The 461373-nt window shown below is 66.0% G+C and carries 403 protein-coding genes, 14 tRNA genes, 2 other RNA genes, 3 pseudogenes and 3 riboswitches (2 of these 425 cut by a window edge); of the genes and pseudogenes, 277 read left to right on the top strand and 145 right to left on the bottom strand.

Going from position 1 to position 461373, the window contains the following annotated elements; genetic code table 11:
• Positions 1-234 carry the 5' end (the start) of an ABC transporter substrate-binding protein gene (locus ACEN9K_RS14890; protein ID WP_018768557.1) on the bottom strand. The gene continues 720 nt to the left of window position 1, outside the view, so 234 of the gene's 954 nt are visible here — the first part of the coding sequence; its start codon is at positions 232-234; its stop codon lies off the left edge, out of view.
• A gap of 329 nt (positions 235-563) precedes the next feature.
• Complete coding sequence (locus ACEN9K_RS14885; protein WP_018768556.1) at positions 564-1274, bottom strand: 3'-5' exonuclease; 711 nt, start codon at positions 1272-1274, stop codon at positions 564-566.
• 63 nt (positions 1275-1337) lie between these two features.
• Between ACEN9K_RS14885 and ACEN9K_RS14880 the strand changes: the two genes are divergently transcribed.
• From ACEN9K_RS14880 to ACEN9K_RS14870, 3 genes are all read left to right on the top strand, one after another.
• Positions 1338-1754, top strand: a complete 417-nt coding sequence (locus ACEN9K_RS14880; RefSeq protein ID WP_018768555.1) for an MGMT family protein — start codon at positions 1338-1340, stop codon at positions 1752-1754.
• Between the two features lie 122 nt (positions 1755-1876).
• A complete protein-coding gene (locus tag ACEN9K_RS14875) occupies positions 1877-5128 on the top strand; it encodes an ATP-dependent helicase (protein ID WP_043424791.1) in 3252 nt (1083 codons plus the stop codon).
• Positions 5125-8604 carry an ATP-dependent helicase gene (locus ACEN9K_RS14870; RefSeq protein WP_018768553.1) on the top strand — a complete coding sequence of 1160 codons (3480 nt, stop codon included), beginning with the start codon at positions 5125-5127 and terminating at the stop codon, positions 8602-8604. The genes ACEN9K_RS14875 and ACEN9K_RS14870 overlap by 4 nt, the downstream gene beginning before the upstream one ends.
• A 33-nt stretch (positions 8605-8637) precedes the next feature.
• On the opposite strand, the gene ACEN9K_RS14865 is transcribed toward ACEN9K_RS14870, so the two are convergent.
• The gene (locus tag ACEN9K_RS14865; RefSeq protein ID WP_018768552.1) at positions 8638-9897 is read right to left on the bottom strand and encodes a macrolide 2'-phosphotransferase; all 1260 of its coding nucleotides are present in this window, start codon (positions 9895-9897) and stop codon (positions 8638-8640) included.
• 143 nt (positions 9898-10040) lie between these two features.
• On the opposite strand from ACEN9K_RS14865, the gene nudC reads away from it, so the two are divergent.
• From nudC to ACEN9K_RS14850, 3 genes are read left to right on the top strand one after another with little or no spacing between them, the layout of a single operon-like run.
• Positions 10041-11063: an NAD(+) diphosphatase gene (nudC, locus tag ACEN9K_RS14860; protein WP_018768551.1), complete on the top strand. Its 1023-nt coding sequence runs from the start codon at positions 10041-10043 to the stop codon at positions 11061-11063.
• A gap of 55 nt (positions 11064-11118) precedes the next feature.
• Positions 11119-13254 carry an ATP-dependent helicase gene (locus ACEN9K_RS14855; protein WP_018768550.1) on the top strand — a complete coding sequence of 712 codons (2136 nt, stop codon included), beginning with the start codon at positions 11119-11121 and terminating at the stop codon, positions 13252-13254.
• Positions 13251-13883 carry a M48 family metallopeptidase gene (locus ACEN9K_RS14850; RefSeq protein ID WP_018768549.1) on the top strand — a complete coding sequence of 211 codons (633 nt, stop codon included), beginning with the start codon at positions 13251-13253 and terminating at the stop codon, positions 13881-13883. Before ACEN9K_RS14855 ends, ACEN9K_RS14850 begins: the two co-directional genes overlap by 4 nt.
• A 64-nt stretch (positions 13884-13947) precedes the next feature.
• On the opposite strand, the gene ACEN9K_RS14845 is transcribed toward ACEN9K_RS14850, so the two are convergent.
• Entirely contained in the window at positions 13948-15372 is a 1425-nt protein-coding gene (locus tag ACEN9K_RS14845) for a zinc-dependent metalloprotease (RefSeq protein ID WP_495634600.1), read from the bottom strand.
• A gap of 136 nt (positions 15373-15508) precedes the next feature.
• On the opposite strand from ACEN9K_RS14845, the gene ACEN9K_RS14840 reads away from it, so the two are divergent.
• From ACEN9K_RS14840 to ACEN9K_RS14820, 5 genes are all read left to right on the top strand, one after another.
• Complete coding sequence (locus ACEN9K_RS14840; protein WP_495634599.1) at positions 15509-16723, top strand: YlbL family protein; 1215 nt, start codon at positions 15509-15511, stop codon at positions 16721-16723.
• Between the two features lie 162 nt (positions 16724-16885).
• Positions 16886-19864: a UPF0182 family membrane protein gene (locus ACEN9K_RS14835; protein WP_186447752.1), complete on the top strand. Its 2979-nt coding sequence runs from the start codon at positions 16886-16888 to the stop codon at positions 19862-19864.
• Positions 19865-20000: 136 nt separating this feature from the next.
• Positions 20001-20074 (top strand) — tRNA-Met (locus ACEN9K_RS14830).
• A 146-nt stretch (positions 20075-20220) separates the two neighbouring features.
• A tRNA-Met gene (locus ACEN9K_RS14825) sits at positions 20221-20294 on the top strand.
• 138 nt (positions 20295-20432) lie between these two features.
• A complete protein-coding gene (locus tag ACEN9K_RS14820) occupies positions 20433-21365 on the top strand; it encodes a cytochrome b/b6 domain-containing protein (RefSeq protein WP_056388136.1) in 933 nt (310 codons plus the stop codon).
• 30 nt (positions 21366-21395) lie between these two features.
• Here the strand turns inward: ACEN9K_RS14820 and ACEN9K_RS14815 are convergent, their stop codons facing one another.
• The 3 genes from ACEN9K_RS14815 to ACEN9K_RS14805 all read right to left on the bottom strand — a co-directional run bounded on the left by ACEN9K_RS14815 (position 21396) and on the right by ACEN9K_RS14805 (position 25856).
• The gene (locus ACEN9K_RS14815) at positions 21396-22820 is read right to left on the bottom strand and encodes a cryptochrome/photolyase family protein (protein ID WP_495634598.1); all 1425 of its coding nucleotides are present in this window, start codon (positions 22818-22820) and stop codon (positions 21396-21398) included.
• 91 nt (positions 22821-22911) lie between these two features.
• A complete protein-coding gene (locus ACEN9K_RS14810; RefSeq protein WP_018768543.1) occupies positions 22912-23700 on the bottom strand; it encodes a PspA/IM30 family protein in 789 nt (262 codons plus the stop codon).
• Positions 23701-23807: 107 nt separating this feature from the next.
• The gene (locus tag ACEN9K_RS14805) at positions 23808-25856 is read right to left on the bottom strand and encodes a TPM domain-containing protein (RefSeq protein WP_018768542.1); all 2049 of its coding nucleotides are present in this window, start codon (positions 25854-25856) and stop codon (positions 23808-23810) included.
• A gap of 283 nt (positions 25857-26139) precedes the next feature.
• Between ACEN9K_RS14805 and ACEN9K_RS14800 the strand changes: the two genes are divergently transcribed.
• The 4 genes from ACEN9K_RS14800 (at position 26140) to ACEN9K_RS14785 (ending at position 30487) form a co-directional block, all read left to right on the top strand.
• Positions 26140-27711 carry a S1C family serine protease gene (locus ACEN9K_RS14800; RefSeq protein ID WP_495634597.1) on the top strand — a complete coding sequence of 524 codons (1572 nt, stop codon included), beginning with the start codon at positions 26140-26142 and terminating at the stop codon, positions 27709-27711.
• Positions 27712-27950: 239 nt separating this feature from the next.
• The gene (locus ACEN9K_RS14795; protein ID WP_018768539.1) at positions 27951-28742 is read left to right on the top strand and encodes an electron transfer flavoprotein subunit beta/FixA family protein; all 792 of its coding nucleotides are present in this window, start codon (positions 27951-27953) and stop codon (positions 28740-28742) included.
• 13 nt (positions 28743-28755) lie between these two features.
• Positions 28756-29703: an electron transfer flavoprotein subunit alpha/FixB family protein gene (locus ACEN9K_RS14790; protein ID WP_018768538.1), complete on the top strand. Its 948-nt coding sequence runs from the start codon at positions 28756-28758 to the stop codon at positions 29701-29703.
• 4 nt (positions 29704-29707) lie between these two features.
• Positions 29708-30487, top strand: a complete 780-nt coding sequence (locus ACEN9K_RS14785) for a PIG-L deacetylase family protein (RefSeq protein ID WP_018768537.1) — start codon at positions 29708-29710, stop codon at positions 30485-30487.
• 79 nt (positions 30488-30566) lie between these two features.
• Here the strand turns inward: ACEN9K_RS14785 and ACEN9K_RS14780 are convergent, their stop codons facing one another.
• The 4 genes from ACEN9K_RS14780 to ACEN9K_RS14765 form a co-directional block, all read right to left on the bottom strand.
• Complete coding sequence (locus tag ACEN9K_RS14780; RefSeq protein ID WP_495635711.1) at positions 30567-31439, bottom strand: anti-sigma factor; 873 nt, start codon at positions 31437-31439, stop codon at positions 30567-30569.
• Positions 31440-31449: 10 nt separating this feature from the next.
• The gene (locus tag ACEN9K_RS14775; RefSeq protein ID WP_018768535.1) at positions 31450-32058 is read right to left on the bottom strand and encodes a sigma-70 family RNA polymerase sigma factor; all 609 of its coding nucleotides are present in this window, start codon (positions 32056-32058) and stop codon (positions 31450-31452) included.
• A 215-nt stretch (positions 32059-32273) separates the two neighbouring features.
• Positions 32274-32741 carry a tRNA (cytidine(34)-2'-O)-methyltransferase gene (locus ACEN9K_RS14770; RefSeq protein ID WP_018768534.1) on the bottom strand — a complete coding sequence of 156 codons (468 nt, stop codon included), beginning with the start codon at positions 32739-32741 and terminating at the stop codon, positions 32274-32276.
• A 23-nt stretch (positions 32742-32764) separates the two neighbouring features.
• Positions 32765-33709, bottom strand: a complete 945-nt coding sequence (locus ACEN9K_RS14765) for a J domain-containing protein (protein WP_018768533.1) — start codon at positions 33707-33709, stop codon at positions 32765-32767.
• A gap of 244 nt (positions 33710-33953) precedes the next feature.
• Here ACEN9K_RS14765 and ACEN9K_RS14760 point away from each other — a divergent pair, with 244 nt between their 5' ends.
• Positions 33954-34598 (top strand): hypothetical protein, encoded by a 645-nt coding sequence (locus ACEN9K_RS14760; protein ID WP_018768532.1) that lies wholly within the window; start codon positions 33954-33956, stop codon positions 34596-34598.
• Between the two features lie 179 nt (positions 34599-34777).
• On the opposite strand, the gene ACEN9K_RS14755 is transcribed toward ACEN9K_RS14760, so the two are convergent.
• Positions 34778-35200, bottom strand: coding sequence for a hypothetical protein (locus tag ACEN9K_RS14755; RefSeq protein WP_018768531.1), 423 nt, complete (start codon positions 35198-35200; stop codon positions 34778-34780).
• Positions 35201-35288: 88 nt separating this feature from the next.
• Here ACEN9K_RS14755 and ACEN9K_RS14750 point away from each other — a divergent pair, with 88 nt between their 5' ends.
• The 9 genes from ACEN9K_RS14750 to ACEN9K_RS14710 all read left to right on the top strand — a co-directional run bounded on the left by ACEN9K_RS14750 (position 35289) and on the right by ACEN9K_RS14710 (position 45892).
• On the top strand, positions 35289-35954 hold the full coding sequence (locus tag ACEN9K_RS14750) for a helix-turn-helix transcriptional regulator (RefSeq protein ID WP_268003323.1): 666 nt from the start codon (positions 35289-35291) through the stop codon (positions 35952-35954).
• A 45-nt stretch (positions 35955-35999) separates the two neighbouring features.
• Positions 36000-37229, top strand: a complete 1230-nt coding sequence (locus ACEN9K_RS14745) for a cysteine desulfurase family protein (protein ID WP_018768529.1) — start codon at positions 36000-36002, stop codon at positions 37227-37229.
• Positions 37230-37380: 151 nt separating this feature from the next.
• Entirely contained in the window at positions 37381-38511 is a 1131-nt protein-coding gene (mnmA, locus tag ACEN9K_RS14740) for a tRNA 2-thiouridine(34) synthase MnmA (RefSeq protein WP_026265662.1), read from the top strand.
• 268 nt (positions 38512-38779) lie between these two features.
• The gene (locus ACEN9K_RS14735; protein ID WP_056388114.1) at positions 38780-40414 is read left to right on the top strand and encodes an ABC transporter substrate-binding protein; all 1635 of its coding nucleotides are present in this window, start codon (positions 38780-38782) and stop codon (positions 40412-40414) included.
• Positions 40415-40509: 95 nt separating this feature from the next.
• The gene (locus ACEN9K_RS14730) at positions 40510-41592 is read left to right on the top strand and encodes an ABC transporter permease (RefSeq protein ID WP_018768526.1); all 1083 of its coding nucleotides are present in this window, start codon (positions 40510-40512) and stop codon (positions 41590-41592) included.
• Positions 41592-42593, top strand: coding sequence for an ABC transporter permease (locus ACEN9K_RS14725; RefSeq protein WP_018768525.1), 1002 nt, complete (start codon positions 41592-41594; stop codon positions 42591-42593). The genes ACEN9K_RS14730 and ACEN9K_RS14725 overlap by 1 nt, the downstream gene beginning before the upstream one ends.
• The gene (locus ACEN9K_RS14720; RefSeq protein ID WP_268003320.1) at positions 42590-44305 is read left to right on the top strand and encodes an ABC transporter ATP-binding protein; all 1716 of its coding nucleotides are present in this window, start codon (positions 42590-42592) and stop codon (positions 44303-44305) included. The genes ACEN9K_RS14725 and ACEN9K_RS14720 overlap by 4 nt, the downstream gene beginning before the upstream one ends.
• A gap of 97 nt (positions 44306-44402) precedes the next feature.
• Positions 44403-44810 (top strand): chorismate mutase, encoded by a 408-nt coding sequence (locus ACEN9K_RS14715; RefSeq protein WP_056388109.1) that lies wholly within the window; start codon positions 44403-44405, stop codon positions 44808-44810.
• A gap of 74 nt (positions 44811-44884) precedes the next feature.
• Positions 44885-45892, top strand: coding sequence for a uroporphyrinogen decarboxylase/cobalamine-independent methonine synthase family protein (locus tag ACEN9K_RS14710; RefSeq protein ID WP_018768522.1), 1008 nt, complete (start codon positions 44885-44887; stop codon positions 45890-45892).
• A gap of 2 nt (positions 45893-45894) precedes the next feature.
• Here ACEN9K_RS14710 and ACEN9K_RS14705 read toward each other — a convergent pair whose 3' ends face one another.
• From ACEN9K_RS14705 to ACEN9K_RS14680, 6 genes are read right to left on the bottom strand one after another with little or no spacing between them, the layout of a single operon-like run.
• Positions 45895-46608 (bottom strand): DUF4166 domain-containing protein, encoded by a 714-nt coding sequence (locus ACEN9K_RS14705; RefSeq protein ID WP_056388107.1) that lies wholly within the window; start codon positions 46606-46608, stop codon positions 45895-45897.
• 43 nt (positions 46609-46651) lie between these two features.
• Positions 46652-47944, bottom strand: a complete 1293-nt coding sequence (locus ACEN9K_RS14700; RefSeq protein ID WP_144599964.1) for a DUF58 domain-containing protein — start codon at positions 47942-47944, stop codon at positions 46652-46654.
• Positions 47944-48939 (bottom strand): AAA family ATPase, encoded by a 996-nt coding sequence (locus ACEN9K_RS14695; RefSeq protein WP_144599963.1) that lies wholly within the window; start codon positions 48937-48939, stop codon positions 47944-47946. The genes ACEN9K_RS14700 and ACEN9K_RS14695 overlap by 1 nt, the downstream gene beginning before the upstream one ends.
• Positions 48936-50162 (bottom strand): DUF4350 domain-containing protein, encoded by a 1227-nt coding sequence (locus ACEN9K_RS14690; RefSeq protein WP_495634596.1) that lies wholly within the window; start codon positions 50160-50162, stop codon positions 48936-48938. Before ACEN9K_RS14690 ends, ACEN9K_RS14695 begins: the two co-directional genes overlap by 4 nt.
• Positions 50159-50797, bottom strand: coding sequence for a DUF4129 domain-containing protein (locus ACEN9K_RS14685; protein WP_018768517.1), 639 nt, complete (start codon positions 50795-50797; stop codon positions 50159-50161). Before ACEN9K_RS14685 ends, ACEN9K_RS14690 begins: the two co-directional genes overlap by 4 nt.
• The gene (locus ACEN9K_RS14680; RefSeq protein ID WP_495634595.1) at positions 50787-52253 is read right to left on the bottom strand and encodes a DUF7847 domain-containing protein; all 1467 of its coding nucleotides are present in this window, start codon (positions 52251-52253) and stop codon (positions 50787-50789) included. The genes ACEN9K_RS14685 and ACEN9K_RS14680 overlap by 11 nt, the downstream gene beginning before the upstream one ends.
• A 182-nt stretch (positions 52254-52435) precedes the next feature.
• On the opposite strand from ACEN9K_RS14680, the gene mtrA reads away from it, so the two are divergent.
• From mtrA to secA, 7 genes are all read left to right on the top strand, one after another.
• A complete protein-coding gene (mtrA, locus tag ACEN9K_RS14675; RefSeq protein WP_018768515.1) occupies positions 52436-53110 on the top strand; it encodes an MtrAB system response regulator MtrA in 675 nt (224 codons plus the stop codon).
• Positions 53111-53237: 127 nt separating this feature from the next.
• On the top strand, positions 53238-55010 hold the full coding sequence (gene mtrB / locus ACEN9K_RS14670) for an MtrAB system histidine kinase MtrB (protein ID WP_235509711.1): 1773 nt from the start codon (positions 53238-53240) through the stop codon (positions 55008-55010).
• Positions 55007-56722, top strand: a complete 1716-nt coding sequence (locus tag ACEN9K_RS14665) for an LpqB family beta-propeller domain-containing protein (RefSeq protein WP_056388097.1) — start codon at positions 55007-55009, stop codon at positions 56720-56722. The genes mtrB and ACEN9K_RS14665 overlap by 4 nt, the downstream gene beginning before the upstream one ends.
• Positions 56723-56838: 116 nt before the next feature.
• On the top strand, positions 56839-57807 hold the full coding sequence (locus ACEN9K_RS14660) for a ComF family protein (RefSeq protein ID WP_495634594.1): 969 nt from the start codon (positions 56839-56841) through the stop codon (positions 57805-57807).
• Positions 57808-57951: 144 nt separating this feature from the next.
• Positions 57952-58677, top strand: a complete 726-nt coding sequence (gene hpf / locus ACEN9K_RS14655) for a ribosome hibernation-promoting factor, HPF/YfiA family (protein ID WP_026265659.1) — start codon at positions 57952-57954, stop codon at positions 58675-58677.
• Between the two features lie 32 nt (positions 58678-58709).
• Positions 58710-59921, top strand: coding sequence for a winged helix-turn-helix domain-containing protein (locus tag ACEN9K_RS14650; protein WP_495634593.1), 1212 nt, complete (start codon positions 58710-58712; stop codon positions 59919-59921).
• A 100-nt stretch (positions 59922-60021) separates the two neighbouring features.
• Entirely contained in the window at positions 60022-62763 is a 2742-nt protein-coding gene (gene secA / locus ACEN9K_RS14645; protein WP_056388091.1) for a preprotein translocase subunit SecA, read from the top strand.
• 116 nt (positions 62764-62879) lie between these two features.
• Here the strand turns inward: secA and ACEN9K_RS14640 are convergent, their stop codons facing one another.
• Both ACEN9K_RS14640 and ACEN9K_RS14635 read right to left on the bottom strand, forming a co-directional pair.
• On the bottom strand, positions 62880-63383 hold the full coding sequence (locus ACEN9K_RS14640) for an Rv3235 family protein (protein ID WP_144599955.1): 504 nt from the start codon (positions 63381-63383) through the stop codon (positions 62880-62882).
• Between the two features lie 104 nt (positions 63384-63487).
• Entirely contained in the window at positions 63488-64390 is a 903-nt protein-coding gene (locus tag ACEN9K_RS14635; RefSeq protein ID WP_495634592.1) for a LysM peptidoglycan-binding domain-containing protein, read from the bottom strand.
• 139 nt (positions 64391-64529) lie between these two features.
• Between ACEN9K_RS14635 and ACEN9K_RS14630 the strand changes: the two genes are divergently transcribed.
• A complete protein-coding gene (locus ACEN9K_RS14630; RefSeq protein ID WP_018768506.1) occupies positions 64530-65099 on the top strand; it encodes a hypothetical protein in 570 nt (189 codons plus the stop codon).
• A gap of 5 nt (positions 65100-65104) precedes the next feature.
• Here ACEN9K_RS14630 and ACEN9K_RS14625 read toward each other — a convergent pair whose 3' ends face one another.
• Positions 65105-65320: a helix-turn-helix domain-containing protein gene (locus ACEN9K_RS14625; RefSeq protein ID WP_018768505.1), complete on the bottom strand. Its 216-nt coding sequence runs from the start codon at positions 65318-65320 to the stop codon at positions 65105-65107.
• 152 nt (positions 65321-65472) lie between these two features.
• Here ACEN9K_RS14625 and ACEN9K_RS14620 point away from each other — a divergent pair, with 152 nt between their 5' ends.
• The 4 genes from ACEN9K_RS14620 to ACEN9K_RS14605 are packed head-to-tail and all read left to right on the top strand — an operon-like array spanning position 65473 to position 73818.
• Positions 65473-66114, top strand: a complete 642-nt coding sequence (locus tag ACEN9K_RS14620) for a hypothetical protein (RefSeq protein WP_018768504.1) — start codon at positions 65473-65475, stop codon at positions 66112-66114.
• Positions 66111-67415 carry a CpaE/TadZ family protein gene (locus tag ACEN9K_RS14615; RefSeq protein ID WP_495634591.1) on the top strand — a complete coding sequence of 435 codons (1305 nt, stop codon included), beginning with the start codon at positions 66111-66113 and terminating at the stop codon, positions 67413-67415. Before ACEN9K_RS14620 ends, ACEN9K_RS14615 begins: the two co-directional genes overlap by 4 nt.
• Before the next feature lie 55 nt (positions 67416-67470).
• Positions 67471-72324: an NAD-glutamate dehydrogenase gene (locus ACEN9K_RS14610; protein WP_495634590.1), complete on the top strand. Its 4854-nt coding sequence runs from the start codon at positions 67471-67473 to the stop codon at positions 72322-72324.
• Positions 72325-72351: 27 nt separating this feature from the next.
• Positions 72352-73818 (top strand): sensor histidine kinase, encoded by a 1467-nt coding sequence (locus tag ACEN9K_RS14605; protein WP_018768501.1) that lies wholly within the window; start codon positions 72352-72354, stop codon positions 73816-73818.
• Between the two features lie 157 nt (positions 73819-73975).
• Here the strand turns inward: ACEN9K_RS14605 and ACEN9K_RS14600 are convergent, their stop codons facing one another.
• Positions 73976-74224 (bottom strand): WhiB family transcriptional regulator, encoded by a 249-nt coding sequence (locus ACEN9K_RS14600; protein WP_003804966.1) that lies wholly within the window; start codon positions 74222-74224, stop codon positions 73976-73978.
• Between the two features lie 325 nt (positions 74225-74549).
• On the opposite strand from ACEN9K_RS14600, the gene ACEN9K_RS14595 reads away from it, so the two are divergent.
• Entirely contained in the window at positions 74550-74942 is a 393-nt protein-coding gene (locus tag ACEN9K_RS14595) for a hypothetical protein (RefSeq protein ID WP_495634589.1), read from the top strand.
• Between the two features lie 61 nt (positions 74943-75003).
• On the opposite strand, the gene ACEN9K_RS14590 is transcribed toward ACEN9K_RS14595, so the two are convergent.
• On the bottom strand, positions 75004-79089 hold the full coding sequence (locus ACEN9K_RS14590) for an FtsK/SpoIIIE domain-containing protein (RefSeq protein WP_495634588.1): 4086 nt from the start codon (positions 79087-79089) through the stop codon (positions 75004-75006).
• A 242-nt stretch (positions 79090-79331) separates the two neighbouring features.
• Between ACEN9K_RS14590 and glf the strand changes: the two genes are divergently transcribed.
• The 5 genes from glf (at position 79332) to ACEN9K_RS14565 (ending at position 86266) form a co-directional block, all read left to right on the top strand.
• Entirely contained in the window at positions 79332-80519 is a 1188-nt protein-coding gene (glf, locus tag ACEN9K_RS14585; RefSeq protein ID WP_018768498.1) for a UDP-galactopyranose mutase, read from the top strand.
• On the top strand, positions 80516-82540 hold the full coding sequence (locus ACEN9K_RS14580; RefSeq protein WP_223992095.1) for a glycosyltransferase: 2025 nt from the start codon (positions 80516-80518) through the stop codon (positions 82538-82540). The genes glf and ACEN9K_RS14580 overlap by 4 nt, the downstream gene beginning before the upstream one ends.
• Positions 82537-83418 carry an ABC transporter permease gene (locus tag ACEN9K_RS14575; RefSeq protein ID WP_223992093.1) on the top strand — a complete coding sequence of 294 codons (882 nt, stop codon included), beginning with the start codon at positions 82537-82539 and terminating at the stop codon, positions 83416-83418. The genes ACEN9K_RS14580 and ACEN9K_RS14575 overlap by 4 nt, the downstream gene beginning before the upstream one ends.
• Positions 83419-84144 carry an ABC transporter ATP-binding protein gene (locus ACEN9K_RS14570; RefSeq protein WP_144599941.1) on the top strand — a complete coding sequence of 242 codons (726 nt, stop codon included), beginning with the start codon at positions 83419-83421 and terminating at the stop codon, positions 84142-84144.
• Between the two features lie 106 nt (positions 84145-84250).
• Positions 84251-86266: a DUF6541 family protein gene (locus ACEN9K_RS14565; RefSeq protein ID WP_495634587.1), complete on the top strand. Its 2016-nt coding sequence runs from the start codon at positions 84251-84253 to the stop codon at positions 86264-86266.
• On the opposite strand, the gene ACEN9K_RS14560 is transcribed toward ACEN9K_RS14565, so the two are convergent.
• Both ACEN9K_RS14560 and ACEN9K_RS14555 read right to left on the bottom strand, forming a co-directional pair.
• Positions 86236-86508 carry an integrase core domain-containing protein gene (locus ACEN9K_RS14560; protein ID WP_442781135.1) on the bottom strand — a complete coding sequence of 91 codons (273 nt, stop codon included), beginning with the start codon at positions 86506-86508 and terminating at the stop codon, positions 86236-86238. The genes ACEN9K_RS14565 and ACEN9K_RS14560 overlap by 31 nt on opposite strands.
• Positions 86509-88014: 1506 nt before the next feature.
• Positions 88015-89232: a polysaccharide biosynthesis protein gene (locus ACEN9K_RS14555; protein ID WP_488315891.1), complete on the bottom strand. Its 1218-nt coding sequence runs from the start codon at positions 89230-89232 to the stop codon at positions 88015-88017.
• 594 nt (positions 89233-89826) lie between these two features.
• On the opposite strand from ACEN9K_RS14555, the gene ACEN9K_RS14550 reads away from it, so the two are divergent.
• Both ACEN9K_RS14550 and ACEN9K_RS14545 read left to right on the top strand, forming a co-directional pair.
• Positions 89827-90735 (top strand): glycosyltransferase, encoded by a 909-nt coding sequence (locus ACEN9K_RS14550; protein ID WP_144599934.1) that lies wholly within the window; start codon positions 89827-89829, stop codon positions 90733-90735.
• 33 nt (positions 90736-90768) lie between these two features.
• Complete coding sequence (locus tag ACEN9K_RS14545; RefSeq protein WP_223992086.1) at positions 90769-91752, top strand: glycosyltransferase; 984 nt, start codon at positions 90769-90771, stop codon at positions 91750-91752.
• A gap of 22 nt (positions 91753-91774) precedes the next feature.
• On the opposite strand, the gene ACEN9K_RS14540 is transcribed toward ACEN9K_RS14545, so the two are convergent.
• On the bottom strand, positions 91775-92701 hold the full coding sequence (locus ACEN9K_RS14540) for a glycosyltransferase (protein WP_223992085.1): 927 nt from the start codon (positions 92699-92701) through the stop codon (positions 91775-91777).
• A gap of 45 nt (positions 92702-92746) precedes the next feature.
• Complete coding sequence (locus ACEN9K_RS14535; protein WP_268003302.1) at positions 92747-93508, bottom strand: glycosyltransferase; 762 nt, start codon at positions 93506-93508, stop codon at positions 92747-92749.
• A gap of 324 nt (positions 93509-93832) precedes the next feature.
• Here ACEN9K_RS14535 and ACEN9K_RS14530 point away from each other — a divergent pair, with 324 nt between their 5' ends.
• A complete protein-coding gene (locus ACEN9K_RS14530) occupies positions 93833-94768 on the top strand; it encodes a glycosyltransferase family 2 protein (RefSeq protein WP_268003301.1) in 936 nt (311 codons plus the stop codon).
• A gap of 185 nt (positions 94769-94953) precedes the next feature.
• Here ACEN9K_RS14530 and ACEN9K_RS14525 read toward each other — a convergent pair whose 3' ends face one another.
• Positions 94954-96909: a DUF7657 domain-containing protein gene (locus ACEN9K_RS14525; protein WP_495634586.1), complete on the bottom strand. Its 1956-nt coding sequence runs from the start codon at positions 96907-96909 to the stop codon at positions 94954-94956.
• A gap of 433 nt (positions 96910-97342) precedes the next feature.
• On the opposite strand from ACEN9K_RS14525, the gene ACEN9K_RS14520 reads away from it, so the two are divergent.
• Both ACEN9K_RS14520 and ACEN9K_RS14515 read left to right on the top strand, forming a co-directional pair.
• Positions 97343-97768 carry a GtrA family protein gene (locus ACEN9K_RS14520; RefSeq protein ID WP_268003298.1) on the top strand — a complete coding sequence of 142 codons (426 nt, stop codon included), beginning with the start codon at positions 97343-97345 and terminating at the stop codon, positions 97766-97768.
• Positions 97769-97899: 131 nt separating this feature from the next.
• Entirely contained in the window at positions 97900-98781 is an 882-nt protein-coding gene (locus ACEN9K_RS14515) for a glycosyltransferase family 2 protein (protein WP_018768486.1), read from the top strand.
• 55 nt (positions 98782-98836) lie between these two features.
• Here the strand turns inward: ACEN9K_RS14515 and ACEN9K_RS14510 are convergent, their stop codons facing one another.
• Genes ACEN9K_RS14510 through rfbB form a run of 4 tightly spaced genes read right to left on the bottom strand, consistent with a single transcriptional unit; the run spans position 98837 to position 102410 of the window.
• Positions 98837-99247, bottom strand: a complete 411-nt coding sequence (locus tag ACEN9K_RS14510; RefSeq protein WP_142072158.1) for a DUF2304 domain-containing protein — start codon at positions 99245-99247, stop codon at positions 98837-98839.
• An 8-nt stretch (positions 99248-99255) separates the two neighbouring features.
• Positions 99256-99987 carry a glycosyltransferase family 2 protein gene (locus tag ACEN9K_RS14505; RefSeq protein WP_144599918.1) on the bottom strand — a complete coding sequence of 244 codons (732 nt, stop codon included), beginning with the start codon at positions 99985-99987 and terminating at the stop codon, positions 99256-99258.
• On the bottom strand, positions 99984-101408 hold the full coding sequence (locus ACEN9K_RS14500) for a bifunctional dTDP-4-dehydrorhamnose 3,5-epimerase family protein/NAD(P)-dependent oxidoreductase (protein ID WP_268003297.1): 1425 nt from the start codon (positions 101406-101408) through the stop codon (positions 99984-99986). Before ACEN9K_RS14500 ends, ACEN9K_RS14505 begins: the two co-directional genes overlap by 4 nt.
• Before the next feature lie 3 nt (positions 101409-101411).
• Positions 101412-102410: a dTDP-glucose 4,6-dehydratase gene (gene rfbB / locus ACEN9K_RS14495; RefSeq protein WP_495634585.1), complete on the bottom strand. Its 999-nt coding sequence runs from the start codon at positions 102408-102410 to the stop codon at positions 101412-101414.
• Between the two features lie 55 nt (positions 102411-102465).
• On the opposite strand from rfbB, the gene rfbA reads away from it, so the two are divergent.
• Positions 102466-103332 carry a glucose-1-phosphate thymidylyltransferase RfbA gene (gene rfbA, locus ACEN9K_RS14490; protein ID WP_018768481.1) on the top strand — a complete coding sequence of 289 codons (867 nt, stop codon included), beginning with the start codon at positions 102466-102468 and terminating at the stop codon, positions 103330-103332.
• Positions 103333-103441: 109 nt separating this feature from the next.
• Here rfbA and ACEN9K_RS14485 read toward each other — a convergent pair whose 3' ends face one another.
• Entirely contained in the window at positions 103442-105940 is a 2499-nt protein-coding gene (locus tag ACEN9K_RS14485; protein ID WP_495634584.1) for a GH25 family lysozyme, read from the bottom strand.
• A 4-nt stretch (positions 105941-105944) separates the two neighbouring features.
• On the opposite strand from ACEN9K_RS14485, the gene ACEN9K_RS14480 reads away from it, so the two are divergent.
• The 17 genes from ACEN9K_RS14480 to ACEN9K_RS14400 all read left to right on the top strand — a co-directional run bounded on the left by ACEN9K_RS14480 (position 105945) and on the right by ACEN9K_RS14400 (position 121962).
• Complete coding sequence (locus ACEN9K_RS14480) at positions 105945-106301, top strand: hypothetical protein (protein WP_488315895.1); 357 nt, start codon at positions 105945-105947, stop codon at positions 106299-106301.
• Positions 106302-106647: 346 nt separating this feature from the next.
• On the top strand, positions 106648-107871 hold the full coding sequence (locus ACEN9K_RS14475; RefSeq protein WP_488315896.1) for a TadA family conjugal transfer-associated ATPase: 1224 nt from the start codon (positions 106648-106650) through the stop codon (positions 107869-107871).
• Positions 107868-108725 (top strand): type II secretion system F family protein, encoded by an 858-nt coding sequence (locus ACEN9K_RS14470; protein WP_134163814.1) that lies wholly within the window; start codon positions 107868-107870, stop codon positions 108723-108725. Before ACEN9K_RS14475 ends, ACEN9K_RS14470 begins: the two co-directional genes overlap by 4 nt.
• Positions 108722-109663, top strand: a complete 942-nt coding sequence (locus tag ACEN9K_RS14465) for a type II secretion system F family protein (RefSeq protein ID WP_144599911.1) — start codon at positions 108722-108724, stop codon at positions 109661-109663. The genes ACEN9K_RS14470 and ACEN9K_RS14465 overlap by 4 nt, the downstream gene beginning before the upstream one ends.
• A gap of 76 nt (positions 109664-109739) precedes the next feature.
• A complete protein-coding gene (locus ACEN9K_RS14460; RefSeq protein ID WP_018768475.1) occupies positions 109740-110036 on the top strand; it encodes a hypothetical protein in 297 nt (98 codons plus the stop codon).
• 3 nt (positions 110037-110039) lie between these two features.
• Positions 110040-110453, top strand: a complete 414-nt coding sequence (locus ACEN9K_RS14455; protein WP_495634583.1) for a TadE family protein — start codon at positions 110040-110042, stop codon at positions 110451-110453.
• Positions 110434-111111, top strand: a complete 678-nt coding sequence (locus ACEN9K_RS14450) for a hypothetical protein (protein ID WP_488315898.1) — start codon at positions 110434-110436, stop codon at positions 111109-111111. Before ACEN9K_RS14455 ends, ACEN9K_RS14450 begins: the two co-directional genes overlap by 20 nt.
• The gene (locus ACEN9K_RS14445) at positions 111108-111554 is read left to right on the top strand and encodes a Tad domain-containing protein (RefSeq protein WP_495634582.1); all 447 of its coding nucleotides are present in this window, start codon (positions 111108-111110) and stop codon (positions 111552-111554) included. The genes ACEN9K_RS14450 and ACEN9K_RS14445 overlap by 4 nt, the downstream gene beginning before the upstream one ends.
• Before the next feature lie 73 nt (positions 111555-111627).
• Positions 111628-112743 (top strand): peptide chain release factor 2, encoded by a 1116-nt coding sequence (gene prfB, locus ACEN9K_RS14440; RefSeq protein ID WP_018768471.1) that lies wholly within the window; start codon positions 111628-111630, stop codon positions 112741-112743.
• Positions 112744-112930: 187 nt separating this feature from the next.
• A complete protein-coding gene (gene ftsE, locus ACEN9K_RS14435) occupies positions 112931-113719 on the top strand; it encodes a cell division ATP-binding protein FtsE (RefSeq protein WP_018768470.1) in 789 nt (262 codons plus the stop codon).
• The gene (gene ftsX, locus ACEN9K_RS14430) at positions 113716-114630 is read left to right on the top strand and encodes a permease-like cell division protein FtsX (protein ID WP_018768469.1); all 915 of its coding nucleotides are present in this window, start codon (positions 113716-113718) and stop codon (positions 114628-114630) included. Before ftsE ends, ftsX begins: the two co-directional genes overlap by 4 nt.
• 29 nt (positions 114631-114659) lie before the next feature.
• Entirely contained in the window at positions 114660-116090 is a 1431-nt protein-coding gene (locus ACEN9K_RS14425) for a peptidoglycan DD-metalloendopeptidase family protein (protein WP_495634581.1), read from the top strand.
• Between the two features lie 83 nt (positions 116091-116173).
• On the top strand, positions 116174-116647 hold the full coding sequence (smpB, locus tag ACEN9K_RS14420) for an SsrA-binding protein SmpB (RefSeq protein WP_009356865.1): 474 nt from the start codon (positions 116174-116176) through the stop codon (positions 116645-116647).
• A gap of 73 nt (positions 116648-116720) precedes the next feature.
• Positions 116721-117089: a transfer-messenger RNA gene (gene ssrA, locus ACEN9K_RS14415) on the top strand.
• 116 nt (positions 117090-117205) lie between these two features.
• Entirely contained in the window at positions 117206-117667 is a 462-nt protein-coding gene (locus tag ACEN9K_RS14410) for a pyridoxamine 5'-phosphate oxidase family protein (protein WP_495634580.1), read from the top strand.
• Positions 117668-117754: 87 nt separating this feature from the next.
• Positions 117755-120940 (top strand): HAD-IA family hydrolase, encoded by a 3186-nt coding sequence (locus ACEN9K_RS14405; RefSeq protein WP_495634579.1) that lies wholly within the window; start codon positions 117755-117757, stop codon positions 120938-120940.
• Positions 120937-121962, top strand: a complete 1026-nt coding sequence (locus tag ACEN9K_RS14400; RefSeq protein WP_018768464.1) for an ATP-dependent 6-phosphofructokinase — start codon at positions 120937-120939, stop codon at positions 121960-121962. The genes ACEN9K_RS14405 and ACEN9K_RS14400 overlap by 4 nt, the downstream gene beginning before the upstream one ends.
• A gap of 4 nt (positions 121963-121966) precedes the next feature.
• On the opposite strand, the gene ACEN9K_RS14395 is transcribed toward ACEN9K_RS14400, so the two are convergent.
• On the bottom strand, positions 121967-122977 hold the full coding sequence (locus ACEN9K_RS14395; protein ID WP_478223201.1) for a zinc-dependent alcohol dehydrogenase family protein: 1011 nt from the start codon (positions 122975-122977) through the stop codon (positions 121967-121969).
• A 21-nt stretch (positions 122978-122998) separates the two neighbouring features.
• Positions 122999-123469 carry a pyridoxamine 5'-phosphate oxidase family protein gene (locus tag ACEN9K_RS14390; RefSeq protein WP_018768462.1) on the bottom strand — a complete coding sequence of 157 codons (471 nt, stop codon included), beginning with the start codon at positions 123467-123469 and terminating at the stop codon, positions 122999-123001.
• Between the two features lie 168 nt (positions 123470-123637).
• Here ACEN9K_RS14390 and ACEN9K_RS14385 point away from each other — a divergent pair, with 168 nt between their 5' ends.
• Complete coding sequence (locus tag ACEN9K_RS14385) at positions 123638-124516, top strand: hypothetical protein (protein ID WP_134163821.1); 879 nt, start codon at positions 123638-123640, stop codon at positions 124514-124516.
• Between the two features lie 10 nt (positions 124517-124526).
• Positions 124527-125581 (top strand): annotated as a pseudogene (locus tag ACEN9K_RS14380) (zinc-dependent alcohol dehydrogenase family protein).
• 12 nt (positions 125582-125593) lie between these two features.
• On the opposite strand, the gene ACEN9K_RS14375 reads toward ACEN9K_RS14380, so the two are convergent.
• The gene (locus ACEN9K_RS14375) at positions 125594-126058 is read right to left on the bottom strand and encodes a pyridoxamine 5'-phosphate oxidase family protein (protein WP_018768459.1); all 465 of its coding nucleotides are present in this window, start codon (positions 126056-126058) and stop codon (positions 125594-125596) included.
• 162 nt (positions 126059-126220) lie between these two features.
• On the opposite strand from ACEN9K_RS14375, the gene ACEN9K_RS14370 reads away from it, so the two are divergent.
• Positions 126221-127204, top strand: coding sequence for a S1C family serine protease (locus ACEN9K_RS14370; RefSeq protein ID WP_056388045.1), 984 nt, complete (start codon positions 126221-126223; stop codon positions 127202-127204).
• A 48-nt stretch (positions 127205-127252) separates the two neighbouring features.
• Here the strand turns inward: ACEN9K_RS14370 and ACEN9K_RS14365 are convergent, their stop codons facing one another.
• The 10 genes from ACEN9K_RS14365 to ACEN9K_RS14320 form a co-directional block, all read right to left on the bottom strand.
• Positions 127253-127630 carry a hypothetical protein gene (locus tag ACEN9K_RS14365; protein WP_134163823.1) on the bottom strand — a complete coding sequence of 126 codons (378 nt, stop codon included), beginning with the start codon at positions 127628-127630 and terminating at the stop codon, positions 127253-127255.
• Positions 127631-127692: 62 nt separating this feature from the next.
• Positions 127693-128091 (bottom strand): fluoride efflux transporter FluC, encoded by a 399-nt coding sequence (locus ACEN9K_RS14360; RefSeq protein ID WP_056388044.1) that lies wholly within the window; start codon positions 128089-128091, stop codon positions 127693-127695.
• Entirely contained in the window at positions 128088-128525 is a 438-nt protein-coding gene (locus ACEN9K_RS14355; RefSeq protein ID WP_134163824.1) for a fluoride efflux transporter FluC, read from the bottom strand. The genes ACEN9K_RS14360 and ACEN9K_RS14355 overlap by 4 nt, the downstream gene beginning before the upstream one ends.
• Entirely contained in the window at positions 128497-129210 is a 714-nt protein-coding gene (locus ACEN9K_RS14350) for a metal-dependent transcriptional regulator (RefSeq protein ID WP_018768454.1), read from the bottom strand. Before ACEN9K_RS14350 ends, ACEN9K_RS14355 begins: the two co-directional genes overlap by 29 nt.
• A 45-nt stretch (positions 129211-129255) precedes the next feature.
• On the bottom strand, positions 129256-130014 hold the full coding sequence (locus tag ACEN9K_RS14345; protein WP_495634578.1) for a class I SAM-dependent methyltransferase: 759 nt from the start codon (positions 130012-130014) through the stop codon (positions 129256-129258).
• 102 nt (positions 130015-130116) lie between these two features.
• On the bottom strand, positions 130117-131535 hold the full coding sequence (locus ACEN9K_RS14340; protein WP_478223205.1) for an aminotransferase class V-fold PLP-dependent enzyme: 1419 nt from the start codon (positions 131533-131535) through the stop codon (positions 130117-130119).
• A 36-nt stretch (positions 131536-131571) separates the two neighbouring features.
• A riboswitch (SAM riboswitch) is annotated at positions 131572-131685 on the bottom strand.
• Between the two features lie 152 nt (positions 131686-131837).
• Positions 131838-132650, bottom strand: a complete 813-nt coding sequence (gene hisN, locus ACEN9K_RS14335) for a histidinol-phosphatase (RefSeq protein WP_018768451.1) — start codon at positions 132648-132650, stop codon at positions 131838-131840.
• Between the two features lie 44 nt (positions 132651-132694).
• Complete coding sequence (gene rsgA, locus ACEN9K_RS14330; protein WP_018768450.1) at positions 132695-133810, bottom strand: ribosome small subunit-dependent GTPase A; 1116 nt, start codon at positions 133808-133810, stop codon at positions 132695-132697.
• Positions 133794-135182: a 3-phosphoshikimate 1-carboxyvinyltransferase gene (gene aroA / locus ACEN9K_RS14325; RefSeq protein WP_478223207.1), complete on the bottom strand. Its 1389-nt coding sequence runs from the start codon at positions 135180-135182 to the stop codon at positions 133794-133796. Before aroA ends, rsgA begins: the two co-directional genes overlap by 17 nt.
• Before the next feature lie 6 nt (positions 135183-135188).
• Positions 135189-135737 carry a DoxX family protein gene (locus ACEN9K_RS14320; protein ID WP_018768448.1) on the bottom strand — a complete coding sequence of 183 codons (549 nt, stop codon included), beginning with the start codon at positions 135735-135737 and terminating at the stop codon, positions 135189-135191.
• 194 nt (positions 135738-135931) lie between these two features.
• On the opposite strand from ACEN9K_RS14320, the gene ACEN9K_RS14315 reads away from it, so the two are divergent.
• Positions 135932-136786: a sigma-70 family RNA polymerase sigma factor gene (locus tag ACEN9K_RS14315; RefSeq protein ID WP_026265646.1), complete on the top strand. Its 855-nt coding sequence runs from the start codon at positions 135932-135934 to the stop codon at positions 136784-136786.
• Complete coding sequence (gene rsrA / locus ACEN9K_RS14310) at positions 136783-137043, top strand: mycothiol system anti-sigma-R factor (RefSeq protein ID WP_018768446.1); 261 nt, start codon at positions 136783-136785, stop codon at positions 137041-137043. The genes ACEN9K_RS14315 and rsrA overlap by 4 nt, the downstream gene beginning before the upstream one ends.
• Before the next feature lie 104 nt (positions 137044-137147).
• Here rsrA and ACEN9K_RS14305 read toward each other — a convergent pair whose 3' ends face one another.
• The 5 genes from ACEN9K_RS14305 to ACEN9K_RS14285 all read right to left on the bottom strand — a co-directional run bounded on the left by ACEN9K_RS14305 (position 137148) and on the right by ACEN9K_RS14285 (position 143297).
• Entirely contained in the window at positions 137148-137222 is a 75-nt protein-coding gene (locus ACEN9K_RS14305) for a 50S ribosomal protein bL37 (protein ID WP_369299106.1), read from the bottom strand.
• A 119-nt stretch (positions 137223-137341) separates the two neighbouring features.
• Entirely contained in the window at positions 137342-137803 is a 462-nt protein-coding gene (locus tag ACEN9K_RS14300) for a PadR family transcriptional regulator (protein WP_018768445.1), read from the bottom strand.
• Positions 137803-138636, bottom strand: a complete 834-nt coding sequence (locus tag ACEN9K_RS14295) for a DUF4097 family beta strand repeat-containing protein (RefSeq protein WP_056388036.1) — start codon at positions 138634-138636, stop codon at positions 137803-137805. The genes ACEN9K_RS14300 and ACEN9K_RS14295 overlap by 1 nt, the downstream gene beginning before the upstream one ends.
• An 87-nt stretch (positions 138637-138723) precedes the next feature.
• The gene (locus tag ACEN9K_RS14290; RefSeq protein WP_488315908.1) at positions 138724-139323 is read right to left on the bottom strand and encodes a GDSL-type esterase/lipase family protein; all 600 of its coding nucleotides are present in this window, start codon (positions 139321-139323) and stop codon (positions 138724-138726) included.
• Between the two features lie 155 nt (positions 139324-139478).
• A complete protein-coding gene (locus tag ACEN9K_RS14285) occupies positions 139479-143297 on the bottom strand; it encodes a multifunctional oxoglutarate decarboxylase/oxoglutarate dehydrogenase thiamine pyrophosphate-binding subunit/dihydrolipoyllysine-residue succinyltransferase subunit (protein ID WP_488315909.1) in 3819 nt (1272 codons plus the stop codon).
• 593 nt (positions 143298-143890) lie between these two features.
• Between ACEN9K_RS14285 and ACEN9K_RS14280 the strand changes: the two genes are divergently transcribed.
• The 5 genes from ACEN9K_RS14280 to ACEN9K_RS14260 all read left to right on the top strand — a co-directional run bounded on the left by ACEN9K_RS14280 (position 143891) and on the right by ACEN9K_RS14260 (position 149042).
• Positions 143891-145225, top strand: a complete 1335-nt coding sequence (locus tag ACEN9K_RS14280) for a hemolysin family protein (protein ID WP_495634577.1) — start codon at positions 143891-143893, stop codon at positions 145223-145225.
• On the top strand, positions 145222-146292 hold the full coding sequence (locus tag ACEN9K_RS14275; protein ID WP_018768440.1) for a hemolysin family protein: 1071 nt from the start codon (positions 145222-145224) through the stop codon (positions 146290-146292). Before ACEN9K_RS14280 ends, ACEN9K_RS14275 begins: the two co-directional genes overlap by 4 nt.
• Positions 146293-146368: 76 nt before the next feature.
• Positions 146369-147346 (top strand): metal ABC transporter solute-binding protein, Zn/Mn family, encoded by a 978-nt coding sequence (locus ACEN9K_RS14270; RefSeq protein WP_495634576.1) that lies wholly within the window; start codon positions 146369-146371, stop codon positions 147344-147346.
• On the top strand, positions 147343-148158 hold the full coding sequence (locus tag ACEN9K_RS14265) for a metal ABC transporter ATP-binding protein (RefSeq protein WP_495634575.1): 816 nt from the start codon (positions 147343-147345) through the stop codon (positions 148156-148158). The genes ACEN9K_RS14270 and ACEN9K_RS14265 overlap by 4 nt, the downstream gene beginning before the upstream one ends.
• A complete protein-coding gene (locus tag ACEN9K_RS14260; RefSeq protein WP_134163833.1) occupies positions 148158-149042 on the top strand; it encodes a metal ABC transporter permease in 885 nt (294 codons plus the stop codon). The genes ACEN9K_RS14265 and ACEN9K_RS14260 overlap by 1 nt, the downstream gene beginning before the upstream one ends.
• On the opposite strand, the gene ACEN9K_RS14255 is transcribed toward ACEN9K_RS14260, so the two are convergent.
• Entirely contained in the window at positions 149020-149481 is a 462-nt protein-coding gene (locus ACEN9K_RS14255; protein WP_018768436.1) for a Fur family transcriptional regulator, read from the bottom strand. The two genes, ACEN9K_RS14260 and ACEN9K_RS14255, sit on opposite strands and share 23 nt — an antisense overlap.
• A 116-nt stretch (positions 149482-149597) precedes the next feature.
• On the opposite strand from ACEN9K_RS14255, the gene ACEN9K_RS14250 reads away from it, so the two are divergent.
• Positions 149598-150254, top strand: coding sequence for an MBL fold metallo-hydrolase (locus ACEN9K_RS14250; RefSeq protein ID WP_495634574.1), 657 nt, complete (start codon positions 149598-149600; stop codon positions 150252-150254).
• Here the strand turns inward: ACEN9K_RS14250 and ACEN9K_RS14245 are convergent.
• Positions 150251-151363 (bottom strand): PLP-dependent cysteine synthase family protein, encoded by a 1113-nt coding sequence (locus ACEN9K_RS14245; RefSeq protein ID WP_495634573.1) that lies wholly within the window; start codon positions 151361-151363, stop codon positions 150251-150253. The genes ACEN9K_RS14250 and ACEN9K_RS14245 overlap by 4 nt on opposite strands.
• Positions 151364-151471: 108 nt before the next feature.
• Here ACEN9K_RS14245 and ACEN9K_RS14240 point away from each other — a divergent pair, with 108 nt between their 5' ends.
• From ACEN9K_RS14240 to ACEN9K_RS14230, 3 genes are read left to right on the top strand one after another with little or no spacing between them, the layout of a single operon-like run.
• Positions 151472-152386 (top strand): sulfurtransferase, encoded by a 915-nt coding sequence (locus tag ACEN9K_RS14240; RefSeq protein ID WP_495634572.1) that lies wholly within the window; start codon positions 151472-151474, stop codon positions 152384-152386.
• The gene (locus ACEN9K_RS14235) at positions 152383-153576 is read left to right on the top strand and encodes an NAD(P)-dependent alcohol dehydrogenase (RefSeq protein ID WP_495634571.1); all 1194 of its coding nucleotides are present in this window, start codon (positions 152383-152385) and stop codon (positions 153574-153576) included. The genes ACEN9K_RS14240 and ACEN9K_RS14235 overlap by 4 nt, the downstream gene beginning before the upstream one ends.
• A complete protein-coding gene (locus tag ACEN9K_RS14230; protein ID WP_018768431.1) occupies positions 153573-154001 on the top strand; it encodes an HIT family protein in 429 nt (142 codons plus the stop codon). The genes ACEN9K_RS14235 and ACEN9K_RS14230 overlap by 4 nt, the downstream gene beginning before the upstream one ends.
• Positions 154002-154026: 25 nt before the next feature.
• Here ACEN9K_RS14230 and ACEN9K_RS14225 read toward each other — a convergent pair whose 3' ends face one another.
• The 3 genes from ACEN9K_RS14225 to ACEN9K_RS14215 form a co-directional block, all read right to left on the bottom strand.
• On the bottom strand, positions 154027-155010 hold the full coding sequence (locus ACEN9K_RS14225) for a beta-ketoacyl-ACP synthase III (RefSeq protein ID WP_134163838.1): 984 nt from the start codon (positions 155008-155010) through the stop codon (positions 154027-154029).
• A 30-nt stretch (positions 155011-155040) separates the two neighbouring features.
• A complete protein-coding gene (gene hrpA / locus ACEN9K_RS14220) occupies positions 155041-159009 on the bottom strand; it encodes an ATP-dependent RNA helicase HrpA (RefSeq protein WP_495634570.1) in 3969 nt (1322 codons plus the stop codon).
• Between the two features lie 78 nt (positions 159010-159087).
• Positions 159088-159255, bottom strand: a complete 168-nt coding sequence (locus ACEN9K_RS14215; protein ID WP_018768428.1) for a hypothetical protein — start codon at positions 159253-159255, stop codon at positions 159088-159090.
• A gap of 81 nt (positions 159256-159336) precedes the next feature.
• Here ACEN9K_RS14215 and ACEN9K_RS14210 point away from each other — a divergent pair, with 81 nt between their 5' ends.
• On the top strand, positions 159337-160305 hold the full coding sequence (locus ACEN9K_RS14210) for a GlxA family transcriptional regulator (protein ID WP_018768427.1): 969 nt from the start codon (positions 159337-159339) through the stop codon (positions 160303-160305).
• Positions 160306-160318: 13 nt separating this feature from the next.
• Here ACEN9K_RS14210 and ACEN9K_RS14205 read toward each other — a convergent pair whose 3' ends face one another.
• Complete coding sequence (locus tag ACEN9K_RS14205) at positions 160319-160651, bottom strand: protealysin inhibitor emfourin (RefSeq protein ID WP_018768426.1); 333 nt, start codon at positions 160649-160651, stop codon at positions 160319-160321.
• A gap of 57 nt (positions 160652-160708) precedes the next feature.
• The gene (locus ACEN9K_RS14200) at positions 160709-161761 is read right to left on the bottom strand and encodes a M4 family metallopeptidase (RefSeq protein WP_495634569.1); all 1053 of its coding nucleotides are present in this window, start codon (positions 161759-161761) and stop codon (positions 160709-160711) included.
• A 125-nt stretch (positions 161762-161886) separates the two neighbouring features.
• On the opposite strand from ACEN9K_RS14200, the gene ACEN9K_RS14195 reads away from it, so the two are divergent.
• Positions 161887-162837, top strand: coding sequence for a cation diffusion facilitator family transporter (locus ACEN9K_RS14195; RefSeq protein WP_018768424.1), 951 nt, complete (start codon positions 161887-161889; stop codon positions 162835-162837).
• 83 nt (positions 162838-162920) lie between these two features.
• On the opposite strand, the gene ACEN9K_RS14190 is transcribed toward ACEN9K_RS14195, so the two are convergent.
• The 4 genes from ACEN9K_RS14190 to ACEN9K_RS14175 form a co-directional block, all read right to left on the bottom strand.
• Positions 162921-162993, bottom strand: a tRNA-Arg gene (locus ACEN9K_RS14190).
• A 110-nt stretch (positions 162994-163103) separates the two neighbouring features.
• Positions 163104-164654 (bottom strand): FAD-dependent oxidoreductase, encoded by a 1551-nt coding sequence (locus ACEN9K_RS14185; protein WP_018768423.1) that lies wholly within the window; start codon positions 164652-164654, stop codon positions 163104-163106.
• A complete protein-coding gene (locus ACEN9K_RS14180) occupies positions 164651-165523 on the bottom strand; it encodes an FAD:protein FMN transferase (RefSeq protein WP_495634568.1) in 873 nt (290 codons plus the stop codon). Before ACEN9K_RS14180 ends, ACEN9K_RS14185 begins: the two co-directional genes overlap by 4 nt.
• Positions 165524-165526: 3 nt before the next feature.
• Positions 165527-166018: an FMN-binding protein gene (locus tag ACEN9K_RS14175; protein WP_051081309.1), complete on the bottom strand. Its 492-nt coding sequence runs from the start codon at positions 166016-166018 to the stop codon at positions 165527-165529.
• Positions 166019-166228: 210 nt separating this feature from the next.
• Between ACEN9K_RS14175 and argS the strand changes: the two genes are divergently transcribed.
• The 10 genes from argS to ACEN9K_RS14125 all read left to right on the top strand — a co-directional run bounded on the left by argS (position 166229) and on the right by ACEN9K_RS14125 (position 178923).
• Positions 166229-167878 (top strand): arginine--tRNA ligase, encoded by a 1650-nt coding sequence (gene argS, locus ACEN9K_RS14170; protein ID WP_018768420.1) that lies wholly within the window; start codon positions 166229-166231, stop codon positions 167876-167878.
• Positions 167879-167882: 4 nt separating this feature from the next.
• Positions 167883-169355, top strand: a complete 1473-nt coding sequence (lysA, locus tag ACEN9K_RS14165) for a diaminopimelate decarboxylase (protein WP_018768419.1) — start codon at positions 167883-167885, stop codon at positions 169353-169355.
• A complete protein-coding gene (locus ACEN9K_RS14160) occupies positions 169356-170672 on the top strand; it encodes a homoserine dehydrogenase (protein WP_018768418.1) in 1317 nt (438 codons plus the stop codon).
• Entirely contained in the window at positions 170673-171779 is a 1107-nt protein-coding gene (gene thrC, locus ACEN9K_RS14155; RefSeq protein WP_018768417.1) for a threonine synthase, read from the top strand.
• 2 nt (positions 171780-171781) lie between these two features.
• Complete coding sequence (gene thrB, locus ACEN9K_RS14150) at positions 171782-172756, top strand: homoserine kinase (RefSeq protein WP_495634567.1); 975 nt, start codon at positions 171782-171784, stop codon at positions 172754-172756.
• A 293-nt stretch (positions 172757-173049) separates the two neighbouring features.
• Positions 173050-175251, top strand: a complete 2202-nt coding sequence (rho, locus tag ACEN9K_RS14145; protein ID WP_495634566.1) for a transcription termination factor Rho — start codon at positions 173050-173052, stop codon at positions 175249-175251.
• Between the two features lie 106 nt (positions 175252-175357).
• Positions 175358-176431, top strand: a complete 1074-nt coding sequence (prfA, locus tag ACEN9K_RS14140; protein ID WP_018768414.1) for a peptide chain release factor 1 — start codon at positions 175358-175360, stop codon at positions 176429-176431.
• A gap of 37 nt (positions 176432-176468) precedes the next feature.
• Positions 176469-177356, top strand: a complete 888-nt coding sequence (gene prmC / locus ACEN9K_RS14135; protein WP_495634565.1) for a peptide chain release factor N(5)-glutamine methyltransferase — start codon at positions 176469-176471, stop codon at positions 177354-177356.
• Positions 177353-178165, top strand: a complete 813-nt coding sequence (locus tag ACEN9K_RS14130) for an L-threonylcarbamoyladenylate synthase (protein ID WP_018768412.1) — start codon at positions 177353-177355, stop codon at positions 178163-178165. The genes prmC and ACEN9K_RS14130 overlap by 4 nt, the downstream gene beginning before the upstream one ends.
• Positions 178165-178923 carry a WecB/TagA/CpsF family glycosyltransferase gene (locus ACEN9K_RS14125; protein WP_056387995.1) on the top strand — a complete coding sequence of 253 codons (759 nt, stop codon included), beginning with the start codon at positions 178165-178167 and terminating at the stop codon, positions 178921-178923. The genes ACEN9K_RS14130 and ACEN9K_RS14125 overlap by 1 nt, the downstream gene beginning before the upstream one ends.
• A gap of 40 nt (positions 178924-178963) precedes the next feature.
• Here ACEN9K_RS14125 and ACEN9K_RS14120 read toward each other — a convergent pair whose 3' ends face one another.
• On the bottom strand, positions 178964-179860 hold the full coding sequence (locus tag ACEN9K_RS14120; RefSeq protein ID WP_495634564.1) for a glycosyltransferase: 897 nt from the start codon (positions 179858-179860) through the stop codon (positions 178964-178966).
• A 275-nt stretch (positions 179861-180135) separates the two neighbouring features.
• Between ACEN9K_RS14120 and ACEN9K_RS14115 the strand changes: the two genes are divergently transcribed.
• From ACEN9K_RS14115 to ACEN9K_RS14050, 14 genes are all read left to right on the top strand, one after another.
• On the top strand, positions 180136-181248 hold the full coding sequence (locus ACEN9K_RS14115; RefSeq protein ID WP_018768409.1) for an MraY family glycosyltransferase: 1113 nt from the start codon (positions 180136-180138) through the stop codon (positions 181246-181248).
• 111 nt (positions 181249-181359) lie between these two features.
• Positions 181360-181842, top strand: coding sequence for a Cg1360 family ATP-synthase-associated protein (locus tag ACEN9K_RS14110; RefSeq protein ID WP_018768408.1), 483 nt, complete (start codon positions 181360-181362; stop codon positions 181840-181842).
• The gene (locus ACEN9K_RS14105; protein WP_018768407.1) at positions 181835-182173 is read left to right on the top strand and encodes an AtpZ/AtpI family protein; all 339 of its coding nucleotides are present in this window, start codon (positions 181835-181837) and stop codon (positions 182171-182173) included. Before ACEN9K_RS14110 ends, ACEN9K_RS14105 begins: the two co-directional genes overlap by 8 nt.
• 81 nt (positions 182174-182254) lie before the next feature.
• On the top strand, positions 182255-183055 hold the full coding sequence (gene atpB / locus ACEN9K_RS14100) for a F0F1 ATP synthase subunit A (RefSeq protein WP_134163847.1): 801 nt from the start codon (positions 182255-182257) through the stop codon (positions 183053-183055).
• A gap of 109 nt (positions 183056-183164) precedes the next feature.
• A complete protein-coding gene (gene atpE, locus ACEN9K_RS14095; RefSeq protein ID WP_003804776.1) occupies positions 183165-183383 on the top strand; it encodes an ATP synthase F0 subunit C in 219 nt (72 codons plus the stop codon).
• A 54-nt stretch (positions 183384-183437) separates the two neighbouring features.
• Positions 183438-183989, top strand: coding sequence for a F0F1 ATP synthase subunit B (locus ACEN9K_RS14090; RefSeq protein WP_018768405.1), 552 nt, complete (start codon positions 183438-183440; stop codon positions 183987-183989).
• Positions 183989-184816, top strand: a complete 828-nt coding sequence (locus ACEN9K_RS14085) for a F0F1 ATP synthase subunit delta (protein WP_056387991.1) — start codon at positions 183989-183991, stop codon at positions 184814-184816. Before ACEN9K_RS14090 ends, ACEN9K_RS14085 begins: the two co-directional genes overlap by 1 nt.
• Positions 184817-184894: 78 nt before the next feature.
• Positions 184895-186532 (top strand): F0F1 ATP synthase subunit alpha, encoded by a 1638-nt coding sequence (gene atpA / locus ACEN9K_RS14080; RefSeq protein WP_056387990.1) that lies wholly within the window; start codon positions 184895-184897, stop codon positions 186530-186532.
• A 72-nt stretch (positions 186533-186604) separates the two neighbouring features.
• Positions 186605-187495 carry a F0F1 ATP synthase subunit gamma gene (locus tag ACEN9K_RS14075; RefSeq protein WP_056387988.1) on the top strand — a complete coding sequence of 297 codons (891 nt, stop codon included), beginning with the start codon at positions 186605-186607 and terminating at the stop codon, positions 187493-187495.
• Between the two features lie 83 nt (positions 187496-187578).
• Positions 187579-189033, top strand: a complete 1455-nt coding sequence (atpD, locus tag ACEN9K_RS14070) for a F0F1 ATP synthase subunit beta (protein ID WP_056387986.1) — start codon at positions 187579-187581, stop codon at positions 189031-189033.
• A gap of 1 nt (position 189034) precedes the next feature.
• Complete coding sequence (locus tag ACEN9K_RS14065) at positions 189035-189319, top strand: F0F1 ATP synthase subunit epsilon (protein ID WP_018760117.1); 285 nt, start codon at positions 189035-189037, stop codon at positions 189317-189319.
• Between the two features lie 10 nt (positions 189320-189329).
• Positions 189330-189761: a DUF2550 domain-containing protein gene (locus ACEN9K_RS14060; RefSeq protein ID WP_018768399.1), complete on the top strand. Its 432-nt coding sequence runs from the start codon at positions 189330-189332 to the stop codon at positions 189759-189761.
• 5 nt (positions 189762-189766) lie between these two features.
• Positions 189767-191095 carry an alpha/beta hydrolase gene (locus tag ACEN9K_RS14055; protein WP_026265640.1) on the top strand — a complete coding sequence of 443 codons (1329 nt, stop codon included), beginning with the start codon at positions 189767-189769 and terminating at the stop codon, positions 191093-191095.
• A 32-nt stretch (positions 191096-191127) separates the two neighbouring features.
• Entirely contained in the window at positions 191128-193740 is a 2613-nt protein-coding gene (locus tag ACEN9K_RS14050) for a DUF2156 domain-containing protein (protein ID WP_134163909.1), read from the top strand.
• 93 nt (positions 193741-193833) lie between these two features.
• Here ACEN9K_RS14050 and ACEN9K_RS14045 read toward each other — a convergent pair whose 3' ends face one another.
• On the bottom strand, positions 193834-194037 hold the full coding sequence (locus tag ACEN9K_RS14045; RefSeq protein ID WP_011692441.1) for a cold-shock protein: 204 nt from the start codon (positions 194035-194037) through the stop codon (positions 193834-193836).
• 307 nt (positions 194038-194344) lie between these two features.
• A complete protein-coding gene (gene nucS / locus ACEN9K_RS14040) occupies positions 194345-195040 on the bottom strand; it encodes an endonuclease NucS (RefSeq protein WP_134163850.1) in 696 nt (231 codons plus the stop codon).
• A gap of 119 nt (positions 195041-195159) precedes the next feature.
• Between nucS and ACEN9K_RS14035 the strand changes: the two genes are divergently transcribed.
• The gene (locus ACEN9K_RS14035; protein WP_026265638.1) at positions 195160-195513 is read left to right on the top strand and encodes an Rv1322 family protein; all 354 of its coding nucleotides are present in this window, start codon (positions 195160-195162) and stop codon (positions 195511-195513) included.
• Between the two features lie 29 nt (positions 195514-195542).
• Entirely contained in the window at positions 195543-196340 is a 798-nt protein-coding gene (locus ACEN9K_RS14030; RefSeq protein ID WP_018768394.1) for an alpha/beta hydrolase, read from the top strand.
• Between the two features lie 37 nt (positions 196341-196377).
• On the opposite strand, the gene ACEN9K_RS14025 is transcribed toward ACEN9K_RS14030, so the two are convergent.
• Entirely contained in the window at positions 196378-197607 is a 1230-nt protein-coding gene (locus ACEN9K_RS14025; RefSeq protein ID WP_235509704.1) for an AI-2E family transporter, read from the bottom strand.
• 324 nt (positions 197608-197931) lie between these two features.
• Here ACEN9K_RS14025 and ACEN9K_RS14020 point away from each other — a divergent pair, with 324 nt between their 5' ends.
• Genes ACEN9K_RS14020 through ACEN9K_RS14005 form a run of 4 tightly spaced genes read left to right on the top strand, consistent with a single transcriptional unit; the run spans position 197932 to position 202063 of the window.
• Entirely contained in the window at positions 197932-199605 is a 1674-nt protein-coding gene (locus ACEN9K_RS14020; RefSeq protein ID WP_495635710.1) for a DUF8094 domain-containing protein, read from the top strand.
• 51 nt (positions 199606-199656) lie between these two features.
• Entirely contained in the window at positions 199657-200667 is a 1011-nt protein-coding gene (locus tag ACEN9K_RS14015; protein ID WP_495634563.1) for a co-chaperone YbbN, read from the top strand.
• Complete coding sequence (locus ACEN9K_RS14010) at positions 200667-201764, top strand: NADH:flavin oxidoreductase/NADH oxidase (protein ID WP_018768390.1); 1098 nt, start codon at positions 200667-200669, stop codon at positions 201762-201764. The genes ACEN9K_RS14015 and ACEN9K_RS14010 overlap by 1 nt, the downstream gene beginning before the upstream one ends.
• A gap of 14 nt (positions 201765-201778) precedes the next feature.
• Complete coding sequence (locus tag ACEN9K_RS14005; protein WP_495634562.1) at positions 201779-202063, top strand: DUF3253 domain-containing protein; 285 nt, start codon at positions 201779-201781, stop codon at positions 202061-202063.
• Positions 202064-202077: 14 nt separating this feature from the next.
• Here ACEN9K_RS14005 and ACEN9K_RS14000 read toward each other — a convergent pair whose 3' ends face one another.
• Positions 202078-203952 carry a Na+/H+ antiporter gene (locus ACEN9K_RS14000; RefSeq protein WP_026265635.1) on the bottom strand — a complete coding sequence of 625 codons (1875 nt, stop codon included), beginning with the start codon at positions 203950-203952 and terminating at the stop codon, positions 202078-202080.
• 51 nt (positions 203953-204003) lie between these two features.
• Between ACEN9K_RS14000 and ACEN9K_RS13995 the strand changes: the two genes are divergently transcribed.
• The 5 genes from ACEN9K_RS13995 (at position 204004) to ACEN9K_RS13975 (ending at position 209382) form a co-directional block, all read left to right on the top strand.
• Positions 204004-204798, top strand: a complete 795-nt coding sequence (locus tag ACEN9K_RS13995) for an ABC transporter ATP-binding protein (protein WP_026265634.1) — start codon at positions 204004-204006, stop codon at positions 204796-204798.
• Complete coding sequence (locus ACEN9K_RS13990; RefSeq protein ID WP_495634561.1) at positions 204780-206351, top strand: transporter; 1572 nt, start codon at positions 204780-204782, stop codon at positions 206349-206351. Before ACEN9K_RS13995 ends, ACEN9K_RS13990 begins: the two co-directional genes overlap by 19 nt.
• Positions 206352-206371: 20 nt before the next feature.
• Complete coding sequence (gene nagB, locus ACEN9K_RS13985; RefSeq protein WP_018768385.1) at positions 206372-207151, top strand: glucosamine-6-phosphate deaminase; 780 nt, start codon at positions 206372-206374, stop codon at positions 207149-207151.
• Positions 207152-207259: 108 nt separating this feature from the next.
• Positions 207260-207601, top strand: coding sequence for a DUF3039 domain-containing protein (locus tag ACEN9K_RS13980; protein ID WP_026265633.1), 342 nt, complete (start codon positions 207260-207262; stop codon positions 207599-207601).
• Positions 207601-209382, top strand: a complete 1782-nt coding sequence (locus ACEN9K_RS13975; RefSeq protein ID WP_018768383.1) for a DEAD/DEAH box helicase — start codon at positions 207601-207603, stop codon at positions 209380-209382. Before ACEN9K_RS13980 ends, ACEN9K_RS13975 begins: the two co-directional genes overlap by 1 nt.
• Before the next feature lie 15 nt (positions 209383-209397).
• On the opposite strand, the gene ACEN9K_RS13970 is transcribed toward ACEN9K_RS13975, so the two are convergent.
• Complete coding sequence (locus ACEN9K_RS13970; RefSeq protein ID WP_018768382.1) at positions 209398-210030, bottom strand: isochorismatase family protein; 633 nt, start codon at positions 210028-210030, stop codon at positions 209398-209400.
• A 9-nt stretch (positions 210031-210039) separates the two neighbouring features.
• Positions 210040-211368 carry a nicotinate phosphoribosyltransferase gene (locus tag ACEN9K_RS13965; RefSeq protein WP_018768381.1) on the bottom strand — a complete coding sequence of 443 codons (1329 nt, stop codon included), beginning with the start codon at positions 211366-211368 and terminating at the stop codon, positions 210040-210042.
• A gap of 214 nt (positions 211369-211582) precedes the next feature.
• Here ACEN9K_RS13965 and clpS point away from each other — a divergent pair, with 214 nt between their 5' ends.
• From clpS to rdgB, 6 genes are all read left to right on the top strand, one after another.
• Positions 211583-211966 (top strand): ATP-dependent Clp protease adapter ClpS, encoded by a 384-nt coding sequence (gene clpS / locus ACEN9K_RS13960; RefSeq protein WP_018768380.1) that lies wholly within the window; start codon positions 211583-211585, stop codon positions 211964-211966.
• A complete protein-coding gene (locus ACEN9K_RS13955; RefSeq protein WP_056387968.1) occupies positions 211959-212525 on the top strand; it encodes a DUF2017 domain-containing protein in 567 nt (188 codons plus the stop codon). Before clpS ends, ACEN9K_RS13955 begins: the two co-directional genes overlap by 8 nt.
• Positions 212526-212648: 123 nt before the next feature.
• On the top strand, positions 212649-213662 hold the full coding sequence (murI, locus tag ACEN9K_RS13950) for a glutamate racemase (RefSeq protein ID WP_495635709.1): 1014 nt from the start codon (positions 212649-212651) through the stop codon (positions 213660-213662).
• Positions 213659-214456, top strand: a complete 798-nt coding sequence (locus tag ACEN9K_RS13945; protein WP_018768377.1) for an MBL fold metallo-hydrolase — start codon at positions 213659-213661, stop codon at positions 214454-214456. Before murI ends, ACEN9K_RS13945 begins: the two co-directional genes overlap by 4 nt.
• A gap of 51 nt (positions 214457-214507) precedes the next feature.
• Positions 214508-215266, top strand: a complete 759-nt coding sequence (gene rph / locus ACEN9K_RS13940) for a ribonuclease PH (protein WP_026265632.1) — start codon at positions 214508-214510, stop codon at positions 215264-215266.
• Complete coding sequence (gene rdgB, locus ACEN9K_RS13935) at positions 215263-215910, top strand: RdgB/HAM1 family non-canonical purine NTP pyrophosphatase (protein WP_018768375.1); 648 nt, start codon at positions 215263-215265, stop codon at positions 215908-215910. Before rph ends, rdgB begins: the two co-directional genes overlap by 4 nt.
• Positions 215911-216040: 130 nt before the next feature.
• On the opposite strand, the gene ACEN9K_RS13930 is transcribed toward rdgB, so the two are convergent.
• Positions 216041-216835 (bottom strand): DedA family protein, encoded by a 795-nt coding sequence (locus ACEN9K_RS13930; RefSeq protein ID WP_043424767.1) that lies wholly within the window; start codon positions 216833-216835, stop codon positions 216041-216043.
• 68 nt (positions 216836-216903) lie between these two features.
• Between ACEN9K_RS13930 and ACEN9K_RS13925 the strand changes: the two genes are divergently transcribed.
• Complete coding sequence (locus ACEN9K_RS13925; protein ID WP_018768373.1) at positions 216904-217959, top strand: 3'-5' exonuclease; 1056 nt, start codon at positions 216904-216906, stop codon at positions 217957-217959.
• 83 nt (positions 217960-218042) lie between these two features.
• Entirely contained in the window at positions 218043-218522 is a 480-nt protein-coding gene (locus ACEN9K_RS13920; RefSeq protein ID WP_018768372.1) for a DUF4395 domain-containing protein, read from the top strand.
• On the opposite strand, the gene ACEN9K_RS13915 is transcribed toward ACEN9K_RS13920, so the two are convergent.
• The gene (locus ACEN9K_RS13915; protein ID WP_018768371.1) at positions 218503-219588 is read right to left on the bottom strand and encodes an ADP-ribosylglycohydrolase family protein; all 1086 of its coding nucleotides are present in this window, start codon (positions 219586-219588) and stop codon (positions 218503-218505) included. The two genes, ACEN9K_RS13920 and ACEN9K_RS13915, sit on opposite strands and share 20 nt — an antisense overlap.
• A gap of 229 nt (positions 219589-219817) precedes the next feature.
• Here ACEN9K_RS13915 and ACEN9K_RS13910 point away from each other — a divergent pair, with 229 nt between their 5' ends.
• The 4 genes from ACEN9K_RS13910 (at position 219818) to ACEN9K_RS13895 (ending at position 226546) form a co-directional block, all read left to right on the top strand.
• Entirely contained in the window at positions 219818-220762 is a 945-nt protein-coding gene (locus tag ACEN9K_RS13910; protein WP_495634560.1) for an aquaporin, read from the top strand.
• A 57-nt stretch (positions 220763-220819) separates the two neighbouring features.
• Positions 220820-221998: an exonuclease SbcCD subunit D gene (locus ACEN9K_RS13905; RefSeq protein ID WP_495634559.1), complete on the top strand. Its 1179-nt coding sequence runs from the start codon at positions 220820-220822 to the stop codon at positions 221996-221998.
• Complete coding sequence (locus tag ACEN9K_RS13900; protein ID WP_018768368.1) at positions 221995-225123, top strand: AAA family ATPase; 3129 nt, start codon at positions 221995-221997, stop codon at positions 225121-225123. Before ACEN9K_RS13905 ends, ACEN9K_RS13900 begins: the two co-directional genes overlap by 4 nt.
• A 166-nt stretch (positions 225124-225289) precedes the next feature.
• Complete coding sequence (locus tag ACEN9K_RS13895; RefSeq protein WP_495635708.1) at positions 225290-226546, top strand: MFS transporter; 1257 nt, start codon at positions 225290-225292, stop codon at positions 226544-226546.
• A 35-nt stretch (positions 226547-226581) separates the two neighbouring features.
• Here ACEN9K_RS13895 and ACEN9K_RS13890 read toward each other — a convergent pair whose 3' ends face one another.
• On the bottom strand, positions 226582-227313 hold the full coding sequence (locus tag ACEN9K_RS13890; RefSeq protein ID WP_018768366.1) for an IclR family transcriptional regulator: 732 nt from the start codon (positions 227311-227313) through the stop codon (positions 226582-226584).
• A gap of 252 nt (positions 227314-227565) precedes the next feature.
• On the opposite strand from ACEN9K_RS13890, the gene ACEN9K_RS13885 reads away from it, so the two are divergent.
• Positions 227566-228900 (top strand): MFS transporter, encoded by a 1335-nt coding sequence (locus ACEN9K_RS13885; protein WP_018768365.1) that lies wholly within the window; start codon positions 227566-227568, stop codon positions 228898-228900.
• A gap of 79 nt (positions 228901-228979) precedes the next feature.
• Here ACEN9K_RS13885 and ACEN9K_RS13880 read toward each other — a convergent pair whose 3' ends face one another.
• The 3 genes from ACEN9K_RS13880 to ACEN9K_RS13870 form a co-directional block, all read right to left on the bottom strand.
• On the bottom strand, positions 228980-229627 hold the full coding sequence (locus ACEN9K_RS13880) for a phosphoribosyltransferase (protein WP_495634558.1): 648 nt from the start codon (positions 229625-229627) through the stop codon (positions 228980-228982).
• A gap of 103 nt (positions 229628-229730) precedes the next feature.
• Positions 229731-230558 carry an alpha/beta fold hydrolase gene (locus tag ACEN9K_RS13875; protein ID WP_018768363.1) on the bottom strand — a complete coding sequence of 276 codons (828 nt, stop codon included), beginning with the start codon at positions 230556-230558 and terminating at the stop codon, positions 229731-229733.
• An 81-nt stretch (positions 230559-230639) separates the two neighbouring features.
• Positions 230640-232031, bottom strand: coding sequence for an amino acid permease (locus tag ACEN9K_RS13870; protein WP_478223434.1), 1392 nt, complete (start codon positions 232029-232031; stop codon positions 230640-230642).
• A gap of 301 nt (positions 232032-232332) precedes the next feature.
• Between ACEN9K_RS13870 and ACEN9K_RS13865 the strand changes: the two genes are divergently transcribed.
• From ACEN9K_RS13865 to ACEN9K_RS13845, 5 genes are read left to right on the top strand one after another with little or no spacing between them, the layout of a single operon-like run.
• Complete coding sequence (locus ACEN9K_RS13865) at positions 232333-233043, top strand: NUDIX hydrolase (RefSeq protein WP_018768360.1); 711 nt, start codon at positions 232333-232335, stop codon at positions 233041-233043.
• Positions 233040-234341 (top strand): quinolinate synthase NadA, encoded by a 1302-nt coding sequence (gene nadA, locus ACEN9K_RS13860; protein WP_056387944.1) that lies wholly within the window; start codon positions 233040-233042, stop codon positions 234339-234341. The genes ACEN9K_RS13865 and nadA overlap by 4 nt, the downstream gene beginning before the upstream one ends.
• Positions 234341-236131, top strand: a complete 1791-nt coding sequence (locus tag ACEN9K_RS13855) for an L-aspartate oxidase (RefSeq protein WP_495634557.1) — start codon at positions 234341-234343, stop codon at positions 236129-236131. The genes nadA and ACEN9K_RS13855 overlap by 1 nt, the downstream gene beginning before the upstream one ends.
• Positions 236124-237041 (top strand): carboxylating nicotinate-nucleotide diphosphorylase, encoded by a 918-nt coding sequence (gene nadC / locus ACEN9K_RS13850; protein ID WP_056387941.1) that lies wholly within the window; start codon positions 236124-236126, stop codon positions 237039-237041. Before ACEN9K_RS13855 ends, nadC begins: the two co-directional genes overlap by 8 nt.
• Before the next feature lie 7 nt (positions 237042-237048).
• On the top strand, positions 237049-238215 hold the full coding sequence (locus tag ACEN9K_RS13845) for a cysteine desulfurase family protein (RefSeq protein WP_018768356.1): 1167 nt from the start codon (positions 237049-237051) through the stop codon (positions 238213-238215).
• Positions 238216-238229: 14 nt separating this feature from the next.
• Here ACEN9K_RS13845 and ACEN9K_RS13840 read toward each other — a convergent pair whose 3' ends face one another.
• Together ACEN9K_RS13840 and ACEN9K_RS13835 are read right to left on the bottom strand one after the other, a co-directional pair.
• The gene (locus ACEN9K_RS13840; protein WP_144599852.1) at positions 238230-238718 is read right to left on the bottom strand and encodes a GtrA family protein; all 489 of its coding nucleotides are present in this window, start codon (positions 238716-238718) and stop codon (positions 238230-238232) included.
• 86 nt (positions 238719-238804) lie between these two features.
• A complete protein-coding gene (locus ACEN9K_RS13835; RefSeq protein ID WP_018768354.1) occupies positions 238805-239467 on the bottom strand; it encodes a DUF1684 domain-containing protein in 663 nt (220 codons plus the stop codon).
• A 180-nt stretch (positions 239468-239647) separates the two neighbouring features.
• Between ACEN9K_RS13835 and ACEN9K_RS13830 the strand changes: the two genes are divergently transcribed.
• A complete protein-coding gene (locus tag ACEN9K_RS13830) occupies positions 239648-240475 on the top strand; it encodes a hypothetical protein (protein WP_495634556.1) in 828 nt (275 codons plus the stop codon).
• Between the two features lie 67 nt (positions 240476-240542).
• Positions 240543-241349, top strand: coding sequence for a transglutaminase-like domain-containing protein (locus ACEN9K_RS13825; protein ID WP_134163864.1), 807 nt, complete (start codon positions 240543-240545; stop codon positions 241347-241349).
• Between the two features lie 74 nt (positions 241350-241423).
• Here ACEN9K_RS13825 and ACEN9K_RS13820 read toward each other — a convergent pair whose 3' ends face one another.
• From ACEN9K_RS13820 to bcp, 8 genes are all read right to left on the bottom strand, one after another.
• Positions 241424-241891, bottom strand: a complete 468-nt coding sequence (locus ACEN9K_RS13820; RefSeq protein ID WP_018768351.1) for a MarR family winged helix-turn-helix transcriptional regulator — start codon at positions 241889-241891, stop codon at positions 241424-241426.
• Positions 241891-243000 carry an LLM class flavin-dependent oxidoreductase gene (locus ACEN9K_RS13815; protein WP_018768350.1) on the bottom strand — a complete coding sequence of 370 codons (1110 nt, stop codon included), beginning with the start codon at positions 242998-243000 and terminating at the stop codon, positions 241891-241893. Before ACEN9K_RS13815 ends, ACEN9K_RS13820 begins: the two co-directional genes overlap by 1 nt.
• A gap of 113 nt (positions 243001-243113) precedes the next feature.
• Positions 243114-246344 (bottom strand): efflux RND transporter permease subunit, encoded by a 3231-nt coding sequence (locus ACEN9K_RS13810; RefSeq protein ID WP_495634555.1) that lies wholly within the window; start codon positions 246342-246344, stop codon positions 243114-243116.
• Positions 246345-246412: 68 nt separating this feature from the next.
• Positions 246413-247915 carry a malate:quinone oxidoreductase gene (locus ACEN9K_RS13805; protein ID WP_056387928.1) on the bottom strand — a complete coding sequence of 501 codons (1503 nt, stop codon included), beginning with the start codon at positions 247913-247915 and terminating at the stop codon, positions 246413-246415.
• A gap of 79 nt (positions 247916-247994) precedes the next feature.
• The gene (locus ACEN9K_RS13800; protein ID WP_261377347.1) at positions 247995-249662 is read right to left on the bottom strand and encodes an ABC transporter substrate-binding protein; all 1668 of its coding nucleotides are present in this window, start codon (positions 249660-249662) and stop codon (positions 247995-247997) included.
• A gap of 160 nt (positions 249663-249822) precedes the next feature.
• Positions 249823-250515, bottom strand: coding sequence for a fasciclin domain-containing protein (locus ACEN9K_RS13795; RefSeq protein WP_056387927.1), 693 nt, complete (start codon positions 250513-250515; stop codon positions 249823-249825).
• Positions 250516-250745: 230 nt separating this feature from the next.
• Positions 250746-250827: transfer RNA gene (locus ACEN9K_RS13790), tRNA-Leu, on the bottom strand.
• 119 nt (positions 250828-250946) lie between these two features.
• Positions 250947-251420, bottom strand: a complete 474-nt coding sequence (bcp, locus tag ACEN9K_RS13785; RefSeq protein ID WP_018768345.1) for a thioredoxin-dependent thiol peroxidase — start codon at positions 251418-251420, stop codon at positions 250947-250949.
• A 96-nt stretch (positions 251421-251516) separates the two neighbouring features.
• Between bcp and ACEN9K_RS13780 the strand changes: the two genes are divergently transcribed.
• Positions 251517-251975 (top strand): MarR family winged helix-turn-helix transcriptional regulator, encoded by a 459-nt coding sequence (locus ACEN9K_RS13780; RefSeq protein WP_018768344.1) that lies wholly within the window; start codon positions 251517-251519, stop codon positions 251973-251975.
• 168 nt (positions 251976-252143) lie between these two features.
• Here ACEN9K_RS13780 and ACEN9K_RS13775 read toward each other — a convergent pair.
• The 3 genes from ACEN9K_RS13775 to ACEN9K_RS13765 all read right to left on the bottom strand — a co-directional run bounded on the left by ACEN9K_RS13775 (position 252144) and on the right by ACEN9K_RS13765 (position 254728).
• Positions 252144-252219: transfer RNA gene (locus ACEN9K_RS13775), tRNA-Lys, on the bottom strand.
• A gap of 114 nt (positions 252220-252333) precedes the next feature.
• A complete protein-coding gene (locus ACEN9K_RS13770; RefSeq protein WP_268003256.1) occupies positions 252334-253464 on the bottom strand; it encodes a PQQ-dependent sugar dehydrogenase in 1131 nt (376 codons plus the stop codon).
• Between the two features lie 55 nt (positions 253465-253519).
• Positions 253520-254728 (bottom strand): sunset domain-containing protein, encoded by a 1209-nt coding sequence (locus ACEN9K_RS13765; protein WP_495634554.1) that lies wholly within the window; start codon positions 254726-254728, stop codon positions 253520-253522.
• A gap of 268 nt (positions 254729-254996) precedes the next feature.
• On the opposite strand from ACEN9K_RS13765, the gene ilvD reads away from it, so the two are divergent.
• From ilvD to metG, 8 genes are all read left to right on the top strand, one after another.
• Positions 254997-256715 (top strand): dihydroxy-acid dehydratase, encoded by a 1719-nt coding sequence (ilvD, locus tag ACEN9K_RS13760; RefSeq protein WP_268003253.1) that lies wholly within the window; start codon positions 254997-254999, stop codon positions 256713-256715.
• 376 nt (positions 256716-257091) lie between these two features.
• Positions 257092-258999 (top strand): acetolactate synthase large subunit, encoded by a 1908-nt coding sequence (locus ACEN9K_RS13755; RefSeq protein ID WP_018768341.1) that lies wholly within the window; start codon positions 257092-257094, stop codon positions 258997-258999.
• A 2-nt stretch (positions 259000-259001) separates the two neighbouring features.
• A complete protein-coding gene (gene ilvN / locus ACEN9K_RS13750; protein ID WP_018768340.1) occupies positions 259002-259514 on the top strand; it encodes an acetolactate synthase small subunit in 513 nt (170 codons plus the stop codon).
• An 83-nt stretch (positions 259515-259597) separates the two neighbouring features.
• Positions 259598-260623, top strand: a complete 1026-nt coding sequence (gene ilvC, locus ACEN9K_RS13745; RefSeq protein WP_026265624.1) for a ketol-acid reductoisomerase — start codon at positions 259598-259600, stop codon at positions 260621-260623.
• 125 nt (positions 260624-260748) lie between these two features.
• A complete protein-coding gene (serA, locus tag ACEN9K_RS13740) occupies positions 260749-262338 on the top strand; it encodes a phosphoglycerate dehydrogenase (protein ID WP_018768338.1) in 1590 nt (529 codons plus the stop codon).
• Positions 262339-262556: 218 nt separating this feature from the next.
• Positions 262557-265355: an ABC transporter permease gene (locus tag ACEN9K_RS13735; protein ID WP_495634553.1), complete on the top strand. Its 2799-nt coding sequence runs from the start codon at positions 262557-262559 to the stop codon at positions 265353-265355.
• A complete protein-coding gene (locus ACEN9K_RS13730; protein WP_018768336.1) occupies positions 265352-266107 on the top strand; it encodes an ABC transporter ATP-binding protein in 756 nt (251 codons plus the stop codon). The genes ACEN9K_RS13735 and ACEN9K_RS13730 overlap by 4 nt, the downstream gene beginning before the upstream one ends.
• 36 nt (positions 266108-266143) lie before the next feature.
• Entirely contained in the window at positions 266144-267703 is a 1560-nt protein-coding gene (metG, locus tag ACEN9K_RS13725) for a methionine--tRNA ligase (protein WP_018768335.1), read from the top strand.
• Between the two features lie 88 nt (positions 267704-267791).
• On the opposite strand, the pseudogene ACEN9K_RS13720 reads toward metG, so the two are convergent.
• The 4 genes and pseudogenes from ACEN9K_RS13720 to ACEN9K_RS13705 all read right to left on the bottom strand — a co-directional run.
• Positions 267792-268520: pseudogene (locus ACEN9K_RS13720) on the bottom strand (ABC transporter permease); the annotation flags it as partial.
• 1 nt (position 268521) lies between these two features.
• Positions 268522-268887: pseudogene (locus ACEN9K_RS13715) on the bottom strand (ABC transporter ATP-binding protein); the annotation flags it as partial.
• A gap of 101 nt (positions 268888-268988) precedes the next feature.
• On the bottom strand, positions 268989-269717 hold the full coding sequence (locus ACEN9K_RS13710; RefSeq protein ID WP_495634552.1) for a response regulator: 729 nt from the start codon (positions 269715-269717) through the stop codon (positions 268989-268991).
• Positions 269718-269719: 2 nt separating this feature from the next.
• Complete coding sequence (locus ACEN9K_RS13705) at positions 269720-270913, bottom strand: sensor histidine kinase (RefSeq protein WP_495634551.1); 1194 nt, start codon at positions 270911-270913, stop codon at positions 269720-269722.
• A gap of 150 nt (positions 270914-271063) precedes the next feature.
• On the opposite strand from ACEN9K_RS13705, the gene ACEN9K_RS13700 reads away from it, so the two are divergent.
• From ACEN9K_RS13700 to ACEN9K_RS13675, 6 genes are all read left to right on the top strand, one after another.
• Positions 271064-272116 carry a 3-isopropylmalate dehydrogenase gene (locus ACEN9K_RS13700; RefSeq protein ID WP_495634550.1) on the top strand — a complete coding sequence of 351 codons (1053 nt, stop codon included), beginning with the start codon at positions 271064-271066 and terminating at the stop codon, positions 272114-272116.
• A 104-nt stretch (positions 272117-272220) separates the two neighbouring features.
• Positions 272221-273333, top strand: a complete 1113-nt coding sequence (locus ACEN9K_RS13695) for a branched-chain amino acid aminotransferase (RefSeq protein WP_495634549.1) — start codon at positions 272221-272223, stop codon at positions 273331-273333.
• Positions 273334-273549: 216 nt separating this feature from the next.
• Positions 273550-274371, top strand: coding sequence for an MBL fold metallo-hydrolase (locus ACEN9K_RS13690; RefSeq protein ID WP_495634548.1), 822 nt, complete (start codon positions 273550-273552; stop codon positions 274369-274371).
• Between the two features lie 10 nt (positions 274372-274381).
• Positions 274382-275158, top strand: coding sequence for a fumarylacetoacetate hydrolase family protein (locus ACEN9K_RS13685; protein ID WP_018768326.1), 777 nt, complete (start codon positions 274382-274384; stop codon positions 275156-275158).
• Between the two features lie 56 nt (positions 275159-275214).
• Positions 275215-276729 (top strand): glutamate--tRNA ligase, encoded by a 1515-nt coding sequence (gene gltX / locus ACEN9K_RS13680; protein WP_018768325.1) that lies wholly within the window; start codon positions 275215-275217, stop codon positions 276727-276729.
• The gene (locus ACEN9K_RS13675) at positions 276729-277469 is read left to right on the top strand and encodes an HAD family hydrolase (protein ID WP_018768324.1); all 741 of its coding nucleotides are present in this window, start codon (positions 276729-276731) and stop codon (positions 277467-277469) included. Before gltX ends, ACEN9K_RS13675 begins: the two co-directional genes overlap by 1 nt.
• 89 nt (positions 277470-277558) lie before the next feature.
• Here ACEN9K_RS13675 and ACEN9K_RS13670 read toward each other — a convergent pair whose 3' ends face one another.
• A complete protein-coding gene (locus tag ACEN9K_RS13670; protein ID WP_495634547.1) occupies positions 277559-279163 on the bottom strand; it encodes a hypothetical protein in 1605 nt (534 codons plus the stop codon).
• Between the two features lie 302 nt (positions 279164-279465).
• Here ACEN9K_RS13670 and ACEN9K_RS13665 point away from each other — a divergent pair.
• From ACEN9K_RS13665 to ACEN9K_RS13650, 4 genes are all read left to right on the top strand, one after another.
• A tRNA-Gln gene (locus ACEN9K_RS13665) sits at positions 279466-279537 on the top strand.
• 129 nt (positions 279538-279666) lie between these two features.
• Positions 279667-279742 (top strand) — tRNA-Glu (locus ACEN9K_RS13660).
• A 180-nt stretch (positions 279743-279922) separates the two neighbouring features.
• Positions 279923-281689 (top strand): dynamin family protein, encoded by a 1767-nt coding sequence (locus ACEN9K_RS13655; protein ID WP_488314500.1) that lies wholly within the window; start codon positions 279923-279925, stop codon positions 281687-281689.
• Positions 281686-283302, top strand: a complete 1617-nt coding sequence (locus ACEN9K_RS13650) for a GTPase (protein ID WP_488314501.1) — start codon at positions 281686-281688, stop codon at positions 283300-283302. The genes ACEN9K_RS13655 and ACEN9K_RS13650 overlap by 4 nt, the downstream gene beginning before the upstream one ends.
• Positions 283303-283325: 23 nt before the next feature.
• On the opposite strand, the gene ACEN9K_RS13645 is transcribed toward ACEN9K_RS13650, so the two are convergent.
• Entirely contained in the window at positions 283326-283871 is a 546-nt protein-coding gene (locus ACEN9K_RS13645) for a DUF1697 domain-containing protein (RefSeq protein ID WP_056387902.1), read from the bottom strand.
• A 44-nt stretch (positions 283872-283915) separates the two neighbouring features.
• Positions 283916-284635, bottom strand: a complete 720-nt coding sequence (locus ACEN9K_RS13640; protein WP_009356552.1) for an IclR family transcriptional regulator — start codon at positions 284633-284635, stop codon at positions 283916-283918.
• Between the two features lie 113 nt (positions 284636-284748).
• On the opposite strand from ACEN9K_RS13640, the gene leuC reads away from it, so the two are divergent.
• The 6 genes from leuC (at position 284749) to ACEN9K_RS13610 (ending at position 291275) form a co-directional block, all read left to right on the top strand.
• Positions 284749-286203: a 3-isopropylmalate dehydratase large subunit gene (gene leuC, locus ACEN9K_RS13635; RefSeq protein ID WP_026265621.1), complete on the top strand. Its 1455-nt coding sequence runs from the start codon at positions 284749-284751 to the stop codon at positions 286201-286203.
• Between the two features lie 10 nt (positions 286204-286213).
• Positions 286214-286816 carry a 3-isopropylmalate dehydratase small subunit gene (gene leuD / locus ACEN9K_RS13630; protein ID WP_018768318.1) on the top strand — a complete coding sequence of 201 codons (603 nt, stop codon included), beginning with the start codon at positions 286214-286216 and terminating at the stop codon, positions 286814-286816.
• A 159-nt stretch (positions 286817-286975) separates the two neighbouring features.
• Positions 286976-288301 (top strand): UDP-N-acetylglucosamine 1-carboxyvinyltransferase, encoded by a 1326-nt coding sequence (gene murA / locus ACEN9K_RS13625; protein ID WP_026265620.1) that lies wholly within the window; start codon positions 286976-286978, stop codon positions 288299-288301.
• 9 nt (positions 288302-288310) lie between these two features.
• A complete protein-coding gene (locus ACEN9K_RS13620; protein WP_056387899.1) occupies positions 288311-289078 on the top strand; it encodes a lysophospholipid acyltransferase family protein in 768 nt (255 codons plus the stop codon).
• Positions 289075-290124, top strand: a complete 1050-nt coding sequence (locus tag ACEN9K_RS13615) for an NAD(P)H-dependent glycerol-3-phosphate dehydrogenase (protein WP_478223255.1) — start codon at positions 289075-289077, stop codon at positions 290122-290124. The genes ACEN9K_RS13620 and ACEN9K_RS13615 overlap by 4 nt, the downstream gene beginning before the upstream one ends.
• 2 nt (positions 290125-290126) lie before the next feature.
• Positions 290127-291275, top strand: coding sequence for a D-alanine--D-alanine ligase family protein (locus ACEN9K_RS13610; protein WP_495634546.1), 1149 nt, complete (start codon positions 290127-290129; stop codon positions 291273-291275).
• A gap of 42 nt (positions 291276-291317) precedes the next feature.
• Here ACEN9K_RS13610 and ACEN9K_RS13605 read toward each other — a convergent pair whose 3' ends face one another.
• Entirely contained in the window at positions 291318-291821 is a 504-nt protein-coding gene (locus ACEN9K_RS13605) for a DUF3515 domain-containing protein (protein WP_495634545.1), read from the bottom strand.
• Positions 291822-291890: 69 nt separating this feature from the next.
• On the opposite strand from ACEN9K_RS13605, the gene thiL reads away from it, so the two are divergent.
• Genes thiL through rsmD form a run of 4 tightly spaced genes read left to right on the top strand, consistent with a single transcriptional unit; the run spans position 291891 to position 296908 of the window.
• A complete protein-coding gene (gene thiL / locus ACEN9K_RS13600; RefSeq protein WP_495634544.1) occupies positions 291891-292937 on the top strand; it encodes a thiamine-phosphate kinase in 1047 nt (348 codons plus the stop codon).
• A gap of 22 nt (positions 292938-292959) precedes the next feature.
• Complete coding sequence (locus tag ACEN9K_RS13595; RefSeq protein ID WP_495635707.1) at positions 292960-293946, top strand: DAK2 domain-containing protein; 987 nt, start codon at positions 292960-292962, stop codon at positions 293944-293946.
• Positions 293936-296206, top strand: coding sequence for an ATP-dependent DNA helicase RecG (locus ACEN9K_RS13590; protein WP_495634543.1), 2271 nt, complete (start codon positions 293936-293938; stop codon positions 296204-296206). The genes ACEN9K_RS13595 and ACEN9K_RS13590 overlap by 11 nt, the downstream gene beginning before the upstream one ends.
• Before the next feature lie 42 nt (positions 296207-296248).
• Positions 296249-296908 carry a 16S rRNA (guanine(966)-N(2))-methyltransferase RsmD gene (gene rsmD / locus ACEN9K_RS13585; RefSeq protein ID WP_495634542.1) on the top strand — a complete coding sequence of 220 codons (660 nt, stop codon included), beginning with the start codon at positions 296249-296251 and terminating at the stop codon, positions 296906-296908.
• 29 nt (positions 296909-296937) lie between these two features.
• Here the strand turns inward: rsmD and ACEN9K_RS13580 are convergent, their stop codons facing one another.
• Positions 296938-297726 carry a spermidine synthase gene (locus ACEN9K_RS13580; protein ID WP_018768308.1) on the bottom strand — a complete coding sequence of 263 codons (789 nt, stop codon included), beginning with the start codon at positions 297724-297726 and terminating at the stop codon, positions 296938-296940.
• A complete protein-coding gene (locus tag ACEN9K_RS13575) occupies positions 297726-298955 on the bottom strand; it encodes an aminotransferase class I/II-fold pyridoxal phosphate-dependent enzyme (protein ID WP_224083993.1) in 1230 nt (409 codons plus the stop codon). The genes ACEN9K_RS13580 and ACEN9K_RS13575 overlap by 1 nt, the downstream gene beginning before the upstream one ends.
• A 43-nt stretch (positions 298956-298998) precedes the next feature.
• Between ACEN9K_RS13575 and coaD the strand changes: the two genes are divergently transcribed.
• The 5 genes from coaD to mutM all read left to right on the top strand — a co-directional run bounded on the left by coaD (position 298999) and on the right by mutM (position 302110).
• Positions 298999-299499 carry a pantetheine-phosphate adenylyltransferase gene (gene coaD, locus ACEN9K_RS13570; protein WP_026265617.1) on the top strand — a complete coding sequence of 167 codons (501 nt, stop codon included), beginning with the start codon at positions 298999-299001 and terminating at the stop codon, positions 299497-299499.
• Between the two features lie 122 nt (positions 299500-299621).
• Positions 299622-300146, top strand: a complete 525-nt coding sequence (locus ACEN9K_RS13565; protein ID WP_081620162.1) for a YceD family protein — start codon at positions 299622-299624, stop codon at positions 300144-300146.
• Positions 300147-300182: 36 nt separating this feature from the next.
• Positions 300183-300386, top strand: a complete 204-nt coding sequence (gene rpmF / locus ACEN9K_RS13560; RefSeq protein ID WP_009356569.1) for a 50S ribosomal protein L32 — start codon at positions 300183-300185, stop codon at positions 300384-300386.
• A gap of 20 nt (positions 300387-300406) precedes the next feature.
• The gene (rnc, locus tag ACEN9K_RS13555) at positions 300407-301135 is read left to right on the top strand and encodes a ribonuclease III (RefSeq protein ID WP_018768303.1); all 729 of its coding nucleotides are present in this window, start codon (positions 300407-300409) and stop codon (positions 301133-301135) included.
• Between the two features lie 6 nt (positions 301136-301141).
• Positions 301142-302110 carry a bifunctional DNA-formamidopyrimidine glycosylase/DNA-(apurinic or apyrimidinic site) lyase gene (mutM, locus tag ACEN9K_RS13550; protein WP_495634541.1) on the top strand — a complete coding sequence of 323 codons (969 nt, stop codon included), beginning with the start codon at positions 301142-301144 and terminating at the stop codon, positions 302108-302110.
• Positions 302111-302134: 24 nt separating this feature from the next.
• Here mutM and ACEN9K_RS13545 read toward each other — a convergent pair whose 3' ends face one another.
• Genes ACEN9K_RS13545 through ACEN9K_RS13535 form a run of 3 tightly spaced genes read right to left on the bottom strand, consistent with a single transcriptional unit; the run spans position 302135 to position 306827 of the window.
• On the bottom strand, positions 302135-303106 hold the full coding sequence (locus ACEN9K_RS13545) for an NAD-dependent epimerase/dehydratase family protein (RefSeq protein ID WP_478223262.1): 972 nt from the start codon (positions 303104-303106) through the stop codon (positions 302135-302137).
• The gene (locus ACEN9K_RS13540; protein WP_495634540.1) at positions 303103-305811 is read right to left on the bottom strand and encodes an alpha/beta fold hydrolase; all 2709 of its coding nucleotides are present in this window, start codon (positions 305809-305811) and stop codon (positions 303103-303105) included. The genes ACEN9K_RS13545 and ACEN9K_RS13540 overlap by 4 nt, the downstream gene beginning before the upstream one ends.
• Positions 305805-306827, bottom strand: coding sequence for a 3-oxoacyl-ACP synthase III (locus ACEN9K_RS13535; protein ID WP_200831085.1), 1023 nt, complete (start codon positions 306825-306827; stop codon positions 305805-305807). The genes ACEN9K_RS13540 and ACEN9K_RS13535 overlap by 7 nt, the downstream gene beginning before the upstream one ends.
• 230 nt (positions 306828-307057) lie before the next feature.
• On the opposite strand from ACEN9K_RS13535, the gene smc reads away from it, so the two are divergent.
• Positions 307058-310681 carry a chromosome segregation protein SMC gene (smc, locus tag ACEN9K_RS13530; protein ID WP_495634539.1) on the top strand — a complete coding sequence of 1208 codons (3624 nt, stop codon included), beginning with the start codon at positions 307058-307060 and terminating at the stop codon, positions 310679-310681.
• A 103-nt stretch (positions 310682-310784) separates the two neighbouring features.
• Positions 310785-311990, top strand: a complete 1206-nt coding sequence (ftsY, locus tag ACEN9K_RS13525) for a signal recognition particle-docking protein FtsY (RefSeq protein ID WP_018768297.1) — start codon at positions 310785-310787, stop codon at positions 311988-311990.
• Between the two features lie 66 nt (positions 311991-312056).
• Here the strand turns inward: ftsY and ACEN9K_RS13520 are convergent, their stop codons facing one another.
• Positions 312057-313298, bottom strand: a complete 1242-nt coding sequence (locus ACEN9K_RS13520; RefSeq protein WP_026265614.1) for an MFS transporter — start codon at positions 313296-313298, stop codon at positions 312057-312059.
• A 226-nt stretch (positions 313299-313524) separates the two neighbouring features.
• Here ACEN9K_RS13520 and ACEN9K_RS13515 point away from each other — a divergent pair, with 226 nt between their 5' ends.
• Both ACEN9K_RS13515 and ACEN9K_RS13510 read left to right on the top strand, forming a co-directional pair.
• Positions 313525-314886, top strand: a complete 1362-nt coding sequence (locus ACEN9K_RS13515) for an ammonium transporter (protein ID WP_018768295.1) — start codon at positions 313525-313527, stop codon at positions 314884-314886.
• Positions 314883-315221: a P-II family nitrogen regulator gene (locus tag ACEN9K_RS13510; protein WP_018768294.1), complete on the top strand. Its 339-nt coding sequence runs from the start codon at positions 314883-314885 to the stop codon at positions 315219-315221. Before ACEN9K_RS13515 ends, ACEN9K_RS13510 begins: the two co-directional genes overlap by 4 nt.
• A gap of 93 nt (positions 315222-315314) precedes the next feature.
• On the opposite strand, the gene ACEN9K_RS13505 is transcribed toward ACEN9K_RS13510, so the two are convergent.
• Complete coding sequence (locus tag ACEN9K_RS13505) at positions 315315-316718, bottom strand: glucose-6-phosphate dehydrogenase (protein WP_026265613.1); 1404 nt, start codon at positions 316716-316718, stop codon at positions 315315-315317.
• Positions 316719-316802: 84 nt separating this feature from the next.
• On the opposite strand from ACEN9K_RS13505, the gene ffh reads away from it, so the two are divergent.
• Positions 316803-318386 carry a signal recognition particle protein gene (gene ffh, locus ACEN9K_RS13500; RefSeq protein WP_018768292.1) on the top strand — a complete coding sequence of 528 codons (1584 nt, stop codon included), beginning with the start codon at positions 316803-316805 and terminating at the stop codon, positions 318384-318386.
• 101 nt (positions 318387-318487) lie between these two features.
• The gene (locus ACEN9K_RS13495) at positions 318488-319222 is read left to right on the top strand and encodes an alpha/beta fold hydrolase (protein WP_223991944.1); all 735 of its coding nucleotides are present in this window, start codon (positions 318488-318490) and stop codon (positions 319220-319222) included.
• Here ACEN9K_RS13495 and thiC read toward each other — a convergent pair.
• Positions 319219-321060 carry a phosphomethylpyrimidine synthase ThiC gene (gene thiC, locus ACEN9K_RS13490; RefSeq protein ID WP_043424745.1) on the bottom strand — a complete coding sequence of 614 codons (1842 nt, stop codon included), beginning with the start codon at positions 321058-321060 and terminating at the stop codon, positions 319219-319221. The two genes, ACEN9K_RS13495 and thiC, sit on opposite strands and share 4 nt — an antisense overlap.
• Positions 321056-321163: riboswitch (TPP riboswitch) on the bottom strand. It overlaps the preceding gene by 5 nt.
• Positions 321164-321242: 79 nt before the next feature.
• Between thiC and ACEN9K_RS13485 the strand changes: the two genes are divergently transcribed.
• From ACEN9K_RS13485 to ACEN9K_RS13405, 17 genes are all read left to right on the top strand, one after another.
• Positions 321243-322325 (top strand): amidohydrolase family protein, encoded by a 1083-nt coding sequence (locus ACEN9K_RS13485; RefSeq protein ID WP_495634538.1) that lies wholly within the window; start codon positions 321243-321245, stop codon positions 322323-322325.
• A gap of 99 nt (positions 322326-322424) precedes the next feature.
• Positions 322425-323300: a VOC family protein gene (locus tag ACEN9K_RS13480; protein WP_018768288.1), complete on the top strand. Its 876-nt coding sequence runs from the start codon at positions 322425-322427 to the stop codon at positions 323298-323300.
• A gap of 168 nt (positions 323301-323468) precedes the next feature.
• Positions 323469-323924 carry a hypothetical protein gene (locus ACEN9K_RS13475; RefSeq protein WP_056387866.1) on the top strand — a complete coding sequence of 152 codons (456 nt, stop codon included), beginning with the start codon at positions 323469-323471 and terminating at the stop codon, positions 323922-323924.
• Positions 323925-324157: 233 nt separating this feature from the next.
• Positions 324158-324580: a 30S ribosomal protein S16 gene (rpsP, locus tag ACEN9K_RS13470; protein WP_018768286.1), complete on the top strand. Its 423-nt coding sequence runs from the start codon at positions 324158-324160 to the stop codon at positions 324578-324580.
• A gap of 1 nt (position 324581) precedes the next feature.
• On the top strand, positions 324582-324824 hold the full coding sequence (locus ACEN9K_RS13465; RefSeq protein ID WP_013601399.1) for an RNA-binding protein: 243 nt from the start codon (positions 324582-324584) through the stop codon (positions 324822-324824).
• 118 nt (positions 324825-324942) lie between these two features.
• Entirely contained in the window at positions 324943-325488 is a 546-nt protein-coding gene (gene rimM / locus ACEN9K_RS13460; RefSeq protein WP_208324221.1) for a ribosome maturation factor RimM, read from the top strand.
• The gene (gene trmD / locus ACEN9K_RS13455) at positions 325489-326301 is read left to right on the top strand and encodes a tRNA (guanosine(37)-N1)-methyltransferase TrmD (protein WP_018768284.1); all 813 of its coding nucleotides are present in this window, start codon (positions 325489-325491) and stop codon (positions 326299-326301) included.
• Between the two features lie 235 nt (positions 326302-326536).
• The gene (rplS, locus tag ACEN9K_RS13450; protein WP_018768283.1) at positions 326537-326896 is read left to right on the top strand and encodes a 50S ribosomal protein L19; all 360 of its coding nucleotides are present in this window, start codon (positions 326537-326539) and stop codon (positions 326894-326896) included.
• Between the two features lie 88 nt (positions 326897-326984).
• Positions 326985-327662, top strand: coding sequence for a signal peptidase I (lepB, locus tag ACEN9K_RS13445; protein ID WP_223991934.1), 678 nt, complete (start codon positions 326985-326987; stop codon positions 327660-327662).
• The gene (gene lepB, locus ACEN9K_RS13440) at positions 327663-328493 is read left to right on the top strand and encodes a signal peptidase I (RefSeq protein WP_056387858.1); all 831 of its coding nucleotides are present in this window, start codon (positions 327663-327665) and stop codon (positions 328491-328493) included.
• Positions 328494-328543: 50 nt separating this feature from the next.
• Complete coding sequence (rnhB, locus tag ACEN9K_RS13435; RefSeq protein WP_056388162.1) at positions 328544-329299, top strand: ribonuclease HII; 756 nt, start codon at positions 328544-328546, stop codon at positions 329297-329299.
• Positions 329300-329347: 48 nt separating this feature from the next.
• On the top strand, positions 329348-329674 hold the full coding sequence (locus ACEN9K_RS13430) for a DUF2469 domain-containing protein (protein ID WP_056335405.1): 327 nt from the start codon (positions 329348-329350) through the stop codon (positions 329672-329674).
• A gap of 108 nt (positions 329675-329782) precedes the next feature.
• Positions 329783-330139 (top strand): YraN family protein, encoded by a 357-nt coding sequence (locus tag ACEN9K_RS13425; RefSeq protein ID WP_018768278.1) that lies wholly within the window; start codon positions 329783-329785, stop codon positions 330137-330139.
• Positions 330139-331683 carry a YifB family Mg chelatase-like AAA ATPase gene (locus ACEN9K_RS13420; RefSeq protein ID WP_495634537.1) on the top strand — a complete coding sequence of 515 codons (1545 nt, stop codon included), beginning with the start codon at positions 330139-330141 and terminating at the stop codon, positions 331681-331683. Before ACEN9K_RS13425 ends, ACEN9K_RS13420 begins: the two co-directional genes overlap by 1 nt.
• Entirely contained in the window at positions 331680-332867 is a 1188-nt protein-coding gene (gene dprA, locus ACEN9K_RS13415; protein WP_223991931.1) for a DNA-processing protein DprA, read from the top strand. Before ACEN9K_RS13420 ends, dprA begins: the two co-directional genes overlap by 4 nt.
• Before the next feature lie 46 nt (positions 332868-332913).
• A complete protein-coding gene (locus ACEN9K_RS13410) occupies positions 332914-333840 on the top strand; it encodes a tyrosine recombinase XerC (protein ID WP_223991928.1) in 927 nt (308 codons plus the stop codon).
• 239 nt (positions 333841-334079) lie between these two features.
• Positions 334080-334583 carry a DUF3145 domain-containing protein gene (locus tag ACEN9K_RS13405; RefSeq protein WP_495634536.1) on the top strand — a complete coding sequence of 168 codons (504 nt, stop codon included), beginning with the start codon at positions 334080-334082 and terminating at the stop codon, positions 334581-334583.
• Positions 334584-334697: 114 nt separating this feature from the next.
• Here ACEN9K_RS13405 and ACEN9K_RS13400 read toward each other — a convergent pair whose 3' ends face one another.
• The 6 genes from ACEN9K_RS13400 to aceE form a co-directional block, all read right to left on the bottom strand.
• A complete protein-coding gene (locus ACEN9K_RS13400; protein WP_018768273.1) occupies positions 334698-335933 on the bottom strand; it encodes a beta-ketoacyl-[acyl-carrier-protein] synthase family protein in 1236 nt (411 codons plus the stop codon).
• Between the two features lie 177 nt (positions 335934-336110).
• Positions 336111-336356, bottom strand: coding sequence for an acyl carrier protein (locus tag ACEN9K_RS13395; RefSeq protein WP_009359314.1), 246 nt, complete (start codon positions 336354-336356; stop codon positions 336111-336113).
• Between the two features lie 77 nt (positions 336357-336433).
• On the bottom strand, positions 336434-337495 hold the full coding sequence (locus ACEN9K_RS13390; protein WP_495634535.1) for a beta-ketoacyl-ACP synthase III: 1062 nt from the start codon (positions 337493-337495) through the stop codon (positions 336434-336436).
• Positions 337492-338421, bottom strand: a complete 930-nt coding sequence (locus tag ACEN9K_RS13385) for an ACP S-malonyltransferase (protein WP_186447725.1) — start codon at positions 338419-338421, stop codon at positions 337492-337494. Before ACEN9K_RS13385 ends, ACEN9K_RS13390 begins: the two co-directional genes overlap by 4 nt.
• Before the next feature lie 88 nt (positions 338422-338509).
• Complete coding sequence (locus ACEN9K_RS13380; RefSeq protein WP_018768270.1) at positions 338510-339754, bottom strand: PucR family transcriptional regulator; 1245 nt, start codon at positions 339752-339754, stop codon at positions 338510-338512.
• 191 nt (positions 339755-339945) lie between these two features.
• Positions 339946-342687, bottom strand: coding sequence for a pyruvate dehydrogenase (acetyl-transferring), homodimeric type (aceE, locus tag ACEN9K_RS13375; RefSeq protein ID WP_495634534.1), 2742 nt, complete (start codon positions 342685-342687; stop codon positions 339946-339948).
• Positions 342688-343114: 427 nt separating this feature from the next.
• On the opposite strand from aceE, the gene ACEN9K_RS13370 reads away from it, so the two are divergent.
• The 8 genes from ACEN9K_RS13370 (at position 343115) to ACEN9K_RS13335 (ending at position 348752) form a co-directional block, all read left to right on the top strand.
• Positions 343115-343534 (top strand): DUF3052 domain-containing protein, encoded by a 420-nt coding sequence (locus ACEN9K_RS13370; protein WP_026265808.1) that lies wholly within the window; start codon positions 343115-343117, stop codon positions 343532-343534.
• On the top strand, positions 343531-344025 hold the full coding sequence (locus tag ACEN9K_RS13365) for a peroxiredoxin (protein WP_018769522.1): 495 nt from the start codon (positions 343531-343533) through the stop codon (positions 344023-344025). The genes ACEN9K_RS13370 and ACEN9K_RS13365 overlap by 4 nt, the downstream gene beginning before the upstream one ends.
• A 6-nt stretch (positions 344026-344031) precedes the next feature.
• Positions 344032-344952 (top strand): NAD-dependent protein deacetylase, encoded by a 921-nt coding sequence (locus ACEN9K_RS13360; protein ID WP_056390765.1) that lies wholly within the window; start codon positions 344032-344034, stop codon positions 344950-344952.
• A gap of 104 nt (positions 344953-345056) precedes the next feature.
• Positions 345057-345132: transfer RNA gene (locus ACEN9K_RS13355), tRNA-Val, on the top strand.
• Between the two features lie 111 nt (positions 345133-345243).
• Positions 345244-345522, top strand: coding sequence for a hypothetical protein (locus ACEN9K_RS13350; protein ID WP_495634533.1), 279 nt, complete (start codon positions 345244-345246; stop codon positions 345520-345522).
• 451 nt (positions 345523-345973) lie between these two features.
• The gene (locus ACEN9K_RS13345) at positions 345974-346903 is read left to right on the top strand and encodes an NAD(P)-dependent oxidoreductase (protein WP_495635706.1); all 930 of its coding nucleotides are present in this window, start codon (positions 345974-345976) and stop codon (positions 346901-346903) included.
• The gene (locus tag ACEN9K_RS13340; RefSeq protein WP_018769518.1) at positions 346900-347670 is read left to right on the top strand and encodes an SDR family oxidoreductase; all 771 of its coding nucleotides are present in this window, start codon (positions 346900-346902) and stop codon (positions 347668-347670) included. Before ACEN9K_RS13345 ends, ACEN9K_RS13340 begins: the two co-directional genes overlap by 4 nt.
• A complete protein-coding gene (locus ACEN9K_RS13335) occupies positions 347670-348752 on the top strand; it encodes an L-idonate 5-dehydrogenase (protein ID WP_495634532.1) in 1083 nt (360 codons plus the stop codon). The genes ACEN9K_RS13340 and ACEN9K_RS13335 overlap by 1 nt, the downstream gene beginning before the upstream one ends.
• Here the strand turns inward: ACEN9K_RS13335 and ACEN9K_RS13330 are convergent.
• Positions 348733-349458 carry a FadR/GntR family transcriptional regulator gene (locus ACEN9K_RS13330; protein WP_018769516.1) on the bottom strand — a complete coding sequence of 242 codons (726 nt, stop codon included), beginning with the start codon at positions 349456-349458 and terminating at the stop codon, positions 348733-348735. The genes ACEN9K_RS13335 and ACEN9K_RS13330 overlap by 20 nt on opposite strands.
• Before the next feature lie 231 nt (positions 349459-349689).
• Here ACEN9K_RS13330 and gnd point away from each other — a divergent pair, with 231 nt between their 5' ends.
• Complete coding sequence (gene gnd / locus ACEN9K_RS13325; RefSeq protein ID WP_495634531.1) at positions 349690-351129, top strand: NADP-dependent phosphogluconate dehydrogenase; 1440 nt, start codon at positions 349690-349692, stop codon at positions 351127-351129.
• A 79-nt stretch (positions 351130-351208) separates the two neighbouring features.
• On the opposite strand, the gene epsC is transcribed toward gnd, so the two are convergent.
• The 3 genes from epsC to msrA all read right to left on the bottom strand — a co-directional run bounded on the left by epsC (position 351209) and on the right by msrA (position 353357).
• The gene (gene epsC, locus ACEN9K_RS13320) at positions 351209-351793 is read right to left on the bottom strand and encodes a serine O-acetyltransferase EpsC (protein ID WP_018769514.1); all 585 of its coding nucleotides are present in this window, start codon (positions 351791-351793) and stop codon (positions 351209-351211) included.
• 39 nt (positions 351794-351832) lie between these two features.
• Complete coding sequence (gene cysK / locus ACEN9K_RS13315; RefSeq protein WP_026265806.1) at positions 351833-352768, bottom strand: cysteine synthase A; 936 nt, start codon at positions 352766-352768, stop codon at positions 351833-351835.
• A 64-nt stretch (positions 352769-352832) separates the two neighbouring features.
• Complete coding sequence (msrA, locus tag ACEN9K_RS13310) at positions 352833-353357, bottom strand: peptide-methionine (S)-S-oxide reductase MsrA (protein ID WP_018769512.1); 525 nt, start codon at positions 353355-353357, stop codon at positions 352833-352835.
• Positions 353358-353456: 99 nt separating this feature from the next.
• Here msrA and ACEN9K_RS13305 point away from each other — a divergent pair, with 99 nt between their 5' ends.
• Both ACEN9K_RS13305 and ACEN9K_RS13300 read left to right on the top strand, forming a co-directional pair.
• Complete coding sequence (locus tag ACEN9K_RS13305) at positions 353457-354380, top strand: Nif3-like dinuclear metal center hexameric protein (protein ID WP_200831090.1); 924 nt, start codon at positions 353457-353459, stop codon at positions 354378-354380.
• A gap of 109 nt (positions 354381-354489) precedes the next feature.
• Entirely contained in the window at positions 354490-355227 is a 738-nt protein-coding gene (locus ACEN9K_RS13300) for a zinc ribbon domain-containing protein (protein WP_018769510.1), read from the top strand.
• 9 nt (positions 355228-355236) lie between these two features.
• Here the strand turns inward: ACEN9K_RS13300 and ACEN9K_RS13295 are convergent, their stop codons facing one another.
• The gene (locus ACEN9K_RS13295) at positions 355237-356001 is read right to left on the bottom strand and encodes a YaaA family protein (RefSeq protein ID WP_488314517.1); all 765 of its coding nucleotides are present in this window, start codon (positions 355999-356001) and stop codon (positions 355237-355239) included.
• Positions 356002-356057: 56 nt separating this feature from the next.
• On the opposite strand from ACEN9K_RS13295, the gene rnpB reads away from it, so the two are divergent.
• The 5 genes from rnpB to ACEN9K_RS13270 all read left to right on the top strand — a co-directional run bounded on the left by rnpB (position 356058) and on the right by ACEN9K_RS13270 (position 359980).
• Positions 356058-356445, top strand: an RNA gene (gene rnpB / locus ACEN9K_RS13290) — RNase P RNA component class A.
• 44 nt (positions 356446-356489) lie between these two features.
• Positions 356490-357023 carry a TspO/MBR family protein gene (locus ACEN9K_RS13285; RefSeq protein WP_223991914.1) on the top strand — a complete coding sequence of 178 codons (534 nt, stop codon included), beginning with the start codon at positions 356490-356492 and terminating at the stop codon, positions 357021-357023.
• Between the two features lie 269 nt (positions 357024-357292).
• Complete coding sequence (locus tag ACEN9K_RS13280) at positions 357293-358771, top strand: glyceraldehyde-3-phosphate dehydrogenase (RefSeq protein WP_495634530.1); 1479 nt, start codon at positions 357293-357295, stop codon at positions 358769-358771.
• A gap of 74 nt (positions 358772-358845) precedes the next feature.
• Positions 358846-359055, top strand: a complete 210-nt coding sequence (locus tag ACEN9K_RS13275) for a hypothetical protein (protein ID WP_488314519.1) — start codon at positions 358846-358848, stop codon at positions 359053-359055.
• Between the two features lie 127 nt (positions 359056-359182).
• On the top strand, positions 359183-359980 hold the full coding sequence (locus ACEN9K_RS13270) for an HNH endonuclease family protein (protein WP_478223276.1): 798 nt from the start codon (positions 359183-359185) through the stop codon (positions 359978-359980).
• 32 nt (positions 359981-360012) lie between these two features.
• Here the strand turns inward: ACEN9K_RS13270 and def are convergent, their stop codons facing one another.
• The 3 genes from def to orn form a co-directional block, all read right to left on the bottom strand.
• Positions 360013-360585, bottom strand: coding sequence for a peptide deformylase (def, locus tag ACEN9K_RS13265; RefSeq protein WP_018769504.1), 573 nt, complete (start codon positions 360583-360585; stop codon positions 360013-360015).
• A 133-nt stretch (positions 360586-360718) separates the two neighbouring features.
• Positions 360719-360791 (bottom strand) — tRNA-His (locus tag ACEN9K_RS13260).
• 129 nt (positions 360792-360920) lie between these two features.
• Positions 360921-361550 (bottom strand): oligoribonuclease, encoded by a 630-nt coding sequence (orn, locus tag ACEN9K_RS13255; RefSeq protein WP_081620198.1) that lies wholly within the window; start codon positions 361548-361550, stop codon positions 360921-360923.
• A gap of 154 nt (positions 361551-361704) precedes the next feature.
• Between orn and mptB the strand changes: the two genes are divergently transcribed.
• Positions 361705-363261, top strand: coding sequence for a polyprenol phosphomannose-dependent alpha 1,6 mannosyltransferase MptB (mptB, locus tag ACEN9K_RS13250; RefSeq protein ID WP_018769502.1), 1557 nt, complete (start codon positions 361705-361707; stop codon positions 363259-363261).
• 24 nt (positions 363262-363285) lie between these two features.
• On the opposite strand, the gene ACEN9K_RS13245 is transcribed toward mptB, so the two are convergent.
• Positions 363286-363993 carry a DNA alkylation repair protein gene (locus ACEN9K_RS13245; protein ID WP_018769501.1) on the bottom strand — a complete coding sequence of 236 codons (708 nt, stop codon included), beginning with the start codon at positions 363991-363993 and terminating at the stop codon, positions 363286-363288.
• Positions 363994-364074: 81 nt separating this feature from the next.
• Here ACEN9K_RS13245 and ACEN9K_RS13240 point away from each other — a divergent pair, with 81 nt between their 5' ends.
• On the top strand, positions 364075-364977 hold the full coding sequence (locus ACEN9K_RS13240) for an aldose 1-epimerase family protein (RefSeq protein WP_268003237.1): 903 nt from the start codon (positions 364075-364077) through the stop codon (positions 364975-364977).
• A gap of 34 nt (positions 364978-365011) precedes the next feature.
• Here ACEN9K_RS13240 and ACEN9K_RS13235 read toward each other — a convergent pair whose 3' ends face one another.
• On the bottom strand, positions 365012-365773 hold the full coding sequence (locus ACEN9K_RS13235) for an alpha/beta hydrolase (protein WP_144599809.1): 762 nt from the start codon (positions 365771-365773) through the stop codon (positions 365012-365014).
• On the bottom strand, positions 365773-366861 hold the full coding sequence (locus ACEN9K_RS13230; RefSeq protein ID WP_495634529.1) for a LacI family DNA-binding transcriptional regulator: 1089 nt from the start codon (positions 366859-366861) through the stop codon (positions 365773-365775). Before ACEN9K_RS13230 ends, ACEN9K_RS13235 begins: the two co-directional genes overlap by 1 nt.
• A 168-nt stretch (positions 366862-367029) precedes the next feature.
• Between ACEN9K_RS13230 and ACEN9K_RS13225 the strand changes: the two genes are divergently transcribed.
• From ACEN9K_RS13225 to ACEN9K_RS13215, 3 genes are read left to right on the top strand one after another with little or no spacing between them, the layout of a single operon-like run.
• A complete protein-coding gene (locus ACEN9K_RS13225; protein ID WP_495634528.1) occupies positions 367030-368199 on the top strand; it encodes a Gfo/Idh/MocA family protein in 1170 nt (389 codons plus the stop codon).
• Positions 368199-369413 carry a dihydrodipicolinate synthase family protein gene (locus ACEN9K_RS13220; protein WP_134164643.1) on the top strand — a complete coding sequence of 405 codons (1215 nt, stop codon included), beginning with the start codon at positions 368199-368201 and terminating at the stop codon, positions 369411-369413. Before ACEN9K_RS13225 ends, ACEN9K_RS13220 begins: the two co-directional genes overlap by 1 nt.
• Positions 369410-370249: a sugar phosphate isomerase/epimerase family protein gene (locus ACEN9K_RS13215; RefSeq protein WP_495634527.1), complete on the top strand. Its 840-nt coding sequence runs from the start codon at positions 369410-369412 to the stop codon at positions 370247-370249. Before ACEN9K_RS13220 ends, ACEN9K_RS13215 begins: the two co-directional genes overlap by 4 nt.
• A gap of 126 nt (positions 370250-370375) precedes the next feature.
• Here ACEN9K_RS13215 and xylB read toward each other — a convergent pair whose 3' ends face one another.
• Positions 370376-371809 carry a xylulokinase gene (xylB, locus tag ACEN9K_RS13210; protein WP_223991901.1) on the bottom strand — a complete coding sequence of 478 codons (1434 nt, stop codon included), beginning with the start codon at positions 371807-371809 and terminating at the stop codon, positions 370376-370378.
• A gap of 3 nt (positions 371810-371812) precedes the next feature.
• Positions 371813-373000 carry a xylose isomerase gene (xylA, locus tag ACEN9K_RS13205; RefSeq protein WP_018769493.1) on the bottom strand — a complete coding sequence of 396 codons (1188 nt, stop codon included), beginning with the start codon at positions 372998-373000 and terminating at the stop codon, positions 371813-371815.
• A gap of 144 nt (positions 373001-373144) precedes the next feature.
• Between xylA and ACEN9K_RS13200 the strand changes: the two genes are divergently transcribed.
• Positions 373145-374371, top strand: coding sequence for an ROK family protein (locus ACEN9K_RS13200; RefSeq protein WP_018769492.1), 1227 nt, complete (start codon positions 373145-373147; stop codon positions 374369-374371).
• A gap of 49 nt (positions 374372-374420) precedes the next feature.
• Here the strand turns inward: ACEN9K_RS13200 and ACEN9K_RS13195 are convergent.
• Positions 374421-374493, bottom strand: a tRNA-Arg gene (locus ACEN9K_RS13195).
• 206 nt (positions 374494-374699) lie between these two features.
• On the opposite strand from ACEN9K_RS13195, the gene ACEN9K_RS13190 reads away from it, so the two are divergent.
• The 3 genes from ACEN9K_RS13190 to ettA all read left to right on the top strand — a co-directional run bounded on the left by ACEN9K_RS13190 (position 374700) and on the right by ettA (position 377779).
• The gene (locus tag ACEN9K_RS13190; protein WP_495634526.1) at positions 374700-375251 is read left to right on the top strand and encodes a single-stranded DNA-binding protein; all 552 of its coding nucleotides are present in this window, start codon (positions 374700-374702) and stop codon (positions 375249-375251) included.
• 214 nt (positions 375252-375465) lie between these two features.
• A complete protein-coding gene (locus ACEN9K_RS13185; protein WP_495634525.1) occupies positions 375466-376035 on the top strand; it encodes a DUF6993 domain-containing protein in 570 nt (189 codons plus the stop codon).
• A gap of 61 nt (positions 376036-376096) precedes the next feature.
• Positions 376097-377779 carry an energy-dependent translational throttle protein EttA gene (ettA, locus tag ACEN9K_RS13180; RefSeq protein ID WP_018769489.1) on the top strand — a complete coding sequence of 561 codons (1683 nt, stop codon included), beginning with the start codon at positions 376097-376099 and terminating at the stop codon, positions 377777-377779.
• Positions 377780-377927: 148 nt separating this feature from the next.
• Here ettA and ACEN9K_RS13175 read toward each other — a convergent pair whose 3' ends face one another.
• Positions 377928-378848, bottom strand: coding sequence for an acyl-CoA thioesterase (locus ACEN9K_RS13175; RefSeq protein ID WP_495634524.1), 921 nt, complete (start codon positions 378846-378848; stop codon positions 377928-377930).
• A gap of 63 nt (positions 378849-378911) precedes the next feature.
• Between ACEN9K_RS13175 and ACEN9K_RS13170 the strand changes: the two genes are divergently transcribed.
• Positions 378912-379571, top strand: a complete 660-nt coding sequence (locus ACEN9K_RS13170) for a DUF8185 domain-containing protein (RefSeq protein WP_495634523.1) — start codon at positions 378912-378914, stop codon at positions 379569-379571.
• Between the two features lie 43 nt (positions 379572-379614).
• Here ACEN9K_RS13170 and ACEN9K_RS13165 read toward each other — a convergent pair whose 3' ends face one another.
• Both ACEN9K_RS13165 and ACEN9K_RS13160 read right to left on the bottom strand, forming a co-directional pair.
• On the bottom strand, positions 379615-380109 hold the full coding sequence (locus tag ACEN9K_RS13165; RefSeq protein ID WP_056390703.1) for a globin: 495 nt from the start codon (positions 380107-380109) through the stop codon (positions 379615-379617).
• 1 nt (position 380110) lies between these two features.
• Positions 380111-380794, bottom strand: coding sequence for a mechanosensitive ion channel family protein (locus ACEN9K_RS13160; RefSeq protein WP_018769485.1), 684 nt, complete (start codon positions 380792-380794; stop codon positions 380111-380113).
• 67 nt (positions 380795-380861) lie between these two features.
• Between ACEN9K_RS13160 and ACEN9K_RS13155 the strand changes: the two genes are divergently transcribed.
• Positions 380862-381860 (top strand): NAD-dependent epimerase/dehydratase family protein, encoded by a 999-nt coding sequence (locus ACEN9K_RS13155; protein WP_495634522.1) that lies wholly within the window; start codon positions 380862-380864, stop codon positions 381858-381860.
• 17 nt (positions 381861-381877) lie between these two features.
• On the opposite strand, the gene ACEN9K_RS13150 is transcribed toward ACEN9K_RS13155, so the two are convergent.
• Entirely contained in the window at positions 381878-382351 is a 474-nt protein-coding gene (locus ACEN9K_RS13150; protein WP_134164652.1) for an OsmC family protein, read from the bottom strand.
• Positions 382348-384921, bottom strand: a complete 2574-nt coding sequence (pepN, locus tag ACEN9K_RS13145) for an aminopeptidase N (protein ID WP_495634521.1) — start codon at positions 384919-384921, stop codon at positions 382348-382350. The genes ACEN9K_RS13150 and pepN overlap by 4 nt, the downstream gene beginning before the upstream one ends.
• A 175-nt stretch (positions 384922-385096) precedes the next feature.
• On the opposite strand from pepN, the gene ACEN9K_RS13140 reads away from it, so the two are divergent.
• From ACEN9K_RS13140 to ACEN9K_RS13130, 3 genes are all read left to right on the top strand, one after another.
• The gene (locus ACEN9K_RS13140; RefSeq protein WP_018769481.1) at positions 385097-386125 is read left to right on the top strand and encodes a hypothetical protein; all 1029 of its coding nucleotides are present in this window, start codon (positions 385097-385099) and stop codon (positions 386123-386125) included.
• A 69-nt stretch (positions 386126-386194) separates the two neighbouring features.
• Entirely contained in the window at positions 386195-386689 is a 495-nt protein-coding gene (locus tag ACEN9K_RS13135; protein WP_018769480.1) for a ribose-5-phosphate isomerase, read from the top strand.
• Positions 386689-387648 (top strand): Fpg/Nei family DNA glycosylase, encoded by a 960-nt coding sequence (locus ACEN9K_RS13130; protein WP_488314526.1) that lies wholly within the window; start codon positions 386689-386691, stop codon positions 387646-387648. Before ACEN9K_RS13135 ends, ACEN9K_RS13130 begins: the two co-directional genes overlap by 1 nt.
• A 51-nt stretch (positions 387649-387699) precedes the next feature.
• On the opposite strand, the gene ACEN9K_RS13125 is transcribed toward ACEN9K_RS13130, so the two are convergent.
• Positions 387700-387773, bottom strand: a tRNA-Gly gene (locus tag ACEN9K_RS13125).
• Positions 387774-387904: 131 nt separating this feature from the next.
• Here ACEN9K_RS13125 and ACEN9K_RS13120 point away from each other — a divergent pair.
• The 6 genes from ACEN9K_RS13120 to ACEN9K_RS13095 all read left to right on the top strand — a co-directional run bounded on the left by ACEN9K_RS13120 (position 387905) and on the right by ACEN9K_RS13095 (position 393092).
• Positions 387905-387979: transfer RNA gene (locus tag ACEN9K_RS13120), tRNA-Pro, on the top strand.
• 79 nt (positions 387980-388058) lie between these two features.
• A complete protein-coding gene (gene tig, locus ACEN9K_RS13115) occupies positions 388059-389453 on the top strand; it encodes a trigger factor (RefSeq protein WP_134164653.1) in 1395 nt (464 codons plus the stop codon).
• A gap of 233 nt (positions 389454-389686) precedes the next feature.
• Entirely contained in the window at positions 389687-390310 is a 624-nt protein-coding gene (locus ACEN9K_RS13110; RefSeq protein ID WP_056390687.1) for an ATP-dependent Clp protease proteolytic subunit, read from the top strand.
• 36 nt (positions 390311-390346) lie between these two features.
• Positions 390347-391006, top strand: coding sequence for an ATP-dependent Clp protease proteolytic subunit (locus tag ACEN9K_RS13105; protein ID WP_018769476.1), 660 nt, complete (start codon positions 390347-390349; stop codon positions 391004-391006).
• Between the two features lie 177 nt (positions 391007-391183).
• Positions 391184-392464, top strand: a complete 1281-nt coding sequence (clpX, locus tag ACEN9K_RS13100; RefSeq protein ID WP_018769475.1) for an ATP-dependent Clp protease ATP-binding subunit ClpX — start codon at positions 391184-391186, stop codon at positions 392462-392464.
• Positions 392465-392477: 13 nt separating this feature from the next.
• On the top strand, positions 392478-393092 hold the full coding sequence (locus ACEN9K_RS13095) for a mycothiol-dependent nitroreductase Rv2466c family protein (RefSeq protein ID WP_200953161.1): 615 nt from the start codon (positions 392478-392480) through the stop codon (positions 393090-393092).
• A gap of 360 nt (positions 393093-393452) precedes the next feature.
• Here the strand turns inward: ACEN9K_RS13095 and valS are convergent, their stop codons facing one another.
• Positions 393453-396074: a valine--tRNA ligase gene (gene valS / locus ACEN9K_RS13090; RefSeq protein ID WP_056390681.1), complete on the bottom strand. Its 2622-nt coding sequence runs from the start codon at positions 396072-396074 to the stop codon at positions 393453-393455.
• 72 nt (positions 396075-396146) lie between these two features.
• Between valS and ACEN9K_RS13085 the strand changes: the two genes are divergently transcribed.
• Positions 396147-396527, top strand: a complete 381-nt coding sequence (locus ACEN9K_RS13085) for a DUF488 domain-containing protein (RefSeq protein WP_495634520.1) — start codon at positions 396147-396149, stop codon at positions 396525-396527.
• A gap of 18 nt (positions 396528-396545) precedes the next feature.
• A complete protein-coding gene (locus ACEN9K_RS13080) occupies positions 396546-397304 on the top strand; it encodes an SDR family oxidoreductase (protein ID WP_223991877.1) in 759 nt (252 codons plus the stop codon).
• 36 nt (positions 397305-397340) lie between these two features.
• Here the strand turns inward: ACEN9K_RS13080 and ACEN9K_RS13075 are convergent, their stop codons facing one another.
• Positions 397341-398375: an endonuclease/exonuclease/phosphatase family protein gene (locus tag ACEN9K_RS13075; RefSeq protein ID WP_495634519.1), complete on the bottom strand. Its 1035-nt coding sequence runs from the start codon at positions 398373-398375 to the stop codon at positions 397341-397343.
• 453 nt (positions 398376-398828) lie between these two features.
• Between ACEN9K_RS13075 and ileS the strand changes: the two genes are divergently transcribed.
• The 4 genes from ileS to ndk all read left to right on the top strand — a co-directional run bounded on the left by ileS (position 398829) and on the right by ndk (position 404457).
• Positions 398829-402146, top strand: a complete 3318-nt coding sequence (gene ileS, locus ACEN9K_RS13070; protein ID WP_495634518.1) for an isoleucine--tRNA ligase — start codon at positions 398829-398831, stop codon at positions 402144-402146.
• Between the two features lie 3 nt (positions 402147-402149).
• Positions 402150-403508 carry a bifunctional folylpolyglutamate synthase/dihydrofolate synthase gene (locus ACEN9K_RS13065; RefSeq protein WP_495634517.1) on the top strand — a complete coding sequence of 453 codons (1359 nt, stop codon included), beginning with the start codon at positions 402150-402152 and terminating at the stop codon, positions 403506-403508.
• 2 nt (positions 403509-403510) lie between these two features.
• Complete coding sequence (locus tag ACEN9K_RS13060; RefSeq protein WP_026265799.1) at positions 403511-403972, top strand: DUF4233 domain-containing protein; 462 nt, start codon at positions 403511-403513, stop codon at positions 403970-403972.
• 65 nt (positions 403973-404037) lie between these two features.
• Positions 404038-404457, top strand: coding sequence for a nucleoside-diphosphate kinase (ndk, locus tag ACEN9K_RS13055; protein ID WP_018769466.1), 420 nt, complete (start codon positions 404038-404040; stop codon positions 404455-404457).
• 64 nt (positions 404458-404521) lie between these two features.
• Here ndk and ACEN9K_RS13050 read toward each other — a convergent pair whose 3' ends face one another.
• Positions 404522-405190: a vitamin K epoxide reductase family protein gene (locus ACEN9K_RS13050; RefSeq protein WP_018769465.1), complete on the bottom strand. Its 669-nt coding sequence runs from the start codon at positions 405188-405190 to the stop codon at positions 404522-404524.
• A 439-nt stretch (positions 405191-405629) separates the two neighbouring features.
• On the opposite strand from ACEN9K_RS13050, the gene ACEN9K_RS13045 reads away from it, so the two are divergent.
• The 15 genes from ACEN9K_RS13045 (at position 405630) to mctP (ending at position 421493) form a co-directional block, all read left to right on the top strand.
• Positions 405630-409085 (top strand): Rne/Rng family ribonuclease, encoded by a 3456-nt coding sequence (locus tag ACEN9K_RS13045; RefSeq protein WP_495634516.1) that lies wholly within the window; start codon positions 405630-405632, stop codon positions 409083-409085.
• A gap of 149 nt (positions 409086-409234) precedes the next feature.
• Positions 409235-409332: riboswitch (TPP riboswitch) on the top strand.
• 7 nt (positions 409333-409339) lie between these two features.
• Positions 409340-410860, top strand: a complete 1521-nt coding sequence (gene thiD / locus ACEN9K_RS13040; protein ID WP_495635705.1) for a bifunctional hydroxymethylpyrimidine kinase/phosphomethylpyrimidine kinase — start codon at positions 409340-409342, stop codon at positions 410858-410860.
• 263 nt (positions 410861-411123) lie between these two features.
• On the top strand, positions 411124-411432 hold the full coding sequence (rplU, locus tag ACEN9K_RS13035; RefSeq protein WP_003803420.1) for a 50S ribosomal protein L21: 309 nt from the start codon (positions 411124-411126) through the stop codon (positions 411430-411432).
• A 61-nt stretch (positions 411433-411493) separates the two neighbouring features.
• A complete protein-coding gene (rpmA, locus tag ACEN9K_RS13030; protein WP_009372867.1) occupies positions 411494-411757 on the top strand; it encodes a 50S ribosomal protein L27 in 264 nt (87 codons plus the stop codon).
• 119 nt (positions 411758-411876) lie between these two features.
• A complete protein-coding gene (gene obgE, locus ACEN9K_RS13025; RefSeq protein WP_495634515.1) occupies positions 411877-413466 on the top strand; it encodes a GTPase ObgE in 1590 nt (529 codons plus the stop codon).
• A gap of 4 nt (positions 413467-413470) precedes the next feature.
• Complete coding sequence (gene proB / locus ACEN9K_RS13020; RefSeq protein WP_018769461.1) at positions 413471-414607, top strand: glutamate 5-kinase; 1137 nt, start codon at positions 413471-413473, stop codon at positions 414605-414607.
• Between the two features lie 26 nt (positions 414608-414633).
• The gene (locus ACEN9K_RS13015; RefSeq protein ID WP_495634514.1) at positions 414634-415998 is read left to right on the top strand and encodes a glutamate-5-semialdehyde dehydrogenase; all 1365 of its coding nucleotides are present in this window, start codon (positions 414634-414636) and stop codon (positions 415996-415998) included.
• 79 nt (positions 415999-416077) lie between these two features.
• Entirely contained in the window at positions 416078-416317 is a 240-nt protein-coding gene (locus tag ACEN9K_RS13010; RefSeq protein WP_018769459.1) for a hypothetical protein, read from the top strand.
• Position 416318: 1 nt separating this feature from the next.
• Complete coding sequence (gene nadD / locus ACEN9K_RS13005; RefSeq protein WP_377204418.1) at positions 416319-416990, top strand: nicotinate-nucleotide adenylyltransferase; 672 nt, start codon at positions 416319-416321, stop codon at positions 416988-416990.
• A gap of 7 nt (positions 416991-416997) precedes the next feature.
• A complete protein-coding gene (locus ACEN9K_RS13000) occupies positions 416998-418296 on the top strand; it encodes a hypothetical protein (RefSeq protein WP_488314535.1) in 1299 nt (432 codons plus the stop codon).
• Positions 418297-418334: 38 nt separating this feature from the next.
• Complete coding sequence (rsfS, locus tag ACEN9K_RS12995; RefSeq protein WP_018769456.1) at positions 418335-418736, top strand: ribosome silencing factor; 402 nt, start codon at positions 418335-418337, stop codon at positions 418734-418736.
• A 132-nt stretch (positions 418737-418868) separates the two neighbouring features.
• A tRNA-Ala gene (locus tag ACEN9K_RS12990) sits at positions 418869-418941 on the top strand.
• A 209-nt stretch (positions 418942-419150) separates the two neighbouring features.
• Positions 419151-419223 (top strand) — tRNA-Ala (locus tag ACEN9K_RS12985).
• Positions 419224-419448: 225 nt separating this feature from the next.
• Entirely contained in the window at positions 419449-419820 is a 372-nt protein-coding gene (locus tag ACEN9K_RS12980; protein WP_018769455.1) for a DUF3311 domain-containing protein, read from the top strand.
• Complete coding sequence (gene mctP, locus ACEN9K_RS12975; RefSeq protein ID WP_018769454.1) at positions 419817-421493, top strand: monocarboxylate uptake permease MctP; 1677 nt, start codon at positions 419817-419819, stop codon at positions 421491-421493. Before ACEN9K_RS12980 ends, mctP begins: the two co-directional genes overlap by 4 nt.
• Positions 421494-421592: 99 nt before the next feature.
• On the opposite strand, the gene ACEN9K_RS12970 is transcribed toward mctP, so the two are convergent.
• The gene (locus ACEN9K_RS12970; protein WP_495634513.1) at positions 421593-422930 is read right to left on the bottom strand and encodes a class I SAM-dependent methyltransferase; all 1338 of its coding nucleotides are present in this window, start codon (positions 422928-422930) and stop codon (positions 421593-421595) included.
• Between the two features lie 46 nt (positions 422931-422976).
• Here ACEN9K_RS12970 and ACEN9K_RS12965 point away from each other — a divergent pair, with 46 nt between their 5' ends.
• The 6 genes from ACEN9K_RS12965 (at position 422977) to ACEN9K_RS12940 (ending at position 429812) form a co-directional block, all read left to right on the top strand.
• A complete protein-coding gene (locus ACEN9K_RS12965; protein ID WP_495634512.1) occupies positions 422977-424059 on the top strand; it encodes an FAD-dependent oxidoreductase in 1083 nt (360 codons plus the stop codon).
• Between the two features lie 50 nt (positions 424060-424109).
• Complete coding sequence (locus ACEN9K_RS12960; protein WP_495634511.1) at positions 424110-425252, top strand: class I SAM-dependent methyltransferase; 1143 nt, start codon at positions 424110-424112, stop codon at positions 425250-425252.
• 204 nt (positions 425253-425456) lie between these two features.
• On the top strand, positions 425457-426659 hold the full coding sequence (locus tag ACEN9K_RS12955) for an ROK family transcriptional regulator (protein ID WP_495634510.1): 1203 nt from the start codon (positions 425457-425459) through the stop codon (positions 426657-426659).
• Between the two features lie 8 nt (positions 426660-426667).
• Positions 426668-428020 (top strand): extracellular solute-binding protein, encoded by a 1353-nt coding sequence (locus ACEN9K_RS12950; RefSeq protein WP_495634509.1) that lies wholly within the window; start codon positions 426668-426670, stop codon positions 428018-428020.
• A gap of 2 nt (positions 428021-428022) precedes the next feature.
• Positions 428023-428904: a carbohydrate ABC transporter permease gene (locus ACEN9K_RS12945; protein ID WP_018769448.1), complete on the top strand. Its 882-nt coding sequence runs from the start codon at positions 428023-428025 to the stop codon at positions 428902-428904.
• A gap of 74 nt (positions 428905-428978) precedes the next feature.
• Positions 428979-429812, top strand: a complete 834-nt coding sequence (locus ACEN9K_RS12940; RefSeq protein WP_018769447.1) for a carbohydrate ABC transporter permease — start codon at positions 428979-428981, stop codon at positions 429810-429812.
• On the opposite strand, the gene ACEN9K_RS12935 is transcribed toward ACEN9K_RS12940, so the two are convergent.
• The gene (locus tag ACEN9K_RS12935) at positions 429809-430042 is read right to left on the bottom strand and encodes a hypothetical protein (RefSeq protein WP_018769446.1); all 234 of its coding nucleotides are present in this window, start codon (positions 430040-430042) and stop codon (positions 429809-429811) included. The two genes, ACEN9K_RS12940 and ACEN9K_RS12935, sit on opposite strands and share 4 nt — an antisense overlap.
• Before the next feature lie 109 nt (positions 430043-430151).
• Between ACEN9K_RS12935 and ACEN9K_RS12930 the strand changes: the two genes are divergently transcribed.
• From ACEN9K_RS12930 to metE, 7 genes are all read left to right on the top strand, one after another.
• Positions 430152-431159: an AAA family ATPase gene (locus ACEN9K_RS12930; protein WP_018769445.1), complete on the top strand. Its 1008-nt coding sequence runs from the start codon at positions 430152-430154 to the stop codon at positions 431157-431159.
• 6 nt (positions 431160-431165) lie between these two features.
• On the top strand, positions 431166-432068 hold the full coding sequence (locus ACEN9K_RS12925) for a DUF58 domain-containing protein (protein WP_018769444.1): 903 nt from the start codon (positions 431166-431168) through the stop codon (positions 432066-432068).
• The gene (locus ACEN9K_RS12920; RefSeq protein ID WP_056390638.1) at positions 432058-432537 is read left to right on the top strand and encodes a hypothetical protein; all 480 of its coding nucleotides are present in this window, start codon (positions 432058-432060) and stop codon (positions 432535-432537) included. Before ACEN9K_RS12925 ends, ACEN9K_RS12920 begins: the two co-directional genes overlap by 11 nt.
• A complete protein-coding gene (locus ACEN9K_RS12915; protein WP_056390635.1) occupies positions 432537-434492 on the top strand; it encodes a vWA domain-containing protein in 1956 nt (651 codons plus the stop codon). The genes ACEN9K_RS12920 and ACEN9K_RS12915 overlap by 1 nt, the downstream gene beginning before the upstream one ends.
• Positions 434489-435205, top strand: a complete 717-nt coding sequence (locus ACEN9K_RS12910) for a hypothetical protein (protein WP_495634508.1) — start codon at positions 434489-434491, stop codon at positions 435203-435205. Before ACEN9K_RS12915 ends, ACEN9K_RS12910 begins: the two co-directional genes overlap by 4 nt.
• Before the next feature lie 331 nt (positions 435206-435536).
• Positions 435537-436502: a methylenetetrahydrofolate reductase gene (locus ACEN9K_RS12905; protein WP_018769440.1), complete on the top strand. Its 966-nt coding sequence runs from the start codon at positions 435537-435539 to the stop codon at positions 436500-436502.
• A 107-nt stretch (positions 436503-436609) separates the two neighbouring features.
• On the top strand, positions 436610-438949 hold the full coding sequence (gene metE / locus ACEN9K_RS12900; protein WP_495634507.1) for a 5-methyltetrahydropteroyltriglutamate--homocysteine S-methyltransferase: 2340 nt from the start codon (positions 436610-436612) through the stop codon (positions 438947-438949).
• Between the two features lie 27 nt (positions 438950-438976).
• Here metE and ACEN9K_RS12895 read toward each other — a convergent pair whose 3' ends face one another.
• The 3 genes from ACEN9K_RS12895 to ACEN9K_RS12885 are packed head-to-tail and all read right to left on the bottom strand — an operon-like array spanning position 438977 to position 441211.
• Positions 438977-439693, bottom strand: coding sequence for a hypothetical protein (locus tag ACEN9K_RS12895; RefSeq protein WP_224083991.1), 717 nt, complete (start codon positions 439691-439693; stop codon positions 438977-438979).
• A 48-nt stretch (positions 439694-439741) separates the two neighbouring features.
• A complete protein-coding gene (locus ACEN9K_RS12890; protein ID WP_018769437.1) occupies positions 439742-440248 on the bottom strand; it encodes a DUF2004 domain-containing protein in 507 nt (168 codons plus the stop codon).
• 45 nt (positions 440249-440293) lie between these two features.
• Complete coding sequence (locus tag ACEN9K_RS12885; protein WP_026265795.1) at positions 440294-441211, bottom strand: LysR family transcriptional regulator; 918 nt, start codon at positions 441209-441211, stop codon at positions 440294-440296.
• Between the two features lie 96 nt (positions 441212-441307).
• Between ACEN9K_RS12885 and ACEN9K_RS12880 the strand changes: the two genes are divergently transcribed.
• The 8 genes from ACEN9K_RS12880 to nrdF all read left to right on the top strand — a co-directional run bounded on the left by ACEN9K_RS12880 (position 441308) and on the right by nrdF (position 449799).
• A complete protein-coding gene (locus ACEN9K_RS12880; RefSeq protein WP_495634506.1) occupies positions 441308-442711 on the top strand; it encodes an NAD(P)/FAD-dependent oxidoreductase in 1404 nt (467 codons plus the stop codon).
• Positions 442708-443439, top strand: coding sequence for a DUF1365 domain-containing protein (locus ACEN9K_RS12875; protein ID WP_495634505.1), 732 nt, complete (start codon positions 442708-442710; stop codon positions 443437-443439). Before ACEN9K_RS12880 ends, ACEN9K_RS12875 begins: the two co-directional genes overlap by 4 nt.
• On the top strand, positions 443436-444812 hold the full coding sequence (locus tag ACEN9K_RS12870; protein WP_495634504.1) for a class I SAM-dependent methyltransferase: 1377 nt from the start codon (positions 443436-443438) through the stop codon (positions 444810-444812). Before ACEN9K_RS12875 ends, ACEN9K_RS12870 begins: the two co-directional genes overlap by 4 nt.
• 36 nt (positions 444813-444848) lie before the next feature.
• On the top strand, positions 444849-445382 hold the full coding sequence (locus tag ACEN9K_RS12865) for a TspO/MBR family protein (protein ID WP_495634503.1): 534 nt from the start codon (positions 444849-444851) through the stop codon (positions 445380-445382).
• A 366-nt stretch (positions 445383-445748) separates the two neighbouring features.
• Entirely contained in the window at positions 445749-445994 is a 246-nt protein-coding gene (gene nrdH, locus ACEN9K_RS12860) for a glutaredoxin-like protein NrdH (RefSeq protein WP_013601222.1), read from the top strand.
• A gap of 127 nt (positions 445995-446121) precedes the next feature.
• Entirely contained in the window at positions 446122-446592 is a 471-nt protein-coding gene (gene nrdI, locus ACEN9K_RS12855; RefSeq protein ID WP_488315971.1) for a class Ib ribonucleoside-diphosphate reductase assembly flavoprotein NrdI, read from the top strand.
• Positions 446593-446612: 20 nt separating this feature from the next.
• A complete protein-coding gene (nrdE, locus tag ACEN9K_RS12850; RefSeq protein WP_018769430.1) occupies positions 446613-448733 on the top strand; it encodes a class 1b ribonucleoside-diphosphate reductase subunit alpha in 2121 nt (706 codons plus the stop codon).
• A gap of 91 nt (positions 448734-448824) precedes the next feature.
• On the top strand, positions 448825-449799 hold the full coding sequence (nrdF, locus tag ACEN9K_RS12845) for a class 1b ribonucleoside-diphosphate reductase subunit beta (RefSeq protein ID WP_018769429.1): 975 nt from the start codon (positions 448825-448827) through the stop codon (positions 449797-449799).
• 78 nt (positions 449800-449877) lie between these two features.
• On the opposite strand, the gene ACEN9K_RS12840 is transcribed toward nrdF, so the two are convergent.
• Positions 449878-451380, bottom strand: a complete 1503-nt coding sequence (locus tag ACEN9K_RS12840) for an HNH endonuclease signature motif containing protein (protein ID WP_478223299.1) — start codon at positions 451378-451380, stop codon at positions 449878-449880.
• A 174-nt stretch (positions 451381-451554) separates the two neighbouring features.
• On the opposite strand from ACEN9K_RS12840, the gene ACEN9K_RS12835 reads away from it, so the two are divergent.
• On the top strand, positions 451555-451953 hold the full coding sequence (locus ACEN9K_RS12835; protein ID WP_495634502.1) for a DUF4259 domain-containing protein: 399 nt from the start codon (positions 451555-451557) through the stop codon (positions 451951-451953).
• Positions 451954-451983: 30 nt separating this feature from the next.
• On the opposite strand, the gene ACEN9K_RS12830 is transcribed toward ACEN9K_RS12835, so the two are convergent.
• From ACEN9K_RS12830 to ACEN9K_RS12805, 6 genes are all read right to left on the bottom strand, one after another.
• Positions 451984-452538 carry a DUF3090 domain-containing protein gene (locus ACEN9K_RS12830; RefSeq protein ID WP_495634501.1) on the bottom strand — a complete coding sequence of 185 codons (555 nt, stop codon included), beginning with the start codon at positions 452536-452538 and terminating at the stop codon, positions 451984-451986.
• Between the two features lie 124 nt (positions 452539-452662).
• Complete coding sequence (locus ACEN9K_RS12825; protein WP_495635704.1) at positions 452663-453829, bottom strand: hypothetical protein; 1167 nt, start codon at positions 453827-453829, stop codon at positions 452663-452665.
• 11 nt (positions 453830-453840) lie between these two features.
• A complete protein-coding gene (locus ACEN9K_RS12820; RefSeq protein ID WP_488314545.1) occupies positions 453841-455130 on the bottom strand; it encodes a glucarate dehydratase family protein in 1290 nt (429 codons plus the stop codon).
• A gap of 40 nt (positions 455131-455170) precedes the next feature.
• Entirely contained in the window at positions 455171-456082 is a 912-nt protein-coding gene (locus tag ACEN9K_RS12815) for a carbohydrate ABC transporter permease (protein ID WP_018769423.1), read from the bottom strand.
• A complete protein-coding gene (locus tag ACEN9K_RS12810) occupies positions 456079-457029 on the bottom strand; it encodes a carbohydrate ABC transporter permease (protein WP_495634500.1) in 951 nt (316 codons plus the stop codon). The genes ACEN9K_RS12815 and ACEN9K_RS12810 overlap by 4 nt, the downstream gene beginning before the upstream one ends.
• On the bottom strand, positions 457026-458357 hold the full coding sequence (locus ACEN9K_RS12805; protein WP_056390595.1) for an ABC transporter substrate-binding protein: 1332 nt from the start codon (positions 458355-458357) through the stop codon (positions 457026-457028). The genes ACEN9K_RS12810 and ACEN9K_RS12805 overlap by 4 nt, the downstream gene beginning before the upstream one ends.
• A 99-nt stretch (positions 458358-458456) precedes the next feature.
• Between ACEN9K_RS12805 and ACEN9K_RS12800 the strand changes: the two genes are divergently transcribed.
• The 4 genes from ACEN9K_RS12800 to ACEN9K_RS12785 all read left to right on the top strand — a co-directional run.
• Positions 458457-459290: an NAD-dependent epimerase/dehydratase family protein gene (locus ACEN9K_RS12800; RefSeq protein ID WP_495634499.1), complete on the top strand. Its 834-nt coding sequence runs from the start codon at positions 458457-458459 to the stop codon at positions 459288-459290.
• A 37-nt stretch (positions 459291-459327) separates the two neighbouring features.
• Positions 459328-460137: an IclR family transcriptional regulator gene (locus ACEN9K_RS12795; RefSeq protein ID WP_142072631.1), complete on the top strand. Its 810-nt coding sequence runs from the start codon at positions 459328-459330 to the stop codon at positions 460135-460137.
• A 74-nt stretch (positions 460138-460211) separates the two neighbouring features.
• Entirely contained in the window at positions 460212-461138 is a 927-nt protein-coding gene (locus ACEN9K_RS12790; RefSeq protein ID WP_223995186.1) for an ABC transporter ATP-binding protein, read from the top strand.
• An 8-nt stretch (positions 461139-461146) separates the two neighbouring features.
• Positions 461147-461373: the 5' end (the start) of an ABC transporter permease gene (locus ACEN9K_RS12785; protein WP_478223438.1), read on the top strand. Its footprint extends 1006 nt past the window's final position; 227 of the gene's 1233 nt are visible here — the first part of the coding sequence; it begins with the start codon at positions 461147-461149; its stop codon lies off the right edge, out of view.

Raw genomic sequence — 461373 nt, 5'->3', positions numbered from 1 at the left:
TCCCACGCGCAGGGTGCCCTCGGTGATGAGGCCCAGCTTGGTCTTGTCGATCTTGTCCACCGGGGTGACGTTGGCGGTGGTGTACTTGTCCAGCGTCTGCTGGTCGCTGCCGGCGAGGGCATCGGTGGGGGTGCCGCTGGGCTGGGAAGACCCGCCGCCGCAGGCTGCGAGGGAAACCGCGAGGGCAAGTGCAACGGGAGCGGTAGTGAGCCACTTCATCGCTTTGATTTTCATCAGGTTGTCACTTTCATATGAGTCATAAGTCGACCGGGCCGCAAGGCAGCGCTGTGGCGCCTGGCACCTGCCCGGTGCTGGTCGAGCCGTCCGGGGCAGGGGTGACCGCAAAACTTTATTGTCTCACTTGCGTGAAGTGAGGGTCCTTGCCGAAGAAGCGCGAGCCCAATCTCGGTTCTGCCAAATGAAATTCTGCCCTTTATGAGGAAGTTGGAGCAGCTTGCGCGCGGTTACCCTCTTCCGGTGAAGGATGCAGGTGCAGGGACTCCGCGGTTTGTGAAGCAGCATGACTGTGACATGCCTCCCAGTTTGGAGTGGCGCGGCTGCGCCTAGAAGCCACCTGCCGTTGCATCCTGCGGCGGCAGCACCGGCCAGTCACCCTCGATCACGGCGGCCGGCTTTGTCTTTCGGAGGTACCCCTGGAAGTCCGCCGCCTGGCTGACCGCCCAGTCCACCTGCAGTTGGTGCAGCTGGCTTGCCGGCATCACCAGCTTGGGGAACTTGCCCGCCATCGCATCGAGGACCCGCAGGGTGGCAAGCGCATCCGCGGCCGAAGTGTGGGCATTGTCCAGGACCACGCCGTACTCCTCGCACAATGCGGTGAGCGTGCGCTTGCCCTTGCGGAACCGGTCAACCTGCTTGTTCATGATGTAGGGGTCAAGGACCGGGAAGCGGCTGAGCTGGGGAATCCCATAGCGGGCGGATTCAGCGGCAAGGACCGTGAAATCGTAGCTCGCGTTGAACGCGATCACCGGGATGGCGGAATCGAAGAGCTCCTGGAGCACCGCGGCGACTTCACGGGTGACCTCGTGCGCCGGGCGGCCGTCCCGCCTGGCCTGTTCGGTGGTGATGCCGTGGACGTCACTTGCCTCGGTGGGGATTTCCACGCCGGGATCAGCCAGCCACTCGTGTTCCTTGATGACCTGGCCTTGGTGGTCCACCACGGTGATTGATGCGGTGACGATTCTTGCCGCCCGCGAATTGCGGCCGGTGGTTTCCAGGTCGAAGGCTGCGCGGGGAAGGGTGTTCCAGGAACTCATGCTTCAACGCTAAAGGGACCCACTGACAAATCCGTGGAACGCCACTGCGGCTAGATTGGATCAATGCGGAATGAGTACGTCCAAGCGGTCCTTGCCGTCGTAAGGCTGGTACCGCCAGGGTCCGCAGTGTCGTACGGGGATGTGGCCGAGCTCCTGGGTTCGGGCGGACCGCGCCAGATCGGTTCCGTCATGAGCCACCATGGCGGCGGCGTTCCCTGGTGGCGCGTCCTGAAGGCCAGCGGCCACGCGCCCGAGGGGCATGAGGCCGAGGCCCTCCTCCTTTACCTTGAAGAGGGCACCGCGCTCCTTGGCGACTTCAGTTCGTACCTCCGGACCGGGGAGGGCCGGTGGCGGGTTGACCTGGCGGCCGCCCGCTGGGCACCCACGGAGAGTGATTTTGACAGTATCGACGCAATTGCCGGGCAACTGGAGCGCAGCCTCCACAGATTGTCGGTGGCTGATGATGGAATGATTTTGTGACCGTAACAATTCCTTTGACCGGCCCCTGGGACCCGCAGCGGCAGGCGCCGGGGACAGGCCAGCCCCACACGGGGCAGGAGCAGGCTTTTCCCGACGCAGGGACCCCGGACAGCGGCAGTGGCCTGCCTGCTGTCCCTGCCCTCCGGTTGCTGCCCCCGCGACGGGTGCACGTGGAAGCCCTCCGGCTCACGCCGGACCAGCAGGCCGCAGTTGACGTGGCACAGGGTTCCGGGCCCGTCCTGGTCCCGGGCGCACCGGGCACGGGAAAGACCACCGTCCTGGTCGAGGCCGCCGTCCAGCGGGTCTTCCGTGACGGCGTCGACCCCGAGCGCATGCTGATTCTCGCGCCCACCCGCCTTGCTGCCGATTTCCTGCGCGACCGTTTTACCGCCCGGCTGGACAGGAGCCTCAGCACCACCCCCGCCAGGACGTGGGCCTCCTACGCCTTCGACCTGATCCGCCGTGCCAAGGCCGAGGGCGTCATCCCGCTTTCCAGGCCGCCGCGGCTGCTGTCCGGCCCGGAGCAGGACCTCATCATCAGGGAACTCCTCGAAGGCCACAGGCTTCCCGGCCTTGAACTGCCCTGGCCCGCCGATCTTGAGGGGGCACTGGAAACCCGCGGCTTCCGCCAGGAAGTGCGGCAGCTCTTTGACCGCATCATCGAATCCGGCCGCACGGCCGGGGACCTTGTCCGGTTGGCGGATGAGTGCAACCGGCCCGATTGGAAAGCCGCAGCTGCGCTGTATGCCGAGTACCGCGACGTCCTTGACCTGCGGATGCCCGAGGCCTTCGATCCCGCCGGGATCATCACGGCCGCCCGGCAGATCTTTCAGGACGCCCCGGATTTCCTCGCCGCGGAACGTGCCCGGCTGCAGGTTGTCCTGGTGGACGATATCCAGGAAGCAAACCCCGCTATCTTTGAGCTGCTGGCAGATATCGCCGCCGGCAAGGACTGCTACGTGACATCGTCCCCGGACACGGTGGTCCAGGGTTTCCGGGGAGCCCGTCCCGACCTCGTGGCGGAGCTGCCCCGGCTGCTGTCAACCCGGACGCCTGTCCTGGAGCGCCCGTTGTGGCACGCCCACGGCCTGGCGCCCCGCCTGGCCGAGGCGTGGCAAAACGTCGCGGGCCGCATCTCGCAGCGCGCAGGCGGCCAGCTGGCACGGCGCCTTGAACCGCCGGTGTGGCCTGGACAGGCCGAAGGCCCCGCGCGCCCCGGACCTGCCGTTCCCGGGAACGTCGAGGCCCATCTGGTCCCCACTCCGGTGCATGAGCTCCGGTATGTTGTACAGCGGATCCTGGACCAGCACATCAACCACAACCGCGATCTCGCGGATATTGCAGTCATCGTCCGCAACGGCGGCCAGGTCAGCGAGTTGCAGCGTTATCTCTCCGGGCAGGGCATTCCGGTGCGAGTGCCTGTGGCCGAATCGGCGGTCCGGGACGAAGTGGCTGTCCGGCCCCTGCTGGATGCTTTCGCCATTGCGTTGGATCCCAAGCTGCTGACACCCGAGGCCGCAGTGTCACTTCTCACCTCCCGCATCGGTGGTGCCACCTCCATCGAACTGCGCAGGCTCCGGCAATCGCTGCGGCGCGAGGAACTCCTGGGCGGCGGGGGCCGCGCCAGCGATGTGCTGCTGGTCGAGGCACTGCTTGAGCCCGGCGCGCTGGGTGCACTGGGTATCGAGGGCCGCGCCGCCCGCCGGACTGCCCGGATGATCCAGGCCGGGCGGGAAGCCGCCCACCTGCCCGGTGCCAACGCCGAGTCGGTGCTGTGGGCGCTCTGGAACTCCACGGGGCTCTCATCGGTGTGGACGGCCACCGCTTTGTCGGGCGGCCCGCACGGGGCCCGGGCTGACCGCGACCTGGACGCCATGATGGCGCTGTTCCACACAGCGGAGCGCTACGTGGACCAGATGCCCGGCGCGGGCCCCGAACAGTTCCTGGAGTACCTCCTGAACCAGGAGCTTCCCATGGACACCCTCGCCGCCCGCGCCCAGGTGGATGATGCCGTGGAGTTGATGACCCCCGCCAGTGCCGCCGGGCGGGAATGGCCCGTCGTGATAGTTGCGGGGCTGCAGGAGGGGGTGTGGCCCAACACAAGGCTCCGCGGTGAACTGCTCGGCAGCACGCTGTATGCGGATGCCGTGGAACATGGTCCGGAGTATGCCCTCCAGCGGGACCCCTTGAGCCGCCTCCGGGACATCCGCTACGACGAACTCCGGAGTTTCTCCACGGCGGTGTCCAGGGCACGGGAGCTGCTGGTTTGTACCGCAGTCTCGTCGGAGGACTGCCAGCCGTCATCCTTCCTGGACTTCGTTGCGCCCCTGGGCGCGGGGGAGGAGGGGCGGGCGTTCACCCAGGTGGAACGGCCCATGACGCTGCGTGCTCTGGTCGCCGAGCTCCGGCAACATGCCCAGCTGGAGGGGACAGCCCAGGCAGCAGAAGCCGCGAGGGTTCTGGCACATCTCGCTGCGCAGGACCCTGCCGTGGCCGGAGCGCACCCGGACAGCTGGTGGGGACTTGCCCCTTTGACCTCCTCGGAGGCGGTGGTCCCGCCCGGCGGGACGGTGTCCGTTTCCCCCTCAAAGGTGGAGACCGTCCAAAAGTCGCCGTTGGACTGGTTCGTCCAGGCAGCCGGCGGGGAAGCAGCAACGGACTTCGCCCGGAGCCTGGGCACCCTGGTGCACGCGATCGCGCAGGACATGCCGGACGCGTCCGGATCAGAGTACGTTGCTGAACTCGTGCGGCGCTGGCCTGCGCTGGGCATGAAGGACAACTGGGAGGGAAAGCTGGACTTCCAGCGTGCTGAAGCCATGGTGCGCAAGCTTGCGCAGTACGTGCTTTCGATGAGGAGCGAAAACCGCAGCCTGCTGGGCGTGGAAAAGGACTTTGAAGTGGCCCTTGGCCAGGTGGCAGTGGACGATGCTCCGCCGCGTGAAGCGGTGCTCCGCGGCCAGGTGGACCGTTTGGAGATCGACGCCGAAGGGCGGCTGGTGGTGGTGGACCTCAAGACCGGGAAGCGGCAGCCAGGCAAGGACGATCTGTCCCGCCACCCACAGCTCGGCGCATACCAGGCGGCAGTACTGGCGGGCGGTTTCGATGCCGGCGCTGACGGGGACCGCCCCAGGTCCGGCGGGGCCGTGCTGGCACAGCTGGGGACTGGAGCCATCAATCCAGCCATCCAGCAGCAGGAACCACTCGACCCGCAGGAGAACTGGGCATTGGACATGGTGGAGGAGGCGGCCGCCGTGATGGCCGGCAAGGAGTTCGTTGCACGGCATGACCCTGCCAAGGGCAGCCATGGCGGCCATGGCTGCCGGCTCCCTGAGGTGTGCCCCCTGTGCGCGCGCGGAAGGCAGGTGACCGAATGAGCGGGGTGCCGGCAGCCGCGGAAGCCGCTCCGGCGGTGCGCTTCAGCCCCGAAGAACTGTCTGCGCTGCTCGGAGAAAGAAATACCCCAACGCCTGAGCAATCAGCGATCATCTCCTCGCCGCTTGCTCCGCGGCTGGTCATCGCGGGAGCCGGATCGGGAAAAACCGCCACCATGGCCGACCGGGTGGTCTGGCTCGTGGCCAACGGGTGGGTCACCCCTGAGGAGGTCCTGGGCGTGACCTTCACCCGGAAGGCGGCCGGCGAACTTGCCAGCCGGATCCGGTCAAAGCTCCTGGCCCTGCAGCGTCTTGCGGCGAAGGAGGCCGGGAAAGGCGTCTTTCCGGAGGCCCTGGGCAGCAGTGACGCCCTTGAGCCCAAAGTGTCCACCTACCATTCGTTCGCCAGCGGCATCGTCTCCGACTACGGGCTGCGGCTCGGGGTGGAGCGGGACGTGGTTCTGCTGGGCGGTGCGCAGGCCTGGCAGCTGGCCAGTGAGGTGGTTGAGGCCTACGACGGCGAATACGCCCACTTCCGGGCCGCCAAGTCCACATTGGTGAAGGCCGTCATTCAGCTGGCGGGGGAATGCGCGGAACACCTTCAGGAGCCTGAGGACGTCGAAGCGTGGCTCATGGCCCGCCTTTCGGAGTTTGATTCACTGCCCTACGTGGCCGGAAAGAAAAGGAACCCGCCCAAGGCGGCACTGGACCTGGGTGGAATGCTGCGGACCAGGGCAAGCGTCGCTGACATGGTGGGCCGCTACGCCGCAGCCAAACGGGCCCGCGGCGCACTCGATTTCGGCGACCTGGTGGCCCTCGCCGCCAAGGTGGCGCAGGAGGTCCCGCTGGCTGCCCAGATGGAGCGCCAGCGGTACAAAGTGGTCCTGCTCGACGAGTTCCAGGACACCTCATACGCGCAGTTGGTGCTGTTTTCCCGTCTGTTCGGCGGCGGCCACGCCGTGACAGCGGTCGGGGACCCCAACCAGTCAATCTATGGTTTCCGTGGCGCTTCCGCGGGCCAGTTGTTCCACTTCGTCCGCGAATTTCCCGTCCGGACCAACGCACCGGACGAGGCACCGGGCTGGGCGCCTGCCCCCACCTCATACCTCACAACGGCCTGGCGGAACGGCCGGTCGATCCTGGCCGCAGCAAACGTCATGTCGCAATCCCTCGGCCGGTCAGCGGCCCACAAGGGACCTGCCGGGGACAGGGCAGCAGCTGCGGACGTGCCCCCGCTGCAGCCGAGCCCCCATGCCGTGGACGGAACGGTGGTGCTGGGCCGTTTCGCCAGCGACGTGGAGGAAGCTGCAGCCCTGGCTGACGATGTCCTGAAATACCGGGTGACAGACTTCGAACTGAAACCTGACGGTGTGCCCGAGCCGCCGGCCCTAGCCGTGCTGTGCCGCAGGCGCGCCCAGATGGAAACCGTCCGGCGGCAGTTCGAGGCCCGGGGGATCCCTTACGAAATCGTCGGTCTTGGCGGACTCCTGGACACCCCGGAGATTGTTGACCTGGTGGCCACCCTCCGCGTGCTTGCCGATCCGGGGCGGTCTGATGCCCTGATGCGGCTGCTCGCGGGTGCCCGATGGCGGATAGGTCCTGCCGACCTCATGGCCCTGCGCGATTGGTCGAGCCAGCTGGCAAGGAGGCGGGGGCGGGCTGCGCAGGAGTTCGACGCCGACACCCGGGACGGTGACAGCGATGAAGCAGGCGTCCCCGTCCTCGAGGGTGACCTTACCGACGGCGCCAGCCTGGTGGAGGCCCTGGACTTCCTGCCGCGTGACGGGTGGACGTCGCAGAATGGCCGCATCCTCAGCGCTGCGGCCCGCAGCAGGCTGGCCCGGCTGTCTGCCGAGTTGCGGCAACTGCGCGGATACCTCGGCGATGACCTCACCACGCTCCTGGGCGAGGTGGAGAGGGCCATGCTGCTGGACATCGAAGTGGCAGCGCGCCCGGGGATCAGCATCCACCAGGCCCGCCGCAACCTCGATGCGTTCCAGGATGCCGCCGCCGGGTTCCTGCGCACCTCCCAGAGAGTGGATATCCTCGCTTTCCTGTCCTGGCTGGAGGCTGCTTCAGCGGAAGAAAACGGGTTGGAAGCGCCTGCCAGTGACGTGAACCGGGAGGCCGTGCAGCTGTTGACGGTCCACGCTTCCAAGGGCCTGGAATGGGATGTTGTGTTTGTCCCCGGGATGAATGCCGGCGCCTTCCCCAGCGACAGGGACTCCCGCTGGAGCAGCGGTTCCGCCGCGCTGCCCTGGCCGCTGCGCGGGGACCGGGCCGACCTTCCGCAGTGGGACCTCGACCAACCGGACCAGAAAGGCTGGCTGGACGCGGAGAAGGACTACAAGGCCGGGGTGCAGGCCCACGGCGAATCGGAGGAACGGCGGCTGGCGTACGTCGCCTACACCAGGGCCAAGCATGTCCTGTGGGTGTCCAGTGCCGCCTGGGTGGGCTCACGGGCGGGGCGGGCGGAGATGTCTCCATTCCTTGCGGAGCTGGAAGTCCTGGCGCAACCGGCTGACGGCGCGGGAAGTCGGGAGGCTGTGGTCCACCCGCTGTCGCTGGAGGAGGCAGCGCTGCCCCTGCAGAGTCCGTTGACACTGGAAACAGAAGAAGCAACCTGGCCGTACGACCCCCTTGAAGGGCCCGTGGACCCACGCAGCGGTGAGCGCCTTCGGTTGGCCCGCGGGCGAAGGACGGCCATGGAGTCGGCGGCCCAACGGGTGCTCGGCATCCTGTCCACCGGCGGGGGAGCGCTGGTGCCCGCGGAGCGGTCCGTGCCGCAGCCCGGCCTGACGGGAGCAGCGGCCGGCTGGGCACGCGAAGCCGCGTTGCTGCTGGAGCGCAGGGCCAGAAGATCCAGTGGACAGGATGTGCACCTGCCTACCCACATCTCTGCTTCCACCCTGGTTGACCTCCGGGATGACCCTGAGGCGGTGCTGGGGCGCCTGCGCCGGCCGATGCCCCGGGAACCGGGCATGTCGGCCCGGAAGGGCACCGCTTTCCATGCTTGGGTGGAGGAATATTTTGGCAGGGCCGGAATGCTGGACCTCGGCGAAGCGCCCGGTTCGGACGACCATATCGATGCTGCCTACGATTTGGATGAGATGGTGGCTACGTTCAAGGCTTCCCCTTGGGCTGAGCGGAACCCGGCCTTCGTCGAGGTCCCGGTGGAAACCAGGGTTGGGGAGGTTGTGGTGCGGGGCCGGGTGGACGCCGTATTCCGTGACGCCGATGGCCGCTGGGACCTGGTGGACTGGAAAACCGGCCGCCGGCCGTCCGCGGAGCAGCTGAAGACCCGTTCGATCCAGTTGGCGGTGTACCGGCTGGCGTGGGCACGCCTGAAGGATGTTCCCCTGGAGGACGTGCGGGCTGCATTCTTCTACGTGGCTGACAACGCTGTGGTGCGGCCGCACGATTTGGGGTCGGCCGACGAGCTGGAAGGAATCGTTGCCGCTGCGCTTAGCCGGCCTTGAGTGGGACTGCCACGTGGCCAGGCCTGGCCAGGCTCAGCCCTGTTTGACGTTAATGACCGAGATGGCGGCGGTGGATGTATCGTCCGGACCCTTGGTTCCGGGGGTTTCGGCGCCCGTGGCCTCCGCGGAACCGGCTGCAGTGGGCTGCTCCGCCGGGATGGGGGCAACGTGCACTGCAGGTTGGATGGAGACTGCCGGCTCCGCTGGCGTAGTGGACCCGGCCGGGACCGGAACCACCGTAACGGCGGGAGTGACGGCGGAACTGCCGCTCCCGGAAGCCGCGCCTGTTCCGGATCCGGTGGCGGCTGCGGGAACGGATGCGCCTGCAGCGTCCGGGCTGTCCTTGACCGGAAGCGGCTCCACGCTGATCGGCTGGCCGCCGTACTCGGCGATGTCGCTGGCCAGGCTCTCCAGCATGTCTTCCGCCTCGGTGACCATGTCCTGGTCACCGGTGGCGAGGCCCTTGACCAGGTACTGAGCCAGGGCGAATTCGGCGGACAGGGCGGCCCGGCGCAGGAGGTGCTGGTCCGGCACGTCGCGTCGGCTGGATGTGTACGCCTTCAGCACGGCGTCAATGAAGTCCTGTTCATTGGAAGCCACCAGCCAGGCGAAGTCATCGGCCGGGTCCCCGATGCGCAGGTCGGTCCAACCCGTTACTGCGGTCACCCTGCCCGCCTCCACCAGCAGGTTGTCCTCATGCAGGTCGCCGTGGACCACGCAGGGGTTGAACCGCCACAGGGACACATCCTCCATGGCGTGTTCCCAGCGGCGCAGCAGTGCGGCCGGGATCTTGCCGGTGGTGGCCGCCTGGTCCAGTTCGTTCAGCCGCCGCTGGCGGAACTCATTGGGGGTGTAGCTGGGCAGGTCGGCGTTGCTGACCAGTGAGCGGGGCAGGTCGTGGACCGCGGCCAAGGCGGAGCCGATCTCCCGGGCCAGGCCGGCAGGCCCCGACGTCAGCTCCTCGACGCTGCGTGTGGTGCCGGACAGGTGCGAGTATACGAAGGTGGTCAGCGTTCCCAGCCGGACGCTGCCGGCCACCGTCGGCATCAGGAACGGCAGTTCGGCGCGCACGGCGGGAGCAAAAGCCCGGAGTACCAGGAATTCCGTTTCCAGCCGCGCGCTGGCTTCCGCGTGGCGCGGCGACCGGACCCGCCAGCGCTTTCCTTCGGAATCGAGGAGCAGGGCCGAATCGAAGTCCGCGGGGTCATCCGGCGCGGAGCTAACGGCCGTCGGGGTCAGTCCGGGGACTGCCGCGGTTGCTATTGCCGCCAGTTCAATCGGTTTTCTTCTCACCGTTCCACGGTAGATTGCCCGCCCTCCCAGACAGCGGTCCGGCCGCGGCGAGTCTTGAGATAGCTGCAAATAGGGGGCTTCCCTGCGGCGGGGCGGTACCTCCCGAAATGTGAAATGTCGGAAGCAGTCAGTACGGTGGAACCATGAGCCATGCGGAGTCTGTCATACCCGTCCACCAGGCGGCGCCGGAACGGCTGCCGGCGAACCATCTGGTGGATACCCTGCTCCCCGTAAGGCCGGCCTTGGTGGACCGCGGATCGGCCGCGCGCGCCAGGCCCGGCATGATCGATGATCTTCTGTCCGGCCCGGATGCGCTGGCTGCGGTCCTGTCGAGGCGCCAGGGGCTGGTGCAGGGCGGCGACATGATGCTGACCGGGGCCAGGGAACTCCTGGCACAGCTGAAAGCAGCAGGAGCCGCGCCGGAACTCGTGGTGTACCTGGGCTCGGCGCTGCCTGCCTCACACCTTCCGGCCGGGACCGAGCTGCTGCTGTTCGTCCTTCCTGAGCCCCCGGAACCGGGGACCGCCGGTATCCCCGCGGATGCTGAGTGGGCTGGATTCCGCGACGTCGCCGCAGGCTTGACGGCCACCTCCACAGCCTTGTTCGTGGAAGCCAGCGCCATCGCAAACTGGCACGCTGCCCACACGCATTGCCCGCGCTGCGGCACCCCCACGGAAGTGGTGGCCGGCGGCTGGGTGCGCCGGTGCCCGGCGGACAGTTCAGAACACTTCCCCCGCACGGACCCCGCCATCATCGTCACTGTCGTCGGCCCGGACGGCCGGCTGCTCCTGGGCGGCGGCGGCCCCGTGGACGCCCGGAACTACTCCACCCTCGCCGGGTTCGTTGAGCCTGGCGAATCCCTTGAAGAGGCCGTGGTGCGCGAGATCCAGGAGGAGGTGGGCGTGCGGGTCACCGCCTGCCAGTACCTCGGCTCCCAGTCGTGGCCGTTCCCCGCCTCCCTTATGCTTGGATTCACCGCCGTCACCGAGGACGCCCAGGCAACGCCCGACGGCGTGGAGGTCACCAGGGCCCGCTGGTTCAGCCGGGAGGAACTCCAGGAAGCGGTGCTCAGCGGGGAGATCACCATCTCCACCAGGCTCTCCATTGCCCGCTCGCTTATTGAGCACTGGTACGGCGGCCGGATCCAGGACCTCACTGGCGCCTAAGTTATTCCATCCACCAGACTCCAGCACGCGGTAGTCGAGAAACAAAGCAGCAGAAGTGACTACAGAGAATTTTGACGGAGCAGCCTCGCTGGAGGACCGGATCCTCGGCGGACTGGACGCCGAACAGCGTGAGGTGGCCAGCACCTTGAATGGCCCGTTGTGCGTCCTGGCCGGCGCGGGCACCGGAAAGACCCGTGCCATCACCCACCGCATCGCCTACGGCGTGCACTCGGGGGTTTACACTCCGCAGCGCCTGCTCGCCGTAACGTTCACGGCCCGGGCTGCGGCAGAGATGCGCAGCCGCCTGCGGGACCTCGGCGCCGGCAACGTGCAGGCCCGTACCTTCCACGCCGCTGCCCTGCGCCAGCTGCAGTTCTTCTGGCCCCAGGCGGTGGGTGGAACACTGCCCAACCTGCTGGACCACAAGGCCCAGATGCTGGCAGAGGCCGCCCGGCGGCTCAGGCTCAGCACGGACCGGGCCTCCATCCGCGACCTTGCCTCGGAAATCGAATGGGCCAAAGTGTCCATGCTGACACCGGCCAATTACCTGGAGAACGCCCAGGGGAGGGGCGCGCCCGGCGGGTTCGACCTCACCACGGTCGCCCGGGTCTTCCAGTCCTACGAGGACGTCAAGACGGACCGCAACGTGATCGACTTTGAGGACGTCCTGCTGATCACGGTGGGCATCCTGCAGGAGGACGAGAAGGTGGCCGCCACGGTCCGGGAACAGTACCGGCACTTTGTGGTGGACGAATACCAGGACGTCTCCCCGCTGCAGCAGCGGCTCCTGGACCTGTGGCTCGGCGGCCGTGACGAACTCTGCGTGGTGGGTGACGCAAGCCAGACCATCTATTCCTTTACCGGCGCATCGCCCCGGCACCTCCTGGACTTCAAGACCCGATACCCCCAGGCCAACGTGGTCAAGCTCATCAGGGACTACCGCTCCACCCCGCAGGTGGTGAAACTGGCCAATGACCTGCTGGCCGCCCGCCGCAGCGGCGGGCCCACCGCCGACGCCGCGTGGGCATCGCCCCTCCAGCTCGTGGCGCAGCGCCCCGCCGGGCCCGCGCCCCAGTTCACCGAGTGCACGGACGACGAAGCTGAAGCCGCCACGGTGGCGCAGAAGATCAAGGCACTGCTCGACGCCGGCACTCCAGCCAGCGAGGTGGCCATCCTTTTCCGCACCAACGGCCAGTCCGAGGCTTACGAGCAGGCGCTGGCCGCGGCAGGCATCGGCTACCAGCTGCGCGGCGGCGAGCGCTTCTTCGCCCGCAAGGAGGTAAGGGACGCGATCCTCCAGCTGCGCGCCGCCACCCGGGCGGTTTCCGAATCGGACACACCGGAACCCCTGGGTCAACTGGTCCGGGACATCGTCTCCTCCCTCGGCTACACCGACTCGGCACCGCACAGCGGGGGTGCCCTGCGCGAACGCTGGGAGTCCCTCGCGGCACTGGTGGCGCTCGCCGACGAACTGGTGCAGTCCCGTGGCCCCCAGTTTGGCCTGGCTGATTTCGTCAACGAACTCCAGGAGCGTTCCCTCGCCCAGCACGCGCCCACCGTGCAGGGCGTTACGCTCGCCTCGCTCCACGCGGCCAAGGGCCTGGAATGGGATGCCGTCTTCCTGGTGGGGCTCAGCGAAGGCCTGATGCCCATTTCCTTCGCCGATTCACCGGAATCGGTGGATGAGGAGCGCCGCCTCCTCTATGTCGGCATCACCCGCGCCCGTGAACACCTTTCCCTCTCGTGGAGCACCGCGAGGACCCCCGGGGGCCGCGCCAACCGGAAGCCGTCCCGGTTCCTCGACGGCCTGCGGCCGGACTCGGTGGCAAGCTCAAGCACCCGGGGGAAGGGCGCGCTTCCTCGCCGCAAGGCTGCCGCCCCCGCCGTGTGCCGGGTCTGCGGGAGCATGCTTGCCACCGGGGCGGAACGCAAGGTTGGCCGCTGCAACGCGTGTCCCCCCAGCTACGAGGAGCAGACCTTTGATGCGCTCCGCAACTGGCGCCGCGAGGTGGCCCAATCCGCGGACGTCCCGGCCTTCGTCGTCTTTACCGACGCCACCCTCACTGCCATCGCGGAGGCGAGGCCGGCGTCGCTGGAGGAACTTGCCGGCCTGGCCGGCGTTGGCCCATCCAAGCTGGAAAAGTACGGGGAGGACGTCCTCCGGGTCCTCGTCGAAAGCTCGGTCCTGTGAAACGCGGAGCCAGCGGCGGTGCCCGGCAGGCGTCAGTGCTGACCACCTCGAACGGTTCTCCGGTGGAGGTGCGGCGCTCTGCCCGGCGCACCCGAACCGTCGCGGCGTTCTGGGAAGACGGGACGGCGGTGGTTGCCATTCCGGCCCGCTTCACTGCGGCGCAGGAGCGCGAGTGGGTCCACAAAATGCTGGCCAAACTGCACACGCAGGGGCAGCGGCAGGCGGCAGCCGGGCGGCGGCGTCCTGCCACAGATGAGGCCCTCGCAGCCCATGCGGCCACGCTGTCCACGCAATACCTCGGTGGCCGGTCAGTGCCCACATCCGTCCGTTGGGTCAGCAACCAGAATTCCCGGTGGGGTTCGGCTACGCCGGCCGAGGGGACCATCCGCCTGTCTGACAAGCTGCGGCCCATGCCCCAGTGGGTCATCGACTACGTGCTGCTCCACGAGCTGGCCCACCTCCTGGTGGCCTCACACAACGCTGCCTTCTGGCAGCTGCTGGAGGCCTACCCCGAAACCCAGCGGGCCAAGGCCTTCCTCGAGGGTGTTTCCTTCGCCACGTCGCGGGGAATGGACAAAGATGCCGACCAGCCTGACGTCGGCCCGCTTGACGCTGACGTGGTCCAATAGCGGGCATTAAATCCGGCGAAAAGCAGTCTGGCGGGCCAGGAAGCCCTGGCCCGCCAGCAATGTCTCAGCCCTGGGGCTGGTCCGTTCCGCCGTCGTCGTCCTTGCTGCCGGTGTCCCCGGCGCCGCCCTGATCACCGGAGGTGTCGTCGAAACCGCCGTCCAGCAGTTTCTGCAGAGCGTCATCCACCTCGCTGTCGCTTGCCTCGGCAAGCTTGCGGCGGGAGCTGAAACCCTTCGGATCATCCAGGTCCTCGGCCGTGGGCAGGAGGTCGGGGTGGTGCCAGATGGCGTCACGGCCCTCGATCCCGCGTTCCTCCTTCAACGTGGCCCACAGAGTGGCCGCGTCCCGCAGCCTGCGCGGACGCAGCTCGAGTCCCACCAGTGAAGCGAAGGCGTGTTCGGCGGGACCGCCCGTTGCCCGCCGGCGCCGCACTGTTTCGCGCAGTGCCCCGGCGGACGGCAGGACCTTCTCCGTGGCGGCCGCGGTCAGTTCATCCACCCAGCCCTCCACAAGGGCCAGCGCGGTCTCGAGCTTTTCCAGTGCCTGTTCCTGGGCGGGAGTCCGCTGTGGCATGAACACGCCCTGCGACAGGGCATCCTGGATGCCTTCCGGGTTGCTGGGGTCAAGGTCGCGGGCGAGTTCCTCGATGCGTGAGGTGTCGATGTGGATGCCGCGGGCGTATGCCTCGATGGCGCCCAGCAGGTGTCCGCGCAGCCAGGGAACCTGTACGAACAGCCGGGCGTGCGCGGCTTCCCGCACGGCCAGGAACAGCCGGATGTCGTTCTCGGGCAGGGACAGGCCCTCGCCGAACGCGGCGACATTGGCCGGCAGGAGTGCCATCTCAAGGTCGGCCAGCGGGACGCCGATGTCGGTGGAGCTCACCACGTCCTTGGACAGGGCGCCGATGGCCTGCCCCAGCTGCATACCGAAGATGGCGCCGCCCATGTTCTGCAGCATCGAGGAGGCGCCGCCCATCATGGACTTCATTTCCTCGGGCATCTGCTCCGTCATGGCGGAGGAGAGCGCATTGGCGATGCTGTTGGCCACGGGTTCTGTCAGCCGCTTCCAGGTGCCCAGGGTGGCCTCCACCCATTCCGCGCGGGACCATGCCTTGCCGATCAGACCGGTGGCGGGCAGGTCGGTGACGGGGTCCAGCCACATCTCGGCGAGGCGGAGGGCTTCATCCACCTCCCGGGACTGCTGGGCAGTGACGGACGGGTCCGCGCTGCCGGCCGCAACCCGCCGGGCATTGTCGTGGGCCAGTGTCCAGTTGACGGGCCCTTCGGACGGTGCGCTCATCATCGCCTGAACCTGGGAGAACATCTGGGCCAGCAGGTTGGGGTCGTCCGGCAGGCCGGCCGCCTTGGCCAGCTCGGCGGGATCGAAGTTTTCCATCCCCTTGCCGCCCATCAGGTTCTGCAGCATTTCGGTCAACGGATCCTTGGGGGTGTCGTCGCCGTTGGACGGATTGAGTGGGTTGGAGGTCATGGTCCCGCCGATCGATGGTGTGACTGTTGATCAACCTTCACGGTACCCCGGTGGGGGTCGGCTGTCTGCCGCCCGCCGCCGTCGTTCGCTCTAGGCAAAGCGCCCCGTCGCACCACCACCGCGTACTGTTGGTGGGGTGACTACAACCCGTGGCGGCCACCCTTCAGAGGACCACGTTCCCGATCTTCCCCCTTTCTCCAATCCCGGTCCGTTTGGTGCCGGCAGCCCGCCCGAAGGCTCCGGGGCCGGTGGCGGCCAGGCAGTTGAAGGCAGCGGCCCCGGCGCGTCCGACGGCGGCGGCACGGGCAGGCGGCTTTCCACCATGATGGTTGCCGGGCTGGCGGCGTTGGGGCTGGGAATTGCCGTGGGGACGCTTCCGGTGCCGTATGTCATTGAATCGCCCGGGCCCACCTACAACACGCTGGGGGAGAGCCAGGGACATCCGGTCATCAACGTCAGCGGCCGCGAAACGTATCCGGCTGCCGGGAGCCTCGACCTGACCACCGTGTACGTTGACGGCGGCCCCAATGGCCCGGTCAGCATCCTCAACGCATTCTCGGCATGGCTGGACAACTCCAAAGCCGTGTACCCGGTGGAGCTGATCTATCCCACGGGCACAACGAAGGAAGAGGCCCAGGAACAGAGTGCGGTGGCCATGGCCACGTCCCAGGAGAACGCGGTGGCCTCCGCCCTGAATGAACTCGGGATTCCCTTCAGCCAACAGCTCCAGGCCGCGGACCTGTCCAAGGATTCCGCGTCCGCCGGCAGGATCCAGCAAGGGGACATCCTCAAATCCATTAACGGCAGGGACATCACCGCCCTCAGTGTGATCCAGGATGAGCTGGCCTCGGGCAAGGGTGCCCCGGTATCGGTAACGGTGGAACGCGCCGGCCAGCCCGTCACCGTCCAGGTCACGCCCAAGGACAACGGCCAGGGCCGTTTCATCCTCGGTGTCATGTTGAAGTACCTCTTCGGCTTCCCCTTCCAGGTCCAGATCTCCCTGGACAAGGTGGGCGGGCCCAGTGCCGGGCTCATGTTCTCGCTGGGCATCATCGATACGGTTACGCCGGGGGACCTCACCGGCGGAAAACATATCGCGGGTACCGGCACCATCTCGCCTGACGGCAAGGTGGGACCCATCGGCGGCATCGGGCAAAAGATGCGGGGTGCGCGTTCGTCCGGTGCCACCCTTTTCCTGGCGCCCGCCGGCAACTGCAACGAAGTGGCCGGCCACGTTCCCGACGGCCTCCAGGTGGTCCGCGTGGAAAACCTCTCGGAAGCCCGGCATGCCGTGGAACTGGCCGGAAGCGGCCAGGACACATCCGCGCTCCCGGCCTGCTCCAGCAAATAGACTGGGCGCAACTAGACTCACAGGAACTAAGCTTTACCGCCACTCGTGGCACAGTTGACGGACGAAACCAGCCGTTTGACCGGTACCGTACGTCGCTCGCACGCTTCGAATATTTCGACGACCAGCTATGAGGTACCCAGTTTGTCCCGTCCCGCCAGCACCATGTCCACCGGCAGGCCCCCTTCACGACGCGGCGTGCTGACGCCCACCCTGATTATTGTCGCCCTGGTGGTAGTGGGCTTCATTTTCTTCGCCAACGTCTGGACCGACGTCCTCTGGTACCGGCAACTGGGCTTCATCGAAGTCTTCGTCACCGAGAACCTCGCCAAGATCGCCACCTTCGTGGCCGGCTTCGCCATCATGTTCGCGGCTGTCTTCTTTTCGATCCGCATTGCCTACAACGCCCGGCCGGTCTACGCGCCGGACTCCGAAATCAGGGACAACCTCAACCGGTACCAGGCGCAGCTGGAGCCGGTCCGGCGCATCGTCATGGTGGGCCTGCCGGTCCTCTTCGGCCTGTTTGCGGGCAGCGCTGCGGCGAGCCAGTGGCAGAAGGTCCTGCTGTTCTTCAACCAGGTTGGCTTCGGCGAGGCCGATCCGCAGTTCAACATGGACATCAGCTTCTACCTGATGACCCTGCCGTTCCTCGGTTTTGTGACCGGGTTCCTGATCAGCGTGGTGGTGATTGCGGGCATCGCCGGCATCCTCACGCACTACCTGTACGGCAGCATCCGGCTGATGGAGCGCGGCGTGTTCACCAGCCGCGCGGCGCAGATCCACATCGCCGTGACCGGCGCCGCCTTCCTGGTGCTCCTCGGCGTCAACTTCTGGCTGGACCGCTACTCTTCCGTCCAGAGCAACGGCGGCCGCTGGGCCGGCGCCCTCTACACGGATGTCAACGCCGTCATCCCCACCAAGGCCATCCTCGCCGTGGCTGCCGTGCTGGTGGCCATCCTGTTCATCGTGGCCGCCGTGATTGGCCGCTGGCGCCTTCCGGTGATCGGTACCGCCATGCTGATCATCACCTCCATCCTGGCCGGGGGCGTCTATCCCTGGGTGATCCAGCAGTTCCAGGTCCGCCCGTCCGAGCAGACGCTGGAAAGCAAGTACATCCAGCGCAATATCGAGAACACGCGCAAGGCCTACGGCCTGGACGGCATCCAGGAAACCCGGTACGACGCCACCAACACGGCCAGTACCGGCGCGTTGGCGCCGGACGCCCAGACCACTGCCAACATCCGCCTCCTGGACCCGAACCTGATTTCGGACGCGTTTGCTCAGCTGGAGCAGTACCGCCCGTACTACCAGTTCCCCAAGGCCCTCAATGTGGACCGCTACGAGGTGGACGGCAAGATCCAGGACACCGTGATCGCCGTGCGGGAACTGAATCCCACGAACGTGGCAACCAACCAGCAGGGCTGGCTGAACCAGCATGTGGTGTACACCCACGGCTATGGGGTTGTGGCTGCCAAGGGCAACAAGTTCACGGTTGACGGCAAGCCTGAATTCCTCCAGTCCGGCATTCCGTCCACCGGCGTGTTGGGCAACGATACAACCTACGAGCCGCGGATCTACTTCGGCGAGTCCTCGCCCGAATACTCGATCGTCGGCGCACCCGACGGCGCCACCCCGCGGGAGCAGGACCGCCCTTCCGGCAAGGAAGGGGAGGGCGAAACCCAGTACACGTTCAAGGGGAACGGCGGGCCCAATGTTGGATCCTTCTTCAACAAGATCCTTTACGCCATCAAGTTCCAGTCCTCGGACCTGCTGCTTTCGGACGGCGTGAACCCGGCGTCGCAGATCCTGTATGACCGCAGCCCCCGCGAGCGTGTCCAGAAGGTGGCACCCTACCTGACCGTTGACGGCGGCGCTTACCCGGCCGTGGTGGACGGCCGGGTCAAATGGATCGTGGACGGCTACACCACCAGCCAGTACTACCCGTACTCGCAGCAGAAGCAGCTCTCGGATGCCACCACTGATTCGCAGACCAGCTCCGGCCGCGCCGTGGCCCTGCCCAACAGCACGGTGAACTACATCCGCAACTCGGTCAAGGCCACTGTGGATGCCTACGACGGCTCGGTCACCCTCTATGCCTGGGACGACACGGACCCGGTCCTCAAGGCCTGGCAGAAGGTTTTCCCCTCATCCCTGAAGCCGTACTCGGAGATGTCCGGCGCGGTGATGAGCCACGTCCGCTACCCGGAGGACCTCTTCAAGGTCCAGCGTGAGCTGCTGGGGCAGTACCACGTGACGGATCCCACCAGCTTCTACAAGAACAATGACGCATGGAGCGTACCTGCCGATCCCACGGTGGATACGGACGTGAAGCAGCCGCCGTTCTACATGTCGCTGCAGATGCCGGACCAGCAGAAGCCTGCGTTCCAGCTGACGTCCTCGTTCATCCCGCAGATCGTCAACGGCAATGCCCGCAACGTCCTGTACGGGTTCCTCGCCGCTGACTCGGATGCCGGGAACCAGGCCGGTGTGAAGGCGGACGGCTACGGCAAGCTCCGGCTGCTGCAGATCCCGCCGGAAACGCAGGTGCCCGGTCCGGGCCAGGCGCAGAACAAGTTCAACTCCGATCCCACTGTTTCGCAGGCACTGAACCTGTTGCGGCAGGGTGCGTCGGACGTGCTGAACGGCAACCTGCTCACCCTGCCCGTCGGCGGCGGCATCCTTTACGTCCAGCCTGTCTACCTCAAGTCCACCGGTGAGACGTCCTATCCCACCCTGCAACGCGTGCTGGTGGCCTTCGGGGACAAGGTGGGCTTCGCGCCAACGCTTGACGCGGCCCTCAAGCAGCTATTCGGTGGTGACTCCGGTGCAGCAGCGGGTGACTCCGCCAACAACGGCCAGGTGCCGGCCGGCCCGGCAGCGCCTGCGACACCGGCCGCAGCGGACGCGAAGGCCCAGCTGAAGGCGGCCCTGGACGAGGCGAATGCGGCCATCCAGTCCGGCCAGTCGGCACTGGCGGCAGGCGACTTCGCTGCCTATGGCGAGGCGCAGAAGAAGGTGGCGGCCGCGCTGAAGAAGGCGATGGACGCCGAGGCCAAGATCCCGGTCACCGCTCCGGAGGCAAGCCCGGCCCCCGCTGCTTCCAGCTCACCCTCGGCAACGCCGTCCCCGTCAGCGGGCCGGTAGCAGGACGGGCACGGCAGCACGACGGCGGCGGCCCGGCATCCGAGCCCCATGGGGGCAGGTGCCGGGCCGGCGTAACGGACGTCACGCCGCTTCGATTTGGCCTGCGGTTCACCTCCCGGTAAAGTAGTTCTTGCGACGCGGGGTGGAGCAGTTCGGTAGCTCGCTGGGCTCATAACCCAGAGGTCACAGGTTCAAATCCTGTCCCCGCAACTGAGGAAAGGCCCGGACATTGGAAACAATGTCCGGGTCTTTTGCTTTCTCCGCTGGGGCCGCCGGGACCGTCGTCGAACCCCAAGGGGGCCTGGTGGATGTGTGGTCAGGCCGGCCGTGAAAGTAGGGTAGTGTTGATCAAGCGACGCGGGGTGGAGCAGTTCGGTAGCTCGCTGGGCTCATAACCCAGAGGTCACAGGTTCAAATCCTGTCCCCGCAACTTATGAAGGCCCCGACCGGCAGTTACGCCGGCCGGGGTCTTTCTTTTCCTTGGATGCGCACAGTTCCTAGTATTCTCTTTCGAAGGGTCCCGCGATCTGCGGGCTGCCCCAGTCATTCTTGAGAGGTATGTTGTTCGATGGCCACACCCACGAAGAAACCCGGCGCCGCGACGGGTAAGCGGTCCCGGCTCTACTGGGCGGTTCCTGCTGTCCTCGTGGCGCTGGTCCTGGTGGTTCTGGCGGCCAGGCTGGTCGTGGGACTGCCCGCCGTCGCGTCCTTTGTCACCGACTACCCGGGCCAGTCGGCACTGCCGGCCGGCGCCCCGGTGGGATTCCCCGCGTGGCTCGCCTGGCAGCACTTCCTCAACGCCTTCTTCCTGCTCCTGATCATCCGCACCGGATGGCAGGTGCGGACCACCACACGGCCCAGCGGGCACTGGACCCGGAACAACAAGGGCCTGATCCGCACCAGGAACGCGCCCACCAAGATCAGCCTTGAACTGTGGTTCCACCTGACGCTGGACGCCCTGTGGATCCTGAACGGGCTCGTCTTTGCCGTGCTGCTGTTCGCCACCGGGCAATGGATGCGCATCGTCCCCACCAGCTGGGACGTCTTCCCCAACGCCCTGTCGGCCGCGCTGCAATACGCCTCGCTGGACTGGCCCACGGAAGACGGCTGGATCAACTACAACGCGCTGCAGCTCCTGGCTTACTTCGTGACGGTCTTCCTCGCCGCTCCGCTGGCGTTCATCACGGGCCTGCGGATGTCCTCCGCCTGGCCAAAGAAGGCTGCCGGCCTGAACAAGGCCTACCCGATCGAATGGGCCCGCGCCGTCCATTTCCCGGTGATGATCTACTTCGTGGCCTTCATCGTGGTCCACGTCTTCCTGGTGCTCACCACGGGTGCTCTGCGGAACCTGAACCACATGTACGGGGTCCGGGACGACGACGGCTGGTTCGGCTTCTGGGTGTTCCTGGCCTCCGTGGCCGTCATGGCGGCCGCGTGGTTCCTGGCCCGCCCGGTCTTCCTGCGGCCCATCGCCTCCCTCATGGGCAAGGTCAGCCGCTAAGGCCACCCGGCACCCCACAGCCGGGGCGGCTCAGCCGTCCTTGAGCTGCTGGTAGGCAGCCAGCGCCCGTTCCCGGGACTGAGGAAGCTCCACAAGGGGTTCCGGGTAGTCCGGGACCCCGGTCTTCCAGGGCTCGTGGATGGACTTGTTGTCCAGGTCAGCGAGCTCCGGAACGAACTCGCGCAGGTACCGGCCGCCGGCGTCGAATTTCCTGCTTTGGGTGACGGGATTGAAGATCCGGTAGTACGGCGACGCGTCCGCGCCGGAACCGGCCACCCACTGCCAGTTGGCCGGATTGCTGGCGGCGTCGGCGTCCACCAGCGTGTCCCAGAACCATTGCTCTCCAATCCGCCAGTCGGCCAGCAGATTCTTCACCAGGAACGAGGCCGCGGCCATCCGCACCCGGTTGTGCATCCAGCCGGTCTGCCAGAGCTGCCGCATCCCGGCGTCCACCAGGGGGTAGCCCGTGCGTCCCTGCTGCCAGGCCGCGAGCTCACTCCTGCCCGGCTGCTGCCAGGCGAACCGGTCGAATTCGGGCCGGTAGTTGCGGGTGGCCAGGTCCGGGTTGTTGTACAGCAGCTGCCAGCAGAATTCCCGCCAGCCAAGCTCCGAGCGGAAAATTCCGACGTCGGCCGGCACCTTATGCGGGAAACGTTGGCGGATCTCACGCCACACCCGGAACGGGCTGACTTCGCCGAAACGCAGGTGGGGTGACAGACGGCTGGTTCCCTCGATGCCGGGCAGGTTCCGTCCGGTTCCATATTCCTCGGCAGGGCCGTCCAGGAAGTCCGCCAGCCGGTGGCGCGCGCCTTCCTCGCCGGGAGTACAGGTGGCGGAGAGGCCGCCGCTCCAGTCGGGGGAGGAGGGGAGCAGCCGCCAGCTGTCGAGCTCGTCGCCGGCCTGGAGACGGCCGCCCTGCGGGGGTCCCGGGATCCGGGCCGGAGGCTCCTGGGGGTCCCGGACCTCCTGGCCGGCAAGGCATGCCCGCCAGAAAGGAGTGAACACCTTGTAGGGGCCGCCGGAGCCTGTCTTGACCGTCCAGGGCTCGAACAGGAGGTTTGCCTGGAAGCTTGACGCCTCCAGGCCGTTCTCCCCGGCCCACTCCTTGACCGCGGCGTCGATGCTGCGCTCGGGTTGACCGTACCGCCGGTTCCAGAACAAGTGCGTTGCTCCGGCGTGCACAGCCACTTCCTTAATCACCCGCCCGGCCGGCCCCCGGCGAAGGAGCAGCCGCGAGCCGCGGGCCTCGAGGGAGGAAGCCAATCGTGCCAGTGAGTGGTGCAGCCACCACCGGGTTGCACCGCCCAGCGGCCGGATGCCCGCAGATTCTTCATCCAGGACGTACACCACTGTCACCGGCAGGCCCAGCGCGGCGGCGGAGTTGAGGGCGGGGTTGTCATCCAGGCGAAGGTCATCGCGCAGCCAGACCAGGGCGGTCTCTTCAGAGGAGGTCATGGCTCCACGCTACACACTGCGGACATGCCGGTGGCCGGGACCACGGGGTCCCGGCCACCGCCTGGTTTCGACTGTGTGGTGCTGGCTGGCCTTAGAGCTTGTCGAAGTCCGCTTCCTCCACGGTTGCCTCGGACTCCGCGGCGTTGGCGGCGCCGAGGGCAGGTTTGGCGCCGCCGGCCTTCAAAGCGGCCAGCCGGGCCTCGATCTCCGTCTGCTCGCCAAGGTCCTCCAGCTGGTTGAACTGGGCATCCAGGCTGGACGCTGCCAGTTCCTCCTGGCCGCGGACCCTGGCCTCTTCGCGGCGGATCTTTTCTTCGAAGCGTCCCACTTCGCTGGTGGGGTCCATGATGTCGATGCTCTTGATGGCGTCGTGCACCTGGGACTGCGCCTCTGCCGTCTTGGACCTGGCCACCAGTTCGTTGCGCTTGCTGGTCAGCTGGTTGAGCTTGTTCTTCATCTGGTCCAGGCCGGTCTTCAGCTTGTCCACCACCTCGCGCTGGGAGGCGATGCTCGGCTCTGCGCCCTTGGCTTCGTTCTCGGCCGCCATCTGCCGCTGCAGGGCGACCTTTGCCAGGTTGTCGAACTTCTCGGCGTCGGCGACGTCGCCGGCGGCGCGGAACTCGTCAGCCTTGCGGGAGGCGGCCAGTGCCTTGTTCCCCCAGTCGCGGGCGTTCTTGACGTCTTCGTTGTAGTCGTCTTCCAGCATGCGGAGGTTGCCGATGGTTTGCGCCACGGCGGACTCGGCTTCGGCGATGTTGTTGGTGTAGTCGCGGACCATCTGGTCCAGCATCCGCTGCGGATCCTCGGCGTTGTCCAGCAAGGAGTTGATATTGGCCTTTGCCAGCTGCGCGATCCGGCCGAAAATGGACTGCTTAACCATGGTGTTTGCCTTTCGTCCTGCTCTGTGTTGACCACTGACGTCCGTGAACAGTGGTGTCGTGCTTCTGTCCGCCCGCCGGGTTCTCCAGCGTGTTCCGACGGAAGTGTTTAGAAACTGCCGGAGTCTCCGCCGCCGAAATCACCGCCGCCAAAGCCGCCGTCCCCGCCGAAGCCGCCGCCTCCACCGCCATCACCCCAGCCGCCGCCGCCGCCCCAGCCGCCGTGGCCACCGTTGAGGATTGAGTTGATCAGGATGCCGCCCAGGATGGCGCCGCCCAGTCCGCCGCCGCCTCCGCCGCCGAACATGCCGCCACGGCCGAAGCCCTGGTTGGCATAGCCGTCAAAATGCTCGACGTCGGCCTGGGCCAGCTGTGCGGCCTGTGCTGCCAGGGCGTGGGCCTGCTGCGCGTAGGTAAGCGCGGTGACGGGGTCGGTGCGGGCAATGGAGAGTGCGTAGTCGAGGTTCCGCTGCGACTCCGCAAGCCTGGTGCGTGCCTCGGTGCCCACCCCGCCGCGGCGCGCGGTGATGTAATCGGAGGTGGCACTGATCTGGGCCTGGGCGGACATGATGGTCTGCTGCAGCGACGCCTGTGCGCGGCGGGCCTGCTCCTGCTGGTCCCGGATCCCGGTCAGGGCCTGGTCCAGGGACTGGTGCGCGGTTTCCACCCTCTGCAGGGTGGCGATGGGGTCAATCTTTCCACCCTGGATTTCGGTCTTCACCTGGGCAAGGGCGGCCTCCACCGCTGCCACTGGACCGGCCAGTTCGGCGTGGGTGCCGGACTGGATCATGGCCTTTGCCTGGGCCAGGTCCTGGGACGTATCCACCACCGCCGCTTCGAGGCCGTTGCGGGCCTGGTCGAGATTGGCGGCGACCTTGGCGATGGCATCCAGCAGGACGTTGGTCTGGTGCAGGCTTTCTTCGGCTGCGCGAACGGCCACTGCCGCCAGGCTGCTCTCGCCCTCGCCGAGCTTCTGCTGCGCGGTTTCGGAGGCGTTCTGGACGAACGCCAGCCGTTCCTTGGCCTGCACGATGTTGTCCGAGACCTGGGTCAGCGCACTGTCGGCGTACTTTGACCGCATGGCGGCAAGGGACTGCTCCGCGCTGGCGATCTTGGCGTCCGCTTCGCGGGCTCCGGTGTTGACCGCCGCAAGGGCCTGCGGTGCGTTCTTCTCCAGCTCACGCAGGGAGTCGAAGTCCGCCTTCTGCTCCTGCAGGGAGGCCAGGGCGGCTTCCGAGCGCCGGATGATCTCGCCCAGCCAGGTCCGCTGCTGCTCCTCGGTGTCCGGAATGTGGTCGTCCAGCTGCTGCTGAAGCTTGAAGGACTCCGTCATGTGGCCCTTCGCTTCCGCCAAAGCTTTGGTGAAGTTTCCGACGGCGGCATCACCGTACTGTGCCTGGGCAAAGCCGAGTTCCTGCTCGCTGGACTTGATGGCGTCATCCGCTTCGATGAGCAGGGATCCGCTCTTCCGGCGGAGTTCCTCCACGCTCAGTGACGCCAGCGGGTCCAGTTCTGCGCCCTGGGGGCCGTAGCTTCCACTGGACGCGTCCTTGCCGGCGGCCTTCTTTCGCCGGTTCCGGTAATACAGGTACGCGCCGCCGCCGGCCACCACCACGCCGGCACCCACCAGGATGCCCGCGCCGGCCCCGTCACCGGATGACACATTGCCGCTGCCGCCGCCGGCGGCATCGCCGATGGCTGAGGCGGTATCGATGGCAGCCTGGGCGAAGTCGCGCTTGCCCGCCCCGAGGTTGGCGGCGACAGCGTTCTGGGTGATGTTGCTGCGCTTGGAGTAAATGGAACTGGCGGAATTGGGCGAGAAGTAGTACTTGCCCTGCTCGGTGGCGATGGCAAGAATGGCGTCTGCTTTGCCCATTCCCTTGGCCTGCGCCACCGCATTGCTCCAGGCTGCGGGATCAGTGGGGTTCTCGAAAGACTTAACCGTGACCACGTACAGGTTGTACTTGTGGTCCTTCAGCAGCTTCTGGATGGCGTCCTGGACCTCGCCCTTCCGGCTGCCCAGGACGTTCGCGTCATCAACAATGTTGGTGCCGGAGGGGATGGTGACCGGGTTTTCGGCCCAGGCGGCGCCGGCGGGTACCGCCAGCAGCCCGGCAAGGCCGATCACGGCGAGGAAACGTTTGAACTTTGACCGCATGTGCAACCCTTCAGCACGCCTGACACCGATTCGGGACGAATCAGTCGTCGAATCCAACAGCGCCCCCACGCTTGGTGTGAAGCCGCAGGTCGCTGTGGCAATTCATCTTTGATTCTATGGTGCACCCCACAGCCAGTCCATGACGGCGAATATGCCCCCAGCGAAACGCCCCGCCCTCCAGAAGGACATGACCGGAACGTTCAGGAAGCTCTCAGCAAACATCCGAGCTTGTTCCAGCGGGACGGTCCATAGTTAATGGCAGACGAGGATGAAAGGAAGTCCCATGACTGAGAATCAAACCCCAGGACCGGTCCCGGAGGACAGCCACGCGGGCAACCGGAACCCGTGGCAGCGGCAGGGCCAGCAGCAGAACGCGCAGCAGCCCGGTGACCGGCAGGTGGCCACTCAGTATGGGAACGGGACCGCGGACCAGGAGCCCGGCGGCTACAGCGGTGCGGAGCAGCGCGACCACACCCAGGAGTTGCCCGGAGCTCCACGTCCGGTGTATCCGCAGCGCCAGCCGTTTTACGGCCAGTCCGGATACTACGGCCAGCAGCAGCACCACGATAGCCAGCCCGTTCACGGCGGGGGCCCCGGCACGCCGAACGGCAACGCCGGCTACACCCCCAATCCCAAGGACGCGCCGCGCCGGAAGGCAACCTTTGGCGTCGGTACCCTCGTGGCCAGCATCCTCGCAGCAGGCCTTGTGGGAGGCGGCGTGGCTACGGTGGGTGCCGGCGAACTGTTTGGGAACACCGGGTCCAGCACTTCAACCGTCGGCAGCAACAGCCAGCCCGGCACGGTCATCGTCAACAACAAGGACGACGTCAACGCTATTACCGCGGCTGCCGTGAAGGCCTCGCCCAGCGTCGTCACCATCAGTGCCACCAGCGGCAGCTCAGGGGGCACGGGTTCGGGCATCGTCCTTGACGACCAAGGCCACATCCTGACCAACACCCACGTGGTGACCCTCGATGGCCAGACCGCCAATGCCACCCTCGAAATCCGGACCAGTGACGGAAAGGTCCTGCCGGCAAAGCTGGTGGGCACCGACCCCCTGTCCGACCTCGCCGTCATCAAGGTGGACGACACGTCAAGCCTGACCCCTGCCACCCTGGGTGATTCCTCCAAGCTGAACGTGGGTGATACGGCCATCGCCATCGGTTCCCCGCTTGGGCTGACCGGAACGGTCACGGACGGCATCGTGTCCACGCTCAACCGGACCATCAGCGTTGCATCGTCCGCAGCCCCGAAGGGCGGCGACAACAGCCAGGGCGGCGACCAGGGCTTCCAGTTCGCCCCTCCGGGCGGCGGCCAGAGCCAGCAAAGCGCGGGCGAGGGATCCATCGCCATCAACGTCATCCAGACTGATGCTGCCATCAACCCTGGCAACTCCGGCGGCGCCCTGGTGAACAGCAAGGGCGAGATCATCGGCGTCAACGTCGCCATTGCTTCCGCGGGCTCCGGGACGTCCACTTCCCAGAGCGGCAACATCGGCGTGGGGTTCAGCATCCCGATCAACAACGCCAAGCGCGTCGCCCAGGAAATCATCGACACCGGCAAGGCCTCGCACGGCCAGCTGGGTGTCAGCGTCAAGGCCAAGACGTCGGGTGCCTCCTCCGAATTCTCGGTGGGGGCCGACGTGGCAACCGTTGACCCCAACTTTGCCGCAGGAAAAGCCGGTATCAAGGTCGGTGACGTCATCACCAAGTTCAACGACCTCACCATCGGCGAACCGAACCAGCTGACCGCGGCCGTCCGCGAACAGCCGGCGGGCTCCACCGTGAAGATCACGGTCCAGCGCAGCGGCAAGGAACAGACATTCGACGTCACGCTGGGTGCCGCAGCCAGCTGAGGCCAGGCAGCAGCATCGTGCAGCAATGACGACGGCGGCGTTCCCATCCAAGGGGGCGCCGCCGTCGTCATGCTGAGCCACGGTGAGGGCCTGACACAGGCGTTAACGGAAGAGGGCGCAGGGGCGCGCCGATATGGTTAGCTAGGAGCTACCCGCCTGCCGGGCATTCCGCGGCCATGACCCACCCGGCTGGCTGTCCACAAGCATGGAAGGCTGCTGTAAACACAGTGGAAGAGACATTGAAGATCGTAGTCCTGGTCAAACATGTACCGGACGCCCAGTTCGACCGTCATCTCAACGGTGAGGGCAACACGGTGGACCGCGATGAAAGCATTCTGTCCGAGCTTGACGAGTACGCCCTCGAGGCAGCGCTGCAGCTGGCCGAGGCGAGGGGCGGGAGCAAAGCGGGCAACCAGGTCATCGCCCTGAGCATGGGACCCTCCGGAGCCGTCAACGCCGTCAAGAAGTCGCTGCAGATGGGCGCCACCGAGGGCGTTCACCTGACGGACGACGCCCTGGCCGGCTCGGACGCCGCGGCCACGTCGCTTGCGCTCGCAGCGGCCGTCCGCCACCTGGGCGACGTGGACCTGGTCATCACCGGCATGGCCTCCACCGACGGTGAAACCTCGCTTGTCCCGGCGCAGCTGGCGGAGCGGCTCGGGCTGCCCCAGGTGACCTTTGCCTCCACGCTGGAGGTCGACGGCGGCCGGCTGACGGCCCGCCGCGACGCGGATACCTCCTCGGAGACCGTGGAGGCGCCGCTGCCCGCCGTCGTATCCGTGACGGACCAGATCAACGAGCCCCGGTACCCCAACTTCAAGGGAATCATCGCAGCCAAGCGCAAGAGCATCACCACACTGTCCCTGGCCGACATCGGTGTGGACCCCGCCCAGGTCGGCTTCGCCGGTTCCTGGACCAGCGTGGCCAGCGCGGAACAGCGGCCGCCCCGGACTGCAGGGACCATCATCACCGACGAGGGCGACGCCGGCATCAAGCTGGTTGACTTCCTGGCCGCCCAGAAGCTGCTCTAAGAGGGACATCGACATGGCAAAAGTACTCGTATTCATCGACAACCCCGGCGAATCGCTCAAGAAGAGCAGCCTTGAGCTGCTGACCCTGGCCCGTTCCCTGGGCGGGGGCGCCGTGGCGCTCAACGGAGACCTTTCCGACGGCGCCGCAGCCACCTTCGCCGAATACGGCGTGGAAAGCATCCTGCGCCCGTCTGCCCAGGACCTGGATGACTTCCTGGTGGCACCCAAGGCCGCCTACGTGGCCGCCGCGGCTGAAGCCAGCGGCGCCGGCATCGTGCTGCTGGACAACTCGCCCGAAGGCAAGGAGATCGCGGCGCGGGCGGCTATCCGGTTGAACGCCGGGGTCATTACTGACGTGGTGGCCGTGGACCCGGACGGCACTGCCCACAAGTCCGTCCTGGCCGGCTCGTACAACACGGACTGCAAAGCCACCACCCCGGTTTCCGTGCTGACCCTGAAGGCCAACAACGTCACCCCGGAACCTGCCCCTGCACCCACAACGCCCGAAACAGCGACGGTTGAGGTCCCCGCGGTGGCTGCAGCCGCCCGGATCACGGCCCGTGAGCAGAAGGTGGCCAGCGGCCGGCCCGACCTCACGGACGCACGGATCGTGGTTGCCGGCGGACGCGGCATGGACGGCGACTTCGGCCCGGTGGAAGAGTTGGCCGATGCCCTCGGTGCCGCCGTGGGCGCCTCCCGTGCCGCCACGGACGCGGGCTGGATCAGCCACGATGCCCAGGTGGGGCAGACCGGCAAGACAGTTTCCCCGCAGCTGTACATCTCCGCAGGCATCTCCGGCGCCATCCAGCAAAAAGCCGGAATGCAGACGTCCAAGGTCATCGTTGCCGTGAACAAGGATGCCGAGTCCCCGGTCTTCGAGATTGCGGATTTCGGCATCATCGGCGATGTGTTCGAAGTCCTCCCGCAGGCCACCGCCGAGATCAAGAAGCGAAAAGGCTGAATCGTTGACTGCCTCCCACAGGCAGGCAGGGAGCCCGTTCAACCCGGACATACACCGGGTTGGGCGGGTGCTCTGTTTTGCGGCCCACCCTGACGACATCGATTTTGGCGCAGCCGGCACCGTTGCCGCCTGGACGGCGGCCGGCGTGGAGGTCAGCTACTGCATCATGACCGACGGCGACGCCGGCGGCTTCGACCCGGCGCACCGCGCGGACATCATCGCCATGCGCGACGCCGAGCAGCGCCGTGCCGCGGAACTGGTGGGCGTCACCGACATCCACTACCTTCACCAGCGGGACGGGTACCTCGAGCCGTCGCACGAGGTGATGAAAGGGGTGGTGCGGCTGATCCGGGAACTCCGTCCCGACGTCGTCCTCGCCATGCATCCGGAACGGAACTGGCAGCGGATCCAAAAGAGCCATCCCGACCACCTGGCCGTGGGGGAAGCGGTAACACGTGCCGTGTATCCCGCGCTCGAGAACCCGTTCGCCTACCCGGAACTGGCCGAAGCCGGCCTGGCAGCCTACAAGCTGCCGTGGCTGTGGCTTTACGCCGGACCCGAGGAACGGGAGAACCACTTCGTGGACGTCACCGCCCAGGTGGACGCCAAGCTGGCCGCCATCCATGTCCACGTCAGCCAGCATCCTGACGTGGCTGCCATGGAAGCCGCCGTCCGGCAGGGTATGCGGCTCAATGCCGCACGGGCCGGGCTGCCGGAGGGGCACAGCGCGGAAGCCTTCCACGTGGTGGCAATCAACGGGCCCGGGACCATCGCAGGCTTTTGAGTTGGAAAGCGCCCCCGGTTCCTTCCTCAGGAAGGAACCGGGGGCGCTTTACTGTTTGACGGCTGATGCCGGGGCCGGGTCAGGCTCCCAGCGGGGCTGCCGCCACCGTGGGCAGGGTGGGGGCCTTGGACCCGCCCGCCGGCTCAACTGTGATTCCCAGTGAAGCGGCCGAGTGGATGCCCTGGACCACCGCAGGCTTGGACAGGGCCTGTTCGTCCATGAGGCCCTGCGACACCGGTGCGGAGCCGTCCTTGGGGATCAGCCACATCTGGTAGACCTTGCCCGCCGGGGGAGCGGGCACGCCGCTCATCTTCACTACGGCCGCGTCCTCCGACGCTGAAATCAGGAGGATGGCCTTGCCGCCGCCCACCACGTTCACGGAAGCTTCGCGCAGGTCCCCGGCCCTGGCCACCTGGTTGACCGGATCGTTTTGGTCGGCAATGTAGGCGCCAACGCCCACGCCGCCCAGGGCAATGGCTGCTGCAGCTGCCACGCCGACCAGCCAGCGCCGGGCGCCGGAAGCGCCGCGCCGGTCCTCCCGGCGCTTGCGGGCCTGCGCCAGCTCATCGCGAGCTTCCGGCCCTGCAGGCTTGCCTTCAAATGGGGTTGGCGGGGTGCCTGCGGCCGGTACGGCTCCACCGGGCAGCCCCTCCTGCCCGGGGAATTGGGCAGGAAGCTGCGCAATGATCCGCTCGAAGAGGTCCGACGGGGGTTCTTCCTCCACCCGGAAAGTGCGCGCCAGCGCCTCGCGGGACTGCCGGACGCGGTCCAGGAAGGCCAGGCGCTCCGCTGCCGGGGCCGAGGAGATGTACTGGTCAATGGTGTCGCGTTCCTGCTCCGTGACCGCATCCAGGGCGTAGAGCTCGGCCAGGTCAACGGCGCGGCCTGACGCAAGGTCCATGGCGACAGCGTCGCCGAAGGAACCCGAACGTCCACTGCGCCCTTCGTCCATACCGCTCATCTCAACTCACCCCCAAACAGGTCTTCAATCGGATCAGTCCATCGCGGATGCGGGACTTGATGGTGGGCACGGCTGCGTTCAGCCGTTCGGCGACCTCCCGGTAGGTGAGGCCGCCGTAGTAGGCAAGGCGCACGGATTCCTGCTGTGTTTCGGTCAGCGTCCCCAGGCAGCGGACCACCGCCTCAGCCTCAAGCCGGCTGCCCACTTCGTCGGAAACACTGTCGTGGTCGATGTCCTGCGTGCTGGCCCCGTACCTGGCTTCCCTGTCGGTGGAAGACTGCGACGAGCGCACCTTGTCCACGGCCCGCCGGTGCGAGATGGTCATCAGCCAGGAAAGCGGGCTCCCTGCCTGCGGATCGAACTTCGCCGCGTTCTGCCAGACCTGCAGGAAGACCTCCTGGGTGGTGTCCTCGCTGAGTTCGGGATCGATCAGGACGCGCCGTGCCATGCCGAAGACCCTGCGGGACGTCAACTGGTAGAACTCGGCGAACGCCGCCTGGTCTCCGCGGGCGATGCCCGCGAGCAGGATTGACAGGCGTTGGCTGAGGTCTGCCGGCGGGTCAGTCACCGCGGCGGAGCCCTCGGAATTTGGCGCGTTGGGAGTTTCCATTAAGTCCAAGCATAAGTCTCCGGGCGGCGAATCCTGAGCACTGCCGTGCCGGTTGCGGCTTGCCTGCCTGGATCCTGACTCCAGTAGTGTCACCTGCCGCTCCTTGCTCCGCTCGAATGTCGTCAAGAGCCATTCGAGGCCGGAGGCGGGGCGGATGGGACGGCGGCTGAAGAATTTGCATGGCTCCTGGGAGGGGGCGCCGGTCCGGACGACTGCTACAGCCTGGCCCCCGGAAAACCTTGCTGGCGCCAGGCCTCATACACGGCAATCGAGGCGGCGTTTGCGAGGTTCAGGGAACGCAGGGCCGGCAGCATGGGCAGGCGCACGGTGGCCGTTACATGGGGATCGGTCTTCAGTTCCGCCGGCAGTCCCACGGATTCACGGCCGAACATCAGTACATCACCGGGACGGTAGGTGATGTCCGTGTAGCTGGTGGTGCCGTCAGAGGTGAAGGCGTAAACGTTCCCGGGCTGAAGGTGCTCCCAGGCGGCTTCGATCGACTTGTGCACAGTGACGACGGCGAGGTCGTGGTAGTCGAGGCCCGCCCGGCGGAGTTTTGCGTCAGAGAAGTCGAACCCCAGGGGTTCCACAAGGTGCAGCTCTGCGCCGGTGATTGCGGCAAGGCGGATGGCGTTGCCGGTATTGCCGGGGATTTCTGGGGCATGGAAAAGGATGCGGAACACCTCCCCATCCTAGCGATCCGTTCTTAGTGCATTCCCCGCAGCAGCCTTGCGAGGACCGGAACGTTGACGGTGTTCGGGGCAGGGCCCGATGCCAGGAACTCCTTCAGGCCGCGCACCATGCCGGCGGCATTGACGATCTGGACGGTCTCCAGGGCGCCCGCGGGGCGCCGGTGGTGGTCGATCACGGGTTCGTGGAGGTTGCCGTCCGGGCTGTGCACCACGGTCCATCCGGTGACGTTCAGCTCGGGAAAGATGTCCTGCATGGCCCACACCACGCGGGCGAGCTGCGGTGGTGCCACCGCGCGGCCGCCGTGGTTGAGGGTCCGGCCGTCCCATGCATAGGCGCCCTTGGGCAGCAGCATGGAGTTGACCAGGGCCAGCCGGTAGCCGGACAGGACCGCGTGGTCGATGTGGCTGTTGTCCGCGGGCGACTGCAGGCCGTTGATGAGCCGCGCGGCCGGGATGGCCGGAAGCACCTGCCGGGTCAGCAGCTGAACGGTGCGCATCTCGCGCTGGATGCGGGCCTCGGCACCGAAGATACCCCGTTTCCGCGGCATCCCGTGTACCTGTTGGCGGGCCTGGGCAAGGGGAATGAGCGGGACCGCGGAGCCAGCTGCCTCGTACGGCGGAACGTAGACCGGCGGGTCGCCTGCGGTGTTCCTGCCGTTGTCCGGCCTGCGGACGGTGGCAGAGGCCCGGCTTCCGGCGGCGGGCGCATCAAAGTGGGCGCCGCCGTCGGACGTGTCACGGACCGCACCCGCGCCATAGGTGCGGTCGTAGGCTTTCCGGCGCTGCGGATCGATGAGGGTCTCGTACGCGGCGGTCACCCGGCGGAAGGTTGCGGCGTCACCCCCGTGGTCCGGGTGTGCCGCCCTGGCAGCGCGCCGGTACGCCACCTTGATTTCCTTTTCGGTGGCGGTGACGGCCACGCGAAGGACCTGGTAGTGGGAGCTGCTGCTCTCGGTCAAGATCTTCCTTTTCTTGATGCGCGGCGTCTTAATTCTCCGCAGGGAAAGCAAAGTGCCCGCCCAGTCTAGCCAGCACGGTTGATGGGCCTGCCGTAACAACGAATGTCCGGGGCTTCCAGGTTCCCGGCGGACGGCGTCTAGACTCTTGCCTGCGCGGCCGGACACCGGCCGAAGGGGATGCGACGGACTGGAGACGGATATGCCGACGACGGCGGGACGGGCCGGCAGGGCATGGAACCGGGGAGTGCAGCCCGCCATTGCAGGCCTGGTTGCGGTGCTTCTTGGCGGCTGCAGCGTGGACGTCCGGGATCCTTCCGTGCCTGCTGCCCCTGCCAGCACGCCCGTTCTGTCCACGCCAACCATCACCCCGGGCCACGACGCCGCTGCAGTGGCGGGACGGGACCTGCCCTTTGCCGCCGGTGGCACCTTGGCGCCCGGGGTGCCGGTGGGAATTTCTGACGGGCTGAGGGACGTGCCCGGCTGGAAGGTCACCAAGGACAACGTGTCGGGCGCCAGCGAATACGTTAAGGCGGATGGGTGCGTTGTCGCCGCACGGGTCAGTACGGGCCAGGGGCCGCTGGTCCGCGGCGATGACCGTGAATCGTCCGTCGCCCTTTTCCAGTACCTGGACGCCACCATCCAGCCCTCGTACCTGAAGACCGGGACTTTGCGGTGGGGTGGTACCCCCGAGGCTCCCGGCAAGAATGTGGAAGTGCTGGCGCTGGAGCAGACGGCTCCCGGCGGAAGGTCCACCGCCGTGCTGGCGAGGGTCTTCGGCACCGCAGGCTCCTCGGCCTATATATCCGTGTCCTGCCCGGATCCGGCCACCTTGGCCACGGCGCGCGACGAGGTGGTCCGCTACCTGCCGTTGCTGCCTCCGTCTGCTTGAGCCCGGACAGCGTACATGCATGGGCCCTGTTGCAGGGCTGGGGCGCGGGGTCCGGCTCGTAAAACCGCCGGCGGCTGGAGGGCTCAGCTGCCGGCGGCTTTGGGTGTGCACAACGCTCCGCGCCGTGAGTAATGCTGTGCGCTGTCTGTAGTGCTTGCGCCTGGCCGGCGCCAGCGGCGTCAGGCAGCAGTTCGGCTGGTCCCCATCGACAGCCGGTTAAGGGCCAGCGCGCCGACCAGCAGCCCGAAGTCCCGGAGGGCCACGTCGTAGAAACTTCCCAGCAGGAGCAGGTTGACGATGATCCCTGCCAGCCACGCCGCCACGAGCAGCGAACCATACTTCGGCCGGACAGCCACGACGATGCCCGCGATGATCTCCACTGCGCCGACGATGTACATGAAGGTCTGGGGCGGCAGCGGCACCACCGCTGTTGCCTGGGGCGCCAGGTAGATGGTCCAGTCAGTCAGGATGTTCGTGAACTTGTCCAGGCCGAAAAGGACCGGAGCAACGGTGAAGACGGTACGCAGCAGCACGAACGCCTGCCGGGCCGCCGGCATGGTGGTTGATGCGTGCTGGGCCCGCACTGCCGACGCTGATTTCATGGTGTTCTCCTTCTAAAAGTAGGTATGCCCATTTTAGAAAGCGCACGTTCTATAATCAATAGATCTTGACTTTGGATTGGTGGGCATTATGTACCGACTTCCCTGGGCTGACAGGATTGCTGCCGTTGCCTCGCTGACGGACGCCAAGAGGCTGCATCTTTTCGAGCTCGTGGCATCATCACCACGGCCGCTGGGGCGCGACGATGTTGCCGAGGCCGCAGGCATGGCCCGCAGCACAGTGTCATTCCACCTGGACAGGCTGGTCCAGGACGGTTTGCTGGCGGTGGAGTTCCACAAGCCCGCAGGAAGGACGGGGCCGGGCTCCGGCCGCCCCGCCAAGATGTACCGGACAGTGGGGAGTGAAATCGGCGCGTCGGTGCCGGACCGGAACTATGACCTCGCCGGGGAACTCATGGCGACCGCCATCGAAGCCTCCCAGGCCGACGGCGCGCCTGTGGCTGAGTCGCTCCGCGCGGCCGCCTTCCTGAAGGGCCGGGAACTGGCGGAAGCGGCGGGGGACCTGGAAGAGTTCCTGACCGAATCGGGCTACCAGCCAGAGCACGACGGCGAGGGCGGTTACCTGCTTCCCAACTGCCCGTTCCACCGCCTGTCGCGGGCACATGCGGCAGTGGTGTGCGATATGAACGGCGCCTTCCTGCGCGGGGCCGCGGTGGGGTGTGGCAGTCCGGAAGAGCGCGTTGCCCCAGCTGCCGGCGCCGGCCATTGCTGCGCGAGGATTACCGGCGGGGACTGACCGGCTCCCCGGGGATGCGGCGGCAGGCCACGATAGAATTGGGGGATGCCCGCCTATCTCGACCATGCCGCCACCACTCCGCTGTCCGCAGCGGCGCTCGCCGCCCTGACGCGTGAACTGGCCCGGACCGGGAACCCGTCGTCGCTTCATGGATCGGGACGCCGGGCGCGCCGTGCCGTTGAGGATGCGCGCGAGGTGATCGCAGCGGCCGCGGGAGCCCACCCCTCCGAGGTAATTTTCACCTCCGGAGGCACCGAATCGGACAACCTCGCAGTGAAGGGCATGTACTGGTCCCGCGTGGCAGAGGACCCACACCGGCGCCGCATCCTTTGCTCCGCCGTCGAACATCATGCGGTGCTGGACACCGTCGAATGGCTCGAACGCCACGAGGGTGCCGACGTGACCTGGCTGCCGGTGGACGGCAAGGGTGTCCTGGACCTCGACGTCCTCGAAGCCGAGCTCGCGCGCGACCCCGCCGCCGTGGCCCTGGTGACCGTGATGTGGGCGAACAACGAGGTGGGCACCATCCAGCCCATCCACCGGGTGGTTGAGCTGGCCCATGCCGCCGGCGTCCCCGTGCACTCGGACGCCGTCCAGGCATTCGGCTCCGTCCCGGTGCACTTCAAGGAATCGGGCCTGGACGCGATGTCCATCTCCGGACACAAGATCGGCGGCCCGGTGGGCGTGGGCGCACTCCTGCTGGGCCGCGCTGTAAAACTGACGCCGGTACAGCACGGCGGCGGCCAGGAACGTGATGTCCGCTCCGGCACGCTGGACACCGCCTCCATCGCTGCCTTCGCTGCCGCCGCGGAGGCCGTCACCGCCGGGCTGCCGGCGGAAGCGGCGCGGGTTGCCGCACTGCGTGACCGCCTGATCGAGGGCGTCCGGGAAAGCGTTCCGGAGGCCGTCCTCCGCGGGGCACCCCACGGAGGACGGCTGCCAGGCAATGCCCATTTCACGTTCCCCGGCTGCGAAGGTGACTCGCTGCTGTTCCTTCTTGACCTGGCCGGCGTCGAATCATCCACCGGCTCGGCGTGCACCGCCGGCGTGCCGCGGCCATCCCACGTGCTGCTCGCCATGGGCCTGGACGAGGAAACGGCACGCGGAGCCCAGCGTTTCAGCCTGGGGCACGCGTCCACCGAGGCCGACGTTGATGCTTTGCTGAGGGCGCTTCCGGAGGCTTATGCGCGGGCCCGCCAGGCCGGCATGGCCGGGCACGAGTCCTCCATCCAGACAGCAGGAACCGTGGCGCGGCAGGCGCTGCGCGGCGTGTGAACGCGCCACCCGACGTTCTTCGTGCCCATACCGGCCTGGATCGTGCCGGCCGATTTGCCTGCCACCGTAGAATAGATAGGCGAAGATCGTTTCCGCTGCCGGTGGGTCCCAGCCCGGCCCGGAAGAACATATCCCCCAACAGAAGGCCAGCATGCGAGTACTAGCAGCCATGAGCGGCGGAGTGGACTCCGCTGTTGCCGCCGCCCGCGCGGTGGAGGCCGGGCACGACGTCGTCGGCGTCCACCTGGCCCTCTCGCGCATGCCCGGCACCCTGCGCACGGGCAGCCGCGGCTGCTGCACCATTGAGGACTCCCGGGATGCCTGGCGCGCCTGCGACGTTTTGGGCATTCCCTATTACGTGTGGGATTTCTCGGAGCGCTTCAAGGAAGACGTCGTCCAGGACTTCATCGATGAATACGCGGCCGGCAGGACGCCCAACCCCTGCATGCGCTGCAACGAACGCATCAAGTTCGCGGCCCTGCTGGAAAAGGCCATCGCCCTGGGCTTTGATGCCGTGTGCACCGGCCACTACGCCAAGGTGATCGAAGACGCCCACGGTAACCGGGAACTGCACCGCGCCGCGGACTGGGCCAAGGACCAGAGCTACGTCCTTGGCGTCCTCACCCACGAACAGCTCAAGCACTCCATGTTCCCGCTGGCCGACACCCCGTCCAAGGTCGAGGTGCGTGCCGAAGCGGAGCGGCGGGGCCTGTCTGTCGCCAACAAGCCGGACAGCCATGACATTTGCTTCATTCCCGACGGCGACACGGCGGGTTGGCTTGCGGAAAAAATCGACATGACCACCGGCGACATTGTCGACGAGACCGGCGCGAAGGTGGGGGAGCACCCGGGAGCCAACGCGTTCACGGTCGGCCAGCGGCGCGGACTAAAACTCGGAACTCCCGCTGCCGACGGCAAGCCCCGCTTCGTCCTGGAAATCCGGCCCAAGGAAAACAAGGTGGTGGTGGGTCCCGAGGCGCTGCTGGCGATCGACGAGATCCGCGGCATCAAGGTGTCCTGGGCGGGACTTCCGATCGCCGAGGTGGAAACGGGAGCTGAGTTCGACTGCTACGCCCAGGTCCGGGCGCACGGGGACCCGGTGCCGGCCACTGCCAGGATGGAGCCTGCCACGGACGGAGCCGGAGGCCAGCTGGTGGTCCGGCTGGTGACGCCCCTGAGGGGGGTGGCCCCCGGCCAGACAGTGGTGCTCTACCAGGGCAGCCGGGTACTGGGCCAGGCCACCATCGACACCGCCCGGTCGCTGCAGCGCGCCGCGCTCTAGCCACACCATCCCAAAGCACCGTCCCGGTTGTCGCCGGGGCGGTGCTTTGGCGTTTCCGGCCGATTCCTGTCCCTCAGGCGCCTGCATCCGCAGTCCGACCAGTGGGCAGGGGTACCAATGAGATAAATTTTGTGTTTCAACTCACAAATTGGCCGTCCCGAGGGCTGACTCTCTGATTGAATCTAGGGATCAGCCCTGTGCTCCGGGGCAGGGGCACCCACGCCCATGTGCCCGGAGCGCACGTTCTCATCGGACAGAAAGCTCACAGATGACGAAGAGCAACAAAGCCCTGCATGGCGCGATCGCGCTGGCAGGCATTTCCGCGCTGGCAATGACGGCCTGCACAGGCCCGTCCGGAGGCGGAAGCAGCACAGCATCGGGAAGTGCAGGCAGCATCATTGCTTACGGCACCACCGACAAAGTCACTGCCCTGGACCCGGCGGGGTCGTACGACAACGGTTCGTTCATGGTGATGAACCAGATCTACTCCTTCCTGATGAACTCCAAGCCCGGCGGCGCCGAACCTGCACCGGACCTGGCCGAATCGGGTTCCTTTACTAAACCCACGGAATTCACGGTCAAGATGAAGAGCGGCCTTAAATGGGCCAATGGGCACGTACTGGACTCCAAAGACGTGAAGTTTTCGTTCGACCGCCAGGTCAAGATCGCTGATCCCAACGGGCCTGCATCCCTGCTGACCAACATCCAGTCCATTGCCACCCCGGATGCCACCACAGTGGTGTTCACCCTCAAGCAGGCCAACGATCAGACCTTCACCCAGATCCTGCAAAGTCCCGCGGCCCCCATTGTCGACGATGAAGTCTTCCCGGCGGACAAACTCCTCAGTGACGAGGAGATCGTCAAGGCCAAGGCCTTCCACGGCCAGTACGTTATCGACTCCTACAACAAGAACACGCTGGTGAGCCTCACGGCTTGGCCCGATTACAACGGTGTCCTCGGCAAACCGGCCAATTCCGGCGCCACCATTAAGTACTACACCGACCAGACCAACATGAAGCTGGAAGTCAAGGGTGGGCAGATCGACGTTGCCAACCGCAGCCTCAGCGCCACGGACATTGACGACCTCAAAAAGGACTCCAACGTCAAGGTCAACGTCGGCCCCGGCGGCGAGATGCGGTACATCGTCTTCAACTTCGACACCATGCCCTTCGGCGCCAAGACTCCCGAAGCAGATCCTAAGAAGGCGCTGGCCGTGCGGCAGGCCATGGCCAACCTCGTTGACCGCCAGGCCATTTCCGACCAGGTCTACAAGGGCACCTATCTGCCCATGTGGTCCAATGTTCCGTCCGGTTTCCTCGGCGCCAACGAATCCTTCAAGCAGGCGTACGGCGACGGAAGCGGCAAGCCGAGCCTGGACAAGGCGAAGAAGGTCCTCAGCGACGCCGGCATCAGCGGTCCGGTCAATCTCAAACTGCAGTACAACCCGGACCACTATGGCAAGTCCTCGGGTGACGAATATGCCATGGTCAAGGACCAATTGGAGAAGAGCGGCCTCTTTACCGTAGATCTGCAGTCCACCGAGTGGGTCACCTACAACTCGGCATCGAAGAAGGACAGCTACCCCGTCTTCCAGCTTGGCTGGTTCCCGGACTTCAGTGATGCGGACAACTACCTGACCCCCTTCTTCCCTAAGGGCGGCTTCTTCAACAACCACTACTCCAACACCGACGTCGAAGCGCTGATTGCCAAGCAGTTGGTCACTGCCGACAAATCGGAGCGTGTTAAGACTATCCAGGACATTCAAAACCAACTGGCCAAGGACATTTCCACCCTGCCGCTGCTGCAGGGAGCCCAGGTGGCCGTTTCAGGGAAAAACGTGAAGGGCGTGGATTCCACATTGGACGCATCCTTCAAGTTCAGGCTCGGGACCGTTTCCAAGTAATCACCAATCCGCCAGCTTAGGAGGTGGGGCCTGCGCGGCTCCGCCTCCTAACTGTTGGCCCCACATCTTTCGTTTTCTTACCAAGCAGGGACAGCATGGCCACAATGATCGATGCGCCGCCGCCAACGGTAGCGCCGCCCAAATCCAAATCCGCCGGAGGTGGCCTCGGGAGATACATCCTGATCCGCTTCCTGCTTATCTTTCCGACGATCTTCATCCTCGTCACCCTGGTCTTCTTCCTGATGCGGATCACTGGCGATCCCATCACCGCATCCCAAGGCGGACGCCTGCCGCAGGAGCAGATTGATGCGTTGATCCACCAGGCTGGTTATGACCGGAGCCTGTTCATTCAGTACGTCGAGTACCTTGGCAACATCGCCACAGGCAACTTCGGAAGGACCATCTCAGACGGGCGGCCCGTCATCGAGATGCTGACCACTTTCGGGGCCGCCACGCTGGAACTGAGCATCAATGCCTTGATCGTGGCGCTGCTGGTGGGGATTCCGCTGGGGATGTTTGCCGCCCACAAACGCGATAAGGTTCCGGACGCCCTCCTGCGGTTGTTTGCCATTCTTTGCTACGCCACTCCTGTCTTCTTCGCAGGTCTGCTGCTGAAGCTGGTCTTTTCCGTAGGCTTGGGCTGGTTCCCCGTCGCGGGCCGTGCATCCACCACAACGGAACTGGCGATGGGCAGGCTGGCAGCGCCCAGCCGGATCTACTGGCTGGACGCCCTGCGCAGCGGTGACCTGGCAGCTTTTGGCGACATCGTCCACCACGCGGTTCTGCCTGCCGTCGCCCTCGGCCTGCTTACAGCCGGTGTTTTCCTGCGCCTGGTCCGCACCAACGTCATTGGCACCCTGGGCAAGGATTATGTTGAGGCCGGCCGCTCCCGTGGAGTCAGCGAATTCCGGCTTGTGACAAAGCATGCCTACAAGCCGGCCCTGATCCCCATCATCACCGTTATGGGCCTGCAGATCGCCTTGATGCTCGGCGGCGCGGTGCTGACGGAAACCACTTTTGAGTGGAAGGGCCTTGGGTATCAGCTGGCGCAGTACCTGACGGCGCGTGACTTTGTTGCGGTCCAGGGGATAGTCATGCTTCTGGCCGTCATCGTTGCGGTCACCAATTTCGTGGTGGACATTGCTGCCGCCCTGATTGATCCGCGGGTGAGGTACTGATGAATAACGAAGCCCTGCCCCATCCCAAAAAGCCGCTGCTCGACCGCCTGCCGGTGGCGTCCCACATCCGCCAAAGCGTTGGCCTGCAGCGCACGATGCTGCTGATCGGCGTCGTGCTTTGTGTTGTTTTTGTGGTGGCTGCTGTTTTCGCGCCGCTGCTGGCGCCCTATGGTTTCTCCCAGATTTCCGATGAAGCAGGCTCGTTTCCGGCCCAGGCGGAACCCGGTGGCAAGCACCCATGGGGGACGACTGTTGGAGGCTACGACGTCCTGTCACGCGTGATCTGGGGATCACAGACAGCCGCAGCGGTGCTTGTGGCCGCTGTCGTGATGTCAATCTTCCTCGGGGTATTTCTGGGGCTCGTCAGTGGCTACATTGGTGGCTGGCTGGACCGGGTTCTTGTGGTGGTTGCTGATGCCATCTATGCCTTTCCGACCCTCCTCGTAGCGATCGTTATGTCCATCGCGATCAATAAGGGGCAGTCCGGATTCTGGGGTGGAATCCTCGCCTGCGGGCTGGCGATCACCGCAGTGTTTGTCCCGCAGTACTTCCGGGTGATACGTGCCGAAACCATACGGCTGAAAGCCGAACCGTTCGTGGAATCCGCCCAGGTGGTAGGTGCCTCCAGCGCCAGGATCATCGGCCGGCACATTTTCGCCAACGCCACCAGGACCCTGCCATTGATCTTCACCCTCAACGCATCGGAAGCCATCCTGACCTTGGCAGGGCTGGGCTTCCTGGGCTTTGGCATTGAGCCGAGCTCCGCTGCGGAATGGGGATTTGACCTGAACAAGGCACTTTCCGATGCCTCCTCGGGCATCTGGTGGACCGGTGTGTTCCCTGGCTTGGCCATAGTCCTGACGGTCGTCGGACTCACCTTGGTCGGGGAGAGCATTAATGACCTGAACGACCCGCGCCTGCGCGGACGCAAGCGTGCCGGCGGCACGGCGCCGGCCCCGGTGGCCAATGAGGCCATCGCTGCAGAAGTGAGGAATTCATGACAGGCAACATCGAATCGTCGCCGGTACACCAGCCCGACGCCGGCCAGCACGTGCTCGACATCGACCACCTGCAGGTCACGTTCGCCACGGACGCAGGCGACGTCCACGCAGTCAAGGACGTGAGCCTCAACGTCAGGAAGGGTGAGGTCCTTGCCATCGTGGGGGAGTCCGGCTCCGGCAAGACCGTCACGGCCAAAACCATCCTGGGCCTGCTCCCGGAAACCGCCACGAGTTCCGGCGCGGTCCTGATCAACGGCACCAACATCATCAGCCTCAGTCCGCACCGGCTGCGGCAGATCCGCGGCCGGGATGTGGCCATGGTGTTCCAGGAGCCGTCCACGGCCCTGAACCCCGTATTCACAGTGGGCTGGCAGATCGCCGAGGGGATTCGCGCCCACGCCGCCGTGGATGGCGGAGGCCGCGTCTCGGCAAAGGAGGCCAAAGCACGGGCAATCGAGGCGCTCCGCAAGGTGGGCATCCCTGACCCGGAACACCGCGTCAACTATTACCCGCACCAGTTCTCCGGAGGGCAGAAGCAGCGTGTGGTGATCGCCGCCGCGCTGGCGCTGAACCCCGGACTGATTGTCGCCGACGAGCCCACCACCGCCCTCGACGTCACCGTCCAGGCCGAGATCCTGGAGCTGCTGCGAGACCTTCGCGACAAGTACGGCACGTCCATAGTGCTGATCACGCACAACATGGGCGTGGTGGCTGACCTGGCGGACCGCGTGGTGGTGATGTACCAGGGCGACGTTGTGGAGGAAGCCCCGGCGAAGACGTTGTTCGCTGAACCCCGCCAGGACTACACCCGCAAGCTCCTGGCTGCAGTCCCGCACCTGGGCCGGAATTCCGCGTCCGCAGGCCTTACCGAACGGCGCCACCAGGATGAGGAAGTCCTTGTGGCTGCTGACAACCTGGTCATCGAGTATCCGGGGCGGCTCGGCACCCCCGCCTTCAAGGCCGTGGACGGCGTCAGCTTCACCCTGTCCAGGGGTGAGGTTTTCGGCCTGGTGGGCGAATCGGGGTCCGGCAAGACCACCATCGGGCGGGCGATCGCCGGGCTCAACCGGACCACCGGCGGCAGCCTGAAGGTGCTGGGCTATGAGATGCTCAACCTTCGCGAACGCACTTTCAAGCCGCTCCGCAAGGACATCGGCTTCGTGTTCCAGGACCCCGCCGCCTCCTTTAACCCGCAGCTGACCATCGGGGAATGCATCGCCGAACCTATGGTCATCCACACAAATCCAAGCCCGGCCCAGGCGCGGAAACGCGTCGGTGAGCTGCTCGAATCAGTCCAGCTGCCGGCGTCGTACGCGGCCCGTTACCCGCACGAACTGTCCGGCGGCCAGCGGCAGCGGGCATCACTGGCGCGGGCGCTGAGCCTGAACCCGCGGCTGCTGATAGCGGATGAGCCGACGTCGGCCCTGGACGTTTCGGTGCAGGCAAAGGTCCTGGAGCTGTTCAGGGACATCCAGGAGGAGTTCGGCTTCGGCTGCCTGTTCATCAGCCATGACCTGGCTGTAGTGGACATCCTGTCCTCGTGGGTGGGCGTGCTGTACAAGGGCAAGCTGGTGGAGCAGGGGATCGGAAGCCAGGTCATGGGGAACCCCCAGCATGACTACACGCGCCGGCTGATCGCCTCCCTGCCCGTGCCGGACCCGGCCGAACAGGCCAAACGCCGGGAGGAGCACCGGGCACTCCTGGGCATCTGACCCTCCAGGCCCGCAGTGTGGGGCGCCGGTGCCGGCGGACGGCCGCACCGGCGCTTCACACCCGCGTCGATTCCGTCGGCTCCCATAGACTGGAGCCATGACGCAGCACAACCCCAGCACTCCTGGCTCCGACGATTTTGATCCCTCCGCCAGCTCACTGGCTGGCCACGTGGACGATTCGGTGATGGCTGAACTGCTGTCCATCCGCTCCAGCATCGACAACATTGATGCCACCCTGGTGTACCTCCTGGCCGAGCGATTCAAGGCCACGCAAAAAGTGGGCTTCCTGAAGGCAACACACCGCCTTCCGGCCGGCGACCCAGGACGTGAAGCAGCCCAGATCGCGAGGCTGCGACGCCTCGCCGAGGACGCCCACCTTGACCCGGCATTCGCAGAGAAGTTCCTCAACTTCATCATCGGCGAGGTGATCCGCCATCACGAGGCCATCGCCGAGGACCACCAGGCCTCGTCGGGCCAGCAGCCGCAGACTTCCGCACTGGCGTGAGCCGGGAACAGCACCAAAGGGGCCCAGCCCCGCGTCCGGCCGCGGCTCCCTTCCAGGAGGTCACAGCCAGGGAAGTGACGGCCACCGGACTGGGACCGTGGCCGGGCGAGGACCCGCTGGAAGCCGCCCGGATCATCCGCGGCGAGCTCGGCAGCCCGCACCTGCCATTCCTCGCCGAACTGCCCGACCGCGGTGTCGGCTCAGACGCCCTGGGCCGTACGGCCTCGTTCCTGGAAGAGCTGGCGGTGGACGTCCAGCCCTACGGATGGCGGCTTGTTGACCGCCCCGGCAAGGACATGCAGCGTGCCGTGTCGGCGCTGTCCACCGACCTGAATGTCCTCGCCGACGTCGCCGGGGGCGAGGACGTGTCGGCGGGTGAACTCAAGGTGCAGCTGGTGGGGCCGCTCAGCCTTGCCGCCGGCCTGCACTTGCATAACGGGGAGCGCGCCCTCCTGGACTACGGAGCCCGCCGGGACGTGGCCGCGTCCCTTGCCGCGGGCGTCGGCGGTTACCTTCGCCGGGTTGCTGCGGCCGTACCGGGTGCACGCCTGGTGGTGCAGGTGGACGAGCCCGCCATCGCCGCCGTGCTGGCCGGAACCATACCCACGGCGAGCGGTTACCGCACCCTCCGCGCAGTGCCGGCATCGGAAGCGCGCGAATCCTGGCGCCTGGTCCTGGACGCCCTCCGCTCGGCCGGTGCCGCTGAGGTTGTTGTCTCATGTCCTGAAATCGAAGCGCCGATCGAGCTGGTCCTGGCGGCCGGTGCGGACGGCGTCGCCCTGCCGCTCAAGGCACTGACCAACCGCCAGTGGGAACAGCTTGCCGCAGCACTGGAGTCAGGGAAACAGTTCTGGGCCGGTGCGCTGGACGTCCCCGCCGGCGCCCCGCTGCCCAGGGTCGCCGACTGCGTGGAGTCAGTATGGCGTCCGTGGCGCCAGCTGGGTCTTCCGCCGTCGCTGCTTGGCGCCATCCGGGTGACGCCTTCAGCAGGACTGGCAGGCCACACACCTGCGCAGGCCACCGCCGTCCTGGGCCGGCTGATCCAGGTGGCCGACGGCCTGAACCAGCAGGCACTGGGATAGGGCTACACCCTGTTCTCCCAGCGGTCCGGCTGGGCGTAGCGGGGCAGGAAGCTTTGGGCGGAACTGCCGCCAGTGTAGGGCCGCAGCCGGTAATCGAAGGCGCCCGCGTACACCAGCACCAGGCCGATCTGCGGCTGGATGACCTTCACCTGGATGCGGTGCCGCCCGTTGCTTCCTTCCGCGGGATCCCACCACTGTTCGGCGTACGCCTTGGCGTCCAGGCCTGCCGGAAGCGGGACCCGGAGCGGGCCCAGGAAGAGCCGCGACGCCTCTGAGACACCGCGCAGCCTTCCGGCAGCGGTGACGCTCAGGTTCAGGTCGGTCACCAGGCGCCGGTACCTGCCCACGTAGTCCACCAGCTGGGTGGTGCCACCCCGGTTGGTGACGCTCGTGGTGTCCTGGAAAAGCCGGGTGCGCGCCGGGAACCGGATCTCGCGCCGGGCGGTAAGGCTGGAACGGCCGAACGGATCCTGGTGGGCGTGGTTCTCGATCCGGAACGGAACGTTCTCCCCGTACTCGGGGAAGAAGGCCTCTTCGCCCCCGGTGACCCGCAGCAAAGGGCGCAGCCACCGCTGGCGGCACCCCACGACGTCGAACGTTCCTTCCCCTACGCCGTACTGGCCGGATCCCGGGACCAGCGAGAAGTACTCCTGGAGCTCGGGCTGCAGCCGGGAGAATTCCCGGCCCAGGGCCTGCTGGTAGATCGGGACGTTCATGAAGTGGACCTCCTGTTGCCGGGGGAGACGATAGCCTCCGGATTCACAATCTACCGGCAGCCTTGAGCCGGATGTACATGTCCGCCAGCCGGGGCGGCAACTCGTGGGGCTCGGCGTCCACCACTTCCACCCCGTAGCGGCGCAGCTCGGCTGAGACCGCCGCCCGCTGCAGGAGGGCGCGCTCGGCCGCGGCCGCGCGGAACACCGCCGTGGCATCGTTCCGTTCCCGGAGCATGGCGCCCAGCTGCGGGTCGCGGACAGCCGCCACCACCACGACATGCTGGCTCGCCAGCCGCTCCGCCACGGGAAGCAGGCCCTCCTCCGGCGCCCCGCTGTCCAGCGACGTCAACAGCACCACCAGCGACCGGTGCGCCGAAACAGCACGGACCTGGGCCGGGACCGCAGGCCAATCCATCTCAATCAGCTCGGCCTCAAGCGGAGCCATGGCCTGGACCAGCCGGCCCAGGATATTGCCCTGCCCGGCAGAGCCCGCCCGCGCCCGGACCCTGCGGTCGAAGGCTACCAAGTCCACCCGGTCGCCACCCCGTTCGGCCAGGACACCCAGAAGGAGCGCAGCCTCTATCCCGGTGTCCAGGCGCGATTCGTCCACGATCCTTGCTGCGGCGGTACGGGACGTATCCAGGACCATCACCACGCGCCGGTCCCGTTCCGGGCGCCAGGTCCGGACCACCACGGAGGAGCGCCGGGCAGTGGCGCGCCAGTCGATGGAGCGTACGTCGTCACCGCGGACATAGTCCCGCAGGGAATCGAACTCGGTGCCCGCGCCCCGGACCTGGACTGCCGCCTTCCCATCAAGTTCACGCAGCTTCCGCAGCTTTGACGGCAGGTGGCGTCGGGAATGGAAGGGCGGCAGCACCCGCACCGAGCCCGGACAGTCAATGGTCCGCTGGCGGGCTGCCAGGTGCAGCGGACCAAAAGACCGAAGCGTCACATGCGGCGCTGAGAGGTCACCCCGCCGGACCGGCCGGAGCCGAACCGCGAACCGCCTGCCTTCCCCGGCCGGGACATCAATATCCTGGACGGGGTTCCGGGCACCGGCGGAAGGTTGCCACCCGTCCCGGAACGATCCCCGAAGCCGCCTGCTGCCGCCGTTACGGATGGTGAGCGCCGCCTCCACCGTATTGTTCAGGGTTACGTTCTCCGGTTCGGCACGCACCAGATTGACCTGCCGGAGTGGCGCCGCCACCAGCAGGTCGGCCCCCAGCAGTCCCACAAGCACCGCGATCGTGGCCAGGACCGTCAGCCATTCCGGGAACAGCAGTACCGGTACAAGTCCCACCAGCGCCACTGCCACGAAGCGCCCGGAGATGGCCATCAGCGCGGAACGGGGACGGCGGCCAGGATGCTGCCCAGGACGTCGTCCACCCGGACCCCGTCCATCTGCGCTTCGGGCTGCAGCGCCACCCGGTGCCGCAAACAGGGCAAAGCCAGCGCCTTGACGTCGTCCGGGGTCACGAAAGGACGGCCGGAGAGCCACGCCCACGACCTCGACGTGTTCAGCAGGGCGGTGGCGCCACGCGGTGAGACGCCAAGCTGGAACGAAGGCGCTGACCGGGTGGCGCGCACCAGGTCAACGATGTAGCCGATAATTTCCGGTTCCACCGCCACCCGGCCCACTGCCTCCCGAGCCCGTTCAAGGTCCTCCGCGCCGGCCACCGCCCGGACGCCGGCCGCAGCCAGGTCCCGCGGATCGAACCCGGCGGCGTGGCGGCGGATGACTTCTATCTCATCCCTGCGTTCAGGCAGCGGCATGGTGAGCTTCAGCAGGAACCGGTCCAGCTGTGCCTCAGGCAGGGAATAGGTCCCCTCGTACTCCACGGGGTTCTGGGTGGCCGCCACCAGGAATGGCGAGGGCAGCCGCCGGGAGACGCCGTCCACAGACACCTGCCGCTCTTCCATGGCTTCGAGGAGTGAAGCCTGGGTCTTTGGAGGAGTCCGGTTGATCTCGTCCGCCAGCAGGAGGTTGGTGAAGACCGGTCCTTCCCGGAAGCTGAACTCGGAGGTGTGCGAGTCGTAGACCAGGGAACCGGTGACGTCACCCGGCATGAGGTCGGGGGTGAACTGCACCCGCTTGGTGTCCAGGCTCAGCGCGGAGGACAACGCCCGGACCAGCAGGGTCTTTGCAACCCCGGGGACGCCCTCCAGCAGCACATGCCCCTGGGAAAGCAGTGCAATCAGGAGGCCGGTGACGGTGGCATCCTGCCCCACCACCGCCTTGGCCACCTCCCGGCGGACCGCAAGCAGCGCCTGCCGAGCGCCGTCGTCGTCAACCGTATTAAGGACCCGCTGGCCACTGCTCTGTTCGCTCATCGGATCTTGACCTCTTTCTCGAGTTTGTCCAAGGCCTGCGACCAGGCAACCAGCCGGGCCTCGGTTGCGGGGCGTTCGTTGATCAGCGTGCGGACTTCAGTGGCGTCCCGGTTCAGGATCCGGGCTGCTGCCGAAATCGTGTCCTCGGCGGTGGCGCCTGGTCCCATCCGCAGCTTCCCGGACAACCGGACCAGCAGGCCGGCCCGGAGGTTGTCCCGTGCCTGGTCGATGGCGCGCGCGTCCTGGTAGAGCCGGGCACGTCCCTCGGCCGTCTCAACAGCCTTGACCACCACCGGCAACGGCTCGAATACGAGCGGCCCGTGCCGCCGGCCCCGCCACACGACGGCCGTCACCGCCACCAGGAGCAGCCAGGGGCCCAGGAAGCGGGCCCAGGCCGGAGCAATGTCATCGAGGGTTTTCCCGGATCCGTTGGATGCTGCGTCCTCAATCGAGGGCAAGTACCAGACCAGGTCAGGCGACGCGCCGAGCAACCTGGTGGCAAGCGCGGCGTTTCCCAGTTCGTCCAGCCTCCCGTTGCCCAGGACGGCCGTGCTGCCCAGCACGGCCAGGCGGCCATCGCCGCTGATGGCAAGCATTCCGGCGGTTCCTGCTGTCCGGAAACAGGACGTGCTGCCGTCGTACACAAATCCTCCCTGTCCCGTGATCTGTCCCGCAGCTTCCGCGTCAGGGTGGGAACACCCGGCATCAAGGACCGGGAAGGCATCGGGAACAACGCCGGCCTGGTGGATGCCGCTGTCAAGGGCGGTGAGCGTCTCCAGCCGTGGGGAGAGCACCACCACCCGGTCTGCCTCCGCTCTCAGGTCGGCCAGCTGCTGCGCACCCAGGATGCCGTTCCTGTCGTAGAGCAGGAGGGTGGGGGAGGAGCCGGAGCGCAGGTCCGCCAGCGCTGCATCGAACCGGCCCGGTGTGTGAACGGAAACCCCGTGCCGGCCCAGGATCTGCGCCAGCGCCCTGGCCCCTTCCGGCGCGGCATTGTGGACCGAGAGGGGAACGGCGTCACCCTTCGGAGCGAGTTGCGTGCCCACGACAAGTGCCAGCCCCGCAGCCACCACCATTGCCGCCGCGGTCAGGCCGCGGTGCCGCCGCAGCCAACCCCGAATCCTCCGGTTGTCAGCCACGGATCCGGTGGCCGGTTGCTTGCCACCGTCCGGTTCCCTGCCCGCGTCCCGGGGTTTCTCGCCGATGGCGGGAAGGCCGGTCACGGCGTCACCGCCGCAGTGCCGGCGGTGGCGGGCTTCATGGCGTCCAAGGCGGTATCAAGCTCCACCATCTGCCGGTAGTCCCCGCTGTCGGCCGCCCTGTTTCCGTAGCGGACCCCGTCGAAAGTGGCCGCTGCCCGGGCAAGGCGCCCGGACTGGCTGTTGAACGGAACGGACAAGGCCCGGGCCGCTTCGTCGGCAGTGCGGCCGGGCTGCGGGTCCAGGATGGCCCGGTCCTCCGCACTCCGGACCACCGCGCGGAAGCGGTCGACGACGGCGTCCCCCCACTTTCCGGCGGCGGCCGCCGCTTCCGCACGGGCCCGGTAGTCGGTGGCACCAAGGGTGGGTTCCCGTTCGAAGACGTCCCTGGCCTGCCGGGACCGGGCGTGCAGGCGGGGGCGGGCCAGGATGACGGCAGCCGCGATGATGGCGGCAATAACGAGGGCGATGACGGGGCTTGGCACCGGGGCAGCGTCTCCCTGGGAGCCGTCCAGGGACTGCAGCCAGTCCAGGAAGTTCCGCCACAGGGTGCCGAGCCATGAGGGGGCGGCATCACGGTACTCCCGTTTGGCCAATTCCTCCTCCGCCCAGCGCCGTGCCTCCCCGGCACCCGGACGCACGGGTGGCTCAGCCGCCATAAGGCCAGGCTCCAGGCGGGGCTCCATATCCGGGATACGGGCGGTTGTTGCCGGGGTGCGCGCCCCGGCCCGGGATGCCGTCAGGATCAGCGCCGTTCTCCAATTGGTGCAGCAGCGCAATGTCCAGGCCGTCCCGGCGCATCCGCAGGTCCATGTAGAGCAACGCCATGACTGACGTCTGGAAGGCGTAACCGACCGCGCCCACCAGGGCACCGACCACCGCGGTGAAGATGCCGACGGCCACGGCGAGCGTTGCTTCCTGCCCGCTGCCGCCGTGCGGCGAGACCACCCCGGAGAGGACCGTTGGCAGGATGCTGGCCGGGATCAGGACCACCTGGGTGATGACGGCCACCAGGATCCCCACCACCAGGGTGATGCCAAAGATCCGCCACCAGTTGCCCCTGGTCAGTTTCCAGGACCGGCGAAGGCCGGCAAACGCCCCGAGTTCTTCGATAACGACGGCGGCGGGCGCCACCATGAGCTTGACCGCCACCCAGAGGAACCCGGCGCCGAAGGCCAGCATCAGGGGGATGACCAGCAGGGCTCCCGCGCCACGCACGTTGGAGAACAGGAGCACGACGACGGCGACGAAAACGATCGCCGTGGCCAGCACGGCTGCAACCAGCAGCGCCGCCAACCTGATCAGTGACCCAAACCTTGGACGCGCCAACGACAGCATGCGCCGGAAGCCGGTGGGCTGGTTAAGGACGGACCGGGCCACCGGGACCACCATGGCACCTTGGAGGACAACGGTGATGAAGACGGACAGGATGGACAGCAGGACGAAGGTGGCCATCAGCCCGAATCCCAGGGAAGCGATATCGGTGTTGCTCGCCGTCCGGGCCCAGGCTTCGATGGACCCTGACGACGTCGCGAAAACTCCCGTTAGCACCGCCGCGAGGATGGCTGACAGGGACTGCGCCAGGAGGCCGGCGCCGAGCATCGCCTTGGCGTTGCGCCTGATGGCCTGGAAGGAACCGTCCAGGACCTCCCCGAACAACAACGGCCGCAACGGAATGATCCCGGGTTTGGGCGGGGCTGCATACCTGGGCTGCGCTGAGGGCCAGGCGCCGTAGGAACCGCCGGAATACGGCGACCGGATATCTGGGGGTCCGCCGTAAGGCTGGCCGCTGTATCCCGGGGTCCCGTAGGACTGGCCGCCGGATGGGAAAGCTCCGGGGGACGGGGCGCCAGGGTACGGGGCTTCAGGGTACGGGGCATTTCGGGGCGGGTGCTGTCCGGGCTGCTGTTGCCACTGCGGTTGCTGCCGCGGCTCGGTTCCCGGCCAGGGGCCTGCTTGCCGGCCCTCGGGCGGCGTCCAGGGCTGGTCCCACTGCTGTTCCCGGGCGGGCGGCACCGGCCCGGGCCCGCCTGCGGAAGCCGGCCCGACGTCGTCGTGTCCAACGCCTGGCTGCTCCTGCGCCGGCTCCCCGGGCCCCGACTCCTGTGGTGACACTGATTCCTCCCCCAATACCAGTCCGCCTGCTCCTGCGCCGGAAATGCACCCGGCAAAAGGGCGCACCGGCCACGCGGGGCATGACCCCAAGACTATAGTTCCGGCGCCGGACGGCCTAGTGCCCCGCCATGCCGGAAGCCGCTCAACAGGACAAACCCATCCCGATAAGGGAATATATAGCTATGAAGGCACGCATTCTGGTGGTAGATGATGACGAAGCGCTGGCCGAGATGATTGGAATTGTCCTCCGTAATGACGGCTTCGAGCCGGTCTTTTGCGCCGACGGCGCCCAGGCCCTGGACGTGTTCCGGTCATCGCGGCCGGACCTGGTCCTGCTCGATCTCATGCTTCCCGGTATGGATGGCATCGAGGTCTGCCGCCAGATCCGCGGCGAGTCGGACGTGCCCATCGTCATGCTGACCGCCAAGTCCGATACCTCAGACGTCGTCCGCGGGCTGGAATCCGGGGCTGACGACTACGTGCCTAAGCCGTTCAAGCCTGCCGAGCTGGTGGCACGCGTGCGTGCCCGCCTTCGCCCGGGGGACCAGAAAGCGCCCGAAACGCTGCGCATCGCGGACATCACCATCGACGTCGCCGGGCACACGGTCAGCCGGGGCAATGAGCGGATCTCCCTGACGCCGCTGGAGTTCGACCTCCTGGTGGCGCTGGCCCGCAAGCCTTGGCAGGTCTTTACCCGGGAACTGCTGCTGGAGCAGGTCTGGGGCTACCGCCACGCCGCTGACACCCGGCTTGTCAACGTCCATGTCCAGCGCCTGCGGTCCAAGATCGAGCAGGACCCGGAAGCTCCGGAAGTCGTATTGACGGTGCGTGGTGTCGGCTATAAAGCAGGGGTCTGACCCCGCCGCGCAGGACGGGGAACCGGATCAGCGCCCAACCCCGGACTCCGCGGATGCCGTGAAACAGGACGGCGCCGTCCAGGACGTGCCGGAAGCCGGCGACGCCGCCACTCCCGGGCTGCGGCACATGGCGTTCCGGGCAAGGATCTGGCAGCGGCGTGCCCTGATTGTGGCGCTCCGCGTCGCCCGGCTCGTCCGGACGGGAGTCCGGCGCTTCCTTCCCGGTCTGCGGTACCTTGGGCGGGCCTTGCAGCGGCGCTGGCGCCGGTCCATTCAATTCCGCACCGTTCTCACCACCCTGATGCTCGCCGTGACCTCGTTCGCCGTGGTCGGTGCCTATCTGTCCAACCAGATTGCCAACAACCTGTTCCAGGAGCGGCTGACGCAGGCGGAGTCCGAGACCCGCTACAACGTCAAGCAGGTCCAGGAAACGTTCGACGGCGCCCAGGTCACCGACCAGTCCAGCGTCATCACCCTGGTCTACGACACCCTGAACGCGGTGGAGGGCCGGGGCTCAGTGATCCAGCGCCGGTACGTCTTCGAGGCGATGCCGGAGCAGACCAAGCCCCGCAACCGGTGGGTTGAGTCGCGGGCATCCGACCAACTCACGGTCAGCGTCATTCCCCCTGAGCTGCGCAAGGCCGTCCAGCAGTCGGGGAAGGACCAGTACTGGGCTTCCACCGTCATCCCCGTGGGCACCGAGGACCGGCCGGGGATCGCGGTCGGCAACAAGGTGACCTTCAACGGCACTGTCTACGAGCTTTACCTGATCTACGACCTGAACACAGCGCAGCAGACGCTTAACGAGATCCAAAGCGTCCTGTGGGCCGGCGGTGCGGTGCTGGTCCTCCTGATTGGCGCTGTCGCCTGGTACGTCACCCGCAACGTGGTGAGCCCGGTCAGCCATGCCGCGATGGTCTCGGAGAAGCTCGCCGCCGGGCAGCTGCAGGAGCGCATGGTGGTCAAGGGGGAGGACGAGGTGGCCCGCCTTGGCGCTTCCTTTAACCACATGGCCGCCAGCCTGCAGGAGCAGATCACCCAGCTGGCGACGCTCTCCCAGATGCAGCAGCGCTTCGTGTCCGATGTGTCGCACGAGCTCCGGACGCCGCTCACAACCGTGCGCATGGCGGCAGAGGTCCTGTACGACGCCCGCGATGACTTCGACCCCATCAACAAGCGGTCCGCAGAGCTCCTGTACAACCAGGTGGAGCGGTTCCAGTCCCTCCTCTCCGACCTCCTCGAAATCAGCCGCTTCGACGCCGGCGTGGCCGTGCTGGATGCTGAACCCGAGGACCTTCTCCAAGTGATCTCCCACGTCATTGAAGGCGCCGCGCCGGTGGCGGCTGAATACGGTTCGGAGATTGTCCTGACCGCTCCCGAGGGCGCCGTGGTGGTGGAGATGGACGCCCGGCGCATCGACAGGATCCTGCGGAACCTGATCCTGAACGCGGTGGAGCACGGTGAGGGCAAGCCGGTGGCCGTCACGGTCGCGGTCAATGAAACTGCCGTGGGCGTTGCTGTCCGCGACCACGGGATCGGGATGGACCAGGCACAGGCCGCCAGGGTTTTCGACAGGTTCTGGCGAGCCGACCCTGCCCGCGCACGCACCACGGGCGGCAGCGGGCTGGGATTGTCCATCGCCATGGAGGATACGAAGCTGCACCACGGCTGGCTGCAGGCCTGGGGCAGGAAAGGCGACGGCGCCAACTTCCGTTTGACCCTTCCCTTGCGCCAGGACGGTGGCATCAGCGAGTCGCCCGTCCAGCTGGAGCCAAAGGACGTCACCAATCCCGGAGCGCCGGGGAGCGTTCCCGCGGAACAGGACTACAAAAACATGCTGGTGCTGCAGGCGGGAGCGGCCCGGCCTGCTCCGGTGCGCGCGCCCGAGGAGACACCATGAGGGCCACCGTGCGCCTGGCGAAGTACCCGGCGGCACTGCTTGCCCTGCTGATCGTCCTCTTGTCCGGCTGCGCACGGATCCCCACGTCCGGTCCGGTGGGAAAAAGCAGCGAAAGCAGCGCCGGCAACGTCAGCGCTCCCGTGTTCCTCCCGGCAGCGCCGCAGCCCGGGGCATCACCCGAGACCATCATCGACTACTTCTACCGGGCAGGCAGTGGCTACGAGGACGACTATGCGGTGGCCCGCCAGTACCTGACGCAGGCCTCGGCTGTGTCCTGGAAACCGGACAAACGCGCGCTGGTATACCGGGAGGCGCGCGTTGTGCCCACGGGCACGGAAAACGTCTTCAACTACGAGCTCGATGTGTCCTACACGGTGGACGCCGACGGCATAGCCACCCAGTCGCCGCCGGGAACCGTGGAGCGCATCCCGGTGACGGTGACCCAGGTGGATGGAGAGTGGCGGATTTCGGCGATTCCCGACGGGACCGCCATTGCCGAGGAAACGTTCAAGGTGATCTACGGTGCCTACCCCATCTACTTTTACGACCCCACCTTCACCTATGCCATCCCGGACGTCCGCTGGTTCCTGAAGAACAAGACGGTCAAAGCAATGACCAGTGCCCTGCTGGCCGGGCCCGCCCCGTACCTGCGCGGCGCCGTCGCCAGTGCCTTCCCTTCCGGGATCAAGCTCGCCCGGGAATCCGTGCCGGTGGTGTCCGGGGCCGCACAGGTGGACCTGACAGCCAAGGAGCTGACGGAAACATCGGCGGAGGACCGGCTCCGCATGCAGATGCAGCTGACCCTGACGTTCCGCAGCCAGCCTGACGTGGTCAATGTTGAACTCCGTGCCAACCAGGACCTGGTCCGGGTGGAGGACAACGGGTCCGTTCTTCCTCCGGTGCTGGACAGGACCGTGCCCTCACGCCAGATCGCCATCAGCGGCAACGAACTGGTGCGCTATGAAAACAACCGCGTCTCGCCGTTGCCTGACATGCAGCCGGTGTCTGCGCTCAACCCCCGCTATCCGGCGGAATCCCCGGTGTCACAGACGGCTGCCTTCCTCAATGAAGGCCGCACCACGCTGTACAGCATCAATCCCGGCCAGCCTGCGCGCGCCTTGACTACCCGGAGCACCCTCACCCGCCCGTCCTTCAGTGTCTCCGACTGGGTATGGACGGCCGGACCCGGTGCCACCGGAGCCACGGAAGTAGTGGCTTTCCATCCCACCGGAGTGGCAGAGGGCGCCGCCGTTCCGTCCGTGACGCTGGCACCCTCCTGGCTTGCCGGCCGCACGGTCAAGGAATTCCGCGTCTCACGCGACGGTGTGCGCGCCCTGGTCATATCCGAACAGAACGGGAAGTCCAAGGTGCAGGTGACAGGCATGATCCGCGCCGCCGACGGTACGCCGCGCGAACTGACCGCGCCCGTCACCCTGGTATCCGGCACCGACCCTGATCAAGGGGTGTGGGTGAATGGCATTACCGTTGCCGTCATGAAGGGGGCTTCGGGTTCCAACGTCACACCGGAGCTCCTGTCCCTCACCTCCGGCCAGCCGCAGCAGCTTGCCCCGTGGCCGGGCCTGGTAGCCATCAGTGCCGGGAATGGCGCCGACGACATTTATGTCCAGTCCGGGGAAGGGATCTTCCAGCGCCTCGGCAATGGCTGGTCCCCGCAGATCAAGGGCCCTATCGACCCCGCGTTTCCCGGCTGACACCCTGTTGGCGGTATCGCCAGGTTCTGCCTCCGCCGTCCCGATGGGGCCTGCCTTATGCACATAGCCCGGGCTGGCCCTCCAACTGTGACTGGGCTTCAGGCGACAGTGGAACCATGAAACGGCTCATCCGCAGGAACGGCGCGGCCGGTTCCGGCCACCGGGGGACCCGGAGGGTGGATCCGGACCTTCAACCGCCCCCGCCCTGGGCGGCGCTGCACCGGGGTGAACACGCGGCCGCCCTCCTTCGCCTTGCCGACTGGCTGGCCGGCGCCGTGGCGGATCTGCTCGCCCTGGCCGTCCCTGTGGACTGTGTCTGCTGCGGGGCCGAAGACAGCACCCTGTGCCCATCCTGTGCCAGCCGCATCCGCCAGCTGACCAGGCAGCCATTCCGGGCCGAAAGCGGAGCTCCGGCCCTTATGGATGTCGCCGGCTCCGTCGTGCTTCCCGTCGTTGCAGCGGGGGTGTACCGGGACGAGCTGGCGCAGGGACTGCTGTCGTTCAAACGGCACGGCCAGCCTCAGCTTGGCAGAAGCCTTGGCCGGGCGCTCGCATGTGCAGTCAGGGCCGCCGTCCCTGGCCCCGGCCGATGCCTCCTGGTCCCCGTGCCCACCAGCACGCCGGCCTACGTCAGCCGGGGCTTCAGCCCGGTCCACCTGCTCCTGAAGTCGGCGGCACGGCAGCATCCAGGGCTCGACGTCGCGGATGTGCTGGGCAAGACTCCAAGGCCTGGCCCCGTCCTCCCCGGCACCCGCGGATCCGGCAGCGGAAGAGGTGTGGCCGGCCAAAAAGGCCTGGGGAGGGGAGCCCGTTCCCAGCGCGTCCGGGGGTCCATGCGGGTCAAGCCCGGGGCCCGGGCAAAGGTGGCAGGGCGCCCCTGCATCATCGTTGATGACGTCCTCACAACCGGTGCCACGGTGGGCGAAGCAGCCCGCGCACTGCACCTGGCCGGCGCTGTGGTGAGGGGCGCCGTCGTGCTTGCCGCGACACGCCCGCCCGATACCCAGCAGCCGGGCTGCCGGGCCGCCGCGCCGCGTGAAAGCCCGCATGACTTAGAAAAAAATAAACCGGGAAAGGATGAATAACGGGTGGCTATGAACTAACGTCTGAGGTGGGTACCAAGAACAGAATGTACCTTTCGATGGCGGCTCGGAGAGGGGCTCGACTGTCACACAGCCCGGCCCAGGGAAGCGCCGCCGTCGTGTCACCGAAGTCATTTGGAGGGCACCATGGAGTTTATGATCAGCGGACGAAATCTGACAGTTTCAGACCGGTTCCGCGAGTATGCCGGGGAAAAGATCGCGAAAATTGAATCGCTGGGCGACAAAGTCCAGCGGGTCGACGCGAAAGTCTCCAAGGAGACCAATGCCCGGCAGACCGGCGACCAGCTGACCGTCGAGGTGACAGTCCTGGGCCGCGGACCCGTAATCCGTGCCGAAGCAAGCGCCGCAGACAAGTTTGCTGCCTTTGACCTCGCCTACAACAAACTGCTTGAGCGGCTCCGGCGGGCCAAGGACCGCAAGAAGGTCCACCACGGCCGCCACACTCCCAAGGCTGTCCGTGAGGCCACCGCCTCACTCGAGCCCGCCAGTGCCCATGAACCGCTGTATCTTGAGGCCAACCACCGGAATGAAGCGGTGGCAGCCCCCGAAGACAAATCGCCGTACGATGTTGACAACGACATCCCGGCCGGAAACTCACCGGTGCTGATCCGGCGCAAGGTCTTTCCCGCCGCATCCCTCTCCCTCGACGACGCCGTAGACAATATGGAGCTTGTGGGCCACGACTTCTATCTCTTCGTGGACAAAGCGACCAACACGCCCTCCGTCGTGTACCGCCGCCGTGGCTGGACCTATGGGGTCATTACGCTGGACCATGAATGCGAGCCGGGAGACACCGTGGTGGAGGAAAAGATTCTTGCCTACCGCTCCGACGACGCCGCCGCCAACGCTTAGGGTGGACCAAACCACCAGCAGAGAGGACTGAATTGTCAGCAACGCTGAGCCTTCACCAGGCACGGCGGATCGCATTGGCAGCGCAGGGACTCCATAAAGTACGGCCCACCGGCCCCGTGACAGCACGGGCGGTGGGCCGTACTTTTGCCCGCCTCCAGCTCGTCCAGATCGACTCCGTGAACGTCCTGGTCCGCAGCCATTTCCTGCCCTTCTATTCCCGCCTTGGCAACTATGACCGGGACATCCTGCAGCGCATGTCTGCCAGCCACCCCCGCCGGATGCTGGAGTACTGGGCACACGAAGCGAGCTACATCCGGCCGGAGCATTACCAGGATCTGCTGCTGTGGCAAAAGCGCTCCTGGGTGGGCGCCTCCCGGCTGGATCCCGGGCTCCGCAACGACGTCGCAGACCGGATCCTGGCGGTCCTGGCCAGGTCCCGGCCCATGACGGCCTCCGAACTGACCGCCCGGATTGGCCACGTTGAGGAAAAACAGACAACCGACTGGGGGTGGAACTGGAACGCGGTGAAACGGGTCCTTGAACACCTCTTCGAAGAAGGGCTGGTATCGGCAGCCTCGAGGACCGGGCAATTCGAGCGCAGGTACACGCTGACAGCCAAAGTCCTCCCACACCCTGCCGAAGCAGGTGGGGAAGTCGACCCAACAGCTGCGCTCCGCCGGCTGACCGAAGCGGCGGCCCGGGCGCATGGGATCGGAAGCATCCGCTGCTTCGCCGACTACTTCCGGACGCCCGTCAAGGCAACGGCGCTCGCCGTTGCGCACTTGGTGGAGCAGGGCAGGCTGGAACCGGTCAACGTGCCGGGGTGGGGGAGGGACGTGTTCCGGCATGTTGAGGCTGTACTGCCGCGGCGTGCCACCGGCCGGGCCCTGTTGAGCCCGTTTGATTCCATGGTCTTTGAACGCCGGCGCCTGCTGGAACTGTTCGGCTTCCATTACCGGATCGAGATCTACACCCCGGAGCCCAAACGGCGCTACGGCTATTACGTCCTGCCGTTCCTGCTGCGCGACAGGATGGTGGCCAGGGTTGACTTGAAGGCGGACCGGACGGGTGGCCGTCTGCTGGTGAGAGCCGCGTTTGCCGAGCCGGACGCACCCGCGGACACCGCCGTCGAACTCGCTGCCGAGCTGAGGCTGATGAGCCAGTGGCTTGGCCTGCCGGATGTGGAAGTGGGGCCGGCAGGAGACCTCGCTGCAAGGCTTGCCCATGAGCTGGCACGGCTGTAAGGAGTATCCGCTCTCAGGGAAAAGGGGGCACCGGCCGCGTGTCTCTCCCGTAGACTGAACACGCCAGAATTCGGCGGCATCAGACTGGGAGCATCTTCACGTGGCATCACTTATCGAAAAAATTCTCCGCACGGGTGACAAGAAAACACTCCGGCAGCTGCGGAACTATGCCGATTCCATCAACGCCCTCGAAGACTCATTCAAGACCTTTACCGACGCAGAGTTGCGTGAGGAGACTGACCGTCTCCGCGAACGCCACCAGGACGGTGAAAAGCTCGAAGACCTGCTTCCGGAGGCTTTTGCCGCCGTGCGCGAAGCGTCCTCGCGGACCCTGGGGATGCGCCACTTCGATGTCCAGCTGATGGGCGGCGCTGCCCTGCATTTGGGGAACATCGCTGAAATGAAAACCGGTGAAGGCAAGACCCTGGTGGCGACCGCTCCCGCCTACCTGAACGCCCTCACCGGCAAGGGTGTCCACGTGGTCACCGTCAACGATTACCTGGCCGAATACCAGTCCGAACTCATGGGCCGTGTCTACCGCTTCCTCGGCCTGACCAGCGGCGTCATCCTCGCCAACCAGGATCCTGCCGTGCGCCGCCAGCAGTACGCCGCGGACATCACCTATGGAACCAACAACGAGTTCGGGTTCGACTACCTGCGCGACAACATGGCCTGGGACCGGAACGAACTGGTCCAGCGCGGCCACAACTTCGCCATCGTCGACGAAGTCGACTCCATCCTTATCGATGAAGCGCGTACGCCGCTCATCATCTCCGGCCCTGCCCAGGGGGACACCAACCGCTGGTACAGCGAGTTCGCCAAAGTGGTGCTCCGGCTGCAGCCGGAGAAAGACTACGAAGTCGATGAAAAGAAGCGCACCGTCGGCGTCCTGGAGAGCGGAATCGAAAAGGTCGAGGACTACCTTGGCATCTCCAACCTGTACGAATCCGCGAACACGCCGCTGATCGGGTTCCTGAATAACGCCATCAAGGCCAAGGAACTGTTCAAGCGGGACAAGGACTACGTCATCCTGGACGGCGAAGTCCTGATCGTTGACGAGCACACCGGCCGCATCCTGGCCGGGCGACGCTACAACGAAGGCATGCACCAGGCGATCGAGGCCAAGGAAGGCGTCGAGATCAAAGCGGAAAACCAGACCCTGGCCACAGTCACCCTGCAGAACTACTTCCGCATGTATGACAAGCTTTCCGGCATGACCGGCACCGCCGAGACTGAGGCGGCCGAGTTCATGAGCACGTACAAGCTCGGCGTGGTGGCCATCCCCACCAACCGGGACATGCAGCGGATAGACCAGCCGGACCTCGTATTCAAGAATGAGGTTGTCAAGTTCGACGCCGTGGTGCGGGACATCGCCGAACGCCACGAAAAAGGCCAGCCTGTCCTCGTGGGCACCACCAGCGTGGAGAAGAGCGAGTACCTGTCCAAGCTGCTCGCCAAGGAAGGCATCCGGCACGAAGTCCTGAACGCCAAGAACCACGCCCGCGAAGCCGCCATTGTCGCCCAGGCGGGCCGGAAGGGCGCGGTCACCGTGGCCACCAACATGGCCGGCCGCGGCACCGACATCATGCTCGGCGGCAACGCGGAGTTCACCGCCGTGGCCGAGCTTGCCAAGCGCGGGCTGGACCCCGAGGAGAACTCGGAAGAATACGAGGCAGCCTGGCCTGCGGCACTTGAAGCTGCCAAGCAGTCCGTGAAGGACGAACACGAGGAAGTCCTGGACCTCGGGGGCCTCTATGTCCTGGGCACCGAGCGCCATGAGTCACGCCGCATCGACAACCAGCTCCGCGGCCGTTCCGGCCGCCAGGGCGATCCCGGGGAATCCCGGTTCTACCTCTCGCTGACAGACGACCTTATGCGGCTCTTCAACTCGGGAGCCGCGGAACGTCTGATGAACAGCTCGGTCCCGGACGACGTCGCGCTCGAATCCAAGCTTGTCTCGCGTGCCATCGCGTCCGCGCAGGGCCAGGTGGAAGGCCGGAACGCCGAGCAGCGCAAGAACGTGCTGAAGTACGACGACGTCCTGAACCGTCAGCGCGAAGCGATTTACAGCGACCGCCGGCGCATCCTTGAAGGCGATGACCTGCACGAGAAGGTGCAGTTCTTCATCGAAGACACCATTACGGCGCTGATCGACGCCGCAACGGCGGAGGGGAACGGTGACGACTGGGACTTCCACCAGCTGTGGACCAACCTCAAGACGCTCTACCCGGTCAGCGTTTCGGCGGAAGACATCATCGAGGAAGCCGGGGGCAAGTCCAGGGTCACCGTGGAGCTGCTGAAGGAGGAAATCCTCTCTGACGCCCGCCTGGTGTACCAGGCCCGCGAGGAGGTCATCGGCTCCGAAAGCATGCGCGAGCTCGAGCGCAGGGTGGTCCTGTCCGTCATCGGACGCAAATGGCAGGAACACCTCTACGAGATGGACTACCTGAAGGAAGGGATTGGCCTGCGCGCCATGGCACAGCGCGATCCGCTGGTGGAGTACCAGCGCGAGGGCTTCGCCATGTTCCAAAGCATGATGGAAGCCATCCGCGAGGAAAGCGTTGGATTCCTCTACAACCTTGAGGTGGAAGTAACCCCCGCCCAGGATGTAGTAGTACAGGATGCCGCCGGCGGGCATACCGAGCACGTTGACCCCCAGGTTCACGCCGCCGGCCTCGAAGCCCCCGAGAAGCCTGCGCAGCTGCAGTACACGGCTCCCTCGGAAAGTGGAGGAACCCAGACACGCGTGGAAACGCGCGCCGGAAGCGGTCGCTCCGGCAATCCTGCCAAGGCAGCTGCCCAGGATGCAGCCAAACGCCCCGCGAAAAAGAAGAAGCGCTAGCAGGACAGCTGCAGGTACCCGCCGGCGGCGGCAAACAGGGCAGGGACGGACGCGTCCCTGCCCTGTTTGCGCGTCGCCTGTTCCGTACCACCGCACGCCCCAGGTATTTCGACGGGTCAGCCGATGACAAGTTCAACAACCCGCCACACCTGCTTGCTGCGCTCAAGCCGGACAGCTACGGCACGGGCCCGCACATCATCCACCACTACAGCACTGGCCTCGTAGATTCCGTCGGCCACTTCACAGACCCGCACGGAGCGGACTGTTGAATTCCGGTGGAGCCGGGCCAATGCAGGATTGCCGGTCCTGGTGAGCTCGCGCCTGATCAGCGCTGCCCGGTGCTGCAGCGATGCCAGGCAGCGCGGGTCCAGGCGCCGCGCCAACTGCTGGATGGGGCGGATTCCGGCCAGGACCTCCATGGAAGCCTGAACTGTCCCGCGGGTAATGGCCCTGACCTCCGCAGCCTCGCTAACTGGCCGCAGCGATGGAGGGGTTGCCCCGGTGGATTGGCCGGAGCGGGTTGGCGTCGACACAGGCAGCGGCTTTGCGGGTCCGGCCCCTCCCTGCCTGGACTCGGTGGCCGGACCTTCAACGGCCCGGATAGGTGTCACTGCGGTCATGGCATTCCCCTTGGTTGGTGTGACTGGTGATTAGGCTTGCTTCTGGTTCGACGTGATGTTGGTGCTTTGACCGGTTATTGGTGCGAGTGGGTCACTGACAGCGGCTACAACGCTGCCGGCGCCTGGAGTATCTGGCCTGGAAGCAGGACATCCGGGCTTCCACCGATCAGTGCACGGTTCGCGGCATACCAGCGCGGCCATTCAAGAGCGATGTCCACATCCGATGCCTCCGGGCCCAAATGGGTGGCTACGATGTCCCACAGCGTGTCGCCCGCGAGGACCGTCACTGCCTTTGCCGGGCCACCCCTGCCATTGGCACCAGGGCCACTGCCGCCCCACTCCGGCGCGGTCCTGGTTTCCGGTCCGGCCAGCAGGCCGGGCTCCACCACAGGGGGAGCGGGCTGCCAACCGGGGTCGATCGGAGTGACGGTGGGCGGTGTCATGGAATTCCATGCCGGCGACGGCCCTTCCCGGCCGGTTGGCGCTGCTGCAACAGGGAGAGGCGGGTTTTTAACGCGCACACCGCCCGGGCTGTCGCTGACCGTGGGCAGCGGACCATCTTGGGGAGCCGCCGGGTCTGACGGAGCCGACGACGCCACGTGTGCCTGTGTAGGCGTCCACTCGGGCCCGGGAGCGCTTAGGACCGCCGCATGTGCGGCGACACCTGACGCAAGTTGTATTGAGAGTGCCGCGACAACTGCCCTCCGCATGAAAGCGGGCGAGAGCCTCCGCGCGGCCGCTGCGGCCCGCCGTCGTCCCAGGCGTTCCAGCAGAACGGATGCCCCGGCGGTCAGGATCGAGACACCCCACCAGAGGAGAAGGCCAATGCCGGTGGCCGCTGTGGTCCCACCCAGGAGGAGGTCCACGGATTCGCCCTGGTGCCGGGCCATGGATTCCTGCCACTGGGACAACAGGCCCGTTCCGAGGAAGCAGAGCAGAATGCCGAGTACTAACAGGGCCAGGACCATGCAGGCATCCGACCATTGGATTCTGTCTCCCCGGCCCATTAGTACTCCTTTGATAGCGGTTGATGCTGTTTATTGATGTTTGAATCAGTTTGGACCGCGATCAAAGTATTTGTCCATACGTTGGAATGAAAAAGACGGCGCATTGACGGGCCGGACAGGGGGACCCTACGCTGGCGGAATGCGCTGGGATGCACTCTTCAATGACATGGAAAGCCAGCTTGCGGAGGCTGAGCGGCTGGCGCTGGACAGTGAGGTCAACGAGCGCGCGCGGGCAGAAATGGTGAGCCTGCCCCTTGAAGGCAGGTTGCGCGCCGCTGTTGGGTACCGGATCGGTGTTCAGCTCATTTGCGGCGAAACGGTGCACGGGGAACTGACGCATGCTGGAGCGGATGCACTGGTCCTGGATGAAGGCCAGCACCAGGTGCTCATCCCCTATGCGGCGGCGGCACGCTACGTTGGCCTGGGCAGGCACGCATTGGCGGAGACTTCACCGGTCCGCCGGTCGATCGGATTGGCGCATGCCCTGCGTGGCCTGGCGCGCGACCGGGCGGAGCTCTCGGTAACGATTGGTGGTGGAGCCGGGACCAGCAGGCTGGCAGGCGTGATCGACCGTGTTGGCAGGGACTACATCGACCTGGCCATGGTCAATACCGGGGAGCCCCGGAGGGGTCATAGTGTAGGCCAGGTTTCAGCAATACCTTTCACGGCCCTGGCCATGATCAGGTCATACAAACCCGGGGGGAGCTAGCGGCGTCAGACGGACTTCGAGCGCGATTCCTGGATCATGCGGCTGGCCTCGGCGTAGCGTTCCTCGATGTACTGCTCCAGCATCTTCTCTTCGACCCGCCATTGCCCGCGGCCACCCACCTGGATAGCCTTCAGCTCACCGCTGCGGACCAGGGCGTAGGCGGCAGGGGAATTGATCTGGAGCTGCTCCGCGACGTCGGCGAGTGTGAGGAACCTGGGCATGTATCCATTTTGCCATCAAGTGGCTCATTTTGTGGCTGTTATCCACAGATTGGCGCCATTTAGACAAATGACTTTTGTTCACCGGGCCATGCGGTAACAATGAGGAGTCCGGCCAGAGCGGACAGGTTCGGTATACCTGGGGGGAGAACGGTATGGTTCCTGATTCAAGTGCAACTGCAGCGCGGCTTAAGCGTCCATCGTGGAAGGACCCCCGGCTGCTGGTTGGCGTTCTCCTGGTCCTGGTGTCCGTCGCCGGAGTCGTCTTCCTTGTCGGAAGTGCAGACCGCACCACCGAGGTCTACGCCGCACGGGACGGCATAGCCGTTGGTGAGCGCCTGACGCCCGACAATGTAGTCCGCGCCAAGGTCCGGCTGGGCGATGCCGAACAGCACTACATCACTGTCGAGGCCGGCCTGCCCCAGGACGTGGTCGCGTTGCAAAGAATCGCAAAAGACCAACTGGTTCCCAGGGCAAGCCTCGGCACGGTGGATCGGCTGGACCGGAAGCCCGTCGCCCTCAGCGTTGAGCAGACCTTGCCGTCACAGGCAGTTGCCGGTGCCCGCGTGGACGTCTGGGTGGCACAGCCGGATGCGAAGAATGGATTCAGCGAGCCCAGGCTGATCCTTCCCGGAGCGGAAATTGCAGAGGTCTCCACGGGATCCACCGCTCTTGGATCGTCAAAGACCACTGTGCTGATGGTCCTGGTGGAGGACAAGCAGATGCCTGCGTTGCTGGGGGCCCAGGCAAACGAGGCCAAGATCTCCGTGGTGTGGAATCCGGGCGGCGCCCGATGAACATTCCCGTTGTCACCGTCGGCCAGAGCCGCGAGGACCTGGTGGGCGGGCTCGAAAGACTCCACGGCCCGGTCACGGTGGTTCGCAGGTGCGCTGAACTTCCCGAACTGCTTGCTGCCTGCCAGAGCGGGCTGGCGAGGGCGGCAGTCGTGGCAGAGGGTTCAGAGGGGCTGACCGCGTCCCTGGTTGACCGTCTTGGAGCTGTTGGCGTGGCGATCGTCGCGCTGACCGATAACGCGGAGGAGGCAGCCAGACTCCGCACGATAGGTGTCGCTTCGGCGCTGTCCGGCGTTGAGTCCGCGGAGCTTTCGGAAAGGATCGCGGACGCCGTCGCCCAGCTGACCGGCGCGCTTCGTCCGGCGAACCTCAGCGCGCCCGCCGATACCGCTGCTGCACTGGCAACGGATCCCGTTGTGCCGGCGGTGGACGAGGAGGGGCGCGGGGCCGGGCAGCTGATCGTTGTTTGGGGTCCCGCCGGATCTCCGGGACGTACAACGGTTGCTGTGAACATCGCCGGTGAGATGGCCGCCGACGGCCGGTCAGTCCTGCTGGTCGACGCCGACACGTACGGCGCCAGTGTGGCGGCAGTGCTGGGACTCCTGGATGAGTCAGCCGGGCTTGCCCAGGCGTGCAGGCTTGCAGACCAGGGCCTGCTGGACGCCGAGGCACTGCGGAAGGTGGCCGCCACGGTCGCCACCACGGCCGGGACGTTCCGGGCGCTGACCGGCATAACCCGGGCCGATCGGTGGACGGAACTCCGCGCCCCTGCCCTGGGACTGGTCCTTGAGCGGGCCCGGCAGATTGCCGATGTTGTGGTGGTGGACACCGGGTTTTGCCTTGAGGCGGATGAGGAACTGAGCTTTGACACCACGGCGCCTCGACGGAACGCGGCGACACTGCGTCCGCTGGAACTGGCGGACACTGTGTATGCCGTCGGCGCTGCTGATCCCGTGGGTGTTCCACGGCTGGTCCGTGCACTTGCCGAGCTGGAGGGCGCAGTCCCGCAGGCATCGCCCACAGTCGTAATGAACAAGGTGCGTTCGTCGTCCGTGGGAAGGGCCCCCGAGCGCCAACTGCGGGATGCGTGGGAACGGTACGGCCCCGCGTCCAGCCTCAAGGCATTCCTGCCTTACGACCCTGTCGCCGCCGACGCCGCACTCCTGGCCGGATCACTGCTGCTCGAAGCGTCGCCCGAATCGACCCTCCGGCGCGCTATCCGGGACCTGGTTTGTGCACCCGACCAGCGAAAGTCCAAATCATCTGTATTTTCTTCCACACCGCGGCGAAGGGCAAAGGACTAGGCTCGCCATAAGAGCTGCAAAGGTGCGGCGAGAATCTCTGATGGAGGCGTTGTCGATGTCGTCTGGATCCAGTGTGGAGGACCAGCCCCTCTCCATTGAAAGCCTTGAAGGCTTCATGGGGGACTACTACCAGCACCTGGCTGAGGAGGATGCCCGAAGCTACCCCCGCGACGTACTGGAGTCCCGGGCCGAGGAACACCGCCGGACAGCATCAGTACGGCAGCCCGGGCAGGCGAAGATCTCGATCATCGACGAAGAGGACAGCAGCGTCATCTTTGTCGTCACCGACGACATGCCGTTTCTTGTCGACTCCGTGAACTCAGAACTGGTCCGGCAGCACGCCGCCATCAAGCTTGTGGTCCACCCGCTTTTCGTGGCCACCAGGAACCGGGAAACGGGCGAACTGGTCAAGGTGAACAGGGTCCCCGCGCACTTGGGCATATCAAGTGGGGATACCGCGGCAATGCCAAACCTCTCCCACCTCATCGCGCAGGGTGAGAACGCGTCGCACATGGAGTCGTGGATCGCCGTCGAAATCCAACGCGTCTCCGACGACGTGAAGGCGTCCCTGCTCGCCGGCCTGACCCGCGTGCTGAAAGATGTGCGCGCCGCCGTCGAAGACTGGCCCAAAATGCGCCAAAAGGCCCTGGAAATCGCCGAAAGCCTGGACCGGGTGGCCAATCCCGCCCAGATTGCCGAACTGCGGCAGGCCAAGGACCTGCTGCGGTGGCTTGACGAAGGGAACTTCACGTTCCTCGGCTACCGTGAGTACGACCTTCTCAACGTGGACGGCGAAGACGTCCTCGAACTGCGCGAGGACAGCGGCCTCGGGCTGCTGCGCGCGGCCGCCGACTCCCCGCACATCCAGCACCTCACTGATACCGGCCGTAAGAAGGCCCGCGAAAAGCGTGCACTGGTCATCACGAAGGCCAATTCACGGTCCACCGTCCACCGCTCGGCCTACCTGGACTACATCGGCATCAAAAGCTTCGACGCCGCGGGCAACGTCAACGGGGAGCGCCGTTTCATCGGTCTTTTCGCCACCAGCGCCTACGCCGGCTCCGTCCGCGATATTCCCATTGTCCGGGAGAAAGTGGATGCCGTGCTGCAGAGCGCGGGTTTCCCGCCGGACTCGCACTCGGGCAAGGACCTCCTGGGAATCCTCGAAACCTACCCCCGGGATGAACTTTTCCAGATCGAAATTCCCGACCTCGCCGCCACCGCGCTGGGAATCCAGAAGCTGCAGGAACGGCGGCGTACCCGCCTGTTCCTGAGGCCGGACATCTACGGCCGGTTCATGTCCGCCGTCGTTTACCTGCCGCGCGACCGTTACACCACCAACGTCCGGCTTCGCATAGAACAGGAACTGCGGGAAACGTTCCAGGCGGTCTCGATTGATTACGAAGCCCGTATGACGGAGTCCGCCCTCGCCAGGCTGTTCTTCCGTATTCGGCTGCCCAAGGATGCCGACGTCAGCCACGTCAACAGCGATGAGCTGGAAAAGCGGCTGGTCCGGGCCGCAAGGTCATGGAGTGAAGGCATCGCGGAAGTCCTGCGTGAAGGGCGGGATGCGACCGAAGCCAAGGAACTCGCCGCTGTCTGGGCCGAAGCGTTCCCGGCCAGCTACCGCGTGGACTACGAAGTAGAGGACGCGCTTGAGGACATTGCGCGTTTCGAAAAGTACGGGGCCGCCGCGGAGCGGAGCACCGGCGCGCGGCAGGAAAGGCCCGGCGTCCACGTGTACCTTCCAGAAGGGGCCGGCGCCACCCTGGAAGAGGATGCAAGGGTCAAGCTCTACATGCTGGAGCCCAAGAGCCTGAGCCAGATTTTGCCGTACTTCCATAATCTCGGACTCGAGGTCCTGGATGAACGGCCGTTTGAAATCGAAACAGCAGACCACCGCGACTTCTTCCTGTACGACCTGGGTTTGAAATACCCGGCCGGCGTGGACCCGATGTCAACGGGAGAGCTTCTCGCGGAATCCTTCGGGGCGGCTGTCACGGGCGCTGCGGAATCGGACAGCTTTGACCGGCTGGTGCTGAGGGAGGGCCTGCACTGGCGGCAGATCACCGTACTGCGCGCCTATGCCCGTTACATGCGCCAGATGGGCAACAGCAGCTCCTTCGGCTTCATGGCGGACACGCTCCTCGCGAACCCCAACGTGACAAGGGGCCTCACGGCGCTCTTTGCCGCCCGCTTTGACCCGGCCTTGACTGACGGAGACCGGTCCGAGGCACAGGCCTCCGTGGGACGGGACCTGGCAGCATCCATCGAAAAGGTGGCAACGCTGGACGCCGACCGCGTGCTGCGCACCTTCGTCAACCTCATTGAGGCCACGCTTCGCACCAACTTCTACCAGGACAAGCCGCACCTGAGCTTCAAGCTGGATCCCGCGCGGATTGAAGGCCTGCCCTTCCCGCGGCCCATGTTTGAAATTTGGGTTTACTCCCCACGAGTTGAGGGTGTGCACCTTCGGTTCGGCAAGGTGGCGCGTGGCGGACTGCGCTGGTCTGACCGGCGGGAGGATTTCCGGACGGAGGTCCTGGGCCTGGTGAAGGCGCAGACGGTCAAGAACGCCGTCATCGTGCCAACCGGTGCCAAGGGCGGCTTCTTCGCCAAGCAGCTTCCCGATCCCGCCACGGACCGCGCCGCCTGGATGGCCGAGGGCGTCGAAAGCTACAAGACGTTCATCCGTGGGCTGCTGGATCTAACTGACAACCTTCTCACGGAAGGCGGCGGCGAACGGCTCGTGCCGCCGTCGAACGTTGTCAGGCATGACGACGACGACTCCTACCTGGTGGTCGCGGCGGACAAGGGAACGGCTACTTTCTCAGACATTGCCAACAGCCTTTCCGCGGAGTACGGCTTCTGGCTTGGCGACGCCTTCGCCTCCGGCGGCTCCGTGGGGTACGACCACAAGGCCATGGGCATCACGGCCCGCGGCGCCTGGGAATCGGTCAAGCGGCACTTCAGCGAGCTGGACCTGGATACCCAGACCGAGCCGTTCACGGTGGTGGGTGTGGGGGACATGTCCGGTGACGTGTTTGGCAATGGGATGCTCCTGTCCCGGCACATCCGCCTGCTGGCTGCCTTCGACCACCGGCACATCTTCCTGGACCCGGAGCCGGACGAGGAGTCCTCGTTTGTGGAGCGGCAGAGACTTTTCGAGCTGCCCCGGTCCTCGTGGGACGACTACGACAAGTTGCTGATCAGTGAAGGCGGCGGGGTCTTCGCCCGGCAGGCCAAGTCCATTCCCGTGTCCACGCAGGTTCGGACCGCGCTGGGGCTCCCGGCGGACACCACTGAACTCAGCCCTCCCGAGCTGCTGCGTGCCATCCTGCTGGCGCCTGCCGACCTTCTCTACAACGGCGGTATCGGTACCTACGTCAAGGCGAGCTCCGAATCCAACGCATCCGTGGGCGACAAAGCCAACGATGCCATCCGCGTCAACGGCCGGGACCTGCGCGTCAAGGTGGTGGGTGAAGGCGGAAACCTGGGCATGACCCAGCGCGGACGTATCGAGGCAGCGTTGCAGGGCGTCATTCTCAACACGGACGCGATCGACAACTCCGCCGGCGTGGACTGCTCGGACCACGAAGTGAACATCAAGATCTTCGTTGACCGGATGGTTGCGGCTGGCAAACTGCCGGCCGGTGAGCGGGCCGACTTCCTCGCCTCCATGACCGATGAGGTGGGCCGGCTGGTCCTCGAAGACAATATCGACCAGAACATCCTGCTGCTGAACGACAGGACCCGCGTCGCGGAGTGGAGCCCGAGCTACGAGCGGCTCATGGACTGGCTGGAGAAGAGCGCCGACTTGAATCGCGACCTGGAAGCGCTGCCCAGCACGGCAATGCTCCGGGACCGGCTGCAGCAAGGCCAGGGCCTGACTTCTCCCGAGCTTTCGGTGCTGGCCGCCTACGCCAAGATCGAGCTTGCATCGGCGCTGCGGGACAGCGACCTTGCCGATGACCCGTGGTTCCGGCAGACGCTGCGTTCCTACTTCCCGCACCAGGTGCGGGAACGCTTCGATGCGGAACTGGACACCCACCCCCTGCGCCGCGAGATTATCGCCACCGTGGTGGCGAACGACATGATCAACCTGGGCGGCATCACCTTCGCCTTCCGCGTCATGGAGGAAACCTCGGCCAGTGAAGTGGCCGTGGCCAAGGCATTCGTGGCGCTGCGCGAGGTGTACGAACTGGATGCGATGGTGGGCGAGCTGAACAGCCTGCCTGCCTCGTTCCCCACGGAGCACTGGAGCACCGTCCACCTGGACATCCGCCGGCTTCTGGACCGTGCGGTCCGGTGGCTGCTGAGCCAGGAGAGCGTTTCACGCCCCATCGCCGACGTGGTGGCCGAGTTCAAGCCGCTCATGGATCCCATGCGGGCCCGGCTGCTGGACTACCTGCGCGGCGACGACCGCGAGCGGGTGGCGGAATGGCTGGCGAAGGGCCGCGAGTGGCAACTGCCCGAAGGCCTTGCCCTGCGCTGGGCAGAACTGTTCGAGAGCTTCGTGCTGCTGGACATCGCAAAGATCGCCCGGACCCGGAAAGACCCGGTGGAGCAGATCGCCGCCGTCTACTACACGGTGTTCAACCGGTTCCATGCCGACTCGCTGCTGGAGCGGATCAGCAGCCTGCCCCGACAGGACCGGTGGCAGGCGCTGGCAAGGGCTGCCCTGCGCGACGATCTGTACTCAACGGTGTCGGACATGACGACGGCGGTGCTGGACGCTACGTCTGCCGCCGACGCCCCCGATGCACGGCTCAAGGACTGGGAGGCACAAAATGCCGAGCAGCTGGGCAGGGCAAAGAGCATGTTCGACGAGGTGAATGCACTCGAGGCCGACGACATGGCCTCGCTGTCGGTAGCATTGAGGCTCTTGAGGTCAATCGTCCGACGCTAGCAATCCGGCGTCGCAAATGGAGGTGCAGTGGCAATCTTTACGGACCCTATCAGGGAACATGCTGATTTCGGGCCGGGCGATGCCGAATGGCTGCACCTCCTGGTGGGGGACTGGCAGATGGTCGCGGACTTGGCGTTCGCCGACCTGGCGCTCTGGTTCCCCCACCCGGAGCTTGGCTACATCGCTTTGGCGCACGTACGCCCGTCCACCACACACACGGCGTTCCACAGCGACTTCGTCGGCGAGGGAATCCGGTCAGACCTGCAACCGCTCGTGGACAAAGCCTGGAACTCCCGGTCCATTGAGCGCTCCAGCGAGACGAACTGGAACAGCGAGATGGCGCTGCGGGTGGAGGCCGTCCCCATGGTCCGCAACGGCCGGACCCTTGCGGTAGTCACCACCCATATGGACCTCTCCAGTTCACGCATGCCGTCACGGCTGGAGTTGACCTACCGCCAGTGCGCCTACGACCTCCTGCGGATGGGCACGCTCGGGTTGTGGCCCGACTTCGCCTCACCTACCGGCTCCCGCCGGGGCGCGCCCCGCGTAGGGGACGGCCTCATCCGGCTGGATGCCGATGGCGTGGTCCAGTACGCCAGTCCCAACGGAGTGTCGGCCTTCCGGCGCCTGGGTGACGGCGAATCCCTGGAAGGGCGCTCGCTCGCCGAAGTCACCGCCGGCCTGCTCAAGGACCGGCGCATGGTCGATGAGACCCTGCCGCTGGTTGTCACCGGACGCATGCCATGGCGCAGCGAGATCGAGTCCCGCGGGGTCAGCCTGTCCCTGCGGGCCATTCCGCTCCGGGACGAACAGCAGCGGTTCGGCGCCCTGGTTCTCTGCCGTGACGTCTCCGAGTTGCGCCGACGCGAAATGGAGCTGGTGACCAAGGACGCCACCATCCGGGAGATCCACCACCGGGTCAAGAACAATCTCCAGACCGTGGCTGCGCTCTTGCGGATGCAGTCCAGGCGCATGGTCAGCGATGAGGCGAAGCAGGGCCTGGAGCAGGCGATGCGGCGCGTTGCCACGATCGCGCTGGTCCACGAGACGTTGTCGCAGGGCCTGACGCAAAGTGTTGATTTCGACGAACTGATCGGGCGCCAGTTCCGGCTGTCTGCTGAGGTGGCCTCCCCGTCGCAGCAGGTCCGGACCGAACGGTCAGGGACCTTCGGTGAACTTCCCAGCGATCTTGCCACCCCGCTGGCCCTCGTCATCAACGAACTGGTGACCAACGCTGTGGAGCATGGCCTTGAAGGAAGGGCAGGAACAGTCTGGCTTGTTGCCGACCGGTCCGAAGGGGACGACGGCGAAGAACTGACTGTGACCATCGCCGATGACGGGGTGGGGCTTCCGCAGACTCCGCACGTTGAGGGGCTCGGGCTTCAGATCGTGCGCACGCTTGTCACCAGCGAGTTGGGCGGGACCATCACGTGGGAGCGCCGCGAGGGCGGCGGGACTGAGGTCAAGATCCGGCTCAGCCTGGCCGGGAAGTAGAGGGTGCCGGTCCGGCCACATCCAAGGGCCGGACGGTGAGTAATACAGACACCGTAGAACAGATCGAGGCCCCTGGACGATCCATGTGGATTGTCCAGGGGCCTCTCCTCTGCGGTTGCTAGGTCCGATGCTGACCGGCCTGCGGTGCCGTGCCTTCCTAGGAGGCGCGGCGCGCGCGGGCGGCGCGCCGTTTAAGCGCGCGGCGCTCGTCTTCGCTCATGCCACCCCATACGCCGGCGTCCTGGCCGGACTCGAGGGCCCACTGCAGGCAGGTGTCTACGACAGGGCACCGGCGGCAGACGCTCTTGGCTTCCTCGATCTGCAGGAGGGCAGGTCCTGTGTTCCCAACGGGGAAGAACAGTTCCGGGTCCTTGTCAAGGCACGCTGCGCGGTTACGCCAATCCATGCTGATCAGTTGCTCCATTTCTGGGAAATGCCTTTGTGAAATTATTCACTAGTGGCTACAAAGGAAAGGGGCCCTCAGGGCCCCCTTGGTCATCTGCATCAAGCCTGTCATGTTAACGCTGTGTAAACAAGGGGTAATAACGCTTGATATCCGCTGAAACCTGAGCGATGCATCACAGTGTCGGCTCCCGCCCTCACCAGTGTCCGACTATGTCCGGTAGGGTGCCAGTGTGTCAAGACCCCCGGTAAACCCAACAGGCGCCCCCTCTTCTCCTGATGAGCCCCGTGACGGTGCTGACCCTTCGGCCGGCGATCGTCCGGCAACCGTGCCGGCCGCGGCCAAGGTGGTGGCCATTGTTTCTGCTGCAGAGGCGACGGCTTTGCTGGCAGCCGCCGGGTGGTACGCCTACGAGCTGCTCAGCGGGAGCCCCGTGCTGTCCTTCTGGGGTGCCGTCTTCACCTTGGGGCTCCTGCTTGCTTTCTCCGCGTGGCTGTTTGCCGTGTCCGTCTTTTTGTACAGGGGCTATCGCTGGACCCGGGCGGCCGCATTGGTGGCCCAACTGTTCGTCCTGACCATAGGCGTACCTGCCATAACCAGCGGCCTGGTCCTTGCCGGGTTGGCGATGCTGGTACCCGCTGTTATCGCCATCGTCCTCCTTTTCTCCAACAACGTGATCAACCATGCCTCCCGAACCGGAAGTGCTCCGCCCACACTTTGACCTGCAGCGCGGGCCCTGGCCGCCCCTCCGCGGGACGGCGTTCGACGGGCAACCGGCATGCTCAGCCTGTCGCGCCCGCCCAGGCCACCTGAACGGGGCAGGACCGCCCGCCGGAGATGAGGACGCCACGCCCCGGCGGAGCGTTGGACTCAACTTCGAACCTGATCCCAAACAAGTCGCCATCCGCCAGCGAACGTGGCCCCAGCAGAAGTCCGGCGCCGGCGCCCCTTGCGTTCATGACCAGCGGAACGCGTTGGAAAAGCAGTGGGCTGAAGGCAGCAGTGACCATCAGGGAGTGGCCCAAAGCGGCCAGCCGCTCCAAAGCCCTCAATGCCGGAAGGGCCAGCAGATCAACGTCGTCAACCAGCAGCACGGTCTCCCGCGAAAGCCCCCCGCTCTCCGCCTGCATAAGCACGTCCCGCCAAAAATCTTCTGCGCCTTCTGCCGGTACCGGACACGTGCACCACTGCTGCCCCGGGTTGAGTGCTGCCAGCGCGAGCAGGGTATTGCTTTTGCCGCTTCCCGGGTTGCCAAGAATGGCGGTGACTCCGCTGCCAGGCATCCGCAAGGACGCCGGAGCGGGTTCGTCTCCGGCTACGCCCAGGATGACGTTGCGTGACCGGCGGGGCGGTTCCGATAGTTCGGAGCAGTGCGTACCGCCAGGCGGGTCCTGGTCTGGGGACCGCAGGGCTCGCTGGGGTGTCCCCGCCGCCGACATGACCGCTGCGACCTGCCGGACCGTGATTTTCGCGGGGAGGGGTTCAATGCGGAATGGAGTCGATGCGGCTGGCGGATATCCGGCGCCTCTCCGGCCTGTGCCAGCCTGCAGATCGGGGGTGCGGTAGAACTGGCAGGCAACGGGGTTGCCGCCCGAGACAGGGCCGAAGGCTACAGCCCTGCCCTTGACGGCCGGAACGGCAGGCATCCGCGGCCACAGGGCGCGGTTCTCCCCGGTGGAGCAGGCTGGAAAAAAGAAACGATTGGGAAGCGCACCAAAGAACCTGGCGGTGACAAGCTCCCGCTCCCCATGGACCAGGAGCGTTATCCCTGCCCTGGCGCCGTCGCGCACGAGGTCCAGAACCAGATCTTCCGCCCAGGCCAGCGGTCCGGACCGGAATGCCGAAACCCAGGATCCCCAGCCGATGATGACGAGGACGAGAGGTACCGGATTGGAGGCGGGTTGACTCAACCGCTGCCCCAGTTCACGGACGAGCCGCTCCAGGATGCGCACTCCACGCCGCAGATCGTGCAAGGCGGCGTGGGCGCCCACCCGTGCTTCACCTGCCAGCGGGCAAAGACTCCCGTCCGCGTCCAGGACATAGAAATGGGCTCCATCAGGACTGGCCATTAGTTCATGGACAGTCAATTCCAGTGCCGATCCGGCCCCGGAAGTTGGACTGCCAATGAAGGCTGCGTGACCGTGCTTGGCATGGCTCCAAAGAAGGGGCTGAAGTTCTTGTTGCTCGGGAACATCCATCAGGCCGAGGCAGATCTGGCCCGCCACAGGGACGGGTTCCAGGGCCAGTGAGTCAGCGGTTCCCGAATCCGAGGATGGCGCGTTCGGGTCGGGCTTTTCCAGTTCAGTCGGCAGTGGAGGTGCGACAGGCCTTCTCGGTGCTGGTTTCTGCTGGGCAGCGCACAGGCTCGTCACCAAGGCTGCCAGCGGTTCCACTGCCTGTGCGGGGGTGGGTGCAGGGGCTCGTCTGTCGCCTGGTTCGGCTGCCTGGCAGGCGAGATAGTCCATTGTCCGCTGGACAGACACGGCACTTGCCTGTTTGCGATCGGAGACTGACGACAGGGACGCGGCCTGGAACTCCTCGGCCGGCTCCGTTCCGCGCGCCAGGAAGGCGCGGCCGGGGGTATTAACACTGATGGCCGAAGCGTCCCTGGAATTGACGATGTCGACAGATTCCATGTCGGACTGCACGCGAAGTGCAATGTTCGAGGTGACGTTTGCACGGATGTCAGCTGTCAACGCTCCCTGCGGCCTCTGAGTGGCCATGATCAAGTGGATGCCCAGTGACCGTCCGATCGATGCTATCCGCAGCAGCTCACGAAGCACTTCCGGCGCGTCGTCAACCAGCATCCTGAACTCATCGATGACGATGACGAGGTGGGGGAGCACAAAATCCTTGGCCGCCGGTGCGGAGCGGTACGTGGAGACGTCAGGGACGCGGGCCGCGGCGAGGCAGCTCTCCCGCAGCCTCACTTCGGCGCGAAGCGATGTCAGTGTCCGCTCCATCTCGGAATCGGAAAGATCCGTCTGCAGTCCCACGCAATGAAAGAGCCCGCTGAGCGGACCAAGACCTGAACCGCCCTTGAAATCGATGAAGAAGAAGTTGACCCGGTCCGGCGGATAGGACAAGGCCAGCGCCAGGGCCATGCTCCGGAGCAGTTCCGACTTCCCTGAGCCTGTGGTGCCTGCCACCACGAGGTGCGGACCGTCGGCCAGGAGGTCGAAGGTCTTCGTTCCCGACCTGCAAACGCCCAAGGGTACGGGCAATCCGATGTTTCGGGCGCTGCAGTCCCATCTGCTTGCGGTAGCCGCGAGCGTCAGTGGCAGGACTTCGTCAAGGCTGCAGGAAGCGGGAACGGTCTTGGCCTGTTCCTTGTCACCAATCAGGGCACCGGCGAGGTGCCGGCAGAAAGCGGTAAAGACTTCGTCCGGGACCAGGTCAGGGACAAACACAGTACCGCGGTGGTTCTGCACCACGGTTGATGCGCGCTCGGACAGGAGGACGTCAGGTGCAGGCCAATCGCCGTCTTCAGGCAGGAAGTGAAGAACCTGCCACCCCCGCTGGAGCGCTGCTTCCCGGAGCGACTTTTCCACCACCGCTCCGGAGTTATCCCCCCGGATCAAAAGGACTCCCCGCCCGCAGCCCTGTTGCTCGCTGCCGTCCACTGCATTAAGGGCGGCGGACAGTGTTGCAGTGAGCGTCACTCTGCTGAGATACCGGGCTGCGAGGGGTAGGGCTTCCGGCAGCCCGTGGACGACGACATTCATCGTGCCCGTGCGCGGGTATGCCGCAAGTTGCATGAGAAGGGAGCGGAGGGTGCCATCGGTGGCAAAGCGCGGGCCGCCCAGGGTGGTGAGCGGGACGTCCGGGTCCAGAACGACGGGGACGATTCCTGCCCGTGGGATGGTCGCGGCAGCACCGGGCGGTTCGATCCTGACATTGGCCGGCTGTTCTGCCTGTCCCAGCCGCAGCCACACCCCGTCGCCGGGGGAATCCGGGCTGGACGTCCCTTCAGTCCGCCGGGCCGCAAGAGCAACGATGGACAGGGAAGGGGCGCACCGTCGTCGGCGTTCCCTGTCATCTTCAACAGCCGACTTCAGGGCCGCGGACAGGTCCCGCCTGTGCCGCCGTCCGCTGACCGCGGGCACCAGGACCGAAAACACCGAAACCGCGGAAAAGGCCAGAAACATCCACATGCCGGTGAGAAAGGCCAGCAGTACCCCAAGTGCCAGTGGGAGAATCGCGGTCAGAAGGAGTGCCGCGCGGTTTCCTGGATCAGGGCGGCCGGACACCACGATAGGTTCCGCCACCGACTTTCCTGCTTCCGAGAGGACTCTATGGGGCACATCTGCAAACACCAGCGATAGGTTCGATTGACCGCACCTGATGGTTGAGTCCGTTGAGATAACCGTGTTCCGTATCCTTTGGCCGTCGACATATGTCCCGTTGGCGCTGTCCAGGTCAACCAATATGATCTCCGTGTCAGTGACCACCACACTGGCATGTTCACGGGACAACTCCGGGTCCGGGATGACAATCCGTGTGCCGCTTCGACCGATGGTGTAGGTGCCACGCCGTAATGGCACAACGGTTCCCGCTGCTGCTCCGCTGTCGATGGCGAGGACCAGGGGAGGGACGGCATCGGCAATTGGCGGGCGCCGTGGCCGCCTGCTCGAAGGTGGGGTGCCGCCGTCGACAAGGATTGCCGCCTCTACGAGCGGCGGCACGCCGAGGACCAGGGAACGCAGATCCTGCCCGTCCACTCTGACTGAGCCCGCACCGTACTTCCGGACCAACTGTTCGTGAATGACGTACCCTGCCGTGCCGGCCGGTGCATCAATGGACAGTTCCACGGGTGGCTGGGGACGCGGTGATCCCGGTCCGCCCACCAGAGTGCAATTAAGCGTCATGGGTAGTTGGTCCCTCGTGCATGCACCCACGCTAGCCACCGGGCTCAGTGCGGGGCATTGGCTTCTGCGCCTATGTGGATAACCTGCACTGGGATAACGGGGTCCTTCGCCTGCCCATCGGGACTCCGTGTGCCGGGTCACAGCGGGAATGCTGATTCGACGGGCCCTGCAGTCACTCGGGTAGGCTAGAGCAGCAGACACTGCGCACCATTGCGCTGCCCGCATTCGAACCAGGAGATTTTGTGACCGCTGACCTCGTCATCGTAGGGTCCGGCTTTTTTGGCCTGACAATCGCAGAACAGGCCGCCACTGAGCTCGGCCTGAAGGTCGTTGTCATCGACCGCCGCCACCACATCGGCGGAAACGCGTACAGCGAAAAGGAAGAGCAGACCGGGATCGAGATCCACCGGTACGGCGCCCACCTCTTCCATACCTCGAACGAGCGGGTGTGGGAGTACGTCAACCGGTTCACCACCTTCACTGACTATGTGCACAAGGTCTATGGCGTCCACAAGGGCGAGGTCTATTCGCTTCCCATCAACCTGGCCACCATCAACCAGTTCTTCCGGGCCAATCTCACCCCCGGCCAGGCCCGCGACCTCATCCAGGAACAGGCAGGGGAACTGGCGGGAACTGACCCCCAGAACCTGAACGACAAGGGCATCCAGCTGATCGGCCGCCCCTTGTACGAGGCCTTCATCAAGCACTACACCGGCAAGCAGTGGCAGACAGATCCCAAGGACCTGCCGGCCGGTATCATTTCCCGGCTGCCTGTGCGCTACAACTATGACAACCGGTACTTCAATGACAAGTACGAGGGCCTGCCGACCAACGGCTACACCGCCTGGATCGAAAAGATGGCAGAGCACCCCAACATCGAGGTGCGGCTCAATACCGACTTCTTCGACGAGTCCCACGAGTACAGCAAGAACAAGGTCGTGGGCAACATTCCTGTCGTCTACACCGGCCCGGTGGATCGGTACTTCGACTATGCCGAGGGCGACCTGTCCTGGCGCACCATCGACTTCGAGGAAGAAGTCCTTGAGATGGGCGACTTCCAGGGCACGTCGGTTGTGAACTACAACGACGCAGACGTCCCCTACACCCGCATCATCGAACCGCGCCACTTCCACCCGGAGCGCGACTACCAGACCGAAAAGACGGTCATCATGCGCGAATTCTCGCGCTTTGCCGAAAAGGGCGATGAGCCTTACTACCCGGTCAACACCTCCGCGGACAGGGAACGCCTCCTGAAGTACCGAGACCTCGCTGCGGCCGAAAAGGACGTATTGTTCGGCGGCAGGCTGGGCACCTACAAGTACCTCGACATGCACATGGCCATCGGCGCCGCTCTCAGCATGTTTGACAACAAGATCCGGCCGCACTTCGAAAGCGGCGTACAGCTTGAAAGCGGGGGAGTCGACGCATGAGCGTCCCTACCGACAACAAGACGAAGAACACCGTGAGGGCTGACGCTGTTAAGGACCGGGGAGCGTGGCAGACGCTTCAGCGTGTGATCCTGCCCAGTGCCAGCCAGATGGACACGGTGCCCCTCTATATGGACATGGGCACCGCGACGGGCATTCAGTTGCCCACCGCCGGCGACCGCGACGGTAAGACCGCGAAGCCCCGGACCATCAGCAGCCCCACCAAAGAAGCGCACGTTGAAGACTTCCTTTCGCGGCACTCAACGTCTGTCCGTTCCGGCGAACGGGTGTCTTTCGGCACCTACTTCAACGCTTTCCCCGCCAGCTACTGGCGTCGGTGGACGACAGTAGACAAGATCCGGCTCCAGGTCCGGACCCAGGGCGCCGGCTCGGTTATCGTCTACAAGTCGAACGCCCGCGGTTCCCTGCAGCGGGTGGACACCCGCCGGGTTGAAGGCAACGCGGAGAGCACGTTTGAACTTTCACTGGCGCCCTTCGGCGACGGCGGGTGGTACTGGTTCGACCTGCTGGCCGGAACCGAGCCCTTGATCATGCTCGACGCGGAATGGCAGGGTCCGGCGGTCGAAACAACGCCGGGGTCCGTCACGCTCCAGATCACCACCCTGAACAAAACGGATTTCTGCCTCAACAACCTGCGGCTCCTTGCCGACAGCGAAGAAGCGCTGGCCCACGTGCAGGAAATCCTGATTGTTGACCAGGGCACACAGAAACTCTCCGACGCTGAGGGGTTCGACGACGTCAAGCGTTCCCTCAGGGGCAAGCTCCGCATCATCAATCAGTCCAACCTGGGCGGTTCGGGCGGGTTTGCGCGGGGCATGTTCGAGGCTGTCGAGAACGGCAGCGACTACGCCCTGTTGATGGACGATGACGTCGTTGTTGAGCCTGAGAGCATCATTCGCCTTCTGACGTTCGCGGACCGGTGCAAAACTCCGACCCTCGTCGGAGGGCACATGTTCGACCTCTACAACCGGACGGTCCTGCACACCTTCGGCGAAGTGGTAAACCCTTACCGGTTCCAGCCTTCGCTACCCAGCGAGGACATGATCCTGGGCCACGACTTCCTGTCGTCCAACCTTCGCCAAACCCCGTGGCTGCATCGGCGTTGCGACGTCGATTACAACGGCTGGTGGATGTGCCTGATCCCCACCCAGGTAATCCGGGAGATCGGACTCTCACTCCCGCTGTTCATCAAGTGGGACGATTCCGAATATGGGCTGCGGGCCAAGGCGGCCGGATACCCCACGGTGTCGTTACCGGGCTCAGCTGTCTGGCACGTGTCCTGGATTGATAAGGACGACCTCGTTGGCTGGCAGGCCTACTTCCACGCCCGCAACAGGGTGGTGGCCGCCCTCCTTCACAGTCCCTACGAGTTCGGCGGCAGGGTCATCAAGGAGTCGCAATACGCTGACATCAAGCATTTGGTGTCCATGCAGTACGCCACCGCCCAGGGCCGGCAATGGGCCCTGGAAGATGTGCTGAAGGGGCCGGAAGCCTTGCCAGGGCTGTTGTCAGCGAAACTGCCGCAGATCCGCGAGATGATGTCCGCGCATTCGGATGCTGTCTTCCGTCCTAATCCGGAAGACTTCCCGGCCCCCAAGATGGATAAGCCTCCCCGCCGGGGCCACGGTCCCTCGAAGCCGGGAAAGCTGACACTTCTGCCCTGGGCTGCCAAGACCGTCGTTCGGCAATTGGCGAGCCCTGTCCATGGCACCAGCGCAGAGCGCCCGCAGACAACTATCGCCCACCAAGACAACCGGTGGTGGCGCATGGCGCAGTACGACAGCGCTGTAGTGTCCAACGCTGAAGGCACCGGAGCCTCCTGGTACCGCCGGGATCCCAAGGAACTGAGGAAGATGCTGGCCGAAAGTGCCCGTCTTCACTCTGCCCTCCTCAAGGACTGGCCGGCCCTAAGCAGGAAGTACAAAGCAGCAGTCTCGGACCTCACCTCCATGGAGTCCTGGAGGAAGACGTTCGAACAACATACCCAGAACGAGATCAAGTGAGCGCAATCGCATCCGGTGAGTTGACCACTCCCGGACTGGGGGGTGGCCTGCGGGACATCAGGCAGTCAGGCTTCCTTCTTAAGCTGCTGGTACGGAAAGAACTCAAAGTGCGCTACCGAGGGTCGGTCTTGGGCCTGCTCTGGTCGTATGTGAAGCCCGGCGTGCAGTTCATCGTCTTCTATGTGGCCCTGGGAGTCTTTCTCGGACTGGAACGAAGCTCACGGAATCCGGAGGGGCTGACAAACTATGCGGTCTACCTGTTTTCCGGAATTGTCCTGATCAACTTCTTCTCAGAGGCCCTGGGCAATGCGGCCAGGTCCATCGTCAATAACGGAAACCTCATCAAGAAGATCTATCTTCCGCGCGAGCTCTTTCCTGTGGCGTCAGTGTGGGTTTCTGCTGTGCACTTCTTCCCGCAGCTGGTGGTGCTCATCGTCGGTTGCCTATTCGCCGGTTGGCATCCCAACGTGTTTCAATTGCTCGCTGCGGTGGCCGGCTTTGCTATCGTTGCCCTCCTTGCGACGGGCCTGGGTCTTCTGTTCGGCGCGGCCAACGTCTACTTCCGTGACTCCGAGAACCTGGTGGACATGCTCCTGATGGTTGCCACCTGGGCATCGCCCGTCATGTATGCATGGTCCATGGTGCAGGAGAAGCTGGGAGCAGGATGGTTCGCCGTCTACCAAGCGAACCCGATCACGATCGGCGTAGAGCTTTTTCACTACGCGTTTTGGTTCCCGACGACTGACGGTTCCGTCTCCATGCCCCCCAATCTGTTTAGTATTTGGCTGCTGGTTGGGCTGGGTGTTGCCTTGGCGATCCTCGTCTTGGGCCAATTCACTTTCCGCCGCCTTGAGGGCCGTTTCGCGCAGGAGCTCTAAGTGGTCAACGCAATTGAAGTTTCTGACATCAGCAAGCAATTCGTCCTTCGTCATACGCGATCCATCAAGGAAGCCGTCGTTTGGCTCGTGAAAGGGCGCAAAGGGGATCTTTCGGAGAAGTTCCACGCACTAAAGAACGTTTCTCTCAACGTCGAGGCGGGGGAAACTGTGGCGCTGCTGGGCCTGAACGGCTCCGGCAAGTCCACTTTGCTCAAGCACATTTCCGGAGTCATGCTTCCTGATTCAGGAACGGTAAAGACAAGGGGCAGGGTCGCAGGACTGATCGAAGTCGGCGCGGGCTTCCACCCGGACCTCTCCGGACGCGACAACGTGTTCCTTAACGGCGCCATCCTGGGAATGACTGAGCAGCAGATCAAGGACCGGTTCGACGATATCGTCGAGTTTTCCGAGATCGGGCAATTCATCGATACAGAGGTTAAGTTCTATTCCTCCGGCATGTACTTGCGGCTGGCGTTTTCGGTTGCTGTCCACACAGACCCGGAAGTCTTTCTTATTGATGAGATCCTTGCGGTCGGAGACGAACCTTTCCAGCGCAAATGTATTGACAAGATCCAGGAACTGGCCCGGGACGGTAAGACCCTGGTCGTGGTAAGCCATGACCTGGACCTTGTCTCCCGGATTTGTCAGCGGGGTGTTCTCCTCAAACACGGAGAAATGATCTACGACGGCCCGATACGCGAGGCCGTCGGCCTGTTGCGTCATTGAGCCAAGTAACCTTATGTCGCGGTTAGCATCCTAACCGGCCGCGATGTTTCAACGGGCAGCAGCGGCATGCAGAATACCCGCGCTCCAGTAGCCGTACGGAGGACTCTTGTCTTGGTTTGAAGCAGTACCGCAGTGTGTCCTCGCGGTGGCCCTGCTGACTATCCCCGGTTTCGCCGTCGGCATGGCGGCCCGGCTCGGCGCAGCCCGGGCCGCCGCCACAGCTCCCGGGATAAGCGTTTCAATAATTGCTGTGGCTGCAATCGCAGCACCCTTCGCTGGAATCGCATGGTCGCTCCTGCCGGTAATCGCCGTAACCATTGGGGTGGCTGCCGTAGCTTTTGCGCTGTCCCTCCTGCTCAGGAAGCGGGCCGGCGCGGGCGATGCGAAATTGGAGGACAAACCGGGACACTGGATCGTGGCTTCTGTAGCGGCGGCGGCCGTCGCAGCCGTCCTCATAGGTGGCCGTCTGCTGCGCGCTATAGGATCCCCCGAATCGTTCTCCCAGACGTTCGATAATGTCTTTCATCTGAACGCTATACGGTACATTCTTGACACCGGTTCCGGTTCGTCACTTACTTTGAGCGGAATGACGGGTGGTAGTTCCTACCCTGCTGCCTGGCACGACTTGGTATCCTTGGTCGTCCTCATCGGGGGAGGGGAGATAACCTCCTCCGTAAATGTAATCAATCTTCTGATAGCCGCCTTCGTATGGCCTTTAGGCTGCATTTATCTTTCGCACGCTATCTGGGGGCGACGTCCTGCCGTGAGTTTCGCGGCCGGCGTACTCTCCGCTGCCTTTGGTGCCTTTCCTATCTCTCTGCTGGATTTCGGCGTTCTTTACCCCAATTTCCTTGCGCTCGCGCTTTTGCCCTTGGTGTTTGCTCTAGGCCTCGAGTCAATGGGTTTGTCCGCCATCTCGAACCGATCCAAGCTGTTGAGCCTTCTTCTGCTGCTTGCCGTGCTTCCTGGTATGGCGCTTGCCCACCCGAGTGTCGCCATGGCGTGGCTGGCGCTGATGTTGCCGCCGGCCCTTTACGTCTATGCCCTCGTTTTTGCCAATGCGCTGAAGTTTAGGAGAGGCAGAGCACGCATTCTGGTGGCGACGGTATTCTCCATTGCTTTACTTACCGGCATCGCTTTGATCAAAATGCTGTGGGATGTGGTACGCCCTCCGGCGGAAACCGCCTTTTGGCCGCCGGTAGAGTCTACAGGCCAGGCAATTGGAGAGGTGATCTCCAGCTCAGCTATCGGCCGCCCCGCAGCGTGGGTGATCATGCTTCTGACGCTCATGGGCATTTATTTGACCATCCGGTCTAGCCGGCAGCTGTGGCTACTGGGATCCTATGCCGTCGCAGCATTTCTCTTCGTTGTAGTCAGCTCCTTTCCGGCCGACGACTTCCGGCTCTTTCTCACTGGCATCTGGTACAACGACCCGCCCCGGCTGGCGGCACTCCTACCCGTGGTGACCATCCCGCTCGCGTGCCAAGGCGCCGTCTTTGTGTGGACTCAGCTGACCACCATCCTGGCAAGCTCTACCGGATTGCTGAGGGGTCGTTCTGTTCGAAGCACGGCGCCTGCAAAGGGGGGAAGGACATCACAGCCGGAACTACTGGTTGCCCTAGCGGCTACCGCGATGGTCTTTGCTTTGATTGTGGGTACTCAACGCGGCAATGTCGGCCAAGCCGAGGCATCTATGGCTGGATCTTACCGGTTGTCCGAGAATTCGCCGCTGATATCGAGCGACGAAATGGCGCTTATCAAGCGTTTGCCGGGCGAAGTGCCTAAAAACGCCCTTATGGTGGGAAATCCTTGGAATGGAAGTTCCCTTGCGTATGCCTTTGCCGACCGGAAGCTCGTCCAACTTCACATCCTCAGTGCTGTTCCCCAAGGCGCAGCTCCATTGCTCAACGGTCCCACTCCAGCCAAGGGCGACCCCGCTGTATGCCCCACAGTTGAGCGCCTTAAGATCGAGTACATCCTCGACTTCGGGCACCGGGAAGTCCATGGAAGAGACAGCGGCTACAAAGGATTGGACGCCCTGATAGGTGCCGGGCTAGCTACGCTCGAAGACTCACAGGGTGAAGCGAAGCTCTACAAGCTGGATTTATGTCCTGCTGTTTGAGTTAGGGCGGTCTTTGCAGTGCGTCCGTGGTGCCTCGGTGTGCCCAGTCGGTAAGTTGACAGTTGACACCTGCTGGTGGGTGGACTCGCTCCGAGGCTGCGGTGGGCCCGGTGAGTGTTGTAGAAGTTTAGCCACGACTGCAACGCATCGGTCCGGGCCTGGTTTGAGATGCAAGTCTCTCGGTGCTCCCGGCCTTTCTGGAAGGTGCGGTTGAAGCGTTTTGCTTTGCCTTTTGCAGAGATGGCGGCATCTATTCAGGATGTGCTTGGCCCCCAACGCGGCCAGCGCGTCGTGGAAGTCCCGAGCGAGCAGGTAGGCGAAGGCGCTGTCAGTCATTACGCGTGTTACCGGAGCAGGGTTGGCTGTCTGGCGGCTCTTGAGCGGGCGAGGAATCTGGCGCCGGTTGGGCTTTTCTCGTCGGGCAGGACCCGGCGTAGGCGAAGCGGGGGAGCAAGCAACCGCGGCGAGGACGTAGTAAGATCCAGGTCTGCCCGAAGGGCAGTGGGTGGCCCGGCTTTGGGAAAGGTCTGTCTGCTGACCGCCGCTGTCGGGAATACGGTCGACTATCCTCGGCGTGGATGTGAATCATGTGTCCGGGATGTCACGTTCATAGCGGTGGTCCTTGGCAGGAGAAGCTCGGATCCGGGTCGCATAGCCGGGGCATGCCGGCGCGGGCCAGAATCCTACAGACCGTCCGGGCACGGGACACGCAGCGCAAGACGAGGCCGTCGGCCCCTCCCGATACATCACCCGCTTGACAGGAATGTGGCCCGGGTGGCGAGAGGGCACTACTTTGGACGGGAACTCCGGTCCTCAAGGTCTTCCCAGCCGTGGAAGCGGTATCGGCTTGTCCAGTGGTGGGAGCGGGTCCCTTGAGAAGCCCAGTCCCCTGGCCGCGTGGGCGACCGCGCGTCCGGTGACAACACGCTTTCATGATGATGCGTCTACCTGTCGGTGACGGTCGATAGGCGAGCCTTTGTGACGGCGGCGGAGTTCAGCGGTCGATGCAACGGTTTATGGTTCTGTCGCCGGTGAAGTCCGTCTAGCCAGGTGCTCCATTGGACTCTGCCAACCCAGGACTTCGCGGGGGCTGCGATTAATTTCGGCCGCGACCTTGGTGAGGTGTTTGGGGCTGTGGACGTCGAAGTCTGTTCCTGTCGGGAAGTACTGCCGGAGCAGGCCATCACTATTCTCGCCTGAGCCGTGCTGCCAGAGGGTCGCTGGATCACAGAAATGCATCGGAATCAGCGTCTGCCGCGTAAGACTCTGGTGGCAAGCCCTTTCAGTCCCCTGAACCCACGTCAAAGAATGGCTCACGGGAGTGGGCTCATAGAAGGAGCCAGCCGATCGCGCAGATTCCCAGAACCGTGGTTTCCGCCAAGTGTACGGATCTAAGAGGTCCTCAACCATTCATGATAACCACCATTCTGCTCAGTACATCTAGGCTGCTGAGAGTAGGAACGGCCGTCGGTGGATTTCACTTGCGGGATACTGACGCGCTGCCTAGCGGAGAAGTCGAACATAGTGGATGAACTACATTTTCCGGGGCGCATTTTGGGCCGGCGTGGTCAACATCCGTGTCTGCAGCGCTGGCTACACTCAATTTCATAAAATCGTCGCCCGTGTCATCGTGTACGTCTGCAGCACAACCACGCCCCGTGGCTTTTACACGCGGCCCGGCAGCGAGACTTTTGGGTTAACCCTGGAACTGGGTTGCGTAAGTCGCACGCCCAAGTCGGTGGCTGGATTTAGGGATAAGAGAGAGCCGTGTTCCTGACGAAGTATCGTCGGAGGGCTCTGCCTTGATACGCGGCAACTAGTATTTCAGAAACCGCGACTGCCCACGCTACTCCGGTGACATCGGTGAACAACGCCGCCAACACAATAGCAGGCGCGCCGCAGACGGCACCGAGAACGGTTGATTGGACAAGGATTCTTCCCTGTCCCACGGACACGAGGCAAGCCAACCCAAGGATCTGGGAAACTGCCACTGACAAGAACATCAATCCCACAGCAGCGCTCAGTGAACTCGGGAAAATAACTAAACCGTTGGACAATATCTCGCTTGCGACCGGACCTAGTAGGAAGATGCCCATTCCGCCAAGAAATCCGAACAAGGGTGCAACCTGAGCACTCCGCACGAGCCTATGCTTTAGGTTTTCGGGACCCCCTTCGGGGATCCAGCCCTGAATGAATTGAAGGAGCGGGGAAAGCGCCAAAACGCCGTAGCGAAAAATTCTATCCGCCATGAGGTAGACCCCCAGCTGCGCGGGCAGGAATAGATTGATCGCCACTAGTGGCAGGTTCACGTATAAGCTTCCGGTCGCGGCTGTGACGACGCCGTGTCTCTGGTGCGCCAACCGGCTAAAGGCTTCCCTTACCCTGAAGTTTGCCGTAATACTTGCCTTCGCAGGTTTAACTATGACCGTGCAGGTAAGGGCCAGAGCAAGAATATTGAAGAGCAATTGTATCGCTACCAGCCAGATGATCTCGCGGGTTAGAGCCAGGACTGCCAGGCCGATCAAAGTCCCACCAAACTGCGGGAGTGCATCGAGGAAAAATAGCCTCTTGGGCTTGGCTTCACCTATGAAGTACCAGTTTCCGCCAAGGAACGGCAGCAAATACGCGATGGAGGCCAGCACAACGAGAGGCACATGTTCAGGTTGCAGGATGATCATGACGGCTGCCATCGCCGGGGCCGCGATCAAATATAGGTAGCCTCGACTAACAAGCGAATCAACGAAGAGCTGGGGTCGAAGTGCCTTGTTCATCGAGGCAACCATCGACGGACCGGTAGTGCCCCAACCGAAGGCAACAAGGATGCCGAACATGATCGACACAGATTGGGCCATTGCCTGAACTGCCCAAAGCTGTGCTCCGGCGATCCCGGTTATCACCGGAATTGACACAAGCCCAACGATCGTTCCGACGCCAACTGTTAGGGAAAAACTTGCAAGACGTGCCAAGGAGGCCATGATCGGTTTCGCTGACAAGATTTCTCGCGTTCCTCGAGTTTGAACAGGCCAAGTACCCAATAATAGTTCACCACGCGGTGGGGCCAGGATTGCCTGATGGGCCACGTGATACTAATCCCACCTTCGGAGGCAGCGCTGTACAGCCCCGATTGGTGGACTCGCGGGATGGAAGCAGAGGGCTGCTGCTTCGCAGAATGTCCGCACATCTCGCCACACTAAGAGGCGCTGAAGCCGCTAGTGCTGTCCAAGGCTCTGTGTCAGCTACATAGGGAAGTCCACATTACGGCTCAACAAAATGGCCGGAAGTCTGCTTCGTGGTACTTGCAGGGGCGGTGAGACGTGCCAGCATCATGGTGCTTGGGTCATGGTCCATTAGAATTGGTTGACGACAGAGCCGTTTGAGCGGGAAAGTTCGGGGCGTTCGGCTTTGCCTGCGGATCGTGCTCGGGCTGTCGTGGTGGGCATGAATGCTGCCGAGTATGCAGCCCATCTTTCCGAATATCTCGAGTTTCAGCTCGGATGCTGACAACTGCGGCGGCGGGCGCTGCAAGATAAACAGCTACACGATGAATTGAGGAAATTTTCATGACGCAGGGAGAGGAGAGCGTTCGCGTCGCCGCGATTATAGCGGCGTATAATCCCGATAAGAAGGTCATTGATGTTTTTAGGGCCGTTGTTGGGCAGGTGGATTTGGTTGTTGTCGTAGATGACAGATCAAATGATTCCTCCACAATGCCAGTTTTTGAAGAATTACGGTCTTTGGGTGCAGAAGTAATTCATTCACCAAACAACGCCGGCATAGCCAGAACGCTCAATATAGGTATAAGCAGGTGTGCAGCGATCGGCCGGTTTGACTATTATCTGACCTTGGACCAAGATTCCATACCGGACCAGGATTATGTCAGCAATGCTTTGAAGACGGACAGGCTTGCGCGTGAGCTGAACATACCAGTGGGGTTCGTAAGTGCTGCGACATATAACAACAGCCCAGTCCTCGGAAACGGAACCTTACTCGGATTCGAGCAGCCCTTCGATCCATGGCAATCGGGAATGTTAATACCCCGCTCGACCTTCAACGCGGTAGGGGGCTTGGATGAGAAGCTCGTTATCGACGCAGTCGACTCTGAATTTACGCTACGAGTGCGGAAGGCCGGCCTTGCAGTTCTTTGCGGCAGTGGGTGCAATATGGCGCACTCTCTGGGACAACAAAGTACGGTTAGTTTTTGGGGAAAGAAGAGGCTCTATACGTACCATTCGCCGGTACGTGTCTATTACATCACTCGAAACAATTTATTAATTTTCTTCCGTTACTTCTTGGCGGACCCAATTTGGGTTGCGCGTAAAAGCTACTACGAGCTGGTCAACCATTCTCGAAGGATTCTTTTTAGTAAAAATAAGAAGGAAATTTTACGGGCCATGCTCTTCGGAGTCCGCGATGCCTCAATGTTTCGAAATGGTATTATTAGGGCCAGCGACATGCAGAAGTTGAGCTAGCCTGTGTTTTTTGGTTGGGTGAAGGGGAATAAATTGAACGATCAGGTTCGGACGGGCTTTGGTGTTGTCGCCCTAGCGGCCTACAAACCTGACTGGAACCTGTTCCGGCGTCAACTGCAATCGATTCGCGATCAATCGCATGATGAGTTCCTATGCTTAATTTCGGCTGACGGTGGCTGTGATGAAATCAAGGCTTTCGTCGATGAAACTGTTATGGGCGACACTCGGTTCCAGGTTATCGGATTTGATGAGCGTTTGGGATTCTATGGAAATTTCGAACGAGTTCTAGAGCATGTGCCGGTGGATGCCACCTGGATTGCTCTATCGGATCAGGACGACTTTTGGTATCCAAATAAGTTGGACACGTTGATTCCCTATCTTACTCACTATTCACTGGCGACTGGCCAAGCTCGTGTAGTCACCGAGACGGGTGCTGTCCTCGCTGAATCCACTAATCGATGCAACGTCCCGCCAGCGCATCTTCTCGTTGACAATCAGATAACCGGGGGCCTTTCCGTCTTCCGGAGGGAACTACTTGCTACCGTTCTTCCGTTTCCTCGTTTGAGCAATCCATCCGAGAACCACGACCATTGGATTGGGCTTTGCGCGGCCGTCGCTGAAGGGGCTTATATTGCTGACGCATTAGTACAGGACTATGTGCAGCATGGAGGGAACGTTCTGGGTGAGCCGGACCGGAGTTTCAATGTAAAGCGTTCGATCGATAACTTCCGAAGAATGGGTCACAAATTCGAAGGTGCGGGTAATTTGTCATCGCTTTTGCGCGTGATGATGAACATCAAGTTCGGCTGGTCTCGTACCATGGTCCTTGAGCTTCGAGGGAGAGCGCCGCAACGCCTCCAGGCATTGGAGCCGCTCCTGGAAGTTGTGACGCCCAGAAAATACTGGATCAAGAAGCTGGCAGTTCTATGGTCCGCCGTTTCAAGCAAGCACGTCTCGATACCCTCAGCCATAACGTTTGCAGCAGGCGCTGCCGTGGCATCGGTACTTCGGCGATAACCCCGCTGGTCATCGCCGGCTTCTATTTCAATTTCGCGGCATCTTGTGGTCGAATGCGGCCAGAATGACCGGCGACTGCATCCCGGATACCAGTAAGCCACGCGCGCACGAACGCGATGCGGCGTGGCCCAAATGCGACGCGGACAATGTTGCTCTCGACTTCCATCCAAAGGCGTCGCAACATCCAAATACGATTCGTAGAAAAGTAGCGGACGACCATGAGCCAGATATTTCGGGTTATGTAATAAACGCGAACAGGAGAGTGATGGATAATCTGAAGATCCTGACCGTCAACCCGCAAAGGGCGCCCCATTATAGACATAGGCCGTGTTTCTCCAAGGGAGTGTTCGATGTCGCAGCCGACGCCGACAGGGGTTGAGTAACCTGCTGCACGGATCCGGAGATTAAAGTCGGTATCAACGCAGTCTATGAACAGGCTCTCATCGAAAAGCCCGACGTCGTCCAATACGCTGACTGGAATAAGACAACCCGACTGCATCGGGTCAAAGGCCTGGACTACGTCTTCGTTTCCATGGAGCCTCTTGACTGGTTTTGCGTTGTGCGACTCCGGTGAAACCAGGCCAACTCGCATTCCTTGGGCAGCCGCATTACGGAAGCTGCGAAGTGCATTTTCCACGTAGTTCTCGCCGAGTGTCGAATCTTGGTCCATAGTAAGGATCCAGTCGGGCTCCCATAGGGTGCGCGCCTGCCGGATGCCCTCGTTGAGCGCACTGGCAATTCCTGAGTTCCGCGGCTGGCGGAGAACTGTTATGCCGTCTTCTTCCAGAACGCTAAGAATGGGCGACGCATCCTGATTGGAGCCGTCGTCCACGACCAATATGTAGGGTACAAGATTCCGGAGGAGAGTTACACGGGAGATGATGTCAACTGAGGGGTTATAGCTGGTGACGACGGCGGCAACTTTATGCTGGGGTCCTGCTTCAAACATGGGTATCCGTTTCGCGATGTGTGGCGGATTTAGCGCGCAGCAAACTCAACCTTTGACAGTTGCGGGCGATTTGCGCCGCCGCCTGCTTCGAAGCGCCAGAGTGACGAGGTTGGCTAGGAACGCGGCGCGGGCGCGGACAATCTTACTAATTCCGCGCATTTTTCTGGGGGTCAGATTCTCATTGTGCAGCCGGTGAAGTATCGTGTCATCCTCAAGATAGGCGATGCTCTTTGAAAAATTACCGCACATTGCCAACCACTGGTCGTGGGATTCAGACATATGAGACGGGAAAGGGAGCGCCAACTCCTTCAAATTTGACTTGAAAGCCATGGCGCAGCCCCAATGCAGTCTATACCCAATAACAATTCCCAGGAGATTCCTAAAATGTTTCTGGGAATCTCTGCTGCGAAGCCTGATGTCATGAAAACGACCCGATTCACCACCAAAATGCTTGCAGTTTGTTACCACCATGGATTTGTCGGCCAGAGCGGCGAGCATTTTGTCCAGCCGGCCTGGGACCCATATATCATCTTGATCGGATAGAAAAATATAATTTCCGCTGCTTAGCCATATCGCTTTTTCAAATGTTCTCACATAGCCAAGATTTTGCTTATTGCGATGAAGGACTACCCTCGAATCTTGAACAGCCTCAATCCGTGCGACTGTGTCGTCCGTGGATTCATCATCTACTATGAGCAGTTCGTCATTTGGTCCGAGCTGCGGCAGTATGGACTCGATCTGCTCTGCGATGAATTCGGAGCCGTTATAGGCGGCCATGCAGACGCTGACCCGGACATTTTCTGTCATTAGTCGGAAGCCCTTCTTCAACTCACGGACAGGAGAATCACGCGGTAGCAAATACGTGAGGTCTATAAGAGTTTACCCGTATTCCTGACGAGACTCCGTCTGCGGGTCTTCGACGGTAGAGGCCAGGCCGGGTTCCTGCACGAAGAGGCGTTGCTGGTGTCTGCCTGTCCGATACACCATCCTTGCCGGGGCAGCAGGAGCCTCTGCTGTATACGTTCTCCGCGATCAGAAGCGTGGGAAGCCAGCGGGTCCCGACCCAGGAGCTTACCGAGGCGGATGGGCTATGGTTGATGGGTTCATCTTCACCTTTCGACAGGAAGTCCAATGACCGTTGCTGCTGTGGTCGTCTCATACAACAGGAAAGACCTCCTCGAAAAATGTCTTGCTGCCCTCGAGGGGCAGACACGAGCACTCGACGAAATCATTGTGATCGACAACTCGTCCACCGACGGCGCTCCTGAACTGGTGAAGGAATTGTTTCCAAAGGTGAAACTCTTTGACACGGGCTCCAACGTCGGTGGAGCAGGTGGCTTTGCGTGGGGCGTTGAGTTGGCGATTGCGCACGGACACGAGTATGCCTGGTTGATGGACGATGACGCCGAGCCGGAGCTGGACGCCTTGGAACCGCTGATCGAGCTTGCAGGAAGCGCTTCTGAGCCCTACTCCTTCCTGGCATCTATGGTCACGCTGGGTGGAAACACCATCAACACTGGGAACCCGCCTGTATTCAGCAACGACATCAGCCGCCAGGTGAGTGCGAACCTCAAAGGTGCGATCGCAATCGATGCAGCGACTTTCGTAGGCGTTTTGGTAAATCTTGACGTCGCCCGCCAAACCCACCTGCCGCAAAGGGATTATTTCATCTGGGTTGACGACACCGAGTACACCTTTCGCTTGTCTCGTATAGCCCCGGCTGTGATGGTGCGGGAGAGCAGGATCAAGCATCCCCTCAGCAAGTCAGGGTCAAAAGACATGGGCTGGCGTCTGTTCTACTTCCTTCGAAACAAGCTTTGGCTGATCCGGACAGATCCCCAAATGAGCATCCAACGAAAGGCATTTGAGATTCTGGGTTATGTCGGCGCCGCATTGCTCCAGGGGCCGCACGCGGAAGACAAGAAGTTGTGGATTCGAAGCGTAGTCCGCGGGGCATATCAAGGCCTCGTCAAATCCGCACGTAAGGAACTTCCGGGCACTTTGTTGGATGAATTGAGCCCTACAGAACGCGACACAGCCCTCGAACATAAAAGTATGAACGTTTAGTGGAGTATGTGGGCGCCGGCAGCCTAGCTATGCAAAGACTGGCCGGCATCTTCAGCGAGGCAGGTTTCTCGGCCTATCTGTGAAGGCTGGACAACGGTGGGACAGGCTGATCCTCTCTGCGACTGAGTAGGCTCTGTCATCTCAACCCTAGGGTGAAACTGTGAGAAGTGGATCATTCGCCTTGTCTACGAAACTTTGTAGATAAGGGTTTCTTGTCCCGACCATGTCAGCTCCTTTTCCAGGCTCAAGCAGGACCCGGAAAGTTCTTGCGACGCAGTGATGTGGGTGAGGGAGGGAAACGACTCCTTGAGGTCGCATGGATCGATGTGGACGATTGTTCTGTCCGTACCGTTATTTGAAAACGCCGGCGGTGCCCCTGGCGTCCAGAAGAACTGGATAAAGCCGCCACCTCTGTTCCAGTCGTTGGCAAAGCGCTGTTCGGGGTCCAAGACGGTCCACTTGCTAGCGTCCGGGCCGGAACGTTGAACTCCCGTAAGTGACGGTACGCCGTTAGCGAGCAGCAACGTGTCGACCGAGGGCCGGTCAGAAGCCCAAAGCGAACCTGCCGCGCGGCTTACTTTGCCTTCAGAGTAGAAATATTTAGCCGTTGTCGATGCACGCAGGTCACCCAGCCCAAATATCAGGGGATTCGATCCAAAAACAGGGATCGCCATCAGGGCTGCTGCAATACCCACAGAAAAGGCGGACTTGGGAAAGCTGGTCACAATGAAGACCACGACGGCGACGCCAGCAGCGGCAAGCAGAACTTCTTTCCTCGACATGGTAGGAAGGTAAGAAAGTTGAAGCTCGGATCCTGCATACGCTGTCACCAATCCTGTTGCCAGAGCCGAAGCTATCGAGAGGCGCCAGCGACGATTGTCCGGCAGTCGGGACAGTAGCACACCGACTAACAGCGCCCCCAAGATTCCGCAAACCTGTGCTGCCCTGGCAGGCTGCACGTAGTTCAGCAGGGGAATCTTCGCGCCCATGGGCCCGAAGTTGAAAGAGCACCATAAGAGCCATAAACCACCCGAGAAGGCAAGCACCAGGGCCACGACATTGTCGCGCCACCTGCCCATGGCAGAGATGCCGAGCCATATCACGACAGCCCAGACGAACGTCACTGTGAAGGCCGTTGACATCTCGCTCTGGTTACTGCCAAGAGGCACTGCATCCTTGAGTTCGCCGAGAGCTGGCGCGCCGAAAAGAAATCCGAATGGCTGGGCTTCACCGGTCGACCGTCTCGAACCCGGATAGACGGTGTTCAGCAGCCCATTGATGCCCTTTTCATTTTCCAGCAGCGTGCCGACGCCGAAGATCAGTGCGACACCAGCGGTGAAGCCAACGGCTTTTAATTTTGGCAGCCACCCGTCCTTCCGGGACAGGATCCAGAGAGCACTTGCGGCAAGAACGGGCAAACCGAGAACGAGTGACCAAGGAATGTAGAAACTAGGGATGCCGGCAAGGAGGATTCCGCCGACAACCGACTGCAAAAGCGGTAGAGCTGACCGTTTAGATTTGAAGCCGCAGTAGGCGGAGAGAAGCAAACTCGAGCCCGCAACCGTGTAGGCAATGAGCTGAATAGGCATCATCGTCCACCAGGATGCGGCGGGGGAGAGCGCTATCAGGAACGCTGCCAACCAGCCCATATTGCGGGACGATCCAACCTGTTCGAACCATTTAGGGAGAAAGAGGAAGAGCGCGACGGCAGGAAGCCACCAATGGGCTGCGAAGACCATCTCGTCTGGAAGTATCGCCGCCGCCCGAAGCATTGTGGAATCAAAGTAGACGAATGTTTCAAAGAAGCCGCCAGATGGGTACCTGTGAACAACATCGGCGGGGGCCGCAAGGTAGCTTGTCGTTGGCGCTGCACCCGTAGCCATGATCGAAATCGCTATAGGAGAAAACGCGTTGAACTCGTCCGAGCGGATGACGGAACTTGACCCTATTTGGTATCCCTCGGGGTGGGAGGGATCTTGTCGGAGTTCTGCCACTCCAATTGAAGAGGTCGTAGCGCCGGTGATCACCAGGAATGCATATACAGCGATGACGGCCATTCGCGCCATTCGGTCGGAAGCTGACACCCAACGCCAGGCATGCAAGCTGATGCTTTGAAGTCTGGACGACATCTGGGGTGACATTCTGCTCTTCCTTCTTGCCTAACGACTGCTGTTACCTGTGCCATAACCCGGGCGCGACGCTGCACAGACAATTTCGACCGACTTGCATGGGATCCCTGCCGCCCATAGATCGCGGCTGGCGCCCAGACCAAGGGGTCCAAAGGTGAAATCACCGGCTATGGCTCGATGCCGCAGAATGATGTGTTGTTGCTCCCCAAATTTCTGAAGCGCCGAATTAACCCCCGCGCCCCCGGCGAGGGCGCCACGTATGCAACGGCAACGCAAGTATAACGTCATGGAACCGGTCGAAGCCGTCGGCGCGAATGCCGCCTCGACCTCTTTGCCGGTAGCACCCCATGGACAGCCACCCGGTATGATGGCTTGAGCCCGACTGCAACCTGCGGGGGTATACGGAACTGGGAGTGGCTTGCAGACAACAGACAGTGCGCGATCAGTGAAGCATCGAGCACAGAAACTCGCTTCCCGGATCTCAGGGATCGTTGAGCGCAGCCACCTGATCAAGTTCCTGCTCGTTGGAGGCGCTTCCTTCGCAGTAGATCTTGCTCTACTGGCCCTCATGCATGAAGTCTTCGGAGTGGACCTCTGGATTGCCACGCCCATCGCTTTTGTCGCCAGCTTGGTGTTCAACTTCGCCCTCCAGCGCTCCTTTACGTTCCGTGCCAGAAACCGGAGCCATGTGAGCCTGCTCAAGTATCTGGCCCTGGTGGTTTTCAACATCGTGGCAATAGATGTCATCGTGAACGGCTTCGACGCCTGGGGAATTTCCTACGGAATAGGCAAGGCGTTCGCGACTGTACTGACCACATCTTGGAACTTTTGGCTCTATAAGGTATGGATTTTCAGGCATGAGCCCGGATAAGTTCCTGCTCGTGCAGGAACTGTGACCGCTGAAGGCACGGACTAGCACTCCTCAAACGACCATCTGGCTCACGTTCGGACTAACCGCTGGCGGGCATCCGCTGGAAGACAAGAAAAGGATCTACCTGGCACATGGCCATTGATGTATTGCTTCCCTACTATGGGGACGTCGACCTGATGAAACTCGCTGCCCAGAGCGTCATGAGCCAGCAGTTCGAAGACTGGCGGCTCATCGTGGTGGATGATGGGTTTCCAAGCCCGGAACCTCAGCGCTGGTTCGAATCCATCTCCGACCCTCGGGTGAGCTACCAAAAGAACGAAAAGAACCTGGGTGCCAACGGAAACTACCGCAAGGCCCTGGACCTGGCTGAAGCCCCCATCGTCGTCGTCATGGGCGCTGATGACATCATGCTGCCGAACTATCTGGCAGTAGTATCAAAGGCTTTCGAAGCCTACCCACAAGCCAGCGTGGTGCAGCCAGGGGTCCAGGTGATCGACGAGAAGGGCCGAGTCGCGTCGCCTCTGGTCGACATCGTCAAGAAGGTCTATGCCCCGAGCGTCAAGGAACCGGTCCTCCTGCAGGGCGAAAGAATGGCAACCAGCCTTATGCGGGCAGACTGGGCTTACTTCCCGTCCCTTGCTTGGCGCACGGACGTGATTCGCCGCATCGGTTTCACCGAGGGGCTGCACGTCGTCCAGGACCTCGCACTATTGCTGGATATTGCTGCTGAAAACGGATCTATGGTGGTTGATCCAACCTTGGCATTCCTTTATCGCCGTCATTCAGCCTCAGACTCATCAGTTAAGGCTCTGGATGGGAGGCGCTTCGATGAGGAGCGGGCCTTCTTCGAGGGCCAGGCGCGCCGATTCCGCGAACTCGGCTGGCAGAGGACAGCTCGCGCGGCTGCTTTCCATACGACGTCGCGTCTGAACGCCGCTACCCTGGTCGCGCGTTCCCTGGCGATTGGGAAGACCGATTCCCTGCCCCGGCTGTTGAAACACGTTATCTCTTAGGAGACTTAAATAATTCAGGTGGCTGCAGGCATTGACCGGCAGCCACCTGAATAGTTTAAGCAGTGGTTTCGGGCGGCCTTCCCGCGCTTGGCACCTCGTTGCCCGGTACAGATTGATCGCGTGTTTGGCCTTTTTCCAGTTCCTGTACTTTGAGCCGCAGAATTCCTACTTCTTCGGCCAGGACACGGATCTCGTCCTCAGCCTGGGACTGCTCGAAAGACAGATGAAGGCAGACCAGGACGAGCAAAAGCAATGCCATCGCGAAAAGGAGGTTTGAAGGCACTTGAACGCCGAGCACGCCGCTGGCCCAGAAAAGTAGCTGTGGGAACGCAACAAGGACCAGCATTCCAACACCGATGATGATCCAGAGGACTGCGTACTTTTCCCTCAGATGACGCCGGCGGAGCATCTCGAAGATAATGAGCAGAATGACCAGCACAAAGATGAAGCCAACAAGCGTGGCCATGTGAACTCCTAGTTGGATGACGGTACGTTTTTCTTGCGCGTCAAAGCGAAGAGGAGGGCAAAAGCTGACCGGCCGAGGTAGATGGCTGCCTTCAATGGGTCGTGGCTCGGCGTCCCGCCCTGCCGCTCCCGCATTGACACTCCAACCTGGCGCACGGTGCACCCGGACCGGATCGCAACAACCAGGGAATCAATGGTATCCCCGAGGTACTCCGCAGGGTAGTGGTCAACGTATTGCCGGATGGCCTTTGTGTTCGCAGCGCGGAACCCTGACGTGACATCCGTGAGCCGGGTTCCTGCGACCCTCGATATCGTCCACGCCAGGACGTTCATGGCCCACTTACGGGGCCCGCGGACTGTGTAATTGCCCTTATCGGCGAAGCGGGCACCGATGACGATGTCTGCTTCCTGGAGCCCATCGAGGACGGCTTTTATATCCCGGGGATCGTGCTGGCCATCCGAATCCACTTGGATGACCTGGGTGTAGCCGTGCATCTTTGCGAATTTGAACCCGGTTCTCATGGCACCGCCAACGCCCATGTTGAACGGTAGCTGCACAACCAGCGCGCCTGCATCACGGGCTACCTGTGCCGTGTCGTCCCGTGAACCGTCGTCAACTACCAGGACATCGCAATCCGGGCCAAACTCGAAGACCTCACGAATCGTGTTGCCGATGGCCTCCGATTCGTTCCAGGCCGGCATGATCACAAGGGTGTGCTGCGTCTGATCTACAGGTCTCATGCCTTATCGTTTTCCAACTTCAGATAGGCTGCCAGCCGCTCGTCGGCATCAGGTATGTCGAAACCCGTAGAGCGCGTCTTTGCCAAGTCGAGCGTGCTGGAAAGTGGCCGCGGGGCCGCTGCCTTGTCCTTGAAATATTCGGCAGTGGTGATGCCAGTGACGTCACTGCCGGATGCCCCGCACTGCTCGAACACATCCCGCGCAATATCCGCCCAGCTCCTGACGGGCCCGTCATTGCTGAAGTTATACAAACCATAGGTTGCATCCGACTCCAGCAAATGTCGAATGAAAGCCGCAATGTCCTGGGTGAAGCTCAGGCGGCCTGTCTGGTCATTCACGACGGAAGGCTTGACCCCTTTTCGCGCCAGGCTGGCCATGGTGCGGACGAAGTTATTTCCTTCTCCAATAACCCAACTGGTCCGCACAATGTAGTGGCGGGGAACCACGCTGACTACCGCGTCTCCGGCGGCCTTTGTCTGCCCATAAACGCCCAAGGGAGAGCAGAGCTCGTCCTCGTCGTGGATATCGCGGCTACCGTCAAAGACATAGTCCGAGGAAATATGGACCAAAGTGAGATCATTCTCGACGGCGGTGCGCGCCAGTTGCGCTACGGCCGCGACGTTGATGGACCAGGCGGAGGCCCGCCCATCTGCGCTTTCCGCCGCGTCGACAGCAGTGTAGGCGGCGACGTTGATAATCGTCGAGTAGTTCTTCCAGTTCCTGCTTTTGAAACTGTTCGCGTTGGTGAGATCGAACTCAGCGCGGCCTGCAAACTCAACCGAGGTATCGCCGTCGTACTGGGCACGAAGTGCCTTGCCCAGCTGCCCCCCGGCACCTACCACAAGGATCTTCTTGGCTGCCATCGGGACCACGTCGGCCATCCGCGGGTGCGCTTTGTCCTTGTCAGAGAGTTCCGCCTGGGTGAGCGGAATCGGCCACTGGATCGCAGCCGTCTCATCGGCGAGGTTAAGGAAGGTGTATTGACCTTGAGCGTCCGCGGACCAGTGGTCGTTCACCAAGTACGTGTAGGCGGTATTGTCCTCCAGCGTCTGGAACGCATTGCCGACTCCGCGGGGGATGAAGATTGCCTGGCTCGGGTCGAGTTCAGCCGTGAAGACCGCACCGAACGAGGGGCCCTCCCGAAGATCAACCCACGCCCCGAAGATGCGGCCGGTGGCCACCGAAATGAATTTGTCCCACGGCTCGGCATGGATCCCACGGGTGGTTCCGGCCTTTTCGTTGTAGGAGATGTTGTTCTGCACGGGCCGGAAGTCAGGCAGCCCGAGAGCAAGCATCTTTTCCCGCTGCCAGTTCTCCTTGAACCATCCCCGGTTGTCGCCGTGGACCGGGAGGTCGTAGAGAACGACGCCGGGAATGGGGGTTTGGTGGGCAGCAAGCTTCTTCGAGAACTCCAGCGACATGGATTACTGGCCCTGTTCCTTGTATTTTGCTTCGGTGGCAGCCTTCTGCGGGCGCCACCAGTCTTCGTTATCCCGGTACCAGGCGATTGTGTCTTCGATGCCCTCGTCGAAGTTGGAGAACTGAGGTTTCCACCCGAGTTCGTCGCGCAACTTGGTGGAATCGATGGCGTAGCGGAGGTCGTGACCTGGCCGGTCGACCACATGGTCGTAGGCATCCGGGGCCTGTCCCATGTGCTTGAGGATCAGCTCTACGACGTCTTTGTTGTTCTTCTCGCCGTCCGCGCCGATCAGATAGGTCTCGCCAATCTTTCCCCCGGCGATGATTGCAAGCACAGCGGAGGAATGGTCGTTGGCGTGGATCCAGTCCCTGACGTTCTCGCCCTTACCGTAGAGCTTGGGGCGAATGCCGTCGATGACATTGGTGATCTGCCGGGGGATGAACTTCTCCACGTGCTGGTACGGACCATAGTTATTGGAACAGTTGCTGATGGTGGCCTGCAGGCCGAAGGAGCGTACCCATGCCCGTACCAGCAGATCGGAACCGGCCTTGGTTGACGAGTACGGGCTTGAGGGGTTGTAAGGCGTTTGTTCGGTGAAACGCTCCGGGTCATCCAGCTCCAGGTCTCCGTAAACTTCGTCCGTGGAGATGTGGTGGAAGCGTTTGTTGTGCTTGCGCGCTGCCTCAATGAGCGTATAGGTGCCGATGATGTTGGTGTCCAGGAAAGGGCGTGGGTCGTGCAACGAGTTGTCGTTGTGCGACTCGGCAGCGTAGTGAACAACGACGTCGGAATCGGCAACAAGACCATCTACAAGGGCTGCGTCCGCGATATCCCGCCGGACGAAGGTGAAACGTTCCTCCGGAAGGCCCTTCAACGACTCGAGGTTACCTGCGTAGGTCAGCTTGTCCAGAACCGTTACGTGGTCGTCGGTGTTTTCCAAAACGTAGTGGACAAAGTTCGAGCCAATAAAGCCGGCTCCGCCGGTTACGAGAAGTCGCTGCATAATTCCCTAGACTACCGGATTTGCTGCTGCTCCTAGCGAAGGGAAAGATGGGGACATGCGCGGAATAATACTGGCCGGCGGAACCGGCTCCAGGCTTCATCCCATCACGCTGGGTGTCAGCAAGCAATTGGTACCGGTCTACGACAAGCCGATGATCTACTACCCGCTGTCCACGCTGATCCTGGCTGGGATCCGGGACATCCTCATCATTACCACTCCCCACGACGCGGAGCAGTTTGAACGCTTATTGGGGGATGGGTCCCGGTTCGGCGTCTCCATCACCTACAAGCAGCAGCCTTCTCCTGACGGACTGGCCCAGGCATTTGTGCTCGGTGCGGACCATATCGGTGATGACAGCGTTGCTCTGGTCCTGGGTGACAACATCTTCTATGGCCAGGGCATGGGCACTCAGCTGCGCAGGTTCAAGACCATCGACGGGGGAGCAGTCTTCGGATACTGGGTCAAGGATCCGTCTGCTTACGGGGTGGTGGAATTCGATGACGATGGCAAGGCTTTGTCCCTGGAAGAGAAGCCCGCGGCACCCAAGAGCCACTACGCAGTTCCAGGGCTCTACTTCTATGACAACGATGTTGTTGACATCGCCAAGAACCTCAAGCCGTCCGCCCGCGGTGAACTCGAGATCACCGACGTGAACCGCGTCTATCTGGACGCCGGTAAGCTGCAGGTCGAGATCCTGCCCCGGGGAACTGCTTGGCTCGACACCGGGACCTTCAACGACCTAAACGATGCCTCCAATTTCATTCGGACGGTGGAGAACCGGCAAGGCTTGAAGATTGGAGCGCCCGAAGAGATCTCGTGGCGGCTGGGGTTCCTGACCGACGATGAACTCCGCGAAAGGGCCGAACCCCTCGTCAAGAGCGGTTACGGCTCATACCTGCTCGAGCTCCTCGCCGAAAAGTAGATTTCTACAAACAGAAAAGGGTTGAAGCGGCTGCTTCAACCCTTTTCTGTTCTGAATCCAAGAGCTCAACCGCTGTGGCTCCTGCTGCCCGCAGCAGGAGCCACAGCGGTTACCGACGCACTGTGCTTGCGCTGGCCCCAGTTGTGGGGCTCCAGGTGATGGACCCGCCCTGGTAGTTCTGGAAGCAGCCTCCGTTGGCCAAGGTGCAGGAAGTTGCTGCGATGGGATAGCCGAGGAAGCTGTTCTCGTAGCCAAGGCTGGCGTATTTTGCACGAATCGCTCCACTGCTGGGTTGAGCCCCCGTTGCCTGCGACCACAGCATCGCTCCGCCTTGGAAATTCTGGTAGCAGCCTCCGTCCCTGATGCCGCAGACCACACCGCCCGTAGGGTATCCCAACTCGCTGAGCTCGTAGCCCATGGAGCCCCACTTGGATCTGATGGGTCCGTTGGGGCTTATCTGCGCGCCCGTGACGGGAGACCAGAGAATAGCCCCGTTTTGGTAGTTCTGGTAGCAACCACCGTCTTTCAGGCCGCAGACCTGGTTACTGGTGGGGTATCCGAGAGAACCGTTTTCGTATCCTGTCGCAGCCCAGAGTGTGCGGATGGGCCCTGCAGGGCTCGGCTGGGCGCCCGTGGCCGCCGACCAGAGAACGGCGCCATTCTGGAAGTTCTGGTAGCAGCCTCCTCCGACAAGTCCGCAGACTTGGGTTGCGCTGGGGTAGCCAAGTACTCCGGACTCGCGCCCCTGAGCTTTCCATGAGGCAAAAATTGGGGACATGACCTGCAAGACGCCTCTGCCGGAAGTCCACGTAAGTGAGCCGTTCTGGAAATCCTGCGAGCAGCCTCCGTCGGGTAGCCCGCAAACTTCGGTTGCGGTGGGGTAGCCCATGGCACCGTTCTCAAAGCCGGTTCGAGCCCATTCATTTCTGATGGGACCAGCCTTGCTCAGCTGCGCACCGGAGGTCGCTGACCAAATAATGGCCCCGCCTTCGAATTCCTGGAAGCAGCCGCCGTTCACGAGCCCGCATGTTTGAGGTCCGGTGGGATATCCCATCAGACCGCTCTCACCCCCTTGCTGAAGCCACAACGTGCGGATAGGTCCGTTGGGGCTCAATTGGGCTCCAGTGGAGGGTGACCAGACGGTGGCACCCTTTTCGAACAGTTGCCGGCACCCCCCGTTTTTCAGTCCGCAGGATTCATCCTGAGTGGGATACCCGAGCGGTCCAGCTTCCCGCCCGGAAGTGCGCCAAGCCGACTCCATGTCGCCCCAAACGATGTGCGTTCCGGTGGCAGTGGAACTGGCGATGCTCCCTGTTTGAAAGCGCTGGAAACAGCCGCCGTCCCGCAGCCCGCAAATCGTGTCGCTGGCGGGATATCCCAGGGGTCCCGCCTCGAATCCGGTCTTCTGCCAAGCCGTTCGAATGGGACCGTTCAGGCTGAGGTTGGCTCCGGTGCCGGGCGACCACAAGATCGCACCCGACTGGAAATTCTGGTAGCAACCTTGAGCGGAAAGGCCACATACCTGGCCTCCCAGTGGATAACCCATGGGTCCGTTTTCAAATCCCGAGTTTGCCCATGCCGTTCGGATGGGGCCTCTCACGCTGATTTGAGCGCCAGTGCCCGATGTCCAGATGATCGCCCCGTTCTGGAAGTCCTGAAAGCAACCGCCATTCTTCAGGCCGCATACGACAGCAGACGTTGGGTAGCCCAGTATTCCGTTTTCGAAACCGGATGCTTGCCAGACGCCACGGATAGGGCCCGTAGGGCTTGGCTGTGCTCCGCTGGCAGGCGACCAGATCACAGCGCCATTTTGATAGTTCTGGTAGCAGCCGCCGTCGCGCAGACCACAAACTATTGCCGATGTCTGGGCCCCCAGCTCCGGCGTGCGGGCTCTGACGTCACTAATACCCTGACTTGCTGCAAGCGGAATAGCGGTCCCAGCGAATGCCTTGAGTCCCGCATAGTCCCCGTTCCAAACGTTGGAGTCCCCAGCAAACGGCCCGGTGCTGCTGTACTGCCAGATGCTGTAGGTGTCCCAACTCCCTGTCGGAATGGCGCCCGCATCGTTGGTTGCCGAGTACGGGTAGGCCGCAACCCACAAGGGATAGTCCCCAAAACCGGTGGGATTGCCCAGGCACTGGTTCCACCAATTTGTATTCGTATAGATCATCGGCAGTCTGCCGGTGAGGGACCTCATCGTGTTTCCGAAGTCCTGGACCCAGGATGTCAGTTGCGCCTGGGACATGCCATAGCAGGTGTTGCCAAAGTAGAAGCCGTTGATCGTCCGACCCTCGTAGGGGTTGAACTCGAAGTCGAGAACCGGCGGCATCGTATAGCCGTCGCCGGACCATCCACCACCGTTGTTCACGAAATAGCGCGCCTGATCGGCGCCGGAAGACCAGTTGGGGATCGCGAAGTGGTATGCGCCCCGGAGCATCCCCACGCTTCGTGCGCCTTGGTACTGTGAGCCAAACAGATCATTCGTGAAGTAATTGCCTTCAGAGGCTTTCACATACGCGAACCGGGCACCCATGTTCCACTGCTGCTGCCAGTCGACGCTGGTTTGGTGTCCACTGACGTCAAGCCCCTGTATCCCAAAGGAGGGCATCCATGTGCCCTCTGTTGCGAGCGATTCGGCGCTGAGCTTCTGGGCGGTGGGCGACGGGGAAGCAGAGGTCACTCTCTTGGACCTCTGCCCCATTTCCGCCCCGCCGGGGCCGATGGCCTGGGCCATTGACTGGGGAGCAGCCGACGTCGGCGAACTGGCTGCGATGGAAGGCTGCGGCGACGCTGTGGTTGTTGGTGCCGGCGTCGCCTGTGGCAGCGTAGTGGCAGTTTGGGACGGGGCAGGCGTTGGTGTGGGACTGGGCTCCAAAGCGGAAGCTGCTCCGATCAGGCCAGGGCCGGTCAGCAAGGAGGCAGCTAATAAGCCGGCCCCAAGGGACATCATGATTGGGCGACGGGACTGAGACAGGTTCCGCTTCATATGTGCTCCGGAGACAATGCGGCGCTCCCCCAAGCGCCTCTTTGGATACTGCTCAGGTGATTTCCCCCAGGAAGGCACCTGATAGTGCTATTTCGATAAATAACGCGCTCACCATAGCACCAGTGTTACTGGCGCAACCAGTGATTCTGGTGTTACTTATGTGAATCCTGTGGTCTTCGAAGCGAAATCTTGAGCCCTACTAAGGGGAATCTTGAGGGTCGTCAGTTATCCACAGGAGTGCTGAATGACTTGTTGCGGCAGGACGCTCTACTTAAGCTGTACCCAGTCGAACTGCCTCCGCTGGGGGCGGCAGTTGTATGGGGGAACATATGGACGCGCTGGAAATTGTCGAGGACGAAGTCCGCGAGCTCATCCGCCGTCGTGGGCTGGACCCACTGAGGCAGGCAGGAGAGGTCCGTAGGCTGGTGGAAGCAGCCGTCACTGACTATGACGAGCGCGCCCTTATGGGGCCTCTTCCACCCCTTGGCCCGTTGGATGCTGCCCGTAGGTTCCTGTTCGATGCCGTAGCCGGCTTTGGAGTGCTCCAGCCACTCCTCGACGATCCTTCAATAGAAGAGATCTGGCTCAACGCGCCAAACGAAATATATGTGGCACGCAACGGGGAGTCAGAGCTGACCTCGCTGAGCCTCTCCGAGCAACACGTGCGTGACCTCGTAGAACGCATGCTCAAAAGCTCCGGCAGGCGGCTGGACATGTCGTCCCCTTTTGTGGACGCGGCACTGCCGGACGGATCCAGGCTCCACGTAGTCATTCCGGATGTAACCCGCCGGCACTGGGCCGTGAACATCCGCAAATTCGTCGTGAAGGCCAGCCGACTGGAACACCTGGTCGAGTTGGGAACGCTGACACCGCAGTCGGCACGATTTCTCGGCGCAGCGGTGTCCAGTGGCCTCAACATCCTTGTGTCGGGGGCCACCCAGGCAGGCAAGACAACCATGCTGAACTGTCTGGCGGCGAGTATAGGTAGCCGGGAGCGTGTCATCACGGTCGAGGAGATCTTTGAACTTCAGTTTCCGCTCCGGGACGTGGTGGGTCTGCAGTGCCGGCAGCCGAACCTCGAAGGTGAGGGCGAAATTCCACTCCGTCGCCTGGTCAAGGAAGCGTTGCGGATGCGTCCGGACCGGCTGGTGGTAGGGGAGGTGCGGGAAGCCGAGAGCCTGGACATGCTGATTGCCCTTAACAGTGGCCTGCCCGGAATGTGCACCGTCCATGCGAACTCGGCGCACGATGCTGTGACCAAGATCTGCACGTTGCCGCTGCTGGCGGGGGACAACATCTCCAGTGCGTTCGTGGTCCCCACCGTTGCATCCTGCATCGACCTTGTAGTGCACTGCAGCAGGCATCCCGATGGGCGTCGGCAAGTGACCCAAATCCTATCGTTGGGGCGCCGCGTGGAAAACGGCATCATCGAGTCGTCACTGGTTTTCGCCCTGGAGAATGGAATCCTGCAACCACGGGCCAACGCCATGCCGGCAGCTGAGAAGTTTTCGCGTGCAGGATACGACCTCGCCACGCTGCTGGATCCGCGATGATCCCGGCGCTGATGGGGGCGGCGCTAGGGATGGGCCTCTTCCTCATTTGGTGGTCCTGTTGGGAAACGCCGGACCCCGGGAACCGCGTGCGAAAGCCCGGCCACCTGGCTGACCTGCTCGCGGTTGCCGGGGTCGACAGGGTCTCAGCCCGCGGTTTGGCCGGTACTTGCTTGGGCCTCGGGGTTTTTGTAGCACTGGTGTTCTACGGGCTTAGCCATTCGTGGCCCATTGCCGGCTGCTTCGGACTTTTCGGCACATGGCTTCCCGTCACCATCCTCAGGTGGCGGGCCAAAAAGAGGACGGCCCTGCTGCGCCAACTCTGGCCTGACGTCGTGGATCATCTGCGCTCTGCGATCCGTGCGGGCCTGCCCCTGCCCGAGGCCCTCATTCAGCTTGGAGAAAAGGGACCTGAGGAATTGCGGCCCATTTTTCGTGAGTTCGGCGCTGACTATCGCGCCGGAGGCCAGTTTGATGGGTCTCTAAACAAGTTGAAGCAGCGATTGGCTGACCCGGTGGCCGACCGCATCGTCGAAGCGCTCCGGCTGACCCGGGAGGTAGGCGGTTCGGACCTGGGGAAGCTCTTGGGCACCTTGGCGGAATTCCTGCGGGAGAATGCCCGGACCCGCAGCGAGCTCGAGGCGCGGCAGTCGTGGACCATCAATGCCGCCCGGCTTGCCGTCGCGGCTCCCTGGATCGTGATGATCCTGCTTGCCAGCAGGCCGGAGGCGATCCAGGCCTACAACACGCCTATGGGCGCCGCAGTCCTGCTCGGCGGCTTGGTGGTCTCGCTTGTTTGCTACACGGTGATGTTGAAGATCGGGGCCCTGCCACAGGACGAAAGGGTGCTCCGATGATCATCATCCCGCCTGCAGCAGTAATCTGCGGTATCGGCCTTGGCCTTGGTTTGTGGCTCGTGATCTTCCGGTCACCTCCCATGCGCGCCCTGACGCTTTCCCAACGCATAGAGCCCCAACTTAAGTCGCAAAACCTGGAGTCGAGGCTCCTGCACGCCGGCGAGCAGAACCTGACACCTTTCGGCCCCCTCGAACGAATTTTCCGTCCCGTCTTCCGGGACTGGCTGTCCGCATTGGGAAGACTGAACCCCACGCCTGGTGCCACGGGCCGGCGGCTGGCCCAGGCAGGAATCAACAAGTCTGCCATCGACTTCCGCGCTGAACAGTTGCTGTGGGCTGCTGCGGGTTTTGTCCTCTCAGCGACTTTCATGCTCATTGGAGCCGCAGCGGGCAGGTTCAGTCCGCTCTTGGCAGCGGCGGTAATTATCGGCAGTACCGCAGCGGGTTTTGTGTTGCGGGATTACTGGCTTGGCGCCCAGGTCCGCCGGCGGGAAGCGCGGATGATGGCCGAGTTTCCCAGCCTTGCCGAACTGATGGCCCTGGCCGTCGGCGCAGGGGAGAGCGCAACAGGCGCATTGGATCGCGTCTGCAGGAGTGCCAACGGTGAGCTGTCCAAGGAATTTTCGAAGATCCTCGCGGAGACCAGGGCCGGCAAGCCGCTGATTCTGGCAATGCAGGAGTTCTCTGCGCGCACCGACCTTGCGCCGCTGGTCAGGTTTGTTGACGGCATCATCGTTGCGGTGGAAAGAGGAACACCCCTTGCGGACGTGCTTCGCGCGCAGGCGCAGGACGTGCGCGATTCGGCCAAGCGGGACCTGATGGAAGCTGCCGGGAAAAAGGAAATCGCAATGATGGTGCCCCTGGTTTTCGGGGTGCTTCCCCTGACCGTGGTGTTTGCTGTCTTCCCCGGCCTGGCCGCCATCAACCTGGGCTTCTGATGGGGAGAAAGACCCGAAGCCCGGACCCGCTGCCATTAGTTAAAGCCCACCTTAGGAACCAGGAATAGGACTCAAGATGAAAACCATGGGAACCCGCTGTGCACTGCTGCTTCTTGGCCTTGCCGCTTTACTGCAGCTCAAGGTGCCCGCGACAGCCGGGAGGGGGCGCCCTATCGGTGCACAGTACACCGAAGGCAGGGAAGACCTTCAGGTGCCTCCGACCATCGGTAACGATAACCCTGAACGAGGGGACGTTCCGGGATGGGTGATGATAACCCTGATGTCCGCGGTCCTGGTTGCAGCCCTGCTGGCGCTCGCGGGCCCCGCCTTGGAGGCCATGTTCAACCAGGCAATGGACAAGGTGGGGAACTGAACCATGCTGCCGTCCGCTCACGGACCCGTGCAGCCAGTGCTGCCCAAGCCGGGCGAGCGGGGTTCAGCCGTGGTGGACTTCGTCCTGGTTGGCGGGTTGCTGACGATGTTCTTCCTTGCGATTATTCAGCTGACCCTGGTTCTGCATGTCCGGAACACACTTATTGATGCTGCTACCTCTGGTGCCCGGTACGGCACACTCGCTGACCGCAATGCCGCCGACGCGCAAGAGCGGACCCGCAGCCTCATCAGCATGGCCCTGAACGAAGGCTTTGCTGACCAGGTCAGTACGCAGGAAGTAACTGTCCAGGGGATGCGCACCCTGGAAGTGACTGTCCGTTCCCCAATGCCGGTCATCGGTCTGATTGGGCCCCGGGACCTGCTGGAGGTGAAAGGGCATGCGGCTGTCCAGCCTTGATCCGTTCAGCGCCAGCCCGTTGCCCCACCCCGACGGACCACCCCGCGCCAGTGCGCAGTCCTGTTCCAGTGCCCAGTCCCGCTCCAGCGCACAGTCCGGTTCCAATCTGTTCCTGGTCACGGCCCGCGTGGCAGAAGTGCTCTGCAGGGAGCGTGCCGGGGGCACGCACGTGGGCGACCCATCCCACTGCCCCAGGCCTGCTCGCGGGGAGCACCAGCAGCAGGGCTTTGTGCATGAGGAGCAGGGGAGCGGACACGAGCAAGGAAGTGCGGTAGTCGAGTTCACGTTCCTTGCACTTCTGCTGATGGTCCCGCTGGTGTACTTCGTGATCACCGTCGGGCAAATCCAGGGCGGTTCCTTCGCCGTGGTGGGTGCCGCGGACCAGGCGGCCAAGGTTTATGTGGCACAGCCGGATTCCTCCACAGCCCAGGCAGCTGCGGAGCAGGCCGTGGCCCTCGCCCTTTCCGACTTCGGGCACCAGGCAGACAGGGCCCGCATGGCCACGACCTGCAACCCTGCTGACTGCCAGGCCGCCGGAACCACGGTGACTGTCACCGTAAGCCTGAGCGTACCGCTGCCGTTCATTCCATTCGCCGACGGATTATCAGCCACGGAGGTTGAGGCGTCTTCCACCCAATTGGTAGGCCGGTACCGGTGAAACGCGGGGAATCGGACCAGAGCGGCCAGGTCATGGTGATGATTCTCGGCTACATCACCCTGGCACTTCTGGTGGCGACGGTCGTCGTCGGCATATCTGCCGTCTATCTGGAGCACAAGCGCCTGCTGTCCCTGGCAGACGGGGCATCGCTTGCGGCGGCCGACAGCTACACCCTGGGAGAAGTCACATCCCAGGGTGGAAGCCCCTCGGCTGTCCTTAATCCCGCGCGCGTCCGCAATGTAGCTGCCGACTTCGTCTCGAGGAGCCCAGCCTCGCAGCGTTTCTCAGGCCTCGCCGTCGCCGCTACAACGGGTACACCTGACGGCTCCACCGCCGTCGTGGTCCTCACGACAGACGTGCACCCACCTGTGGTGAACTTCCTTGTCCCTGATGGCATCCGAATCGAAGCGACGTCCACCGCCCGCTCACGCCTGACCCGCTGAGTCATGCACCCGCTGAGCCAATGATCCTGGCAGCGCCGGGCCGTACCGCTCCATAGCGTAGGCTTAAACAACCATGGCCAATATTGATTTTTCCGCTGAAATCCGGGCGCTGCGCGCCACCTACGAGTCCATTGAACGCGTCAGCGACGTGGAGACACTCAAGGAAGACATCGCCGAACTCAGCGAGCGGGCAGGGGAGCCGGACCTTTGGGACGACCCCGCGGCCGCGCAGAAAATCACCTCCCGGCTTTCCCACCGCCAGTCCGAACTGGAGCGACTCACCAGCCTGGCATCCCGGATCGACGACCTTGAAGTCCTCGTTGAGCTTGGGCAGGACGAGGACGACGCGGACTCGATGGGGGAGGCCGCGACAGAACTTGAGTCCATTAGGAAAGCCCTCAAGGACCTGGAAGTGGTCACCCTGCTGTCCGGCGAGTACGACGAACGCGAAGCCGTGGTCTCCATCCGCGCCGGCGCGGGAGGTGTGGACGCCGCAGACTTCGCCGAGATGCTGATGCGCATGTACCTCCGGTGGGCCGAGCGGCACGGCTACCCCACCACCGTCATGGACACGTCCTACGCGGAGGAGGCCGGGCTCAAGTCGGCCACCTTCGAGGTGAAGGCTCCCTACGCGTACGGCACGCTCAGCGTGGAAGCCGGAACCCACCGTCTCGTCAGGATCAGCCCGTTCGACAACCAGGGCCGCCGCCAGACGTCCTTTGCCGCCGTGGAAGTCATTCCGCTGATCGAGCAGACGGACTCCATCGACATCCCGGACAACGAAATCAGGGTGGACGTGTTCCGTTCGTCGGGCCCCGGCGGCCAGTCGGTCAACACCACGGACTCCGCCGTCCGCCTCACCCACATCCCGACCGGCACGGTGGTTTCCATGCAAAACGAGAAATCGCAGCTGCAGAACCGCGCCGCCGCCATGCGCGTGCTGCAGTCCCGGCTCCTGCTGCTGAAGAAGGAGCAGGAGGATGCGGAGAAGAAGGCGCTGGCCGGCGATGTTAAAGCTTCGTGGGGTGACCAGATGCGCTCCTACGTTCTGAACCCGTATCAAATGGTGAAGGACCTGCGCACCGAGCACGAAGTGGGCAACACGTCCGCAGTGTTCGACGGCGAGATTGACGACTTCATCGATGCGGGCATCCGCTGGCGTACTGACAACCGCAACGCCGAAAAGTAGGCCTGCCGGCCCCGCCGTCCTGCAGCTGATCCAGCGACACGCCCCCGAAAGCAGGTCGAAGCACGGGGGACCCTGCGTATAGTCGAGGGGCCGGGGCCCTACTTTCCCCAAACGAAAACCCGTGCACCGGCTGCAGAACTGGGCTGCATCACAAGAATCAGCCATGCCCTGCAGGGTACTTAGGGCCATGATCCGATTCGAAAATGTCACCAAGGTTTACGACCAGAAAGCCCGTCCGGCGCTGGACTCTGTCACCCTTGAGATTGACCGCGGCGAATTCGCCTTCCTTGTCGGTGCGTCCGGCTCCGGAAAATCCACCTTCCTCCGCCTGGTGCTGAAGGAAGACCGCGCCACCTCCGGCGCTGTTTACGTGGCGGGCCAAAACGTCGCGAAGATTTCCAGTTGGCGTGTTCCGCGCCTCCGCCGGGGCATCGGCGTCGTGTTCCAGGACTTCCGCCTCCTGCCCCAAAAGAATGTCTTCGCCAACGTGGCGTTCGCCATGCAGGTCATCGGCAAGAGCCGCAGCGTCATCCGCGACACCGTCCCGGAGGTCCTGAAGACCGTCGGCCTCGAAGGCAAGGAACACCGCATGCCGCACGAGCTGTCCGGCGGCGAGCAACAGCGCGTGGCCATCGCGCGTGCCGTGGTCAACCGGCCCGGGATCCTCCTCGCGGACGAACCCACCGGAAACCTGGACCCCACCACGTCCATGGGAATCATGGGCGTCCTGGACAAGATCAACCAGAACGGAACCACCGTGGTGATGGCCACCCACGATGACGACATCGTCAACGAAATGCGCAAACGGGTGGTCGAACTCAGGAACGGCGTGGTGATCCGCGACGAAGCCAAGGCCTTGTACACCTCGATGATTCCCGTCGTCGGCCAGTCCAGGCGCCTTAAGGACGCCAGTGGCAGGGAAACGCCCGACGGCGGCCTGCCGGGCAACGGCGCTGAAGGCGAGGCCCAGCGGTGAGGCTCGCATTCATCCTTTCGGAAATCGGCAGCGGGCTGCGCCGCAACCTTTCCATGGTGGTCTCGGTCATCCTGGTGACGTTCGTGTCCCTCACCTTCGTGGGTGCGGCCGGAATGCTGCAGATGCAGATCAACCAGATGAAGGGCTACTGGTACGACAAGGTCCAGGTGGCGATCTTCCTTTGCAGTGAAGGTTCGACGGCGCCGGGTTGCGCTTCCGGGCCAGTCACCCCTGAGCAGCAACAGGGCTTGAACGCGCTCCTTGAGTCCCCGGCCGTGGCGCAGTACATCAACGACTTTCAGTTCGAGTCCAAGGATGAGGCCTACAAGCACTTCAAGGACCAGTTTTCGAACTCTCCGATCGTCGATTCCGTGACGCCGGACCAGCTGCCCGCATCGTTCCGGATCAACATGAAGGACCCGGAAAAGTACCAGATCATCAGCGAGACGTTTTCCTCCCAGCCAGGCGTGGAAACGGTGATCGACCAGCGCCAGCTCCTCGAACGCCTCTTCTCGGTGATGAACGGTGCGTCCCTTGTGGCGGTCGGCATCGCAGGGGTCATGATCGTCTGCGCCATCCTGCTGATCGCCACCACCATCAGGCTCTCCGCGTTCAGCCGGCGCCGCGAAACCGGAATCATGCGCCTGGTCGGTGCCTCAAAAACCGTGATCCAGCTGCCGTTCATCCTGGAAGGCGTCATAGCAGCCGTCATCGGCGCTGCCCTGGCCTCGGGCACCCTGTGGGCCGTAGCGCAATACTTCCTGGGCGACTATATGTCGCGGCAATACCCGGATACGGCCTTTATCTCATCCGGGCAGACCCTGATCATCGCCCCGGCGCTGATAATCCTTGGCGGATCCTTGGCAGGAATTTCGTCTCTCTTGACCTTACGTAGATATTTGCGCGTTTAGGCTGTGCACACCGCGACCTAGGAATGCCCATGAACCTCATTCACCAAACCTTGCCCAGCCCCCGGCACAGCCGAGGGCGGACCGCTGCCCGCCGTTTGGGGATCGTCAGCGGCGTGCTCACCGTCATCCTTTCGGCCGGGATGGCCCTTGCCACACCCGTCGCTTTCGCCGACGACCTCGAAGACCGCCAAGCCGCGCTCGAGGCCGAAGCCGCACGCGTCCAGGCATCCCTCGAATTCGTCGATTCCCGGATCGCCAAGGCCGCCAGCGACCTGGTGATCTACCAGGGACAGTTGCCCGGTGCCCAGCAGGCACTCCTTGAGGCACAGGGGCGGGTAGCCGGGGCTGTCAAGGAGGTAGAGGCGCTGTCGGCCCGCGTGGACATGGCCCAGCAGAACAAGGCCAAGATCACCCAGCAGCTGGAGACGGACAAGCAAAAGATCGCGGACACCAAGAAACTGATTGGGCAGATCGCCACCCAGGCCTACAAATCCGGCGGCGTTCCTTCGAACCTGTCGCTCTTCTTCGGCTCCAACAGCGGCAGCAGCCTGACCGAAACCATGGACCTTGCGGACCAGGCCATGCGCAGCCAGAACGCAGCCATGGACAAGCTCAGCCAGCAGAACGCCACCAACGTCAACTCCGAAGCGCGCCTGCAAGCTGTCGAAGCTGAGATCAAGGACCTCAAGGCCAAGGCCGACGCCGCCCTGGAGCGGGAGAAGGCCGCCCGCGACGAGGCTGCGGCCAAGAAGGCCCAAGTCGACCAGCTCATTGCGGACACCACCCGCCTCGATGCCGAACTCCAGGCGGCAAAGCCCGGCATCCAGGCCCAGTTGGCCGGCGTCCAGGCCAACCAGAACCAGGTGGCCAACGAGATCGCCGAACGCGACCGCAGGGCCCGTGAAGCTTGGGAAGCCGAGCAGCGCAGGCAGGCGGCTGCTGCTGCCGCTGCGGCGGCCGCGGCCGCGGCCGCCGCAAACCGCCCGGCCCCGCCCGCGCAGCCGTACGTCCCGCCCGCCGCGGGATCGCCGTCGGCGTTTGGCCTCCGCCACCCCTTCGACGGCAGCATCCCCATCACCTCCGGTTTTGGCTACCGCACCACCCCGCCGGGAACCATCGACTTCTATGGCACCGGTGGATACATGCACACCGGAATCGACTTTGGCGCAGCCTGCGGCACGCCCGTGTATGCGGCAGCTGCCGGTGAGGTCTTCAGCTCAGGCTGGAATTCCGCCGATGGTGGCGGTTGGCGCGTCAAGATCGATCACGGCGTGGTGCAGGGCAATACGCTCACCACCATCTACTACCACAACTCCAGCATCGTGGTTTCGAATGGGCAGAGGGTCTCCCAGGGCCAGCTCATTGCCTACTCCGGCAGCACCGGCAACTCCACGGGTTGCCACGCCCACTTCGAAACCTGGCTCAATGGTGCCGCCGTCGACCCCATGGGATTGCTGTAGGGGCGAAGCGCTGCTGCCGTAGACTGGTATAGCTCCGCGCCGCAGGCCCGGAGGCACCCGACCTGAACCCGAGGAGTTTCCCCGTGCCTAAAGAAAGTGGCCGTAAGGTAGTGGCCACCAACCGCAAGGCCCGGCACGATTACCACGTGCTGGACACTTACGAGGCCGGCATCGCGCTGATGGGCACCGAAGTGAAGTCCCTGCGTGAGGGCCACGCCTCCATGGTGGACGGATTCTGCACGTTCTATAACGACGAACTGTGGATGGAAGCCATCCACATTCCCGAATACAACCAGGGCAGTTGGACCAACCACGCGGCACGCCGGCGCCGCAAGCTGCTGCTGCACCGGGAAGAACTCATCAAGATCTCCCACAAGGTCCGGGAGTCCGGCTACACCATTGTTCCCCTCCAGCTGTACTTCGTGGACGGCAAGGCCAAGGTGGAAATCGGTGTTGCCCGCGGCAAGCGCGAATACGACAAGCGGCAGACGCTGCGGGAACAGCAGGACAACCGTGAAGCCCAGCGTGAGATGCGCGAGCGCAACCGGCGCCGGTAGGAATTATTTCCACGGGTCATGCGTTAGTATGGATAGTCCGGCAGGCTTGCCAGCCGGTTTGGTAACAAAATACGGGGATGATCGGTTTCGACGGTGTTAGTCGCGACAGGTGAAGCGGGCCGAGGATGCAGAATTATCTCGTAAACGCTTTCTGCAAACCAATAAGTGCCGAATCTAAGCGCACTGACTTCGCTCTTGCTGCCTAAGCAGTAAGACAGTCCGTCAGCCCGGGGTTGCTATCGCCCCGGATCCTGGCGTCATTTAGATAGCCACTGCTGTTTGCTCCCGTCATCGGAGTAAACGGGACTTTTAGATGACTGGGCCCGGATCAGCCAGCTGTTTGCAGCATGGCTGGGGCCGAGAAAATCCGACGCAAACTGCGCCCGGAGAAGCCCTGACAACACGACATCGGACGGGGGTTCAATTCCCCCCATCTCCACCCACGGGTAAAACACCCCGGTCTTCGGACCGGGGTGTTTTTCTTTGCCCGTCAAGGCAAGGGGACCCGGGCCTAAATGCTCTACCGGGCTGGCCCGGCAAGCCGTTACCTTCGACTGCATGCACAACGATCCACCGCAAACGCCTACCGAAGTCCTGGACGCCGGAGCGTGCTGGGACCTCCTGCGTGGAGTATCCGTCGGCCATTTGGCAGTGCTGGTGAACGGATACCCGGAGGTGTTCCCGGTCAACTACAAAGTGGACCACGAATCGCTGGTCTTCCGGACGGGGGAGGGAACGAAACTGCGCGCAGCAGGCGGGCCGCTCGCCGTCGCCCTGGAAGCCGACGGCCATGATGCCGCCAAAGCATGGAGCGTCCTGGTCAAAGGCAAGGCCGTCATCCTCGAGCCATCGGAGGAACTGATGAAGGGAGCAGGCCTTACCCTGTTTCCCTGGCAGGCCGGTGAAAAGGAGCACTTTGTCCGGATAGTTCCCAACTCCGTAACGGGCAGGCGTTTTTCCATCACGTCCCCGTTGACCTGGTGGAGCCACGTGGGGCACACAGCCGGCGCAAAGACATAGGGTTCCAGTGGCCGCGTCGTGGCCCGGCGGCCGCGCCGGGCCCTAGGGCCCTGTCCGGAATGACCGCTTTGCTGGTACCACTGACCTATGATCGGGTCGCCCACCGCCGCTGCTGCCAAGCCACCCTTTGACGCCGTCATCTTCGACCTGGACGGGGTGGTCACCAATACAGCGCTGGTCCACCAGGCTGCCTGGAAAGATGCGTTCGACCGGATCCTGCGTGACCCAAGAGTCCCTGCCGGCGCCAACCGTGCCCCGCTCAGCAGGAATGACTACCTCACCTTCATCGACGGGATGCCGCGGGAGGAGGGGGTGGTACGGTTCCTGGCTGCCAGGGGAGTGCAGGTTGAGAAGGGAAACGAGACGGACGAAGCCGGCGCATGGACCGGGTTCGGCCTGGGTGCCTGGAAGAACGAACTGTTCCTGAAACACCTCCGGACCGACGGCGTCCAGAGTTACCCAGGCACCCTGGATTTGCTGCAGAGGCTAGCGGGCGCGGCAGTGCCCACTGCTGTGGTCACCTCAAGCCGGAACGCCGGGTTGGTCCTGGAAGCGGCGGGCATCCAGGATCTCTTCAGGGTGGTGCTGGACGGAACGACGGCGGCCCGGCTCGGCCTGCGCGGAAAACCGGCGCCGGACGTCTTTCTTGCGGCCGCATCGCGGCTTGGGGTCTCCCCGCCACATGCGGTGGTGATCGAGGACTCCGCGGCGGGGGTTGAGGCCGGCCGCCGGGGTGACTTCGGCCTCGTTGTCGGAATCGACCGGACCGGCAACCGCCGGCAGCTTGAGGCAGCCGGCGCCCATACCGTCCTCAACGACGTGGGGGAGCTGGATCTGGGCCAGGTCATCGGCAACGCCTGGCACCTCGTCTATGAAGGTTTCGACGCCGCACACGAGGGACACCGGGAAGCCCTGACCACGCTGGGCAATGGTTACATGGGCGTCCGCGGGGCGGCGCCCGAAGGCGGCAGCTTCAGCTACGCGGGCATGTACCTCGCCGGCGTCTACAACCGTGTCCGCGCGGAAGCCGGCGGCGAGACGCTGCTGGAAGAACACATGGTCAACGCCCCCAACTGCCTGCCGCTCGACCTGCGCCTGCCGGGCCAGCAGTGGTGGTCGGAGGGCGGAATGACCTCGGTCCGCGAGCACAGGGTCCTGGACCTCAGACGGGCGGTACTGGAGCGGCGGCTGCTGCTGGAGACAGCCGACCACCGCAGGCTGGAAGTAGTGCAAACCCGTTTCGCGTCCATGGCCGAGCCCCATCTGCTGGTCCTTGAGACGGTTATCACCGCGCTGGGCTGGAGCGGTCAGGTGGAGGTCCGCAGCGGTGTCAACGCCGGGGTCCGCAACGCCAACCTCCCCGAACATGCCCAGGGTTCGGACGTCCACATCGCTGACAGGACAGCCTCCCACCGCTCCATCCCTGAGCCGTCCGCGCTTGCTGCCTCCGTCGTCGAAGTGGAAACTACCCAGAGCCTCATCCGCATCGCCGCGGCCTATCGAACACAGGTATTCCCGGAAGCGGAGGGAGTTGAGGAGGGCAGGAAAGGGGCCTTCCATTTCCAGACTCTTCTGCTGTCCCTCAGTGCCGGCGCCGCGGTGCGGATCACCAAGACGGTGGCAGTGGTGACGTCCCGTGACCGTGCCATATCCTCTCCGGAAGCCGGTGCCCGTGCGGTCCTGGCGCGTATCCCCGGGGACTTCGATTCGCTGCTGACGGCGCACGAGGAAGCGTGGCGGCGCGAGCTGCGGCCGTTCATGGTGGAGATCGATGCCCCGGTCCAGGTGCGCCTTGTCCTGAACCTGCACATATTCCATCTGCTGCAGACACTGACACACCATACGACCGAACTGGATGCCGGCGTGACGGCGCGTGGACTCCACGGCGAGGGCTACCGGGGCCACGTCTTTTGGGATGAGCTGTTCGTCCTGCCGGTACTCGCCTCGAGGACGCCTGAGGTTGCGCGTGCCGTCATCGATTACAGGTGGCGGCGGCTTCCCGCCGCCCGGCATGCCGCGGCCCTGGAAGGTCTGGCAGGGGCGAAATTTCCGTGGCAAAGCGCCAGCGCCGGAACCGAGGAAACGCCCAAATGGTTGTACAACGACAGGTCCGGCAGGTGGGTCAAGGACCACTCGCACCTGCAGGTGCACTCCGGACTTGCTGTCGCGTTCAATGCCTGGCAGTACTTCCAAACCACTGGTAACAAGATCTGGCTCCTGCAAAAGGGGGCGGAACTGGTGATCGAGGTTGCCCGTTTCTTCCGCTCACTGGCGGACTACGACCAGCAGGAGGGCCGGTACCACCTGCGCGGCGTCGTGGGACCGGACGAATACCACACCGGCTATCCCGGCAGCGACGGACCCGGCCTGGACGACAATGCCTACACCAATGTCATGGCGGCATGGGCCTGCTCCACGGCAAGGGGAATCATGGCCTTCCTGCACGGCAGCGAACGTGCCGTACTCATGGAACGCCTGGGTGTCACAGAGGAGGAAACCGCCGGGTGGGCGCACGTGGGATCGGCGATGTACGTCCCCTTTCACGAGGACGGCGTCATTAGCCAGTTCGAGGGCTACGGGTCGTTGAAGGAACTCGACTGGGACCACTACCGGGACAGGTACGGCGACATTGAGCGGCTGGACCTCATCCTCGAGGCCGAAGATGACAGTACCAACTGCTACAAACTGGCAAAGCAGGCCGACGTCCTGATGCTCCCGTACCTGTTGGGGCACGACGGACTGGTCAGCATTCTTCGGCGGCTTCAGTATGCATTCACGGCGGAACACCTCAACAAGACGATCGAGTATTACCTGGCCAGGACGGCGCACGGCTCCACCCTGAGCAGGGTTGCCCACGCGTCCGTCCTTGCGGGCCTGGACGCGGACCGGGCGTGGGACAGTTTCCGGGAAGCGCTCGACGCCGATCTTGACGATACCCAGCACGGCACCACGCGCGCGGGCATCCATTTGGGCGCGATGGCCGGAACCATCGACGTGGTCCAGCGCAGCTTTGCGGGGCTCCGGTTCAGCGGTGACACGATCCTGTTTGCACCCAACCTCCCCACCGGGCTGCGCGCCGTTGCCTTTGAGGTCCTCTACCGGGGACACCGCCTCCGCATACATCTCAAGGACGGGGACATGAGCATCGCCTCTGCTCCCGGTGACGCCGGCCCCATCAAGGTGCAGGTGCATGGCAATGACGAGGTCCTTCCTCCCGGGCAAACCCTCCATTTTCCGTTGCCTGTCCGGGCTTCGGGGGTGGTGGTCCGGTGAAGCGGCTGGGGATCCTCACCAGTGGCGGTGACTGCCCGGGCGTGAACGCGGTCATCCGGGGAGCCGTGCTGGGCGGACACGTTTCGCATGGCTATGGATTCATCGGGTTCCGGGACGGTTGGCGGGGTGTGTTGGAGCAGGACATTTACCCTTTGCCCCGTACGAGTGTCCGTGGGATCGCCCGCCTGGGTGGAACCATCCTGGGCACGTCCCGGACCAACCCGCTGGTGGGCAATGGAATCGAGGGTGTCCGTGCCTGCGTCCGGCACAACGAACTGGACGGCCTGATTGCCATTGGGGGAGAGGGAACACTGGCAGCCGCCCGGGAACTCTGCTCCCAGGGCATCAACGTGGTGGGAGTGCCCAAGACCATCGACAATGACCTCGGCGCCACCGACTACACCTTCGGCTTTGATTCTGCGGTGCAGACCGCCACCGAAGCCATCGACCGGCTCCGGACCACCGGCGAGTCGCACCACCGGTGCATGGTGGCCGAGGTCATGGGCCGCAGTGCGGGCTGGATAGCACTGCATTCCGGGATGGCATCGGGCGCGCACGCCATCCTGATACCTGAACATCCGGTGTCCCTGGACCAAATTTGCTCGTGGGTGCTGTCAGCCCGTGACCGGGGCAGGGCTCCGCTCGTGGTGGTGGCCGAGGCCTTCGCTCCTGAAGGCCACGAAGCACCGTACGCGCCCCGTGGCCTGGATACTTTCGGACGCCCGCGGCTGGGAGGCATCGGACTGCTGCTTGAAGGAGAACTGCAGCTGCGGACCGGCATCGAAACGCGCGCCACCGTCCTGGGTCACATCCAGCGTGGCGGCGAACCCACGGCCTTCGACCGTGTCCTTGCCACCAGGCTGGGCCTGGCCGCCGTCGAATCGGCAGCCGCCGGCAGGTGGGGCACCATGGTTTCGCTGCGCGGCACGGACATTGTCAACGTCGACCTTGAAGAAGCGCTGGGGGAACTGAAGGTGGTCCCTGAAGCGCGGTACCAGGAGGCCGCCGTCCTGTTTGGATGAGAGGCTACTGTTCCGGCCGGACCCGCAGGACTGCCGAACCGGTAATCCTGTCGGCAGCCAGGTCCTCAAGTGCCTTGGCCGCAGCCTGGAACGGGTAGGCCGTGGTGGTGAGGGTAAGCGAAAGCCTGGCTGCGAGAGCCAGGAACTCACGCCCGTCAGCCCGGGTATTGGCTGTCACGCTCCGCACCTGCCGTTCAAAAAAGAGCTCCCTGGTGTAATTGAGGGCCGGGATGTCGCTTAGGTGGATTCCGGCGATGGCAAGCGTTCCGCCCCGGTCCAGGGCGCGCAGCGCAGCCGGGACAAGGTCTCCAACCGGTGCGAAAAGAATGGCGGAATCGAGCGGTACCGGCGGCTGGTCATAAGCGTCCCCCGCATAATCAGCTCCCAACTCCAGGGCGAGCGACCGCGCGCCGTCAGACCGGGTCATGACATACACGGAGGCGCCCTGTTTAAGCGCCAACTGGGCGGTGATGTGGGCAGAGCTGCCAAAGCCGTAAATGCCAAGGCGGCCACCCACGGGAAGGGCGGCGCGCTTCAGCGCGCGGTACCCGATGATGCCCGAACACAGCAGTGGTGCCGCCTGCTCATCCGGGAAGGCTGGAGGTACCGGGTAGGCAAAGTCCTCCGCAACCGTCAAGTACTCGGCATAGCCGCCATCCCTGTCCCAGCCGGTGAAGACGGGCGACTGGCACAGATTTTCATCACCCCGGCGGCAGTAGTCGCACCTGCCGCAAACCCCGCCAAGCCACGCCACACCCACCCTGTCGCCAGTCCTGAACCGGGAGCAGGCAACTCCTGCCTCAACAACCACGCCGATTGCTTCATGCCCGGGCACAGTCTGCGCACGGTGCGGTGCCAGGTCTCCTTCAGCGAGGTGGAGGTCGGTGCGGCAAACACCGCAGACAGTCACTTCCACCAGGAGTTCGTTGGCCGCAGGCGTGGGAGTGGCACGGAGTCCCTGAACCAGCGGGTGGGTGGATATGGGGCCCGGCCCGTTCACCCACCATGCGCGCACGGTGTCTCCTGCCCGTAATTCCTACTCGAAACCGGCGCGGGTTGCGTCGTCCAGCGAGGTTTGCCACAGCAGTGGTGCGTCCACCGTGAAGCGCCTCCCCGTTATTGACTCCGGCGTGATGCGGATGAAGTGCTCCTGCCCCACGCCCTGCCATGGAAACAGCGCCCGCTTGACGTCATCCAGGTCAGGGCCCGTGGGCGTCGCTTCAACAGCCGTGCCTTTGACCACGACGCTCCATGCGAGCCCGAATTGGGAGCTGACCGCATCTGCTTCGAGGGCCACGGTGGCTTCCGACTGGAGGGCCTGGTGCTTGGTACCGCCGCCGGTGCGGAAAACCAGCGTCCTGCCGTCCACCTTGTAATTGACGGGAAAGACATCCGGATGGCCATCGGCGATGACGGCCAGGCGCCCCACCCCGGTCTGGGCGAGGAGCGTCCAGCACTCGTCCGCGTCAAGGATTTCCGGCACAGGCACGTTCGTTTTCTCAGTCATAGGCCACAGCGTAGGCAACTCTCCCGCCTCCCGTAAGGGCATAAAGGCCCGGCCTCCAAGGAAGGACCAATGCCCAAGGAAGGACCAATGGCACTTGGGGTCCGGCCGGCCCAATGGGACGCTGTGGGGACGCCCGGGAAACGCTCATCTTCCGGTGAAAGGTGGCCCATGCTGACCCATCTGTTCCTCAACCGCCTGCTGTGGGCTGTTGCCGGACTGCTGGCGCTCGCCGCTGCGGCAACGGGGCTTTGGCGGCCCGGAATCTACAACAGGGTGGTTGCCGCTGACCTGATCCCCGGCGCCTACTCCCAGGACCTGCTCTCCGTAGCGGCCGGGCTCGCGTTGCTGTACCTGGCCTACGCGGTTGGCCCGCACAGGGCCAAATACCAGATCGTGGCACTGGGGCTCCTTGGCTACCTCTTCTACGCATACGGGATCTACGTCATTGAGCGGACGTACAACGGCCTGTACCTGCTCTACATGGCAGTCTTCGCAGTGTCATTCTGGGCCATGGTCACCGCCGGGGCCACCATGGACCGCGACGCGCCATCCGCCTCCCTTCCCCGTGCACTGAGGCTGGTGTCAGCGGCCGGTGCCATCCTTCAGCCGCTGATCTTCTACCCTCTGTGGATCGGGATGCTCCTGCCCCTGATGCGGAGCGGCGAGCAGATTGACTCCCTCTACTCGATCTTCATCCTGGACCTTTGCTTCATCATGCCCGGGTTCCTGATCCTGTCCTTCCTCACGTACCGGGGCCACCGTACGGGACTGCTGCTTCTCCCGGCCCTGTATGTCCTGGGTTTCACCCTCATTTTCTCCCTGGCGGTGGGTGAACTGGTCAAACCCCTGTTCGGTGCAGAACCAAGCCTGGCCGCCTTGCTGCCCGCCCTTGGGCTCTCGGGGCTCTTCCTGGTGCTCGGAAGCCTGCACATAGCCAAACTCCAGGCACTGGATCCGCCGGCAGCCAGTCCCGCCGGCCCGCAGCCCAACCATCAGCTGTCCGCGCAAGCCGGCGGCGAACGTCGGAGAATCCGTCCCACACAGTAAGGAGAGACACATGAAAGCCCTCGTCTACGGCGGACCGGGTGACAAGTCATGGACTGATGTCCCCGACCCCCGGATCCAGCAACCCGGCGACGTCATCGTCAAGGTCGATACCACCACGATCTGCGGCACCGACCTGCATATCCTCAAAGGTGACGTACCCGCCGTCGAAAAGGGCCGGATCCTGGGACATGAGGCGGTGGGAACCATCGTGGAAACCGGGTCTTCCGTGACCGGCCTGAAGGTGAATGACCGTGTCATCATCTCGTGCATCAAATCCTGCGGCCACTGTGCCAACTGCAAGACCGGACTCTATTCGCACTGCCTGGGAGGCGAAGGCCAGAAAGGCACCGGGTGGATCTTCGGACACCTGATCGACGGGACCCAGGCGGAGTATGTCCGCGTGCCGTACGCCGAAAACTCGCTGCACCTGCTGCCCTCGGGCGTCAGCGACGAACAGGCCGTCATGCTCTCCGATATCCTCCCCACCGGATTCGAAATAGGTGTCCAGTACGGCCGGGTGAAGCCCGGCGACACCGTGGCCGTTGTTGGTGCCGGGCCGGTGGGCCTGGCGGCGATCACCACGGCAGGACTGTACGGCGCAGCGACTGTGGTGGCCATCGACCTGGACGCCAACCGCCTGGCGAAGGCAAGGGAGTTCGGCGCCACGGACACTGTCATTTCCGGCAGCAGTGACTGGAAGGAACAGGTCCTGGCCCTGACCGGCGGACAGGGCGTCGATGTGGCCATCGAAGCTGTTGGCGTGCCGGCAACATTTGGCATGTGCACCGACATAGTGCGGCCGGGTGGATCGGTGGCGAACGTTGGGGTGCACGGAAAACCGGTGGAGCTGCACCTGGAAAACCTGTGGATCCAAAACATCAACATCAGCATGGGGTTGGTGAATACCAACACGACGCCCATGCTGCTCAAGCTTGTGGCCCAGGGAAGATCAGGGCGGAGAAGTTCGCCACGCACCATTTCAGTTTCGACCAGTTCCTTGACGCCTACGACACGTTTTCCCGGGCAGCCGAAACCAAGGCCCTCAAAGTGATCATCACGGCGTGAGAACGCAGGCCGCTACAGCCAGTCGGCGGAAAAATCGACCGGCGGCCACCAGCGGGTCCGCGGCGTGACAGCGAAACGGCGGCCGGTGATATCGGTGGGGGTAATGGCCACCAGGTGGTCCTTGATCCCCGGTTCCCAAGGTTCCCTGTCGGCGTCTTCCTCCGGAAGCTTCATGCTGGCTTCATCGAATGGCTGCGGCCTGCCCTTGGCGACAACGCTCCAGACCTGAGTGGCGTATGGGTTGAGGCCGTCCACCTCCAAGGCGGCAACCGAGCCGCTGAGCAGGGCACGGAGCTTGGTCCCCGGCGCCGTGCGGAACAGCAGGGTGTCACCGGCGACCGAAAAATTCACGGGAAAAATCTCGGGAACGTCACCGTTGATGACCGCCAGCCGCCCGATATAGGAGGACCGAAGGTACCGCCAGCACTCCTCAGCGTTCAGTATTTCCGTTTGAGACCCTGCAGGGGAGTCAGTCATGCTCCGATCCTAAAGCCTTGACAGCCGCACCGCACCGCAATGCCCGCGTTCACCCACGGCGTAGTTCCACCGGGAGTGGACCGTGCCCGGCCATTGTTGTCTCCCGTAAGGACCCGTAAAGGGCATGGATTGCCGGAAGCGGCACCAGACCGGAGGTGCGTCATGGAACAGGCGCGGGAACCCATATCCACCGGAGACGAGGACGTCCTGGACTCGTACTCGCAAACGGTCATGCGTGTCGCGGCAGCGGTTACGCCCCACGTGGCAGCCATCGAGATGACCGCGAATAGGGGCAACGGCAGGGTGAGGGTGGGCGCCGGCTCGGCCGTTCTCTTCACGGAGGACGGATACCTGCTCACCAACTCACACGTCGTGGCAGGCACCCGGCACGGTTTTGCGGTGTTTGGAGACGGGAGCCGGATGGAACTGGAACTGGTGGGAGCCGACCCCCTGTCCGATCTAGCAGTCGTCCACGGTTCGCGGCCCAAGGTGCCACCTGCTCAGTTCGGCGCGGCCGAGACCCTGCGCGTGGGCCAGCTTGTGATTGCCGTCGGAAACCCACTGGGCCTGGCGGGGTCAGTCACCGCGGGCGTGGTCAGCGGTTTGGGCCGGGCCATTCCAGTCTGGGCGGGCGGCAACAGGAGGGTGATCGAGGACGTTATCCAGACGGACGCAGCGCTGAACCCAGGCAACTCCGGTGGAGCGCTGGCGGACACGCACTCCAGGATCGTCGGCATCAACACCGCAGTGGCGGGCGCCGGGCTGGGGCTCGCCATACCAATCAATGCCACCACCCGCAGGATCATCTCCGCGCTCCTGTCAGACGGGAGGGTACGCCGTGCCTACCTGGGCCTTGTCAGCACGCCCATCCAGCTCAACCCCAGCGCTGTGATCCGCAGCGGGCTGCGCGAAGGGCTCCGCGTCGTGGAGGTCCTGCCCGGCTCGCCGGCGGACAAAGCAGGCCTTGCCGCGGGTGACATTATCGTCACCGCCGGAGGCCGTCCCGTCAGCAACGCCGAAAGCCTGCAGCGGCTCCTGTTTTCCGATGCCATCGGCGAGCCGCTGGACGTGAAGGTACTCCGCGACGGCACCGAGCTGCACCTCACCGCCGTCCCGGAAGAAATGACAGGCAACGGCGCAGGATAATGCCCGACGCCGGACCGAAGGTCCCCGGGGCACGTCACCTGGGCGGGCCTAAGGACGGAGCGGAGGCGCTTCCACGTCCGCGATGCCCACGAAACGGGTCCCCACGCCGTCGTACTCGCTGCGGACGCACCCGGGGCGGACGGCGGGAACATCGGAAGGCGCATGATGGCTGCATACCACGTAGGTGAAGTCCGGCCACCACTTCTTGGGCCGGGCCGCCTCCTCATAGCCACAGACGGCGCATTCCAGGTGCACCCACACCGGCCGCTTGCCCGTCCGGTTGGCGCGCGACTGCACCAGCCATGGCGGAGGATTGTCGAGGATGGCGCGGAGTTCGGCCTCCGTCATCCACTTCGGCAGGCCGTGGCGCTGCGCCATCTCAAGGGGAACATCAAGGGTTATTGCGGCGTCGCGTCTGCTGATCATCACCTTCCACCATACGGGAGGCCGCCAAATCGCCGGCCGGGCCCCCAACGGGAACAGCGTCGCTAGGAAGCCAGTGCACTGCCAGCGGCCGCGGCAGCAAAGCCAAGGCCCAGGTTAACCGCCACGTTCAGGGCCGCGGCGCCGAACCGTGCTTCGCTGAGCAGGCGGATGGTGGCGGTGGTCCACGAACTGAAGGTGGTAAGTCCGCCGGCCAGTCCGGTGGCCAAACCCACCTGCCATTCCGCGCCCAGTCCCAGCCCGGCGGTCAGGCCGTGCGCCAGACCGATGATGAAGCAGCCGACGACGTTGACCAGCAGGGTGGCCCAGGGCCAGTGCAACGCCGCACGGCCATCGGTGCGGACGCTGCGGATGCTGCTGTGGTGTGCGAACCAGCTGTCGATCCCGAACCGCAGCAGCGCCCCGGCCACGCCAAACACTCCCACCAGGGCTGCCGTGATCATGCCGGGCCCCGGTTCCGGGCGATGAGCCTTCCGGTGCGCCAGCCCAGGCCTGCCGCCGAAAGGCCGAGCAACAGCGACAAGCCCAGGTAAAGGAGCCATACGGGGTGCTCACCCGCGCGTGCCAACTGGTCGGAGGCGAAAATGACCGCGGAAAAGGTGGTGAAGGAACCCAGCAGGCCCGGCCCGATGCCGGCGCGCAGCCAGAAGGCCGTGTGCGGGCGTGCCATCCAGACGGTGGTCAAAGCCGCGAGGACGAAACTGCCGCTGATGTTGATGCCCAGCGTGGCCCACGGGACCGAACCGGGCGCGTCCGGAAACGCCAGGCCCAGCCCGTAGCGCAGCTCACTGCCGATCAGTCCGCCGGCGGCGACAGCCAGCCAGGCACGGGCGGTGGGCAACGCCACGTCAGAGCCCGTCCAGGGCGCAGCCGGCATGCGGCGCGTCGCTGGAGACCCAGAGCGCCGAGGCGATTTCCTCAGCGAAATCGTACTCACGGGCGCCGCCGGGACCACCGATCCGCACCACCAGGGCTCCGCCGAAAGGCCGCCGTCCCACCACCTCGACGTCCGCATCAAGGTCGATGGCCTGGGCGGCCAGGTAGCGCAGCAGTTCCGGGTTGTCGTCGCTGATCCGGGTGATCCTGCCGGTATGTCCCTGGTCCAGCTCGGCGAGGAGGTGCGCGCGCGGCATCAGCACCTGCCCGTCCGCCGTGGGGATTGGATCGCCGTGCGGGTCACGCTTCGGGTCCCCGAGCTTGGCGGCGACCCGTTCGATGAACGTGTCCGATACGGCGTGTTCGAGTTGTTCAGCCTCATCGTGGACTTCGTCCCAGCTGTATCCGAGCCGCTGGACAAGGTATGTCTCGATCAGCCGGTGGCGCCGGACCATGGACAGCGCCAGCCGCAGGCCGGCCTCGGTCAGCGTGACGGCGCTGTAGGGCTTGTGGTCCACCAGGCCCTGGTCCTTGAGTTTGCGGACCATTTCCGAAACCGAGGAATTTGCCACCCCCAGCCGCTGTGCGAGCTGGGAGGACGTGATGGGCTTGTCCTGCCATTCGGTAAAGGAATAAATGACCTTGACGTAATCCTCGATCGAGGAGGAGGGCGCGCTGGTCTTCACGAATCCAAGCCTACCGGCTCTGCAGGCGCCATACGGGATGCGCCGTCATGCCTTGACGGCCCGCCAAGCCAGGGTGAGGTAGGGAAGGTCGATTTCCTGGTCAGGGGTGTAGGCAAGGTGTTCGTGCAGGTACCAGTCCAGGTTGGCCAGGACCTTGGCCCGCGTTGCCTCGCCGGCCCGGAGGTAGTAGCTGCGGGATTTAGTGAGTTCCATTAGGTCCGTGGTGTCCACTGTGTCCTGCCAGTGGGTGACATGCCCTTCGAGCCCCTGGAACTCCGGGCCGATGACGGGCTTGTGCCCCGGCCGGTAGACGTCGCCTGCGTGCATGATCCGGGAGAGCCGGTGCACCCAGGGCACTGAGGTGTCCAGCTGGTTCCACACCAGGCCGAGGGTTCCGTGCGGGCGCAGCACGCGGGCCAGTTCGGTGCTTGCCGCCAGGGCGTCGCACCAGTGCCACGCCTGGGCTACGGTGACGACGTCGAAGCTGGCGTCGGGCAGGCCTGTCGCCTCGGCAGTCCCCGGCATCGCCGTGGCAGCCGGGTAGTGTTCCGTAAGTTGGGCGAGCATGTCCGCCGAGGGGTCCACGGCCGTGACGTCCAGCCCCATGTCCAGCAGCAGCGCGGTGAACTTTCCGGTACCGGCACCAACGTCGAGGGATTCATGGGCGTCGGCGGGCACCAGCCACCGGGCGGACTCCTCAGGGTAGCCGGGCCGGACGCGCTGGTAGTGCCTGCCGCCGTCCTGGAAGCTCCGGCCCAGTTCCCTGCGCCGCCCGTGATCAAGCTTGGGGCCACCCCGAACCACGCGTGGCCTCCTTCAGCTGACGTCCTGCGGTACCTTTCGAATTTACCGCATTCCCCTGACGCACGGTCAGCCGGCTGAAACAGGAGTGGCCGGTCTCCGGCGTCAGTCGTCGATGCAGGGCGCTGCGCCGGCTGTTCCAGGGGTGTTGGGCGCCCAGTGCGGGTAGGTGCGGGTGTCGTTGGCAGGGACCCAGCGGCCTGCGTCCACCACGTAGTCCCAGCCCAGCCCGTTGCTCCGGAGCGCCTGGATGCCGGCCAGCAGGCGCTCGGCATCTTCCAGGCGCGAACCGACGCCGAAGCTGGCGCGGAGGGAACCGGACGGCAGGCCCAGGCGCTTCAGCAGGGGATGGGCGCAGAAGCGCCCGTCACGCAGGCCCACGCCATGCTCTGCCGAAAGGTACGCCGCCACCAGTCCTGCGTCGTATCCCTCGACGGAGAAGTTGACCACCCCGATGGTGTCCGTTTCGGGGTTGGTGTCCTTGAAGATCTGGTGAACCGTGACGCCGTCGATCCGCTGGAGTCCCTCCACCAGGAAGGAGCGGATAGCGGACTCGTGGGCGTGCCAGCGTTCCTGGTCCAGGCCGGCAATGACCTGCGTGGCGCGGGCCAGCGTGGCGGCCCCCAGGACGTTCGGCGAGCCCCCCTCATGGCGGGCCGGGCCGGTGGCCCAGCTGACGCCGTCGAGCCTGGCTTCCTTGACGGCGCCGCCGCCGGCGAGGTGCGGGACGCCGGCGTCCAGCCAGTCCGGGCGCCCCACCAGGACGCCGGCGCCGAAGGGCGCGTACAGCTTGTGGCCGGAGAAGGCGAGGTAGTCGACGTCATCCGCGCTGATGTCTATGCGGCGGTGCGGCGCGAGCTGGGCCGCATCCACCACGATCCGTGCGCCATGTTCGTGGGCCAGCGCGGCCAGCGCCCGGATGGGGAGGATTTCGCCGGTCACGTTGGAGGCCCCGGTGACCGCGACCAGGCTGACACCGCCCTGTCCAAGCTCGGCACGTACGGCCTCAAGGGTGCCGGTGATGGTGTCGGCGGCGACGATGCTGCGGTGCGGGACGCCCTGCCACGGCAGGAGATTGGCGTGGTGTTCGATGTCCAGGTACAGCACTTCGCCGTCGTGGCGGCCATCGGTCACGGGAAGGCAGCCGGCCAGCAGGTTCAGCGAATCCGTCGTGTTGCGGGTGAAGATGACCGAATCATCCGGGCGGCCGCCCACGAAATCCCTGACGATGCTGCGCGCGTTCTCGTACACGGAGGTGCTGATCTGGGATGCGTATCCTGCCCCGCGGTGGACGCTGGCGTAGTAGGGGAGGATCTCATTCAGGTAAGCGGACACTACGGACAGTGCCGGGGCGGAGGCGCCGTAATCGAGGTTGGCGTACCGCACGTGGCCGCCCGAAATCAGGGGCGCCTGGATTTCGGCGCCGGTGACGGCAGCGAGCGGCCGGCCGGCTGCGGCGTGGCGTGCATGGGGGACGGCAGCTTCGGCAATGACGGGCTGGGGGGAGACGGTGGCAGTTGTCACAGAGACCTCACTTGGTACAGGACTCCGGCATAGTGGAATCCGCGCTTGCCGCATCCGCTCCGGACCGGCCTGGTCGTCACCCGGGGCACCCCACCGCGAATGGAGGGTTGCCGGCCAGCAAACCGGGGTTTTGCGCTGGCACTCGTGACCTGCATAAAAGCGTAGGACATGGGGCGGCCAGGACTGAAGCCGCGGCAATTGTTAAGGGCTTTGTTACGCGCCGCCGAATAAACGACGCCGGGCACCTGCCTTGGGAGGTGTCCGGCGTCGCATTATTCGTTCAAACGTGGAAAGCGCGTGAGTTACAGCAGATCGTCCAGGTACGGGTTCAATCGGTGCAGGACCTCCGAGTGCAGGATTGAGTTTGTGGCCAGGGCGTTCCCGCCGAACGGGCCGTCCTCGCCTTCCAGGGATGTGAACCGGCCGCCGGCCTCCACCACGATCGGCACCAGGGCAGCCATGTCATAGAGGTTCAGCTCGGGTTCGCAGGCGATGTCCACGGAGCCCTCGGCCACCATGCAATACGACCAGAAATCCCCGTAGGCCCGGGTCCGCCAAACGTCCTCGGTAAGGCCGAGGAACTCGTCAAGGTTTCCGCGTTCCTTCCACCCGCCCAGGCTGGAGTAGGAGAGGGAGGCGTCGGAAAGCTTCGACACGTTGGACACGCGGAGGCGGGTGGCGGCGGCAAGGGACCTGCCCATGTACGCGCCCATGCCTTTCGCCGCCCACCAGCGCTTGCCCAGGGCCGGGGCGCTGACGACGCCCACCACCGGTTCGCCCTCATCCACGAGGGCGATCAGCGTGGCCCATACGGGAACGCCGCGGACAAAGTTCTTGGTTCCGTCAATGGGGTCGATGATCCAGCGCCGGGAACCGTGGCCGGTGCTGCCGAATTCCTCGCCCAGGACGGCGTCGCGGGGGCGTGAACGGGAGAGCTGGCCCCGGATGGCTTCCTCGGCGGCCTTGTCCGCGTCGGTGACCGGCGTCAGGTCCGGCTTGGTCTCAACGTGGAGGTCCAGGGCCTTGAAGCGGCTCATGGTCTGGTCATCCACGGAGTCGGCCAGGACATGGGCCAGGCGCAGGTCATCGTTGTAGCTCGAAGCGGGTTGGATCATGGTTCCAAACTACCGTCTGTGGACGGTTCTGCCGGGAGAACGCGTCAGTTGACGCTGCCGAGCTCCTTGGTTTCCTGTGCTTCCATCCTCGGGTCCGTACCAAGCAGGCGCCGCAGCGAGGCCAGCCGGGCCGCGCCGGTGGGACCTGCGTGTCCGCCTGCCACCCAGTCGTCGAGGCCGCAGTTCACTGCGGTTGCGGTGTGCTTGCAGCCCCGTTCGCAGTTCTCGATGCCGGGGGAGAGGTCCGGGAAGGAGCGCAGGATGCGGTCAGGGTCCACGTGCGCCAGGCCAAAGGAACGGATGCCGGGGGTATCGATGATCCAGCTGCCGGGAGGCGCGTCCGCCAACCGCAAGGCAAGGGCCGACGACGACGTGTGGCGGCCGCGCCCGGTCACGGCATTCACGCCGCCGGTGGCCCGCTCGGCGCCGGTCAGGGCGTTCACCATGGTGGACTTGCCGACGCCGGAGTGCCCCAGCATAACGGTGACCTTGCCATCGAGATGGTCCCGCAGCGCCGCCACTGCGGCGCTGTCCAGCCGCGCCGAGAGCCCGTCATCGGACCGGGCATCGATTCCCGACGCCTGCGCATCCGCCGTCTTGCTGATGATCACCGGGAAGTCCAGGTGCGTGTAGTTGGAAAGCAGGTCCGCGGGGTCTTTGACGTCGGCCTTGGTGACCAGCAGGATGGGTTCGATTCCGGCGTCGTATGCGGCCACGAGCGCGCGGTCGATGAACCCCGTGCGGGGTTCCGGGTTGGCGGCAGCCACCACGATCACCAGTTGGTCGGCGTTGGCCACCACCGCGCGCTCCACGGGGTCGGTGTCGTCGGCGCTGCGGCGCAGGAGGGTGTGGCGGTCCTGGATCTTCACCAGCCGGGCCAGCGTGTCCGGCGCGCCGGACACGTCCCCCACGAGCGAGACGAAGTCGCCTGCCACAACGGGCGAGCGCCGAAGTTCCCGGGCGCGCGCGGCAATGACAACGCGCTCATTCTCCGAGTCCTCGTCCACTACCGCGGTGTACCGCCCGCGGTCCACCGTGATGATCCGTCCGGTCACGGCGTCGTCGTGGCTGGGGCGGTCTTTGGTGCGCGGCCGGGAGCCCTTCTTGCTGGGACGGATCCGAACGTCCGATTCGTCCCAGGAATCAGTGCTCCGCGCCACTGCCGCGCCCTTCCGGTCCGGCGGCGGACCCTTCTCCCTGGGCCAGCATGCCGGCCCACAGCTGCGGGAAATCCGGCATGGTCTTGGCCGTGGTGCCGATGTCCTCCACCTGGACGCCTTCGACGGCGAGTCCCAGGATTGCGCCGGCCGTGGCCATGCGGTGGTCGGCGTAGCTGTGGACGACGCCGGCGTGCAGCCGGGCGGGCCGGATCACCAGGCCGTCGCTGGTTTCCTCGGCGTCGCCGCCCAGCCGGTTGATCTCCGATACCAGGGCCGCGAGCCTGTCCGTCTCGTGTCCCCTCAGGTGGGCGATGCCGCTGAGGCGGGAAGGCCCCGTGGCAAGGGCACACAGGGCCGCGACCGTGGGAGCCAGTTCACTGGTGTCCGCGAAGTTGCCGCCCTTGATCTCCGGGCCGCCGGTGACGGTCAGGACACCGTCAGCCAGGGTGACCGAGGCGCCCATGCTGGCCAGGATTCCGCGCCACAGGTCCCCCACCTGCTGCGTTTCATCAGGCCAGTTGGGAATCCGTACGGTGCCCCGCGTGGCCAGGGCCGCAGCCAGGAAGGGCCCGGCGTTGGAAAGGTCCTGTTCAATCCGCTGGTCGAAGGCGCGGATGGGTCCCGGCGCCACCACCCAGTGGTTGGGGACGGAGTCGTCCACTGAAACGCCGGCACCGCGCAGGACGGCCACTGTCATGTTGATGTGGTCCAGGCTGGGTACCGGCTTGCCCACATGTTCCAGGTGCAGGCCGTCGTCGAACCTTGCGCCCACCAGGAGGAGGGCGGAGACGAACTGCGAGGAGGCGCTGGCATCGATCACCAGATGGCCGCCGCGGACTGCGCCGTTGCCTTCCACCACAAAAGGGAGCGACGACGGCGCGCTGCCGTCTTCGGCGGAAACGGCCACGCCCAGGGCTTTGAGGGCTTCGATGATGGTTCCCATGGGGCGCTTGCGGGCGTGGGGATCGCCGTCGAACACGCTGGCTCCGTTGCGGAGCGCCGCCAGCGGCGGAACGAACCGCATGACGGTGCCGGCAAGTCCGCAGTCGATCCTGGTGTGGGACGCGGCCGCTGCCGCCGGCAGCGGAACCACCTCCAGGTCGGGCCCAAAGGCACCGTCCCCGGGCACTTCGGTGATGACGGCACCGAGCTGCCGCAGTGCGTCGACCATGAGTGCGGAGTCCCTGGAATGCAGGGGGGCCCGCAGCCGGGACGGGCCGTCCGCGAGGGCTGCCAGGACCAGGTACCTGTTGGTCAGGGACTTCGATCCGGGCACCGTCACGGTGGCGTTAACGGGCCGGGACGCAAAGGGTGCGGCCCAGTGCTGGACAGGCGTTCCGGACCCGTCCCGGGTGGCAACTGCTGCGGTCATTCGTGTTTATGCTCCCGTAGCGTGTTCGACGGCGCGGCGCACGGCCTTGTCCGCCTTGTTCAGCTTCTTGGTGGTGGTCCTGCGCGCGTCGGCGGCCAGGTGCGAGGCGTTACGACGGGCATCGGCCGCCAGGTGCTCGGCGCGCCAGGCCAGGCCGGGCTTGCCGGCGGTGTCCACGGAAGCGAGCAGGGCGCCGCCGCTCAGCGAGAGGTTCTTGAGCAGCTGGTTCCGGCGGCTTTCGCGGCCTTCCTTGCTGCTGATATCCGCGCTGCGCCATTCAACGAAGGTGTTCAGGAGCGAAATCACCGTCAACAGGCCCGCGGAGAGCCGGGAAAACTTGCCAAGGCCGAACAGGACGCCGGCCCCTACCTGGGTTCCGCCAATCACACGTGCGAGGGTGGTTTCGTTCGCCTGGAAGGGAAGCGAGGCTGCAGCCTTGCGCAGCAGCGGTGAGAGCTGCTGAGCGGTGTCGTCTGCGTTCCTGAGCTTATCCAGTCCGGCGAGAACGAAACTGGAGGCGAGCATGGGCCGTGCGAGCGTGCGGACAAAGGACATGGATTTCCTCCTGGATGGACGAGCCGCGCCGAGCGGCGGAGTCGGTCCTAGTCTTGCACTTTTGGGGAATATTTGCCCGTGGGAGGCGGTTATGGCAAACAGGTCCGCAACAGGGGCCTGACAATCATTCACCCGAAACAGAGCGGAGTTGGCCCTTGGGGAAGGTGTTGGACGGAACCAGGCAGGCGGGCCCGGTGGCAGTGGACAAGCTGGCCTCGGAACCGCCGGAATACGGCACGCCCCGGGCAGGGAGCCTGACAGTAGACTTGAAGGCAATGAACACCCTGGATCCGGCCGTTGCGGCCATGTATGAGGCTACCCCCGGCGAAGCAAACGGCAGGGCCGGCACCGCGCCTGTGCCTGCCGGACAGGCAGACCCTGAATCATTGGCCGCAGAAGCGGATGCCGAGGATGCCACGCTGGACGTCGCCACGGAGAGCGTGGAGGAGCGCCGCCTTCGCTTTGAGCGGGATGCCATGCAGTACGTCGACCAGCTGTATTCCGCTGCCATGCGCATGGCCCGGAACCCGTCCGACGCGGAGGATCTGGTCCAGGAGGCCTACACCAAGGCTTTTTCGGCCTTCCACCAGTACAAGCCGGGAACAAACCTGAAAGCCTGGTTGTACCGGATCCTGACCAACACGTACATCAACCTCTACCGCAAGAGGCAGCGTGAGCCCCTGCAGTCCAACTCGGACAGCATTGAGGACTGGCAGCTGGCACGGGCGGAGTCGCACACCTCGAGCGGACTGCGCTCAGCCGAGGCTGAAGCCCTGGATCATCTTCCGGATTCGGACGTGAAGCGGGCGCTGCAGGACATCCCCGAAGAATTCCGGCTGGCGGTCTACTTCGCCGACGTTGAGGGCTTTGCCTACAAGGAAATCTCGGACATCATGAACACGCCCATCGGCACTGTGATGTCCCGGCTCCACCGCGGCCGGCGAATGTTGCGGGACATGCTCGCGGAATACGCCGCCGAGCGGGGATTTAAGACGGCCGCAGATGCCTCGGATGCGGCAGGAAGCAAAGCACAGGAGAACAGGAAATGAGCGACTGCCAGGGATTGGGCGATTGCGACGACACCAGGATGCAACGCATCTACGAATACCTTGACGGGGCGCTGACCCGCGAGGACCTCACGGAAATCAAGAACCACCTTGATGACTGCCCTGAGTGCACGGAACAGTATGACCTGGAGTGCGTCATCCGCAATATGGTCAAGCGCTCCTGCACGGAGTCCGCGCCGGACAACCTGAAGAACGCCATCCTGGACAGGATCCACACCATCCGTCCCGTGGAGGCCTAGGAACAGGCACGCGTTGCGCCGGTCAGGGCCGCAGACAGCAAAGGACCCCGGAAGCCGTTTGGCTTGCGGGGTCCTTCGCTTGAACCGTAGTTCCTGGCATTTGCCTAGGTGTTGGGGCGCTTCCCGTGGTTCGCGCCGCCACGCTTACGGTCACGACGCTTGCGTGCACGCTTGCTCATAGCTGGCCTCCTTACTGTTGGTACTCAAAAGAGCTGCCCTCAAGTCTCCCACATGATGTGGCGGCCCGCGAACCGGGTAGGGGCGGATGACCTGCGGAAGTGCGGCAGCAGGCGCCGCCTTAGGACTGCAGGGTGCTGCGGATGGCCGCGCGGGCGTCGTCGAGGGCTGTCCTGACGGTTTCCAGCGTCACAGGGCTGATGGGGCGGCGCATGGCCTGCCGCCGCAGGTCCGCGCAGAGCTCATCATGGAACTTCTGCACCATCAGTTCCACGTCAAGCCGTTGGACGGAGACGGCGATGTCATTCTCGACCCCCGCCAGATCGTCGCGGCGCCGGTTCAGTTCGGCAAGGCCGGCGGCTGTAATGCGGTAGTTGGTGCGCCGCCCGGCCGGCTCGGTGGCCACCAGGCCATCCTCCTCGAGCTTGCCCAGCCGGGGGTAGATGGTTCCGGCGCTTGGCGAATAAGTCCCCGCGAACCTTTCCTTGAGCGCCTTGATGAGCTCGTACCCGTGCTTGGGCCCGCTTTCCAGCAGTGCCAGCAGGTAGAGGCGCAACGCACCGTGTGCGAAGACGGGCGGCATCAGCCTTGCGCTTCCCCGTCGCCGTCAAGTGGTGCAGGAGCGTGGGATATGGACGTCCTGCCGGATACCGAATTGGTCCGGACGAGCATCAGCTGGCCGTCGGGCCCGGCAATGGTCTCCACTTTGCCGTTGGCCAGGAGGCACTGCCGGCCGTCAAGGATCACCGCTCCGCCGGCGGACTTGGCCACGATGTCGACGCCGACGTCGTGCGGCAGCCTGATAGCCAGATCCCCGGACACCGAGTTGGAGCCGAAGTCCCGGGTGAAATCGAGCAGTTCAACGTCGAGGTGCCCGCTGACGGTGTTGGTGCGCACGTTGGTGAAGTATCCGGAGGCGGTAACCCTGCCTGAGACGCTCTTGGCCATGAGTACCCCGCGGTGGTTCCTGACCTCCACGCTGCCGCTGATGGTATTGACCTGAAGCTCGCCGGAGGTACTGTCCGCCACTACGGAACCTGACACGGTGTTCAGCCGGACACGGGCAGAGACGCCCGAAACCAGCCCGTCCCCGCTGACGGTCCCGGCCTCCACCTCCACACCCTGGGGAACAGCGATGGTGATGAGCGCGGAGTTGTCGCTGCTGTGGTTGACCGTCTCCATGAGGTTCTTGAACCAGCCCTGGGCTCCGTGCAGCTGGTGCCGCACTTCGAGCCTGCCGCTGTTCAGTGACACGGCTACCGGATCGCCGTGCACGTCGGCGAACTCCAGCCGCACCTGGGACCCCGCGTGCGCCGTGATCCTGAACCTGCCACGGACCATGCCCAGCTTCAGGGCCGTCACGCCGTCGACGTCCATGGTTTGCGGGTCTGTCACACTCCAGTTTTGCTCGGCCATGGTCCCCTCCAAAAGACGATATATCGCGTAGCCCCTACAACGTATCGCCGCAGGCGGGCAGGGTCAAGATATATCTCGAGCGGGCTACTACTGGGGGCCTTCCAGTCCCAGCCACTGGAACCAGCCGCGGTGCAGCACCAGCCATGCCATGAGGCCATAGCCTGCCTGGCCGGGCGTGCCACCGTTTGCGGCAAGGTCCTGGCGCCACTGTTCGTGGTTCAGCAGGGGCGAGAACGTGTCGACGTAGAGGTGCTTGCGGCGGGTGGTGACATCGGCGAAGGCGGTGTTCAGTTCGTCAAGCCGCCGGTTCTGGGCCGGGTCCAGCGTGGGAGGCGGCCCCACGACGAATACCTCGATCCGGTTCTGTGACGCCGAGTCCAGGATATTGGCCAGGTTCAGCCTGCTCCGTGCGGTGGAAAGACCGAATTCAATGTCCCGCCCGGACAGGCCGATGACCAGCCGGTTCTCCGCCTGGGGGCTGAAACGGCGGCCGGCTTCCTCCAGCCAACGTGCCGCAAGCCCCTCGGTGCCTTCCTGCGGACAGGGGAGGGCGTAGCTTTCCAGGAGCATTCCGTCCTGGGGAGTGCGGGCCAGGACGCGGCCCAGCCAGCCAAGTGCCCGGGGATCCCCCAGTCCGGCCAGCAGTTCGTCTCCTACAGCTGCGATCCGCAGCTTCCTGTCTTCCACGCGTTCCTCTTTACTTCGGTACGGGTTTACTTCGGTACGGCCGCTGCATCGTCGCCGCCGCGGCTGCGGGGGTACGGGGCGGCGCTGTCCATCCATTAAACAGAACTGCCCGGCCGGAGTCTGGTATTTCGACTCCGGCCGGGCAGCCTTACTGCTTACTTCCGTGCAAATGCCTGCTTCAGGAGGACATCCTGTTCCGCAGCGTGCCGCTTCATGGAGCCGGCTGCCGTGGAGGCGGATGCCGGCCGGGACACAAGGCGGACCCGCCGGTCAAGGGCCTCGGGCAGGTGCAGGCCGATGAATGGCCAGGGGCCCTGGTTGGCAGGCTCATCCTGTGCCCAGACCACTTCGGCGTTGGGGTACTTGGCGAGCTCCGCCGCGATCTCCTGGTGCGGCAGCGGGTAGAGCTGCTCCACGCGGATGATGGCGGTGGTCTTGTCGCCGGTCTTCTGCCGGGTGGACAGGAGATCGTAGTAGAGGCGGCCGGAGACCAGAAGCACGCGTTCGACGGCGGTGGCCGGCAGCTGCTCATGCTCACCAATGACAGGACGGAAGGTGCCGCTGGTGAAGTCCTCCACGGACGAGGCGGCAGCCTTCAGGCGCAGCAGCTGCTTGGGCGTGAAGATGATCAACGGCTTGCGCGGCCGGTTGTACGCCTGGCGCCGCAGCAAGTGGAAGTGCGAGGCCGCCGTGGTGGGGTTGGCCACGATCATGTTGTCTTCCGCGCAGAGCTGCAGGAAGCGCTCGATCCTCGCCGAGGAGTGGTCCGGGCCCTGGCCTTCGTAGCCGTGCGGGAGCATCAGGACCAGCGAGGACCGCTGGCCCCACTTCTGCTCTGCGGAGGAGATGAATTCGTCGATGATGGTCTGCGCACCGTTGACGAAGTCGCCGAACTGGGCCTCCCAGAGGACCAGGGCGTCCGGGCGTTCCACGGAGTAGCCGTACTCGAAGCCCATGGCCGCGTATTCGGACAGCAGTGAATCGTAGATCCACAGCTTGGCCTGGTCGTCGGAAAGGTTGCCCAGCGGCAGCCATTCCTTGCCGTTGGCACGGTCGTGGAAGACGGCGTGGCGCTGTACGAAGGTGCCGCGGCGGGAGTCCTGGCCGGCAAGGCGTACGGGGACGCCTTCCATGATCAGGGAGCCGAAGGCTGCGATCTCGCCGAAGCCCCAGTCGATGCCGCCTTCGCGGGACATCTGCTCGCGCTTTTCCAGCAGCTGCTTCAACTTGGGGTGGACCGTAAAGCCATCGGGGATCTCGACGTGTGCCTTGCCGATCCGGGCCAGGGTGTCGGCGCTGATGGCCGTGGAGGCCGGTGCGCTGACGCGGGAATCGGACTGCTGGGCCATGGGCCGCTCGATGTCGGACACGGCAGCGGAATCCGCGGTCACGATCGGGATGGGGGAGGTCTGGGCGGCGTGGGTCTCGGCGAAGACCCGCTCCAGCCGTTCCTGGTAGTCGCGGAGCAGCTGCTCGGCTTCTTCCTCGGTAATGTCCCCGCGGCCGATGAGCGACTCCGTGTACAGCTTGCGGACGGAGCGCTTGGCCTCGATCAGGTTGTACATCAGCGGCTGGGTCATCGAGGGGTCGTCACCCTCGTTGTGGCCCCGGCGGCGGTAGCACACCATGTCGATGACGACGTCCTTGTGGAAGCGCTGGCGGAATTCGTAGGCGAGCTGGCCGATACGGACCACAGCCTCGGGGTCGTCGCCGTTCACGTGGAAGACCGGTGCCTGGATCATCTTGGCAACGTCCGTGGAGTACGTGGATGAGCGCGACGACGACGGGGCGGTGGTGAAGCCGACCTGGTTGTTGACCACGATGTGGATGGTTCCACCGGTGCGGTAACCGCGCAGCTGGGACAGGTTGAGCGTTTCCGCAACCACGCCCTGGCCGGCGAAGGCAGCGTCGCCGTGGACCATGATGGGCAGGACGGGGAACGACTCGCCCTGGTCAAGGCGGTCCTGCTTGGCCCTGACAATGCCCTCGAGGACGGAGTCCACGGCTTCCAGGTGGGACGGGTTGGCGGCGAGGTAGACCTTGGTCTCCTTGCCGGTGTCCGAGGTGAAGGTACCTTCGGTGCCCAGATGGTACTTGACGTCGCCGGAGCCCTGGACGGAGCGCGGATCCTGCGTGCCTTCGAATTCGCGGAACACCTGTGCGTAGGTCTTGCCGGCGATGTTCGTCAGGACGTTGAGGCGGCCGCGGTGGGCCATGCCGATGGCAACCTCGTCCAGGCCGTCATCGGCTGCATCGGACATAATTGCGTCCAGCAACGGAATCAGGGACTCGCCGCCTTCCAGCGAGAAGCGCTTCTGCCCCACGAACTTGGTCTGCAGGAAGGTTTCGAAGGCCTCGGCCGCGTTCAGCTTGGAGACGATCCGCAGCTGCTCTTCCCGGCTGGGCTTGGAGTAGGGGTGTTCCAGCTGGTCCTGGAACCACTTGCGCTCGGCAGGCTCCTGGATGTGCATGTATTCGATGCCGGTGGTGCGGCAGTAGGCATCCCGCAGGACTCCGAGGATGTCGCGGAACTTCAGCATCGGCTTGCCGCCGAAGCCGCCCGTGGGCCATTCGCGGTCCAGGTCCCAGAGGGTCAGGCCGTAGGTGAGGACGTCGAGGTCCGGGTGCTTGCGCTGCACGTACTCCAGCGGATCGGTATCCGCCATGAGGTGGCCGCGTACGCGGAAGGAGTGGATCAGCTGCTGGATCCTGGCAACCTTGTTGATCTCGTCAGCCGGATCCACCTGCAGGTCCGCACTCCAGCGGACAGGCTCGTAGGGGATGCGGAGGGCTTCGAAGATCTCGTCGTAGAAGTTCTGTGCGCCCAGCAGCAGCTGGTGCACCAGCTTGAGGAACTCGCCGCTGCCGGCGCCCTGGATGACGCGGTGGTCATACGTCGAGGTCAGGGTGAGGACCTTGCTGATGGCGTTGTGGGCGATGATCTTTTCGCTGGCACCCTGGAATTCGGCCGGGTAGTCAAGGGCGCCGACGCCGATGATGGCCGCCTGGCCCTTGGAAAGGCGCGGCACTGAGTGCACGGTGCCGATGCCGCCGGGGTTGGTCAGGGAGACAGTGGTGCCCTGATGGTCCTCGGCGGTGAGCTTGCCGTTGCGGGCGCGCTTGATGAGGTCCTCGTACGTGTGCCAGAACTCGGCGAAGTTGAGGGTCTCGGCCTTCTTGATGTTCGGGACCATGAGCAGGCGGGTGCCGTCGGGCTTGGGCATGTCGATGGCGATGCCGAAGTTGACGTGGGCCGGCTGGACCGCAACGGGCTTGCCGTCCACCTCGTCGTAGTACACGTTCATCGACGGGAACTGGGAAAGGGCCCGGATGACTGCGTAGCCAATGAGGTGCGTGAAGGAGACCTTGCCGCCGCGGGCGCGGGCCAGGTTCGAGTTGATGACCACGCGGTTGTCGATGAGCAGCTTGGCCGGAATCGCCCGGACGCTGGTGGCCGTGGGCACCTCAAGGCTGGTGACCATGTTGGTGGCGATGGCCTTGGCAGGTCCGCGGAGGACGGAGACGACGTCCTCCTCCGGCGCGGTGGGGGCCTTGACGTTCTTGGGCAGCTGCGCCGGAATGGGCTGCGAGCCGGTGCCTGCTTCGGTCTTCTTGCCGCCGTCGCGTGCCTCCGTGGCGGGGGCCTTCTTGACCGGCGCAGGGGCTGCTGCAGGAGCGGCGGCCGGGGCGGCGGCGGGTGCCGCCGGGGGAGTGGCAGGGGCTGCGGCCGGCGACGGTGCCGAAGCAGCGGGTGCCGTCTTCACCACGGGCAGCTCGCGCGTAGGAGGATTGGCAGCGTGCGCGGAATTTCCATTGTTGGAAGAACCGTTACCCGAGTCGAAAGATTCAAACAGCGGCCACCACTTGGCGTCCACGGCGTTCTTGTCCTGTTGGTACTGCTCGTACAGTTCGTCAACGAGCCACTCGTTCCCGCCAAATTCCTCTGGTAGACGGTGGCTTGGCTGCTCTGGCACTTGAAATACGCCTCTTCCATGAGTTTGATTTCTCTTTGGCCCCCCGGTGCTTCAGCACTGCGATCGAACCAGTCTCTGCGTCCTCTGAACCCAGACCCTTAGCAAGTCTAGTGAGCATCTTGTGTTAACTGCCAATAAGGGTGACCCAAATCATGAAGTGACGAACATGGGGCTGAATGTGAGCCCAAAATTGCATCTGAATTGCCATCTGATACGCCCGGCTCCTGGAGCGCCAAGGGTCGCCGGGAAGCCCCGCAAAGTGCTGGGGCGGCCGGAGGCCGGGCCGCCCCGGCGGCGGACTGCCGCGCATCCGGCCGGGGCCGCTCCTGTAGACTGAAATTCTTATGGACAGTAAATCTAGGTGCCGGCCTGGGCACTGTCAGCGGAGCTCCACGAGGAGCGCCGCACAGTCCGCCCCCAGAGCCGGCAAACCCCGACAACGCGCCCATCACCAGCCAGCGGCCCAGCTTGCCGCATCCCGTGCGGACCAGTCCTCGGGATCCGCCGACCATCCTCCGCCGGGCCGAAGCAGCTCCTCCCTTTTCCGGTGGGCTGCGCTCCCGGCGGTCCTGCCGCTCCAGGCGGGATGCTGAATGGAGTGGCTCCTCCTGGCAGCAGGCCTGCTGCTGATCGCCGGCACCGGATTCTTTGTGGCCGTCGAGTTTTCCCTCATCGCTTTGGACCAATCCACCGTCCAGCGCGCCATTGACGACGGGGACAGCGGCGCTGTGCCGTTGCTCACCTGCCTCAAATCGCTGTCAACCCAGCTGTCCAGCTGCCAACTCGGCATCACCCTGACCACGCTGCTCACCGGCTACGTCATGGAACCCTCGGTTGGCCACCTCCTCGAGGCGCCGCTGGCCGCCGTCGGACTTCCCGCCGTGGCCGTGCAGTCCATCTCCCTCATCCTCGCCATGGTGCTGGCTACGCTGCTGTCCATGCTCCTGGGTGAACTGGTGCCCAAGAACATGGCGATCGCGCTGTCGTTTCCCGTGGGCCGGGCGCTGGCCCGGCCGCAGCTGATCTTCACGGCGATCTTCAAACCGGCCATCCTTGTCCTGAACGGCTTTTCCAACAAGGTCCTGAACGTTTTCGGGCTGGAAGCCAAGGAAGAAATTTCCGGCGCGCGGACTCCGGCGGAGCTTGCCTCGCTGGTCCGCAGGTCGGCTGCGATGGGAACGCTCGACGCCGGGACTGCCAACTTCATCGCCCGCACCCTGAATTTCTCAACGCGGACGGCCGCGGACGTCATGACGCCGCGCATCCGGCTCGAGACAATCGACGCCGACCAGCCGGTCTCCGACGTGGTGGACGCAGCACGCAGGACCGGGTACTCCCGGTTCCCTGTTATTGGCGAGTCCGCCGACGACATCCGTGGACTGGTGCACGTCAAGAAGGCCGTGGCTGTTCCGTGGGACCGGCGCCGCAACCTTGAAGCGGGCGCCATCATGACCGAGGTACTGCGGGTGCCCGAGACCATCCACCTTGATGCACTCCTGGCCGAGCTCCGCGAGGGAAACCTCCAGCTGGCCGTCGTGCTTGATGAATACGGGGGTACGGCAGGCATCGCCACCCTTGAGGACCTGGTGGAGGAAATCGTGGGCGAGGTGGCGGACGAGCACGACAAGGTCCGTCCGGGGCTACTGCAAAGCGCCTCCGGCGACTGGTACTTTCCCGGGCTCCTCCGTCCGGACGAGTTGTCCGAACAGATCCCGGGGCTGAGTGTTCCGGACGAAGCGGCCTACGAGACCGTGGGCGGCTACGTCATGAGCAAACTCGGCCGGATCGCCGTGGTGGGGGACTCCGTCCCGGTGGGCGGCGGAACGCTCAGCGTTACCAGGATGGACGGCCGGAGAATCGACCGCATCTGCTTCCACCCGGCGGATCAACCGGCTGCACAGGACGCCAATGACAGGAGCAAGCCATGAGTGACTGGGCGGGCATCCTCTGGCTGGGCTTGCTCCTGCTGGGCAATGCCTTTTTCGTGGCGGCTGAGTTCGCCATCATGTCCGCGCGCCGCAGCCAGATTGAGCCCTTGGCCGACACCGGATCCAAGCGCGCCCAGACAACCCTGCGCGCCATGGAGAACGTGTCCTTGATGCTGGCCTGCGCGCAGCTTGGCATCACCGTCTGCTCCCTGCTGATCCTGCTGGTGGCCGAGCCGGCAATCCACCACCTGCTTGCCGTCCCCATCGAGACGGTGGGCCTGCCGGCGGAAGCTGCGGACGTTGCAGCCTTCGCCGTGGCCCTGATGCTGGTGACCTTCCTCCACGTCACATTCGGCGAGATGGTGCCCAAGAACATCTCGGTGTCCGTGGCGGACAAGGCCGCGCTGCTCCTGGCCCCGCCGCTGCTGTTCATCTCGCGGCTGGTCCATCCGGTGATTTCAGTCCTCAACTGGTCCGCAAACTACATCCTTAAGCTGATGCGGATCGAGCCCAAGGATGAGGTGACGTCCTCCTTCACGCTGGAGGAGGTGCAGTCGATCGTCCAGGAGTCCACCCGCCACGGCCTGGTGGACGACGACGCCGGGCTCATTACCGGTGCCCTGGAGTTCTCGGAGCACACGGCGGAGGACATCATGGTGCCGCTCGGGAAGCTGGTCATGCTGGGGGCTTCCACCACTCCGGTGGAGTTTGAAAAGGCCGTCAGCCGTACGGGATTCTCCCGGTTTCCCATGCTTGATGACGACGACATGCTCTACGGCTACCTCCACGTGAAGGATGTGCTGTCCATTCCGGAGTCCGCCTACGAACTGCCGATTGCCGAGAGCCGCATCCGCTCGCTGGCCAACCTGGCGCTGGGGGACGAGATCGAAAAAGCCATGTCCGTCATGCAGCGCACGGGATCCCACCTTGCACGCGTGATCGGCCCGGACGGCAAGACGCGGGGTGTGCTCTTCCTTGAGGACGTCATCGAACAGCTCGTCGGTGAAATCCGGGACGCGACGCAGGCCACCGGAATCCGCCGGTTGGGCCAGCCGAACGGAAATTGACCTAAATAGGAATCATTCGCATTTAGGTATAGGCTTGCACTGTCGTCCTCCCCATCTGCGTGAACTGAGGTTTTCCGTGCGCCGTACCGCCGCTGCCAGCTCTTTCCTTGCCGCCCTGACGGGCCTTGGCCTTCTGCTCAGTGCGTGCAGCCCGCAGCAGTCCGGGACGCCCGCTTCCACGCAGGGGATCAACGTCGTGGCCTCGACGAATGTGTACGGCGACATTGCCAGGAGCATCGGTGGGGATAAGGTCAGCGTGACCGCGATCATCAACAACGCCGGCCAGGATCCGCATTCCTATGAAGCGACCGCCCAGGACCGCCTCACTGTTTCGAAGGCGCAGCTGGTCATCGAAAACGGCGGCGGCTACGACGACTTCCTTCATACCCTGGTGGAGAGCAGCAAGCTCGACGGCGGTTCGGTGCTGACCGCCGTCGAAGTCTCCGGCCTTGCCCACCCGGAGGAGGAGGCTTCCGCCTCGACCGGGCCGGCCGCCGAAGGCCTTGGCGGGCACGATCACGGCAACTTCAACGAACACGTCTGGTACAGCCTGCCGGCCATGGAACGGATGGCCGACAGTGTTGCGGCGAAGCTCGGCACGCTGGATCCCGGTTCTGCCGCCACGTTCACAGCCAACGCCGGCGCCTTCAAGGCCTCCCTCTCAGACCTGCACGGCAAGCTGGAGGCCCGGAAAGGCGCGGCGGCCGGAGGACAGGTTGCGGTCACCGAACCCGTTCCCCTCTACCTGCTCGAAGATGCGGGCCTGAAGAACGCCACACCTGAGGCCTACACTGCCGCGATCGAGGAGGGCACTGACGTCCCGCCCGCCGCCATGAAGGAGGCCACAGACCTGGTGGCTTCCGGGACAGTGCGGCTGCTGGCCTACAACGCGCAGACCGAGGGCCCGCAGACGGAAGCGCTGAAGAAGGCTGCTGAAGCCGCCGGGGTTCCGGTGGTGGACTTCACCGAAACCCTGCCTGAGGGAAAGACCTACGTGCAGTGGATGACGGACAATGTGAACAACGTCAGCAAAATTCTGGAGTCAAACAGGTGAAATCCGTCGTCAGCCTCAGCGGGGCGTGCCTCAGGTTCGGTCAGCGCACGCTTTGGGAGGATCTGGACCTGGACATCAGGCCCGGTGAGTTCTTCGCCGTGCTGGGTCCCAACGGCAGCGGCAAAACCAGTTTCCTGAAGGTCCTCCTGGGCCTGCAGAAGCTGCACTCCGGACAAGCGTTCCTGGGCGGCCGGCCCGTGGAACGCGGCAGCAACCTGATCGGCTACATTCCACAACAGAAGTCGTTTCCGCAGGACACGCCCCTGCGTGCCCGCGACCTGGTGGCCCTGGGAGTCGACGGGCACCGGTGGGGCATCCGGTTGTCGGCCGGCAAGACAAACCGCAGGGTGGACCAGCTCCTGGAACTGGTGGGCGCCTCCGACTACGCCAAGGTCCCCGTTGGCCAGCTCTCCGGCGGGGAGCAACAGCGGCTCCGCGTGGCGCAGGCACTGGCAACTGATCCGCAGGTCCTGCTCTGCGATGAGCCGCTGTTGTCCCTTGACCTGCACCACCAGCAGGCAGTCAGCGCCCTGGTCAACAAACAAAGCCGCGAACACAACAGCGCCGTTGTCTTCGTTACCCACGAAATCAACCCCATCATCGACTACGTGGACCGGGTCCTGTACCTGGCAGGGGGACGGTTCCGGGTGGGGACGCCGGAAGAGGTCATGACCACGGAAGTGCTCTCCGACCTCTACGGCACCCAGGTGGAGGTGATCCACGCCAACGGCCGGATCGTCGTCGTTGGCCTGCCCGATGCCACCACCCACCACCACGCCGAGGCTGACGCCCTGGCAGGGGAGGCAGCGTAATGGACGCCGACAGCATCCTCGGTGCCATCTTCAACTTCGACAACTACGGCGAACTGCTGGTCCTGGTCCAGAACTCAATCTGGGCGGGCGCCATCCTGGGGCTCCTTGGCGGCCTGGTGGGCACGTTCGTCATGAAGCGGGACCTCGCTTTCGCTGTCCACGGCATCTCCGAACTTTCCTTCGCCGGCGCCGCCTTCGCCCTGCTGGTCGGTGCGGACGTGGTTTTTGGCTCGCTCATAGGATCGGTGGCGGCAGCGCTGCTGCTGGGCCTGATGGGTGTCCGGGCCAGGGACAAGAACTCAACCATCGGCGTGATCATGCCGTTCGGCCTGGGACTCGGAATCCTGTTCCTGTCCCTGTACCAGGGCCGGGCCGCAAACAAGTTCGGGCTCCTCACCGGGCAAATCGTTTCCGTGGACACCGTCCAGCTCCAGGCCCTCGCCGGGACCGCTGTCGTGGTGATGCTGGTGCTGGTGGCCATCTGGCGGCCGCTCACCTTCGCCAGCGTGGATCCCGAACTCGCCGAGGCGCGGGGAGTCCCGGTCCGCACGCTGGCCCTCGTCTTCATGGTCCTCCTGGGCGTCAGTGTGGCCTTGTCCATCCAGGTGGTCGGCGCCCTGCTGGTGCTTGCGCTGCTGATTACGCCGGCGGCCGCGGCACTGCGGGTCACGTCGTCGCCGGTTGCGGCGGTGGTCCTGAGCGTCGTTTTTGCTGTCACCGCAACGGTGGGCGGAATCCTGCTGGCACTGGGCGGACGGATCCCCATCAGCCCCTACGTCACCACGTTGTCGTTCCTGATCTACGTGGCGTGCCGCGGCATCAGCTCCGTGCGCGCCGCGCGCGGCATCAACGGGCGGGTCCTTACAGCTTCCCGGCAGCCTTAAGGGCGGTGCAGTCAGGGCACAGGCCGAAAATCTCCACGGTATGGTCCACCTCGGTGAACCCATGCTCGGCGGCCGTGCGCACCGCCCACGTTTCGACGGCGGGTGCCTCCACCTCCACCGCCTTTCCGCAGTTCCTGCACAGCAGGTGGTGGTGATGCGCGGTCACCGCACAGCGCCGGTACACGGCCTCGCCGTCGCCATTGCGCAGCACATCCACCAGTCCCTCATCGGCGAGTGACTGCAGGATCCGGTAGGCAGTGGCCAATGACACGGACACGCCCTGGTTCTGCAGGATGCGGTACAGCTCCTGCGTGCTGACGAAGTCGTCCAGGTGGTCCAGGGCCGCACTGACGGCCTTGCGCTGCTTGGTAACGCGCTGTTCCCTGCCGCCTCCTGCCGGGGATGGGGCGGCGGAATCAGCCTTGACGCCGATCGGCATGGACGAACTCGCTTCCGTGGGGGGCAAACACCAAGATTACCAGCCGGAGCTTCATGGGCCGGAGTGCAGGACAGGGTCCGTGGACAGGCTTCCGGGGCGGACCCTAGGCTGGCGCTATGAAGCTGACCAAGTACACCCACGCCTGTATCCGGCTCGAGAAGGAAGGCCGCATCCTGGTCCTGGACCCCGGCACCTTCTCCGAATCAGCCGAGGCGCTGTCAGGGGCGCAGGCAGTCCTGGTGACCCACGAACACGCAGACCATCTTGACACCAAGGCCGTGGTGGCCGCACTCGAAGGAGATCCGGGCCTGGCGCTGTATGCCCCCGGGGGCGCGGCCGGGCAACTGCGCCGGGATGCCGCCGCCGCGGCAGACCGCATCCATACGGTGGAACCCGGCCAATCCTTCCAGGCCGCCGGCTTCGACATCCGCAGCTTCGGCGGCCAGCACGCCCTGATCCACCCGCAGATCCCGGTGGTTGCCAACATCGGTTTCCTGGTGGACGGAAACGTGTACCACCCGGGGGACTCGTTCATCATCCCGGACGGAATCCAGGTCCAGACGCTCCTGGTCCCGCTGCACGCGCCGTGGAGCAAGTCCGCCGAGGTTGTGGACTTCGTCATCGGTGTGCGGGCGCCGCGCGCCTTCCAGATCCATGACGGCCTGCTCAACGACAACGGCCTGGGCATCGTTGAAGGCCATGTCAAGCGGATCGGCGCCAAGTACGGCACCGAATACAGGCACCTGGCCGCCCGCGAGTCCGTGGAGGTTTAGGCCGGCGCGCCGGTCCACTCCCCGGTGTCCAGGAAGCGCGAAATCACGGCCTCGTGGGGCGCCGGATCCAGCCCCTGGGAAGCCAGCCAGTCCTGGTTCCAGTAGTTGCCCGCATACCGTTCGCCGCCGTCGCACATCAACGACACGATGCTGCCCTTGCGGCCCTCGGACAGCATCTGGGCCACCGTCTGCCAGACTCCCCACAGGTTGGTTCCGGTGGAGGGACCTGCATGCAGGCCGGCGAATGAGTTCAGGTGCCGCATTGCTGCCACCGAGGCGGCATCCGGCACCTGGACCATCCGGTCGATCACCGTAGGGATGAAGCTCGGCTCCATCCGGGCCCGGCCAATGCCTTCGATGCGCGAGGGCAGGCCGGTGGGCCGTCCGGCTGCTTCCCCCAGCCAGCCTGGATAGAAGGCCGAGTTCTCCGGGTCCACCACCAGCAACCGTGTGGGATGGCTGTGGTAGCGCAGATACCGGCCGATCGTGGCGCTGGTTCCGCCCGTACCGGCGCCAACCACGATCCACTCCGGCACCGGATGCGGCTCCAGGCTGAGCTGCCCGAAGATCGATTCGGCGATGTTGTTGTTCCCGCGCCAGTCGGTGGCCCGCTCCGCGAACGTGAACTGGTCCATGTAATGCCCGTTGCAGGTGGCGGCTACTTCTTCGGCTGTCGAATACACATCCGTGGCGTTCTCCACCAGCAGGCAGGAGCCGCCGAACTTTTCGATCAGCGCGATCTTTTCCGGGCTGGTGGTGCGGGCCATCACGGCGACAAAGGGCAAACCCAGCAACTGGGCGAAGTAGGCCTCCGAGACCGCGGTGCTGCCGCTTGAGGCCTCCACGATGGTGGTGTCCGCCCGGATCCAGCCGTTGACCAGCCCGAACAGGAACAGGGACCTGGCCAGCCGGTGCTTCAGGCTGCCGGAGCGGTGCGTGGACTCGTCCTTGAGGTACAGCTGGATGCCCCACTGTTCCGGCAGCGGCACGGAGTACAGGTGCGTGTCCGCGGAACGGTTGTTTTCGGCGGTGATGGTGCGGATGGCCTGGTCGGCCCAGTTCCGGTCCGTTCCGCCATCGTTCCTGCCGGTGCTGCCCTCGATCGTCACCAGTCCAGCCTACCCGCGGGCCGGGAACTCCCCGTCTAGAGTGGGACCGGCGGCCGTCCAGGCAGGATGTCCCGCGTCCGCCGTCAGCAGGCTGCAGAAGGAGCACCGATGAAACCGTTGTTGGACGTTCCCGCCCTCCAGGCCAGGCTCGGCGCCGGGCGCCGGACGGTGCTGCTGGACGTGCGCTGGGTTCTGGGCGATCCGCACGGCCACGAACACTATCTCGCAGGGCACCTGCCGGGTGCCGTCTTCGTGGACCTGGCCTCCGAGCTGTCCGACCCGGCGGTTCCGGACCGGGGACGGCACCCCCTGCCCTCCGCCGGACAGTTCCAGGAGTCGGCCCGGCGCTGGGGCATCAGGAAGGGCGACGTCGTGGTCGCCTACGATGACAGCGCGAACATGGCGGCCGCAAGGGTGTGGTGGATGCTCCGCGATGCCGGTCTCAATGAGGTGTACCTGCTCGACGGCGGCCTGGCCGCCTGGCGTGCCGCCGGCCTGCCCCTCGAACCGGGCCCGGTCCATCCCGCGCGCGGCGACGTGGAGCTGGGCAGCGGGCAGATGCCAGTGGTCGACGCCGGTGCTGCCGCAGCCTGGCCGAGGGATGGGCTGCTGTTCGATGCCAGGGCAGGGGAGAGGTACCGGGGCGAGGTCGAACCGGTTGATCCCCGTGCCGGACACATTCCTGGAGCGGTGAGCGCCCCCACCACGGGGAACGTGGACGACGCCGGGCGGTTCCTGCCGCGGGAAGAGCTGCGGCGGAGGTTTGAATCCCTTGGCGTGGTGGCAGGCCTCCCGGTGGCCGTCTATTGCGGGTCCGGCGTCACGGCCGCCCACGAGGTGGCTGCACTGGAACTCGCCGGGTTTCCGGCAGCCCTGTACCCAGGCTCCTTTTCGGAGTGGTCCAACCGGCCCGGGCTGCCGGTGGCCATGGGTCCGGAACCCGGGGGCGGCGGAACGGAGGCCCGGGAGGGCGGAAGGCCGGCTGGAAACTCCGCAGGCGGCGGGGGTAGCGTCGCACTATGACACCAGGACGCCCGGTACCACCGCCCCTAGCAAAACCCATAGATCCAGCCAAACCCAACGACCCCTCCAACCCTCTGGATCCCGTATCTGATGCTGCCCCCGCCAATGAAGCCGGGTCGCTTGCCGCCGCCTGGGGTGCGGTCTCCCGGGAGAGCGGACTGGTGCCGCTGACCGTGGCCCGGCGCGCGCCCAAGCCGGACGACGTGGAGATCGCCATCGAGTTCTGCGGGCTCTGCCACTCCGACGTGCACGCCACCCGCGGAGAATGGGGCGGCCAGGCGTACCCCCTGGTTCCCGGCCACGAAATCGTGGGAACCGTCAGCAGGATCGGCGCGGACGTTACCGACTTCGCCATAGGCGACCGGGTGGGCGTGGGCTGCATGGTGGACTCCTGCCGCGAGTGCGACAGTTGCCTTGACGGCCTTGAGCAGTACTGCGAAAACGGGATGACCGGCACTTACGGTGCCAAGGACCGGCGGAACGGTGACGCAATCACCCAGGGCGGGTATTCCTCGTCCATCGTGGTGGACCGCCGGTACGTCCTGCGTGTCCCGGCGTCGCTGGACCCGGCCGCCGTCGCGCCCCTTCTGTGCGCCGGCGTCACCACGTTCTCGCCGTTGCGGCACTTCGACGTCGGGGAAGGGGACGTGGTGGGCGTCGTCGGGCTGGGCGGGCTCGGCCACATGGCCGTCAAGCTGGCAAAGGCGATGGGGGCGAAGGTGGTGGTATTCACCACGTCAGAGTCCAAGGTGGCGGCCGCGCTGGAGCTTGGCGCGGACGAGGTTGTCCTGTCCCGGGACGGGGAGGCGATGGCGGCCGCGGACCGCACGGTGGACCTCATCATCGATACCGTTGCCGCCCCGCACGACCTGAACCCCTTCTTCCGCACCCTGCGCGTGGACGGGGCATTGTTCCAGCTGGGACTGCCCTCCGAGGCGATGCCGCCGGTCAACCCGGGTGCTCTGATCCGGCGCCGGATCGCCTATGCAGGGTCCTTGATCGGCGGGATTGCCGAGACCCAGGAGATGCTGGATTTCTGCGCTGAACACGGCGTGGTGGCCGACATTGAGATGGTGCCCGCCGCCCAGCTGAATGAAGCTTACGACCGGATGGTCGCAGGAGACGTTAAGTACCGGTTCGTGCTGGATACCGGCACGCTGCAGGCAGCCGCTGAGGAGGCAGACGCATGAGCACACTGTTCACGAAGATCATCAAGGGTGAGATTCCCGGCCGGTTTGTGTGGCGGGAGGACGACGTTTCGGCGTTCCTGACCACCGGCCCGCTCGCGGACGGCCACACGCTGGTGGTTCCCACCGAAGAAGTGGACCGCTGGACGGACGCGTCGCCGGAAACACTGGCCAAGGTCATGGAAGTGGCACGGCGCATCGGTGCCGTCCAGGTGGACATTTTCGGGGCACGCCGGGCGGGCCTTATCGTGGCGGGCTACGAAATCAACCACCTGCACGTCCACGTGTGGCCATCGCAAAGCATGGCCGACTTCGACTTCGGATCGGCGGACCAGAACCCGGACCCCGCAGTCCTGGACGCCAACGCGGAGAAACTGCGCGACGGCCTCCGGGCCGCCGGGTACGGGGAGTTCGTGCCCGGCAGGTAGGACGCGGGGAAAGCTGGCAGGGAGATCAGTCCCGGCGCGGCGTCATCGCCACCATGCCCGCATAGGTGAAGCCGCCGCCGAAGCCGAAAAGCAGTGCGGGGACGTCCGCCGGGATCCTTCCGGAGTGCCACCATTTGCTCAGCCCCAGCGGCACGCTGGCAGCGGACGTGTTCCCGGACTCGGTGACGTCGGTGATGACAATCCGGTCCGACAGCCCCAGGGCCTCGGCCAGCGGTTCGATGATGCGGAGGTTGGCCTGGTGCGCGGCAAGGACCTGGATGTCGTCCATTGCCAGCCCCGCCCTGGCCACCGTCTCGCGGGCACGCTCCGGCGCTTTGGTCAGGGCCCACCGCAGCACCTCGCGGCCGTTCTGCGAAAACCTGCCCGACGGCGGGGAGATCCGGACAGCATCGGCCATGCCGCCCTCGGACCCCCACACCACCGGGCCAATGCGGGGCGTCTCCGACGGACGCACGACGGCGGCGCCGGCGCCGTCCGCGGTGAGCACCGCCGTCGCGCGGTCCGTCCAGTCGGTCACGGCTGAGAGGGTTTCCGCGCCAACGACGATCGCGTGGGAGGCGCTGCCGCTGCGGATGGCCTGGTCGGCCACGCCGAGGGCGTACTCAAAGCCCGAACAGGCCGTATTGACGTCCATGATGGCCGGTCCCCGGCCGTCCCGTCCCAGGCCCAGCGCCTCGGCCACCCGGCCCGCGGTGTTGGGGGAACGTTCGGCGGCCGTGGTGGTGGCCACCACCACGAGGTCGACGTCCGCGGCCGCGACGCCCGAATCGGCCAGGGCCATCCGTGCCGCCGGAACCGCGAGGTCCACCACTGTCTCGCCCTCGCCGGCGATGTGCCTTGTGACGATGCCGGTGCGCTGGCGGATCCACTCGTCGTTGGTGTCCATCATGCCCTCGAGCTCATGGTTGTCCATGATGCGCGCGGGCTGGGCGTGGCCGAGCCCTGCAATCTCTGTCCCTGCCGGGCCCTGGGCAAGCGTGAGCTTCATTGGATTCCTCTCCTTGGTGGCTGGCCGCCGCTAGGCGGGGGCCAGTGCTTTGTTGAGCACGGCGCGGATCCGCTTCTCAGACACTGAATACGCGGTGCCGAGCTCGACGGCGAACAGGCTTACCCGAAGTTCCTCGATCATCCAGCGCACCTGGGTTAACTCGCGTCCTGCCCGCCGTCCCGGCAGCAGCGCCGAGACGGCATCGTCGTAGTCGTCCTCAAGCCGCTGGACGACAGCCATGTTAAGGGCGTCGCGCTGGACGTTGCCGGGCAGCCGCTCCAGCCGCTTCTCGATGGCCGCCAGGTACCGGGGCATCTGGCTGAGCTGTGCGTAGCCCGTGCGTGCCACAAAACCGGGATACACCAGTTGTTCCAGTTGGCTCTTGACGTCGTTGAGCGCGCTGATCAGGGCCAGGCTGGTGGTGCCCTTGAGCTGCTTCTCGATCCGGCGGGTGCTGGCCAGGATGCGCTCCACCACGGCGGTGACCGTGAAGACGGTGTCGATCAGTTCGGCACGCACCAGCTCATACAGCTGGTCAAAGGCCTTCCGGTCCCAGGGAAGGTCTGCGGGGGTGAGCTTGTCGATGGCCGCCAGCGCGCAGTCCGCGATGAGGGCGGATACCGAGCCGTGCGGGTTCTGGCTGAAGGTCAGCTTTTCCGTGTTGCTCAGGTGCTCCAGGACGTAGCGGTCCGGCGCCGGAACCCGCAGGGCAAGCAGGCGGATCACGCCGCCGCGCATCGCGTCGAGCTGTTCCTCCTGTGTCTGGAAGACCCGCAGCGACACTGAGGTTCCCTGGTCCACCAGGGCCGGGTACCCGGTGACGGTGTGGCCTTTGACCATGCTGCTCACCTGGCGTTCGATGGTGCCGAAACTCCATTCCGTCAGGCCTTCCTGCTCCACGAACCCGGCCGCGGCGGAGGTTCCCGGCACCCCGGCAGCCTGCGGGCGTGCGGCTGCTCCGGCGTCGGACGCCTTGCCGTTCCTGCGCTGCTGGGCCTTGCCGCCGGCGCCGGGCGCAGTGGAGGCCGGCGTGGCGCCGAGCGAGTCTGCAATCGCACGCCGGGTGGCAGGAGCCAGCCTCTCCTGCAGTTCGGCCAGGTCCTTTCCTTCGCCCAGCACCTTGCCGCCGCTGTCCACCACCTTGAAACTCACGCGCAGGTGCGCAGGCACGGCGTCCCAGTTCCAGGAACCGGGTGGGATGATGGCGCCGCGGATCCGCCGCAGCGCGAGTTCCAGCGACGGCTCCAGCTCATCCCGGGCAGGACCGAAGTCCGCTTCGAGGACCGCCACCGCCTGCCGGGCAACATCGGGGGCAGGAACGAAGTTCTTGCGGACCTGCTTGGGCAGCGACTTGATCAACGCGGTCACCAGCTCCACGCGCTGGCCGGGGATCAGCCAGCGGAACGGGGCATCGTCCAGCTGGTTGAGGAACAGGACGGGAACTTCGGCCGTGACGCCGTCGGACGGGTTGGGCGGTGAACCAGGAGCCACGGGGTGGAACTCGTACGTCAGCGGAAGCTCGAAGCCCTTGTGCAACCAGGTCTTGGGGTAGGCCGATTCATCCAGGTCATCGGCGTCGTCACTGAGGAGCAGCGATTTGTCGTAGTCCAGGAGGTCCGGGTTCTCCCGGCGGGCATCCTTCCACCATTTATCGAAGTGCCGTTCGGAAACCACGTCGGGGCCGATCCTGGCGTCATAGAACTCGAACAGCGTCTCGTCATCCACCAACAGGTCGCGGCGGCGCATGCGTGCCTCGAGTTCCTCCACCTCATGCAGGAGCGCCCGGTTGCGGTGGAAGAACTTGTGGTGGGTCTTCCAGTCACCCTCCACCAGGGCATGCCGGATGAACAGCTCCCGGGCCACGACCGGATCCACCCTGCCGTAGTTAATCCGCCGCTGGGCAATGATGGGAACGCCATAAAGGGTGACCTTTTCGTAGGCCATGACCGCGCCCTGCCGCGTGGACCAGTGCGGTTCACTGTAGGTGCGCTTCACCAGGTCCGGTGCCACCTGCTCGGCCCACAGGGGATCGAATTTGGCCGCCACCCTGGCCCACAGGCGGCTGGTTTCCACCAGCTCCGCTGCCATGACGAACGTGGGGGACTTCTTGAACAGCGCGGATCCGGGGAAGATCGCGAACCGGCTGCCGCGGGCACCTGCATACTCGCGCTTGCGCTCATCCAGGATTCCGATGTGGCTCAGGAGCCCGGACAGCAGGCTGATGTGGATCCCGTCATGGTTGCCCACGGGATCGGCCAGGCGCTTGTTGTCCAGGGCGATCCCCAGCGGCCGCGCAAGCTGGCGCAACTGCGCGAAGAGGTCCTGCCACTCGCGAACCCGCAGGTAGTTGATGAATTCGGCCCGGCACAACCGGCGGAAGGCCGACGAGGACAGTTCCTGCTGTTTCTCCTGCAGGTAGTTCCAGAGGTTGAGGTAGCCGGTGAAGTCCGAGTTTTCGTCCCGGAAGCGGTTGTGCTTTTCCGCGGCCAGCTGCTGCTTGTCTGTGGGCCGTTCGCGGGGGTCCTGAATGGTCAGCGCGGCCGCCAGGACCATGACTTCGCGGACGCAGCCGCGTTTTCCGGCCTCCACGATCATTCGGCCCAGGCGGGGATCGACGGGCAGCTGGGCGAGTTTCTGTCCGACGGCGGTGAGGCCGCCGCCTGCCCCGGGCTTACCGCTGTTGTCTTGCGGGCGTGGGGGAGCCAGGGCGCCGAGCTCGCGAAGGAGGGTAACGCCGTCGTTGATGGCCCGCGTTTCCGGCGGCTCGACAAAGGGGAACTCCTCAACGTCCTTGGGGCCCTTTGCCACGCCCATGGCGGTCATCTGGAGGATGACGGCGGCGAGGTTGGTGCGCAGGATCTCCGGATCCGTGAACCGGGGCCGGGACTCGTAGTCCTCCTCCGAGTAGAGCCGGATGGCGATGCCGTCAGACACCCGGCCGCAGCGGCCGGAGCGCTGGTTGGCCGATGCCTGCGAGACGCGTTCGATGGGCAGGCGCTGGACCTTGGTGCGGTGCGAATACCGGGAGATGCGGGCCGTGCCCGTGTCGATGACGTACTTGATGCCCGGCACCGTGAGTGACGTTTCCGCCACGTTGGTGGCAAGCACGATCCGGCGCTTGCTGCCGGGGTGGAACACCTTGTGCTGCTCCTGCAGGCTCAGGCGCGCGAACAGGGGAAGGATCTCGGTGTTGGACAGCCTTCGGTTGGACTGGATCCGGGCCTGGAGTGCGTCCGCGGCGTCGCGGATCTCCCGCTCGCCGGAGAAGAAGACCAGGATGTCACCGGGCGCCTCCGCCGCGAGCTCGTCCACCGCATCGCAGACGGCATCCAGGGGATCGCGGTCCTCCTCAAGTTCATCGTCCGAGGGGTCGTCGTCGTCGGCCTTGGGCTGGGACAGCGGCCGGTAGCGGATTTCCACCGGATAGGTCCGGCCGGAGACTTCGACGATGGGAGCGGGTTGTTCCGGGGTCCCGAAGTGGTGGGCGAACCGTTCCGGGTCGATGGTGGCCGAGGTGATGATCACCTTCAGGTCCGGCCGCTGCGGCAGGATCCGCTTGAGGTAGCCCAGGATGAAGTCGATGTTGAGGCTTCGTTCGTGTGCCTCGTCAATGATGATGGTGCTGTATCTGCGCAGCAGTCTGTCCCGCTGGATCTCGGCAAGCAGGATGCCGTCGGTCATCAGCTTGACCTTGGTTGCCTTGCTTACCTCACCGGTGAAACGGACCTGGAAGCCCACCTCCTGGCCGATGTCCACGCCAAGCTCTTCCGCAATGCGCTCGGCCACGGTCCGGGCTGCCAGCCGCCGGGGCTGCGTGTGGCCGATCAGTCCCTTCTCGCCCAGGCCAAGTTCCAGGCACATCTTGGGGATCTGGGTGGTCTTTCCGGAGCCGGTCTCGCCGGCGATGATGGTCACCTGGTTGGCCGCGATCGCGGCCATCAAGTCCTCGCGGCGCTCGGAAACCGGCAGCTCGGCGGGATAGGAGATATGAAAAGTCATGGCTGCAGACAGTCTACTGCGGGAGCCCCGGCTTCCCGTTTGTACTGCCGGCAGGTGTCCGGCGCCTTTGGTTCTGCCCTAGAAAACGCGGAGCGTGTAGTTAATGCTTGGGAGGTCCAGGGCGGACCAGGCTTCGTGGGATTCAGCAGGAGGCGTGTGCCCCCGGCCATCACGCAGAAGCGCTGAAATGGTTGCTGCGGCCACGAGGAGGATCAGGAGGATGAGGAGGGTTATGAGGATTTCCATGCCTCCATGCTTCTCCATCCTGCAACAGGGAAAAAGTGGCAGAAATGCCCAAAAAGACATAATTCCTGCCACAATGGAAGCATGCTCAAATCAGTGGCCGTCATCGTGGTTCCCAACTTCTCGATGTTCGAGTTCGGCACTGCCTGCGAGGTATTCGGCATCGACAGATCCGGCCGGGGGAGCGGCGTCCCGGCCTTCGACTTCCGCGTCTGCACGCCGGAGCCTGGCGACGTCCGGTTGAAGTCAGGCCTGACCCTCAACGTGGGCCTGGGACTTGAAGCCACCGAAGATGCGGACCTGGTCATCATGGCCCCCTACGGGAGGGGCGACGAGTTGCATGAATCCGTAGTCGAGGCGCTGAGGGCTGCTGATGCAAGGGGGGCATGGGTGATGTCCATCTGCTCGGGCGCTTTTGCCTTGGCCCGCGCCGGCTTGCTGGATGGGCGCCGCTGCACCACGCACTGGCACTACTCCGGCCAACTGGCCGCCGAAAATCCCGGCGTGCAGGTGGACGAAAACGTACTCTACGTGCAGGACGGCAACATCATTACGTCCGCAGGGACCGCCGCCGGGATCGATGCCTGCCTCCACCTTGTGCGGGTCGAACTCGGGGCCAAGGTGGCCGCCGCGATCGCCAGGGACATGGTGGTTCCTCCGCACCGCGACGGCGGCCAGGCGCAGTTCATTGACCGGCCAATGCCGGCCTGCGGCTCAGCTCCCATGGAGGAGCTGCTGCGCTGGATGGTGGAGAACCTGGACCGCGAGCACACGGTAAGCGAACTGGCGGCACGCGTGCACCTGTCGGCCAGGACGTTCGCCCGGCGCTTCCGGTCCGAGACCGGAGCGACGCCTGCCGCCTGGCTCAATTCACAGCGGGTGCTCCGGGCCCAGGAACTCCTTGAGTCCACGGACCTGAACATCGAAGAAATCGCCAGGGAGTCCGGCTTCGGGCACCCTGTCCTGCTGCGGCACCACTTCGCCAAGGTCCTGGACACCAGCCCGCAGTCATACCGCCGCGCTTTCCGCGGCCAACTGGCTGTGGCGGGGTAGCACCCTTTGCACCCTAGCCCGGGGCGGGCTCGTCGCGGCGTTCCTGGTCGCGGAGTTCCTCGGCCGCTTCCCGTGCGCTGTCCACAAGAATCCGCCAGGGTCCGGTGACGGCCTGCTCGGGAAGTGCTGCCCTGCGTTGCCCTGCCCGGATCGAGTAGATGAACCTGTCCGGTTGGGCTTCCGCAAATTGCTCGGCAGCTGCCCTTGGCGTCTTGGGTACCGAATCCCACGGGCAGGCCTCGACCAGGGGCTGCCATTGGCTGAGGTCGCTGTCCGATTGCGCATCGACCGTCCACACCCGCGTAACCGCAGCTATCCCGCCGCTCCGTTCCACCTTGATCTTCATGGCCTGGCCCCTGGGCTTCCCTGCGGCCCGGCGGCCAGTGACGGTCAGCCGGGGTGGTTAAACCTTGACCTTCACAGTTTCCCACGCCCCCGTTACGGCGTCATGCTCTTTGGACCCCGAACCGAACAGGTCCGCGGCGGCCCGTGCCGTGGCGCGGGCAAAGACGGTGAAGGTTGCGGCCGGCGGCATCGAACCGCTGGTAAGGGTCTCGTACCAGATGCGGCCGGGCGCCTCCCAGGCGTTGCCGCCGAGGGCGTCCGCCACCAGGTAGAACGCGCGGTTGGGGATGCCGGAGTTGATGTGGACACCGCCGTTGTCTGCGCTGGTCCGGACATACGAGTCCATGGAGTCGGGTTGCGGGTCCTTGCCCAGCACGTCGTCGTCGTACGCCGTTCCGGGCGCCTTCATGGACCGAAGGGCCTGCCCCTGGACCTTGGATGTAAAGAGGCCTTCACCGATCAGCCAGCTGGCCTGGGCAGCGGACTGGTTCTTGACGTACTGCTCAACGAGGGCGCCGAAGACATCTGACATCGACTCATTAAGGGCGCCCGCCTGGTTCCGGTACGCAAGCCCGGCCGAGTACTGGGTGACCCCGTGCGCCAGTTCGTGTCCAATAACGCTGAGGGACTTGGTGAACCGGTCAAAGACGTCGCCGTCGCCGTCACCGAACACCATCTGGGTGCCGTTCCAGAAAGCGTTGTCGTACAGGTTGCCGAAGTGCACCGTGGCATCGAGCTTCATGCCGCGTCCGTCAACCGAATCCCGGCCGAAGGCGTCGGCATACAGCCGGTGCGTGTGACCCAGGCCGTCGTAGGCTTCATCGGTGGCGGCGTCGCCGGTGGCGCGCCCGCCTTCTTCCCGGACCAGCCTGCCCGGGAGCGTTTCTTCGCCGCCGGCATCGTAGATGGTGCGGTCCACCGGGCCCGGCTTGACCTGGCGCAGCCCGGGCGGGAGGACCGGGACGGCCTGTGCACGTGCTGCCTGGAATGATTCGATGTGGCCAAGGGCCTTCCGGGCCGCGCTTGCCGCCGAAGAGAATCCCGGTGCGTCCTGTTGGGCCAGCCGGCGCAACAGGTAGGGCGGAACGATGGAACAGAACTGAACTTGCATGGCGTACTCCCTCAGCTAGGTGGTTTCAGCCTAAGAGGAGCCTCCGACAATTGACTGCAGGCGGCCGCCGCGAATTCGGTTGGCTTCCGGGTGCTGCAGCAGGCCCGGATGGGTACGGTAGGCGCATGGCTGACACCGAAAAGCACAACAAGCCCGGCTCCACCCTCCTCACGGTCATCATCGCCTTCGTAGCCAATACGCTCGTGGCGGTGGCGAAGTCGGTGGCCGCAGTCCTTTCGGGCTCGGCCTCCATGGCAGCGGAGGCAGCCCACTCCTGGGCGGACACAGGAAACCAGGTGTTCCTGTTCTTCGCCGAGCGCCGTTCAGGCAGGCCCAGGGACAAGAGCCATCCCATGGGCTACGGCCGTGAAGCCTACGTGTGGTCCATGTTCGCCGCGTTCGGACTCTTTACCGCCGGCGCGGTGGTGTCCATCATGCATGGCATCCAGGAGATCATCGAGCCGGAGCCGGCCGCAGATTTCATGGTGGCCTATGTGGTCCTGGCGGTGTCTTTCGTCTTCGAAGGCATCTCCTTTGTCCAGGCTTTCCGGCAGACCAGGAAGGCGGCCCATGAGCTGGACCGGCACACGATGGAGCAGGTGCTCATCAGCTCCGATCCCACCCTGCGCGCCGTCTTCGCCGAGGACGCTGCCGCGCTGATCGGCCTTGTCATAGCCTTCGTGGGCGTGTTCCTGCACCAGGTCACCGGATCGCCGTTGCCCGATGCAATCGGTTCGATCGCGGTCGGCGTGCTGCTGGCCGTCGTCGCCGTCGTCCTGATCGACCGCAACAGGCGCTTCCTGGTGGGCCAGGGCGTCACCCCCGACATTGAACGGTCCATGGCGCAACGGGTGCTGGCGCACCCCGAGATCGCGCGGCTCACGTACCTGCACCTGGAATTCGTCGGTCCCCGCAAGCTGTACCTGGTTGCGGCCGTGGACCTGCAGGGGGACCATCCCGAACATGAAGTGGCGGTGGTCCTGCGCCGGATCGAGCGTGAGCTGGAAGACCATGAAACTGTCGAGGAAGCCGTGCTGACCCTGGCCACGCTTGACGAGGTTGCCCTGCATTTCTGATCCTGCGGCTTCCGCAGCGCAGCAGGAAAGGCCGGAAAACGAAAGAACCCCCGCCGCTTCAGTGAAGCGGCGGGGGTTTTCTGTGCCCTCGATAGGATTCGAACCTACGACCTTCTGCTCCGGAGGCAGACGCTCTATCCCCTGAGCTACGAGGGCAATCCGTATTTCCTGCCGTTCCCGGCGGGACGTCCTAGAGCTTAGCAGGAAGGTGGCCCGCAAGGGAAAACCGACACCAAGGCCAGGAATGGACAGGCAAAGAAGCGGTTTCAATAGCCGGCGAAGGAGTCCGTCCGGACCCGGCGGGCACCGGCGCTCTTCGCCGCCCGGCGGAGCGATGCAACGCTTGCCGGGGACCCCGAAACATAGACGTCACGGGCGGCGATGTCCGGCACGAGCGCCGCAAGGGCCCCTCCGTCCAGCCGGGCTCCCGGGCCGGTGTTTGCGGCAGCGGAGGCCAGGCCGGAGGGCGGCCGGGAACCGTCCGCCAACCGCACCAGCACCCGGATGCCGGCGTCCCGGAGTTCCTCCGCGTAGGCCACTTCCCCTGCGCTTTGGGCCAGGAGCAGGAGCACGGCGTCCCGCTCCCGCAGGCCCCCGGAGGACAGGTATGAAACGAAGGGCGTGATGCCGATTCCCGCCGCGATGAGCAAGACCGGCCGGTGCGGATCGCGCGGCAGGACAAAGTCGCCGCCCACCGCCGTGGCTGCCACTTCGTCGCCCGGCCGCAGGGCCAGCAGCGCCTCCTTTGCCGCAGACAAGGGACCGGCCGTCCGCACGGCGAACTTCACCAGCCGCTCCCGCGGTGGGCTTGTCAGGCTGAACACCCGGCGTCGGCCCTTGCCGTCCGGCCTCGCGTGCGGCAGGTCCAGTTCCATGTACTGGCCCGGAAGGAAGCGCACCGGCCGGGCCGGGTTGAACGTGAACTCGGTGGTGGCGGGCGTCAGCTGCCGGGTGCCGGTGAACCGGAGCTTCACGGCCCCGCGCTGCCCTGCCAGGAAGGCCAGCAGGTTGCCTGCCAGCAGGGCTGCCTCGGGCGAGTTGGCGAACAGGCCCAGGTTCCAGGGGACGGCGAAGAGCACTCCCACCACGGCGGCCAGCGCCAGCTGGTGCCTGCGGCGGGGCGGCAGGGTCAGGGGCTCGGTCAGCATGAATCCCACGAAGAACAGGACCGGCCGCTGCGCCAGGGCCTGGTAGATGCCCATGCCCGCCGTCATGCCCGATCGAAGCAGTTCAAGGGTGATGATGGCGGTGGCCACCAGCGTGAACATGGATGCCATCAGCACTTTGCGGGTCCGGTACAGGACCAGCAGCACGCCCGGCACCAGCAGCCACAGCATGGCAGGAGTTGCCGCCCACCACGTAGCGATATTCAGCCCGGTGAGGCCGGTGGCGAAGGCGCCGGCGGCGGCAGGATTGAAGATGTGCCGGCCGCGCCACGCCAAGGCATATTTGGAGGCGGAGGCCAGGACGCATGCCAGTGCCACCCCGGCCAGGTCCAGCGGCTGCAGGGACGGCCAGAACAGGAAATACAGCAGCAGCCCCGTGATGAGGGAGGACTCCGTGTGGGGGTTGACCCGGAAAAGCGCCGCCAGCGCCCGGTTGGAGGCGTAGGTCAAGCCCAGGCACAGCGCCAGGTGCGCGAGCATTTCCGGGATACCGAACGTCAGCCAGCCCAGGATGTTGAGCAGGATGCTGTAGGCGGCCAGGACCGCCAGGACTGTTAGGACAACCCGGTACATGGTGAACCTGCCCACGGCGGTCCCCATCCGGCCGGCCAGGGACGGCGCCGGGGGGTGCGGTGTTTCCACGGGACTCATGGGAACAGCATCCCTTCGAATTCGGCGGAGTAGGCGGCGCTGCCGTCGGAAAAGACGGTCAGCCACGAAAAATCAAAGCTTTCCTGAAGCGTGGCGCCGGGAACAAAGAACAGGGCCGTGGCGAGTGCGTCGGCCACCATGGCAGTCCCCGCCAGGGCCCAGGTGGCGACGGCGGTCCGCACCGGCTGCCCGGTGGTCCCGTCCAGGACGTGGTGGAGTCCGTCCCCCCAGGCGCGGCGGTTGGCAGCCGACGCACACAGGGCGCGGCCGTCCAGGTGGATCGTCCCAATCGCCTGTGCAGGGTTGTAGGGGTGTTCAAGCGCCACGCTGACGGGTCCTGCCCCGCGGGCCAGCAGGTCGCCACTGGCGTCGATGACGAAGGCGCCGATGCCGGCGGCCGCCAGGTCCGCGGCCAGGAGGTCCACCAGCAGGCCCTTGCCTGCGGCGCCGATGTCCAGCAGCACGGGGGCGCTGGCCGTCAGGACGGTTCCGGACCACGTGAGCACCGATTCCCAGGCCGGCGCAGGCAGCGGCGGACCGGCCGGCCGGAGCGAATACGCTGCGTCATACCCCAGGCGCTCCAGGCTGCCGCCAATCAGCGGCGTCATGGCGCCGCCGGTCAGCCGGTAGAGCAGGCTGTAAAGCTCGCCCAGCGGAGCAGCCTCGTCCGGAAACTGATAACGCCCCGGCTCCCGTGCCAGGTCCGACACCAGCGAGTCGGCCCGGAAACGGGACCAGTCGGCGTCGAACTTCTCAACCGTGTTAAGCACGCGTGCGCGCAGGGGCGCGGGCAACGGCAGGGGAGTGGTGATGTCCCAGCCGGTTCCGATCCCCTGGAACAGGAAGTCATCCCAGTCCGTGACGGACACCGCCTACTGCGCCTCCGCCTTGATCTTGTCCACGGCCTGGTTGAAGCCTCCGCTGGTCAGGGAGGAGCCTGCAACCTTGGAAACGTTCAGTTCATCGATGTTCCTGCCCACCACCTGGGCAGCGATGCCACCGGCGAACTGGCCCTGGAACTTGCGGGTGTTCGGATTGGACGGGTGCTGGGTGATCTGCACGTCCGTGACCTTTCCCGCCGCCAGCGTCAGCTGAACGCCCACCGTTTCCGTGCCGTTGGGTGACACGTAGTTCCCGTCCGCGCTGTAGGTGCCGTCTCTGTAATTGCCGCCGCTGCCGGCCAGGGCGGAAGAACCCGCAGAAGGAGTGGACGGGCTTCCCGCAGCGCCCGGGGTGCTGTCCGCCGTGGATGGTGCACAGCCGGCCACGGTTCCTGCGAGGGACAGGCCTGCAAGGCCGGCGAAGATACCCTTGCGGAGCGCGGCGCTGGATATGGCGGGGCTTTGAGGGGTGGAGGGTCTCATGAAGGCTCTCGTTTCACTGTTGGGGCTGTACCGGTCTCTTTGCGCAATGCCGTCTTTGCGCAATCCCGTGCGGCAGTGGTTACGGTCTAGTCAACGCCGGATGGGCCGGAATGGTTCACCGCGGAGCCGGGCCCACCCGTCCATGGAGCCGGAAGGGCGGCCCAGGCCGCCAAATTCTTTGCTGTCACTGGCCCCCGGTAGTCTAGAGGGGTGACTCCCGAAGAACTTTCCCTCGCCATATCCGCCTGCCTCAAAGACGCCGTCGCCGCCGGTGATATTGACCTTGCGGCGTCAGCCATTCCGGCTGAGGTGCGCGTGGAGCGGCCCAAGAACCGGGACCACGGCGACTGGGCCACCAACATTGCCCTCCAACTCGCCAAGCAGGCGGGTACCAACCCGCGCGAATTCGCCACCCTCCTCAGCAGCCGGTTGAAGACCATCGACGGCGTCTCCGCCGTCGACATCGCCGGCCCTGGCTTCCTGAACATCACGGTGGACGCCGCGGCCGCCGGCGCCCTGGCAAAGGTCATTGTCGAGGCCGGCGGGGACTACGGCACCAACACGGCGCTCGCCGGGCACACCGTCAACATGGAGTTCGTGTCCGCAAACCCCACCGGGCCGCTGCACATCGGGCACACCCGCTGGGCCGCCCTGGGCGATTCCATCGCCCGCGTGCTGCGGGCGTCCGGGGCCGACGTCACGGCCGAGTACTACATCAATGACGCCGGCTCGCAGATGAACACCTTCGCCACCTCCGTCTACAACCGGCTGCACGGCCTTCCCGTGCCGGACGGCGGCTACCCGGGACAGTACATCGCGGACCTGGGCCACGAAGTGCTCACTGCCCACCCGGACATCCGCGAGCTCACTGAAGTGGCAGCCCTGCCGGTCATCCGCGCCGCCGCCTATGAAGCGCAGATGAAGGACATCAAGGCCACCCTGGCGGACTTCGGCGTCGAGTTCGACGTCTTCTTCTCCGAACAGGAACTGCACGACGCCGGCGCCATTGAAAGTGCCGTGGCCCGCCTTCGCGAACAGGGCCACGTGTTCGACGACGGCGGGGCGGTCTGGCTGCGGACCACGGACTTTGGCGACGACAAGGACCGCGTGATGGTCCGGGCGAACGGCGAGCCCACCTACTTTGCCGCTGACGCCGCCTACTACCTGTCCAAAAAGGACCGCGGCTTCACCGAGAAGATCTACCTCCTGGGCGCCGACCACCACGGCTACATCAACCGGCTCAAGGCCATTGCCGCCGCTGCCGGTGACGACCCCGAGGTCAACATCGAGGTCCTGATCGGCCAGCTGGTGTCCGTCAACGGTGCCAAGCTGTCCAAGCGCGCCGGCAACATCATCGAACTCAAGGACCTGATCGAGTGGCTGGGCAAGGACGCCGTCCGCTACTCGCTGGCCCGGTTCCCCGCCGATTCACCGCTGACCCTTGACCCGGACCTGTTGAAGAAGCACAGCAACGAGAACCCGGTGTTCTACGTGCAGTACGCCCATGCCCGCTCGCGCGGCGCCGCACGCAATGCCGTGGCTGCGGGCGTGGACCGTTCCGCGTTCGACGCCTCGCTGCTGGACCACGCCACGGAAAACGAGCTGCTGTCCTACCTGGGCAGCTACCCGTCCATCGTGGCCAAGGCAGCAGAGCTGCGCGAACCGCACCGCGTGGCACGGCACCTTGAGGCCATCGCCGGGGCTTACCACCGCTGGTACGACGCCTGCCGCATTGCCCCCATGGGCGACGAACCCGTGACCGACCTCAACCGCACCCGTCTGTGGCTCAACGACGCCACCAGCCAGGTGCTGGCGAACGGACTCGACCTGCTGGGCGTTTCGGCGCCGGAACGGATGTGACCCGGTGACGCACACAGCAGCCCAGGCTTCTCCGCTTGCCCCGGAGTGGCTCACGGTTCCGGACGACCTCAATGCCCTCCACGAACCGATGTGGGCCCGCGACGTGGCACGCAACGGGGACGGCGAACTCAGCATTGACGGCATCCCCGTCAGCGAGCTTCAGCGGCAGTACGGCACCCCGCTTTTCGTGATGAGCGAGAACGACTTCCGTGCCCGGGCCAGGGCATTCAGCGACGCCTTTAACGATGCCTTTGCCGATATTTGCGGGGGAGTGGACGTCTACTACGCCGGAAAGTCGTTCCTCTGCACCGCGGTGGTCCGCTGGGTGGAAGAGGAAGGGCTGCGCCTGGACACCGCCTCGGGCGGCGAACTCGCCGTGGCCCACCGGGCCGGAATTCCCGGCGCGGACGTCGCGCTGCACGGCAACAACAAGTCCGACGGCGAAATCCACCGGGCCCTGGACATGGGACTGGGCCGGATCGTGGTGGACAGCCTGGCCGAACTCCACAGGGTGGGCACCATCGCCGAGGCCCGCGGTGAACAGGCCAAGGTCATGCTTCGGCTGACTCCCGGCGTGCACGCCCACACCCACGAGTTCATCGCCACTGCCCACGAGGACCAGAAGTTCGGCCTCTCCATGGCAGCCGACACCACTGACGAGGCCGGGATCTCGGCCGCCGAGGAAGCAGTGGCGGCGGCCACAGCCCATCCCGGCATCGAACTGCTGGGCCTGCACTGCCACATTGGGTCGCAGATCTTCGAACCGGACGGTTTCGCGCTGGCCGCCGAGAAGCTCCTTCGCTTCCTGGCCGCCATGCAGGAAAAATACTCCATCACCCTGCCGGAACTGGACCTCGGGGGCGGATACGGGATTGCCTACACCCCGGTGGACACCCCGCGCCCCGCCGCTGAAATCGCCACGGCGATGGCCGCCGTCGTGCGTTCCACCTGCGCCGAGCTGGGCATTGACGCGCCCCGCATCTCCATCGAGCCCGGGCGCGCCATCGTGGGCAGCACCACGTTCACCCTTTACGAGGTGGGCACCGTGAAGACGGTCCGCGTGGATGCCCCTGCGGCTTCCGCGGACGGTGACGCGGGCAACAACGTTACGTATCCCCGCCGGTATGTTTCGGTTGACGGTGGCATGAGCGATAACGCCCGGCCAGTGCTGTACGACGCGGATTATTCGGCCGTTCTGGCCTCGCGGACGTCCGGCGCGGCGCCGCAGCTGTCCCGCGTGGTGGGCAAACATTGCGAGAGCGGCGACATAGTTGTTAGAGATGTATATCTGCCCGAGGACGTGGCAGCCGGTGATCTGCTTGCTGTACCGGGAACCGGCGCCTACTGCTGGGCCCTCTCGAGCAACTACAACTATCTGGCCCGGCCGGGCGTTGTCGCGGTGCGCGACGGATCTTCCCGGCTGATTGTCCGCGGGGAAACCGAAGAAGACCTGCTGAACCGCGACATGGGAGCCTGAATGACGGAAATGCGAACGCTGAAAGTAGCCCTGCTGGGCTGTGGCAACGTTGGGGCCCAGGTTGCGCGGATCCTCCTTGAGGACGCCGATGCCCTTGCCGCCCGGACAGGTGCCCGCCTGCAGCTCAGCGGCATCGCCGTGCGCAACGTCAACGCCCCGCGCGACGTTGACCTGCCGCAGGAGCTCTTCACCACCGACGCCGACACCCTGGTCAAGGACGCCGACCTGGTGATCGAACTGATGGGCGGCATCGAACCGGCCCGCACCCTGATCCTCTCCGCCCTGCGCAACGGCGCGTGCGTCGTGACGGGCAACAAGGCGCTCCTGGCCCAGGACGGCCCCACCCTCTACGAAGAGGCTGACAAGGCCCACGTCCAGCTCTCCTACGAAGCTGCCGTGGCCGGTGCCATTCCCATCCTCCGCCCCATCCGCGACAGCCTCTCGGGCGACCGGATCACCCGGGTGCTGGGCATCGTCAACGGCACCACCAACTTCATCCTTGACCAGATGGATTCCACCGGTGCCCAGTTCGCGGACGCCCTCGCCGAGGCCCAGCGCCTTGGCTACGCGGAAGCCGACCCCACAGCCGACGTCGAAGGCCACGACGCCGCCGCCAAGGCCGCCATCCTGGCCTCGCTCTCCTTCCACACCCGCTTCGCCCTGGAGAACGTCCACTGCGAGGGAATCACCAACGTCAGCGCTGCCGACATCGCCGCGGCGAAGGACGCCGGCTTCGTGATCAAGCTGCTGGCCATCGCGGAGAAGCTGACCGACGCCAATGGTGAGGAAGGCGTGTCCGTCCGTGTCCACCCCACCCTCCTGCCGCGCGAACATCCGCTGGCCGCGGTCCGCGGTGCCTTCAACGCCGTGTTCATCGAAGCGGAAAACGCCGGCGAGCTGATGTTCTACGGCCAGGGCGCCGGGGGAACCCCCACGGCGTCTGCCGTTATGGGCGATCTCGTGTCGGCCGCCCGCCGGCTGGTCCTGGGCGGACCCCAGCGCACGGAAACCACCACCGGCCACGTCCCGGCGCTGCCCATCGAAGCGGCCACCACCAGCTACTACATCGGCCTGGATGTTGCAGACCAGCCCGGTGTGCTTGCCCGGATCGCCCAGCTGTTCGCCGAGCACGGCGTCTCCATCGAAATCATGCGGCAGACCATCCACCGGGATGCGGAATCCAACGTGGAGTCGGCCGAACTGCGGATTGTCACCCACCGCGCATCAGAGGCTGCCCTTGCAGCCACCGTCCAGGCCGTAAAGGGCCTGGACGTCATCAATTCAGTTACATCCGTTCTGCGGGTAGAAGGAGTCTAAGTGGCTCACCAATGGCGCGGCGTCATCCGCGAATACGCTGACCGTCTGCCCGTGACGGAGTCCACCCGGGTGATCACCCTGGGGGAGGGCGGCACCCCGCTGGTCCACGCGCAGAAGCTCTCAGAACTCACCGGTTCCGAGGTCTACCTGAAAGTGGAGGGGATGAACCCCACCGGGTCCTTCAAGGACCGGGGCATGACCATGGCCATGACCGCGGCGGTAGCCTCCGGTGCGAAGGCCGTTGTGTGTGCGTCCACCGGCAACACGTCCGCTTCAGCCGCCGCCTACGCAACCGCCGCCGGCCTGAAGTGCGCCGTCCTGGTGCCCGAGGGCAAGATCTCCATGGGCAAGCTGAGCCAGGCGATCGCCCATGGCGCCACCCTCCTGCAGGTGGACGGCAACTTCGACAACTGCCTGGACATCGCCCGCAAGCTGGGGGAGTCGTACCCCGTCTTCCTGGTCAACTCCGTCAACCCTGCCCGCATCCAGGGCCAGAAGACCGGCGCCTTCGAAGTGGTCGATGCCCTGGGCGACGCACCGGACATCCACGTCCTGCCCGTGGGCAATGCCGGCAACATCACGGCATACTGGAAGGGCTACAAGGAGTATTCAGCCCCCTTCGAATCCGACACGGCCGGCACCCTGCCCGCCGTCGCCACCAGGACGCCCGCCATGTGGGGCTTCCAGGCAGCCGGGGCAGCACCGTTCGTGGCGGGCCACCCGATCACCGAGCCGGACACCATCGCCACGGCCATCCGCATCGGAAACCCCGCTTCCTGGGACGGGGCCGTAGGGGCACGTGACGAATCCGGTGGACTCATCGATGCCGTCACCGACGAGGAAATCCTGAACGCCCACCGCTGGCTGTCGGCCAGGGAAGGCGTGTTCGTGGAGCCCGGCTCCGCTGCCGGCGTGGCGGGCCTGCTCAAGAAGCACGCCGCCGGCGAGGTTCCCAGCGGCAAGACCATCGTCATCACCGTCACCGGGCACGGCCTGAAGGACCCCCAGTGGGCCCTGCGCACGGAAGACGGCAGCGAAGTCCAGCCCGTCAAGGTACCGAATGACGTGGTTACTGTCGCCGCTGAGCTGGGACTGGAAGAAAAATAGCCTTGGACACCACCTCGCAGGCCACTGTCGGACTGCACCTGATCGAGCCCGGGCAGCGCGTCAGCGTCCGGGTGCCCGCCACCAGCGCCAACCTCGGTCCGGGCTACGACAGCCTGGGGCTCGCTCTGGCCCTGCATGACACCCTCACCGTGGAAAGCCTCGACACGGATGAACTCGTGTTTGAGCTCCGCGGCGAGGGCGCGGACACTTTGCCGCGGGATGCCAGCCACCTGGTGGTCCGCGCCATGGACGCGGCCTTCGAGCGGCTGGGCTACCGGCACGGCGGACTGCGGGTGATTGCGGACAACGTCAACCCGCACGGCCGGGGGCTGGGCTCATCCGCGTCAGCAGTGGTGGCCGCAGTCTCGGCTGCAAATGCCATGGTGCCGGCCGGGGACCAGCGCGGAAAGGATTGGATCCTCCAGCTCACCAGTGAACTGGAGGGCCATCCGGACAACGTGGCACCCGCCATCTTCGGCGGCCTGGCGCTGTCATGGCAGGACAGTGAGCAGTACAGCAGCACCAGTGCCACGGTGGCCACGTCCGTCATCCCCATCGTGGCGGTACCTGACTACGAACTCTCCACCGAGGCAGCCCGCGCCCTGTTGCCGGCATCTGTGGGACACCACGCTGCCGCCATGAACTCCGGCCGGGCGGCGCTGCTGATCCACGCGCTGACGCAGAACCCCGAATTCCTGCTGCCGGGCACCGAGGACTACCTGCACCAGAGCTACCGCGCGGACGCCATGCGGCCCAGTGCCGCGTTGATCGGCGCACTCCGCAAAGCGGGCTACGCGGCCGTGGTTTCCGGTGCCGGGCCCACCGTCCTGGTGCTGGCAAACGGTGAAGACCAGGCAGGCAAGGCCCTCGCCTTCATCAAGGCCTACACGGCGGAGAACACGCCGGACATCGGCTGGCGCGTCCTGAAGCTCGCAGTGGACGTTGAAGGTGCTAAGGTTGAACTGCACCGGCGGTAATTCCGCCTATCTGATCTGCTCCTGCATTCAGTTGCTATTTGATCTACGACTGCGAATGTATTCCGGTGCCGCCTGCTTGGTCTGTCGCAGGAATCTGCAGCATTCAACTGCCCCTGAACCGTCAGTCCGGCGTTGCGCCATGGGCGCAGTGCAAGGTGAATCAGTATCCGGCCCTGCTGGCCGAAATCCAACCGGCAAGGCCGAAATCCCGGCTGCAGATCTGAACTGCAGCCCAGATCAAATCATCGCGCCCAGCTCCCAGTCTGGACGCCGTCGAGGGGGAAGGATCCTTCGTGACCGAAACCACTGAGCTGTCGCCAGCTGTGGAACACTCAACTTCTGCTGCCGAATCACCGGCCGCAACCGCCAAGAGCAGCGGCCTTGCCGGCCTGAAGCTCGCCCAGCTGCAGGCTCTCGCCAGCCAGCTCGGTATCTCGGGTGGATCCCGCATGCGCAAGGGGGACCTGGTCTCGGCCATTTCCGCCCACCGTGCCGGAACACTCACTGCCAAGGCCCCCGCAAAGGCTGCGGCAAAGGCTACGGAATCCGCCGTGGCCCCGGCCGCAGCTGCACCGGCTTCCGCTCCGGAGGCCCCGGCCGCCGAAGCTCCCGCCGCGGAAGGCACCCGTGCCCGTGGACGCGGCCGCAGCCGCCGCGCCGTCAGTGACGGCGTGGTTTCCCCGGCAACCGAAGCTCCCCTTGTGGAAACCCCCGCCGCACCTGCCGGTGCCACCGTCGAGGCGCCGTCGGCCGCCCCTGCGGAAACTACGGAGGCCACTGAAGGCGCCCCTGAGCGCCGCCAGCCGCGCACCCGCAACCGCCGCCGCAGCGAAGCCGCTGCCGCCGTCCAGGAAGCCCCGGCCGAAACCCCGGCAGAACAGCCCGCCACGGAACAGCGTTCAACCACGGAACAGCGTTCAACCGAGCAGCGTTCAACGGAGCAGCGTTCAACCGAGCAGCGCACCGAAGCCCCCGCAACCGAAGCAGGCGACGCCGGCCAGCGCACCGAACGCCGTGAAGGCGGCCGCACCCGCGGCCGCGACAACACCTCCCGCGACTCGGACGGCGGCCGTGACAACAGCGGCAGCCGCGACGCCGGCCAGCGTGAAGGTGCCCAGCGTGAAGGTGCCCGGGACAACCGCGACAACGATGACAGCGACGGCGGAAGCCGCCGCAACCGCCGTAACCGCCGCGACCGGAACGACCGCAACGACCGCTCCGGTGGCCAGGACCGGGACAACTCCCGCAACGACCGCTTCCGCGACCGCAACGACCGCCGCCGTGGCCGCAACCAGGGCCCGGACGTGGACGACGTCGAAATCACCGAAGACGACGTGCTGCTGCCCGTCGCCGGCATCCTGGACGTCCTGGAGAACTACGCGTTCATCCGCACCTCCGGCTACCTGCCGGGCCCGAACGACGTCTACGTCTCCCTCGCCCAGGTCAAGAAGTACAACCTGCGCAAGGGCGACGCCGTGGTCGGCGCCATCCGTGCACCGCGTGACGGCGAGGACCGCAGCCAGCAGTCCGCCCGCCAGAAGTTCAACGCCCTTGTCCGCGTCACTTCCGTCAATGGCAAGACGCCTGAGGAACTCAAGGACCGCGTCGAATTCGCCAAGCTCGTCCCGCTGTACCCCTCCGAGCGCCTGCGCCTCGAGACGGACCCCAAGAAGATCGGCCCCCGCGTCATTGACCTGGTGGCCCCGATCGGCAAGGGCCAGCGCGGCCTGATTGTTTCGCCGCCCAAGGCCGGCAAGACGCTCATCCTGCAGTCCATCGCCAACGCCATCACCACCAACAACCCTGAGGTCCACCTCATGATGGTGCTGGTGGACGAACGTCCCGAAGAAGTCACGGACATGCAGCGCACCGTCAAGGGTGAGGTCATCGCCTCCACCTTCGACCGTCCCGCCGACGACCACACCACCGTGGCCGAACTCTCCATCGAACGCGCCAAGCGCCTCGTGGAGATGGGCATGGACGTGGTGGTCCTCCTGGACTCCATGACCCGCCTGGGCCGCGCCTACAACCTGGCAGCACCGGCCTCCGGCCGCATCCTGTCCGGTGGTGTGGACTCCGCAGCCCTCTACCCGCCCAAGCGCTTCTTCGGTGCCGCCCGCAACATCGAAAACGGCGGCTCGCTGACCATCCTGGCCACCGCCCTCGTGGAGACCGGATCCAAGATGGACGAGGTCATCTTCGAAGAGTTCAAGGGCACCGGCAACATGGAGCTCCGCCTGTCCCGCCAGCTGGCCGACAAGCGCATCTTCCCCGCCGTGGACGTCAACGCGTCCGGCACCCGCCGTGAGGAAAACCTGCTTTCCCCCGAGGAAGTCAAGATCATGTGGAAGCTGCGCCGCGTCCTCTCCGGACTCGAGACCCAGCAGAGCCTTGAACTGCTCACCAACAAGATCCGGGAAACCCAGAGCAACGTCGAGTTCCTCATGCAGGTCCAGAAGACGACGCTTGGTGCGAAGTCGGATAACGACAAGTAGCTGAGTCAGGGGCGGGGCCGTCGCATAATCTGCGGGCCCCGCCCTTTGGCGTGTCCTACCAGCCACCCGGCGAAACTAGACTTGTACAAGTCGAAAGAGGTTTTAAATGTTTGAGTCCGTACAGGGCCTGCTTGATGAGCATGATGCCATCCAGGCGCAGCTGGGGGATCCTGCTGTCTATGCTGACCAGCGGCTTGCCCGGAAACTGGGGCGGCGGTCGGCTCAGCTCAATGGCATTGTCGAGGCCTACCACAAGTGGGAAGGCATCCGTGATGACCTTGCCGCCGCCAAGGAGATGGCGTCCGAGGACCCCGAGTTCGCCGCCGAGGTGCCTGAACTCGAAGCCGCGATGGAGACTGCCGCGGCCAAGCTGCGCCGCCTGCTGATTCCCCGGGATCCTGACGATGCCCGCAACGTGATCCTTGAGGTTAAGGGCGGTGAAGGCGGCGACGAGGCCGCGCTGTTCGCCGGCGACCTGCTGCGCATGTACACCCGGTACGCCGAGTCGCGCGGCTGGAAGACCGAAATCATCTCCGCCACCGAATCGGACCTCGGCGGGTACAAGGACGTCCAGGTGGCGGTCAAGGGCAACTCCAACGACCCCGCCGAGGGCGTGTACGCACGGCTGAAGTTCGAAGGTGGCGTGCACCGCGTCCAGCGCGTGCCCGTCACCGAATCCCAGGGCCGCATCCACACCTCCGCTGCCGGCGTGCTGGTCCTGCCCGAGGTTGACGAGCCCGAAGAACTCGAGATCAGCCCCAACGACCTCAAGATCGACGTCTACCGTTCCTCGGGCCCCGGCGGGCAGTCCGTCAACACCACCGACTCCGCCGTCCGCATCACGCACCTTCCCACCGGCATTGTGGTGGCCATGCAGAACGAAAAATCACAGCTGCAGAACCGCGAGGCCGGCATGCGCGTCCTGCGGGCACGCATCCTGGCGCACCAGCAGGAGCAGATCGACGCCGAGAACTCGGCCCAGCGGAAGTCGCAGATCCGCACCATGGACCGTTCGGAGCGCATCCGCACCTACAACTACCCGGAAAACCGGATCGCGGACCACCGCACCGGCTACAAGGCCTACAACCTTGACCAGGTCATGAACGGGGACCTGGAGCCGGTCATCCAGTCCGCCATCGAGATGGACGAGCAGGCGCGGCTGGACGCCATCGGCGACTAGTCCGCCCGGCGCACCATCAGGACACGAAATACAGGACATGACATTCGGGCCAGGCCAGTCGCTCGCTGATGCCGTCAGCGAGGCCACCGCCATCCTGCGGGACGCCGGCGTTCCCAGCCCGCGCGTGGACGCGGAGCTGCTTGCGGACCACCTGCTGAACGTAGGGCTCGGCCGGCTTCGCGCCATGATGCTCGGCGATGCGCCGGCACCGGAAGGCTACGAAGCCCTCGTGGCCGAACGCGCCGGCAGGACTCCGCTGCAGCACATCACCGGCGTCGCCCACTTCCGCTACCTTGAACTGGCCGTGGGGCCCGGGGTGTTCATCCCGAGGCCGGAGACCGAATCCGTCGTCCAGCTGGCCATCGACCACGTCAAGGACATGCAACGGCCCCGGATCGTGGACCTGGGGACCGGTTCCGGCGCCATTGCCGGATCCATTGCGCACGAGGTACCGGGCGCCGAGGTCCACGCCGTCGAATTCAGCGCGTTTGCGCACGCCTGGGCGGCCAAAAACCTGGCACCGTTGGGCGTCAATCTGGTCCTGGGGGACCTGCGCGACGCCTTTCCGGAACTCAACGGCACAGTCGACGTCGTGGTTTCCAACCCGCCCTACATCCCCGCCGAGGCCATCCCCAACGAACCGGAAGTGGCCCTGCACGACCCGCCCGAGGCGTTGTACGGCGGGGGAGCCGACGGCATGGAACTTCCGACGGCGGCGGCCGCCTCCGCTGCCCGGCTGCTGCGTCCCGGCGGCTACTTCGTCATGGAACACGCGGAAGTCCAGTCCGGCTGGATAGCCGCCATGCTTGCCAGGACCGGATCCTGGACAGCCATCACGACGCACCTGGACCTCAACGGCAAGGAGCGCGCCACAAGTGCCGTGCTCGCGGACCAGGCCATACGGAATGAAAGAATGGGCCAGTGACCACTACTTATGACTGCACCATTGACGACGAACGGGCACGCGGCCTGGAACATGCCCAGCGCGCCATCAGCGAAAAGAAGTGCGTCGTGCTGCCCACGGACACCGTCTACGGCATCGGCGCAGACGCGTTCTCGCCGCAGGCCGTCACCATGCTGCTGGTTTCCAAGGGGCGCAGCCGCACCATGCCCCCGCCTGTCCTGATTCCCCGCATCAACGCCCTGGACGGCCTGGCCACCGAGGTTTCGGCCGAAGCCCGCAAGCTGGCAGAAGCCTTCTGGCCCGGCGGCCTGACCCTGATCCTGCACGCCCAGCCGTCCCTTGACTGGGACCTGGGCGAAACCAAGGGAACGGTGGCGCTCCGGATGCCCGCCGACGAGGTCGCCCTGGAACTGCTGACCCTGACGGGCCCGCTGGCCGTTTCCTCTGCCAACCGCACCGGCCAGGCCCCTGCGCAGACTGCCGCAGCGGCGCGGGAACAGCTGGCGGACTCGGTGGAGGTTTACCTGGAGGGCGGCCCGCGCCCACTGGAAGGCGAAGCCGGCGTGCCGTCAACCATCGTGGATGCCACCGGCCCCATCCTGCGCGTGGTGCGCAACGGGGCAGTGAGCCTGGACCGGTTGCGCGAGCACGTCCCGGGCGTCCTTGGCCTGGGTGAAATCCCCATGGCGGAGAAGGAAGCGGCACCGGCGCAGCCCGCGGCAGGGGAGGACGGGAACGACGCCGGGTCCGCGCCTGCTGCGTCCGGCTCCTCCGCGGTCACGGGTACAGCAGCGGAACCCGCCACGCCGGCCGGAGACCCGCAGCCTTGATGACGCTGGAGCGCCAACGCATTCCCGTCCTGGACGTCCATGCCACTCCGCTGCGGGTGCCTGAACTCGTTGCGGAACTGAGCAGCTACGTGGCGGAAGGTTCCACGCGCACCGTCCTGGGCCACAACCTGCACAGCGTCACGCTGGCCTTGTCCGACGCCGGGTTCCGCCGCCTCTACGAGGAAAGCGATGTGGTGCTCCTGGACGGGGCGCCGGTGCTGTGGCTCTGGGGGAGGACCGGCAACGCCGACGGTCCGGTCATGGACTACCGGCTGGGCTCCACCGACTGGCTGCCGGCCCTGGACCAGGTCCGGGGGCTGGAACGGATCGCCGTGATCGGCGCCGGTCCGGACGCGAACGCCGGAGCTGTCAGCCGGCTGAAGGCGATCGTTCCGGGCGCCCGCGTGTCCGGCCTGCCCGGCGAAGGCTGGGGTCCTGCCCTGGAGGAAGCCGCTGTCGCATGGCTGCACCGTGAACAGCCCCAGATGGTCCTGCTTGGCCTGGGAATGCCGCTGCAGGAGGACGTGCTGCAGCGGCGGCTGCGCGACATGCCCCCGGCCGTCTACTGTGCCGTGGGCGGCGCCATCGAGCAGTTGGCCGGGGTCCAGAAGCTGGCGCCGCGGTGGCTTGGCAGGATGGGGCTGGAGTGGGCCTGGCGCCTGCTCCTGCATCCCCGCCGCGTGGCGTACCGGGTCCTGGGCGAGCCGTGGGTGCTGCTGTGGCTCCTGGCCGCGCGCCGGCTGCGGACCAGGGCCTGAACCGGCCGCGGCTGGTCTGAAACCGGGAGAGGGGCGCTGGCTAGAACTTCTGGTCCTCCAGGGGGCCAAAGCCCTTGCCCCGCAGACCCGTGCCAAAGGCGCGCGCCCAGGCCACAAAGCCCGGCAGGTCGCGGCGCTGCAGGAAGTAGCCCAGGTACCCGCCGGCGTCGGCCACAAAAGAGCGCACCCGGAAGTACCGGCGGATGAGGTAACCGCGGTTCCGGTAGTAGTAATAGCGCTTGAAGGCGGAGTCGGGGACGATGACATGCCAGCGGGCGCCGTAGACATGCTGCGTTTCCGTGAAGGCGTGCGGATGCGTGATGGCCGTGGTGGTGACCGTCCCAAAACGTATGCCGGCCTTGCGGAGCCGGATGGTGAAATCGACCTCGTCGCCGCGGATGAACAGCCGCATATCCGGCAAGCCCACTTTGAAGAACACGTCCGAGCGGATCAGCGCGCCGTTGAAGAAGTGGCCGTCGTCCGGAAGGAAACCGAGCTTCTCCACCTCTGCCCGGTCGTGCGTCACCTTGCCGTCCAGGCGGAAGAAAAAGGACAGCCGGTCGGGATGGCCCGGCGCCGTGACAAGGGGAACCACAGCCTCCAGGTCGCGCGCCTCGGCCTCGCGCAGCAGCGTGGCCAGGCATTCGGGATCAGCCGGCTCGGCGTCGTCGTCCATCATCCAAATCCAGCGGGCACCGCTGGCGACTGCCTTGAGGGCGGCCAGCGCAAATCCGCCCGCGCCCCCGAGGTTGGCTTCGGACCGGACGTAGTCCACATTGCGGTGCTTTTTGGCCACCTCCCGTGCAGGCGTGGTGCCACTGTCCACCAGGCAAATGGTGTCCACGCGCAGGCTCTGCGCGTTGATCGAATCCAGCAGCACAGACAGTTCCTTGGGCCGGTCGAACGTCACGGCGGCAACCGCAATGCGGGGGGTCATGGAGGTCCTTTCAGCATGGCCGCCAGGGAGTTCCCCGCCTGATATGCGCCCGTGTGGCGCGGAGCCATGGTGCCGGTGGCACTAGTATCTTTGACTAGAGTCCACTGTAATACAGCCCTGTACGGCACCGAACACTGCCTGCTGCGCGCTCGGCGACGGAGAAGTTTCATTTATCGAAGAACAGATTCCCGGCCAGTGAGCCCACCGACCACGGACCGGCTGCCAGGGCAGCCGAGCGGCTTCGACACCACCAATCCTGAAACGGCTCCAGTCCCATGATCATGTACATGCTCATGGGACTGGTGGCTGCCATTGTGTCCTACGCTGCCACGTGGGGCGCCCGCATCGTGGGGCACCGGCTTGAACTGCACCTGCCCATCCGCAGCCGTGACATGCATTCCACCCCCGTTTCCAGGCTTGGCGGCGTGGCGATCTTCCTCGGTGTCATGGTGGCACTGGTCCTCGCCAGCCAGTCCTTTTTCGTCAAGGACATCTACCGGAACAATTTCTCCCCCTGGGGGGTCCTCGCCGGTGCAGCGGTGATCGTCCTGGTGGGCGTGGCGGACGACCTGCTGGACATCCGCTGGTGGGTGAAGCTGATCGGTCAAAGCGCCGCCGGACTCACCGTGGCCATCTGGGGTGTCCAAATGACCATCGTCCCGTGGGTGCCCGACCCCATATACCTCCAGGACGGGACACTCCGCGTGGTGCTGACGGCGGGACTCATCGTCACCACCATGAATGCCTTTAACTTCATTGACGGACTGGACGGCCTTGCTGCAGGCGTGGCCATCATCGGCGGAACGGCGTTCTTCTTCACCGCCTACTGGGTGCACCGGAACGCTGTGCTGCTGGACTACTCGGACCTGGCAACCCTCATTACGGCCGTCCTGGTAGGCGGGTGCCTGGGGTTCCTGCCACACAATTTCTTTCCGTCGAAGATCTTCATGGGCGATTCGGGCGCCATGCTGATCGGGCTGCTCATGGCCTCGGCCGGCGTCGTGTCCACAGGACAGATCTCCTCAGGCCTGTATGACCGTGCCAACGGTATTTCCACCGTGATTCCCATCCTGCTTCCCTTCGCCGTGCTCTTCCTTCCGCTGCTGGACCTGGGCCTCGCAGTGGTTCGCCGCACGGCCCGCGGGCGTTCGCCCTGGTCCGCCGACCGCGGGCATCTGCACCACAAACTGCTGGACATCGGCTACTCCCACCGCACCGCCGTGATCCTGATGTATCTCTGGACCGCCGTGCTGTCCTTCGGCGGCCTGGCCTTTGCCGTCTTCCCCTGGCAGGTCGTTCTCGCCGTCGACATCTTCGCCACCCTGGTGATGGGACTGGTGACCGCATGGCCATACCTTTCCCGCGGCAACGGGGAAACTGCGGCGTAATGCCGGTTCTGAATTATTTCTATCTCATGTAGAATTTAGGGGCAGCCCAAGCTGCCACTCCACCCCCTGCCTCCTGGCCATTTGCCATGTGGTGCCGACGATTGGGATCGAATGACCTCCAACGCCGAGTCCGGACCTGCCTCCGGCAACGGACACGTTGGCGCCTCCGGTCCCACCCGCTCGCTGTGGCTGAACCTGCTTAAGCGCAGCTCGATCGCCGCCGGTGCGGGGCTCGCCCTGTGTGCCATTCCCGCCGGACTCCTCAACGGAGCAAGCGGCGCGGTCTCCAGCGTGCTCGGTGGCCTGCTGGTCATGCTGTTCTTCGGCATCAGCCTGCTGATCGGCCACTTCGTGGGACGCGGGAACCCGTCCGGCGCGATAGGGATGTTCGTAGCCACCTATTTCATCAAGGTAGTTGGCTTCGCCGTCGTCCTGTTCGTCATCGGCGCCCCTGAATGGCTACACGGCCGCTGGTTCATCATCGGCGCCGTGGTGGCGGTCGTCCTGTGGCAGGCCGCTGAGATCCACGGATTCAGCAGGGCCCGCCTCCAGATCTACAACGATCCAGATGACAAGGGAGCAACCCATGCGTGACCAGAAGAAGCCCGCGGCTGCCGCACATGGCAAACGCGGATCCAACGGCTCCGCAGCAACCGATTCCGACGCCTCCACCGATGGCGGCTACAACGCTGGAATGGCTGTATTCAGCTACATCATTGGCGGAATCATCGTCTGGAGTTTGATAGGGTGGGGACTGGATTATCTGTGGGGAACGCGCTGGATTGTGCTCGCAGGCGCTCTGCTCGGAGCCGTCGGAGGTTTCTACCTTTCCCACATGCACGGCCTCACCAGTTCCCGAAAAATTGCTGATGAGCGCCATGCTCCCAGCGCACCGTCCCAGGACGGAAAAGATAGTGCCAAATAATTTCACAGGGGGAACAGCAGGCTGTCAGGCTGCCGGACCCCGCCCAACGCCCAATGATGGACACTGCAGAGAGGAAACGCGTTGATCGCGCTTGCGCTCCCGGCCCAAGATTCAGGAGAGTTCACTCCTCCTGGTATTAACGAAATGCATTTGCCGGCAATCCTGCCGTGGGGTGCCGCAGAAGGATTCTCCAAGCAGATGCTGCTGGTCCTCCTCTCTGTCGTCTTTATCGCAGTCTTCTTCGTGCTCGCCGCACGCAAGCAGCAGCTGGTACCCGGCAAGCTCCAGTTCGCCGGAGAGGCCGCCTACGGCTTTGTCCGCAACGGCATTGCCAAGGACATCATCGGCGGCAGGGACTTCATGAAGTACGTCCCCCTGCTGTTCAGCCTGTTCTTCTTCATCCTGGTCAACAACATCTACGGCGCCATCCCGGTGTTCCAGCTCCCCACGTTCTCGCACGTGGGTGGAGCGTACGTGCTGGCCGGCCTGGTCTATGTCACCTGGATCGCCATCGGCGTGAAGAAGAACGGCCTGCGCTACTTCAAGCTGGCCACCGTCCCCTCGGGCGTGCCGTGGTACATCCTGCCGATCGTCATCCCGATCGAAATCATCTCCAACTTCGTTGTCCGGCCCGTCACGCACAGCCTCCGTCTGTTCGCGACCATGCTGGCCGGCCACCTGATCGTGATGATCGCCGGTTCCGGCATCGAATACCTCATCATGCAGGAGAACGTGCTGCTGAAGGGAACGTCCATCCTGGTGCTGGCAGGTGCCATCGCCATGTACATGCTCGAAGCCCTGATCATGGTCCTGCAGGCCTACGTCTTCACGCTGCTGACCGCGATCTACATCGAAGGCGCCCTTCACGCCGACAGCCACTAGGCACCCTGCCGGGAGCGACGCTCCGCCGGCCCACCACAGTCTTCCCCTCGCGGGGATGAAGCAACCCAAACAACCTGCCACACAAAGTGGCATCTTGAAAGGAAAAAAAATGGAAGGCTCCATCAACGGCTCCCTCAACCTCATCGGCTATGGCCTCTCGGCTATCGGCGGTGGTATCGGTGTGGGTCTCGTGTTCGCTGCCTACATCAACGGCGTTGCACGTCAGCCGGAAGCCCAGCGCGTCCTGCAGCCGATCGCATTCCTTGGCCTGGCGCTGACCGAAGCACTCGCCATCCTGGGCCTGGTCTTCGCTTTCGTTCTCAAGTAAACCTTCAGAACTTCAGCGAACATTCAGAACCGAGTAGATAAGGACGGGTGAAATATGCATCAGCTGATCATCTCAGCCGCCGCTGAAGGCGACGTCAACCCACTTATTCCCAATGCCTGGGAAATGCTGGTTGTCTTCGTGGGCTTTGCCATCCTCTTCTTCATCGTGGTCAAGTTTGTTGTCCCGATGTTCGAGAAGACCTTCGCAGAGCGTGCCGAGGCCATCGAAGGCGGTATCGCCAAGGCTGAAAAGGCCCAGGCTGAGGCGTCTGCTGCACTCGAAGAGTACAAGCAGCAGCTGACCGACGCCCGCACCGAAGCCAACCGCATCCGTGAGGAAGCCCGCGCCGAAGGTGCCCAGATCCTCGCGGATCTCAAGGAGAAGGCGGCAGCAGAGTCTGCCCGCATCACCGCGCAGGCCCACGCACAGATCGAATCCGAGCGCCAGGCGGCCGTTGTGTCCCTGCGCTCTGAGGTAGGCACCCTGGCCACCACCCTGGCAGGCCGCATCGTGGGCGAATCGCTCAACGATGATGAGCGTGCAGCGCGGGTTGTGGACCGCTTCCTGGCAGATCTGGAGTCCCAGAACGCAGGTGCAGCTAAGTAATGGCAGGCGTATCGAGCGAATCGCTGGCAACAGCGCTGGCAGAGTTGGAAGCAAAGCTTCCCACCGCGTCGCTGCAGCTGGCAAAGGAACTCTTCGGAATTCTGGGAATGGTGGACAGCTCGGCTGGCTTGCGCCGCGCCCTGACTGACCCGTCCCGCAACGGTGACGAAAAGTCGGCGCTGGTCAAGCAGCTGGTTGGCGGGAAAGTCTCCGCTGATGCTGCAGACATTGCAGGCGGACTGGCCAGCTCACGCTGGGCAAACGCCCGTGATATCGGCGATGCACTCGAGACTCTTGCCGCAACGGTGGTCATTTCCGTTGCTGAAAACAAGTCGGCCGTTTCTGCCTCCGGAATCACTGGCCTGGAAGAGCTGGAGAACGACCTGTTCTCCTTCAACCAGGCTGTTGCCTCCAGCCATGAGGTACAACGTGCTCTGTCCGAACCACAGGCCAGCGGTGCAGCCAAGGTTGTACTTGCGGAGAAGCTTGTGCCCGGCGCCAGTGAGGAAGCGAAAGTCCTCATTGTCCAGGCTGTAACCCAGCCCCGCGGCATCAAGCCCACCCGGCTGGTGCAGCGGTTCGCCGAGCTTGCGGCCAAGCGGCAGCAGCGCTGGATTGCAACGGTCAGCGTGACCCGTCCTTTGACGCAGACGCAGCTTGCCCGCCTGCAGGCTGGCCTGAATGCCATGTACGGGCGGGAACTGAAGGTCAACCTCAATGTTGACCCGGCACTCATTGGCGGCATCCGCGTCCAGGTTGGTGACGAAGTGCTTGACGCTTCGGTCCTCACCAAGCTGGGCGAGCTGCAGCGCCAGCTGGCCGGCTAGCCGGACAAGCACAACCTAACTGATAGAAACCCCGGTCACCGCTTGCGGTGATCACAAACAGGAGAGCAGGGACTGCAGATGGCCGAATTGACCATCAACGCCGACGACGTCCGTAATGCGCTGAACGAGTTCGCGGCGTCCTACGAACCCGGAAACGCAGAGCGCGTAGAGGTCGGCCGCGTAACCACCGCTGGTGACGGCATCGCCCGTGTTGAGGGCCTTCCCTCGGTCATGGCGAACGAGCTGCTGCGCTTTGAGGACGGCACCCTGGGCCTTGCCCAGAACCTCGACGTCCGCGAAATCGGCGTCATCATCCTCGGTGACTTCACCGGCATCGAAGAAGGCCAGGAAGTACACCGCACCGGACAGGTTCTGTCCGTTCCCGTGGGCGACGCCTTCCTGGGCCGCGTTGTCGACCCGCTGGGCATGCCCATCGACGACCTCGGCGAGATCAAGGCCGAGACCACCCGCGCCCTGGAGCTCCAGGCTCCCGGCGTGACCCAGCGCAAGTCGGTGCACGAGCCGATGCAGACCGGCCTCAAGGCGATCGACGCCATGATCCCGATCGGCCGCGGCCAGCGCCAGCTCATCATTGGTGACCGCCAGACCGGCAAGTCTGCCATTGCCATCGACACGATCATCAACCAGAAGGCCAACTGGGCTTCCGGCGATGTGACCAAGCAGGTCCGCTGCATCTACGTGGCGATCGGGCAGAAGGCGTCCACCATCGCCGCCATCCGCCAGACGCTCGAGGACAACGGTGCGCTGGAATACACCACCATTGTGGCTTCTCCCGCTTCGGACCCCGCAGGCTTCAAGTACCTGGCACCGTATGCAGGCTCGGCCATTGGCCAGCACTGGATGTACGGTGGCAAGCACGTCCTCATCGTGTTCGATGACCTGTCCAAGCAGGCCGAAGCCTACCGCGCCGTGTCGCTGCTGCTCCGCCGTCCGCCGGGACGCGAAGCCTACCCGGGCGACGTCTTCTACCTGCACTCCCGCCTGCTGGAGCGTTGTGCGAAGCTTTCCGACGAGCTCGGTGCCGGTTCCATGACGGGCCTGCCGCTGATCGAGACGAAGGCGAACGACGTGTCCGCCTACATCCCGACCAACGTCATCTCCATCACCGACGGCCAGATCTTCCTGCAGTCGGACCTCTTCAACGCCAACCAGCGTCCCGCTGTTGACGTGGGTGTCTCGGTGTCCCGCGTTGGCGGTGCCGCCCAGGTGAAATCCATGAAGAAGGTATCCGGCACCTTGAAGCTGGACCTGGCCCAGTACCGCGATATGCAGGCCTTCGCGATGTTCGCATCCGACCTGGACGCAGCATCCCGCCAGCAGTTGACCCGTGGTGCACGCCTGATGGAACTGCTGAAGCAGGGCCAGTACTCACCGTTCCCGGTCGAGGACCAGGTTGTGTCCATCTGGGCCGGCACCAACGGCTACCTGGACGACGTTCCGGTTGAAGACATCAGCCGCTTTGAGTCGGAGTTCTTGGAGCACCTGCGCCACAAGTCCTCGATCCTGACCACGCTGGCCCAGACCAACGTGCTGGACGACGACACCGTTGCGGCCCTGAAGTCCTCGATTGTCGACTTCAAGAAGGGGTTCTTCGGCGAGGGCGACAACCTGCTGGTTGGTGCCGGGCATGAAGAGCACGCCCCCATCGACGAGGCCCAGGTTGACCAGGAAAAAATCGTCAGGCAGAAGCGCTAGTTCCACTGACCGGGTGTGCCGGGCCCACGGGTCCGGCGCACCCGCTGCAGGGAACGCTAGGAAAGGATAAGTATGGGAGCCCAGATCCGGGTCTACCGCCAGAAGATCAGCTCGACCACGTCGATGCGCAAGATCTTCAAGGCGATGGAACTGATCGCTACCTCGCGCATCGGCAAGGCCCGTGCGCGCGTAGCAGCTTCACTGCCTTACGCGAACGCGATTACGCGCGCCGTTTCTGCTGTCGCCAGCCAGAGCGAGATCGACCACCCGCTGACCACCGAGCCGGAGCAGATCCGCCGTGCCGCCGTCCTGGTAATCACCTCGGACCGCGGCCTGGCCGGTTCTTACTCTGCCAGCGTGCTGAAGCAGGCGGAAGGCCTCGTCGAGCTTCTTCACGAAGAAGGCAAGGAAGTCAAGACCTACGTCGTCGGACGCAAGGCCCAGGCCTACTTCGATTTCCGGAACCGCGAGTATGCGCGGGTCTGGACCGGGGGGACCGACGCGCCCGAGTTCGCGACCGCACGTGAGATCGGCGAAGCTCTGCTGTCGGAATTCGCAACGGAGTTCGAAGAGGGCGGCGTAGAGGAAATCCACGTCGTCTACACCCGCTTCAAGTCCATGGTCACCCAGGAGCCGACGGTCATCCGGCTGCTCCCGCTTGAAGTTGTGGAAGAACAGGCTGCATCTGAATCGGACCTCTTGCCGCTGTACGAGTTTGAGCCGGAAGCCGAGCGGGTTCTTGACGCGCTGCTGCCGCGCTACATCGAATCCCGTATCTTCGCAGCCATGCTGCAGGCAGCAGCTTCCGAGCTCGCCGCCCGCCAGCGGGCGATGAAGTCCGCAGGCGACAACGCGACAGACCTGATCAAGAAGTACACGCGTCTGCGCAACACGGCCCGCCAGGCCGAGATCACGCAGGAACTCTCCGAGATTGTTGCCGGTGCCGACGCTCTTGCGTCCTAGCCTCCACCACCTCGGTTCCCGCGTAACCAGCACCACCACAGATAGACTTAACCCCACGCCATCTACTGAATGAAGTGAGAGAGATGACTGCCACTGCTACCGAACACGTAGCCGCAACGTCCGGTGCAACCGGCCGTATTGCGCGCGTAATCGGCCCGGTTGTCGACGTCGAATTCCCGGCTGACGCAATCCCGTCGATTTACAACGCCCTCACCACCGAGATCACTCTCAACGGTGAAACCAAGACCATCACCTTCGAAGTTGCGCTGCACCTGGGTGACAACCTCGTCCGCGCCATCTCCCTCCAGGCCACCGATGGACTCGTCCGCGGCACGTCCGTGGTGGACACCGGCGCCCCGATCTCCGTTCCCGTCGGTGACGGCGTCAAGGGACACATCTTCAACGTGCTGGGCCAGCCCCTGGACGTTGCCGAGTCGGAACTGGAGATCACCGAGCGCTGGCCAATCCACCGCAAGGCCCCCAGCTTCGCCTCCCTCGAAGGTTCCACCGAGATGCTGGAAACCGGCATCAAGGTCATCGACCTCCTCACCCCGTACATCAAGGGTGGAAAGATCGGCCTCTTCGGCGGCGCCGGTGTGGGCAAGACCGTGCTGATCCAGGAAATGATCACCCGTGTTGCCCGCAACTTCGGTGGTACCTCGGTCTTCGCCGGTGTTGGCGAGCGTACCCGTGAGGGCAACGACCTCTGGGTTGAAATGGAAGAGGCAGGGGTCCTCAAGGACACTGCCCTTGTATTCGGCCAGATGGACGAGCCGCCGGGAACGCGTCTGCGTGTGGCCCTGTCCGCGCTGACCATGGCGGAGTACTTCCGAGATGTGCAGAACCAGGACGTGCTGCTCTTCATCGACAACATCTTCCGCTTCACCCAGGCCGGCTCCGAGGTATCGACCCTGCTGGGCCGCATGCCTTCCGCCGTGGGCTACCAGCCCAACCTGGCGGATGAGATGGGCCTCCTTCAGGAGCGCATCACCTCCACGAAGGGCCACTCCATCACCTCGATGCAGGCCATCTACGTCCCCGCAGATGACTACACCGACCCGGCTCCGGCCACGACCTTCGCACACCTCGACGCGACCACGGAACTTTCCCGTGAAATCGCCTCCCGTGGTCTGTACCCGGCCGTTGACCCGCTGACGTCCACGTCCCGCATCCTGGATCCCCAGTACATCGGCAAGGACCACTACAACACGGCAGTCCGCGTGAAGCAGATCCTGCAGAAGAACAAGGAACTCCAGGACATCATCGCCATCCTCGGTGTCGATGAACTCTCCGAAGAGGACAAGATCGTCGTCTCCCGTGCACGCCGCATCCAGCAGTTCCTCTCGCAGAACACCTACACCGCCAAGCAGTTCACCGGCGTTGAGGGCTCCACGGTTTCCATCAAGGACACCGTTGAAGGCTTCTCGGCCATCTGCGACGGCGAGCTGGACCACGTCGCGGAGCAGGCGTTCTTCAACGTCGGCGGCCTCGACGACGTCGAGCGCCAGTGGGCCAAGATCCAGGAACAGACCAAGTAATATGGCTGAGCTTGAGGTTGAGATTGTCGCAGCGGACCACTTCGTGTGGTCCGGAGCGGCCAAGATGGTCAAGGCCCGCACCAGCGATGGTGAAATCGGAATCCTGCCCGGCCACTCGCCCCTGCTGGCGATCCTGGCCGAGGGTGAACTGGCCATCCAGCCGGTGTCCGGGGACCGTATTGCGGTAGACGTCGACGGCGGGTTCTTCTCGGTCGACAACAACCGCGTGGTTATCGTTGCTGACAACGCCCAGCTGGGCGGCTCGGCTACCGCTGGGATCCGCTAGCACGACCTTGATGGACGCACCGGGTATTCCGTTCATCGCACTGGCAATCGCCTTCGGATTGCTGATCATTGCACTGTGCCTTTCGGGGGTGCGCCGCTTCAACCTGCGGCGTGCCCTCGGCACGGTGGACGCCTCCATTTGCGTTGCTGGAAACAGCTGGCAGATGGGGGTTTGTCGTTATCAGGACAACGACCTTGAATGGTTCAGGCTCATCTCCTTGAGCGTGCGTCCCAAATACACATTCAAGCGCAGTTCGCTGGAGCTGCTGGGCCGCCGGAAACCCACGGAGGCGGAAGCCGTCAAGGTCCAACCGGACGTTGTGATCGTTGAGCTCCGGTATGAGGGGCAGGACCTGCACCTTGCCATGAAGTTCGACGCATATACGGGTCTTTCATCCTGGCTTGAGGCAGGTCCGGTGATAGGCGTGGGGACCTGGCGCTAGCCGACGTGGATTGGCTTTCAGACATCCGGCTCACGGACGGTCCACTGTATGGGACCGTCCTGGTATTGGGAATGGGCGGCGCCGCCTATCTCCTGGTGCCACCCTGGCGCGCCTCCATGACGCCGGGGCACCGCGCCCGGGCGTGGGCGGTCCGCATCGTCACCGCCGCGGCAGCCGCCTTTGCGCTGGTGGGTACGGTGCACTGGGCGCTCATCAACATCTTCTCCACCTTCCCCGAGGACCTGCCGGACCCCGTCCTGCTGTGGATTGTGCCCGGTGTTGCGGCTCTTCTCCTGGGCCTGCTCCGGCTGCCCCGGAGCAGCTGGGCCGGACGCGGGGGAGGGATCCTCGCCGCACTGCTGGTGGTGCTGCTCTCGGCGATCCAAGTCAACGCGTACTTTGGCCTCAACAGGACCGTGAGCGATCTGCTGGGTACGGCCCTGGCCCGGATACCGGCCCTTGAACAGGACCTTATGCGCCGTCCGGGCGCGTCCGACGGCGTACCCCTCCTGGGGTGGAAGCCGGAAGGGGAGCTGCCGGACGGGGGCGTCCTGCGGAAGTCCGCGATCCCTGGAACGCAGTCCGGGATGAACACGCGTGAGGCCTACATCTACCTTCCGCCGGCCTACTTTGCGGCGAACCGGCCCGCATTGCCGGTACTGGTTCTGGTGGCCGGACAGCCGGGCGGGCCGGCGGACTGGCTCACCGGCGGCGCAATCCGCGGTCACATGGATTCCTTTGCCGCGGCACACGGCGGAGTGTCCCCGGTGGTGGTCATTCCGGATCCCAACGGGTCGCAGTCCGCCAACACCATGTGCATGGACAGCCGCATTGCCAACGCGGACACCTATCTCTCGCAGGATGTACCTCAGTGGATCAGTTCCACCCTGGCGGTGGATACCAACCACAGCCACTGGGCTGTGGGTGGCTTCTCCTTCGGCGGCACGTGTGCCGTGCAGATGGGAACCCGGCATCCCGACGTCTACGCCGACGTGCTCGCCTTCTCCAGCGAGGCCGAACCTGCCATTGCCAAGGAGCGGCAGAAGACCATAGACGCAGCATTTCCCGGAAACCCAGATGAATTCACCAAGCAGACTCCACTGGAGATCATGAAACACCAACGGTTTGAGTCCAGCGGCATGTACCTTACTGCAGGCCAGAACGATCCCGAGTTCGTGGGGAACCTCCACACGCTGGCGGCTGCGGCAGAGGCCGCCGGCTTCACCGTGCAGGCACACGAAGTGGAGCACACGGGCCACTCCTGGGATACGTCCTCCAAGCGGTTCGCGGATGCGCTGCAGTTCCTTGGCACCCAGTGGGGGCTGCAGTGGTGAGCACCAGGAAACCGGAACGCACGGCCGCCCTGATGTGGGCCGCCGTCGGACGTCCGGCAGTCCAGCAGGCGCTGCTCACGCTGAAATCCATGCCCTTCACCCTGGGCGTGCTGGTTGCCTTCCTTGCGGCCGCTGCCCTGACCGGAAGCTTCCTTGACGGGCCGCCGGAGCAGCTCCTTGGCCTGGCCTCGGTCAGCGGCCCCGGGCTGCGCAGCGGGCAGTGGTGGACGCTGTTCACCAGCGCCTTCTTCGCCACCAACCCGCTCGCCTACCTCGCCGCGTCGCTGATGATCGTGCTGCTGCTGGGCCTGGCGGAGCGCAAGCTTGGCCGGCGGGCCGCCGTCGGACTGTTCTTTGGCGGGCAATTCGCGGCCGTCACGGTGTTCCTCCTGGTAACCCAGCTGGCCGTGTATGTGGGCGACGGCTGGCTGGACCGGATGGTGGATGACAGGCTCATCGGTCCGTATGCCCCGGTGCTTATTGCCGGGCTTGCGGCCAGTGCCCGGATCACGCTGCTGTGGCAGCGCCGGCTCCGCACCGTGGTGCTGTCCATTTCCCTGCTGCTGGTCCTGTACGTGGGGCACGCCGAAACCGTCATTGGCCTCATCGGCGCCCTTCTTGGCCTCCTTGCAGGCTGGTGGATCCAGGGGGACCAGGGGCGGCTTCACCGTCACCGGTCGACGGGCCGGGAAACCAGGAACCTCCTGGCCCTGACCGTTGCCGTGTTCGCGGTGGGTCCCATCCTGACCGGAATCACGCGTGCGCCAACCGGCCCGCTGGCTTTGCTCCGGGACGTCGTCCTGAGCCCGATGCCCACGCTGAACCAACTGATCTTCAACTGCGGCGCCACCGTTGACGCCACTTGCCTGGAAACGGGCAGGGCAGGGTTTGCCGGCCCGTTCGGCCTGGCGCTGGCCGTGGTGCCGGTCCTCCTGCTGCTGATCTGCGCGGACGGCATGCGCCGGGGCCGCCGGCTGGCCCTGAACATCGCGCTGGCCATCCAGTTGGCTGTCACCGCCCTCGCCGCGGTCTACCTGGCACTGTTCGCCCTTGTTCCCTCACGCCTGCAGGGCACGCATGCAACGCCGCTGTCCTCGGCCTTCGCACATGTGCTGCCGCTCGTGGTGGTTCCGCTGCTGCTGGCAGTGGTCCTGTGGCTGAACCGGCGGCAGTTCCGCGTGCAGACGCGTCCGGGCGCCCGGCGGACGCTCGCTGCGGTGGTCTGCGGAACCTGGCTGGTGCTGGCCAGCTCATATACCGTGGCCTGGTTCTGGTCCGGCGGACTGTCCCGTGACGGCGGCTTGCTGGGCCTTTTCGCCGAGTTGGCCCGGCAGTACGTCCCGGTGCCCATTCCGCAGAATTTCCGCCGGGTCTTCCCGGAACGCGACAGTGCCGAAGCACTGCTGTTCGCCTACTCGGGACCGGTGTTCTGGCTCGTGGCCCTGGCGGCGGTGTTGTGGGTGCTGGTGGGCCGGCACCACGGCCTCCACTTCGGACGGCAGGACCGCAGCCGCGCCCGGGAGCTGCTCCACCAGGGCGGCGGACCCTTGTCCTGGATGGCACTGTGGGAGCCCAACACGTACTGGTTCAGCCCGGACGGCGCAGGCGGCATGGCCTTCCAGCAGCATGGGACCGTGGCCCTGACCCTGGGCGGTGCATTCGGTGACCGCAAGGCCGAGCAGCGGGTCACCGAAGGCTTCCTGGACTACTGCCGCAGCCAGGCCCTGATACCGGCGCTGTATTCCTGCGACGACACCATGTGGCCGGTACTGAGGGAACGCGGCTTCTCCCGCGTGGCCGTGGCCCAGGAGACCCGGCTGGCGCTGAACGAGCTTGAGTTCAAAGGCAAGGAATGGCAGAACGTCAGGACCGCCCTGAACCGCGCCGCGAAGCTGGGCGTCCATGCCGTCTGGGGCTCCTACCATTCGCTGCCCGCAACGCTCCGGCTAAGGCTGAACGAAGTGTCCGAGGAATGGGCGGCCGGCAAGTCCGTTCCGGAAATGGGCTTCACGCTGGGGGGAGTGGACGAGCTCGACGACGAGGAGGTCCTGTGCTGCCTGGCCGTGGACGGCCACGGCGTGGTCCACGGCGTGACCAGCTGGTTGCCCGTGTACGACGGCGGGCGGCTGGTAAGCAGGACCCTGGATGTCATGCGCCGCGGCAGTGAAGGATTTCCGGGGGTGATGGAATTCCTGATTGCCTCCGCCGTACTGGAGTTGCGGGATTCCGTGGACGTGATCTCCCTGTCGGGTTCGCCGCTGGCCAGCCGTCCCGATGCCCAGCCGGAGCGGGGAACAGGAACAGGCGCGGAGGGAACGGGCGCTGGGGGAACGGGTGCTGAGGGAACAGGCGCCGGGGGGCCCGGCGGGGGCGAGGACGCAGGGCAACAGGAGGGCGCCCCCGATGAGGGCGCGCAGAACCTGGTCAGGATCCTGGACCTGGTGGGCCACGCGCTTGAGCCGGTCTACGGCTTCCGCTCCCTGGCGGCCTTCAAGTCCCGCTTCAAGCCGGAGTACCGGGCGCTTTACCTGTACTACCAGGATCCGTTGCACCTGCCCGCCATCGGCAGGGCGCTGACCCGCGCCTACCTCCCCGGTCTTTCCCTGGCGCAGGGCGCCCGGCTGGTGCGCAAGCTGGTGACCTGAGGCGGCAGCAACGCCGGCATAAAAAATGGTCCCCGGCAATCCTGCCGGGGACCATTTGATTCGCTGACAGCCGCGGGAAGCGGCCGGGCGGTACTAGACCAGCGTTACGCCGGTAGCCTGGGGACCCTTGGCGCCCTGGCCGATTTCGAACTGAACGCGCTGGTTCTCGTCGAGGGTCTTGAAGCCGCCGGTCTGGATTTCGGAGTAGTGAACGAAGACATCGCCATCGGAGTCATCCGGGGTGATGAAGCCGAAGCCCTTTTCAGCGTTGAACCACTTGACGGTTCCCTGTGCCATTTATTTCTCCTCATTGTGGAACTTTTTAAGACCGGCACACCTCGTGCCGACCTTGGTCACTCCGCGAGAAGAATCCTGATTGCCTTTCCCCGATGGGAGATCCGGCGCTGCAGGAGCTTCGCGCTCGCAACATGTCTTGCGAGCATGAAAAACACCTACACAAAGACTGAGATAAGAATTTCATGCCCGTTCCCGCAGGTCAACGGGCCGGAGGACAAAAAGGACAAAATTTAGGTAAAAAACAGATGTCGCTGAAGCCTGCACCGAATGCCGGGCAATTAAGTGCCTAAAGCAACAAAGGCAAAAACTAGAAGAGGCGGGATTCGCTGTCGTCCACTCCGCGCATGGCGTCGTAGTCCAGCGTTATGCAGTCGATCCCGCGGTCGTTTGCCAGCACCTTGGCCTGCGGCTTGATCTGCTGGGCAGCAAAGATTCCCCGGACCGGTGCCAGCAAAGGGTCGCGGTTGAGCAGCTCCAGGTACCGGGTCAGTTGCTCCACGCCGTCAATGTCGCCCCGTCGCTTGAGCTCAATGGCCACGGTGGCGCCGTCCGCGTCGCGCGCCAGGATGTCCACGGGCCCAATGGCGGTGAAGTACTCGCGCCTGATGAGGGAGTAGCCCCGTCCAAGCGTCTCGATCTGCTCGGCGAGCAGCCGCTGCAGGTCCGCCTCCACCCCGTCCTTGATCAGTCCGGGATCCACGCCCAGGTCGTGGGAGGACTCGCTGATCTTTTCGTGGATATTGATGATGAGCCGGTCATCGGTCTTGGCCGACTGCACCGTCCACTGCTCCACCACGCCAAGTTCGAGGTCCACTTCGTCGGGGGAAGAAACCCGCAGCGTGGCAGGCGGGCTCATCCAGTTCAGCGGCTTGTAGGAACCGCCGTCGGAATGGACCAGCACGGAGCCGTCCGCCTTGACCAGCAGGAGCCGGGTGGCGAGGGGGAGATGGGCTTTGAGCCGGCCAACGTAATCAACGGAGCAATGGGCTATGACAAGTCGCACGCCGTACAGACTATCGCGTGGGCTCCGCAGGCCATGTCCGACGGCGGGGCGCCGGGTGCATCGGAAGCGGCGGCAAGGAGCGGGACAGGGGAGTGGGCGGCCTGGGGCAGAATGGATACATGCCGCGTTCCAACCGTCCCCGCCGTCCTGTTTCCGGCAAGGGTTCCGCTTCCGGCAGGGGCGCAGGAGGAAAGAGGAGCGGGGACATTCCCGAACTGGACCTGGAACGGGCACGGGCCGGCATCGCCCGCCGCGAGAGCGCCCCGGACGGCGAGTGGATGGTACGGACCATGACCGCCAGGAATGCTGAGAAGACCTACATCTGCCCGGAATGCTCCACCGCCGTGCTGCCCGGCGTCGCACACCTGGTGGTCTGGAAGGACGACCACCTCTTTGGTGCCGCCGCCGGGCTGGCCGAGCGGCGGCACTGGCACACCAACTGCTGGATGACGCGCAGCTACCGGTACCGCTGACGCCGCCCGCTGTCGCTAAGCTGGCAGTCATGACTTTTGATCCGGCGTCGTACCACTTCACCCAGGCCGGGGGCCCTGTCCCCATCCGTGCCTCCACCGTCCTGCCCGCCCGTCGAGAGAACATCGAGCTGCAGACGGAGGACGGCCACACGCTGGTGGGCGAGCTGGCACTGCCGGAATCCGGCCCCGTCAAGGCAACGCTGATCACGCTCCACCCGCTGCCGACGCACGGTGGCTTCATGGATTCCCATGTGTACCGCAAGGCCTCCTACCGGCTGCCGGCGCTGGCGGGCATCGCGGTGCTGCGCTTCAATACCCGGGGTACGGCCTCCCCCCGGGGTGCCAGCAGCGGCGCGTTCGAGGAAGGGATAGGGGAGCGGCACGACGTCGAGGCAGCCGTGCGCTTCGCCGTTGAGCGGGGCCTGCCCAACCGCTGGCTGGTGGGCTGGTCGTTCGGGACCGAACTTGCGCTGATGTACGGCGCCGTGGAGCCGGTGGCCCCACAGATCGAGGGGGCGGTGCTGCTGTCGCCTCCGCTGCACCGCGCCACGGACAAGCACCTGCAGCTGTGGGCCGAATCCGGCAAGCCCCTCACCGTCCTGGTGCCGGAGCACGACGACTTCCTCCAGCCTGCCGAGGCAACCGCAAGGTTCAGCCTGGTGCCGCAGGCCCGCGTAGTGGGCGTGGCCGGGGCCAAGCATCTGTGGGTGGGGGAGAAGTACGCCGCACGGGTCCTGAACGACATCGTGGCGCTTGTCAGTCCAGATGCCGCCGCAGCACCGCTGCCGCAGGAATGGGAAGGGCCGGCGGCGACGGCCGGCGCCTAAGCGGCCCCGCAGGGAACGACGTGCGGGGGCCAGCGGGTCAGTGCTGGTCCTGCCGGACGATATAGATTTCCCGGAGCAGCAGCAGGACCGCTGCGGCAGTGGGGATGGCGATCAGCGCACCGAGCACGCCCAGCAGGCTTCCGCCGGCAATCACGGAGATCACCGCCACGGCACCGGGCACGGCAACTGCCTTCTGCATGATGCGCGGCGAGATGAAGTAGGCCTCGAACTGCAGGTACGCGAAATAGCAGATGGCGTAGATGGCGGCCGCCTGCCAGCCCTGGGTGAGGGATACAAGGATCACCACAATGCCTGCGATCATGCCGCCCACCAGCGGGATGAAAGCGAGCAGGACCACCACGAACGCCAGCAGCAGGGCAAAGGGGATGCCCACGATGGACATCACCACGAAGGCGAAAGTGGCGTTGAGGAGGGCCACGCATGCCTGGCCGATGACGTAGTTTCCCACTGACCGGGTGATCTCCTCGGAGAGGGCGGCCACCCGTTTGCGGCGGGAGCGGGGGGCCAGCCTGTAGCCCCACTTCTTCATCGCCGGCAGCGCTGCCAGGAAGTACAGGCTCAGCACCAGGACAATGAGGGTGCCGAAGAGCCCGTTGGCCACGGTGGATCCGAATCCCACCACGCCGCCGAAAATGCCGCCCATGGCCGCCGGGTCATTGACGAACTTGTCCAGTTCCTCGGTGATGCGGTCCCGCACGCCGAACTGGTCATCGAGGCTGCGGAAGAAGTCCGAGTCCATGAAGCTGCGCACCCAGTCCGGCGCCTGCCGCACGATCTCCGACACCTGTTCAACAATGGTGGGGATAAGAGTGGCGAAAAACCCGACGACGGCGCCCATGAGGACAGCCACGGAGACAAGGATGCCGGCGGGCCGGGGGATCTTCCTGTTTTCGAGCCAGCCCACCACGGGTTCAAGTCCCAGGGCGATGAACAGCGCCGCCACGATCCACAGCAGCAGCTGCGTGGTGTGGGAACCGATCCAGTAGACCAGCAGCGCCAGTCCCACGCCCACTGTCCCCATGAAGCCCATGTACAGGGGATGCTGGGGGGACATGCGCGGCCCGGGGTGGCCGAACTGGGGTTCCTCGTCACCGCCGTGGTCCGTCTGGGGAACCTGCCCGGTGTATTCCGGGGGCATTTCGAACCGAAGCCTGGGCTGTGCTCCGGGCAAGGGCTGGCGGAGCCTGCGGACCACCTGGCCGAGTGCAGCCGCTGCCGTGCCCCTGCGGTGGGCTGCCGCTGCCATTCCCAGGGGAGGCACCGTCGCAGGGACAGGGCCCCTGGAATCCCCGGGATTTCCAGTTGCCGCCGAGGATGGGTCCGTCTTGTCAGTCACTGGTTTTGGGGGCCTGTTCCGTGCGTGGCTCCGTGTGCGCGGGCCAATGTGATGATCATCGCAAACACTATCAGCAGGCTTGTCACCGGGAGCCGAAGCCATCGCCCGGAGGTCTTCGGAAGAGGGGCCGGAACGGGCAAAAAGGGGCTCCTGGTAACAAAAAGGTTACTATTGAAGGCAAACCCCCGCTGATGATAGGTGTTTCCCTTGCGTTTAAAGACTGCAGCCGCACTTGTGCTGCTCGGCCTCCTGACACTTTTGGCCGGCATCGGCCAGAGAACCATCTGGGCTCCATCCGAGACGTTCACAGCGTCCGTGCCGGCGGATGCCGCCGGCGCGCCGTTGACGGTCATCGACCAGAAGCTGCGCACCCTGCATGACGGAACCGTCAAGATCACCGTCCAGGGCGACGGCAACTTCATGCTGGCCACGGGACGGCCCGATGACGTGAGCGCCTGGGTGGGCCAGACGGCCCACAACACCATCACCGGCGTCACCGAAGACGAAAAGTCACTCGTGGTTGAGCACGCCGACGGCGAAGGGACCGCCCCCAACCCGGCCGGTTCCGACCTCTGGGTTTCCAATGAGAATGCCAGCGGCGAGCTTGAATACACCTGGACCCCGCCCGCCGACGGTGACTGGAGCCTGCTCCTCGCTTCCGACGGCACCAAGGCCGCCCCGGCTTCTGTCTCCATGACCTTCCCCAACGACACGTCCACCCCCTGGGCGGTCCCGCTGATGGTCCTGGGCAGCCTGCTGATCGTGGGCGGAATTGTCCTGGGACTGCTTTCAGCCCGCCGGAAGGACGGCGAGGGCGGTGACAGCGGCTACGCCCGCCGCGCCCGTGCACGGAACGCCGAAACGCAGGGCCAGGCCCCGTCGTCGTCCTCCTCTTCCAAGGCCACCATGGTGGCGGCCGGCGTGGTTGCCGCCCTGCTGGCCGGATCCGCCACTGCCGCCCAGGCCGCCAGTCCAAGCCCGCTGCCTTCCGGCAGCGCCTCATCCACGGCGAAGCAAGCCGCGGGATCGCCGGTCCTGCTGGACGCCCAGTTCCGCCGGATCCTGGAGCAGGTCTCCAGCGCCACCGACGCCGGCGACGCCGCCAAGGATGCGGCCAAGCTGGCGGACCGCGTGGGTGGACCGGAACTGGAAGTCCGTACCCAGAACTACAAGATCCGCTCCCAGGTGGGCACTTACGAGCCGCGCATGCCCGTACGTTCCACCAAGCTGCTGACCACCGTCGTCACCAGCGATCGTGACTGGCCCCGCTCGGTGCTGGCCGTGACCCAGGGCGAAGGCAACGTCGTTCCGCAGATCCTGACCCTGGTCCAGCAGTCGCCGCGCGAGAACTACAAGCTGATGGAAACCACGCCGCTGCAGCCGGGCACCACCTTCCCGAACATCAGCCGCGGCGGTACCGAGACGCTTTCCGCAGCGGACAAGACCGGGCTGCTCTACGGCGGCGAGGAAGCAATGTCCGGCCTGGCCGACAGGCTCACATCGGCGGACTCCCCGTTCAAGGACAAGCTGGTCGAGGGCCAGTCCTCGCCGTATATCGCCGACACCCTGTCGTACCAGGCTGAGGTGGCGAAGGCAGGCGAAAACGGCAACTTCTCCTTCACGCACAAGGTGGTCCCCGAAAGCACCGTGGTGTTCCGCACCTCGGACGGCGGGGCCCTGGTCCTGGGCCGGATCAACTTTGGCTTCGAGGGCACCCCCAAGGCGGCCGGTGACAAGCTGAGCATCGGCGACGATGCGGCAGCCCTGGCCGGCGGCAAGGAAACCACCACCGGCATGGTGCTGAGCTTCGCGGAATCCATGGCGGTCTATGTGCCGCCGGCAGGATCCACGGACCCGATGAAGCTCGTCGCCGCAACCCGCGGCCTGGTCGGAGCCACCTTCAAGTAGGGCCTGGCTGTATTACCACCGGCAGCGGCCGGAGTGGCTAGAGTGGGAAACATGAGTTCGCCAGCTTCCCGCCCAGTCCCTCCTGCCGCTGCCAACCCGGTTAACCTGCGCGGCGCCGTCGACCTTTCCTCGCTGAAGCGCCCGGCCGCCCCGTCCGGCCCTGCCGCCCCGTCCGGGCCTGCCGCCCCGTCCGGCCCTGCAACAGCGCCCCGGGGCGCCCGTCCGGAGGCACCCGCCGGCGGCCCCGAACTCAAGGTCAACGTCACCGAGGCAAACTTCCAGCAGCTGGTGGAACTGTCCGCCCAGGTCCCCGTGGTGTTCGCCCTGTGGGCGCCGTACTCGCCCGAATCCGGCAGGATGCTCGAGACCCTTGAGCGCTTGGTTGCCTCGTACGGTGGACGCCTGGTCCTTGGCGCAGCAGATATCGAGGCCTTCCCGCAGCTGGCCCAGGCCTTCCAGGTGCAGGCCGTTCCCACCGCCGTCGCCGTCTTGAAGGGGCAGCCGGTGCCGCTTTTCCAGGGCAGCGCGGAAGAAGAGCAGGTGCGCAGCCTCTTCGACGAACTCCTCAAGGTGGCTGCAGCGAACGGGGTCACCGGAAGCCTTGGCGGGGAAGCGGGCGGGGAACAGGAGCCCGCGCCGCTGCCGCCGCTGCACCAGGCCGCCTTTGACGCCATTGAGGCCGGCGACTACGCCGCCGCAGCTGCGGCCTACCGCCAGGCGCTCAAGGAGATGCCGGCCGACCATGAGGCCAAGGCCGGCCTGGCGCAGGTGGAACTGATGGACCGGCTGCAGTCGTTGTCGGCCAAGGACAGCGAGGCGCTGCGTGCGCAGGCCGCGGATGAGCCGGACAACCTGGCGGCACAGCTCGGCGTGGCGGACCTCGACGTGGCCGGCGGCCACGTCGAGGATGCACTGAACCGGCTGGTGGCGTTCATCGGCAGGAACTTCGGCCCGGAGCGGGAGACCGCACGGGTACGGCTGCTGGAGCTGTTCGACATCGTGGGCGCAGGTGATGAGCGGGTAGCAAAGTCGCGGCAGGCGCTTGCCCGGGTGCTGTTCTAGTGCCGGCCCTCTTCCAGCCGCTGACGCTGCGGTCCATGGAGCTGCAGCACCGTGGCTGGGTATCGCCCATGTGCCAGTACAGCTGCGATCCCGACGACGCCCCGGGCGTTCCGAACGACTGGCACCTGGTGCACCTTGGCGGGTTTGCCACGGGCGGCGCCGCGATGATCCTCACGGAGGCCGCGGCAGTAAACGCCGCCGGCCGGATCAGTCCCCGCGACGCAGGCCTCTACAACGACGACCAGGCGGCGGCCTGGCAGCGGATTATCTCCTTTGTCCACCGGCACGGTACCGCCGGCACCAGGATCGGCGTGCAGCTGGCCCACGCCGGCCGCAAGGCGTCAACGTACTGGCCGTTTTCGGGCAAGCACGGGAGCGTTCCGGCGTCCGACGGCGGCTGGGACACCGTGGGCCCGTCCACCACCGCTTTCGAGGGCTATGCGGCGCCTGCCGCCATGACCGTGGAACAGATCCACGGCGTCATTGCCGATTTTGCCGCTGCCGCCGTGCGTGCGGTGGACGCCGGCTTTGACACGATGGAGATCCACGGGGCGCACGGCTACCTCCTGCACCAGTTCCAGAGCCCGCTGATCAACCAGCGTGACGACGACTGGGGCGGGGACGAAGCAGGACGGAACCGGCTCATGCTGGCCGTGGTGGACGCCGTCCGCGCTGTCATTCCCGATTCCATGCCCCTGCTGCTCCGGATCTCTGCCACAGACTGGGCGCCGGGCGGCGTGGACCAGGCGGCGTCGGTGCGGCTGGCCCGCGAGGCGGCCGCCCGCGGCGTGGACCTGGTGGATGTCTCCAGCGGCGGGGCCGTGGCGCACCAGCAGATCAAGCCGGGCCTGGGCTATCAAACCGGATTCTCCGCAGCCATCCGCGAGGAGGCAGGAGTCGCCACCGGCACGGTGGGGCTGGTGACCACGCCCGGGCAGGCGGAGCACGCCGTGGCCACCGGCCAGGCCGACGGCGTCTTCATTGCGCGCGCGGCGCTGCGCGACCCCCACTGGTGGCTGCGGGCCGCATTCGAACTGGGTTACGACATTGCCTGGCCGCCCCAGTACGAGCGGGCCATCCCGCGGCGTGCCTTCTGACCGCGGCGTCCGGCATGGCGCGTCCTGGCGGAACGGGGCCGCAAACCAAGGTTGACCGGCAGCTGGAAGCGAAGATCCTGGAACTGTTGGCATCCCGTGCGGACACGGCCACCATCTGCCCCTCTGATGCTGCCAGGGCCGTGGGCGGAGATGACTGGCGCCGGCTCATGGAACCCGCCCGGGCCGCCGCACGCCGCCTGGTGGACGCAGGGCAGGTCCACATCACCCAAGGCGGTTCCGTCGTTGATCCGGGTACGGCCAGGGGTCCGATCAGGATCCGGAAAGTGCCCCCGGACTAAGTACCCGGCCTGCTTCAGCCGAGCAGGTCATCCACGTAGCACCAGCGCCAGTCCTCGCCGGGTTCGATGCTGCGCATGACCGGGTGGCCGGCTTCCTTGAAATGGCGGCTGGCGTGCCGTCCCGCCGAGGAATCGCAGCAGCCAATGTTTCCGCAGGCCAGGCACATTCGCAGGTGTACCGGTGTGGTCCCTTCCCGTTCGCACCCGGCACAGGTGGGGTTCGCCGGAACCGGCGACGGCATGGCGGCGGTCAGGTGGTCGCACACGCCGCCCGGCTGGGCAAGTCCTTCGCCGCCGCCCTCTGTGGCGGCGTCGGGTTCGTTGAGGGAGGCATCAAGCATGGACTCCTCCACATCCAGCCGTTCCAGGACCTCACTGAGGACTTCATGCGCGAAGTCCCCGCCACGCCGAAGCTCCAGCACCTTGTCCCGCTCAGCCTCCAGCATGGCCATCCGCAATTGGGCGTAACGCTGGCTGGGGGTGGCCGACTCCGCGGCCGGCCTGCCCAGGCGCTCCCAGGCCGCGAGTCCCCGCTCCTGGGTCCGGCGCCGGAGCATATCCATGACCTCGGGCGGGTCGTTCTCGCGCCGCAGCTGCTCCAGCCGCTCCATTCCCGCCGCGGTGGCCAGCTGCATCAGCGCGGCCTGGTTCAGCGCGTCCTCGCGCCTGTCCGGACCCGGCAGCCCCAGGACCCGGACCAGGGCCGGCAGCGTGAATCCCTGCAGCACCAGGGTGCCTGCCACCACCACCATGGCCGCCAGGACCAGTACGTTGCGGTGCTCCAGGTCGTCCGGCAGCGTCAGGACGGCGGCAAGGGTAACCACGCCGCGCATGCCTGCCCAGGACACAATGGCCGGGAACTGCCAGGGCGGCGCGGGGTCTTTCCGCTGCACGGAAGGGATCAGCCGGGGCAGGTACGTGGCCGGAAAAACCCAGACGGGCCGCAGCACCAGCACCGCCAGCAGGATCACGGCGCAGCCCAGCCACACCCGGCCGGCACCCAGCGAATCGTCCTGGACGCTGTCGATGATGCTCCGCACCTGCAGGCCGATCAGGAGGAACACGGCGTTCTCCAGCAGGAACTGGACGGTGTCCCAGTTGCTCCGGGCGCTTTGCCGCGCGGCGCCGTTGGGCATGGACGGCGCCTTGGTGCCCATCACCAGGCCGGTTACGACGACGGCGAGCACCCCGGACGCGTGGATCGCCTCGGCGGGGAGGAACGCAACGAAGGGTGCCATCAGAGATGTTGAGGTGTTGATGGCAACGTTGCTGATCCGCTTCCTGACTTCGGTGAGGAGGTACGCTGCGGCCAGTCCCACCGCCAGGCCGCCGCCGGCCGCCACCACAAATCCACCCGCCACATCCAGGGCGGAGACGGAGCCCGCGATGGCCGCCACCGCAGCACGCAGGCACACCAGTGCCGTGGCGTCGTTGACCAGTGACTCGCCTTCCAGGATGTTCACGATCCGGCGGGGCATCCCCACCTTCCGTGCAATGGCCGTAGCCGCCACCGCGTCAGGCGGCGCCACCACCGCGCCAAGCGCAATGGCTGCGGCCAGCGGGATTTCCGGGAACAGCCACCACACCACCAACCCGACTCCCACGGTGCCGAAGATGACGTAGCCAACGGACAGCAATCCGATGGAGCGGCGGTTGCTCTTGAAGTCGAACAGCGACGTGCGGAACGCGGCCGCGTACAGCAGCGGCGGCAGCAGGCCGACCAGCACCAGTTCGGGGTTCAGCTCGACGGGCGGAATGAATGGCAGGAACGATCCCGCCACCCCGGCCAGGACCAGCAGCAGCGGAACCGGGATATTGAACCTGCGGCCCACGGCGCTGCCGGCGCACACCACAGCAACGATCACCAGCAGGCCCAACGCAATACCCATGGGGCTAGTTTCGCACCCCCGAAGCCCCGGTCCGCGGACTAGGCTGGCAGCATGACTGCTCCGATACCGTCCCCGGCGCCGAATACGGGGCCCGTGGCGGCCCTGTCCATCCGCGGGCTGGCCAAAAGGTTCGGCGGGAAGATCGCGGTGGACGGCATCAGCCTGGAGGTCCCGGCGGGTTCGTTTTTCGGGATCGTGGGGCCCAACGGTGCGGGCAAGACCACCACGCTGTCCATGGCCACCGGCCTCCTGCGACCCGATTTCGGCACGGCGGTGGTGCACGGGGTGGATGTGTGGCGGCACCCGCTGGAAGCCAAGCGGCTGATGGGGATCCTGCCCGACGGCGTCCGGCTCTTCGACCGGCTCACCGGGGAGCAGCTGATCACGTACGCCGGGCTGCTGCGCGGCATGGACAAAGCCGTGGTGGCCGCCCGGGTAGGGGAGCTGCTGGCGGCAATGGACCTGGCCCAGGACGCCGGGACGCTGGTGGTGGACTATTCCGCCGGCATGACAAAGAAGATCGCCCTGGCCTCGGCCTTGATCCACGCCCCGAGGCTGCTGGTCCTGGACGAGCCCTTCGAAGCCGTTGACCCGGTGTCGGCGGCGAACATCCGGTCCATCCTGGACCGGTACGTCGCCTCCGGTGGAACGGTCATCGTCTCCAGCCATGTGATGGACCTGGTCCAGCGCATGTGCGACCACGTCGCCGTGGTGGCCCGGGGCAGGCTGCTGGCCGCAGGAACCGTGGACGAGGTGCGGGCCGGCGCCTCGCTGGAGGACCGTTTCGTGCAGTTGGTCGGAGGCCACAGCCACACGGAAGGGCTGGAATGGTTGCGCACCTTCTGAGGCTCAAGCTCACGCTGCTGCGCAACGGACTGCGCCGCAGCCCCTGGCAGCTGGTGGGCATGGCCATTGCGGGGCTCTACGCGCTGGGGGTCGTGGCAACACTGATCATCGCCCTTGTCCTCCTGCGCAACGCCGGCCCCGCCGCCGCGCACACCACAATCGTCCTTGGCGGCTCCGCCGCCGTGCTTGGCTGGGGCATCATTCCGGTGGTGGCATCCGCCACGGACATGACGCTCGATCCGGCGCGCTTCACCACCTTTGCCATCCCCATGAAGCAGATGCTCACCGGCCTCGCCCTTGGCGGACTGATCGGCATCCCGGGGTTGGCCACCACGCTCGTGGCCCTGTCCACGGTGGTGACCTGGTCCCGCGGCGTGCTCCCCGCGCTCGCCGCCCTCCTAGGCGCATGCCTGGGTGTCATGACCTGCGTGGTGCTGGCCAAGGTGGTCACCACCGCCACGGCAAGCCTGGCTGCCTCGCGGCGCTTCAAGGACATCAGCGCCATCGCCTTCATGGTGCCCCTGGTCCTGCTGGGCCCCATCGTGGCAGGGGTTGGCCGTGGCATCTCCGCTTCCACCGGATTCCTGCCCGGGTTCGCCGGGACGTTGTCCTGGACGCCGCTCGGGGCACCCTGGGCGCTCGGGGGAGACATCGCATCAGGCCGGCCCGGGCAGGCGGCGGTGAAACTGCTGGTTTCGGTGGTGGTCCTCGGCGCCCTGGCCTGGTGCTGGAAGCTGCTGCTCGAGCGGGCGCTGGTCACCCCGCCGTACGCCGGTGCCGGGAAGCGCAAGGGCGGCCGGCTGGGCCTGTTCGGCGTGCTGCCGGCCACCCCGGCGGGCGCGGTGATGGCCAGGTCGCTCACTTACTGGATCCGGGACCCGCGGTATTCGGGATCGTTGGTGGTGATCCCGCTGCTTCCGGTGGTGCTGGGTGTCCAGGGGGCCCAGACCGGCAGCTATGGCAGCCTTGCCTTCCTTGCCCCGGTGTCGGCCTTCATCCTGGCCTGGTCCATCTCCGCGGACGTCTCATACGACAACACGGCGTTTGCGCTGCACCTGGCCACCGGGGTCCGCGGGGTGGCTGACCGGCTGGGCCGGGCCCTGGCCTGCATGACCTTCGCCCTGCCCGTGGTGCTGGTGTTCTCGGTGGGCTACGCGGCATTCACCCGCAACTGGGCCGCGCTGCCCGGCCAGCTGGGGTTCAGCATGGGGATCCTCTTCACCGGCCTGGGGCTGTCCTCGGTGGTGTCGGCCCGCTACACGGTGACCGTGCCGCTTCCGGGCGACAGTCCGTTCAAGAAGCCACCGGGCAACGTGGGCCAAACCCTTGCCGTTCAGTTCGTTGGGATGCTGGTCCTGATGGTCCTGGTCCTGCCCGAGGCAGCGCTGCTGGTGGCACAGGCTGTCACCGGCAACGTCCTGTTCGGTTGGCTCACCCTCGCCGTGGGGACCGTTTTGGGCATGGTCCTTTTCCTGGCCGGTATGCGGCTGGGCGGCAAGTGGCTCGAGGCGCGGGGGCCGGAGCTCCTGGCGCAGGTTACCGTCAACCGCTGACAGTTCCGGAAAGCAACAACATGGAAATCGTGATCCTTGGCGGCAGCCGGCAGATCGCCAAACTCGCGGCGGACGCCATAGAGAAACTGATCAGGCGCAAGCCCGGCGCAGTCCTTGGCCTGGCCACGGGGTCCTCTCCCTTGCCTGTCTATGACGAACTGGCGGCCCGGCATGGACAGGGCCTGGACTTCAGCCGCGCCTCCGGCTTTGCCCTGGATGAATACGTGGGCCTGCCCGCCGGCCACCCCGAGTCCTACCGCGAGGTGGTCCGGCGGGAATTCACCAGCCGCGTGAACATTGCGCCCGGGAACGTCCACGGCCCCGATGGAACTGCATCCGACATCCCCGCCGCCTGCGACGCTTACGAGCACGCCATCACCGCGGCGGGCGGCGTGGACCTGCAGCTGCTGGGCGTGGGCACCGACGGACATATCGGTTTTAACGAACCGGGCTCCTCCTTTGCCTCCCGGACCAGGATCAAGAGCCTGATCGAACAGACCCGCCGCGACAACGCCAGGTTCTTCAACAGCCTTGCGGAGGTACCGCACCATGTCATCACCCAGGGACTGGGCACCATCATGGAGGCCAAACATGTGATCCTGGTGGCCACGGGGGCGCAAAAGGCCCGGGCCGTCCGCGACTTCGTGGAGGGACCCGTGGCTGCCATTTGCCCCGCATCCGTCCTGCAGTTCCATCCACACGCCACCGTCCTGCTGGACGAGGCCGCCGCTTCCGGCCTCAAACTGGCAGATTTCTACCGCCACACCTATGAAAACAAGCCTTCGTGGCAGGGACTCTAGCCGCCTTACGCGCGCTGCCGCCGGCGATGAAAAAGTACGACGGCGGCCGGTGCGGGGCCCCCGCGCGGGCGTGCCGCCGTCGAACGCCGGGCCGGGGGAGCGGCTAAGATGGATGCCATGACTAGCATGACGGACCCTCTCGACAACGACCCGATGCGCGAGCTTTCCGGGGCTGGATCGTCCACGGCCACCATTGAGCGCGAGGAACTGCGCCAGGAAGTGGAACCCGGGGACCGGGAGCGCTTTTCGCACTATGTGCGGAAGGAAAAGATCATGGAGTCCGCGCTGACCGGGGAGCCCGTCATCGCCCTGTGCGGCAAGGTCTGGACGCCGGGACGGGATCCGCAGAAGTTCCCGGTCTGCCCCATGTGCAAGGAGGTCTACGAGGGCCTCCGGCCGGGCAATGACGGCGGCAAGGGTCCCGGAGGGGACTCGGGCAGCAACAAGTAGTGACGGAGACGCTCTTTGGCGGTCCCACCCTGCCTCCGGCGTATCCGGAACGCGCAGCCTGGGGAACCGCCCCGAAACTCCGTGCCTGGCAGCAGGAAGCCCTTGACCTTTACCTGAAGAACAGTCCCCGCGACTTCCTTGCGGTGGCAACCCCGGGCGCCGGTAAAACCACCTTCGCGCTGCGCATCGCCTCCACGCTCATCGATTCCGGCGCCGTTAACCGGGTGACCATCGTTGCGCCCACGGACCACCTGAAGCGCCAGTGGGCGGATGCTGCCGCCAAGGTGGGGATCGCCATCGACCCCAACTTCAAGAACTCCGACGGCCAGCACGGCCGCGGCTTCATCGGCGTCGCCGTCACCTATGCCCAGGTGGCCAGCAAGCCGCTGCTGCACCGGGCCAAGACTGAAGCTGCGCGGACCCTGGTGATCCTGGACGAGATCCACCACGGCGGCGAAGCCCTGTCCTGGGGCGACGGCCTGCGCGAGGCATTCGATCCCGCCGTGCGCCGCCTGTCGCTGACCGGTACGCCGTTCCGCTCCGACACCTCGCCCATCCCGTTCGTGGAGTACGCCGAGGACCGGGACGGGATCCGGCGCTCCAAGGCCGACTACACCTACGGCTACGGCAACGCGCTCCGGGACCACGTGGTCCGGCCCGTGATGTTCATGGCCTACTCCGGCCAGATGCGCTGGCGCACCAGCGCGGGCGAGGAAATGGCGGCGTCCCTCGGCGAGGCAGCGGTGACCAAGGACATCACCAGCCACGCCTGGCGGACCGCGCTCAATCCCGCGGGGGAGTGGATCCCAGCGGTCCTGGCCGGCGCGGACAAAAGGCTCAGCGAAGTCCGGCGCACCGTCCCGGACGCCGGCGGCCTGGTCATCGCCACCGACCACGAGGACGCCCGGGCCTACGCCGGCCAGCTGAAGAAGATCACCGGCGAGTCGCCCACCGTCATCCTGTCCGACGACGCCAAGGCCTCCAGCAAGATCGAGGAATTCTCCGCCGGCGAAAAGCGCTGGATGGTGGCCGTGCGCATGGTCTCCGAAGGCGTTGACGTGCCCCGGCTGTCGGTCGGCGTATACGCCACCTCGACGTCCACGCCGCTGTTCTTCGCCCAGGCCGTGGGGCGCTTCGTGCGTGCCCGCAAGAGGGGCGAAACGGCGTCGGTCTTCCTGCCGTCCGTTCCCCAGCTGATGGCACTGGCCAACTCCATGGAGATGGAGCGCGACCACGCCCTGGACCGCCCCGAAAAAGAGGACGGCGACGGGCTTTTCAACCCCGAAGACTCACTGATGGAGGAGGCCAACCGGGAAGAAAAGGCCTCCGACAGCCTCACCAAGGGCAAGTTCGAGGCACTGGACTCGCAGGCCTCCTTTGACCGGGTCCTGTTCGACGGCGGCGAGTTCGGCACGGGCGGCGAAGTGGGGTCCGACGACGAACTGGACTTCCTGGGGATCCCCGGCCTGCTGGACGCCGAGCAGGTGGGAACGCTGCTGCGCCAGCGCCAGCACGAGCAGCTGAACCGTAAGAACCGGAAGGCACCGGCCGCCGCCGAAAGCCAGGCCCCGGCCGTTCCCGACCACCGGATGCTGATGGACCTGCGCAACGAACTGGCCAAGAACGTGGCCGCCTGGGCTGCCCGGACCGGGACTCCCCACGGCGTGGTGCACACTAAACTCCGCACGGTTTGCGGCGGCCCTCCCGTGGCGCAGGCCAACGAGGAGCAGCTGAAGTCGCGGCTGCGCAAGCTCCAGGACTGGTTCGTGGGCCGCAAGTAGCGGCACTCCCAGGAATCAGGCGATGTCCGCCCCGCCGAGTTCCATTTCCGCAACGGCGTCTTCCAGGTCCTCGGCGATGCCGGCGGTCAGCGACCGCAGCACCGTGACACCGTAGCCGGCCTGGACGGCGTCAAGCGCGGTGGCCTTCACACAGTAGTCGGTGGCAATGCCAACCACCACCACGTCCTCCACGTCGTGGCTCTGCAGCCAGTCATCGAGGCCGATGGCGTCCTCATCGGGCTCCAGGGCCTCCCTGGCGGCGGGCAGGCCGCCGGCGTTCCGTTCCCCGGTGGGAACGGCATCCTCCGGGGCCAGCAGTCCTTCGAAACCTGAGTAGGCGGCGGCGAACTGCCCCTTCCGGAAGTAGGCATCGATGTACTCGGTGTCCAGGTCCGGATGAAGGTCCGCTCCGCGGGTGCCCGCGACGCAGTGCGGCGGCCAGCTCTCCTTGAAGTCGGGTGTGTCCGAGAAGTGGCTGCCGGGGTCCACGTGCCAGTCCTGGGTGGCAACCACATAGTCGTATTCGCTGTTGTGGGCGTCCAGGTACTCGCTGATGGCGCCTGCCACGGCCGCGCCGCCGGGAACGGGGAGCGATCCGCCCTCGCAGAAATCGTTCTGCACGTCCACGATGATCAAAGCGCGGGACATTGGTGCTCCTTAGTTTTCCTCGTAGAGAGTGGGGATGGCGGCCTCGCCGCGCTGCAGGCGGTTGACCACGGACGGCAGCTCGGCCATGGAGTCGGCGTGGCGCTGCCGGGCCCGCAGCACGCCCTCGTGTCCGGTCCAGCCCGGGATTACCTCGCCGTTCTTCATGAACTGCTGCAGCAGCGGACGGTCGTTGCCGTCGTCCTCCGGCCGGTGGCCCACGCCCACCACCTCTGCGGTGGCGGTGCCACGTTCGTCCAGCTTGCGCAGCGCGTACTTGCGCCCGCCCACGCTTGCCTTGTTCTTGGCCGCCTTGGCCACGGACACGAAGTTGCCGTCGTCGTCGGTGCGGCTGACCAGTTTGTAGACCATGCTGGCGGTGGGCGCGCCGGAGCCGGTCACCAGCGACGTTCCCACGCCGTAGGAGTCCACGGGCGCCGACTGCAGGGCAGCGATGGCGTACTCGTCCAGGTCGGACGTCACCACGATCTTGGTGTGGTCGTTGCCGAGGTCGTCCAGCAGCCGCCGGACCCACTGCGCCTGGGCCACCAGGTCGCCGGAGTCCAGGCGGACGGCGCCCAGGCGGGGCCCTGCCAGGTCAACGGCCGTGCGGACGGCCTTTTCGACGTCGTACGTATCCACCAGCAGGGACGTCCCCTCGCCCAGCGAGGCAATCTGGGCCTCGAAGGCCTCCCGTTCAGTGTCGTGCAACAGCGTGAACGAGTGCGCGGCGGTGCCCACGGTCTTCACGCCGTAGCGGATGCCGGCCTCAAGGTTGGAAGTACTGTCAAAGCCGGCAATGATGGCCGCCCGGGCTGACGCTGTGGCGGCCTCCTCGTGGGTGCGCCGCGAACCCATCTCGATGCAGGGCCTGCCACCGGCGGCGCTGACCATCCGGGAAGCCGCTGAAGCGATGGCGGTGTCGTGGTTCAGGACGGACAGCAGGTAGGTCTCCAGCATGCAGGCTTCGGCGAAGGAGGCCTCGACGATCAGGATGGGGGAGTTGGGGAAGTACGCGTCGCCCTCGGCGTAGCCCCAGATGTCGCCCGAAAATTTATAGTTGGCCAGGTACTCCAGCGTCTCCCGGTTCACCACGCGGGTACGCTCCAGGAACTCCAGTTCAGCGTCGCCGAAACGGAACTGCGCAATGCCCTCCAGCAGGCGTCCGGTCCCGGCGACAATGCCGTAGCGCCGGCCGTCGGGCAGCCGCCGCGCGAACGCCTCGAACACCGACCTGCGGTGCGCAGCCCCTGAATGCAGCGACGCCTGCAGCATGGTCAGCTCATAATGGTCGGTGTAAAAGGACGTGCGGGGATGGTCCCAGCCGGCTGAGGTGCTCACGAAAGTCACTCTAGTCCCCACCGGCTCCCGCGTCTCGCTTCGCTTCGCCGCGGGGCCCTCGCCGGCGTGGGCCCACCCACCGGCTCCCGCGTCTCGCTTCGCTTCGCCGCGGGGCCCTCGCCGGCGTGGGCCCACCCACCGGCTCCCGCGTCTCGCTTCGCTTCGCCGCGGGGCCCTCGCCGGTGTGGGCCCACCCTCCCCATAGAATGGACAGATGACCATAAGCGTTGCGCCCGGCCCTGATACACAGGAGGGCATCCGGACCGGCACAGCAGAGTCCACCGACTCCCTGACCGCGCCGGACATTCCCTGGAACCTGGTGATCTGGAACGATCCCGTAAATCTCATGAGCTACGTCAGCTACGTGTTCCAAAGCTACTTTGGCTACTCGGAAACCAAAGCCAACAAGCTCATGATGGAAGTCCACCGGAAGGGCCGGTCCATCGTCGCCTCAGGCAGCAAGGAACAGGTGGAGCGCCACGCCGTGGCCATGCACGGCTTCGGACTCTGGGCCACGGTGGAAAAGGCCAGCGGCGGTCCGGGCGGCAAATCAGGCAAGTCCGGCGGTCCGGGCCAGGGTAAGGGAAAACGTGGCTAAGGCATTCAAATACGGACTCAAGGGCATCACCGGCTACCTGGAACCGGCTGAACGGGACCTGCTGCGCAGCCTGATCGACGACGTCATTTCCATGCTCCAGCCCGAGGACCGCACCGGGCAGGACCCGCTGGCGGCACTGATCGGCCTGGACATGGAGGTGGCAGAACCCACGGACCGGGCCGTCAAGCGGCTGTTGCCCAACGTTGTCAAGGACGACGGCGACGCGTCCCTTGAGTTCCGCCAGCTCACCGAGCGTTCACTGCGGGAGACAAAGATCGGGGCCCTGCGCGCCGCGGCTTTGGACCTGGACAAGGACGAGATCGTGCTGACCCCCGAGGGGGCGCAGCACTGGTCCATGGCGCTGAACGATGTGCGCCTGGTCCTGGCCGAACGGCTGGACATCCGGGATGAGGCCGACGCCGAGCATGTGCACCGCATGCAGGACTGGTCCCAGGCCGAGGACGTGGAAAGCTACCTGGCCCTGGTCTACAACTTCACCACCTGGCTCCAGGAGTCCCTGGTCCAGGCCCTGCTGCAGTCCATGGAATCCCGCCGGTGAGCCACGGCGGCCAGGGGGAGGCCGTCCGCTGTGACGCAGCAGACATGAGTCGCGGGACACAAGATGATGGCTGACGCTTCCGGGAACACCTATCCTCGAATAATCATGACTACAGCCCCGAGCATGGAACCACCGGCGGAAACACAGCCCACGGATGCCGACAGCGGGTTCCCCGCCGTCGCCCCGGAAACCCGTCCCATCGGCGTCTTCGATTCCGGTGTCGGCGGCCTCACCGTGGCCCGCTCCATCATTGACCAGCTTCCCAACGAGTCGATCCTCTACGTGGGGGACACCGCGCACGGGCCGTACGGGCCGCTCCCCATCGCGGAGGTGCGGGCCAACGCCCTGGGCGTGATGGACGAACTCGTGGACTCCGGCGTCAAGCTGCTGACCATCGCCTGCAACTCGGCGTCGGCCGCTGTGCTCCGGGACGCCCGGGAGCGGTACACCGCCAAGTACGGCATCCCGGTCATCGAAGTCATCCAGCCCGCGGTGCGGCGCGCCGTTGTCGCCACCCGCAGCGGAAGGGTGGGCGTGATCGGCACGTCGGCCACCGTGGGCTCGCGCGCGTATGAGGACACCTTCGCCGCGGCGCCCGACCTGGACATCACCTCTGTCGCCTGCCCGGAGTTCGTCAGTTACGTGGAGGCCGGGATCACCACCGGCCCGGCCCTGCTCGCCGTCGCGGAAGAGTACCTTGCCCCGTTGAAGGCGGCCGGGGTGGACACCGTGGTCCTGGGCTGCACCCACTACCCGCTGCTGACGGGCGTGATTTCCTACGTCATGGGCGCGGATGTCACCCTGGTCTCCAGCGCCGAGGAAACGGCCAAGGACGTGTACCGCGCCCTTGCCACGCACAACCTGCAGCGCACGTCCCCCACCCCGCCCGAGCACCACTTCGTGGCCACCGGCGACGCCGGGCAGTTCGAGGCGCTGGCCCGGCGGTTCCTGGGCCCCGAGGTGCTGTCCGTCCGCCACGTGGACCATGTGGCCGCCCAGTATCCTACGGGCAGCCTGGCGCGGATCACCCCTGAGATGATCGCCGCCGCGCAGGGCGCGCGCGAACGCCCCAGGATCTCCAACTTCGTGGGCGGCGGACTGGCCGACGCACGCCGCTCCGGAGGACCCGCCCTGTGAAGCTGACCATCGTGGGATGCACGGGCTCGTTCCCCGGGCCCGGCTCGCCGGCGTCGTGCTACCTCCTGACCGCCACCGACGGTGAGCGGTCGTGGAAGGTGGTGATGGACCTTGGCAGCGGCGCGCTGGGGGCCATCCAGCGCTACACGGACCTGGAGGACATCGACGCGATCTTCCTCACCCACCTGCACCCGGACCACTGCATGGACCTGTGCGGGCTGCACGTTGCCATCCGCTGGAAGCCCGGCGGGTGGGGGCGCGGCCGCATTCCCGTGTGGGGCCCCGCCGCCACGGCGGACAGGATGGCCACGGCCTATGGGCTTGACCTGGACCCCGGCATGCATGAGGAGTTCGACTTCACCAACTGGACCGAACGCGAATCCGTGACCGTGGGCCCCTTCACCGTCACGCCCTTCGCGGTCAACCACCCCATTGAGGAGGCCTACGCCCTCCGGGTGGAGGTGGTGGAGCCCGGCAAGGACGGCACGTCGGTGTCCCGGGTCCTGACCTATTCCGGCGACACGGACTCCTGCGCGGGGCTTGAGGAAGCCGCCAAGGACGCGGACCTGTTCCTGTGCGAGGCAGCCTTCGAAGAGGGCCGTGACGCCGGCATCAAGGATGTCCACTTGACCGGCAAGCGGGCGGGGGAGGCTGCAGCGGCGGCCGGCGCCCGGCGGCTCCTGCTGACCCACATCCCGGTATGGACGTCCCAGACCACGGTCATGGCCGAAGCGCGCCCGGTGTTCCCGGGGGACGTGGCCGTTGCCGTAGCGGGCGTGCACTACACCATCTAGCCGCGCCGCCGCCCCGACAAGCCATGCACCGGCACTCGATAAGCTAGGGGCATGACATCTGAAGCAACTGCAGTGCCCATTGTGCGCGCCGACGGCCGTGCCCCGGACCAGCTCCGGCCCATCAGCATCACCCGCGGATGGTCCAACCAGGCTGAGGGATCGGCACTGATCGAGTTCGGCAACACCAGGGTCCTGTGCACGGCGTCGCTGACCCCAGGCGTCCCGCGCTGGCTTAAGGGCGAGGGCCGCGGCTGGGTCACGGCGGAATACGCCATGCTCCCGCGCGCCACCAACACCAGGTCCGACCGCGAATCCGTCAAAGGAAAGATCGGCGGCCGCACCCACGAGATTTCGCGCCTGATCGGGCGCTCGCTGCGCTCCATCATCGACACCAAGGCCCTGGGCGAGAACACTATCGTGCTGGACTGCGACGTCCTGCAGGCCGACGGCGGCACCCGCACGGCGGCCATCACCGGTGCCTATGTGGCACTGGCGGACTCCATCCGGTTCGCCCGCGACAACCAGCTCATCGGCAGGAACGCCCAGCCCATCATCGACACCATCGCGGCGGTGTCCGTGGGCATCATCGACGGGGTTCCCATGCTGGACCTGCCCTATGTCGAGGATGTCCGCGCTGAAACCGACATGAACGTGGTGGTGACCGGCTCCGGCAAGTTCGTGGAGGTGCAGGGCACGGCCGAGGGCGCTCCCTTCGACCGTGCGGAACTGGACCAGCTCCTTGACCTGGCCCTGCTGGGAACCGCCCAGCTCGCTGCCATCCAGCGCGAGACCCTGGCGGAATCCCTGTGAGCAGCCCGGCTCCCCGGCTGGTGCTCGCCACGCACAACAAGGGCAAGCTCCGCGAACTCCGTGAGCTGCTGCGCGGGCAGGTGCCAGGGCTCGACGTCGACACCCAGGTGGTGGACGCGGCGGCGGCGGGTGCGCCGGACGTTGCCGAAACCGGCGTGACGTTCGCCGAAAACTCGCTGCTGAAGGCCCGCGCCGTCGCCGGCGCCACCGGCCTGGTGGCCATCGCCGACGACTCCGGGCTGGCCGTGGACGTCATGGGCGGGGCCCCGGGGATTTTCTCCGCCCGCTGGGCAGGACGCCACGGCGACGACGCCGCCAACCTGGAACTGCTGCTGAACCAGCTCTCCGACGTTCCGGACGAACACCGTGGCGCCGCATTCGTGTGCGCCGCCGCGCTGGCCGTGCCCGCTGACGGAGGCGGACCCGGGCGCGAAGTGGTGGAGTACGGGCAGCTTGAGGGGATCCTGCTGCGCGAACCCCGGGGGAGCGGCGGGTTCGGCTACGACCCCGTCCTGCAGCCGGCGGGCGAGGACCGCAGCTGTGCCGAACTGTCCGCCGAGGAAAAGAACGCCATCAGCCACCGCGGCAAGGCCTTCCGGGCCCTCCTGCCGTCCATTGTGGCGGCCCTGGAGGCGGCCCGCTAGGGAACCTGCCTGCCCACAGGCCAGCCAACTTCAAAACGGCCAACCAACAAAAGAAGGTGCGCATCCCGGCGGGATGCGCACCTTCTTTTGCAGCCTGGCCGGCATTTACAGTCTGGCCGGGGGCAGGCTGCTACTCCGGCCGGCCGCGGTGGCTGTTGCGGGGAGTCTTCCGCTCCTCGTCCGGTTCGTGTTCCTCGATGAACTCGTCCACCGCGTCCGTGCCGTAGGCCTGTGCCTGGCGCTTGGCGGACAGGCCGCGCAGGACCTCGATGCCGATGGGAATCACCGAGACCAGCACAATGGCGATGAAGATGATGTCCAGGTTGTCCCGGACCCACGGAACTTTGTCGCCCAGCAGGTAACCGAGCAGCGTCACACCGCCGCCCCACAGTGCCGCTCCGATGACGTTGTAGAGGAAGAATTTCCTCCTGCTCATTTGCGCCACGCCGACGATCACAGGAACAAAGGTCCGGATGATGGGGACGAAGCGGGCCAGGATCAGTGCTTTGCCGCCGTGCTTTTCAAAGAAGGCGTGCGCATTTTCGACATTCTCGCGCTTGAAGAGCTTGGAGTTTGGCTTGTTGAAGATGGCGGGACCGGCCTTTGAACCGATGAGGTAGCCGGTCTGGTTGCCGATGATGGCCGAGACCACGATCAGGAGGGCCAAAAGCCAGATGTTGAACTTGATGGTGTCCGTGGCCACCAGCAGGCCGGCGGTGAACAGCATGGAGTCTCCGGGGAGGAAGAACCCCACCAGCAGCCCGGTTTCGGCGAAGACGATGCCGCACACCAGCAGGACCACCCAGGGGGCGAGCGCGGGATCGGCCAGGAAGACCTGGGGGTTCAGCCAATCGGGCAGGAAGGAAGCCATTCTTGGCTGGACCGGTCCCGCACCCACCAGCATGGACACAGCGAGGTCATTCATCACAGGAAAGTTCACCTCTCAAGGGTACTTGACCGGTCTGGGAGGCCTGCGGCGGTAAGGTAGGGGCCGTGGGTTTGGACTTTACGGCGATCGACTTCGAAACGGCCAACGGCTTCCGCGGCTCCCCGTGCTCTGTGGGACTGACGAAGGTAAGGGGCGGGGAAATCGTCGCAGAGGCCTCCTGGCTGATGCGCCCCCCGGCCGGTTATGACCACTTTGACCATCACAACGTCCGGATCCACGGCATCACGGCTGCGGATGTTGCCGGAAGGCCCCGTTTTGGGGAGTTGTTCCCGGAGATTGGCGCGTTCATCGGCGACGACGTGCTTGCAGCCCACAATGCCGCCTTTGACCTGGGCGTGATCCGCTCGGCGCTGGAGGTATCGGGCCTGCCCGGTCCCGCCTACGACTACGTCTGCACCGTCATGCTGTCCCGGCGCTGCTACTCGCTCGTCTCCAACTCGCTTCCCTTCGCCGCCGAGGAAGCGGGCGTACCGCTGGTCAACCACCACGACGCCGCCGAGGACGCCCGCGCCTGCGCCGGGATCCTCGTCGACATCGCCGCGCGCAACGGTGCCAACAGCATCGCCGAACTCTTCCTCTCCCTGGGGCTGGCCATGCCGCACCAGCAGGCCTTCGATCCCGCCTCGGGCGACCTGTCGAAGCCAAGCGTGGCGGCCATGGCTGCTGCGTCCGGCAACGGTGCCGCACTGGTGCGCCGGTTCCAGTCCGGCTGGCCCGAGGAAGGGCTGAACCCGGAACCCAACCTGGACGCCGAGCCCGGCCATCCGTTGTACGCACAGACGGTGGTATTCACCGGGCAGCTCTCCATCGCCCGTCCGGAAGCGAAGCTGCGCTCGGCCAGGTGCGGTGCCCGGACGGAAAGCCGGGTCACCGGCCGTACCACCGTGCTGGTGGTGGGGGATGGCTTCGTTGCCTCAGACCTGCGCTCCGGCAGGCTCACCGGCAAGGCGCGCCGCGTCCTGGAGCTCCATGAGCGGGGACAAGCCATCGAAGTGCTGTCCGAGGGTGAGTTCCTCCAGATGGTGGGCAACGGGGACGCCCTGCACGCCGACCCAAGGGAAACCTGGGACGGCGCCCGCGCGACTGCCGTCAGCGCCTGACGCGGCCGGCACTCAAAGGCGCGCCCGCTTCATGCGGCGCAACACAGCTTGGCAGCCCTGCCGCAGGCTCCTAGCCTTGCCATATGGCGTCCCTGTTCGCTTTTCCCAATCCCGTCAACGAGTACGCCGCCCGTATCACGGCAGCGCTCGTGGTGCTGCTCGCCGTCGTCACCGCCTTGGCGGGCTCCGGGTGGGGGCTGCTGGCCATCTCCAGCGGGTTCTGGCTGCGTCTGCTCTTCGGCCCGCGGATTTCACCCCTGGCGCTGCTCTCAGTCAAGGTCATCACTCCGCGGCTGGGAAAGGTAAAACTTGTGCCGGGGCCACCCAAGCGCTTTGCCCAGGGGATAGGTGCTGCCGTATCCACTGCGGCGCTGCTCCTGTTCGCCGCAGGTGCAGCAGCCGCAGCCTGGACCCTCCTGGGGATCCTGGTGGTGGCAGCCTCCCTGGAGGCCTTCGCCGGGTTCTGCCTGGGGTGCGCCATCTTCGGGTTCCTGCAGCGCCGCGGGCTGATCCCCGAGGACGTCTGCGAGGCCTGCAACAACATCAGCCTTCGCCGGTTGTGACCTTCACCAACTGATCGGCCATGCCGCGGACCACCCCGGGCGCTTCCAGGGCCCCGAGCCACGGCGCCGGCAGGCAGTCTTCCCCATAGAAGGCGCCCAGGATGTTTCCTGCCAGCGAGCCCGTGGTACTGCTGGGGCCGTCATGGTTCACGGCCAGAACAACAGCGTCCCGGAAATGCCGGGCCGGCCCGGCGTCCGCGTCGTCAGCGGGCAACGTGGCCAGGACTGCATACAGTGCGACGGCGAGTGCCTCCTCCGCCATCCGGCCCCCGCCAAGCACGTGGACCAGTTCCTCCGGGGCAACGATTGCCTTGTCGGCGAGACGAAGGGCGGCCTCAAGCCTCTCCGGGAGCTCCGGCGCCACGTCCGGGAGGGTGGCCGCGTGCGCGGCCACCGCGGCAGCGGCGTCCCGCAGCGCCTCGCCGGACACGAGCTTATGGATCAGGAGACTGAAGATTCCGGCGCTCTGGCGGGCTGAAGGGTGCCCGTGCGTGAGGGAGGCGGCGTCGGAACTGAGCTTGTAGACGGCGTCGGGCGCAATATGTGGAATCAGCCCGAACGGCGCCGAACGCATCACCGTGCCGGCGCCTTTGGCCTCGGGGTTGACGGGGCGGACCGACGTGCCCATCTCGCCGGAGGCCAGCCCGGTGATGCAGTCCTGCTCCGGATGCCGGCGCTGCCGCAGCACCTCGTTGCCGTCGATCCAGCGGGGCTGGGGTGCGGGCGCTGAAGCCCCGGCGTCTTCGCCCTGGTTGGCCAGCCAGCGCAGGTACGCCAGCCAGAGGCAGGCGTTCACATCCGCACCCACCCCGTCGTTGGCCCACTCCAACGCCTCCACCAGCCCGTCCACGGTATACAGGGTCAGCTGCGTGTCGTCGGAAAAAGGCCAGGAACCGGACAGAGCGTCAAACCCGGTCAGGCCCCGGGCTCCGAAGCGCCGGCGGATGGCGCCGATGGAATCAGCCTCCACCGCATAGCCCAGTGCATCCCCCAGCGCCCCGCCCAGCAGCGCACCGTGGATCCGGGACTTGAGGGTGGGCACAGGGGTTCCGCGGTCGATGCTCATGAAGTAAATTTACCGTCCGAAAACCGGTCCCGCCGCCTGGTCCTATCCGCCGGGTCCCTTCCGTCCCGCCGGCCATTGCGCACGGCTGGTGTCCAGCAAACGCACAGCCTGGGCTGGAATACTGCACGGGTTGCCCGGCGCCGCCCTGCAAGCTGGTGGAAGCCCCGGAACCGGCAGCAGCTGCCGCTTGCAACGCAAAGCCCAGGCCCCAAGAAGCGAAGGTCCCATCATGAGCACCCCTGTCCCCGCCCGCGACGCACTGCAGCCCGGCGCGGCCACCGCGCCCAGCGCTCTGATGCCCCGCCTGGTGGCCGAGGCCTTCGGCAGCCTCTTCCTGGCCGTGGCCGGGCTGGGCGTGCCGCTGTTCAGCATTCCGCAGTCCAGCCCGGTGCCGGCGGCCCTTGCCGCCGGCCTGGCCATCACGGCGGCAATGCTCGCCTTCGGACACATCTCCGGCGGCCATTTCAATCCCGCCGTTACCCTGGGTCACCTCCTGGCGGGACGGATCCGTGCCGGCGCCGCCGCCGCATACGCCGCCGCCCAGGTGGTGGGAGCCCTGGTGGGCGCCCTTGCCCTGTTCGGCATCCTCCGCACCCTTCCCAGCATCCCTGACAGCCGTACTGCCTTCGACACCGTGACCGCAGGCTTCGGCGAGCATTCCATCATTCAGGCCCCGCTCGCCGCCGTCGTGCTCCTGGAACTGCTGGGGGCCGCGATCATCGTGGCTGTCTTCCTTGCCGCCGGCCGCTCCGGCGGCAGCCGCAGCGCGGCGCCCGTTGCCGTCGGCCTGTCGTTCGCGGCCCTGCTGCAGGTGGGCCAGTCGGTGGGGAACCTGCCGTACAACCCCGCCCGCGCCGTCGCCTCCGCCGTCTTCAGTTCCGGCTGGGCCGTGGAGCAGCTGTGGGTCTTCCTGGTCGCGTCGCTGGCCGGCGCTGCCATCGCGGGGCTGGCGTTCCGCATTACCGGAGTGGCTGAGTCCGCTGCATCCGTTGAGGACGGCGCGGACCTCCATGACGACGAGGGCGCCGCCGAGGCCGACGACGACGCCGGGGAGGCCGACGACGACGCCATGGAAAGTGCCGGCACGGACAGGGCTGTGCCCGCAGCGGCCGCCCGGCAGGACGCAGGCGGCGTCAACGAGGCGCAGGAGTTTTTCGAAGGAAAACGGTCCTGACCGCCGCTGGCCGCGGCGTTTTCCTTGAGTGTCAGTGGTTGCCGATAGCTTAGGGATATGCGGTTACTTCACACCTCGGACTGGCATCTGGGCCGTTCCTTCCACGGCGTCGGCATGCTGGACGCCCAGCGCGCCTTCGTTGACCAGCTGGTGGCAGCGGTCCAGCGGGACAGCGTGGACGTTGTCCTGATCGCCGGCGACGTCTATGACCGGGCGCTGCCGGGCGTGGACGTGGTCCACCTGCTTGATGACGCACTGGTCCGCCTGACTGCCACGGGTGCAAAAGTGGTGCTTACCAGCGGGAACCACGACTCCGCCATCCGCCTGGGTTTTGCCTCCCGCCTGCTGGAACGCGGGGGAGTGCACCTGCGCACCAGGGTGGAGGACCTCGCCCACCCGCTCCTGCTGCCGCTGGGCGCGGATGCTGCCGGAAAGGACGCCGTCCTCGCGCTGTACGGCATCCCATGGCTTGAGCCCAGGCTTGTCGCCGAACAGCTGGGGGCGGAAACGCCAAGCCATTTCGAGGTAACCCGGGCGGCCACCGCCCTGATCCGGGAGGACATCGCCCGGCGTGCGGCTTCCGCCACCGTCCACTCCGTAATCCTGGCCCACACATTCGCCAGCGGCGGCATCAGTTCGGACAGCGAACGGGACCTCAGCATCGGCGGAGTGGGCGCGGTGCCGCTGGACCTCTTCGACGGCTTCAGCTACACCGCCCTGGGCCACCTGCACGGGCGTCAACAGCTGTCCGGCTCCGTCAGGTATTCCGGGTCGCCGCTGGCCTATTCCTTCTCCGAGGCCGCCCACCGGAAGGGTGCCTGGCTGGTGGACATCGGTCCGGCGGGAGTCACATCCGTGGCGGAGGTCCTGTGGGAGGCCCCGCGGTCCCTCGCCGTACTGCGCGGAACCCTGGAAGATCTCCTGGCGGACCCGGGCCACGCCTGGGCTGAGACCGCCTACTGCCAGATCACCCTGACGGATGCCCAGCGTCCCGCCCGTGCCATGGAACGGCTCCGCGCCAGGTTCCCGGACACCCTGGTCCTGTCCTTCGATCCGCAGGGCGGGGCTGCCGCCCCCCAGGCCAGCTACAGCAGCAGGCTCGCGGGCGCACCGGATGACCTCGCCCTGTGCTGCGGTTTCCTGGAGCATGTGCGGGGACGGGCTGCAGACCCGGCGGAGAAGAACGCGCTCGCCGCCGCGCTGGAAAACGTCAGGCTGCTGGAGGCGTCACGGTGAGGATCCACCATCTGCGCATCTCCGGGTTCGGCCCTTTCGCCGGAACCGAGGACATCGACTTTGACCGCCTCAGCGCCCATGGCCTGTTCCTGCTGAACGGGCCCACCGGTGCCGGCAAGACCAGCGTGCTGGATGCCATCTGCTTTGCCCTGTACGGATCTGTCCCCGGTGCCCGGCAGGACGGCAAGCGGCTGCGCAGCGACCACGCGGAACCTGGTCAGGAACCTTCCGTGACCTGCGAGTTCTCCTCGCAGGGCCGCCGCTTCGAAGTGACCCGCTCGCCGGCGTGGGACAAGCCCAGCGCGCGGGGCAAGAATGGCTTCACGGTCCAGCAGGCAAAGACGCTGCTCCGCGAACGGATCGACGGGGCGTGGGTGGAAAAGTCCGCGCGCAACGACGAAGCAGGCGCGGAGATCATGGCGCTGCTGGGCATGGACCGTGAGCAGTTCACCCGGGTGGTCATGCTGCCGCAGGGTGATTTCGCTGCCTTCCTCCGCTCCAAGGCCGCCGACCGCCTGGACCTGCTGCAAAAGCTCTTCGGCACCCAGCGCTTCGAGGCCCTGGAACAGGAACTCTCGCGTCAGGCTGCCGCCGCCCGGGAGGACGTCGCCGCCCTGTCCGGCCAACTCGGCCTCCTTGCCTCGCGTGCCGAAACCGAGGCCGCTCCGCTCCGGCTTCCTGATGCCGGAGCTCCGCCGGCGGACGACGTCCCCGGCCGCCTTGACTGGCTGCAGGCTTCCGTTGCCGGCCGGCTGGCGGAACTCACGGAGCACGCCGCAGCCGCGGCGGCGCTCAGCCAGGACCGCCGAAGTGAGGTGGACAGCGAAGCCGCGCGGCATGAGCGGCACCGGAAACTCCAGGCGGCCACCGCCCGGCGGAAGTCCGTGGAGGACGGGGCCGCGCATCGCGATGAGCTCTCCTCCCGTCTGGCCCGGCACCGCCAGGCCGAGGTCCTCCAGGGGCAGCTGCAGGCCGTGGACGCTGCGGCAGCCAAGGTCCACAACGCGGAAGCCGCTGCAGAATCTGCCCTGACGTTGCTGCGGATGGCTGCCACGGACGACGGCGAACTGGCCCGGCTGGGCCTGGAAACCCTGGGCTCCAAAACACTGGGCTCCAAATCACCGGGCTCCGAAACACCGGGCTCCGAAACACTGGGTTTGGAACCATTCGCCGCCGGAGGCAGGGTCCCCGGGGCAGCGGACGAACTGGGCCGGCTGCGTTCGCTGCTGGCCGTCGTCGAGGCCCGGCTGCCGGACGAGGACAGGCTCCAGGACCTGCGGAAGCGGCACCGGAGCCTGGCCGGCCGGCAGGAAGAGCTCCGGCTCACCGTGGAGACGCTGGGGAATCGCGCAGCCCATTTGCAGGACGAGCGGGCGGTACTGGCCGACGGTATGGACCAGCTGGAAGCGCGCTCCATCGAGGCGGCACTCCGCCGCAAGGAAGCCGCTGCGGCCGCGGAACTGCTGGACATCGTCCGGCGGCACGGGCGGGCTGCCCAGCGGAGGGACCTGGCCAGGATCCGCCATGACGATTCGCGGGAGGACCTCCTGGAGGCAAAACGCCATTGGCTGGACCTGCGGGAGGTCCGGCTCGCCAACGCCGCATCCGAGCTGGCAGCCAAGCTGGTTGCCGGCGAGCCCTGCCCCGTCTGCGGAAGCGGGCAGCATCCCCGCCCCGCGGATGGCGGCACTACCGGCCCGGGCCTGGCCCAGGATGAAGAGGAAGCCCACCGCTTATACGAGGCCGCAGAGGCAGCCCATGCCCTGGTTGCCGCTGACCTTGCAGAAGCGGAGCAGGCCGTGGCAGTCCTCGCCGGCCAGGGCGGGACCACCCCTGTTGAAGAGGCACGCGCCGGTGCCGAGGCCGCCCTCGCTGCCGCCGCGGACGCAGAGAAGGCCGCAGAGGAGCTGCAGGACAGGCGGCAACGGCTGGAAGCGCTGGATGCCGGTCTGGGGCAGGCGCGTGCCGCGCTGTCCGAAACAGAGGCAGAGCTGTCCCGGACTGCCGTGTCCCTTGCCGAGGCGGCCGAACAGGCTGCAGCACTGGACAAGGCGCTCGCCGCCCTGCGCGGCCCCCACCCCAGCCTGACCCGCCGGCTGCGGGCACTCGAGGACGCCGCAGCAGTCCTGGACAAGGCCGTCGAGGCGCAGACGCGGCTGGACGCGGCGCGGCTGCAGTCCGCCGAAGCGCAGGAGCAGTTGGAACTGGCCCTGCCGGGTGCGGGTTTCGCCACGGCAGACGACGTCCGCAGCCAGCTCCTTGGCGCCGCCGAAGCGGCAGCCCTGGAAGCCGCCGGCCGTGCAGCCCAGGACGAAGCCGCGCGCGTTGCCGGATTGTTCGAATCCGAGGACATTGTGCTGGCCCTGGAAGAAGCCGCGGACGGCTTCCGGGCAGACGAGGAGCGGCTGGCAGCGCTTCGCCTGGAGTCGGCCACTGCCCAGAATGACGCGCGGGAAGCCGATCTTGCCGCCGGTCTCGCCTCGCGTTGCCTGGAATCCCTGAAAACGATCGCCGCCGACTACCAGGAGCTGGTCCGCGCATCCCGGGAACCGGCGGAGCGGGCACAGATGCTTGCCGGGCTGGCTGACGCCGCAGCCGGCCGGGGTGAGAACACGTACCGGATGAGCCTGAACAGCTACGTCCTGGCGGCGCGGCTGGAGCAGGTGGCCCTCGCCGCGTCCGAACGCCTGGTGGCCATGAGTGATGGCCGCTACCTGCTCCAGCACACCGACGCCAAGGCAGCGCGTGGCGCAAAATCAGGGCTGGGACTTGAAGTGGTGGACCAGTGGACGGGCTTCCGGCGGGACACCTCCACCCTGTCCGGGGGCGAGTCCTTCATGGCGTCGCTCTCGCTGGCACTCGGGCTGGCGGACGTCGTCCAGCAGGAGGCCGGAGGGGTGGAAATCGAGACCCTGTTCGTGGATGAGGGCTTCGGAAGCCTGGACGAACAGTCCTTGGAACAGGTCATGGATGCCATTGAGGGGCTCCGCGACGGCGGCAGGGTGGTGGGACTGGTCAGCCATGTTGCCGAGATGAAACAGCGCATCGGGACCCAGCTGCAAGTGATCAAGAGCCGGAACGGCTCCACGCTGCGGATCTCCGAGACTGTGGACGCCCTCGCCTGACCCGGCCGATATACTGGAGCGCGTTACCGGGTTGCGCGCATCGGGAGGAGGGACGATGCGCACCTATTGAACGAGCCCGGAATTGACACCACAAACTACTCCTTCAACCACCCCCGACACTCCTGCCCGCACCGCCGCAGAGCAGGAAACCTCCAGCCCGGACTCCATGGAACGGGCAGCGAGGGGGCGTTTTTCCCGGCTGCCGCAGCTCGCCGGCAGAAGCTTCATTCCCTTGGGACTTTTTGCGCGGCTTCCCCTGGCCATGCTGGCCATGGGCACGCTGACCCTGGTCACCTCGGTCACGGGTTCCTTCGCCGCCGGCGGGGCCGCGGCCGGCGCGGTGGGCATCGGCTCCGCGCTCGGAGCTCCGGTGCTTGGAGCCCTGGCGGACAGGCGGGGACAACGGCCCGTCCTGCTCCTGTCCGCTCTGCTCAACACCGTGGCGGTGCTGGCCCTGGTCTTCATCGCCAACACCACATCCGAGGCGGGGGATTTCCCGCCCGCCGTCCTGGTGGCCGCCTTCGCCGCCGGCGCCACCTGCCCCCAGGTGGGACCCCTGGCCCGGGTCAGGTGGATGGCGCTGACAACCAATGCCGCAGGTCCGTCGGCGCCGTCCGGTGGCGCTGCCCGTGAGCTGGACACCGCGCTCTCCTACGAGAGCACGGCCGATGAACTGACGTTTGTCCTGGGACCGGCCCTGGTGGGAATCCTGGCCAGCCTCGTGGCGCCCTGGCTTCCCCTGGCGCTGGCAGCGGCCATGACCATCACCCTTGTCCCTGCCTTCGCGGTGCACCCTACCCATGGCGCCGTACCTGCCACCGGTCGTCCCGTCCGCAGGAAAAGCACGGGCAGGGCACAACCCGTGAAGCTGCCATGGGTCGTTGCCTTGCCGGTTCTGGCCATGGTCTGCATGGGGACCTTTTTCGGTTCCACCCAGGCCGCCCTCAGCGCCTTCTCTGCGGGGCTCGCAGGCACGGAAATTGCGGGCCTGCTGTACGCCGTGATGGGCCTAAGCTCTGCAGTGGCGGCATTCTCGGTTGCTTACTGGCCGCGGCGCGCCGGCCTGGCACTGCGCTGGGTGCTGTGCGCAGCCCTGATGGCGGGGCTGGCGGTCCTGCTGCTGTTGCCGGCATCGCTGCCCATGATGGCGGCGGTCCTGCTGGTCCTTGGACTCCCGGTGGGTCCGGTCATGGTCACGGTCTTCGCCGTGGGCGGACAGGTGGCTCCCGCCGGCCGGCTTGGCACGGTCATGACCGCGCTGGCCAGCGGTATTGTTGCCGGAACGGCCATCGGGTCCTCGATTGGGGGACAGCTGGCCCAACTCCACGGCCCGGCGGCGGCGTTCCTTGTCCCGGTCTGCGCGGCCGCAGCGCTGGCGCTGCTTGGGGCCGGGGCCGCCGTCGTGCTCCGCCGGAGGACCTGACAGGGCCTCCATGCCAGCCTGCCGCCCTCCCGCCGCTACGCCAGTTGGCCCTCGATCCTGGCGGCGCTTGCGGCGATGGCCGCCCCCACCGTTTCCGGATCATGGGCGGAACGGATGTAGACGACGGCGAGGGCGGCCGGGCGCCCGCCGGGCACCCGGACAGGGGCTGCCAGCGAGGAAACCCCGGCAATGACCTCGTCATGGCTGGCTGAGTAACCCCTCCTCCGTGCTTCCGACGCCTCCGGACGGTAGGGGATACCCGTATCCAAGCGGTCCCACTCGGCTTCGGACAGGGCCGACTGGATGGCGATACCCGGCGCGCCTGCGTTGATGGGGTGGCGCGTACCAGGGTGCTGGGCCACGGTGGCGCCCGAATGCCGCGGCTCAACCGTGACGAGCGTGATGCAGTCATGGTGGTCCCACACCGCCACGAACGCCGTCATATCCAGCGAGTTCGCCAACTGGGTGAGCTCGGGAAGGGCGGCGCTCTGCAGGTTGCGCGATACTCCCCGGGCCAGGACCGCCAGGCCGGGGCCGGGCTGGACCCGTCCGGCATCGTCACGCACCAGGAGGGAATGGTCTTCCAGGGTACGCAGGATCCGGTAGGCCACCGAACGGTGGACACCCATGGCGTCGGCCAGTTCGGCGATGGTCAGCGGGCCCGGGGCAGCTGCCAGGATCTCAAGGGCGCGGATGCCGCGCGAAAGGGTCTGGGACGGCGAAGCCTGCGGCTCCGCCGTCCGGGCTGCGGCTGCTGGAGGTGTCATGAAATCCATCCTAGGGGCGAACGCGCGGCCTGCCGTGACTCTTGTCTCATCCGGGCGCACCGGGTATTGTCCTCTATACGAACTCGCAGTTCGAATATAGAACTCAATGTCGGGCACATCCCCTTGGAAAAAAATCCGCACCCCGTGTCCCGCATCACAATTCCGTAGTACCCTACTAACTAACTGACCGTTCTGTCGGTAATTCTGAAGGCGTCCGGGTGGCACAGCTGCCCAATAAACAATGGAGTTTCAATGACCACACCTTCCAAGGTGGATACCCCCGCCGGTCCCAGCAGCCGGCGGGAGGAACGCAAGGTCCTCGCCGGCACCCTCGTCGGCACCACCATCGAGTGGTACGACTTCTTCATCTTTGCCCAGCTGACCGCAACGCTGCTGTCGCCGCTGTTCCTGGCACCGCTGAACGAGTCCAACCCGGGACTGGCGCAGATCCTCTCGTTTGCCCTCATCGGCATCAGCTTCCTGTTCCGCCCGCTCGGCGCTGTTGTCGCCGGACACCTGGGCGACCGCCTGGGGCGTAAGGCGATGCTGGTCTTCACCCTGGTCATGATGGGCGCCGCGACGGCCCTGATCGGCATGCTCCCCACGTATGCGCAGATCGGCGCCTGGGCTCCCATCCTGCTGATCCTGCTGCGCGTCATCCAGGGCTTCTCGGCCGGCGGGGAATGGGGCGGCGCCGCCCTGATGGCTGTTGAGCATGCACCCATCAGCCGCCGCGGCCTGTTCGGGGCCTACCCGCAGATCGGCGTTCCCGTAGGCATGATCCTGGCCACCGGCCTGCTCTACTTCCTCAACACCGGCATGTCCAAGGAAGACTTCGCGGCATGGGGCTGGCGCGTGCCGTTCCTGCTCTCCATCGTCCTGATCGTGGTGGGCTACCTGATCCGCCGCGCAGTCGCCGAGAGCCCCGTCTTCCAGGAGATGGCCCTGCGGAAGAAGGAAAGCAAAGCGCCGCTGGGCGAGCTGATCCGGAACCACAAACTGCCCGTCCTGTACTCCACCCTGATCTTCATCGGCAACAACGCCGCCGGGTACCTGCTGATCGCGTTCTTCATCTCCTACGCGACCAAGACCCTGAAGATGCCCACCCCGCAGATCCTCCTGGCCACCACGCTGGCGTCCTTTGGCTGGCTGATCTTCACCCTGGTGGGCGGCTGGCTGTCGGACCGGATCGGCCGCGTGAAGACCTTCCTCACCGGCTACGCCATCGTCTTTGCCTGGATGATCCCCATGTTCGCCCTCATCGACACCAAGAACATCCTGCTCTACGGCGTCGCCCTGTTCGTCCTGACCATCGGCCTGGGCCTGTCCTACGGTCCCATGTCGGCCATGTATGCAGAGATGTTCCCCGCCAACGTCAGGTACTCCGGCATCTCCATCGGCTACGCCTTCGGCGCCATCCTGGGCGGCGCCTTCGCGGCCACCATTGCCGAGTCACTGCTGCAGGCCACCAAGTGGACCGGTTCGATCGGCATCTACATCATGGTCCTCTGCGTCATTTCGGCCGTCGGCGTGGTGCTGGCCAAGGAAACCAAGGGCCGCCCGCTGGGCGTCAGCAACCACCACTGATCCCCATCGCCCCCGGACGACGTGGGCAGGACTGCAGGCCCGGACCGCAAGGTCCGGGCCTGCTGTGCTTCCGGGCGGCCTAGTGCGCCAGCAGCCTGACCGCGTCGTCGTCGCTCAACTGCCCAAAGTGCCGGTAATAGCTTCCAACAGCCCGGAATCTTCCCGGCAGGTGCAGGCACACCACGGCTTCGCACACCCGCTCAAGCGAGGCTTCGGCGTCGATCGATCCCACGGGAGCTGCCGCCACCACGGCAGCCGCGCCGCCCTCCCGCATGGCTTCGACGGCGGCACGCATCGTGGCGCCCGTGGCCAGGCCGTCATCCACCAGGAGGACGGTCCTGTCCGCCACGTCGATGCCGGTTCCCGGATACAGCTCCACCCGACGGAGCAGTTCGTCCCGTTCGCGCCTCTCAACGTCATCCAGCCATTCCTGCTGCACGCCGTGGTCAAGGACGCGTTCCAGCAACGGCTTGTTGATCAACCGGACCGTGCGCCCTAGCGCCCAGGCCAGGGCCCCAAAGGCGGTTTCCTCGTGACCTGGAATGCCCAGCTTCCGCACCAGGACGGTGCCCAGGGGCAGGCCGAGGGCAGCCGCTGCAGCCGCGGCGACAGGAATACCGCCGCGCGCCAGACCCAGGACCACGGTGTCCGGCTGTTCCCGGAACTGTCCAAGCGCAGCGGCCAGGCGGTGGCCGGCGTCAGTGCGGTCTTCGAAACGCGTACCCATCTGTCCCTCCCGGCAACTGCGGCCTGCCTGCCCCCAGCGTACTGCTGGATGCCCTGGCGGTTTCAGCCCGGGGCCAGGCTTTCCAGCAAGACCCGGGCCCTGCCTAGACGGACAGGAACGAGATCGCGGCCTGCTTGAAGGCCCTGCTGGTGATGGCGTTGGTGTGGTTCCGGCCCGGGAGGACCAGCTGTTCGACCATGGAACCGGCGCCGCGGGCCAGCTCGGCGAGCCTGGGCAGGATCGCGGCGCGTTCGTCCTTGTCGCCCGCCACCAGCAGCATGGGAACATGGGGGACTGCCTCGGCGGGGTCGTAGGGCTCGGCCTTGATGGCCTCCACCAGGGACAGCAGCGCGAAGATGTTGTTGTTCGGCAGCAGCAATGCCATCTTCAGGAGCTGGGCGGTCGATTCGTCCTGGATCGGTGTCCCGTCCGCAAGGTAGTCCTGGGCGGCGATGAGGTCGAATGCAGCAAGGGGGTCGGAGTCGTTGGGGCCGCCGAGCACCAGCCGGTGCACCAGCTCGGGCTGGGTTGCGGCGAACTCCCAGGCGAGCCTGGATCCCAGGGAGTAGCCCACGACGTCCAGCCCGCTGGAAGGGTCGCCGTCCTGCAGGGGGTGGACGCCGGCGTCGAACGCCGCCTGGAGCAGGTCCGCCCTGATCCTGCTGGGGGAGTAGGAGTCACGGTCCTCCGGCGCGCCGCTGCGGCCGTGGCCGGGAAGGTCCACGGTGATGACCCGGCGGCCGGCCTCGAGCAGCGCCGACACCCAGCCGGTGTCCTCCCAGTTGAGCTTGGAGGAGGAGGAGAAGCCGTGCAGCAGCAGGACCGGCCGCAGGCCGGCATCGTTTGCGGGCTCATGGACCGCCACATACAGCTGGGGGTCGGTGCCTTCAACGGTGTGCGCGTGCTGCTGTCCGGTGTGCCTGCCGCTCATGGTGTCAGTTCCCCAATCAGGTACGGCGCCTGGGCGGGCCCGGCGCGTCGGTGCGTCTTCCTTGGAAAGGTACGCACCACTCTACCTGTTGGCAGGCTGGTCCCTGCCGGTGAGGCGGGCCCCGGCAGCACACGCCAGCGCGATGCCGGCAACCAGGGCGAAGGTGCTGAAAAGCTGCACCCGGCTGCTCTCCGCGCTGAGGCCGACGGCGAAAATCACCCCAAGGAGGACCAGGCCCAGGATGGTCAGGCCGGGAAAGCCCTTCATCCGCAGCGGAAGCGGGATTCCGTCCCGGTCTGCCCGGCGGCGCAGGATCAACTGGGAGACCAGGGCGCTGCCCCAGACCACCAGGCACGTCGATCCCACCAGCTGGAACAGGGCGGGCAGGATCCGGTCCGGGAACAACAGCTCCAGGACGGTGGCGATGAAGCCGAAGGCCACCGATACCGCCACTGCGGCCAGGGGCACGGCGGCGCCGTTGAGGCGGGTCAGGACGCGCGGCGCTTCACCGCGCTGCGCCAGGGAGTACACCATGCGGGACGCGCCATAGAGGTTGGCGTTCAGTGCCGAGAGAAGTGCGACGACGGCCACCAGGGTGATTGCGGTGGACGCACCGGGGATCCGGGCCGCATCCAGCACCCCGGCGAAGGGGGAGGCCAGGCTGCTGGACGTGGCGGGGAGGACGGCGGCGATGACGAAGACAGAGCCGATGTAGAACACCAGGATGCGCCACACCACGGTCCGGATGGCCTTGCCCACGCTGCGTTCCGGGTCCTCGGTTTCGGCCGCGGCCACCGAGACGATTTCCGTTCCGCCGAATGCGAAGATCACCACGAACAGGGCCGCCGCAACGCCGCCCAGACCCTGGGGAGCAAAGTTGCCGGTAAGGTTTCCGGCTCCCGGGGAGTCGACGCCGGGCAGCAGCCCCAGGAGCAAAGCGGCCCCCACTGCAAGGAACAGCACGATGACGGCCACCTTGAGGATGGCGAACCAGAACTCGAACTCACCGAAGTTCCGGACACCGGCCAGGTTGATGCCGGTAAACACCACCATGAACAGCAGCGCCAGCGCCCAGACCGGGATCATGGGCCAGACGGAGAACAGCAGCCCGGCGGCGCCCAGTGCCTCGGCTGCGATCACCACCACCAGCTGCAGCCACCACAGCCATCCGATGGTGGCCCCGGCCGTACGCCCCATGGCCCGCCCGGCGTAAACGGAAAAGGCGCCGCTGTTCGGGTTGGCGGCCGCCATTTCGCCCAAGGCCCACATCACCAGGATGATCAGCGTGCCGGCCACCAGGTAGGAGATGAGGACTGCCGGTCCGGCGGCCTGGACACCGGCACCCGATCCCAGGAACAAGCCTGCGCCGATGGCACTGCCCAGCCCCATCATGGTGAGCTGGCGCGGCTTCATGCTGTGGCTTGCCGGCGTCTTGGGCGGGGCTGCGGCGGACATGGTCCGGCCAGACTTCATCGTCATTGGGATGGTGCACCTTCTGGGGCTGGTTCGACAGTCCGGTCCGGATGGTCCGGGGGTCCTTGTGGGACCTTTTGAATTTACCGGCTTCGAGGAGCCGCCCAAAAACGGCAGGAAGAACCGCCAGGGGAGAAGGGCGGGCGCGCCCTGGACCCTGGACCGTGCCGGCGTCCCCAGGCGGCAGCAGAAACATTTCCCATTCCTGCGCCGCTGGTCGTAGAATTAGTTTTGGTCAAGTTGACCATAACTCTGAAGAACCGCCGCATCCGGCGATGGGCACGACGAGAGGCGGTGGAACGTGTACTACAGCTCGGCAAACGTGTCTGAGCGGCAGGCCGCGCCGCCGTCGCTGGCCATTTCCACGGTGATCTTCGCCCTGCGGCCCAGTGAAACGTCGGGCCGTCCCACGCTGTGGCTGCCCCTGGTGCGGCGCATCCGTGAGCCCTTCAAGGGGCTGTGGGCACTGCCGGGCGGCCCCCTCAGCCATGAGGAGTCGCTCCAGGACGCCGCGGCCAGGAACCTGCGGGAAACCACAGGCCTGGCGCCCCGCTACCTTGAGCAGCTGTACGCCTTCGGCGGCCTGCACCGCTCACCCACGCAGCGCGTGGTCTCCATCGTGTACTGGGCCCTGGTCCAGCCCACGGAGGCTGCGCTCGCCGACGAATCCGAGAACGTGCGGTGGTTCCGCGCGGACCGCCTGGGCGGTCTGGCCTTCGACCACAACGCGATCGTTGACTACGCCCTCGGGCGACTGCGCAACAAGCTGGCCTACGGCTCAGTGGCGTACCACCTGCTGGGCGAGTACTTCACCCTGGCCCAGGTCCGCGAAGTCTACGAAGCTGTCCTGGACCGCGAACTGGATCCCGCCAACTTCCGCCGGCAACTCAAATCCACCCCGGAAATCGAAGAAACCGGGGAATACCTCCAAGGCGGGAAACACCGTCCGCCACGCCTCTACCGCTACACCGGCCGGCCAGGCCTTGACCCAGACAACAGGAGCACACCATGAGCAGCGTCAACACGGCAATCCAGCTGATCACGCGCGAACAGGCCGAAAAAGGCGCAGCCGAACGCAGCACCTGCAGCCCGGCACTGGCGAGCGGACCCTGGGACTACGACCTGGCCGAGGCGCTGGCGGGTGTCCCCGCCTACGGCCCGGGTGCATCCAGCGCCGACCCCGCCCCCGCCACCACCCCGCGCCAGGGCCAGCTCCCCGAGGAATACAAGCGGGCCAGCGACGCCGAACTCGGCGAACGGATCAAAGCCGCCAAAGCCGAACTGGGGGAACGCGCCGTCATCCTGGGCCACTTCTACCAGCGCGACGAGGTGATCCAGTACGCCGACTTCGTGGGTGACTCCTTCCAGCTCGCCAACGCGGCACTCACCAGGCCGGAGGCCGAGGCGATCGTCTTCTGCGGGGTCCATTTCATGGCCGAAACCGCGGACATTCTCTCCACCCCGGAGCAGGCGGTCATCCTGCCCAACCTCGCCGCCGGCTGCTCCATGGCCGACATGGCGGACGCGGACTCCGTGGAGGAATGCTGGGAGCAGCTGGCGGAGATCTTCGGCACCGAGCCCGACGCCGACGGCCGGGTTCCGGTCATCCCCGTCACCTACATGAATTCCTCCGCAGCCCTGAAGGCTTTCTGCGGCGAGCACGGCGGCATCGTCTGCACCTCCTCCAACGCCAGGACCGTCCTGGAGTGGGCGTTCCAGCGCGGACAGCGGGTGCTGTTCTTCCCCGACCAGCACCTCGGCCGCAACACCGCCAAGGCCCTGGGCGTACCGCTTGGGCAGATGCCCATGTGGAACCCGCGCAAGGACCTCGGCGGCAACGACGAACAGGCGCTGCTCGACTCCCGGGTGATCCTCTGGCACGGGTTCTGCTCCGTGCACAAGCGCTTCAACGTAGCCCAGATCGAGAAGGCCCGCGCCGATTTCCCCGGCGTGCAGGTGATCGTGCACCCCGAATGCCCCATGGAAGTGGTGGACGCCGCCGATTCCGCCGGCTCCACCGACTTCATCAAGAAAGCCATCGCCGCAGCCACCGAGCCCACCACGTTCGCCATCGGCACCGAAATCAACATGGTGAACCGGCTCGCCGCCGAATACCCGCAGCACACCATCTTCTGCCTGGACCCGGTGATCTGCCCCTGCTCCACGATGTACCGCATCCACCCCGGTTACCTTGCCTGGGTGCTGGAGGAACTGGTGGCCGGCCGCATCGTCAACCGCATCACGGTGGCTGACGATGTACAGGCCAACGCCAGGACGGCGCTCGAGCGCATGCTCGCTGCGAGGCCCTGATGCGCCGCGGGCCCGACGCACCCGCCCGCCGGCTCGCCGTCGTCGGAAGCGGCATCGCGGGACTTTACGCCGCCCTGCTTGCCGCAGATGCCGGCGCCGACGTGGTGCTGGTGACCAAAGGCGCACTGGAGCACAGCAACACCTGGTACGCGCAGGGCGGCATCTCCGCGGTGCTCGCCGAACCTGCGCCGGGGGACACCGTTGCCGCGCACATCGCGGACACGCTCCGGGCAGGGGCGGGGCACTGCAACGAGGACGCCGTCCGGCTGATGTGCACGCAGGCACGGCAGGACATCGCCGGCCTCCAGCGCTACGGGGTGGCGTTTGACGCGGGGCCAGCTGGAGCGGGCCACGGTGACGCAAGGCACGACGGCGGCCCGGCCCTTGGGCTCGAGGCAGCACACAGTGCCCCGCGCATCCTGCACGCAGGAGGGGACGCCACGGGCGCGCGCGTCGCCGGTGCACTGATCCAGGCGGTCCTGTCCCTGCGGGACGCGGGTAAGTTGACGCTCCTCACGGAAGCCCACGTCACAGCCCTCACCACCCGCGACGGGAATGTGAGCGGGGTCGAATACCACCAGGACGGCCGCAACCTCAGCCTGGACGTGGACGCCGTCCTGCTCGCCACCGGAGGAGCCGGCCAGTTGTTCGCCCAAACCACCAACCCCGCCGTGGCCACCGCCGACGGCCTGGCGCTCGCCGTCCGCGCCGGCGCAGCCACGGCAGACCTCGAATTCTTCCAGTTCCACCCCACCTGCCTGGTCAGCTCCGCCACAGCCCACCCCGGACGCCTGGACGGACCCCTGCTGATCTCCGAAGCCGTCCGCGGCGAAGGCGCCGTCCTGCTCGACTCCAACGGCCGGCGCTTCATGAAGGCCTACCACCCAGACGCCGAACTGGCACCCCGCGATGTCGTCTCACGCAGCATCGCCCTCCACCTCGCCAAACTCGGTGACCCCAACGGCCACGTCTACCTCGACGCCCGCGCCATCGAACAGGCCAGGGGCAACGGGTTCCTCCAACAGCGGTTCCCCACCCTCACCCGCAAGACCCTCGACGCCGGTATCGACTGGACCCGCGAACTGGTCCCCGTCGCACCTGCCGCCCACTACTGGATGGGCGGCGTAACCACCGACCTCCACGCCCGCACCACCGTCCCCGGGCTCTACGCAGCCGGTGAAGTTGCGTGCACCGGCGTCCAAGGGGCAAACCGGCTGGCCAGCAACTCCCTCCTCGAGGGACTCGTCTTCGGCCGCCGCGCTGTTGAATGTTTCCTGGGGGGCAGCTCCGCAAGTCCCTCGGCGCCTGCACTCGCGCCTCGCACCGGCGGTCGCCTCGCAAGCTCGGCGGCCAGTGCGGACGCTCACGCAACAACGGCGCTTTCGGGACTTCCGAAGCTGCCCCACCCATCCACCGCCACGCCGCCGAACCCCAGCGTGTGGAGAACGCACCGGAGTCCTGAACCCTTTGATACACCTGAGCACTTCTCCCGGGACGCTCTTCGTCGACTGATGACTGCCAATGCCGGGGTGCTGCGTTCCGGGGAGTTGTTGCTTGAGGCGGCTGTCACGCTTGACCACTGGGCCGCCGTCGTCCGTCCCCATGCCAGTTCTTCCTCTTCCGACCCTGTGGTGAATGAGGACCGGAACCTCCTTTTGGCTGCGCAGCTGCTGGTCGCCGGAGCTCTCCGCCGGCCTGAATCCCTTGGGGCGCACTACCGCAGTGATGATCCCGCAGACCCTGAAACCACTTACCCTCCGCGCCCGAAAGCGAGCCTGCTCCATGACTGAACCCGCCGTGATCGACCAGGCAGCCACCCTGCGCCCCGCACTGGACCTCACCCTTCCCGCGGCACCGGTCAGGGAGATCCTGGAACGGGCCTTCGCCGAGGATGCACCCTCCGGCGACATCACCTCGCAACTGCTCATTCCCGCCTCGGCCCGCGCCACGGCCGTCCTCAATGCCCGGGTGGCCGGGGTCCTCAGCGGCGCAACAGTGTTCCGCGACGCGATGCAGCTGGTGGATCCCGCCACCCAGGTGGAGCTGCTCGTGGCGGACGGAGAAGCGTTCGACGCCGGCACGCACCTTGCGAGGGTCACCGGCAGCGCCCGCTCGGTGCTGATGGCAGAACGCGTGGCGCTCAACCTGGTCCAGCGGATGTCCGCCATCGCCACCAAGACCGCCGCGTTCGTCCGGCTCGCCGAGGGGACCCGGGCGCGCATCACCGACACGCGCAAGACCACACCGGGCCTGCGCGTCCTGGAACGGTTCGCCGTACGGTGCGGCGGCGGCGCTAACCACCGGTACAGCCTGTCCGACGCGGTGCTGGCCAAGGACAACCACCTGGCCGTGATGACCGGGGGAGACCCGGCAAAGCTCACCGGGCTCCTGCTGGCCGCCAAAGCCCAGCTGGGGCACACCACCCACTTTGAAGTGGAAGTGGACAGCATGGAGCAGATCGAGCCCGTGCTGGCCGCCGGCGTGGACACCATCATGCTGGACAACTTCACGGTTGAAGAGCTGAAGGCCGGCGTGGCCCTCGTGGCCGGTCGCGCCCGCGTGGAAGCAAGCGGCAACGTCAACCCCGGCACCGTCGCGGCGATTGCCGCCACAGGGGTGGACGTCATCTCCGTGGGGGCACTGACGCACACCGTGGCCGCACTGGACCTGGGCCTCGACGTCGAACTGACCGCCCGGTGAGCACGCCATGATCTTCCTCGACGCCGCCGCCACCACCCCCGTCCGCCGCGAAGTACTGGACGCCATGTGGCCTTACCTCACCGGCTCCTTCGGGAACCCCTCCAGCCACCACACCCTTGGTGAGGCGGCAGCTGCGGCGCTCGCGGGGGCGCGGGCAGCGGTGGCCGGCGTCCTTGGCTGCCGGCAGGGCGAGGTCGTGTTCACTTCCGGGGGAACGGAAGCGGACAACCTGGCCGTCAAGGGCATTGCCCTGGCCCGGCAGGCGGCAAACCCGCATTGGAACCGGGTGGTGATCAGCGCCGTCGAACATCCGGCCGTGGAGGAATCCGCGCGCTACCTGGAGCGTTTCCACGGCTTCGTGGTGGACGTGGTGCCGGTCGACGCAACCGGCCAGGTCACCCCTGATGCGCTGGCCGGGGTGCTGTGCCCGGAGACCGCGCTGGTCAGCATCATGTACGCCAACAATGAGGTCGGCACCGTCCAGCCCATCGCCGCGCTCGCAGAACTCGCCCACCACCACGGAATCCCCTTCCATACCGATGCCGTCCAGGCCGCCGGATGGCTGCCGCTGGACACCAAGGCCCTGGGCGTGGACGCCATGAGCATCTCCGGGCACAAGCTGGGGGCGCCCAAAGGCTGCGGCCTGCTCTTCGTCCGGAGCCGTACGCGGCTGGAACCGGTCATTCACGGCGGCGGCCAGGAAAGAGGCCGCCGCTCGGGGACGGAAAACGTGGCCGGGGCGGTGGGGCTGGCCACGGCCCTCACGCTCGCCCACGGCCGGCAGGCCGGCCAGCAGCCAAGGGTGGCCGCCCTGCGGGACCGTTTCATCGCCGCCGTGCTGGCCGCGGTGCCGGACGCTGTCCTGACCGGCCACCCCTCCGAACGGCTGCCCTCCGTAGCATCATTCTGCTTCCCCGGAACCAGCGGCGAGTCTGTGCTGCTGGAGCTGGAACGGAGCGGCGTGGTCTGCTCCAGCGGTTCGGCCTGCGCTGCCGGCTCGGATGCGCCGTCGCCCGTGCTTACCGCGCTGGGAATTTCCGCCGAAGTGGCGCAGACAGCGGTCCGGTTCAGTTTCGACGCCTCGGTAACCCGGGAGGAACTGGACGTGGCTGCGGACGCGGTGCGGGCCGCCGTCGCCAGTGTCAAGAACCTGGGCGCGGGCAAAGGCCGCTGACCGTCGCTGCCTGGTCAGCGGTGCCGCGCGCGGCGGAAAATCCAGTGCCGCAGCATGCTGAAGCGCACCGCCGTGGCCAGGAAGCCGGACAACGTGGTGGCCAGCAGTTCGTCCGCCACGGTGGCCTCCGGATTGAACCAGTGCAGCACACCCAGGCTGCTGCCGGTGATCACCAGGGCCACGGCGATCACCACCAGGCCGTTGAGGTGGTCACGGGTGCGGCGCTGCTGGCCTGCGATCTTGAACGTCAGCCGGCGGTTCAAGGCAGTGTTCAAGAGCGACGTGAGGACCAGCGCCACCGCGTTGGCCAGCTGGGCGCCAAGCCATGGCCGCAGCAGCGCGTAGAGGCACAGTGATGCAGCGGTGCAGATGACGCCGACACCGGAGAAGCGGAGCAACTGCCGGATGACCGGATAGCGCAGGACTCCCCGGTAATGCCTGGTGGCAGGCAGGCGCCGGGTGCTGGTCTCCGGTACTGCTGGTGCGGACAGTCCCTCCCTCATCCGGCGGCACCGGCAGGACGGTCAGCGCCGCGGGCAGGGGGCAAGCAGGAGATGCGCAAAGGGCGCCCAGGACGAACCGCCATCCGTCAGTACAGCTCGCCCACGGGAATTTCCACTGCCAGCCGGTTGGAGGGCCCGGGCAGCGGGCAGGCCCAGGCCTCGTTGTAGGCGCAGGAGGGGTTGTAGGCGAAATTGAAATCCAGGACGAACATGGCGCCCGGGCCGGTGCCGGCTACGCCGTGGAAGGCGCCCTTGATGGTGTCGATCAGGTAGCGACCCGCCCCGTAGGTGCCGCCGGGCTGGCCTGCCGTGGCATCGCGGAACGGAACGAAGATCCCGCCGCCGTACCCGTGGAGCTTCCACACCGCGAGCTGGCCCATTTCGGGCAAATCGAAGGTGCCCAGCCGGACAAAGTGCACCACGCCGTCGGTCCCGGTGTCGACGCTCATCTCGCGGCCGGCACCCTCTTTGGTCAAGGGCACGTGGAACCGGTAGATGGGATCGTAGTCGGCGGTCTTCAGCCCGGAGAAGCGCGCCTTGCCCGCGGCGGTCAGCGCAGAAGCCGGGTGGGTGGCGAACATCATGTCACGCTGGTGGCGCCAGTACGAGTGTGCCTCGGACGGGCTTTCAACCGAGAGCCGGCGGACGGTGTCGTAGAGCGCAAAGGTCCTCAGCCGCCAGTCGGCGATATCCAGGGCGGAGATGTCCGCCGGGTTGTCTTCGGCTGCGCCGTGCTGCTCTTCCGCCATAACCCCCAGCCTAGTCCCCGGGCAGCGTGGCAGCCGTCCGACGGCGACACGCCGGGTATGTGCCCGGGGGAACGGATGGCCGGCGCCCGGCAGAGGGGGCCACGGAACACCGTTCCCAAGCGCAGGAAACACCGCCGTGCCGGCCCGGAGAGGAGCCGTGCCGCCATTAGGCTGGCTTCCATGACAGGCAAGGAAGTATTGAGCGCTCTTCCCCGGATGTCACTGGTGGCCGCCGTGGTCCTGCTGACGGGTTGCTCCGGATCACCGGCCGGCCCGGGATGGACGGCGCAGCCGGCAACCTCCGGGGCAGCAACCTCCGGATCTGCAGCGCCCGGGCCAACATCCGGAACGGCGTCGGCGTCACCGGACGCCGGCGGCACCATCCCGGCCCCTGCCTCCGCAACGGCCGGCGAGCCGCAGGAGGCGGCCACCGCCGCCTCCTGGAAGACATACTCGGATCCTGCCAGGACGGTGAGCTTCGACCTGCCGGCGGACTGGATCGCGCAGTCGGTGGCGCCCGAGGAAGGCGTGCTTCCCGGTGGGCTGAAGATTGAGGTGAAAAAGCCCGACGGAACCTTCGTCGCCGCGCTCCGGACCGGACTGCCGCCGTCGAACGTTGACTGTCCCGACAACGCACGGCACCCGTACACCGTGATCAGCAGCGTGCCTTTTGAGCTCTCCGTCCCGGGCGGGGAGGGAACCATCCCGCCGCGGATGGTCTACCGGGTGATCCAGGGGTACCGCTACTTCGGTTCCTACGGCATCACCAACCTGGTGGGCGGAACAGACGGGCAGGCGTGCGGGCTGCGCAACGTGGTTCGTGGTCCGGCCGGCAAGGGGGACTACTCGTTCGGCGACCTGGTGACCCTCAAAGCCTTTGCGCCGGATGAGAAAGTGGCACCGGCGAAGGCCTTCGACACCCTTGGCCAGGCCGCCCAGTACGTCAACGAAAGCGCTGACTTCGCCAACGTGCAGCGGATGCTAATGTCGCTGAAGGTCAAAAACTAGTCCCGCTGCCGGCACTCACAAGTGCGGGGTGTGCGACTTACCTTCCCCCCAACACCCCCGGAGAGACATGGAACGCTCTGTTTCCGCACGCCTGGCCTTCAGGACCATCGCCAACACCAAGGTGGCCATGGCCATCGCCGTAGCACGGAACAGCGGCTACTCATCCTTCACGGAGTCCCTCTCCGTCACTGCCGGCGGGGCCGAGGTTCCACTCACGGAAGTTTCCGACCACCACGGCGGCCGGTTCCACTACATGGAGTTTGCCCAACCCACCGACGTCAGCGTGGACTATTCCGCCACGGTGACGGGCCGCGCCGTTCCGGAAGACGCCACCCTGGCCGAGCGGATCCGCTACGTCCGTCCCAGCCGGTATGCCGAGTCGGACCGGCTGCTGCCCACGGCCTATGCCGAGTTCGAAGGGGTCCAGGGAGCGGACCTGGTGCGCGCCGTCCGCGACTGGGTCAACGGTGAACTGCGGTACATCAGCGGCTCCTCCCGCGGCACGGACGGTGCCGTGGAGACCCTCCTCAGCAGGCGCGGCGTGTGCCGGGACTTTGCGCACCTGGCCATCGCGCTGCTCCGCTCCAAGGACATCCCGGCCCGGCTGGCGGCCGTCTACGCACCGGGCCTGAGCCCGATGGATTTCCACGCCGTGGCGGAAGCCTACGTGGAGGGGGCCTGGCACGTCATCGACCCCACGGGGCTCGCGCCGCGGGAGTCGATGCTGCGCATTACCGCCGGCCGCGACTCATCAGACACGGCGTTCCTTTCCACGGTGGGTGGAAGCCTGGTGTTGAACCAGCTGCGCGTCACGGCCGTGGTTGACGGGGACCTGCCCGGCGAGGATCCCTCCCGGCTGGTGGCGCTCGGCTGACTGTCCGTCCTGGCTGTCCACCCGGCCCGGCCGTCCTGTTCGGCCGGCCCGTGCGGCCGCCGGGAAGCCGCCTGCTACCGCGGAAGGGGACCCAGCGAACTTCGCAGCTTGTCCGTGAGCCGCTTCAGTTCCTTCTGCTCCGCGGCCGTCAGGGCGGGACCCACCAGCGCGGAAATGTCCCGGACGTGCTCGCGGCCGATTTCCTTCTGCAGCTCCCGCCCCTCGTCGGTCAGCTTCAGCAGGATGCCGCGGCCGTCCTCGGGGGCCGGCATTCTGGCCACAAGCCCCCGCTTTTCGAGCCGCTCCACCAGCCTGCTCAGGCTGGACTGGCTCAACAGCACGTTGTCGTTGAGCTCGTTGAGCCGCAGCCAGCCGGACGGGCACCGGGAGAGCGTGAACAGGACGTCGTATTCGTTGACCGCCAGCTTCCGGAAAGCCCGCCCGGACTGCAGCTTGCGCATCACCGCTACCTGGGCGCGGAACAGGGACTCCCAGGTTTCGGCTGCCAGCCGCACCGGAGATTCCGTTCCTCCCGCAGCCATCACGCCTCCGCGGTGGCTTTGTCGGCGTCCTGCGATGCCAGCAGGGCGGCGACACGGCCGGCGTGGGTGGGCGGCTCGGGAACGTGCGCTGGCTTGAGGGCCGCGTACTCCTTGCGGAGCACGGGCAGGACTTCTTCGCCGAACAGGTCCAGTTGCTCCAGGACGGTCTTCAGCGGCAGGCCGGCATGGTCGATCAGGAACAGCTGGCGCTGGTAGTCGCCGAAGTGCTCGCGGAAGGTCAGGGTCTTCTCGATGACTTCCTGCGGGCTGCCCACGGTCAGCGGGGTCTGGGAGGTGAAGTCCTCCAGTGACGGTCCGTGGCCGTACACGGGGGCGTTGTCGAAGTATGGGCGGAATTCGTTTACCGCCTCCTGGGAGTTCTTCCGCATGAAGAACTGGCCGCCGAGCCCGACGATCGCCTGGTCCGCCTTGCCGTGTCCGTAGTGCTCGTACCGCTCGCGGTAGAGGCCGATCAGCTGCTGGTAGTGCTCCTTGGGCCAGAAGATGTTGTTGGCGAAGAAGCCGTCGCCGAAGTACGCGGCCACCTCCGCGATCTGCGGGGTACGGATGGAGCCGTGCCACACGAAGGGGGCCACGCCGTCGAGCGGCCGGGGCGTGGAGGTGAAGTTCTGCAGCGGGGTGCGGAACTTGCCGGACCAGTTGACGGTGTCCTCGTCCCACAGCTTGCGCAGGAGGCTGTAGTTCTCAATGGCCAGCTCCACGCCGTCCTGGATGTTCTTGCCGAACCACGGGTACACCGGGGCGGTGTTGCCGCGGCCCAGGACCAGGTCCACGCGCCCGTCGGACAGGTGCTGGAGCATGGCGAAGTCCTCGGCGATCTTCACCGGGTCATTGGTGGTGATCAGCGTGGTGGCCGTGGAGAGGATGATCCGTTCGGTCTGGGCTGCAATGTACGCGAGGGTGGTGGTGGGTGAGGAGGAGAAGAAGGGCCGGTTGTGGTGCTCGCCCAGGGCGTAGACATCCATGCCGATTTCCTCGACCTTTTTGGCGATGGCCACCGAGGCCTTGATGCGTTCGTGCTCGGTGGGGGTGCGGCCCGTGGTGGGGTCCGTGGTGATGTCGCTGACGCTGAAAACACCGATCTGCATGGCGTGCCTTTCCGTTCCTGGACTTGCTGGGCTTGGCTCCAGTGTAAACCAATTTAGATGCATTTGCATCTATCGCCGGATACAACGCAGCCACGCCGGAAATATTCCGCCGTTTAGTCTGCGCCGGGAGCGGCGCGCCGGCCGCTGACCTTGGGGACCTGGCCGGTGGTCCAGTCCATGAATTCGGCGTCGAGGTCGGCACCCGGTCCCATTTCGGGGCGGGCCTGCAGGTCGCGCAGGAGTGCCTTTTTCTCGCGCCGTCCCTCCACCAGCCGGTACAGCACCGGGACCAGGATCAGGGTCAGTGCGGTGGAGGACACCAGCCCGCCGATCACCACCACGGCCAGCGGCTGCGAGATGAACCCGCCGCCGCCCGTGATGCCCAGGGCCATCGGCGTCAGGGCGAAGACCGTGGCAAGGGCCGTCATCAGGATGGGGCGGAGGCGCTGGCGTGCGCCGTTGGTGATGGCGTCCGCCACGTTCATGCCGGACCTGCCGTCGCGCGGCTGCCGGTACTGGTTGATCAGGTCGATCAGCACGATGGCGTTGGTAACCACGATGCCCACCAGCATCAGCATGCCGATGAGCGACGGCAGGCCCAGGGGCACTCCGGTGAGCAGCAGCAGGGCCACCGCGCCGGTCGCAGCGAACGGAACCGAGACCAGCAGGATCAGCGGCTGGACGAGCGACTTGAAGGTGGCCACCATGATCACGTAGACAATGGCGATGGCTGCCAGCAGGGCCAGGCCCAGCTGCCGGAACGATTCTGCCTGCTGGGTGGTGGCGCCGCCGATCGCCGCGGTGACGCCGGCGGGCAGCTGGACGTCCGCCAGGCGCTTCTGGACTTCCGTGTTCACCGCGCCCAGGTTGGAGCCCGACGGCGTGATGGACACCTTGGCGGTCCGCTCGCCATTGCTGGCGGTGATGGAGACGGGGACGTCCACCTGCTCCACGGACGCGATGCTTCCCAGCGTTACAGGCCGGCCGCCTGCGGGCAGCGGGATGTTCCGGACGGCGTCGATGCTGGTGAACTTGGTGCCCTGGCCGATGCGGACGGGGAAATCGTTGGTATCGATCCGGACCGTGCCCGCAGGGATGGGGCTGATGGTCGATGCCAGTACCCCGGCCACCTGCTGCTCGTTCAGGCCGGCGGCGACGGCTTTGGCCCTGTCCACCTTGACCTGCACCACAGGGTTGCTGGCGGCCAGGTTGCTGGCAACTTCGCTGGTGCCGGGCACGCCCGTCATGGCCGCGACCATGGTGTCGCTGGCGGCCTGCAGGTCGGCGCTGCTGGCAGCCTTCAGCGTGATGTCCACGGTGGATGACGTGCCGAAGCCGCCCTGCTGGGTGCCCACCGATACCTTGCCCGAGTCGGGCACCTTCGCTAGCTCTGAGCGAACAGTCTCCTGGAGGCGCTCCTGGTTGGCCTTTTCGTCCGTCACCACTGTGAAGGTGGAGTTGGAGGATCCGGTCGAGGTGAGCGCGGCGAAGCCGGCCTGGGCGTTGCCGGAGGTCACCTGGACGTCCTTGATGCCGTCAATGCCCCGCAGCACCTCTTCGAGGCGGATGGCGGCGGCGCTGGTGTCGGCCAGGCTGGTCCCGGCCGGCAGCACCTGCCGTACGGTCAGGCTGTTCTGTCCCGAGTTTCCCAGGAGGTTCGTGGCAAGCAGTGGTGTCATGGCACCGGTGGCACCGAGCACCAGGACCGCGGCAACCAGGGTGATGACGGGGTGCTTCTGCGTGGACCGGAGGATGGGCAGGTAGCCGCGCTGCAGGCGGCTTCGCTGTTCGGCTTCGTGGGCCTTCGCTTTCGCCTCCTCGGCGATCCGCCGGGCCTCGGGGGAGCCGGCGGGCGCCCTGCCCGCCGCGCCCTTGGGGTTCTTTAGGAACCAGTAGGCGAGCACGGGGACGATGGTCAGCGACACCAGCAGCGACGCCAGCAGTGCCATGGTCACGGTCAAAGCGAATGGCCGGAAGAGTTCGCCGGCCAGTTCGCCGACGAAAGCGATGGGCAGGAACACCGCCACCGTGGTCAGGGTGGAGGCGGTGATGGCGCCGGCCACCTCCCTGATGGCGGTGAGGATCGCCGTCGACTTTTCCTCACCGTAGCTGAGGTGCCGCTTGATGTTTTCGATGACAACGATGGAGTCGTCCACCACGCGCCCGATCGCGATGGTGAGCGCGCCGAGCGTCAGGATGTTCAGCGAGTAGCCGGTGGCCGACAGGCCGATGAACGTGATCAGCAGGGACAGCGGAATGGACACCGCTGTGACCAGCGTGGAGCGGGCGGACATCAGGAAGAGCAGGATGATGGCTACGGCGAAGCCCAGTCCCAGCAGGCCTTCCGTGGTGAGGTCCTTGATGGACTTTTCGATGAAGGGTGCCTGGTCGAAGACCGGCGTGAACCTGGCGCTGGAGCCCAGTTCCGCCTCCAGGCCCTTCAGCGAGTCCCGCACCGCATGGGAGATGCCCACCGTGTCGCCCTCGGGTTTCTTGGTTACGGAGATGGCAAGGGTTTCGGCGCCGTTGGTGCGGGTGATGGAGGTGCGTTCGTCATCCTTGAGGGAAACATCGGCAACGGAGCCGATTGTTGCCCCATTCCTGGCACCTGCCAGCGGGAGTGCCTTGATGGCGTCCAGGGAGTCCACCGGGCTGCCAATCTGAAGCGACAGCGTCTTGCCCTGCTCCTGGAGCGTCCCGGCGGGGACCAGCGCGCCGTTATTGGACAGCGCGTCCCGGATGGAGGTGACACCTGTACCCGCCGCTGCCATGGCGTCGGCCCTGGGAAGGATCTCGATGTGCTGGGATGCGCCGCCGGTGACATCGGCGCTGCGGACGCCGTCGATCTTCTGCAGCCGGGGAACGCTCAGGCGCTGCAGGTCGGCATTCAGCTCGCTGAGCGTCTTGTCCGAGGAGACGGCGAGGAAGACGATGGGGAAGTCGCTGATGCTTCCGGCAATGGCCTGCGGCTGGACATCGCTGGGCAGGGACCGCTTGGCATTGGAGATGGCCCGGTCGATCTGGTTCCTGGCCCGGTCCAGGTTCGACCCGTACGTGAACACCATGGTGATCTGGGAGACGCCGGTGCGTGACGTGGAGGAGGTGGATTCCAGCCCCTCCACGCCGTTCAGCGCTTTCTCAAGCGGGCCGCTGACCTGCTTGTCCACCACTTCCGGCGACGCGCCCGGCATGGAGCTGAGCACCGTGATCTGCGGGAACTCAATGGAAGGGATGAGTTCCTGCTTCAGCGATGACATGGTGATCACGCCGAAGACCGAGGCGAACACGGTGATCAGTGCGATCAGGGCCCGGTTTGCCAGGGAAAGGTGCGCCAGCCGGAACATGGGTGGTCTCCTGGGGGTCTAAGTGACTGGTACATGCCCTGGGGGTGCCAGCCGCTGGCCCCGCAGGGTCAGTGGCTGGCGGAAACGCTCTCCAGCTGGAGGGACGCGGCCGTTGCCCGTTCCAGCTCCGCGGCAAGGTTCGGATTCTCATCCAGCTTCACCCCGTAGCCGGGCATCATGTCCTTGAGCTTGCCCTGCCAGCCCTTGAAGTTCTTGGGGAACGTCTTCTGCAGCAGTTCGATCATGATGGGGACAGCGGTTGAGGCTCCGGGCGACGCGCCCAGGAGCGCACCGATGGAGCCGTCGCGGCCGGCAATCACCTCGGTACCGAACTGAAGGATGCCGCCCTTTTGCGGGTCTTTCTTGATGATCTGTACACGCTGGCCGGCGGTGATGAGTTCCCAGTCCCCGCCCTTTGCCTCGGGGTAGTACTCGCGCAGTGCCTCAACCTTCTGGTCGTGCCGCTTGACCACTTCCTTGACGAGGTACGCGGTGAGGTCCATGTTGTCCTTGGCCACGGCCAGCATCGGGATGATGTTCCCGGGCCGGATGGACAGCGGCAGGTCCAGGTAGGAGCCGTTCTTCAGGAAGTTGGTGGAGAAGCCGGCGTACGGACCGAACAGGAGCGAACGCTTCCCGTTGACGTAGCGGGTGTCCAGGTGCGGAACAGACATGGGGGGAGCGCCCACGGAGGCCTGGCCGTAGACCTTGGCACTGTGCTGGGCCGCGATGGCCTCGTCCGTGCAGCGGAAGAACTGGCCGGAGACGGGGAAGCCGCCATAGCCCTTGCTTTCGGGGATGCCGGAGGCCTGCAGCAGGTGCAGGGCCCCGCCGCCGGCTCCGACGAAGACGAACTTGGCGTGGATCTTGCCGTGTTCCCCGGACTTGGGGTACTTCAGCGTCAGGTCCCAGCCGCCGTCGGAGGCGCGGGAGATCCCGGTGACGTCGTGGTTGTAGTTGATTTCGACGCCGTTGTGCCCAAGGTAGGTCACCAGCTCGCGCGTGAGTGCCCCGAAGTCGACGTCGGTGCCCTCGGCCGCGCGGGTGGCGGCGATGCGCTGCTGGGGGTCGCGTCCCTTGACGATCAGTGGCGCCCACTTGGCGATCTGCGCGTGGTCCTCGGAGTACTCCATGCTGCGGAACAGGGGGTGCGGCTTCAGCGCCTCGTAGCGGGTCTTCAGGAACCGGGTGTGGTCCTCGCCGATCACGAAGCTCATGTGCGGGACAGTGTTGATGAAGCCCTTGGGCGAACCGATCAGGTTGTTGTCCACCAAGTGGGACCAGAACTGGCGGGAGAGCTGGAACTGTTCGTTGATGAGCAGTGCCTTGCCGGGGTTGACCGAGCCGTCTTTGGCTGCGGGGGAGTAGTTGAGTTCGCAGAGGGCGGCGTGGCCCGTGCCCGCGTTGTTCCAGGGGTCCGAGCTTTCGAGGCCCGGCTGGTCCAGCCGTTCGAACAGGGAGATGGTCCAGTCCGGCTCCAGCTGCTTGAGGAATGCCCCCAGGGTGGCGCTCATGATGCCGCCGCCTATCAGGACAACGTCGGCGTGTGGGGTCTTGGAAATGAAGGTCACGATCAGTCTCCGATTGCAGCGGCTCTGGCTGTCACAGAATATCCCCGCGCGGCCCGCATACTGAAATTGGCCGGGCCCGTCAAGGCTTTAGCTGGACCTTCGTGAAAACTTCGTTTAAGACCGGCGATGCAGGGTAGCTCAGCACCCGGTCTGACAGGGCAAGCGCGGAGATGGGGAAGGCGATGGGGACTGCCGGCACGGTCGCGGCGATCTGGGCATTGATGGTGTGATAAAGCTCATCCCGTTCCTTGCCGTCAGGCAGTCCCCGTGCCCGGTTGATCTTCGAGAACACCTGGGGATCCTGGTAGCCGAACTCGCCGTTCTTCTCTCCGAAGAGAGGGCCGACGAAGTTGTCCGCGTCCGAGTACGAGCCGTTCCAGCCGAGGATGTGCAGCGCGTGGTCGCCGGCGGACTGGACCTTCTGGAGGTAGCCGTCCGACCAGTCCACGGGGACAGGACGGATATTGAAGCCGACGGCGGTGAGCTGGCGGCTGAGCTCGGCGTAAACCTTTTCCGGCGTGGGCAGGTAGGGCCGGGTGACGTTCATGGGGTAGTAGAACTTCAGTTCCTCGCCCGCGTAGCCGCCCTCCTTGAGGTAATCCTTGGCCTTCAACGGATCGTGCCCGAGTGCCGGGGCGTCATTGTTGAAGCCGCTGATCTTGGGCGGGACAAACTGCGTGGCTTTGGCCGTGTTGTCGATAAAGAACTTCCGGATCAGGGTTTCCTTGTCGATCGCAAGCTCCACCGCCTGCCGGATCTTCTGGTTCTGCAGTACCGGGATGTCCTGGTTCATGCCGACGTACATCACCGAGAACGGGTCGCGCTGCACAATCTGTTTGCCGCGCTTGACCAGTTGGTCGAAATTCCCCACGGTCACGGCGTCATAGCCGTCGATCTTTCCGTCCAGCAGGGCCTGGAGGCGAATCTGGGGATGGTTGTAGGCCTGGAAATTGATGGTGGCGATCTGGCCGCGGTCACCCCAGTAGGTCTTGTTGCTGGAGAGGGTGACACTGTCGCTGCCCCACGCCGCCAGGGTGAAGGGCCCGGTGCCGACGGGGTTCGTGGCGAACCTGGACATGGCCTGGCCGCCCCGGTTCTGGTCCAGGACGTCTGCCGTGCCGGCGGCAAGGGCCCCAGGGGACGCAATGGCGAAAGCCGGCAGGGTCAGGGCCTGGAGGAACGCCGTGAAGCGCTGCGTCAGGTCGATCTGGACGGTGTCGGCCGAGACCGCCGTGCAGCTCTTGAAGATGGACAATCCGGGCTCGTCCGAGTGCGCCTTGAACACGCTCTTGAACGAGCTGCCTGGCGCCTGCCTCCGCAACTCGGCGGGAAACGCGAACCAGCGGTTGAAGTTGGCGCAGACGGCATCGGCGTTGAATGGCGTGCCGTCCTGGAACGTAACCCCGGAGCGGAGCTTGAAGGTGTAGGTCCGGCCCTCGTTGGACTCGTTCCATTCCGTGGCCAGCAGCGGGGTCGGCTTGCCGGTGGTCTGGTCCACGCCCACAAGGCCTTCAAGGATCTGGCGGGTGATGCGCTGCGACTCCACGTCGCTGGACAGGGCGGGATCCAGTCCCAGGGGCTGGGCGGCCGTGCCGAAACTGAAGGTGGCATCAGGCTCCGCCCGCGCGGAACTGGGCGTTCCGGATGTGGGGGAAGGGGACGGCGTCCCGGTGCATGACGTCATGCCCAGCGCCATGAGGACGGCGCCGGCCTTGATGACCGTTCGCCGCGATGTACTGCTGGGCACTCGTTTATCACCTCTGGATGCTGCCGGCTCCGCCCCTTGCGGGCCGGGACCAGTCTAGAGGACAAGGCATGGGGCCAATCCCAGGCACGTCCGGGACGCGCCAGGGCCGGGCCCGCTCGTTGCAGCGGGCCCGGCCTTGGTCATGTGGGGAAGAGAGGGCTTACTTGGGCATGAGGACGGAGTCGACCAGGTAGACCGTCGCATTCTTGGTCTTGACGCCGCCGCAGACCACGTTGGCGTTGTCCACCTTGAGGTTGTCGCCGCTGCCGGTGACGGTGACGGAGCCGCCCTGGACCGTGGCGTGCGTGCCGGCAATCTTGTCCGGGGTGATCTGGCCGGGAACCACGTGGTAGGTCAGGATCTTGCTGAGCAGCGCATCGTCCGTCTTCAGGGTCTCGATCGTGGCGGCGTCGATCTTCTTGAAGGCGTCGTCCACCGGCGCGAAGACGGTGAATTCGCCGCCGTTGAGCGTGTCAACCAGGTCCACCTTGGGGTTCAGCTTGCCGGAGACTGCAGCGGTGAGCGTGGTCAGGATCGGGTTGTTGGAGGCGGCGACGGCCACCGGGTCCAGGGCCATGCCCTCCACCGAGCCCGCACCGGTGGGAACCTGCTTGGCGTAGGCGGCGCAGCCTGGGCCAACCAGGTTTGCGGCCGGGTCCATCATGCCGGCCGAGGAGCTGGCCGACGCACTGGCGGAGGGGGACGCCATGCTGGAGCTGGGGGAGGATGACATCGGCGCCGACGACGCCGACGAACCGGAGGTGCTGCCGGAACCGCCACATGCGGTGAGGCTGAGCAGAGCGGCCGCTGCAACGCCTGCGACGGTGAAAGTTGTGCGCTTGAAGGTCTGCATTTCAGTTCTCCTTGGATCGTTTTGCCTGCCGCCCCGGATGGGATGTCCGCGGCCTGCAGTCTGCCTTGGGGTAAGCACCTGCCCTTGGCTGGTGTCTCAATGGCTATTCGGCCGTTGGGCAGTGGTGGATGGGTGATCTTTGGAGTTTTTCGATTTGAGGCACTAATCCGGCCCAAGCACCGTCATGCCTTAAACGCAAAATCCCCCGGCCGAAGCCGGGGGATCCCAGGTGCGCAAGGGGGGACTTGAACCCCCACGCCCGAAGGCACAGGAACCTAAATCCTGCGTGTCTGCCAATTTCACCACTCGCGCGCGGTTTCCTGCCGGGAACCCTGAAGGTTCGACGGCGGATGCCAGTGTCCATTGTAGCGTTGCCCGGGTACGTGGCTGGGAGGGTGCCTGGACAACTGACAGGGCGGTTGCCTGCGGGGTCAGTTGTCCAGATTGAGGTCCCGCCGCAGTTTGGCGACGTGTCCCGTGGCGCGGACGTTGTATTGGGCAAGGGAAACGTTGCCAGAGGGGTCCACGACGATTGTGGAGCGGATAAGGCCCTGGTACGTCTTGCCGTAGTTCTTCTTTTCGCCCCAGGCGCCGTAAGCCTCGGCCACCGCGTGGTCCGCGTCGGAGAGCAGGGGGAACGTCAGCGACTCGTTGGCAGCGAACTTGGCCAGTTTTTCAACCGGGTCGGGGGAGATGCCAAGGACGTCGAAGCCGGAGGCCTGCAGCGACGCAAGGCTGTCCCGGAAGTCGCAGGCTTCTTTGGTACAGCCGGGCGTGGAGGCGGCCGGGTAGAAATACACAATGGTGGAGCGGCCGGGCCGGGGAGCCAGGCTGACGTCCTTGCCGGTCGAATCCTGAAGAGTGAAAGCGGGTGCTTTGTCGCCGGTAACGAGTCTTTCAGCCATTGTTTTTCTCCTTGTCGCGGGCGGGACACAACAGCCTAGTAAGCACGTGGGGCGAGTGCTAATCGGCATTTGGCTATACTTGCTGCTATGCCTGATATGGATCACTGGCCCACAGGGCGCCTCCTGTCCACTGCTGCGCGCCTCGTTGAACACTCCTGGAACGAAAAACTTGGCGCCATCGGACTCACCCACGCCGGTGTTATCGCCATCGAGGTCCTTGCCGCGCAAGGACCCATGACCCAGGCGCAGCTTGCCCAGTATGTCCGTGTCCAGGCCCAGACCATGGGCAAGACACTCAGCCGGCTTGAGTCCCACGGCCACATCGTCCGGGTCCGCAGCACCTCGGACCGCAGGAGCCACGTCGTGTCGCTCACCGAGCAGGGCAAGGAAGCCGTTGCCCAGGCCGTGGAGATGGAGCGCTCCGTGCTGGCATCGGCGTCGATCGACCCCGAACTGCTGCGCCAGGAACTCAAGGCCGTAGTGCGCGAACTGGCCAGCCAGTTCTCCACCACGCCCAGCAACGCGGGCGACCTGGTGGACAACGCCGCCAAGTAGCAGTTGGCCCCGCAGGCCGTTTAAGGAAAAGCGCGGTCCCGGCATGGAAAAGCCGGGACCGCGCTTTTTTGGTGCCCGACTGCGGGGTGCCCGTTCCGGACGCCGTGAAGCCCTAAAACAAAACAGCCTCCGGTTTGTGTTTCCACAAACCGGAGGCTGTTTTCCCAGTGGTGCACCCCCCGGGACTTGAACCCGGAACCCATTGATTAAGAGTCAATTGCTCTGCCAATTGAGCTAGAGGTGCATCTTTTTTGCTTCCATCCCCGGGCTTTTTCTTTCCCGTTGATCTCCGCAACGACATGAAACTCTACACGAACTTTTGGTGCAAGTGAAATCGGCCCGGGTGGCGGTGCGTGAATCACTGGAATGGGCGCAAAACCAGCACGAAATCAGGGTTTTCGTTGTTCGTCAGCAGCCACAAACCTCCCTGCGGGGTCCGAATCACGTCGCGGATCCGGCCGTATCCGCCTGTGAAATAGGCCACAGGGGTGCCCGCCTCTGTCCCGTTGAGCGGCACCGTCCACAGGCGCTGCCCCCGGAGGGCGCCCAGATAGGCAACGCCCCCGGCTATCTCCAGTCCGCTGGGCGAAGAATCGCTCGTCGACGGCCACACCACTTTTGCATCCTGGAACTCCGCCCGGTGCGGTGCGCCGGTGACCAGCGGCCAGCCGTAGTTGGCGCCCGGCACAATCAGGTTCAGTTCGTCGTCCACGTCGGGTCCAAACTCGCTGGCCCACAGCCTGCCGGCGTCATCCCAGGCCAGGCCCTGGACGTTCCGGTGGCCCAGGCTGTAAGTGGCGTTGCCGAACGGGTTGCCCGGGGCGGGGCTGCCGTCGGGCGTAAGCCGAAGAATTTTTCCGCCCAGGGCGTTGGGGTCCTGCGGCTGCCCGCGGCGCTGGGCGTCGCCGGTGCCCACGTACAGGAGGCCGTCCGGGCCAAAGCGGATCCTGCCGCCGTTGTGGGTGGTGGCCTTTGGGATTCCTGAAAACACAACCTGGGGCTGGCCGAGCGCCAGGGAACCATCGCCATTGGCCTTGACGGTAAGCCGGATGACGCGGTTGTCCTCCTGTGCGGTCAGGTACGTGTACAGCAGGTGGTCCGTGGCGAAGTGCGGGGACAGTGCCAGGCCAAGCAGGCCCCCTTCCCCGGCGGGGACCACGCCCGGGATTTTGCCAAGCGTTGTGGCTTTTCCTTCCCGGACGGCCTTCAGGAGCGCTGTGTCCCGCTCGGAGATGATGGCGGTGCCGTCCGGAAGGAAGACCGCCGCCCAAGGGATGCTCAGCTGGAGGTCCAGCCGTTCCTGCACCGCCGGTACGGGGGCAGAAGAAGCGGAAGGGGCAGGGGCGGTAGAGAGTGGGGGAACAACGACGGCGGTTTCCGGCGGGGTGCCGCGGCTTGCCGTGCCTGTGGCCGGTGCAGGCGGCCCGGGGGTCCCCGTGCAGGCGGCAAGCGCCAGGGACAGGGCCAGCGCCAGGCACGATGCCAGCACCTTGGATGAGTCCAGGCAAGGAAGGCCCGCCGCAACGCGGCGGGCCTTCCTCCTCTTAGAGCCGTTTGCGCCGGGGCGCGCGGAAGCCGGCGGCCTCCGCGTGTGCGGCAGATTCAAACCAGACTTCCGCCCGGGTCTGCTCATAGTCGGGATGTCCTTCTTCGTAGTAGACCATCGCGGCGGCATCGCCCTTCACGGTGTAGTCCGCCGGTCCGCTCCCATCGGGGCCCGGCGCGGCCGAACCTGCGCCATAGGGCTCATCTGCTGCGAGGTGTCCGGCCGGCTCGACGGCAGCCATACCCTGTGCCTGAGCGCCCTGGGCGTGCCCGCCTTGTGGCGGCGCGCCCTGCCCGGCCGCTGCCACGTCCTGCCCGGCCGCTGCCACGTCCTGCCCGGCCGCTGCCACGTCCTGCCCGGCCGCGGGCACACCCTGGTCCTGGCCGGAGGGCTGGTGGTGATCCGCCCCGTTCTCCACCAGGGCGGAGGACTGGGTGCGGTCCAGTGTTTCGGCCGCTGCGGCCTGTCCCTCGGTGCCATCGGCGGCTGGCGGCACGGCCGGCTCCTGGTGGGCCGGTGATGCGGACGTGTCGGCGTGGTGCCGTGGCGCGTGCCCGCCGGCCGGCTGCGCTGGCGCCGCGCCGCCGTCGTCCGTGCCTTCCAGTGCAGCCGTTTCAGCGCCGGGAAGCGTGGGGGCGTGCGGTGCCGTGTACTCGTCATGGTGGACCGGGCGGGTCGCCGGGGGTGAAGCCTGCCCGGACGGCGCCCCGGCGGGAGCTCCGGCCTGTGCCGGCTGTTCCGCGGGAGTTCCGGCTGCACCTGCGGCGGAGGAGCCTGACCCGGAGCCGGCCTCGGACCACTGGGTTTCCCACTCGGCCTGGTCTGCCGCCTGGTTCTGTGCCTGGTCCTGGCTGCGACCGTCCCCGTCCTCTGTGCTGCCGGGTGACGTGCTGCGGGGCGACGTGCCGCCTGCCGGAGTGCCGGCGCTGGATGCAGCGGCGGAATCAGCCGGTTCCTCAGCGGTGGGAAGGACGGCCGGTTCGGCGGGCTTTCCGAACCCCGCTGCCGTGGGGATGCCGGTGGTGCCCGCAGCCTGGGCGGAGGCCGCGGCACTGCCGCCTTCGAGCGCTCCATCGGTCCGGACCCTGTCCGTCCCTGCCCCCGGCGATGATCCGCCGCGCTGATTGGCGGACCTGCTGCGGTTCACCAGCCAGCCGATGATGATGATGACGATAACGACGAGAATGATCCAGAAAACAATGTCCATGGCAGGCCTTTCGGTCCAAGTGGCTCGGTGTCCTGTCCCCGACGCTACGTCGGGTCACCACTGCTGTCCAGAGATCCCGCGCCACGCCGGGGGGGGGGGGGGTCATGGCCGTGAAGCTCCTGCGGCCGGGCGGGACCCGGCATGCGCTGCGCCGAGTCTCGAAATATGAGACGAATGTCCACTATTTGACAACCATTTCCGTGCCTTTTGGCCCAACCTCTGCGCAGACTGTCGTTTCCGCGACGGTCTGCGCCCTAGACTTTCCCCTATGAGTGACGCCCAGACCGCCTCCGAGACCACGCCTGACATCAAACCCCGCAGCCGCGTCGTGACCGACGGGATCCATGCGGCCCCCGCGCGCGGCATGTTCCGGGCGGTCGGGATGGGCGATGACGACTTCGCCAAGCCGCAGGTGGGCGTGGCGAGTTCATGGAATGAGATCACCCCCTGCAACCTCTCACTGAACCGGCTTGCGCAGGGCGCCAAGGAAGGCGTCCACGCAGGTGGCGGGTTCCCCATGCAGTTCGGCACCATCTCCGTCTCCGACGGCATCTCGATGGGCCACGAGGGCATGCACTTCTCCCTGGTTTCACGCGAGGTCATCGCCGACTCCGTTGAGACCGTCATGCAGGCGGAACGGATCGACGGTTCGGTCCTCCTGGCCGGCTGCGACAAGTCCCTGCCCGGCATGCTGATGGCGGCGGCCCGACTGGACCTTGCCAGCGTGTTCCTCTACGCCGGCTCCATCATGCCCGGCTGGGTCAAGCTCGAGGACGGCTCCGAGAAGGAAGTCACCCTCATTGACGCCTTCGAAGCCGTCGGCGCATGCGCGGCCGGCAAGATGAGCATGGAGGACCTCACCCGCATCGAAAAGGCCATCTGCCCCGGCGAAGGCGCGTGCGGCGGGATGTACACGGCCAACACCATGGCCTGCATCGGCGAGGCCCTGGGCATGTCCCTGCCCGGCTCGGCCGCACCGCCCTCGGCAGACCGCCGTCGTGATGAGTTCGCCCGCAAGTCCGGCGAAGCCGTGGTCAACCTCCTGCGCAAGGGCATCACGGCCCGCGACATCATGACCAGGGACGCCTTCGAGAACGCCATTGCCGTCACGATGGCCTTCGGCGGCTCCACCAACGCCGTCCTGCACCTGCTGGCCATTGCCCGCGAAGCCGAGGTTGAGCTCACCCTTGACGACTTCAACCGCATTGGCGACAGGATCCCGCACCTGGGCGACCTGAAGCCTTTCGGCCGCTACGTGATGACCGACGTCGACAGGATCGGCGGCGTGCCGGTGATCATGAAAGCCCTGCTCGACGCCGGCCTGCTCCACGGCGACTGCCTCACCGTCACGGGCAAGACCGTTGCGGAAAACCTGGAAGCGATCAACCCGCCGGACGTGGACGGAAAGATCCTCCGCGCTTTGGACAATCCGATCCACAAGACCGGCGGCATCACCATCCTTCACGGCTCCATGGCCCCCGAAGGCGCCGTCGTCAAGAGTGCCGGATTCGACGCCGATGTCTTCGAGGGAACCGCCCGCGTGTTCGAGCGCGAACAGGGCGCCCTGGACGCGCTGGACAACGGCAAGATCCAGGCGGGCGACGTCGTCGTGATCCGCTACGAAGGACCCAAGGGCGGCCCCGGCATGCGCGAAATGCTCGCAATCACCGGCGCCATCAAGGGGGCAGGCCTGGGCAAGGACGTCCTGCTGCTCACCGACGGCCGGTTCTCCGGCGGCACCACCGGCCTGTGCATCGGCCACGTTGCCCCGGAAGCGGTCGACGGCGGCCCCATCGCCTTCGTGAAGGACGGTGACAGGATCCGGGTGGACATCGCCGCCCGCAGCTTCGACCTGCTGGTGGACGACGCAGAACTGGAAGCCCGGAAGGTGGGCTGGGAGCCGCTCCCTGCCCGCTACACCAAGGGTGTGCTTGCCAAGTACGCCAAGCTGGTGCACAGCGCCAGCCAGGGCGCCTACACCGGCTGACGGGTGATCCCTTCCCAAGTGATGCGGCGCGGCCGCCGCATCACTTGGGGCCCTCGGGATCCCCCTTATTAAGCCCTGCCGCCTGTGCGGTTGGGTTTCGGTCGGTCCTTCCGAGATAGGATCAAAGAGTGGACAATGGGGTCCACATGGTGAGATAGGGTTGTCGCTCGTTGACACCTGTCTCACCGAGAGGGAAGACTGAACGCATGACTTTCGTTACCGCCGGCACCGTCGTCGTCCTTACCAAGCGCGTGGCACATTAGCCTCCACTGGTAACGAACCGTCACGCGCGAAACCCCTCACAGAGCCACCCGGCTGAGGGGTTTTTTTATTTCCCCCAGCCAGAAACCACAGAAGATCCACAAGGAAGAGTCCGATGAGCAAAGGATCGCCCATCAGCCCCTCGCTGATGGCCACCAAGTCCGCTGGAGCCGCCAAGGCTCCGGAACGCGCCGACCGGACGGCTGACCACGCCGCCGTCGTCGCCGACCTTGCTGCCGTCTCTCCTGTCCTTGGGCCGAACAACGTCGTACCCCCGACGGTGATGACCGGCTCGCAAGCAATCGTCCGCTCGCTCGAAGAACTCGGCGTCGACGACATTTTCGGTTTGCCGGGTGGCGCGATCCTGCCCACCTACGACCCCTTGATGGCCTCCACCATGAACCACGTGCTGGTCCGTCACGAACAGGGAGCCGGCCACGCCGCGCAAGGCTACGCCATGGTCACCGGGCGGGTTGGCGTCTGCATCGCCACCTCGGGTCCCGGGGCCACCAACCTCGTTACCGCCATCATGGATGCCCACATGGACTCCGTGCCACTGGTGGCCATCACCGGCCAGGTGTCCAGCGGCGTCATCGGCACCGACGCCTTCCAGGAAGCCGACATCGTGGGTATCACCATGCCCATCACCAAGCACTCCTTCCTGGTGACCGACCCCAACGACATCCCGCACGTCATGGCCGAAGCCTTCCACCTGGCTTCCACCGGCCGTCCGGGCCCCGTGCTTGTCGACGTCGCCAAGGACGCCCAGGTGGGCCAGATGACGTTCTCCTGGCCGCCGAAGATCGACCTGCCCGGCTACCGGCCGGTCACCCGCGGCCACAACAAGCAGGTCCGCGAGGCGGCCAAGCTCATTGCGGCGTCCACCAAGCCGGTACTGTACGTGGGCGGCGGCGTGGTCAAGGCACACGCGTCAGCTGAACTGCTTGCACTCGCCGAAGCAACCGGGGCACCTGTCGTCACCACCCTGATGGCCAAGGGTGCATTCCCGGATTCGCACCCGCAGCACGTGGGCATGCCCGGCATGCATGGCACCGTTTCCGCCGTCACGGCCCTGCAGCAGTCCGACCTGCTGATCACCCTCGGAGCCCGCTTCGATGACCGCGTGACCGGCGTGCTGAAGACCTTCGCGCCCAACGCCAAAGTCATCCATGCGGACATCGACCCGGCCGAGATCTCCAAGAACCGCACCGCCGATGTCCCCATTGTGGGGTCCGTCAAGGAGATCATCCCGGAACTGACCGAGGCCGTACGCAGCCAGTTCGAGGCCTCCGGCGCCCCTGACTTGACCACCTGGTGGGCCTTCCTTAACAACCTCAAGGAAACCTATCCGCTGGGCTGGACGGAGCCTGACGACGGCCTCATCGCACCGCAGAAGGTCATCCAGCGGATCGGCGCCCTGACCGGGCCTGAAGGCGTTTACGTGGCCGGCGTGGGCCAGCACCAGATGTGGGCTGCCCAGTTCATCAAGTACGAGCGCCCCCACGCATGGCTGAACTCCGGCGGCGCGGGAACCATGGGCTACGCCGTGCCGGCGGCCATGGGCGCCAAGGTGGGCGAGCCGGACCGGGTGGTCTGGGCCATCGACGGCGACGGCTGCTTCCAGATGACCAACCAGGAACTGGCCACCTGCGCCATCAACAAGATCCCCATCAAGGTTGCTGTCATCAACAACTCCTCGCTGGGCATGGTGCGCCAGTGGCAGACCCTCTTCTACGAGGGCCGCTACTCCAACACCGACCTCAACACCGGCCACGACACCGTCCGCATCCCGGACTTCGTCAAGCTGGGGGAGGCCTACGGCTGTGCCTCGTTCCGCTGCGAACGCGACGAGGACATTGACGCCACCATCCAAAAGGCCCTCGAAATCAACGACCGCCCCGTGGTTATCGACTTCGTGGTGAGCCCCAACTCCATGGTGTGGCCGATGGTGCCCGCCGGCGTGAGCAACGACCAGATCCAGGTTGCCCGCAACATGACCCCGGAATGGGAAGAGGAAGACTGAGCATGAGCCGCCACACACTCTCCGTCCTGGTTGAGGACAAGCCCGGCGTCCTGACCCGCGTGGCCAGCCTGTTCGCCCGCCGCGCCTTCAACATCAACTCCCTGGCCGTTGGCCCCACCGAAGTGCCGGGCGTATCCCGCATGACGGTGGTGGTCGACGCCGACGGCGACCTCATCGAGCAGGTCACCAAGCAGCTCAACAAACTGATCAACGTCATCAAGATCGTTGAGCTGACCCCAGAATCTTCCGTACAGCGCGACCACATCCTGGTCAAAGTACGTGCGGATGCCGCAACACGTCTGCAGGTAACCCAGGCCGCAGACCTGTTCCGTGCCTCAGTGGTCGACGTCTCCACCGACTCCGTCGTCATTGAGGCCACCGGCCACCCCGAAAAGCTCACGGCACTGCTTTCAGTGCTGGAGCCCTTCGGCATCCGCGAAATTGTGCAGTCCGGCACCCTGGCCGTTGGACGGGGATCCCGCTCCATGAGTGACCGGGCGCTCCGCTCCGCCTAGGCACCTGCCCAAGGCGGGCCCCGCGCCCGTAACCGCAGCACCGCAAGACCACTATCTACAACCACTCAAGAGGAGTTACGCAAGTGACTGAAATGTTCTACGACGACGACGCCGATCTGTCGATCATCCAGGGCCGCAAGGTTGCCATCGTTGGCTACGGTTCCCAGGGCCACGCCCACGCGCTCAACCTGCGCGATTCCGGCGTCGAGGTCGTCATCGCCCTGAAGGACGGCTCCAAGTCGACCGCCAAGGCGCAGGATGCAGGCTTCACGGTCAAGAACGTTGCCGACGCCGCCGAATGGGCTGACGTCATCATGATCCTGGCGCCGGACCAGCACCAGCGCGCGATCTACAACGACTCCATCAAGGACAAGCTGACCCCCGGCAAGGCACTGGCGTTCGCCCACGGCTTCAACATCCGCTTCGGCTACATCCAGGCACCGGAAGGCGTTGACGTCATCCTGGTGGCCCCGAAGGCTCCGGGCCACACCGTGCGCCGCGAGTTCGAGGCCGGCCGCGGCATCCCGGACATCATCGCCGTCGAGCAGGACGCGTCCGGCAACGCCTGGGAGCTGGCCAAGTCCTACGCCAAGGCCATCGGCGGCACCCGCGCGGGCGTCATCAAGACCACCTTCACCGAAGAGACCGAAACGGACCTCTTCGGCGAGCAGGCTGTCCTCTGCGGCGGCGTTTCCCAGCTGATCCAGTACGGCTTCGAGACCCTCACCGAGGCCGGCTACCAGCCGCAGATCGCCTACTTCGAGGTGCTGCACGAGCTCAAGCTCATCGTCGACCTCATGTGGGAGGGCGGCATCGCCAAGCAGCGCTGGAGCGTCTCGGACACCGCAGAATACGGCGACTACGTCTCCGGCCCGCGCGTCATCACCCCCCAGGTGAAGGAAAACATGAAGGCCGTCCTGGCCGACATCCAGTCCGGTGCCTTCGCCAAGCGCTTCATCGAGGACCAGGACAACGGCGGCGTGGAGTTCAAGGAACTGCGTGCCAAGGCCGAGCAGCACCCCATCGAGGCTGTCGGCCGCGAACTGCGCTCCCTGTTCTCCTGGCAGCAGCAGGACGTCGACTACGTGGAAGGCTCCGCAGCCCGCTAAGGCTGCCAGCCCAACCACATAGACCGCAACGGTGAGGCCGGGTTCACACTTAACAATGTGAGCCCGGCCTTTCCGTCGGCCTAGACTTGTTTCCATCCCCAGGACTGCAACGCAGAGGATCAGCCGTGTCAAAACCCGTAGTACTGCTCGCCGAAGAACTTTCCCCCGCCACCGTCGAGGCCCTTGGCCCGGACTTTGAAATCCGCCAGACCGACGGTGCCGACCGTTCCCAGCTGCTTTCTGCGATCAGTGACGTAGACGCCATCCTGGTCCGCTCCGCCACCCAGGTTGACGCCGAAGCCATCGCTGCGGCCAAGAACCTGAAGGTCATTGCCCGTGCCGGCGTGGGGCTGGACAACGTGGACATCAAGGCCGCCACCCAGGCCGGCGTCATGGTGGTCAACGCGCCCACGTCCAACATCGTGTCCGCCGCTGAACTCACCGTGGGCCACATCCTGAGCCTGGCCCGCCACATCCCGCAGGCCAGCGCCGCCCTCAAGGACGGCGAATGGAAGCGCTCCAAGTACACCGGCATCGAGCTGTTCGAAAAGAAGATCGGCATCATCGGCCTGGGCCGGATCGGTGCCCTGGTGGCAGCCCGCCTGAAGGGCTTCGACACCAAGATCCTTGCCTACGACCCCTACATCACCTCCGCCCGCGCCGCGCAGCTGGGCGTGCAGCTGGTGACCCTGGACGAACTCCTGGCCCAGTCGGACTTCATCACCATCCACATGCCCAAGACGCCCGAGACGGTGGGCATGCTGGGCGCTGACGCGTTCAAGAAGATGAAGAGCACCGCCTACGTGGTCAACGTGGCCCGCGGTGGCCTGGTGGACGAGGAAGCCCTCTTCACCGCCCTCCAGGACGGCGAGATCGCCGGCGCCGGCGTGGACGTCTTCGCCAAGGAGCCCAGCACCGACCTGCCGTTCTTCAAGCTCGACAACGTGGTGGTGACCCCGCACCTGGGCGCCTCCACCGACGAAGCCCAGGAGAAGGCCGGCGTCTCCGTGGCCAAGTCCGTCCGCCTCGCCCTCGCCGGCGAGCTGGTGCCGGATGCCGTCAACGTTGCCGGCGGCGTCATTGCCCCCGACGTCCGCCCCGGCATCCCGCTGATCGAGAAGCTGGGCCGCATCTTCACCGCGCTGACCCACGCCTCCCTGACCCAGTTCGACGTCGAGGTGGCCGGCGAAATCTCCTCACTCGACGTCAAGGTCCTGGAACTGGCCGCGCTGAAGGGTATCTTCGCCGACGTCGTGACCGAACAGGTGTCCTATGTCAACGCCCCGGTGATCGCCGAGCAGCGCGGCATCAACGTCCGCCTGATCACCACGCCGGAGACCGAGTCCTACCGCAACGTCCTGACCCTGCGCGGCGCCCTCAGCGACGGCAGCCAGATCTCCGTGGCCGGCACCCTGACCGGTCCCAAGCAGATCGAGAAGCTGGTGGGCATCAACGGCTTCGAGGTTGAGATCCCCATCAGCGAGCACCTCGTGGTGGTTGCCTACACCGACCGCCCCGGCGTGATCGGAACCATCGGCCACATCCTGGGCATGAACAACATCAACATCGCCGGCATGCAGGTGGCGCGTTCCAACGAGGGCGGCCAGGTCCTTGCCCTGCTGACCATCGACAGCTCTGTGCCGCAGCAGGTGCTGGACGCCATCAAGGCAGGCATCGGCGCTGAGATGGTCCGGGAAGTGGACCTGGAAGACTAACGCGACACACCGGCCGAAACGCCGCTGCCGCCCCTCCGCAAGGCTTCGTCCACTGCGGAGCCACGTATGATTGGCCGGTCTGCTTACAATGGCTTGGTCCTGATTCAGGACCGTAGCCGGCAGACCGGCCAATACCTTTTGCACATCCGTCCGTCATTGTCCACGTCTGCCCGGGCGGATGGAAGTGTGCGCACGCAATCCAGGTTTCAGGGAGTTCCATGAACGCCGTCCAGAGGTTCATCAGAAGCAGGGTGCTGCTGTTGACCGCGGCCATCTTGATCGCAGCCATGTGCTTGTCGGTCCTCGTTCAAAGCCAGTCACAGGCTGCGCTCAACCGCACGGTTGATGAAAACTCGAGGGGGCTCTACGACATCCTGGTCCAGGCCAAGGCACCCTCCGGGGCCCTCCTGCAGCCCGAGATCGCCAACGGCGCCGGCGGCATCGGCTTCGACCAGCTGGACTCCATCCGGAAGCTGTCCGGCACGTCCGTGGCGGCCCCCATCAGCCTGGTCTCGCGGGTCACCCAGAACCTTGAGACGCCCCGGCTCGACGCCATGGACTACCTCGGCTACAACGCCGGGCTGGCCGGCACCGCCACCGCGGACCAGGCGGCGGGTGCCACCTCACCGGACAAGTGGCCGGCCGCTGAATCGGTCCTGACCGATGCCGCCAAGAAGTACCGGCTGACCGCCAGCGCAGTGAGCTCTGACGGCAACTCGGAGCAGACCCTCTTCAAGACCACCGCCGAGGGCACGCTGGGCAAGGCCCGGCTCGTGGAGGAAAAGGCCCAGGGCGGCAGCAGCATCCGCATCGCCCCGGCGGCGGGGGAGACCGGCATCAAATTCCCCGCCCCCGCCGGCGGCTCCGAGCACAATCTCTTCAACCTTTCCGTCGCCCTCCCGCTGGCTCCCGAGGTCACCGAATCCGTGGTGGCAGTGGACCCGGCCGCTGAACGGGCCCTGCTGGGCTCCGCGGGCGACTTCCTGGCCCCGTTGGAGAAGGCCCCGCCCGCCGACGCACGCGACGCGGGCGCCGTGGGCCGCTACCTGGAAGGCCTCTTCACCAACGGCATCAGCATGGACCAACTCAAGGAAGGTCCGGACTTCCTGGGCGTCAAGCTCAAGTACTGGGCTCCGCTGATGACCCAGTACCAGCAGGCCAAGCGCACCGGCCAGCTGACCAGCGGCTCGCAGGCCGTCCCGCTGATCGTGCGTTCCGGAACATCCCTGGACCTGAAGTACAACGTCAAGATCGAGGAGATTGACGACGCCGGCAAGGTAGTCAAGGACGTCGGCACCGTGTCGAAGTCCCTGGGCAAGGATTACCTGCCGTTCGTCTCGAAGGACCCGTTCGTTTTGTCATGGCCGGGCTCCACGGACCACTCGTCGCTGCTGGGCAACAACGGCAACTTCAACGCGGGCCTGTACACCCCGGCAAAGTGGAGCACCAACTTCGCCGGCGCCCCCAAATACAACGACAGTGACACAGCGGCCAACGGTGCCGTGGAAAAGACCGCTGTTCCCGGCGAATGGGTCACCGTCAACCGCCTTCCTGACAAGGCCGCCAACGGCGCGCCCGTTGACCAGACCCAGCGGAACCCGGTGGACGAGCGGTCCTACCGGGACAACCTGTCCACCGGCCAGCAGCAGGCGGCAACGCCGTTGCCCATGGTGTACGGCACGTTCGACCCCGCCGCTGTCGAGGCGGCCTCCGGGGACGTCAACAAGCTCCCGCTGGGCGGCTACGACCCCACGCCGTTCACGCTGGTCAAGGATGCTGCCGGCAAGGATGTTCCCGCAGCAGACCTGAAGCCCTCGTTGAGCGCCACCGGGCTGGCCAGCCAGTCCGCCGGTGCCATCACCGACTACTACGGACTCGCAGCAGCGCGCGGCTACAAGCAGAACGCCGCCGTCATCGACGCCGTGCGCGTCCGCGCCAAGGCGCCGGGCAGCTGGAAGGACGCCCAGCCCGAGGTGGAGAAGCTCGCCGCCGAGATCAGGGACATGGGCCTGGACGCCACCGTGGTGGCCGGTTCGGCGCGTGAGGACACCAGCATCTTCGTTCCCGGCTACTCCAAGGACGGAGCCGGCAAGGAGTCCGCCCTGGGCACCGTCCAGCAGTCCTGGGTCCGGCAGAACGCTGCCGAAGCCGTGGCCGGAGCACTGTCCGGAACGAACATCACGCTGCTGTTCCTCACCCTGTGCGGCGCCGCCCTGCTGACGGGGGCCTCCACCGTGAGCTACATCCGGAAACGGCGCAGCGAGGCAGGAACCCTGCGGGCCATGGGCTGGACCCAGCGGCGGATCCGCAGCTGGCTACTTGAGGAATTCGGCGTCGGGGCCGTACTGCTCGCCGCCGCCGGCATCGTGCTGAGCCTGGTGAGCTGGAGCCTTGCCACCGCACTGGTGTGCGCCGCCGTCCTGGTCCTGTACTGCGGCGCGGCCCTCTTCGCCGCGCAGCAGCTCCGCCACCGCGACGTGATCGACCAGGAGCCGCAGCACGACGAACGGCTCATCCCGGTGGATTCGCCGCTGACCTTCGCCAACCGGCAGCTGAGCACCAACAAGTTCAACACGTTGTCCCTGGCGGTTGCGGTCGGCGTCTTCGGTGCCGCCGTCGGCGGGCTGATCGCCCTGCTGATCGACATCCCGCGGGCAGCGGGTGCAAGCGCGCTGAGCGGCCTGGCGGCGGCCAGCGTCACCCTGCCGAGCATCCTGCTGGCGCTTGCGGGGGTGGCCGTGGGACTGGTGCTCACCCTGGTGACAGGCCGCTTCGAGCTCAACGCCAAGCGGCAATACCTTGGCATCCTCCAGGCGATGGGCTGGAACCCTGACATGCTCCGCCAGGTCCGTTTGTTCGAGAACGCACTGGTGGGAACCGTGGCCCTGCCGCTGGGCGTGCTGGGCGCCCTGGGCATCGGCCTGCTGCTGGCACCCTACGCGGCCATCTGGGCCGCCGTAGCCGGCCTGGTGGCTGTAATTTGCTGGATACCTATTGCAACGAAAGTGGTCCAATGACAAACCCGACGAACCTCCAGCGCAGCCGCAGGAGCGGCTCCAACGAGGTCCCCCTGCAGACCCGGGCCAACACCATCGTCAAGTCGGCCGACCACGCCACCCCGCTGGAGATGCGCGACATCACCATCCGCTATGGCGGTGGAAAGGGCGGCGCCGAGGCCGTGAGCGTGGTGGAAGGCTTCGACCTGACCCTGCACGCCGGCGAAATGCACTGTGTGGCCGGCCGAAGCGGCTCCGGCAAGACCAGCATCCTGACCGTCGGCGCGGGACTCACCCTGCCGACGTCGGGCCGCGTTTTCTGGGAAGGCGATTCGCTCGAAAGCATGGGCGACGACGAAATCGCCGACCGCCGTCGTGCACTGATCGGTTATGTGGACCAGGGCGGTGCCCTGATCGACGGCATGAGCGCACTGGAGAACGTGCTCCTGCCTGCCGTTCCGGACGGCGAAGTGGACCAGCGGCGCGACATGGCCAAGGACCTCCTGGACCTGGTGGGCCTTGGCCGGCGGATGCGGCACCGTCCCGCCCAGCTGTCCGGCGGTGAACGGCAGCGCGTGGCGATCGCCCGCGCCCTGATCCTGGGCACCAGGGTCCTGGTGGTGGACGAGCCCACCGCCAGCCTGGACCGTGCCTCTGCCAACCGCATTATCAGTATCCTGAAGGACACCACCTCTGACGGGATCGCCGTCCTGGTGGCCTCCCACGACCACGAACTGGTCCGGCTGAGCGATACCCTGACAGAACTGATCTAGCCCCGCCCACTCCGCACTGAAGGTAACCGTCCGAACGTGACTGCTCCAGAAAAAACGCCGTTCTACATCACCACGGCCATCACCTACCCCAACGGTGTGCCGCACATCGGCCATGCCTACGAGTACATAGCCACCGACGCCATGGCGCGCTTCAAGCGGCTGGACGGTTATGACGTGATGTTCCTGACCGGCACGGACGAGCACGGCATGAAGATTGCCCAGACCGCGGAGAAGGAGGGCGTCACGCCCAAGGAGCTGGTGGACCGGAACGCGGAGGTCTACATGGCCGCGCACGCCGCGCTGGGCATCAGCTACGACCGCTTCATCCGCACCACGGACGAGGACCACTACGCTGCCTCGCAGGCCATCTGGAAGAAGATGGAAGCGAACGGGGACATCTACCTCTCCAAGTACGAGGGCTGGTACTCCGTCCGGGACGAAGCCTTCTATGGCGAGGATGACACCGTGGTCAAGGACGACGGCGTGCGCTACTCGAAAGAGACGGACACTGAGGTGACGTGGACGGCGGAGGAGAGCTACTTCTTCCGGCTGTCCGCCTACCAGGACAAACTGCTGGCACTGTATGAATCCCACCCGGAATTCGGCGCGCCGCAGTACCGGTTCAACGAGGTCATCAGCTTCGTCAAGCGCGGGCTGGAGGATCTGTCCATCAGCCGGACCACGTTCGACTGGGGCGTTCCCGTGCCCGGCAACGACAAGCACGTCATGTATGTCTGGGTGGACGCGCTGACCAACTACCTCACGGGCGTCGGTTACCCGGATGTGGACTCGGACAAGTTCCGGAAGTACTGGCCCGCCGACGTCCACATCATCGGCAAGGACATCTCCCGGTTCCACGCCATCTACTGGCCCGCCTTCCTGATGAGCGCAGGGCTGGATCTGCCCAAGCGGGTCATGATCCACGGGTTCCTGCACAACAACGGGGTCAAGATGTCCAAGTCCCTGGGCAACGTGGTGGCTCCTGCCGATTTCGTTGCCCGCTATGGGCTGGACCAGGTGCGGTTCTTCTTCCTCCGCGAAGTCCCGTTCGGGGCCGATGGCAGCTACAACCACGAGGCCATCGTGGGGCGCATGAACGCGGACCTGGCGAACAACTTCGGCAACCTCGCACAGCGGTCGCTGTCCATGGTGGCGAAGAACTGCGGCGCCTCGGTTCCCACCCCCGGAGAGTTCACGGCTGCGGACCAGGCCATCCTTGACCAGGCCAACGGCCTGCTGGACGCCGCCCGCGCCGCCTTCGACAAGCAGGAATTCAGCCGCGCCCTGGAAGCTGTCTGGGGCGTGCTGCACCACACCAACGCCTACTTCGCCGATCAGGCGCCCTGGGTCCTGCGGAAGACCGACGTCGAACGCATGAACACCGTCCTGTACGTGACCCTGGAGGTCCTGCGGATCGTGGCCATCCTGGCCCAGCCGGTCATGCCCAACGCCACGGCCAAGCTCCTGGACGCCCTGGGCCAGGCAGAAGGTGAAGCCCGCCAGTTCGCCGCCATCGCCAGCCCGATCGTCCCGGGAACGGCACTGCCGGCTCCCACTCCTGTGTTCCCCAAGTTCGAGGAACCGGCCGAAGCCTGAGGTTCCGGCGCACGAAAGGGCAGGTGAGGCGGACTTCCGCGCCACCTGCCCTTTCCCGTTCCGGCGCCCTGGCCCGGCCGTCGGCGGGCTATGCGGCGGCAAGCCCCTGGACAGGCGACAGCCGTGCCGCACGCCGGGCAGGAATGACCGACGCCAGCAGGCCGGCGACCACGGCCACGGCCAGTACCCCCAACAACTGCAGCCAAGGGACGGAGGGTGTGACCTCGGCCAGGCTGCCGAGGGCGGACCGCGCCCCCAGCCAGCCATAGACGCTGCCCAGGACAGCACCAATCACTGCGGCGACGCCGGCCACCAGGGCTGCCTCAAGGGCCAGCATGCCCCGCAGCTGGCCTTTGGTAAGGCCCAGCGCCCGGAGCAGGGAGTTCTCCCTGGTCCGTTCGAGCACGGACAGCGACAGTGTATTGGCCACGCCGATCAGCGCGATCAGCACCGCCACCCCCAATAGGCCCGTGACCATTAGGAGCAGTACGTCGATGACCTCATTGAAGGTGACCCGCTCTATGGCGGCGCCGCTGACCGCACCCGCGGACACGCCTGCTGCCTGGGCAACAGCGGACTGGATGTCCTTGATCCGGTCTGCGGACAGCGGTGCGCCGCCGGGAGCGTCCGCCAGGCGCAGCCAGACGGCACTGGCCGCGGGGCCGGTGCCATCGGTCCGCGCACTGTCTGTTGGGGCAACGCCACTGCCCGTCAGGCCCGACTGGCGGGCGGTGTCGGTGGACACCAGGGCCGGGATGTTGCGGGTCCGCAGCACCACGGCTTCCAAGGTGGCCCGTCCGGCGGCGCCGTTGACCTTTCTGTTCGGCTGTCAGCGTCGGCACGAGGTTAAAGGCCTGGAAGACAAATCCGATCCGGTCGCGGCGAAGAGTGGTGAGCTGCTTGTCGTTCAGGGCCGTGATGTCCGTCCCGCCCACCAGGATCCGTCCGGAGTCCGCGGTGTCCAGGCCGGCGAGGCAGTGCATCAGGGTGGACTTTCCGGAGCCGGAAGGGCCCATTATTGCGGTGAAGCGGCCGGCATCGAATGTGACGCTGACCTCACGCAGGGCGCTGACGCGGGTGGCGCCGCGGCCGTATGTCTTGGCCAGGGAGAGGGCCTGCACGGCAGGAGCGGAGGTGATGTTTTGCCTGTTCAAAGCAGTATGGGCATGCGCGGAAGTTGTCATGTTTCCACGCTATGGCCGCACCCGGCGCCCGGGGATCGGCCGGTGGTCTGGTCCTGCCGGGGCCGGCCTCATACCCAGGTCTGAGACCACCGCGCCAGGCGTCAGCCCCCGGGAGTGACCACCCCGGTCTCGTAGGCGATCACGACTGCCTGGACCCGGTCCCGTGCCCCAAGCTTGGCCAGGATGTGCCCTACATGTGTTTTGACGGTTGCTTCGGAGACAAACAGGTCTGCCGCGATCTCAGGGTTGGATCGCCCTTGTGCCATGAGGGTGAACACTTCGCGTTCGCGGGCTGTGAGCCGTTCGACGGCCTCGTGGTCCTCGGGCCGTTCGTTGCCGTGCGCGCGCAGCAGCGGAGCTACGTGGTCCAGGAGCCGGCGGGTGGTGGAGGGGGCGATGACGGCGTCCCCGCGGTGCACCGTGCGGATGGCTTCCAGCAGTTCCTCCGGCGGGGCGTCCTTCAGGAGGAAACCGCTGGCGCCGGCTTGGATGGCCGCCAGTGCGTACTCGTCCAGATCGAAGGTCGTGAGCACCACGACGCGAAGTTCAGCCCTGGCTGACCCGGCGGGGGCGGAAGCGGCGCGTTCGATAAGCCTGCGGGTGGCCTCGATGCCGTCCATTCCCGGCATGCGCACGTCCATCAGGACGACGTCGGCGGCTGCTGCTCCGAGGGCCTGGAGTGCCTCGAGCCCGTTCCCGGCCTCGACCACGACGTCAAGGTCCGGCTGGGAGTTGATCAGCATGCTGAATCCCGAGCGCACCAGTTGCTGGTCATCGACCAGCGCCACTCGGATCGGAGCGGTTGTGTCGCGGTCTAGTGGCAATGTCATGCTCAAGCCTCGGTGTAGGGAAGGAAGGCCGAAACCTGGAAGCCCCCGCCCGCGGCCGGGCGGGCCGCCAACGAACCATCGTAAAGGCTGATCCGTTCCCGCATGCCCCGCAGCCCGTTACCGCCGTCTTCCCCGGCACCCACCGCCGGATGGGCAGAAGCGCCCCGGCCGTCGTCGTGCACTTCGAGCTGCAGCCCGCGTGGCTGCCACCGCACCAAAACCCGGGCCCGGGCCCGCGGACCTGCATGCGTGAGGACGTTCGTCAGGGATTCCTGGAGGACCCGGTATGCCGTGAGTTCGGCGCCCGGAGGTAGGGTGCGCCGCGGCGATCCCAGCTGTTCGACGTCCAGCGGCAGGCCGGCCGCACGGAACCCCAGGAACAGCTCATCGAGGTCCACAAGTCCGGGCAACGGGCGGGTGGTGGACTCATCGCCGTGCCGCAGCACACCCAGCAGCCGGCGCATTTCCGCCAACGATTCCCGTGCCGTGGCGGCGACGGTGGCCAGCGTTTCCGTGGCCACGGCAGGGTTGGCTGCCGCGGCGTATCGTGCACCGTCGGACTGGGTGATGATCACGGACAGGGAATGCGCCACGATGTCGTGCATCTCACGGGCAATGTGGGCGCGTTCATCGGCGGCGGCCAGGAAGCGTTCCTGCTGTTGTTCGGTTTCGAGCCGACGGGCACGGTCCGCGAGGGTCTGCAGCTGCTGACGGCGGACGCGTGTCAAGTCCCCGAGGGTCCAACTGAACAACACCAGCATCCAGATCAGTACGGTGTACACGGCACTGATGGTGAGGCCCAGCACGCCCGTTTGGGCCGTGCTGCTGAGGTTTCGGGTGGTCAGCAGCACGCCGCCCAGCAGGCCCAGGCCAAGGACCGACCGGCTGGCCCAGGCAGGACCGTAGGCGGCAACGGCATAGATGATCAGCGGAACAGCCATCAATCCCGCCAGGGGCTCCAGCCCGGACGCCCACAACGCCAGAGATGCCAGCACAATGGCGCCCGCCGCGGGCACCGGCCGGGTGCGTCGCCATGCCAGCGGCACCACCAGTGCGCTCGACAGCACGAAGTGCCAGGGTCGGTCCGCGATGAGGTACACCGGGCCGCAGAAAAGCAGGAGCGCCAGCATGAGGACCAGGTCCACCCGGAAGGTGTTGACCCGGAGCCAGTGATAAGCCTTGTGCCGTAATTCCACCCCGAAACTCTATGCTGATGCGGTGGCGGGTGCCTCATGCCTGGGGCTGATCGCTGTACACGTCCGGGACTCCAACGCCGCCGACGGACCCGGTGTCCGGAATATGGGACGGCTTGACCAGCATATGGATGGTCTGGCTACCCTGAAGACATGAGCGCATCCTCCATCGATCTTGCAGTTATTCCCGGCGACGGCATCGGCCCCGAGGTCATTGCCGAGGCCCTTAAAGTCCTGGAAAAGGCTGTTGCGGCGGAGGGCGTGGAGCTCAAGCCCACGCATTACGAACTCGGCGCCGAGCACTGGCTTCGCACCGGCGAGACCCTGCCGGACGACGTCCTGGCCGACCTGAAGACCCGCGACGCCATCCTCTTCGGCGCGGTGGGCGCCGCCCCCGGCGACACCCGGATCCCGTCCGGCATCATCGAGCGTGAGCTGCTCCTCAAGCTCCGGTTCAGCCTGGACCACTACGTCAACCTGCGGCCTTCCCGGCTATACGGCACGGTCGGCAGCCCGCTGGCCAACCCCGGCACCATCGACTTCATCGTGGTCCGCGAAGGCACCGAAGGGCCCTACGTCGGGAACGGCGGCACCCTGCGTGCGGGCACCCCGCACGAGGTAGCCACCGAAGTTTCCCTGAACACCGCCCACGGCGTGGAGCGCGTGGTCCGTGACGCCTTCCGACGCGCCAGCGCACGGGAACGCAAGCATGTCACCCTGGTGCACAAGCACAACGTCCTGGTCTTCGCCGGCCACCTCTGGAAGCGCACCGTCGAAGCCGTCGCCCAGGAATTCCCGGAGGTCACCCACGACTACCTGCACGTGGACGCCGCCACGATCTTCATGGTCACGGACCCGTCCCGCTTCGATATCATCGTCACGGACAATCTGTTCGGCGACATCATCACCGACCTCGCCGCTGCCATCACCGGCGGCATCGGCCTGGCCGCCTCCGGCAACATCAACATGGACCGCACCGCGCCGTCCATGTTCGAACCGGTCCACGGTTCCGCGCCGGACATCGCCGGCCAGGGCAAGGCAGATCCCACCGCGGCGATCCTCTCCGCGGCCCTCCTGCTGGACCACCTGGGCTACACGGACGCCGCCCGCAGGATTGAAGCTGCCGTGGTTGCCGACGTCGAAAAGCGCGACGGCACCGCACGCAGCACCACGGCCGTGGGCGACGCCATCACCGCCGGCCTTTAGCCCGCGCCGGGGCATCCGGCATCGGGCGTAAGCTTGTCTCGAATCACCAAATGCCGCCCCGCCGTTCAGCGCTGAACGAGGTGGCGGCCGATCGTGGAGGAACCATGACCCAGACCGCCCATGGCGTCGAATTCACCCGGCAGCCTTCGGCCAACCCGAAGTCCGCCGAAGAGCGTGCAGCCATCCTGGCAAACCCGGGATTCGGCAACTACTTCACCGACCACACCGCCATCGTGGACTACAGCGTGGACGCGGACGGCAACGGCGGCTGGCACGATGCCCGGATCGAACCCTACGGTCCGATCGTCCTGGATCCTTCCGCCGCCGTCTTCCACTACGGTCAGGAGATCTTCGAAGGGTTGAAGGCCTACCGCCACGCGGACGGGTCCATCTGGACCTTCCGCCCGGAGGCGAACGCGGCGCGGCTGAACAAATCCGCCCGCCGGCTGGCCCTTCCGGAACTGCCGGCCGAGTACTTCCTCGGCGCCATCCGCGAACTGGTGGCAGTGGACAAGGAGTGGGTCCCCTCCGGCGACGGCGAGGCCCTGTACCTGCGGCCGTTCATGATCGCCACCGAGGCCTTCCTGGGCGTCCGCGCCGCCCGCGAGGTGTCCTTCCGGGTGATCGCCTCGCCCGCCGGCAACTACTTCGGCGGCGAGCTCAAGCCCGTATCCATCTGGATCTCCCGGCAGTATGCCCGCGCCGGCCGTGGCGGCACCGGCGACGCCAAGTGCGGCGGCAACTACGCGGCTTCGCTGATCGCGCAGCAGGAGGCCGAGGCCAACGGGTGCAAGCAGGTCCTGTTCCTTGACCAGGCCAACGACAACGCCGTGGAAGAACTGGGCGGCATGAACGTGTTCTTCGTCATGAAGGACGGCTCGCTGGTAACGCCCGCGCTCACCGGGACCATCCTGGAAGGCGTCACCCGGATGTCCGTGATCCAGGTGGCCAAGGACATGGGCCGCGAGGTTTCCGAGCGGAAGATCACCCTTGACGAGTGGCGTAACGGCGTGGCCTCCGGTGACATCACCGAAGTGTTCGCCTGCGGCACGGCAGCCGTCATCACTCCCATCGGAGTCCTCAAGGACGCCACCGAGTTCATCGGTTCCGAGGACGCCAAGGCGGGGGAGGCCACCATGGCCATCCGCCAAAAGCTCTTGGGCATCCAGACGGGCACGGAGCCGGACACCCACGGCTGGCTGACCCGCCTGGCATAGCCCGGCAGTTTTCAATGTACGACGGCGCCTGCCGGACTTGGGTCCGGCAGGCGCCGTCCTGCGTTCCGGCCAACAGGCATTCCTGGGCTGGTTCGCAGATCCTGACCTTGAAGGCGTGGTTGTGCGAACAAGCTGCTGACTGTTGCGGGGTGGATGCCGGCACACCGACGCGCTGCGGGGCTGGGGTGGGGCAGCGCCGGATGCAAGGATGGACCGGTGACTTCAGTTTCCGGCCCCCGGCTGCAGCGCGGCTCCGGGCTCACACAGTTCATCCTGGCACCCAACCCCGGCCCCATGAGCCTGGACGGCACCAACTCGTACCTCCTGCGTGCCCCTGGCCATTCCTCCGTGGTGGTCGTGGATCCCGGTCCCCGGGACGAAACGCACCTGAACGCACTGGCCGGGACCGCCGCCGTCGAACTGATTTTGGTGACCCACCGGCACGCGGACCATACGGCGGGTTCCGCCCGCCTGCATGAACTGACGGGCGCGCCGGTCCGGGCGGCGGATCCCGGCCACTGCCACGGCGGGGGAGTTCCGCTGGTCCACGGGGAAGTGATCCAGGCCGCGGGCCTGGAGATCGTCGTCCTGGCCACGCCCGGCCACACCTCAGACTCCGTCTGTTTCCACCTGCCTGCGGACGGGGACCATGGATCGGTGCTGACGGGCGACACCGTCCTTGGCCGCGGCACCACCGTCCTGGATTATCCGGACGGCACGCTGGGCGACTACCTGGCATCCCTGGACCGGCTCGAAGCGCTGGGGCCCGCAACCGTCCTCCCGGCCCACGGCCCGGTGCTGCCCTCCCTTGAAGCCATTGCCCGGGACTACCGGACACACCGGGAAGAACGGCTGGCGCAGATCCGCGCCGCGCTGGACCGGCTGGGCCAGGATGCAGCCGCGGGGGAGGTGGCCGACGCCGTCTATTCCGACGTCGAGCCTTCCGTGCGGCGTGCCGCCGAGCTGTCCGTGGCCGCGCAGCTGTCCTACCTGCGCGGCGGCGGCAGCGCGGGCCAGGCGGCACCGGCGGGACGGTAGGGTAGGAGCCATGCGTATTGCCAGGTTTGTAGTCGATTCCGATCCCCTGTACGGCGTTGTGGAAGGTGAACCGGGCAGTGAGGAAATCACTGTCATCCACGGCGACCCCTTCTTCCATGGCGTGGAGCGCACATCCGTGCGCCACAAGCTGGAGGACGTCCGGCTGCTGGCGCCGATCATCCCGCGGAGCAAGGTGATCGGCGTTGGCCGGAACTTCGTGGATCACGCCCATGAACTCGGCAACGAGGTCCCCGCCCAGCCGCTGCTCTTTCTGAAGCCCAACACCGCAGTCGTGGGCCCCAACGACCCCGTAGTGCTGCCGGAGTTCTCCGAAGAGGTCTCCTTCGAAGCTGAACTCTGCGTGGTGATCGGCCGGATCTGCAAGGACGTGCCGGAAGACCGCGTGGACGATGTCATCTTCGGCTACACGTGCGGCAACGACCTCACGGCCCGCGACGTCCAGAAAACGGATCTGCAGTGGACCCGCGCCAAGGGCTTCGACACCTCCGCGCCGCTGGGGCCTTGGATCGAGACCGACCTGGACACGGAGGACCTGCGGATCCAGGGCAGGCTCAACGGTGAAGTGCGCCAGGACGGCAGCACCAGCCAGATGATCCGCGGCGTGCGCGAACTGGTGTCGGTGGTATCGCAGGCGTTTACCCTGCTGCCGGGCGACGTGATCATGACCGGCACGCCCGCCGGCGTGGGCCTGGTCAAGGAGGGCGACCGCTTCGAGGTGGAAATCGAGGGCATCGGACGGCTTTCCAACCCCATCGTCCGCCGCTAGGCCTGTCCGGCCGGCGGAAGGCCGGACCCGGCCAGGCGGGTAAAGTTGAAGCCACTATGACTATCGCTTCTTCGTCACCCGCCGCAGCCATTCCGCCCGTTACCGCCGAGACGCCCGTCCGGGTCCGTTTCTGCCCGTCGCCCACGGGTACCCCGCACGTTGGACTGATCCGGACGGCCCTGTTCAACTGGGCCTACGCGCGCCACACCAAGGGCACGCTGGTTTTCCGCATCGAGGACACGGACGCGGCGCGGGACAGCGAGGAAAGCTACCACCAGCTGCTCGACGCATTGAAGTGGCTGGGCATCGACTGGGACGAGGGCGTTGAGGTCGGCGGCCCGCACGAGCCGTACCGGCAGTCCCAGCGCGGCGACATCTACCAGGACGTCATCAAGCGGCTGCATGACGGCGGGTTCATCTACGAGTCCTTCTCCACCCCGGAGGAGATCGAGGCGCGCCACCGCGCGGCCGGACGGGACCCGAAGCTTGGCTACGACGGCTTTGACCGGCACCTGACGGAGGAGCAGCTGGCGCAGTACCGGGCGGAGGGCCGGCAGGCTGTCCTCCGCCTGCGCATGCCGGACGAGGACATCACGTTCACCGACCTGGTCCGCGGCGACATCACGTTCAAGGCCGGTTCCGTCCCTGACTTCGCCGTGGTGCGGGCCAACGGTGCGCCGCTCTACACGCTGGTCAACCCGGTGGACGACGCGCTGATGGGCATCACCCATGTGCTGCGCGGCGAGGACCTGCTCAGCTCCACGCCCCGCCAGATCGCCCTGTACCGGGCGCTGTACGCCATCGGCGTCGCCGAGTACATGCCGGAGTTCGGCCACCTGCCCTACGTCATGGGCCAGGGCAACAAGAAGCTGTCCAAGCGCGACCCAGAGTCCAGCCTGTTCCTGCACCGGGAGCGGGGCTTCATCCCGGAAGGGCTGCTGAACTACCTGTCCCTGCTGGGCTGGTCCCTCAGCGCGGACGAGGACATCTTTACGGTGGAGCAGCTTGTGGAGCACTTTGACGTCCACGACGTCCTGGCCAACCCGGCCCGCTTCGACCTGAAGAAGGCCGAGGCCATCAACGGCACCCACGTCCGGATGCTCGAGCCCAAGGTGTTCCGTGACCGCGTTGCGCACTACCTGCGCGAGGCAGGCCTGGTGGGGGAGATCCTGACAGACCGCGAAGAGGAAATCGTCACCGAGGCGGCGCCGCTGATCCAGGAACGCATCACGCTCCTGGGCGAAGCCCCGGACATGCTGGCGTTCCTGTTCAAGGCCGATGACGCCATCGACATCGCCGACGACGCACGCAAAGGCCTTCCCGCCAACCTTCCCGAGGTCCTTGATGCCGCCATCGCCGCGCTGGAACCGGTGGCGGAATGGACGCCGGACAACATCCAGGCCGCACTCAAGCAGGCCCTGGTGGAGGACATGGGCATCAAGCCGAGGCTTGCCTTCGGCCCGGTGCGCACGGCCGTTTCCGGCCGCCGCGTGTCGCCGCCGCTGTTTGAGTCCATGGTGATCCTGGGCAAGGAGTCCTCCCTGCGCCGGCTCCGCGCCTTCCGCGGCTGATGACCGCTCCCAGCCAAGCGGCCCGAGCCGGCATACTGGAGACACCTTTCGGCCGTGTCCGGGGCGTCCTGTTCGACATTGACGACACCCTGGTGGACCTCGAGTATTCGATGACCACCGCGCTGCGCGAGGTCAGCGAACACCTCCTGCCCGGACTGGACCAGGCCGGGTGGGAGCGGTTCGGCCGCATCTTCACCCACGAGACCACCCACTTCTACGACCGCTACCTGGCCGGCGAGCTGACGTTCAACGAACAACGCCTGCTCCGCGGGCGTGCGGCACTGGGACACTTCGGCGTTGACCTGGGCGAGGGCGAGGAGTCGCACCGGTGGCTGGCGGCCTACATGGAGAAGCAGCCCGCGTACGTGAAGCCGTTCCCCGATGTGCTGCCCCTCCTGGACGTCCTGGACAATGCGGGAGTGCCCTACGGCGCCGTGAGCAACAACGTCCATGACTACCAGCGCGCCAAGCTGGACGGGGCCGGGCTGGAGCGGATCACGCACCTGGTGGGCACGGACACGCTTGGCGTGGCCAAGCCCGATCCGGCCATGTACCTTGAGGGCGTCCGGCTGCTGGGCACTGCCCCGGGCGAAACGCTGTACGTGGGCGATAACCGGCTGCTGGATGCGGAGGGTTCGACGGCGGCAGGGCTGCTGGGCGTCTGGCTGAACCGCATGGGTGAGGTTGTGGAGGGCTTCGAGGGCAGCATGGTTGCTTCCCTGGAGGAACTGCTGGCCTAACCGGACCAGCCGGCCACATAGGCGTTGCAGGCCGGGACCGCGGCCCCCTTTTTTGCAGGGCCGCGGTCCCGGCCTGTCTGCGTCAGCTGTCAGGGGGCCCGCAGGCCCGCGGCACGGCGGCGCAGGAGCAGGTAGGCCGCGACGGCGGCGGCCACGAGCAGCGCGATCAGCAGCAGGGCGATGCCCGGGTTGTCCAGCCAGGACGACGGCGACACTGCCGCCACTTTCGTGTGCAGCTCCTGCGTGCCGGCAGCGATTTTCGCGTTGCCGTCCGCCAGCTTGCCGGCGCCTTCCGCCAGTTTGCCGGAACCGTCGTCCAGCCGGCCGTTGCCATCGGCCAGCTGACCGGATCCTTCGGCGAGCCGTGCGGACCCCGATTCCAGTTGGCCCGTCCCACTGCTGAGCTTGACGGTTCCGTCGGAGAGGGCTTCCGTTCCCGCCAGCAGGCCCGGGTTCGCCGGGTCGCCGCCGCCGTTGATGCCCGCGCTGAGCCGGGTGGTGCCGTCCTGGAGGTTGTTGGCGGCGTAGATCAGGCCGGGACGGTCGGGGTCGCCCGGCACACCGTCCATCCCCACCCGGATCTTCGCCGTCCCCTCGGCCAGCATCGACGTGCCCAGCACCACGCCCGGGTTCTGCGGATCCGTCGCATTGAGCTTTTCCGCCAGGGTGGCAAAGCCCGCCTTCAACCGTCCGGCGCCGTCGTTCAACTCGCCGGCTCCCGTGGCCAGCCTGCCCGTTCCGGTCTTCAGCTGCCCGGCGCCGTCGTCCAGGGCCCCGGCCCCGCCGTTGACCTTTGCTGCGCCGGCGTCAAGCTGTACCGCCCCGGCATAGGCCCTCCGGCCGCCGTCGGCCAGCTTGGCTATCTGGTCCTTGATCACTGCAAGGGGTACCAGGCCCTGCGGTCCGTTCGCTGCCGCTTCGAGCTGGTCCAGTCCCTGGCTGAGTGCGGCGAGCCCGTCGCCCTGTGCGGGGTCGTTGCCGGCACCCGGGTAACCCTTGAGCCGGTTTGCTCCGGCTGCCAGCTGGCCGGTGCCGTCCTTCAGCTCTGCGGTCCCGCTGCGCAGCTTGGTGGCGCCGGCATCAAGATCGCCGGCACCTGCGGCGAGCTGGCCCGTGCCTGCAGCGATCCGGCCCGCGCCGTCAGCAAGGTTGTTGGGTGCGTTTCCGGACGCCGTTGGGGTCAGCGCAGCGGAAAGAGCGACGGCGCCGGACTGAAGCTTCCGTGCGCCGTCGTCCACCTGGTAGACACCCGGTACCAGCTTGTTCAGCACATCTTTCTGCAGCTTGGTGGTACCGGCGTGCAGCTTGTCCACCCCTGGTGCCAGCTGGTCGCGGACTCCGGAGAAGATCCGGCCGGCCCCCGACTGCAGGGCCGCGGCGCCGGCATTCAATTCGCTGCTGCCGTCCCTGACCTTGTCCGAGCCGTCCTTCACCTGCGCCGCGCCTTTGTTCGCGGCCCCTGCTCCTGCTGCCAGCTGGCCCGAACCGTCTTTGAGCTGGTTGGCCCCCGCGGCAGCCTGCTCTGCTCCGTCCATCAGCTGCGCGGCACCGTTGGCGATCTGGCCCGTGAGGAAGGTATAAAACGCAAGGAAAAGAGCCAGCAGCAGGGACAGTGCCGTGATGGCGATGGATTGGGACCGGGTTTTGGGCTTGGCTGTTGCGATGGATTCTGTGCGGGTTGTCAACGCTGACACTTCCTAACTGGGCCACCGGGCGACGCTGCCCGGTGGTCGAAACCGTTGGTGGGAGGGCCATCCTGTTTCCTCGTGGGGGTGCCCGGATAGCGGGACGGGAAGTTGTTACTGATGGGTAACTTACTCGAGGGTAACCATACGGCGGGAGCGTGGGCAAGGGCCCGCATGGAGAAGTCCATGCGGCTGCCGGCGACTTCGTCGATCCCGATTTGTGCGAGCCGAAAGTCTCGGGTAAAGTAATTTCTCGTGCTGAGGCGCACGGAGCAGGGAAAAAGCCCTGAAAACCGGCCCGAAAGTGCCATTGGGATATGGTGTAATTGGCAACACTACGGTTTCTGGTACCGTCATTCTAGGTTCGAGTCCTGGTATCCCAGCTCTGATTTGAAAGCTGGCTTCAGCTGGAATTCAGTAGGTTTCCAGTCGGTTCGCCGATTTGAAACCACGGCAAAGTGTGTGAAATACTCACTGAGCTTGAGCGGCGGAAACGCTGCCGGAAGTACTCTGGCCCCATCGTATAGCGGCCTAGTACGCCGCCCTCTCACGGCGGTAACGCGGGTTCGAATCCCGCTGGGGTCACCATCGAAATGGTCCCGGGCATTAGCCCGGGGCCATTTTTTATGAGCATCAGGCCGGTTCCCCTCCAGCCGGACGAGACCGCCTGTCGTTTCGAAGAAAATCGTCCTGCTGCGGGGGAATTCCCTGCTGGGGACGACACGCGGTGGAACTTCGCGCCCCCTACTCAACTGGCATGATGTAGCTGTGACCTCCCATGACGAGCACGGCCGCCCCATCCCGCCGGTGCCGCACGCCATGGCGGCAGTGACCCTGCTGGAGGAGATCCGCAGCGGCCTGGACCATGTGCTGCTGCCGCTCGCGCTGCCGGGCGCGGACCAGGCACGCCGCGAAACGTCGGCCGCAAGGGCGCAGCTGGACGACTACATCCTTCCGCGGTACCGGAGCCTGGACGCCCCCTTGCTTGCCGTCGTCGGCGGTTCCACGGGTGCCGGCAAATCCACCCTGGTGAACGGGCTCGTGGGGCATCCCGTCACGCGGGCCGGGGCCATCCGCCCCACTACCCGCCAGCCCATCCTGCTGCACAACCCCGCGGAGGGAACATGGTTTGAAGGGCAGCGGGTCCTGCCCGGGCTAAGCCGGATCCGCGGTACCCTCGCCGGCAGTCCGGCCGCCGCGGGCGCCATGCCGGAGCCGCGCGACGCCGCTTCGCTGGTGCTGCTGGCCGATCCGGCGGTTCCGGCCGGCATCGCACTCCTTGACGCCCCGGACGTTGACTCCATTTCCGACCAAAACCGCCTGCTGGCCGGGCAACTGCTGGCCGCCGCGGACTTGTGGGTGTTTGTCACCACAGCCAACCGGTACGCGGACGCCGTTCCCTGGAAGCTCCTCCTGGACGCGGCGGCGCGGGACATTACTGTGGCAGTGGTGCTGGACCGGGTGCCGCCGGGCGCGCAGGCGGAGGTAAGCGAGGACCTCCGCGGCCTGCTCGACCGGGAGGGGCTCGGTGGGAGCCGGCTGTTCATCATCGCCGAGACGGTCCTTGATCCGCACGGCATGCTGCCTCCCGGCGCTGTCAATGAGCTGCGGGACTGGCTTGGTGCCCTGGCCGCCGATGCTGCCGGCCGGGCCGCCGTCGCACGGCGGACCCTGAATGGAACCGTCCGCGCCCTGGCCCATCGGATTCCGGATATCGCCGGCGCCGTCCGTGAGCAGGAGCTGGCCGCCTCGCGACTTGAGGCCGACGCCGTGGCGGCTTACGCGGATGCCGCCAAGCGGATCCTTGATGCCACCCGCGACGGTGCACTCCTCCGGGGCGAAGTGCTGGCCCGGTGGCAGGATTTTGTGGGCACCGGTGAATTCTTCCGCGCCCTTGAGCAGAATGTGGGGCGGTTCCGGGACAGGCTGGGGGCCTTCTTCCGCGGTGAACCGGCACCGGCCGTCGGGGTTGAGGCGGCCATCGAAACCGGGCTTCAGGCCGTCATTGTGGACGAGGCAGCCAACGCAGCGGAGGACACCGACCAGCGGTGGCGCTCAGACCCCGCGGGGCGGCAGCTGCTGGGTCCGGACGACCTGTCGGGGACGGCGCCCGGGTTCGCCGAACGGGCAGCAGCGGAAATCCGGGCGTGGCAGGAAGCCCTGATGGAGCTGATCCGGACGGAAGGCCAGGGACGGCGGACGCAGGCCCGGTGGCTGTCCTTTGGCATCAACGGCCTCGGCGCCGCGCTGATGATCGTGGTGTTTTCGATGACTGCGGGCCTGACCGGACTGGAGATCGGCGTGGCGGGCGGAACCGCCGTCGTGGGCCAGCGCCTGCTGGAAGCGGTGTTCGGCGAGGACGCCGTGCGCCGCATGGCTGATAAAGCCCGTGAAGATCTGGCCACGCGGTGCCGGCGCCTGCTGGCAGACGAGCAGGAGAAGTTCCTGCAGCGGCTGCCGGAAGGCAATCCCGCCCTCGCACAACGCCTTGCTGCGCAGGCCGGGGAACTGGCCCGGCTGGCGGAGAGCGCGTGAGCCGCCACAGCGGGGCACACGCGTCCTCCAAACTGGACGCCCGGCTCCAGGCGCTCCAGGACGCCCGGGAGCTGGGGGAGGGGGTCCTGCCGGACCAGGCGCTGCAGGACGTGTTCGACGTCCTGGAGCGCGCAAGTTCCCGCCGTTCCTTGTCCGGCGACCACACCGTGGTGGGATTTTTCGGGGCCACCGGAAGCGGCAAGTCCTCCCTCTTCAACGCGGTCAGCGGCGCGGAGATCGCGACGGCGGCGGCCCGCCGTCCGACGACATCGGAACCACTGGCAGGTGTTTGGGGAGCGGCAGGCAGCGAAGCCCTCCTCGACTGGCTGGAAGTGGGAAACCGGCATCACGCCGCGCCGGTGGACGGCTTCGCCGACGAACAGACGGGGCTGATCCTGCTCGATCTGCCTGACTTCGACTCCACCCATGCAGCCAACCGCGGGATCGTGCAGCGGATGGTGGGGATGGTGGACGTCCTGGTGTGGGTGCTGGACCCGCAGAAGTATGCCGACGCTGCCGTCCACCATGGGTTCCTGGCGCCGCACGCTTCGCACGGGGCCGTCACGCTTGTGGTCCTGAACCAGGTGGACCGGCTCCCGGAACACGATGTGCAGCCCGTGCTCGACTCGCTGCACGCAATCCTTGCAGGTGAAGGGCTGGGACAGGTGCGGGTCCTCCCTTCATCGGCGGTGACGGGGGCGGGGATCGGGGAAGTGCGGGCGGCGATCCGGAAGGTGGCCGTCCAGCGCCAGGCCCAGTCCCGGCGGCTGGAGGCGGATATCACTAAGGCCGGGCAGGACCTGCGGCAGGCTTCCGGGGACGGCGACGCCGCAGGGGTCCGGCCGGCCGCCAGGTCCCGGCTCGCGGGCGAACTGGCTGTGGCAGCGAACGTGCCTGCCGTGGTGCGGGCCGTCGGCCAGTCCTACCGGCTGGAGTCCGTCCGGCGCACCGGCTGGCCCGTCACCCGCTGGCTCTCCAGGTTCCGCCCGGACCCGCTGCGCCGCCTCAATCTCCGCAGGGATTCACCTGCCGGGCTGAACCGGACCTCCCTGCCGGCCGCCGGCGCGCCGGAGCGGGCCCGGACGGACGCTGCCGTCAGGGAATTTGCGGACGCGGCCAGCGAGGGGGCTCCGGGACCCTGGCGGGCAGCGATTAGGGGGAGGGCCAGGGCCGGCCGGGACCGGCTGCCCGACGCCCTGGACCAGGCCATCGCCGGGACCGACATCGGGGCCAACCGCAAGGCGTGGTGGTGGGGTGCCTTCAACGTGGTTCAGTGGCTGGCGCTGCTGACGGTGCTGGGCGGCCTGGGCTGGCTTGGCGTCCTGGCCGGACTGGCCTACCTGCAGCTGCCGGTGCCCGAAGTTCCACGCGCGGAAGGCTGGCCGGTACCCACCCTGATGATCGCCTTCGGCCTGGTGCTGGGGATATTTTTGGCGGTCACCGGCCGTTTCATTGCGTCCGGTGCTGCCCGGGCGCGGGCTGCAAGGGCACGACGGCGGCTGAACAGCGCCGTGGCAGCGGCGGCGCAGGAGCTGGTGGTGGCGCCCGTGGAGGAGGAGATTGCCAGGCTGGCAGCCTTCAACAAGGCGCTGAAGAAGGCCATGGGGCCGTAGGGCTGCTACCGGCCCATAATGACCTAGCCGCCCGCCAGGGCGGCCGCGGCGTCCCGGACCTTGATGAGGGTGCGCAGGTTGCGGGTGGTGGTTGCGGCCTTGAACTTCGTTTTCGCGCTGATCTTGCTGAAGGGGCTGTCCAGTGTCCCTCCCGCCGGGGCCAGCCAGGCAAGCGCTTCGGGCCCCAGCCGCTGCTGGTCCTGGCTTTCAAGGGCTGACCCGGCCGCCTCCAGTTCGTCAAGGACGGCGGTGTCCGAGGACAGGGTGATATAGGTGTGGGTGGACCTGTCGTCGTCCGGGTAGGGGCAGCCATCCACCAGTTGGGCCACCCGCCCGGCGTCCAGGACCACAACCCACGCTTCATAGCCAAAGGCGGCCCGGAGGCACTTTTCGCATTCCTGTTTGACCGCTGCCGCGTCCAGGGTGCTGCTGAGCACCACGTTTCCGCTGGCCAGCAGGGTCTTTGCGTCCGTGAAGCCGCAGGATTTCAGCGCGTCCCGCAGGTCCGCCATCTTGATATTGATCCCGCCCACGTTGATGCCGCGGAGGAACACCGCATAGCTGCCCATGGGCACAGCCTAGCGGCCGGAGCCCCGGTGGGGCCGGCAGGAGCCTAGTCGTTGTTCTTGCGGAGGGCCTCGGTGAGGATGCGCCCGGCATTGCAGACAACTTCGGCGTGCAGGCGGCCGGGCTGGCGGGTCAGCCGCTCAATTGGACCGGAAATGGAGACGGCGGCAATCACCCTGCCGGACGGACCCCTCACCGGTGCCGAAACGGAGGCGACCCCCGGCTCACGCTCGCCAAGGCTCTGTCCCCAGCCCCGGCGTCGTACTCCTGCCAGGACGGTCGGCGTGAAACGGGCCGACTGCAGGCCCTCGAGGAGCCTGTCGTGATCCTCCCAGGCGAGCAGGACCTGCGCGGCAGAGCCGGCCTTCATGGACAACTGCGTGCCCACGGGAATGGTGTCGCGCAGGCCGATGGGGCGCTCCGCGGAGGCGACGCATACGCGCCAGTCACCCTGCCTGCGGAAGATCTGGGCGCTTTCGCCGGTGGCATCGCGCAGTTGCATGAGTACGGGCCCGGCCGAGGCGATCAGGCGGTCTTCCCCGGCGGCGGAGGCAAGCTCCACAAGCCTGCTGCCGAGCACGAACCGGCCCTGGATGTCTCGGCTGACCAGCCGGTGGTGCACCAGCGCCAAAGCGAGGCGGTGGACAGTGGGCCGGGCCAGGCCGGTGGCGGCTACCAGCTGCGCCAGCGTGGTGGGGCCGGCCTCAAGGGCATCGAGCACCTGGGCCGCTTTATCAATGACACCGACTCCACTAGAATTGTCCATGTAATGATATTGCCGTCTCAATATCTGAGATGCAAATCTTTCGGCTGGCGCAGCGCGGAGCCGTCCTGATTCAGTTGGATCAATCAGCCAAACAGCAGTGAAGGGAGATGGCCATGGCAAAGACATTGGCCGAGAAAGTCTGGGACGCACATGTGGTGCGCAAAGGTGACGGCGATGGTGCCAACGCCCAGCCGGACCTTCTGTACATCGACCTTCACCTGGTCCACGAAGTCACGTCCCCGCAGGCGTTCGAAGGCCTGCGGCTGGCCGGCCGCAAGCTGCGCCGGCCGGACCTGACCATTGCCACCGAGGACCACAACACCCCCACGCTGGACATCGACAAACCGATTGCCGACCTGACCAGCCGCACCCAGATCCAGACCCTGCGCAACAACTGCGCGGAGTTCGGCGTCCGGCTGCACAGCCTGGGCGATGCCGAGCAGGGCATCGTGCACGTGGTGGGCCCGCAGCTGGGCCTCACCCAGCCCGGCATGACGGTGGTCTGCGGCGACTCGCATACATCCACCCACGGCGCTTTCGGTGCGCTGGCCATGGGCATCGGCACCTCCGAGGTGGAGCACGTCATGGCCACCCAGACCCTGTCCCTGAAGCCGTTCAAGACCATGGCCATCAACGTCGAGGGCACACTGCGTCCCGGCGTCACCGCCAAGGACATCATCCTCGCCGTGATCGCCAAGATCGGCACCGGCGGCGGCCAGGGCTACGTCCTGGAATACCGCGGGTCGGCGATCCGCGCCCTGTCCATGGAAGCGCGCATGACCATCTGCAACATGTCCATCGAAGCCGGCGCCCGCGCCGGCATGGTGGCCCCGGACGAAACCACCTACGAGTACATGAAGGGCCGCCCCCACGCGCCGGAAGGCGAGGACTGGGACGCCGCCGTGGAGTACTGGAATACGCTGCGTACCGACGACGACGCCACCTTCGACGTGCAGGTTGACCTGGACGCCAACACCCTGGAGCCATTCGTCACCTGGGGCACCAACCCCGGCCAGGGCGTGTCCCTGTCCGAGTCCGTTCCGTCACCCGGGGACTTCGGTGACGAAAACGCCAAGGCCGCTGCCGAGCGCGCCCTGCAGTACATGGGACTCGAAGCCGGCACGCCCATGAAGGACATCCGCGTGGACACCGTCTTCCTGGGCTCCTGCACCAACTCCCGGATGGAGGACCTGCGTGCCGCTGCCGACATCATCCGCGGCCGGCAAAAGGATCCGAACATCCGGATGCTGGTGGTCCCCGGCTCTGCCCGCGTCCGGCTGGAAGCCGAGGCCGAGGGCCTGGACAAGGTCTTCAAGGACTTCGGTGCTGAGTGGCGCTTTGCCGGCTGCTCCATGTGCCTGGGCATGAACCCGGACCAGCTGGAGGTGGGGGAGCGTTGCGCCTCAACCTCCAACCGAAACTTCGAAGGCCGGCAGGGCAAGGGTGGCCGCACCCACCTGGTCTCCCCGGTGGTGGCCGCAGCCACGGCAGTACGGGGCACGCTCAGCTCTCCATCGGACCTTGACCCGGCTCCCGAACCCGCCGCCATCCGCATCGACGCAGCCTAGGACAGCACAAATGGAAAAGTTCACCAAGCACACCGGTATCGGCGTCCCGCTGCGCCAGAGCAACGTCGACACCGACCAGATCATCCCCGCGGTCTACCTCAAGCGGATCACCCGGACCGGCTTCGAGGACGCGCTCTTCTCCGCCTGGCGCAAGGACCCCTCCTTCATCCTGAACCAGGAGCCCTACAACGCGGGATCGGTCCTGGTGGCAGGCCCCGATTTCGGCACCGGTTCCTCCCGTGAACACGCGGTCTGGGCGCTGAAGGACTACGGTTTCAAAGCCGTCCTGTCCTCCCGGTTCGCCGACATCTTCCGCGGCAACTCGGGCAAGCAGGGACTTCTGGCCGCGCAGGTTGCGCAGGACGACATCGAGCTCATCTGGAAGGAACTCGAAAACGCCCCGGGAACCCAGGTCACCGTGGACCTCGAGTCCAAGACCGTCGTCTGCGGCAACATCGTGGCGCCGTTCGACATCGACGACTACACCCGCTGGCGGCTCCTGGAAGGCCTCGACGACATCGGGCTGACCCTCCAGCACGAAGCCGACATCACCGCCTACGAGGCGACCCGCCAGGCGTTCAAGCCCAAGACCCTGCCGGCGAAGCTTTCCTAGCCCCGGGGCCACCATCCCGGCGGCGTGGCGCAGCGGGCGAAGGCCGCGCCACGCCCCGCCGCCGGTACCCCCTTATTTCGGTTCGGTAACGCGACCTCCTATGCTTGGTTGGAGCCTTTGCAAGGTTTTGGGGGCTAGTGATCGTGAGGAAACCGGTATATGAGTAGTGTTCTGACAATCCGCGGCGGTGTCCCGCTTACAGGCCGCGTCAGCGTCCGTGGGGCAAAGAATCTTGTCCCCAAGGCAATGGTGGCGGCGTTGCTGGGCAACGAACCCTCGGTGTTGCGGAACGTGCCGGAGATCAAGGACGTGGAGGTGGTCACCTCCCTGCTGCAGCTGCATGGGGTGACCGTGGAGAAGGACCCGGTCAACGGTGACCTCACCCTCGATCCCAAGGCCGCAAAGACGGCGCCGAGCACCGCGATCGATGCCCATGCCGGTGACTCCCGCATCCCCATCCTGCTGTGCGGACCGCTGATCCATGCCATTGGCGAAGCCTTCATTCCCGACCTGGGCGGCTGCAAGATCGGCGACCGTCCCATCGACTACCACCTGGATGTCCTGCGCCAGTTCGGTGCCGTCGTGGAGAAGCGCCCCGGTGGCATCCACATCTCTGCACCCAAGGGCCTTCACGGCGCCAAGATCTCGCTGCCGTACCCGTCCGTGGGCGCCACCGAGCAGGTCCTGCTGAGCGCCACCCGCGCGGAAGGCATCACGGAGCTGTCCGGCGCCGCCACCGAGCCGGAAATCATCGACCTTATCGCCGTGCTGCAGAAGATGGGCGCCATCATCAGCGTGCAGACGGACCGGACCATCCGCATCGAGGGTGTCCGTGACCTCGGCGGCTACAACCACCGTGCCCTCTCGGACCGCAACGAATCGGCGTCCTGGGCTTCGGCCGCACTGGTGACCCGCGGCGACATCTTCGTTGAAGGCGCCTCCCAGCGCGACATGATGACGTTCCTGAACACCTACCGCAAGGTGGGCGGCGGAATGGACATCGGCGAGGACGGCATCCGGTTCTACCACAAGGGCGGAAAGCTGAACCCGCTGGTCCTTGAAACGGATGTCCACCCCGGCTTCATGACGGACTGGCAGCAGCCCCTGGTGGTTGCGCTGACCCAGGCCGAGGGCGTATCGATCGTGCACGAGACGGTGTATGAGAACCGTTTTGGCTTCACCGACGCCCTGATCCGCATGGGCGCCAGCATCCAGGTGCACCGGGAATGCCTGGGCAGCGTCCCGTGCCGGTTCGGCCAGCGCAACTTCCTGCACTCCGCGGTGATTTCCGGACCCACCCAGCTCAAGGGAACCGACATTGATGTCCCCGACCTGCGCGGCGGGTTCAGCCACCTGATTGCCGCCCTGGCCGCCACCGGAACGTCCCGGGTCACCGGCATCGACATCATCAACCGGGGCTACGAGCGGTTCACGGAAAAGCTCGCCGGCCTTGGGGCCGACTTCGACATCACCACCACGAAGTAGCGCGGCACCGTGAAGGAATCGGCCAAAAGCAAGGCCACATTTGTTTTCATTGCCAGCATCGCCCGGCCGCTGCTGAACCTGATGATGTCCAAGACGTGGGAAGGCACCGAAAAGCTTCCCGCCGGCGGCTTCATCGCAGCCCCCAACCACTGCACGGAGATCGACCCCCTTGTTGTGGGGCACATGCTCTACAACCAGAAGCGTGCCCCGCACTTCCTGGCCAAGGCCGCGCTGTTCAAGGTTCCCGGCCTGGGTGCGCTCCTGCGCGCCACCAAGCAGGTGCCGGTGGAGCGCTCGACGGCGGGAGCGAACCGATCGCTGCAAGTGGCCCAGGAGATTGTGGCTGAGGGCGGGGCGATCATCATCTACCCGGAGGGAACGCTGACACGCGATCCCGGGCTTTGGCCGATGAAGGGGCATACCGGCGCGGCAAGGCTGGCCCTCGAAGGTGATATTCCGGTGGTGCCCATTGCCCACTGGGGCGCGCACGAGGTGTTCCCCAGGTACGGCAAGCGGTTCCACGTGTTCCCCCGGAAGCACTCACGCGTCGTCGTGGGCGAACCGGTGGACCTGAGTGCGTTCCGCGGCCGCCCGCTGGACAAGGCCACCCTGACGGAGGCGACGGAAGTGATCATGGACGCGATCACGGCTTTGCTGGCAGGCCTGCGCGGCGAGCAGCCTCCCGCCGAACGCTGGGACCCGGCCAAGCGACCGCAGGCCAAGCACGGACGGTTCGTTGACCGCGGCGAGCCCGAATCAGGAACGGAAGCTCCGTGACCGCTGACGGGAAGCCGGGGGCGGCGGGCACGGTAGCCGTCCTGGGTGCGGGATCGTGGGGGACAACCTTCGCGAAGATCCTCGCGGACGCTGCGATTGCCGCCGGAACGCCGCGCGTCATCAGGCTTTGGGGCAGGCGCGCCGGGGTGGTCGAAGAGATCAACAACTGCCACCGCAACAGTGAGTACCTCAAGGACATCGTCCTGCCGGAGAGCATCACGGCGTCCACAGACGTCCGCGGAGTCCTGGCGGGAGCCGACCTGGTGGTGCTGGCGGTTCCGGCCCAGTCGCTGCGCCCGCAGCTGCGCGAATGGAAGGACATGATCGCTCCCGGAGCTGTTGTGGTGTCCCTGATGAAGGGGCTGGAGCTGGGCACGGATGCGCGGATGAGCGAGGTCATCGCACAGGAACTGGACCTGCCGCTGGAACGCATCGCAGTTGTCTCGGGACCCAACCTCGCCATGGAAATTGCGCGGGAAGAGCCTACGGCATCAGTCGTGGCATGCGCTGACTCCGCCACTGCCGGCTGGCTCGCCAGGACCTGCACCGCCCCCTATTTCCGGCCCTACACCACGGCCGATGTGGTCGGCGTCGAAATCGGCGGCATCGTCAAGAACGTGATTGCGCTGGCAGTGGGCATCTGTGAGGGCAAGCAGATGGGGGACAACACCAAGGCCTCGGTGATTACCCGGGGACTTGCGGAAACATCCCGGCTCGCATTGGCGCTGGGCGGCGAAGCCAAGACCATGGCCGGGCTCGCCGGGCTGGGCGACCTCGTGGCGACCTGCTCGTCCGCGCTGTCCCGGAACCACACGGCAGGGAGGCTGCTGGGCCAGGGCCTGACGCTGGAGGAGGTGGGCCGGAAGATGACCCAGACCGCCGAAGGCATCAAGTCCGGCCAGGCTGTCCATGAACTCGCCGGCAAGCTCGGCGTCGACATGCCCATCACTGCCGCCGTCGTCGCGGTGCTGGCAGGCAAGCTGTCCGTTGACCAACTGGGGCCGGTTCTGCTGTCCCGGGAATTGAAACCTGAAGGCGATTACTGACCATGTCCCAAGACACACCCACCACAGGGGAAACAGGCACCAACCGGAAGCCGCGGGTCGCCGTGCTTTTCGGCGGCCGCTCCAGCGAGCACGCCGTAAGCTGCGTCACCGCAGCAGGCGTGCTGGGCGCGATCAGCAAGGACAAGTACGAGGTCATCCCCATCGGGATTGCCAAGACCGGCCAGTGGGTTCTTGCCCCGGCTGAAACCGCCCAGTGGTCGCTTGCTGCATCCTCACTCCCCGAGGTGGTACCTTCCCCGCAGACCGTCACCCTGGCGGAGATCGGCGGGGAACACCAGCTGATCGTGGCGTCCCCCAATGAGGTTCCCCAGGAGCTGGGCGCCGTTGACGTCGTTTTTCCGCTGCTTCACGGCCCCTTCGGCGAGGACGGGACCATCCAGGGGCTCCTTGAGCTTTCCGACACCCGCTACGTCGGCGCCGGAGTCCTGGCATCGGCCGTCGGCATGGACAAGCACTACATGAAGGTGGTCTTCGAGGCCGCCGGGCTCCGGGTGGGACCCTACGTGGCCGTGACTGACCGGCAGTGGCAGCGGGACCCCGAATCCGTCCGGAAGCAGGTGGACCGCCTCGGGTTCCCCGTCTTCGTCAAACCGGCCCGTGCCGGCTCGTCCATGGGCATCTCCAAGGTTGACTCCCTCGAGGACCTGGACGCAGCGATCGAAGAAGCACGCCGCCACGACCTCAAGCTGGTCATTGAAGCCGGCATCGTGGGCCGCGAAATCGAATGCGCTGTCCTGGAAGGCAGGGGCACCGATGCGCCCCGGACCTCCATGCCGGGCGAAATCTCGGTGTCAGGTGGGACGCACGAGTTCTATGACTTCAACGCCAAGTATGTCGAGGATGATGCAGCAGCCCTGAGCTGTCCCGCAGACATTCCCGCGGAAGCGATCTCCCGGGTCCGTGAACTGGCGGCCGCCGCGTTCGACGCCGTCGGTGCCGAGGGCCTGAGCCGGGTGGACTTTTTCTACACCCCTGAGGGCGAACTGATCATCAACGAGATCAACACCATGCCCGGCTTCACGCCCAAGAGCATGTACCCGCAGATGTGGGCAGCGTCCGGACTGGGCTACGCGGACCTGATCGACGAACTCATCCACCTGGCCCTGAACCGCAAAACCGGCCTTCGCTGATCCCCGCCGGTACCCTGCCGGCGTCGGCCCACCCGCCTGAACCTATTGGCTCTTCGGCAGGTTCTGCAGGTCTTCCTGGCCCACGCAGTTCCGTGCGGACGGCACCTTTTCGGCAGCTGCTGCCAGGTCCGCGAGTACCGTTGCGGAGCTGATCTTGTCCGGGTCCATCAGGATTTCCGTAGCCGGTTCCCGCCCGTAGGTGGTCAGCGTCCACACGGGGTCGCCTTCCTTGATGACCCAGTCGACGCCGTTGACGGTGACGCAGCGGTCCGTCGTGGGACCCGGCACGTTGACACCGCAGCGGAGGATGACAAGTGACGGGTCGCCCCAGGCTGCGGTGGCCTGGCTGTTGGTCTTCCGCAGCTTTGAATCGCCGATGGCGTCCGGCAGGGCAACCATCATCGGCGCGCACAGCGGATTGGCGGCGTCCTTGGCGGGCGTGACGTCCACCGCGGGGGAGCAGGCGGTCAAGGAAAGGGCGGCGATTCCGCCAACCATCGCCATCCTGGCGGCACGGGCGGACAGGGGCAGCTGGGGATGGTGCATGATCCCAGCCTATCGCCGCCGTCGTCCCTGCCCGGACACGATGTCGGCCGGGCGCGGTAGCGTAGTGGCGTGCCTGAAGACCTCCGTAACCGCGTTGACCGCCAGCCCACCGTCGCCGGCCTTTCCGAAGCTGAGCTGCTGCACCGGATCTTTCCGCGCCTTCACATGGCGGAGGGCCACGCGGCCAGCACGTTGCTGGGGCCCGGTGATGACGCCGCCGTCGTCGCAGCCCCGGACGGCAGGACCGTCGTCAGCATCGACACCCAGGTCCAGGACCAGGATTTCCGCCTCCTGTGGCCCAACGGCTACCGCACCACCGGGTTCGACGTCGGATGGAAGGCTGCGGCACAAAACCTTAGCGACATCAACGCCATGGGCGCACAGGCAACTTCCATGGTGGTCAGCCTCACCCTCCCCGTTGACACGCCGGTGAGCTGGGTGGAGGACCTGGCGGACGGATTGACGGCCGGAATCCGTGGGCTCGGCGCCACCCGTTGTTCCGTGGCCGGCGGGGACCTGGGCCGGGGCCGCGAAATATCGGTCACCGTGGCGGTGCTGGGGACGCTCGACGGCGGACAGCCGGTCCTGCGGTCCGGCGCCCGGGCGGGGGACACCCTGGCACTGGCAGGAACAGCAGGCCACGCCGCCGCCGGCCTCGCGCTGCTTGAATCGGACGTCGCCGTGGACACTCTCACCCCGGCGGAGCGCGCTTTCGTGGACCTGCAGTGCCGGCCGCGTCCGCCGCTGCATGCCGGGCCTGCAGCCCGGGCGGCAGGCGCCACGGCAATGCTGGACATTTCGGACGGACTGCTGCGGGACGGCACGCGGCTGGCCACCGCCAGCAACGTCTCCGTCACCCTCGATCCGGCCGGCCTGGCGAACCTGGCGGGCCTCCTGGCCCCCGCCTCCCACCGGCTGGGTGTGGACGGCGCGGCATGGGTGCTTGGCGGCGGAGAGGACCACGGGCTCCTTGCCACATTCCCGGCCGGCGTTCAGCTGCCGGCCGGATTCACTGCGATAGGCTCGATACATGCACTCGGTACCGACGAAGGCCCGGGCGTCCTGATTGCGGGCCGGGCCGCGGACACCGGGGGATGGGATCACTTTGCACACTAAGGTTGCCGCCAACGCGCTGGCGATGAAGAGGTGGCTGGGCAAGGCTGAAACTGCCCTGGGAAACCACAGCGACCGGCTCAACGCCATCAACATCTTCCCTGTGGCCGACGGCGATACGGGCACCAACCTCTATCTCACCGTCCGCGCCGCCGCCAGATCCCTGGTTCTCGGCGGGGACCAGCCGGCCCCGGTCGACGTCGGGGAGGTCCTTGCCACTGCCGGGCAGGCCGCCATGGAGGAAGCCAGGGGAAACTCGGGAACCCTGTTTTCCGTGTTTCTTTGCGCCGCCGCGGAACCCCTGGCCGGCCATACCCGGTTGACCTCCACCCTCCTGTCGGCAGCGTTGAACCGTGCCCAGATCCGCGCCTGGTCCGCACTGAGTGATCCAGTTCCGGGAACCATGTTGTCCGTCATGGAAGCGGCAGCCCGTGCGGCAGCCGCCGTCGACGCCGCCCAGGACGGCGATGACAGCAACCACGCGCTGGGCCTCGCTCTGGACGCGGCGGTGGAGGGTGCGCTGGCCGCCGTGATCCACACCGAGGAGCAGCTCGATGCGCTGCAGTCCGCCCACGTGGTGGATGCCGGCGGCGTGGGCATGCTGCTGATCCTGGATTGCCTGCGCTCCGCCGTCTTGGGCGAGGAACTGCAGAGCGAACTCCTCGACGGCCTGCACGGCTACGACGTCTCCGATCCCCACATCCACACTTCCATGCCGGACGACGACGGCGTGGAAGTCATGTGCACCATCAACCTTTCGCCCCTGAATGCCGCCACCTTACGGCAGCGGCTGGACGAGATCGGCGAGTCCGTCATCATGAGCCAGGTGGGAAACGGGACGGATGCCGAAGGCAACTACCGGTGGCGGGTACACGTACACGTGCCGGAACCTGACGCGGCCGTGGTCATTATCCGGTCGTTGGGTGAGCCGTCCCAGATCAGCATCAGCGAGTTGGCGCTTCCCCGGGACCCGGATGCGGAAAAGGTGAACACCGGCGGGCATGAACGCTGAGCTGGACCTCGCCCTGGAACGCCGGATCGGAAAGCGTTCCGCCGCCGTCATTGAAAAACACCTCGGCATCACCACTGTCGAAGGCCTCCTTAACTACTTTCCCCGCCGTTACCTCATGCGGGGTGAACTGACTCCCATCAGCGAGCTCCCACTCAACGAGGACGTGACCCTCATCGCCCGGGTGCTGTCCAGCAGCACCAGGGCAATGCAGGCACGGCGCGGGACCATTACCGACGTCATAGTTTCCGACGACGACGGGCAGCAGGGCCTCCGGCTGGTGGGCGGCAGGGACTACCACGGCAAAGTGCCCGGGACCCTCAAGATCAGCTTCTTCAACGGCTACAAGGCAAAAACTGAGCTCCTGCAGGGACGTCGGGCCCTGTTCTCAGGAAAAGTCACCAGCTTCAAAGGCCAGCTGGGGCTCACCAACCCGGACTTCCAGCTCCTGGACGATGACCCCTTCGTCCAGGGCACCGGAGATCCTGCGAAACTCGCCGCCATGCCGATCCCCGTGTATCCCGCCACAGCCAAGCTTCCCAGCTGGAGGATCCAGAAGGTCATCGGCACCCTGCTCGAAACCGTGGACCTGGCTGCGCTGCCGGACCCGGTTCCACCCACCGTCGCTGCGAGGGAAGGCTTCCTGCCCGTGGCGGAGGCGTACCGGCTCATCCACGCGCCCGATATTGCCGCCGACTGGAAACGCGCGCGGGACCGGTTCCGGTACCAGGAAGCCCTGGTGCTGCAGTCCGCGCTTGCCAGGCGCCGGGCCCAACTCGCCGCTGAGGAAGCCACCGCGCGGCGCCCTGTCACTGACGGTCTCCTGGCTGCCTTCGACCAAAACCTGCCCTTCACGCTCACGGCCGGCCAATCCGCCGTCGGCAAGACCCTCGCGGCGGAACTGGCGCAGGCAGCCCCCATGAACCGGCTGCTGCAGGGAGAAGTGGGCTCAGGGAAGACCGTCGTGGCGCTGCGGGCCATGTTGCAGGTGATCGACGCTGGCGGCCAGGCAGCGCTCCTGGCGCCCACCGAAGTACTCGCCGCCCAACATTACGACTCCATTCGCCGCACCCTGGGCGTGCTCTCCGGCGACGGACTCCTGGGCGGGCTGGCCGGCGGCAACGGGCCTTCCGTGCAGGTCACGCTGCTGACGGGGTCCATGCCCACTGCGGCACGGAAACAAGCCATGCTGGACGCCGCCTCGGGGACCGCAGGAATCATCATCGGCACCCATGCCCTCCTCAGCGACAACGTGTCCTTCTACGACCTCGGCCTGATCGTGGTGGACGAGCAGCACCGCTTTGGCGTGGAACAGCGCGACGCCCTGCGGGCGAAGGCACGGAAACCGCCGCACCTGCTCGTCATGACCGCCACGCCCATTCCCCGCACCGTAGCGATGACTGTTTTTGGCGACCTTGAGACCTCCACCCTCGATGAACTGCCAAAGGGCCGGGCCCCGATCACTACCCACCTCGTGGGCCTTGCGGAGAATCCCGGCTGGGTGGCGCGGATCTGGGCACGTGCCCGGGAGGAGATCGACGCCGGCCACCAGGTGTACGTGGTCTGTCCCAAGATCGGAACGGACGACGACGGCGACTTCAGCCCGGGGGAGGCGGCACCTCCCGGCATGGACGCGGAGGAGACGCGGGAACTCGCGTCGGTCACCGCCGTCGTGGACCATCTGCAGGGCGAGCCCTCCCTGGCAGGGGTTCCGCTGGCTCCCCTGCATGGACGCCAGGACCCCGACCTGAAGACGGAAACCATGGCCGGGTTCACCGCAAACCGCATCAAGCTGCTCGTCTCCACCACCGTGATCGAGGTGGGGGTGGACGTCCACAACGCCACGATGATGGTCATCCTGGACGCCGACAGGTTCGGCATTTCCCAGTTGCACCAGCTGCGCGGCCGTGTGGGCCGCGGCGGCCTTCCGGGAACCTGCCTGCTGGTCACCGCCCTGGAACCCGGCCACCCGAGCCGGCGGCGGCTGGATGCCGTGGCGGCCACCACCGACGGGTTTGTCCTCTCCCAGGAGGACCTCAAGTTGCGGCGCGAGGGCGATATCCTGGGTGCTTCCCAGTCCGGCGGACGGTCCACATTGAAACTGCTGCGGGTGCTTGAACACGAAGACGTGATCGCCCGGGCAAGGGAAGACGCCCAGGCGATCGTTGGCGGCGACCCGTCGCTGTCCGGCTGCCCGGAACTCGCGGACGCCATCGAGAAGTACCTCAACCCTGAGAAGGAGGCGTTCCTTGAACGCGGTTAGCAAAGAAGGCGGCGCGGGCGCCGGCGGATCGCGGTGGGCGCGGTGACCAGGATTATCTCCGGCGCTGGTGGCGGAACGCCGCTGGCGGCGGTTCCCGGGTCCCTGACCAGGCCTACGACAGACCGGGTGAAGGAAGCTCTGTTCTCCCGCCTGGACGCCTTCGAGGTGATTGCCGGGGCCCGGGTGCTTGATCTGTACGCGGGTTCGGGTTCCCTGGGGGTTGAAAGCGCCAGCAGGGGAGCCAGGACAGTGGACCTGGTGGAATCCGACGCCAAGGCCAGTGGTGTGTGCCAGCGCAACGCGGACCTCATCAACGGCGTCCTGGGCCGGAAGGCCGTCACGGTGCACCGGTCCAGGGTCGAACCCTTCCTGGAACGGGCGGCGGAATCTGCGGTCTGGGACCTGGTGTTCCTGGATCCGCCGTATCCGTTGGAGGAAGCCGCAGTGTCCGCGGTGCTGCAGAAGCTCGCTGCGCACCTGGTCCCGGGTGCCGTTGTAGTGGTGGAACGCTCGTCGCGCTCCCCGGAGCCGGAGTGGCCGGACGGCATGACGAGGTTCGCCGAGAAGAAGTATGGGGAGACCCGGTTGTGGTTCGCCGAGCCGTTCGTTCCTGACGCCATCGCGCCGGATGACCTGGCGGACGTTGCCGGACCTGAAACTGCCGGATTCGAGGCCGCCGGGCCGGACACCCAGGGCGCCTAGCCCGACAAGGCGTTCAGCCGGACAGGCGTTTAGCGTGAGAAGGGGTCCAGGTCCATTCCCGCCAGGACACGTGCGGGGTGGGGGCCCCGTGCGGTCAGCTCAGCTGTCCACGATTCCGGCCACGGGCCCTGCGTTCCTGCCAGGATGATGTTGCCCGGATACCTGCCCTCGAACATTCCCGCTTCCGCAACGGCGCCCACATCCGCCATGGCTGCGCGCATCGCCGCCACCTGGCTCCTGACCAGTGTGAGGGCGGCCTCGTCGCCCACATTGACGATCAGCAGGCCGTCCGGGCGCAAACGCTCCCTGGCCTCGCGGTAGAAACCGCTGGTGGCGATGTGGGCCGGCGCCTCCGGGCCGGAAAAGATGTCCAGGATCACGACGTCGAACGTGAGCTCCGGATCGAGGGCACCGAGCGCCTCGCGGGCGTCGCCGATGATGGTGGTGAGGTCCGTTCCGTCGGGCATGGGAAGGTGCCGGAGGACAAAGTCCAGCAGCTCACGTTCCAGCTCAACCGCGTACTGGACCGAGCCGGGACGGGTCGCCTGGATGTACCGCGCAAGCGTCAGCGCCCCTGCCCCGAGGTGGAGCGCGCTGACCGGCTCGCCGGGAGGGGCGGCCAGGTCCACCAGGTGTCCGATCCTGCGGAGGTACTCGTAGAAAATGTCCTCGGGCCGGTCGAGGTTGACGTGGGATTGTTCTGATCCGCCGATGCTCAGTACATAGCCCCCGTCAATGAACGCATCGGATTCGATGCCGGCGTGCTGGCCAGTGGTCCGCAGGAAGCGGCTGGCGTGCACGCCGCTGCCGCCGGACATCAGAGCCTGCCACGGAGGGTGGACAGCCGCGCCGCAGCCTCCTCCAGGACTTCTGTTTTCTTGCAGAAGGCGAACCGGAGCAGGCTTCGCATCCGTTCCGCGCCTTCCGCATGGCAGAAGACCGGAACGGGAATGGCCGCCACACCCACCAGTGCCGGCAGGCGGCGGGCGAGGTCCAGGGCGTCGGTGATGCCCAGCGGCGCCGTATCCACATTGACGAAGTAGGTTCCCTGCGGGGTGAAAACGTCAAAGCCCGCCGCCCGGAGCCCGGCGCTGAGGATGTCCCGTTTCTTCCCGAGGGCGGCTGCGATGCCCGTGTAGAAACCGTCCGGCAACGCCAGTCCCTTGGCGATCGCGGCCTGGAAGGGAGTGCCTGAGCTGTAGGTAAGGAACTGCTTGACCGTGCGGACGGCGGCGACCAGCTCCTCGGGCCCGCTCAGCCAGCCGATCTTCCAACCGGTCAGGGAGAAGGTCTTTCCGGCAGAGGAAATGGTGATGGTGCGGGCGGCGGCGCCTGGAAGGGTGGCAACGGGGGTATGGGCCACGCCGAAGGTGAGGTGCTCGTACACCTCATCCGTGATGACGATGCTGCCATGCTTTTCCGCGAGCTCCACCACGCGCTGCAGGACGGCCGGCGGAAAAACGGCGCCGGTGGGATTGTGCGGATTGTTCAGCAGTACCACGCGGGTCCGCTCGTTGAACGCTGCCTCCAAAGCCGCCAGGTCCGGCATGAAGTCCGGGGCGGCCAGCGGCACCGTTACGTGGGAGGCGCCGGAAAGCCCAATGACCGCGCCGTAGGAGTCATAGAAGGGCTCGAACGTCAGGACCTCATCGCCCGGTCCGGCGAAGGCGAGGAGGGCGGCGGCGATGCCCTCGGTAGCCCCGGTGGTAATGATGACCTCCGTGGCCGGGTCCGGCGCCAGCCCGTAGAACCGTTCCTGGTGTGCGGCCACCGCCTCTCGCAGTTCGGGGAGGCCCTTGCCGGGTGCGTACTGGTTGGCTCCCGCTGCGATGGCTGCCCGGGCGGCCTCCCGGATTTCGGCCGGGCCGTCCTCATCGGGGAAGCCCTGTCCCAGGTTGATGGCCCCGGTCTGGACGGCCAGGGTGGTCATCTCTTCGAAGATGGTGACACCCAGCCTGCCATCGGGTGCCAGGAGGTTGGCTCCGAGCGCTGTGCGCTGCCAGGGCGCAGGTGCCAAGGGGGTGGAAAGTTCCCGTGGTGGATGCATCCAGTCATGGTATCCCGGCCTTTCCATGGGGTAGGTTCGGAGCATGAGACGCGCTGTGTGCCCCGGATCCTTCGACCCCATCCACAACGGCCATCTCGAAGTCATTGCACGGGCTGCCGGTCTTTTCGACGAGGTCATCGTGGCCATCTCCACCAACTACGCCAAGAAGTACATGTTCAGCCTGGAAGAGCGGCTGGAAATGGCGCGCGAAACGTTGGCGCTGCTCAAGGGCATCGTGGTGGAACCGGTGGGCGAGGGGCTCCTGGCCGAGTATTGCCGCCAGCGGGGCGTGTCGGCCATCGTCAAGGGGCTCCGGTCCTCGTCGGACTTTGACTACGAGCTCCCCATGGCCACCATGAACCGCCAGCTGAGCGGAGTGGAGACGGTCTTCCTTCCGGCCGAGGCCAGCTACGTCCATTTGTCCTCCACCCTCATCAAAGAGGTGTCGTCCCTGGGCGGCAGCGTGTCCGCTTATGTGCCCCGTTCTGTGCACCGGCGGATGGTTTCCGGCGAGCCTTCGGCGGATCAGCAGCCAAAGCGGTAGGCTGGATCGGTACTTCGGCGCTGCCTCCTGCCGGTTTGAGTCACTGCGGCTCTTCAGGCTAAGATGGTACGTCGGTCATATGTTCAACAGGAGTTCTCATTAACAGAGATGCTGGTTCGCCCTTGGCGTTCGACGTCAAGGACCTCGGGCGCAGCCCGGGAAGCATGCGGACGCTGACGGAACATGTACCCGCACCGGGTGATCTTGGTGTGGCGCTCATTGGTGTTCAGGAAGGCTCGGATGTCGAGCTGGATCTGAGGCTGGAGGCCGTACACGAAGGAATTCTGGTATCAGGAACCGTGGTTGCCGAAGTTACTGGCGAGTGCGGCCGATGCCTGGATCCCCTTGCGTATGACCTTGAGGTCAATGTGCAAGAACTTTTCTTCTACGAGGGCATTCAGCTTTCGGATGGAGAAGATGATGAAGAGCAACGTCGAGTCGAGCACGATGTAATCGATCTTGAACCGGTGTTGCGGGACGCGGTTGTCACCAATCTGCCGTTCCAGCCGGTGTGCCGGGAAGACTGCCAGGGCCTTTGCTCCGAATGCGGAGTTCGCCTGGAAGACGAGCCGGGGCACCACCACGAGGTCCTGGATCCTCGCTGGGCTGCCCTAGCTGATATGGCTAAGCCTGACCGGCAAAATTGATTTGTACGTGTTTGTCTAGAGAGAAATGAGTTAGCCGTGGCTGTTCCCAAGCGGAAAATGTCTCGCTCGAATACCCGCGCCCGCCGCTCGCAGTGGAAGGCGACCGCCCCCCACCTGGTGAAGACCGTTGAGAACGGCCAGGTCACCTACAGCCTGCCGCACCAGGCAAAGGTCGTTACCGACTCTGCCGGCACCGCGCTGTTCCTTGAGTACAAGGGCCGCAAGGTCGCTGACGTCTAATCGGCCCAACAGGCTGACTGATGTCTTCAACTGAAGAGCTTCTGAAGCGTCTCGGTGTCACTATTGACGCCGGGACGCTTCGTCTTGCGCTTACCCACCGTTCGTACGCATACGAAAACGGCGGCATACCCACCAATGAGCGGCTCGAGTTCCTGGGCGACTCCATTTTGGGATTCTCCGTCACTGATGCCCTCTACCGGGACAACCCGGACCTGCCTGAAGGCGAACTCGCCAAGCGCCGGTCCGCCGTCGTCAGTACCCGGGCCCTGGCCGGCATCGGCCGCAGTCTTGGCATTGGCGAGTACATCTACCTGGGGCAGGGCGAAAAGCTCACCCACGGCAAGAACAAGGCCTCCATCCTCGCGGACACCATGGAGGCCCTGATCGGGGCAACGTACGTCTCCAACGACATCGAAACCGCGCGCCAGCTGGTCATGCGGCTGATCGGTCCGCTGCTGAAGGACGCCGCCGTCCTGGGCGCCGGCACGGACTGGAAGACCAGCATCCAGGAACTCGCCGCCAGCCGGCAGCTGGGCACCATCCACTATGCGGTGGAGGGCTCCGGCCCGGACCACGCCCGTACCTTCATGGCGGTGCTGAACATTGGCGGCACGGCCTACGGCAAGGGCTCCGGCCATTCCAAGAAGGAAGCCGAACAGGAGGCGGCGGCAGACGCCTGGCGGGTACTCTCCGGAACCGGGGCCCAGGCCGCGCCCAGCCCCTCCGCAGGCTCCGTAGCCGCCAAGTAGCGCTCCATGCCTGAGCTGCCCGAGGTCGAAGTGGTGCGCCGCGGCCTGGTGAACTGGGTCCGCGGCAGAACCATCCGGGCCGTGGACGTCATCGATCCCCGCTCCATCCGGCGTCACGCCCTTGGCGTAGACGACTTCATCGGCAACCTCGAAGGCGCCACGGTGGCCGACGTCGTGCGGCGCGGCAAGTTCCTCTGGATGCCGCTGCTGGACGGCACCGCCGCGCAGCCGGACTGCGGGGAGGACACCCTTGTTCCGAAGGTGGCACTCATGGCGCATCTGGGCATGAGCGGGCAGCTGCTGATGCAGGACCCCGGCGTTCCCGATGAAAAGCACCTCAAGGTCCGTTTCCGGCTCAGTCCCCGGGGTGGCATGCCGGACCAGCTGCGGTTCGTGGACCAGCGGATCTTCGGAGGCCTTTTTGTCACCGCCCTGGTACCCACGGACGACGGCGGCCCGGGCGGCCTGGCGGAATCCCCCCTTCCCTTGATCGCCGCGGAGGCAGCACACATCGCCCGCGATCCGCTGGACCCTTCCTTCTCTTTCGACCTCTTTTACCAGCGGCTTCGGAAGCGCCGGACCGGCCTGAAGCGGGCACTGCTGGACCAGGGCCTGGTCTCCGGTATCGGGAACATCTATGCCGACGAAGCGTTGTGGCGGGCCCGGCTGCATTACGCCCGGCCCACCGATACCCTGCGCCGGGGGGACGCCCGGCGTGTCCTCGACAGCGCCCGCGAGGTCATGCTCGATGCCCTGGCCGCAGGAGGAACCAGCTTCGATTCCCTGTACGTCAACGTCAACGGCGCCTCAGGCTACTTCGACCGGTCCCTCAACGCGTACGGCCGCCAGGGTGAGCCGTGCAAAAGGTGCGCGGCCGCAGGAATCCAGGCGGTCATCCGCCGCGAGCAGTTCATGAACCGTTCGTCCCACACCTGCCCCGTGTGCCAGCCGCGGCCACGCAACGGCCGCTGGTAGCACCGGGCCGCCCAGGCGATGGGCTCAGCGGGTGCCATAGTGTGCTGCCAGCCGCGCCAGGCCTTCGTCGATCGGGACGGCCGGAGTCCAGTCGAGGAGTTCCCGGGTTTCGCGTTGGTCGAACCAGTGGGCGGTGGACAGCTGCTCAGCGAGGAATTTCGTCATGGGCGGTTCGTCCTGCATTCCAAGCCTCAGCCACAGTTTTTCCACTACGGACCCCGCCGCCCTGGCAAACCGCCCCGGGACGGACCACGACGGGGCAGGCACGCCACCGGCGGCGCAGATGCCGGCAATCAGTTCGCCCACCGGCCGTGGCTCCCCGTTGCTGACAACCAGCGCCCTGCCATGGATGTGGCTGATGCGCTCCAGCGCGGCAACAATCGCCGACGCGGCGTTGTCCACGTACGTGGTATCGATCAGGGCGGCGCCCGCATCCAGCAGCGGCAGCCGGTGCCGGGCAGCCCGCGCCAGCACCCGTTCCACCAGCTGCGTGTCCCCGGGTCCCCAGACCACGTGCGGCCGAACGGCAGCAACGCGGAAGTCCGGGGCGTCAGCGGCAAGGGCCAGCAGTTCCGCCTGGGCCTTGGTGCGGGAGTAGTCCCCGTGGGCATGCTCCGGGTCCGCAGGCTCTGCGCCCAGGCCCGCAATGGCGGCGCCGGAATTGGCCACTGACGGCGAGGACACGAAGATTAGGTTCCGCACGCCGGCCGCGCGGGCGGCGAGGAGCAGCCGCCGGGTGCCGTGGACGTTTACTTCGTCGAACTCTGCGGCACGGCCGGTGAAGGAGACCTTGGCCGCCAGGTGGATGACTGCCTCGGCACCCCGGACGGCATCGCTGACCGCGGCGTCATCGGTGAGGGATCCGCGGTGGTCCGTGGCGCCGTCGACCCCTGAGGGACGCCGCTGGAAGGTGGTGACGTCATGGCCCCGGTGCACCAGTTGTCCGGCGACTCCGCGGCCCAGGAGTCCGCTTGCACCGGTAACGAGGACTTTCATGGCGTCCCCGCGCGTCCGCCGGCCAGGACGGAGGCAGCCCACCGGGACAGGCGCGTCCGGTCGATCTTTGCGTTGTGGCGGATATCTGTAGGCTGCGCGGGGACCACCAACACGGCGGCCACGGAAATGCCCGCCGTGCGCGCGGCTTCCCGGACCTTTCCAGCCAGTTCCGGACCGGCAGGGCCGGCTTTCCGGACGGGCGGGACCGTCTCGACCACGGCGGTGACGGCCTGCGTCCCCGCCGGCCCCACGCCAACAATCGCGGCCATCCGGATGCCGGCCACGCGTTCGATGGCCTGTTCGGCGCCGACCGGTGTCACCACCGAACCGGGCGCGGTGACGACGTGCGCAAGCCGGCCTTCCACCCACAACCGGCCGTCGGAGTCGAAGTGGCCGATGTCGCCCGTGCGGTGCCATCCGGCCACGCCGGTGCTGGCTTCCTGGGTCAGCCAGAGCCGGTCGTACATATCCTTGACGTGGGGCGCACTGACCAGGATTTCTCCTGTGATTCCCGCGTCCGTGACAGGAGTTGAACCGGGGGCGGTGCCGTCTGCCGCCAGGGGAATGACGGCTACCCGGGCGCCGTGGACGGGCCGGCCCACGCAGACACCGTTGCCGGCCCCGGGCTTTGTTCCGGATCCGGCGTCGAAAGCCGCGGCCCTGATTTGTTCGAGGCTGATGTCGGTGACGGGGAGCGCTTCCGTCATTCCGTAGGGCGTGTGCAGGGAGGCACCCGGCAGGAGCCGCTGCATCTCCGCAAGGAGCGGTTCGGGAACGGGGGCGCCTGCGGAGAGCAGCAGTTCAACCCGTTTCAGCGCTGCGGTGCCCTCCGCACTGAGTCCGCCGCTGGTGGCGACGACGTTGCGCAGGGCAGCCGGCGAGGCGAAGACCACGGTGGCGTCGATGGCCGCTGCGGCGTCCGCGAGGGCCCGCGCGGTCAGGGTTCGTGGCGCGGTGACATCCATCGCCGGCGTCACGGACACGGTTCCCAGTGCCGGTCCGAGCAGGGCGAAGGGCGCGAAACCCGCCACCAGCCGCTGGCCCGGATGGATCCCGAAGGTTTCGGCCACGGTGTCCCGCATCGCGGCGAGTTGCCGGTGCGTGTACAGCACGCCCTTGGCCGGACCGGTGGAGCCGGAGGTGAAGAGCACGGCGGCGGGGGAGTCCGGGTCCGGCCAGTATGTGCCGTTACCGTTGCCGTTGCCGTTGCCGTTGCCGTCGCCAGGCCCGGCGGAGCGCACCCTACCCGCCGTTGTTAGTGCGGCCAGGGAGGTTTCCACTCCGAGAATCCGGCGGCGGGCGGCCGGGAGGTCGCGTACGCTGATGCGCCTGGCCGCCCATCCCAGGACGCGGGCAGCTGCCAGCGCCCTGTCGATGCCGATCAGAAAGTCGGGAGTAGCCCCCTTGACCGCCCGGCTCAGTCCCTTCGTCCCGAGTCCGGCATCGGCCACCACCACTACGGCTCCCAGCCGCAGGCAGGCATACAGGGCCACGGTCAGGTCCACCCCGGGCGGGACCATGAGGCTCACCCGGCTGCCCGGCCTTACGCCTGCCAGGTGCAGGCCGGTGGCCAGGCGGTCGACGTCAGAGTCCAGCTGCTGCCACGTGAGGGAACGGGCCACGGTGCCGTCCGCAGCCATTTCGACGACGGCCGGCTTACCTCCGGCGGGTCCTGCCGCCTGTTCGGCGAGGAGCGTCCACAGTGGCTGGAAACCTGCGCGGGCCGGTGGCTGGGAAGCGGCGTTCCCCACCGCGGGCGAACCGTTGCCGCCGCCGCTGACGCGCCCGGCCAGCCAGTCGAAAACCGCCGGGGCGATGTCCCGGTCCTCCACGAGCAGGTGTCCTGCGCCCTCGTAGCGGTGCACGTCAGCATGCGGGAGGCGGGTGATGAGGTCCTTGAGGTAGCGGTCGGAAAAGATCGGGTCGCGCGGACCCCACAGCATCAGGGCAGGGACCTCCAGGTTCCGGAGGCCTTCCGCCACGCCGCTGAGCGCAGAAAAGCTGGGATGCCAGGCGTCCACGGGAATGTCGGCAACAAAGTTTCCCACCCCGGCCCGCCGCTCGGCTCCGCGGTAGGGGGCCATATACGCCTTCCGGACATCCGCGGGCAGCGGCGGGTGCGCCAGCGAATGCGTCACCCGCAGGAAGGAGTCAGATGTGGTGGTTCCCCATGTGTGCACGGCAGGGTGCAGGGCAAGGCGCAAGGCCGGGGGAATGGACGAGCCTGCAGGCTGGTGAACGGCCGTGTTGGTCAGTACCACGCCGGCCAACTGGTGCTGGTGGGCCAGCGCCCAGCCCAGGCTGACCACTCCGCCCCAGTCATGCCCCACCGAGACGACCGGTCCCTCCAAGGCCACCGCGTCCGTCAGGTCGTTCAGGTCCTGGATCCTGTCAGCCAGCCGGCGGAAGGTGCCCGTGCGTTCGGAGAAGCCCATGTCCAGCTGGTCAACCGCCACCACCCGCCACGGATGCGCGGGGTCGCATCCGGCGGCCAGCAGGCTCCGCCACAGGTAGGACCAGGTGGGGTTGCCGTGCACGCACAGCAGGGTCCCGGCGGGAACCAGGCCACGGCCGGCGAGTTCTGCGCCGTTGTCCAGCAGGTGCCAGCGGCGCACCGTGCCCGGCGCGTCGACGCCGGCTGTGGAAGTGACATCAATCTGGCGCGACCACCCGGCGGCCACGCCCGGCCAGTCCGCGATCACCAAACGATTTCCAGCATTGCGGTGTTCAGGCCGGAACCCACGCCCATGCACAGGACGCGGTCCCCGGTATCCAGGGACTGCGACTCGGCCGCAAGCGTCATGGGCAGCGAGGCGGGCCCAACATTGCCCCAGTGCGGGAACGTGATGGGCACCTTGTCGGGGTCGAGGTCAATGGCGTCAATGATGGCCTGTGTATAGGCGTTGCTGACCTGGTGCGTGACGTAGCGGTCCATGGCCGCCCAGTCCCACTCGGGCTGCGCTTCATGCCACGCGTCCACGACCAGCTGGAGGCCGCCGTCGAGCAGTCCTTTCGTGTCCGTGTTCATGCCGTCGATGCCGCCCACGCACAATTCATGGTGCTCGGTGCCGGCACGCATCACGCCGCCCACCACGCGGTGGGCCCCGGGGTGCTCATCGGCCGGTCCCAGGACGGCCGCCGCTGCCCCGGATCCCAACGTCAGCGTGGCGAACTCGCGGTTGAAGTCGTCGCGGGTGGTTTCCGGCCGCTGCAGCCGGGCGAGGGTGGCCTCCTGCGTCAGCTGGGCGTCCTCGCCATTGACGATGACGGCGTACCTGATCTGTCCCGAATCGATCATGTTCGCTGCCAGGGTCAGGGCGTTCACGAACCCGAGGCATGCGTTGGCGAGGTCGAAGTTCATGGCCGACGACGGCAGGCTCAGGCCGTGGTGGATCTTCACCGCCACGGACGGTTCGAGGTTGCGGCGCGTGACCGAGGTGTTGATCAGCAGTCCGACGTCGGAGGCTTCGATGCCTGCCTCGGCCAGGGCCTTGGCTCCGGCTTCCACCGCGGCGTCGTCGAACGATGTTCCGGGGGCCCACCAGCGGCGGTGCGTAATGCCCGCAACGCGCTCAAGCAGCCGGGGTGGAAACTTCAGCCGCTTCAGGGTGTGCGCCAGGTGGCGGTCGAAGTCCGTGGAGCTTACGATCCTTGGAGCCTCGACGCTGCTCACCGAGAGCAGCGCGGTGTTGCTGTGGCGGAAGGTTGCATTACCTGCCAATTCAAGCCCCTCTTCGTTTCCGTCGCGCATTCATGCGGTGACTGTACCCACATAAACGCAGGCTCAAGAGCTTAACTATGCCTTTGCCCGGCCGGAACCGGCATATCCGGCCGTGGCCCCGGCCCCGGCTTCCGGGTGCTGCTGCCGGGAAATGTCGGTCCTGCGCAGTAGATTGTAGTGAGCCGGTTCCAGCAAAACTGTCCTATCCGCTCCAGGAGACCTGAAAAGCCTTGCACCTCAAAAGCCTCACCGTCCGGGGGTTCAAGTCCTTTGCCTCTGCCACCACCTTCGACTTCGAACCCGGCGTCACCGCCGTCGTGGGTCCCAACGGATCCGGCAAGTCCAATGTGGTAGACGCCCTGGCCTGGGTCATGGGGGAGCAGGGGGCCAAGACTCTCCGCGGCGGCAAGATGGAGGATGTCATTTTTGCCGGGACGTCCGGGCGGCCGCCCCTGGGACGCGCCCACGTTTCGCTGACCATCGACAACGCCGACGGCGCGCTCCCCATCGAATACAGCGAAGTCACCATCTCACGGACGCTTTTCCGGACAGGCGGCTCCGAATACGCCATTAACGGTGCCGCCTGCCGTTTGCTGGATATCCAGGAGCTGCTCTCCGACTCCGGGCTGGGCCGGGAGATGCACGTCATCGTGGGCCAGGGGCAGCTGGACCGCGTCCTGCACGCCACCCCCGAGGACCGCCGCGGCTTCATCGAGGAGGCGGCGGGGATCCTCAAACACCGCCGGCGCAAGGAACGGACCGTCCGGAAGCTGGAGGCGATGCAGGCCAACCTGCAGCGCCTTACAGACCTCACCGGGGAGATCCGCCGCCAGCTGACGCCCCTTGGCAAACAGGCCGAAGTGGCCCGCCGCGCCCAGCGCGTCCAGTTCGACGTCCGGGACGCCCGTGCCCGGCTGCTCGCCGATGACCTCGTCCAGCTGCAGCAGGCGCTGCAGCAGGACGTGGCGGACGAGGCAGCGCTCAAAGCCCGCCGGACCGCCGTCGAACATGAACTCGAAGCCGGGCGCCGGCAGCAGGCGGCGCTGGAGCAGCTGGCTGCCGAAGCCACACCCCGGCTCAACGCCGCGCGGGACACCTGGTACCAGCTGTCCACTGCACGGGAGCGCCTCCGGTCGCTCGGTTCGCTGGCCACCGAGCGCAGCCGCCTGCTCGGCTCCGACGATGCCGCACCGGCATCCGCGCGGGACCCCGAACAGCTCGAACGCCAAGCCGCCAGGGTGCGGCAGGAGCTGGCCGAGCTCGAACGGGACATCCACGCCAGGCGCACCACCCTGGACACGGCCAGCGCCGCGAAGGCCGAGGCAGAGCAGGCAGCCGTGGCCGAGGACCGGCGGCTCACGGCCCAGCTCCGGGCCGCGGCGGACCGGCGGGAAGGCCTGGCCCGCCTGGCCGGACAAGTGGCGGCGGCCCGGTCCCGGGTGGAATCCGCGCAGGCAGAACTGGGCCGGCTGCGGGAGTCCCTTGTCGCCGGCACGGAACGGCGGGCGCGCGCCCAGGCCGAGTTCACGGCCTTGGAAAACCAGGTGGCCGGCGTGGAGGAAGGGGAGGAATCCCTCGACGCCGATTACGAGGCCGCCAGTAAAGCACTTGATGCGGTCCTTCAGGAGATTGCCCAGCTCAAGGCCGCCGTCAACGAAGGCGTCCGCAAGCGGGACGCCCTTGCCGCCCGGCTCGACGCTCTTAAGCTCGGCCTGGACCGCAAGGACGGTGCCAGGCACGTACTGGAGTCAGGGCTGTCCGGGGTGCTGGGCAGCCTGGCGGCCGGGATCAGCGTGCAGGGTGGTTACGAGGCGGCGGTCGCTGCCGCGCTGGGAGAGGCCTCCGAGGCAGTCCTCGTCCAGGATCAGGACACGGCGGCCGCCGTCCTGAAGGTGCTCAAGGACGACGACGCCGGGCGGGCGTCGCTGCTCCTCGCATCAGCGGTGGCAGGCCACCTGGGTGACCCCGCCACGGAGTCCACGCCGGGAGGAGCGGCCGCCCCCAAAGCAGTGCCGCTGCCCGATGGTGCGCAATGGGCCGCCGACCTGGTGGACGGACCTGCGGAGCACATCCCGCTGGTCCGGCACCTGCTGTCCGGAACCGCCGTCGTCGCAAGCATCGACGCCGCGGCTGCGCTGGTGGCCGGGCTGCCCGGACTCACGGCGGTCACCCGCGAGGGGGACGTGTTCACCGCCGTATCCGTTGCCGGCGGTTCTGCCAAGGCGCCCTCCCTCCTTGAGGTGCAGGCGGCGGTGGACGACGCCGACCGTGGCCTTTCGGCGGTCACGGCAGACCTGGAGCGGAACAGGTTCGCCCTGGCCGCCGCCGAGGCGCGCCGCGCCGGAGTGCAGGAGGAGGCGGACGCTGCCCTGGACAAACTGCACGAATCCGATGCCCGCCTGGCCGCCGTGGCCGAACGCCTGGGCCACCTGAATTCAGTCCTGCGCAGCGCCGTCGGTGAGAGCGACCGCCTGGCTGCCTCCCTGGCACGCGCTGCGGAGAACGTTGCCGCGGAGGAGGAGGCGCTCGCTGCCATCACGGCCCGGCTGGCCGCCGCCCAGGAGGCTCCGATTGAAGAGGAGCCCTCCACCGAACAGCGGGACGCGTTGGCCCGTGCCGCATCCGCCGCCCGTGCAGCGGAAGTGGAGGCGAGGCTGTCCCTGCGCAGCGCCGAAGAGCAGCTGGCGGCAACCCGCAACAGGGTGGCGTCCCTGGAGCGCGCCGCCGCCACCGAACGCCGTGCCCGGGAGGAAGCAGCCCAGCGTGCCCGGCGCCGCCGCATCCAGGCCAGGCGTGCGGCCGCCGTTTCCGCCGCGGCGGAACTGGCACTGCGTTACGTGGACGTATCGGTGGACCTCGCCCGGCACGAACGGGACCTGGCCGAGGAAAACCGCGAACAGCGTGACCGTGGGCTTCGGGACATCCGGGAAGCCAACGACGCCCTGGCCCGCGAACTGGCCGACCTCACCGACAACGTGCACCGGGACGAGCTGGCCCGTGCGCAGCAGCGGGCCAGGATCGAGGCAGTGGAATCCCGGTCCGTGGACGAGTTGGGCATCGCCCCCGAAGCGCTGGTGGCAGAGTTCGGGCCGCACGTCCCGGTTCCCGTGCCTGCGGAGGAGACCGGCGACAAGTGGGCCGCGCTGCGGGCTCCCGTTGACGCCGGCGGGGAAGAAATCCGGGAAGGGAAGCCCTACGTCCGGCAGGAGCAGGAGAAACGGCTGCGCAAAGCTGAACGCGACCTCGCCAGCCTGGGCAAGGTCAACCCCCTGGCCCTGGAGGAATTCGCGGCACTGGAGGAGCGGCACCAGTTCCTCAGCACCCAGCTTGAGGACCTTAAGGCCAGCCGCCGGGACCTGCTGGACATCATCAAGGAAGTGGACGACCGGGTCCAGCGCGTCTTCGCCGAGGCGTTCGAGGACACCCAGGTCCAGTTTGTCCGGGTTTTTGAGCGGCTCTTTCCCGGCGGCGAGGGCCGCCTGGTCCTCACGGACCCGGGGGACATGCTCACCACAGGCATCGAAGTGGAGGCCCGTCCTGCGGGCAAGAAAATTAAACGGCTGTCCCTGCTCTCCGGAGGCGAGCGGTCCCTTACCGCGGTGGCGCTGCTGGTGGCCATCTTCAAGGCGCGGCCCTCGCCGTTCTACGTCATGGACGAGGTGGAGGCGGCGCTGGACGACACCAACCTCGGCCGGTTGATCACCATCTTCGAGGAACTGCGGGAGTCCAGCCAGCTCATCGTCATCACCCACCAGAAGCGGACCATGGAGGTGGCGGACGCACTGTACGGCGTCACCATGAGGGGCGACGGCGTTTCCACGGTGATCAGCCAGCGGCTCGTTTCCGAGGTGTAGCAGCACCGCCGGCGTCCGGCGGCCGCGGGGGCGCCGCATTGGGGCAGGTCAGGGGCGGGCTGCGCGCCCGAACCGGGCAGGCCGTTTGTGAGAAGCTAGGGGAGTGAATGACATCCTTCCCATTGTCCTGTCCATTCTTGTTGCGCTGGTGGTCATCGGCGGCCTGATTCCGGTCCTGCTCAAGACGCGGAGGAACATCACCCGGTACCCCGGCACGCGGGATGCCAACGATCCTGAGGTCCGCTCCGGCGGCAGCACCGCCGTAGCGGACAGCGCCGGACCAATCGAACGCACGGCGCCCGCGGGCGTGGACCTCGAAGGGCTTGACACCACTACGGTTCCGGACGACGCTGCCGGGCTGGAAACCATTCCCGTCGAAACACCGCTGCCTGTCGCGGGCCGCCTCACCCGCCTCCGTGAGCGGCTGGTCCGCTCCAACAACATCATGGGCAAGGGCCTGCTGGCGCTGCTGTCCAGCGACCGGATCGATGAGAGCGTCTGGGACGAGGTGGAGGAGACACTCCTCCTCGCGGACCTGGGAACCGAACCCACCATGCAGCTGGTGGATGCCCTGCGCGAACGGGTCAAGGTGCTGGGCACCCGGACCCCCGAACACGTCAAGGCCATGCTCCGTGAAGAGCTCATCAAGCTTGTCGACCCCTCCATGGACCGCAGCCTGAACGTCCAGCGCCATGCGGACAGGCCTGCCGTGATGATGGTGGTGGGCGTGAACGGCGTCGGCAAGACCACCACCGTCGGCAAGCTGGCGCGCGTGCTGGTGGCAGAGGACAAGGACGTCCTGCTGGGTGCCGCGGACACGTTCCGCGCCGCCGCGGCGGAACAGCTGGCCACGTGGGGGCAGCGCGTCGGCGTCCCCACCGTGAAGTCGGACATCGACGGCGCCGATCCCGCCTCCGTTGCCTACGAGGCCGTGAAGGCAGGCATTGAGCAGGAAGTGGACGTTGTCATGATCGACACCGCCGGCCGCCTCCAGAACAAGGTGGGCCTGATGGACGAACTGGGCAAGGTCAAGCGCGTGGTGGAGAAGCTGGCCGAGGTGGACGAGGTCCTGCTGGTTCTGGATGCCACCACCGGCCAGAACGGCCTGAACCAGGCGCGGGTCTTTTCGGAGGTTGTCAACATCACGGGCATCGTCCTGACCAAACTGGACGGAACCGCGAAGGGCGGCATCGTCGTCGCCATCCAGAAGACGCTCGGCGTGCCCGTCAAACTCATCGGACTCGGCGAAGGCGCCGACGACCTGGCCCCGTTCGACACCGAAGGCTTTGTCGACGCCCTGCTGAACTAGCTAAGCCAGCCCAACCAGCTCGCATTAGTTGTCGTTTTGAGCCCTCAAAACGACAACAACTGCGGGCTAGTTGGGTTTAACCCGGAGTGTTTCGCGGGTGGGCAGCCAGCCGACGGCGGCCAGGAGCATGACGCCGCCGGTCACGCCGAAAGCCCAGCCGAAACCCAGCCGGTCCGCGAGCAGCCCGGCCGCCACCGGTCCGACGATCGCTCCGACGTCGGACGTCATTTGGTAGACGGCCAGGACCTTGCCGCCGGAGCGTGCGTTCCCAATGACATCGGCGACGGCGGCCTGCTGCGCCGGGCCGAAAAGGCCGGACCCGACGCCGGCAAGCGTCGATGCGGCAAGGAACCAGGGCAGGTCGGAGGTCAAGCCGATCGCCGCAGTCGCGAAGGCTGCCACCAGCAGGCCGGAGATCATCATCGGCTTGCGCCCCAGGGAGTCCGCCAGCCGCCCCGAGAAGGTCAGCGCGGCGGCGTTCCCGGCAGCGAAGACTGCCAGCGCCAGTCCGGCCGCCTGCGGTCCTGCCCCGAAGGCTGCCGCGGCGAACAGCGGCACCGTTGCCATGCGGACGCCAAACGTGGCCCACCCGTTGGCAAAGCTGGACAGCAGGGCCGACCGGTAGGTTCCGGCAGCCACGGCTTCGCCAAAGCGCATGTCCGGCGGACGGTGCTGGGTTTCACCGCCGCCCCGGCGCTGGTGGCTGAGCTGGGTCTGCACCACAAACGCGGCAACGAGCAGGGCCCCGGCGTAGGCAAGGAACGGGACCCGCAGGCCCAGCCCCGCCAGCAGACCGCCCACAATCGGCCCGCACACATTCCCGATCAGGAAAGCGGACGCATAGGCACCTGAGACCCTGCCCCTGCTCTGGGGTGGGGCCAGGCGGACCACCAGGGCCATCGATGCCACCGTGAACATCACGGACCCGGCTCCGCCAAGGCCGCGGAACAGCAGCAACTGCCAATAGTCCTGCGCAAAGGCGCAGGCCGCCGTGGACAAGGCCACGATCAACAGCCCAGCGACATAGACGGGCCGTTCACCGCGCTTGCCGATCAGAGCTCCGCCGGCGGGTGCAAAGGCAAGGCGCATGAAGGCAAAGATCGCCACGATGACGGCTGCCTCGGTGTTCCCTACGCCGAAGGTTGTTGCGAACTGCGGCAATACAGGCGCAACGAGCCCGAATCCAAGCGCAATCAGGAACGCCGCGGCCAGCATCACCTTAATGTCGCGGGGAAGTTTCTCCCGCCGAGGCCTTAGCCGGGCCAAAAACCTCGAAGTGGCGCCGCTTTCGCGGGGTGTTGCCGTCATTGTGAAGGAGTCCTTGCAGGAAAGGGAGCCGGGTGGCTGCGCGGGTGCGGAAACATAACCGTAACAAGGCGGATATGCACCATTTACTTCCTAGAGGTTGTTGTAACAGGCCCGCAATCTAAATCCTCCGCGGGCGAAACACGCCGCCCACAAACTCATTACAGGACGCAAAAAGGCGTTGGCAGGCGGAGTACTCCGCAAGATTCGATGAGAGAGGACGTGCACCATGGAACTTACCGCAGGTCACGTTTGGGTCATGGTGGCGGCAGCCCTTGTGCTGTTCATGACACCCGGTCTGGCATTTTTCTACGGCGGCATGACCCGCGCCAAGGCAGCACTGAACATGATGATGATGAGCTTCATCTCCATCGGCATGGTGGGTGTTGTCTGGGTGCTGTGGGGCGCGTCCATGAGCTCCGGTGAAGGCTTCCTGGAGATCGTGGGCAACCCGTTCGCCACATTCGGCCTTGAGGGCATCACCACCCCTGACGGTCTGATCAAGGTTGGCTACGCCGCCACCTTCGCCATCATCACCGTGGCACTGATCAGCGGCGCCATCGCCGACCGCGCCAAGTTCGGCGCCTGGTCCGTCTTCGTTCCCGTGTGGGTCACGCTCGTCTACTGCCCGCTGGCGTACATGGTGTGGGGCGGCGGACTCTTCGGCCCCGAAGGCGCCATCGGCAAGGCCCTCGGCCCCGCCATCGACTTCGCCGGCGGCACCGTGGTCCACATCAACGCAGGTGTGGCGGCGCTCATCCTCGTCCTCATCATCGGCAACCGCAAGGGCTTCGGCAAGGACCCCAACCACCGCCCGCACAACATCCCGTTCGTCATGCTCGGCGCAGCCATCCTGTGGTTCGGCTGGTTCGGTTTCAACGGCGGTGCAGCCACCACTGCCGAACAGGGCGGCCTGATCTGGATCAACACCCTCGCAGCCCCGGCAGCAGCCATGCTCGGCTGGCTGGTCACCGAACGCATCCGCGACGGACACCCCACTTCCCTCGGCGCCGCATCCGGCGTGGTGGCCGGCCTCGTCGCCATCACCCCGGCCTGCGCCAACGTCAGCCCCGTCGGTGCACTCGGCCTGGGCGTCGTGGCCGGCGTAGCCTCCGCCCTGGCAGTCGGCCTGAAGTTCCGCTGGGGCTTCGATGACTCGCTGGACGTCGTCGGCGTGCACCTGGTGTCCGGCATCATCGGCACCGTGGCGCTCGGCTTCATCGCACTGCCCACCGACGGTGTTGGCGGCGGCCTCTTCTACGGGGGCGGACTGACCCAGCTCTGGGCGCAGCTCGCGGCAGCCGGCGTCGCCATCGCCTACTCCGCAGTCCTGACGGCCATCATTGCGCTGGCCATCCACAAGACCATGGGCTTCCGGGTCTCGCAGGAACAGGAAACGGTGGGTGTGGACCTCAGCCTGCACGCCGAGACTGCCTACGAGTTCGGACTGAGCGGACACGGCGGAAGCTTCCAGCCGCTGCACGACATGATCACCGGCAAGGGCCAGGGCGAGTCCCACGCGCCAGTCCAGGGGACGCCGGGTACGCAGAAGTCACAGTCAGCAACAGGTAAGGAAAGCGTGGGGGCATGAAACTGATTACTGCAATCGTCCGGCCGGAAAAGCTCGAAGCCATCAGGGAGGGACTGGAATCCTATGGTGTTCAGGGCCTGACCGTCAGCGCAGCCAGCGGATACGGCCGGCAGCGTGGCTACACCGAGGTCTACCGCGGAGCCGAATACAACGTGGACCTCCTGCCCAAGATCCGGGTGGAAGTCCTGGCCACGGACGAGCAGGCAGACGACATCCTGGACGTGATCATCGCCAGTTCCAATACCGGCAGGGCCGGGGACGGCAAGGTCTGGACCATCGATGTCCATGAAGCAGTTAGGGTCCGGACCGGGGAACGCGGAGTGGCCGCCATCTAGGCACCGGCACGGAACCATAAAGACAGGCAGGGCGGGAACCGAAAGGTTCCCGCCCTGCCTCTTGTTAACGCTGCCGGTGCTGCCGCGGACTGCTCAGTCCTTTGAGCGGTTGGTGGGCCAGGATGCCGGGCCGGCCGAACCGGCGTCGTACTCTTCAAGCGGGACGTCCCCGCGCTCCCACGCCTTGAGGACCGGCTCAACAATCCGCCAGCAGTCCTCTGCAGTGTCTCCCCGGACGGACAGCAACGGATCGCCGGTCAGCACGCCTTCCAGCACTTCGCCGTAGGGCAGGAGATCGGAGGCGCTCAGTTCGGCTTCCAGGGTGACCCGGCCCAGGCTGAAGATGTTTCCCGGACCGTTGACGTCGACGTCGAACTCCAGTGTGTCCGGGCCGAAACCGATCCGGAGCTGGTTGGGGGAGTCCACCCCGGTAAAGCCCTGGGGCAGGTGGGGCACCGGAAGGAAGGTGACCACCGCTTCCTTGCGCTTGTCGCCCAGGGCCTTGCCGGAACGCAGGATGAAGGGAACCCCCCGCCAGCGCCAGTTGTCGATGCCCACCTGGATTTCGGCAAGGGTTTCGGTTCCCTTTCCCGGATCCACGCCTTCCTCCTTGGCGTAGTCCGGGACGTCCTTGCCTGCCACGGAACCGGCGGTGTAGCGGGCCCTGCGCGTTGAGCCAGTGAAGGGGGCACTGACGCTGCTGGCCCGCAGGACGGTGGAGACGGCGTCGCGGAGGTCGCGCTCGCCGATGGTGGCCGGAGGTTCGATGGCCATGATCGCCATGACCTGCAGGAGGTGGCTCTGGATCATGTCCCGGAGGGCGCCGGCGCCGTCGTAGTAGCGCGCTCGGCCTTCCAGGGCCAGGTCCTCATCGAAAAAGATCTCCACCTTTTCCACGTGCTGCCTGTTCCATACCGGCTCAAGGAAGTTGTTGGCGAACCGAAGGCCCAGGATGTTCAGGACGGTGGCCTTGCCCAGGAAATGGTCAACCCGGTGGATATGGTCTTCGGGGACCAGCCGTGCCAGGGTCCGGTTCAGCGACCGGGCCGATTCCTCGCTGAAGCCGAAGGGCTTCTCCATTACCAGGCGGGTGCCTTCCGGAACCTCTTCCGGCTGGAGCGTCTCGCATGCCTGCTGGCTGATCCGGGGCGGCAACGCAAAGTAAACGGCCACCGGGCCTTCCAGCCCCGCGAGCAGGGCGGCCAGGGCACCCTTGGCCGTGACGTCCACCTGGTGGTACGCCGTCTCCTTCTGCAGCAGCTCGAGGGCGTCCTTTCCGGAACTGTCTGCCGCGCCGGCTGCAGCAGCGAACGATGCCTGGACCCGCTCCCGCCATTGTTCCGGCGTCCACGGATCCGAGCCTGCCCCCACCAGGGTGAGGCCCTCCGCGCGGCCTGCGGCAACGAGCCGCGCCAGGCCGGGCAGGAGGAGCCGGCCGGTGAGGTCGCCCGAGGCGCCGAGGATGAGCAGGGTCTTCACAGTCGTTTGGCTCGTCATTTTGCCAGCATGCCACCTACCGGGCCTGACTTGATACCCTAGATAGTCGAGTCCCGATCATCCACTGAAAGAAGTGCACGTCGCGTGTTCAATTCACTCTCTGACCGGTTGACAGCAACCTTCAAGAATCTCCGCGGTAAAGGCAGGCTCACCGAGGCCGACGTCGATGCCACCGTCCGGGAGATCCGCCGCGCGCTTCTGGACGCCGATGTTGCCGTTCCCGTTGTGCGTGAGTTCACTGGCCGGGTCCGTGAACGCGCCCTGGGTGCCGAGGTCTCTGCGGCACTGAACCCCGGCCAGCAGATCGTCAAGATCGTCAATGAGGAACTCGTCGAGATCCTGGGCGGCGAAACCCGGCGGATCCGGCTGGCCAAGAACGGCCCCACCGTCATCATGCTCGCCGGCCTCCAGGGTGCCGGCAAAACCACCCTTGCGGGCAAGCTGTCCAAGTGGCTGAAGGCCCAGGGGCACAGCCCCATGCTGGTGGCCTGCGACCTGCAGCGCCCTAACGCCGTCACCCAGCTCCAGGTGGTGGGCCAGCGGGCAAAGGTCCCCGTCTTCGCCCCGCACCCGGGTGCCACCTCCACCGAGCTGGACCAGCCCGCCGGCGACCCCGTCGCCGTCGCCCGCGCCGGCGTCGAGGAAGCACGCCAGAAGCTGCACGACGTCGTCATCGTTGACACGGCCGGCCGCCTGGGCGTGGACGCCGACATGATGGAACAGGCGCGCCAGATCCGCCGTGCCATCGTGCCCAACGAAGTCCTGTTCGTGATCGACTCCATGATCGGCCAGGACGCCGTGAACACGGCCCTCGCCTTCGACGAAGGCGTGAACTTCACGGGCATCGTGCTGTCCAAGCTCGACGGCGACGCCCGAGGCGGTGCCGCTCTTTCAGTCGCGTCGGTCACCGGCAAGCCGGTCATGTTCGCCTCCACCGGCGAAGGCCTGGACGATTTCGAACTCTTCCACCCGGACCGGATGGCCTCGCGTATCCTGGATATGGGCGACATCCTCACCCTCATCGAACAGGCCGAAAAGGCCTGGGACAAGGATGAGGCCGCCCGGATGGCGAAGAAGTTCGCCGACCAGGAAGACTTCACCCTTGAAGACTTCCTGGCCCAGATGCAGCAGATCCGCAACATGGGCTCCATGAAGAAGATGCTCATGATGATGCCGGGTGCACAGAACATCCGGCAGCAGCTGGAGCAGTTCGACGAACGCGAGATCGACCGCGTCGAGGCAATCGTCCGCTCCATGACACCGCACGAGCGGCTGGCGCCGAAGATCATCAACGGTTCACGGCGGGCACGCATCGCCCGTGGTTCCGGCGTCCACGTCTCCGAGGTCAACGGCCTGCTGGAGCGCTTCGCCCAGGCCCAGAAGATGATGAAGAAGATGGCCCAGGGCGGCATGCCGGGAATGCCGGGGATGCCTGGCCTGCCCGGCGCCGGCGGCGGTGCCCGGAAGAACGCCAAGAACGCGCCCAAGAAGAAGGCAAAGTCCGGCAACCCGGCCAAGGCTGCCCAGGAGCGCAAGGAAGCGGAAGCCCGCCGTGCCAACGCCGCCAAGGCGCTGCCTACGGGCGCCGCCTTCGGCCAGCAGGGCGGGGACTTCGACCCGTCCCAGCTGAACCTCCCCAAGGGCTTCGACAAGTTCCTGGGCAAGTAGCAGTTCCCCGGCAACGCAGCGCCAGGTGTCGTTTTGACCTCTCAGAACGACACCTGGCGCTGCTTGCTTGGGATGTCAGTGCCGTGGAATAGGGTTGGGACATGTTCAAGCAGAGGGTAGTGTTCGTGCACGGCGCCGGAACCTTCGGTGCCGCCGCGTGGCCTCGCCAGCACGGCATGGCACTGTCCTATGACGCCCTGTTCCTCCGCCGCCACGGCTTTGACGCCCTCGCGGAGCCACTGGAGTCGTCCTTCGCGGAGGACACCGCCATCATCCTGCGCTCCCTTGCCGATGACGGCCGCGGCGCCGCCGGCGGGCATGTGGTGGCGCACTCCCAGGGGGCGATCGCGGCCATGATGGCCGCCGTCGAACGTCCGGACCTGGTCTTCTCATTGACGCTGGTGGAACCGGCCTGCCTCTCCCTGACAGCGGAACTCCCGGCCACTGCCGCCCACATCAGCCTCATGCAGCCCCTCTTCGACGTGCGCCACCAGCTCAGCGACGAAGACTTCCAGCGCGAATTCGTCCGGCGGGTCTTCGCCACCGACCTCCAGCAGCCCGCCACCACGGAAGAAAAAAGGTCCGCCCGCAGGCTGCGGCTCCAGGCCCCGTCATGGGAGGCGCCGCTGCACATTGTTCCCGGGGTGCCCACGCTGGTGCTGACCGGTGGGTGGGAACCGCTCTACGAGGAAATCGCCGGGTACCTCCGGGAGACCGGTGCCCTGCACCGCGTTGCCGCGGGAGGACACCGGCCCCATGACTCCCCGGACGGGGACCGGGCCATCCGGCAGTTCATCAGCCAGGTCAGCCGGAGCCAGCCGGCCCGCGCGTCCTAGCTGTCAGCAGGCACCCGCAGTTCCGGCAGGTAGACCTTGCCGCCGGCCGCCAGGAATTCCTCGCTCTTCCCGCGCATCCCGGCCGCAGCATCGGCCAGTGCCGCCTGCGCCTCCGCGGAACCAAATTCGTCGCGGATGTCCTGGCTGATCCGCATGGAGCAAAACTTGGGCCCGCACATCGAACAGAAGTGCGCCGTCTTGGCAGGCTCAGCCGGCAGCGTCTCGTCGTGGAACGCCTCAGCCGTCACCGGGTCCAGGGACAGTGCGAACTGGTCCCGCCAGCGGAATTCGAACCGCGCCTTGGACAAGGCGTCGTCCCGTTCATGCGCCCCCGGGTGCCCCTTGGCCAGGTCCGCCGCGTGCGCGGCGATCTTGTAGGTGATCACGCCGGTCTTCACGTCGTCCTTGTTGGGCAGGCCCAGGTGTTCCTTCGGGGTGACGTAGCACAGCATCGCGGTGCCGTAACGGGCAATCTCGGTGGCACCAATCGCTGAGGTGATGTGGTCATAGCCCGGAGCAACATCTGTCACCAGCGGGCCCAGGGTGTAAAACGGGGCCCCCTTGCAGAGTTCCTGCTGCCGCTCGACGTTTTCCCGGACCAGGTGGAAGGGAACGTGGCCGGGCCCCTCCACCATGACCTGAACGTCGTACTCCCACGCGCGCTGGGTGAGCTCGGCGAGCGTGTCCAGTTCCGCGAACTGGGCGGCGTCGTTGGCGTCCGCCGTCGAACCGGGGCGCAAACCGTCGCCCAGGGAGAAGGCAACGTCGTACTTCGCGAAGATCCCGCACAGCTCATCGAAGTGCGTGTAGAGGAAGTTCTCCTGGTGGTGGGCCAGGCACCAGCCGGCCATGATGGAGCCGCCGCGGGACACAATGCCCGTCACCCGGTTGGCGGTCAGCGGGACATAGCGAAGCAGCACGCCGGCGTGGATGGTCATGTAGTCCACGCCCTGCTCGCATTGTTCAATGACAGTGTCCCGGAAGATTTCCCAGGTCAGCGCGTTGGCCTCGCCGTTGACTTTCTCCAGGGCCTGGTAGATCGGCACGGTGCCGATCGGGACGGGGGAGTTGCGGATGATCCACTCCCGCGTGGTGTGGATGTCGTCGCCGGTGGACAGGTCCATAACGGTGTCGGCACCCCATTGCGTGGCCCACTGGAGCTTGTCCACCTCCTCCGCGATGGAACTCGTCACGGCCGAGTTTCCGATGTTGGCGTTGATCTTCACCAGGAAGGCCTTGCCGATGATCATCGGCTCGGACTCCGGATGGTTGATGTTGTTCGGAATGATGGCGCGGCCGGCGGCCAGTTCGCTCCGGACCAGTTCCACATCGCAGTTCTCGCGCAGCGCCACGAAGCGCATCTCCTGCGTGATGACGCCCTGCCGGGCATAGTGCATCTGGGTCACCGTCCGGCCGTCGACGGCGCGGCGGGGCACCGGCTGCGCGCCCTTCCACTCCGCGGAGGCGGCGCCGCGGCGGACGGCCGAGCGGCCGTCGTCGAGCAGGTTGCGTTCCCTGCCGCTGTAGGCCTCGGTGTCTCCGCGCGCCACGATCCACTCCGCGCGGAAGGGCTCCAGGCCGCGGACGGGGTCGCTTCCCGGCCCCGCCGTCCGGTAGGTCCGGAACGGTGCGTTCGGCTGGCCGTTGGGCGATGGCTCCAGGGCAATTTCCGTGACGGGTACCCGGATGCCGGACCCGGCGTCGTCGATATAGGCCAGCGAATGCGACGCCAGGGACCGGGTCACTTCGGACTGGTTCACCTGGGGCGTGGAGCCGGCTCCGGAACCCCCGGTGGACGGCAGGTGGGCAGGGTTCAACTGGGTGTTTTGCGTACTCAAGGGAATACTCACTTCCTTCGCCGGCATTACCCGGACAGGTTCAACGGTCGCAGGCTGCGTCAGCCCGATCTCAGCCCCTGCAAGGGCTCCCGTGTGGTCAGAGAAGAAGCTACCACAGGCCCCCGGAAGGGCGGTGTCACATTCGCGGGTGCTAGCCTGACCGGGCATCGAAAGGAAGCCCGATGGCAGACATCATCTACTTTCGCGGACCCGTCCTGGCCGCACCGGACCGGGTACGCCATGGACTCTGGTCGGTGGACGGCAAGCTCACGTTCAGCCGGCCCGCTGCCGCTCCGGCGCGGGAACTCGACGGCTGGGTGCTGCCGGGGTTCGTCGACGCCCACTGCCACATCGGCCTGGGTCCCGACGGTCCGGTGGAACCCGCCATTGCCCGGGAGCAGGCGCTGGCTGACCTCAACGCCGGAACCCTGCTGGTCCGCGACGCCGGCTCACCTGCCGATACCCGCTGGATGCAGGGCGGCCGGGACTTCCCGGTACTGATCCGTGCAGGACGGCATGTGGCCCGCACACGCCGCTACCTGCGCGGCTTCGCGGCGGAGGTCGAACCCGACGGGCTCGTGGAGGCCGTGCGGAAGCAAGCGCGCGACGGCGACGGCTGGGTCAAACTGGTGGGCGACTGGATCGACCGGAGCGCCGGCGACCTTGCGCCCTCCTTTCCTGCCGCCGTCGTGCGTGACGCTGTGCAGGCTGCCCATGATGAAGGTGCCCGGGTCACGGCACATTGCTTCGCCGAAGACACCCTGGACCAAATGCTGGACGCCGGCATTGACTGCATTGAGCACGCCACGGGGCTGCTGCCGCGACACCTGCCCCGGTTCGTGGAGCAGGGCGTACCGATCGTGCCCACCCTCATCAACATCGCCACCTTTCCTGATATCGCGGAGCAGGCGGACGCAAAGTTTCCGCGCTACGCCGCCCACATGCGTGCCCTGTGGGAACGCAGGCTGGAACGGGTGGCGGAGGCCCATGCCGCCGGCGTCCGGATCTTTGCCGGCACGGACGCAGGCAGCGTGATCCGGCACGGCAGGATCGCAGATGAGATCCTCGCCCTGCACGGGGCCGGCCTGCCCATGCATGCGGCCCTGGATGCCGCCTGCTGGGCAGCGCGTGCGTGGCTGGGCGCTGACAACCTGGAGGAAGGCGCGCGGGCCGACGTCGTGGTGTGCCGGGACGACCCCCGGACCACCCCGGACACGATCACGGCGCTGGAGCACGTGGTGCTGGGCGGCCGCATCATCCGTTGAGTTATTTGGTTCCGCTACTTGGAATAAATTGAAGCTTCAAGTAATTTTAATATGTGACAGGCCGCCGAAGTGACGGCCTCCAACACAAGGAGCCTTCAAATGACCGACGCAGCCAGCAGCCAGGATCTTCTTCCTGCCGACCTCGCCATGGGCACGGTAATGCTCAAGGTGGGCGACATGAAGGTCATGACCGACTACTACCAGCGCGCACTGGGCCTGGAGGCGGTGGCGGAGCAGGACGGCGGGCTCTACCTGGGCAGGCTCGGCAGGCCGCTGGTCCACCTGGCGCCGGCCCCCGGGCTGCACCTTCCCGGCAGGGGAGAGGCCGGCCTGTTCCACACCGCCCTATTGTTCGAGGACCAGGCTTCCCTGGCGGCCACCATCGCCACGGCAGCCCAGTACGAACCCCGGTCCTTCACCGGCAGCGCCGACCACCTGGTGAGTGAGGCCTTCTACTTCACCGACCCCGAGGGCAACGGCATCGAGCTGTACTGGGACCGGCCGCGCAGCAACTGGTCCTGGAACGGGACGGACGTGGTGATGGACAGCCTGGCGCTTCCGCCGCAGCGCTACCTGGAGCAGCACCTCACTGAGGAATCCCTCGAAGGCCAGCGGCGGACGTCCGCAGGCGTGGGGCACGTCCACCTCCAGGTTGGCGACGTCCAGACCGCCAGGGACTTCTACGTGGGTACCCTGGGCTTCGAGAAGACGGCGGGCTGGCATGGGCAGGCCCTGTTCGTTTCCGCGGGCCGCTACCACCACCACATGGCCATGAACGTCTGGAACAGCCGCGGCGCCGGCCCCCGCAAGGACACCCTTGGGTTGGGCGAGGTGCTCATCGAGGTTCCCTCGGGTGACGACGTCGGGGCGCTGGCTGACCGCCTGAGGGTCGCCGGGGTGCCCGCCCACCACACCGGCGCGGAGCTCCGGTTCGAGGACCCGTGGCGCAACCGGCTCCGGGTGGCAGTCCGCTGACCGGTGCTCCTGCACGGGCCGTGCGCCAGTGCTGACGGGCCAGTGTTGGGGCTCGCGGGCTCCGGCCCGGCGCGTTTGCCGGCGGGCGCGCAGCAACTAGGCTGATTCCGTACGGCCGGGCTGCAACTCCCGGCACGCAGCTCCGCCAACGGAAGAAGGGCACCCGCCATGGGCTTCACCGAGATCTTCGTCGCCACCCATGACGCCGCGCTGAAACGCGCCGGCATCCTTGACCAGGGAAGCGGCTCCGCGGCGGACAGCGGGCCCGGGGGCCAGGCGGTGCGGATCCAGGGCATCAGCGACTTCGAAGTCGAACAGCTGGGCGATCTTGCCGGGACTGCCGTGCACGCCGGCGGGGCCGACTATGAGCTGACCATGGTGGACGTCGCCAGCGATTCGCTCCTTGCCGTGCCGCCGGCCATGGTCCGTGCGCTGGCCGACCTGCTCTCCTATGAAACCGAAGGCGAAGGCAATGTCCTTGACGACGTCGCCGAACAGTGGGCCGGCCAGGAGGATATGCCGTTCGACGCCGGCCAGGCCCGGAGCTACGTTCAGCAGGTGGCGGAGTTGGCCGCCTCGATCGACGATTCCGAGCGGACGGGACTGTACGTCTGGTCGGCCTGACCCCGTGATGCCGGTTTCGGCCGTCCTCCGCCTCCACAAGGGCCGGCCGCGGCGCCGGCGCGGTGGCCCAAGTCGAAATAACGCCGTTCATCTGGCACAATAAACAGGTACTCGATCTGCGTGGCCCCTCTCTCCGCGTCCGGATCCTGTCCTTCGAACCCGCAAGTACGGCCCGCCCCACGGGTGCAGAAAGCCGGGTTCACCCCTTTTCTGAAACAGGAGTGACCACAAAAGTGGCCGTAAAGATTCGCCTTAAGCGCTTCGGCAAGATGCGCGCCCCGTACTACCGCATCGTCGTTGCGGACTCACGCACCAAGCGTGACGGCCGCGCCATCGAGGAGATCGGCAAGTACCACCCCACCGAAGAGCCCTCGTTCATCGAGGTCAACTCCGAGCGTGCGCAGTACTGGCTCTCCGTCGGCGCCCAGCCGTCCGAGCAGGTCGCCGCGATCCTGAAGATCACCGGTGACTGGCAGAAGTTCAAGGGCCTGCCGGGCCAGGAAGGCACCCTCAAGACCAAGGTCGCGAAGGAAGCCTTTGTTGCCCCGGAGAAGGGCTCGGTCATCATCCCGGAAGCCATCACCAAGAAGGCATCCAAGTCTGACGCTGCCGAGGCCCCGGCCGACGCCGAAGCTGAGACCACCGAGGCTGAGTAGATTGCTGGCAGAAGCGCTGGAACACCTGGTCCGCGGAATCGTCGATTCCCCGGATGACGTCAAGGTCAGTTCGAAGAGCAACCGCCGCGGGGACACCCTCGAGGTGCGCGTTCACCAGGACGACCTTGGACGGGTGATTGGCCGCCAGGGCCGCACGGCCCGCGCATTGCGCACCGTGGTGGCAGCACTGGCCGGTGGCGAACCGGTGAGGGTCGACGTCGTCGATACCGACCGCCGCCGCTGAGCGCTCGGCAACATTCAGTTTTTGCTCCGGCCCCTTCACCGCCAGGTGGAGGGGCCGGAGTGCTTTGACCAACATGGTGCTTCCACCGGAACCACCACAACCCGGAACAGAGGAACAGATGCAGCTTCAGGTGGCACGGATCGGCAAGCCGCACGGCATTCGCGGGGAAGTCACCGTCCAGGTGCTGACGGACGCTCCGGAGGACCGCTTTGTCCCGGGAACGGAATTCGTCGTTGAGGACGCCGCGGCAGGACGGCTGACCGTGCGGAGTGCGCGCTGGAACAAGGACATCCTGCTGCTCGGTTTTGAGGAGGTGGCGGACCGCAACCAGGCTGAAACCCTCCGCGGCGCCAAGCTGTTCATCGAAACCGAAGAACTGGACGGGGATGATGACGAGGGCTGGTACGAGCACGAGCTTGTCGGCCTGGAGGCCCGGGTAGGGGCGCAGGTTGTGGGCAAGGTGACTGCGCTGAACACCATGCCCGTGCAGGACCTTCTCATGGTCACCACCCCGGACGGCAAGGAAATCCTCATCCCGTTCGTGGAGCAGATCGTGCCTGAGGTGAATATCGAGGAAGGCTTCATCCTCCTCACCCCGCCGGACGGACTCTTCGAACTCAACACCGACGAAGCCGCTGCCCCGGAACCGGAAAGCAGGGACTAGATGCGCATCGACGTCGTCAGCATCTTCCCTGAATACCTCGCCCCGCTTGAACTCTCGCTGATTGGCAAGGCCCGCCACGACGGCATCCTGGACCTGCACGTCCATGACCTGCGCAGCTTCACCACGGACAAGCACCGCACTGTGGACGACACCCCGTACGGCGGCGGCGCCGGAATGGTCATGAAGCCCGAACCCTGGGCCCAGGCACTCGCCGCCGTGGCGGAGGAGCGGCCGGATCCGCAGCGCAAGCCGGTCCTCATCGTCCCATCCCCGGCCGGCGAGCGGTTCACCCAGGCCCTCGCCTATGAACTGGCCGAGGAACAGCACCTGGCGTTTGCGTGCGGGCGGTATGAGGGCATCGATGAACGGGTCATCGAATGGGCGCAGGAACACTTCACGGTCCGGCCTGTCAGCCTGGGCGACTATGTGCTGAACGGCGGGGAAGTGGCCGTCCTGGCCATGGTGGAAGCCATTGGCCGCCTGCTGCCCGGTGTAGTGGGCAATCCCGAATCCCTGGTGGAGGAATCCCACTCGGACGGACTCCTGGAATATCCGGTCTACACCAAGCCTTCCATGTGGCGTGACCGCGAGGTGCCGCCGGTGCTCCTGAGCGGCAACCACGGCAGGATCGCCCAATGGCGGCGCCACGAGCAGTACCGCCGCACAGCGGCGCGGCGTCCGGACCTCCTGGAAGGGTTCGACGCCGGCAGCCTCCCGCGTGCCGACCGCACCGAATTGCACAACCTGGGGTATGACATCGTGGATGGCAGGCTGGTCCGCCGGCCGGAAGCGGCAGCCGCGCCGCAGGATTAGTGCCGGGCGAATTGGCGTAACCCTGCCGCTGTGGCAAAATTAACCCTTGTGTCTGCTGGGTCCGCACCTGCCACAGGGGGTAGCGCGGCCAACAGCCGGACAACCGGCCCCGTCAACCCTTGAAGCGGCCGGACTATTTTACTTCGGCGGTGAGACCCGGCCTGCCTTCCGGCAGCCGGACTTGCCCGCCGTGACCCAAAGTGAATGACCTGTGGCGTTCACCAGGAGTGCAATCATGCATATTCTCGATTCCGTCGATGCAGCCTCGCTGCGCAACGATGTTCCCGAGTTCCGCGCCGGCGACACGCTCAAGGTGCACGTGAACATCATCGAAGGCAAGAACACCCGTGTCCAGGTCTTCCAGGGCTTCGTCCTGGGCCGCCAGGGCGACGGCGTGCGCGAAACCTTCACCGTTCGCAAGGTCTCCTTCGGTGTCGGCGTGGAGCGTACCTTCCCGGTGCACTCCCCGATCATCGAAAAGATCGAGGTTGTCACCAAGGGTGACGTCCGCCGCGCCAAGCTGTACTACATGCGTGCACTGCGTGGCAAGGCCGCGAAGATCAAGGAAAAGCGCGACTTCAGCTCCGCCAAGTAAGTAAGTTCTGCCCGGACTTACGGCCAGGCTGGAGCGCGGCCGTACCCGGCATGCGCCGGAGCAATGCACCAGCGCCAGGATACGGACCATGCACCAGACAAAACGCCAGCCCCGCAAAATGGGCTGGCGTTTTGTTTTACTGGCCCTGCTCCTCGCGGTGGCCATCAGCGGAGTGGTCCGGTCCCTGTGGCTTGACGTCTACTTCATCCCTTCGGATTCCATGGAGCCGCTCCTGCAGGGCGGGGACCGGATCCTGGTGTCACGCACGGACTTCCAGTCCGAACCCATCCGGCACGGGGACGTCGTTGTCTTCGATGGCCGTGGCAGCTTTGCACCGTTGAACAGCGGCAAGGGTCCGCTGCCGGACGCAGCCGCTGCCGCCATGCAGTGGCTCGGCCTGACCGGCAGCGACACAACCTACGTCAAACGGGTCATCGGCCTTCCCGGCGACACGGTGGCCTGCTGTGACGCCGGCGGCAAGGTCACCGTCAACGGCACTCCCATGGATGAGCCCTACATTTTTCCCGGCGACGCGCCGAGCACGCAGAAGTTCAGCACCGCGGTTCCGGAGGGCAGGCTTTGGCTGATGGGGGACCACCGCTCGGTGTCCGCTGACTCCCGCAGCCTGCTCGGTGCTCCCGGCGGCGGACTGGTTCCGCTGGACAGGGTGATTGGCCGGCCGGTCCAGATCCTTTGGCCGCTTGATAGATTTGCTCCAGTAGCACGGCCGCCCGCAGCGGGGCCGACAACACAGAACGGACGGTAAATGCCCGAGAATCACGCGCGGAAACCTGAACCGCGCCATGACGGCGCATCAGAAACGCCCACCGTTCCAGTTCCCTCCGTACCCGGCGACACCCCGGAAACCGCCGCCCCCGTCCATCGGCGGCACAGGACGGCGTCGAAGGCAGCGGCCGCCAAGTCCGGCGGCAATCCCGTGCTCGGCTGGCTCAGGGAAATCGCCACGGTGGTGGTCATCGCCGTGGTGCTGTCCTTCCTTATCAAGACCTTCCTGTTCCGGGCATTCTTCATTCCCTCGGAATCCATGGTGAACACCCTCGACGTGGATGACCGGATCTTCGTGAACCTCCTGGTGCCGGAGCCCTTCGCGCTCAGCCGCGGCGACGTGGTGGTATTCCGTGACACCAAGGGCTGGCTGCCGCCGGCCCCGGCCAAGGCACAGGGACCGTTCACCTGGGTCCAGGACGGCCTGACGTTCGTAGGCCTCCTGCCCGACAACTCCGAACAGCACCTGGTCAAGCGTGTCATCGGGCTCCCGGGCGACCACGTTGTCTGCTGTGACGCCGGCGGTAAACTGACCATTAACGGGACCGCGATTGACGAGACCTACATCAATCCCGCGGAAGTCCCGCAGATCCGCAACTTTGACGTCACCGTACCGGAAGGCAAGGTGTGGGTGATGGGTGACAACCGGAACCACTCTGCCGATTCCCGTGCGCACATGGAGACTGACGGCGGATTCATCAATCTCAAGGACCTCGAAGGCAAGGCCGCGGTCATCGCCTGGCCGCTGAACAGGATCAAGACCCTGGACAACTACCCGGACGTGTTCCGCAGCGTCCCGGCGGCCCACTGACCGTGCCTTCAGCAGTGCAGGCGTCCCCAGCAGTGCAGACTACCCCGGCAGTGAAGGCGCGCTCCGGCTCAAAACCGGCAGCACGCGGAGCCAAGGCGCCCACGCTGCGGCACGAGCGTACCTTCAAGGCCCAGGGGGTGCGCCTGCTTGCCGGGGTGGATGAGGTTGGCCGGGGTGCCCTCGCCGGTCCTGTCAGCGTGGGAATCGCCGTCGTTGACCTGGAACGCCAGAAGCCGCTTGCAGGCGTGCGGGACAGCAAACTCCTGAGCCCTGCGGAACGGGAACGGCTGGATCCCCTGGTGCGCCGGTGGAGCATCGCATCGGCGGTGGGACACGCTTCCGCCGGCGAGATAGATTCACTCGGCATCATCGCTGCCCTTCGGCTGGCGGGAACCCGCGCGTGGAACAGCATCATCAGCGCCGGCATCATCCCGGAGGCCGTGCTGCTTGATGGAAGCCACAACTGGCTTTCCCCGGCAGGCCAGCTGTCCCTGTTCGACCAGCCCGTGCTGGAGGCCGCGTGTGAAGCCCCGGTCCATACCAAGGTCAAGGCGGACATGCAGTGCCTCAGCGTCGCGGCCGCAAGTGTTATTGCCAAGGTGGAACGGGACCGGATGATGCGGGAACTGCACACCGAATATCCCGATTACGGCTGGGACATCAACAAGGGATATGCCACGGCAGCCCATCGGAACGTCCTACGCGCCGCCGGGCCCACACCGTACCACAGGGTAAGCTGGCGGCTGCTTGGCGGGGAACTGCAGGACGCCGAGGTGCCCGACGGGGACGAGCCGTACGAAGACTGACCCCCGCCACCCGCGGCACCCGTGCCGGACATGGTGCAAGATGGAAGCATGAGTGCTGAGGATCTTGAGAACTATGAAACCGACATGGAGCTTCAGCTCTATCGTGAATACCGCGACGTGGTCGGCCTCTTCAGCTACGTTGTCGAGACCGAACGGCGCTTTTACCTGGCCAACCATGTGGACCTCCAGGCCCGCAGCGCCGATGGTGAGGTCTATTTCGACCTGACCCTCCAGGACGCCTGGGTATGGGATGTCTACCGCTCGGCACGGTTCGTCAAAAGCGTCAGGGTCCTGACCTTCAAGGACGTGAACGTGGAGGAACTGCCCCGCAACGAGGAACTGGCCCTGCCCAAGGATGTAGACTTGGGCAACTAGGGTCCCGCGGGACCCTGACTTCCCCTCCACACCGGCCCCTGTCCACATACGGCAGGGGCCTTCTGTCTTCCGCGGCCCTCCGCCTCCAGGCTGGTTGCGGAGGTACACATGAAATCCAAAGACCTGTTGGGCCGGCGAGGCGAAGACCTTGCCGTGGGCTATCTTGAAGCGCTGGGCATGCTGGTGGTGGAGCGCAACTGGCGGTGCGCCGGGGGCGAGATTGATATCGTCGCCCTCGACGGCGATGCGCTGGTGATCGCCGAAGTCAAAACCCGCCGTTCGCTCGACTACGGCCATCCGTTTGAAGCCGTCGGTCCGGAAAAGCTGGCACGGCTGCACCGCCTCGCTGCTGCCTGGTGCCGTGACCGCGAACTGCGGATGCCGCTGCGCCGCGTGGACGTCATAGCCGTCGTGGACGACGGCGGCGGGGAACCCGTGGTCGAACACCTCAAGGGGGTGGGGTAATGGCCCTCGGGCGCACCTACTCCATCGCCCTCGTGGGGCTCAACGGCTACATGGTGGAAGTCGAGGCTGACATCGGCCAGACGCTCCCGGCCTTCGTCATTCTTGGGCTGCCGGACGCTTCCCTCAACGAAGCCAAGGAGCGCATCCGCTCAGCCGCGAAGAACTCCGGGATCCCGCTCAGCCGAAGGAAGATCACCGCAAACCTCATTCCTGCCTCACTGCCGAAACGAGGCTCCGGCTTCGATCTCGCCGTCACCATGGCCGTCCTCCGGGCAGCGAACGACATCAAGCCCACGGGGCGCACAGTCTTTATCGCCGAGCTGGGGCTCGACGGGAGGCTGCGGCCGGTGCGGGGAATCCTGCCGGCGGTCATGGCGTCGGTGCAGGCCGGGTATCCGGAGATCGTGGTGGCCCAGGCCAACCTCGCCGAGGCCTCCCTGGTCCCCGGAGCCAAGGTGCGCGGGTACCGCACGCTTGCCCGGCTTGCCCTCGACTTTGGGGCGGACCCCCAGGAACTTGCCCTGGACTTCGAACCGGACGAGGCCGATGACGCCGGTGACGGCCAGGCGCTTCCCGGCCCGTGTCCCGACATGGCAGACGTCTCCGGGCAGGGCGAAGCCCGCAGGGCTCTGGAAGTGGCGGCGGCGGGCGCCCATCATCTGCTCCTCACCGGGCCGCCAGGAGCCGGCAAGACCATGCTGGCGGAGCGGCTGCCGGGCCTCCTGCCGGACCTTGGCGACCACGAGTCCATGGAAGTCACGGCCATCCACTCGCTGTGCGGCCTGCCCGCATCCTCGGTACAGCTCCTGCGCCGGCCGCCGTTCGAGAACCCGCACCACTCAGCCACCGCTGCCGCCATCATCGGCGGCGGGACCGGCCTGCCCCGGCCGGGGGCAGCATCACGTGCCCACCGGGGCGTGCTTTTCCTGGATGAGGCACCGGAGTACGAGCGGCGTGTCCTGGACGCGCTGCGGCAGCCGCTGGAGAGCGGGGAGCTGGTTATCCACCGGTCAGCCGGAACAGCCGCCTATCCGGCCCGTTTCCAGCTGGTGCTCGCCGCCAACCCCTGCCCCTGCGGCAAGGCATCGGGCAAGGGGCTGGACTGCACCTGCACACCCGTGATGCGCCGCCGCTATCTGGCCAGGATGTCCGGGCCCCTGCTGGACCGGGTGGACATCCAACTGCAGGTGGAGCGCGTATCCCTGGCCGAGTTTGGCCAAGCGGGCGCGGAAGAGGGCACTGCATCAGTGGCAGGCCGGGTCCTGGACGCGCGTGCCCGGCAGGCGGAACGGTTACGGTGCTTCGGCCTGGAGACCAATTCCCAGGTGCCGGGGCGCATCCTCCGCGGTGAACTGCGTCTCCCCGCGGCCGCGACCCGGATCCTTGACCAGTCCCTGGAGCGGGGGGTACTTACCGCCCGCGGGTATGACCGTGTCCTTCGGCTCGCGTGGACGCTGGCGGACCTGGGGCACCGCGATACGCCGGACCCGAACGACATCGGACAGGCCCTGGGCCTGCGGCAGGCTTCGGCGGCCGCGGCATGACACCCAGGGATGCCGAACGGCTGGCCCGGGCCGCCCTGTCACGGCTCATGGAGCCCCAGGACACCGCGGGCCTGGCCCTTGTCCAGATGGCAGGGGCAACGGACGCGCTGCGCATCGCTGCCGGTGAGGTGGCACCCGGGCCCGACCTGGAGCGCGGGATGACATCGCTGCTGGCTGACAGCGGGGCTGCCGGCAGTTGGGCCGGACTGGCAGCCGCGTTGAAGCGTTGGCGGCCACGGCTGCCCGACCTTGCGCCCGAACGCGACCTGGCCACTATGGCCCGGCTCGGCGGACGCCTCATCATTCCCGGTGATGAGCTGTGGCCGGCCCAACTTGCCGACTTGGGAATCCAGGAGCCCATCTGCCTTTGGTGGCGCGGGCAGGAACAACCGTTGCCGGGTGCGGACAAATCCATCGCCCTCGTGGGATCGCGGGACAGCACCAGCTATGGTGCGTCCGTGACAGGGGACATCGCTTACTCGCTGGCGCAGCGGGGTTTCACGGTGGTCTCCGGCGGAGCTTACGGTATCGACGCTCATGCCCACAGAGCCGCCCTCGCCGGCAGTTCCTCCGCCGTCCCCACCATCGCCGTCATGGCCGGGGGAGTGGACCGCTTCTATCCATCCGGTAATGACGACCTGCTGCGGGCCGTGGCAAACCAGGGTGCGGTGCTGGCCGAGGTACCACCGGGGTCGGCCCCTACCCGCTACCGCTTCCTCCAGAGGAACCGCCTCATTGCTGCCCTCTCCGCGGTGACAGTGGTGGTGGAGGCGCGCTGGCGGTCTGGGGCGCTTAATACCGCCCATCACGCAGAGACCCTGGGCCGAGCCGTCGGGGCCGTACCCGGATCCGTCCACAGTGCCAACTCCGCCGGTTGCCACCGACTCCTCCGGGACGGGGGAGCCGTCTGCGTCACCGACGCGGCTGAAGTGGCCGAACTCGCCTCGCCGAGTGGAGCTGCCCTTCCCGATCAGCCCACCGCAGACGTTGCAGTGCAGGACGGGCTGACCCTGGAGGACCTGATCCTGCTGGACGCGCTTCCGCTCCGCTCCACTGCGTCCGTGGAAAAGCTCTCAGCCGTGGCCGGGCTTGGCCAGGACTCCGTCCGGGCAGGACTTGGGAGGCTGGGGCTGCTGGGACTCGCCGTATCGGAGCGGGGCGGCTGGAAACGCGGCAAGGCATGACCGTGTCCACCGGCGGTACCGGCCGGGCAACTGGGAAAGTAGAGGAGTGGACAATGAAGAACTGCCCGGGGAACTGGCCAAGGCACTGGACGCGTTCGCCGGGTACCTGTCAGGGGAGCGCGGGATGTCCGCCCATACCATGCGTGCGTACCTGGGCGACCTGCGCAGCCTCCTGGCCCATGCTGCATCGGAAGGCGTGGCAGGGCTGAAGGAGCTTGAACTGGGGACATTCCGCCGCTGGCTTGGCAGCCAAAGTTCGGCGGGCGCCTCGCGGGCGACGCTGGCACGCCGGTCTGCCACGGCACGGGCCTTCACCGCCTGGGCCGTACGGGAGGAACTCATCACCGCAGACCCGGCCCTGCGGCTGAAGGCACCCAAACGCGAGGGGTCCCTGCCGGGGGTCCTGCAGGCCTCCCAGCTCGCGCGCATACTGGATGGCCTGGAAAGGGCGGCCGCGGAAGGCGAACCGCTGGCTGTACGCAACCGCGCCATCGTGGAACTCCTTTACGCCACAGGTATCCGGGTAGGCGAACTCGCCGGACTGGACGTCGACGACCTTGACCCGGACCGCCGGACGCTGCGGGTCATCGGCAAGGGCAACAAGGAACGCACGGTTCCGTTTGGAGTCCCGGCCGCGGTGGCCGTGGACGACTGGCTCCGGCGCGGGCGCCCGGGACTGGTGAAGGACACCAGCGGGCCCGCCCTATTCCTCGGTGCCCGCGGTGGACGGGTCGACCAGCGGCAGGTGCGCGCCCTGGTCAACGCCCTGTTTGAGGCGCTCGGTGATACCTCCGCGTCCGGGCCCCACGCCCTGCGCCACTCGGCGGCCACTCATCTGCTCGACGGCGGCGCGGACCTCCGGGCAGTGCAGGAGATTCTTGGCCACAGCAGCCTGGCCACCACCCAGATCTACACACACGTTTCGGTTGACCGGCTCCGGAAGAGTTACCAGCAGGCGCATCCCAGGGCCTGATCGCCGAGGTAATCGCACTGGCGTAATTCAATGGCGTACGGCACAATAAGAGTCACGTCCGGCAACTTTCAAGTGCGGCTTGAAGCTCTCACGGCTTCGGACCGCGCGGCAAGCCCGGACACAGCTTAATCTGATACATCTGAATACAGGCAGGGAACCATCGCCGCAGTGCAGGGCGCAGCAGTTCCATCCAGGCCGAGGTCGTTGGGGAAGACGTACCTAGAGCTATGGAGGATGGAATGTCTGTTGCAATGACCCGCGGTGTGCTGTTCGTTCACTCGGCCCCTACGGCGCTGTGCCCCCACGTTGAGTGGGCAGTCGGCGCCGTGGTGGACAAGCGGACGGACCTTGAGTGGACCCCGCAGCCTGCTGCGCCCGGAATGTTCCGGGCCGAACTGTCCTGGACCGGAACCCCCGGAACGGGATCGAAACTGGCGTCCTGCCTGCGCGGTTGGGCGCATCTCCGCTACGAGGTGACGGAGGAGCCCAGCCAGGGCGTGGATGGTGGCCGGTGGTCGCACACCCCCGAACTGGGGATCTTCCATGCCGTCACAGACGTCCACGGCAACATCATGGTGTCCGAGGACCGCATCCGGTACGCCTACGAGTCCGGAGTCGGCGACCCCGCCGCCGTCTACCACGAGCTGTCCCTCGCCCTCGGCGAGGCGTGGGACGAAGAACTTGAACCGTTCCGCCACGCTGCCGAAGGCGCTCCCGTCCGCTGGCTGCACCAGGTGGGCTGACCGCCGTCGTCCACTTTTACCTCGACGACACCACAACACCTCCATAGCGCAAAGGAGGCCCCGCCAAGCGGCGGGGCCTCCTTTGCCGTCCGGGGCGACTTCCCCGGGCAGCGCCTAGATGCTGCGGATAGCCACGACGGCGTTGTGGCCGCCGAAGCCAAAGGAGTTGCTCAGTGCCACGATGTTCCCTGCAGGGAGGTCGCGGGCGGAGGTGACCACGTCGAGCGGGATCTCCGGATCCTGGTTTTCCAGGTTGATGGTCACCGGCGCCTTGCGGTCATGGACGGCCAGTACGGTGAGGACAGCCTCAACCGCCCCCGAAGCGCCCAGGAGGTGGCCCATCTGCGACTTGGTGGCAGAGACCGCCACGTCGTCCACGTGGCTGCCCAGGGCAGCACGCAGGGCCGTGTACTCGGGCTTGTCGCCGACAGGGGTGGAGGTGGCGTGGGCGTTGACGTGAACCACGTCCTCAGCCTGGATCCGGCCGTCGAACATGGCCGCCTTCAGAGCGCGGGTGGCACCAAGCCCCTGGGGATCCGGGGCAGTGATGTGGTAGGCGTCAGCGGTGACGGACGTACCGGCGAGCTCGGCATAGATGCGGGCTCCGCGGGCCAGGGCGTGTTCCTCGGCCTCGAGGACCAGGGCGCCGGCACCTTCGCCCATGACGAAGCCGTCACGGCCGGTGTCGTACGGGCGTGAGGCGCCCTGGGGATCATCGTTCCGGCGGGACAGCGCCTGCATTGAGGCAAATGCTGCCAGCGGCATGGGGTGGATGGCTGCCTCGGCGCCGCCGCACATGACGACGTCGGCCTTGCCCGAGCGGATGAGCTCCAGGCCAAGGTGCATGGCCTCCGTGCCGGAGGCGCAGGCGGAGACGGGGGTGTGGGCGCCGGCGCGGGCACCAAGGTCCAGGCTCACGGCCGCGGCAACACCATTGGGCATGAGCATGGGCACCGTCATGGGCAGGACGCGGCGCGGGCCCTTTTCCTTCAGGGTGTCCCAGGCGTCCAGCAGCGTCCAGACGCCACCGATGCCGGTGGCAAAGGCAACAGCCAGCCGGTCCTGGTCGAATTCCGTGATGCCCGAATCGGCCCAGGCTTCCCGTGCAGCGATGACGCCGAACTGGGTGGACGGGTCCATCCGCTTGGCCTCGACGCGGCTGAGGACATCAAGGGCCGGCGTGCTGCACCGTGCGGCGAAGTGGACAGGGAGTTCGTACTTGGCTACCCAGTCGTCCTCCAGGGTGCGGGCACCGGAGACCCCCTTGAGGGCGTTGCTCCACATTGTGGGCACATCGCCGCCGATGGGCGTAGTGGCGCCCAGACCGGTAATGACTACTTTGCGTGTCATGGGATCACTCTTTCGTCGGTGGGGGTATCCGCCTGCGGCTGCCGCAGGGTCCCGCACAGTTTGATGATCGGCCAGTCCCGGTCGGGGGGTACTGTGCCGGATAAATGCGGCGGGCTGCCGGTCCGGTCAGTCCGGACCGGCAGCCCCGCCAAGCCGTAGGACGGCGAAAGCCCTTGGCTAGGCCTGTGCTCCGGCGATGAAGCTGACGGCGTCGCCAACAGTCTTGAGGTTCTTGACCTCTTCGTCCGGGATGCGGACGCCGAACTTTTCCTCGGCGTTGACCACGATGGTCATCATGGAGATGGAGTCGATGTCCAGGTCCTCGGTGAAGGACTTGTCCAACTCGACGGCCTCCGGGGCCAGGCCGGTTTCCTCGTTGACGATTTCAGCCAAGCCGGCCAGGATCTCTTCGTTGCTAGCCATTGGTGGCTCCTTTTCTTGTATTGCCGGCAGGGACTGCCGGAAACGGTCCGGGCCGCGGTTGCGACCCTTGGGCGTATCTAGGGAAGGACAACTACCTGTGCGCCGAAGACCAGCCCGGCACCGAAACCGATCTGCAGGGCCAGCCCGCCGCTCAGTCCGGGGTTCTCCTGCAGGAGCCGGTGCGTTGCCAGCGGGATCGAGGCAGCGGACGTGTTGCCGGCCTCGGCAATGTCCCGTGCCACTGTAACCGTCTCGGGCAGCTTCAGCTTCTTCACCATCTCGTCGATGATGCGCATGTTGGCCTGGTGGGGGATGAAGGCAACCAGGTCTTCAGCCTGGATGCCGGCAGCATCGAGTGCCTGCTGGGCCACCTTGGCCATTTCCCACACCGCCCAGCGGAACACCGTCTGGCCGTCCTGGCGGAGGGTGGGATAGAGCTCCTGGGCTTCCTCCAGGAGGGCGAGGTCGCCCGTGGAGTCGGACTGCCGGGCGGCGAGGCCGAGGTCGCGGACGTCAAGCAGGGAGCGGGTCATGCCAATGGCGTCCCACTTGCTGCCGTCTGAGCCCCATACCGAGGGGGCGATGCCCGGGGTGTCGGAGGGGCCGATCACGACGGCGCCGGCACCATCACCGAGCAGGAAGGAGATGGTGCGTTCCCGGTTGTCGATGACGTCGGAAAGCTTTTCGGCCCCCACCACCAGGACATACTTTGCGGTACCGGAGCGGACCAGGGCGTCGGCCTGGGCAATCCCGTAGCAGTAGCCGGCGCAAGCGGCGGAAATATCAAAGGCAGGTGCGGGCGTGGCGCCGATCCTGTCGGCCAGGCTGGCTGCGGCGGAAGGCGTCGCGTAGGGGTGTGTCACGGTGGAAACAATGACGGCCCCGAGCTCCGAGGCGTCAATACCGGCCTTCTCCATGGCTTCGCGGGCAGCGCCGTCTGCCATGTCGATCACGCTGACGTCGGCAGCCGCGCGGTGGCGGGTGACGATGCCGGTGCGCTGGCGGATCCACTCGTCCGAGGAATCAATCCACTGGCACACGTCCTCGTTGGTGACGATGACGTCCGGCCGGTAGGCCCCCAGGCCAAGGATGCGGCTGTGCTCGTGGATGGGAACCTGTTTCAGTGTGGGAACGCTCATGCGTTGCCCTCCAGTTCTGCAAAGAGCGCCAGGGCCGCGGAGAGGTCATCAGGAGTCTTCACCGCAACGGTCTTGACGCCGGGCATGCCGCGCTTGGCCAGTCCGGCCAGCGTGCCGGCAGGGGCGAGTTCGATCACGCCGGTCACACCGCGCTTGACCATGCTCTCCATGCAGAGGTCCCACCGGACCGGGCGGGACACCTGGGCAATCAGGCTTTCGACGGCGGCATCACCGTCCGTGACTTCACCGCCGTCGAAATTCGACAGCAGCGGCACCTTGGGCGCCACCGGGTTCAGCTGCGGCTTCAGTTTCTCAAGCGCGCTGACAGCGGGCGACATATGGCTGGTGTGGAAGGCGCCGGCCACCTTGAGCGGGATGACGCGGGCCTTGGCGGGAGGGTTCTCGGCCAGGGCCTTCAGCTGTTCAAAGGTTCCGGCCGCCACTGTCTGGCCTGCCCCGTTGACGTTGGCGGGGGCGGCGCCGGCCGCCTCGATGGCTGCCAGCACCTCGGCCGGGTCACCGCCTACGACGGCGCTCATGCCTGTGGGGGTGACGGCTGCCGCGGCGGCCATGCTGTTGGCGCGTTCGCGGACGAAGGTCATGGCTTCCTGCTCCGTCAGCACTCCAGCCAGGGCGGAGGCGGTGATTTCACCCACGGAGTGGCCCGCGAGGATCACCGGAAGGGAGTTGAGTTCGACATCGAAGAGGGAGGCGGCGGTGACCAGCCCCGCGGCAACGATCAGGGGCTGCGCAACCGCAGTGTCCTTGATGGTTTCCTCGTCGGAGGTGGTCCCGTGGGCTATCAGGTCAATGCCTGCGATGTCACTCAGGGAGGCCAGCTGGCCTGCCACCGAGGGAAGTTCCAGCCAGGGGGCCAGAAAACCCGGGGTCTGTGAGCCCTGTCCAGGGCAGACTATTGCAAGCACGTAACCAGCTTTCCAAATTACTGTGTGATCCAGCGGTGTTTCACCGCACCAAGCTCACGGGGTCAGGTTGTAGGAAGTCTACAATGCCTCACGACTGGTTACGGGACGGTTGCCGCTCCGTGGCGGCCTTGGGCGGGGCCGACAGCCGGCCCACCACCAGCGCGGCCTGCAGGACGAACGCCTCCCGCGGCAGCAACGGATCCCAGCCTGTGACGTCGCAGACGCGCTTCAGCCGGTACCGAACAGTATTGGCGTGGACGAAGAGTTCCCGGGCTGTCGCCTCCAGCGAGTGGCCCAGTTCCAGGTACGTTCCCAGCGTTTCCACCAGGCCGTTGGACGCCGCCAGGAGGGGCCGGTAAATGTTCTTCACCAGCGAGCGGCGCGCCGCATCATCGCCGGAAATAACGCGTTCGGGCAGAAGGTCGTCCGCGGCTACCGGCCGCGGAGCGGAGGGCCAGGCGCGCGCGGCGGTCAGCCCCGCAAAGGCCGACTGCGCGGAACCGCTGGCTTCCAGCAGCGAGCTGGCCTCGGGCCCGTAAACCACGGGTCCGGGGGCGAACATGTCGCTGAGCTTCACATAGGCTGTTTCGCGGTCCTGCACGCCGCCAAGGATGAGGATCAGCCGGTCGCCCTGGATGCCCACCAGCGCGTCCTCGGCATAGCGCCCGGCCATCCGCCGCAACTCGCTGACGTAGCTGGCGCTGGGTTCGGAGGGCGAATTGCCCACCATCACGGTGAACCTCTCCTGCGCCTTCCAGCCAAGCGCTGCGATGCGTGAGCGCAGGGCGTCCGTGTTTTCGCCGCGGAGGATCGCATCCACGATCAGGGCTTCCAACCGGGTATCCCAGGAGCCGCGGGATTCGGCAGCGCGGGCGTACACGTCGGCGGCGGCGAAGGCCACCTCCCGCGAATAGCGCAGGACTGCTTCGCGCAGGGACGGCTGGTCGGCTTCAGGCGCGATGACCGGAACCTGGTCCTCCACCACCTCCACCACGATCCTGATCAGCTGCAACGCCTTCTGCAGGCTGATCGACCGCGTGAGTTCCGTGGGGGCTGTCCCAAAGACATCCGTGAGGATCCACGACGGCGAGCTCGGCCGTTCGTACCAGGTCACGAAAGCGGCGATGCCGTTCTGTGCCACCATTCCCAGTGCCGACCGCTCATCCGCACTGAGCCGGCTGTACCAGGGGAGCGACTGCTCCAGCTTGCGCATGGTGCTGGTGGAGAGCTGGCCGACGTTGGCGCGGAGCTGCTTGAGGGTTTCGGACTTCTCCGGCGTGACCTTCGGCGGGGTCGGTTTCCGCTTGGAGGACGGGCTGGCTGGTGCTGGCATTCTTTGAGCATACGGCCACCGTCGCGCAAGCTCCATTTGTGCGAAGGCTACAATCCGCCTTGTCACGGATCACAAGACGTCCGGCCCCGTCCGGTGCCGCACACTACAGACACGACGACGGCGGCCCCCACCTTGGTAGGTGGGGGCCGCCGTCGTCGTGATGCTGCTTGATACGCTGTCCAGCCGGAAGGCTAGGCTTCGCCCCCGGCATTGCCGGTGGTGCCGGCATTGACGTTGAGCAGCTTGTACTTCTCGATGGCCTTGACCGGGGCGTCAACATCCACCTCGCCACGGCGCGCCAGCATTTCAAGGGCACGCACCACGATGGAGTGGGTGTCGTTCTTGAAGTAGCGGCGGGCTGCTGCGCGGGTGTCGGAGAAGCCGAAGCCGTCGGCGCCGAGGGTGGCGAATTCGTTGGGGACGAACTGCCGGATCTGGTCGGGGACGGCTTTCATGTAGTCGGAGACGGCGACGATGGGGCCGGTGGCGCCTTCGAGTTGCTGGGTGACGAACGGGGTGCGGGCGGGTTGGCCGGGGTTGAGGAAGGCTTCTTCTTCGGCGGCGAGGCCGTCGCGGCGCAGTTCGTTCCAGGAGGTGACGGACCAGACGTCGGCGGAGACGTTCCAGTCGTCGGCCAGGACGCGCTGGGCTTCGATGGCCCAGGGCACGGAGACGCCGGAGGCGAGGATCTGGGTGCGGGGGCCGTCGATCTTTGCCGGTGCGAGCAGGTAGATGCCCTTGATGACGCCTTCGATGTCGAGGTTTTCCGGTTCGGCGGGCTGGACGATGGGTTCGTTGTACACGGTGAGGTAGTACATGACGTTCTTGTCCGTTGAGTCCGGCCCGTACATGCGTTCGAGGCCGGAGCGGATGATGTGGCCGATTTCGTAGCCGTAGGCGGGGTCGTAGGTGAGCACGGCGGGGTTGGTGGAGGCCAGCAGGGGGGAGTGGCCGTCGGCGTGCTGGAGGCCTTCGCCGGTGAGGGTGGTCCGGCCTGCGGTGGCGCCGATGATGAAGCCGCGGGTCATTTGGTCTGCTGCGGCCCAGAAGGCGTCGCCGGTGCGCTGGAAGCCGAACATGGAGTAGAACACGTAGACCGGGACCAGGGGCACGCCGTGGGTGGCGTAGGAGGTCCCGGCGGCGGTGAAGGCTGCCACGGCGCCGGCTTCGTTGATGCCGGGGTGGATCAGTTGCCCGGCGGGGGATTCCTTGTAGGCCAGGACCAGGTCGCGGTCCACGGAGAGGTAGTTCTGGCCCTTGGGGTTGTAGATCTTCGCGGTGGGGAAGAACGCATCCATGCCGAACGTGCGTGCTTCGTCGGGGATGATCGGGGCGATGTGCTTGCCGAAGTTCTTATCCCGCATCAGGTCCTTGAGGAGCCGGACGAAGGCCATGGTGGTGGCGGCCTGCTGCTTGCCAGAACCGCGCTTTGCCACCTCGTAGGACTTCGCGTCGGGCAGCACAATCTCGGCGTGGGAATTCCGGCGTTCCGGGACGGCTCCGCCCAGGGCAGCGCGGCGCTCCATCATGTACTTGATTTCCGGGGCGTCGTTACCGGGGTGGTAGTACGGCGGCCGGTACGAGTCCTTCTCGAGCTGTTCGTCACTGACGGGGATCCGCAGGTGGTCGCGGAACTTCTTCAGGTCATCCAGGGTCAGCTTCTTCATCTGGTGGGTCGCGTTGCGGCCCTCGAAGTGCGGTCCCAGGCCGTAGCCCTTGACGGTGTGGGCGAGGATGACGGTGGGTTTGCCCTTGAATTCGGTGGCGGCTTTGTAGGCTGCGTAGACCTTGCGGTAGTCGTGGCCGCCGCGTTTGAGGTTCCAGATTTGGTCGTCGGTGAGGTCCGCGACGAGGTCTTTGGTCTGCGGGGTTTTGCCGAAGAAGTGTTCGCGGACGAACCCGCCGGATTCGGCTTTGTAGGTCTGGTAGTCCCCGTCGACGGTTTCGTTCATGATTTTCACCAGGGACCCGTCGGTGTCGCGGGTGAGCAGGTCATCCCATTCCCGGCCCCAGACGACCTTGATCACGTTCCAGCCCGCGCCGCGGAAGAACGCTTCGAGTTCCTGCATGATCTTGCCGTTGCCGCGCACCGGCCCGTCCAGGCGCTGGAGGTTGCAGTTGATCACGAAGTTCAGGTTGTCCAGGTTTTCGTTCGCCGCCAGCTGCAGCAGGCCGCGGGATTCGGGTTCGTCCATTTCGCCGTCGCCCAGGAACGCCCAGACCTGCTGGTCGGAGGTGTCTTTCAGGCCCCGGTTGTGCAGGTACCGGTTGTTCTGGGCCTGGTAGATCGCGTTCATCGGGCCGATGCCCATGGACACGGTGGGGAATTCCCAGAAGTGCGGCATCAGGCGCGGATGCGGGTAGGAGGACAGGGCATGGCCCTCGCGGGACTTTTCCTGCCGGAACCCGTCCAGGTCCTCCTCGGAGAGGCGTCCTTCCATGAACGCCCGGGCGTACATGCCGGGGGAGGCATGGCCCTGGAAGAAGACCTGGTCCCCGCCGCCGGGGTGGTCCTTGCCGCGGAAGAAGTGGTTGAACCCGACCTCGTACAGGGTCGCGGCACCGGCGTAGGTGGAGATGTGCCCGCCGACGCCGATATCGGGCCGCTGCGCCCGGTGGACCATGACCGCGGCGTTCCACCGCATGTAGGCTCGGTACCGGCGCTCGTACTCCTCGTTGCCCGGGAACTGGGCTTCCTGGTCCACCGGGATCGTGTTCACGTAATCGGTGGTGGTCACCATCGGCACCCCGACGCTCTGCGCGCCGGCGCGCTGCAGCAGGCTCCGCATGATGTATTGGGCACGCTCGGTGCCCTGTTCCCTGATCAACGCATCCAGGGACTCAACCCACTCGGCAGTCTCTTCCGGATCACGATCAGGCAGCTGGTTAGTCAACCCGCTGAGGATATGGGAGGTATCTTCTCCTGCAGCCACGTCCAACCTCTCTTTGCGCGCATGAATCGGCGCACTCAGGCCAGGCAGGGTGACTGCCCGGCGTACATACGCCGTGTGCGACGTATCGGTTACAACAGCCCGGGCATGTGTGCCGGGCAGCTTCCTAGCGCTCCTATGTCTGCACGGAGTCACAAGGTTGTCGTCCCGCAGCCATAGTTGTCACCAGCCACTCTAGCCCTGACCGCAACGCGATGCGTAGCCGCGGGTCAGGTGCTGCGGTTGTATTTCGTTCGTCATACTGGTTGTGTGACAAAAAGCCCTTGTGACGGGGATGCTGCAGCCGGATGTGACGCAGAATATGCGCAGTCCCGGGGGCGGCAGCTTGAAGCGCAGGCACAAAGGGTGTTGGCTTGGGAGTAATGGAAATCACTATGCACACTGCATATATGAGGTATTGGAGGAACACGTGAGCGAGGCCGACGCCGCCACTTCGGTAAATGTGGCGGAAAAATTGGGTTTCAAGAACGGGGATCTGATTCAGGAGTTCGGTTACGACGACGATGTCGATTTCGACTTGCGTGACGATATTGAGGACCTCACCGGTTCCGAGTTGCTGGACGAGGACGACCATGAGGTGGCGGACGCCGTCATCCTGTGGTGGCGCGACGGCGACGGGGACCTGGTGGACAGCCTGATGGATTCCCTCACTACCCTGAGCGAAAACGGTGTTGTCTGGGTCCTCACCCCCAAGTCAGGCAGGGACGGCTACGTCTCGCCAGCAGACATCCAGGAAGCCGCACCCACCGCCGGCCTGCACGTCACCACCTCAGCGGGAGTCTCGAAGGACTGGAGTGCAACCCGCCTTGTCAGCAGGAAGAACAAATGACGGCAGCGGTTGAGGCCGCTTCCGCAGCTGTTCCTGCACTGGGCGCGGAAGCGCCCGACTTCGAGCTTGCCAACCAGTACGGCGAGCCCGTGACGCTGTCATCCTTCCGGGGGCAGAACGTGGCCCTGGTCTTTTACCCGTTTGCATTCTCGGGGATCTGCACGGGTGAACTGTGCGAGATACGGGACAACCTGGCCACATTCGAGGATTCGAACGCGGTGGTCCTTGCAGTGTCCGTGGACAGCAAGTTCAGCCTCCGGGCCTATGCGGCGCAGGAAGGCTACAGCTTCGACCTCCTTGCCGACTTCTGGCCGCATGGGGCCGTGGCCAGTGCTTACGGTGTGTTCGACGACGTCAGTGGCATGGCCAAGCGCGCCACCTTCATCATCGACGCCGACGGCAGGATCCGTTACAGCGTTGTGAATCCCCGCGGACAGGCCCGGGACTTCGCCGAATACCGCGCGGCCCTGGCGGATCTGAAACAGGCCTGATCGACCATGGCGGAACATCGGCGGGGGACGGGCCTTACCGGCTTTGCCAGCATGCCGCCGGTAGCCCCTGCTCCGCTGTCAGGCGATGACCTCGAGGTGCTGGCCAGGATCCGCGACCTGCTTGCCGGTGCCCCGTTCGCCCTGCTGACGGGCGCGGGCCTGAGCACCGACTCCGGCATTCCGGACTACCGTGGCCCGGACTCGCCGCCGCGGCAGCCCATGACCTACCAGGAGTTTGTCCGGGACGCGGCCAACCGGCGCCGCTACTGGGCCCGGAACCACATCGGGTGGTCCCATATGCGGCACGCGGACCCGAACGTGGGCCACTATTCAGCAGCGGAGCTGGAACGCCGCGGTTACCTCACTGGCCTCATTACCCAGAACGTTGACCGCCTGCACCAGGACGCCGGCAGCTCCAACGTCGTCGATCTGCACGGCCGGTATGACCAGGTGATATGCCTCGACTGCGGGCGGACCTACACCCGGCGCCTCCTGGCCGGTGTTTTCGAGGAACTCAACCCCGGATTCCTGGAACGGGCAGCGGCGTCCGGGTTGGTGGAGATGGCGCCGGATGCTGACGCCACCGTGGAGGACCAGGCCCTCATCAGCAGCTTCGTGGTGCCGGTCTGTCCTGCCTGCGGCGGTACCCTGAAGCCGGACTTCGTCTACTTTGGGGAAAATGTGCCCAAGGACCGGGTGGAACGTTCGTACGCCATGGTGGACGGGGCAGCCGCGCTGGTGGTTGCCGGTTCATCCCTGACGGTCATGAGCGGTCTTCGGTTTGTGCGGCATGCGGCCAAGGAATCCAAGCCGGTGGTGATCATCAACCGGGGCGCCACCCGGGGTGATGACAAGGCGACCGTCAAGCTTGAAGCCGGCGTCAGCCAGGCGCTGGGCTACCTCGCGGCCGAACTCCCCGCCCTGTAGGGACACCTCAGGCGGTTCGGTGCGCGGATTCGCGTTTCCGGTCCCCTGTCGGGTAGAGTTTATGTTCGTTGGTTGCGGCAGTCCGGCCGGAAACCGCGTGATTTGGGTCTTTAGCTCAGCTGGTAGAGCGCCACGTTTACACCGTGGATGTCATCGGTTCGATCCCGGTAGGACCCACCAAACTACAAACCCGCTGTCCCCGCCTTACCGGCGGGCGGCGGGTTTTTTGCTGCCCGCCCTCCTGCCGTCATTGTCGGACCCTTGCCATACGTTGCAGGAATGGAACATGTCATGGTGCACACAGACAGCAACGGAATACCGACGGCGGTGCTGAGCCGGGGCAGGGAATGGGCGGTTGGTGCCGAACCGGTCAGGTGGTTCGAGCGCATCAACTGGTGGGAAACCAGCCGGCGGATGCCGAAGGGCAACAGTGGTGTGGACGTCGAAGTCCTGCAGCTGCAGGTGCGGCTGGGCAACAACAGCAAGTCAGCGCTGACCACCATGTACCTCCAGCGCGATGGGATCGGCGGAGGCTGGAGGCTACGGGACACGGCAGCGGACGCAGCTTGACGATCAATGCCTGGATACGCAGGCATCACGCCGGCGTTGACTTTCCGGCATTGGAAAACCCTCCACCGCGGCTATTGGGGGATGCCGCGGTGGAGGGCTTGGGATGAATATACCGTGAACTGCTGGAAACAAAAAGTCATGCGCCGTTCGGCTGCTTCACGTTGGATCAGGGCCACGAAAACCGCCGTTCACAGGCCGTCATGGTGGTTGTTGTTCACATGAATGGACACTATGGCACCGCCGGGCGGCGGGTTGGACGTGGAGGATTTGTGGGATCCCTAGGTTCACGGGAAGGTCCTTGAGGATCAGTCGCCCACCAGTGAGGTCCACAAAACCTGCCTCAACCCGGACAGCAGCGGAAATTTAATTCCAAGCACTATGGAGTTCATTATGCTGAACTGTGACTAGGATATTGAACAACTCTTTCCAGCACGACGATGTGAGGCAGATCATGGAGGACAAGCGGGCAGGCTTCGTGGGCCTGGGGCATATGGGTAATTTGATGGCTTCCAATGCCATCGCAGGGGGCTGGCAGGTCAGCGGCTGGAACCGGTCGCCTGAAGCGCTCACCCGGCTGCAGGACCTCGGCGGGTGTGCCGTTGAGCGGGTCGTGGAGATGCGGAACCTCCCCGCCATCGTGTTCATGCTTCCTGACCTGCCACACATAGAGGAAACAGCACATGACCTGCTGGAGAGCTGGAAGCAGAACCCGCCGGCACCGAATACCGTCCTGCTGGTCATGAGCAGCGTTTCGCCCACCGGCGTACAGGAATTCGGGCGGCGCGTCCGGGAGTTCAGTTCCGGCAACGCACGGGTCGTGGATGCACCCGTGAGCGGAGGCACCAAGGGTGCGGCGGACGGCACCCTCGCCATCATGGCAGGCGCGGACGACGAACAGTCCTTCCGCCGCGTTGAGCCCCTGCTGCGGACCATGGGTACCACAGTGCGCCACCTTGGCCCACTGGGCGCGGGCTCACTTGCCAAGGCCTGCAACCAGTTGGTGGTGGGGACCACGACGGCGGCGCTTGCCGAGGCTGCCGAACTTGCCGAACGCTCCGGGCTGGATCCGGCGGCACTGTTCGAGGTCCTGTCCGGCGGCTTGGCCGCGAGCAGGGTCCTGGAGATCGTGGGCCCGCGCCTGGTCACCAAGGATTACACCCCCACCGGCCCGGCCAAATTCATGCACAAGGACCTTGGGTTTGTGCTGGATGCCGCCGAGGCGGCGGGCGTGGCAACCCCAATGGCAGCGGCCGGCATCGAGCTCTACGCGGAGCTAAGGCGCCAGGGCCACGGCGACCAGGACCTTGCCGTCGTGCGGCAGGTGGTCTCCAACCTCAGTCAAGGAGCCGCGGGAGCGGCGGAAGGAACAGTTGCACCATGAGTTCTTTGTTTGATTTGACCGGCCGGGTTGCCTTGGTGACGGGGTCCAGCCGGGGGATTGGCAACGCGTTGGCGCGGGCACTGGCCGACGCCGGGGCAACGGTGGTGTTGAACGGTATCAACGGGGAGCGGCTCAAGGATGCCGCGGCGGCGATGGCCGCCGACTACGCTCCGGGCCGGGTTCACAGTGTCGCTTTTGACGTGACGAGTGACGCCGGGGCGGCGCGCGGGGTGGCATGGGTGGAGGAGCATGTGGGGCCGTTGGAGATCCTGGTGAACAATGCAGGGATCCAGCACCGGGTGCCGATGCTGGATTTGGACGTGAAGGATTGGGAACGGGTGATTTCCACGGACCTGACCAGCGCGTTCCTGGTGGGCCGGGAAGCAGCGCGGTACATGATCCCGCGGGGGCGGGGGAAGATCATCAACATCTGCTCGGTGCAGACGGACCTGGCCCGCCCCACGATCGCGCCGTACATTGCGGCGAAGGGCGGGCTGCGGAACCTGACCCGGGCGATGACGGCGGAGTGGGCCGGGTCCGGGTTGCAGATCAACGGGATCGCGCCGGGCTATATCCATACGGAGATGACGCAGAACCTGGTGGATGATGAGCAGTTCAACTCCTGGATCCTGGGCCGGACCCCGGCCAACCGGTGGGGGACCGTGCAGGACCTGGCCGGGCCGGCCGTGTGGCTGGCCTCGGACGGGTCTGATTTCGTGAACGGGCAGACTATTTTTATCGATGGCGGAATGACGGTGGTGGTCTGATGGCACTGGATACAGCACTCCCCGTGTCCGGCCCGGCCGTGGTGGCACACGCCGCCAACGATCTGCGGATCGACGAGCTGGCCCTTACCGCTCCGGCCGCGGATGAGGCGGTGGTCGAGGTGGCGTTCGGCGGGATTTGCGGGTCGGACCTGCACTACTGGCTGCACGGCGCGGCCGGGGAGTCGATCCTGAGGGCGCCGCTGGTGCTGGGCCATGAGATTTCCGGGACGGTGGTCCGGGCCGCGGCTGACGGGACCGGCCCGGCCGCGGGCACTGCGGTGGCGGTCCATCCGGCCACCCCGGGCCCGGGTGCCGCACGTTACCCGGCGGACCGGCCCAACCTGTCCCCGGGCTGCACCTACCTGGGCAGTGCCGCGCGGTTCCCGCACACGGACGGGGCGTTGAGCCGGTACGTGAACCTCCCCACCCGGATGCTCCGGCCCCTGCCCAACGGTGTTGGCCTGCGGACCGCCGCGTTGATCGAGCCGGCCGCCGTGGCCTGGCACGCCGTCTCCCGGGCCGGGGACGTGGCCGGCAAATCGGCGCTCGTGATCGGGTCCGGGCCCATCGGGGCCCTCGCCGTCGCCGTCCTGAAACGCGCCGGCGCGGCCCGGATCACCGCCGTCGACGTGCACCCCACACCACTGGAAATCGCCCAAGCCGTGGGAGCGGACCAGGTGATCACCGCCGGCGATGCGGAGGCGATCGCCGCCGTGGAGGCCGACGTCGTGATTGAATCCTCCGGCACCCACCACGGCCTGGACTCCGCCATCCAGGGCGCGGCCCGCGGCGGCACCGTGGTGATGGTGGGCCTGCTGCCCACCGGGCCGCAGCCGGTACTGATCTCCCTGGCCATCACCCGCGAACTCGACCTCAAAGGCTCCTTCCGGTTCAACGACGAGATCGATAACGTCATCGCCGCCCTCACCGACAGGACCCTGCACATCGAGCCCGTCATCACCCACGAATACCCCGTGGACAACGCACTGGAAGCCTTCACCATGGCCCGCAACTCCGCCGAATCCGGAAAAGTCCTCCTCAGCTTCGGCCCCCGGAGCGAAGCTACTGTCGAACGGGGATAAACACCCGTGGCTGTTCCGTCCAGGTGTCGGCCATCTGGGACATGGTGCGCCGCATGATCCGGTCAGAGGCTTCGCGCGCGGACGCGGCATCGCCCCTGGCAATCGCTTGCGCCACATCCTCGTGCCACTGGAGGGCGGCCTGGTGCGGGTGGTCGGGCATCAGGCCATGAACGGTGCGGCCTGTCAGGGTCTCGGCCACCTGGCCCATGAGGTTGGCGAACATCTCGTTGCCCGAGCCGGAGAGCAGCAGGGAGTGGAACCGGATGTCCAGTTCCAGGAAGCGTGCAACTTCGCCGTTGTTGCCGGCCTCCCGCATTGCACGGGCAACGTCCACGAGCTCCATCCGCAGCGGTGCAGGGGCATTCTGTGCCGCCAGTTCGGCGGCCGCGGGTTCCACCGCGGCGCGCAGTTCGGCGAGGGAGCGGAGCTGCGCGCCGCGTGCGTCGCTTGCCAGCCGCCACCGGATCACCTGGGGATCGAAAGGATTCCAACGGCTTGCCGGCAGTACACGGATGCCCACCCGCTTGGTGGTTTCCACCAGCCCCAGCGACTGCAGGACCCGCACCGCTTCCCGGATCACCGAGCGGGACACTTTCAGTTCATCCTCCAACTGCTCCGCCAGCATGACGTGGCCCGCCGGGAGATCCCCCGAGATAATCCGGGTGCCCAGGTTGTCGATGGCACGGTGGTGGAGGCTGCTGGTCATGCTGCTAAGCCTAGTTGCTGGCCGACGCCCGGTTGTGCGTGCTCCCGCTGCCGCGGTGGTTCGCAGGGTGGCCAACCTGAACCGGCACCGAAACAATGGTTCCATTACGCCGCTGTTACTTTCGCGTCACAGCGAGAATATATATGCTTTATTCCGACCCCCTGATCTGCCCCGGTGTCTTCCCGCCTGCGGAAGCCGGCAACCGGGGCAAACAATGAATTGGAGTTATTGATGTCTGCAGCACACATCGGTGTCACCGGCCTCGCCGTCATGGGCGCCAACCTGGCCCGCAACCTGGCCCGCAACGGGTTCACGGTTGCCCTGCACAACAGGTCGGTGGAGAAGACCGACGCGCTGCTGGAGAAGCACGGCTCCGAAGGCGACTTCGTCCGGACCGAGACCCTCCAGGAACTTGTTGATTCCCTGGAAAAGCCCCGCCGGGTGCTCATCATGGTCAAGGCCGGCAAGCCGGTCGATTCCGTCATTGAGCAGCTGGAGCCGCTCCTGGAGCCGGGCGACATCATCATCGACGCCGGCAACTCCCACTACGAGGACACCCGCCGCCGGGAAGCCGCACTGGCCAAGAAGGACCTGCACTTCGTGGGCGTCGGTGTGTCCGGCGGCGAAGAGGGTGCACTGAACGGCCCGTCCATCATGCCCGGCGGTTCCAAGGAGTCCTACAAGGCCCTCGGCCCGCTGCTGGAGAAGATTTCCGCGAAGGTCGACGGCGAGCCCTGCTGCGCCTGGATCGGCACCGACGGCGCCGGCCACTTCGTCAAGATGGTCCACAACGGCATCGAATACGCCGACATGCAGGTTATCGGCGAGGCCTTCGACCTGCTCCGCTCCGGTGCCGGCATCGAGCCCGCCGAACAGGCCAAGATCTTCACCGAATGGAACAAGGGGGAGCTTTCATCCTTCCTGATCGAGATTTCCGCCGAGGTCCTGGGCCACGTGGACGCCAAGACCGGCAAGCCGTTCGTTGACGTCGTCGTCGACGCCGCCGGCCAGAAGGGTACGGGCCGCTGGACCGTCATTTCCGCCCTGGAACTCGGCTCGCCGGTGTCCGGCATCGCCGAATCCGTCTTCGCCCGCGCCCTCTCCTCCCAGGTCGGGCAGCGCAGGCTGGGCCAGGAACTGCTGGCAGGCAACGAGGCCGACGTCGAAATCCCGGAAACCTTCGTTGAGGACGTCCGCCAGGCGCTCTACGCCTCCAAGCTGGTCTCCTACGCCCAGGGCATGGACATGCTGACCTCGGCCGCCAAGGAATACGGCTGGGAACTGAAGCTGGACGAGATCGCCTCCCTGTGGCGCGCCGGCTGCATCATCCGCGCCGAGCTCCTCAAGGACATCACCAAGGCCTACGCCGCGGACCAGAAGCCGGCCAACCTGCTGTTCGCCCCGGCATTCACCAAGGCCATTGCAGACGCCCTGCCGGCCTGGCGCCGCGTTGTTGCCACCGCCGTCCAGCTCGGCATCCCGGTGCCGGTGTTCTCCTCATCGCTGGCGTACTACGACGGCCTGCGCCGCAAGCGCGTGGCCGCCGCCCTGATCCAGGGCCAGCGCGACCTCTTCGGTGCACACACCTACGGCCGCATCGACACCGAGGGAACCTTCCACACCCTCTGGGGCGAGGACAAGTCCGAAGTTGAAGCGGTGGACACCCACTAGCAGCTGCCGCCGCATGACAAAGGCGGGCAGTTTCCCGGTTCTCCGGGAAACTGCCCGCCTTTTGCTGTGCCTGGTACTTCTAGATCCGGTACTCGATGTCGTATTCGGCCGGATCGACGGCGGGCTTGGTTTCCCGCTGCGCGTCCCGGTGCCTCCATTTGGCCGGAACACCGGTAACGATCGATTCCGGCGGCGCATCCTTCACTACCACGGCGTTGGCGCCCACGGCACTGTCCCGGCCGATGGTGATGGGCCCCAGGATTTTGGCTCCGGCACCGATGGTGACCCGGTCACCGATGGTGGGGTGGCGTTTGATCCGGGCAAGTGAGCGCCCACCGAGCGTGACGCCGTGATAGATCATCACGTCCTCGCCGATCTCGGCTGTCTCGCCAATGACCACACCCATGCCATGGTCAATGAAGAAACGACGTCCGATCGTGGCACCCGGATGGATCTCAATACCGGTCCAGGACCGGCCCAGCTGGGACAGCAGGCGCGCCGGGAAGCGAAGCGACGGGTTCTGCCACATGCGGTGCGTCAGCCGGTGGATCCAGATGGCATGCAGGCCGGAATAGGCGAAAAAGTTCTCAAAAGAACCTCGAGCCGCCGGGTCGTGGGACCGGGCGGCGTCGAGGTCTTCCTTCAGTCTTGCGAAAAAGCCCACAAAGTTCTTTCTACAGGAAACGGGCGGACGGCGGGCTGATCAGCCGCGGATGTCGTCATAGAGCACGGTGGAGATGTAACGCTCACCGAAGTCGCAAACGACCGCCACGATCAGCTTGCCGGCATTTTCCGGACGCTTGGCCAGTTCCAGCGCGGCCCAGACGATGGCGCCGGAGGAGATGCCGCCCAGGATGCCTTCCTTGATGCCCAGTTCCCGCGCAACCCGGACCGAGTCCTCCAGGTTCGCGTCAATAACCTCGTCGTAGACGTTGGTGTCCAGCAGCTCCGGGATGAAGTTGGCGCCCAGTCCCTGGATCTTGTGCGGGCCGGGGGCGCCGCCGTTCAGGATGGGGGAGTCCTTGGGTTCCACCGCCACGATCTGTACGCCGGGCTTGCGTTCCTTCAGGACCTGCCCGACGCCGGTGATGGTTCCACCGGTGCCAACGCCGGCCACGAAGATGTCCACGCCTCCGTCGGTGTCTTCCCAGACTTCCTCGGCGGTGGTCCTGCGGTGGATCTCCGGGTTGGCTTCGTTGGCGAACTGCTGGGCCCAAATGGAGTTCTCGGTGTTGGCCACGATTTCCTGGGCCTTTTCCACGGCTCCGCGCATGCCCTCGGATCCCGGGGTCAGGACGATCTCGGCACCGAAGGCGCGCAGCATGACCCGGCGCTCGGTGGACATGGTCTCAGGCATGGTGAGGATGACCTTGTACCCGCGGGCGGCACCCACCATGGCGAGGGCGATGCCCGTGTTGCCGGAGGTGCCTTCGACGATGGTGCCGCCGGGCTTGAGGGCGCCCGATTTTTCCGCGGCGTCGATGATGGCAACGCCGATGCGGTCCTTGACGCTGTTGGCCGGGTTGTAGAACTCCAGCTTCACGGCAACGGTGGCGTCCAGCCCCTCGCTGAGCCGGTTCAGCCGGACCAGTGGGGTCCCGCCCACCAGTTGCGTCACATCGTCATAGATCCGTGCCATGTACATACGCCTATCTCTAAGGGGTGAATACTGAGGTCAGCCTAACGAGGCCGCGTAACGGAGGCTAAGCGTTAAGCCATGCAGAGTAATATTTCCGGGCCTTGGCCAGCTTGGGGTTGATGATCACCTGGCAATACCCCTGTTCCGGGTGTTTGGCGTAGTAATCCTGATGGAATTCCTCCGCCACGTGGAACCGCGGCAGGCGGCTGACCTCGGTGACAATGGGATGCGGCCACAGCGCCTGGTTGCGTTCGATGGCTTCCTCGAACAGGATCTTCTCCTCCGTGGTCTCGTAGAACATCGAGGAACGGTACTGGGTGCCCACGTCGTATCCCTGCCGGTTCAGCGTGGTGGGGTCATGAAGGGCGAAGAACATGTCAAGGACAACTTCCGCGGGGATAACCTCCTCGTCGAAGGTCACCGCCACCACCTCCGCGTGGCCAGTGGTTCCACTGCAGACCGAGTAGTAGTCCGGATGGGGATCGTGCCCGCCGGTGTAGCCGGACACCACCGAGGTGACACCCCGTGTCTTCTGGTAGACGGCGTCAAGGCACCAGAAGCAACCTCCGCCAAGAACAAAAGTTTTCATGACCTCTTCAATGGTTGACGGCCCGGGATCATTCCCTGCCGGCCCCGCGCCATGCCGCAAACTGCGGCGGCCGCAAGCCGATGGGGTAAAACTAAGACTATGGAACCTGTGGACACCGACGTTACCGGCCAGGCAGATCACGACGGCGAAGCCTCCTCCGACACGCCGGCTCCGGCCGGTTCCGCGGACGCTCCCACTTTGGCCGAACTGCTCCTGGCAGTTGAGGAACTGTGGCCGGAGTCCCTGGCGGAAAACTGGGACGAGGTAGGGCTCGTGGCAGGCCACCCGTCCGCCGCCGTCACCAAGGTGATGTTTGCGGTTGATCCCACGCTGGAGGTCATCGAGGAAGCCGTTGAGTGGGGAGCCGAACTGCTCATCACCCACCACCCCCTCCTGCTGAAGGGCGTCACGTCGGTCGCCGCCACGTCGGCGAAGGGCCGGGCAGTCCACCGGCTCATCGAGTCGGGAACGGCACTGCTGACCGTGCACACCAATGGCGACTCCGCCGTCGGAGGCGTTTCCGATGTCCTGGCCGACGCCCTGGGGCTCCAGGACGTCGCCCCGCTCACGGTGGCAGCCAACGGGCTCCCGGAGGAAGGCATTGGCCGCGTGGGCGACCTGGCGGATGCCATGAGCCTGGGCGACTTCGCGGCCCGGGTGTTTGGAATTCTTCCGTCAGTGGCCGGGGGAGTGCGGGTCTCCGGCGACAAGGACGGACTGGTGCGGCGCATCGCGGTGTGCGGCGGTGCCGGCGATTCGCTGTTCAATGAGGTGCGCGCCAGCAACGCCGACGTCTACGTCACCGCGGACCTTCGCCACCACCCGGCATCCGAGGCACGCGAAGCCGCCCTCAACGGACGGCCGTACCTGGTGGACGTGTCGCACTTCGCCAGTGAATGGCTTTGGCTGCCTGCGGCCGCGGCCGCCCTGGGCAACGTCCTGGCTGACCAGGGACATGAGGTGGAGATCCAGGTCAGCACCACCAACAGCGACCCCTGGGACTTCATCCTCACGCCGGGCTAGGCAGCAGCCCGGGATAGCGCGAGGCAGGGAAGCGGGGCCACGCGCTAGAGTCTAGGAAGCGCCGGTTCGGTGCCCGGCCACGGCCGGAAGGGATTTATCGGAGGTAACAGTGGCCAAGGCAGCACCGGCGGAACAGTTGAAGTTGCTTGAACTGCAGGGGCTGGACGCCCGGCTGAAGGGCCTCACCAACCGCCGCCGCACGCTGGAAGACGATCCCCGCATCAAGGACCTCGAAGCCGCGCTCTCTGTCGCCAACGGTGAACTGGGAGCAGCCAAGGTGGCCGTGCACGATGCCGAGGCCGCGCTTAAGCGGGCGGAAGCCGACGTCGAACAGGTTGCTTCACGGATCGAACGCGACGAGGCCAGGCTCAACAGCGGCACCGGCCTTTCCAAGGACCTGGTTGCACTGCAAAAAGACATCGCCTCGCTCAACAAGCGGCGCTCCGACCTTGAGGACGTGGAGCTGGAGGTCATGGAGCGGCTGGACAGCCTGCGGGAACGGCAGGCGGCGCAGCAGCAGATTGTCGACGACATCCAGGGCTCCTTTGCCACCATCCGGGCCGAACTTGACGCGGCCCTCGCGGAGGTGGAAACGGAAGCGGCAGGGCTTCGCGCGCAGCGCGCCGCATTCGCTGCAGGCCTGGAGGCGGGCATGCTGGCGGTTTATGAAAAGACGCTTGCCAAGCGCGGAGTGGGCGCGGCCCGGCTGTTCCACGGCACCTCCGAAGCCTCCGGCATGAAGCTCAGCCCCGGCGACCTCGCGGAGATCAAGGCTTCGGCCGCGGACGACATCGTGTTCTGCCCGGACTCCGGCGCCATCCTGGTCCGCTCGGACGAGTGGTCCTGACCGGCCGGATCAGCCCGGCAGGATGATGTTCAGGGCGTGCGGCCTGCGGGCCGTGCCCGGCACCAGTTCTGCGTCCCACTTCTCGCGGGCAGCCTTCAAAAGGTCCGATGGCGCCGCCGGGGCTTTACCGCGCCGTACCAGCAGGTGCCGCGCCAGTTCCCCCCGGGTGTGCTTGGCGAAGTGGCTCACCACTTTGCGGACCCCACCTGTTTCGGTGAAGACGTTGACCGCCACGGTCTGTTCCGGCGGCGGTGCCCAGGCGGCTGCATAGGTGCTGGACCGGCAGTCCACCACCAGGTGCCCCCGGGCGGCGCTGCCCAGGGTTTCGCCAAGCTGCGTCTTCCAGAACGGGGCCAGCCTGCCGACGTCGGGCAGTGCCGTGCCCATGGAGAGCCGGTAGGCGGGGACGCTGTCGCCGAAGCGAAGGGCACCCCACAGGGCCGAGATCACCAGGACGGACGCGTCCGCCTTGCGCCGCTGGGCCGGTGTCAGGCTCCGATAGCCAAGGGCGTCGTACAGGACGCCGGAATAGATGCTGTGTGCGGGCGCTGCCGGCTCGGCGCCCAGGCGCGTATTGCGTTCCACGTCCTCACGCAGTGATGCGCCCACGCCCAGCAGGGCGAGGGCGTCCTGGTGGGCACTGACGGTTCCCAGCGCTTCGAGGACCTTGGCGCGGTAGGGGTTCAATTCCGGAAAGCCGAGCGTGGACCAGTCGACGGCGGGTCCCCGGAGCGCGGGTGTCTTGCCTTCGGAAGGGGGAAGCAGAATCAGCACCGTCCGATCCTACCGGCGCAAAAGCGGGTGGCGGCGCCGGTAGACTGGACGGCGGATGGGACAGCCAGGCGGCCGCGCGTCACGCAAGTGGCTCGAGGAACGTCCGGGCTCCGCAGGGCAGGGTGGTGGGTAACGCCCACTCGGGGTAACCCGCAGGCCAGTGCCACAGAAAACAGACCGCCTCCATTGCCGGCTTTGGCCGGGAAGGGCAGGTAAGGGTGAAACGGTGGTGTAAGAGACCACCAGCTTCCCGGGTGACCGGGAAGGCTAGGTAAACCCCACCCGGAGCAAGGCCAGACAGGACACGTTCGAGGGCTGCCCGCCCGAGTGTCCGGGTAGGCCGCTGGAGGGTGCCGGCAACGGTACTCGTAGATGGATGGCCGTCGCTCCCTTTCCGGTAACGGCAGGGGAGAACAGAACCCGGCGTACCGGCTGTCCCATCCACATTCCGCGTTTGACCTAGGGCGATGCGTTGGGGATGCTGGACCGTGCCCGTTATTCCTGATCCCCGTCCCGCCGCCCGGGCCGGCGTCCCCGGCATCCGTTCCCAGGTCGTTGCGCTTGGCGGGTTCCTGGCGCTGTCCGCCGCGGCGTGGGTCATCGCTTCGGTTCCCATCATCCTGAATTCCAACGGGTGGTACGCCGGTTCGGTGAAGGCGCCGTGGATGCCGCCGCCGTGGATGTTCCGGAGCACCTGGATGGCGCTGTACACCGGCGTGGCGGCAGCCGCGTGGCTGGTCTGGCGCAAGGGCGGCCTGACCGGGAGCACCCGTGCAGGCTACATTGTCCAGCTGCTGCTCAACGCGGCGTGGCCGGCGGCCTTTTTTGCCCTGTACCCAATGCTCGGAGCTGCCGCTCTCTGGGCTGCGTTCGGGGTTATCTGCGCACTCGCCGGAACCTTGGTATTCCTGATCCTGCGCTTCGGGCCGGTGGACGCCGCCGCCGGCCTCCTGGTGCTGCCGTACTTTTCCTGGCTTGTCTTTTCCGCCAGCCTGAACCTCTACTCAGCCGTCCACAACTGAGTCCGGCAACACCACGGCTGCGGGGCATCCCGGCCATGTGAGTGATTTCACGCAGCGCAAGCGTGTTCCCGGCGGCGGGCCAAATTAGAATGGATCCCGGACGCAGGAGTTCTACCGCCGAAAGTTGCGTTCGCAACCGGCGGTTTTTCTTTGCACGCGATCCAGGCGCCTGGGGGCCATCCCTGCAGGCGCGGGTGCCCCTGGACATCATCAGGTGGCCTACATCTGTGTACGAGGACGTACACGGCTGAACCGAGGAAGGTATTTCTGTGAGCCAGACGTCTGATTCTTGTCTTGATACGTGGATGGGCCGGGAGGCCCTCGCCGAGGCCATGATCCCGGTGATCGGCAGGCTGTACCGCGAAAACAACGTGGTCACCAGCATCCACGGCCGGAGCCTGATCAACAAGTCCACCATGAACATCCTCAAGGCGCACCGCTTTGCACGCCGGATGAGCAAGGACGAACTGCTCCTCGAGGACACCGCGCCCCTGCTGAACACGCTGGCCGGACTGGAGCTGGGCGCTGCCGCGATCGACATCGCCCGCCTGAACCAGAAGTTCAAGGAAGAAGGCAACGGCGCCACCCTGGAGGAGTTCCTCCGCGCTGAGCTCGCCGAAATCGTTGGCAAGCGGGGCGGCGATGACCGCACCAGCACCGACGTCGTGCTCTACGGCTTTGGCCGCATCGGCCGGCTCCTGGCCCGCCTCCTCATCGAAAAGGCCGGTGGCGGCCACGGACTGCGCCTGCGCGCCATCGTGGTGCGCCGCGGCTCCGACAACGACCTCTCCAAGCGCGCCAGCCTGCTGCGCCGCGACTCCGTCCACGGGTCCTTCGAGGGCACCATCCGGATCGACGAGGACGCCAACACCATCACCGCCAACGGCGTGCAGATCCAGGTCATCTACTCCAACGACCCCGCCACCATCGATTACACCGCCTACGGCATCAAGGATGCCCTGGTGGTGGACAACACCGGCCGCTGGCGCGACGCCGAGGGACTTTCCCAGCACCTGCAGAGCAAGGGCGTGGCGCGGGTCCTCCTGACCGCACCGGGCAAGGGAGAGCTGAAGAACATCGTCCACGGCATCAACCACCGGGACATCACAGACTCGGACCGGATCGTCTCCGCGGCGTCCTGCACCACCAACGCCATCACCCCCGTGCTGAAGGCCATCAACGACAAGTTCGGCGTGGTGCAAGGGCACGTGGAAACCGTCCACTCCTTCACCAACGACCAGAACCTGATCGACAACTTCCACAAGGGCGACCGCCGCGGCCGCTCTGCAGCCCTGAACATGGTCATCACCGAAACCGGCGCCGCCAAGGCAGTGGCCAAAGCCCTGCCCGAACTGCTCGGAAAGCTGACCGGCAGCTCCATCCGCGTCCCCACCCCGGACGTATCGCTGGCCATCCTGAACCTCAGCCTGGAAAACGGCACCACCAAGGACGAGGTCAACAACTACCTCCGTGAAATGTCGCTGCACTCGGACCTCCGCAAGCAGATCGACTACATCGACTCACCCGAGGTTGTCTCCACCGACTTTGTCGGCTCCCGCCGCGCCGGCATTGTTGATGGACTCGCTACGGTCTCCACGGACAAGAACCTGGTCCTCTACGTCTGGTACGACAACGAATTTGGCTACAGCTGCCAGGTGGTGCGCGTTATGGAGGAAATGGCCGGCGTGAACCCGCCGTCGTTCCCCGCCAAGGAAAGCGCCGCCGCCCTGGCCGCCATCGCGGTCTGACCCTGTCCGCCACGTCCAGCGAATTCCCGGCTGGTTCTCTGGAATCAGCCGGGAAAGGGGACCACACTGGTGGCATGGACAACGAATCGACTCTTCAGCACGACACCACCCTCGAACACGCCCTGGACGTGGCCAAGTCGAACCACAAGGAAGCAGTGCGGCTGCTTGAACGCGCCCGCGCCGCACACGCGGCCGGGGATGTCAGCCAGGACCGCGTGCGCCAGCTCGAGGGACTGCTGGCCATTGCCGAGGAAGACCTTCGAAGGGTCACCAGGGAGCAGTAGCCCAGAGGCGGCCGCGCCGGCCGTGTGAGCCATCACTCGTCCTCAACAGTGTGGATATCACCGGCTTGGGGTGCCCTTTGTCCTAGGCTCTTGGGGTGCCTGACTTTCCCCTTCCGGCGTCGACGCCTTGACCGTCCACTGGGCTGCCTACCGCCGCGCACGCCGCCGTTCCCGGCAGGCCTGGGCGCTGCTGGCAACGGCCGCAGTATGCATCGTCGCTGCCCTGTCGTGGTTCTTCACCGCAGGACAGTTTGCAGCCGCAGGGCCGGCGCCGGAGGGCCCGACCGAGGCGCCGGTCTTCGATGCCCAGTGGATGAAACCGGTGCAGGAACCAAACCCCGTACCGGCGGGCAGTGCCCTCTCTGCACTCGACGGCCTCGCCGTGAAGGGCCGGGCACCGAACACCGGCTACAGCCGCGAGGCCTTCGGCCCGGCGTGGCTGGATGTCGACAGGAACGGCTGCGATACCCGCAATGACATCCTGCGACGGGACCTTGCCGGCGTGGTGTTCGCCGAAGGCTCCACCTGCAAGGTAACGGCCGGTCACTTCCGGGAACCCTATACAGGCCAGGACGTGGACTTCCAGCGCGGTTCAGACAGCAGCCGGGCTGTCCAGATCGACCATGTGGTGGCGCTCGGGGATGCCTGGCAGAAGGGGGCCCAGGGCCTGGCGCCCAAGGAACGCCAGAGCCTGGCCAACGACCCCCTGAACCTGATTGCCGCGGACGGCGCTGCCAACCAGCAGAAGAGCGCAGCGGACGCCGCCACGTGGCTGCCGAAGAACACCGCACTGCGCTGCCATTACGTGGCCCGCCAGATCTCTGTGAAGGCCGCCTACGGCCTGTGGGTGACGGCTGCCGAGAAGGACGCCATGAAGCGTGTCCTCGGCTCCTGCCCCCGGCAGGAAACCATCACTGCCCGCTGACGGGGACCGGAAGGGATGAGTGGCCGAACTTGTCAGTGGCCGAACGGATCCGGGTCCACGCCGGGCATCCACGTCAACCCCGGCACGCCCCACCCGTTTTTCTTCGCCTGCTTCCTGGCTTTGCGGGAATAGCGGTCAATCAGCCGGTTGACATACAGCTTTCCGTCCAGGTGGTCGTATTCGTGCTGGATTACCCGGGCGAACCAGCCCGTTGCCTCAAACTTCACCGGGTTTCCAAAGCCGTCGAACCCCTCCACCCGGGCCCATTCGGCCCGCTTGAGCGGATACTGCTCACCGGGGAAGGAAAGGCAGCCCTCCTCCTCCTCATCAGGGTCGGGCGCCGCGCCGGAGACCTTGGACAGTGTCAGCACGGGATTCACCAGTACACCGCTTGGGGGAGCGCCATCGTCGTTGGCGTACTTGTAAACGAAGATTCTCTTGCCCACGCCGATCTGCGGGGCGGCGAGGCCCACGCCATGCGCGGCTTCGTTGGTTTCGAACATGTCGGCAATGAGGGTGCGCAGTTCGTCGTCGAAAACCTCCACCTCGGCCGCGCGCCGGTGCAGGACAGGCTCGCCCCAGATGGTGATTGGCAGAACGGTCATATCAGTTGTCCCTCGGCTTTCGCGGTGTCCCCGGTTTTCCTGCGCGTACCCCCGGTGGGGCACAACAAAGGAGGCCGCACCGGATATCCGGTGCGGCCTCCCATGTTGACGGCTGCATGTGCCGCCCCGTGAGGGTGAGCGACGGGGGTTGAACCCGCGACCTCCTGGACCACAACCAGGCGCTCTGCCAACTGAGCTACGCCCACCATGTGCTTCAAGTGAAATCCGCCTTAGCGGCTCCCTGGAAACGCAACTCAAATAGCTTACCTGTTCGGAAGGAGTGCTTTGTCCACTTTTAGCGATTTTCGCCAAATTTCACCGAAACGTGGCGCAGATTACTCCCCGGACTGCCCGGCGGACCCGCCGGTGGTGATCCCCTGGGCGATCTTCTGGGCGGTGGCGCTGTCAGGTCCGGGCGCGGGGACGAAAACGGCTTCGCGGTAGTACCGCAGTTCATCGATCGAATCCTTGATGTCCCCGAGTGCGCGGTGTCCACCCTTTTTGGCCGGTGACTGGAAGTAGGCACGCGCGTACCAGCGGCGCGACAACTCCTTGATGGTGCTGACGTCGATGACCCGGTAGTGGAGATGTTCCACCACGGCGGGCATGTCCCGCGACAGGAACACGCGGTCCGTGCCCACCGAGTTGCCGCCCAGCGGCGCCTTGCGTGGATCCGGAACCCAGGCGGAGATGTACTCCATTACCGCGGCCTCGGCTTCTGCCATCGTCTTGCCGTGCGGAAGTTCCGCCAGCAGCCCCGACTTGGTGTGCATGTCCCGGACGAAGTCGGACATCTGTGCAACCGCGGCGTCGTCGGGTTTGATGACCACGTCAACGCCGTCACCCAGGATGTTCAGTTCCGAATCGGTGACCAGGGCTGCCACCTCGATGAGGGCGTCGTTCTTGATGTCCAGACCGGTCATTTCGCAGTCGATCCAGACGATTCGTTCGTTAGATATAGGCACCGGACCAGCCTACCGTTACACTCCCGGACCCCCTGCCGATGCTAGGATTTCGGGTACGCGGCGGGTCGCCCTTCCGCCCTGAACCATGTCCTGGCCGGCCCGTGCGGCGCGCCGGGCAAACCGCGGAAACGCAAGAAGATTGGACAATCCTGAGATGACGGCGCCTGTGCCCGCAACGGGGGAGATGGCGGCGGCCGGCAGTGCTGGAACGGGCAGTGCCGAGGTGGACAATCCGCGCTCGCCACTGCTTGTCGGTTTCCTGGGGTCCGTGTTCATGCTGTTCGGATCCTTCGGCGTGGGCTGGCTGGCCCCGGTATCGGAACTGCGCCGCATGCCCCTGTTTATCTGGATGCGCACTGAAGCCCCCGGCGTGGCCCTGTCCATCGTCCTGGTGGCGGTGGGGGGCATGCTGCTGGTGCGCGCCTGGCTGCGCCTTGGCCAGAAGGTCCGGGTGTGGGGACCGCAGGCGCGGCGGGCCACCCTGGCCGCGCTTGCGGCGTGGGGGCTTCCCATGATGTTCAGCGTGCCGCTCTTCAGCCGTGACGTCTACGCCTATATCGGGCAGGGGCGGCTGATGGTGGAGGGCTTCAACCCCTACGAAAACGGCATCTCCGCCCTGTCCAACTACTTCCAGCTCGGCGCGGACAAGATGTGGACCGAAGCCCCGGTTCCCTACGGCCAGCTGTTCCTGTGGATTGAACAATTTGTCGTCTGGGCCACCAACGTCCAGCCGGAGGCCTGCGTCATGCTGTTCCGGCTGGTGGCGGTGGCCGGCGTGGTCCTGTGCGTCATCTACGTGCCCCGGCTCGCGGAACTTCACGGCGTCAACCCGCACCGTGCCCTCTGGCTGACCGTGGCGAACCCGCTTTTCCTGACCAACTTCATCGCCAGCGTGCACAACGACTCCCTGATGATCGGGCTGGCCCTGGCGGGGCTGTACTACTCCGCCACCCGCCGGGAAATCCTCGGCATTGTGATCGTGACCCTGTCCATCGCCGTCAAGCCCATCACCATCGTCTTCCTGCCGTTCATCGGCCTCCTCTGGGCAGGGAAGAATGCTGGCTGGCTGCGGAAGGCTGCCTTCTGGGCGTTGACGGCCGGCATCAGCCTCGCGCTCCTGGCCGCGATGAGCCTGGTCAACGGATTCGGCTTCGGCTGGATCAACGGGCTGTCCGCTCCCGGCAGCATCTCCATCTGGTATGCCCCGGTGGGGCTGATCGGCATGGTGGTGGGATCGCTGGCCAACGCGTTCGGCCTGGACGGGTCGGTGCCGGCGGGCTGGGTGTTCGACGCCGGGAAGCTGCTTGCCGTGGGCATCGTCGCCTGGCAGATCCTCAAGGGGGACTACGACCGGCTGATGCGCCGGCTGGCCCTCGGTTTCGCCGCCGTGGTGCTGCTGGCCCCCATCATCCAGTCCTGGTATGTCGTCTGGCTGATCCCGCTCTTCGCCGTGACCGGGATCCGCAACGACTGGCAGGTCAAGGCCCTGTACTTCGTGGTGTCGTTCTTCATGATCTACGCCATTTCGGACCAGCTGGACGTCTTCCCCTACCTGCAGACCCAGGATCTGGGCTTCGCCCTTGCCCTGGCACGGATCGCCGCGGCGCTGACGGCTCTCCTGTTCGCCCTGTACCTGATCTTCTGGGACCCCGGCACCCGCAGGCTGTTCCGCAAAACGCACGAGCCCGTCGTCGAACGTCCCGTGATCTAGCCGTACGCCCATCTGCCAGGCGCACTACTGCGGCGCCGGTACGGCGGCGATCCCGCGCAGGGCCTCCCTGCGTGACAACGCGCTCATGGCGGGTCCCTGCCGGGCGACGAAGGCTTCCACCCACTCCGGCGCCGTCTTGCCATATTCGCGCAGGGCCCAGCCGATCGCCTTCCGGATGAAGAACTCCCGGTCCGCCAGGTTCGGCTCAATGACGGCCGCCAGCAACGCGGTGTCAGTGTCCTTCTTCGCACGCAGTTGCGACGTGATGGAGGCCCTGCGGATCCAAAGCTCGGGGTCGTGGCTCCACAGCCTCAGGGTTGCCGACACCGGGGCCCGGTGCGCCTGCAGCAGCCCGCAGATCCGGCCGGACACGCCATCCGCGAAATCCCACCAGGCGCCGGTGCGGATGATCTCCTCGTAGACGGGCAGCATGTCCAGGTCCCGGGCCACCAGCCGGTGCCCGGTCAGGTCTATGGCCGCATACCGTTCCTCCCGGAAGGTGGAGGTGCGCCAGAGCTCCAGTACCGTGGCGCGCAGTTGCCCGGCAGAGGCGGGCGGAAAGTCAGCCGCAGCCCGGGCCGCGATCCGCCGCACGTCCGGAACCCGGACGCCCAGCGAGGGAATCGCTGACCTCATGTAGGCCTGGGCGCCGGTGGCACGCTCCGGGTTGGCGAGTTCCCGGAGCGCGCCTTTGACGGCGGCGATGAGCTCCTGGTCGGCGGCGGTGTCCATGGGGCCAACTTTAGCCACCCGCCAAGGGCCGGGGTGGGGTACGCTGGTGAGCGCTAACACAATCAGAACCTGGGGGAATCCATGCCCGGCACCGAGATCCACCTCGCCCACGGACCCTACTCCGCCGTCGTCACCCGGCGCGGCGGGGCGCTCCGCGAACTGCGCCACGGGAACCGGGACCTGGTGGTGGGCTTCGGGCCCGAAGGCCCCGTGCCTGACTACCGCGGCGTCATCTGCGCGCCCTGGCCCAACCGGCTGGCCGACGGCACCTACACCTATGCCGGGAAACCGTACACGGCCGCCGTCAACGAACCCGAACGCGGCGCCGCGCTGCACGGCCTGGCCATCCATCAGGCGTGGAAGGTGCTGGAGGCGGCCGCGGACCGGGCGGTCCTGGGCTGCCGCATCCCGTCAGGCCCGGAGTACCCGGCCGACCTGGACCTCAGCGTCACCTACTCGCTTTCCGCTGACGGGCTCCACAGCACCGTCCTGGCCGTCAATGCCGGCCCCGTTGCCGCGCCCTACGGGGTGTGCCCACATCCCTACCTGGTGGCCGGGCCCTCCCCGCTGGATGACTGGTCGCTGGAACTTCCGGCCGCTGCCTACCTGGAGGTCACGCCGGACCGGCTGCTTCCCGTGGGGATGCGGGAGGTGGGCGCAGGTGCCTTTGACTTCCGCTCGCCCCGCCGGCTGGGAGAGGTGAAGATCGACCACGCCTTCACGGACATCTCCCGGGACGCCGCCGGCCTGGCACGCGTCCGGGTGCTGGATCGGTCGGGGACCGGCGTGGAACTGGAATGGGGGGCGGAGTGGCCCTGGGTCCAGGTGCATACGGGGGACAAGCCTGCCGGCCCGGACCGGCTCGGCCTGGCCGTTGAGCCCATGACGTGCCCTCCGGATGCCCTGCATTCCGGCACGGACCTGGTGCACCTGCAGCCCGGCGCATCACATTCCGCGGACTGGACCATCCGGGCGCTGCCCTAGCAGGCCGCCCTTCCGGCCACCGGCAGGGCCGGTCTCAGTTTCCTGCTGCCGTGCCGGCCGGGGAGCCGGCCCATCCGGCGCGCTGCAGCCACGCCGCGCACAGGGACGTCCATTGCCCGGGCCCTGGTTCGCCGGCCGCGAGTCCCAGCCCGTGCCGTCCTTCAGGGAAAACATGCAGTTCCGCCGGAACGCCGGCAGCAATCAGTGCCCTGGCATAGTTCAGGCTGTTGCTGACCGGGACGGCCTCGTCGTCGGCGGTGTGCCAAATGAATGCCGGCGGTGTGCGGGGCGTGACGTTCAGCTCCGCCGAGAGTGCCGTGAGGAGGGCCGACGGCGGTGCGTCGCCAAGGAGGTTGGCCACCGAGCCCTGGTGGGCTTCGTGGGTCAGGGACGCCACGGGGTAGCACAGCACCGAAAGATCCGGCACCGCCGCGGGATTGTCGAGGTCCGGCTTCCCCGTGGCAGCCGCCGTGCACAAGGTGGCGGCCAGGTGCCCGCCCGCGGAGAATCCCAGGACGCCGACGCGCTCCGCGTCCACGGGGAGCCCGTGCTCCCCGTTCCGGATGTGGAGCATGGCTTCCTTGGCGTCTTCCAGCGGGGCCGGGTGCCGCTCCGGGGCCACCCGGTAGCGGAGGACGAAGGCGTGGATCCCCAGTGCGGCAAGCCATTCTGCCACCGGCTCGGCTTCGTGGTCTGCCTGGCGGGCATAGCCCCCGCCCGGCAGGACCAGGATGGCAGGACGCGGGCCCGCGGCGCCGGAACGGGCGGCCACCGCGGTAAGTCCCCGCGGTGCCATCAGGCTGCCGCTTCCGTGCTGCGCCGCAGGGTTACCTCTCCGGTGATGCCGCCGGGAGCGGCGGCCTCCACCTCGCCGCCGTCGCCGTCGGCCGGATTCCGGCCAGTGGCCCTGGTGGCAAGGCGCCCGATGTCTTCCAGGGGCAGCCGGACAGTGGACAGGGCGGGGCGGAAGTCGCGGAGGGTTTCAATGTCGTCAAAGCCGGCGATGGCTGCGTCGCGGGGGATCCGCAGCCCCTCGGACCGCAGGGCTGCTGCGGCGCCGATGGCCATGACGTCATTGACCGCAAAAATACACAGCCTGGGTGCGGCCCCGTCCCCGGACTGGGCTGCTTTGATCCTGGCGGCCAGTTGAAGTCCTGCCTCATATCCACCGGACCGGTTGAAGGCCGTGCGGAGCACCTCTGCCGGCCGCCGCCCGGCGCGCTCCAACCCTTCCTGGAAGCCGCGGACACGGTCATCGGACGTCAGGAGGCCCTCAGGGCCGCCGATGATCACGAAGTCGCCGTCCCAGCCTTCCGCAAGCCCGGCGGCGAGCTGCCCGGCCAGCTCCTGGTTGGGGACTTTCACCACGTGGTACCCCTCCGGAGCGGTTGCACCCACGACGGGATGTCCCACCACGGCAACCCGGCCGCCGTTGCGGCAGTAGCGGTCAAGTTCGGCAGCCAGTTCGGCGTTGCCCTCCCGGTCCTCTTCCCGGCAGGTACGGGAACCGGCGATCACAATGGAGTCCGCGCGCCGCGCCGCGAAGGCGGCCACTGCTTCCTTCTCTTCGGCCGGGCCGCCTCCGGTGGTGGCGAGCAGCACCATTTTGCGTTGTTCCCGGGCGGCTTCCTGCACGCCCCTGGCGATGGCCGCGAAATAGGGGTCGGCAATGTCATGCACAATCAGGCCGATCAGGCCGGAGCTGGATTTCGCCAGGCCCTGCGCCTGGGCGTTGGGGATATAGCCCAGCGATTCAGCTGCCTGCCGGACGCGGTCGGCAATGTCCTTGCCCGGTTTACGGGCCGAGCCATTCAGCACGCGGGAAGCGGTGGCGGGCGAGACGCCGGCCAGGCGGGCCACCTCGGTAAGGGTACTTGCAGCCACTGCATCTCCTGGTGGTCGGTACGGGCTCAAAGGCTAAGCACATTATGACAGTTCAAACTACTTCCGGAAAGCGCTTGCCAACGGAAAGCGCGCCGTGCATTATTGAAGCAGCGGGAACGCGCTTTCCCAGACAACTTCAGTACATTGCTCACTCACCGTGGAGGACACATGGGCTACGAAACCAAAACGATCCGCATCGCCATGAACGGCATTACCGGCCGGATGGGCTACCGCCAGCACCTGCTGCGCTCCATCCTGCCCATCCGCGATGCCGGCGGCTTCACCCTCGAGGACGGAACCAGGGTCCAGGTTGAACCCATCCTGGTGGGCCGCAACGAGGCCAAGATCCGCGAGCTGGCGGAAAAGCACAAGGTCTCCGAATGGTCCACCGACCTGGACGCCGTGATCAGCGACCCCACTGTCGACGTCGTGTTCGACGCCTCGATGACCAGCCTCCGCGCCGCCACCCTGAAGAAGGCCATGCTGGCCGGCAAGCACATCTTCACGGAGAAGCCCACGGCGGAAACGCTGGAGGAGGCCATTGAACTGGCGCGCGTCGGCAAGGAAGCCGGCGTCACTGCCGGTGTTGTCCACGACAAGCTGTACCTGCCCGGCCTGGTCAAGCTCCGCCGCCTGGTGGATGAAGGCTTCTTCGGCCGCATCCTTTCCATCCGCGGCGAGTTCGGTTACTGGGTCTTCGAAGGCGACATCCAGTCAGCCCAGCGTCCGTCCTGGAACTACCGCCAGGAGGACGGCGGTGGCATGACCACGGACATGTTCTGCCACTGGAACTACGTCCTCGAGGGCATCATCGGCAAGGTCAAGAGCGTCAACGCCAAGACGGCCACCCACATCCCCACCCGCTGGGACGAGGCCGGCAAGGAATACAAGGCCACCGCCGACGACGCCTCCTACGGCATCTTCGAACTCGAGACTCCGGCCGGAGACGAAGTCATCGGCCAGATCAACTCCTCCTGGGCAGTGCGCGTGTACCGCGACGAACTGGTGGAATTCCAGGTGGACGGCACGCACGGTTCCGCCGTCGCCGGCCTGAATAAGTGTGTCGCCCAGCAGCGCGCACACACCCCCAAGCCCGTATGGAACCCGGACCTGCCCGTCACCGAATCCTTCCGGGACCAGTGGCAGGAAGTTCCCGCCAACGCCGACCTGGACAACGGCTTCAAACTGCAGTGGGAAGAGTTCCTCCGCGACGTCGTGGCCGGCCGCGAGCACCGCTTCGGCCTGCTGTCCGCCGCCCGCGGCGTCCAGCTCGCCGAACTTGGCCTGCAGTCCAGCGGCGAACGCCGCACCATCGATATCCCGGAGATCACCCTCTAATGACGTCCCTCATCCTTCCCTCCGAAGACGGCGGAACCAGGGAGTACCGCCTTCAGGGCGGCGCCGCCTGGGCCCGGCCCACTGCGCCCCTGACTGCACGGCGCGCCTATGCGGCCGCCCATGTCATCCCCGAGGTGCTGGCGGACAATACGCCCGGTGCCCCGGCCCGCCTGGACTGGGACGCCACCATGGCGTACCGCCACGAACTGTGGTCCTACGGTCTGGGCGTCGCCGATGCCATGGACACAGCCCAGCGCGGCATGGGCCTGGACTGGGCAGCGACGCAGCAGCTCATCAAGCGCACGGGAGTGGAAGCCGCATCCGTGGTTTCCGCCAACAACCCGGCCACCGCCGGCAAGTCCGTCCGTGACCTCGTCTCCTGCGGCGCCGGAACCGACCAGCTGGACACCGCTGCACTGCCCACCGGCGAAGCAGGCATCCAGGCGGTGCTCGAGGCCTACCGCGAGCAGATTGCCGTGGTTGCCGAGGCCGGACCCAAGGTCATCCTGATGGCCTCCCGGGCCCTGGCCAGGGTCGCCGGCGGCCCGGAGGACTACCTGCGGGTGTACTCCACCCTGCTGCAGGAAGTGGACCAGCCGGTCATCCTGCACTGGCTGGGCACCATGTTCGATCCCGCGCTCGCCGGCTACTGGGGCTCGGACGACGTCGCAACCGCCACCGAAACCTTCCTGGGCCTCATCAGGGACCACGCGGACAAGGTGGACGGCGTCAAGGTCTCGCTGCTGGATGCCGGCCACGAAGTTGCCCTGCGGGCGGCACTGCCCGAGGGCGTCCGCCTCTACACCGGGGACGACTTCAACTACCCCGAACTGATCGACGGCGACGGCAGCCACCACTCGGACGCCCTGCTGGGCATCTTCGCGGCGATCTATCCCGCCGCCTCGGTGGCCCTGCAGAACTATGACGCCGGCAACCCGGCGAAGGCGCGGGAGATTTTGGACTCCACCCGCGAACTGGGCAAGCACATCTTCAGCGCCCCCACGTTCTACTACAAGACCGGCATCGCGTTCATGTCCTGGCTCAACGGCAAGCAGCCCGGCTTCCAGATGGTGGGCGGCCTGCACTCCGGCCGCTCGGTATGCCACCTGGCCAGGACCTTCGAACTCGCCGACCAGGCCGGCCTGCTCAGGGACCCGGCGCTGGCAGCCTTCCGGATGTCGGACTACCTGCGGATCAACGGGGTGGGAGTATGAGCGACTTCTCCCGCCTCTCCATCAACAGTGCCACCACCAAGAAGTGGACGCTCGCCCAGGTCGTCGAGGGCTGCGTCAACGCCGGGATCCCCGCCATCGGACCGTGGCGGGACCGGGTGGAGGAGGCCGGCCTGGACAAGGCCGCCCGCCTGATCAAGGACGCCGGGCTGCGTGTCTCCTCGCTGTGCCGCGGCGGATTCCTCACCGCCCCCGATCCAGAGGGCCAGGCGGCCGCGCTCGCGGACAACAAGGCAGCCATCCTGGAAGCCGTGGCACTGGACACCAGGGAGCTCTTCCTGGTGGTCGGCGGCCTGGCGCCGGGGGAGAAGGACGTGGTGGCAGCCCGCCAGCGCGTCGCCGACCGGCTCGCCGACCTGGTTCCGTTTGCGCAGGAAAACGGCGTACGCCTGGTCCTGGAACCGCTGCACCCGATGTATGCGGCTGACCGCGCGCTGATCTCCACCCTGGGCCAGGCGCTGGACCTTGCAGCGCCCTTCGACGCCTCAACGGTGGGGGTCGCCGTCGATACCTTCCACGTCTGGTGGGACCCGGAACTGAAGGCGCAGATCGAGCGGGCCGGCCGGGAGAGCCGCATCGCCTCCTACCAGGTGTGCGACTTCAACATGCCCATCGCGGCCGATCCGCTGCTGTCCCGCGGCTACATGGGCGACGGCGTGGTGGACTTTGCCACCATCGGCACCTGGGTGCGGGATGCCGGGTACACCGGCGACATCGAAGTGGAAATCTTCAATCAGGAGATCTGGGACACGGACGGCAATACCGTCCTGGCCACAGTAAAGGAGCGCTACGCGGAGCTCGTCCTCCCGTACGCCTGACCTGACCCAAGACCGCGGGCTCCTGCCACGTTCCCAACATGACTGGCAGGAGCCTGCGCCCCACGTGGAAAGGACCCGGACCGGCGGTGGATGCCCACCGCGGGTCCGGGTCCCTTTGTTTCTTTGTTACCTGTTGCTGCCCTGGGTATACAGCGAGGCGAACCGCCGGTACCGGGCCAGCACGCCGCCGTCGTCCTTCCCCAGTGGAAGGTCGACGGCGCCAGCAGCCCATGCAGGGAAACGTCCGGTGAGGGCCGCCGCTGCCTGGCGTGCCGCGCCGTCGGCAACATACTCACCCGGCTCCGGCACTGTGACGGGTGTTCCCAGCAGGGCCGCTGCGACTTCCTGCACGGCGGTGGATTGGGCGCCCCCGCCCACCAGGAGGATCCGGCGGGCAGACACGCCCTGGGCCTGCAGCGCCGCCAGGCCGTCGGCCAGGGAGCAGACCACGCCTTCGACGGCGGCGCGCGCCAGGTTGGCCGGGGTGTAGTTGGCACGCGTGATGCCGTGCAGGGTACCCGTGGCGTCCGGCAGGTTGGGTGTCCGTTCCCCGTCAAGGTAGGGCACCAGGGTGAGCCCTCCGGCGCCGGAACCGGCAGACAGGGCCAGCCGGTTGAACTCCGGCAGGTCCACGCCCAGCAGCGCCGCCGTGGCATCAAAGACCCGGGTGGCGTTCAAGGTGCAGACCAGCGGCAGGTAGTGCCCGGCAGCGTCGGCAAACCCCGCCACCAGTCCGGACGGATCTGCCGCCGGTGTTTCCGAGACGGCGAAAACGGTGCCGGATGTGCCCAGGGACATCACGACGTCGCCCAACCCCGCCCCTGCGCCAAGCGCGGCGGCCGCGTTGTCCCCGGCACCCGCTGCCAGGACGCTGCCTGCGGGAGTCCGTCCGGCCGCCTCCAACGGGCCAAGAACCCTGGGGACGGCAGGAACGTGGCCGAGCGCCGCGGACAGGACGTCCGGAAGGTAGTTGTCCTCCGCCGTCGAGTAGTACCCCGTGCCTGATGCGTCGGAGCGGTCTGTGGCCAAGGCGGCAAGCCCTTCGGCGCCGCTGCCCGGGCCGAAGCCGGCGAGCCGCCACGTCAGCCAGTCGTGCGGAAGGCAGACAGCGGCCACCTTTGCCGCATTCTCCGGTTCGTTTTCCGCCAGCCAGTGCAGCTTGGTCACCGTGAGGGAAGCAACGGGGACAGTTCCGGTGGTGCGGGCCCAATACTCGGCGCCGGCGGCGGGATCGCCGCCGCCGGCATCCTTGATGAGCTCCACGGCCGCGCCGGCGCTGCGGGTGTCGTTCCACAGCAGCGCCGGGCGGATGACGGCACCGTCGCTGTCCAGGCAGACCATGCCGTGCTGCTGCCCGCCCACCGAGACGGCGCTGACGTCATCCAGCCCGCCGGCGTCGGCCGCCGCCTTTTGAAGGGCAGTCCACCAATGGTCCGGATGAACCTCGCTGCCGGCAGGGTGCGTGGCCCGGCCCTGGCGGACGAGTGCTCCGGTATCCGCGTCGCGGATCACCACCTTGCAGGACTGGGTGGAGCTGTCGATGCCTGCGACGAGCACCATGGCCTAGTGGGCGCCGAGGAGGTGTTCGATGGCGAGCTGGTTGAGGCGCACGAAGGCAAAGGAGCGTTCGGCTGCCTTGTCGGCGTCGAAGTCCTGGAATGCTGCGGCGTCGGCCAGCAGGTCGGCGGTGGTTTCGCCGGCCTTGAGGGTGGGTTCGCCGAGTTCGAAGACGCCGGAGGTCTTGAGGGCTTCCTGTACCTGCGGGTCGGCGCGGAAGGCCAGGGCGCGTTCCTTCAGCAGCAGGTACATGGACATGTTGGCCTTGGCCGACTCCCACACGCCGTCGTAGCCATCGGTGCGGGAGGGCTTGTAGTCGAAGTGCCGGGGGCCGTCATAGGTAGGGCCGCCGCCGGGGAAGCCGTTCTCGAGCAGGTCCACGGTGAAGAAGGCGCTGGTCAGGTCCCCGTGTCCGAAGACGAGGTCCTGGTCGTACTTGATGCCGCGCTGGCCGTTGAGGTCGATGTGGAAGAGCTTGCCGGCCCACAGGGCCTGGGCGATGCCGTGGGTGAAGTTCAGTCCGGCCATTTGCTCGTGGCCGGTTTCGGGGTTCAGGCCCACGATGTCGCCGTGCTCGAGCTGGGCGATGAAGGCCAGGCCGTGGCCCACGGTGGGCAGGAAGATGTCGCCGCGGGGTTCGTTGGGCTTGGGCTCGAGCGCGATCCGCAGGTTGTAGCCCTTGTCCTTGATGTAGCCGGCGGCGGTGTCCACGCCTTCCTTCATCCGGTCCAGGGCGGCGGCCAGGTCCTTGGAGCCGTCGTATTCGCTGCCTTCCCGGCCGCCCCACATGACAAAGGTTTCGGCGCCGAGTTCGGCGGCGAGGTCGATGTTGCGCAGGACCTTGGAGAGGGCGAAGCGGCGGATCGAGCGGTCATTCGAGGTGAAGCCGCCGTCCTTGAAGACAGGGTGGCTGAACAGGTTGGTGGTCACCATGGGAACTTTCAGCCCGGTCTCGGACAGGGCCGCGCGGAAGTTCTTCAGGATCAGGTCCCGCTCCGAGGCGGAGGCATCAAACGGGACAAGGTCGTTGTCGTGGAACGTGATGCCGTACGCGCCCAGTTCTGCCAGGCGGTGCACGGCCTCCACCGGGTCCAGCGCGGCACGGGTGGCGACGCCGAACGGATCGGCGCCGGTCCAGCCGACGGTCCAGAGACCAAAAGTGAATTTGTCGGCGGGGGTGGGCGTAAGAGTCATGATGCGTCCTTGCGATCGGGCTCCGCGGAGGTGCGAAGCTTTAGTTTATTGCCTGAACTATATGAGCCGTCGTAGGGTTGGGTCAAGAGTCCCGGCTGGAAAACAGCCGGAAAATCTGTCGGAACTTGGACGGGGAGGTTTGTGATGGTGATGCCGGCGCCTGCAGTGGCGGGACCCGGAGGCGCTGCCCCCGGAAGCGTGGCGGATGTCCGGCGCAGCAACCTGGCACTGGTCCTTGGCGCAATCGCCGAGTTTCCGCCAGGCGTCCATCCCAGCCGCGCCCAGCTGGCCGGAGCCACCGGACTGACCAAGGCATCAGTGTCCAGCCTGGTGCTGGACCTCCTTGACGCAGGGATCGTCCGCGAAATCGGCCTCAACCCGCAGGGGCGGGGCCGTCCCGGCGTGGGTCTGGAACTCAGCCCCAGCCGGGCGGTCATGGGGATGGAAATCAACGTCGACTACATCTCCGCGGCAGTGGTGGACCTCGCCGGAACCGTCCTCGTCCGGGAGGAAGAGGAACGCGACAACCGCAACAGCCCGGACGGGCCGGTGCTGTCCGCGCTCGCAGCCCTGGCCGCCCGGGTCAGGAGCACGGCGGGGGAGCACGGCGTCGAGGTCCTGGGTGGCGGACTTGCCGTGCCCGGGCTCGTTGACCCGGCCCTGGCGCGGGTGCTCACCGCTCCGAACCTGGGCTGGGTCAATGCGGACCTGGACCTGGAGGCGCTGCTGCCCGAAGCTCCCCTTGGGGTGGCGCTGTTCAATGAAGCCAACGCCGCAGCCCTCGCCGAACTGCGGCACCGGCCGGACGGGGCGTCGGACTTCCTCTTCGTCTCCGGCGAGGTGGGCGTCGGTGGCGGGATAGTCATCGGATCAGAGCTATTCACCGGTCCGCACGGCCACGCGGGCGAGGTGGGGCACATTGTGGTTGACCCCGACGGCGGGCATTGTTCATGCGGCGGGACCGGCTGCCTGGAGACCGTTGCCGGCCAGGACGCCATTTTTGCCGCGGCCGGCCTGGCCCTGGACCGGGGTTCCCGCTCCGCGGACATGTCCGCCCTGCTGCAGGCGCTGCGGGCCGGGGAGCCCCGGGCTGTTTCCGCCGTCGAACGTGCGGGACGCTGCCTGGGGATAGCACTCGCCTCGACGGCGCGGGTGGTCAACATCGAATCTGTGGTCCTTGGGGGCCACTTCGCGGTCCTCGAACCATGGCTGCGTGCCCCGTTGCTGGCGAGCCTGGACAAATATGCGCCAGGGAAATATGCATCCAGCCAGGTGACGATGTCCGCCGTTGGCGAGTCGGGCGCCCTTTTGGGGGCAGCCGGAAGCGTGATCCGCTCCCTGATGGAAGCGCCGCACCGGCTGCACGCGTAGCGCCACGCACAACGCCCCGGTCCGAAGACCGGGGCGCCATCCACTGCGGTGCCCCAGGAGGGAATCGAACCCCCGACCGGCGGATTAGAAGGCCGCTGCTCTATCCCCTGAGCTACTGAGGCGTTGGCTTCCGGCCTGCAGGCCGGCGCCTCAAAAAGTTTACATTGCCCGGCTGCCGGCGGTGTCATCCAGCCGCCACTCATCCTCCACACCGGCCTTTCCCCCGGACGTTGTCCACATAGGCAAACCCGTCCCTCCTGCCCGACGTGGTCCGGCGCGATGCTGGTCATGCCTGCTAAAGGCGCCACCATCCAGACAGGACGTAGACATGAGCGAAACCATCACCATCCGGGGCTTCGTGGCCACCGAGATAACCAGTTCCACCACGCCAGGGGGAGTGGCAACAGCTTCCTTCCGCATCGGTTCCACCACCCGCCGCTTCGACCGCGAATCCAGGACCTGGGGCGACGGGCACACCAACTGGTTCACCGTGCAGGGCTACCGCCAGCTGGCGGGAACCCTGGGGTGCAGCATCAGGAAGGGCCAGCCGGTCATCGTGGTGGGCAAACTGAAGATCCGCACGTGGGAAAAGGACGGGCGGGTGTACCACTCCGCCATCATTGACGCCGATGCCGTGGGGCACGACCTCTCCTTTGGGTCGGCAAACTTTATCCGCACCGCTTCCAGGCCGGCGCTCTCCCTCGTGGAGCAGCCGCCGGCCCCCGATGACGTCCCCGGGCTGGACCAGGACCCGGACGAGCCGGAGGACCGCGAAGATGAACACCCCGGGGATCCCGGCCACCCCGCCGTCGTCATTGAGGACAGCGACGGCGGTCTCACCTCCCTTGACCTGGAAACGGGGGAACTCGCCGAAGTCTAGGAACCACGTATCAGGTATCAGCGTTGCCCATCCAGTCCCGGGCGGACGGAATGGCGGCACCCCCGGCCGCCCTCCGGCCCCCCCGCCAACACCCGTCCGCCCGCCAACACCCCACATCCGCAGGCCCTTGACGGACACTGCGTCCCAGGCGAGCTCTGGTGCACTGCCCGTTTTCCGGGCCGGGCCGTCCCGTCACCCATGGCAGAATGACACCATGCGTCCCACCCCCCGTAAACGGCAGAAAAACCGCACCGGCGCAGCCCTGGCATCTGCAGTGCTGGCCTGCCTCCTGTCCGGGTGCACCGCTGCTCCGTCCGGAACCGGACCTGCAGCCGGGGGCAGCGGCAACCAGCCCTCACCGGCGGCCCCGGCGGCCGGTCCCGGTGCGGACGGACAACCGGTCCAGGCCACGGACTCCGCGACGCCGGGCAGTAATGCCGGCGGGGAACCGCTGGCCAACACGTCCGGCGGCGCGGTTTCGGCCGCAGCCGCCGCCGCCACCGAAACGGTGAAACGGACGGTTACGGATACCCTGACCAAACTGGCCACGGGAACGCCGAAACCTGCCACTGCCCAGGTCAGCGACGCCCTGACCGGGGCCGGCATCGCGCCGGCCGCCCTCCAGGTCTCGCAAAGCCGCACACCCACCGGGCTGGAGGCGGACGCCATCGAAGCCGCCGTGCTGCAGGGCAAGGACTGCGTCATCGGGCAGGTTCGCGAAGGTGCGGTGACCGTCACAGTCCTTCCGGTACTTGCCAGCGGCAAATGCTTCGTGGGCTCCTGATCCGGCTGACCTGTCCGCCGCAAATGTGAGATCTGCCCGCCAACCCACTAGATTTGAGACCATGGCGGAATTTATCTACACAATGACCAAGGCCCGCAAGGCCGTTGGCGAAAAACTCATTCTTGATGACGTAAGCATGTCCTTCTTCCCGGGCGCCAAGATTGGTGTTGTGGGCCCAAACGGTGCCGGTAAGTCCACCATCCTCAAAATCATGGCCGGGCTGGACACGCCCTCCAACGGCGAGGCCAGGCTCAGCCCCGGCTACAGCGTGGGCATCCTGCTCCAGGAACCGCCGCTTAACGAAGAAAAGACTGTCCTGGGCAACGTCCAGGAAGGCGTTGGCGAGATCTACGGCAAGATCCAGCGCTTCAACGAAATCTCCGAGGAAATGGCCAGCCCCGATGCTGACTATGACACCCTCCTCGAAGAGATGGGCAAGCTGCAGGAGGCCATCGACGCCGCCGACGCATGGGACCTCGATTCCCAGCTGGAACAGGCCATGGACGCCCTCCGGTGCCCGCCGGCCGATGCCGATGTCACCAACCTTTCCGGCGGTGAGCGGCGCCGCGTGGCACTGTGCAAGCTCCTCCTGCAGAAGCCCGACCTGCTGCTCCTCGATGAACCCACCAACCACCTGGACGCCGAAAGCGTGCTTTGGCTCGAGCAGCACCTCTCCAGCTACCCCGGCGCCGTCCTCGCCGTCACCCACGACCGGTACTTCCTGGACCACGTGGCGGAATGGATCGCGGAAGTGGACCGCGGCCACCTCTACCCGTACGAAGGCAACTACTCCACCTACCTGGAGAAGAAGCGCGCCCGCCTCGAGATCCAGGGCAAGAAGGACGCCAAGCAGGCCAAGCGCCTCTCCGAGGAACTCGAGTGGGTCCGGTCCAACGCCAAGGGCCGCCAGACCAAGTCCAAAGCCCGCCTGGCCCGTTACGAGGAAATGGCCGCCGAGGCCGACCGCACCCGCAAGCTTGACTTCGAGGAAATCCAGATCCCGCCGGGACCCCGCCTGGGTGGCCTGGTCCTGGAGGCCAGGAACCTCCAGAAGGGCTTCGATGAGCGTGTCCTGATCGATGGGCTGTCCTTCACCCTGCCCCGCAACGGCATCGTGGGGGTCATCGGCCCCAACGGTGTGGGCAAGTCCACCCTCTTCAAGACCATTGTCGGCCTGGAACCGCTGGACGGCGGCGAGCTCAAGATCGGTGACTCGGTCAAGATTTCCTACGCTGACCAGAGCCGCGGCGGCATCGACCCCAACAAGACCCTGTGGGAGGTTGTCTCCGACGGACTCGACTTCATCCAGGTGGGCAATGTTGAGATGCCGTCCCGTGCCTATGTGGCCGCTTTCGGTTTCAAGGGCCCGGACCAGCAGAAGAAGGCAGGTGTCCTGTCAGGGGGTGAGCGGAACCGCCTGAACCTGGCACTGACCCTGAAGCAGGGCGGAAACCTGCTGCTCCTCGACGAGCCCACCAACGACCTCGATGTCGAAACCCTCAGCAGCCTGGAAAACGCGCTGCTCGAGTTCCCCGGCTGCGCCGTGGTGGTCTCGCACGACCGCTGGTTCCTGGACCGCGTGGCCACGCACATCCTTGCCTACGAAGGTGACGACGAGAACCCCTCCAAGTGGTACTGGTTCGAGGGCAACTTCGAATCCTACGAGGAGAACAAGGTCCAGCGGCTGGGCCCCGACGCGGCCAAGCCGCACCGCGTCACCCACCGGCGCCTGACCCGCGACTGACCTGCCGGCCCCAAGGGCTCGTCAACAGGACGCCTGCGGGCCTGTTTGCAGGAAAACGGAAGGCCGGCACCCGGGCTGAATTGCTCCCCGGATGCCGGCCTTTCCCATGCCCGGCGCACCAGCGCCGGATCGCAGGGGTGTGCGGATACTACGTGTGCGCCGCCTCGGCGGGAACGCGCACCATGCCCTCCTGCGCCACGGAAGCCACGTGCTGGCCGTCCCGGCTGAAGATTTTGCCGGTGGCCAGGCCGCGTGCGCCCTGCGCGCTGGGAGACTCCTGGACGTAGAGCAGCCATTCATCCACGCGCGCCGGGCGGTGCCACCACATCGCGTGGTCAAGGCTGGCAACATTCATGCCCGGGGTGATCCAGCTGAGGCCGTGCCGCCGAAGGATGGATTCGAGCAGGGTGTAGTCGCTGGCGTAGGCCAGGGCGGCGCGGTGCAGGTTGGAGTTGTCCGGCATCGGCCCGAACGTCTTCATCCAGACCGCGTTGCGGGCCTCCCGCGGGCCGGTCGCGGTAACGTACAGCGGCGGATCGACGTGCCGGATGTCGAAAGGCCGCTCATACGCCCAGTGCCGGGCCACAGGATGGTCGAACTTGCCCAGCAGGTCCGCCGTGCTGGGCAGCGATTCGGGGTCCGGGATGCCCGCCGGCATCGCCGACGCGTGCTCGATCCCTTCGTCCTCACCCTGGAAAGAGGCAATCATGGACAGGATGGGAACACCGTCCTGGTAGGCGTGGACGCGCCGGGCGGAAAACGACCGGCCGTCACGCAGCCGCTGCACACCGAAGGTAATGGGCTTGTTGGCGTCACCGGGCCGCAGGAAGTAGCCGTGCATGGAATGCACAAACCGTTCAGGATCCACCGTTCGAATGGACGCCACGAGTGACTGCGCCAGCACCTGTCCGCCGAACACCCTGTGGTGTGGCTGCCGCTGTGAGGGCCCCAGGAAGATGTCCTCGTCCGTCCGGGCGCCCTCAAGTTCACCGAGGTCCAGCAGTTCGATCAGTGATGAGGTGGGGTCTCCGCTTGGCGGGGCCAGGAGTCCGGCTTCGGCTTCAGTCATGGTCCGACTCTAGACGGCGCCCGGGGAGCCACTCAACCGGAGCGCAGCCGGTAGTGTTTAGGTGTGTCTGAACTTCTCACCTCGTCCTTCCGTTTCGCCGATCCCCGGGATCTCGCCGACCTGAAGACGTTTGCCACCAGGGCCAAAGCCATCGATGACGGCGCCATCCGGCTGCAGGCAGCCGGTTCCGTCCTGGCCGCGTACGTGTGCGTCCTGCGGCCCAGGCTCCTGGGCGAAGCCACCCCCACCATCCTGGGCCTGCGGACCATGGCGCTCGCCGAACCGTCCGGAACAGATGTCACTGTTGCCCTGTCCGCCGTCCTGGACCGGCTGGCACGCGCAGGGGAGGACGACGTCGAATTGCCGGTTCCGCCCAGCACCTTCACCGAATCCTGGACAGGAGTGGGCGCCCCAAGGGGCGGATGGGAGCTGCTGGGCGCTGTCAGCGACGCCGGCCTGAAGGCGGCGGCCGAAGCAGGCATGGCGGAGGTGGCGGGCATCGTGCCGGACAAACCGGGCGCCCTGATTGTCAACAACGCCCGGGCGGCTGTCTGGGGACGGGAACTGGACGCGTCAGGCCTGCCCGCCGGAGCGGCCTTCGCAGCGTTCGCCCTGGGCTTCCTGGCCGACGGCGACCAGAAGCTCTACCGCGCCGGCCGCTGGTTCCGGCTGACCGGTCCGCGCGGCCATGTGCTGGCGCGGACCGGCAGCGGCCTGCTGTAGCTGAAGGCGGCCCGGGCCCCTTCCAGGTTCCGGTCGGCAGGCGTCAGGCCTCGGAAGCGCTGTTCACCATGGACAGCGCCGCCCGCTCCATGTACTCCCACAGCGTGCCTTCGTAGAGCGGCGGCAGTTCCAGGGCGTCTACGGCGGTGCGCATGTGGAACAACCACCGGTCCTTCGCCTCGTGGGTCACCTTGAACGGCATGTGCCGCATGCGCAGGCGAGGGTGGCCGCGCTCCTCGCCATACGTTGTGGGCCCGCCCCAGTACTGCTCAAGGAACATCAGGAACCGGCGTTTTGCCGGGGCAAGGTCCTCCTCGGGGTACATGGGCCGCAGCAGCGGATCGGTGGCAACGCCGTCGTAAAAGACATCGATGAGCTTAACGAAGGTCTCGTGGCCGCCCACCGCATCGTAAAAGCTGTCTGTGTAGGCCGGCTTGCTGAAGGGATCGTTCTGCATCAACTGGGGCCGCTGCTGCCGGTCGGGTCCTGCTTTGGCAGGTTGGGGCTCAACAGGGCGCGGTTCGATCGGAAGCGACATGCTATTCCCCGGCTTTCTGGTCAGTCTTCTTCGTCTCAACATGGGCCGACCCCTGGTCGGTGGTCCCGTCGTCGGACTCGTGCAGCGGAACGTACCGTCCCTGCGAGCGGTTGCCCACGCGGAGGATCTCACCGTTGCGCAGGTACCAAATGGCGCCGTCGTCGGAGCGGACGCGGGTGATCCGCAGACCCATGGACTCCACTACGCCCACCACTTCGCTGGTTTCGATGACGTCACCGATTCCGTACTGGTCTTCAATGGTAATGAAAATCCCGGCCAGGAAGTCGCGGATCAGCTGCTGGGCGCCGAAACCGATGGCCACACCCAGGATACCCACGCTGGTGAGCAGCGGGGCGATGTTGATGTCCAGGTTCTGCAGGACGTACATGCCGGTGATGACCACCACCAGCACGCCCACAATGCTGTTCAGCAGCGAGCCGATGGTTTCCGCGCGCTGCACGCGCCGTTCGTGGTCCAGGGCCCGGAAGGCCGGGGCCGCCCACCTAAACGTGGGCTTCTTGAAAAAGTTGCTTCCCGCCGCCACCCGTTTGGTGATGCGCGAAATGACGAACGTGGCCACGAGCCAGACGGCGACGCCGATGCCCAGGCTGATGACGATGCCCGGGACGCTCACGCCATCGGGCTGTGTTGTGGCGTTGGGAAGGATGGACAACATGCTGACCATGGGTGGAAGTAGCTCCTTGGGATATTGCTTGGTTCTCTTTCAACACTAGCCCCCGTAGCGTGGGGCCATGCGCATTCTCATCCTCGGCGGAACCGCCTTTCTCTCCAGGGAAATCGCCGGGCAGGCGGTTGCCGCGGGGCATGACGTGACGTGCCTGGCGCGGGGAATATCGGGTGAGCCGCCGCCGGGCGCCCACTGGGTCAGGGCGGACCGCGCGACGGGACCGGCTGCATATTCGGGCCTGGTGGGCGAATGGGATGCCGTGATCGAGGTGGCCCGGGACCCCGGGCCCGCCCGGCAGGCTCTCGCCGGCCTCGCCGGCAGGGCCGGGCACTGGACCTTTGTTTCCAGCTGCTCGGCCTACGCCGGCCATTCCGTCCCGGGAGCGGCGGAAGACGCGGCGCTGCTGCCGGCGCTGCCGCCGGGGGTGCAGTCCACGCCGGAAACCTACGGCGAGTCAAAGGTGGCCATCGAAGAAGCGACCCTGGAGGCCGCTGCCGGCAAGGCCCACCTGTGCCGGGCAGGCCTGCTCAGCGGCCCCGGCGACCCCACCGACCGCTACGGCTATTGGCCCGCCCGCATTGCCAGGAACTCCGGACCTGTGCTGGTCCCGGACATCGGGGAGAACCCCACGCAGGTCATCGACGTCCGGGACCTTGCGGCCTGGGTCCTGCTCGCCGCGGGGAAGGGGATCAGCGGAACCTTGAACGCCCTTGGTGACCAGGTGCCGTTTGCGGAACTCATCAGCGCCTGCCACGAAGCGTCCGCCTCCAGCAGCACCACGATTACCGCCGGCGGGGAGTGGCTGGTGGACCAGGGCGTGAACTACTGGTCCGGGCCGGACTCCCTTCCGCTCTGGCTTCCGCCCGGCCACGACGGCTTCATGGCCCGCAGCAACCAGGCTGCCAGGGCCGCGGGAATGGTCCTGCGGCCCTGGCAGGAAACGCTGGCCGCCACGTTGGCCGATGAACGCCTCCGCGGACTGGACCGGCAGCGGAAAGCAGGCCTCTCACCGGCAACGGAACAGCGCCTGGTGGCGATGCTCCAGGGCGAAAGCCGGGCCTGACGCGGATCCGGCAGGGCCTAACCCGCCACCGTCACCGGCTGGTGCTCCACCGGAAAATTCACGCTGCGGGCAATGAAGCAGAGCCGGTTCGCCTCGTGGTGGAGGCCGGCCGCCAGTTCGGCCTGTCCGGCATCTGCCACCGTCACGCGCGGATGCAGGACCACCCGCTCGAACTGCCCGCTGCCGTCCCTGTTGAGCCGCATCAGCCCGGTGGCCTCGTCCCGGTAGTCCGTGACCACCACCCCGTTCTTCACCGCCACGTGCAGGTAGGACAGCATGTGGCACTGCGCCAGCGCGGCCAGCAGGAGCTGCTCGGGGTTGTAGCGCCCGCGGTCCCCATGGAACGTCGGATCCGCCGAGCCTTTGAGGACCGGCAGGCCGGGGATGAGCACGTCGTGGTCCCGTGAGTAGCCCCGGTAGGACGAGGTGCCGTCCCCCCGGTTGCCGGTCCACTGGACTGCCAGTGAATACCGGTGTTCATCAAGACTCACTGGGGACTGCCGTCCGGAAGCACGTCGGCGGCGCGGGCACGCAGGGCGCGGGCAACGCCGTCGCGGTTCTCCAGCATCATCCGCCGCAGCGCGGCGCTTTCCGCCGGCAGCGACGCCAGGAATGCGTCCGTCCGGTCAATGGTGGCCTGCGTGGTCAGCAGCGCCGGGTAGAGGCCGACGACGATCTGCTGGGCGAGTGCGTGGGTCCGGGTGGCCACGATGCCCGGCACAGCCGCGAAGTACTTTTCGGCGTACGGTTCCAGCAGCGAACGGTCCAGCACGCGCATGAAGCCCGTTACGGCCGATCCCTGCAGCGCATTGGACAGCTCCCCCTTGACCACGATCGATTCCCAGGCCGCGGCCTTCGCCTCCGGGGTGGGGATGGCGGCCTTGGCCAGGGCCGCAGCATTTTGTCCGCTGGAGGTGTTGTCCCGCTCCAGCTCGGCGTCGATGCCTTGTTGTCCCATCCGGCCTCCGGCCACCAGGGACTCCACGAGCTCCCAGCGCAGGTCCTGGTCCACCGCCAGCCCGTCCAGGACAACCGACCCGTCCAGGAGGCCGGCCACCCGGTCCAGCTGGGACGCACTGCGGGCCAGGAGGGCAAAGGACTTGATGAACTGCAGCTGCGCATCGGAGCCGCCCGGGACGTCCGAGGCCAGGTCCCACAGCCGGTCCACCGCCGCAACCGCTGTGGCTTCGCGGTGTTCCTCGGCCACATAGAAATTGAGGGTGGTGGCCAGCTGGCGGAGCTGGACCAGGATCACGGAGGAGTCCGTTTCCGCCGCGACGTTGGACAGGATCAGCTCCACGTACTTCCGGGCCGGCGTTTCGCCGTCACGGGCAGCGTCCCATGCGGAATTCCAGACCAGGGTCCGGGGCAGGCTGCCGCCAAAATCCTTGAGGTGGGCGGTGGCGGTGGCCAGCGACTTGGGATCCAGCCGTACCTTGGCATACGCCAGGTCGTCGTCATTGATAAGGATCAGGTCCGGCTGGTCCATGCCGGCCACTCCCGGCACCTCTGTGCGGTCATCGTCCACATCCAGCTCTTCGCGGTGCACCCGCTCGAGCTTTCCGGCGCTGTTCAGGTTGTAGAAGCCCACGGCCAGGCGGTGCGGGCGGATAGTGGGCCATTCCGGGACCGCGGACTGCAGGATGGCGAAGGAACGCAGCTTCCCGTCCGCATCCACGTCCAGCTCCGGGCTCAGTGTGTTGACGCCTGCGGTCTCCAGCCACTGCCGGCCCCAGTCATCCAGGTCGCGGCCGCTGGCCTTTTCGAGCTCCACCAGCAGGTCGCGGAGTTCAGTGTTCTGCCAGGAGTGTTTGGCGAAATACTCCCGGACACCGGCCATGAACTGGTCGGGGCCAACCCAGGCCACCAGCTGCCGCAGCACCGAGGCGCCCTTGGCATAGGTGATGCCGTCGAAGTTGACCTCCACGTCCTGGAGGTCGTTGATCTCGGCGAAGATCGGATGCGTGGTGGGCAGCTGGTCCTGGCGGTAGGCCCACGACTTCTCCACGGAAGCGAACGTGGTCCAGGCGCTGGTGAAGGACGTGGCCTCCACCGCCGCCAGGTGCGACATGTACTCCGCGAAGGACTCGTTGAGCCACAGGTCGTTCCACCAGCGCATGGTCACCAGGTCACCGAACCACATGTGGGCGAGTTCATGGAGGACCGTGATGGCGCGCCGCTCGATCTGGGCCCCGGTGACGTTGCTGCGGAAGACGTAGCCTTCCAGGATGGTCACGGCACCGGCATTCTCCATGGCACCGGCGTTGAACTCCGGAACGAACAGCTGGTCGTATTTCTCGAACGGGTACGGGCAGCCGAACTGCGCCTCAAAGAACCCGAAGCCCTGCCGCGTCAGTTCGAAGATGTTGTCCGCATCCAGGTACTGCATCAGCGACTTCCGGGCGAAGACACCAAGGGGGATGATGCGGCCGTCCGAGCTGGTGACCTCGCTGCGGACGGACTGGTAAGGGCCCGCGATCAGGGCCGTGACGTAGGAGGACAGGCGCGGCGTGGGCGCGAACGCCCATACGGACCTGGCCGTGCCGTCTTCCGCGGGTGGCGCCTCCACGGGGTGGGGGGTGGGGGAGTTGGAGACAACGTCCCAGTGGGACGGCGCCGTGACGGTGAAGGCGAAGGTTGCCTTCAGGTCCGGCTGTTCGAAGACGGCGAACATCCTGCGCGAGTCCGGAACCTCGAACTGCGTGTACAGGTAGACCTCGCTGTCCACCGGGTCCACGAACCGGTGCAGGCCCTCACCCGTGTTCATGTACGGCAGGTCGGCCACGACGGTCAGTTCGTTGTGCTCCTGCAGGTCCGGCAGCTGGATCCGGACGCCGTCGGACACGGTGGCGGGGTCAAGGCTGCGGCCGTTCAGGGTCACGCTGTGCACGGTGCGGGTGACCGCATCAATGAAGCTGGACGATCCCGGCGACGCCGTGAACTTCACGGTGGTGGTGCTGCCGAAGACCTCTCCGCCGCGCGTCAGGTCCAGGCTGACATCGTAGGACTCGACGGTGATCAGTTCGGCGCGCTCACGGGCTTCGGCGCGCGTCAGGTTCATGCCTGGCAAAGGAGGTCCTCCAGAGAAGTTTTCGGCTGCCGGCCGGTGGTCCCGGGTCCGGCACTGTGTTGCATTCTTCCATCCTTGGGATCCTTGGCAAGTTGCGCAGCTCACAGCGGCCGGCCGTTGCCGCCTGGGCGGTTGGCCGGGCGGCCGCAGGGGTAGCGTTAATTGCATGGGAAAGCTGCTGGATTCGGTGGATACCAAGGCACTCAGGTTCGCCGTGGGGTTCCCGGTCGTCCTGGCCGCTGCCTTCGCCTACTGCGCGTCGCTGCTGCGCCCGGACCTTCCGGAGCCGGTCGCCGTCCGGTGGACGGACGACGGCGGTGCCGCCTTTGCGCCTTTCGGCGCCTACGTGGGCGTGGGCGCGGCGATCATCGTCATCGCCGGATGGCTGGTCCTGCTGCAGGCGGTGCCCCTCAGCAGGCCGGTGATGATGCGCAGGATCATGATGGGGGCCGGGCTGTTCCTCAGCCTCTTCATCACCTCCGCCCTGGCCGCGGGGCTCATCGGCCAAACCGGGCTGGCCGACGCCCGGCAGTCGCGGGTGGACATGACCGTCCTTGCCCTCGGCAGCGGTGCGGCAGTGTCGCTCGGCGTCGCCATGGCCATGGTGTACAAAGCCGACCGGCAATGGTCGCCCGATGACGACCGTGCGCTGCAGGCCGCCATCACCAGGGAACTGGACCCCGACCTTGCCCTGGACACCGTCCGGCTCTGGGTCCACGCCAGGAGTTCGGTCTTTGTCATGATCGCCATCGCCTCCCTGTTCCCGGCAGCCCTTATCGCCGTGGTGGTGCCGTGGCTGGGCATCCTGCTCGTTGTCCTGGCCCTCGTGGGCGCCGCGTTCCTCTTTGCCCGCATCCGGGCGGACCGGCGCGGGCTGAAGGTCCTGCTGGCCGGGGTGGTGCCGGTCATGAATGTGCCGGCCGGCGCCATCTCCGATGCCAGCGCCGAGGACGTCAAAGCCGCCGACTATGGCGGGTGGGGCTACCGGCACCACGGCGGAACCGCAGCCATGCTGGTCAGCAGTGGGCCCGCCGTCGTCGTGAGCAAGACTGACGGCCAGCGCCTGGCCGTCAGCGGCGGAAGCCAGGCCTCCGCGGCGCGGCTGGCCGAAGTCCTCACGCGGGTGGCCGCGAGGGCCCGGCGCGGCGGAGGGCCGCCGGCCGGGGGCCAGCACCCGGAGGGCGGGCAGTCCTAGTATCCTTATCGGTGTCATTCCGGCCTCCACCGGCGACCCGCCAGCCCCACAACCGAACGGACTTTGCACGTGACCACTTCCCCTGCCTACCCGCGGGTCCACATCGCCACCGACCACGCAGGCATGGAGCTCAGCGCCCACCTGGTGTCCCACCTGACCGGCAAGGGATACGAGGTGGTGGACCACGGGCCCCAGGTCTACGACGCCCAGGACGACTACCCGTCCTTCTGCATCAACGCTGCCCTTGCCGTCGTTGCCGACCAGCAGGCAGGCGTCCACGCCCTTGGCATCGTGCTGGGCGGCTCCGGCAACGGCGAGCAGATCGCCGCCAACAAGGTCAAGGGCATCCGCGCGGCCCTCGCATGGAACCTCTCCACCGCCACCCTGGCCCGCGAGCACAACAACGCCAACGTGGTTGCCCTGGGCGGGCGGCAGCATACGTTCGAAGAAGCCACCGCGCTGGTCGAGGCGTTCCTGTCCGAGCCGTTCAGCAATGATGAGCGCCACGTCCGCAGGATCGAAAAAATCGCGGTCTACGAGGCAACAGGCGAGGTCATCGAGTAGTGCCCGAGGGCCATTCCGTCCGCAGGCTCGCCCGGCAGTTCGGCGATGTCTTCGCCGGTGAGGCACTGGCTGTTTCCAGTCCCCAGGGCAGGTTCAGCGGGGGTGCGGCGCTGCTGGACGGGCATACCCTGCTTGCCGCCGAGGCGCACGGCAAACACCTGTTCCTGCACTTCGACAACGCCCTGGTCCTGCACGTCCACCTTGGACTGTACGGGGCCTGGAGCTTCGGCGGGGACCGCACCTTCGCCGGCGCCTCCAGCATTGGTGCCCCCCGGCGCGTCGGGGAGCGGGAGGCCTTCGGTGACGGGGACGACGACGGCGGCGCGCCTTACGCCGGTCCGCCGGCGCCCGTCGGGGCCGTGCGGGTGCGGCTCGCCGGGAGCCATGGCTGGGCGGACCTTCGGGGTGCCACCACCTGCGAAACCATCACCGGGGCGGAAGTCCGCGCCGTGCTGGCACGGCTGGGACCTGACCCACTGCGGAACCTCCGGGGCGATGCCGGGCGCTTTGCTGCCAACGTCCAGGCGCGGACGACGCCCCTGGCTGCCCTGCTCATGGACCAGAAGGTGATTGCCGGCGTCGGGAACGTCTACCGGGCGGAAGTCCTGTTCCGCCGCCGCCTGGACCCCTGGCTGCCCGGCACTGCCCTGCCGGACAACGATGCCCGCAAGCTGTGGCGCGACATCGTGGCCGTCATGGGCGACGGCGTGACGGACGGGCGGATCATCACCACGCCGCCGAAGTACTGGGCGCTTGACGGCACCACCGCCGCCAAAGCCGCCGCGGCCGGCGCGCCGGTGCCGCCCAGGAGCGCCCACTTTCCCGGCAGCGACGATGCCCACTTCGTCTACAAGCGGCACGGCCTGCCCTGCCGCGTCTGCCGCACCATCGTGCTCATCGCCGACCTGGCCGGGCGGAACCTCTACTGGTGCCCTTACTGCCAGCAACCGGGGGAGTAGGAAGGCGAAACACGAAGAAGGCCCCTCCGGAGAGGGGCCTTCTTCGTGTTGTGGAGGGGACGACGGGAATCGAACCCGCGTAATCAGTTTGGAAGACTGAGGCTTTACCATTAAGCTACGTCCCCGAAGGAAGATCCGTTTTTCGCGGAAACTCCGGGCTGGCTGTTCAAGCCGGATACAACTAAACCTAATCCATGGCCTACGTGTCAAATGTGCAATCGCGACGCGTATCACCGTAGACTTGCCTGTGCACTTACGGGGTGTAGCTCAGCTTGGCTAGAGCGCCTGCTTTGGGAGCAGGAAGTCGCAGGTTCAAATCCTGTCACCCCGACTCTGCGGCCAGGACCGTCAGGCCTGGACATCCATTGCGTTTGCAGAAACCCATCCCACAACCCAGGAGTACTTAGACCGTGAAGAGCGCTGTCGAGAACCTCACCCCCACGCGGGTCAAGCTCAATGTTGAGGTCCCCTTTGAGGAACTGAAGCCCAGCATCGACTCGGCCTACAAGACCGTTGCGTCCCAGATCCAGGTTCCCGGGTTCCGCAAGGGCAAGGTTCCTGCCAAGCTCATCGACCAGCGCGTCGGCCGCGGCTACGTCCTGGAGACGGCCATCAACGACGGCCTCAACGGCTGGTACCAGGCTGCCGTGCAGGAGTCCGGCATCCGCCCCCTGAGCCGTCCCGAGGTGGAAATCACCGAGGTGCCCGATCCCTCCGCGACCGACGGCGGCCTGAAGTTTGCCGCTGAGGTTGACGTCCGCCCCGAGATCGAACTCCCGGACTACTCCGGCATCGAGGTCCAGGTTGCGGCTGCGGAATCCTCCGAAGCTGATGTGGACAAGGCGCTGGACGAACTGCGCGGCCGCTTCGGCACCCTGAAGTCCGTGGACCGCCCGGCTGCCGACGGTGACTTCCTCACCATCGACATCACCGCCACGATCGACGGCGAGGAAGTCGACTCCGCCGCCGGCCTGTCCTACCAGGTGGGCGCCGGCACCATGCTTGAGGGCATGGACGAGGCCGTGACCGGCCTCAGCGCTGACGAGGACGCCATCTTCGACACCACCCTGGTGGGCGGCGACCACGCCGGCGAAGCCGCCCAGGTCAAGGTTGTGGTGAAGGCCGTCAAGGAACGCGAACTGCCGGAAGCGAACGACGACTTCGCCCAGCTCGCCTCCGAATTCGACACCCTTGCCGAACTCCGCGAAGACCTGGCCAAGCAGGCTGCCGACTCCAAGATCGTTGAGCAGGGCGTAGAAGCCCGCGACAAGGTCCTGGACAAGCTCGTCGAAATGGTCGAGGTTCCTGTTCCTGACTCGGTGGTCGAGGAGCAGCTCGAAGCCCACTTCCAGGAGGGCAACGGCCACGGCGAAGGCGAGCACGACACCGAGGAGCACCGCGAAGAGGTCCGCGCCAACACGGCCCGCGCCTTCCAGAACGAGATCATCCTTGACGCCATCGCGGAAAAGGAAGAAGTCAACGTCAGCCAGAACGAGCTGATCGACTACATCGTCACCACCGCCAGCCAGTACGGCATGGATCCCAACCAGTTCGCCCAGATCATCGACCAGAGCGGCCAGGTCCCCATGATGGTCTCCGAGGTCCGCCGCCGCAAAGCACTGGCTGTCGTCCTTGGCCAGGCCACCGTGACCGACACCGAGGGCAACACCGTTGACCTCAGCGACTTCGTCCGCCCCGGCGGCGAGGAAGCCCCCGCTGCAGAGGCAGCCGGCGCTGACGCAACCGAAGCCGCCGAGGCGGAGGTTGTCGACGCCGAGGACGCCACGGCAGACGCCAAGGCCTAGTCCTTAACAACCCGCAGCAACGGCCCCTGGATCCTTCCGATCCGGGGGCCGTTCGCGTTGGACCCGAAACCCCGCAGCGCCGGTTCGGCGATCGTGCGCCGTCAGCGAACAGCCGTCAGTGCGCGAACAAAACGCCGGGGAAACCGGTTAGTGTCCAAGTAGTGATTTTCAGTGATGTCACCGTCACCAGTGAGAGGTAAGTAAACATGTCACAGCACTCAGAGGCCCCCCGGATGGCGACCGTCGATCCTGCAGCCCAGGACAACTACATTTACAACCGCCTCCTCAAGGAGCGGATCATCTGGCTGGGCTCGGAGGTGCGTGATGACAACGCCAACGCGATCTGCTCGCAGCTGCTCCTGCTCTCGGCCGAGAACCCGGAAAAGGACATCTACCTCTACATCAACTCGCCCGGCGGCTCCGTCACCGCAGGCATGGCCATCTACGACACCATGCAGTTCATCCCCAATGACGTCGTGACCGTCGCCACCGGCCTGGCCGCGTCCATGGGACAGTTCCTGCTCTCCTCGGGCACCAAGGGCAAGCGGTACGCCACGCCCAACGCCCGCGTCCTGATGCACCAGCCCTCCGGCGGCATCGGCGGCACGGCCTCGGACATCAAGATCCAGGCCGAGCTCATCCTGCACATGAAGAAGGTCATGGCGGAACTGACGGCCGAGCAGACCGGCCAGACCGTTGAGACCATCCTCAAGGACAACGACCGTGACAAGTGGTTCACGGCTAAAGAGGCCCTCGAGTACGGTTTCTTCGACAAGATCGCCGCGCACGCCGGTTCGGTATCCGGCGGCGGCGGAACGTCCAACGGGTCCTCCGGCGAATCAGCCTCCCAGAACTAACCGGCAACCAGAACACTTCGATCAGGAGCAAAAACAATGAACTACAACTTCGGGTGGTCCGCCGGCAATCTTCCGTCCAGCCGCTACGTCCTGCCGCAGTTCGAGGAGCGCACGCCCTACGGCTTCAAGCGCCAGGACCCCTACACCAAGCTGTTCGAGGACCGCATCATCTTCCTCGGCGTGCAGGTTGACGACGCCTCCGCCGACGACATCATGGCCCAGCTGCTGGTCCTTGAGTCCACCGACCCGGACCGCGACATCACCCTCTACATCAACTCCCCGGGCGGTTCGTTCACGGCCATGACGGCCATCTACGACACCATGCAGTACATCCGTCCCGAGATCCAGACGGTCTGCCTGGGCCAGGCCGCCAGCGCGGCTGCTGTCCTGTTGGCTGCCGGTACCCCCGGCAAGCGGCTGGCACTGCCCAACGCCCGCGTCCTGATCCACCAGCCGGCCTTGTCCGGCGGCCAGGGCGGCCAGGCTTCCGACCTGGAGATCCAGGCGGCCGAGGTCATGCGCATGCGCTCCTGGCTCGAAGACACGCTGGCCCACCACTCCGGCCGCACGTCGGAGCAGGTCAACAACGACATCGAGCGCGACAAGATCCTCACCGCCGAAGAGGCGCAGGCATACGGCCTGATCGACCAGGTGCTTGACTCACGCAAGATCAAGCCCCAGGCAATCACGAGGTAGCAGTACGGAAAGCCGGTGCGGCCCAGCTTCATTTGGCCGCACCGGCCTTTTCTTTCCACCCTTGGGGGCGAATGTGACCTAGAGTGGATGTTGTCACAAACCGGCCCCCGCGGGCCGGCCGAAGATTTCAGCAACGGTGCAGGGCTGCCTGGCAGCAGGATACTAAGGGGTTCACATATGGCTCGGATTGGCGAGAGCACGGATCTGCTGAAGTGCTCTTTCTGCGGAAAGAGCCAGAAGCAGGTGCGCAAGCTCATTGCCGGGCCCGGTGTCTACATCTGTGATGAGTGCATCGAGTTGTGCAACGAAATCATCGAAGAGGAGCTCGCGGAGGTGGCAGACCTCGGCAGCTTTGAACTGCCCAAGCCGCGCGAAATCTTCGACTTCCTGCAGGAATACGTCATCGGCCAGGAGCCCGCAAAGCGTTCCCTCGCCGTCGCGGTCTACAACCACTACAAACGCATCCAGGCGGGCCACGCGCCCAAGTCCGGAAGCCTGGGGGACGGCGGGCATCACGACGACGTCGAAATCGCCAAGTCGAACATCCTCCTCATCGGCCCCACCGGCTGCGGCAAGACCTACCTGGCCCAGACCCTCGCCCGGCGCCTGAACGTCCCGTTCGCCGTCGCGGACGCCACCGCCCTGACCGAGGCCGGCTATGTGGGTGAAGACGTGGAGAACATCCTCCTCAAACTCATCCAGGCCGCAGACTATGACGTCAAGAAGGCCGAACAGGGCATCATCTACATCGACGAGATCGACAAAATTTCCCGCAAGAGCGAAAACCCCTCCATCACCCGTGACGTATCCGGTGAGGGCGTGCAGCAGGCCCTGCTGAAGATCCTGGAAGGCACCGTTGCCTCTGTCCCGCCCCAGGGCGGACGGAAGCACCCGCACCAGGAGTTCATCCAGATCGACACCACCAATGTCCTGTTCATCGTGGCCGGCGCCTTCGCCGGCCTGGAGGAGATCATCGGTTCCCGCTCCGGCCGCAAGGGCATCGGCTTCGGCGCCCCACTGAACGACGCCAGCAAGAAGGTGGACTCCTACGGCGAAGTCATGCCGGAGGACCTGCTGAAGTTCGGCCTGATCCCGGAGTTCATTGGCCGCCTTCCGGTGATCACCACGGTGTCCAACCTTGACCGTGACGCCCTGATCCAGATCCTGTCCACCCCCAAGAACGCCCTGGTGAAGCAGTACCAGAAGATGTTCCAGATCGACGGCGTGGAGCTGGTGTTTGACGAGCCCGCCCTGGAAGCCATCGCCGACCAGGCACTGGAGCGTGGCACCGGTGCACGCGGTCTTCGCGCCATCCTGGAGGAAGTCCTGCTTCCCGTGATGTTCGATCTCCCGAGCCGCGAGGACGTCGCCAGCGTGGTGATCACCGAGGACGTGGTCCTGCGCGGGGCCGAACCCACCATGATTCCGCACGTGGCCAAGCGCCGTAAGTCTGCCTGACCGAGAGGACCCTGTGACTGTACCTGCCAAGAACAAAGCCGACTTCTGGTTCGACCCCCTCTGCCCGTTCGCATGGGTCACCAGCCGCTGGCTCGGCGAGGTGGAGGCCGTCCGGGACATCGAGACCGAATGGCACGTCATGAGCCTCGCCGTCCTGAATGAGGGACGCGACCTGGAGCCCGCTTACCGGGAGTCCATGGACAACGCCTGGGGCATGGTGCGCGTGATCATTGCGGCCCGCGAAGGGCACGGCCCGCAGGTCATCAAGCCGCTTTACGACGCCATGGGCACGCTGATCCACAACCAGGGGGAAAAGGACCGCGCACAGGTCATCACCAAAGCCCTCGCCGAGTGTGGCCTGCCCGCCTCCCTGGCCGATGCCGCCACCACCGACGCCTATGACCGGCAGCTCCGGGCCAGCCATGAAGAAGGCATCTCACTCGTGGGCCAGGACGTGGGAACGCCCGTGGTCGCTTTCAACGGAACGGCGTTCTTCGGACCGGTCCTGACCCGCATCCCCCGCGGCGAAGAAGCCGGCAGGATCTGGGACGCCACCACCACCATCGCCGCCTATCCGCATTTCTTCGAGCTCAAGCGCAGCCGCACGGAGAGCCCGGAATTCAACTAAGCGCCGGGCCGCCTGCCATTGGCTGGCCGCGCCAAGGGCCCCGCAGAAACTACCAGTGTGTAGTTCCTGCGGGGCCCTTGTGCATGCCTTGGGGCAGGAGAACAATGGTTCTTACCCACTTCGAAAGAGGCGGGACGCAGGAACCAAAGATCCAGTGATATGTAATTTGACGCAGCCATCGGCAAAGTTGAGTGCAAGCTACCAGTGACGGTGTAGTAAGACCTGGAGTTTCGGAGGATCCTGCCAGACCATCGAAATAACGTCACAAGATGGCCGAAAAGTCGAAGCCCCACCAACGGCAAAACGCTGATGGGGCTTCCCCTTTGCCCGGAAACGGGCCCGTTCGGATGAGACCGGCTGTCAGGCCTTGGCGGGTTCGTCGCTAGCGGCGAGGGCAACGTCCGTGACGGCAAGATCTCCGTCGCCCGCCACCAACGTGATCTGCCGGGCGTTGGACGCCGCCTTCAGGTCGGCCAGGCCAGCCTGCAGTTGCGCCGTCAGTGCCTCCGGAGCGGTGATCGTCGCGGAGAGGACCTCGGTGCGCTGCTTGACCTTTGCCTCGGACTTGGCCTTGCGGACACCGCTGAGGGCCACGCCCACGGTTGCCAGCATGGTGGTGTCTCCGCCGGGGATCTCCAGCGCGGCCGGCCACGCCGCCCGGTGCACCGATCCGTTGCGCCACCAGCTCCAGACTTCCTCGGTGGCGAAGGGCAGGAACGGGGCGAAGAGGCGCAGCAGGGTGTCCAGGGTGGTGGCCAGGGCTGCCAGCACGGATGCCTGCTCGGCTTCGCCTGCCGCTCCATAGGCGCGGTCCTTGATCAGCTCGACGTAGTCATCCGTGAACTGCCAGAAGAATGTCTCCGTGAGCTGCAGGGCGCGGGCGTAGTCGTAGTTGTCGAACGCTTTGGTGGACTGGGTGACGACGTCGGCCAGTTGGGCCAGCAGGGCACGGTCCAGGGGGTTCGAAAGGACGGAGAGATCGCCGGCCAGCACGGAGTTCTCGGTGGCACCGAGGTTCAGCACAAACTTGGAGGCATTGAGGAGCTTGATGGCCAGGCGGCGGCCGATCTTCATCTGGGCAATCTCATAGGCGGTGTCGGCGCCAAGGCGTGCGGAGGCAGCCCAGTAGCGGACCGCGTCCGAGCCGTACTCGTTCAGCACGTCGGTGGGGACCACCACGTTGCCCTTGGACTTGGACATCTTCTTGCGGTCCGGGTCCAGGATCCAGCCGGAGATGGCAGCGTGCTTCCACGGCGCGCAGTTCTGGAGGGCATCGGCGCGGACCACCGACGAGAAGAGCCAGGTCCGGATGATGTCGTGCCCCTGGGGGCGGAGGTCGAACGGGTAGACCTTGGCAAACAGGTCCTCGTCGCGGCTCCAGCCGCCAACGATCTGCGGGGTCAGCGAGGAGGTGGCCCACGTGTCCAGGACGTCGGCATCGCCCGTGAAGCCGTTGGGCTGGTCGCGCTGCGCCTCGTCGAAGCCGGGGGCGGCGTCAGCCGCGGGGTCAACGGGCAGCAGTTCGTCGGAGGGCAGGATGGGGTTGTCGTACTCCGGGTTGCCCTGGGCGTCGAGCGGGTACCAGACGGGGATGGGCACGCCGAAGAACCGCTGGCGGGAGACCAGCCAGTCACCGTTCAGGCCGGCGATCCAGTTCTCGTAGCGGGAGCGCATGAAGGACGGGTGGAAGTCGATCTCCTTGCCGCGGCCGATCAGGCGTTCGCGGCGGTCCTCGTCGCGGCCGCCATTGCGGATGTACCACTGGCGGGACGTGACCACTTCCAGGGGTTTGTCGCCCTTCTCGAAGAAGTTGACCGGGTGGGTGATCTTCTTGGGCTCCCCGTCCAGCAGGTCCGCTTCCTTGAGCAGTTCCACCACGGCTTCCTTGGCGGAGAAGGCCGTCTTGCCGGCGATCGCGGCGTACGCTTCCCTGCCGGCCTCACTGGTGATCCAGTCGGGGGTCTCGGCAATGATGCGGCCGTCTCGGCCCATGATGGCGCGAGTGGGCAGCTGCAGTTCCCGCCACCAGGTGACGTCGGTCAGGTCACCGAAGGTGCAGACCATGGCGATGCCGGAGCCCTTGTCCGCTTTGGCCAGCGGGTGGGCCTTGACCTCGAGTTCAACGTCGAACAGCGGGGACTTCACGGTCTTGCCGAACAGCGGCTGGTACCGCTCGTCGTCGGGGTTTGCCACCAGCGCGGCACAGGCAGCCAGGAGTTCCGGACGCGTGGTCTCGATGAAGACCTTGTCCCCGTCTTCGGTGAAGAAGGGGTACCGGTAGTAGGCGCCCGGAACCTCACGGTCCTCCAGTTCGGCCTGCGCAACCGCCGTGCGGAAGGTGACGTCCCACAGTGTGGGTGCTTCGGCCATGTACGCGTCGCCGGCGGCCAGGTTGGCAAGGAAGGCGCGCTGGGATACGGCGCGGGAAGTGTCGTCGATGGTGCGGTACGTCAGGTCCCAGTCGACGGACAGGCCCAGGGTCTGGAACAGGTTTTCGAAGACCTTCTCGTCCTCGACAGCCAGTTCCTCGCAGAGCTCGATGAAGTTCTGGCGTGAGACGACGTCGAAATCGCGCTGGTTCTTGGCAGGCTGGGCGGGCGGCCGGTAGTCGGCGTTGTAGGGGATGGCGGGATCGCAGCGGACACCGTAGTAGTTTTGGACACGGCGCTCCGTGGGGAGGCCGTTGTCATCCCAGCCCATGGGGTAGAAGACGTTCCTGCCGGTCATGCGCATGTAGCGCGCCTGCACGTCGGTCTGGGTGAAGGAGAACATGTGGCCCACATGCAGGGATCCCGACGCCGTGGGCGGGGGAGTGTCGATCGAGTAGACCTGCTCCCGGGTGGTGTCGCGGTTGAACTTGTAGGTTCCCTCGGCCAGCCAGCGCTGGGTGAGCGCTGCTTCGAGGCCTTCGAGGGCCGGCTTGTCCGGAACGTTGATGGGGGCGGTGGTGGGCGTGTCTGTACCCTGCGTGTCTTCAGCCATTGGGCAATTCTTTCATGCCCGCTTCCATCCCACCCAACCGGTCCCGCCCGGCCGCATGCGAAGGCGGGTAGCATGCGGCGTATGGTCCAACAGCGGGGCACCTTTGGCATCAAGCGCATCTACGATCCACCGGCGCACGACGACGGCTGCCGGGTGCTGGTGGACCGTCTCTGGCCGCGTGGGATGTCCAGGGAGAACGCGGCCATCGATGTGTGGCTCAAGGACGTGGCCCCGTCCACCGGGCTGCGCAAGGACTTCAACCACCGCCCCGGACGGTTCGAGGAATTCAGCGAACGCTACCGGGTGGAACTGGATTCCAATCCGGCGGTGGAGACGCTGCTGGAACTGGCCGCCGGCCACCCAAGGATCACCCTGCTCTACGCTGCCCGTAACACGGAGGCAAACCACGCCCTTGTCCTGCTTGATTACCTCCGGGGACGTCCTGCCGGCTGATCCCGTTAGGGTGGTGCCATGACGAAGGACATGCAGAAAAAAGCGGCACTGGTGACCGGAGCAAGCAGCGGAATCGGGGAGGCCACTGTGCGCGCGCTGCGCGCCGACGGGTGGACGGTCTTCGCCGTGGCACGCCGCGCCGAACGCCTGGCCGCCCTGGAAAGCGGGACAGGCGCCGTGGCGATTCCTGCTGACATTGCAGAGGACGACGACGTGTCCCGGCTCCTCGCGCAGGTCACCGACGCGGGCGGCATCGATACACTCATCAACATTGCCGGCGGCGCCCGCGGCGCCGACAGGGTAGGAGATGCCAGCACGGAGGACTGGGAGTGGATGTACCGGGTCAACGTCCTGGGCACCATGAAGCTCACCCGCGCCTTCCTGCCCATGCTGCGCGCCAACGGCGAAGGTACCGTGCTGAACCTCACCTCCACTGCGGGACTGGACGCGTACGAGGGCGGCGGCGGCTACAACGCCGCGAAGTTCGCCCAGCACGCCATGACCAACGCGCTCCGGCTTGAAGAGGTGGAGAACAACGTCCGCGTCATCGAGGTGGCGCCGGGCCTGGTGCAGACCGAGGAATTCGCGCTCAACCGCCTGGGGGACGCGCAGGCGGCGGACAAGGTCTACCGGGGGGTTGAGAAGCCGCTGACCGCAGAGGACGTGGCCGACGTGGTCCGTTATGCCGTCACGGTTCCGCACCACGTCAACCTGGACCAGATCGTCATCCGGCCGGTGGCGCAGGCAGCCACCCACAAGCTGGTCAGGAAGGGCTGAGCCGGGCGGGGTCTGCCCATCCCGTGGCTGGACCGGTCAGGAACACTGGGAGACCCCGACGGTCAGGGTGGCTGCCACGGCGGCATGGTCCGTCCCGCCAACCCGGTGGACCGAGTAATCCGATGCTCTGATGTCCGGGCTGGTCACCAGATGGTCCAGGGCAATCCCCGGCAGCCGGAAGCCGCGCATGGGCCACGTGGGCACCAGCCTGCTGCCCACGGCGGCAGCCACGTCCACCAGGGGCAGGTTGCCGCCCGTTCCGGCCAACAGGTCCCGGAATTCCCGGTGGTCGTAGGTCGCGTTGAAGTCTCCCGCCAGCAGCAGGGGACCGGATCCGTCGGCAGCCCTGGCCACGGCAGCCAGGTCGCTGCGCCATTGACTGAGGCCTTTTCCCACTGGCGCCAGGGCGTGGACTGCCACCACACGCAGGCCGGCACCGCTGCCGAGGTCAAGGCGTGCCACGGGCATGGCGAACCGCGTGTCCGGGAGGACGCCGGTGGCTGTCAGGTTGTAGGAGGAGTAGATGGCGGAGCCTGCGGCGCGGTCACGGGCCTGGGCAACCCGGTGGGGGAGCAGGTCGTCGAGTCCGGCCGCCATCAGCTTTCGCGCCATTTCGGGTGTGTACTCCTCAACCGCCAACAGGTCTACATGCAAATCACGGACCAGGGCCACGATGCTGCCGGCATCAGCCCCGCCCAGTTCCGTGTTGATGCTCATGGCAACCAGGGAGACCGACGTGCCGGAAGCCCCGGCCGCTGCCCCGGCGGTTGCCCCGGCGGCCGGTGCGCGGATATCGAGCGGGAAAAGCCAGAACACCTGGCAGGCCGCCAGTGCCGTGGCCAGGACCTGCTGCCACCGGCTCCGTCCAGCGAAGGCCATGAGCAGCGCTGCGGCGGCGGGAACGGCGAGCCAGGGCGTGAATGCCACCAGCTGGACACCGAGTACCGGCCAGTCGGCAGGCACCGCGCGGACGGCGGAGACCGCCGCCACCGGCAGGGCAGCAGGGATGAACAGCCACCTGCACGCCGTGGCCGTACGCCTCCATCCCGCGGGGCGCCCGGAAGCCGTCATGACGCGAGTCTAGGCAATGCACGGTGACGGCGGCAGCCCCCGGACGGAGAAGACCGCCCGGAAATGGCCCGGCCGCCCCGAACGGCACACCCCGGCGGAACGGCACTGCCCGCCGGAACCGCGTTGCGCCCGGAATGGCACTGGATGCCGCGGCGATAGTAGACTCTGCAGTGGCTATGACCCGGCAATCACCGGTGAGCTTCCGGAAGAACACGCAGGCCGCGCCCCGCAAGGCGGGCCCGCGTCAGTAGAACCGGACGGGTAAGCCCGTCACAGCAGTAATGAAGCGGCCGGGGCGGCGGGTGTTCCTTTGGGAACCACGCGGCGCCGGTAAGTGAGGTGGTACCGCGGTGGGCGTGCAGTCTTCGGGACGGCATGGCAGCCGTCCTCGCATCCTGAACGGAACCTCCGGCCGTGCCGGGGGCTCACCACGCTCAACCCAGGATGTCGAACATGACGTTTTACCCCAAGGCCTCAGCCTCCAGCACCTCCTCCAAAGGCAGCGCCGGCGTTTCCGCCTCCGTGAAGTTCCCGGAGATCGAAGAGCGCATCCTGAAGTACTGGGACCAGGACGGCACCTTCCAGGCCAGCATTGACCAGCGCAGCGCCGACGTCCCCGGCGGGGAGCCGGGCAGCAACGAATTCGTGTTCTACGACGGCCCGCCGTTCGCCAACGGCCTGCCCCACTACGGCCACCTCCTCACCGGCTACGCCAAGGACCTGGTTGGCCGCTACCAGACCCAGCGCGGCAAGCGCGTGGAACGCCGTTTCGGTTGGGACACCCACGGCCTGCCCGCCGAGCTGGAGGCCATGAAACAGCTGGGGATGACGGACAAGACCCAGATCGAGGCCATGGGCATCGACAAGTTCAACGACGCCTGCCGCGCGTCCGTCATGAAGTACGCCGATGAGTGGCGCAGCTACGTCACCCGGCAGGCCCGGTGGGTGGACTTCGACAACGACTACAAGACACTCAATGTCGAGTACATGGAGTCGGTCCTCTGGGCGTTCAAGCAGCTGCATGACAAGGGCCTGACGTACAACGGCTACCGGGTGCTGCCGTACTGCTGGAAAGACGAAACCCCGCTGTCCAACCATGAGCTGCGAATGGACGACGACGTCTACAAGAACCGCCAGGACCAGACCGTCACCGTCACCTTCCCCATCCTTGCGGGGGATTCGGAACTGTCCAAGGAACTTGCCGGCGTGCAGGCGCTCGCCTGGACCACCACCCCCTGGACGCTGCCCACCAACGCCGCGCTCGCCGTCGGGCCTTCCATCACGTACGCCGTGCTGCCCGCCGGTCCCAAGGGCATCAAGGCCGCCTCGGCCGACGCCCCGGTCACGGGCAGCTTCCTGCTCGCGGCGGACCTCCTGGGCGCCTACGCCAAGGACCTCGGCTACGACAGCTTCGAGGACGCGGAAGCCGCCGTGGTGTCCACCCACTCCGGCGCCGAACTGGAAGGCCTGGCATACCAGCGGCTCTGGGACGACTTTGCCGACAACGAAAAGTACGGCATGGAGAACGCCTGGCGGTTCGTAGTGGCTGACTACGTCACCACCACCGACGGAACCGGCGTGGTGCACCAGGCGCCCGCCTACGGTGAAGACGACCAGAAAGTCTGCGAGGAGGCTGGCATTCCCGTGGTGCTCTCCGTGGACGAGGGTGCCAAATTCCTGCCGTTGTTCAAGCACGGCGACCTCCACGACATCGCGGGCCTGCAGGTCTTCGAGGCCAACAAGCCCATCACCCAAGTGCTCCGCGCCCAGGGCAGGCTGGTCCGGCAGGCCAGCTACGAGCACAGCTACCCGCACTGCTGGCGCTGCCGCAACCCGCTGATCTACCGTGCGGTGTCCTCCTGGTATGTGGAGGTCACCAAGTTCAAGGACCGGATGTCCGAACTGAACCAGGAGATCAACTGGATCCCGGGGAACGTCAAGGATGGCCAGTTCGGCAAATGGTTGGAGAACGCCCGCGACTGGTCCATCAGCCGGAACCGCTTCTGGGGCAGCCCCATCCCCGTGTGGCAGTCAACGGATCCCGAATACCCGCGCACCGACGTCTACGGTTCCCTGGCCGAGATCGAGGCGGACTTCGGCCGGCTGCCCCTGAACAAGGACGGCGAGGTGGACCTCCACCGGCCGTTCATCGACGAGCTCACCAGGCCCAACCCGGACGATCCCCGCACCCCCGAAGAGGGCCAGTCCGTGATGCGCCGCGTCGAGGACGTCCTGGACGTCTGGTTCGACTCCGGCTCCATGCCCTACGGACAGGTGCACTACCCGTTCGAAAACGAAGCCTGGTTCAACACGCACAACCCCGCGGATTTCATCGTGGAGTACATCGGCCAGACCCGCGGCTGGTTCTATATGCTGCACATCCTGTCCACCGCACTGTTTGACCGGCCGGCGTTCCGCAACGTCATCAGCCATGGCATTGTGCTTGGATCCGACGGCCAGAAAATGTCCAAGAGCCTGCGCAACTACCCGGACGTCTCCGAGGTCCTGGACCGCGACGGCTCCGACGCCATGCGCTGGTTCCTCATGTCCAGCCCCATCCTCCGGGGCGGCAACCTGATCGTCACCGAGCAGGGCATCCGGGACGGCGTCCGCCAGGTGATCCTGCCGCTCTGGAACGTGTACAGCTTCTTCACCCTGTACACGAACGCCGCGAACGGTGGCGCCGGTTACGATGCCAAACTGCGCTACGAGGGCTACCGGGACACCCTGGACCAGTACCTGCTGGCCAACACGGGCGACCTTGTCCGCAGCATGACGGCACAGCTGGACACATACGACATCTCCGGCGCCTGCGACTCGCTGCGCAGCTACCTGGACATGCTCACCAACTGGTACGTCCGCCGCAGCCGCCAGCGGTTCTTCGACGAGGACCAGGACGCCTTCGATGCGCTGTTCACTGCCCTGGAGACCGTCACCCGTGCCGCCGCGTCGCTGCTGCCGCTGGTTTCCGAGGAAATCTGGCGCGGCCTGACCGGCGGCCGGTCCGTGCACCTGGCCGACTGGCCGGACGCGGACCTCTTCCCCGCCAATCCCTCCCTGGTGGAAACCATGGACCGGATCCAGCAGATCTGCTCCACCGGTTCCTCGCTCCGCAAGGCAGCCAACCTGCGTGTCCGCCTGCCGCTGCAGGAGCTGACGGTTGTGGCACCCGGAGCGGACGCCCTGCAGGGTTTCGCCGCCGTCGTCGCCGATGAACTGAACCTCCGTTCCGTTCGCCTGCTGGACGCCGCCACCGCCTCCCCGGAGGAGTTCGGGATCCAGCAGAAGCTGGTGGTCAACGCCCGCGCTGCCGGGCCGCGCCTGGGCAAGAACGTCCAGGTTGCCATCAAGGGGTCCAAGTCAGGGGACTGGTCGGTGGACGACGCCGGTGTGGTCACCGCCGGCGGGCTGCAGCTGGAACCCCAGGAGTACACGCTTGAGACAGTGGTTGCCGGGTCCGGCGGTGCTTCCGCGGCTGTGGCCGTGCTGCCCGGCGGCGGCTTCGTCGTGCTGAACACGGAAGTCACGCCGGAGCTTGAAGCCGAAGGGCTGGCACGCGACATGGTGCGGGCAATCCAGCAGGCCCGCAAGGACGCCGGGCTCAACGTGAGCGACCGCATCCGTACCACCGTCACCGCTCCCGGGAACGTCGTTGATGCCCTGCTGGCCAACGCCGAACTGGTCAAGGGCGAGACACTGACGGTGGACCTGGTGGCAGAGCCGGGCACCGTGTCCGAACCCGCCGTTGCGGTTGAAAAAGTGGAGGCCTAGGACATGAGCGACGAATTTTCCGTGGAAAGCGTGTACGCCGAACTGCTGGGACGGGCGCCGGAAAACAAGATGGAGCCGCGGCTGGCTCCGCTGTTCCGTGCGATGGACGTGCTGGGCGAGCCCAACAAGGCGTTCCCGATCATCCATGTGACCGGAACCAACGGCAAGACGTCCACATCCAGGATGATCGAGTCCGTGCTCCGCGCCCACGGCCTGAGCACCGGACGCTACACCAGCCCGCACCTGTCCAAGGTCACCGAGCGGATCAGCATCGACGGCCATCCGGTATCCGACGAGACGTTTGTCAGGATCTGGGACGAAATCAGGCCCTACCTGCAGATTGTGGACTCGGAACTCGAAGCCGAGGGGGAGCCGAGACTGACGTACTTCGAGTGCCTCACCATCCTGGGCTTCGCCATCTTCGCTGACCAGCCGGTCAACGTGGCCATCATCGAGGTGGGTTTGGGCGGCATTACCGATGCCACCAACGTCGGCGACGGCCAGGTCTCGGTGGTGACGCCGATTTCGCTGGACCATACCGACCTCCTGGGCGACACCACGGAGGACATCGCCCGCGAAAAGGCCGGCATCATCAAGCCCGGCGGCTACCTCATCAGCGCGGCCCAGCCCCTCGATGCGGCCCAGGTGCTGCTGGAGAAGGCCAAGGCGGTGGGCGTACCGTTCCGCTTCGAGGGCGTTGAGTTCGGTGTCGAGTCACGGACGGTGGCTGTTGGCGGGCAGGTGTTGACTATCCAGGGCATCGCCGGCCGCTACCCGGACCTCATGCTGCCACTGCACGGCGCCCACCAAGCACAGAACGCTGCCGTCGCGGTGGCCGCCTTGGAGGCGTTCTTCGGCGGTGAAAAGGAACTCGACATCGACGTGCTGCAGGAAGGCTTCGCGGCCGTTACGTCCCCCGGCCGCCTTGAGGTGGTGCGGACCGCACCCACCATCATCGTGGACGCCGCCCACAACCCCGACGGCATCAATGCCTCCGCCGCCGCCCTGCGGGAAGCATTCACCTTCACCAGGCTGGTTCCGGTGGTGGGCGTGCTCAAGGAGAAGGACGCGGAGGAGATCCTGCGCGAAATCAGGGAGTCGCTGGGCGACATGGCAGTGGAGTACTGCTTCACCCAGTCCAACTCTCCCCGGGCGGTTCCGGCCGCCGAGCTGGCGGAGCTGGCGATCGACCTGGGATTTGGCGAGGACAACGTCCACATCGCCGAAAAGCTGGACGACGCACTCGAATGGGCCGTGGAACGGGCCGAAGCCAATGACGACCTTTCCGGCGGCGTGCTGGTCACCGGCTCCATCACCCTGGTGGCAGAGGCGCGGATCCTGCTCGGAAAAACGGAGGCGTAAGCGTGGCCAGATTGACCAAGGCCCAGCGCGAGTGGCGTCCCGGCATGCCCAAGAAGCGCCGCTCCACCAAAGTGATGTTCGCTTCCACGGTGCTGCTCCTGGAAGCGTTCGTCATGTTCTTCGCCACCCTGGTGGTGTTTGGCCTGCGCCGCGGAGAGTTTCCGCCGGCACTGATCCTCGGCGTGGGGATCGCACTCAGCGTGGTCATGATCTTCGCCTGCGCGGTCCTCAACAGGCCCTGGGGCATCGGCCTGGGCTGGATCCTGCAGCTGGTCCTGATCCTCACAGGCATCTTCGAGCCGGCCATGTTCCTGGTGGGTGGGCTTTTCGCCGCGGCCTGGTGGTACGGAATCCGCACCGGCATCCGGCTGGACCGCGAGGCTGCGCAGCGGGCACGCGAACAGGCCGAATGGGAAGCCGCCCACCCGGACGGGGCCGGTCCCGCCCAGCCCCAGTCCCCGTAAACCAGTCCCCGTAAGCCAGTCCCCGTAGACTTATCCCGAAACCCCACGAACGCATTGGAGCAGTTGTGACTACAGAGCGCACCCTCGTCCTGATCAAGCCCGACGGCGTCGCCCGTAACCTGACCGGCGCCATCCTGGCCCGCATTGAAGCCAAGGGCTACAGCCTTGTTGAGCTGAAAAAGGTCGACGCCACCCGTGAGCTGCTGGAGCAGCATTACGAGGAGCACGTAGGCAAGCCGTTCTACGAGCCGCTGGTGGAGTTCATGCTCAGCGGACCCGTGGTGGCGGCCATCTTCGAAGGCCACCGCGTCATTGAAGGGTTCCGGTCACTGGCCGGCACCACGGACCCCACGACCGCGGCCCCGGGCACCATTCGCGGCGACTTCGGCCGGGACTGGGGCCTGAAGGTCCAGCAGAACCTGGTGCACGGCTCCGACTCAACCGACTCCGCCGAGCGCGAGATCAAGATCTGGTTCCAGGGCTGACAGTCCAAGGACAGCAAAAGGGCCCCTGGTTCTTCGGAACCAGGGGCCTTTTGCCGTCCGCAGCTCAGAAGCCTGACGTGCCCGCAAAGACCTGGATGAACGCGAAGAAGATGGTGGCGACGACGGCCACGTACAGCAGTGCCGTGATGATCCAGCCGGAATCACCCAGCACGCGGGCCGCCCCCGCGGGCATTGGGATCACTCCGGCCGTGATGTTCCTGATGGTGGTCCACACAAAGAGCGGAATCATGGCCGCCCAGACGATCATGCAGAACGGGCACAGGATGTGGATCGAATACAGGGCCTGGGACCACAGCCACACCACGAAGGCGAAGCCGAGCGTGACGCCCACCTGAAGCCCCATCCAGTACCACCGCGCGAACGTGGCACCGGACAGCAACGCCATGCCCACGGTTATGGTGATGGCGAACGCGACGATACCGATGAACATGTTGGGGAAACCGAACAGCGAACTCTGCCACGTCTGCATGACCTGGCCGCAGGAGATCCAGGGGTTCACGTCGCAGACGGTGGTGTGGTTGGGGTCCTTGAGGACTTCGAGCTTTTCCAGGACCAGGGTTCCGGAGGCAAGCCAGCCCACGATTCCGGTGATGACCAGCAGCCAGCCGAAGGGCCGGTTCCGGGCCATCCGCGGAACGCCTGCGGCCGCAGTGGCCTGCGGATCCGTGGCCCTTTCCGTTTCATGGGCGCTGACGGGGGAGATGCTGGGCATGGGTGTGGCGTCCTTTTCGTCCGGTGCTCCTGAGCCTGATTGTAACGCCGGCGGCTGGTGCCGCCACACAGGAAATGGGAACGGAAGTGCCTGCCTCCGCGGCGATCCGGCGCGGGTATGAGAGAATGAACGTGGCTGGAAGCCGATCCACATTCGGACTCCGGTCCGGTGGTATGTTCCCAAGACCGCCAATGATGGGCAGGGCAGGCTTCGGATTTTTCCGGCACTCCCGCCACTCCATTGGGCGGCACCTGGTTGTGGCACGCAGAACAACGGGTTTTCAGAACATCCACCGGCTCCCACGGGCTGCCGCACCCCAATGACGGTGCGAACCTGGGAGTATCCACGTGACTTCTGTCAACGCCTGCGGGTTTTGACAATATGTGCCCCAATGGGTGCCGGATGTGGCGGTACGTCAGGGGCAGGAGTGTTGCCACATATGGACAATGATCAGGAACTGGCCGTTAACGATGATGCACCGGCTGCCGAGGCTGCTGCTGCACCCAAGAGGGCTGTACGTACCCGCCGGAAAACGGCTCCCAAGACCGAAGAAGCCGTGACGGATGCAGCGGCCACGGCGCCGGAGGCAGCCGCCCCTGAAGCAAGCGGCGACTCGCCGTCGGCGGAAGCCGCCGCGGCGCCCAAGGCCCCTGCCCGCCGCACCCGCGCCCGCAGGAAAGCGGACGCCCCCGAACCCCTGCCCGCCTTCGCTGATGACGCAGAGGCAACCGCTGCCGCCGGCACTGCGCCTGTTGATGCTGTGTCCGTCGATGCTGCGTCCGTTGATGCCCCGGCACCGGCCATGGCCGGTGAAGACGCTGCCGCAGCACCTGCTGCCACGGCGGACGCCGAAACCAAACCTGTTCGCCGCCGTCGGGTAGCCACCCGCAAGGCCGCGTCCCCGGCTGCCCCGCCCGCGGCGGAAGCCGCGGCAGCGGACGCCGTCGCTGCAGAACCAGCAATCCCGGAAGCCCCGGCACAGGAACCGGCCCGGGAGGAAGCTGCCGCCCAGGAAGCAGCTCCTGCGCAGGAGCAGCCCCAGGAACCCGTCGCGGCCGCCGAGGCTGCCGGAGCCCCCGGGCCTGCCCGGGAAACCCCCGCTGTGGCCAAGGAAGAGCACGCTGCGGTCAAGGAACAGACCGCCCCCGCCGCGGCCGCCAGCCCCTTTGGTTCCCTCTTCCTGGAGCCTGCATCGCCCACATCCGTGCTCTTCCAGGCCCCGGACCTCAGCACCGTGGTCCGTCCCGCAGCACCCGCCGTCGAGGAACCTGAAGAGGAAGAAACCGACGACGGCGACGATTCCTCCAGCCGCCGCCGGCGCCGCAGCCGCGGCCGCAGGGGCCGCAGCCGGGTCGGCGACAAGGCGGACGAGGACATCGAGGGTGGCAGCGCCGAGGCTGACGCCGAGGACGAGGCCGACGAGGACAGCGCCACACAAGCCGAGGACGGCGTGACGTCCCGCCGCCGCCGTCGCCGCCGCCGCGGTGACCAGGACCTGGAGCTGACCGGCGGGGAAGGCGACGACCCGCCCAACACGGTGACGAGGGTCCGTGCCCCGCGCGCGGTCAGTGAAGCGCCGGTCAACAACCGGGTCACCAGCGTCAAGGGCTCCACCCGCCTTGAGGCCAAGAAGCAGCGCCGCCGCGAATCCCGCGACACCGGCCGCCGCCGCACCGTCATCACCGAGGCCGAGTTCCTGGCCCGCCGCGAATCCGTGGACCGGCAGATGATCGTCCGCCAGCGCGACGACAGAATCCAGATCGCCGTCCTTGAAGACGGTGTCCTGGCCGAGCATTTCGTATCCAAGACCCAGCAGGACTCGCTCATCGGCAACGTCTACCTGGGCAAGGTCCAGAACGTGCTGCCGTCAATGGAAGCTGCGTTCGTGGACATCGGGCGTGGCCGCAACGCCGTGCTGTACGCCGGTGAGGTCAACTGGGAAGCCGTCAACCTCGAAGGCAAGCAGCGCCGCATCGAGAACGCGCTCAAATCCGGCGACACCGTCCTGGTCCAGGTGACCAAGGATCCCGTCGGCCACAAGGGCGCCCGGCTGACCAGCCAGATCTCCCTTCCCGGCCGCTACCTGGTCTACGTGCCCGGCGGCTCCATGACCGGCATCTCCCGCAAGCTGCCCGACGTCGAACGCAACCGCCTCAAGCGCATCCTCAAGGACCGCCTGCCCGAGCACGCCGGCGTCATCGTCCGGACCGCCGCGGAAGGTGCCTCGGAAGAGGAACTGACGCACGACATCAACCGCCTGCGCGCCCAGTGGGAAGGCATCGAAAGCCAGTCCCAGTCCACCAAGATCCTGGCCCCGGAGCTGCTGTACGGCGAACCGGACCTGACCATCAAGGTGGTCCGGGACGTCTTCAACGAGGACTTCTCCAAACTGATCGTCTCCGGTGAGGAGGCCTGGGACACCATCGAGGCCTACGTCACGTACGTGGCGCCGGACCTGGTTGGCCGCCTCGAGAAGTGGACCAAGGACCAGGACATCTTCTCCGCCTGGCGCATCGACGAGCAGATCCACAAGGCCCTTGAGCGGAAGGTCTTCCTGCCCTCCGGCGGCTCACTGGTCATCGACCGTACCGAGGCCATGACCGTGGTGGACGTCAACACCGGCAAGTTCACCGGCAGCGGCGGCAACCTCGAGGAAACCGTCACCAAGAACAACCTGGAAGCTGCCGAGGAAGTGGTGCGCCAGCTGCGGCTGCGCGACATCGGCGGCATCATCGTGATCGACTTCATCGACATGGTGCTCGAATCCAACCGCGACCTGGTCCTGCGCCGCCTGGTGGAATGCCTGGGCCGCGACCGGACCAAGCACCAGGTTGCCGAGGTCACGTCGCTGGGCCTGGTCCAGATGACCCGCAAGCGCATGGGGACGGGCCTGCTGGAAGTCTTCGGCGAGCAGTGTGAGGCCTGCGCCGGCCGGGGCGTAGTGACGCACGACGATCCCGTGGAGCACCGCCGCGCCAACATTGTGGCGGCCGAGCACCACGTCCAGCGCGCCGACAGCCGCCCCGAAGCCCGCGGGGAAGCCCACCGCCCCGAAGGGCAGCGGGCCGATGGCGGCCAGCCCGGAGTCCGTCCCGAGCGCAAACGGCGGCGGGGACGCGGCGGCCAGCAGCCCGAGGCTGCCCCGGCGCCTGCTGTCCACGTCCACACCGTCCTGCCGGACCCCACAGACGCAGAGCGGCACGCCAAGGCAGAGGCCACCCGGCTTGCCCTGGCGAACATCGCGGCTGCCGCCCATGCGGCCCACCTGCATGACGATGAGGTGGCAGCCACCCGGCAGGCACCGTCCGCCGAGCCGGCGCAGGCCCCTGTTGAAGAGAAGCACGACGCCGATGGCCCGGCACGCCCCGCAGCTGTCCTGACCTTCGGCGGCGAGGAAGTCCCGCTTCCCTTCGTGGAGCACGCTGAGGACCAGCATCCCAGGCCCGCCCTCACGCTGGACCGGCTCGCGGAAGCCTTCGCCCACCTCGGCCAGCCGGCTTCCCCCGTGGAGAACGCGCCCGCCAAGGCCGCAGACACGGTGAAGCCGGCCGAACAGTCAGCGCCCAAACAGTCGGTGCCCGAACAGCAGCCCGGCGGGGGAGCGGAGGCGCGTGCCGCCGTGGAAGCTCCGGCGGAAAAGGACTACTCCGACCACACGCTGGAGCAGTCCCGGCAACGCAGGCCGCGGCGCCACCGCGCTGCCAGCCGGGCCCAAGGTGCCGCAAATGAAACCGCTGTCCAGCACCACGAGAACGTCCAGGCGACAGGCGCGGGGCACTCGCACGCAGCCAAGGTTCCGGACACCGCCAACGCACAGCCCGCTGCGGCGGAGCCCGGCAAGCCGGCAGGGGAACCGATCATCCTCGGCGTCGGCGTCCCCGCCTCGGAGCTCTAAGCCAAGGCGCAGCCAACGCGCCACCCAGGAAGTCCCCGTCGTGCGGACTGTTCCCCCATGAATCCAGGGGGAACAGTCCACGGGCGGGGACTTCCTGCATGCGCGGGTGCTGTCACCTTTCCGCCGGGTACGCCCCAGCGGCTACTCTGGAACCCGACACGGGGTGCCGCGCAGAAGGCCGGCTGAGAACCACACCCGTTGAACCTGTCCGGCTAGTACCGGCGAAGGGATGTCTGTTGTCTTCGACCCTCTCCATGCCCCTGCCCACAGCGTCCGGCGTGGCCCCCGCGCTGCCTGGGGGCCGCGATGTCCCGCGCGTCCTCTCCATTGCAGGCTCCGACCCGTCCGGCGGGGCCGGGATCCAAGCGGACCTCAAAAGCATTGCCGCCCATGGCGGATACGGCATGGCCGCGATCACGGCACTCACGGCGCAAAACACCCGGGGCGTGCAGTCCGTCCACGTCCCGCCGGCCGGCTTCCTGGCCCAGCAGCTGGACGCGGTCAGAGACGACATCAGCATCGACGCCGTCAAGATCGGCATGCTGGGCGACGAGTCGGTGATCCGCACTGTCCGCCAGTGGCTCGAAAAGGCCCGTCCCGCCGTCGTGGTCCTGGACCCCGTCATGGTGGCCACCAGCGGCGACCGGCTGCTGAAGGAATCCGCCGAAGCCGCGCTCCGGGAACTGCTGCCCCTTGCCCACCTCATCACCCCCAACCTTCCCGAGCTCGCGCTGCTGCTGGGCACGGAGCCGGCGAAAGACTGGGACACCGCGCTGGACCAGGGCAGGCGCCTGGCGGAAGCCACCGGAGCCACCGTGCTGGTCAAGGGTGGCCACCTTTCAGGCCTCGACTGCCCGGATGCTCTGGTCAACGCTTCGGGCCTCCTGGGGCCGGACGTGGTGGAAGTGCAGGGGAAGCGGGTTTCCACGCGGAACAGCCACGGGACGGGCTGTTCCCTGTCCTCTGCCATGGCAACAGTCCAGGCCCGTTTGGGCAATTGGGAGGCATCACTGCGAACGGTCAAGCCCTGGCTGGCCGGCGCACTTGAGAACTCCGGCCAATTGGAGGTGGGCCAGGGGAACGGCCCCGTACACCACTTCCACCACGTGCGGCCGGTCCTGGAGGAGGGCGGCTTCGCGGCCCGGTTGTGGTCGGAAGCCCAACAGGACCTGGCGGACATCTACGCACTTGACTTCATCCACGGCCTGGCGTCAGGAGACCTTCCGGAGAAGGACTTTGCCTACTACCTGGCGCAGGATGCCCTCTACCTGAACGGCTACTCCAGGGTGCTGGCACGGGCCAGCGCGCTGGCCCCCTCGGAGGCCGAGCAGCTTTTCTGGGCCGGATCCGCGCAGCAGTGCCTTGAGGTGGAATCGGAACTCCACCGCTCGTGGCTCAGCACCCGCCCGGCCCCGAAGGGCCTGGGCCCCGTCACCAAGTCATACGTGGACCACCTCACGGCAGCGTCGGCGTCGGGCAGCTATGCCGTCCTCGCCGCCGCCGTGCTTCCCTGCTTCTGGCTCTACGCCGAAGTCGGCGGGAAGCTCCACGCCCGGTTCCTGGCCTCGGGCGAACCGGACGGCCATGCCTACGCGGCCTGGCTCCGGACGTACGCCGACGAGGGCTTCGCCGAAGCAACCCGCAAAGCCATCGCCATCGTGGATGCAGCCGGACGGACCGCGCCGGACCATGAGAGGGCGGCGATGGTGACGGCGTTCAAGCAGTCCTGCCGCCTGGAAGTGGAGTTCTTCGACGCGCCGAGGCTGCATTCCTGACCCCCGCGGGCCGGGCCCGGCTATGATGGTGGAGCACGGTTGCGGCGGTTCCTGCCGGGCTGTGGTTACTACCACAGCCGGCCCGCCTGAACCAGCCTCATTTGCGGCCGAAGATGGATTTAGCGTATTCTTGATCTTCGGTGCTTACGCCAACACTTGGGTTACGACCCCACGGCGTTGAGGCACAGCGAGAAACCAAGCTTTTAGCAAGTCGGTTCCGCACGCAAATTTTGTAATAAACGTCGAGAGAAGTGAGTTCCCAAGTGGTGTACGCGATTGTCCGCGCAGGCGGCCGCCAAGAGAAGGTTTCCGTTGGAGACTTCGTTACCCTGAACCGCGTCGCCGGTGGAGCCGGCAGCACCATTGAGCTGCCCGCACTGCTCCTGGTTGATGGTGACAAGGTCACCTCGGCCGCCGCTGACCTGGCCAAGGTAACTGTTACGGCTGAAATCCTCCAGGACCTGCGTGGTCCTAAGATTGTCATCCAGAAGTTCAAGAACAAGACCGGCTACAAGAAGCGCCAGGGTCACCGCCAGGAACTGACCAAGGTCAAGATCACCGGCATCAAGTAACCACCGGTTACTGTTCAGGCATTTCAACAGATTCCCCAGAATTTAGAGGCAGGCATTTCAGATGGCACATAAAAAGGGCGCGAGCTCCACTCGCAACGGTCGCGATTCCAACGCTCAGTACCTCGGCGTCAAGCGCTTCGGCGGCCAGGTTGTTTCGGCCGGCGAGATCATCGTCCGCCAGCGTGGCACCCACTTCCACCCGGGCGCCGGCGTTGGCCGTGGCGGCGATGACACCCTGTTCGCCCTGACCCCGGGCGCCGTTGAATTCGGCACCCGCCGCGGTCGTCGCGTAGTCAACATCGTTGCTGCTGCAGCTGCAGAGTAACAACAAGTTCTGAAACGGTGGAGCGGGCCTGAGGGTCCGCTCCACTGTTCTTTTAACCGCATTACAATCGATGTGGCGTCCCCTGGGCCGCCAGGTAAACAGTTTCTGAGGAGATCCACGTGGCCAGCTTTGTAGACCGGGTAGTACTGCACGTATCCGGCGGTACCGGCGGCCATGGGTGCGTCTCCGTCCACCGCGAGAAGTTCAAGCCGCTGGGCGGACCCGACGGCGGCAACGGGGGCAACGGCGGCGACGTGATCCTCCGCGTCGACCACCAGACCACCACGCTTCTTGACTACCACCACGCACCGCACCGGCACGCCAGCAACGGCGGCCCCGGCATGGGTGACTGGCGCGGCGGCAAAAACGGTGAAACCCTCATCCTGCCTGTCCCGGACGGCACCGTGGTGAAGTCCAAGGACGGCACCGTCCTGGCTGACCTCGTCGGCGAGGGCACCGAGTACGTGGCCGCCGCAGGCGGCATTGGCGGACTCGGCAACGCCGCCCTGTCCTCGCAAAAGCGCCGCGCCCCCGGCTTTGCGCTGCTGGGCATCGAAGGCGAGTCCCGCGACATCGTCCTGGAACTGAAGTCCATCGCCGACATCGCGCTGGTGGGTTTCCCGTCGGCCGGCAAGTCCAGCCTCATCGCGGCGATGTCCGCGGCCCGGCCCAAGATCGCTGACTACCCGTTCACCACGCTGGTTCCCAACCTCGGCGTCGTGCAGGCCGGAGACGTGCGGTTCACCATCGCCGACGTACCCGGGCTCATCGAAGGTGCCAGCGAGGGACGCGGCCTGGGCCACCACTTCCTGCGGCACGTGGAGCGCTGCGCAGCCCTGGTGCACGTGCTGGACTGCGGCACGCTGGAATCGGAGCGCGACCCGTTGTCGGACCTCGCCATCATCGAGGGCGAGCTGGAGAAGTACGCTGTCGACATGAGCTACGCAGGCCAGGACGGCGAAGTGGTACCCCTGAACCACCGCCCCCGGCTGGTGGCCCTGAACAAGGTGGACCTGCCCGACGGCAAGGACATGGCCGAATTCGTGCGTCCGGAACTCGAATCCCGCGGCTACCGCGTGTTCGAGGTGTCCGCCACCAGCCATGAGGGCCTGCGCCAGCTGGGCTTCGCCATGGCGGAGATCGTCAAGGCGGCCCGCGACGCCGTCGCTGCCGCACCGCCCAAGGTCCAGCCCGCCGTACTGCGTCCCCGCGCCGTCAACGAGGCCGGCTTCAAGATCCGGCGCGAGGAAAAGAACCTGGAGCCGCTGTTCCGCGTCCTCGGCGAAAAGCCCGAACGCTGGGTCAAGCAGACCGACTTCACCAACGAGGAAGCCATCGGCTACCTTGCGGACCGGCTCGCCAAGCTCGGCGTGGAGACTGAACTGTTCAAGCAGGGCGCCAAGCCGGGCGACACCGTGGTCATCGGCGGGGACGACGGTGTCGTCTTCGACTGGGAGCCCACCATGATGGCGGGGGCCGAGCTCCTGGCGTCGCCGCGCGGCACCGATGTGCGGTTCGCGGACATTGGGGATCGGCCCACCCGCAGCCAGAAGCGCGATGAGCAGCAGGAGCGCCGTGACGCCAAGGCCGCCGCCCGGGCCGAGCTCGAGGCGGAACGGAAAGACGGTATCTGGACCGAATCCGTCAGTGGCCGCCGCGCTGCCCACCCTGTGAAGGAGAGCGGACTGGAAGCGGACGATGACCTCTAGGGGCATGACCGCGGAACCCGCCGGGCGGACGGCGGACAGGAGCGCACTGGCAGGCGCCCGCCGGATCGTCGTGAAGGTGGGCTCCTCGTCTCTGACCAGCATCAAGGGCGGCATCTCGGAGGAATCCCTGACCGCCCTGGCGGACGCACTCGCGGCCAAGCGCAACGCGGGCGCCGAGATCATCCTGGTCTCCTCCGGCGCCATCGCGGCCGGACTGGCCCCGCTGGGACTGGCCAAGCGCCCCCGCGACCTCGCCACCCAGCAGGCCGCCGCCAGCGTGGGCCAGGGGCTGCTGATGGCTCGGTACACCCAGGCCTTCGGCGCGCACGGCGTCACCGTCAGCCAGGTCCTGCTCACGGCCGAGGACCTGATGCGCCGCAGCCAGCACACCAACGCCCTCCGCGCCATGGACCGGCTGCTGAACCTCGGTGTGGTCCCCGTGGTCAACGAGAACGACACCGTGGCCACCCACGAAATCCGCTTCGGCGACAACGACCGGCTCGCCGCCCTGGTGGCGCACCTGGTGCGCGCCGACGCACTGGTGCTGCTGTCCGACGTCGACTCCCTCTATGACGGGCCGCCCGCCCAGGGTGCCAAGCGCATCCCCCTGGTCACCGGCGCGCACGACCTCGAGGGCGTTTCCATTGGCAAAGCGGGCAAGGCCGGTGTGGGAACCGGCGGGATGATGACAAAGGTGGAAGCTGCCAGCATGGCGGCAGGTTCGGGCATTCACGCCCTGGTGACCTCCACGTCCAACGCCGCCGCAGCCCTGAATGGCGAGGACGTGGGCACGTGGTTTTCCGTCAACGGTTCCCGCAAGCCCGTCCGGCTCCTGTGGCTGGCGCACGTTGCCTCGGTGCAGGGCCGCCTGGTCCTGGACGAGGGGGCGGTGCGTGCCGTGCGGCACCACCGCACCTCCCTGCTGCCGGCGGGGATTTCCGCGGTGCAGGGCGACTTTGAAGCGGGCGACGCCGTGGAGCTGGCAGGAACCGACGGCATCGTTGTGGCCCGCGGCCTGGTGAACTACTCGTCGGAGGAGCTGCCCCGCATGCTGGGGCGTTCCACCCGGGAGCTGGGCGAGGCACTGGGCAGCGGCTATGACCGCGAAGTTGTTCATGTTGATGACCTGGTGCTGGTCTGAGCCCAGGGCTCGCCTAAACTTGGAGCATGACTGAAGCCCTGATCCACACTGCTGAAAATTCCGGAACCACTGCTGCGCAGGCGCAGCCGGGTGCCGTGGCAGAACAGGGATCAGCTGCTGCGCCTCTTTCCGGTGCGGAGGTTGAAGCGGCTGTCCACGCCCTCGCGGACCGCTCCCGCCACGCTGCCCGCCGGATGGCCACTGCCAACCGTGCCTGGAAGGACCGCGCCCTCCGGGCTGTCGGAGCCGCCCTGCAGGAGAACGTGCCGGCCATCCTCACCGCCAACGCCATGGATGTGGAAAAAGGCAAGGCCAACGGCACCTCCGCCGCGCTCCTGGACCGGCTCACCCTCACCGAGGCCCGCGTGGCAGGGCTGTTGGCCGCCCTCGAGAACCTGGCCAACCTCCCGGATCCCGTGGGCAATGTGGTGCGCGGCCAGACCCTTCCCAACGGGCTCCGCCTCCGCCAGGTCAACGTGCCCATGGGCGTCGTGGCGGCCATCTACGAGGCACGGCCCAACGTCACCGTGGACATCGCGGGGCTGGCCCTCAAGAGCGGCAACGCCGTCATCCTGCGCGGCGGCAGCGCTGCCGAGGCCACCAACCAGGTCCTGGTCCGGGTGCTGCGCGAAGCCCTCGAATCTGTGGGCCTTCCGGCCGACGCCGTGCAGACCGTGGACCAGTACGGCCGCGCCGGTGCCAACGTCCTGATGAAGGCCCGCGGCAGGGTGGACGTGCTGATTCCCCGCGGCGGCCGCGACCTGATCCAGACCGTGGTGACCAACTCCGCCGTGCCCGTCATCGAAACGGGGGAGGGGAACGTCCACATCTTCCTCGACGAGTCCGCCGACGAAAACATGGCCGTGGAGATCCTGCTCAACGCCAAGACCCAGCGGCCCAGTGTCTGCAATACGGTCGAGACCCTGCTGGTGCATTCGCGCTCAACCGTCCTGCCCGCCGTGGCCGCCGCCCTGCGTGGCGCCGGTGTCCGCCTGCACGTGGACGGGCGCATCAGCGCCGCGCTGCCCGGGATCGAGACCCAGCCGGCCACGGATGTGGACTGGGGAACCGAGTACATGGACCTTGACCTGGCCGTGGCCATGGTGGACAGCCTCGATGAGGCCGTGCAACATATCCGCACCTGGTCCACCGGGCACACCGAAGCGATCCTCACCAACAGCCTTGCCAACGCTGAACGGTTCATCGCCGAGGTGGATTCGGCGGCGGTGATCGTGAACGCTTCCACGCGGTTTACCGACGGCGGGGAACTTGGCCTCGGTGCCGAGGTGGGCATTTCCACCCAGAAGCTGCACGCCCGCGGGCCCATGGGCCTGACCGAGCTCACCACCACCAAGTGGATCGTCCAGGGCGAAGGCCAGGTCCGCGCATAGCAACGCGGTAACATAGACCAGAACCCGGAAAGCAGCGGAAGGTTCCGCTGCCCGTAAATCCTTGAACATAGGGGAGAAAATGCTGCTCCAGCAGATTGCCACGTCCGTCGCCGCCGCAGGTGAATCAGGCCACGAGGAGCTTGCGCCGCTGTGGGCCGAACCGTGGGTCTTTGGCGTTTCCATGTTCGGCATCCTGGTGGTCCTGATGTTCATTGCCTGGTCCTACACCAACCTGGGCAACCGCCACGCCGCCACGGACGAGCACGCCGATCCGCACCGCCAGCACCCCAATAAGCACGATCGCGGGCAGGGCCACTAAGATTTCCCACAACCTGCACCGCAATGGTGCCCGGGGGCGGCTGCGGCTTGGCGTGATGGGCGGGACATTCGATCCCATCCACCACGGCCACCTTGTCGCGGCCAGCGAAGTCGCGGCGGAGTTCGACCTCGACGAGGTGGTCTTCGTCCCCACCGGGCAGCCATGGCAAAAGTCCCATAAACAGGTCAGCGAGCCCGAACACCGCTACCTGATGACCGTCATCGCCACGGCATCCAATCCGCGCTTCACCGTCAGCCGTGTCGACGTTGACCGTCCGGGTCCCACCTACACCATCGACACCCTCCGCGACCTCCGGGCCCAGCGCCCTGATGCCGACCTTTTCTTCATCACCGGCGCGGACGCCCTGGCGCAGATTTTGTCCTGGAAGGACATTGACGAGCTGTGGTCGCTGGCCCACTTCGTGGGCGTGACACGTCCCGGGCACGTCCTGGACGGGATGGGCCGCGACGACGTCAGCCTCCTGGAAGTTCCGGCCATGGCCATTTCGTCAACGGACTGCCGGGCCCGTGTGGCAGCGAACAACCCGGTCTGGTACCTGGTCCCCGACGGGGTGGTCCAATACATCGCCAAGTACGGCCTGTATTCGGACCCGCCGCCTGCAAGCGCGGATGAAATAACTTCCGAAGCACGCGAACCAGCCAGTACTGAATGAGTTCTCAATGAGTCAGGAACAGCCCCCAATCCGCAGCCGCCGGGAACTCCGGAAGGCCAGGGACGCCCAACAGGCCACCCCGCCCGCCACCGGGCAGCGCCCGCCTGCCGCGAACCGGCCGGCCGACGGCGCACCCGCACCGGCGGGACAGGATGCGACGGCCCGCTCCCGCTCCGCAGTAACAACTCCGCCGGCCCCCGCCGACACGCCTGCCGACCGGACGCCTGAAGACCAGACGCCCACCCAGCGTTCGTCCCAGATCCGCGCCCGCGACCGGGCCGCGCTTCGCACCATCAAGGAACTTGAGGAAAAGGAAGGCCAGCTTGCTGCCGGGGGACCGCCCACCCGGCGCCAGCTGCGGTTGCAGCAACTCAAAGAGCAGGCACTGACGGCCGCCAATCCGATTGTGCCACCAGCCGCTGCGCCCGCCCCCACCGCGTCGTCAGGAGCGGACACTGCTGCCCCGGCCCCTGCAGCGAACACCGGCGCGCCGGTAAAAACTGGTGCCCCGGCGAAATCGGCGCCCGCAGCCGCCGCTGAACGTCCTGCACCGGCTCCAGGAGGCGCCCCGGAGGGGATGACGGTGGAACAGGCACTGGAAGCGCGGGCGCTGATCGCCGCGCAGGCCAGGAACCAGATCGCCAAAATGGAGCACATCGCGTCTGTGGATCCGGAGGCCGTCGATCCGGAGATCCTGGCCGAACAGATCGCCCTGGCGGAGCGGGCCGCGGTCCTGAACCGCAGGGCAATGGCCCGGCAGAAGCTCGCCGAACAGGCGGGGAATCCTCCCGCCCCGGCCAGGGAAGCCGCCGCCAAAGACAAGCCCGGCCCGTCCACCGCCAACAACCTGGCGATGGTGACGCCGCTCGAGTTCGTCCAGGTGCCCGGCGTCGAACGTCCGGTGATGAAGCCGCCGGCAACCTCGCATGTCCCGGTCACCACCAGGCCCGGCACCAAAGTTCCGGGAAAACGCAAACCTGCCAACCGCCCCAAGGCGCCAGAGCCCGAATCCGCCACCGGCAGGTCCCAGGTCATAGCCCGTGCCGAGGCAGCGGCCAAAGCCGCCAGCCGTCCCAAACGGGTATCGCTCCCGGACAACCAGACGGAGAACCCCTCAGAGGATCTCTTCGAGGATCTTCCCCGCGTCCCTGCCCGCGCCGCCCATGGCCTTGACCCCCTGGACGCCGCAACGGCCGGCCTGACAAGGGCGCGGCGGAACCGCATCCTTCAGTTCTGCATCCTCGCGTTCGGGATCCTGGCCCTCATTGCCGGCATCATCCTGATCGTCAGCGGCATGTCCCGCTGACCGCACCGGCATCAACTTTTCACCAAACAAGGAGTCCCGTGACTGCAACAGAATCGTCCATTGCAATAGCCCGTACGGCCGCCAAGGCCGCCGCCGACAAGATTGCGCAGGACATCGTCGCCATGGACGTGAGTGAACGCCTGGCCCTGGCCGACGTCTTCCTCATCGCCTCGGCACCCAGCGAACGCCAGGTCAACGCCATCGTTGACGGCATCGAGGAAGAACTTGCCAAACAGGACCTGCGGCCGGTGCGCCGCGAGGGCCGTTCCGGCGGCCGGTGGGTCCTGCTGGACTACGCCGACGTCGTCATCCACGTCCAGCATGAGGAGGACCGGGTGTTCTACGCACTGGAGCGGCTCTGGAAGGATTGCCCCGTGGTGGACCTGCAGCTCGGGGACGACGCATCCGCCAAAGCCGGCGCAATAGCCGACAGCGAGTAGGCCGCGCCCGCGCCGTGAACGTGTGCGGAGAGTGAATATTCCCGATTTGGAATTTTCGGAATTGCTGTTCTAAGATATTTGAGTTGCTTCGGGGGAGACCCCGGAGAGAGCTCCTTGGAGCAGCAACAATCCGGGGCTGTGGCGCAGCTGGTAGCGCACCTGCATGGCATGCAGGGGGTCAGGGGTTCGAGTCCCCTCAGCTCCACCGGCGGGTCCGCCGGAACCATCCTGGTTCCGGCGGACTTTTTCGTTTCCAGCCGTTCCCGCGCAGCTGACGACGGCTGAATGCCTGCAGGACTGCGCGGCGGAGGAGCGCGGTTCCGGGGCCGTTGACCGCCGATTGGCGTCCAGCGGAAAAGTGCATTACTCTGGTCAGGTTGCTCCGGCGAATTCGACCGGAAGGAACAAGAGTACGGGGCTGTGGCGCAGCTGGTAGCGCACCTGCATGGCATGCAGGGGGTCAGGGGTTCGAGTCCCCTCAGCTCCACCGATACTCGGAAAAGGGAACCATCACATTTGTGCTGGTTCCCTTTTTCGTCGTTGTTGGGGGCCTGGTCCTTTTCTCTCCGGATGGGGACCTGCAGCCGGTGGAAAAACCCTTCCCGCGCAGGTCAAAGCGGGGTACAACTGAGGTTGAGGGCACATCGTCCCGCCGCCCGGCCGCTTTCACCCAAGAGCGGGGACGCGGGACAGGCTGACGAGGAGGTCACAGATGTCCCACGCAGATGGTTCCGGCTACAACGGCGATGCTGTTCCAGAGGAATCGCGCCTGACACGCGATACCGCGATCCGGGGGCCTGCGAGGCCCGCTCCATACATCGGTGCCGGCATCATCCTGGCCGCCGCCATCCTCTTCCCCCTCATGCCGCAGCTCTACTCCTTCGATGCGCCCAGGCTGGCCGGGCTGCCGTTCTTTTACTGGTACCAGCTGCTCTGGGTGCCCATTTCGGCCATCCTGACCGGCACGGCCTATTGGCTGGTAACCAAGGAAGACCGACGACGGCGGGCTGAGGCACGTCCAGGCGGCCCGCCACGGGCAGGCACAGCCTCCGCTGATGCCGGGTTGGGAGGGGACCGGCCATGAACGGGCGCGAGATCAACTGGATTGCCTTGATCATTGTTGTGCTGCTGTTCGTCGTTGTTGCCGTCATGGGCTTCCTGGCCGCCAAATGGCGCCGCAGCGGAGAGGTGGAAGGACTGCACAGCCTGGACGAGTGGGGCCTGGGCGGCCGCGGATTCGGCACCTGGATCACTTGGTTCCTGCTGGGCGGGGACCTCTACACCGCCTACACCTTCGTGGCAGTGCCCGCAGCGATGTGGGCCACGGGCGCCGTCAGCGGCTTCTTTGCCGTGCCCTACACCATCGTCCTCTATCCGATCATCTTCATCATCATGAGCCGTTTGTGGTCGGTGTCCCACCGCCATGGCTACGTCACCTCAGCGGACTTCGTGGGCGGCCGCTACGGCAGCCGCTGGCTTTCGCTGGCCGTCGCCGTCACGGGCATCGTGGCCACCATGCCCTACATCGCGCTGCAGCTGGTAGGCATCAAGGCCGTCCTCACGGTCCTTGGCCTTGGCAGCTCAGGCAATGTGCTCCTGACCGACCTGCCGCTGATCCTGGCCTTCGTGGTCCTGGCCGCGTACACCTACACATCGGGACTCCGCGCGCCGGCGATGATTGCCGTCGTCAAGGACCTCCTGATCTACCTTGCGGTGATCGTGGCCGTCATCTACCTGCCCATCAAGTTCGGCGGCTGGGACACCATCTTCAGTTCGGCACAGGCCAAACTGGGCACGGTGAACCAGGCCACCGGAAAGCCCGCAGGGGTCTTCATTCCGGGTGCTGCCAACTACTCCGCCTACTGGTCACTGGCACTGGGTTCGGCCATGGCGCTCTTCATGTATCCCCACTCCGTGACGGCGGTGCTGGCATCCAAGGCCCGCAATACCATCCGCCGCAACGCCGCCATCCTGCCCCTGTACTCGCTGATGCTTGGTTTCCTGGCCCTGCTGGGTTTCGTGGCCATCAAGGCGGGCACCAAGCCCATCGACCTGGACGGATCGGTCAATCCGCAGTTGGTGGTACCGCAGCTGTTCCTTGACCATTTCCCGGCCTGGTTTGCGGGGGTGGCCCTGGCTGCCATCGCCATCGGGGCGCTTGTCCCCGCGGCGATCATGTCCATTGCGGCGGCAAACATGTTCACCCGAAACATCTACCGCGACTTCATCCGGCCTGACGTCGATGCCAGGACAGAGGCGAAGGTTTCCAAGATCGTCTCGCTGGTGGTGAAGGTGGGCGCGCTGGTCTTCGTGATCGCCATGGACCAGTCCGCGGCCATCAACATGCAGCTGCTGGGCGGCATTTGGATCCTGCAGACCTTCCCGGCCGTGGTGGCCGGCCTGTACACCCGGTGGTTCGACCGCTGGGCGCTGCTTGTCGGCTGGGCGGTGGGCATCATCTTCGGAACAATCTCCGCATACAACGTGGTCAATCCGGCGACCAAGGCCCATTTTGGCGGCTCTTTGGCCCCCATCCCCGGGACGGACTTCACCGTTTACATCGCGGTGTCCGCGTTCGCGCTGAACCTGATTGTCGCCGCCGTCCTGACCCTGGTGCTGCGGGCCCTGAAGGTCCGCACGGGGGAGGACCTCACCCGGCCCACGGATTACGCCGCCGACGAGACAGACCCGAAGGTGGTCCAGATCGAGAAAATCCAGCCTTTCACCCGGCCAGGCGGACCTCCGCCGGTGGCCTGAAGGAAGCCCGGGTCCTCCCCGGGATTAGGCCGCCCTCCTGCCGGGTTACGTCCCGGCAGGAGGGCGCTGTACGTGGAGTGTTGGCGGGAGTAAAACGGCTCACATCCAGGCGGTGCGCCGCAGCGGCGGTTCCTCTCCACCCGGGCGGCGCACCAGCACCTGGTTGACTCCGGTCAGCCCGGTTTCGAAGCCAATGGCGCTGCTGGCCATGTAGAGCCGCCACACCCGGGCGCGTCCCGCACCGGCCAGCTTCACCGCCTCGTCCCAGTTTTCCTCAAGCCGGCTTACCCATGCCCGGAGCGTGAGCGCGTAGTGCCGGCGGAGGGCCTCCACGTCGAGGACTTCGAACCGCGCCGTTTCCAGGGCGGCCACCATTTCGCCGAGGCTGATCATCTCCCCGTCGGGGAACACGTACCGGGGAATGAATGAGTCCGGGTCCGGGCTGGTGGGGCCGGCGTTCCAGGAGATGGCGTGGTTCAGCAGCCGCCCGCCGGGCCGGAGCAACCCGTAGAGGGCCGAGGCGTAGGCGGGGGTCTGGGCGCGCCCGACGTGTTCGGACATGCCGATGGAACTGATGGCGTCGAATGGCCCGTCGCTGACATCCCGGTAATCCTGGACCCGGATGTCCACTTTGTCTGTCAGGCCGGCGTCCGCTGCACGCTTGCGGGCCAGGGCGGCCTGTTCCCTGGAGAGCGTCACGCCCACTACGCTGACGCCGTACCTGGCGGCAGCGTGGAGGGCGAAGCTGCCCCAGCCGCAGCCCACATCCAGCACCCGCATCCCCGGTTGAAGCCCCAGCTTGCGGCAGACCAGGTCCAGCTTGGCCTCCTGAGCGGCGTCCAGCCCCGAGCCAGGGCCACCCCCGGGGGCTTCGGCGCCGCCGGCGGCCCATACCGCGCAGGAATAGACCATCGACGGTCCCAGCACCAGGGCGTAGAAGTCGTTGCCGACGTCGTAATGATGCGAGATGGCGGCCGAATCCCGGCGGCGGGAATGCATCCTGCCCTTTTTGGCAATGCGCGCCTCCTCCGGTGGCGGGGCAGGGTTGGGCCCGATGGCGCCGAGCCGGACCGCGGTGCGCAACAGCAGCCAGAGCTCGCCTGCGGTCAGCGGGCGGAACGGCCCGGGCTCGGCGAACTTGCCGGCCGAGCTCAATGCCGTGAACGCCGCGAAGATGTCCCCCGGGGTGTCGATTTCACCTGCCACGTAGGCGCGGCTCAGCCCCAGCTGTCCCGGCGACCACAGAATGCGGCGCAGGGCCTTTCGGGACCTGAACTCCAGGACGGGTGCGTCCACGGGTCCCGCTTCCGAGCCGTCCCACGCGCGCAGGCGCAACGGGATCTGCCCGGTCCCCAGCACCACCCCCAGGGCCTTTTCCAGCCGGGCAGCGTGCCCGGTGCTTCCGTTTCCTGTCCGTTCGGCTGCTCCAGTTTCCATGCGCCTACCCTAAGGCCGTGTTGGCTTCCGCGACTATCATGGGCAGGTGAGTCCTGACCCAACCGACGTGGTGGTCATCGGGGCGGGCCAAGCCGGCCTCTCGGCTGCCTACCACCTGCAGCGCCGGGGAATTGATTATGCCGTGCTGGACGCCGAGGAAGGGCCGGGCGGTGCATGGCGGCACCGCTGGAGGAGCCTGCGCATGGCCACGGTCAACGGAATCAGCGATCTGCCGGGCATCGCCAAACCGGAGGTGGATCCGGCGGAACCGAGCTCGGAATTCCTGACCCGGTACTTCGGAAGCTACGAGGCTGAGCTGGGTCTGTCCGTTCTCCGGCCCGTCAAGGTACGGGCCGTCAGGCGCGAAGATGATGACCCGGCCGGCCACTTGCGGGTCGAAACCACACGCGGGGACTGGACGGCCAGGGCCATCATCAACGCCACCGGTACGTGGACCCGCCCGTTCTGGCCCATTTACCCGGGCCAGTCCTCGTTCCGCGGCAGGCAATTGCACGTCGCCGACTACGTCTCCGCGGAGGAGTTCCGCGGCAAACATGCGGTGGTGGTGGGTGGCGGCATTTCCGCCGTCGGGCTGCTGGAAGAAATTTCCCGCGTCACCACCACCAGCTGGTTCACCCGAAGGGAACCGGTGTGGCGCGACGCGCCGTTCGATGCCACAGCGGGCCACGAGGCCGTGGCGCTCGTGGAGGACCGTGTCCGGCAGGGACTTCCGCCGCAAAGCGTCGTGTCCGTGACGGGCCTCATCTGGACACCAGCCCTCCGCGCGGCCAGGGGAAGGGGCGCCCTCGACCGGGAGCCGATGTTCACGTCCATCGAACCGGACGGCGTCCGCCGCGCCGACGGAAGCCTCCGCAAGGCCGACGTCATCCTGTGGGCCACCGGCTTCAGGGCGGAACTGGAACACCTCGCCCCGCTTCACCTGCGCGGGCCCGGCGGCGGAATCGCCATGGACGGAACCCGGGTGGCGGCCGAGCCGCGCGTCCACCTGGTAGGTTACGGGCCGTCGTCGTCCACCATTGGCGCCAACCGTGCGGGCCGCGCGGCAGTGACCGGGATCCTGAAGCTGCCTGGAATGGCGACGGCGGCGAAAACGGTAACGTGGGGGTGATGCCCCGGGACGCGAGGCGAACGAAGGCAACAGAAGGCGGCAGGACACCGGTGGCAGCAAACACCCTGGCGGACATTTTCAACGTCCTGCGCCGGCGGCCCGATGTCGAAGCCCCCAACCTGCAGGCCTGGGATGCCACGGACCGGCTGCTGCTGGAGACCGCAGTGCAGCTGGGGCGGGCCGGCGGTACCGTGGCGGTGATCAATGACCGCTACGGGGCCCTGACGCTCGGCGCCTCGGCAGTGCTTGCCCCGGCGTCGCTGCGCGTGCACCAGGACCTGATCACAGGGGAAAGGGCACTGCGGCTCAACGCGGCCGAACTGGGGGACGGGCCCGGGGCGGAGTTTGCCCAGCTGCCCCTGGGGCACCAGCTGCTGGCGGGAGCAGACACCATCCTGCTGCAGCTCCCCAAGACCCTCGCGGAACTGGAAGAAATCGCTGCCGCCGTGGCCCTGCATGCCGCACCGGACGTCCGGCTGCTGGCAGGAGGCCGGGTGAAGCACATGTCGCTGGGCATGAATGCCGTCCTTGAACGGTACTTCGTTTCGGTGCAGCCGCAGCTCGCACGGCAAAAGTCCCGGGTCCTCCTTGCCGCGGGCCCCAAACCCTCCACCGCGGCGCCCCGCTTCCCCGTGGTGGAGCACCTTGCCGGCCTGGACCTGGACGTGGCAGCCCACGGCGCAGTCTTTGCCGGCCCCAGGCTGGACATCGGCACGCGTTTCCTCCTGGCGTTCCTGCCCCGGATGAAACCGGCACGGCACGCCGTCGACCTCGGCTGCGGCACCGGAATCCTTGCCGCGATGTACGCGCGGCAGTTCCCGGCAGCCGCCGTGACAGCCACCGACCAGTCCGCGGCCGCAGTGCAGTCCGCCCTTGCCACCGCCCGCGCAAACGGCCTGGCAGACCGCATCAGCGTTCTGCAGGACGATGCGCTGAGCACCTTCCCGGACGCCGCCGTGGACACCGTGCTGCTCAACCCACCCTTCCACGTCGGTGCGGGCGTCCACGCCGGTGCCGGCCTCAAGATGATCCAGGCAGCCGGGCGGGTGCTGGCTCCCGGCGGCGAGCTGTGGACGGTCTTCAACCGGCACCTCGCCTACCTGCCGGCGTTGGAACGGTACGTGGGGCCCACCGTGGTGGAGGGGCGGAACCCCAAGTTCACCGTCACCCGAAGCACCCGCCGCCCCCTCTGACTGGAACGCGCCCGGCCACCGGGAGTCCACCGCCGGGAACCGCGGATCCTGCCGCGCCGCGCCGCCGCCCGCGCATATGGGCGGGGGACCACCCTTAACGTACGATTCAAAGCATCACCATCACGAGGTAGCCGAAGACGTTTAGGGGACACAGTGTCTGAGATCCGCCAATCCTCTCCGAGACGCGGAACCAACTTGCCCAGGATGGGGGATTTCAACCTCACCGTCATCCTTGACGCAATCCGCAGGACGTCCGGTGGCCTGAGCCGCGTTGAACTGGCCCAGATCGTGGGCCTGTCCCCGCAGACCATTTCGAACATCTCGCGCCGCCTGCTGGACCAGAACCTGATTGTCGAGGCCGGCAAGGAGGGGACCGGCCCGGGCAAGCCGCGCACCATCCTCCGCCTCAATCCGGGCGGCATGTACGCCCTTGGTGTCCACCTGGACCCCGCAGTCACCACGTTCGTGGTGCTGGACCTGGTGGGATCTGTTGTCCGGCACTCGCGGATCAAAACCCCTGGCGGAAACGATCCCTCCGCCGTGATCAGCACCATCGCTGCGGAAATCGACCAGCTCGTCGCCGATTCCGGCGTGGACCGCAGCCGCATCGCCGGCCTGGGCGTGGCTGCGCCCGGCCCCATCGACCTGGACAACGGCACGGTCGTGGATCCACCACTGCTGCCCGGCTGGGACAGGGTGGAGCTGCGCGAAGCGCTGGCCGGGGCCACCGGTTACTCGGTACTCGTTGACAAGGACGTCACCAGCGCCGCCGTGGCGGAGACATGGGCAGGCGGGCCCAGCGGCGCCGGCAGCTTCGTCTTCATGTATATGGGCACAGGCATTGGCTGCGGCATCGTCCTGAACGACGAAGTGGTCCGCGGCACGTCCGGCAACGCCGGGGAGATAGGACACATCATCGTCGATCCCGACGGCCCACCCTGCGACTGCGGCCTGCGCGGCTGCGTGAAATCCTCCTGCATCCCGCAGGTCCTGGTGGCGGAGGCGGAAGCAGCGGGCATCCTGGACGGATCCCGCGCGGGTAACAGCGGCGCCGAAGTCCAGCAAAGCTTCGCCCGGCTGTGCGCACTCGCCGACGGCGGGGGCGAACGCGCCGCTGCCATCCTGGACAAATCCGCCGTCCTGGTGGCCCGGGCGGTCTCCGTTGTCACCAACACCCTCGACGTGGAACGCGTCGTTTTCGGCGGCCCCTTCTGGAGCGGACTGGCGGAGCGCTACCTGGAGCTGATTCCGCCACTCCTGGATGCCAACAGCGACGTCAGGCTGATCCACCCCATCGAGGTTGTTGGCACGGGCGTCGGGGAGGACGTGGGAGCCATCGGCGCCGCCTCGCTGGTCCTGGAACATACCCTCGCGCCCCGGGCCCAACGGCTCCTGCTGGAAAGCTGAGGAACAGCATGCTTCGCCGGACATCGAAAACCGTCTCCCTGCTGGCCGCCGTGGTCCTTGCCCTTGCGGCCTGCACTCCCGGAAACCCAGCCGAGGGAAACAAGACCATCAAGGTGGCCTACCAGAAAACGGATTCGTTCAAGACCCTGGACACCATGTTCCAGGATGCGAAAAAAGAGTTCGAAGCCGCACACCAGGGCGTCACCATCGAACTGCAGCCCATCCAGGCGAACGACGACGACTACGGCACAAAGCTGGCCCTGGCCCTTCGCTCGCCTGCCACTGCTCCGGACGTCTTCTACGAAGACACCTTCAAGGTCCGCTCCGACGTGGACGCCGGGTACCTCCTGAAGCTGGACAGCCGGCTGGCCGGATGGGGTGACTGGGACAAGTTCAGCGACGGCGCCAGGGAGGCCGGGAAAGCGGACGACGGCGGCACGTACGCGGTGCCGCTGGGCACCGACACCAGGGCCATCTGGTACAACAAAAAGGTCTTTGCGGCCGCCGGCATTGGGTTGCCGTGGCGCCCGTCCAGCTGGCAGGACATCCTGGACACCGCAAGGAAGATCAAGGCATCCAACCCGGACGTCATCCCCTTCAACATGTATGCCGGCAAGGGCACAGGTGAAGGGACCGTGATGCAGGGCTTCTATGAGCTCCTCTATGGAACCGGGGCAAGCCTCTATGACACGGATTCGAAAAAGTGGGTCGTTGGGTCTGCCGGCTTCAAGGACTCGCTGACCTTCCTCAAGACCCTTTACGGCGAGAACCTCGCAGTGGCCCCGGCCGAGGCGCTGGACCCGAACATCTGGAAGAAGGTGTTCGGTGAATGGTTCCCGAAAGCAAAGCTCGGGGCAACCGTGGAAGGCTCCTACGCGCCGTCGTTCTGGCAGGCCGGCGGAAGCTACGCGTGGCCGGGCTACGAACAGGACATGGGCGTGGCCCCGTTCCCGACGCAGAACGGCGGCGCCCCCGGCGCGGTCAGCATGTCCGGCGGGTGGACTCTTGCCGTCGGGGCGGAAACCAAGCAGCCCGACCTTGCCTTCAACTTCCTCACCACGGCACTCAATGCCAAGAACTCGCTGGCCTTCACGGTGGCCAGCTCACAGATCGCCGTCCGGACCGACGTGGCCGCCGACCCCGCCTACCAGTCCGCCAACCCGTTCGTGAAGGACGTGTCCGGCCTGGTGGCCGTCACCAAATTCCGGCCTGCCACCTCCGACTATCCGCGGATTTCCGCTGCCGTCCAGGAAGCCACCGAGGCCGTGATCACCGGCAGCAGGAGCCCTGAACAGGCAGCGGCCGACTATGACACAGCCGTGGCCGGCATCGTGGGCGGCGACAAGACCGTCCGGAAGTAGCGTTGGCGGCCCACCACCGGACACGGCAGCTGCTCCGCTACCTGCCCGTCCTGCCTGCCGTCCTGCTGCTGCTCGTCTTCCTGGCCGGCCCGGTACTGTGGGCCTTCCACGCCTCGCTCACCAACGCCGGACTGACCGGCCGCAACGCAAGGAACCCCCAATGGGTGGGGCTGGAGAACTACCAGCGGCTGCTGGAGGACCCCGTCTTCCCGCTCTCGCTGGCGCTGACGGTCCTGTTTGTCGCAGGCTCGGCAGTCCTGGGCCAGAATGTGCTGGGACTGGCCCTCGCCGTCCTCATGCGCCGCGCACGTCCGATCGTCTCGGCAACTGTTGGCACCGCCGTCGTTGCCGCCTGGGTCCTGCCGGAAATCGTGGCCGCGTTCGCCGCCTATGCCTTCTTCAGCCGCGACGGCACGCTTAACCAATTGCTGGGCCGCTTCGGTGCGGGGGAAACCGACTGGCTCTACACCGTGCCCATGGCCGCCGTGATCCTGGCAAACGTGTGGCGCGGGACCGCCTTTTCCATGCTGGTGTACCGGGCAGCGCTCAACGGCGTCCCGGCAGAGCTGACCGAGGCCGCGCACATGGACGGGGCCGGTGCCTGGCAGCGGCTGGCGTTCATCACGCTGCCGGTGATCCGCGGCAGCATCGCCACCAACCTGATGCTGGTTACCCTGCAGACCCTGGCTGTCTTCACCCTGATTTGGGTCATGACTGCGGGCGGACCGGCCAACGGCAGCACCACGCTGCCTGTCCTGGCCTACCAGGAAGCCTTCAAATTCGGTGACATCGGCTACGGCACCGCCGTAGCGTCCGTCCTCATCCTGATCGGCGCCGTGTTTGGCGCAGCCTATCTCCGCCTCCTCAGTGAGCAGAAGCCGTGACTGCACCGAAATGGGCGGGACGGCGGCTCCCGCAGCAACAGCCCGGCCAGCCCAGCCCCAGCCGTCCACGCCGAGTGCAGCCCAGGCGCGGCCGTACCCGGGGCAACGCGTGGGCGGACGCGGTCCTGGTGCTGATTGGCGCCTGCTTCCTGCTGCCGTTGTTGTGGCTGGTGTTCGGTTCCGTGGATCCGGCCGCCGGACACGGCACCAGGGTTCCGCAGCAGCCCGGCCTGGACAATTTTGCTGCCGTCCTGACCCCCGAACTGCTGTTTCGTCCGCTGTGGAACAGCCTGCTGCTGTCCGCGGGGACCGGAACGGTTACCCTGGCGGCGGCCGTGCTTGCGGCGTACCCGCTCTCCCGCTACCAGTCCAGGTTCAACAAGCCGTTCCTGTACGGCATCCTGTTTGGCACCTGCCTTCCCGTTACCGCCATCATGGTGCCGGTCTACGGACTGTTCGTGCAGCTGCACCTGCTGGATTCCCTGCCCGCCACGGTGCTTTTCCTGGCCGCCACCAGCCTGCCGATGGCGATCTGGATGACCAGGAACTTCATGGACGCCGTGCCTCTGGCCCTGGAGGAGGCGGCCTGGGTGGACGGCGCCTCCAGGCTGGCCGCCCTGCGATCGATCGTGCTTCCGCTCATGCGCCCGGGCCTGGGTGTGGTGTTCATCTTTGTGTTCATCCAGGCCTGGGGGAACTTCTTCGTTCCGTTCGTACTCCTGCTGTCCGAGGGCCGGCAGCCGGCGGCAGTGTCGATCTTCAGCTTCTTCGGCCAGCACGGGGCAGTGGCCTACGGCCAGCTGGCCGCATTCTCGATCCTCTATTCGGTCCCGGTCCTGGCCCTCTACGTCTTCGTGGCACGCGGCTCCGGCAACTCGCTGGCCCTTGCGGGCGCAGTCAGGGGTTAGTCGATGTCCTCAAAGACCACGCCGAACGGCAGGGTGTCGTCGAGGTGGGCCTGGTGCCCGGTGGAGCCCGGGTTGTACACCACCCGGACACCGTGCAGCTTTTCCGCCGCAGACTGCATCAGGACAGGCCGGACCGTATCGATGAACATCTGGCTCTTGTCGGCGAGGTATTCCTTGTAGGTGGCTGGAAGCTCGATCATGGCAAAAGGATAGACCTGCAGACCCCGCATGGGGAGGGGTGCCCATTGCCGGGTTCCGGGCGCCGGGCTTGGATAGGATGGCGGGCGGGACACGGCCTTCCGGACCGCGCGCCCATCACCGTCTTCAGGGGGAGATCCAGTGCTTTCGACCAGCGTGCCCGCAAGAATCCAGCCTGCGGAGCTGGCCAGGGCGCAGCGGGTGGCCGCCGGCGTCGCACGCAGTTTCGATGCCAAGGTGGTGGGCCAGTCCCGGCTGCGGGAATCGCTGCTGGTGGGCCTGCTGACCGGCGGCCACATCCTGCTTGAGAGCGTACCGGGACTGGCCAAAACCACTGCGGCCCAAACGCTGGCCGAAGCCGTCAGCGCCGAATTCCGCCGGATCCAGTGCACCCCGGACCTGCTGCCCAGCGACATTGTGGGAACCCAGATCTACGACGCCGCCAAGGGAACGTTCCGCACCCAGCTGGGGCCGGTCCACGCCAACATCGTCCTGCTCGATGAAATCAACCGGTCCAGCGCCAAAACCCAAAGCGCCATGCTGGAGGCGATGCAGGAACGCCAGACGTCCATCGGCGGCCAGGACTACCGCCTCCCGTCGCCGTTCCTGGTCCTGGCAACGCAGAACCCCATCGAGCACGAGGGTACATACCAGCTGCCCGAGGCCCAGATGGACCGCTTCATGCTCAAGGACGTCCTGGACTACCCCAGTCCTGCGGAAGAGGCGCAGATCATCGCCCGGATCGACGCCGGCGTCTTCACGCCGGAACAGAAACCGGCGGCGGCCGCTTCCCTTGATGCCATCCTGGAGATCCAGGAACTGACCAGGCGCATCTACATTGACCCGGCGGTGATCAACTACATTGTGGGCCTGGTGTACGTGACACGGAACGCGGCCCAGTACATTGACGCCCGGCTCGCCGGGTTCATCGAGTTCGGCGCCAGCCCCCGTGCGAGCATCGCCTTCAGCCAGGCCGCCCGCGCCGTGGCACTGCTGAACGGCCGCGACCACGTCATTCCCGAGGACGTCAAGGCGCTGGCCCATCGGGTGCTGCGGCACCGCCTGATCCTGAACTTTGACGCGGTGGCCCAACAGGTTCCGGTGGAATCGGTAATCGACGCGGTCGTCGCCGCTGTCCAGACTCCCTGAACCCCTATGGCCGGCCTCCTCCAGCGGGTGAAATCGAAGATGGCCATCTTCGCCCACCGCAAAGCCCGCGGCATGCTCGACGGCGAATACGGTTCGGTGTTCAAGGGCCGCAGCCTGGACTTCGATGACCTGCGCGGCTATGTGCCCGGGGACGAAGTGCGCGACATTGACTGGAAGGCCACCGCGCGCCACGGCTCACCCCTGATCAGGCGCTACGCCGCCGTCCGCCGGCAGACTGTCCTCCTGGTCACCGATACCGGGCGCAACATGGCGGCGGAGGCCCGGTCAGGGGAGGCGAAGAAGGACATTGCCGTGCTCGCCCTGGGGGTCCTTGGCTACCTGGCCCACCGGCACGGGGACCTGGTGGGGCTCGTCTGCGGTGATTCAACGGCCACGCGTTCCCTGCCCGCAAAGGGCGGCGAGGCCCACCTGGAGCGGCTGCTGGGGCACGTGGACTCCCACACGAGCCTCGACGCGGCGCCCAGCCGGATCCAGGAACAGCTCGAGTACACGGCGCGCACCATCAAGGGACGCCACCTGCTGTTCGTCGTCGCGGACGAGATTGCCGCAGACGATGCCATGGCCCAACTCCTCCGCAGGCTGCGCGCCCAGCACGAGATCCTCTGGCTGACCGTCAGGGACGCAGACCTGGCACCATATCCCCTGACCGGTCAGGTTCCAAGCGCGGAGGTGGACTACTGCAGCGTGGCCGATTCCGCCCTGCTGCCATGGCAGCCTGCTGCGTCCGCCGCGGTGAAGGCCGCTTACACCAGGGCCACCGCAGAGCGCGACGCGGCGCGCAGGGCCATGCTCCGGGCCGCGGGGATTACTGAGGGGGAGGTGGCAGGCAGCGGAGACGTCATCACGGGTCTCTTCGCCCTGCTGGAGAGGCACCGGCGTGCAGGCTGATCCCGGATTCTATGGCCCGCTGCAGTACAGCCCCGCCTGGCTGTGGTGCGGCGCAGCGCTCCTGGCACTGGTTTCCGGGTGGTACGCCTACGTGTTTGCCTCCACCCGCAAGGCGGAACGCTCAGCGCGGCGCAGCTCCGCGCCCGGCAGGTCCGCCCTGACCGACCTGCCGGCCCTCAAAGCCGCCTACCTTCAGCGCATCAACGAGGTGGAGGAGGCAGCGGCGGCCGGGCATCTCGAGGCACGCGGAGCGCACCAGCAGCTCAGCCTGCTGCTGCGCGGGTTCGTCCGCGATGCAACCGGAGTGGACGCCACCAGGATGACGCACCACGATTTGGCGCGCCACCCGCTCCCGGCGGCGGCCGACGTCGTCCAAGCTCTGTACCCCGCTGAATTCGGCCCCGGTCCGCTGCAGTCCGTGAGCGTGTCCGCAGCAAAAGCTTCGGCGGCGGTGCGCTCGTGGAGCTGATGTTCTGGTGGCTGCTGCCGGTTGCGGCCGCTGCCGCAGGAGCGGCGGTATGGGCTGCCTTGCGCAGCAACCGGTTGTCCAACGGACGACGGCGGCCGGTTGCCCACGCCGACAGGCTGACCGCGCTGCCCGAATACCAGGCAGCCCTTCGCCGGCACCGGCGGTGGCTGGTCCTGGCCGGTGCCGCCTGCGGCGTGCTGCTGGTTTCCACTGCGGTTGCGGCGGCCCGCCCCCTTGACGTGTCCACCCTCCGTCCGGAGCAGCACAACCGCGACATCATGCTCTGCCTGGACACCTCCGGATCGATGAGCAGTGCCGACGCGGCAGTGGCGGACGTCTTTGCCGGCCTGGCACGGGAGTTCGACGGTGAACGGATCGGCCTGACCATCTTTGACAGCACCGCCATCCAGGTCTTTCCACTGACCGACGACTACCACTACGCCCAGGAGCAGCTCCACCTCGCGAGGGACGCGTTCGACGGCAAGCAGGGCAGCTCCGGATTCTTCGACGGCACATGGAGCGGCAGGGGTTCGTCACTGATAGGCGACGGCCTGGCATCGTGCATCAACAGCTTTCCCGGCTCCGACGCTGCGGGAAGCAACGCTCCCCGGCGCTCGCGGTCGGTGGTGCTGGCCACGGACAACTTGCTCTCCGGTGAACCGATCATGACCCTGGACCAGGCGGCGCGGCTGGCCAAGGACCGATCGGTGCACGTCCACGCGCTGAACCCGGGGGACCTGGACTATGGCAGCGGGACCGGCCAGCCCGGTGCCCAGCTCCGGGCGGCAGCGGAGTCCACGGGCGGCTCGTATTACGCCCTGGACAGCCCTGCTGCCGTGGCCGGAATAGTCACCGCCGTGGAGAGAACTGAAACGGCGGCCATCCAGGGCGCGCCGCGTGCTGTGTTCTCGGAGGTACCTGACCTGCCGCTGGCTGCTGGGCTGTTGTCCGCCCTGGCCCTGTGCGCAGTCCTGTGGCGGCTGCAGCGGGGCCGCCGCGGCAGCAGGGGGTGGCTGCGGCGGGGCGCCGTGGTGCTGCTGGTCATGGCAGCCGCCCTGCGGCCCGGCCTGCCCGGCGGATCGGTCCAGGCTGCCGCCGCCGACCTCAACGTGTTCTTCGTGGTGGACACCACCACCAGCATGGTGGCCGAGGACTACGGCAACGGCAGCCCGCGGCTGGAAGGCGTCCGGAAGGACATCATGGCCATCGCCGGGCAGTTGCCCGGCGCCCGCTTTTCAGTCATCACGTTCGACACCACCGCCCACGTCCGCATGCCCCTCAGCACGGATACGCTGGCACTCGAGACCATCACGGATGTCCTGGAACCCCAGGTGACTGCGTACGCCAAAGGCAGCAGCATCACCGCGGCGAGGCAGGTGCTCGCAGAGCAATTGGCCGCCGCCAGGGACGGCCATCCGGGCCGGCCCCGGCTGGTGTATTACCTGGGCGACGGCGAACAGACCAGCGGCAGGGAACCCGGGGCAATGACATTCGACGGCGGCCTGGTGGCCGGGGGAGCGGTGCTGGGCTACGGGACGGCGGCGGGCGGCCGGATGAAGGAGAACAGCGGACAGAAGATCACCGGACAGGAGAACAAAGGACAGGACAACTCAGGGCAGGAGGACGACGGCGGCACGTATGTCCAGGACAACCGCGCCGGCACCAGCGGAGACGCACTGTCGGTCATCGACGAGGGGAGGCTGCGGACCATCGCCGGCCAGCTCGGCGTGCCCTACGTCCACCGCGCCGCCGGCGATCCCGTGGGGGACATGATGCAGCAGGCACGCCCCGGCAGGGTGGAACGTGCGGATGGAGACGGCCCGACGGCGGCCGCAGCCGAGCTGTACTGGATCTTCGCCGCCGGCGCCTTCCTGCTGGCCCTGCCGGAGGCGGTGGGCATCGTCCGGCAGCTGTGCGGGTTGCCCCGCATGCGCCGCAGCGGAGGGGACCGGTGACTGCCAGGGCCCGCAGGAAACGCCTGCTCCTCTGGTCGGCGGTGCCCGTAATGCTGCTGCTGTGCGTCGCCGCCAAACTCCTGAGCCTCAATGTTCTTGCGGACCGTGCCGCGACCGGTTTTGCGGCAGGGAATGCGCCCGCCGTGGATGCCGCAGCAGAGGGCCTTGGCCTCGCCAACCTGGTGGAACCGCATAAGGCGCCGTTCGCTGCCGGTGACGCCGCGGTGCTGGCAGGAGACTATGGGGAGGCGAAGGCCCTGTTCGAACAGGCGCTGGGACTGGTCCCGGACGGAGCCGGCGATGAATGCCTGGTCCTGGTGAACCTTGTCCTGGTGACCGAAGGCCTGGGCGACCAGCGGCTCCAGGCCGGGGACCCGTCGTCGGCCGTTCCGCTTTTCAACGAAGCACTGGCAACCGCCGGGCAGGCACCGGAAGGCTGCCTGTCCCCGGACGCGGCAGCAGGAGCGGACGGGCGGTTGGCCGAAGCGCGGGAACGGCTGGAAGGAAAGCTTGGCGCCGCCGGACGGCCGGAGGACCCGGAGGATGCGCCGGGGAAGGAATCCCCGCAGGACGGGTCAGCGGCTGCACAGCAAAGCCAGCTGGACCGGCTCCAGGAGAATTCGCGGCAGGCCCAGCGGGAGCGGAACAGCGGGCGCGAACGGGAAGAATACTTGGACAGCGGCACTGGCACGGCGCCGGACCGCCCTTGGTAGGAACCCCGCAAGGCGAAGAAAATTCTGCCGCCGCAGGAAACAGCCCGTAAAAGTGCGTCTTAATTCGGCCCCGACTTGTCCCGGCCCCGCCCGGCCCCATAGAGTCATAGACAAGTTACCGCGGTAACGTGTCAGCGATCCTCCGTTCCGGAGGGTGTGGGTGCCCCCATGTGGGCCTGACATTTGCTCACGGACTACTTCATTCAAGGCGTAACAGTCGCGGCTGCGTCCTCGTGGAGTCCCTCCGTGTTCCCCAAACTCAAATTCATTGCCGGTTTCCTGTCCTGTTTCGTGGCAGGGAACCCCCAATGGCCCAAAGCCAAGGACGCAAATGTCACCACCAAGCCTGATTGACGCACATCCCAACCTCTCCGACACCGCTCCGGTGGCGCTTTCCTATGAGCTGTTCCCGCCGCGCTCTCCCGCGGCAGCGGAGACACTTTGGACCACCATCCGCGAGTTGGAAGCCACTGAACCGGACTACGTGTCCGTCACGTACGGCGCCAGCGGATCCAACCGGGACACCGCCGTCGAACTCATCAACCGGCTCCTGCTGGAAACCACGCTGCGGCCGCTGGCCCACCTCACCTGCGTGGGCAACACGCCGCAGGAACTTGCCGCGATCGTCGGCGAACTGCTGGACACCGGGGTTCGGGGCATCCTCGCCCTCCGCGGAGACCTTCCCAAGGACGCCAGCGCCCCGGCCACGGGTTCGCTCCGGTACGCCCAGGACCTGATCGAACTCATCCGCCGCGTGGAGCAGCGCCGGTCGGCCCTGCTGTGCGCAGGAAAGATCGCAGTGGGCGTGGCGGCATACCCAACCCGGCATCCGGAGTCGCCCAGCGAGGAGCACGACGTCGAGGTGCTGCTTGCCAAGCAGCGGTCCGGCGCGGATTTCGCCATCACCCAGGTGTTCTTCGAGACCAGGCAGTACGCCGACCTCCTCACCCGGGCCCGCCGTGCCGGGGTGACCATCCCGATCATCCCGGGCGTCATGCCGCTGACCAGCCTCCGCCGGTTGAACCGGCTGGGCCAGCTGACGGGCGTGGAACCCGCCCCGGAACTGATGGCCCGCCTGGCCGCAGCGGACTCCGACCTCGAACGCCTCCACATTGGTGTCGACGCCACCGTTGACCTGGCCAACGCCGCCCTTGATGCGGGTGCACCCGGCATCCACATCTACACCTTCAACGAGCACCAGAGTGCCTTGGAAGTGCTGGACAAGCTGGCCCTGCCGCGGCGCAGCCGTCCTGGCACCCGCCGCGAATCGATCGCCCGCAGCCAGCTCGCCAGCTGACCGGCGCCCACCTCACCAGCTTTCCTTCACCCACGCAGCGTTCGTACACGCCGCGTTCATCCGTGCTGCGTTCATCCGCGCACGCCCTCGACATCAGGAGTAACCCCATGACTGAACAGAACACCGCCCGCACGCCGTTTCCGGCAGCTTCACTCCTCGGCTACCCGCGGATCGGCCGCCGCCGCGAACTGAAGAAGGCCGTTGAGGCCTACTGGGCCGGCAGGATCGACGCCGGCGCCCTGGACGCCGCCGCCAAGGACATCCAGCTCAGCATCGCCAAACGCCTGCAGGAACTGGGCCTCACCGAAGCCGCCGCGGTCCCGGGCACGTTCTCCTACTACGACCAGGTCCTGGACACCACCGCGCACCTTGGCGCGGTACCGGCCCGGTTCGGCAAGCTCCTCAACGCCGGGGGCCAGCTGGACATCGACGGCTACTTCACGCTGGCCCGCGGCAACAAGGAACAGCAGCCGCTGGAGATGACCAAGTGGTTCGACACCAACTACCACTACCTGGTTCCGGAGATCGGCCCGGAGACCAAGTTCACCCTTGCGTCCACCGCCAAGGTTGACGAGTTCGCCTTCGCGCTGGCCAACGGCATCGAGACCCGCCCCTACATCGTGGGCCCGGTCACCTACCTGCTGCTGTCCAAAGCTTCCGACGACGCCCCCGCCGGCTTCGCGCCGCTGTCCCGCCTCGAAGACATCCTGCCCGTCTACGTGCAGCTGCTCGAAAAGCTCGCCGAAGCAGGCGTCGGCTGGATCCAGCTCGACGAGCCCGCACTCGTGGTTGACCAGGACACCCCGGCCGTCGAAATCGAAGCAGCCGTGGCCCGCGCCTACGAGGTCCTCACCGCTGCGGCCAACCGCCCGCAGATCCTCGTCTCCACCCCATACGGTTCCCTCGACGGACAGCTTGGGACCCTCGCCGCCACCAACATCGACGCCCTGCATATCGATGTCTTCAAGGGCGCCGTCCCCTCCGCAGCGGCACTCGCCGCGCTGGGCAACAAAACCCTGGTTGCCGGCGTCGTGGACGGCCACAACATCTGGCGCAACGACCTCGCCGCTTCGGCTGCCAAGCTGGATGAACTGACGGCAGCTGCCGGCAGGGTCACCGTTTCCACGTCCACCTCCACCCAGCACGTTCCCCATGACGTCGAGGAGGAGACACAGCTCTCCCAGCAGCTCCGCAGCTGGCTGGCGTTCTCGGACCAGAAGGCCGTGGAGGTCAAAACCCTCGCGTCCTACCTGGCCGACCCCGCTTCCGCCAAGGCCGCCATTGACCAGGCAACAGCCGTGATCGCTTCCCGCGCCTCCGAAGAGGGCGTCCGCCGCGCTGACGTCCGGGCCCGCACCGAGGCACTGACCGCAGCCGACTTCACCCGCTCCGACTATGCGGTCCGTGAAGCGGCGCAGGAGGAAGCACTGCACCTGCCGCCCCTGCCCACCACCACCATCGGCTCCTTCCCCCAGACCTCGGACATCAGGTCGGCGCGCGCCCGGAACAACAAGGGTGAGCTCACCGACGACCAGTACGCGCAGCTGATGAAGCACGAAATCAAGCGTGTGGTGGAGCTGCAGGAAGAGCTCGGCTACGACGTCCTGGTGCACGGCGAACCGGAGCGCAACGACATGGTCCAGTACTTCGCCGAGAACCTCGAGGGCTTCGACGTCACCGTCCACGGCTGGGTGCAGTCCTACGGTTCACGCTGTACGCGTCCGTCCATCCTCTGGGGCGACGTCACCCGCAGCGCTCCCATCACCGTTGAGTGGGCCAAGTACGCCCAGTCCCTGACCAGCAAGCCGATGAAGGGCATGCTCACCGGCCCCGTCACCATCCTGGCCTGGTCCTTCGTCCGCGACGACCAGCCCCTCGGCGAGACCGCCAACCAGGTTGGCCTGGCCCTGCGTGACGAAATCGCCGACCTGGAAGCTGCCGGCATCAAGGTCATCCAGGTGGACGAGCCCGCCCTGCGCGAACTGCTCCCGCTGCGCAAGGCGGACCAGGCGGATTACTTGAAGTGGTCTGTTGACTCCTTCCGCCTGGCCACCGCCGGCGCCGCCGACTCCACGCAGATCCACACCCACCTCTGCTACTCCGAGTTCGGCGTGATCATCGACGCGATCGACGGGCTGGACGCGGACGTCACCTCCATCGAGGCTGCGCGCTCCAGGATGGAGGTTGTCCACGACCTCGAGTCGCACGGCTTCGGCCGCGGTGTGGGCCCGGGCGTCTACGACATCCACTCGCCGCGTGTTCCGGGCGAGCAGGAAGTCACCGAGCTGCTGGCCACCGCCGTCAAGCACGTTCCGTCCCGCCAGCTGTGGGTCAACCCGGACTGCGGCCTGAAGACCCGGGGCTACGCCGAGACCGAAGAGTCCCTGCGCAACCTGGTCAAGGCCACGCAGACGGTCCGGGCCGGCCTGCTGGAGGCGGCCAAGTAAGACGGGAAACGACGCAACCGCGGCCGGTCACCCCAGGTGGCCGGCCGCCGTCGTCTGCGTCATCCGCCACCCGCTGACGGCCAGCCACACGGCCGCCACAACAATGGCCACAATGCCCACAAGCGTGGGCAACGAATTGGCTGCCGAAAATCCGGATTCCCCGATGATCCACCCCTGCGCCACATACGCCAGCCCGGACAGCGCCATGAGGTAGCCAACAATCCGGGAGGCGTGGCGGGCTGCGGCCACAGCAACACCAACCAGTACCAAGGCGGCACCCAGCAGGATGCTCTGGTAGCTGCGCATTCCCCATTCCAGCCAGCGGATGCCTTCAGCTGTGGCAAAACGGGGCGCCTTTTCCGGGTCCGGGGCAGCAGCCCACGCGTCCACCGCCTGTTTCAGGGCCACCCCGTCAACTGCCTGCAGGGCGGCGTAGAGCACAACTGCAGCAGCGGCGGACAGAGCACCAAACCGTGCGGCCCAGGCCAACGGGCGGCGCTGGACGCCGAGCGCGGTGCCCAACGTAACAAGTCCGGCCCCCACCAGCGCCATTCCCACGAACTGGCCCAGGTGCACGGCGGTCCAGATTCCGCTGTTCGCATAGGCGGTGAAGGACGCCACATGGTCGTTGGCGTCGTGGGACTCAGCATGCAGGATGCCGGCGAGAATCGAAACAAGCACGCCGGCGAGGAGCAGCGACGAAGCCAGCCGCCAGATGCCACGCCTGTCATCAACCACATCCATGGCCGCCCACCCTCCTTGGTGCCCGGGCGCTGTCGACCGGTCGACGGCCTAGGACTCCCAGACGATCTCGTCGTCCACCACGCCGTCCTGGTCGGCGGACGCCACCAGGACCTCGTCCGTGAAGTGCTCGCCCAGGGTGAAATCCAGGACAAAGTAGCGCTCGGGCTGGCCGGGGTAAATGCCCACATGGCCAAGTTTGAGGGCCTTGAGGAAGACCTCGTTGGTGAGCTGGCTGCGGTCTTGGACACCGAACACCTTGTGCAGGTGCTCGTCCTTGAGGGCGTTGCAGTGGAAGTGCAGATACTCCTGCGGACTGGTGCCCTCCTGCTCAAGTTCCTCAGCGATCATCTCGCGGACCTCGTCCACCAGTTCCGGCAGGAAGCGCAGCCGGTACTCGACCTTGCGGAGCGCGGCTTCATCGAAGTTGTCGTGGGCGTTGATGTTCAGGTCGAGTTCCAGCGGGTGGCCACGCAGCTCATGTTTGGCGGCAAAGAGATGATCCATGCCGTGGTTGAGCTCGATCTCCCCAAAGTGCTGGCTCGCTACCTTGTTCATATTCTCAACATAGACCCGAAGGGCAGACCATTCCAGCGTTCTGCCCTAATTCACTGCCGTGCGCATCCCGGCAAGGGTTTCGGCCAGGAGGTCAACGAAAAGCTGCACCCGTGCCGTCTTCCGGTCATTGATCAGCAGCGCAAACACGTTCCGGGCCAGCCGGATCTCCGGGACGTCCAGCACCACAACGCCTGCCGGCTTGTTCCGGAGCGCGAGTTCCGGAACCAAAGCGGCTCCCAGCCCTGCGGCGGCCATCTCCAGGCTGGCATGGAAATCGTCGCTGTGCGCCACCACCCTGGGGTGCAGGTTGCAGCCGGCAAACAGCCGCTCGATCACCATGGCGTCACTGGTGCCGGGATGGTGCATGATCCACGGCATCTCCGAGAGGTGGTCGGCCGCGACCTTCGCGTCGGCCCGGAAACCCCAGCCGGCAGGCAGCACCACCCGGAAATCGTCGTCGCCAATCCATTGCCTGTTGATGGTGTTGGGCCAGGCGAAGCCGGTCTGGCCCACCTGGAACACCACGGCCAGGTCCAGGTCGCCGCCGGTACGCAGCCCCTGGATGGTTTGGCCGGGTTCAGCCACGGACACCCGCAGGTCGATCCCAAGTTTCTTCCACGCCGGGTTCTTCAGGATCCGCGGCAGGACATACGTGGCCAGGCTGGGGAAGATCCCCAGCCGCAGTTCCTGGCTTTCCGTGGCCTGGGTCCTGGAGGCGGCGGCCATCAGTGCCTCGATATCCGTGAGCACCTTTGCGGCGTGCCGCGTCATGACGACGGCGGCTTCCGTAGGAATCACGGCGCGCGCCGAACGCTGGAACAGGATGGTGCCCGTTTCCCGCTCCAAAGCCGACATCTGCTGGGACACGGCGGAGGCCGTGTAGCCGAGCGTTGCCGCTGCGGCAGCAAACGATCCCAGCCGCGTCACTTCAAGGAGGGTCTTCAGGTGCACCGGGTTTAACACCAGCCCACAGTACTTCACCCATCCACAGCCGGCACGGCACCGAATAGCCAGTTGTATACGCAGCCCAGCGGCAAATGTTCAGCAGAGGAGCATGAATTGTCACCTAACCCAGCAGGAAGTCCAGGCGGGCGGCGGCGCGTCGCCGTGATCGGCAGCGGCGTGGCCGGATTGACGGCCGCCTACGTGCTGAACAGGCAGGACGACGTCACCCTGTTCGAGGCGGACTCACGGCTGGGAGGCCATGCCCACACCCACGACATGCCGCAGCCCGACGGCAGCGTCATCGGGGTGGACACCGGGTTCATCGTGCACAACGAACGGACCTATCCCACACTGCTGCGGTTGTTCGCCGAACTCGGCGTCGAGACCCAGGACTCCGAGATGAGCATGTCAATCCGCTGCGACGGCTGCGGGCTGGAATACGCGGGGGCACGGGACGGCGCCCGCGGCATCATCGCCAAACCCTCCAGCCTGCTCCGCGGCCGCTACCTGCTGATGCTGCTGGAGGTGACCCGTTTCTACCGGAAGGCGAGGGAGTTGCTCAGGACCGCGCCGGCGTCGGCCGTCAGCGGCGAGGTGCCGGTGCCGGTGCCGGAACTGACACTTGGCGCGTTCCTGGAACGGGAGAAGTTCAGCCCTTACTTCATCTCCCACTTCATGACCCCCGTGGTCAGTGCAGTCTGGTCCTGCGACCCCACCACCGCCCTTGCCTACCCCGCGCGGTACCTCTTCACGTTCCTGGGCCACCACGGCATGCTGGGGATCAAGGGCTCGCCGCAGTGGCGCACCGTCACCGGCGGCTCTGCCCGGTACGTGGAAAAGCTCGCCGCCACGCTTGCCGACGTCCGGCTCAACACGCCCGTCACTGCCATCCGGCGCCTGCCCAACGGCGTGGAGCTCGAAACGGCCAGCGGGCCGGAAGAGTTTGACGCCGTCGTTGTCGCCACCCATCCCGCGCAGGCTCTCCGGTTCCTGTCCGACGCCACACCGGAAGAGAAGGAAGCGCTGGGCGGGATGCCGTATTCGGTGAACCACACCGTGTTCCACCGGGACCCGGCAGTCCTGCCCGCCGCGGACAACGCCAGGGCGTCGTGGAACTACCGGCTCCCGGCGTGCGACGCGCGACCCGACAAGGTTCTGGTGAGCTACGACCTGACCCGGCTGCAGCGGCTGCATCCCGTGGACGGAAAGCCGTACCTGGTGAGCCTGGGGGAGTCGGAACTGATTGCCGGCACCGCCGTGCTGGAGCGCATGGTGTACGAACATCCGCAATACACGCCGGAATCCCTCCAGGCCCAGCAGGCCATCGCCGCGCTGAGCAACAACCGGATCGCCTACGCCGGGGCCTACCTTGGCTGGGGCTTCCATGAGGACGGTGCCCTCTCCGGGGTGCGGGCGGCCGAGAAACTGGGCCGCACCTGGCCGGAGGCCCGCGCGGATGAACCGGGCAACTCCTCCGGCGAGGGGGCGCGGGAACTGCTGTCCACGGAACGGGCATGATCATGGACGCCTCGATTTTCCGCACGTCCATCTCCCATGTCCGGCGCAGCCCCTTGAAGAATGCGTTCACCTACCGCAGCTACAGCTGGTTCGTGGACCTGGACCACATGCCGCGCCTGCCGTTCCTGCTCCGGCCGCTGGCAGTGTTCCGCGCCGGAGACCACCTGGGCGATCCCGGCGCAAGCATTCGGGCCAACGTGGAGCGCTACCTGCGCACCCAGGGGGTGGAGCCCGACGGCGGACCCATCCACATGCTCACCAGTGCCAGGGTTTTTGGCTACGTCTTCAACCCGCTCACCCTGTTCTGGTGCTACCGCTCCACCGGGGAACTGCAGTGCGTGGTGGCCGAAGTCCACAACACCTACGGGGAGCGGCACTGCTACCTGCTGCGAACCGATCCCTCCGGGCGGGCCTCGGTGCCGAAGGCGTTCTACGTGTCACCCTTCAACGACGTCGACGGCGAGTACCGGATGAAGCTCCCGGCCCCGGGGGACAGGCTTGCCGTATCAATCATCCTGGAGCGGGAGGGGCACCGGCCCTTCGTGGCCACCATGGACGGACGGCGCCGCCCCGCCACCGTTTCGAACATCCTGGCGGCGGCTTTCGCGGTGCCTGCCGCGCCGCTGCTGGTATCCGCCCTGATCCGGATACAGGGCATTAAACTCTGGGCAAGACACCTGCCCGTCGTTGCCAGACCACCCCACACTTCACAGGAGGCAGTTCAATGACCATGACGGACGATAACGGCACCACCGCAGGCCGTGTCGAAGGCAAGGCCGGCGGACCATCCGCCGGACACGTGCCCGCAGCCTGGGGCGCAACCGGGGTGCCGGCGTCGCCCGCCATCATCAATCCCGACCTGTGGCCAGGTGTTGCCCAACCGCCGTCGGGCATGAAAGCCGGACTGGCCGGCAGGACAGCCGGCCTGCTGTTCAGGGGTGCAGTCAAGCGGCTGCCGCTCCGCGTCGAATATCCGGACGGGGCCGTGCTCGGAATCGGCGGCCCGGAGGCCCCCGTGATGACCATGCTGCGGCCCGACGCCTTCGAGGCACGGATCGGAGACAACGGCCTGATCGGTCTGGGCGAATCCTTCATGGCCGGCGACTGGGAAGCCTCGGACCTCGCCGCGCTGCTCGAAGTCTTCGCTGCCTCCGTGGACACGCTGATCCCCATGCCGCTGCAGAAGCTGCGCTCGCTGTACCTGCCCCGGACACCCCGCCAGGAACGCAACGCCGAACAAAACACCCGCAGCAACATCTCCCGGCACTACGACCTGTCCAACGACCTGTTCTTCAACTTCCTGGACTCCACCATGAGCTACTCCTCGGCTTTGTTCCCGGAGAAGGCGGGTCCGCTGTCCACCGTTGCATGGGACTTCCTGGCCGAGGCCCAGCGGGCCAAGATCGACCGGCTGCTGGATAAGGCCGGCGTGGGCGAGGGGACGCGGCTGCTGGAAATCGGCACCGGCTGGGGCGAGCTTGCCCTGCGTGCCGCCGCCCGCGGCGCCACGGTCTACAGCGTCACGCTGTCCAGCGAGCAGCAGGCGCTGGCGCAGGAACGCATTGAGGATGCCGGATTCGCGGACCGCGTGACCGTTGCCCTGCAGGACTACCGGGCGGTGGAAGGCGAGTACGACGCCGTGGTCTCGGTGGAAATGATCGAGGCCGTGGGGTACGAGTACTGGCCCATTTACTTCCAGACCATCGACCGCGTGCTGGCACCCGGCGGAAAGGTGGCCATCCAGGCCATCACCATGCCGCACGGCCGCATGCTGGCCACCCGCAACGCCTACACCTGGGTGCACAAGTACATCTTCCCCGGCGGGTTCCTGCCGTCCGTCCGTGCCATCGAGAGCGTGACCCAGCAGCACACCACCCTTCGGGTAAGGGAGCGCATGGGGATGGGTGACCACTATGCCGCCACCTTGCGGCTGTGGGAGGAACGGTTCCTTTCCCGGTCCCGGGAAGTGGGGGAGCTCGGCTTCGATGCAGTGTTCCAGCGGATGTGGCTGTTCTACCTCTGCTACTCGCGCGCAGGTTTCCAGTCCGGTTACCTGGATGTCCAGCAGATCGTGCTGGACCGCCGGGAGGCGCAGCTATAGCATTCGGCAGAAGCAAGGGGAATCGGGGGTTCAGGCATGAAACTGAAGACAGTGGCATGGACGACGGCGGCGACGGCCGCCACAGCCGCCGCGGGCGGAGTGGCCACGGATCCGCAGGGCAGCTGGTACCTGCGGCTGCGCAAGCCGGACTGGCAGCCGCCGGCCATCCCCTTCCCGCTGGTGTGGACGGCCCTGTATGCAGACCTCGCGGTGACGTCCGCCGTCGCACTGGACCGGGCTGCTGAACTGGACCGGGCTGCTGCCACCCCGGCCGGCACATCCGACCCGGGTGGCAAGGGCTCCCGCCGGGAGCTCCGCGCCTACCGGGGTGCATTGGCTGCCAACCTGGTCCTCAATGCATCGTGGAGCTGGTTCTTCTGGCGCTCACGCAGGCCCTGGCTTGCGGCGGCCGAGGCCGCCCTGCTCGCCGCCAGCAGCGCCGATCTGGTGCGCCGCACCTATCGGCTGAACCGTGCGGCCGGGGTATCGCTGGCTCCCTACGCGGCGTGGTGCGGCTTCGCCACGGCGTTGTCCACCGCCATCGCCAACCTCAACTCCGCCAAGCGGTAGGAAACCCCGGGCAAGCTGGACACACCTTCGCCGCAGGGAGCGGAACCCGGGTCCGTGACCACTACATGTAGTGGTCACGGACCCTCTTCATGCGGAAGGAAACAGGGCGCGACACGCCGCAGCCGTGCGACACGCGGTCCTTTAAATGTGGCTAAGTACTCCACAGGGTGTGGACCCAGCCCGCAAAAAACCCGCGATTCCGGGCATTTTTCCCGCCCCTGCCTGTGGATTAACGGTGCATTAAATGACATACTTGTAATACATCATCTTGGGGTTCCAAAGAGGCGTCTGCACTACATGTAGTATCTACATACAGCTGGACGGGGACACCGGGCCAGCAAGATTTCAACTAAGGGGACAGGGACAATGACCGTAACGGTTTACACGAAGCCTGCTTGTGTTCAGTGCAACGCCACCTACCGCGCGCTCGACAAGAAGGGCATCACCTACCAGAGCGTTGACATCTCCCAGGACGCCGAGGCACTCGAGCGACTGAAGGCACTTGGCTACATGCAGGCTCCCGTTGTGGTCACCGACCAGGACCACTGGTCCGGCTTCCGCCCCGACAAGATCGAGGAACTGGCACTTTCCGCCGTTTCCTCCGTGGCTTAGGAGTTCCGCTTCTCCTGCCGGCAACCAGCAACCAGCTGAGGTGACTCACGTGGCAGCACCAGCAGCACAGCATGACCGCGAGGCCTTACCAATTCACCAGGTTGTTCCCATCCACGCGGCTCAGCGCGTGGAGGTGTCCCCGCCGGCCGGGCCGCAGGACCAGGCTGAACCGGTCCGCACCGGCAGCCAGCTCATCTACTTTTCATCAGCATCCGAGAACACCAGCCGCTTCGTCGCGAAGCTAGGCCGTGAGGTTGCCCGGATCCCGCTCTATCCAAAGGACGCACCCCTCCTCGCTACCCGGCCATTCGTGCTGGTGGTGCCCACTTACGGTGGCACCGGGGGAGAGGGGTCCGTTCCCAAGCAGGTCATCCGATTCCTCAACAACCCGCAGAACAGGAAACTGCTCCGCGGCGTGATTGGCGCCGGAAACACAAACTTCGGGGACAACTACTGCATGGCCGGGGACATCATCGCCGCCAAATGCCACGTACCCCACCTCTATCGATTCGAACTTATGGGAACGCCGGAAGACGTTACCCGGGTCAACCAAGGATTGGACACGTTTTGGACACGACTGTCGCAGACACAGAAGTAACCAGGTCCCGGAAGCCTGAGATGCCCGCCGCGTATAAGGGGTTGGGCTATCACGAGCTGAACGCCATGTTGAACCTCTATGGTCCCAACGGCGAAATCCAGTTCGGCGCCGACCGCGAGGCCGCGCACCAGTACTTCCTGCAGCACGTGAACAACAACACGGTGTTCTTCCATGACCTGGAGGAGAAGCTCGACTACCTGGTGAAGAACCAGTACTACGAGCGCGAGACGCTGGACCAGTACACGATGAACTTCATCCGTGAGCTGTTCAACCGCGCCTACAAGAAGAAGTTCCGCTTCGAGACCTTCCTGGGTGCCTTCAAGTTCTACACCTCCTACACGCTGAAGACGTTCGACGGCAAGCGCTTCCTGGAGCGCTACGAGGACCGCGTCTGCATGGTGGCACTGCACCTGGCGCGCGGCAACGAGCAGCTGGCCCTGCAGATGGTGGATGAAATCATCGAAGGCCGTTTCCAGCCGGCCACCCCCACGTTCCTGAACGCGGGCAAGAAGCAGCGCGGCGAGCTGGTCTCCTGCTTCCTTCTCCGCATCGAAGACAACATGGAGTCGATCGGACGCTCCATCAACTCCGCCCTGCAGCTGTCCAAGCGCGGCGGCGGAGTGGCCTTCGCGCTGACCAACATCCGCGAGGTGGGCGCGCCCATCAAGCAGATCGAGAACCAGTCCTCCGGCGTCATTCCCGTGATGAAGCTCCTCGAAGACAGCTTCTCCTACGCCAACCAGCTCGGTGCCCGACAGGGTGCCGGCGCCGTGTACCTGCACGCGCACCACCCGGACATCTACCGGTTCCTGGACACCAAGCGCGAGAACGCGGACGAGAAAATCCGCATCAAGACCCTCTCCCTGGGCGTCGTCATTCCGGACATTACGTTCGAACTGGCCAAGAAGGACGAGGACATGTACCTGTTCTCGCCCTATGACGTCGAACGCGTCTATGGCATGCCGTTCTCGGACGTTTCGGTCACCGAGAAGTACTACGAGATGGTTGACGATTCCCGGATCAAGAAGACCAAGATCAAGGCACGCGAGTTCTTCCAGACCCTCGCCGAGATCCAGTTCGAATCCGGCTACCCGTACATCATGTTCGAGGACACCGTGAACCGGGCCAACCCGATCGACGGCAAGATCATCATGTCCAACCTGTGCTCGGAGATCCTCCAGGTTTCCCAGCCCACCACGTACAACGATGACCTGTCCTACGCCGACACCGGCAAGGACATCTCCTGCAACCTTGGTTCACTGAACATCGCCAAGACCATGGACTCGCCGGACTTCGGCCTGACCATCGAGACGGCCATCCGTTCCCTCTCGGCTGTCTCGGACATGTCCAACATCACCTCGGTGCCGTCCATCGCCAAGGGCAACGACCAGAGCCACGCGATTGGCCTGGGCCAGATGAACCTGCACGGCTACCTCGCGCGGGAGCGGGTCCACTACGGCTCTGAAGAGGGCCTGGACTTCACCAACATCTACTTCTACTCGGTGGTGTACCACGCCGTCCGCGCCTCCAACCTGCTGGCCATCGAAACCGGCCAGACGTTTGGCGGCTTCGAGAAGTCCAAGTACGCGTCGGGGGAGTTCTTCGACAAGTACACGGAGCAGGAATGGGTTCCGCAGACCGAGAAGGTCCGCGAGCTCTTCAAGAACGTGCACATCCCCACGCAGGAAGACTGGCGCGCGCTGAAGGCTTCGGTCATGGAGCACGGCATCTACAACCAGAACCTGCAGGCCGTGCCGCCGACGGGCTCGATCTCCTACATCAACAACTCCACCTCCTCGATCCACCCGGTGGCGTCCAAGATTGAGATCCGCAAGGAAGGCAAGCTGGGCCGCGTGTACTACCCGGCGCCGTACCTCACCAACGACAACCTGGAGTACTACCAGGATGCGTACGAGATCGGCTACGAGAAGGTCATCGACACCTACGCCGCCGCCACCCAGCACGTGGACCAGGGCCTGTCCCTGACGCTGTTCTTCAAGGACACCGCCACCACGCGCGACATCAACAAGGCCCAGATCTACGCCTGGAAGAAGGGCATCAAGACCATCTACTACATCCGTCTCCGCCAGCTCGCGCTGGAAGGGACCGAAGTTGAGGGCTGCGTCAGCTGCATGCTGTAGCTTCAACCAACGCGACAGTACGACGGCGGGCGCCCGCCCGCCGTCGTACGCTTTAACTTAGAGAAAACCCACCCAACGCATAGGGGATGACATGACCGAGAAGGTCAAGCTGCTCAGCCACGTCGAGGCCATCAACTGGAACCGCATCCAGGACGACAAGGACGTCGACGTCTGGAACCGCCTGGTCAACAACTTCTGGCTGCCGGAAAAGGTGCCGCTGTCCAACGACGTCCAGTCCTGGAACACGCTGACGCCGGCCGAGCAGCAGCTCACCATGCGCGTATTTACCGGCTTGACCCTGCTGGACACCATCCAGGGCACGGTCGGTGCGGTGTCCCTGATTCCGGATGCCCTCACTCCGCACGAGGAGGCTGTGTACACGAACATCGCCTTCATGGAGTCAGTGCACGCCAAGAGCTACTCCTCCATCTTCTCCACCCTGGCTTCCACCAAGGAGATCGACGAGGCATTCCGCTGGTCCACCGAGAACGAGAACCTTCAGAAGAAGGCGCAGATCGTCATGGACTACTACCAGGGTGACGATCCGCTGAAGCGGAAGGTGGCCTCCACGCTGCTGGAAAGCTTCCTGTTCTACTCGGGCTTCTACCTGCCCATGTACTGGTCCTCCCGCGCCAAGCTGACGAACACCGCCGACCTGATCCGCCTGATCATCCGTGACGAAGCTGTTCACGGTTACTACATCGGCTACAAGTTCCAGAAGGGCCTGGAAAAGGTCTCCGAGGAACGCCGCCAGGAGATCAAGGACTACACGTTCGAACTGCTGTTCGAGCTGTACGAAAACGAGGTCCAGTACACCCACGACCTTTATGACGGCGTGGGCCTGGCCGAGGACGTCAAGAAGTTCCTGCACTACAACGCCAACAAGGCCCTCATGAACCTGGGCTACGAGGCGATGTTCCCGGCGTCCGTCACCGACGTGAACCCGGCCATCCTGTCGGCCCTGTCCCCGAACGCTGACGAGAACCATGACTTCTTCTCGGGCTCGGGTTCGTCCTATGTCATCGGCAAGGCCGTCAACACGGAAGACGAGGACTGGGACTTCTAGACTTTCTTCTTTTCAGGATCCGACAGCAAGGGACTCCGCACGTTTTGTGCGGGGTCCCTTGCTGCCATATCCGGCAGTTCATTTGGCATCGAGGTAGGTACGAAGGAATGCTTCTCCCGCAGATGGCGGTTCCCGAAAATAGTCCACGGTCCCCCTCACCGCGGTGGGCATAGGAGGATATGGATGTTGCCGTTCTGTGGCTTGCTGCCCCAACGAACACGGCCAGTGAGGTGCTTCCCAGTCCTGATGTTCGCTTTTGTATCTCCGCCCTGATGGTGAAATCCAGCCGGGCGGCTCGTTCTGTGATGCGGGGGTCGGTGTCCAGCCGCTGGCGTGTTTGAGTCTGTGGTGCCGGGGACAAGGCTGTCCCAGGTTGCTGATCCCGGTGGTTCCGCCGTGATGCCAGGCCAGGAGGTGGTCTGCTTCGTTGTCCAGGGACTGGTTGCTGCACCCGGGGAACGGGCATCTGCCGTCGCGCATTCGTAGCCAGTTCCGCATGGCCTTCGTCAGCCGGTAGCTTGTGCGGCCGATTTCCAACGGGGCCCCGTCCCGTGGATCTATGAGCACCCGATGGAACGAATCCGCTCCATTGGTTAGGAGATTCCGGGCCATGGAGGCAGGGATGGGTCCGAACCCGTCCAGCGTGGCCGGTTCCTCTGTCAGCCCCAGCAGTGAGAAGACGGGAACGGTGATCAGGACCTCGGCCCGGGGCGTAGGGACATCGGCCATGCCGGGTCCTCCGGCCTCAGCCCCGCCGCCGCTGATGCCGTTGTCGCTTCGCAGGACTGCCGCAGCAAATACGTCTGCCCGTAACTGGGTGAGCGTCCGGTTCTCGTGGGGCCCTTGCAGGCCCCGGGCGATGGCGGTAATGCGGTTCCAGATCGCAGCCGCCTGGTCCGCGGGCAGGTAGGCAGACACCCGCGCCATGCCGTCCTGCTCCGGGGTATATTCCAGGCACCTGTCCCGCGCTCCCTTAGCATGGCGTTTTTCGATGCTGTCCGGGTGGTGCCGTTCGCGCCAGGTCCTGGCCTTCCGCCGGAACCTGAAGGCGGGCATCTCGCCGGCCGGGCAGCCTCGGGCAGGATTGGCCGCGTCAGCGCCGAGGAAGTGTGCCTCAAGTACCCGCGCTGCGTCACAGTCAAGGGTGGCGGTCTCGTCCACCATCACCCTGGCGTGTTGCCACGAGACAGTTCCCGCCTGCAATGCTGCCAGGGTGAGTGGCAAGAACGTAGCCAAAGCATGGGATTGCTCCAACAGCATGCCTGCAGCCCGATCGCCGATGGCCAGTACACAGCCCACCTCGGCCGCTATTGCCATTTCCTGCGCCTGGACGGGCATGTCAGGAGGCGCGGCAGATCGCGCGGAATCCGCATATCTGGCCGTTGCCTCCGCCTTCAACGCAGCGACCCGGGCCTCGGTTCGTGAAATTCCGGCAAGGATGTCCAGGCACCCGTCAGCGACGGCGGCCAAGGGGTCGGCGTGCTGGGGGAACCCGTTACGGGACTCAGCCACCTCGGCGCGGAGCAGGGCAATCGAGGAGTCGATCGCTTCAAAAGCCGTTGTCACCGCTTCGCTTCCCATGTACTCATCATCCAAGGGGGGTGTGACATTTTGCGGGCCACCACTCCGCGCCAACAACCGCACTTTCAGCACGCACTCTCGAAAAGCTTTGCAGGCATCCACCGCGTGTATGACCTGCAACGGCGCGGTCTGGCATATTGGAGCCACTAGCCGTTAACCGGAAGGGGAAACCACGTGGGTGCATGGGGCTACCTGCCGTTTGAGAACGACGACGCGCTGGACTGGCTGGACGAGCTGGAGACCGGAGGGGTCGACGTCGTGCGCCAGGCGTTGGCGAAGGCAGGTCACAGGTATGTCGAGGCACCCGAAGGGGCTGTCGCTATCGCCGCCGCCGAAGTGACCTCCGCCAGCCAAGGCAACCCGCTGGGCGATTTCCCGGAGACCGTGGCGACCTGGGTGGCTGCCCGCGGGGCAGAGGTCACCGCCGAAGACGTGGAGATGGCACTGGAAGCAGTTGAACGGGTTGCCGGGGAGAAGTCCGAGCTTGCTGAACTGTGGGACAACGCTGACGAACCGGAATGGCGTGAATCACTTGAAGACCTCAAGGAACGGCTGCGGACAGCTTTGCGGTAGACCCGCCAGTACCGTCCAGGCTCCCTGGCATCAGACTTCAGGAAGAGTGCAGGTATGCCCGTCGGCGTCCATGGGATAGCCGCAGAGCGGGCATGCCGGACGCCCGGCACCCACTACCTCCCGGGTCCGTTTGGCGAATGCGCGGGCGGTGCCCACCGGCATCCGCACCAGCAACATTTCGGCCACGTCAGCGGCGTTCCCAGCAAGCAATTCGACGGCTTCGTCAGCACCGACTTCAATGATCGGGTAGGCCTCTATCACAACCTGCGCCGTTGTCGGGTCCCAGCCCAAACTCATGGCGCCGGCCCTGAACTGTTCCTGGACTGCCTCGAGCTGGTCATTGTCGACGAGCTCGATGGGAGTACCCGTGGGAACACTGAAGGGATTGCCGTCAAGGGCGATGAGCTCGTCGAGGATTTCGTCAATCTTTTCGGCGAGCTGGGCAGACTGCTGCTTCTCCAGTGCGATGCTCACAATTTGCCTACCTGCACGTACCTGCAGGTAGAACGTTCGCGCCCCTGGAACACCGATGGTGCCGATGACGACCCGGTCAGGCCAGGCAAACTCATGAACACGTGTGGGCATGTCAGTAGTTTAGGCACATCAGGCTTCGTGCGCCGTTTGCCCGGCGGCGCCGCCGGCCTGGTCGGGGCCGGCAATCGACGCCATCGTGCCCGTGGCGATGGCCGTCACCGGCTGCTTCCAAACCTCAGCGCAGGCTCATCAGTCCTCCCGCAACAGCGGAGAGGCGCCGGGAGGAGGCAAGCCCGAGGTGATACACGTGCAGTTCCCTGGCTCCCGCTGCACAAAGCACCTGCCACTCGCTTGCCAGCCTGCCGCCGTCGGCCGTCTTCGGCGGCAGCGCCAGGACATACGCACCCACCCGCAAACCGGCGGCCAACATGGCTTCGACCGTCACGGCGCCTTCGCTGGGCTCGCCCCAGCAAGGTACGACGGCGGTGAGGTTACCCCGGTGCCCCCAGAGCCTGCTCCTGCGGAGCGCCTCCACCGGAACGAAGGGCCCCGTGGCCCAGGGGTCCGGCGTGGCGTGCAGCGACAGCCGGGGGCGGGAGCCGGTGGCTTCGATCGCGGCCAAGCACTCATCCAGCAGCATCGCCGTGGCATCCCACCGGACCTCCAGGAGGGGAAGGAACGCCGCTGCCCCGGACGCAAATGCAGCTGTCATTCGGGCATCATCGGCCTGCGCGACGGCAGAGCGGACCCGGCTTTGATACCCGGCGGCGGGCAACCCGCGGGCCTCGTACCCGGTGGCGCATGCATCGCAGAAGCACAGCGACAACAGCGCCTGCACCCAGGTTGAGTACTCGGCTCCCTCGGTCTTCTCATGCCGGTTCTGGTGGCTGAAACCCAGCGGACCCGCCGCTTCGAGGATTAACCCATCCGGCTGTCCCATCTCCAGGACTTGGCGCACCAGGGACGCAGCGTAGGAGCGGACCTGAGGCTGCGACGGGCACAGCGCGTACCTGTAGACCTCGTCGAAGGCATTTTGTACGCAGAGGCCGGGGCTGTTTCCGCCCACTGCGCTGGAGTGGGTCAGCACCGTCCACGCGTCCACGGGAAGGCCCTCCGCCTGAAATGCCGCTGCGGCCTCGCCGAATCCGTTCTCCGTCCCGGTCCATTCCCTCGCGTTGCCGGGTATCAGCTGCCGGCCTGCGAAAGCACCGCCTTCCGGAACGTAGAGGGCTGCCGACCGGGCGTCCACCACGCGGCGGGTGGGATGCCGTGGGGTTCCGGCCCGCACCGAGTGGTATGCGGCCGCAAGCGCCACGCGGTCAACGCCGGTGTCCCTGACCCATGACACCGCCTTCGGGTCGCCCAGTACATCCCACGGATAGAGATAGCCGGTAACCTGCATCACCTGCGGACCTACCACCGGGGGAGGGCAGCCGTGAAGTCGGGGACAAAACGCTGCATGTAGCCCGTGTCATCCCGCGCCGTCATGCGGGCGTCCAGGTACTGCTGGTGGAGTTCAGCCAGTTTCTCCCGGTTCAGCTCCACGCCAAGGCCGGTGCCGGTGGGAACCGGCACGCTGCCGTCCACAAACTTCAGGGCTCCGGGCTTGACCACGTCGTTGTGCCCGTTCCAGGGATAGTGGGTATCACAGGCGTACGTCAGGGCAGGCGTTGCGGCGGCGACGTGGACCATGGCAGCAAGACTGATGCCAAGGTGGGAATTGGAATGCATGGACAATCCTATTCCGAAGGTTTCGCAGATGGTGCCCAGTTCCCGGGTGTGGCGGAGGCCGCCCCAGTAGTGATGGTCACCGAGGATTACCTGGACGGAATCGAGTTCCACACTCTTTTTGATGTGGTCGAAGGCCACGACGCACATATTGGTGGCAAGCGGCATGGGGGCAGCAGCCGCGACCTGGCCCATTCCCTCCAGGCCCGGCGTCGGATCTTCCAGGTACTCAAGCAGCCCGCTCGTTTCGGCCGCCACCCATTTCGAGGTCTCCACCGTCCAGGCAGTGTTGGGGTCCAGCCGGAGCGGAAGGTTCGGGAACGCTTCACGCAAAGCCCGGATAGCTTCAATTTCACGGGCGGGTGGAAAGACGCCGCCCTTGAGTTTGATGGATTTGAATCCGTACTCGGTGATCATCCGGCGAGCCTGCCGGACGATGCCCTCCGGATCCAGCGCCTCGCCCCAGCCGTCGGAAATGGCCGGGCGTCCATCGTGAGCAGGGTGTTCAGCCCACTTGTAGAAGAGGTAGGCGCTGAAGGGGACCTCGTCCCGCACAGTGCCGCCGAGCAGTTCGCTCACGGTCCTGCCCGTTGCATGCCCCTGGATATCCAGGGCAGCGACTTCGAAGGCGGAGAAGACGGCAGCCCGTTCAAAGGCAGAGAGATTTGGGTCCAGCGCCTGGTTGATGAGCCGCTCCATTGTGGAGGTTTCAAAGATACTGACGCCCTTGATGGCATTGGCGCCGGCGGCGAGGTTGTCCAGGCGGCTCTGGCCGCCGGCACATTCGCCCAGGCCCAGGAGCCCGTTGGCGGTGCGGACTTCAATGACCACCCTATGGACCAGGGGCTCGTGGACGCCGACGGCGTTCAGGAGCGGCGGATCGGAAAAGGCGATCGGTGTGATGGTGATGTCGTTGATCGTCAGGTCTGCCGCGGTGGGTGCCGCGGTGGCAGGAACAATTGAGCTGATATTCATGGAAATTCTTTCGTGGAGGGTTGGGGAGGCCGGGCCTTCCCTAGCCCTTGGTTGCGCCCGAGGTGATGCCGCGGATCATGGAGCTTTGCAGAAAGAGGTACACCAGGAGGCTGGGAATCATGGCCATCAGGGCACCCGCCAGCAGCACGCCGGGTCCGACTGTGGTGTCGTTGCGAAGTACCGCCAGTGCCACGGTCAGGGTGTAGTCTCCGGGGTCATTGGCCGCGATGAGGGGGAGGAGGTACTGGTCCCAGACCATCATGAAGCCGAAAATCCCGATGACGCCCAGCGCCGGCTTGCACAGAGGCAGGATGATGGTGAAGAGCATGCGGAACTCACCCACCCCGTCAAGCCGGGCAGCCTCCTCGATTTCCGCGGGAATCTCCTTCATGAATTCGCTCATGATGAAGATGGAGAAGCCCCAGATGCCCACCGGCAGGATGACGGCAAGGACGGTTCCCCGCAAACTGATGCCCAGCAGCGGGAGGTCACCCAACACCAGGGACAGGGGGATGCCGATGATCTCCTCGGGGAGCATCATGGTCATCAGGACCAGCAGGAGGACCAGGGCCTGTCCCCGGAATTTCCTGCGGCTGAGGCTGTAGGCGGCGAACACGGAAACGGTCATTTGGAGCAGGAGCCCTCCGCCGGCCACCACCAGGGAGTTCAGCAGGTAACCCCACAGACCCTGCTGCTGTGCTGCCTGGAAGTTCTGGAGCGTGAATGTCTTGGGCAGCAGCGAAATCTCGGTCGGGCTGGAGTTCCGGTCAAAAGCGCCGGAGATGATGGCCAGGAACGGCAGGGCGAAAATGCAGAAGACCAGTGCGCAGAGCAGCATCCGCAGGACCATGTTGGGTCCAAAACGGGGCGACCATCCCAGGGCCGTGTCGAACCTGGCGGAGGACGACGGCCTGGCCGTGCGGGAGTTCTTTCGGGTCAGTGTCTGGCTCATCGTGCTGCCTTCCTTTTGGCCAGGAGCTGGGTTCCAACGGTCAGGAGCAGGGTGGCCACCAGGAGCAGGACTGACGCGGCAGAGGCCACGCCAATATCGTTCCGCTGGAATCCCAGGGAATACATGCGGGTCATCCACACCTCTGTTGAGCCGGCCGGGCCGCCTCCGGTAAGTACGTACACTTCCGTGAAGCTGCGCAGGCTGCGGATGGCTGCCAACGTCAGGACGATCACCAGTGAAGGACGAAGGGCCGGCAGCGTGATGTACCGCAGTCGCTGCCAGACCGTGGCTCCGTCCACGCCCGCAGACTCATATAGGGAGCGGTCCACCCCGGTGAGCCCGGCAAGGATGATCACCATGTTGTAGGGCGCGCCGCTCCAGATGCCGACGACGGCGATGGACCACAGTGCCGTGTCCGTACCGTTGAGGAACTGCAGCGGGCCGAGTCCTAGCCAGCCCAGGATGCTGTTGAGGGGTCCGTCCGGTGTGGGGAAGTACAACAGGCGCCAGATTTCGCCCACCACAGCCAGCGCCGTGACGACAGGCAGGAAAATGGTGGTGCGGAGGATCCACAGTGACCGTGCCTGCCCTTCCAGGAGCAGGGCCAGAAGAAAGCCCACCACCAGTGCGCCGAGGGTCTGGGTGACGCCCAGGACCACAGTGTGTCCGAGGGCCTCCAAGAAGCGTGCATCCGTCAGCACGCCAACATAGTTGTCGAAGCCGACGAAAACGTCACCCAGGAACGGCTGCACTTTGAAAAAGCTCAGCCGAATGCCTTCGGCCATGGGGATGAATTTGAAGTAGAGGCCCAGGACGGCGGCCGGCACCAGGAACAACCAGATGGCCATGGTCTGTCTGCCGTTGCGGCGTTTGCTGCGGGGGGCCGGTGGCGCTGACTCCGGCTCCGCCGTCAAGGCACCTGCCGGTTTCGTTGGTGTTGCGGTCATGACTTGGCGTTCTGGCTTGTCAGTTCGTTGGTGATGGCCGAGTCGAGATCCTTAAGGCCGGACGCCACGTTATCCGCCGCGCAGTCCGAGAAGATCTTGTTCAGGGATTCGGCGGCTGCCTGCTTGATCGGCACGAAGTTGATGGCCGAGGGGAAGGACTTTGACGAGTTCTTCAGCGCGTCCTGGACGACGGTCCACCGGGGATCGTTGTAGACGGCGGCAGCATCGACGTCGGAATTGACGGGTACGCGGACAATCGGCTGCTTGCCGGCGGTCATGCCCGCCTTTTGCCCGTCGGCGGACACGAGGTAGTCGATAACCTGCTTTGTCTGGTCCTTTTTGCCGTTGGTGGCAGTGACATAGATGTTCTCGCCTTCGGCCAGGACTGTGTTGTCCACCGAACCCTTGGGAGTTTCGATGACTTCGTACCGGTCCTTGCCCAGCGCCGTATCAAACGAGGAGAAGTTGTAGGGGCCGGTGAGAATGATCCCGGTCTTTCCGGTCTGGAAAAAGGGTGACGCAGCGCTGGTGGCCGCCGTCAGTGCGCCCGGCTGCGTGTTGCCGGGCGTGCAGAACTGTTGCTTGATCCAGGTGACGCCTTTCTGGCTTTCACTGCTTGCGGCGGAAGCGGTGTACTTTCCGTTGCCGTTGTCCTTCAGGTAGGCGCCGCCGTCCTGCCAAAGGTACGATGAGGCCCACCAACCCAGGTATCCACGTTCGGTGGATCCCGGAACGGTCATCCCGAAAGTGTCTGCCTGGCCATTTCCGTCCGGGTCCTGTGTAGCGAATGCGGTGGCCAGCGCCGCGAGGTCTTCCTGCGTCTTGGGAACGGGGAGACCCAGCTTCTCGCGCCAGTCCTTCCTGATCATGGTCACCATCGTCTGGCGAGAGAACGGGACCCCGTAAGTAGCCCCGTCCTGGCCCACTGCCTCATTCCACAGGGAGTCGGAGATCTTGTCGCCTCCGTCCACCGCTGACTTGTCCAGTTTCTGCAGGTAGCCCTGGGAAGTGTAGTTGCCAAGAGCCGCGGAGTCGTTGATGACGATATCCGGAAGCTTCTTGGAGGCCGCCCTGGTCTGCAGTTGCTGGTCCAGGTCCGGCACCCCCTGAAAGTTGACCGGGATACCGGTCTTTGCCGTGAATTCCTTGAACAGCGCCGCGTAGGTCGTGGAGGCGTCGGTGCCGGCGCGCGCCCAGACCTCGATGGGCTGGCCGTCATCCTTGGCCGCAGGGGCGGACGACCCGCTGCCACAGCCCGTCAGCAGGGTGGCTGAGGTCACCGCCAATGCCAGAGCCGCACGGGAGCGTGCCTTGAGCTTCGAATCCACTTTGATTCTCCTTTTACATATATAAACATCTGCTACCATGTGAAACATACTTCATGAGAGTATGATTAGCATCACAGGCTGTCAACCATTGGAGGAAACTTGCCGGCAGCACAGAAAGCACAGGCGATCGCCATGACGGGTGGTGCCGGCATGATGGCCACGTTGCTGCGTCCCTACCTTGCTGATGCCGGATATGAAGTCCGGCTGCTGGACCTGGTGGAAGCCCGGAATTTGCGTCCCAACGAGGTTGCCCTGGTGGGATCCGTAACTGATCCAGATTTCATGAACACGTCCCTCAGGGCCACATCCGGGGTTGTCCACCTGGGCGGACTCCACCGGGAAATGACCTGGCAGGAAATCGTTGCCACCAACATCACCGGCACCCAGGTGACGCTGGAAGCAGCCCGCCTCAACGGCGTCGAACGTGTATTGCTGGCCAGTTCCACGCACGCCGTGGGCTTCCACGACCTTGCTGATGCCGCGGCGGATGCTGTACTTCCGCCGCGGCCCGATACGTACTACGGGGTCAGCAAAGTGGCCGCGGAAGCGCTCGGCAGCCTGTATGCGGACAAGTACGGAATGAAAGTGGTCAGTGCCCGGATAGGTACCGGCGGCCAGCGCCCGGGCAACGCCAGGACCCTTGGTTCGTGGCTTTCCCCGGCGGATTCGTTCAGGCTCGTGGAGGCGGCGCTGAACGACCTCGGTGCCCCGGGCCATCACGTGGTGTGGGCTGTCTCGGCCAACACCCGCGGTTGGGCGAACCTCCAGGCAGGACGGCGCATCGGCTACGACCCGCAGGACGACGCGGAGCTTTATGCCAATGAGGTCGATACTTCCGGGGGGAACGCTGAAACGGGACTCCTTGGCGGTTTTTGGGCCAGCGATGGTCATAGGGTAGGTATGGACAACTACCCGCACCTGGTCGCGAAATGAGCTGCCGCAGTCCGGTGCGGCGAAAGGGGGAGCGGTAATGGCACCGCTGGATGTACAGGCCGGCACGCGGGGGGACGCGCCCGGCGACGTCAAACTGGTCAAGTCCGCAGAGCGGACCATCGCCATCCTTGAGCTCCTGGCGTCCGCTCCGCAGCCGCTCACCACCGCCGAGATCTTCAAGCAGACCGGGTATCCCCGTTCCAGCCTGCACTGGCTGCTGTTGACGCTCCTGGAGCTCAACTGGATCGAGCAAACACCGGAGGGCGCCTATAGGATCGGCACGCATGCCCTGCTGTGCGGTACGGCGTACCTGGACAGGGATCCGGTGATGGAACACGTTTCGGCCATTCTGGAAAAGGTCCGCAATGCCACGACCTTCACTACCCACTACGCCCGGATCGACCGGTCCGACGTCATCTATCTTGCAACCCGGCAGGCTGTAGACCGGCGCCGGCTGTCCTCAAGGGTAGGGCGCAAGCTTCCGGCCCAAGTGACGGCCCTGGGCAAAGCCATCCTCTCCGAGTACACGGATACGGAGGTCCGGCAGCGGCTTGGCGGCGGGCCCTATCCCCAGCTGACCCCGAACAGCGTCCCTGATTTCGAGGCGCTTCAGGCCGAGCTGACTGAGTTCCGGAAGACGGGCCATGCCATTGAGTGGGAGCAAAACACGGTGGGGCTTTGCTGCGTTAGCGTGGTGGTTCCGTACCGCATCCCCGGGACGGACGCCATGAGCTGCTCCATGCCGGTGGAACTTGCCACAGACGACGTCATCGCGAAAACCGTGGAGACGCTCCACTCAGCCGCAGGTGAACTGGCCCGGACCCTTCGTGCCGCGGGGATCCGGTAGATCCGGGGTCTGAGCCCAACCGGGCACTTGCGCGACACGAGAAGATCGGTAGCCGCTAGTCTGAAACCATGACGATGGGGGACGCGGCGCAGGAGCCGCTGGTGCACATTCAGGACTTCCGGATGGACTTCGGGGACACCACGGTCATCCGGGATCTGTCCTTCGACGTGCACGCGGGGGAGACGTTCGGTTTCCTGGGGTCCAATGGATCCGGGAAGACCACCACTTTGCGGGCGCTGCTGGGCATCTACCAGCCCACCGCGGGGATCCTGCACATAGGGGGCAAAGCCTTTGAGCCCCGCGACGGGGCCCGTCTCGGATACCTGCCGGAAGAGCGCGGCCTGTACAAAAAGGAACACGTCCTGGATGTCATGGTCTACTTCGGCCGGCTCAAGGGCCTGTCCAAGGCCGCGGCCCGGTCCTGGTCCGGACACTACTTGGAGCGGGTGGGTCTGGCCGACAAGGCAAAGTCCCGGTTGGACAAGCTCTCCAGCGGCCAACAGCAAAAGGTCCAGTTGGGCGTGACGATCATGAACGATCCCGAACTGCTTATTTTGGACGAGCCGACCAAGGGCTTTGACCCCGTGAACCGGCGGCTGCTGATGGACATTATCGAAGAGCACAAGCGGGCCGGCGCCACCGTCATCATGGTCACCCACCAGATGGAAGAAGTCGAACGGCTGTGTGACCGGGTAATCCTGCTCAAGGACGGAGTCTCCCACGCTTACGGGACGGTGGAAGAGGTCCAGGAAGAGTTCGGCGGCACCGTCTACCGGGTCACCCACGACGGACCGTTGCCCGCATCGGCACTTTTCGACGTCGTCGACGACGTGGACGGGGTCGCCGAACTGGCGCCGCGCCCCGGGTCCAGTGAGGCCGCGGTGCTGCGCGAGCTGGTCGAAGCCGGGGCCGTGGTCCGGTCATTCACGCCGGCCCGGATCTCCCTGGATGAGATCTTCATCAAGGTGTACGGCGAACAGCACGAACTGGCGGAAGGCTGAACATGGCACTGGGACAGCACAACCTTGGGACCGTGATCGCGTTCGAGTTCTTCCGGACCATCAAGAAACGGGGCTTCGTCATCGCAACCCTGGCGCTGCCGGTCATTCTCATCATTATCTTCGCCCTCGTGTACGCGTCCAACGCCAGCACAAAGGACAGCGCCGCCGCCCAGAAGAGTGCGACGTTCGCTTTCACGTACACGGACGCCTCCGGAATCATCATGGCGTCTGCCGC

Source organism: Pseudarthrobacter sp. Pseusp20, from assembly GCF_059492155.1.
This window is presented reverse-complemented; position numbering and strand designations above follow the sequence as displayed.

Bases quoted from the DNA above. Each gene is read 5' to 3' on its own strand.
- murI (WP_495635709.1), top strand. From the start codon at position 212,649: ATGGAACCACCGGCGGAAACACAGCCCACGGATGCCGACAGCGGGTTC.
- ACEN9K_RS13820 (WP_018768351.1), bottom strand. From the start codon at position 241,891: ATGGCTGCGGGAGGAACGGAATCTCCGGTGCGGCTGGCAGCCGAAACC.
- ACEN9K_RS12815 (WP_018769423.1), bottom strand. From the start codon at position 456,082: ATGAGCCAGACACTGACCCGAAAGAACTCCCGCACGGCCAGGCCGTCG.
- ACEN9K_RS12895 (WP_224083991.1), bottom strand. From the start codon at position 439,693: ATGGATGTGGTTGATGACAGGCGTGGCATCTGGCGGCTGGCTTCGTCG.
- clpS (WP_018768380.1), top strand. From the start codon at position 211,583: ATGACCATAAGCGTTGCGCCCGGCCCTGATACACAGGAGGGCATCCGG.
- ACEN9K_RS14240 (WP_495634572.1), top strand. From the start codon at position 151,472: ATGAAACCGTTGTTGGACGTTCCCGCCCTCCAGGCCAGGCTCGGCGCC.
- ACEN9K_RS13160 (WP_018769485.1), bottom strand. From the start codon at position 380,794: ATGGTCAGCATGTTGTCCATCCTTCCCAACGCCACAACACAGCCCGAT.
- ACEN9K_RS14735 (WP_056388114.1), top strand. From the start codon at position 38,780: ATGACGAAGAGCAACAAAGCCCTGCATGGCGCGATCGCGCTGGCAGGC.
- ACEN9K_RS13015 (WP_495634514.1), top strand. From the start codon at position 414,634: ATGACTGAAGCCCTGATCCACACTGCTGAAAATTCCGGAACCACTGCT.
- prmC (WP_495634565.1), top strand. From the start codon at position 176,469: ATGACATTCGGGCCAGGCCAGTCGCTCGCTGATGCCGTCAGCGAGGCC.
- rplS (WP_018768283.1), top strand. From the start codon at position 326,537: ATGCATATTCTCGATTCCGTCGATGCAGCCTCGCTGCGCAACGATGTT.
- ACEN9K_RS14530 (WP_268003301.1), top strand. From the start codon at position 93,833: ATGACCGTTGCTGCTGTGGTCGTCTCATACAACAGGAAAGACCTCCTC.
- ACEN9K_RS14580 (WP_223992095.1), top strand. From the start codon at position 80,516: ATGAGCGTCCCTACCGACAACAAGACGAAGAACACCGTGAGGGCTGAC.
- hrpA (WP_495634570.1), bottom strand. From the start codon at position 159,009: ATGACTTTTCATATCTCCTATCCCGCCGAGCTGCCGGTTTCCGAGCGC.
- ACEN9K_RS13830 (WP_495634556.1), top strand. From the start codon at position 239,648: ATGACAGGCAAGGAAGTATTGAGCGCTCTTCCCCGGATGTCACTGGTG.
- ACEN9K_RS14295 (WP_056388036.1), bottom strand. From the start codon at position 138,636: ATGGCCGAGCAAAACTGGAGTGTGACAGACCCGCAAACCATGGACGTC.
- ACEN9K_RS12970 (WP_495634513.1), bottom strand. From the start codon at position 422,930: ATGGAAACTGGAGCAGCCGAACGGACAGGAAACGGAAGCACCGGGCAC.
- ACEN9K_RS13235 (WP_144599809.1), bottom strand. From the start codon at position 365,773: ATGGCACCGCGGGGACTTACCGCGGTGGCCGCCCGTTCCGGCGCCGCG.
- ACEN9K_RS13870 (WP_478223434.1), bottom strand. From the start codon at position 232,031: ATGAAGTCTGGCCGGACCATGTCCGCCGCAGCCCCGCCCAAGACGCCG.
- ACEN9K_RS13400 (WP_018768273.1), bottom strand. From the start codon at position 335,933: ATGACACGCAAAGTAGTCATTACCGGTCTGGGCGCCACTACGCCCATC.
- ACEN9K_RS14835 (WP_186447752.1), top strand. From the start codon at position 16,886: ATGTCCACCGGCAGGCCCCCTTCACGACGCGGCGTGCTGACGCCCACC.
- ACEN9K_RS13215 (WP_495634527.1), top strand. From the start codon at position 369,410: ATGAGCGACTTCTCCCGCCTCTCCATCAACAGTGCCACCACCAAGAAG.
- ACEN9K_RS14125 (WP_056387995.1), top strand. From the start codon at position 178,165: ATGACGCTGGAGCGCCAACGCATTCCCGTCCTGGACGTCCATGCCACT.
- ACEN9K_RS13780 (WP_018768344.1), top strand. From the start codon at position 251,517: ATGGATCACTGGCCCACAGGGCGCCTCCTGTCCACTGCTGCGCGCCTC.
- ACEN9K_RS12915 (WP_056390635.1), top strand. From the start codon at position 432,537: ATGTTCTGGTGGCTGCTGCCGGTTGCGGCCGCTGCCGCAGGAGCGGCG.
- ACEN9K_RS13045 (WP_495634516.1), top strand. From the start codon at position 405,630: ATGGACAATGATCAGGAACTGGCCGTTAACGATGATGCACCGGCTGCC.
- ACEN9K_RS12925 (WP_018769444.1), top strand. From the start codon at position 431,166: ATGGCCGGCCTCCTCCAGCGGGTGAAATCGAAGATGGCCATCTTCGCC.
- ACEN9K_RS14625 (WP_018768505.1), bottom strand. From the start codon at position 65,320: ATGCCCAGGTTCCTCACACTCGCCGACGTCGCGGAGCAGCTCCAGATC.
- ACEN9K_RS14455 (WP_495634583.1), top strand. From the start codon at position 110,040: ATGCTGCCGTCCGCTCACGGACCCGTGCAGCCAGTGCTGCCCAAGCCG.
- ACEN9K_RS13980 (WP_026265633.1), top strand. From the start codon at position 207,260: ATGGATGCCATGACTAGCATGACGGACCCTCTCGACAACGACCCGATG.
- ACEN9K_RS13645 (WP_056387902.1), bottom strand. From the start codon at position 283,871: ATGGGCAGCTATGCGGTGTTCCTCCGCGGCATCAACGTGGGCGGGATC.
- ACEN9K_RS14000 (WP_026265635.1), bottom strand. From the start codon at position 203,952: ATGGGTATTGCGTTGGGCCTGCTGGTGATCGTTGCTGTGGTGTGCGCC.
- ACEN9K_RS13220 (WP_134164643.1), top strand. From the start codon at position 368,199: ATGACGTCCCTCATCCTTCCCTCCGAAGACGGCGGAACCAGGGAGTAC.
- ACEN9K_RS14790 (WP_018768538.1), top strand. From the start codon at position 28,756: ATGGCAAAAGTACTCGTATTCATCGACAACCCCGGCGAATCGCTCAAG.
- ACEN9K_RS13895 (WP_495635708.1), top strand. From the start codon at position 225,290: ATGGAACGGGCAGCGAGGGGGCGTTTTTCCCGGCTGCCGCAGCTCGCC.
- mtrA (WP_018768515.1), top strand. From the start codon at position 52,436: ATGAAGGCACGCATTCTGGTGGTAGATGATGACGAAGCGCTGGCCGAG.
- mptB (WP_018769502.1), top strand. From the start codon at position 361,705: ATGACGGCGCCTGTGCCCGCAACGGGGGAGATGGCGGCGGCCGGCAGT.
- proB (WP_018769461.1), top strand. From the start codon at position 413,471: ATGACCGCGGAACCCGCCGGGCGGACGGCGGACAGGAGCGCACTGGCA.
- ACEN9K_RS13875 (WP_018768363.1), bottom strand. From the start codon at position 230,558: ATGAGCGGCAGGCACACCGGACAGCAGCACGCGCACACCGTTGAAGGC.
- ACEN9K_RS13390 (WP_495634535.1), bottom strand. From the start codon at position 337,495: ATGAGCGTTCCCACACTGAAACAGGTTCCCATCCACGAGCACAGCCGC.
- ettA (WP_018769489.1), top strand. From the start codon at position 376,097: ATGGCGGAATTTATCTACACAATGACCAAGGCCCGCAAGGCCGTTGGC.
- ACEN9K_RS14390 (WP_018768462.1), bottom strand. From the start codon at position 123,469: ATGACTGAGAAAACGAACGTGCCTGTGCCGGAAATCCTTGACGCGGAC.
- ACEN9K_RS14255 (WP_018768436.1), bottom strand. From the start codon at position 149,481: ATGCCGATCGGCGTCAAGGCTGATTCCGCCGCCCCATCCCCGGCAGGA.
- ACEN9K_RS13340 (WP_018769518.1), top strand. From the start codon at position 346,900: ATGAGTTCTTTGTTTGATTTGACCGGCCGGGTTGCCTTGGTGACGGGG.
- ACEN9K_RS14045 (WP_011692441.1), bottom strand. From the start codon at position 194,037: ATGGCACAGGGAACCGTCAAGTGGTTCAACGCTGAAAAGGGCTTCGGC.
- atpD (WP_056387986.1), top strand. From the start codon at position 187,579: ATGACTGCCACTGCTACCGAACACGTAGCCGCAACGTCCGGTGCAACC.
- ACEN9K_RS12790 (WP_223995186.1), top strand. From the start codon at position 460,212: ATGGGGGACGCGGCGCAGGAGCCGCTGGTGCACATTCAGGACTTCCGG.
- ACEN9K_RS12840 (WP_478223299.1), bottom strand. From the start codon at position 451,380: ATGGGAAGCGAAGCGGTGACAACGGCTTTTGAAGCGATCGACTCCTCG.
- ACEN9K_RS14060 (WP_018768399.1), top strand. From the start codon at position 189,330: ATGGACGCACCGGGTATTCCGTTCATCGCACTGGCAATCGCCTTCGGA.
- ACEN9K_RS14405 (WP_495634579.1), top strand. From the start codon at position 117,755: ATGATCGGGTCGCCCACCGCCGCTGCTGCCAAGCCACCCTTTGACGCC.
- msrA (WP_018769512.1), bottom strand. From the start codon at position 353,357: ATGAAAACTTTTGTTCTTGGCGGAGGTTGCTTCTGGTGCCTTGACGCC.
- ACEN9K_RS14730 (WP_018768526.1), top strand. From the start codon at position 40,510: ATGGCCACAATGATCGATGCGCCGCCGCCAACGGTAGCGCCGCCCAAA.
- ACEN9K_RS14250 (WP_495634574.1), top strand. From the start codon at position 149,598: ATGAAGCTGACCAAGTACACCCACGCCTGTATCCGGCTCGAGAAGGAA.
- ACEN9K_RS12820 (WP_488314545.1), bottom strand. From the start codon at position 455,130: ATGAATATCAGCTCAATTGTTCCTGCCACCGCGGCACCCACCGCGGCA.
- ACEN9K_RS12875 (WP_495634505.1), top strand. From the start codon at position 442,708: ATGATCATGGACGCCTCGATTTTCCGCACGTCCATCTCCCATGTCCGG.
- ACEN9K_RS14280 (WP_495634577.1), top strand. From the start codon at position 143,891: ATGGAGTGGCTCCTCCTGGCAGCAGGCCTGCTGCTGATCGCCGGCACC.
- lepB (WP_056387858.1), top strand. From the start codon at position 327,663: ATGCCCGAGAATCACGCGCGGAAACCTGAACCGCGCCATGACGGCGCA.
- hisN (WP_018768451.1), bottom strand. From the start codon at position 132,650: ATGATCCAACCCGCTTCGAGCTACAACGATGACCTGCGCCTGGCCCAT.
- valS (WP_056390681.1), bottom strand. From the start codon at position 396,074: ATGGCTGAAGACACGCAGGGTACAGACACGCCCACCACCGCCCCCATC.
- ACEN9K_RS14590 (WP_495634588.1), bottom strand. From the start codon at position 79,089: ATGACGCTTAATTGCACTCTGGTGGGCGGACCGGGATCACCGCGTCCC.
- ACEN9K_RS13425 (WP_018768278.1), top strand. From the start codon at position 329,783: ATGAAATCCAAAGACCTGTTGGGCCGGCGAGGCGAAGACCTTGCCGTG.
- ACEN9K_RS14300 (WP_018768445.1), bottom strand. From the start codon at position 137,803: ATGCCGCCCGTCTTCGCACACGGTGCGTTGCGCCTCTACCTGCTGGCA.
- ACEN9K_RS14465 (WP_144599911.1), top strand. From the start codon at position 108,722: ATGATCATCATCCCGCCTGCAGCAGTAATCTGCGGTATCGGCCTTGGC.
- ACEN9K_RS14375 (WP_018768459.1), bottom strand. From the start codon at position 126,058: ATGACTGACTCCCCTGCAGGGTCTCAAACGGAAATACTGAACGCTGAG.
- ACEN9K_RS13485 (WP_495634538.1), top strand. From the start codon at position 321,243: ATGGCAGACATCATCTACTTTCGCGGACCCGTCCTGGCCGCACCGGAC.
- ACEN9K_RS13920 (WP_018768372.1), top strand. From the start codon at position 218,043: ATGGCGTCCCTGTTCGCTTTTCCCAATCCCGTCAACGAGTACGCCGCC.
- ACEN9K_RS13905 (WP_495634559.1), top strand. From the start codon at position 220,820: ATGCGGTTACTTCACACCTCGGACTGGCATCTGGGCCGTTCCTTCCAC.
- ACEN9K_RS13240 (WP_268003237.1), top strand. From the start codon at position 364,075: ATGCCCGGCACCGAGATCCACCTCGCCCACGGACCCTACTCCGCCGTC.
- ACEN9K_RS12810 (WP_495634500.1), bottom strand. From the start codon at position 457,029: ATGACCGCAACACCAACGAAACCGGCAGGTGCCTTGACGGCGGAGCCG.
- ACEN9K_RS14200 (WP_495634569.1), bottom strand. From the start codon at position 161,761: ATGCAAGTTCAGTTCTGTTCCATCGTTCCGCCCTACCTGTTGCGCCGG.
- ACEN9K_RS14630 (WP_018768506.1), top strand. From the start codon at position 64,530: ATGCGCTGGGATGCACTCTTCAATGACATGGAAAGCCAGCTTGCGGAG.
- ACEN9K_RS14660 (WP_495634594.1), top strand. From the start codon at position 56,839: ATGAAACGGCTCATCCGCAGGAACGGCGCGGCCGGTTCCGGCCACCGG.
- ACEN9K_RS13595 (WP_495635707.1), top strand. From the start codon at position 292,960: ATGAAGAGGTGGCTGGGCAAGGCTGAAACTGCCCTGGGAAACCACAGC.
- leuC (WP_026265621.1), top strand. From the start codon at position 284,749: ATGGCAAAGACATTGGCCGAGAAAGTCTGGGACGCACATGTGGTGCGC.
- ACEN9K_RS13910 (WP_495634560.1), top strand. From the start codon at position 219,818: ATGAGCACCCCTGTCCCCGCCCGCGACGCACTGCAGCCCGGCGCGGCC.
- ACEN9K_RS13430 (WP_056335405.1), top strand. From the start codon at position 329,348: ATGAGTGCTGAGGATCTTGAGAACTATGAAACCGACATGGAGCTTCAG.
- ACEN9K_RS14085 (WP_056387991.1), top strand. From the start codon at position 183,989: ATGGCAGGCGTATCGAGCGAATCGCTGGCAACAGCGCTGGCAGAGTTG.
- ACEN9K_RS13200 (WP_018769492.1), top strand. From the start codon at position 373,145: ATGGTGATGCCGGCGCCTGCAGTGGCGGGACCCGGAGGCGCTGCCCCC.
- aroA (WP_478223207.1), bottom strand. From the start codon at position 135,182: ATGACCGCAGCAGTTGCCACCCGGGACGGGTCCGGAACGCCTGTCCAG.
- ACEN9K_RS13835 (WP_018768354.1), bottom strand. From the start codon at position 239,467: ATGGCGGAAGAGCAGCACGGCGCAGCCGAAGACAACCCGGCGGACATC.
- ACEN9K_RS14880 (WP_018768555.1), top strand. From the start codon at position 1,338: ATGCGGAATGAGTACGTCCAAGCGGTCCTTGCCGTCGTAAGGCTGGTA.
- trmD (WP_018768284.1), top strand. From the start codon at position 325,489: ATGCGCATCGACGTCGTCAGCATCTTCCCTGAATACCTCGCCCCGCTT.
- ACEN9K_RS13700 (WP_495634550.1), top strand. From the start codon at position 271,064: ATGAGCGCATCCTCCATCGATCTTGCAGTTATTCCCGGCGACGGCATC.
- ACEN9K_RS14185 (WP_018768423.1), bottom strand. From the start codon at position 164,654: ATGAGTCCCGTGGAAACACCGCACCCCCCGGCGCCGTCCCTGGCCGGC.
- nadA (WP_056387944.1), top strand. From the start codon at position 233,040: ATGAGCAGCGTCAACACGGCAATCCAGCTGATCACGCGCGAACAGGCC.
- ACEN9K_RS14665 (WP_056388097.1), top strand. From the start codon at position 55,007: ATGAGGGCCACCGTGCGCCTGGCGAAGTACCCGGCGGCACTGCTTGCC.
- ACEN9K_RS13735 (WP_495634553.1), top strand. From the start codon at position 262,557: ATGAACGCCGTCCAGAGGTTCATCAGAAGCAGGGTGCTGCTGTTGACC.
- cysK (WP_026265806.1), bottom strand. From the start codon at position 352,768: ATGGCACGGATCTATGACGATGTGACGCAACTGGTGGGCGGGACCCCA.
- ACEN9K_RS14205 (WP_018768426.1), bottom strand. From the start codon at position 160,651: ATGAAGATCAAGGTGGAACGGAGCGGCGGGATAGCTGCGGTTACGCGG.
- ACEN9K_RS13575 (WP_224083993.1), bottom strand. From the start codon at position 298,955: ATGCATCCACCACGGGAACTTTCCACCCCCTTGGCACCTGCGCCCTGG.
- ACEN9K_RS12890 (WP_018769437.1), bottom strand. From the start codon at position 440,248: ATGAACAAGGTAGCGAGCCAGCACTTTGGGGAGATCGAGCTCAACCAC.
- nrdH (WP_013601222.1), top strand. From the start codon at position 445,749: ATGACCGTAACGGTTTACACGAAGCCTGCTTGTGTTCAGTGCAACGCC.
- ACEN9K_RS14750 (WP_268003323.1), top strand. From the start codon at position 35,289: ATGTACCGACTTCCCTGGGCTGACAGGATTGCTGCCGTTGCCTCGCTG.
- ACEN9K_RS14090 (WP_018768405.1), top strand. From the start codon at position 183,438: ATGCATCAGCTGATCATCTCAGCCGCCGCTGAAGGCGACGTCAACCCA.
- ACEN9K_RS14620 (WP_018768504.1), top strand. From the start codon at position 65,473: ATGGTTCCTGATTCAAGTGCAACTGCAGCGCGGCTTAAGCGTCCATCG.
- ACEN9K_RS14160 (WP_018768418.1), top strand. From the start codon at position 169,356: ATGACGGAAATGCGAACGCTGAAAGTAGCCCTGCTGGGCTGTGGCAAC.
- ACEN9K_RS12870 (WP_495634504.1), top strand. From the start codon at position 443,436: ATGACCATGACGGACGATAACGGCACCACCGCAGGCCGTGTCGAAGGC.
- mctP (WP_018769454.1), top strand. From the start codon at position 419,817: ATGAACGGGCGCGAGATCAACTGGATTGCCTTGATCATTGTTGTGCTG.
- atpA (WP_056387990.1), top strand. From the start codon at position 184,895: ATGGCCGAATTGACCATCAACGCCGACGACGTCCGTAATGCGCTGAAC.
- mutM (WP_495634541.1), top strand. From the start codon at position 301,142: ATGCCTGAGCTGCCCGAGGTCGAAGTGGTGCGCCGCGGCCTGGTGAAC.
- ACEN9K_RS14355 (WP_134163824.1), bottom strand. From the start codon at position 128,525: ATGCCGGCTGCGCCCTGGACGGGCTCTGACGTGGCGTTGCCCACCGCC.
- clpX (WP_018769475.1), top strand. From the start codon at position 391,184: ATGGCTCGGATTGGCGAGAGCACGGATCTGCTGAAGTGCTCTTTCTGC.
- ACEN9K_RS13105 (WP_018769476.1), top strand. From the start codon at position 390,347: ATGAACTACAACTTCGGGTGGTCCGCCGGCAATCTTCCGTCCAGCCGC.
- ACEN9K_RS14870 (WP_018768553.1), top strand. From the start codon at position 5,125: ATGAGCGGGGTGCCGGCAGCCGCGGAAGCCGCTCCGGCGGTGCGCTTC.
- ACEN9K_RS14105 (WP_018768407.1), top strand. From the start codon at position 181,835: ATGCGTGACCAGAAGAAGCCCGCGGCTGCCGCACATGGCAAACGCGGA.
- ACEN9K_RS13640 (WP_009356552.1), bottom strand. From the start codon at position 284,635: ATGGACAATTCTAGTGGAGTCGGTGTCATTGATAAAGCGGCCCAGGTG.
- rfbA (WP_018768481.1), top strand. From the start codon at position 102,466: ATGCGCGGAATAATACTGGCCGGCGGAACCGGCTCCAGGCTTCATCCC.
- xylA (WP_018769493.1), bottom strand. From the start codon at position 373,000: ATGACTCTTACGCCCACCCCCGCCGACAAATTCACTTTTGGTCTCTGG.
- ACEN9K_RS14515 (WP_018768486.1), top strand. From the start codon at position 97,900: ATGGCCATTGATGTATTGCTTCCCTACTATGGGGACGTCGACCTGATG.
- ilvN (WP_018768340.1), top strand. From the start codon at position 259,002: ATGAGCCGCCACACACTCTCCGTCCTGGTTGAGGACAAGCCCGGCGTC.
- ACEN9K_RS14195 (WP_018768424.1), top strand. From the start codon at position 161,887: ATGGCTGACACCGAAAAGCACAACAAGCCCGGCTCCACCCTCCTCACG.
- ACEN9K_RS14050 (WP_134163909.1), top strand. From the start codon at position 191,128: ATGTGGGCCGCCGTCGGACGTCCGGCAGTCCAGCAGGCGCTGCTCACG.
- ACEN9K_RS13505 (WP_026265613.1), bottom strand. From the start codon at position 316,718: ATGACGAGCCAAACGACTGTGAAGACCCTGCTCATCCTCGGCGCCTCG.
- nudC (WP_018768551.1), top strand. From the start codon at position 10,041: ATGAGCCATGCGGAGTCTGTCATACCCGTCCACCAGGCGGCGCCGGAA.
- ACEN9K_RS14705 (WP_056388107.1), bottom strand. From the start codon at position 46,608: ATGAACGTCCCGATCTACCAGCAGGCCCTGGGCCGGGAATTCTCCCGG.
- ACEN9K_RS14175 (WP_051081309.1), bottom strand. From the start codon at position 166,018: ATGAGACCCTCCACCCCTCAAAGCCCCGCCATATCCAGCGCCGCGCTC.
- ACEN9K_RS13825 (WP_134163864.1), top strand. From the start codon at position 240,543: ATGGAACGCTCTGTTTCCGCACGCCTGGCCTTCAGGACCATCGCCAAC.
- ACEN9K_RS14410 (WP_495634580.1), top strand. From the start codon at position 117,206: ATGCACAACGATCCACCGCAAACGCCTACCGAAGTCCTGGACGCCGGA.
- ACEN9K_RS13810 (WP_495634555.1), bottom strand. From the start codon at position 246,344: ATGTTCCGGCTGGCGCACCTTTCCCTGGCAAACCGGGCCCTGATCGCA.
- ACEN9K_RS14805 (WP_018768542.1), bottom strand. From the start codon at position 25,856: ATGCGGTCAAAGTTCAAACGTTTCCTCGCCGTGATCGGCCTTGCCGGG.
- ACEN9K_RS13140 (WP_018769481.1), top strand. From the start codon at position 385,097: ATGGGAAAGCTGCTGGATTCGGTGGATACCAAGGCACTCAGGTTCGCC.
- rimM (WP_208324221.1), top strand. From the start codon at position 324,943: ATGCAGCTTCAGGTGGCACGGATCGGCAAGCCGCACGGCATTCGCGGG.
- ftsE (WP_018768470.1), top strand. From the start codon at position 112,931: ATGATCCGATTCGAAAATGTCACCAAGGTTTACGACCAGAAAGCCCGT.
- ACEN9K_RS14610 (WP_495634590.1), top strand. From the start codon at position 67,471: ATGTCGTCTGGATCCAGTGTGGAGGACCAGCCCCTCTCCATTGAAAGC.
- ACEN9K_RS14015 (WP_495634563.1), top strand. From the start codon at position 199,657: ATGAGTTCGCCAGCTTCCCGCCCAGTCCCTCCTGCCGCTGCCAACCCG.
- ACEN9K_RS13330 (WP_018769516.1), bottom strand. From the start codon at position 349,458: ATGACCAGCAGCCTCCACCACCGTGCCATCGACAACCTGGGCACCCGG.
- ACEN9K_RS13155 (WP_495634522.1), top strand. From the start codon at position 380,862: ATGCGCATTCTCATCCTCGGCGGAACCGCCTTTCTCTCCAGGGAAATC.
- ACEN9K_RS14615 (WP_495634591.1), top strand. From the start codon at position 66,111: ATGAACATTCCCGTTGTCACCGTCGGCCAGAGCCGCGAGGACCTGGTG.
- ACEN9K_RS14120 (WP_495634564.1), bottom strand. From the start codon at position 179,860: ATGACCCCCCGCATTGCGGTTGCCGCCGTGACGTTCGACCGGCCCAAG.
- ACEN9K_RS13580 (WP_018768308.1), bottom strand. From the start codon at position 297,726: ATGTCCGGCGGCAGCGGCGTGCACGCCAGCCGCTTCCTGCGGACCACT.
- ACEN9K_RS13475 (WP_056387866.1), top strand. From the start codon at position 323,469: ATGGGCTTCACCGAGATCTTCGTCGCCACCCATGACGCCGCGCTGAAA.
- ACEN9K_RS14425 (WP_495634581.1), top strand. From the start codon at position 114,660: ATGAACCTCATTCACCAAACCTTGCCCAGCCCCCGGCACAGCCGAGGG.
- ACEN9K_RS12980 (WP_018769455.1), top strand. From the start codon at position 419,449: ATGTCCCACGCAGATGGTTCCGGCTACAACGGCGATGCTGTTCCAGAG.
- ACEN9K_RS14215 (WP_018768428.1), bottom strand. From the start codon at position 159,255: ATGGAAATCCTCATAACCCTCCTCATCCTCCTGATCCTCCTCGTGGCC.
- ACEN9K_RS14755 (WP_018768531.1), bottom strand. From the start codon at position 35,200: ATGAAATCAGCGTCGGCAGTGCGGGCCCAGCACGCATCAACCACCATG.
- ACEN9K_RS14475 (WP_488315896.1), top strand. From the start codon at position 106,648: ATGGACGCGCTGGAAATTGTCGAGGACGAAGTCCGCGAGCTCATCCGC.
- ACEN9K_RS14035 (WP_026265638.1), top strand. From the start codon at position 195,160: ATGCCGCGTTCCAACCGTCCCCGCCGTCCTGTTTCCGGCAAGGGTTCC.
- rpmA (WP_009372867.1), top strand. From the start codon at position 411,494: ATGGCACATAAAAAGGGCGCGAGCTCCACTCGCAACGGTCGCGATTCC.
- ACEN9K_RS14370 (WP_056388045.1), top strand. From the start codon at position 126,221: ATGGAACAGGCGCGGGAACCCATATCCACCGGAGACGAGGACGTCCTG.
- ACEN9K_RS14065 (WP_018760117.1), top strand. From the start codon at position 189,035: ATGGCTGAGCTTGAGGTTGAGATTGTCGCAGCGGACCACTTCGTGTGG.
- ACEN9K_RS13880 (WP_495634558.1), bottom strand. From the start codon at position 229,627: ATGGGTACGCGTTTCGAAGACCGCACTGACGCCGGCCACCGCCTGGCC.
- ACEN9K_RS13405 (WP_495634536.1), top strand. From the start codon at position 334,080: ATGTCTGTTGCAATGACCCGCGGTGTGCTGTTCGTTCACTCGGCCCCT.
- ACEN9K_RS13730 (WP_018768336.1), top strand. From the start codon at position 265,352: ATGACAAACCCGACGAACCTCCAGCGCAGCCGCAGGAGCGGCTCCAAC.
- ACEN9K_RS13845 (WP_018768356.1), top strand. From the start codon at position 237,049: ATGATCTTCCTCGACGCCGCCGCCACCACCCCCGTCCGCCGCGAAGTA.
- ACEN9K_RS13065 (WP_495634517.1), top strand. From the start codon at position 402,150: ATGAGCGACGAATTTTCCGTGGAAAGCGTGTACGCCGAACTGCTGGGA.
- ACEN9K_RS14635 (WP_495634592.1), bottom strand. From the start codon at position 64,390: ATGGGCCGGGGAGACAGAATCCAATGGTCGGATGCCTGCATGGTCCTG.
- ACEN9K_RS12825 (WP_495635704.1), bottom strand. From the start codon at position 453,829: ATGCAGGTTACCGGCTATCTCTATCCGTGGGATGTACTGGGCGACCCG.
- ACEN9K_RS14260 (WP_134163833.1), top strand. From the start codon at position 148,158: ATGGACGCCGACAGCATCCTCGGTGCCATCTTCAACTTCGACAACTAC.
- ACEN9K_RS14775 (WP_018768535.1), bottom strand. From the start codon at position 32,058: ATGGAAACTCCCAACGCGCCAAATTCCGAGGGCTCCGCCGCGGTGACT.
- ACEN9K_RS13380 (WP_018768270.1), bottom strand. From the start codon at position 339,754: ATGCCAGCACCAGCCAGCCCGTCCTCCAAGCGGAAACCGACCCCGCCG.
- ileS (WP_495634518.1), top strand. From the start codon at position 398,829: ATGACGTTTTACCCCAAGGCCTCAGCCTCCAGCACCTCCTCCAAAGGC.
- ACEN9K_RS12950 (WP_495634509.1), top strand. From the start codon at position 426,668: ATGCTTCGCCGGACATCGAAAACCGTCTCCCTGCTGGCCGCCGTGGTC.
- ACEN9K_RS13350 (WP_495634533.1), top strand. From the start codon at position 345,244: ATGGTGCACACAGACAGCAACGGAATACCGACGGCGGTGCTGAGCCGG.
- ACEN9K_RS13185 (WP_495634525.1), top strand. From the start codon at position 375,466: ATGCGTCCCACCCCCCGTAAACGGCAGAAAAACCGCACCGGCGCAGCC.
- ACEN9K_RS14030 (WP_018768394.1), top strand. From the start codon at position 195,543: ATGACTTTTGATCCGGCGTCGTACCACTTCACCCAGGCCGGGGGCCCT.
- ACEN9K_RS14110 (WP_018768408.1), top strand. From the start codon at position 181,360: ATGACCTCCAACGCCGAGTCCGGACCTGCCTCCGGCAACGGACACGTT.
- ACEN9K_RS13010 (WP_018769459.1), top strand. From the start codon at position 416,078: ATGCTGCTCCAGCAGATTGCCACGTCCGTCGCCGCCGCAGGTGAATCA.
- ACEN9K_RS13545 (WP_478223262.1), bottom strand. From the start codon at position 303,106: ATGAAAGTCCTCGTTACCGGTGCAAGCGGACTCCTGGGCCGCGGAGTC.
- ACEN9K_RS13190 (WP_495634526.1), top strand. From the start codon at position 374,700: ATGAGCGAAACCATCACCATCCGGGGCTTCGTGGCCACCGAGATAACC.
- leuD (WP_018768318.1), top strand. From the start codon at position 286,214: ATGGAAAAGTTCACCAAGCACACCGGTATCGGCGTCCCGCTGCGCCAG.
- ACEN9K_RS14715 (WP_056388109.1), top strand. From the start codon at position 44,403: ATGACGCAGCACAACCCCAGCACTCCTGGCTCCGACGATTTTGATCCC.
- ACEN9K_RS14885 (WP_018768556.1), bottom strand. From the start codon at position 1,274: ATGAGTTCCTGGAACACCCTTCCCCGCGCAGCCTTCGACCTGGAAACC.
- mtrB (WP_235509711.1), top strand. From the start codon at position 53,238: ATGGCGTTCCGGGCAAGGATCTGGCAGCGGCGTGCCCTGATTGTGGCG.
- ACEN9K_RS13520 (WP_026265614.1), bottom strand. From the start codon at position 313,298: ATGACGGCAACACCCCGCGAAAGCGGCGCCACTTCGAGGTTTTTGGCC.
- ACEN9K_RS12955 (WP_495634510.1), top strand. From the start codon at position 425,457: ATGGGGGATTTCAACCTCACCGTCATCCTTGACGCAATCCGCAGGACG.
- ACEN9K_RS13345 (WP_495635706.1), top strand. From the start codon at position 345,974: ATGGAGGACAAGCGGGCAGGCTTCGTGGGCCTGGGGCATATGGGTAAT.
- gnd (WP_495634531.1), top strand. From the start codon at position 349,690: ATGTCTGCAGCACACATCGGTGTCACCGGCCTCGCCGTCATGGGCGCC.
- ACEN9K_RS13480 (WP_018768288.1), top strand. From the start codon at position 322,425: ATGACCGACGCAGCCAGCAGCCAGGATCTTCTTCCTGCCGACCTCGCC.
- ACEN9K_RS13685 (WP_018768326.1), top strand. From the start codon at position 274,382: ATGCGTATTGCCAGGTTTGTAGTCGATTCCGATCCCCTGTACGGCGTT.
- ACEN9K_RS13795 (WP_056387927.1), bottom strand. From the start codon at position 250,515: ATGCAGACCTTCAAGCGCACAACTTTCACCGTCGCAGGCGTTGCAGCG.
- ACEN9K_RS13515 (WP_018768295.1), top strand. From the start codon at position 313,525: ATGGAACTTACCGCAGGTCACGTTTGGGTCATGGTGGCGGCAGCCCTT.
- ACEN9K_RS14210 (WP_018768427.1), top strand. From the start codon at position 159,337: ATGCTCAAATCAGTGGCCGTCATCGTGGTTCCCAACTTCTCGATGTTC.
- ACEN9K_RS13495 (WP_223991944.1), top strand. From the start codon at position 318,488: ATGTTCAAGCAGAGGGTAGTGTTCGTGCACGGCGCCGGAACCTTCGGT.
- ACEN9K_RS12795 (WP_142072631.1), top strand. From the start codon at position 459,328: ATGGCACCGCTGGATGTACAGGCCGGCACGCGGGGGGACGCGCCCGGC.
- ACEN9K_RS14525 (WP_495634586.1), bottom strand. From the start codon at position 96,909: ATGTCACCCCAGATGTCGTCCAGACTTCAAAGCATCAGCTTGCATGCC.
- def (WP_018769504.1), bottom strand. From the start codon at position 360,585: ATGACCGTTCTGCCAATCACCATCTGGGGCGAGCCTGTCCTGCACCGG.
- ACEN9K_RS14510 (WP_142072158.1), bottom strand. From the start codon at position 99,247: ATGGCCACGCTTGTTGGCTTCATCTTTGTGCTGGTCATTCTGCTCATT.
- ACEN9K_RS12865 (WP_495634503.1), top strand. From the start codon at position 444,849: ATGAAACTGAAGACAGTGGCATGGACGACGGCGGCGACGGCCGCCACA.
- ACEN9K_RS14230 (WP_018768431.1), top strand. From the start codon at position 153,573: ATGAGCACACTGTTCACGAAGATCATCAAGGGTGAGATTCCCGGCCGG.
- ACEN9K_RS14540 (WP_223992085.1), bottom strand. From the start codon at position 92,701: ATGTTTGAAGCAGGACCCCAGCATAAAGTTGCCGCCGTCGTCACCAGC.
- ilvD (WP_268003253.1), top strand. From the start codon at position 254,997: ATGAGTGACGCCCAGACCGCCTCCGAGACCACGCCTGACATCAAACCC.
- ACEN9K_RS13510 (WP_018768294.1), top strand. From the start codon at position 314,883: ATGAAACTGATTACTGCAATCGTCCGGCCGGAAAAGCTCGAAGCCATC.
- lepB (WP_223991934.1), top strand. From the start codon at position 326,985: ATGCACCAGACAAAACGCCAGCCCCGCAAAATGGGCTGGCGTTTTGTT.
- gltX (WP_018768325.1), top strand. From the start codon at position 275,215: ATGACTATCGCTTCTTCGTCACCCGCCGCAGCCATTCCGCCCGTTACC.
- ACEN9K_RS13335 (WP_495634532.1), top strand. From the start codon at position 347,670: ATGGCACTGGATACAGCACTCCCCGTGTCCGGCCCGGCCGTGGTGGCA.
- ACEN9K_RS14820 (WP_056388136.1), top strand. From the start codon at position 20,433: ATGGCCACACCCACGAAGAAACCCGGCGCCGCGACGGGTAAGCGGTCC.
- mnmA (WP_026265662.1), top strand. From the start codon at position 37,381: ATGCGAGTACTAGCAGCCATGAGCGGCGGAGTGGACTCCGCTGTTGCC.
- rph (WP_026265632.1), top strand. From the start codon at position 214,508: ATGACATCTGAAGCAACTGCAGTGCCCATTGTGCGCGCCGACGGCCGT.
- nagB (WP_018768385.1), top strand. From the start codon at position 206,372: ATGGAAATCGTGATCCTTGGCGGCAGCCGGCAGATCGCCAAACTCGCG.
- ACEN9K_RS13915 (WP_018768371.1), bottom strand. From the start codon at position 219,588: ATGAGCATCGACCGCGGAACCCCTGTGCCCACCCTCAAGTCCCGGATC.
- ACEN9K_RS14460 (WP_018768475.1), top strand. From the start codon at position 109,740: ATGAAAACCATGGGAACCCGCTGTGCACTGCTGCTTCTTGGCCTTGCC.
- ACEN9K_RS13075 (WP_495634519.1), bottom strand. From the start codon at position 398,375: ATGACGGCTTCCGGGCGCCCCGCGGGATGGAGGCGTACGGCCACGGCG.
- ACEN9K_RS14235 (WP_495634571.1), top strand. From the start codon at position 152,383: ATGACACCAGGACGCCCGGTACCACCGCCCCTAGCAAAACCCATAGAT.
- rsrA (WP_018768446.1), top strand. From the start codon at position 136,783: ATGAGCGACTGCCAGGGATTGGGCGATTGCGACGACACCAGGATGCAA.
- ACEN9K_RS13765 (WP_495634554.1), bottom strand. From the start codon at position 254,728: ATGGACATTGTTTTCTGGATCATTCTCGTCGTTATCGTCATCATCATC.
- ACEN9K_RS13695 (WP_495634549.1), top strand. From the start codon at position 272,221: ATGACCCAGACCGCCCATGGCGTCGAATTCACCCGGCAGCCTTCGGCC.
- ACEN9K_RS14685 (WP_018768517.1), bottom strand. From the start codon at position 50,797: ATGGCGGCTGAGCCACCCGTGCGTCCGGGTGCCGGGGAGGCACGGCGC.
- ACEN9K_RS14550 (WP_144599934.1), top strand. From the start codon at position 89,827: ATGACGCAGGGAGAGGAGAGCGTTCGCGTCGCCGCGATTATAGCGGCG.
- ACEN9K_RS13855 (WP_495634557.1), top strand. From the start codon at position 234,341: ATGCGCCGCGGGCCCGACGCACCCGCCCGCCGGCTCGCCGTCGTCGGA.
- ACEN9K_RS14500 (WP_268003297.1), bottom strand. From the start codon at position 101,408: ATGTCGCTGGAGTTCTCGAAGAAGCTTGCTGCCCACCAAACCCCCATT.
- ACEN9K_RS13245 (WP_018769501.1), bottom strand. From the start codon at position 363,993: ATGGACACCGCCGCCGACCAGGAGCTCATCGCCGCCGTCAAAGGCGCG.
- ACEN9K_RS13840 (WP_144599852.1), bottom strand. From the start codon at position 238,718: ATGAGGGAGGGACTGTCCGCACCAGCAGTACCGGAGACCAGCACCCGG.
- ACEN9K_RS14780 (WP_495635711.1), bottom strand. From the start codon at position 31,439: ATGGACGAAGGGCGCAGTGGACGTTCGGGTTCCTTCGGCGACGCTGTC.
- ACEN9K_RS14810 (WP_018768543.1), bottom strand. From the start codon at position 23,700: ATGGTTAAGCAGTCCATTTTCGGCCGGATCGCGCAGCTGGCAAAGGCC.
- ACEN9K_RS14365 (WP_134163823.1), bottom strand. From the start codon at position 127,630: ATGATCAGCAGACGCGACGCCGCAATAACCCTTGATGTTCCCCTTGAG.
- atpE (WP_003804776.1), top strand. From the start codon at position 183,165: ATGGAAGGCTCCATCAACGGCTCCCTCAACCTCATCGGCTATGGCCTC.
- ACEN9K_RS14115 (WP_018768409.1), top strand. From the start codon at position 180,136: ATGATCATGTACATGCTCATGGGACTGGTGGCTGCCATTGTGTCCTAC.
- pepN (WP_495634521.1), bottom strand. From the start codon at position 384,921: ATGAACCTGACGCGCGCCGAAGCCCGTGAGCGCGCCGAACTGATCACC.
- ACEN9K_RS14025 (WP_235509704.1), bottom strand. From the start codon at position 197,607: ATGGCAGCGGCAGCCCACCGCAGGGGCACGGCAGCGGCTGCACTCGGC.
- ACEN9K_RS14640 (WP_144599955.1), bottom strand. From the start codon at position 63,383: ATGACCGCAGTGACACCTATCCGGGCCGTTGAAGGTCCGGCCACCGAG.
- ACEN9K_RS14535 (WP_268003302.1), bottom strand. From the start codon at position 93,508: ATGACAGAAAATGTCCGGGTCAGCGTCTGCATGGCCGCCTATAACGGC.
- xylB (WP_223991901.1), bottom strand. From the start codon at position 371,809: ATGGTGCTCGTCGCAGGCATCGACAGCTCCACCCAGTCCTGCAAGGTG.
- thiD (WP_495635705.1), top strand. From the start codon at position 409,340: ATGCCCCTGCCCACAGCGTCCGGCGTGGCCCCCGCGCTGCCTGGGGGC.
- ACEN9K_RS13815 (WP_018768350.1), bottom strand. From the start codon at position 243,000: ATGCAGATCGGTGTTTTCAGCGTCAGCGACATCACCACGGACCCCACC.
- prfB (WP_018768471.1), top strand. From the start codon at position 111,628: ATGGCCAATATTGATTTTTCCGCTGAAATCCGGGCGCTGCGCGCCACC.
- dprA (WP_223991931.1), top strand. From the start codon at position 331,680: ATGACACCCAGGGATGCCGAACGGCTGGCCCGGGCCGCCCTGTCACGG.
- ACEN9K_RS13710 (WP_495634552.1), bottom strand. From the start codon at position 269,717: ATGACATTGCCACTAGACCGCGACACAACCGCTCCGATCCGAGTGGCG.
- ACEN9K_RS14700 (WP_144599964.1), bottom strand. From the start codon at position 47,944: ATGGCCATCTCCGGGCGCTTCGTGGCAGTGGCGCTGGTGGGACTTGTA.
- nrdE (WP_018769430.1), top strand. From the start codon at position 446,613: ATGCCCGCCGCGTATAAGGGGTTGGGCTATCACGAGCTGAACGCCATG.
- ACEN9K_RS13050 (WP_018769465.1), bottom strand. From the start codon at position 405,190: ATGCCCAGCATCTCCCCCGTCAGCGCCCATGAAACGGAAAGGGCCACG.
- ACEN9K_RS13885 (WP_018768365.1), top strand. From the start codon at position 227,566: ATGACCACACCTTCCAAGGTGGATACCCCCGCCGGTCCCAGCAGCCGG.
- ACEN9K_RS13085 (WP_495634520.1), top strand. From the start codon at position 396,147: ATGCGGCGTATGGTCCAACAGCGGGGCACCTTTGGCATCAAGCGCATC.
- prfA (WP_018768414.1), top strand. From the start codon at position 175,358: ATGTTTGAGTCCGTACAGGGCCTGCTTGATGAGCATGATGCCATCCAG.
- ACEN9K_RS14745 (WP_018768529.1), top strand. From the start codon at position 36,000: ATGCCCGCCTATCTCGACCATGCCGCCACCACTCCGCTGTCCGCAGCG.
- ACEN9K_RS13970 (WP_018768382.1), bottom strand. From the start codon at position 210,030: ATGTCCCGCGCTTTGATCATCGTGGACGTGCAGAACGATTTCTGCGAG.
- rnc (WP_018768303.1), top strand. From the start codon at position 300,407: ATGTCTTCAACTGAAGAGCTTCTGAAGCGTCTCGGTGTCACTATTGAC.
- ACEN9K_RS13080 (WP_223991877.1), top strand. From the start codon at position 396,546: ATGACGAAGGACATGCAGAAAAAAGCGGCACTGGTGACCGGAGCAAGC.
- ACEN9K_RS14695 (WP_144599963.1), bottom strand. From the start codon at position 48,939: ATGAGCGAACAGAGCAGTGGCCAGCGGGTCCTTAATACGGTTGACGAC.
- ACEN9K_RS14225 (WP_134163838.1), bottom strand. From the start codon at position 155,010: ATGAAGCTCACGCTTGCCCAGGGCCCGGCAGGGACAGAGATTGCAGGG.
- ACEN9K_RS13305 (WP_200831090.1), top strand. From the start codon at position 353,457: ATGGAACCTGTGGACACCGACGTTACCGGCCAGGCAGATCACGACGGC.
- ACEN9K_RS14470 (WP_134163814.1), top strand. From the start codon at position 107,868: ATGATCCCGGCGCTGATGGGGGCGGCGCTAGGGATGGGCCTCTTCCTC.
- ACEN9K_RS13420 (WP_495634537.1), top strand. From the start codon at position 330,139: ATGGCCCTCGGGCGCACCTACTCCATCGCCCTCGTGGGGCTCAACGGC.
- ACEN9K_RS13610 (WP_495634546.1), top strand. From the start codon at position 290,127: ATGTCCCAAGACACACCCACCACAGGGGAAACAGGCACCAACCGGAAG.
- rfbB (WP_495634585.1), bottom strand. From the start codon at position 102,410: ATGCAGCGACTTCTCGTAACCGGCGGAGCCGGCTTTATTGGCTCGAAC.
- ACEN9K_RS13890 (WP_018768366.1), bottom strand. From the start codon at position 227,313: ATGACACCTCCAGCAGCCGCAGCCCGGACGGCGGAGCCGCAGGCTTCG.
- ACEN9K_RS13110 (WP_056390687.1), top strand. From the start codon at position 389,687: ATGGCGACCGTCGATCCTGCAGCCCAGGACAACTACATTTACAACCGC.
- ACEN9K_RS14385 (WP_134163821.1), top strand. From the start codon at position 123,638: ATGCTGACCCATCTGTTCCTCAACCGCCTGCTGTGGGCTGTTGCCGGA.
- ACEN9K_RS14720 (WP_268003320.1), top strand. From the start codon at position 42,590: ATGACAGGCAACATCGAATCGTCGCCGGTACACCAGCCCGACGCCGGC.
- ACEN9K_RS13675 (WP_018768324.1), top strand. From the start codon at position 276,729: ATGACCGCTCCCAGCCAAGCGGCCCGAGCCGGCATACTGGAGACACCT.
- coaD (WP_026265617.1), top strand. From the start codon at position 298,999: ATGAGACGCGCTGTGTGCCCCGGATCCTTCGACCCCATCCACAACGGC.
- ACEN9K_RS12905 (WP_018769440.1), top strand. From the start codon at position 435,537: ATGTCACCACCAAGCCTGATTGACGCACATCCCAACCTCTCCGACACC.
- ACEN9K_RS14005 (WP_495634562.1), top strand. From the start codon at position 201,779: ATGGCGCGTCCTGGCGGAACGGGGCCGCAAACCAAGGTTGACCGGCAG.
- ACEN9K_RS13275 (WP_488314519.1), top strand. From the start codon at position 358,846: ATGGACAACGAATCGACTCTTCAGCACGACACCACCCTCGAACACGCC.
- ACEN9K_RS13365 (WP_018769522.1), top strand. From the start codon at position 343,531: ATGACGGCAGCGGTTGAGGCCGCTTCCGCAGCTGTTCCTGCACTGGGC.
- ACEN9K_RS13755 (WP_018768341.1), top strand. From the start codon at position 257,092: ATGAGCAAAGGATCGCCCATCAGCCCCTCGCTGATGGCCACCAAGTCC.
- ACEN9K_RS13225 (WP_495634528.1), top strand. From the start codon at position 367,030: ATGGGCTACGAAACCAAAACGATCCGCATCGCCATGAACGGCATTACC.
- metE (WP_495634507.1), top strand. From the start codon at position 436,610: ATGACTGAACAGAACACCGCCCGCACGCCGTTTCCGGCAGCTTCACTC.
- ACEN9K_RS14600 (WP_003804966.1), bottom strand. From the start codon at position 74,224: ATGGATTGGCGTAACCGCGCAGCGTGCCTTGACAAGGACCCGGAACTG.
- ACEN9K_RS13995 (WP_026265634.1), top strand. From the start codon at position 204,004: ATGACTGCTCCGATACCGTCCCCGGCGCCGAATACGGGGCCCGTGGCG.
- hpf (WP_026265659.1), top strand. From the start codon at position 57,952: ATGGAGTTTATGATCAGCGGACGAAATCTGACAGTTTCAGACCGGTTC.
- ACEN9K_RS13000 (WP_488314535.1), top strand. From the start codon at position 416,998: ATGAGTCAGGAACAGCCCCCAATCCGCAGCCGCCGGGAACTCCGGAAG.
- ACEN9K_RS14275 (WP_018768440.1), top strand. From the start codon at position 145,222: ATGAGTGACTGGGCGGGCATCCTCTGGCTGGGCTTGCTCCTGCTGGGC.
- ACEN9K_RS14450 (WP_488315898.1), top strand. From the start codon at position 110,434: ATGCGGCTGTCCAGCCTTGATCCGTTCAGCGCCAGCCCGTTGCCCCAC.
- ACEN9K_RS12830 (WP_495634501.1), bottom strand. From the start codon at position 452,538: ATGCCCACACGTGTTCATGAGTTTGCCTGGCCTGACCGGGTCGTCATC.
- ACEN9K_RS14485 (WP_495634584.1), bottom strand. From the start codon at position 105,940: ATGCCCTCCTTTGGGATACAGGGGCTTGACGTCAGTGGACACCAAACC.
- nadC (WP_056387941.1), top strand. From the start codon at position 236,124: ATGACTGAACCCGCCGTGATCGACCAGGCAGCCACCCTGCGCCCCGCA.
- ACEN9K_RS13165 (WP_056390703.1), bottom strand. From the start codon at position 380,109: ATGTCGCTTCCGATCGAACCGCGCCCTGTTGAGCCCCAACCTGCCAAA.
- ACEN9K_RS14505 (WP_144599918.1), bottom strand. From the start codon at position 99,987: ATGAGACCTGTAGATCAGACGCAGCACACCCTTGTGATCATGCCGGCC.
- ACEN9K_RS13175 (WP_495634524.1), bottom strand. From the start codon at position 378,848: ATGACTGAAGCCGAAGCCGGACTCCTGGCCCCGCCAAGCGGAGACCCC.
- ACEN9K_RS13395 (WP_009359314.1), bottom strand. From the start codon at position 336,356: ATGGCTAGCAACGAAGAGATCCTGGCCGGCTTGGCTGAAATCGTCAAC.
- ACEN9K_RS13360 (WP_056390765.1), top strand. From the start codon at position 344,032: ATGGCGGAACATCGGCGGGGGACGGGCCTTACCGGCTTTGCCAGCATG.
- nrdF (WP_018769429.1), top strand. From the start codon at position 448,825: ATGACCGAGAAGGTCAAGCTGCTCAGCCACGTCGAGGCCATCAACTGG.
- ACEN9K_RS13990 (WP_495634561.1), top strand. From the start codon at position 204,780: ATGGTTGCGCACCTTCTGAGGCTCAAGCTCACGCTGCTGCGCAACGGA.
- ACEN9K_RS13605 (WP_495634545.1), bottom strand. From the start codon at position 291,821: ATGCACCATCCCCAGCTGCCCCTGTCCGCCCGTGCCGCCAGGATGGCG.
- ACEN9K_RS14320 (WP_018768448.1), bottom strand. From the start codon at position 135,737: ATGTCCTTTGTCCGCACGCTCGCACGGCCCATGCTCGCCTCCAGTTTC.
- ACEN9K_RS14800 (WP_495634597.1), top strand. From the start codon at position 26,140: ATGACTGAGAATCAAACCCCAGGACCGGTCCCGGAGGACAGCCACGCG.
- ACEN9K_RS13930 (WP_043424767.1), bottom strand. From the start codon at position 216,835: ATGAATGACCTCGCTGTGTCCATGCTGGTGGGTGCGGGACCGGTCCAG.
- ACEN9K_RS12935 (WP_018769446.1), bottom strand. From the start codon at position 430,042: ATGCGGGGTCTGCAGGTCTATCCTTTTGCCATGATCGAGCTTCCAGCC.
- ACEN9K_RS14815 (WP_495634598.1), bottom strand. From the start codon at position 22,820: ATGACCTCCTCTGAAGAGACCGCCCTGGTCTGGCTGCGCGATGACCTT.
- ACEN9K_RS14725 (WP_018768525.1), top strand. From the start codon at position 41,592: ATGAATAACGAAGCCCTGCCCCATCCCAAAAAGCCGCTGCTCGACCGC.
- ACEN9K_RS14075 (WP_056387988.1), top strand. From the start codon at position 186,605: ATGGGAGCCCAGATCCGGGTCTACCGCCAGAAGATCAGCTCGACCACG.
- ACEN9K_RS13590 (WP_495634543.1), top strand. From the start codon at position 293,936: ATGAACGCTGAGCTGGACCTCGCCCTGGAACGCCGGATCGGAAAGCGT.
- ACEN9K_RS14845 (WP_495634600.1), bottom strand. From the start codon at position 15,372: ATGACCTCCAACCCACTCAATCCGTCCAACGGCGACGACACCCCCAAG.
- ACEN9K_RS14360 (WP_056388044.1), bottom strand. From the start codon at position 128,091: ATGATCACGGCAGCCCTGGTGGGAGTGTTTGGCGTGGCCGGGGCGCTG.
- bcp (WP_018768345.1), bottom strand. From the start codon at position 251,420: ATGGCTGAAAGACTCGTTACCGGCGACAAAGCACCCGCTTTCACTCTT.
- murA (WP_026265620.1), top strand. From the start codon at position 286,976: ATGAGTAGTGTTCTGACAATCCGCGGCGGTGTCCCGCTTACAGGCCGC.